This window comes from Mesorhizobium sp. M0676 (assembly GCF_040320535.1).
Classification (GTDB): domain Bacteria; phylum Pseudomonadota; class Alphaproteobacteria; order Rhizobiales; family Rhizobiaceae; genus Mesorhizobium.
Window position 1 is genome coordinate 1 of record NZ_JAMYPU010000002.1, and the last position, 417,086, is coordinate 417,086.

At 63.3% G+C, this 417,086-nt stretch carries 377 protein-coding genes, 2 tRNA genes and 4 pseudogenes; 196 read left to right on the forward strand and 187 right to left on the reverse strand.

The window, feature by feature from the left end; translation table 11 throughout:
* Positions 1-86 precede the first annotated feature (86 nt).
* Positions 87-560, reverse strand: coding sequence for a transcription elongation factor GreA (gene greA / locus NKI35_RS02080; protein WP_352652856.1), 474 nt, complete (start codon positions 558-560; stop codon positions 87-89).
* Between the two features lie 138 nt (positions 561-698).
* On the opposite strand from greA, the gene NKI35_RS02085 reads away from it, so the two are divergent.
* Positions 699-2,054: a TIGR03808 family TAT-translocated repetitive protein gene (locus tag NKI35_RS02085; RefSeq protein WP_352738301.1), complete on the forward strand. Its 1,356-nt coding sequence runs from the start codon at positions 699-701 to the stop codon at positions 2,052-2,054.
* On the opposite strand, the gene NKI35_RS02090 is transcribed toward NKI35_RS02085, so the two are convergent.
* Positions 2,047-3,051, reverse strand: coding sequence for an asparaginase (locus tag NKI35_RS02090; RefSeq protein WP_352738303.1), 1,005 nt, complete (start codon positions 3,049-3,051; stop codon positions 2,047-2,049). The two genes, NKI35_RS02085 and NKI35_RS02090, sit on opposite strands and share 8 nt — an antisense overlap.
* 27 nt (positions 3,052-3,078) lie before the next feature.
* Positions 3,079-4,245: an acetyl-CoA acetyltransferase gene (locus NKI35_RS02095; RefSeq protein ID WP_352738305.1), complete on the reverse strand. Its 1,167-nt coding sequence runs from the start codon at positions 4,243-4,245 to the stop codon at positions 3,079-3,081.
* A 189-nt stretch (positions 4,246-4,434) separates the two neighbouring features.
* On the opposite strand from NKI35_RS02095, the gene betI reads away from it, so the two are divergent.
* From betI to betB, 5 genes are read left to right on the forward strand one after another with little or no spacing between them, the layout of a single operon-like run.
* The gene (gene betI, locus NKI35_RS02100) at positions 4,435-5,025 is read left to right on the forward strand and encodes a choline-binding transcriptional repressor BetI (protein ID WP_023742680.1); all 591 of its coding nucleotides are present in this window, start codon (positions 4,435-4,437) and stop codon (positions 5,023-5,025) included.
* A gap of 11 nt (positions 5,026-5,036) precedes the next feature.
* Positions 5,037-6,563: a choline-sulfatase gene (gene betC, locus NKI35_RS02105; RefSeq protein WP_352738672.1), complete on the forward strand. Its 1,527-nt coding sequence runs from the start codon at positions 5,037-5,039 to the stop codon at positions 6,561-6,563.
* On the forward strand, positions 6,560-7,564 hold the full coding sequence (locus tag NKI35_RS02110; RefSeq protein ID WP_352738307.1) for a threonine/serine dehydratase family protein: 1,005 nt from the start codon (positions 6,560-6,562) through the stop codon (positions 7,562-7,564). Before betC ends, NKI35_RS02110 begins: the two co-directional genes overlap by 4 nt.
* 3 nt (positions 7,565-7,567) lie before the next feature.
* Entirely contained in the window at positions 7,568-9,220 is a 1,653-nt protein-coding gene (gene betA / locus NKI35_RS02115; RefSeq protein WP_352738309.1) for a choline dehydrogenase, read from the forward strand.
* Positions 9,221-9,271: 51 nt separating this feature from the next.
* Entirely contained in the window at positions 9,272-10,735 is a 1,464-nt protein-coding gene (gene betB / locus NKI35_RS02120) for a betaine-aldehyde dehydrogenase (protein WP_352738311.1), read from the forward strand.
* Positions 10,736-10,808: 73 nt separating this feature from the next.
* Here betB and NKI35_RS02125 read toward each other — a convergent pair whose 3' ends face one another.
* Together NKI35_RS02125 and NKI35_RS02130 are read right to left on the reverse strand one after the other, a co-directional pair.
* Positions 10,809-13,046 carry a mannose-1-phosphate guanylyltransferase/mannose-6-phosphate isomerase gene (locus NKI35_RS02125; RefSeq protein WP_352738313.1) on the reverse strand — a complete coding sequence of 746 codons (2,238 nt, stop codon included), beginning with the start codon at positions 13,044-13,046 and terminating at the stop codon, positions 10,809-10,811.
* Between the two features lie 11 nt (positions 13,047-13,057).
* Positions 13,058-14,578 (reverse strand): phosphomannomutase/phosphoglucomutase, encoded by a 1,521-nt coding sequence (locus NKI35_RS02130; RefSeq protein ID WP_352738315.1) that lies wholly within the window; start codon positions 14,576-14,578, stop codon positions 13,058-13,060.
* Between the two features lie 200 nt (positions 14,579-14,778).
* On the opposite strand from NKI35_RS02130, the gene NKI35_RS02135 reads away from it, so the two are divergent.
* Positions 14,779-14,855: transfer RNA gene (locus NKI35_RS02135), tRNA-Pro, on the forward strand.
* 174 nt (positions 14,856-15,029) lie between these two features.
* Positions 15,030-15,374: a hypothetical protein gene (locus NKI35_RS02140; RefSeq protein WP_352738318.1), complete on the forward strand. Its 345-nt coding sequence runs from the start codon at positions 15,030-15,032 to the stop codon at positions 15,372-15,374.
* A gap of 41 nt (positions 15,375-15,415) precedes the next feature.
* On the opposite strand, the gene NKI35_RS02145 is transcribed toward NKI35_RS02140, so the two are convergent.
* From NKI35_RS02145 to NKI35_RS02210, 14 genes are all read right to left on the reverse strand, one after another.
* Complete coding sequence (locus NKI35_RS02145) at positions 15,416-17,035, reverse strand: ABC transporter ATP-binding protein (RefSeq protein ID WP_023702233.1); 1,620 nt, start codon at positions 17,033-17,035, stop codon at positions 15,416-15,418.
* Between the two features lie 47 nt (positions 17,036-17,082).
* Positions 17,083-18,210, reverse strand: a complete 1,128-nt coding sequence (locus NKI35_RS02150; protein WP_023670736.1) for an ABC transporter permease — start codon at positions 18,208-18,210, stop codon at positions 17,083-17,085.
* Between the two features lie 9 nt (positions 18,211-18,219).
* Complete coding sequence (locus NKI35_RS02155; protein WP_023684574.1) at positions 18,220-19,143, reverse strand: ABC transporter permease subunit; 924 nt, start codon at positions 19,141-19,143, stop codon at positions 18,220-18,222.
* A 394-nt stretch (positions 19,144-19,537) separates the two neighbouring features.
* Positions 19,538-21,130, reverse strand: coding sequence for a peptide ABC transporter substrate-binding protein (locus NKI35_RS02160; RefSeq protein WP_023670734.1), 1,593 nt, complete (start codon positions 21,128-21,130; stop codon positions 19,538-19,540).
* Between the two features lie 447 nt (positions 21,131-21,577).
* Positions 21,578-23,227 (reverse strand): beta-galactosidase BglA, encoded by a 1,650-nt coding sequence (bglA, locus tag NKI35_RS02165; RefSeq protein ID WP_352738321.1) that lies wholly within the window; start codon positions 23,225-23,227, stop codon positions 21,578-21,580.
* Positions 23,227-25,227 (reverse strand): glycogen debranching protein GlgX, encoded by a 2,001-nt coding sequence (glgX, locus tag NKI35_RS02170; RefSeq protein ID WP_352738323.1) that lies wholly within the window; start codon positions 25,225-25,227, stop codon positions 23,227-23,229. Before glgX ends, bglA begins: the two co-directional genes overlap by 1 nt.
* Before the next feature lie 157 nt (positions 25,228-25,384).
* On the reverse strand, positions 25,385-27,013 hold the full coding sequence (locus tag NKI35_RS02175) for an alpha-D-glucose phosphate-specific phosphoglucomutase (protein ID WP_352738326.1): 1,629 nt from the start codon (positions 27,011-27,013) through the stop codon (positions 25,385-25,387).
* Between the two features lie 3 nt (positions 27,014-27,016).
* On the reverse strand, positions 27,017-28,462 hold the full coding sequence (gene glgA / locus NKI35_RS02180) for a glycogen synthase GlgA (RefSeq protein WP_352738328.1): 1,446 nt from the start codon (positions 28,460-28,462) through the stop codon (positions 27,017-27,019).
* 19 nt (positions 28,463-28,481) lie between these two features.
* Positions 28,482-29,747 (reverse strand): glucose-1-phosphate adenylyltransferase, encoded by a 1,266-nt coding sequence (gene glgC / locus NKI35_RS02185; RefSeq protein ID WP_023715696.1) that lies wholly within the window; start codon positions 29,745-29,747, stop codon positions 28,482-28,484.
* Positions 29,748-29,854: 107 nt separating this feature from the next.
* A complete protein-coding gene (glgB, locus tag NKI35_RS02190; RefSeq protein ID WP_352738330.1) occupies positions 29,855-32,068 on the reverse strand; it encodes a 1,4-alpha-glucan branching protein GlgB in 2,214 nt (737 codons plus the stop codon).
* 70 nt (positions 32,069-32,138) lie between these two features.
* Complete coding sequence (locus NKI35_RS02195; protein ID WP_352738332.1) at positions 32,139-34,601, reverse strand: glycogen/starch/alpha-glucan phosphorylase; 2,463 nt, start codon at positions 34,599-34,601, stop codon at positions 32,139-32,141.
* Between the two features lie 140 nt (positions 34,602-34,741).
* The gene (locus NKI35_RS02200; RefSeq protein ID WP_023670726.1) at positions 34,742-35,524 is read right to left on the reverse strand and encodes an ATP-binding cassette domain-containing protein; all 783 of its coding nucleotides are present in this window, start codon (positions 35,522-35,524) and stop codon (positions 34,742-34,744) included.
* Positions 35,521-36,582: an ABC transporter permease gene (locus NKI35_RS02205; protein WP_023670725.1), complete on the reverse strand. Its 1,062-nt coding sequence runs from the start codon at positions 36,580-36,582 to the stop codon at positions 35,521-35,523. The genes NKI35_RS02200 and NKI35_RS02205 overlap by 4 nt, the downstream gene beginning before the upstream one ends.
* Positions 36,583-36,732: 150 nt before the next feature.
* Positions 36,733-37,710, reverse strand: coding sequence for a sugar ABC transporter substrate-binding protein (locus NKI35_RS02210; RefSeq protein ID WP_081725578.1), 978 nt, complete (start codon positions 37,708-37,710; stop codon positions 36,733-36,735).
* A gap of 263 nt (positions 37,711-37,973) precedes the next feature.
* On the opposite strand from NKI35_RS02210, the gene NKI35_RS02215 reads away from it, so the two are divergent.
* From NKI35_RS02215 to NKI35_RS02230, 4 genes are all read left to right on the forward strand, one after another.
* Positions 37,974-39,200, forward strand: a complete 1,227-nt coding sequence (locus NKI35_RS02215) for an ROK family transcriptional regulator (RefSeq protein WP_023725236.1) — start codon at positions 37,974-37,976, stop codon at positions 39,198-39,200.
* A complete protein-coding gene (locus NKI35_RS02220) occupies positions 39,201-39,647 on the forward strand; it encodes an RbsD/FucU family protein (RefSeq protein ID WP_023684581.1) in 447 nt (148 codons plus the stop codon).
* Complete coding sequence (locus NKI35_RS02225; RefSeq protein WP_352738335.1) at positions 39,644-40,567, forward strand: carbohydrate kinase family protein; 924 nt, start codon at positions 39,644-39,646, stop codon at positions 40,565-40,567. Before NKI35_RS02220 ends, NKI35_RS02225 begins: the two co-directional genes overlap by 4 nt.
* Before the next feature lie 290 nt (positions 40,568-40,857).
* Entirely contained in the window at positions 40,858-42,000 is a 1,143-nt protein-coding gene (locus NKI35_RS02230; protein ID WP_023698144.1) for a DegT/DnrJ/EryC1/StrS family aminotransferase, read from the forward strand.
* 1 nt (position 42,001) lies between these two features.
* On the opposite strand, the gene cysQ is transcribed toward NKI35_RS02230, so the two are convergent.
* The 4 genes from cysQ to NKI35_RS02250 form a co-directional block, all read right to left on the reverse strand.
* The gene (cysQ, locus tag NKI35_RS02235; RefSeq protein ID WP_352652592.1) at positions 42,002-42,790 is read right to left on the reverse strand and encodes a 3'(2'),5'-bisphosphate nucleotidase CysQ; all 789 of its coding nucleotides are present in this window, start codon (positions 42,788-42,790) and stop codon (positions 42,002-42,004) included.
* Positions 42,791-42,800: 10 nt separating this feature from the next.
* Positions 42,801-44,738, reverse strand: a complete 1,938-nt coding sequence (gene cysN / locus NKI35_RS02240; protein ID WP_352738338.1) for a sulfate adenylyltransferase subunit CysN — start codon at positions 44,736-44,738, stop codon at positions 42,801-42,803.
* Between the two features lie 2 nt (positions 44,739-44,740).
* The gene (gene cysD, locus NKI35_RS02245; protein WP_023705476.1) at positions 44,741-45,646 is read right to left on the reverse strand and encodes a sulfate adenylyltransferase subunit CysD; all 906 of its coding nucleotides are present in this window, start codon (positions 45,644-45,646) and stop codon (positions 44,741-44,743) included.
* A gap of 73 nt (positions 45,647-45,719) precedes the next feature.
* On the reverse strand, positions 45,720-46,268 hold the full coding sequence (locus NKI35_RS02250; protein ID WP_245261131.1) for a hypothetical protein: 549 nt from the start codon (positions 46,266-46,268) through the stop codon (positions 45,720-45,722).
* On the opposite strand from NKI35_RS02250, the gene NKI35_RS02255 reads away from it, so the two are divergent.
* Entirely contained in the window at positions 46,246-47,346 is a 1,101-nt protein-coding gene (locus tag NKI35_RS02255; RefSeq protein WP_245261130.1) for an O-antigen ligase family protein, read from the forward strand. The two genes, NKI35_RS02250 and NKI35_RS02255, sit on opposite strands and share 23 nt — an antisense overlap.
* Positions 47,343-48,293: an NAD-dependent epimerase/dehydratase family protein gene (locus NKI35_RS02260; protein ID WP_023705479.1), complete on the forward strand. Its 951-nt coding sequence runs from the start codon at positions 47,343-47,345 to the stop codon at positions 48,291-48,293. Before NKI35_RS02255 ends, NKI35_RS02260 begins: the two co-directional genes overlap by 4 nt.
* On the opposite strand, the gene NKI35_RS02265 is transcribed toward NKI35_RS02260, so the two are convergent.
* From NKI35_RS02265 to NKI35_RS02285, 5 genes are all read right to left on the reverse strand, one after another.
* Entirely contained in the window at positions 48,284-48,823 is a 540-nt protein-coding gene (locus NKI35_RS02265) for a sugar transferase (protein WP_023705480.1), read from the reverse strand. The two genes, NKI35_RS02260 and NKI35_RS02265, sit on opposite strands and share 10 nt — an antisense overlap.
* A gap of 17 nt (positions 48,824-48,840) precedes the next feature.
* Positions 48,841-49,773 carry a glycosyltransferase family 2 protein gene (locus tag NKI35_RS02270; protein ID WP_023705481.1) on the reverse strand — a complete coding sequence of 311 codons (933 nt, stop codon included), beginning with the start codon at positions 49,771-49,773 and terminating at the stop codon, positions 48,841-48,843.
* A 140-nt stretch (positions 49,774-49,913) separates the two neighbouring features.
* Positions 49,914-51,902 carry a nucleoside-diphosphate sugar epimerase/dehydratase gene (locus tag NKI35_RS02275; RefSeq protein WP_031196486.1) on the reverse strand — a complete coding sequence of 663 codons (1,989 nt, stop codon included), beginning with the start codon at positions 51,900-51,902 and terminating at the stop codon, positions 49,914-49,916.
* Positions 51,903-52,094: 192 nt separating this feature from the next.
* Positions 52,095-52,850, reverse strand: a complete 756-nt coding sequence (locus NKI35_RS02280) for a hypothetical protein (RefSeq protein WP_023709659.1) — start codon at positions 52,848-52,850, stop codon at positions 52,095-52,097.
* A gap of 170 nt (positions 52,851-53,020) precedes the next feature.
* Positions 53,021-53,185, reverse strand: coding sequence for a hypothetical protein (locus NKI35_RS02285; RefSeq protein WP_023705484.1), 165 nt, complete (start codon positions 53,183-53,185; stop codon positions 53,021-53,023).
* A gap of 261 nt (positions 53,186-53,446) precedes the next feature.
* On the opposite strand from NKI35_RS02285, the gene NKI35_RS02290 reads away from it, so the two are divergent.
* Both NKI35_RS02290 and NKI35_RS02295 read left to right on the forward strand, forming a co-directional pair.
* Complete coding sequence (locus tag NKI35_RS02290) at positions 53,447-54,028, forward strand: hypothetical protein (RefSeq protein WP_245261129.1); 582 nt, start codon at positions 53,447-53,449, stop codon at positions 54,026-54,028.
* Positions 53,989-54,318, forward strand: a complete 330-nt coding sequence (locus NKI35_RS02295) for a hypothetical protein (RefSeq protein ID WP_245261128.1) — start codon at positions 53,989-53,991, stop codon at positions 54,316-54,318. The genes NKI35_RS02290 and NKI35_RS02295 overlap by 40 nt, the downstream gene beginning before the upstream one ends.
* 182 nt (positions 54,319-54,500) lie before the next feature.
* Here NKI35_RS02295 and NKI35_RS02300 read toward each other — a convergent pair whose 3' ends face one another.
* Complete coding sequence (locus NKI35_RS02300; protein ID WP_352738342.1) at positions 54,501-57,179, reverse strand: class I SAM-dependent methyltransferase; 2,679 nt, start codon at positions 57,177-57,179, stop codon at positions 54,501-54,503.
* A 14-nt stretch (positions 57,180-57,193) separates the two neighbouring features.
* Entirely contained in the window at positions 57,194-57,952 is a 759-nt protein-coding gene (locus NKI35_RS02305; RefSeq protein ID WP_023708419.1) for a TylF/MycF/NovP-related O-methyltransferase, read from the reverse strand.
* 150 nt (positions 57,953-58,102) lie between these two features.
* Here NKI35_RS02305 and NKI35_RS02310 point away from each other — a divergent pair, with 150 nt between their 5' ends.
* From NKI35_RS02310 to NKI35_RS02355, 10 genes are all read left to right on the forward strand, one after another.
* The gene (locus NKI35_RS02310; RefSeq protein ID WP_023705488.1) at positions 58,103-59,026 is read left to right on the forward strand and encodes a class I SAM-dependent methyltransferase; all 924 of its coding nucleotides are present in this window, start codon (positions 58,103-58,105) and stop codon (positions 59,024-59,026) included.
* 838 nt (positions 59,027-59,864) lie between these two features.
* Positions 59,865-60,656: an ABC transporter permease gene (locus NKI35_RS02315; protein WP_023705490.1), complete on the forward strand. Its 792-nt coding sequence runs from the start codon at positions 59,865-59,867 to the stop codon at positions 60,654-60,656.
* 7 nt (positions 60,657-60,663) lie between these two features.
* Positions 60,664-61,404 (forward strand): ABC transporter ATP-binding protein, encoded by a 741-nt coding sequence (locus NKI35_RS02320; RefSeq protein WP_023705491.1) that lies wholly within the window; start codon positions 60,664-60,666, stop codon positions 61,402-61,404.
* A 296-nt stretch (positions 61,405-61,700) separates the two neighbouring features.
* Positions 61,701-62,807 carry a DegT/DnrJ/EryC1/StrS family aminotransferase gene (locus tag NKI35_RS02325; RefSeq protein WP_352738346.1) on the forward strand — a complete coding sequence of 369 codons (1,107 nt, stop codon included), beginning with the start codon at positions 61,701-61,703 and terminating at the stop codon, positions 62,805-62,807.
* Positions 62,804-63,742 carry a glycosyltransferase family 2 protein gene (locus NKI35_RS02330; protein ID WP_352738348.1) on the forward strand — a complete coding sequence of 313 codons (939 nt, stop codon included), beginning with the start codon at positions 62,804-62,806 and terminating at the stop codon, positions 63,740-63,742. The genes NKI35_RS02325 and NKI35_RS02330 overlap by 4 nt, the downstream gene beginning before the upstream one ends.
* The gene (locus tag NKI35_RS02335; protein ID WP_352738350.1) at positions 63,739-64,689 is read left to right on the forward strand and encodes a WxcM-like domain-containing protein; all 951 of its coding nucleotides are present in this window, start codon (positions 63,739-63,741) and stop codon (positions 64,687-64,689) included. The genes NKI35_RS02330 and NKI35_RS02335 overlap by 4 nt, the downstream gene beginning before the upstream one ends.
* 345 nt (positions 64,690-65,034) lie before the next feature.
* Positions 65,035-66,564 (forward strand): glucosyltransferase domain-containing protein, encoded by a 1,530-nt coding sequence (locus NKI35_RS02340; protein ID WP_352738352.1) that lies wholly within the window; start codon positions 65,035-65,037, stop codon positions 66,562-66,564.
* 249 nt (positions 66,565-66,813) lie between these two features.
* Positions 66,814-67,506, forward strand: a complete 693-nt coding sequence (locus NKI35_RS02345; protein ID WP_352738354.1) for a class I SAM-dependent methyltransferase — start codon at positions 66,814-66,816, stop codon at positions 67,504-67,506.
* 372 nt (positions 67,507-67,878) lie between these two features.
* Entirely contained in the window at positions 67,879-68,526 is a 648-nt protein-coding gene (locus NKI35_RS02350) for a sulfotransferase (RefSeq protein ID WP_198022586.1), read from the forward strand.
* Positions 68,527-68,789: 263 nt separating this feature from the next.
* Positions 68,790-69,524, forward strand: coding sequence for a class I SAM-dependent methyltransferase (locus NKI35_RS02355; protein WP_050587696.1), 735 nt, complete (start codon positions 68,790-68,792; stop codon positions 69,522-69,524).
* Between the two features lie 86 nt (positions 69,525-69,610).
* On the opposite strand, the gene NKI35_RS02360 is transcribed toward NKI35_RS02355, so the two are convergent.
* The 5 genes from NKI35_RS02360 to rfbA are packed head-to-tail and all read right to left on the reverse strand — an operon-like array spanning position 69,611 to position 78,355.
* Entirely contained in the window at positions 69,611-74,848 is a 5,238-nt protein-coding gene (locus NKI35_RS02360; protein ID WP_352738357.1) for a glycoside hydrolase family 99-like domain-containing protein, read from the reverse strand.
* Positions 74,845-75,822, reverse strand: coding sequence for a dTDP-4-dehydrorhamnose reductase (gene rfbD, locus NKI35_RS02365; RefSeq protein ID WP_352738359.1), 978 nt, complete (start codon positions 75,820-75,822; stop codon positions 74,845-74,847). The genes NKI35_RS02360 and rfbD overlap by 4 nt, the downstream gene beginning before the upstream one ends.
* Positions 75,819-76,895 carry a dTDP-glucose 4,6-dehydratase gene (rfbB, locus tag NKI35_RS02370; RefSeq protein WP_352738362.1) on the reverse strand — a complete coding sequence of 359 codons (1,077 nt, stop codon included), beginning with the start codon at positions 76,893-76,895 and terminating at the stop codon, positions 75,819-75,821. The genes rfbD and rfbB overlap by 4 nt, the downstream gene beginning before the upstream one ends.
* 25 nt (positions 76,896-76,920) lie before the next feature.
* Positions 76,921-77,472: a dTDP-4-dehydrorhamnose 3,5-epimerase gene (gene rfbC, locus NKI35_RS02375; RefSeq protein WP_352738364.1), complete on the reverse strand. Its 552-nt coding sequence runs from the start codon at positions 77,470-77,472 to the stop codon at positions 76,921-76,923.
* A 1-nt stretch (position 77,473) separates the two neighbouring features.
* Positions 77,474-78,355, reverse strand: coding sequence for a glucose-1-phosphate thymidylyltransferase RfbA (gene rfbA, locus NKI35_RS02380; protein WP_023684600.1), 882 nt, complete (start codon positions 78,353-78,355; stop codon positions 77,474-77,476).
* A 585-nt stretch (positions 78,356-78,940) separates the two neighbouring features.
* Between rfbA and NKI35_RS02385 the strand changes: the two genes are divergently transcribed.
* Positions 78,941-80,089 (forward strand): acyltransferase family protein, encoded by a 1,149-nt coding sequence (locus NKI35_RS02385; protein WP_023705507.1) that lies wholly within the window; start codon positions 78,941-78,943, stop codon positions 80,087-80,089.
* A 135-nt stretch (positions 80,090-80,224) separates the two neighbouring features.
* On the opposite strand, the gene NKI35_RS02390 is transcribed toward NKI35_RS02385, so the two are convergent.
* On the reverse strand, positions 80,225-80,476 hold the full coding sequence (locus NKI35_RS02390; RefSeq protein WP_352537953.1) for a hypothetical protein: 252 nt from the start codon (positions 80,474-80,476) through the stop codon (positions 80,225-80,227).
* An 89-nt stretch (positions 80,477-80,565) separates the two neighbouring features.
* The gene (locus tag NKI35_RS02395; RefSeq protein WP_023670701.1) at positions 80,566-81,159 is read right to left on the reverse strand and encodes a biotin transporter BioY; all 594 of its coding nucleotides are present in this window, start codon (positions 81,157-81,159) and stop codon (positions 80,566-80,568) included.
* Positions 81,160-81,276: 117 nt separating this feature from the next.
* Between NKI35_RS02395 and NKI35_RS02400 the strand changes: the two genes are divergently transcribed.
* Positions 81,277-82,185, forward strand: a complete 909-nt coding sequence (locus NKI35_RS02400) for an MBL fold metallo-hydrolase (protein WP_023684602.1) — start codon at positions 81,277-81,279, stop codon at positions 82,183-82,185.
* 2 nt (positions 82,186-82,187) lie between these two features.
* Here NKI35_RS02400 and NKI35_RS02405 read toward each other — a convergent pair whose 3' ends face one another.
* Both NKI35_RS02405 and NKI35_RS02410 read right to left on the reverse strand, forming a co-directional pair.
* Positions 82,188-82,970 (reverse strand): DUF1499 domain-containing protein, encoded by a 783-nt coding sequence (locus NKI35_RS02405; protein WP_023684603.1) that lies wholly within the window; start codon positions 82,968-82,970, stop codon positions 82,188-82,190.
* Positions 82,971-83,092: 122 nt separating this feature from the next.
* Positions 83,093-84,721, reverse strand: coding sequence for a fatty-acid--CoA ligase (locus tag NKI35_RS02410; protein WP_023684604.1), 1,629 nt, complete (start codon positions 84,719-84,721; stop codon positions 83,093-83,095).
* 357 nt (positions 84,722-85,078) lie between these two features.
* Between NKI35_RS02410 and NKI35_RS02415 the strand changes: the two genes are divergently transcribed.
* Both NKI35_RS02415 and NKI35_RS02420 read left to right on the forward strand, forming a co-directional pair.
* Positions 85,079-85,438, forward strand: a complete 360-nt coding sequence (locus NKI35_RS02415) for a hypothetical protein (RefSeq protein ID WP_023670697.1) — start codon at positions 85,079-85,081, stop codon at positions 85,436-85,438.
* A 159-nt stretch (positions 85,439-85,597) separates the two neighbouring features.
* On the forward strand, positions 85,598-85,987 hold the full coding sequence (locus tag NKI35_RS02420; protein WP_352738368.1) for a DUF427 domain-containing protein: 390 nt from the start codon (positions 85,598-85,600) through the stop codon (positions 85,985-85,987).
* Positions 85,988-86,152: 165 nt separating this feature from the next.
* Here the strand turns inward: NKI35_RS02420 and NKI35_RS02425 are convergent, their stop codons facing one another.
* The 3 genes from NKI35_RS02425 to ppdK form a co-directional block, all read right to left on the reverse strand.
* Entirely contained in the window at positions 86,153-86,923 is a 771-nt protein-coding gene (locus NKI35_RS02425; protein WP_050485822.1) for a polysaccharide deacetylase family protein, read from the reverse strand.
* Between the two features lie 89 nt (positions 86,924-87,012).
* On the reverse strand, positions 87,013-88,113 hold the full coding sequence (locus tag NKI35_RS02430; protein WP_352738370.1) for a glycosyltransferase family 9 protein: 1,101 nt from the start codon (positions 88,111-88,113) through the stop codon (positions 87,013-87,015).
* A 174-nt stretch (positions 88,114-88,287) separates the two neighbouring features.
* The gene (gene ppdK / locus NKI35_RS02435; protein WP_352738372.1) at positions 88,288-90,993 is read right to left on the reverse strand and encodes a pyruvate, phosphate dikinase; all 2,706 of its coding nucleotides are present in this window, start codon (positions 90,991-90,993) and stop codon (positions 88,288-88,290) included.
* A gap of 215 nt (positions 90,994-91,208) precedes the next feature.
* On the opposite strand from ppdK, the gene NKI35_RS02440 reads away from it, so the two are divergent.
* The 3 genes from NKI35_RS02440 (at position 91,209) to NKI35_RS02450 (ending at position 92,265) form a co-directional block, all read left to right on the forward strand.
* Positions 91,209-91,553: a VOC family protein gene (locus NKI35_RS02440; protein WP_023687172.1), complete on the forward strand. Its 345-nt coding sequence runs from the start codon at positions 91,209-91,211 to the stop codon at positions 91,551-91,553.
* Between the two features lie 110 nt (positions 91,554-91,663).
* Positions 91,664-91,738: transfer RNA gene (locus tag NKI35_RS02445), tRNA-Gln, on the forward strand.
* A 71-nt stretch (positions 91,739-91,809) separates the two neighbouring features.
* Entirely contained in the window at positions 91,810-92,265 is a 456-nt protein-coding gene (locus tag NKI35_RS02450) for a hypothetical protein (RefSeq protein ID WP_352738374.1), read from the forward strand.
* A gap of 185 nt (positions 92,266-92,450) precedes the next feature.
* On the opposite strand, the gene NKI35_RS02455 is transcribed toward NKI35_RS02450, so the two are convergent.
* The 4 genes from NKI35_RS02455 to NKI35_RS02470 all read right to left on the reverse strand — a co-directional run bounded on the left by NKI35_RS02455 (position 92,451) and on the right by NKI35_RS02470 (position 98,913).
* On the reverse strand, positions 92,451-92,759 hold the full coding sequence (locus NKI35_RS02455; RefSeq protein WP_023670691.1) for a hypothetical protein: 309 nt from the start codon (positions 92,757-92,759) through the stop codon (positions 92,451-92,453).
* A 1,220-nt stretch (positions 92,760-93,979) separates the two neighbouring features.
* Positions 93,980-97,438: a chromosome segregation protein SMC gene (smc, locus tag NKI35_RS02460; protein ID WP_352738376.1), complete on the reverse strand. Its 3,459-nt coding sequence runs from the start codon at positions 97,436-97,438 to the stop codon at positions 93,980-93,982.
* A 69-nt stretch (positions 97,439-97,507) separates the two neighbouring features.
* Positions 97,508-98,239 carry a DsbA family protein gene (locus tag NKI35_RS02465; RefSeq protein WP_023687169.1) on the reverse strand — a complete coding sequence of 244 codons (732 nt, stop codon included), beginning with the start codon at positions 98,237-98,239 and terminating at the stop codon, positions 97,508-97,510.
* 167 nt (positions 98,240-98,406) lie between these two features.
* On the reverse strand, positions 98,407-98,913 hold the full coding sequence (locus NKI35_RS02470) for a DUF721 domain-containing protein (RefSeq protein ID WP_023687168.1): 507 nt from the start codon (positions 98,911-98,913) through the stop codon (positions 98,407-98,409).
* Between the two features lie 50 nt (positions 98,914-98,963).
* Between NKI35_RS02470 and mutY the strand changes: the two genes are divergently transcribed.
* Complete coding sequence (mutY, locus tag NKI35_RS02475; protein WP_023740720.1) at positions 98,964-100,085, forward strand: A/G-specific adenine glycosylase; 1,122 nt, start codon at positions 98,964-98,966, stop codon at positions 100,083-100,085.
* A 22-nt stretch (positions 100,086-100,107) separates the two neighbouring features.
* Complete coding sequence (locus NKI35_RS02480; RefSeq protein ID WP_352738380.1) at positions 100,108-100,719, forward strand: HAD family hydrolase; 612 nt, start codon at positions 100,108-100,110, stop codon at positions 100,717-100,719.
* 48 nt (positions 100,720-100,767) lie between these two features.
* On the opposite strand, the gene NKI35_RS02485 is transcribed toward NKI35_RS02480, so the two are convergent.
* Entirely contained in the window at positions 100,768-101,901 is a 1,134-nt protein-coding gene (locus NKI35_RS02485) for a site-specific DNA-methyltransferase (protein ID WP_023668392.1), read from the reverse strand.
* A 188-nt stretch (positions 101,902-102,089) separates the two neighbouring features.
* Between NKI35_RS02485 and NKI35_RS02490 the strand changes: the two are divergent.
* Positions 102,090-102,775: pseudogene (locus NKI35_RS02490) on the forward strand (HAD family hydrolase).
* Positions 102,776-102,780: 5 nt separating this feature from the next.
* Here the strand turns inward: NKI35_RS02490 and NKI35_RS02495 are convergent.
* The 7 genes from NKI35_RS02495 to NKI35_RS02525 form a co-directional block, all read right to left on the reverse strand.
* On the reverse strand, positions 102,781-103,212 hold the full coding sequence (locus tag NKI35_RS02495; protein ID WP_023731299.1) for a DUF1801 domain-containing protein: 432 nt from the start codon (positions 103,210-103,212) through the stop codon (positions 102,781-102,783).
* 13 nt (positions 103,213-103,225) lie between these two features.
* The gene (locus NKI35_RS02500) at positions 103,226-103,684 is read right to left on the reverse strand and encodes a DUF1801 domain-containing protein (RefSeq protein ID WP_352738382.1); all 459 of its coding nucleotides are present in this window, start codon (positions 103,682-103,684) and stop codon (positions 103,226-103,228) included.
* Positions 103,685-103,687: 3 nt separating this feature from the next.
* Entirely contained in the window at positions 103,688-103,909 is a 222-nt protein-coding gene (locus NKI35_RS02505) for a hypothetical protein (protein ID WP_023668396.1), read from the reverse strand.
* A gap of 26 nt (positions 103,910-103,935) precedes the next feature.
* Positions 103,936-104,328 carry a VOC family protein gene (locus NKI35_RS02510; RefSeq protein WP_352738384.1) on the reverse strand — a complete coding sequence of 131 codons (393 nt, stop codon included), beginning with the start codon at positions 104,326-104,328 and terminating at the stop codon, positions 103,936-103,938.
* 57 nt (positions 104,329-104,385) lie between these two features.
* Positions 104,386-104,811: an SRPBCC family protein gene (locus NKI35_RS02515; RefSeq protein ID WP_352738386.1), complete on the reverse strand. Its 426-nt coding sequence runs from the start codon at positions 104,809-104,811 to the stop codon at positions 104,386-104,388.
* Positions 104,808-105,131, reverse strand: a complete 324-nt coding sequence (locus NKI35_RS02520) for an ArsR/SmtB family transcription factor (RefSeq protein WP_023698528.1) — start codon at positions 105,129-105,131, stop codon at positions 104,808-104,810. Before NKI35_RS02520 ends, NKI35_RS02515 begins: the two co-directional genes overlap by 4 nt.
* 199 nt (positions 105,132-105,330) lie before the next feature.
* Entirely contained in the window at positions 105,331-106,062 is a 732-nt protein-coding gene (locus NKI35_RS02525) for a hypothetical protein (protein ID WP_352738390.1), read from the reverse strand.
* A 126-nt stretch (positions 106,063-106,188) separates the two neighbouring features.
* Here NKI35_RS02525 and thrC point away from each other — a divergent pair, with 126 nt between their 5' ends.
* From thrC to NKI35_RS02545, 4 genes are read left to right on the forward strand one after another with little or no spacing between them, the layout of a single operon-like run.
* The gene (gene thrC / locus NKI35_RS02530) at positions 106,189-107,586 is read left to right on the forward strand and encodes a threonine synthase (protein ID WP_031203550.1); all 1,398 of its coding nucleotides are present in this window, start codon (positions 106,189-106,191) and stop codon (positions 107,584-107,586) included.
* A gap of 14 nt (positions 107,587-107,600) precedes the next feature.
* Positions 107,601-108,893, forward strand: coding sequence for a M16 family metallopeptidase (locus tag NKI35_RS02535; protein WP_023668402.1), 1,293 nt, complete (start codon positions 107,601-107,603; stop codon positions 108,891-108,893).
* A gap of 14 nt (positions 108,894-108,907) precedes the next feature.
* Positions 108,908-109,504 (forward strand): GNAT family N-acetyltransferase, encoded by a 597-nt coding sequence (locus tag NKI35_RS02540; RefSeq protein ID WP_023668403.1) that lies wholly within the window; start codon positions 108,908-108,910, stop codon positions 109,502-109,504.
* Between the two features lie 3 nt (positions 109,505-109,507).
* Positions 109,508-112,396 carry an EAL domain-containing protein gene (locus NKI35_RS02545; RefSeq protein ID WP_352738394.1) on the forward strand — a complete coding sequence of 963 codons (2,889 nt, stop codon included), beginning with the start codon at positions 109,508-109,510 and terminating at the stop codon, positions 112,394-112,396.
* Positions 112,397-112,591: 195 nt separating this feature from the next.
* Here NKI35_RS02545 and NKI35_RS02550 read toward each other — a convergent pair whose 3' ends face one another.
* Positions 112,592-113,200 carry a YqgE/AlgH family protein gene (locus NKI35_RS02550; protein WP_023698524.1) on the reverse strand — a complete coding sequence of 203 codons (609 nt, stop codon included), beginning with the start codon at positions 113,198-113,200 and terminating at the stop codon, positions 112,592-112,594.
* 215 nt (positions 113,201-113,415) lie between these two features.
* Here NKI35_RS02550 and NKI35_RS02555 point away from each other — a divergent pair, with 215 nt between their 5' ends.
* The 3 genes from NKI35_RS02555 (at position 113,416) to NKI35_RS02565 (ending at position 115,383) form a co-directional block, all read left to right on the forward strand.
* On the forward strand, positions 113,416-114,222 hold the full coding sequence (locus NKI35_RS02555; protein WP_023732090.1) for a protein-disulfide reductase DsbD domain-containing protein: 807 nt from the start codon (positions 113,416-113,418) through the stop codon (positions 114,220-114,222).
* A gap of 111 nt (positions 114,223-114,333) precedes the next feature.
* Positions 114,334-114,816 carry a peroxiredoxin gene (locus NKI35_RS02560; protein WP_023698522.1) on the forward strand — a complete coding sequence of 161 codons (483 nt, stop codon included), beginning with the start codon at positions 114,334-114,336 and terminating at the stop codon, positions 114,814-114,816.
* An 87-nt stretch (positions 114,817-114,903) separates the two neighbouring features.
* The gene (locus tag NKI35_RS02565; RefSeq protein WP_023732091.1) at positions 114,904-115,383 is read left to right on the forward strand and encodes a DUF2938 domain-containing protein; all 480 of its coding nucleotides are present in this window, start codon (positions 114,904-114,906) and stop codon (positions 115,381-115,383) included.
* A 72-nt stretch (positions 115,384-115,455) separates the two neighbouring features.
* On the opposite strand, the gene NKI35_RS02570 is transcribed toward NKI35_RS02565, so the two are convergent.
* The 13 genes from NKI35_RS02570 to coxB form a co-directional block, all read right to left on the reverse strand.
* Positions 115,456-116,040 (reverse strand): histidine phosphatase family protein, encoded by a 585-nt coding sequence (locus tag NKI35_RS02570; protein WP_352738397.1) that lies wholly within the window; start codon positions 116,038-116,040, stop codon positions 115,456-115,458.
* A gap of 29 nt (positions 116,041-116,069) precedes the next feature.
* Positions 116,070-116,606 carry a ribonuclease HI gene (rnhA, locus tag NKI35_RS02575; protein ID WP_352738399.1) on the reverse strand — a complete coding sequence of 179 codons (537 nt, stop codon included), beginning with the start codon at positions 116,604-116,606 and terminating at the stop codon, positions 116,070-116,072.
* Positions 116,603-117,565 carry a homoserine kinase gene (locus NKI35_RS02580; RefSeq protein WP_023668411.1) on the reverse strand — a complete coding sequence of 321 codons (963 nt, stop codon included), beginning with the start codon at positions 117,563-117,565 and terminating at the stop codon, positions 116,603-116,605. The genes rnhA and NKI35_RS02580 overlap by 4 nt, the downstream gene beginning before the upstream one ends.
* Positions 117,566-117,572: 7 nt before the next feature.
* Entirely contained in the window at positions 117,573-118,583 is a 1,011-nt protein-coding gene (gene ispH, locus NKI35_RS02585; RefSeq protein ID WP_023685425.1) for a 4-hydroxy-3-methylbut-2-enyl diphosphate reductase, read from the reverse strand.
* A gap of 163 nt (positions 118,584-118,746) precedes the next feature.
* Entirely contained in the window at positions 118,747-119,502 is a 756-nt protein-coding gene (locus NKI35_RS02590) for an SURF1 family protein (RefSeq protein WP_023685424.1), read from the reverse strand.
* Entirely contained in the window at positions 119,499-119,885 is a 387-nt protein-coding gene (locus NKI35_RS02595) for a DUF983 domain-containing protein (protein WP_352738401.1), read from the reverse strand. The genes NKI35_RS02590 and NKI35_RS02595 overlap by 4 nt, the downstream gene beginning before the upstream one ends.
* Positions 119,886-119,898: 13 nt before the next feature.
* On the reverse strand, positions 119,899-120,039 hold the full coding sequence (locus tag NKI35_RS02600; protein WP_023668415.1) for a L,D-transpeptidase family protein: 141 nt from the start codon (positions 120,037-120,039) through the stop codon (positions 119,899-119,901).
* Positions 120,040-120,116: 77 nt separating this feature from the next.
* Positions 120,117-120,998 (reverse strand): cytochrome c oxidase subunit 3, encoded by an 882-nt coding sequence (locus tag NKI35_RS02605; RefSeq protein ID WP_023668416.1) that lies wholly within the window; start codon positions 120,996-120,998, stop codon positions 120,117-120,119.
* 1 nt (position 120,999) lies between these two features.
* Positions 121,000-121,626 (reverse strand): cytochrome c oxidase assembly protein, encoded by a 627-nt coding sequence (locus NKI35_RS02610; protein WP_023692073.1) that lies wholly within the window; start codon positions 121,624-121,626, stop codon positions 121,000-121,002.
* Positions 121,627-121,634: 8 nt separating this feature from the next.
* On the reverse strand, positions 121,635-121,790 hold the full coding sequence (locus tag NKI35_RS02615; RefSeq protein WP_023821033.1) for a cytochrome c oxidase system small membrane protein: 156 nt from the start codon (positions 121,788-121,790) through the stop codon (positions 121,635-121,637).
* Positions 121,787-122,731, reverse strand: coding sequence for a heme o synthase (locus tag NKI35_RS02620; RefSeq protein WP_023821032.1), 945 nt, complete (start codon positions 122,729-122,731; stop codon positions 121,787-121,789). The genes NKI35_RS02615 and NKI35_RS02620 overlap by 4 nt, the downstream gene beginning before the upstream one ends.
* Before the next feature lie 70 nt (positions 122,732-122,801).
* Positions 122,802-124,454 (reverse strand): cytochrome c oxidase subunit I, encoded by a 1,653-nt coding sequence (ctaD, locus tag NKI35_RS02625; protein ID WP_023668420.1) that lies wholly within the window; start codon positions 124,452-124,454, stop codon positions 122,802-122,804.
* Positions 124,455-124,492: 38 nt separating this feature from the next.
* Positions 124,493-125,389 carry a cytochrome c oxidase subunit II gene (gene coxB / locus NKI35_RS02630; RefSeq protein ID WP_050485823.1) on the reverse strand — a complete coding sequence of 299 codons (897 nt, stop codon included), beginning with the start codon at positions 125,387-125,389 and terminating at the stop codon, positions 124,493-124,495.
* Between the two features lie 363 nt (positions 125,390-125,752).
* On the opposite strand from coxB, the gene NKI35_RS02635 reads away from it, so the two are divergent.
* The 5 genes from NKI35_RS02635 (at position 125,753) to NKI35_RS02655 (ending at position 129,050) form a co-directional block, all read left to right on the forward strand.
* Positions 125,753-126,355, forward strand: a complete 603-nt coding sequence (locus NKI35_RS02635) for an invasion associated locus B family protein (protein WP_502897120.1) — start codon at positions 125,753-125,755, stop codon at positions 126,353-126,355.
* Between the two features lie 69 nt (positions 126,356-126,424).
* Entirely contained in the window at positions 126,425-126,622 is a 198-nt protein-coding gene (locus tag NKI35_RS02640) for a hypothetical protein (protein ID WP_352738404.1), read from the forward strand.
* Between the two features lie 286 nt (positions 126,623-126,908).
* Positions 126,909-128,321: a metalloprotease TldD gene (tldD, locus tag NKI35_RS02645; protein WP_023738485.1), complete on the forward strand. Its 1,413-nt coding sequence runs from the start codon at positions 126,909-126,911 to the stop codon at positions 128,319-128,321.
* A gap of 77 nt (positions 128,322-128,398) precedes the next feature.
* Positions 128,399-128,674 (forward strand): AbrB/MazE/SpoVT family DNA-binding domain-containing protein, encoded by a 276-nt coding sequence (locus NKI35_RS02650; protein ID WP_081732289.1) that lies wholly within the window; start codon positions 128,399-128,401, stop codon positions 128,672-128,674.
* Positions 128,661-129,050 carry a type II toxin-antitoxin system VapC family toxin gene (locus tag NKI35_RS02655; protein ID WP_023709873.1) on the forward strand — a complete coding sequence of 130 codons (390 nt, stop codon included), beginning with the start codon at positions 128,661-128,663 and terminating at the stop codon, positions 129,048-129,050. The genes NKI35_RS02650 and NKI35_RS02655 overlap by 14 nt, the downstream gene beginning before the upstream one ends.
* Positions 129,051-129,116: 66 nt before the next feature.
* Here the strand turns inward: NKI35_RS02655 and NKI35_RS02660 are convergent, their stop codons facing one another.
* Together NKI35_RS02660 and NKI35_RS02665 are read right to left on the reverse strand one after the other, a co-directional pair.
* Positions 129,117-130,352, reverse strand: coding sequence for a class I SAM-dependent RNA methyltransferase (locus NKI35_RS02660; RefSeq protein WP_023668426.1), 1,236 nt, complete (start codon positions 130,350-130,352; stop codon positions 129,117-129,119).
* Positions 130,352-131,128 carry a TlyA family RNA methyltransferase gene (locus NKI35_RS02665; RefSeq protein ID WP_023685417.1) on the reverse strand — a complete coding sequence of 259 codons (777 nt, stop codon included), beginning with the start codon at positions 131,126-131,128 and terminating at the stop codon, positions 130,352-130,354. Before NKI35_RS02665 ends, NKI35_RS02660 begins: the two co-directional genes overlap by 1 nt.
* Before the next feature lie 146 nt (positions 131,129-131,274).
* On the opposite strand from NKI35_RS02665, the gene NKI35_RS02670 reads away from it, so the two are divergent.
* Positions 131,275-131,676 carry a GFA family protein gene (locus tag NKI35_RS02670; RefSeq protein WP_023716106.1) on the forward strand — a complete coding sequence of 134 codons (402 nt, stop codon included), beginning with the start codon at positions 131,275-131,277 and terminating at the stop codon, positions 131,674-131,676.
* Here the strand turns inward: NKI35_RS02670 and NKI35_RS02675 are convergent.
* The 8 genes and pseudogenes from NKI35_RS02675 to NKI35_RS02710 form a co-directional block, all read right to left on the reverse strand.
* Positions 131,673-131,957 carry a hypothetical protein gene (locus tag NKI35_RS02675; protein WP_352738406.1) on the reverse strand — a complete coding sequence of 95 codons (285 nt, stop codon included), beginning with the start codon at positions 131,955-131,957 and terminating at the stop codon, positions 131,673-131,675. The genes NKI35_RS02670 and NKI35_RS02675 overlap by 4 nt on opposite strands.
* 145 nt (positions 131,958-132,102) lie before the next feature.
* On the reverse strand, positions 132,103-134,016 hold the full coding sequence (gene dxs, locus NKI35_RS02680) for a 1-deoxy-D-xylulose-5-phosphate synthase (protein ID WP_352738408.1): 1,914 nt from the start codon (positions 134,014-134,016) through the stop codon (positions 132,103-132,105).
* 100 nt (positions 134,017-134,116) lie between these two features.
* Positions 134,117-135,037 carry a pirin family protein gene (locus NKI35_RS02685; protein WP_352738410.1) on the reverse strand — a complete coding sequence of 307 codons (921 nt, stop codon included), beginning with the start codon at positions 135,035-135,037 and terminating at the stop codon, positions 134,117-134,119.
* A 10-nt stretch (positions 135,038-135,047) separates the two neighbouring features.
* Entirely contained in the window at positions 135,048-135,314 is a 267-nt protein-coding gene (locus NKI35_RS02690; protein ID WP_352738412.1) for a DUF2277 domain-containing protein, read from the reverse strand.
* Positions 135,315-135,352: 38 nt separating this feature from the next.
* On the reverse strand, positions 135,353-135,604 hold the full coding sequence (locus tag NKI35_RS02695; RefSeq protein ID WP_023668433.1) for an exodeoxyribonuclease VII small subunit: 252 nt from the start codon (positions 135,602-135,604) through the stop codon (positions 135,353-135,355).
* A 3-nt stretch (positions 135,605-135,607) separates the two neighbouring features.
* A complete protein-coding gene (locus NKI35_RS02700) occupies positions 135,608-136,534 on the reverse strand; it encodes a histone deacetylase family protein (protein ID WP_352738414.1) in 927 nt (308 codons plus the stop codon).
* 71 nt (positions 136,535-136,605) lie between these two features.
* A pseudogene (locus NKI35_RS02705) lies at positions 136,606-137,584 on the reverse strand (hypothetical protein).
* Positions 137,585-137,678: 94 nt separating this feature from the next.
* A complete protein-coding gene (locus NKI35_RS02710) occupies positions 137,679-138,287 on the reverse strand; it encodes a TetR/AcrR family transcriptional regulator (protein WP_023708733.1) in 609 nt (202 codons plus the stop codon).
* Between the two features lie 118 nt (positions 138,288-138,405).
* Here NKI35_RS02710 and NKI35_RS02715 point away from each other — a divergent pair, with 118 nt between their 5' ends.
* The gene (locus NKI35_RS02715; protein WP_352738416.1) at positions 138,406-139,629 is read left to right on the forward strand and encodes an MFS transporter; all 1,224 of its coding nucleotides are present in this window, start codon (positions 138,406-138,408) and stop codon (positions 139,627-139,629) included.
* Between the two features lie 319 nt (positions 139,630-139,948).
* Here the strand turns inward: NKI35_RS02715 and ribB are convergent, their stop codons facing one another.
* Together ribB and aroC are read right to left on the reverse strand one after the other, a co-directional pair.
* Complete coding sequence (ribB, locus tag NKI35_RS02720; RefSeq protein WP_352738418.1) at positions 139,949-141,049, reverse strand: 3,4-dihydroxy-2-butanone-4-phosphate synthase; 1,101 nt, start codon at positions 141,047-141,049, stop codon at positions 139,949-139,951.
* Positions 141,050-141,122: 73 nt separating this feature from the next.
* Positions 141,123-142,238 carry a chorismate synthase gene (gene aroC / locus NKI35_RS02725; RefSeq protein ID WP_352738421.1) on the reverse strand — a complete coding sequence of 372 codons (1,116 nt, stop codon included), beginning with the start codon at positions 142,236-142,238 and terminating at the stop codon, positions 141,123-141,125.
* A gap of 183 nt (positions 142,239-142,421) precedes the next feature.
* Here aroC and NKI35_RS02730 point away from each other — a divergent pair, with 183 nt between their 5' ends.
* Positions 142,422-142,676: a DUF1344 domain-containing protein gene (locus NKI35_RS02730; protein ID WP_023685405.1), complete on the forward strand. Its 255-nt coding sequence runs from the start codon at positions 142,422-142,424 to the stop codon at positions 142,674-142,676.
* An 84-nt stretch (positions 142,677-142,760) separates the two neighbouring features.
* On the opposite strand, the gene NKI35_RS02735 is transcribed toward NKI35_RS02730, so the two are convergent.
* The 3 genes from NKI35_RS02735 to mddA form a co-directional block, all read right to left on the reverse strand.
* The gene (locus NKI35_RS02735) at positions 142,761-143,348 is read right to left on the reverse strand and encodes a histidine phosphatase family protein (protein ID WP_023685404.1); all 588 of its coding nucleotides are present in this window, start codon (positions 143,346-143,348) and stop codon (positions 142,761-142,763) included.
* Positions 143,349-143,394: 46 nt separating this feature from the next.
* Positions 143,395-144,216, reverse strand: a complete 822-nt coding sequence (gene fabI / locus NKI35_RS02740) for an enoyl-ACP reductase FabI (protein ID WP_027050057.1) — start codon at positions 144,214-144,216, stop codon at positions 143,395-143,397.
* 224 nt (positions 144,217-144,440) lie between these two features.
* Complete coding sequence (gene mddA, locus NKI35_RS02745) at positions 144,441-145,175, reverse strand: methanethiol S-methyltransferase (protein ID WP_352738424.1); 735 nt, start codon at positions 145,173-145,175, stop codon at positions 144,441-144,443.
* Between the two features lie 187 nt (positions 145,176-145,362).
* Between mddA and NKI35_RS02750 the strand changes: the two genes are divergently transcribed.
* Positions 145,363-145,998, forward strand: coding sequence for a TetR/AcrR family transcriptional regulator (locus NKI35_RS02750; RefSeq protein WP_352562632.1), 636 nt, complete (start codon positions 145,363-145,365; stop codon positions 145,996-145,998).
* A gap of 19 nt (positions 145,999-146,017) precedes the next feature.
* Here the strand turns inward: NKI35_RS02750 and NKI35_RS02755 are convergent, their stop codons facing one another.
* Both NKI35_RS02755 and NKI35_RS02760 read right to left on the reverse strand, forming a co-directional pair.
* A complete protein-coding gene (locus NKI35_RS02755; protein WP_023692090.1) occupies positions 146,018-146,947 on the reverse strand; it encodes a DnaJ C-terminal domain-containing protein in 930 nt (309 codons plus the stop codon).
* A gap of 125 nt (positions 146,948-147,072) precedes the next feature.
* Positions 147,073-147,534: an RT0821/Lpp0805 family surface protein gene (locus tag NKI35_RS02760; RefSeq protein ID WP_023687129.1), complete on the reverse strand. Its 462-nt coding sequence runs from the start codon at positions 147,532-147,534 to the stop codon at positions 147,073-147,075.
* A 28-nt stretch (positions 147,535-147,562) separates the two neighbouring features.
* Here NKI35_RS02760 and pdxH point away from each other — a divergent pair, with 28 nt between their 5' ends.
* Positions 147,563-148,192 carry a pyridoxamine 5'-phosphate oxidase gene (gene pdxH, locus NKI35_RS02765; protein WP_352738426.1) on the forward strand — a complete coding sequence of 210 codons (630 nt, stop codon included), beginning with the start codon at positions 147,563-147,565 and terminating at the stop codon, positions 148,190-148,192.
* Between the two features lie 22 nt (positions 148,193-148,214).
* Here the strand turns inward: pdxH and NKI35_RS02770 are convergent, their stop codons facing one another.
* The 6 genes from NKI35_RS02770 to NKI35_RS02795 form a co-directional block, all read right to left on the reverse strand.
* Positions 148,215-148,778, reverse strand: a complete 564-nt coding sequence (locus NKI35_RS02770; protein WP_352738428.1) for a hypothetical protein — start codon at positions 148,776-148,778, stop codon at positions 148,215-148,217.
* Positions 148,775-149,368 carry a hypothetical protein gene (locus NKI35_RS02775; RefSeq protein ID WP_352512911.1) on the reverse strand — a complete coding sequence of 198 codons (594 nt, stop codon included), beginning with the start codon at positions 149,366-149,368 and terminating at the stop codon, positions 148,775-148,777. The genes NKI35_RS02770 and NKI35_RS02775 overlap by 4 nt, the downstream gene beginning before the upstream one ends.
* Positions 149,365-149,949, reverse strand: coding sequence for a hypothetical protein (locus tag NKI35_RS02780; RefSeq protein WP_023740696.1), 585 nt, complete (start codon positions 149,947-149,949; stop codon positions 149,365-149,367). Before NKI35_RS02780 ends, NKI35_RS02775 begins: the two co-directional genes overlap by 4 nt.
* Positions 149,942-151,279 carry a hypothetical protein gene (locus NKI35_RS02785; protein ID WP_352738431.1) on the reverse strand — a complete coding sequence of 446 codons (1,338 nt, stop codon included), beginning with the start codon at positions 151,277-151,279 and terminating at the stop codon, positions 149,942-149,944. The genes NKI35_RS02780 and NKI35_RS02785 overlap by 8 nt, the downstream gene beginning before the upstream one ends.
* 199 nt (positions 151,280-151,478) lie before the next feature.
* Complete coding sequence (locus tag NKI35_RS02790; RefSeq protein ID WP_352626066.1) at positions 151,479-152,231, reverse strand: crotonase/enoyl-CoA hydratase family protein; 753 nt, start codon at positions 152,229-152,231, stop codon at positions 151,479-151,481.
* 31 nt (positions 152,232-152,262) lie between these two features.
* Positions 152,263-154,032: an acyl-CoA dehydrogenase family protein gene (locus tag NKI35_RS02795; RefSeq protein ID WP_352738434.1), complete on the reverse strand. Its 1,770-nt coding sequence runs from the start codon at positions 154,030-154,032 to the stop codon at positions 152,263-152,265.
* Between the two features lie 447 nt (positions 154,033-154,479).
* On the opposite strand from NKI35_RS02795, the gene NKI35_RS02800 reads away from it, so the two are divergent.
* Positions 154,480-155,592, forward strand: a complete 1,113-nt coding sequence (locus tag NKI35_RS02800; RefSeq protein WP_032894811.1) for a glycoside hydrolase family 25 protein — start codon at positions 154,480-154,482, stop codon at positions 155,590-155,592.
* A 3-nt stretch (positions 155,593-155,595) separates the two neighbouring features.
* Here NKI35_RS02800 and purD read toward each other — a convergent pair whose 3' ends face one another.
* Positions 155,596-156,882, reverse strand: a complete 1,287-nt coding sequence (gene purD / locus NKI35_RS02805) for a phosphoribosylamine--glycine ligase (protein ID WP_023727498.1) — start codon at positions 156,880-156,882, stop codon at positions 155,596-155,598.
* A gap of 133 nt (positions 156,883-157,015) precedes the next feature.
* Positions 157,016-157,810 carry a phytanoyl-CoA dioxygenase family protein gene (locus NKI35_RS02810; protein WP_023752609.1) on the reverse strand — a complete coding sequence of 265 codons (795 nt, stop codon included), beginning with the start codon at positions 157,808-157,810 and terminating at the stop codon, positions 157,016-157,018.
* Between the two features lie 91 nt (positions 157,811-157,901).
* Here NKI35_RS02810 and NKI35_RS02815 point away from each other — a divergent pair, with 91 nt between their 5' ends.
* Both NKI35_RS02815 and ubiA read left to right on the forward strand, forming a co-directional pair.
* Positions 157,902-158,813, forward strand: a complete 912-nt coding sequence (locus NKI35_RS02815; protein WP_023668455.1) for a LysR family transcriptional regulator — start codon at positions 157,902-157,904, stop codon at positions 158,811-158,813.
* A 51-nt stretch (positions 158,814-158,864) separates the two neighbouring features.
* Positions 158,865-159,848, forward strand: a complete 984-nt coding sequence (gene ubiA / locus NKI35_RS02820) for a 4-hydroxybenzoate octaprenyltransferase (RefSeq protein ID WP_352738675.1) — start codon at positions 158,865-158,867, stop codon at positions 159,846-159,848.
* 267 nt (positions 159,849-160,115) lie between these two features.
* Here ubiA and NKI35_RS02825 read toward each other — a convergent pair whose 3' ends face one another.
* The 3 genes from NKI35_RS02825 to NKI35_RS02835 all read right to left on the reverse strand — a co-directional run bounded on the left by NKI35_RS02825 (position 160,116) and on the right by NKI35_RS02835 (position 163,281).
* The gene (locus NKI35_RS02825; RefSeq protein ID WP_023668457.1) at positions 160,116-160,682 is read right to left on the reverse strand and encodes a DUF6101 family protein; all 567 of its coding nucleotides are present in this window, start codon (positions 160,680-160,682) and stop codon (positions 160,116-160,118) included.
* Between the two features lie 184 nt (positions 160,683-160,866).
* Positions 160,867-162,297 carry an FAD-binding oxidoreductase gene (locus tag NKI35_RS02830; RefSeq protein WP_023731336.1) on the reverse strand — a complete coding sequence of 477 codons (1,431 nt, stop codon included), beginning with the start codon at positions 162,295-162,297 and terminating at the stop codon, positions 160,867-160,869.
* 18 nt (positions 162,298-162,315) lie between these two features.
* Positions 162,316-163,281, reverse strand: a complete 966-nt coding sequence (locus tag NKI35_RS02835; RefSeq protein WP_031193423.1) for an L-threonylcarbamoyladenylate synthase — start codon at positions 163,279-163,281, stop codon at positions 162,316-162,318.
* A gap of 372 nt (positions 163,282-163,653) precedes the next feature.
* On the opposite strand from NKI35_RS02835, the gene NKI35_RS02840 reads away from it, so the two are divergent.
* Positions 163,654-164,106, forward strand: coding sequence for a hypothetical protein (locus tag NKI35_RS02840; protein WP_352738437.1), 453 nt, complete (start codon positions 163,654-163,656; stop codon positions 164,104-164,106).
* A 159-nt stretch (positions 164,107-164,265) separates the two neighbouring features.
* A complete protein-coding gene (locus NKI35_RS02845; RefSeq protein ID WP_023668461.1) occupies positions 164,266-164,655 on the forward strand; it encodes a hypothetical protein in 390 nt (129 codons plus the stop codon).
* 76 nt (positions 164,656-164,731) lie between these two features.
* Here NKI35_RS02845 and glyS read toward each other — a convergent pair whose 3' ends face one another.
* The 3 genes from glyS to NKI35_RS02860 form a co-directional block, all read right to left on the reverse strand.
* Entirely contained in the window at positions 164,732-167,182 is a 2,451-nt protein-coding gene (gene glyS / locus NKI35_RS02850) for a glycine--tRNA ligase subunit beta (protein ID WP_352738439.1), read from the reverse strand.
* Positions 167,183-167,488: 306 nt separating this feature from the next.
* On the reverse strand, positions 167,489-167,890 hold the full coding sequence (locus NKI35_RS02855; RefSeq protein WP_023668463.1) for an endonuclease domain-containing protein: 402 nt from the start codon (positions 167,888-167,890) through the stop codon (positions 167,489-167,491).
* A 397-nt stretch (positions 167,891-168,287) separates the two neighbouring features.
* Positions 168,288-169,232, reverse strand: a complete 945-nt coding sequence (locus tag NKI35_RS02860; protein ID WP_023687115.1) for a glycine--tRNA ligase subunit alpha — start codon at positions 169,230-169,232, stop codon at positions 168,288-168,290.
* Between the two features lie 176 nt (positions 169,233-169,408).
* Between NKI35_RS02860 and NKI35_RS02865 the strand changes: the two genes are divergently transcribed.
* Complete coding sequence (locus NKI35_RS02865) at positions 169,409-169,870, forward strand: GNAT family N-acetyltransferase (RefSeq protein ID WP_023687114.1); 462 nt, start codon at positions 169,409-169,411, stop codon at positions 169,868-169,870.
* A 205-nt stretch (positions 169,871-170,075) separates the two neighbouring features.
* On the opposite strand, the gene NKI35_RS02870 is transcribed toward NKI35_RS02865, so the two are convergent.
* The 5 genes from NKI35_RS02870 to NKI35_RS02890 form a co-directional block, all read right to left on the reverse strand.
* Complete coding sequence (locus NKI35_RS02870) at positions 170,076-171,851, reverse strand: tetratricopeptide repeat protein (RefSeq protein WP_352738677.1); 1,776 nt, start codon at positions 171,849-171,851, stop codon at positions 170,076-170,078.
* A 192-nt stretch (positions 171,852-172,043) separates the two neighbouring features.
* The gene (locus tag NKI35_RS02875; RefSeq protein ID WP_352537924.1) at positions 172,044-172,460 is read right to left on the reverse strand and encodes a DUF1284 domain-containing protein; all 417 of its coding nucleotides are present in this window, start codon (positions 172,458-172,460) and stop codon (positions 172,044-172,046) included.
* A 5-nt stretch (positions 172,461-172,465) separates the two neighbouring features.
* Positions 172,466-173,062 (reverse strand): biotin transporter BioY, encoded by a 597-nt coding sequence (locus NKI35_RS02880; RefSeq protein ID WP_352738443.1) that lies wholly within the window; start codon positions 173,060-173,062, stop codon positions 172,466-172,468.
* Between the two features lie 351 nt (positions 173,063-173,413).
* Complete coding sequence (locus NKI35_RS02885; RefSeq protein WP_352738445.1) at positions 173,414-174,082, reverse strand: GntR family transcriptional regulator; 669 nt, start codon at positions 174,080-174,082, stop codon at positions 173,414-173,416.
* An 87-nt stretch (positions 174,083-174,169) separates the two neighbouring features.
* Positions 174,170-175,186 carry a polyprenyl synthetase family protein gene (locus NKI35_RS02890; protein ID WP_023668471.1) on the reverse strand — a complete coding sequence of 339 codons (1,017 nt, stop codon included), beginning with the start codon at positions 175,184-175,186 and terminating at the stop codon, positions 174,170-174,172.
* A gap of 222 nt (positions 175,187-175,408) precedes the next feature.
* Between NKI35_RS02890 and NKI35_RS02895 the strand changes: the two genes are divergently transcribed.
* The 7 genes from NKI35_RS02895 (at position 175,409) to NKI35_RS02925 (ending at position 179,680) form a co-directional block, all read left to right on the forward strand.
* Entirely contained in the window at positions 175,409-175,633 is a 225-nt protein-coding gene (locus tag NKI35_RS02895) for a putative signal transducing protein (protein WP_023692106.1), read from the forward strand.
* Positions 175,633-176,427 (forward strand): tRNA1(Val) (adenine(37)-N6)-methyltransferase, encoded by a 795-nt coding sequence (locus tag NKI35_RS02900; protein WP_352738448.1) that lies wholly within the window; start codon positions 175,633-175,635, stop codon positions 176,425-176,427. The genes NKI35_RS02895 and NKI35_RS02900 overlap by 1 nt, the downstream gene beginning before the upstream one ends.
* A 120-nt stretch (positions 176,428-176,547) precedes the next feature.
* Positions 176,548-177,405, forward strand: coding sequence for a S49 family peptidase (locus NKI35_RS02905; RefSeq protein WP_352738451.1), 858 nt, complete (start codon positions 176,548-176,550; stop codon positions 177,403-177,405).
* 72 nt (positions 177,406-177,477) lie between these two features.
* Entirely contained in the window at positions 177,478-177,663 is a 186-nt protein-coding gene (locus tag NKI35_RS02910; protein WP_023668475.1) for a membrane protein, read from the forward strand.
* A 26-nt stretch (positions 177,664-177,689) separates the two neighbouring features.
* Positions 177,690-178,583: a 4-(cytidine 5'-diphospho)-2-C-methyl-D-erythritol kinase gene (locus tag NKI35_RS02915; protein ID WP_352738453.1), complete on the forward strand. Its 894-nt coding sequence runs from the start codon at positions 177,690-177,692 to the stop codon at positions 178,581-178,583.
* Positions 178,570-179,124 carry a molybdenum cofactor biosynthesis protein B gene (gene moaB, locus NKI35_RS02920; RefSeq protein WP_023729313.1) on the forward strand — a complete coding sequence of 185 codons (555 nt, stop codon included), beginning with the start codon at positions 178,570-178,572 and terminating at the stop codon, positions 179,122-179,124. The genes NKI35_RS02915 and moaB overlap by 14 nt, the downstream gene beginning before the upstream one ends.
* A gap of 124 nt (positions 179,125-179,248) precedes the next feature.
* Positions 179,249-179,680: a GFA family protein gene (locus tag NKI35_RS02925; protein ID WP_023726393.1), complete on the forward strand. Its 432-nt coding sequence runs from the start codon at positions 179,249-179,251 to the stop codon at positions 179,678-179,680.
* Here the strand turns inward: NKI35_RS02925 and NKI35_RS02930 are convergent.
* The gene (locus NKI35_RS02930) at positions 179,670-180,644 is read right to left on the reverse strand and encodes a hypothetical protein (RefSeq protein ID WP_352667571.1); all 975 of its coding nucleotides are present in this window, start codon (positions 180,642-180,644) and stop codon (positions 179,670-179,672) included. The genes NKI35_RS02925 and NKI35_RS02930 overlap by 11 nt on opposite strands.
* Positions 180,645-180,896: 252 nt before the next feature.
* Positions 180,897-181,400, reverse strand: a complete 504-nt coding sequence (locus NKI35_RS02935) for a glycosyltransferase (RefSeq protein ID WP_023687105.1) — start codon at positions 181,398-181,400, stop codon at positions 180,897-180,899.
* A gap of 150 nt (positions 181,401-181,550) precedes the next feature.
* On the opposite strand from NKI35_RS02935, the gene NKI35_RS02940 reads away from it, so the two are divergent.
* A complete protein-coding gene (locus NKI35_RS02940) occupies positions 181,551-182,705 on the forward strand; it encodes a PA0069 family radical SAM protein (protein ID WP_352738457.1) in 1,155 nt (384 codons plus the stop codon).
* A 154-nt stretch (positions 182,706-182,859) separates the two neighbouring features.
* Entirely contained in the window at positions 182,860-183,555 is a 696-nt protein-coding gene (gene rnhB / locus NKI35_RS02945) for a ribonuclease HII (RefSeq protein WP_352738460.1), read from the forward strand.
* Positions 183,556-183,779: 224 nt separating this feature from the next.
* Here rnhB and NKI35_RS02950 read toward each other — a convergent pair whose 3' ends face one another.
* The 7 genes from NKI35_RS02950 to NKI35_RS02980 form a co-directional block, all read right to left on the reverse strand.
* Positions 183,780-184,271 (reverse strand): F0F1 ATP synthase subunit B, encoded by a 492-nt coding sequence (locus NKI35_RS02950; protein WP_023668483.1) that lies wholly within the window; start codon positions 184,269-184,271, stop codon positions 183,780-183,782.
* 10 nt (positions 184,272-184,281) lie between these two features.
* Entirely contained in the window at positions 184,282-184,881 is a 600-nt protein-coding gene (locus NKI35_RS02955) for a F0F1 ATP synthase subunit B (protein WP_023684380.1), read from the reverse strand.
* Positions 184,882-184,973: 92 nt separating this feature from the next.
* Positions 184,974-185,198 (reverse strand): F0F1 ATP synthase subunit C, encoded by a 225-nt coding sequence (locus NKI35_RS02960; RefSeq protein WP_006206606.1) that lies wholly within the window; start codon positions 185,196-185,198, stop codon positions 184,974-184,976.
* Positions 185,199-185,264: 66 nt separating this feature from the next.
* Positions 185,265-186,023, reverse strand: coding sequence for a F0F1 ATP synthase subunit A (locus NKI35_RS02965; protein WP_023668485.1), 759 nt, complete (start codon positions 186,021-186,023; stop codon positions 185,265-185,267).
* A gap of 63 nt (positions 186,024-186,086) precedes the next feature.
* On the reverse strand, positions 186,087-186,479 hold the full coding sequence (locus NKI35_RS02970; RefSeq protein WP_023668486.1) for an AtpZ/AtpI family protein: 393 nt from the start codon (positions 186,477-186,479) through the stop codon (positions 186,087-186,089).
* Positions 186,480-186,744: 265 nt separating this feature from the next.
* Positions 186,745-187,929: a cell wall hydrolase gene (locus tag NKI35_RS02975; RefSeq protein WP_352738463.1), complete on the reverse strand. Its 1,185-nt coding sequence runs from the start codon at positions 187,927-187,929 to the stop codon at positions 186,745-186,747.
* 135 nt (positions 187,930-188,064) lie between these two features.
* Positions 188,065-189,360 (reverse strand): MFS transporter, encoded by a 1,296-nt coding sequence (locus tag NKI35_RS02980; protein ID WP_352738465.1) that lies wholly within the window; start codon positions 189,358-189,360, stop codon positions 188,065-188,067.
* A gap of 117 nt (positions 189,361-189,477) precedes the next feature.
* Here NKI35_RS02980 and NKI35_RS02985 point away from each other — a divergent pair, with 117 nt between their 5' ends.
* Complete coding sequence (locus NKI35_RS02985) at positions 189,478-190,386, forward strand: LysR substrate-binding domain-containing protein (RefSeq protein WP_023668489.1); 909 nt, start codon at positions 189,478-189,480, stop codon at positions 190,384-190,386.
* Between the two features lie 221 nt (positions 190,387-190,607).
* On the opposite strand, the gene der is transcribed toward NKI35_RS02985, so the two are convergent.
* Together der and NKI35_RS02995 are read right to left on the reverse strand one after the other, a co-directional pair.
* Positions 190,608-192,038 carry a ribosome biogenesis GTPase Der gene (gene der / locus NKI35_RS02990; RefSeq protein ID WP_023692116.1) on the reverse strand — a complete coding sequence of 477 codons (1,431 nt, stop codon included), beginning with the start codon at positions 192,036-192,038 and terminating at the stop codon, positions 190,608-190,610.
* Positions 192,039-192,114: 76 nt separating this feature from the next.
* Positions 192,115-192,777: a tetratricopeptide repeat protein gene (locus NKI35_RS02995; protein ID WP_352738467.1), complete on the reverse strand. Its 663-nt coding sequence runs from the start codon at positions 192,775-192,777 to the stop codon at positions 192,115-192,117.
* A 193-nt stretch (positions 192,778-192,970) separates the two neighbouring features.
* On the opposite strand from NKI35_RS02995, the gene NKI35_RS03000 reads away from it, so the two are divergent.
* On the forward strand, positions 192,971-193,975 hold the full coding sequence (locus NKI35_RS03000) for a polysaccharide deacetylase family protein (RefSeq protein WP_352738468.1): 1,005 nt from the start codon (positions 192,971-192,973) through the stop codon (positions 193,973-193,975).
* A 33-nt stretch (positions 193,976-194,008) separates the two neighbouring features.
* On the opposite strand, the gene sbmA is transcribed toward NKI35_RS03000, so the two are convergent.
* The 3 genes from sbmA to NKI35_RS03015 form a co-directional block, all read right to left on the reverse strand.
* On the reverse strand, positions 194,009-195,268 hold the full coding sequence (gene sbmA / locus NKI35_RS03005; RefSeq protein ID WP_023684385.1) for a peptide antibiotic transporter SbmA: 1,260 nt from the start codon (positions 195,266-195,268) through the stop codon (positions 194,009-194,011).
* A 120-nt stretch (positions 195,269-195,388) separates the two neighbouring features.
* Complete coding sequence (locus NKI35_RS03010; protein ID WP_352738470.1) at positions 195,389-196,546, reverse strand: YbfB/YjiJ family MFS transporter; 1,158 nt, start codon at positions 196,544-196,546, stop codon at positions 195,389-195,391.
* 334 nt (positions 196,547-196,880) lie between these two features.
* Entirely contained in the window at positions 196,881-197,084 is a 204-nt protein-coding gene (locus NKI35_RS03015) for a hypothetical protein (RefSeq protein ID WP_352738472.1), read from the reverse strand.
* A gap of 94 nt (positions 197,085-197,178) precedes the next feature.
* Between NKI35_RS03015 and NKI35_RS03020 the strand changes: the two genes are divergently transcribed.
* The 3 genes from NKI35_RS03020 (at position 197,179) to NKI35_RS03030 (ending at position 199,807) form a co-directional block, all read left to right on the forward strand.
* Positions 197,179-198,093, forward strand: a complete 915-nt coding sequence (locus NKI35_RS03020) for a LysR substrate-binding domain-containing protein (protein ID WP_352738474.1) — start codon at positions 197,179-197,181, stop codon at positions 198,091-198,093.
* A gap of 85 nt (positions 198,094-198,178) precedes the next feature.
* A complete protein-coding gene (locus tag NKI35_RS03025) occupies positions 198,179-199,435 on the forward strand; it encodes an aminopeptidase (RefSeq protein WP_352738476.1) in 1,257 nt (418 codons plus the stop codon).
* Between the two features lie 15 nt (positions 199,436-199,450).
* Entirely contained in the window at positions 199,451-199,807 is a 357-nt protein-coding gene (locus NKI35_RS03030; protein WP_023834820.1) for a DUF488 domain-containing protein, read from the forward strand.
* Positions 199,808-200,017: 210 nt separating this feature from the next.
* Here NKI35_RS03030 and NKI35_RS03035 read toward each other — a convergent pair whose 3' ends face one another.
* Complete coding sequence (locus NKI35_RS03035) at positions 200,018-200,365, reverse strand: ArsC family reductase (RefSeq protein ID WP_023709906.1); 348 nt, start codon at positions 200,363-200,365, stop codon at positions 200,018-200,020.
* Between the two features lie 164 nt (positions 200,366-200,529).
* On the opposite strand from NKI35_RS03035, the gene NKI35_RS03040 reads away from it, so the two are divergent.
* Together NKI35_RS03040 and NKI35_RS03045 are read left to right on the forward strand one after the other, a co-directional pair.
* Positions 200,530-200,886: an ArsR/SmtB family transcription factor gene (locus tag NKI35_RS03040; RefSeq protein WP_023687094.1), complete on the forward strand. Its 357-nt coding sequence runs from the start codon at positions 200,530-200,532 to the stop codon at positions 200,884-200,886.
* The gene (locus NKI35_RS03045; protein WP_023668501.1) at positions 200,883-201,362 is read left to right on the forward strand and encodes an SRPBCC family protein; all 480 of its coding nucleotides are present in this window, start codon (positions 200,883-200,885) and stop codon (positions 201,360-201,362) included. The genes NKI35_RS03040 and NKI35_RS03045 overlap by 4 nt, the downstream gene beginning before the upstream one ends.
* Before the next feature lie 89 nt (positions 201,363-201,451).
* Here NKI35_RS03045 and NKI35_RS03050 read toward each other — a convergent pair whose 3' ends face one another.
* Complete coding sequence (locus NKI35_RS03050) at positions 201,452-201,805, reverse strand: nuclear transport factor 2 family protein (protein ID WP_023668502.1); 354 nt, start codon at positions 201,803-201,805, stop codon at positions 201,452-201,454.
* Between the two features lie 186 nt (positions 201,806-201,991).
* Here NKI35_RS03050 and NKI35_RS03055 point away from each other — a divergent pair, with 186 nt between their 5' ends.
* Complete coding sequence (locus NKI35_RS03055) at positions 201,992-202,696, forward strand: SOS response-associated peptidase (protein ID WP_352738478.1); 705 nt, start codon at positions 201,992-201,994, stop codon at positions 202,694-202,696.
* A 17-nt stretch (positions 202,697-202,713) separates the two neighbouring features.
* Here the strand turns inward: NKI35_RS03055 and NKI35_RS03060 are convergent, their stop codons facing one another.
* From NKI35_RS03060 to NKI35_RS03090, 7 genes are all read right to left on the reverse strand, one after another.
* On the reverse strand, positions 202,714-202,953 hold the full coding sequence (locus NKI35_RS03060; RefSeq protein ID WP_352738480.1) for a hypothetical protein: 240 nt from the start codon (positions 202,951-202,953) through the stop codon (positions 202,714-202,716).
* A gap of 184 nt (positions 202,954-203,137) precedes the next feature.
* A complete protein-coding gene (locus tag NKI35_RS03065) occupies positions 203,138-204,223 on the reverse strand; it encodes an ABC transporter ATP-binding protein (RefSeq protein WP_023687090.1) in 1,086 nt (361 codons plus the stop codon).
* Positions 204,213-204,812, reverse strand: coding sequence for a helix-turn-helix domain-containing protein (locus NKI35_RS03070; protein WP_023684396.1), 600 nt, complete (start codon positions 204,810-204,812; stop codon positions 204,213-204,215). Before NKI35_RS03070 ends, NKI35_RS03065 begins: the two co-directional genes overlap by 11 nt.
* 281 nt (positions 204,813-205,093) lie before the next feature.
* Positions 205,094-206,200: an ABC transporter substrate-binding protein gene (locus NKI35_RS03075; RefSeq protein WP_023668506.1), complete on the reverse strand. Its 1,107-nt coding sequence runs from the start codon at positions 206,198-206,200 to the stop codon at positions 205,094-205,096.
* A gap of 25 nt (positions 206,201-206,225) precedes the next feature.
* A complete protein-coding gene (locus NKI35_RS03080) occupies positions 206,226-207,053 on the reverse strand; it encodes an ABC transporter permease (RefSeq protein WP_502897121.1) in 828 nt (275 codons plus the stop codon).
* Positions 207,050-207,931: an ABC transporter permease gene (locus NKI35_RS03085; protein ID WP_352738482.1), complete on the reverse strand. Its 882-nt coding sequence runs from the start codon at positions 207,929-207,931 to the stop codon at positions 207,050-207,052. Before NKI35_RS03085 ends, NKI35_RS03080 begins: the two co-directional genes overlap by 4 nt.
* A 96-nt stretch (positions 207,932-208,027) precedes the next feature.
* Positions 208,028-209,305, reverse strand: coding sequence for an NAD(P)/FAD-dependent oxidoreductase (locus NKI35_RS03090; RefSeq protein ID WP_352738485.1), 1,278 nt, complete (start codon positions 209,303-209,305; stop codon positions 208,028-208,030).
* Positions 209,306-209,481: 176 nt separating this feature from the next.
* On the opposite strand from NKI35_RS03090, the gene NKI35_RS03095 reads away from it, so the two are divergent.
* From NKI35_RS03095 to NKI35_RS03125, 7 genes are all read left to right on the forward strand, one after another.
* Positions 209,482-210,639 (forward strand): fumarylacetoacetate hydrolase family protein, encoded by a 1,158-nt coding sequence (locus NKI35_RS03095; RefSeq protein WP_352738488.1) that lies wholly within the window; start codon positions 209,482-209,484, stop codon positions 210,637-210,639.
* Between the two features lie 137 nt (positions 210,640-210,776).
* Complete coding sequence (locus NKI35_RS03100) at positions 210,777-212,321, forward strand: sugar ABC transporter ATP-binding protein (RefSeq protein ID WP_352738490.1); 1,545 nt, start codon at positions 210,777-210,779, stop codon at positions 212,319-212,321.
* Complete coding sequence (locus tag NKI35_RS03105; RefSeq protein ID WP_352738493.1) at positions 212,318-213,346, forward strand: ABC transporter permease; 1,029 nt, start codon at positions 212,318-212,320, stop codon at positions 213,344-213,346. The genes NKI35_RS03100 and NKI35_RS03105 overlap by 4 nt, the downstream gene beginning before the upstream one ends.
* A gap of 296 nt (positions 213,347-213,642) precedes the next feature.
* Entirely contained in the window at positions 213,643-214,575 is a 933-nt protein-coding gene (locus NKI35_RS03110; RefSeq protein ID WP_023687083.1) for a substrate-binding domain-containing protein, read from the forward strand.
* A 108-nt stretch (positions 214,576-214,683) separates the two neighbouring features.
* Positions 214,684-215,670, forward strand: coding sequence for an ABC transporter permease (locus tag NKI35_RS03115; protein WP_023668514.1), 987 nt, complete (start codon positions 214,684-214,686; stop codon positions 215,668-215,670).
* 4 nt (positions 215,671-215,674) lie between these two features.
* Positions 215,675-216,469: an ATP-binding cassette domain-containing protein gene (locus NKI35_RS03120; RefSeq protein ID WP_023668515.1), complete on the forward strand. Its 795-nt coding sequence runs from the start codon at positions 215,675-215,677 to the stop codon at positions 216,467-216,469.
* Positions 216,470-216,569: 100 nt separating this feature from the next.
* Positions 216,570-217,592 (forward strand): LacI family DNA-binding transcriptional regulator, encoded by a 1,023-nt coding sequence (locus NKI35_RS03125; protein ID WP_023701492.1) that lies wholly within the window; start codon positions 216,570-216,572, stop codon positions 217,590-217,592.
* Between the two features lie 439 nt (positions 217,593-218,031).
* Here NKI35_RS03125 and NKI35_RS03130 read toward each other — a convergent pair whose 3' ends face one another.
* Positions 218,032-218,613, reverse strand: coding sequence for a TetR/AcrR family transcriptional regulator (locus tag NKI35_RS03130; protein WP_023668517.1), 582 nt, complete (start codon positions 218,611-218,613; stop codon positions 218,032-218,034).
* A 242-nt stretch (positions 218,614-218,855) separates the two neighbouring features.
* Here NKI35_RS03130 and NKI35_RS03135 point away from each other — a divergent pair, with 242 nt between their 5' ends.
* The 8 genes from NKI35_RS03135 (at position 218,856) to NKI35_RS03170 (ending at position 229,159) form a co-directional block, all read left to right on the forward strand.
* On the forward strand, positions 218,856-219,116 hold the full coding sequence (locus tag NKI35_RS03135; protein ID WP_023738446.1) for a hypothetical protein: 261 nt from the start codon (positions 218,856-218,858) through the stop codon (positions 219,114-219,116).
* Positions 219,110-222,298: an efflux RND transporter permease subunit gene (locus NKI35_RS03140; protein ID WP_023735605.1), complete on the forward strand. Its 3,189-nt coding sequence runs from the start codon at positions 219,110-219,112 to the stop codon at positions 222,296-222,298. The genes NKI35_RS03135 and NKI35_RS03140 overlap by 7 nt, the downstream gene beginning before the upstream one ends.
* A gap of 14 nt (positions 222,299-222,312) precedes the next feature.
* A complete protein-coding gene (locus NKI35_RS03145; RefSeq protein ID WP_023804343.1) occupies positions 222,313-223,467 on the forward strand; it encodes an efflux RND transporter periplasmic adaptor subunit in 1,155 nt (384 codons plus the stop codon).
* Positions 223,468-223,647: 180 nt separating this feature from the next.
* Positions 223,648-224,355, forward strand: a complete 708-nt coding sequence (locus NKI35_RS03150) for a GntR family transcriptional regulator (protein WP_352738496.1) — start codon at positions 223,648-223,650, stop codon at positions 224,353-224,355.
* 17 nt (positions 224,356-224,372) lie between these two features.
* Complete coding sequence (locus tag NKI35_RS03155) at positions 224,373-225,476, forward strand: mandelate racemase/muconate lactonizing enzyme family protein (RefSeq protein WP_352738498.1); 1,104 nt, start codon at positions 224,373-224,375, stop codon at positions 225,474-225,476.
* A gap of 161 nt (positions 225,477-225,637) precedes the next feature.
* Entirely contained in the window at positions 225,638-226,960 is a 1,323-nt protein-coding gene (locus NKI35_RS03160; protein WP_352738500.1) for an NAD(P)H-dependent oxidoreductase, read from the forward strand.
* Positions 226,961-226,980: 20 nt separating this feature from the next.
* The gene (locus NKI35_RS03165; RefSeq protein WP_352738503.1) at positions 226,981-228,468 is read left to right on the forward strand and encodes a xylulokinase; all 1,488 of its coding nucleotides are present in this window, start codon (positions 226,981-226,983) and stop codon (positions 228,466-228,468) included.
* 97 nt (positions 228,469-228,565) lie between these two features.
* On the forward strand, positions 228,566-229,159 hold the full coding sequence (locus tag NKI35_RS03170; protein ID WP_352738506.1) for a hypothetical protein: 594 nt from the start codon (positions 228,566-228,568) through the stop codon (positions 229,157-229,159).
* Between the two features lie 16 nt (positions 229,160-229,175).
* Here NKI35_RS03170 and NKI35_RS03175 read toward each other — a convergent pair whose 3' ends face one another.
* On the reverse strand, positions 229,176-230,138 hold the full coding sequence (locus NKI35_RS03175) for a sugar-binding transcriptional regulator (RefSeq protein WP_023684411.1): 963 nt from the start codon (positions 230,136-230,138) through the stop codon (positions 229,176-229,178).
* A gap of 284 nt (positions 230,139-230,422) precedes the next feature.
* Here NKI35_RS03175 and NKI35_RS03180 point away from each other — a divergent pair, with 284 nt between their 5' ends.
* The 10 genes from NKI35_RS03180 (at position 230,423) to NKI35_RS03225 (ending at position 242,104) form a co-directional block, all read left to right on the forward strand.
* Positions 230,423-231,406, forward strand: a complete 984-nt coding sequence (locus NKI35_RS03180; protein WP_050588086.1) for an ABC transporter permease — start codon at positions 230,423-230,425, stop codon at positions 231,404-231,406.
* A 129-nt stretch (positions 231,407-231,535) separates the two neighbouring features.
* Complete coding sequence (locus NKI35_RS03185; protein ID WP_023684414.1) at positions 231,536-232,474, forward strand: sugar ABC transporter substrate-binding protein; 939 nt, start codon at positions 231,536-231,538, stop codon at positions 232,472-232,474.
* 30 nt (positions 232,475-232,504) lie between these two features.
* Complete coding sequence (locus NKI35_RS03190; RefSeq protein ID WP_352738508.1) at positions 232,505-234,013, forward strand: sugar ABC transporter ATP-binding protein; 1,509 nt, start codon at positions 232,505-232,507, stop codon at positions 234,011-234,013.
* Positions 234,014-234,119: 106 nt separating this feature from the next.
* Entirely contained in the window at positions 234,120-234,884 is a 765-nt protein-coding gene (locus tag NKI35_RS03195) for an SDR family oxidoreductase (protein ID WP_023684416.1), read from the forward strand.
* A gap of 9 nt (positions 234,885-234,893) precedes the next feature.
* Positions 234,894-235,679 (forward strand): SDR family oxidoreductase, encoded by a 786-nt coding sequence (locus NKI35_RS03200; RefSeq protein ID WP_023735614.1) that lies wholly within the window; start codon positions 234,894-234,896, stop codon positions 235,677-235,679.
* Between the two features lie 425 nt (positions 235,680-236,104).
* Positions 236,105-237,079: an ABC transporter substrate-binding protein gene (locus tag NKI35_RS03205; protein WP_023709181.1), complete on the forward strand. Its 975-nt coding sequence runs from the start codon at positions 236,105-236,107 to the stop codon at positions 237,077-237,079.
* A gap of 70 nt (positions 237,080-237,149) precedes the next feature.
* On the forward strand, positions 237,150-238,229 hold the full coding sequence (locus NKI35_RS03210) for a quaternary amine ABC transporter ATP-binding protein (RefSeq protein ID WP_352738512.1): 1,080 nt from the start codon (positions 237,150-237,152) through the stop codon (positions 238,227-238,229).
* A complete protein-coding gene (locus NKI35_RS03215) occupies positions 238,226-240,205 on the forward strand; it encodes an ABC transporter permease (protein WP_352738515.1) in 1,980 nt (659 codons plus the stop codon). Before NKI35_RS03210 ends, NKI35_RS03215 begins: the two co-directional genes overlap by 4 nt.
* A gap of 7 nt (positions 240,206-240,212) precedes the next feature.
* Complete coding sequence (locus NKI35_RS03220) at positions 240,213-241,013, forward strand: hypothetical protein (protein ID WP_352738517.1); 801 nt, start codon at positions 240,213-240,215, stop codon at positions 241,011-241,013.
* A gap of 296 nt (positions 241,014-241,309) precedes the next feature.
* Positions 241,310-242,104 (forward strand): hypothetical protein, encoded by a 795-nt coding sequence (locus NKI35_RS03225; protein WP_352738519.1) that lies wholly within the window; start codon positions 241,310-241,312, stop codon positions 242,102-242,104.
* Between the two features lie 40 nt (positions 242,105-242,144).
* Here NKI35_RS03225 and NKI35_RS03230 read toward each other — a convergent pair whose 3' ends face one another.
* A complete protein-coding gene (locus NKI35_RS03230; protein ID WP_352738521.1) occupies positions 242,145-243,503 on the reverse strand; it encodes a trimethylamine monooxygenase in 1,359 nt (452 codons plus the stop codon).
* Between the two features lie 265 nt (positions 243,504-243,768).
* Here NKI35_RS03230 and NKI35_RS03235 point away from each other — a divergent pair, with 265 nt between their 5' ends.
* Positions 243,769-244,482 (forward strand): helix-turn-helix domain-containing protein, encoded by a 714-nt coding sequence (locus tag NKI35_RS03235; RefSeq protein ID WP_352738523.1) that lies wholly within the window; start codon positions 243,769-243,771, stop codon positions 244,480-244,482.
* A gap of 169 nt (positions 244,483-244,651) precedes the next feature.
* Here the strand turns inward: NKI35_RS03235 and NKI35_RS03240 are convergent, their stop codons facing one another.
* From NKI35_RS03240 to NKI35_RS03255, 4 genes are read right to left on the reverse strand one after another with little or no spacing between them, the layout of a single operon-like run.
* Positions 244,652-245,692, reverse strand: a complete 1,041-nt coding sequence (locus tag NKI35_RS03240; protein ID WP_023684426.1) for a heme-dependent oxidative N-demethylase family protein — start codon at positions 245,690-245,692, stop codon at positions 244,652-244,654.
* A 9-nt stretch (positions 245,693-245,701) separates the two neighbouring features.
* Positions 245,702-246,667, reverse strand: a complete 966-nt coding sequence (locus NKI35_RS03245) for a PDR/VanB family oxidoreductase (protein WP_352738525.1) — start codon at positions 246,665-246,667, stop codon at positions 245,702-245,704.
* Positions 246,664-247,260, reverse strand: a complete 597-nt coding sequence (locus tag NKI35_RS03250; protein ID WP_023668542.1) for a dimethylamine monooxygenase subunit DmmA family protein — start codon at positions 247,258-247,260, stop codon at positions 246,664-246,666. Before NKI35_RS03250 ends, NKI35_RS03245 begins: the two co-directional genes overlap by 4 nt.
* A 42-nt stretch (positions 247,261-247,302) precedes the next feature.
* Positions 247,303-248,436 (reverse strand): aminomethyl transferase family protein, encoded by a 1,134-nt coding sequence (locus tag NKI35_RS03255; protein WP_352738527.1) that lies wholly within the window; start codon positions 248,434-248,436, stop codon positions 247,303-247,305.
* A gap of 286 nt (positions 248,437-248,722) precedes the next feature.
* Between NKI35_RS03255 and NKI35_RS03260 the strand changes: the two genes are divergently transcribed.
* The 16 genes from NKI35_RS03260 to NKI35_RS03335 all read left to right on the forward strand — a co-directional run bounded on the left by NKI35_RS03260 (position 248,723) and on the right by NKI35_RS03335 (position 266,457).
* On the forward strand, positions 248,723-249,010 hold the full coding sequence (locus NKI35_RS03260; protein WP_352738529.1) for a hypothetical protein: 288 nt from the start codon (positions 248,723-248,725) through the stop codon (positions 249,008-249,010).
* Positions 249,011-249,038: 28 nt separating this feature from the next.
* Positions 249,039-249,416: a hypothetical protein gene (locus NKI35_RS03265; RefSeq protein WP_023668545.1), complete on the forward strand. Its 378-nt coding sequence runs from the start codon at positions 249,039-249,041 to the stop codon at positions 249,414-249,416.
* Between the two features lie 27 nt (positions 249,417-249,443).
* On the forward strand, positions 249,444-249,605 hold the full coding sequence (locus NKI35_RS03270; protein WP_023668546.1) for a hypothetical protein: 162 nt from the start codon (positions 249,444-249,446) through the stop codon (positions 249,603-249,605).
* Positions 249,606-249,619: 14 nt separating this feature from the next.
* Entirely contained in the window at positions 249,620-251,014 is a 1,395-nt protein-coding gene (locus NKI35_RS03275) for an APC family permease (protein WP_023696629.1), read from the forward strand.
* Positions 251,015-251,056: 42 nt separating this feature from the next.
* On the forward strand, positions 251,057-251,746 hold the full coding sequence (locus tag NKI35_RS03280; RefSeq protein WP_352521240.1) for a hypothetical protein: 690 nt from the start codon (positions 251,057-251,059) through the stop codon (positions 251,744-251,746).
* On the forward strand, positions 251,743-252,060 hold the full coding sequence (locus tag NKI35_RS03285) for a hypothetical protein (RefSeq protein WP_023740644.1): 318 nt from the start codon (positions 251,743-251,745) through the stop codon (positions 252,058-252,060). The genes NKI35_RS03280 and NKI35_RS03285 overlap by 4 nt, the downstream gene beginning before the upstream one ends.
* Before the next feature lie 84 nt (positions 252,061-252,144).
* Positions 252,145-253,041, forward strand: a complete 897-nt coding sequence (locus NKI35_RS03290; protein ID WP_352738531.1) for a class II glutamine amidotransferase — start codon at positions 252,145-252,147, stop codon at positions 253,039-253,041.
* A gap of 4 nt (positions 253,042-253,045) precedes the next feature.
* The gene (locus tag NKI35_RS03295) at positions 253,046-253,774 is read left to right on the forward strand and encodes a GltB/FmdC/FwdC-like GXGXG domain-containing protein (protein WP_023684434.1); all 729 of its coding nucleotides are present in this window, start codon (positions 253,046-253,048) and stop codon (positions 253,772-253,774) included.
* Positions 253,775-253,780: 6 nt separating this feature from the next.
* A complete protein-coding gene (locus NKI35_RS03300; RefSeq protein ID WP_352738533.1) occupies positions 253,781-255,109 on the forward strand; it encodes an FMN-binding glutamate synthase family protein in 1,329 nt (442 codons plus the stop codon).
* 30 nt (positions 255,110-255,139) lie between these two features.
* A complete protein-coding gene (glnT, locus tag NKI35_RS03305; RefSeq protein WP_023696631.1) occupies positions 255,140-256,447 on the forward strand; it encodes a type III glutamate--ammonia ligase in 1,308 nt (435 codons plus the stop codon).
* 36 nt (positions 256,448-256,483) lie between these two features.
* On the forward strand, positions 256,484-257,737 hold the full coding sequence (locus NKI35_RS03310) for a sarcosine oxidase subunit beta family protein (protein ID WP_023819021.1): 1,254 nt from the start codon (positions 256,484-256,486) through the stop codon (positions 257,735-257,737).
* A gap of 10 nt (positions 257,738-257,747) precedes the next feature.
* The gene (locus NKI35_RS03315; protein ID WP_023692160.1) at positions 257,748-258,023 is read left to right on the forward strand and encodes a sarcosine oxidase subunit delta; all 276 of its coding nucleotides are present in this window, start codon (positions 257,748-257,750) and stop codon (positions 258,021-258,023) included.
* 181 nt (positions 258,024-258,204) lie between these two features.
* The gene (locus NKI35_RS03320; RefSeq protein WP_352738536.1) at positions 258,205-261,198 is read left to right on the forward strand and encodes a sarcosine oxidase subunit alpha; all 2,994 of its coding nucleotides are present in this window, start codon (positions 258,205-258,207) and stop codon (positions 261,196-261,198) included.
* Positions 261,191-261,817, forward strand: coding sequence for a sarcosine oxidase subunit gamma (locus tag NKI35_RS03325; protein ID WP_023729268.1), 627 nt, complete (start codon positions 261,191-261,193; stop codon positions 261,815-261,817). Before NKI35_RS03320 ends, NKI35_RS03325 begins: the two co-directional genes overlap by 8 nt.
* A gap of 255 nt (positions 261,818-262,072) precedes the next feature.
* Entirely contained in the window at positions 262,073-264,442 is a 2,370-nt protein-coding gene (locus NKI35_RS03330; RefSeq protein WP_352738538.1) for a trimethylamine N-oxide demethylase, read from the forward strand.
* 305 nt (positions 264,443-264,747) lie between these two features.
* Positions 264,748-266,457, forward strand: coding sequence for a trimethylamine N-oxide permease (locus NKI35_RS03335; protein ID WP_352738540.1), 1,710 nt, complete (start codon positions 264,748-264,750; stop codon positions 266,455-266,457).
* Between the two features lie 61 nt (positions 266,458-266,518).
* On the opposite strand, the gene NKI35_RS03340 is transcribed toward NKI35_RS03335, so the two are convergent.
* The 5 genes from NKI35_RS03340 to NKI35_RS03360 form a co-directional block, all read right to left on the reverse strand.
* The gene (locus tag NKI35_RS03340) at positions 266,519-267,874 is read right to left on the reverse strand and encodes an LLM class flavin-dependent oxidoreductase (protein WP_352738542.1); all 1,356 of its coding nucleotides are present in this window, start codon (positions 267,872-267,874) and stop codon (positions 266,519-266,521) included.
* A 275-nt stretch (positions 267,875-268,149) separates the two neighbouring features.
* Complete coding sequence (locus NKI35_RS03345; protein WP_352738544.1) at positions 268,150-271,287, reverse strand: efflux RND transporter permease subunit; 3,138 nt, start codon at positions 271,285-271,287, stop codon at positions 268,150-268,152.
* A 248-nt stretch (positions 271,288-271,535) separates the two neighbouring features.
* The gene (locus tag NKI35_RS03350) at positions 271,536-272,675 is read right to left on the reverse strand and encodes an efflux RND transporter periplasmic adaptor subunit (protein WP_023692166.1); all 1,140 of its coding nucleotides are present in this window, start codon (positions 272,673-272,675) and stop codon (positions 271,536-271,538) included.
* Between the two features lie 58 nt (positions 272,676-272,733).
* Entirely contained in the window at positions 272,734-273,339 is a 606-nt protein-coding gene (locus NKI35_RS03355) for a TetR/AcrR family transcriptional regulator (protein WP_286461551.1), read from the reverse strand.
* Positions 273,340-273,500: 161 nt separating this feature from the next.
* On the reverse strand, positions 273,501-275,141 hold the full coding sequence (locus NKI35_RS03360) for an acyl-CoA synthetase (RefSeq protein WP_352738547.1): 1,641 nt from the start codon (positions 275,139-275,141) through the stop codon (positions 273,501-273,503).
* A gap of 190 nt (positions 275,142-275,331) precedes the next feature.
* Here NKI35_RS03360 and NKI35_RS03365 point away from each other — a divergent pair, with 190 nt between their 5' ends.
* The 5 genes and pseudogenes from NKI35_RS03365 to NKI35_RS03385 all read left to right on the forward strand — a co-directional run bounded on the left by NKI35_RS03365 (position 275,332) and on the right by NKI35_RS03385 (position 279,639).
* Entirely contained in the window at positions 275,332-276,303 is a 972-nt protein-coding gene (locus NKI35_RS03365; RefSeq protein ID WP_023701517.1) for a sugar-binding transcriptional regulator, read from the forward strand.
* 94 nt (positions 276,304-276,397) lie between these two features.
* Positions 276,398-278,452: a bifunctional aldolase/short-chain dehydrogenase gene (locus NKI35_RS03370; RefSeq protein WP_352738549.1), complete on the forward strand. Its 2,055-nt coding sequence runs from the start codon at positions 276,398-276,400 to the stop codon at positions 278,450-278,452.
* A 212-nt stretch (positions 278,453-278,664) separates the two neighbouring features.
* Positions 278,665-279,010, forward strand: a pseudogene (locus tag NKI35_RS03375) (D-alanine--D-alanine ligase A); the annotation flags it as partial.
* A gap of 88 nt (positions 279,011-279,098) precedes the next feature.
* Positions 279,099-279,359 (forward strand): ribbon-helix-helix domain-containing protein, encoded by a 261-nt coding sequence (locus NKI35_RS03380; protein ID WP_023692171.1) that lies wholly within the window; start codon positions 279,099-279,101, stop codon positions 279,357-279,359.
* On the forward strand, positions 279,352-279,639 hold the full coding sequence (locus tag NKI35_RS03385) for a type II toxin-antitoxin system RelE/ParE family toxin (protein ID WP_352738551.1): 288 nt from the start codon (positions 279,352-279,354) through the stop codon (positions 279,637-279,639). Before NKI35_RS03380 ends, NKI35_RS03385 begins: the two co-directional genes overlap by 8 nt.
* Positions 279,640-279,709: 70 nt before the next feature.
* Here NKI35_RS03385 and NKI35_RS03390 read toward each other — a convergent pair whose 3' ends face one another.
* From NKI35_RS03390 to NKI35_RS03400, 3 genes are all read right to left on the reverse strand, one after another.
* On the reverse strand, positions 279,710-280,762 hold the full coding sequence (locus NKI35_RS03390; RefSeq protein WP_023692173.1) for a substrate-binding domain-containing protein: 1,053 nt from the start codon (positions 280,760-280,762) through the stop codon (positions 279,710-279,712).
* Positions 280,763-280,808: 46 nt separating this feature from the next.
* A complete protein-coding gene (locus tag NKI35_RS03395) occupies positions 280,809-281,804 on the reverse strand; it encodes an ABC transporter permease (RefSeq protein ID WP_023668572.1) in 996 nt (331 codons plus the stop codon).
* Between the two features lie 74 nt (positions 281,805-281,878).
* Entirely contained in the window at positions 281,879-283,390 is a 1,512-nt protein-coding gene (locus NKI35_RS03400) for a sugar ABC transporter ATP-binding protein (RefSeq protein ID WP_352738553.1), read from the reverse strand.
* A 137-nt stretch (positions 283,391-283,527) separates the two neighbouring features.
* Between NKI35_RS03400 and mtnK the strand changes: the two genes are divergently transcribed.
* The 3 genes from mtnK (at position 283,528) to fba (ending at position 287,278) form a co-directional block, all read left to right on the forward strand.
* Complete coding sequence (gene mtnK / locus NKI35_RS03405; RefSeq protein ID WP_352498078.1) at positions 283,528-284,796, forward strand: S-methyl-5-thioribose kinase; 1,269 nt, start codon at positions 283,528-283,530, stop codon at positions 284,794-284,796.
* The gene (gene mtnA, locus NKI35_RS03410; RefSeq protein WP_352738556.1) at positions 284,793-285,887 is read left to right on the forward strand and encodes an S-methyl-5-thioribose-1-phosphate isomerase; all 1,095 of its coding nucleotides are present in this window, start codon (positions 284,793-284,795) and stop codon (positions 285,885-285,887) included. The genes mtnK and mtnA overlap by 4 nt, the downstream gene beginning before the upstream one ends.
* A 326-nt stretch (positions 285,888-286,213) precedes the next feature.
* Complete coding sequence (gene fba, locus NKI35_RS03415; protein WP_023729260.1) at positions 286,214-287,278, forward strand: class II fructose-bisphosphate aldolase; 1,065 nt, start codon at positions 286,214-286,216, stop codon at positions 287,276-287,278.
* Between the two features lie 160 nt (positions 287,279-287,438).
* Here fba and NKI35_RS03420 read toward each other — a convergent pair whose 3' ends face one another.
* The 5 genes from NKI35_RS03420 to NKI35_RS03440 all read right to left on the reverse strand — a co-directional run bounded on the left by NKI35_RS03420 (position 287,439) and on the right by NKI35_RS03440 (position 292,202).
* Positions 287,439-288,545, reverse strand: coding sequence for an isopenicillin N synthase family dioxygenase (locus tag NKI35_RS03420; protein ID WP_352738558.1), 1,107 nt, complete (start codon positions 288,543-288,545; stop codon positions 287,439-287,441).
* Between the two features lie 137 nt (positions 288,546-288,682).
* Positions 288,683-289,339 carry a methionine ABC transporter permease gene (locus NKI35_RS03425; RefSeq protein ID WP_023668578.1) on the reverse strand — a complete coding sequence of 219 codons (657 nt, stop codon included), beginning with the start codon at positions 289,337-289,339 and terminating at the stop codon, positions 288,683-288,685.
* Positions 289,320-290,408, reverse strand: a complete 1,089-nt coding sequence (locus NKI35_RS03430) for a methionine ABC transporter ATP-binding protein (RefSeq protein ID WP_023735630.1) — start codon at positions 290,406-290,408, stop codon at positions 289,320-289,322. Before NKI35_RS03430 ends, NKI35_RS03425 begins: the two co-directional genes overlap by 20 nt.
* A gap of 83 nt (positions 290,409-290,491) precedes the next feature.
* Positions 290,492-291,346, reverse strand: a complete 855-nt coding sequence (locus tag NKI35_RS03435) for a MetQ/NlpA family lipoprotein (protein ID WP_023668580.1) — start codon at positions 291,344-291,346, stop codon at positions 290,492-290,494.
* 172 nt (positions 291,347-291,518) lie between these two features.
* A complete protein-coding gene (locus tag NKI35_RS03440; RefSeq protein WP_023668581.1) occupies positions 291,519-292,202 on the reverse strand; it encodes an SDR family NAD(P)-dependent oxidoreductase in 684 nt (227 codons plus the stop codon).
* A 213-nt stretch (positions 292,203-292,415) separates the two neighbouring features.
* Between NKI35_RS03440 and NKI35_RS03445 the strand changes: the two genes are divergently transcribed.
* On the forward strand, positions 292,416-293,531 hold the full coding sequence (locus NKI35_RS03445; RefSeq protein ID WP_023709949.1) for an anhydro-N-acetylmuramic acid kinase: 1,116 nt from the start codon (positions 292,416-292,418) through the stop codon (positions 293,529-293,531).
* Here NKI35_RS03445 and NKI35_RS03450 read toward each other — a convergent pair.
* Both NKI35_RS03450 and NKI35_RS03455 read right to left on the reverse strand, forming a co-directional pair.
* On the reverse strand, positions 293,528-293,947 hold the full coding sequence (locus NKI35_RS03450; RefSeq protein ID WP_023684459.1) for a GNAT family N-acetyltransferase: 420 nt from the start codon (positions 293,945-293,947) through the stop codon (positions 293,528-293,530). The two genes, NKI35_RS03445 and NKI35_RS03450, sit on opposite strands and share 4 nt — an antisense overlap.
* A 60-nt stretch (positions 293,948-294,007) precedes the next feature.
* A complete protein-coding gene (locus tag NKI35_RS03455; protein WP_023709950.1) occupies positions 294,008-295,186 on the reverse strand; it encodes an MFS transporter in 1,179 nt (392 codons plus the stop codon).
* Between the two features lie 48 nt (positions 295,187-295,234).
* Between NKI35_RS03455 and NKI35_RS03460 the strand changes: the two genes are divergently transcribed.
* The 6 genes from NKI35_RS03460 to NKI35_RS03485 all read left to right on the forward strand — a co-directional run bounded on the left by NKI35_RS03460 (position 295,235) and on the right by NKI35_RS03485 (position 303,303).
* Entirely contained in the window at positions 295,235-295,774 is a 540-nt protein-coding gene (locus NKI35_RS03460) for an Lrp/AsnC family transcriptional regulator (RefSeq protein WP_023687041.1), read from the forward strand.
* A 98-nt stretch (positions 295,775-295,872) separates the two neighbouring features.
* Positions 295,873-297,276, forward strand: a complete 1,404-nt coding sequence (locus NKI35_RS03465; protein ID WP_352738562.1) for an SWIM zinc finger family protein — start codon at positions 295,873-295,875, stop codon at positions 297,274-297,276.
* Positions 297,273-298,709 carry a DUF5691 domain-containing protein gene (locus NKI35_RS03470; RefSeq protein WP_352738564.1) on the forward strand — a complete coding sequence of 479 codons (1,437 nt, stop codon included), beginning with the start codon at positions 297,273-297,275 and terminating at the stop codon, positions 298,707-298,709. The genes NKI35_RS03465 and NKI35_RS03470 overlap by 4 nt, the downstream gene beginning before the upstream one ends.
* Positions 298,710-298,728: 19 nt before the next feature.
* Positions 298,729-299,808 carry an ATP-binding protein gene (locus NKI35_RS03475; RefSeq protein WP_023701533.1) on the forward strand — a complete coding sequence of 360 codons (1,080 nt, stop codon included), beginning with the start codon at positions 298,729-298,731 and terminating at the stop codon, positions 299,806-299,808.
* A gap of 4 nt (positions 299,809-299,812) precedes the next feature.
* Positions 299,813-302,065 carry a DUF5682 family protein gene (locus NKI35_RS03480; protein ID WP_352738566.1) on the forward strand — a complete coding sequence of 751 codons (2,253 nt, stop codon included), beginning with the start codon at positions 299,813-299,815 and terminating at the stop codon, positions 302,063-302,065.
* Positions 302,066-302,067: 2 nt separating this feature from the next.
* Complete coding sequence (locus NKI35_RS03485; RefSeq protein ID WP_023687036.1) at positions 302,068-303,303, forward strand: VWA domain-containing protein; 1,236 nt, start codon at positions 302,068-302,070, stop codon at positions 303,301-303,303.
* Here the strand turns inward: NKI35_RS03485 and tssH are convergent, their stop codons facing one another.
* Positions 303,304-306,102 (reverse strand): type VI secretion system ATPase TssH, encoded by a 2,799-nt coding sequence (tssH, locus tag NKI35_RS03490; protein WP_352738569.1) that lies wholly within the window; start codon positions 306,100-306,102, stop codon positions 303,304-303,306.
* A 323-nt stretch (positions 306,103-306,425) separates the two neighbouring features.
* Here tssH and tssA point away from each other — a divergent pair, with 323 nt between their 5' ends.
* From tssA to NKI35_RS03580, 18 genes are all read left to right on the forward strand, one after another.
* Positions 306,426-307,604 (forward strand): type VI secretion system protein TssA, encoded by a 1,179-nt coding sequence (gene tssA, locus NKI35_RS03495; RefSeq protein WP_352738571.1) that lies wholly within the window; start codon positions 306,426-306,428, stop codon positions 307,602-307,604.
* Between the two features lie 6 nt (positions 307,605-307,610).
* On the forward strand, positions 307,611-308,147 hold the full coding sequence (tssB, locus tag NKI35_RS03500; protein WP_023673718.1) for a type VI secretion system contractile sheath small subunit: 537 nt from the start codon (positions 307,611-307,613) through the stop codon (positions 308,145-308,147).
* Between the two features lie 3 nt (positions 308,148-308,150).
* Positions 308,151-309,656, forward strand: a complete 1,506-nt coding sequence (gene tssC, locus NKI35_RS03505) for a type VI secretion system contractile sheath large subunit (RefSeq protein WP_352738574.1) — start codon at positions 308,151-308,153, stop codon at positions 309,654-309,656.
* Between the two features lie 52 nt (positions 309,657-309,708).
* On the forward strand, positions 309,709-310,158 hold the full coding sequence (locus NKI35_RS03510) for an Hcp family type VI secretion system effector (protein ID WP_023673716.1): 450 nt from the start codon (positions 309,709-309,711) through the stop codon (positions 310,156-310,158).
* Entirely contained in the window at positions 310,145-310,900 is a 756-nt protein-coding gene (tssE, locus tag NKI35_RS03515) for a type VI secretion system baseplate subunit TssE (protein ID WP_023673715.1), read from the forward strand. Before NKI35_RS03510 ends, tssE begins: the two co-directional genes overlap by 14 nt.
* 3 nt (positions 310,901-310,903) lie before the next feature.
* The gene (gene tssF, locus NKI35_RS03520) at positions 310,904-312,778 is read left to right on the forward strand and encodes a type VI secretion system baseplate subunit TssF (RefSeq protein ID WP_352738576.1); all 1,875 of its coding nucleotides are present in this window, start codon (positions 310,904-310,906) and stop codon (positions 312,776-312,778) included.
* The gene (tssG, locus tag NKI35_RS03525; protein ID WP_023673712.1) at positions 312,742-313,785 is read left to right on the forward strand and encodes a type VI secretion system baseplate subunit TssG; all 1,044 of its coding nucleotides are present in this window, start codon (positions 312,742-312,744) and stop codon (positions 313,783-313,785) included. The genes tssF and tssG overlap by 37 nt, the downstream gene beginning before the upstream one ends.
* Positions 313,782-315,254: a type VI secretion system-associated FHA domain protein TagH gene (gene tagH, locus NKI35_RS03530; RefSeq protein ID WP_352738578.1), complete on the forward strand. Its 1,473-nt coding sequence runs from the start codon at positions 313,782-313,784 to the stop codon at positions 315,252-315,254. Before tssG ends, tagH (NKI35_RS03530) begins: the two co-directional genes overlap by 4 nt.
* Positions 315,255-315,257: 3 nt before the next feature.
* Positions 315,258-315,710: a type VI secretion system lipoprotein TssJ gene (tssJ, locus tag NKI35_RS03535; protein WP_023815186.1), complete on the forward strand. Its 453-nt coding sequence runs from the start codon at positions 315,258-315,260 to the stop codon at positions 315,708-315,710.
* 157 nt (positions 315,711-315,867) lie between these two features.
* Positions 315,868-317,202, forward strand: coding sequence for a type VI secretion system baseplate subunit TssK (tssK, locus tag NKI35_RS03540; protein ID WP_023709959.1), 1,335 nt, complete (start codon positions 315,868-315,870; stop codon positions 317,200-317,202).
* A 4-nt stretch (positions 317,203-317,206) separates the two neighbouring features.
* On the forward strand, positions 317,207-318,532 hold the full coding sequence (gene icmH / locus NKI35_RS03545) for a type IVB secretion system protein IcmH/DotU (protein WP_023804377.1): 1,326 nt from the start codon (positions 317,207-317,209) through the stop codon (positions 318,530-318,532).
* A gap of 1 nt (position 318,533) precedes the next feature.
* A complete protein-coding gene (gene tssM, locus NKI35_RS03550; RefSeq protein ID WP_023830355.1) occupies positions 318,534-322,070 on the forward strand; it encodes a type VI secretion system membrane subunit TssM in 3,537 nt (1,178 codons plus the stop codon).
* Positions 322,067-322,588, forward strand: a complete 522-nt coding sequence (gene tagF, locus NKI35_RS03555) for a type VI secretion system-associated protein TagF (protein ID WP_023699761.1) — start codon at positions 322,067-322,069, stop codon at positions 322,586-322,588. The genes tssM (NKI35_RS03550) and tagF overlap by 4 nt, the downstream gene beginning before the upstream one ends.
* Before the next feature lie 5 nt (positions 322,589-322,593).
* Positions 322,594-323,460: a DUF4150 domain-containing protein gene (locus NKI35_RS03560; RefSeq protein WP_023682619.1), complete on the forward strand. Its 867-nt coding sequence runs from the start codon at positions 322,594-322,596 to the stop codon at positions 323,458-323,460.
* A gap of 3 nt (positions 323,461-323,463) precedes the next feature.
* Entirely contained in the window at positions 323,464-323,913 is a 450-nt protein-coding gene (locus tag NKI35_RS03565; RefSeq protein WP_023682620.1) for a hypothetical protein, read from the forward strand.
* A gap of 18 nt (positions 323,914-323,931) precedes the next feature.
* Positions 323,932-324,411, forward strand: coding sequence for a hypothetical protein (locus NKI35_RS03570; protein WP_023682621.1), 480 nt, complete (start codon positions 323,932-323,934; stop codon positions 324,409-324,411).
* Between the two features lie 3 nt (positions 324,412-324,414).
* On the forward strand, positions 324,415-325,506 hold the full coding sequence (locus NKI35_RS03575) for a DUF2169 family type VI secretion system accessory protein (protein WP_352738582.1): 1,092 nt from the start codon (positions 324,415-324,417) through the stop codon (positions 325,504-325,506).
* On the forward strand, positions 325,494-326,540 hold the full coding sequence (locus NKI35_RS03580) for a hypothetical protein (RefSeq protein ID WP_352738584.1): 1,047 nt from the start codon (positions 325,494-325,496) through the stop codon (positions 326,538-326,540). The genes NKI35_RS03575 and NKI35_RS03580 overlap by 13 nt, the downstream gene beginning before the upstream one ends.
* A 33-nt stretch (positions 326,541-326,573) precedes the next feature.
* On the opposite strand, the gene NKI35_RS03585 is transcribed toward NKI35_RS03580, so the two are convergent.
* The 3 genes from NKI35_RS03585 to NKI35_RS03595 are packed head-to-tail and all read right to left on the reverse strand — an operon-like array spanning position 326,574 to position 330,514.
* Positions 326,574-327,737: a hypothetical protein gene (locus tag NKI35_RS03585; protein WP_023704807.1), complete on the reverse strand. Its 1,164-nt coding sequence runs from the start codon at positions 327,735-327,737 to the stop codon at positions 326,574-326,576.
* A 10-nt stretch (positions 327,738-327,747) separates the two neighbouring features.
* Positions 327,748-328,173, reverse strand: a complete 426-nt coding sequence (locus NKI35_RS03590; protein WP_023682625.1) for a DUF6484 domain-containing protein — start codon at positions 328,171-328,173, stop codon at positions 327,748-327,750.
* A 7-nt stretch (positions 328,174-328,180) separates the two neighbouring features.
* A complete protein-coding gene (locus NKI35_RS03595) occupies positions 328,181-330,514 on the reverse strand; it encodes a type VI secretion system Vgr family protein (RefSeq protein ID WP_352460800.1) in 2,334 nt (777 codons plus the stop codon).
* A gap of 271 nt (positions 330,515-330,785) precedes the next feature.
* Here NKI35_RS03595 and tagH (NKI35_RS03600) point away from each other — a divergent pair, with 271 nt between their 5' ends.
* From tagH (NKI35_RS03600) to NKI35_RS03635, 8 genes are all read left to right on the forward strand, one after another.
* Positions 330,786-331,808 carry a type VI secretion system-associated FHA domain protein TagH gene (tagH, locus tag NKI35_RS03600; protein ID WP_023692193.1) on the forward strand — a complete coding sequence of 341 codons (1,023 nt, stop codon included), beginning with the start codon at positions 330,786-330,788 and terminating at the stop codon, positions 331,806-331,808.
* 250 nt (positions 331,809-332,058) lie between these two features.
* Complete coding sequence (gene tssL, locus NKI35_RS03605; protein WP_352738587.1) at positions 332,059-333,585, forward strand: type VI secretion system protein TssL, long form; 1,527 nt, start codon at positions 332,059-332,061, stop codon at positions 333,583-333,585.
* A complete protein-coding gene (gene tssM, locus NKI35_RS03610; RefSeq protein WP_352738589.1) occupies positions 333,582-337,103 on the forward strand; it encodes a type VI secretion system membrane subunit TssM in 3,522 nt (1,173 codons plus the stop codon). The genes tssL and tssM (NKI35_RS03610) overlap by 4 nt, the downstream gene beginning before the upstream one ends.
* Before the next feature lie 157 nt (positions 337,104-337,260).
* On the forward strand, positions 337,261-338,019 hold the full coding sequence (locus NKI35_RS03615; RefSeq protein ID WP_023692196.1) for a PP2C family protein-serine/threonine phosphatase: 759 nt from the start codon (positions 337,261-337,263) through the stop codon (positions 338,017-338,019).
* Positions 338,016-340,427, forward strand: a complete 2,412-nt coding sequence (locus tag NKI35_RS03620; RefSeq protein WP_352738591.1) for a serine/threonine-protein kinase — start codon at positions 338,016-338,018, stop codon at positions 340,425-340,427. Before NKI35_RS03615 ends, NKI35_RS03620 begins: the two co-directional genes overlap by 4 nt.
* 11 nt (positions 340,428-340,438) lie before the next feature.
* Positions 340,439-340,900, forward strand: coding sequence for a DUF1036 domain-containing protein (locus NKI35_RS03625; protein ID WP_023667922.1), 462 nt, complete (start codon positions 340,439-340,441; stop codon positions 340,898-340,900).
* The gene (locus NKI35_RS03630) at positions 340,897-343,293 is read left to right on the forward strand and encodes a M23 family metallopeptidase (RefSeq protein WP_352738594.1); all 2,397 of its coding nucleotides are present in this window, start codon (positions 340,897-340,899) and stop codon (positions 343,291-343,293) included. Before NKI35_RS03625 ends, NKI35_RS03630 begins: the two co-directional genes overlap by 4 nt.
* Positions 343,294-343,558: 265 nt before the next feature.
* Complete coding sequence (locus NKI35_RS03635) at positions 343,559-345,172, forward strand: caspase family protein (RefSeq protein ID WP_352738596.1); 1,614 nt, start codon at positions 343,559-343,561, stop codon at positions 345,170-345,172.
* An 88-nt stretch (positions 345,173-345,260) separates the two neighbouring features.
* On the opposite strand, the gene NKI35_RS03640 is transcribed toward NKI35_RS03635, so the two are convergent.
* Positions 345,261-345,797 carry an OmpA family protein gene (locus NKI35_RS03640; protein ID WP_023714865.1) on the reverse strand — a complete coding sequence of 179 codons (537 nt, stop codon included), beginning with the start codon at positions 345,795-345,797 and terminating at the stop codon, positions 345,261-345,263.
* A gap of 229 nt (positions 345,798-346,026) precedes the next feature.
* Here NKI35_RS03640 and NKI35_RS03645 point away from each other — a divergent pair, with 229 nt between their 5' ends.
* Entirely contained in the window at positions 346,027-346,587 is a 561-nt protein-coding gene (locus NKI35_RS03645; RefSeq protein ID WP_352738598.1) for a DUF6931 family protein, read from the forward strand.
* Positions 346,588-346,645: 58 nt separating this feature from the next.
* Here NKI35_RS03645 and NKI35_RS03650 read toward each other — a convergent pair whose 3' ends face one another.
* The 3 genes from NKI35_RS03650 to NKI35_RS03660 form a co-directional block, all read right to left on the reverse strand.
* On the reverse strand, positions 346,646-347,890 hold the full coding sequence (locus NKI35_RS03650; protein WP_023667915.1) for a caspase family protein: 1,245 nt from the start codon (positions 347,888-347,890) through the stop codon (positions 346,646-346,648).
* Positions 347,891-347,946: 56 nt separating this feature from the next.
* A complete protein-coding gene (locus NKI35_RS03655) occupies positions 347,947-349,041 on the reverse strand; it encodes an OmpA family protein (RefSeq protein ID WP_352738600.1) in 1,095 nt (364 codons plus the stop codon).
* 139 nt (positions 349,042-349,180) lie between these two features.
* Complete coding sequence (locus tag NKI35_RS03660; RefSeq protein ID WP_352738602.1) at positions 349,181-349,822, reverse strand: ThuA domain-containing protein; 642 nt, start codon at positions 349,820-349,822, stop codon at positions 349,181-349,183.
* 257 nt (positions 349,823-350,079) lie between these two features.
* Here NKI35_RS03660 and NKI35_RS03665 point away from each other — a divergent pair, with 257 nt between their 5' ends.
* Positions 350,080-350,724 carry a YjbE family putative metal transport protein gene (locus NKI35_RS03665; protein WP_352738604.1) on the forward strand — a complete coding sequence of 215 codons (645 nt, stop codon included), beginning with the start codon at positions 350,080-350,082 and terminating at the stop codon, positions 350,722-350,724.
* Positions 350,725-350,736: 12 nt separating this feature from the next.
* On the opposite strand, the gene NKI35_RS03670 is transcribed toward NKI35_RS03665, so the two are convergent.
* A complete protein-coding gene (locus NKI35_RS03670; RefSeq protein ID WP_352738606.1) occupies positions 350,737-352,122 on the reverse strand; it encodes an FAD-binding oxidoreductase in 1,386 nt (461 codons plus the stop codon).
* Between the two features lie 227 nt (positions 352,123-352,349).
* Here NKI35_RS03670 and NKI35_RS03675 point away from each other — a divergent pair, with 227 nt between their 5' ends.
* Positions 352,350-353,414 (forward strand): LacI family DNA-binding transcriptional regulator, encoded by a 1,065-nt coding sequence (locus NKI35_RS03675; protein ID WP_352738608.1) that lies wholly within the window; start codon positions 352,350-352,352, stop codon positions 353,412-353,414.
* Here NKI35_RS03675 and NKI35_RS03680 read toward each other — a convergent pair.
* The 3 genes from NKI35_RS03680 to NKI35_RS03690 all read right to left on the reverse strand — a co-directional run bounded on the left by NKI35_RS03680 (position 353,402) and on the right by NKI35_RS03690 (position 356,562).
* Positions 353,402-354,382, reverse strand: a complete 981-nt coding sequence (locus NKI35_RS03680) for an alpha/beta hydrolase (RefSeq protein WP_352738610.1) — start codon at positions 354,380-354,382, stop codon at positions 353,402-353,404. The genes NKI35_RS03675 and NKI35_RS03680 overlap by 13 nt on opposite strands.
* Positions 354,383-354,396: 14 nt before the next feature.
* Positions 354,397-355,545 (reverse strand): Gfo/Idh/MocA family protein, encoded by a 1,149-nt coding sequence (locus tag NKI35_RS03685; protein WP_352738612.1) that lies wholly within the window; start codon positions 355,543-355,545, stop codon positions 354,397-354,399.
* A gap of 255 nt (positions 355,546-355,800) precedes the next feature.
* Entirely contained in the window at positions 355,801-356,562 is a 762-nt protein-coding gene (locus NKI35_RS03690) for a DeoR/GlpR family DNA-binding transcription regulator (RefSeq protein ID WP_352738680.1), read from the reverse strand.
* Positions 356,563-356,724: 162 nt separating this feature from the next.
* On the opposite strand from NKI35_RS03690, the gene NKI35_RS03695 reads away from it, so the two are divergent.
* The 9 genes from NKI35_RS03695 to NKI35_RS03735 all read left to right on the forward strand — a co-directional run bounded on the left by NKI35_RS03695 (position 356,725) and on the right by NKI35_RS03735 (position 365,573).
* Positions 356,725-357,525, forward strand: coding sequence for a beta/alpha barrel domain-containing protein (locus NKI35_RS03695; protein ID WP_023667906.1), 801 nt, complete (start codon positions 356,725-356,727; stop codon positions 357,523-357,525).
* Between the two features lie 3 nt (positions 357,526-357,528).
* Positions 357,529-358,479 (forward strand): PfkB family carbohydrate kinase, encoded by a 951-nt coding sequence (locus NKI35_RS03700; RefSeq protein WP_352652773.1) that lies wholly within the window; start codon positions 357,529-357,531, stop codon positions 358,477-358,479.
* Between the two features lie 89 nt (positions 358,480-358,568).
* Positions 358,569-359,714, forward strand: a complete 1,146-nt coding sequence (locus tag NKI35_RS03705) for an ABC transporter ATP-binding protein (RefSeq protein ID WP_023686996.1) — start codon at positions 358,569-358,571, stop codon at positions 359,712-359,714.
* Between the two features lie 115 nt (positions 359,715-359,829).
* On the forward strand, positions 359,830-361,077 hold the full coding sequence (locus tag NKI35_RS03710) for an ABC transporter substrate-binding protein (RefSeq protein WP_023804404.1): 1,248 nt from the start codon (positions 359,830-359,832) through the stop codon (positions 361,075-361,077).
* Between the two features lie 139 nt (positions 361,078-361,216).
* The gene (locus NKI35_RS03715; protein WP_023682645.1) at positions 361,217-362,113 is read left to right on the forward strand and encodes a carbohydrate ABC transporter permease; all 897 of its coding nucleotides are present in this window, start codon (positions 361,217-361,219) and stop codon (positions 362,111-362,113) included.
* Positions 362,114-362,117: 4 nt separating this feature from the next.
* A complete protein-coding gene (locus NKI35_RS03720; protein ID WP_352738615.1) occupies positions 362,118-362,960 on the forward strand; it encodes a carbohydrate ABC transporter permease in 843 nt (280 codons plus the stop codon).
* 39 nt (positions 362,961-362,999) lie between these two features.
* A complete protein-coding gene (locus NKI35_RS03725; protein WP_352738617.1) occupies positions 363,000-363,821 on the forward strand; it encodes a sugar phosphate isomerase/epimerase family protein in 822 nt (273 codons plus the stop codon).
* 4 nt (positions 363,822-363,825) lie between these two features.
* A complete protein-coding gene (locus NKI35_RS03730; RefSeq protein WP_023807540.1) occupies positions 363,826-364,551 on the forward strand; it encodes a ribulose-phosphate 3-epimerase in 726 nt (241 codons plus the stop codon).
* Complete coding sequence (locus NKI35_RS03735) at positions 364,551-365,573, forward strand: ROK family protein (protein ID WP_352738620.1); 1,023 nt, start codon at positions 364,551-364,553, stop codon at positions 365,571-365,573. The genes NKI35_RS03730 and NKI35_RS03735 overlap by 1 nt, the downstream gene beginning before the upstream one ends.
* A gap of 77 nt (positions 365,574-365,650) precedes the next feature.
* Here NKI35_RS03735 and frp read toward each other — a convergent pair whose 3' ends face one another.
* From frp to NKI35_RS03750, 3 genes are all read right to left on the reverse strand, one after another.
* Positions 365,651-365,845, reverse strand: coding sequence for a fluorescence recovery protein (gene frp / locus NKI35_RS03740; protein WP_280940380.1), 195 nt, complete (start codon positions 365,843-365,845; stop codon positions 365,651-365,653).
* Between the two features lie 220 nt (positions 365,846-366,065).
* Complete coding sequence (locus NKI35_RS03745) at positions 366,066-366,347, reverse strand: hypothetical protein (protein WP_352738622.1); 282 nt, start codon at positions 366,345-366,347, stop codon at positions 366,066-366,068.
* An 88-nt stretch (positions 366,348-366,435) separates the two neighbouring features.
* On the reverse strand, positions 366,436-367,353 hold the full coding sequence (locus NKI35_RS03750) for a LysR substrate-binding domain-containing protein (RefSeq protein ID WP_023726302.1): 918 nt from the start codon (positions 367,351-367,353) through the stop codon (positions 366,436-366,438).
* Between the two features lie 102 nt (positions 367,354-367,455).
* Here NKI35_RS03750 and NKI35_RS03755 point away from each other — a divergent pair, with 102 nt between their 5' ends.
* From NKI35_RS03755 to NKI35_RS03765, 3 genes are all read left to right on the forward strand, one after another.
* Positions 367,456-368,094 carry a DsbA family protein gene (locus NKI35_RS03755; protein ID WP_352738625.1) on the forward strand — a complete coding sequence of 213 codons (639 nt, stop codon included), beginning with the start codon at positions 367,456-367,458 and terminating at the stop codon, positions 368,092-368,094.
* Positions 368,095-368,146: 52 nt separating this feature from the next.
* The gene (locus NKI35_RS03760; RefSeq protein WP_023667893.1) at positions 368,147-368,755 is read left to right on the forward strand and encodes an NAD(P)-dependent oxidoreductase; all 609 of its coding nucleotides are present in this window, start codon (positions 368,147-368,149) and stop codon (positions 368,753-368,755) included.
* A gap of 165 nt (positions 368,756-368,920) precedes the next feature.
* A complete protein-coding gene (locus NKI35_RS03765; RefSeq protein WP_352738627.1) occupies positions 368,921-369,658 on the forward strand; it encodes an SDR family oxidoreductase in 738 nt (245 codons plus the stop codon).
* Here the strand turns inward: NKI35_RS03765 and NKI35_RS03770 are convergent.
* A complete protein-coding gene (locus NKI35_RS03770; RefSeq protein ID WP_352738629.1) occupies positions 369,609-370,541 on the reverse strand; it encodes a LysR family transcriptional regulator in 933 nt (310 codons plus the stop codon). The genes NKI35_RS03765 and NKI35_RS03770 overlap by 50 nt on opposite strands.
* A gap of 264 nt (positions 370,542-370,805) precedes the next feature.
* Here NKI35_RS03770 and NKI35_RS03775 point away from each other — a divergent pair, with 264 nt between their 5' ends.
* Positions 370,806-371,714, forward strand: coding sequence for a dihydrodipicolinate synthase family protein (locus NKI35_RS03775; RefSeq protein WP_352738631.1), 909 nt, complete (start codon positions 370,806-370,808; stop codon positions 371,712-371,714).
* A 168-nt stretch (positions 371,715-371,882) separates the two neighbouring features.
* Here NKI35_RS03775 and NKI35_RS03780 read toward each other — a convergent pair whose 3' ends face one another.
* The 3 genes and pseudogenes from NKI35_RS03780 to NKI35_RS03790 all read right to left on the reverse strand — a co-directional run.
* Positions 371,883-373,484 (reverse strand): trypsin-like peptidase domain-containing protein, encoded by a 1,602-nt coding sequence (locus NKI35_RS03780; protein WP_352738633.1) that lies wholly within the window; start codon positions 373,482-373,484, stop codon positions 371,883-371,885.
* Positions 373,485-373,964: 480 nt separating this feature from the next.
* Positions 373,965-374,414 (reverse strand): S1 family serine peptidase, encoded by a 450-nt coding sequence (locus NKI35_RS03785; RefSeq protein ID WP_352738636.1) that lies wholly within the window; start codon positions 374,412-374,414, stop codon positions 373,965-373,967.
* A pseudogene (locus NKI35_RS03790) lies at positions 374,414-374,626 on the reverse strand (toll/interleukin-1 receptor domain-containing protein); the annotation flags it as partial. The pseudogene NKI35_RS03790 and the gene NKI35_RS03785, both read right to left, overlap by 1 nt.
* A gap of 401 nt (positions 374,627-375,027) precedes the next feature.
* On the opposite strand from NKI35_RS03790, the gene NKI35_RS03795 reads away from it, so the two are divergent.
* The 4 genes from NKI35_RS03795 to NKI35_RS03810 all read left to right on the forward strand — a co-directional run bounded on the left by NKI35_RS03795 (position 375,028) and on the right by NKI35_RS03810 (position 379,616).
* Positions 375,028-376,860 carry an ABC transporter ATP-binding protein gene (locus tag NKI35_RS03795; protein WP_352738638.1) on the forward strand — a complete coding sequence of 611 codons (1,833 nt, stop codon included), beginning with the start codon at positions 375,028-375,030 and terminating at the stop codon, positions 376,858-376,860.
* Positions 376,860-378,746: an ABC transporter ATP-binding protein gene (locus tag NKI35_RS03800; protein WP_352738640.1), complete on the forward strand. Its 1,887-nt coding sequence runs from the start codon at positions 376,860-376,862 to the stop codon at positions 378,744-378,746. Before NKI35_RS03795 ends, NKI35_RS03800 begins: the two co-directional genes overlap by 1 nt.
* 363 nt (positions 378,747-379,109) lie before the next feature.
* A complete protein-coding gene (locus tag NKI35_RS03805; protein ID WP_023667887.1) occupies positions 379,110-379,274 on the forward strand; it encodes a DUF3309 family protein in 165 nt (54 codons plus the stop codon).
* A gap of 84 nt (positions 379,275-379,358) precedes the next feature.
* The gene (locus tag NKI35_RS03810; protein WP_352738642.1) at positions 379,359-379,616 is read left to right on the forward strand and encodes a hypothetical protein; all 258 of its coding nucleotides are present in this window, start codon (positions 379,359-379,361) and stop codon (positions 379,614-379,616) included.
* On the opposite strand, the gene NKI35_RS03815 is transcribed toward NKI35_RS03810, so the two are convergent.
* Both NKI35_RS03815 and NKI35_RS03820 read right to left on the reverse strand, forming a co-directional pair.
* On the reverse strand, positions 379,607-380,788 hold the full coding sequence (locus NKI35_RS03815) for an MFS transporter (RefSeq protein WP_023823544.1): 1,182 nt from the start codon (positions 380,786-380,788) through the stop codon (positions 379,607-379,609). The genes NKI35_RS03810 and NKI35_RS03815 overlap by 10 nt on opposite strands.
* Positions 380,789-380,890: 102 nt before the next feature.
* On the reverse strand, positions 380,891-381,118 hold the full coding sequence (locus NKI35_RS03820; RefSeq protein WP_023823545.1) for a DUF1127 domain-containing protein: 228 nt from the start codon (positions 381,116-381,118) through the stop codon (positions 380,891-380,893).
* Positions 381,119-381,370: 252 nt separating this feature from the next.
* Between NKI35_RS03820 and NKI35_RS03825 the strand changes: the two genes are divergently transcribed.
* Both NKI35_RS03825 and NKI35_RS03830 read left to right on the forward strand, forming a co-directional pair.
* Positions 381,371-382,888: a winged helix-turn-helix domain-containing tetratricopeptide repeat protein gene (locus tag NKI35_RS03825; RefSeq protein ID WP_352562475.1), complete on the forward strand. Its 1,518-nt coding sequence runs from the start codon at positions 381,371-381,373 to the stop codon at positions 382,886-382,888.
* A gap of 533 nt (positions 382,889-383,421) precedes the next feature.
* Positions 383,422-384,918, forward strand: coding sequence for an aldehyde dehydrogenase family protein (locus tag NKI35_RS03830; protein ID WP_352738645.1), 1,497 nt, complete (start codon positions 383,422-383,424; stop codon positions 384,916-384,918).
* Positions 384,919-384,943: 25 nt separating this feature from the next.
* Here NKI35_RS03830 and doeB read toward each other — a convergent pair whose 3' ends face one another.
* From doeB to ehuR, 10 genes are all read right to left on the reverse strand, one after another.
* Complete coding sequence (doeB, locus tag NKI35_RS03835; RefSeq protein WP_352738647.1) at positions 384,944-385,948, reverse strand: N(2)-acetyl-L-2,4-diaminobutanoate deacetylase DoeB; 1,005 nt, start codon at positions 385,946-385,948, stop codon at positions 384,944-384,946.
* Between the two features lie 5 nt (positions 385,949-385,953).
* Complete coding sequence (gene doeA, locus NKI35_RS03840) at positions 385,954-387,132, reverse strand: ectoine hydrolase DoeA (RefSeq protein WP_023818569.1); 1,179 nt, start codon at positions 387,130-387,132, stop codon at positions 385,954-385,956.
* 129 nt (positions 387,133-387,261) lie between these two features.
* Positions 387,262-388,254 carry a cyclodeaminase gene (locus tag NKI35_RS03845; RefSeq protein ID WP_023749144.1) on the reverse strand — a complete coding sequence of 331 codons (993 nt, stop codon included), beginning with the start codon at positions 388,252-388,254 and terminating at the stop codon, positions 387,262-387,264.
* A gap of 232 nt (positions 388,255-388,486) precedes the next feature.
* Positions 388,487-389,473, reverse strand: a complete 987-nt coding sequence (gene eutB, locus NKI35_RS03850) for a hydroxyectoine utilization dehydratase EutB (protein ID WP_352738649.1) — start codon at positions 389,471-389,473, stop codon at positions 388,487-388,489.
* 5 nt (positions 389,474-389,478) lie between these two features.
* Positions 389,479-390,258: an ectoine utilization protein EutA gene (gene eutA / locus NKI35_RS03855; protein ID WP_023818571.1), complete on the reverse strand. Its 780-nt coding sequence runs from the start codon at positions 390,256-390,258 to the stop codon at positions 389,479-389,481.
* A gap of 7 nt (positions 390,259-390,265) precedes the next feature.
* Entirely contained in the window at positions 390,266-390,925 is a 660-nt protein-coding gene (ehuD, locus tag NKI35_RS03860; RefSeq protein WP_352738652.1) for an ectoine/hydroxyectoine ABC transporter permease subunit EhuD, read from the reverse strand.
* Between the two features lie 16 nt (positions 390,926-390,941).
* A complete protein-coding gene (gene ehuC / locus NKI35_RS03865) occupies positions 390,942-391,601 on the reverse strand; it encodes an ectoine/hydroxyectoine ABC transporter permease subunit EhuC (protein WP_023682673.1) in 660 nt (219 codons plus the stop codon).
* Positions 391,602-391,806: 205 nt separating this feature from the next.
* The gene (gene ehuB / locus NKI35_RS03870) at positions 391,807-392,658 is read right to left on the reverse strand and encodes an ectoine/hydroxyectoine ABC transporter substrate-binding protein EhuB (RefSeq protein WP_023682674.1); all 852 of its coding nucleotides are present in this window, start codon (positions 392,656-392,658) and stop codon (positions 391,807-391,809) included.
* Between the two features lie 63 nt (positions 392,659-392,721).
* The gene (ehuA, locus tag NKI35_RS03875; protein ID WP_023682675.1) at positions 392,722-393,507 is read right to left on the reverse strand and encodes an ectoine/hydroxyectoine ABC transporter ATP-binding protein EhuA; all 786 of its coding nucleotides are present in this window, start codon (positions 393,505-393,507) and stop codon (positions 392,722-392,724) included.
* A 124-nt stretch (positions 393,508-393,631) separates the two neighbouring features.
* Complete coding sequence (gene ehuR / locus NKI35_RS03880; RefSeq protein ID WP_023682676.1) at positions 393,632-395,017, reverse strand: MocR-like ectoine utilization transcription factor EhuR; 1,386 nt, start codon at positions 395,015-395,017, stop codon at positions 393,632-393,634.
* Between the two features lie 82 nt (positions 395,018-395,099).
* Here ehuR and NKI35_RS03885 point away from each other — a divergent pair, with 82 nt between their 5' ends.
* The 10 genes from NKI35_RS03885 to NKI35_RS03930 all read left to right on the forward strand — a co-directional run bounded on the left by NKI35_RS03885 (position 395,100) and on the right by NKI35_RS03930 (position 404,908).
* The gene (locus tag NKI35_RS03885; protein WP_023686966.1) at positions 395,100-395,588 is read left to right on the forward strand and encodes an Lrp/AsnC family transcriptional regulator; all 489 of its coding nucleotides are present in this window, start codon (positions 395,100-395,102) and stop codon (positions 395,586-395,588) included.
* Between the two features lie 129 nt (positions 395,589-395,717).
* Positions 395,718-397,211 (forward strand): NAD-dependent succinate-semialdehyde dehydrogenase, encoded by a 1,494-nt coding sequence (locus NKI35_RS03890; protein ID WP_352738656.1) that lies wholly within the window; start codon positions 395,718-395,720, stop codon positions 397,209-397,211.
* 31 nt (positions 397,212-397,242) lie between these two features.
* Positions 397,243-398,622 carry an aspartate aminotransferase family protein gene (locus tag NKI35_RS03895; RefSeq protein ID WP_023682678.1) on the forward strand — a complete coding sequence of 460 codons (1,380 nt, stop codon included), beginning with the start codon at positions 397,243-397,245 and terminating at the stop codon, positions 398,620-398,622.
* Positions 398,623-398,631: 9 nt separating this feature from the next.
* Positions 398,632-399,741 carry an alcohol dehydrogenase family protein gene (locus NKI35_RS03900; protein WP_023753982.1) on the forward strand — a complete coding sequence of 370 codons (1,110 nt, stop codon included), beginning with the start codon at positions 398,632-398,634 and terminating at the stop codon, positions 399,739-399,741.
* Positions 399,742-400,081: 340 nt separating this feature from the next.
* Positions 400,082-400,753 carry an amino acid ABC transporter permease gene (locus NKI35_RS03905; RefSeq protein ID WP_023682680.1) on the forward strand — a complete coding sequence of 224 codons (672 nt, stop codon included), beginning with the start codon at positions 400,082-400,084 and terminating at the stop codon, positions 400,751-400,753.
* Entirely contained in the window at positions 400,753-401,424 is a 672-nt protein-coding gene (locus tag NKI35_RS03910; RefSeq protein ID WP_023682681.1) for an amino acid ABC transporter permease, read from the forward strand. The genes NKI35_RS03905 and NKI35_RS03910 overlap by 1 nt, the downstream gene beginning before the upstream one ends.
* 1 nt (position 401,425) lies before the next feature.
* Positions 401,426-402,160, forward strand: coding sequence for an amino acid ABC transporter ATP-binding protein (locus tag NKI35_RS03915; protein ID WP_023682682.1), 735 nt, complete (start codon positions 401,426-401,428; stop codon positions 402,158-402,160).
* Positions 402,161-402,162: 2 nt separating this feature from the next.
* A complete protein-coding gene (locus NKI35_RS03920; protein WP_023667864.1) occupies positions 402,163-403,089 on the forward strand; it encodes an isoaspartyl peptidase/L-asparaginase in 927 nt (308 codons plus the stop codon).
* 11 nt (positions 403,090-403,100) lie between these two features.
* Complete coding sequence (locus NKI35_RS03925; RefSeq protein ID WP_352738661.1) at positions 403,101-403,892, forward strand: transporter substrate-binding domain-containing protein; 792 nt, start codon at positions 403,101-403,103, stop codon at positions 403,890-403,892.
* Positions 403,886-404,908: a LacI family DNA-binding transcriptional regulator gene (locus NKI35_RS03930; protein ID WP_352659128.1), complete on the forward strand. Its 1,023-nt coding sequence runs from the start codon at positions 403,886-403,888 to the stop codon at positions 404,906-404,908. The genes NKI35_RS03925 and NKI35_RS03930 overlap by 7 nt, the downstream gene beginning before the upstream one ends.
* Positions 404,909-404,989: 81 nt before the next feature.
* Here the strand turns inward: NKI35_RS03930 and NKI35_RS03935 are convergent, their stop codons facing one another.
* From NKI35_RS03935 to NKI35_RS03960, 6 genes are read right to left on the reverse strand one after another with little or no spacing between them, the layout of a single operon-like run.
* Positions 404,990-406,249, reverse strand: a complete 1,260-nt coding sequence (locus NKI35_RS03935; RefSeq protein WP_352738664.1) for an ABC transporter substrate-binding protein — start codon at positions 406,247-406,249, stop codon at positions 404,990-404,992.
* Positions 406,250-406,285: 36 nt separating this feature from the next.
* A complete protein-coding gene (locus NKI35_RS03940) occupies positions 406,286-406,714 on the reverse strand; it encodes a hypothetical protein (protein WP_023667860.1) in 429 nt (142 codons plus the stop codon).
* Positions 406,711-407,766, reverse strand: coding sequence for an aldo/keto reductase (locus NKI35_RS03945; RefSeq protein WP_352625487.1), 1,056 nt, complete (start codon positions 407,764-407,766; stop codon positions 406,711-406,713). Before NKI35_RS03945 ends, NKI35_RS03940 begins: the two co-directional genes overlap by 4 nt.
* Entirely contained in the window at positions 407,763-408,116 is a 354-nt protein-coding gene (locus NKI35_RS03950) for a TIGR04076 family protein (protein WP_023682686.1), read from the reverse strand. Before NKI35_RS03950 ends, NKI35_RS03945 begins: the two co-directional genes overlap by 4 nt.
* Complete coding sequence (locus NKI35_RS03955) at positions 408,117-408,605, reverse strand: DUF3830 family protein (RefSeq protein ID WP_023667857.1); 489 nt, start codon at positions 408,603-408,605, stop codon at positions 408,117-408,119.
* A 1-nt stretch (position 408,606) separates the two neighbouring features.
* Positions 408,607-409,329: a GntR family transcriptional regulator gene (locus tag NKI35_RS03960; protein ID WP_023714897.1), complete on the reverse strand. Its 723-nt coding sequence runs from the start codon at positions 409,327-409,329 to the stop codon at positions 408,607-408,609.
* Between the two features lie 124 nt (positions 409,330-409,453).
* Between NKI35_RS03960 and NKI35_RS03965 the strand changes: the two genes are divergently transcribed.
* The 5 genes from NKI35_RS03965 to NKI35_RS03985 are packed head-to-tail and all read left to right on the forward strand — an operon-like array spanning position 409,454 to position 414,174.
* Positions 409,454-410,254 carry an ABC transporter ATP-binding protein gene (locus tag NKI35_RS03965; RefSeq protein ID WP_352738666.1) on the forward strand — a complete coding sequence of 267 codons (801 nt, stop codon included), beginning with the start codon at positions 409,454-409,456 and terminating at the stop codon, positions 410,252-410,254.
* Positions 410,251-410,997, forward strand: a complete 747-nt coding sequence (locus NKI35_RS03970) for a branched-chain amino acid ABC transporter ATP-binding protein (RefSeq protein ID WP_023667854.1) — start codon at positions 410,251-410,253, stop codon at positions 410,995-410,997. The genes NKI35_RS03965 and NKI35_RS03970 overlap by 4 nt, the downstream gene beginning before the upstream one ends.
* A complete protein-coding gene (locus NKI35_RS03975; protein WP_023667853.1) occupies positions 410,994-411,902 on the forward strand; it encodes a branched-chain amino acid ABC transporter permease in 909 nt (302 codons plus the stop codon). Before NKI35_RS03970 ends, NKI35_RS03975 begins: the two co-directional genes overlap by 4 nt.
* Positions 411,899-412,882, forward strand: a complete 984-nt coding sequence (locus NKI35_RS03980; RefSeq protein ID WP_352738683.1) for a branched-chain amino acid ABC transporter permease — start codon at positions 411,899-411,901, stop codon at positions 412,880-412,882. Before NKI35_RS03975 ends, NKI35_RS03980 begins: the two co-directional genes overlap by 4 nt.
* The gene (locus NKI35_RS03985; RefSeq protein ID WP_352738670.1) at positions 412,879-414,174 is read left to right on the forward strand and encodes an NAD(P)/FAD-dependent oxidoreductase; all 1,296 of its coding nucleotides are present in this window, start codon (positions 412,879-412,881) and stop codon (positions 414,172-414,174) included. Before NKI35_RS03980 ends, NKI35_RS03985 begins: the two co-directional genes overlap by 4 nt.
* 78 nt (positions 414,175-414,252) lie before the next feature.
* Here NKI35_RS03985 and NKI35_RS03990 read toward each other — a convergent pair whose 3' ends face one another.
* Complete coding sequence (locus tag NKI35_RS03990; RefSeq protein ID WP_502897122.1) at positions 414,253-417,048, reverse strand: nitrate reductase; 2,796 nt, start codon at positions 417,046-417,048, stop codon at positions 414,253-414,255.
* Positions 417,049-417,086: the final 38 nt, after the last annotated feature.

The following is a 417,086-nucleotide window of genomic DNA, read 5'->3' on the forward strand; positions in this document are numbered from 1 at the left end:
CCCTTTGAATACATCTGCAAAATCTGGACAAAAGAGCCCGAACGATTCAGGCTCGATCCAACCCATCAAACCTTGGGACTAAACATTTAGCTGTCCGACAGCTTGACGATTTCCCATTCCTTGCCGTTGACGCTTGCGACGTCGCCGACTTTCTTGCCGAACAGCGCCACGGCCATTGGCGAGACGTGTGAGATGCTGCCCTTTGAGGGGTCGGCCTCGTCCTCGCCGAGGATCTTCCAGTGCACTTTCTTGCCGTCATCGCTTTCCAGCGTGACACCCATGCCGAAGCGCACCTGATCGCTGCCCGGTTCCGGCACGGAAAGCTCGGCGCTTTCGCGGCGCGCTGTCCAGTAGCGCAGGTCGCGCGAGACAACGGCAATGCGCTCGCGATCGGCTTTTCGCTCGGCTTTCGCCAAGATGTCGCGCAGATCGGCCAGATTGTCCTCGATCATCGCCAGGCCGCGCTCCGTCACCAGATTGCGGTGTTGGCTGATCGGCCGCTCGCCGATGCCGGCAATGGCGTTTTCGCTGTCTTCCTCGCGGGTAAAAGCTCTGCTCATCGGATAAACTTAGGCCCGCTTCCGTGACAGCACAAGCCACTTGCCGGACCAGGTCATTGACCGGGCTGCGGCGGAGCGGAGCCTATGCGGCTGGCCCAATTCCTGCGAAGAACCGTTTCATCGCAGGGATCTGTGCCGATGTTGAACAGACGAACGCTTCTCAAGGGGACTGTCGGCTTTGCGGTGCTCGGCGTTTCGTTGGACAACGCCTTGGCGATGACGGCAGCGCTTGGCTCTATCAATGCCGCCGAGCTTGGCGTGGAGCCGGACGCACCGGACGACCAGAGCAAGGCCTTCGCCAGGATGCTAGCCGAGGCCAGCGACCGCAACGCGCCGGTGTTCCTGCCGCCGGGCTCTTATGTCGTGTCCAACCTGACCCTGCCCGCCCGCGTCAGGCTTTCGGGCGTGCCGGGCGCCTCGCGCATCCTCTATGGCGGCAGTGGCCATTTGCTGACGGCCGAACAGGCCGAGCATATAGAGTTCACCGCATTGGTCTTCGACGGCGCCAACGGCGGGTTGGCCGACGATGCGCAAGGCCTGCTCGACCTGCGCCGCGTCGCCCATCTCGTCATCGACAATTGCACGATCACCGGCAGCGGCAAGCATGGGCTGGCGCTGGAGTATGCGTCGGGCCGCGTCGAGCGCTCCGAGATTTCGGGGGCTGCGGACGCCGGCATCTACTCCGTCGAGGCCGCTGGCCTGGCGATATCCGATAATGCCGTATCCGACTGCGGCAATGGCGGCATTCTTGTCCATCGCTGGCAGCAGGCCGAGGACGGCACGATCGTCAGCGGCAACCGCGTGCAGCGGATCGGCGCCCGCAGCGGCGGCACCGGGCAGAACGGCAATGGCATCAACGCATTCCGTGCCGGCAATGTCTCGGTCAGCGGCAACATCGTCTCGGACTGCGCCTTCTCGGCAATCCGCGCCAACAGTTCCAGCAATCTGCAGATGACCGGCAACACCTGCTCGCGGTCGGGCGAAACGGCGCTCTATTCCGAATTCTCCTTCGAAGGCGCCATCATCGGCAACAACATCGTCGATGGTGCCGCTAACGGCATCTCGATCGTCAATTTCAACGAGGGCGGCCGTATGGGTGTCTGCTCGAACAACATCGTGCGCAACCTCTCGACCGCCGGCCCTTACCCCGCCGACGCGCCGGGCTTCGGCGTCGGTATCAGCGTCGAGGCCGACACCACCGTCTCGGGCAATGTCATCGAGAACGCGCCGCTCTACGGCATGCAGATCGGCTGGGGCGCCTATATGCGCAATGTTGTGGCGACGGGAAACATCATCCGCAAGGCGGGAACCGGCATCGCCGTCACTGTGGTCGAAGGCGCTGGGAACGCCATCATCTCCGACAACGTCATCGACGGCGCCAGGAACGGCGCCATCATCGGCCAGCGCTGGGCCGAACCGGCGACCGGCGACCTCGCGCGGTCAAGCGTAAGCGGCAATGCGCATCTGACGGTCGAGCGAAACAGGGTCAGCTGAGCGTCGTCGTCGGCCGCAGCGAGCCGACCTTGGCGCCGATGCGGCTTTCGATCGGCGGATTGGCCCGCTCCAGAAGGTTCGCCTCCAGTGCGCCGTCGGCGCTGAGAAGTTTTGCCAGCACAGCGGCAATCATCACCTCGGCGGCGCGGCCGGCGCCGTCATCACATTTTAGCGCGATGCCGAGGCCAAGCTCCGGAACGGCGGCGCAATAGACACCCTCGGCGCCCGTCTTGACGAATATGCGGCCGGGCGCGGCCTGCATCAGCGCCACATCCACTTTGCCGGTGCCGGCGACCAGGAAAGGCTCGGCCATACAGGCAGACAGCAGGCGTTTGGCCGCCTTGGCGCGCTCAGGGCCAAGGCTCCTGCCCGTCGCCATGCGGGCAAAGCCCAGCGCAAAGCTTTTCAGCGGCACGGCATAGGTGGGGATCGAGCAGCCATCGGTTGCCCGGTGATCCGCATCGTGGGCAGCGCCGGTCACCGCCTGCATGGCGTCGCGCACCATCTCCTGCAAACCATGGCCTGCCTTGACGTAGCCTTGGTGGGCAATCCCTGAGTGCACGCAGGTGCAGAGAAATCCGGAATGCTTGCCCGAGCAATTGTTGTGAAGTGCGTTCGGCGAGACGCCTGTGCGGGCCAGTGCGATCGTCGCGTCGTGGTTCGACGGCCAATGCGCGCCGCATTCCAGCGCCGACTTGTCGAGGTCGGCCTTGGCCAGCATCGCCTGCGCCAGTTCGACATGCGCGGGTTCGCCTGAATGTGAAGCGCAGGCCAGCGCCAGTTCGCGGTCGCCGAAGCCATAGGCATCGGCGGCACCCGTTTCGACCAGCGGCAGCGCCTGGATCGCCTTGACCGCCGAGCGCGGAAACACCGGCCGCGCCGTATCGCCGATCTCCAGGACAGGCTTGCCGTCACCGTCAAACATTGCGACAGCGCCGCGATGGGCGCTCTCGACGATCGCGCCGCGCAAGACTTCGACCAGAACCGGATTTGTCATCACCACCCCGAAAAATACGGGCCGCTTCTACCTGATCCGGTCGAGGATGGAAACGTAGTTGGCGACGGCAGCGCCACCCATGTTGAAGATGCCGCCAAGCTTTGCGTCCGGCACCTGGATGCCGCCTGCTTCGCCGGTCAACTGCATGGCGGTCAGCACATGCATCGACACACCGGTGGCGCCGATCGGATGGCCCTTGGCCTTCAGCCCGCCCGAAGGATTGACCGGCAGCCTGCCGTCTTTTGCAGTCTTGCCGTCTAGCGCCAGCCTGCCGCCCTCGCCCGGCTTGGCTAGGCCCATCGCCTCATATTCGATCAGCTCGGCAATGGTGAAGCAGTCATGCGTCTCGACGAAGGAGAGGTCGTCGAGCGTCACGCCGGCCTTCTTCAAAGCCTGGTTCCAGGCCTGCTCGCAGCCTTCGAAAGACAGGATGTCGCGCTTCGACATCGGCAGGAAATCCTGGACATGCTCGTTGGCGCGGAAGGCGACGGCGCGGCGCATCTTCAGCGCCGTCGAGGTGTCGGTGAGCACAAGAGCGGCGGCGCCATCGGAAACCAGGGAGCAATCGGTGCGCTTCAGCGGACCGGCGACGAAGGGGTTCTTCTCGCTTTCCTGGCGGCAGAATTCGTAACCGAAATCCTTGCGCATCTGCGCGTACGGATTGTCGACGCCGTTCTTGTGGTTCTTGGCGGCGATCATCGCCAGCGCGTCCGACTGGTCGCCATAACGCTGGAAATAGGCCTGCGCGATCTTGCCGAAGACGCCAGCGAAACCGGCCGGCGTGTCGCCCTCCTCCGGCAGATAGGAAGCCTTGAGCAGGTTCTTGCCGATCTCGGGGCCGGGGGTCGTCGTCATCTGCTCGGCACCGACCACCAGCACGATGCGGGCGGCATTGGCGTCGATGGCGCGGATGCCTTGGCGGACCGCTGCCGAACCCGTGGCGCAGGCGTTCTCGACCCGCGTCGCCGGCTTGAAGCGCAGCCGGTCATCGGCCTGCAGCACCAGGCTGGCGGTAAAATCCTGAGGGGAGAAGCCGGCGTTGAAATGGCCGAGCACGATCTCGTCGACCTCGTCCGGGCCAATGCCGGCATGGTCGAGCGCGTCGACCGCGACCTTTGTGATCAGGCCCTCGAGCGTCTCGGCTTCAAGCTTGCCGAAGCGCGAATGCGCCCAGCCGACGATGCATGCGGTCATGGCAACCTCCGTTCGCCGCAAGCCTAACATGTCATAGCGCGGCATCAGCCTCTAATATTGTTCAACAGTGAACCGTTTTCCAGTCCAACGGATGGGCCAGAGCGACACGATCGGTTGATCCGAGCGCGAGTTTTTTATTGATTGATCCGTCAATAAAAAATAATCTCGGTTTTGATCTGGATCTCCCCAATGCCGAAAGTCGGAATGGAACCGTTGCGCCGCAAGGCGCTCATCGACGCGACGATCTCGGCGATCGGCGAGCGCGGCTCGCTTGATGTGACCATGTCGGAGATCGCCGGACGGGCGGGCGTGTCGTCGGCCCTTGCCCACCACTATTTCGGCGCCAAGGACGAACTGCTGCTGGCGACGATGCGGCACATACTGGCCGAACTGACCATCGACATGCGGCGCGCCCTGCAATCCGCCGGCTCGCCGCGCGAACGCGTCTCGGCGGTGGTCGCCGTCAACTTCTCCGACATCCAGTTCCGGCCGGAAACCATCGCGGCCTGGCTCGCCTTTTATGTCGAGGCACAGAAATCATCGGCCCTGCGCCGGCTGCTCAGGGTCTATGCGCGGCGGCTGCACTCGAACCTGATGAGCGGACTGACCGGCATACTGCCGCGCAACGAGGCCGACCGCGCGGCGGAAGCGGTCGCGGCGATGATCGACGGGCTGTACATCAGGCGCGCGCTGAAGGACGGCGTGCCGGATGCTCAAACCGCGATCGCGCTGGTCGAAGATTATCTCGAAATCAAACTCGGCGGGCGACAGACACAGTGACAGCCTCAGAGATATCAAGGCGACCCAACATCCTGATCGTCATGGTCGATCAGCTCAACGGCACGCTGTTTGCGGACGGGCCGGCGGACTTCCTGCATGTGCCGCATCTCAAGGCGCTGGCCGCACGCTCGGCGCGCTTCGGCAACAACTACACGGCCTCGCCGCTTTGCGCGCCGGGCCGCGCCGCTTTCATGAGCGGGCAATTGCCGTCGCGCACCCAGGTCTATGACAACGCCGCCGAATTCGCTTCCTCGATCCCGACCTATGCGCATCATCTGCGCAGCGCCGGCTACTACACCTGCCTGTCGGGCAAGATGCATTTCGTCGGGCCGGACCAGTTGCACGGTTTCGAGGAGCGGCTGACCACCGACATCTATCCCGCCGATTTCGGCTGGACGCCGGATTACCGCAAGCCCGGCGAGCGCATCGACTGGTGGTATCACAATCTGGGCTCGGTCACCGGCGCCGGCGTTGCCGAGATCACCAACCAGATGGAGTATGACGACGAGGTCGCCTTCCACGCGGTGCAAAAACTCTACGATCTTGCCCGCACCTCCGAGGACGAGGCCAGCCGGCCCTGGTGCCTGACGGTTTCCTTCACCCACCCGCACGACCCCTATGTCGCACGGCGGCAATATTGGGAATTCTATAAAGACTGTCCGGCGCTTGAGCCGGAGGTGGGATTAATCCCCTATGCCCATCAGGACCCGCATTCGCAACGGCTTTACCGGGCCAGCGACTACGACAGTTTCAACATCACGCCGGAGCAGATCCGCCGCTCGCGGCGCGGCTACTACGCCAACATCTCCTATCTCGACGACAAGGTCGGCGAGTTGATGTCAGTGCTGGAGCGAACGCGCATGCTGGACGACACCATCATCCTGTTCTGCTCCGACCATGGCGACATGCTTGGCGAGCGCGGCCTGTGGTTCAAGATGAATTTTTTCGAGGGCTCGGCGCGAGTACCTTTGATGATCGCCGGCAAAGGCATTCCTGCAGGGCTGATCGAGGCGCCGGTCTCCAACCTCGACGTGACGCCGACGCTGTGCGATCTCGCCGGCATCGACATCTCCGCGATCGCACCGTGGACCGATGGCCAGTCGCTGCTGCCGTTGCTTGATGGCGGACAGCGCACCGCGCCGGTGCTGATGGAATATGCCGCCGAGGGCTCCAACGCGCCGTTGGTGGCGATCCGCGACGGCCGCTACAAATTCATCCATTGCGAGATCGACCCGCCGCTTCTGTTCGACCTCGAAGCCGATCCGCAAGAACGCACCAATCGTGCCACCGATCCGGCGCATGCCGATCTGGTGGCGGCCTTCACGGGAGCCGTGCGAGCGCGCTGGGACATGACGGCATTCGATGCCGCGGTGCGCGTCAGCCAGGCGCGGCGCTGGGTGGTCTATCCCGCGCTGCGCAACGGCACGCATTACCCCTGGGAATTCCAGCCACTGCAGAAGGCGTCGGAACGCTACATGCGCAACCACATGAACCTCGACAATCTCGAGGAACAGAAACGCTTTCCGCGAGGCGAATGATGACAATTGTCCCCTCCCTCGAGCACCTCAGACAGGCCTATGCCGTGACGTCGAAGGCGACGCAGATCACGCCTTTGCTCGAATCGACAGCCTTGGCCAAGGAGACGGGTGCGGCCCGCGTCTTTATCAAGCCGGAATCGCTGCAATGGGCGGGATCGTTCAAGGTGCGCGGGGCCTATTGGCGGTTGAAGCGGCTGTCGCCGGATGAGGCCAGAAAAGGCGTCGTCGCCTACTCCTCCGGCAATTTCGCGCAAGGGTTGGCGGCTGCCGGCCAGGCGCTCGGCATTCCCGTCACCATCGTCATGCCGATCGACGCGCCGGCCGCCAAGCGCGATGCGACCGCAGGCTATGGCGCGCGCGTCGTGCTGACCGATCATGGCGAGCGCGCCCGTGAAGAGGTCGCAGCCGCCAAGGCCTGCGAGATTGCCGAGACCGAAGGGCTGGCGTTGCTGCATCCATTCGACGATCCGGAGATCGTTGCCGGCCAGGCCGGCGCCGGGCTCGAAGCGCTCGAACAATTCGAGGCAAAGGACGCCAGTGCCGACCTTCTGTACTGCTCGGTCGGCGGTGGTGGGCTGATCGGCGGCGTCTCGCTCGCCTTCCACTATCTGTCGCCGGCAACCGAGATCATCGGCGTCGAACCGGAAGGCTTCAACGGCATGGGTTCATCGCTAGCGCATGGCGCCGTCGAGACCATGCCGATCGCGCCGAAGTCGATCTGCGACGGGCTGATGTCGCGGCGGCCGGGCGACGCGCCGTTTGCGGCGGTCAAGACCGCCGGCGTGCGCGGCATCACCGTCGATGATGCCTCCGTGCGGCGGGCAATGAAGATCGCCTTCGAACGGATGAAGCTGGTGCTCGAGCCATCGGGCGCCGCCTCTCTGGCGGCGCTCCTCGGCGGCAAGGTGGATGTGACGGGTAAAACGGTCCTGGTCATGGCTACCGGCGGCAATGTCTCGCTCGCCGATTTTATTTCGCATATGAACGATGGGCGCATGTGAACCATGCTTGAAGCAGACTTCGTCATCATCGGCTCCGGCTCGGCCGGCTCGGCCATGGCCTACCGACTGTCGGAAGACGGCAAGCATTCGGTGATCGTCATCGAGTTCGGCGGTACCGATATCGGGCCGCTGATCCAGATGCCGTCGGCGCTGTCGATCCCGCTCAACATGAGCCTTTACGACTGGGGCTTTGCCAGCGAACCGGAGCCGCATCTCGGCGGCCGCGTGCTGGCGACGCCACGCGGCAAGGTGATCGGCGGCTCGTCCTCGATCAACGGCATGGTCTATGTCAGGGGCCACGCACGCGACTTCGACCACTGGGCCGAACAGGGGGCGGCCGGCTGGGGCTTCGCCGACGTGCTGCCCTATTTCAAGCGCATGGAGGACAGTGACGGCGGCGAGGACGGCTGGCGCGGCCACGGCGGCCCGCTGCACGTCCAGCGTGGCCCGCGCAAGAATCCGCTCTACGGCGCCTTTGTCGAGGCCGGCCGCCAAGCCGGGTTCGAACTGACCGACGACTACAATGGCTCGAAGCAGGAAGGCTTCGGACCAATGGAGCAAACCATTCGCGGCGGCCGCCGCTGGTCGGCGGCGTCAGCCTATCTGAGGCCGGCGCTCAAGCGGCAAAATGTCAGCGTGATCAGAGGCTTCGCCCGCCGGGTGATCATCGAGAATCATCGTGCCGTCGGAGTCGAGATCGAAGCTCACAAACAGATTCAGGTCGTTAAGGCACGACGTGAGGTGATCGTCGCCGCATCGTCGATCAATTCGCCCAAGATCCTGATGCTATCCGGTATCGGCCCGGCCGCGCATCTCACGGAGAACGGCATCCAAGTCGTGGCCGACCGGCCCGGTGTCGGCCGTAATCTGCAGGATCATATGGAGCTCTACATCCAGCAGGAATCGACCCAGCCGATCACGCTGAATTCGGTTCTCAACCCATTCTCCAAGACGCTGATCGGGGCGCAGTGGCTGTTCTTCAAGACCGGCCTCGGCGCCACCAATCATTTCGAGGCCGCGGCCTTCGTACGCTCGCAGGCCGGTGTCGACTACCCCGATATCCAGTACCACTTCATCCCGGCGGCGGTGCGCTATGACGGCAAGGCGGCGGCGAAGGCGCATGGCTTCCAGGCGCATGTCGGGCCGATGCGGTCGAAGTCGCGCGGTTCGGTGACGCTGCGCTCGCCCGACCCGAAAGCGACGCCGGTCATCCGCTTCAACTACATGTCGCATCCAGACGACTGGACCGAGTTCCGCCACTGCATCCGGCTGACCCGCGAGATCTTCGGCCAGAAGGCTTTTGACGGCTTTCGCGGCAAGGAAATCTCGCCGGGTTCGCACGTCCAGTCGGACGAGGATCTCGACGCCTTCATCCGCGATCATGCCGAGAGTGCCTACCACCCGTGCGGCACGTGCAAGATGGGCCGCGCCGACGACATCATGAGCGTGGTCGATCCGGAGTGCCGGGTCATCGGCGTCGACGGCCTGCGCGTCGCCGACTCCTCGATCTTCCCGCGGGTGACCAACGGCAACCTCAACGCGCCGTCGATCATGACCGGCGAGAAGGCCTCCGACCACATTCTCGGCCGCACGCCACTGGCGCCGTCCAACCAGGAACCCTGGATCAATCCGCGCTGGCAGGTGGCGGATCGATAGGGCATTGTCCGGCGGACTGCTCCGCAGTAGCGAATACATCTGGAGAACAGCATGCGCGCCCAGCCAACGGCATCGCACTATGTCAACGGCCGCTACATCGAGGACGAAGGCGGCGCGCCGCTGCCGGTGATCTATCCGGCGACCGGTGAGGTCATCGCCACCTTGCATTCGGCGACTCCGAACGTGCTGGAGATCGCCATCGAAGCCGCGCGGGCCGCACAACCGGCCTGGGCGCGGATGAAGCCGGTCGAGCGTGGCCGCATCCTGCGCCGCGCCGCCGACATTTTGCGCGCGCGCAACGCCGATCTGGCGCGGATCGAGACGCTCGACACCGGCAAAGCGATCCAGGAGACGCTGGTGGCGGATGCACTATCGGCCGCCGACTGCCTCGAATATTTCGGCGGCGCGGTTGCCGCCTTCAACGGCGATGCGATCGATCTTGGTGGACCTTTTGCCTATACGCGCCGCGAGGCGCTCGGTGTGTGCGTCGGCATCGGCGCCTGGAACTATCCGATCCAGATCGCCGGCTGGAAATCCGCCCCCGCGCTCGCCATGGGCAACGCCATGGTATTCAAGCCTTCGGAAAACACGCCGCTGTCGGCGCTGGCGCTGGCCGAGATCTACTCAGAGGCGGGCCTGCCCGACGGGCTGTTCAACGTCGTGCAAGGCTATGGCGATGTCGGCGCCGGCCTCGTCGGCCACGATGTCGTTGCCAAGGTTTCGGTGACCGGCTCGGTGCCGACCGGCCGCAAGGTGCTGTCGCTCGCCGGTTCGAAGATGAAGCATGCGACGATGGAACTCGGCGGCAAGTCGCCGCTGATCGTGTTCGACGATGCCGATCTCGAAAACGCCATCGGCGGCGCCATGCTCGGCAATTTCTATTCGACCGGGCAGATCTGCTCCAACGGCACGCGTGTTTTCGTACAAAGCGGCATCCATGACCGCTTCGTCGACCGGCTGGTCGAGCGGACGAAAAAGATCCGCATCGGCGATCCGCTCGATCCTGAGACGCAGATGGGGCCGCTGGTCAACAAGGCGCAGCAGGAGAAGGTCGTTTCCTACATCGCGGCCGGCAGGCAGGATGGAGCAACGCTCGCCTGCGGTGGCAACGTGCCGTCGCTGCAAGGGTTCGATGGCGGCTTCTTTGTCGAGCCGACGGTGTTCACCGGCGTCACCGATACGATGCGCATTGCGCGCGAGGAGATTTTCGGGCCGGTGATGAGCGTGCTGAAGTTCGACGGCGAGGACGAGGTGATCGACCGCGCCAACGACACCGAATTCGGCCTCGCCGCCGGCGTCTTCACCCGCGACCTGCAGCGCGCCCATAGGGTGATCGCCGAACTGCAGGCCGGCACCTGCTGGATAAACGCCTACAATCTGACGCCGGTGGAAATTCCGTTTGGCGGGGTGAAGCAATCCGGCATTGGGCGCGAGAACTCGCTGGCGGCTTTAGCGCTCTATTCGCAGCTGAAGGCGGTGTATGTCGAGACCGGGGATGTAGCGAGCCCGTATTGAGGGGTTGGCGCGAGGCACCCCCCTCTGCCCTGCACGGCAGAGGGGGGTGCCTCGCACCGGCCTCTCAACAACCTCACCCCTTCTGCGCTGTCCCATCAAGATACTGCGTCAGCGCGCAGACCAGATGATAGAAGATGCTGGCCGGCACGTCCGATGCCAAGGAGCGGCCGCGTTCGTCGATGCGGTCGATCCACAGGCCGAGCGGCGCCGGGTCGATGTGCCAGCGGAATAGCCGGCCGACGCGCGCCTCGATTTCGGGCTTGAGGTCGGGACCGCCCGAGCCATCCAGCGCAATCGCCGCCTTGATCGCTTCCGCCTGCGGCCAGCTGCGCGATACGAGGTCGAGCGGCAGGCCCTGCCGGGAGACCGCACCGTAGGCAAGGCCGGTGGCGCGGTTGAGGCCGTTGGCGATGGCCGAGGCGTAGAGCTTGCGGGCAAAATTGCTCAACTCGCCCTGGCCGCTGCGGGCGACGAAATCGGTGAGCAGCGAGGCCCATTCGAAATGATGGCCGGGCTCGGTCCATGTGCCCTTCTCGCCGGCGGCCGGCTTCCACCCGGCGTCGAAATATTCGCCCAGCGTCCAGCTCTCGGCATCGAAGAAATGACTGCGGAAAAGGTCGATGATGCGCGCGGCGCGGCGCAGATAGGTGCGGTCGCCGGTCGCCTCATACCAGGCGAGGAAGGCCTCGAGCAGATGCATATGCGGGTTGGAGCGCCGCTCGCCCTCCCCGTCCGACGTCTCGAGGAAACCGGTCATGCGGCTGTCCTCGAGATGCGCGTCGAGGAACACGAAGGTCTCCTGGCCCAGCCGCAGCGCATCCGGATTGCCGCACATATGCGCATGCGCCAGCGCCAGCAGCACGCAGGAATGGTCGTAGGCATCCTCGGTTGGGTCGGCGACGGAGCCGTCGACATTGAGCGTGCGCACCCAGCCGCCCCGGTCCGTGCGGCCCTTGCCGGCCATGAAGGCGATGCCATGGGAGATCAGGCGATCGGCTGGACCGTCCCAGCCGCGGGCCTTGGCAACGGCGAAGGCGTAGACTTGCCTCGCCGTCGTGCGCATGCGCTTGGGCTTCAACAGCGCCTCGCCGTGGAAGCCGAGCGCCTCGTGGAAGCCGCCATGACGCTCATCGACGCCTGAAGTCGACCACAGCGGCAAGGTCTCCTCGAACAGCCAGTGATGCACGCGCCGACGCCAGGCGCCGCTCTCGATGACGCGGTCGTGTGCCGGCGTAAACCTGGTTTCCAGCCGTCCCGATTTCTCCAGCTGCTCGACGATCTTCTTGACGTGCTGGCTGTGACTGACCGGGGCAACGAAGGTGGCGTCCGCGGTCGAGACGATGGCGACATCCTTCATGCCGATCGCCGACAAAAGCCGGCCGTCGCTGCGGATGTAGGAGTTCTCGCAATCGATGGCGACGACATCGCCGACGACGACATTGCCCTTGGCGTCGGCAGGGCCGACATCAAGCAGCGACTGCCAGGAGCCGAGGTCGTTCCAGCGGAAGCCGGCCGGCACCATCGCGATGTCCTTGGCCCGTTCCATGATGGCGTAGTCGATCGAGTTCGACGGGATGGCGGCGTAGAGGTCGAGCGGCATATAGAGACCGGACATGTCGCTCGTTGCGGCCTTGTAGGCGGTTTCGGTGGCCTGCCAGATGTCGGGTTGGAAGGTGGCGAAGGCGTCGCGCATGGCGCCGGCGCGAAACAGGAAAATGCCGGTGTTCCAGTAGAAGGTGCCCGCACTGAGATAGCTCTGCGCGGTGGCGAGGTCGGGCTTTTCGACGAAGCGCGACACGTCGAAGACGCCGCCGCTTTCGGCTGCGACTTCGATATACCCATAGCCGGTCTCGGGCTGCGCCGGCTTGATGCCGAACACCACCAGACGGCCGGCAAGCGCTGCCTGGCTGCCCGCCTCGACGCTCTGCCAGAACTGATTGGGCGTGGCGATTTCATGGTCTGACGGCACCACCAGCACCAGGCTGTCGCCGAACTCCGACAATGTGCGCAGCGCGGCCAGCGCCACGGCGGCAGCCGTGTTGCGCCCGGTCGGCTCGAACAGCGGGCCACCGCCGGCGAGGTCGAGGCCGGCAAGGTCGGCATGCACGCGCTCGGCATGGCGCTCGGCGGCGATCAGGAAGATCGGCGTTTCGCCCTCCGGCCGCGCCGTCAGCCGGCGCAGTGTCTTGGCCAGCATCGAGCCGTCGCCGGAAAGATCGTGGAACTGTTTCGGGTTGTCCTCGCGCGACAGCGGCCACAGCCGCGAGCCGACACCGCCGCTCATGACAAAACTGACGATGCGCTCGCTCATGAAAGGTCCAATCAGAACGTCTGGTTGTAAGCGCCGACTTCGGGGCTGCGGCGCAGCACGGCGTCGACGGCCTCGAACATCTGCCGGCGGCGGTCGGACGATGTCGGGCTTTCGACAACCACGACAAGCTCCGGCTTGTTCGATGACGCCCGCACCAGCCCCCAGGTGCCGTCCTCAGCCACGACGCGCACGCCGTTGACGGTGATCAGGTCAGCGATCTTCTGGCCGGCAAAAGTCTTGCCGGCGCGCTGCATCGCCTGGAAGTCCGCCACCACCCGATCGACCACGCCGTATTTCACATCGTCGGCGCAATGCGGGGACATGGTCGGCGTGCCGAAGGTCAGCGGCAGCGCGCGATAGAGATCGGCCATCGAATTTCTGGGGTTCCGGTCGAGCATCTCACAAATGGCTATTGCCGTGATGAGACCGTCATCATAGCCGCGGCCGATCGGCGGGTTGAAGAAGAAATGGCCCGACTTCTCGAATCCGGCGACGGCGCCAAGCTCGGCGACCCGGCGCTTGATATAGGAATGGCCGGTCTTCCAGTAATCTGTCTTCGCGCCGTTGCCACGCAAAACGCTGTCGGTGTTGAACAGGCCGGTCGATTTGACATCGACGACGAAGGTCGAGCCGGGATGCTGGCTGGAGATATCGCGCGCGAGCATGACGCCGACCTTGTCGGCGAAGATCTCGTTGCCCTCATTGTCGACCACGCCGCAACGGTCGCCGTCGCCGTCGAAGCCCAGCCCGACATCGGCGCCGGTCTCCAGCACCTTGTCGCGGATGGCATGCAGCATCTGCATGTCTTCCGGGTTCGGGTTATAGCGCGGAAAACTGTGGTCGAGCTCGACATCGAGCGGGATCACCTCGCAGCCGATGCGCTCCAGCGCCTGCGGCGCGAAGGCGCCGGCGGTGCCGTTGCCGCAAGCCGCCACAACCCTGATCTTGCGCGCGATGCGCTTGTCCTGAGTCAGGTCGTCGAGATAGGTCTCGCGAAAACCGGCGACGAAATCGTAGCAGCCGCCGCCGGCGAGATCGAAGTCGCTCGACAGCACGATCTGTTTCAGTGCGCTCATCTCCTCTGGTCCGAAGGTCAGCGGCCTCGCCGCACTCATCTTGACTCCGGTCCAGCCATTCTCGTTGTGCGATGCCGTGACCATGGCGACGGATGCCGCGTCGAGCGCGAACTGGGCGAAATAGGCCATGGGCGACAGCGCCAGGCCAATGTCTTTCACCTTTGCGCCCGCAGCCATCAGGCCGGAAACCAGCGCCAGCTTGATGGCAAGCGAATAGGAACGGAAATCATGCCCGGTGACGATGTCGGGACCCGCGCCAAGACGGCGGATCAAGGTGCCAAGCCCCATGCCGAGCGCCTGGACGCCGATCAGGTTGAGCTCCGGCGGCTGCGCAAAGCCGGCGTGACCGAACCACCAGCGCGCATCGTACTCGCGAAATCCCGACGCCTTGATCAGCGCTTCCGTTTCGAATTCGAAGCTGTTGGGCCGGGCGTCGCCTACGATTTTCAGGGGCAAGGCAGCAGAGCTCCAGATGGCGAAAGCACAATTTATCGAGGCTGCGACTTAGCACATAAGGCTTTAAGCCGGGTTTATCCCGGGAGGGAAAGCCAAGCTTTGCGGCAATGCCCAACGAAAGCCAACGAAATGCGACAGAAGCGCTGCCATTGCCGCTTGCAGGAACGGTATGTGGCAGCTATAAGCCCGCGGTCTGGTCACGGAGTGTAGCGCAGCCTGGTAGCGCACCTCGTTCGGGACGAGGGGGTCGCAGGTTCAAATCCTGCCACTCCGACCAGAAAAAACAGACACTTAGGTGTTTGTTTCTCCCGACTCCACCACAAGATAGCTTGGTGCAAACCGGCCGCGTCGGCGTTCGCTGTCAGCGTGGTGTTTTGACGCGACAACCATCCGCGCTACCTCGATAATAGGAATGCCGCCGAGACAGCGGCCGGAACGAGGTTTGCGGAAGATGAATTTATTGATTTCAAGTGCAGGCCGGCTGTCAGCGCTGCTTGCCCTGTCGCTGGCGGCAGGCTGCTCATCGCTGGGCGGCGCTGTGAACCCGGCGAAATACGACAGCATGACATGCGCCGAGCTCAACACCGCCGTAGGCGATACCGCGCGCGACATCTCGCAAACCGCCATCACCCGCGGCAAGGTCGCCAACACCAGCGTGCCGAACTGGCTGCTCGGCGGCACGCGCGTGAAGAGCGCAGTGGCCAAGCGTGAGACGGCCAGAATCGAACTGCTGAAGCAGCGGCAAGAGGCCATTGTCGCGACAAGGGCCAACAGATGCCCCAGGTCAGCGGGCTAAGCGAACTGGCCCTACCCTGACTATCTGCTGAACGTCACGCCTTAAGCACTCAGCCTGAAGCGCGTGACATCGATCGCCGCAGCCATCAGCGTCTGGGTGTAGGCGGCCTGCGGGTTGCTGAAGATCTCTTCCGTCGGGCCTTCCTCGACGATCTTGCCCTGCCTCATGACGATGATGTAGTCGGCCATGGCGCGCACCACGGAGAGATCGTGGCTGATGAAGAGGTAGGACAGTTCGTGGTCGGCCTGCAGCTTGCGCAGCAATTCGACGATCTGCTTCTGCACCGAGCGGTCGAGCGCCGAAGTCGGCTCGTCCAGCACCACCAGTTTGGGCTTCAGGATCACGGCACGCGCGATGGCGATGCGCTGGCGCTGGCCGCCGGAGAATTCGTGCGGGTAGCGGTTGCGTGCGTTGGGGTCGAGGCCGACCTCGAGCAAGGCCTCGACGGCGCGCTGATCGCGTTGCTTGCCTGACAGGTTCGGCTCATGCACCAGAAGCCCTTCGGTGATGATCTGGCCGACGGTCATGCGCGGCGACAGCGAGCCGAACGGATCCTGGAAGACGAGTTGCATCTCACGTCGCAGCGGTCGCATCGCCTGGCGGTCGGCGGTGGAGATGTCGCGGTCGCCGAAGCGGATGACACCGTCGCTGGGCAACAGGCGCAGAAGTGCGCGGCCGAGCGTCGATTTTCCCGAACCGGACTCGCCGACGATACCGATGGTCTGGTTGCGCTTCAGCCGGATCGAAATGTGATCGACGGCGCGTAGCAGCAGCGGTTCGCCGGCAAGGAAGCCGCCGCCGATCTTGAAGGTCACTTCGACATTGCGGCCCTCCAGCAGCACCGGAGCGCTGGGCGGCGGCGCCGCCTTGGTGCCGGTCGGTTCGGCGGCCAGCAGCATTTTGGTATAGGCATGCTGCGGGTTGGCGAAAAGTGCTTCCGCCTCGCCTTCCTCGACCACCTCGCCATAGCGCATGACATAGACGCGGTCGGCAAAGCGCCGGACGATGCCGAGATCGTGGGTGATGAAGACGATGGCCATGCCGAGCTTGCGCTGCAATTCGGCGAGCAGCACCAGGATCTGCGCCTGGATGGTGACGTCGAGCGCCGTCGTCGGCTCGTCGGCGATCAGGATGTCGGGGTCGTTGGCCAATGCCATGGCGATCATGACGCGCTGGCGCTGGCCACCCGACATTTCGTGCGGATAGGATTTCATCCGCCGCTCGGGATCGGGGATATGCACCAGCCTGAGCAACTTGAGCGCCTCGTTCCGTGCCTCGGCTGCGTTCAGCCCGCGGTGCTTGCGGATCGGTTCGATAAGCTGGTTGCCGATCGAATAGAGCGGATCGAGCGAGGTCATCGGCTCCTGGAAGATCATGCTGATCTTGGCGCCGCGCACCTTGTTGAGGTCGGGCTTGCTCATGGTCAAAAGGTTGCGGCCGCGATAATCGACGTGACCCGTCGCCTCGCCGTTGGACGCCAGCAGGCTCATCGCCGCCATCATGGTCTGGCTCTTGCCGGATCCGGATTCGCCGACCACGGCAACGGTTTCACCTGCCTTGACGTGGATGTTGATGCCCTTGACCGCTTCGACCGCGCCGTCGAGCGTGCGGAAGCGGACGCGAAGGTCCTTGACGCTGAGGATCGTTTCGGGCGTTTCCATCGCAACGGTCCCCATCTTATCGGTCCCCATCTTTATCGGTCCCATCTTCATCGGTCTCTCGGATCGAGCGCGTCGCGCAGGCCGTCGCCGACGAAGTTCAGTGCAAACAGCGTCGACACGAGGAAGAAGGCGGGGAACAAAAGCAGCCAGTTGGCGGTGCCGATGTTCTTGGCGCCGACCGAGATGAGCACGCCCCAGCTGGTCATCGGTTCCTGCACGCCAAGGCCAAGGAAGGACAGGAAACTTTCCAGGATGATGACCTGCGGCACCAGCAGCGTCATGTAGATCACCACTGGTCCGAGCAGATTGGGGATGACGTGGCGCAGCAGGATGCCGCGCTGGCCGACGCCCATGGCTTCGGCCGCCTGGACATACTCCTGCCGCCGGATCGACAGCGCCTGGCCGCGCACGATGCGCGCCATGTCGAGCCACAGCACCGCCCCCACCGCCAGGAACATCAGCACGAAATTGCGGCCGAAGAACACCACCAGCATGATGACAAAGAAAATGAAGGGCAAGGAATAGAGCACGTCGACGATGCGCATCATCACCTCGTCGATCTTGCCGCCGGAAAAGCCGGCCGCCGCCCCGTAGAGGACGCCGATGACCACCGCGACAATGCCGGCAAGCAGGCCGATGGCCAGCGAGATGCGCCCTGCCATCAGCGTTCGCGAGAGAAGATCGCGACCGGTGTTGTCGGTGCCGAACAGGAAGTACTGCTGTTTGACCGACGCAGTCATAGTCAATTCGAGCCCGTCGGCCGATTTGCTCTCTATCTTGGTATCGTCGAAGGCATCGGAGCGGTCGAGATAGCGGATGTTGCGGTCGTCGATCGGTTTGGTCGAGGTGACGGTGACGGTGACGCGACTGCCGTCCAGTTTCCACTCCTTGATGTCGACGCGCATGCGCTTGATGGCATCCTTGAGCGCCGTCTCGATCATGTCCGGCTTCGGATAGGCTGAAAAGCTTGGTGGCGTGCGCACATAGTCGGCATAGATGGTGGTGTACTGATGCGGCACGAACCAGGGGCCGAAGATGCTGATGACGCCAATGAAGGCCAGGTAATAGAGGCTGAACATGGCGGCGCGGTTGGCTTTGAGGCGCGCCCATGCGTCGCCCCAGAGCGAGCGGCCGACGACGGCCGGCGGAGCGGCGGCGGCTGTGATGTCAGTCATAGCGCACCCTCAGTCATAGCGTACCCTCGGGTCGACGACCGCGTACATGACGTCGACGATCAGGTTGAAGACGATGGTGAAGAGCGCGATCACCACCACGGTCCCCATCACCAGCGTGTAGTCGCGGTTGAGCGCGGCATCGACGAAATAGCGGCCGACACCGGGAATGGAGAAGATGGTCTCGACAATGACCGAACCGGTGAGCAGCGCCGCGGCTGCGGGGCCGGTGAAGGAAACGATCGGCAGGATGGCGCCGCGCAGCGCGTGCTTGACCACCACCGACCAGTCGGAGAGGCCGAGCGCACGCGCCGTTCGGATATGATGCGAACGCAAGCTCTCGATCATCGACCCGCGCATCAGGCGGGCAACGATGGCGATCTGCGGCAAGGCCAGCGTCAGCACCGGGCCGATCTTGTTGATCAATGCGCCATCACCCCAGCCGCCGATCGGCAACAGCTTCCAGGTCAATCCGAACACCAGCTGAATCACAGGAGCGATGACGAAGGTGGGGATAGTGCTGCCGGCGGTCGCCAGCGCAATCACCGTATAGTCGCCAAGCTTGTTCTGGTTGAGCGCGGCGATGGTGCCGAGCACCGAACCAAGCAGCAGCGCCAGGATCAGCGCCGAGGTGCCGAGCTGGACCGATATCGGCAGCCCCTTGGCAAACAGTTCGGTGACGGTGAAGTCAGGCAAATTGTAGCTCGGCCCGAAATTGCCGCGCAGAAGATTGCCGAGATAGTGGGCATATTGCAGCCAGAGCGGATCGTCGAGGCCGAACTGTGCTTCCAGATTGGCCCTGATCTCGGGACTGAGGCCCCGCTCCTGATTGAAGGGGCCGCCCGGTGCGACGCGTATCAGGAAGAACGCCATGGTCACGATGACGAATAGCGTCGGAATGGCGGTCAGAAGCCGCCGTAAGATGTATCGCAGCATCGGCGCCCCGCTTCGGCCAGAGCGACATACGTCCATGCGGACGCATTGCCACGCTCCGGCGCCAAATCTTCGCACCGGGCTTGCCGAAAATCGACCACGACTTTCGGACCGGTGCGATGACCGACCAGTCCGGGGGGGCGCCCAGGGGGGGGGGGGGGGGGGGCAGGGGGAGTTTATTTTGTGGGGGGGGGGGGGGGGCGGGGGGGGGGCCGCGGGGGGGGGGGGCCCGGGGGGGGGGGGGCGGCCCGGGGGGGGGGGGCCCCCCCCCCCCCACCCCCCCTACCACCGCCTGGGGGGGGGCCGGGGCTGGTTTTACAACCCTCCGGGCCCGCCCCCCCCCCCCCCCCGCCCCCCCCCCGCCGGGGCGGCGCCGCGGTCCAGTCAAGGATGATTATCAGTCCTTGGAGACGAAGCGGGACGGATGGATGTCCATCACATTGTCATCGAAGCCATGCAGCTTCGAGGAAACGATATCGTGGAAGCTGTAGTAGAGAAGCGGAATGTTGCCGACGTCATCGACAAGGATGCGCTCGGCCTCAGTGAGGTCCTTCATGCGCTCTTCCGGCTTGCCGCCGGCAGCCGCGGCCTTGTCCATGGCCGCCTCATATGCCGGGCTGACGTAGTTCGAATAGTTGTTGCCGCTGGCCTTGCGGGTGATTCCGAGGAAGGTCTCGGGATCCTTGTAGTCGGCGATCCAGGCGGCACGCGCGACGTCGTAGTTGCCCTTCTGCTCGAGGAAGGAATAGTGGGTCTTGGTATCGGTGTTGAGCAGCGTGATCTCGACGCCAAGCGGCTTCAACTGTTCCTGGATGGCAACCGCGGTGTTCTTGTGGTTTTCCGAGGTGTTGTAGCGGATCTCCATCTTCAGCGGATGCTCGGGCGTATAGCCGAGTTTCTCAAGGATCTTCTTGGCGGCGTCCTCGCGGTCGATCTGCGGCATGTCGGCGTATTTGGCCATTGCCGGCGTGTAGCCGGCGATGCCCGGAGGCACCATCGAATAGCCGGGCAGCATGGAATTCTGCCAGACCTTTTCGGCCAGGAAGTCGCGGTCGATCGCCATCGAGATGGCGTTGCGCAGCTCGACATTGTCCCAGGGCGCCTTGTCGGTCTTGATCGCGTAATAATAGGTGCCGAGATACGGTCCGACGCGGACCTGATCGCCGAACTTGGTCTTGAGGTCAGCGAGCTGTTCGGTCGGCAGGTCGCCGTAGCTGTCGAGTTCGCCTGCCTCGAAGCGCTTCATCGCCGAAGAGCGGTCTTCGGTCGGGATGTAGTTGACGACGTCCATCTTGACGGTCGCGGCATCCCAGAATTTCGGATTCTTGACCAGCTTCATGTGGTCGTTGGGAATCCACTCGGCCAATGTATAGGCGCCGTTCGAAACGAGATTGCCCGCCTTGATCCAGTCGGCGCCGAGCTTGTCGATCGAGGCCTTGTTGACCGGATAGGTAGCTTGGTGGGTCAGCATCTCCAGGAAGTATGGCGTCGGCGCCTTCAGCGTCACTTCCAGGGTGTTGGCGTCGATCGCCTTGACGCCCATGTCCTCGGGCTTGCCTTTCTTGGTGTTGACTTCCTCGGCGTTCTTCACGGGATAGAGCATGGAAGCGTATTCAGCGGCGGTCGCCGGATCCTCCAGCCTACGGAAGGAATAGACGAAGTCGTCCGCCGTCACCGGGCTGCCATCCGACCACAAGCCGTCCTTGCGCAGCTTGAAGGTGTAGACGGTGCCGTCATCAGATACCGTCCAGCTTTCGGCGGCGCCCGGGATGAGGTTCGTCTTCTGATCGTGCATGACCAGTCCCTGGAACAGGTCGCGTATGATATCGGCTTCGTAGACGGTCGAGGTCTTGTGCGGATCGACCGTCTCCGCTTCGGCGGCGCTGCCTCTGTTATAGACGGTCTCGGCAAGGGCCGGCGTCAGGAACGTGCCTGCGGCAAAGGTCATGGTCGCGGCGACAAGCGTCGCCTTCAGCATATTTTTCAGCATGAAGTCTCTCCCTGTGGCGCTGCCCATCGGCTGCGCCTTACGAGTGTTGACGCCCCGGAACCGATTTCTGGCCCCTTCGAGCGCGCCGCCGGTTCCCGTCCCGGCAGCTGGTGGCAGGAGACTAGACAGACGGAAATATTATTTCAACCGAGTCTTGCTTGACGCTAAGTGAGCATCCTCATCCTAAACCAGCCATAGCTAATCTATATTACCAGGTTCAATTGGGTGCAGCTTGCGGTTGTCCTGTATTTTGCGTTTTGCCCTCAGCAGTTGTAATTGGCGCAACCATCTGGAAACATTCCAGGAATGCCGTTCGTGGCGAAGCTCGACGAAAGTACCGAAGAAGCCCGAAAATGAAAAACATGGCGCCGGTGGCGTTGCACGGATCACTCGGCACGGTTGCATGCGGACACGATCTTTGTTGACGCCGGACGGCGTCCCTGAAGATCAGCCTACCTTGCCGACAAACCAGCCCAGGGCTGGCAGCAACAGCCCCTCCTCCTGCAGGACGGCACCGCCACCCAGAGCGATCGTCTCGACAGGCTGGAGATCGGGCGGCAGCCGCCAGTCGGCCGGCTTGTCGGCGAAATTGAAGACGCAGAGCAATATCGCGTCCTCGCCCTGCCGGATGAAGGCAAGGACATCGCCGTCGGTATCGAGAAAGCGGATCGGGCCCTTGACCAGCGCCAGATGCGCCTTGCGCAAGGCGAGCATCGTCCGGTAGCCGGCGAGCACGGACTTGTCGTCGGCGTTCTGGATATCGACCGCCCGAGCGCGGTGGCTTTCCGGCACCGGCAGCCAGGGTTTTCCCGAGGAAAAACCGGCATTGTCGGCGCCCGCTTCCCAGACCATCGGTGTGCGGCAGCCGTCCCTGCCCTTTACCCCCGGCCAGAAACGGATGCCGACGGGATCGCGCAGATCCTCGAAGGTCAGCTCCGCCTCCTCCAGCCCAAGCTCTTCGCCTTGGTAGAGACAGATCGAGCCCCGCAGGCAGGAGAGCAAAGCGATAGCGAATGTCGCCACCGCATCTGGATCGCCGCCCGGCCGCGTCCAGCGGCTGACATGGCGCACGACATCGTGGTTGGAGAACGCCCAGCAGACCCAGCCGTCGGCGACAGCTGCCTCGAAGGCCTCGACGCAGCCGCGCACATGGGCGGCTGAGAATTGCTGACCGAGCAGGTCGAAGGTGTAGCACATGTTGAGCTTGTCGCCGCCGGATGTGTAGGCGGCCAGCGTCTGCAGCGAACGGCCTTCGTCGCCGACCTCGCCGACACTGGCGCGGCCGTCATATTCGTCGAGCAAAGCGCGGAAGCGCCTGAGTAAACCGAGGTTTTCCGGTTGCGTCTTGTCGAACAGATGCTCCTGGAAGAGATAGGTGTTGGTTTCGCCATTGGTGCCGGCGACGCTCGACGCCAGCGGCGGATTGCTGCGCAGCCAGCGGTCGTGGACATAGTAGTTGACCGTATCCAGGCGGAAGCCGTCGACCCCGCGCTCGAGCCAGAACCGCACCGTCTGCAACAACGCGTCTTGAACCTCAGGATTGTGGAAGTTGAGGTCCGGCTGCGAGGCGAGGAAATTGTGCATGTAGTATTGCCGGCGGGTCGCGTCCCACTCCCAGGCCGGGCCGCCGAAGACCGACAGCCAGTTGTTGGGCGCGTTGCCGTCCGGCCTGGCGTCGGCCCAGACATACCAGTCAGCCTTGGGATTATCCTTGCTGGCACGGCTCTCTACAAACCATTCGTGCTTGTCGGAGGAGTGCGACAACACCTGATCGATGATCACCTTCAGGCCGAGCCTGTGCGCCTCGGCAACCAGCGCGTCAAAGTCGTCGAGCGTGCCGAACATCGGATCGACCGCCTGATAGTCGGAGACGTCGTAGCCCATATCGGCCATTGGCGATTTGAAGAAGGGCGACAGCCAGACGGCGTCGACGCCGAGCGAGGCGACGTGCGCCAGCCGTGAGGTGATGCCTGAGAGATCGCCGCTGCCGTCGCCGGTGGTGTCCTGGAAGGAGCGAGGATAGATCTGGTAGATGACGCAGCCGCGCCACCAGTTGGCGCTCTGTTCGGGTCCCGGCTGGGCATTGTCGTCGGCCATCACGGACCCTTCCTGGCGCGGGCCTTTGCGGTCCGGCGCTCGATCATGAAACTGACACTGCAGCCGGGCAGCGGCCACGCGAGGTCGACCGCTTGCGCTTCAACAGCCGGCTGCCATTCAAACCCTTGCCGCGCGGGCAGCGTGAAGACGCATTGGCGGCGATCGCCATTGACGATCACAGCCAGGCGGCCTCCCCCGCCATCGCCGAGCAGCATGACGAGGCGATGGCGCGAGCCATCGTTCCAGTCGGCTTCGCCGAGCGGCGCGCCGGTCTCGGTCAGCCAGGCGACGTCGGGCGTTTCAGAACCGGCCGGCGGCTCTCCGGTCAGGAAGCGCGTATCGGAAAGCGCCGGCACCGCGCCGCGCAGAGCTGCGAGCGCGGACACATGGGCTTCCAGCCCGACGTCGCGCCCGGCCCAGTCGAGCCAGGTGATGGCGTTGTCCTGCGCATAGGCGTTGTTGTTGCCCCCTTGCGTGCGGCCGAATTCATCGCCGGCCGTCAGCATGATGGTGCCGCGCGAGGCAAACAGAGTGGCGAGCAGCGCGAAGCGATCATGGGAACGGGCCTCGGCAATTGCCTTGTCCGAGGTTTCGCCCTCGACGCCGTTGTTCCAGGACAGGTTCTCATTGTGGCCGTCGCGGTTCTTCTCGCCATTGGCCTGGTTGTGCTTGGCTTCATAAGCGACGATATCGGCCAGCGTCATGCCATCGTGCGCGGCGATGAAGTTGACCGTGCGGCTGGCGGATTGGCCCTCCCTGCCGAACACATCGGAGGAGCCGGCGAGCCGTGTCGCCAGCGCACCGACCGCGCCGGCATCGCCGCGCCAGAAGCGCCTGACGTCGTCGCGGTAGCGGTCGTTCCATTCGAGGTAAGGCGGCCGGAAATTGCCGAGCTGATAGCCATTCGGGCCGATGTCCCACGGCTCGGCGATCAGCACCCTATCGGCAAGGATGGGATCGGTTGCGATGGTTTCGAGCAACGGGGCCGCCGGATCGAATACGCCATCGACGCGGCCGAGGACCGGCGCCAGGTCGAAGCGGAAACCGTCGACGCCGGCATGGCGGACGAAATGGCGCAGCGTGTCGAGTACCATGCCGCGAACGACCGGATGGTCGCAGGCAATGGTATTGCCGGTGCCGGTATCGTTGGCCAACCTGCCGTACGGCTCGCTGCGGTAGTAGGCTTGATTGTCGAGGCCGCGCAGCGACAGCGTCGGCCCGAGCCGGTCACTTTCGCCGGTATGATTGAAGACGAGATCGAGGATGGTGCCAATGCCGGCCTTGTGCAGCGCCGCCACCGTATCGCGCAATTCGGCGATACCGCCGGGCGCCAGGCGCGGATCGAGCGCCATGAAGGTGACGGGGTTGTAGCCCCAGGCGTTGCTGAGGCCGAGCGGCGGCAGATGACGCTCATCGATCCATGCCGTCACGGGCATTAGCTCAACGGCGGAGACGCCGATCTTTCTGAGGTGTTCGAGGATGGCCGGATGCGCAAGTGCCGCAATGGTGCCGCGCTGCGCTTCGGGCACGTCCGGATGCTGCTTCGTAAAAGACCGGACATTGAGCTCGTAGATCAGGCCGCCTGGCTTGAAGACCGGCGGCAACAGGGCCACCGGTTCCGGCAGCGCAACTACGACCGCCTTCGGCATGAGCGGGGCGGTGTCGGCGCCTTCGTTGCTTTTGGCGGTGAGCCGCCAGTGATACTGGTACGGTCGGTCGATTTCAACGGCGTAGGGATCGGTCAGCAGCTTGTCGGGATCGAACCACAGGCCTCGTTCGGGCGCATAGTCGCCATCGGCGCGCAAGCCGTAGCAGGTGCCGGCAGCGAGGCCGGCGACGAACAGCGCATAGACGCCCTCGCCTTCCGGCTGGAGTTCGAGCCGGTCGATTTCACGGGCGCCGGTGACGTCGAAGATCGACACCCACAGGCGCCGCGCGGATGACGACCAGGCGGCGAAGCGGATGCCTTCGGGAGTGACGGTTGCGCCGAGCTGGGTCATCGGCGCATCCTCCACCCTCCCCCTTGTGGGGAGGGTCGCGAACGAAGTGAGCGGGGTGGGGGTCGGCGCGGGGAAAGCGCTTTACGAGCACCCCCACCCCGATCCGCTGCGCGGATCGACCCTCCCCACAAGGGGGAGGGTAAAGACGTCACCACCCTCAAGTAATCACGCTCGGCTTGTTGCGCCCGGTGTGGCTCTTGATCCCGGCGATATCATCGGCAGCCGCGATCAGCTCGGCGAGCGCCTCTTGCGTGTCGAGGTCATGCCGCGCTCTGTCCGGCTCGTAGCGCTCGATGTAGACGCGCAGCGTAGCACCCGACGTGCCGGTGCCGGACAAACGAAACACGACACGCGAGCCGCCTTCGAACAGGATGCGGATGCCCTGGTTCTTGCTCACCGAACCGTCGACGGGATCGTGATAGGCGAAGTCGTCGGCATTGGCGATCTTCAGGCCGCGCACGCTGGTGCCGGGCAGCGAGGTCAGCTTGGCGCGGAGTTCATCGACCAGGGCGTTGGCGCGCTCGGTTTCGACCTCCTCATAGTCATGACGTGAATAGTAATTGCGGCCGTAGGTCGCCCAATGTTCGGTAACGACGTCCTTGCAGCTTTCGCCGCGCACGGCCAGGATATTCAGCCACAACAGCACCGCCCACAGCCCGTCCTTTTCGCGGACATGGTTCGAGCCGGTGCCGGCGCTTTCCTCGCCGCAGATCGTCGCCATGCCGGCATCGAGCAGATTGCCGAAGAACTTCCAACCGGTCGGCGTTTCGTAGATGCCGATGCCGAGCTGTTCGGCGACGCGGTCGGCAGCGCCGCTGGTCGGCATCGAGCGGGCGATGCCTTTGAGGCCGTCCTTGTAGCCCGGCGCCAATTGCGCATTGGCGGCAAGCATGGCCACCGAATCCGACGGGGTGACGAAAATGCCCTTGCCGATGATGAGATTGCGGTCACCGTCGCCGTCGGAAGCGGCGCCGAAATCGGGCGCATCCGGTCCCATCATCTCGTCATAGAGATGCTTGGCGTGGACCAGGTTCGGATCCGGGTGATGGCCGCCAAAATCCGGCAGCGGCTTGTAGTTGCGGCAGGTGCCATTCTCCGCGCCGAGCCGGCGCTCGAGGATTTCCTTGGCATACGGGCCGGTGACCGCATGCATGGCGTCGAAGCGCATGCGGAAGCCGTATTTGAAATTGGCGCGGATGGCGTCGAAGTCGAACAGGCTCTCCATCAATTCGGCATAGTCGGTGACCGGGTCGATAATCTCGACCGCCATGCCGCCGGCGGTCACCGTGCCGATCTTGTCGATGTCGATCTGGTCGATGTCGGCGGTCTTGAAGCTCGAAATCGTCTTGGTCTTTTCGAAGATCGCGTCGGTCAGCTTTTCCGGCGCCGGGCCGCCATTGCCGGCATTGTACTTGATGCCGAAATCCTCGTGCGGGCCGCCCGGATTGTGACTGGCCGACAGGATGATGCCGCCGAAGGTTTTGTATTTGCGGATGACATGCGACGCCGCCGGCGTCGACAATATGCCGCCCTGCCCGACCATCACCTTGCCGAAGCCGTTGGCCGCCGCCATGGCGATGGCCTTCTGGATGACCTCGCGGTTGTAGAAGCGGCCGTCGCCGCCGATCACCAGCGTCTTGCCCTCAAAGCCCTCCAGCGCGTCGAAGATCGACTGGATGAAGTTCTCGGCATAGTGCTCCTGCTGAAAGACAGGCACCTTCTTGCGCAGGCCGGACGTGCCGGGTTTCTGGTCGAGATAGGGTTTGGTGGCGACGGTCCGGATCATGCTTCAGGCAACCCTTTTCGAAAGCAGCAGGCGGTAGAGCTCAACGTATTTGTCGGCGCTCTTGTCCCAGGAGACATCGGCCTTCATGCCCTGGCGTTGGATCTGTTCCCAGACGGCCGGGCTCGAATGCGCATCGACCAGCCGGCGGATGGCGTGCAGCATGGCGCCGCCATTGTTGGGCGCGAACTGGAAGCCGGTGGCGACACCGGCCGAGATCGCTGCTTCATTGGCGTCGATGATGGTGTCGGCAAGGCCGCCGGTGCGGGCGACGACCGGCACGCAGCCATAGCGCAGGCCGTAAAGCTGGGTCAGCCCGCAAGGCTCGAAGCGCGACGGGATGACGATGGCGTCGCAGCCGCCCTGCATGGTGTGGGAAAGCCCCTCGTCATAGCCGACGACGACGCCGACACGGCCGCGATGGCGGGCGGTGGCAGCCAGCAGCACGCCTTCCAGGCCGGCGTCGCCTGAGCCAAGGATCGCCAGCCGCGCGCCGGTGGCGACGACGCCGTCGACCACAGCCGCCAGTATGTCCATGCCCTTCTGCCAGGTCAGCCGGCTGACGACGCAGACGATCGGACTGTCGTCGCGCTCGAGGCTGAAGCGGTCCTCGACAACCGCCCGGTTGGGAAGGCGAGCCTTCAGCGTCGCGGCGGAGTAGGCCGACACCAGATGCTTGTCGGTCTCCGGGTTCCAGATGTCGGTGTCGATGCCGTTGACGATGCCGTAGAGGTCGGAAGAGCGCATGTTGATGAGGCCGTCGAGGCCCATGCCGAATTCCGGCGAGCGGATTTCTTGGGCATAGGTGGGGCTCACCGTGGTGATCGCCCAGGCCGCCTGCAGGCCGGCCTTGAGGAAGCCGACGCCGCCATAATATTCGACGCCGTCAAGCGCCATCGCCGCGGTCGGCAAGCCGAGCTCGCCAAAAATGCCGGCGCCGAACTGACCCTGGAAGGCAAGGTTGTGAACCGTGATCAGCGACGGCACGCCGACCGCCTTGCCGTAGCGCATATAGGCCAGCGTCATCGCCGACTGCCAGTCATGGGCGTGGACGAGATCCGGCTGGTAGCCGGAAATGGCGCCGCCGGCGATATCGCCACCGACCTGGCTCAGCGCAGCAAAACGCCGCCAATTGTCGGGCCAATCGGCGCCGGCCGCATTGCCGTAAGGGCCGCCGGGACGATCGTAGAGATGCGGCGCGTCGAGCACGAACAGGTCGAGCCCGGCGATCTTGACGGCATGGACCGAAGCCTTGCCGCCCTGCAGCAGCGGGTATTGGTAGACAGCCTTCTTTTTCTTGAAGGCGTCCATCACCTGGGGAAAGCCGGGGATGAGCGTGCGCATGGTCACGCCCTTGGCGGCCAGCGCGATCGGCAATGCACCGGTCACATCGGCAAGTCCGCCGGTCTTGATCAGCGGGAATATCTCGGGCGTGACCGACAGAACCTGCATGCGTTTATGGTATCCCGTCTTACAGCTTCAGCTTGTCGATCATGTCCTGCGTGACCAGGCAGATGCCCTTTTCCGAGACCCGGAAACGCTTGGCGTCGAGAACAGGGTCTTCGCCAACCACCAGCCCTTCCGGTATCCTTACACCGTGGTCGATGACGACGCGCTTCAACTTTGCGTTCCGGCCGACATGAACGTCGGGCAGCATGACGACCTCTTCCAGCGTCGAATAGGAGTTGATGCGCGCCCCGGTGAAGATCAAGCTGCGCTTCAGCGAAGCACCCGAGACGATGCAGTCGCCTGAGACCAGCGAGGAGACGGCCGAACCGCGCCGGCCATCCTCGTCATGCACGAACTTTGCCGGCGGCTTCAATTCGGCATAGGTCCAGATCGGCCAGTCGCGGTCGTAGAGGTCGAGTTCGGGAGTGATGTCGGTCAGGTCGATATTGGCTTCCCAGTAGGCGTCGACCGTGCCGACATCGCGCCAATAGGCTTCGTTCTCGGCCGTCGAGCGCACGCAGGACTTGGCGAAGCGATGCGCGATCGCCTTACCGTGCTGGACGATGTAGGGGATGATGTCCTTGCCGAAGTCGCGGCTCGAACCCGGCTCGGCCGCATCGCGGCGCAGTTGTTCCATCAGGAACTTGGTCTTGAAGACATAGATGCCCATAGAGGCCAGCGCGAATTCCGGCTTGTCGGGAATGCCGGGCGGGTCGGCGGGCTTTTCGACGAAGGCGATGATGTTGTCCTTGCCATCGACATGCATGACACCGAAGCCGGTCGCTTCCAAGCGCGGCACTTCGAGGCAACCAACAGTGACGTCGGCATTGGCGTCGACGTGCTGGCGAAGCATCAGCTCGTAGTCCATCTTGTAGATATGGTCGCCGGCCAGGATCACCATATATTCAGGGCCATAGGCCTCGATGATGTCGATGTTCTGGTAGACGGCGTCGGCGGTGCCTTCATACCACTGGGTTTCCGAGACACGCTGCGAGGCCGGCAGGATGTCGAAGCTTTCGTTTCGCTCCGGGCGCAGGAAGTTCCAGCCGCGCTGCAGGTGGCGGATCAGCGAATGCGCCTTGTACTGGGTGGCGACACCGAGGCGACGAATGCCGGAATTCAGCGCATTGGACAGCGCGAAATCGATGATGCGCGTCTTGCCGCCGAAATAGACAGCCGGCTTGGCCCTGCGGTCGGTCAATTCCTTGAGCCGGCTGCCGCGGCCGCCGGCCAGCACATAGGCCATGGCATCGCGCGCCAGCGGCTGGGTTCTCTTCAAGTCTGCCATTTTTACCCTCCCAAATTACCAGTCTGGAGCATCGCCCGGTCCGCAACGAGTCGACGGACCTAATCCGTAACGAGTTGACGGACCTAGTCCGCAACGAGTTGACGGACCTAGTCCGCAACGAGTTCAAGCATGATCGTCGACAGCGGCGGCAAAAGCATCGTTGCCGAAATGCCTCCTCCTTCCGCCCTGGCTTCGACCACACCGCCATTGCCCTTGCCCGAACCACCGTAGTCCGAAGCGTCGGTGTTGATGATTTCGCGCCATTTGCCGACCTTGGGCAATGGCACGCGATAATTGTCGCGCGGCACTGGCGTGAAGTTGGAAATGACGGCGATCGGGTTGCCGCCGGGCGCGTTGCGCAGCCAGGCGAAGACCGAGTTTTCCTTGTCGTCGACGATCAGCCAGGAGAAGCCGTCCGGCTCGCAGTCGCGCGCATGTAGCGCCGGGCGCGAGCGATACAGATAGTTGAGATCGCGCACCGTCTGCCAGACGCCGCGATGCGGGTGGAAGTCGAGCAGGTTCCAGTCGAGCGCACGCGCCTCGCTCCACTCGCGGCGCTGGGCGAATTCCTGGCCCATGAACAACAGCTTCTTGCCGGGATACCCCCACATGAAGGCGTAAAAGGCGCGCAAAGTCGCGAACTTCTGCCAGTCGTCGCCGGCCATCTTGCCGAGCAGCGTGCCCTTGCCGTGCACGACCTCGTCATGGGACAGCGGCAGCACGAAATTCTCGGAGAAAGCGTAGGTCAATCCGAACGTCAGGTCGTTGTGGTGGTGCTTGCGGAAGATCGGCTCCCTGGCGAAATACTCCAGCGTGTCGTGCATGAAGCCCATGTTCCATTTGAAGCCGAAGCCCAGCCCGCCTTCATGCACCGGCGCCGAGACCTTCGGCCATGAGGTCGATTCCTCGGCGATGGTCATCACGCCGGGATGGTGGCCGTAGACCTCCTTGTTCATCTTCTGCAGGAAGGACACCGCTTCGAGGTTTTCGCGGCCGCCTTTCTCGTTGGGGATCCATTCGCCAGCCTTGCGCGAATAATCGAGGTAGAGCATCGAGGCCACTGCATCCACGCGCAAACCGTCGACATGGTATTTCTCGGCCCAGAACAGCGCATTGTTGACCAGGAACGACACCACCTCGCGGCGGCCGAAATTGTAGATCGCGGTGTTCCAGTCGGGATGAAAACCCTTGCGCGGGTCGGCATGCTCATAAAGTGCTGTGCCGTCGAAATTGGCCAGGCCATGCGCGTCGACCGGGAAATGCGCCGGCACCCAGTCGAGGATGACGCCGACGCCGGCGCGGTGCGCACCGTCGACGAAACGGGCGAAGCCGTCGGGGTCGCCGAAGCGCGCCGAGGGGGCATAAAGTCCGGTTGTCTGATAACCCCATGACGGGTCATAGGGATGTTCGGAGATCGGCAGGAACTCGATGTGGGTGAAGCCGGTCTCGACAGCATAGGGGATCAGCTGGTTGGCGAGTTCGTCCCATGACAGGAAGCTGCCATCATCGTGCTGCTGCCACGAACCGGCATGGACCTCGTAGATCGATATGGCTTCGCGCCGGGGATCGGCCTTTCGCCAGTAATTGCGATGCGCCTCGTCGCCCCATTCATGCGCCGGCGGCACCGCCGTCACTGAGGCTGTGGCCGGGCGCAATTCCGACTTGAAGGCGAACGGATCGGCCTTGAGCGGCAGGCGCACGCCGTCCGGGGCAATGATCTCGTATTTATAGGGGTGGCCGGCGCCGATATCGGGAATGAACAGTTCCCAGATGCCGGTGTCGCGGCGGTCGCGCATCGTATGGCGGCGGCCGTCCCATTCGTTGAAGTCGCCGACCACGGAGACGCGCCTTGCATTGGGCGCCCAGACCGCGAAATGGACGCCCGACGCGCCTTCATGGTCGAGGAGATGGGCGCCGAGCTTGTCGAACAGCCTGAGGTGCGACCCTTGCGCGATATAGTAGTCGTCCATCGGGCCGAGCACCGGGCCGAAGGAATAGGGATCGGTCAGCCACCAGTCGCCGCCGGCATTTTCGGCGTGATAGCGCAGCGGCTGACGCTTCTTGATCGACAGTCTGCCTTCGAAGAAACCGGCGTCGTCGCGCCGCGTGAGTTCGCCGGCGTTCTTGCCGGCCAGCGTGTATGCGGTGACGAACTCGGCATTGGGGACGAAGCAGCGGGCAACCAGGCTCTTGCCGGCATCATGCACGCCCAGGATTGCAAAAGGATCGCCATGCGTGCCTGCAACAATTGCGGCGACATCGCCGGCTGACGCCAGCCCGTCCGACCCGCTCGTCGTCGCGGTCGCGCGCGGTTTCTTCATCAGGCGGTGTCCCTCCCTGGGAACCAGTTCTTGTGCACAAGACCCATTGTCGTGGCCTCATGCAATCATATCAGGCGGGCACGTTCCAGATTTCTTTCGCATATTGGCGGATCGTGCGATCGGAAGAGAACCAGCCGACGCGGGCAACGTTGCGGATAGCGCGCGCGTACCAATCGGGGCTGTTGCGCCAGACGGCGTCGACATCGCGCTGGGCGGCGGCATAGGCGTCGAAATCCGCCGCCACCATGAACCAATCGCTGTTGTAGAGACCGTCGACCAGCTCGCGGTAGCGATCCGGCTGGTCGGGCGAGAACACGCCCGACGATACTGCGGCAACAGCCTGCGCCAATTCAGGGGAGCCCTCGATCACGGCGCGCGGGTTGTAGCCATTGCTGCGCCGCTCGGCGACTTCCGCCGTGCTCAGGCCGAAGATGAAGATGTTGTCGTCGCCGACGCATTCCTTGATCTCGACATTGGCGCCGTCGAGCGTGCCGATGGTCAAGGCGCCGTTCAGCGCGAACTTCATGTTGCCGGTGCCCGACGCCTCCATGCCGGCAGTCGAAATCTGCTCGGACAGGTCGGCGGCCGGCATCATCACCTCGGCCAGGCTGACATTGTAGTTCGGCACGAACACCACTTTCAGCAGCCCGCGCACCGACGGGTCGCTGTTGATGACCTTGGCGACGTCGTTGGCCAGTTTGATGATCAGCTTGGCATTGTGGTAGCTGGGCGCCGCTTTGCCGCCGAAAAATTTGACGCGTGGCATCCAGTCCAGCTCGGGATGCGAGCGGATCTGGTCGTAGAGCGCGATAGCTTCCAGGATGTTGAGCAGTTGGCGCTTGTATTCGTGGATGCGCTTGACCTGAATGTCGAACAGCGCCGACGGGTCGAGCTTAATGCCGAGCCGGTCGGCGACCAGATTGGCGAGCTTGGCCTTGTTGGAGCGCTTGACGGCGGCGAACTTGTCGCGGAAGGCGGCGTCACCGGCAAAGGCTTCGAGCCCCTTGATGGCGTCGATGTCGTCGAGGAAACGGTCCCCGATCGCCGCGCGGGTGAGCGCGGTGAGGCCTGGATTGCACTGGATCAGCCAGCGCCGTGGCGTGATGCCGTTGGTCTTGTTGTTGATGCGATCGGGATAGAGCTTGTGGAGATCGGCAAACACCGTCTCCTTCATCAGTTCGGTGTGCAACGCCGACACGCCATTGATCGAGTGCGAGCCGACAAAGGCCAGGTTACCCATGCGCACGCGGCGGTCGCCATTTTCCTGGATCAACGAGATGCGGCTGATCTGCTCATTGGAAAACTGGTTGGTGGCGCGCGCCTCAAGCAGCACCTGCGCATTGATGGCGTAGACGATCTGCATGTGGCGCGGCAAAAGCCGCTCGAACAGCGGCACCGGCCAGCTTTCCAGCGCCTCTGGCAGCAGCGTGTGGTTGGTGTAGCCGAAGGTGCGCTTGGTAATGTCCCAGGCCTGGTCGAAATCCATGCCGTGGACGTCCATCAGCAGGCGCATCAGCTCCGGCACGGCGATCGCCGGATGGGTGTCGTTGAGATGGATCGCCGCCTTGTCGGGCAGCGAGGCGAGATCGCCATACTGGCTGAGATGGCGCTGGACGATGTCCTGCAGCGACGCGGTGGAGAAGAAATATTCCTGCCGCAGCCGCAGTTCCTGGCCGGCCTTGTGGGAATCAGCGGGGTAAAGCACACGCGACAAGGCATCGGCCTTGTTGCTTTCGGCCAGCGCGCCGATGTGGTCGCCGGCGTTGAACTTGTCGAGCAGGATCGGATCGATCGGCATGCCGGACCAAAGCCGCAGCGTGTTGACGCGGTTGGCGCGCCAGCCGACGACCGGCGTGTCGTAGGCGACGGCCTGGACATGCTCGGTTGGCTTCCAGACGTGACGTTCGAGCCGGCCATCCTTGGAGGTGATCGATTCCACCGAGCCGCCGAAGCCGACTTCGAAGGCGCGTTCGCGGCGCTCGAACTCCCAGGGGTTGCCGTGGTCGAGCCAGGTTTCGGGCAGTTCGACCTGCCAGCCGTCATGGATCTCCTGGCGGAACATACCGTTGGCGTAGCGGATGCCGTAGCCATGCGCGGGAATGTCGACGGTCGCCATGCTTTCCATGAAGCAGGCGGCGAGCCGGCCAAGACCGCCATTGCCGAGCGCTGCATCCGGTTCGAGCCCGGCGATGAGGTCGAGGTCGACGCCCAGCGACTTGAGCGCTTCTCGCATATTGTCCATCAGGCCGAGATTGGAGAAGGCATCGCGCATAAGCCGGCCGATGAGGAATTCGAGCGACAGGTAATAGACGCGCTTTTCCTGCTGGGCGTAGGCCTCCTGCGTCGCCTGCATCCAATGATCGACGATGCGGTCGCGCACGACCTTGATCGAGGCTGTCAGCCAATCATATTGCGTGGCAACGGAGGTGCCTTTGCCGACCCGGTATTTGAGAGCCAGCAAGACTTCGTCGGCCAGCGTCTTGGGATCGGGTATTTCGAGATCGGGGGCTTTGGCTGTCATTGTTCGCGTCATACTGCCTCTCGTGATCGTGCTGCGATCATACCGGCTTTCGCTCTCAGTCCCAGCCTATCCTAGTGCATCGCAACATACGTTCAATCGATTTAGACCAGCATGCCGCCAGTTCCCCTGCGGCAATTTATCCGTCGAGCGGATCAGGCAGCGAGTGCAGCCTCCGGCGGAACCTTCGCTCCCGTCATGAAGGCGACGGCGTCGGACATGGTATATTGCTTGGGATCGATGACGCAGAGGCGGCGACCCAGCCGATGGATATGGATGCGGTCGGCAACCTCGAAGACATGCGGCATGTTGTGCGAGATCAGCACGATCGGCAGGCCTCGTTTCTTGACGTCGAGGATCAGTTCCAGCACGCGGCGGCTCTCCTTGACGCCGAGTGCCGCGGTCGGCTCGTCCATGATCACCACACGGCTGCCGAAAGCGGCGGCGCGCGCCACCGCCACGCCCTGACGCTGGCCACCCGACAGCGTTTCCACCGCCTGGCTGATGTTCTGGATGGTCATCAGCCCAAGCTCGGTCAGCTTGTCGCGGGCGCGCTTTTCCATTGCGGGCCGGTCGAGCATACGAAGCCAGTCGCCGAGGAAGCCGGGTTTGCGGATCTCGCGGCCGAGGAACATGTTGTCGGCGATCGACAGAGCCGGCGACAAAGCCAGGTTTTGGTAGACCGTCTCGATGCCAGCCTCGCGCGCCTCCATGGGCGATTTGAAAGCGACAGCCTTGCCTTCAAGACGGATCTCGCCTTCGTCGGGCACGGCGGCGCCGGAAATCGCCTTGATCAGCGATGATTTGCCGGCGCCATTGTCTCCGATGACGGCCAGGATTTCGCCTGGGTAGAGGTCGAAGTCGGCATTGTCGAGGGCGGTGACGCGGCCATAGCGCTTGATCAGGCCACGCGCGGTGAGGATGGGTTCCACGGTCATGCCGAAACCTTTCTGATCCATTGGTCGATCGCCACGGCGCCGATGATCAGCACACCGGTGAGCAGCACCTTCCATTGCGGATCGGCGCCCAGCATGTTGAGGCCCATCGAGACGACGCCGACGATCATCGCGCCGAAAAGCGTGCCCAGAATTGAGCCGCGCCCGCCGAACAGTGAAATGCCGCCGATCACCGTCGCGGTTATCGCCTGCAGGTTGTAGTCGGTGACGGCGGCTGACGGCGAGATCGAGCCGTTGCGGCCGATGGACACCCAGGCAGCGAAAGCGGCGATCAACCCGGCAAGGGTGTAGACCGTCATCAACACCTTCTTGGTCTGGATGCCAGACAGCTTCGCCGCCTCCTGATCATCGCCAACGGCGTAGACATGGCGGCCCCAGGCGGTGTGATTGAGCACGTACCAGAGGATCAAAACGAGCACGACCGTGGCGATGACGCCCAGTGTCAGCACCGCCGTGCCGATCTTGAAACTCAGGGCAAAGAGATGCAGCAGCGGCGCCTGGGCGTCGACGTCGGTATCGCGGATCGTCTCATTGGCCGAATAGATGAAGTTCGTCGCCATGACGATGTTCCAGGTGCCGAGCGTGACGATGAACGGCGGCAGCTTCATGTAGGCGACCAGCAAGCCGTTGAGCAGGCCGCAGGCTGCGCCGGCGGCAAGCCCGATGGGCACTGCGAGCACGGCCGGCATGCCGTAGCTGACCGCGCAATTGCCCATGATCACGGCCGAAATCACCATGATCACGCCGATCGACAGGTCGATGCCGGCGGTCAGGATGACCAGTGTCTGCGCGGCACCGAGGATGCCGACGATGGCGATCTGCTGCAGGATCAGCGTCAGCGTATAGGATGAGAAGAAACGCCCGCCAATGGCGATGCCGAAAATGACGATCGACAGGACCAGCACAATCAGCGGCACGGCCGCCGGCGTGGAGTGCAGGAAATGCTGGATCCGCTTGACGGCCGATTTGTGCTCGTCAAAGGCGGCAACGCTTGTGTCGCTGCTCGAGAGAACCTTCTCGAATTCCTGTGCTTGAGCCATGTTTCCTCCCCTGGGCTTCAGCTCCATGCCGATACCCGCTCGCGCCTGTCCGGTCTGCTGCCGGGATTATTCGCGTGACGCATCGTCCACCCGAAGCGGCCGGGGATCAAGCCCCCGGCCGTCAGCTTGTCGCTGGCTGTCAGACAGCCATCAGCCCCAGCACTTGGCGAGGCCTTCCTTGGTGTCGATCGACTTCACGCCATTGGCCGGCTTGTCGGTGACGAGGTTGACGCCGGTGTCGAAGAAGTTCTTGCCTTCGGTCGGCTTAGGCTTGGCGCCGTCCTTGGCGAAGGCGGCGATCGCCTCGATGCCTAGTGCCGCCATCTGCAGCGGGTATTGCTGCGAGGTGGCGCCAATGACGCCTTCGGTCACCGACTTCACACCGGGGCAGCCGCCATCGACCGAGACGATCAGCACCTGGCTTTCGAGCCCGACCGCCTTGAGCGCCTGGTAGGCGCCGACAGCGGCGGGCTCGTTGATGGTGTGGATGACGGTGATGGAGTTGTCCTTCTGCAGAAGGTTTTCCATCGCCTTGCGGCCGCCTTCTTCATTGCCGTTGGTGACGTCGTGGCCGACGATGCGGGCATCGTCCTCATCGCCGATCTTGTTGGGATCCTTCACGTCGATGCCGAAGCCCATCATGAAGCCCTGGTCGCGCAGCACATCCACGGTCGGCTGTGAGGGGGTCAGGTCGAGGAAGCCGATCTTGGCGTCCTTGGCCTTGTCGCCGAGGGTCGCGGCTGCCCAGGCGCCGATCAGCTTGCCGGCTTCCAGATTGTCCGTCGCGAAGGTCGCGTCGGCGGCATCGATCGGGTCCAGCGGGGTATCGAGCGCGATCACCAGCAGGCCGGCGTCACGCGCCTTCTTCACCGTCGGCACGATGCCCTTGGTGTCGGACGCGGTGATCAGGATGCCCTTGGCGCCGTCGGCGATGCAGCTTTCGATCGCCGCCACCTGGCTCTCGCTGTCGCCGTCGATCTTGCCGGCATAGGTCTTGAGGTCGACGCCAAGTTCCTTGGCCTTGGCGGTCGCGCCCTCCTTCATCTTGACGAAGAAGGGGTTGGTGTCGGTCTTGGTGATCAGGCAGGCGCCGACGCCGGCGGCCGATGCTGTCGAAGCAAACGCCATCAGGCCGAGGCCCGCCGCGGCGAACACGGTGGACTTCAATAATGCTTTGGTCACGATCTTCCTCCCATGGAACTATGCGGATGCCGCCAACCGGCATCTCGAGCGCATCCACTGAAGTTCTCCCAGTGTGGACGCGCCCTCAAATGACACCAGCGGGAGCCGCCTGTCAATAATTAAATCACTCTTATTTATTATTGACAGCTTTGCGTGGTTCACTCATTCTGCCGCAAAAGCAGTAAGAATAAACCAAGGGAGGAACAAGGGTGGAGACCGGCATTGCGAGGCACGGTTCGCCCGAGGCGGCCGCCAGCCGTCTCCACCGTGGCACCAACCAGAGCGGCATGCGCGACCACAATGAGCGGCTGGTGCTGTCGTTGGTTCGCCAGCATGGCAGCTTGGCCAAATCAGACATTGCGCGCATGACCGGGCTTTCAGCGCAGACCGTCTCGGTCATCATGCGCGAACTGGAGGAGGACAGCCTGCTGCTGCGCCAGGCGCCGTTGCGCGGCAAGATCGGCCAGCCCTCCATCCCGATGGCGCTGAACCCCGAAGGCGCCTTCTTCATCGGCCTCAAGATCGGCCGCCGCAGCGCCGAACTGGTGCTGATCGATTTCCTCGGAACTGTGCGTTCCATGCTGCAGCACTCCTACCGCTATCCGGCGCCGCGCGAGACGGTTGAGTTCGTCACCGAAGGCATGAAGACGATGCGCGCCGAACTGACACCTGCGCAGGACAAGCGCATTGCCGGGCTCGGCATCGCCATGCCGTTCGAACTGTGGAACTGGGCCGACACCGCCGGCGCGCCGCGCGACATCATGGACGAATGGCGCCATCGCGACATCCGTGCCGACATCCAGGCGCAGTGCGAATTCCCGGTCTATCTGCAGAATGACGCCACCTCCGCCTGCGGCGCCGAACTGGTGTTCGGCCAGACCGGCGGGGCGCGCGACTTCGTCTATTTCTATATCGGCGCCTTTGCCGGCGGCGGCATCGTGCTCAACGGCCGGCTGTTCGGCGGGCCAACCGGAAATGCCGGGGCGCTGGGTTCGATGCCGGTGCCGGGACCAGACGGCAAGCCGACGCAGCTCATCGACGTCGCCTCGATCGCAATGCTGGAAAAGGCGCTTAACGCACGCGGCATTGACGGCTCCTATCTCTGGACCTCGCCGCAGGAATGGGGCGAGATCGGCGCCGATCTGGACGACTGGATCGCCAGCGCCTCGCAGGCGCTTGCCTACGCCATTGTCGCGGCGTCCTCGGTGATCGATTTCGAGGCCGCGGTGATCGACGGCTGGATGCCGCTCGCTGTCCGGCGCCGGCTCGTCGATGCGATCAGGCAGGCGATCGGTACGATCGATGGCGAAGGGCTGAAGCTTCCGGTGGTGCGCGAAGGCACCGTCGGCATCCATGCCCGCGCGCTGGGCGGCGCCAGCCTGCCGCTGTCCGAACGCTTCCTCATCGGTTCGACCACGATTTCCAGGAGCATCTGAATGCTGATCGGTATTCCGTCGCTGCTCGGTCCGGAGCTTCTGGCGACATTGCGCGCCATGGGCCATGGCGACGAGATCGCGCTCGTCGACGGCAACTATCCGGCGGAAGAACAGGCAAACCGGCTGATCCGCGCCGACGGTCTTCACCTCATACCGGTGCTTGACGCCATTTTGAGCGTGCTGCCGGTGGACGACTTCGTGCCGGAAGCGCTGTTTCGTGCCTCGGTCAAAGGCGATCCCTCGGTCGCCGATCCGGTCCACCATGAAATCGAAACGATCTGCACCAGGCGCGCGCCGGGCCGCAAGGTGGTTGCGCTGGCGGGCGCCGACTTCTATGCACGCGTCCGGTCGGCATATGCGATCGTCGGGACCAGCGAACCCCGGCTCTACGCCAACATCATCATCCGCAAGGGCGTGATCTATCCGCCGGAGAACAAGAAATCATGATCCTCTGCTGCGGCGAAGCCCTGATCGACATGCTGCCGCGCACCACGACACAGGGCGAGCCGGCCTTTGCGCCCTATGTCGGCGGCGCGGTGTTCAACACGGCGATCGCGCTTGGCCGCCTCGGCGCGCCCGCCGGCTTCTTTTCCGGCCTGTCGTCGGATCTGTTCGGCGGCCAGTTCCGCGAGGCGCTCGGCGCAAGCAAGGTCAGCTCCACCTATGCGCACACCTCCCCTCGCCCGACCACGCTCGCCTTCGTGCGGCTCACCAACGGCCAGGCGACCTACACTTTCTACGACGAAAACACCGCCGGGCGCATGCTGACGACAGAGGATCTGCCGAAACTGGGCGCCGAGATCGAAGCCATGCTGTTTGGCGCCATCAGCCTGATTTCGGATCCGGCGGGTGCTGCCTACGAAGAATTCATGAACCGGGAGCACGAACGCCGCGTCATGATGCTCGACCCCAACATCCGGCCGAACTTCATCCCCGACAAAGCCAAGCACCTCCGGCGCATCCGCTCGATGATGGCGATGGCCGACATCGTGAAGCTATCGGATGAGGATCTGCACTGGTTCGGCGAGGCCGGCTCGCATGAGGACGTCATCCGCAATTGGCTCGATCGAGGCCCCAAGCTGATCGTCGTCACCCATGGCAGCGAAGGCGCCGTCGGCTACAGCAGGGATCACAAGGTCACGGTGATGCCGCATAAGGTGGAGGTGGTCGACACGGTCGGCGCCGGCGACACTTTCAATGCCGGCATTCTGGCCTCGCTGCACGAGCAAGGCCTGCTCACCAAGGCCGGGATCGGCGGCCTTTCGGAGGACGCCATCCGTCAGGCGCTGGCCCTCGGCGCCAAAGCGGCGGCGGTGACCGTGTCGCGGGCCGGCGCCAACCCGCCTTGGCGGCACGAAATCGCCTGATCCACGCTTAGTCCGCCGCCAGCCGCTGCAAGCAGCCGATCACTTTATGTTTCCGCGAGCCGGAAAGACGGACTGATCAGCCGGATTAATAGGTGGCGAAGCCCGGATTTCCGGCATCTTGCGGCAATGCAGGGAAAGCCTGAAGTAACAAGCTGCGACACCTAGACAACCCGTCCCGCGGCCGGTCCGGCTTTCTAGACCGACCCAACTCTGGTACCAGCGGCCCGGTTAAGTTGTTGTTTCTGCGCGTGTCGTTGGGGCGGCCCGCACCACACCGTTTTGAGGCCGACATGCAATTCATCGATCTTGGCGCGCAGCGCGAACGTATCCGCGACCGGCTGAAGGCCGCGATCGACAATGTCGTCGAGGAAGGCCGTTATATCCTAGGGCCGCAAGTCACCGAATTCGAAAACAAGCTCGCAGCCTATATCGGCACCAAGCATGTCGTGGCCTGCGCCAACGGCACCGACGCGCTGCTGTTGCCGCTGTTTGCCGCCGGTATCGGCCCCGGCGACGCGGTGTTCGTGCCGAGCTTCACCTTTGCCGCGACGGCGGAAGTGGTGGCGCTTGCCAAGGCCGAACCGGTGTTCGTCGATGTCGACGCCGAGACCTACAACATCGACATCGCCAGCCTCGAGGCGGCGATCGCCATGATCAAGAAGGAAGGCCGGCTGAAGCCGAAGGCGATTATTCCCGTCGACCTGTTCGGGCTTGCCGCCGACTACGAGGCGATCATGGCGATTGCCAAGCGCGAAGGGCTGCTGGTGATCGAGGATGCGGCGCAGTCGATCGGCGGTTCGGCCGACGGCACAATGTGCGGCGCCTTCGGCCATGTCGGCTCGACCAGCTTTTATCCGGCCAAGCCGCTGGGCTGCTACGGCGATGGCGGCGCGATGTTCACCAATGACGACGCGCTGGCCGACCAGCTGCGCTCGTTTGCGTTCCACGGTAAGGGCGAGACGCAGTATGACAATGTCCGCGTCGGCATCAATTCACGCCTCGACACGATCCAGGCGGCGATCCTGATCGAGAAACTCGCCATCCTCGAAGACGAGATGGTCGCCCGCCAGGTGGTGGCCAAGCGCTACGCCGAAGGTCTCGGCGACATCGTCAAGGCGTCACGCAATCTGGGCGGTGGCCGCTCGGCCTGGGCGCAATACGCCATCGAGACGCCGAAGCGCGACGGGTTGAGGGCGCATCTCGGCGAAAAGGGCATCCCTTCGGTGATCTATTATGTGAAGCCGCTGCACGAGCAGGTCGCCTATCGCGACTATCCGCGCACGCCGACCGGGCTTGCGGTTTCGGAGGAACTGCCGAAGCGCATCCTGTGCCTGCCGATGCATCCCTATCTCAGCGAAGCCGACCAGGACCGCATCATCGAGACGATCCGCAACTACATTGGCTCGAACTCGGCGCATGTAGCGGCGGCGTAAGTTACGCCGCGTCCGCCGCCTTCCCGCTCGCAATAAAATGCGGGTTGGCGAAATCCTCGTCGTCGCTCTGTTTGCGCTTGCCATAGGTGAGCGGCTCGCCGTCCAGCGTGCGCGTCATGCCGCCGGCGGCGCGCAGTACGGCGTCGCCGGCCGCCGTGTCCCATTCCATGGTGCGGCCGAAGCGCGGATAGATGTCGGCTTCGGCTGCGGCGAGCAGGCAGAATTTCAGCGATGAGCCGACCGAGACGATCTCGGCGGCGCCGAGATCCTTGATGAAGGCTTCGGTCTCCGGGGTGTTGTGCGAGCGGCTGGCAACGACCGCCAGCGGCGTGACCGCCCTCCTAACCGAAATCCGCCGGCGGCCGACGATACGGAAGTCGCCTTCGACCTCGATTGCTTCGGCCCAACCCGGCCGTCCAGAGAAGAACCGCCCGCTGCACGGTGCGAAGACGACGCCGATCTCCGGCACGCCGTGCCGGACAAGCGCGATGTTGACGGTGAAATCGGTCCGGCGGTTGACGAATTCCTTCGTTCCATCGAGCGGATCGATCAGGAAGAAGGCGCCATCCAGATCGGGCGGCACAATGCCTTCGGCGACCTCTTCCTCGGCCACGCAGGGAATATCGGGATAGGCCGCACGCAGGCCGGCGAGGATGATCGTCTCGCTCTCGCGGTCGGCTTCCGTGACCGGCGAGGAGTCCGACTTGCTGTCGACCGCGCAGCCGGCCTTGAAGACCCGCATCACCTCGCGTCCGGCTTCGAGCGCCAGGCGCTCGAACACGTCGAGCATCACTTCGTCGTCAGATGCCGCCGCCGCTGTCATATTGGTCTTCGGCAATGTCGCGCTCATTCAGCCAGTGTTCCAGAGCCTCTACCATCTCCTCGGCCGTCTTGCCGAGTGTCTTGAGATGGATTTCGGGATTTTCGGGAGCTTCATACGGGGAATCGACGCCGGTGAAGTTCTTGATCTCGCCATTCAGCGCCCGTGCGTAAAGGCCTTTCCGGTCGCGTCGGGCGCATTCCTCGAACGGCGTATCGACGAACACTTCGACGAACTCGCCGTCGGCCATCAACTCCCTGGCCATGCGCCGCTCGGCGCTGAAGGGGGAAATGAAGGAGACGATGACGATCAGCCCGGCATCGGCCATCAGCTTTGCCACTTCGGCGACACGGCGGATGTTTTCGACCCGATCGGCGTCGGTGAAGCCGAGATCGCGGTTGAGGCCGTGGCGGACATTGTCGCCGTCGAGAATGTAGGTGTGACGCCCCGAAGCGAACAGCTTCTTCTCAAGCAGATTGGCGATGGTCGACTTGCCCGAGCCGGAAAGACCGGTGAACCAGAATACGGCGGGGCGCTGGCTCTTGAGGTCGGAGCGGCCGCGCTTGCCGACATCGAGCGACTGCCAATGGATGTTTTCGGCGCGGCGCAAGGAATGCAGGATCATGCCGGCGCCGACCGTGGCATTGGTGATGCGGTCGATCAGGATGAAGGCGCCGGTATCGCGGTTGTCGGCGAAGGTGTCGAAGGCGATCGGCGCCCGGGTCGAGATATTGCAGATGCCGACTTCGTTCATCTCGAGCGACTTCGCCGCCTCGCGAGCGAAGTCGTTGACGTTGACGCGGTATTTCAGGTCGGTGACGGTGGCGCTGGTCTGGTCGGTCTCGGTGCGCAGTATATAGGAGCGTCCCGGCAGCAGCGCTGCCTCGTCGAACCAGACGATGTTGGCGGCGAACTGGTCGGCGACCTGCGGCCGTGCCGCCGGCGACACCAGCATGTTGCCTCTGGAGACCTCGACCTCGTCATCGAGCACAAGGGTGATGGCCTGGCCGGCCACCGCCTGGGCAAGATCGCCGCCTTGCGCGACGATGCGCTTGACCCGCGAGGCCTTGCCGGATTTGGCGACCACCACCTCGTCGCCCTGCGCGACGGAGCCGGACGCGATGGTGCCGGCAAAGCCGCGGAAGTCGAGATTGGGCCGGTTGACATACTGCACCGGAAACCGGAACGGCAGTTCGACCGCGGCCTCGTCGACCGATATGGTTTCGAGATGCTCGATCAGCGACGGGCCGGAATACCACGCCGTCTTGCCGGAGCGGCTGGTGACATTGTCGCCATAGCGGGCCGACATCGGGATCGGCACGATCGTCTGGAAGCCGAGCTCGTGCGAGAACTGCCGGTAATCCTCGACGATACGGTCGAACACCGCCTGGTCGAAATCGACGAGGTCGATCTTGTTGACGGCAAGCACGATATGGCGGATGCCGAGCAGCGAAGCGATGATCGAGTGGCGCCGGGTCTGGCGCAGCACGCCCTGGCGCGCATCGATGAGCACGATGGCGAGATCGGCGGTAGAGGCGCCGGTCGCCATGTTGCGGGTGTACTGTTCATGGCCGGGCGTGTCGGCGACGATGAACTTGCGCTTGGGCGTGGCGAAGAAGCGGTAGGCGACGTCGATGGTGATGCCTTGCTCGCGCTCGGCCTCGAGGCCGTCGACCAGAAGCGCGAAGTCGATGTCGTCGCCAGTGGTGCCGTGCTTGCGGGAATCGCGCGCGAGTGCGGCGAGCTGGTCCTCGAAGATCTGCTTTGTGTCGGACAGAAGACGGCCGATCAACGTCGACTTGCCGTCGTCGACCGAGCCGCAGGTGAGAAAGCGGAGCAGCGACTTCTTCTCCTGCGCCGCCATGTATTCGCGCACGCCGTCGGTGGGAGCGAGGCTCTTGGCCAGGATATGGCGCATGCTCAGAAATACCCCTCGCGCTTCTTCTTTTCCATCGAGCCGGCTTCATCGCGGTCGATGAGGCGGCCCTGGCGCTCGGAGGTGCGCGCCGTCAGCATCTCGCCGACGATGGCTTCGAGCGTGTCGGCGTCGGATTCGATGGCGCCGGTCAGCGGATAACAGCCAAGCGTGCGGAAACGGACCAGGCGGTTCTCCACCGTCTCATCGGGGCGCAATTGCATGCGATCGTCATCCTTCATGATCAGCATGCCGTCGCGTTCGACCACCGGCCGCTCCTTGGCGAAATAGAGCGGCACGATCGGGATGTTTTCCTGCAGAATGTACTGCCAGATATCGAGCTCGGTCCAATTCGACAGCGGAAACACGCGGATCGATTCGCCCGGCGCGATGCGGGTGTTGAAGATCTTCCACATCTCCGGCCGCTGGTTCTTCGGGTCCCAGACATGCTGGGCGTTGCGGAAGGAAAAGATGCGCTCCTTGGCGCGCGACTTCTCCTCGTCGCGCCGCGCCCCGCCGAAGGCAGCGTCAAAGCCGTATTTGTCGAGCGCCTGGCGCAACGCCACCGTCTTCATCACATGGGTGTGGGTGTTCGAGCCATGGTCAAAGGGGTTGATACCGTCGCGCACGCCGTCTTCATTGACGTGGACCAGCAGGTCGAAGCCGAGCTTCTGCGCCATCTGGTCGCGAAAGGCGATCATCTCGCGGAACTTCCAGGTGGTGTCGACATGCAGGAAGGGGAAAGGCGGCTTGGCCGGATAGAAGGCCTTCATCGCCAGATGCATCAGCACGGAGGAATCCTTGCCGACGGAATAGAGCATCACCGGCTTGGAGAAGGAGGCCGCAACCTCACGGAAGATGTGGATGGACTCGGCCTCGAGCCGCTGCAGATGCGTAAGCGCGATGTTCATGGACTGTGAGCGTTCTCTCGTGCAATCCAGACCTTGCATCAGATGGATCGGGCGTCCTTTTCAGCCGCCCGGTTCAAGCTTCACTGCTGGACACTATCGGTTCGTGCCGGCGTTCTAGCAGATCGCCACCTGATATAACAACGCTGGAAAGGCCGGCGGCCACACCGATCGGCAACGAATTTTCCATGAAAAGCCCAGAATCGGGAAATTCCTGCCCGACGGAGCGATAGCCTTCAAAGGCCGGGAAAAATCTTGCCTGGACCGAAAGAAACGCCGGCCCGACCTCGTCGCACTTTCGAAAACCGCACCCAGCCGCTATACCGGCTCCTGAACCTGCGCCGGGCGGCATGCCGCAAATGCCGCGCCAAACATTGTCCGTCGCCACGCGACCCAGCGCATTGTGAACCAGAGCATTGACCCCGATCTCCGCCATCAAGCAGCACGTTTCGCCGTCACGGATCAACATCACCTTCTCCATTCTGTGCTTCTTTTTCCCGCCGGTGCTGGGATCGGCGGTCAGCTTTTTGTTCAATGGCGGCGGCCTGTGGTCGGTGCTTCTGCTTGCGTTGAAAAGACGGCGTTTCAACATTGACCGGCCGATGACCGTGATGACGGTGGCCATCTATGCCTATTGCGCAGCCAGCGTGCTCGCCTCCATCGTCAACAATTCGATCGCCAGGGATGCGCCGCATCTGGCAGGGCTGATCACCTTCCTGTTTTTCCCTGTCTCATACGCGACCTGGAGCATTACCGAGAAAACCACGCTGACGCGCATCGTCGTGCTGGCGAGCGCCGCCGCCTGTTTTGGCGCCGTGCTGCTGGCGGTCGTGCAATATCACGGGCTGGGCATACGGGCCGAAGGCGGCGCCGGCAATCCGATCGTGTTCGCGACCGTCGCCTGCCTCAGCATGATGATGTGCCTGGCAGGCGCTTTATCGGGTGTAGAAAAGAACAGGACGTTGCTGGCCTGCGCGACACTGGCCGGCGCGGTCGCCATTGTCTATTCGGGATCTCGGATAATCTGGCTGGCGATGCTGGTGGCCGGCATCGCGGTCCTGCTGATCAACCGTCGCAAGCTCAACAACAGAAACGCCATTCGGCTTTTGCTGATTGCGGGGGCGACCGGCATCGTCATCGCTGTCATCGGTCTCCCCATCATTTCCGAGCGCGCGGCCTTCCTGTTCAGCGACTGGGATGCGCTCGCCACGAAGGGCGACCACACGACCGCGCTCGGCTTGCGCGCCGCACTTTGGCAGATTGGCCTGAGCGCCTTCCACGACATGCCGATTTTCGGCCACGGCATTGCCGCAAGCCGCGAGCTGATAAAGGATGGGTTCCACAATCAGTTCAACATGCCGTCGACGGGCTTCAGCCATTTCCACAATGGCTTCCTGACCGCATTGGTGGAGGCCGGCCTGCTTGGAGCCGTAACGCTCGCGGCTGTGTTCGTCGTTGCCGCGAGAAACGCGGCCATCGTGCTGCGCACCAGCGCGGACGCGATCGAGCGGTTCGGCGCCACGATGATTGTCGTCACTGCGATCACCTATCTCATCGGCGGCCTGACCGGCATCCTGGTCGGCCACGACATCCTCGATGCCACACTGATGGTGTTTCTGGTGTCCGGGACCTATCTTGCATCGGGCCGGCAACAAATGCTGCCGGAACAACCGGCCCCGGCGCCCCAGGCAAGCCGGCCGTGAAAGTGCTGGTCACAGGCGCGACGGGTTTCATCGGCAGGCAGGTGGTCAACCAGCTTCGCGAAGCCGGGTTCGGGGTGCGCATGGCATCGCGCCACCCGGAACGGCTCGATCCCGTGAGCGATGCGGTTTTGTTGCCGGACTTCGACGCGCCGGCCCAGGCATTCCAGGCGCTGATGCGAGATGTCACCCATGTCGTCCACTGTGCGGCGCTCAACAATGACCGCAAGGCGAGCGAAGCCGACTTCATGGCCGCCAACGCGACACTGACCGCCCAGCTGGCGCGCGCGGCCGCCTGGCGGACAAGCGGGCGCTTCGTCTATCTGTCATCGATCCGGGCGGTGGCCGGTCCCGGTTTCAGCGGAACCATCAGTGAAGCGACGCCAGCAGCCCCGCAATGCGCCTATGGGCGCTCGAAACGCGAAGGCGAGATCAGGATGCTCGAAGCCTATGCCTCCAGGCCCTCCGACGCCACGACGTTGCGCCTGCCGCCGGTCTATGGCGAAGGCATGAAGGGAAACCTGGCGTACCTGATGCGGCTGAGCGGCATGCCTATAGCCTTGTCGCTGCCGGCGGCGACCTTCAGCGGCCTCCGATCATTGATGTCATGCGAGAGTGCGGCGCGAACCGCTGTTTATCTGTTCAGCCGTCCGCAGTCGGTTCGCCGGGCCTACGTCGCCTGCGACCTCCCGCCCCTCCCGGTCTCATCCATCATCATGGCCTTCCGGGACGGTTATGGCTACTCGTTGAAGCTGTCCAGAGTGCCCGGCGGCCTGGTGCGGACAGCACTGACCTTGATCGGCAAACGCACGGCATGGGAGGCGATGACCGCGACCCAAATTTGCGATCCGTCCGTGCTGGTATCCGAAGGCTGGGCGCCACAGACCGATTCGCTCGAACAGCTGACCGAGCTCGCACGCCGCTACAAATCGGGTGCCGTTCAGCGGTAGAAAATCGTGCCTATGAGAATGCGGACATCGAGGCCCACCGATGCCGACTTTAAATACTCGGCATCGGTTTCGGCGCAGAGCTTTGGGTCGGACATGTCGATGCCTTTCATCTGCGCGAGCCCGGTAATGCCCGGAAGCGCCGCAAGCACACCCAATTGCCTGCGGCGTTCGACCAATTCCGTCTGCGTGGGCAGGCACGGCCGCGGTCCGACCAGGCTCATCTCGCCCTTGAGCACGTTCCAGAGCTGCGGCAGCTCGTCGATCTTGAATTTCCGCAGCACCTTGCCGACGGCAGTGACGGAAATTGCCGGCGCCTGATGCGAGGGCAGAGACGGCGTTCCCACAACCATCGTGCGCAGCTTGTGGCAGGCAAACGGCACCCCGTGCTGGCCGACACGGGTTTGAGAGAAGAGTGCCGGTCCAGGCGACGTCGTCCTGATTGCCAGCATGGCAAGCAGGATGAAAGGCGAGGCCAGTGGCAGCAGCAGCGCCGCCACCGCCAGGTCGAAAGCTCGCTTGGGTTCCCTCATGGCCGTGTCTGCATGCTCTAGATCCGCCGCCAGATGAAGGCCAGATAGAGCCCAAGCGTCCCAGCCAGCGTCTGCCGGTAGACGCCGCTTTTTCTGAGAAGGCGCAGGCGTCGCAAGATACCGCCCTTTCGTGCCCTGATGAACAGGCCGAGACAGGCGGCGGCATCCCTCGAGAGGATGTCGCGATTGACCGCCAGGCCACTCAGATTGTGATCGGTCCAGACGGCGAACTCGCCCCTGAAGAGGCGCCCCAGCCGCGACAGCCTCGCCTTCCACGACACGTTGGCGCCGACCAGGTTTGCCTCATGCTGGCGGTAGCGCACCAGCGGTCGCGGGTCATAGCGAACAATGCCGCCGGCAGCCGTGACGATCAGATAGGTCCACCAGTCATGGCTGACGAACTCGGTCCTTGCCGATGCCTTTGCCAGCAACTTTCGCGCGGCGCGGTTGATCATCATCGTGTTGCCGCCGGCAATGCTTTGCACAAGCGCATTGCGAAATGCGGGTGGATGCTGGAACAGCGGCGAATACCCTTGCGCCGCTCCGGTTTCGGACATGGTCGCGGTCCTGGAGCAAAACAGCAGCGGCGTTGCGGCATCGTGCCCTTGCATCCAGGCAATAGCGCTCTCCAACCTATCCGGCTCCCAGATGTCATCCTGGTCGCAGAAGGCGTAGTAGTCGGCCTCGATGCGCGGATCGATGATCATCGCGCGGAAATTGGCGGCAAAGCCCTGGCGAGGACCATTCGACAGGGTCAACCGGCCCTTGGACCAGCGGCTCTGCCAGGCGCCGATAATGGCCGAAGTGCCGTCTGTCGAACCGTCGTCGGAAACCCAGAGGTCGACAACAGGATGCGATTGCGCAGCCAGCGACGCGAGCTGCTCGTCAAGGAAAGCCGCGCCATCTTTCGTGCCCAGCAGCACGGCCACGCGCTGATCTTGTCTGCTCACTGGTTCAAAATCATCTGCAAACGCCTGGGAACGGCCATCGGATCGGTTTCAATAGCCAATCCCGGTCGATCAGGACAGGCTCTTTGTTTTGACGCAATCCCGGACGGGAAAACCGCTCCACACTTTTTCCTGGAATTGCTCTAACCAGCTTGCCCGACTGTTTTCGCAACGGTTTCCCGGCGTGCGTCACTTGGAGGCTCTTCCGCCTGATAGAGGGCGGCCATGACGGCGAGCGCCGAGGCCTTGTCCTGATCGCGCATGGCCGCCTGCAGCGATGTCAGCGCCGCCTGGACCTTGGGCCATCCCACGACATCGGTTCTGAGGCCGAAGATCTTGGGGATATCCAGCGCGACGATCTCCTCATTGCCGCCATGCAGCACCTCGTGAAGCTTCTCGCCCGGCCTGATCCCGGTGAAACGGATCGGAATGTCGGTGTAGGGGCTTTTGCCGGCCATGCGGATCATGGTTTCAGCGACTTCGAGGATCGGCACCGGCTTGCCCATGTCGAGCATGTAGATGGCGTAGTCGTCCTTGCCCTGGCGCCGCTCGGCGTCGGCCGCCGACATGATGACGAGGTCGACGGCTTCGGCCACCGTCATGAAGTAGCGGGTCATGCGGCGATCGGTGATGGTGACCGGACCGCCGGCCTCGATCTGCGCCTGGAAGATGGTGGCGACCGAGCCATTGGAGCCGAAGACATTGCCGAACCGCACGGCGATGAACTTGGTGCCGGAGCGACGGCCGCTAGGCCCGGTGGCGTGCGTTTCGTGCAGCGAAGAGACGATCTGCTCGGCGGCGCGTTTCGTCATGCCGAGCACCGAGGTCGGATCGACCGCCTTGTCGCTGGAAATCAGCAGGAACTGCGGCACCCCGCATTTGGCGGCAACCTCGGCGCAGACGAGGGTGCCCAAAATGTTGGTCTGGATCGCCGATTCCCAATTTTCCTCGAGCAGCGGCACATGTTTGAGCGCGGCGGCATGGAAGATGATGTCGGGCTTGAAATCGCTGACGACGCGGGTGATCTGGCGCCGGTCTGTGACATCGACGATGCGGCTCTTGAGCCGGACATGGTCCTTTTCGTCAACCTGCTGGTCGAGCTGGAAAATACCGAACTCCGAGATATCGGCGACCAGAACCGCCTCGGCGCCAAGTTCCAGCGACCGCTTGACCAGGATGCGACCGATTGAGCCGGCGCCGCCGGTGACCAGGACGCGCTTGCCGTTGAGGAAGCCGCCAATGCGCTCAATGTCGGATGGAACCGTTGAGCGGCGCAGGATGGTTTCCATCTCGACGGCATCGAGAACCAGCTTTCCGCGCTGCCCGAGCTCCGAGACGCCGGAGAACTGGACGACGGCGATGCCGCTATGACGGGCGATGCGAACCAGTTCCGAAAATTCTTCGATCTCGCGCTCGGCGCCTTTGCCGAAAATCAGCATGTCGAGGCTTTTGGTGCCTCTTGCATATTCTTCGAGGACCTCGACCAGGCGGGGGCGCACGGCCACCACCGGAACGCCGTGGATCTGCGTGCCCAAAGGCGCGCCGTTCTCGATGGCCATGATCCCGGCGATGGAATATTCGGCCGGCTCTGCCGTGCGCGTGAACCGGATTATGACGTCTGCTTCGCCGAGCCTGCCGACGAACAGCGCCTGCTTGATCGCCACATTGTTTGCGTTGCGGCTCAGGATCCGCCAGCTCGCCCCGTCGCGCAGGAACCGGTAATAGAGCCGAGGCGCCGATATGATGGTGAAGGAGACGAGGAAAAAGACGATGAACTGGCGCTCGTTGAGGCCGGTCACCGGCTGAAACGATCGAACCGCCAGCGAGACGACATAGAGCGTGACGGTCAGGATGGCGCAGCTCTTCAGGATGTTGAAGAAGTCCGGCGTGGAGGCGAAACGCCACACGGTGTTGTAGAGGCCGCAATAGCGAAACAGCATATGGCTGAGAAAAACAATACTTGCCCAGCACGCCAGGCCGGCCGTGGAGAGCGCGTCGAATGAAAGTCTCGACTGCGAAAGCCCCAGACTCAGCGCCACCGCGACCAGGACCATGACCAGGTCCTGGATCATTATAATGGCGCGCCGCATCTTCGGCCGAAGTCCGGACACGACCTCTACATAGGATGTCATTGGGTGGTACTGAACTCCAGGCGCAAGGACTATGCATAAAGTGGCGCCAGATTGACTGTCATCCGTCACCGACCACGTGTCTTAATGTGCCAAATCCTCCGCCCGCCGCCCTGTATCGCATAGCGCGGAGTTGAGGGCATCGCCAGCGGTTTTTTGGATGTGCGTGTGGTTAAGGCGCTGCTTCCGGCTAGATCATCCCGCGTGCAAGATGCGAGTACCTTCAAACTTCAGGCGCTTGGCAATAGGCTGTACATTGTCCTTATAAGTAATGCATCTGCGGTAGATGCCAGCGGCGACCCGCTCTTTGCCAATCACTTCCCATTCTGGTGCCCATGAGCCCTCCCAATCAAAATGCTGGGAAATGAGACGTTCCCTGTCGAAACATTGGGGGTCCCGTTCGACTATTCTATGGGCCTCATCGGCGAGCGGGGAATAGCTCTCGACGGCGGCCATTTTTCTCGCTCGGGCAGCGTGGTCGAGTTGAATTTCCAGTCCAATAGGTCCCGCCACGTTTGGAACCGCTGCGGAGCAAAGGTGCTGTGCCACTTTCGCTGTCCTTTTCAGCGCTCCGGCGAGAGCCTGTCCATAGGCATAGGCTAGGTCATGTATCGGGTTGTAGCCATCGACCGCGTCCGACACGAATTGAACGTTTTTCGCGCCTGCCAAATCGGTGGCGATTTTCGTCAGCACATCAACAAAGAAGTCAGTTTCTCCAGCCAGCAGAGCTTCGTACCAGACGGCATCGGGAATATCGCCGAATACTGCGCCCGGCGTCGCGCCCGCAGCTTTCACAAGGTGGCGCGAGTACTGCGTACGCGCCGTTTGGCGACCGCCCGATCCGTCTGTCAGAAGGTAGACTCTGGGTTGTGCGCACTCGAGCCAATGGTAAACCCTGAGTTCATGTCCCGGATGGGCGAGAACCAAGACATTTTCCAGCTTTTCAGACAATCAATGGCTCCCTCCGAGATTTTGCAGAGCTTGTTTGGAAAACGGCTTCAAACTAAGACGCTTCCAATAGCTCTTGTGCCTGTCGCTCGTTTGCAGGCACGTTGCGAAACAAGCAAGGAACGCCGTTGCGGGTTCTTATCACCAATCTGTCCCTATCCCGCAATAGCGGGTCAGAAGCGGTTGTTGAATTGCTTGCTGACGGGCTCCGCAGTGGCGGGCATCATACCATGCTGCTGGCCCCAACTCTTGGCGATATGGCATTTAGAATGCGCCAGCGGGGGCATCATGTTGTAGACCGGATTGCCGAAATCGTCGAAAAGCCCGATGTAGTCCATGCCCAACACCTGACACGCTGTCTGACAGGTTTCCGGACGTGCCTGCCGTATTTTCATGCCACAAGTACCTTCTATGAGGTCGAAGCACCTATTCTTCATCCTCAAATACGCCATTGGATAGCCGTAGACGAAGCGTGTAGGCTTAAGTGCCTTTCGAGGGGGATTCCCGCTGACCAACTAAGCCTCGTCTACAATGCGGTTGATCTCAATCGCTTCAAACAACGCCCGCAACTGCCTGCGCGGCCCGCAAGAGGGCTGTTGTTGACGAAGAACTTCGATCACCAAGCGGCGGTTCGTCAGGCCTGCGCCAAAAATGGCATCGAGCTAGATGGACTGGGGCCTGCCACAGGCCGATTTTCGCATCAGCTCGAACAGGATTTGCTTGGCTATGATATCGTGTTTGCGACCGCCCGCATGGCAATCGAGGCGGCGGCAGTGGGATGTGCCGTTGTCGTCTGCGACGCACGCGGCTTTGCGGGGTTGCTCAACACCGCAAACATGCAGGCGTGGCGCCGAATGAATCTTGGCGTCGGTGTTTTGGCCAAACCCATGACAGTCGAGAATCTAATGGATGCGATCTCCAGATTCGATGCAGGCCATGCCGCAGCGGTTTCTGCGTATTTTCGAAGGGTGGCGGGAGATGCGCATTTCGTAGAGGAACATCTTCGAATCTATAGTCAGGCCATGCAAACCGACGAGGCACCGAACTTTGACGCGCGATTCCTCGCGACCGCCTCTTGGATTGAAGAGATTGGTATCTTAGCATCAGCGCAGGCGATGGTTTCACATTGTAAAGGAGCTGCATGGATGGCCCAGATTCGCCAGAGCCAACTGCGCTTCTGATGATGTTGCAATCAAATACCGAAATTCTGAAGGGTAATGCCGCCTCTTTAACGAAACTGGGCGAGCAGGTCGGGTCGATCGAACTTGAAATTGCCAAAAGTCGCCAGATCATGCTCGGCGAATCCAATTCGCGCGCTGCCATCGCTGAAACCAGCCAAACCATGCTGCGCGCAATTGACAAAGAAGTTTCAGTCCTGGCAAATTTTGTGACCGAGATAAAGCGATTCTACAACCGCATGATCCCTCTGTTCATCCGAAAAATCCTTCTTTGGGCTCGCAGGAGAGATTGAATTTGGTCGCGCGCGAACGCTTCATCTGGGCGATCAGCAGAGGACTGGCGGCTTCGGCGGTGGTATGAGAAGTTCTAACCTTGCGCTCTCGGGAAGTGACCCTCGAAAACGCGAAGCCAGAATCGATAAATTGGCGTGGCGACGTGAGAACCGAGGGAACACCAGCATGGCCGGAACTCGACCTACCCCTGTCCTGTCATGAGAGACTGACGTTTGCCCTGCGGCCGTTTTTCAAAGACGACAATACTGTCATAGACACAGATCGAGTCTGTTGCATGGGTGAAGGCGTTCGCCGGCATTGCGCCGCGCGCGTGATGAGCGTTGATTTCGTCGAGCTTTCCCTTGGCAAATTCCATGAACGACCCGGGCCTGCGGAGCCCGCCACCATAGTCCTCCCAATAGCTCGTATGCGTGTCCTCGACCAAGTAAACGCCGTTCGGCTGCACATGATGGTAGAGATGCTCAAATGTCGCGATGACATGATCCATCATGTGACTGCCGTCATCGATGACGATGTCGATGGAACCATACTTCTCGACGATCCGATCGAGGAGTTGAGCGTCATCCTGGCTTCCAACGAAGACCTCCACGCCTCCGGACTCGTGCGCCTTGCATGCAGGATCGATATCGATTCCAACAATTCGCGCGCCCTCGCCGAAATAGGCTCGCCACATCTCGAGTGATCCTCCCTTATAGACGCCGACTTCAACGACGACCGGCCTTCGATTTCTGAACCTTTCGAAGTGACGTTCGTAAACGTCGAAATAGTGCAGCCATTTGTAGATCTCTTTGCCGCTGTTGTTCAAAAAGTACTGATGCAAGAACCCGCCCATCGTAGCCTCCTTGGCGTCGGACTTTGCCACCGCCAGTTGCTCTGATTGTGGCTGTCTCCTCCTTTTATGGACGAGGTTGGTCCTGAGCCGCGCAAACACCGGCTCCCATTCGTTTGCAACCAGGCAAAGCGCTTCCCCAAGATTTGCCGCGATCTCGGTGTATTCCATGTTTGCAAAGCGTTCTCCCGCTTGGACAATCCACGAAGGATCGTATCTAAGCTTGCCAAAGCCGGATACCACGGTGAGCCCGGTCCAAGGCGTTGCAATGGTAAACACGTCGAGATCAGGGCGAAGCGCCTTGAGCGCCGGAACCATTTTCCAGACATCGCCGGTGTGGAATTGCGTTGTCGGCGGAACCTTTTGCGTCGTGTCGTCCAGGGGAACAGTGTCGTGCACGAGCAAAACCGAGCCAGGGTCGCAGTAGTGTTCGAGGTTCGCAAAATCGCGCAATGCCTGGTCGAACGTGTGAAGACCGTCAATGAACCCTACACCCAACGGGCGGCCGGCTAGCAATGCATCCGCTCCGCCGCGATCAAAAAAGGTGTCACTCGTCTCTGGAAAAATGTGCGTTTCTGCGCTGAGTGCCATCGTGGCGCGTGGATTGGGATCGATCCCGATTGCAAGAGCCGGAGGCTTGATCTTGGAGAGCGATACGCCGTCACAGACGCCTATCTCTACCACGACAGTGGGTTCCAGCTCCGAGTAAAGACGCTCCAGCCAGTCGTAATAGAAAGGCCCGGCCATCCGTGTGCTGGCCAGGCCGACATGGCCCCCCACAGTATCCGGGTTGAGGTCCAATGCTTTGCGGTATTGGACTTCAGCCCTTTCGTTGTCGCCGATGGCAAAGTACGCATCACCGATCCCAGTAAAATAGGCGGCGTTTCGAACTGGATCGTGTCGGGCAAGAATGCCGGCAGAAGAAAGAAGTCGCGACGCAGCAAGCTCGGCGGGTGCATGCGTGCTTGCCATGCGAAGGATGTCTGCCGCCGTCTGATAGTGCCCCGACTGAAACTGACCCTTGGCCAACTCGACCAGCGTCGCCGCTGTCTGGTTCGCCGGCACGCGTTCTTCTGGCGGCCTCAAATGCGCCCTGAAGCCTGCGGCGGTGGCTGGAGCGACCCTGAATGGGTTTGCAATTGTCGCCCGGGCAAGGTGCGGCAGAAGCGATGAAGGCAGCGAACCCACGAATGCCGAGGGGGTGTGAAGGGTAAACTCGCCTGCCCCCCTCAACGCATCCCTTTCAGCCTTCCAGACGATCCAGTTCTTGCGCTGCTGGTCGACGCTTGCGTTGGTGGACACCCCGCCATGCAGTTGGTGAAATGTAGCCTCTCCCAGAGTGAGGATGAGCTGTGCTTGCGACAGCGTCATCGCACGTTCGAGCGTATCGAGGTTGACCAGGCCGCCGCCCGGACAGCTGAAGCGCTCATCCATGCCGCCGATCGCCTGCCAACCCTTCCGGCTCATGAAGAGGACATTCGCTTCGGCTATCGGCGAGAACCACGGATCGACCGACGACTCATCCATCGTCCCGATCTCGAACAATCGATACCCATCTTCTGGCCATCTGATCGATCGCAAAAGCGAATCCTCGATGGCCCGGGTATAGCCATTCCCGGACGCGTTCCCCTGGATGTCGCTTCCAAGATACCAGCCAGGCGCGGCCACGACTGCTGTCGGAGCCATGTCCAACCCGATGCGAGCGAAATGCACCAACCCGGGCGTCGCCATCCGTGCGCCGTCGATCATCACGCCGATCTTGTCTCCCCTCGCCTCCTTTATCCCGAGGTTGACGGCAGCCGCAGGCGAGGGTGACGCGTCATCGATGCGCAGCAGGCGAAAGTTCGGCCCATATTCCGCGACCAGGCTCCCACCAACCGCAGGTGATGATCCGTTGTCGACGACAATGACCTCGTAGTCGTCCGTCGTCACGCGTTGCTGATAGCGCGATGCGAGCGAAAGCAAGGTTCGGGGCAGTTCTCGGGCGATGTCGTAAGCGACAACAACGACGGACACGTAGTTCTGTTTCATAGCGCTTCCGTGGGTCAGTTGCCGGCAATAGGCTTCTGCCACCAACCGCCGGTCCAGTCTATCTCATGGATTTCCGCTTTGATGCGGTTACGAGCGCGGTAATCCTCGACTGCCTGCCGGCATGGCGGAACCGCAAGGTCATCTATGATCGCGAAACCGCCGGGCGACAGCCTCGGATAAAGCGCTTCAAGGCTGTCCGTCGTCGACTCATACATATCGCCGTCCAGCCGGATCAGGGCGAATGGACCGGCCCTCAGGCTGGGCAAGGTCTCACCGAACAGGCCTTTGACGAAGATCACCTGGTCATCCAAAAGGTCGTAGGCGGCAAAGTTGGATTCAACCTGTGCCTGATCAATCGCCAACTGGCGATATTCGTGCAGCCTGCCTCCCCGGTCAGCTGGAAAATTCTCGGCGTCTGGCGGTGGCAAACCGTCGAATGAGTCGGCTACGTAAACCTTCCTGTCCTTGACCTCATTGGCGGCCAGCACTCCCCTCATGAGGATGCAGCAGCCACCACGCCAGACGCCAGTCTCAATGAAATCCCCAGGCACGTTCTCATCAATGGCTCGCTGGACGAGGTCACGCACATTCGCCAAACGTTTCACACCCGCCATAGAATGAGCAATCGCCGGCCAATCGCGACCCAGGAGGCGATCCTCGCGATTGAAGGGCGTCGCCTCTCCGACTTTCGTCGGATCAATCACCTGCGAACCGGAGCCGTAGATGGTATTGGCAATGATCTTGATCAGGAGATCTGTATAGAGGCGGTTCACAATCGACCTTTCAGTACATCACGATTCCATATCGAAATAAGCTGTTGCGGATATCCGGCCAAAGTGCAACGGAACGACCATCAATTCGCGACGGCCTTTCCAAAGTGCCGCGCAAGCAAGTCGCAACCAATTGCCCAAGGAGCCACCCCAATGCCAACCGCCGAACAAGCGATGGGCATGATCGAGACGCTGGATATTGCCGTTTTCCAGGTCAAGACCGAGAGCACCCTCAGTGACCGCAAGAGTTTCCTTCGTGTCCAGAACTTCGCTCGATCGGTATTCGGCCACTATGTGTACCTTGAGGTCGGCTCGCATATCGGCGGAAGCCTCTTCCCGCACCTGATTGATCCGGCCTGCGAGGCAGCGATATCGGTTGATGCGCGGCCCACGGCGCAGCCTGACGAACGTTCACAGGTTTTTCACTACCCTGAAAACTCAGCGGCCCGAATGATCGCCGTGCTGTCGGATTGGATTCCTCCCGCCGCAATGGCCAAACTTACCACGATTGACAGCGACGTCTCCGACGTAAGTCCCGAGGCGGTCGATCCCAGGGCTACGCTCGCTCTGATCGACGGAGAGCACACGGACACGGCCTGTTTTTCGGACTTTGTCGGCGTTTTGCCGCTCATGGAGCAGGACTGTGTCGTTGCCTTCCACGACGCCAACCTGATCGCGGACGCGATTCTCAATGCGGAGCGCTTTCTCGACCATCTCGGCATCACGCACGAGACGGTATTCCTTCCTGACACCGTGGCCGTACTTGGCCTCGGCAGGCTCGCGTCTGCAGTCCGGGATCGGCTCCAGCCTCACGCATTGGACCGCAAGACTTTCCTGGACCTATCGCAACGGCAGCTATGGTCTCACATAGCCAAGGTGCACTCGCCCAAAATCCATGCCGAATTGGAGGGCCTGCGCTCGGACAATTCGCAGCTGGTCAAGGAGATTGAGCGCATGCAAAAGGCGAGCCGCGACGCGGAAGCCCGTGTCGCCGCCATGACGTCCAGCACGACCTGGCGCGCATCCGCCCCAGTACGAGCGGTGGTCGATCGCATCAAACGTCGCTTCGCAAGTTAAAGTCGCGATGAGCGCTGTTGGAGCCGACGATGAAGCAACTTGCCGGGGTGTCTATGGACGAAATTATTGAAACGCCGCACGTACCGCTCCGATCCATCCCACTGTGTACGATGGAGCGCCAAGCCGGAAAAGTCAGCACAGGTTACAAGCAACCTTTCCGCCCGTACCCCCAGCCCCCCGTGCGCCCGACATGTCAGGTATAACCGCCGCTGCTGGTGTGGATGCCGTCGAGCCCTGCACACTTGTGGAGCGGCAACCAGGAAACGCCGGCCGCATGAGGCGAACAGCATCGCGCCTGTCATCCATTATTGCACGCGAACAACCCTTAGCCCTATTCGCGAACGATCTCGGTGTAGGCCCTGGGCCCTTCGTCATCCTCGGAAACCGGCAGGTCTGCCAGTCCTCAGCCTCGACATTGGACAGACCGAGTGGCACTTTTCCCCTGCCGTCCGGCAGGTCAAACGGATTGCGAATGCCTGATAGGGACGCGCAGCGCGCTGACCAGCGCCTGGCTTTCTGCAACGGTGGGCCTCAAGCATGTGTCATCAACCAGTTCCTCGATTTGCCCCCGCAGTCTGCGACTCTCGTCGGATGAGCGACCGCGGACCCGACATCGTGATGTACTTTGGATCGGCGGCGAACTCCGCCTGGTTGGCAATGAACGGGAGATCGTACTGCATATCCCGAATGTTCGCTTTGCGAATCGATGGCAGCTTCACTACGACGCAGCGCGTTGCCATATGTGTGTCGCAATCAGTGTGAAGAGATCCTTGGCGGCTCCATTACAGCCATGGGAAAGCCATGAAGCCCAGAAACAGAAAATGCGATACCATCAGCGATGATTGCAGTATTTAACGGCGCCGTCGACGACATCAGCAAGGCTATGAAGTTGCACAGGGTCTGGATCGCCCTTGCCCATGAGGACATCGGCGATCAGCACAGGCGCACGACGCTCGGCCCGCTTTGGCTTCTGGTCAACTACGTCGCTTTCGTGGGCACGTTCGTTTTCGTGTTCCAGCCTGTCGGCAAGGATGCCGCCGGTTATTCCGCGTATGTCGCGATAGGCCTTCTGGTATGGTTCTATCTGATGGAAGTAATGTCCACGAGCGTGGCGCTCTTTCAACGCGAAGAGAGCTTCATCGAAGGCACGACGCTGCCTTTGTTCGTGTATGTGATGCGATTGGCATTGCAGTCTGTCATCAGAGCAGGCTATGCGATCGCGGGTTGCGTGTTCATTCTCGTCTTGAGCGGCTCCCCGATCGGCACTCCATGGCTGTGGTCACTGGCAGGATTGCTCCTGATCTTGTTCGCCACGCCTGCTCTTATCACCGTCTTCGCGTTTCTTGGAGCTTTCTTTCCCGACAGCCAGTTCATTGTTGGTAATTTGCTACGGGTCGGCATGTTCTTCACGCCTGTTTTCTGGGTGTACAACGGTCAAGACCCCGTCCAAACATACGCCTACGAATGGAATCCGTTCACCTATTTTCTGGAGATCGTCCGTTTGCCGATCATGACTGGAGAGTTTCCCACCCATGCTTTCACGGTAACGATCATCGTGTCATTGGCTACATGGATGATTGCATTGCTACTGCTTGGTCGTTATCGCAAGCAAGTCGTCTTCATCATCTGAGTTTTCGATGGTTTCTATCAAGCTGGACAACGTTAGCCTTGTTTACAAGCTGCACGAGAAGCTGACGCTTTCCGCGCCGGACCGGCGCGTGGACGGGCCTGGCGGCAGAATCGAAGGCTCGGGTAGAAAGCAGTTTGTGCAGGCGCTCGACGGCGTCAGTTTCGAACTCAAGGCGGGCGACCGGTTAGGCTTGGTTGGCCCGAACGGAGCCGGCAAGACCACCCTTCTCAAGGTGCTCTACGGGATCTACGAGCCATCCGGGGGAAGCGTCGCGATAGAAGGCAAAGTCGACGCTCTTTTCAACATCAACATAGGCTTTCGCCGCGAGGCAACCGGGCGCAGAAATATCGTCCTGCGTGGATTGATCAGCGGATGGACGGAAGCCGAGATCGAAGAGAAAATGGAGGACATCATTGCCTTCAGCGAATTGGGGGACTTCATCGATTTGCCGTTCAAGGCCTACAGCCAGGGCATGGCCGCGCGACTGGCCTTTTCGGCAGCGACCGCGCTTGATCCCGAGATTCTGTTGATGGACGAGTGGATCGGCGCCGGCGACGCCGCTTTTCAGGACAAGGCCAAAAGGCGCATGGACGAACTGGCGGAAAAGGCCGGCATCATCGTCCTCGCGAGCCACAGCGAGGCTCTTATCCAAAGTGTGTGTACGAAGAAATTGACGCTCAGGAGCGGGCGGATAGAATCGCTCACGACAGAGCCGGTAAAGAGAGCTGCAACGACAGCCAAGCGTTAGACACTCTCGACGGCCATCACGCTGGCCTGCCTTTCTTGCGCCAAGACGGGGCTGTTCGTGGGCCCTGTTGAACATGGCGCGCATCCTGCGCTACCGATGCGAAGCCGGTTGCAGCGGCGTCAGAATCCCAATAGTTGTGCCTCTTCTTTCGGTGCCCCTTCACGCTCGCAAGCGGACTTCTGGATTTACCATGCCTGCGGCAACTGAGCTTGCCAAACGTTCCGCCGTGCGAACATTCTTAAATGAAGCATGCTTGAGCAGTTGAGTTGACCATGACAACACAAGACTCCGTCCCGATGAACGACCTGAAGCGCCTGTATCAGCGCTATCAAGTCGAAATCGAGCGTGAAGTAGCGAGCACGTTGCGTTCGGGATGGTGGCTCGATGGCGCGGTCGGCAAACGATTTGCGGCAAATTTTTCCAGATTTATTGGTGTTTCGGAATGCGTCCTCGTGGCCAACGGTACTGACGCACTCGAATTTGCATTGGCCGCGGTCCTCAAGCGCGGCGGCGCGCGCGGGCGCGAAGTTGTCCTTCCGGCCAATGCCGGGGGCTATGCCAGCTGTGCCTGCTGGCACAACGACCTCATTCCGCACTACGTCGACATCGAACCGACCAGCCAGCTCGTACACCTTCAGTCGGTGCTGAAAGCAGCCAACGCAGACACTGCTGCAATCGTCGTTACCCACCTTTATGGCGGCGTCGTCGATGTCCGGGCCATCAGGGCGGGACTTGCCGAGGCTGGTCTCTCGCACATTCCAATCGTGGAGGATTGCGCGCAGGCGCACGGGGCAAGGATCGGAAGCGACGTTGCGGGTTCGCTGGGCGATATCTCCACTTTCAGCTTCTATCCAACCAAGAATCTCGGGGCCATGGGTGACGGCGGCGCCGTTCTCACCTCCGACGCGGCAGCCGCCGCACACGTGCGGCAGCTGCAACAATATGGCTGGAGTTCAAAATATCATGTCGGCGTGCCCAACGGCCGCAACTCTCGTATGGATGAGGTTCAAGCGGCGATACTGGACGTTTTGCTGGGCGATGTGGATATCCGCAACAGGCAGCGACGTGCCATTCTCGACCGATACAAATCGGTCGCCGGGCATCGATTGCAATTCCTGGAGGGTGGCGACGGCGCTGTCGCGCACCTCGCCGTCGCGCTCTGCGACGATCGAGATGCATTCAGAGCGTACATGAAAGAACACCGCGTCGATACCGACATTCACTATCCCGTGCTGGATTGCGACCAGGTCGGCTGGGCGAACCTGCCGATGAAAGGAATGGAAAATCTCGCCATTTCAAGGGACAGCGTCGGCCGCCTCTGCTCCGTCCCCTGCTATCCCGACATGACGAGTGACGAAATAGAGCAGGTGTGCCTGGCCCTCCGCGAATGGGAGGCAATGTGACAACGCGCTCGATCGTTTTCCCGATCTATCGAAATCAGGCGAACATCCCTTCCCTTCTGCAGGCGGTCGCCGATTTCCATTGCAGATATCAAGGCGACATCGAGTTCGTCTTCGTTGTCGACGGATCGCCTGACGAATCCGGCCCTCTGCTGATCAAGGAAATGAAGAGCACGGGCTACGATTACAAGATCATCTTCCATAGCCGGAATTTTGGTTCTTTTACCGCCATCCGCACCGGCCTCGAACACGCATCGGGCAATCACGTTGCGGCCATGGCGGCCGACCTGCAGGAGCCGCCGGAACTGATCCTCGAATTCTTTTCGAAACTGGAGAAGGATGAGGCGGACGTGGTGTTTGGCCAGCGAGGTGGACGTAGCGATCCGCCTCTGACTAAATTTCTCTCGAGGGCTTTCTGGGCCGCCTACCGCAGGCTGGTCCTGCCCAGCATGCCGAGCGGCGGGGTGGATATCTTCGCTTGCAATCGCCCGGTGCTGGAAGCGATCCTGTCGATCGAAGAGCCGAACAGCTCGCTTGTGGTGCAGCTGTTCTGGGTGGGCTTCAGGCGGCAATTCGTGCCCTATCGCCGGCGCGAACGAGAGCACGGAACAAGCGCCTGGGGCATGGCACGGCGGTTCCGATACATGATGGACAGCGTCTTTTCGTTCTCTGACTTTCCGATCATGCTCACACTCTGGGTGGGCTTCGCGGGCTGCGTCTTGAGCCTGATATTTGCCACCGTTACCGTGATTGCCCGCTTGCTTGGCAATATCGATCCCGCCGGTTACACGACGCTGGTGTTGCTGATCACGGGCTTCGGTTCGGCCAGTCTCCTGGTTCAGGGCATTCTTGGCTGCTATCTCTGGCGGGCAGTTGAAAACACCAAGTCACGCCCTCTCAGAATCATCAGCCGCGTCGTTGACGGAACAGCCAAATGACCGACAAGCCATTTTTCGTGCATGAGCGCGGCATTTGCGAAAGTTCGCATGTCGGCGATGGAACACGGATCTGGGCGTTCGCCCACGTCCTTCCCGGCGCCGTGATCGGCTCGAATTGCAACATTTGCGATCATGTTTTCATCGAGAACGACGTGATCATCGGCGATGAGGTGACCATAAAGTGCGGTGTTCAATTGTGGGACGGCCTTCGCCTGGGCAATCGCATATTCGTCGGCCCGAATGCGACTTTCACCAATGATCGATTCCCTCGTTCGAAGGAATATCCCGAAACGTTTCTGCTGACGACCGTCGAGGATGGCGCATCAATCGGCGCCAACGCGACAATTCTCCCAGGCATAACCATCGGTCGTCAGGCGATGGTCGGCGCCGGCGCCGTGGTGACCAAGAACGTCCCTGCCAATGCCGTTGTCGTCGGGAATCCCGCCACGATCATCGGCTACCAGACCGGCCCGCGAGTGGAGCCGATCGTGACCCAAACCTTTCCCGGCACAGCTGGCGAGAAAATGCCGCTTGGCATTGGGGGGTGCGAACTCTGGCGGCTACCGCATTTTGGCGACCTGCGCGGCGAGCTCGCTCCTCTAGAGTTCGGTTTGAATCTGCCCTTCAAGCCGGTCCGCTCATTCCTGGTCTACGGCGTGCCGTCAGACAAGGTCAGAGGCGAGCATGCGCATCGCGAGTGCCATCAGTTCCTTATTGCAACCCATGGTCGCCTTTCGGTCGTCGTGGATGACGGACGTGACAGGAAAGAGGTGTCATTGACCGAACCTTCGATCGGCCTCTATTTGCCGCCAGGAATTTGGGGGATTCAGTACAAATTTCAGCCAGACACGGCCCTGCTGGTGATGGCCTCGCACCAATATGATGCAGACGATTACATCCGGGACTATTCAGATTTCCTCAATGCGGTCGGGCAGGATGGCCGCTGATCGTGTGGGCGCAGACGCTATCCGCTTTCTTGTCGCCGGCGGCCTAAACACCGCGCTGACCACGCTCATATATTTCGCCGGCCTAACAGTGTTCCCTTCAAGTTTCTCCTACGGGCTTGCCTGGCTGGCAGGCCTCGTTTTTGCGATGGTATTCTATCCAGATCGTGTCTTTCCCGGAGGCCGTACGGGCTTCGCTCACAGACTGGCAATCGGCGCCTCGATCGCAATCGTGTTCGTAGTCGGATTGGTTAGTCTTCAGGTCCTCGAAAGAATCTTGCAAAACACGGCGGTAGCATTCTTCGTAACCCTCGCCACGACGACCATCCTCAACTTCTTGATTTCTCGATGGATACTCCGCAGATCATGCTGACGCGCCCAAACACAATCCGGCAGGCAATCAATCTCTTCGCGATTTTTGTCGCGATGTATTTCTCTGAGCTGGCTTCCTTTTCGCTCTCCGTCGACGAAGAACTCGCCGCGTTCAGAACTGATGCGTCAATCTGGATCATTCAGGGGCGATGGGGCGCGTATCTGATCGAGAGATTTCTCATCCCCCACCCAGTGATGCCGCTGCTGACACCGGCCGTCTTTGGTGCCGGTTGCGTAGCCGCCTATCTCCTCGTCATGGACGCCATCGACAAGCGCGAGCTTTCCATCGCGGAGTATGCATGTTTTGCAATCTTCTGCGGTTTCCCGACCTGGTTCTTCATCGTCGAGTTTTATTCGAACATCGCCGCTGTCGGGATTGGTCTGTTCGCCACCGCGCTCGCGCTTTGGCTGATCGTCAGGAGTGACGTTTCTGTACTCAGCCCATCCTTCCTGGGTGCAGTAGCCGCAGGCGGCTTCGCGATCTCGATCTATCAGAGTTTCGCGCCGGCAATTCTGGTATTGGGCATCGCGATCTCAATTCTACAGACAAGGGCTGGCACGGGAAAATCGCTGCCTAAAGTCCTGTTTCGGATCGGTGTTCTGCTGGCCGGCGCCATATTGTTCTACGTCACCGGCAACGCCGTTTTTAGATTGTTCGTCTCCGGCAGTAACGCCTATTTCGATTCGCTTTCCCAGCCGGGTTTTCTGTTTGAACATCCGATTGTGGTCATTGGACGCGTATTGGAGGCGATGAGCGGGGCTTACGCTCTGGACCGGGGCACCTATGGCGTTGCGTTGTGGGCAATTCCTCTCTTGCTGATCCTGGGCGGCTGGGTACTTTTCGAGGAATCGCCCCGCACAAGACTGATGTTGACGGCACCCGCCTTCGTTTCGTTGCTTGTTCCCTTCGGTCTTCATTTGCTCGCGGCGGGCAGCATGCCTGTCAGAAGTCTCGTTGGGGTTCCGATCGCGGTGTGGCTGTTTTCTTATGTGGCGGTTACGAGCGGGAATTACAGGATTCGTGTCGCCTCGGCTATTTTGCTGGCGGTGGCGCTCTTCCAGATCCAGGTCATCCAGAACTATCGTCTGGCGTCCAGCTATCTGGTCGACAAGCACGATACTCTTCTGGCGGGAGCCCTCTACGAGAGGTTGTCGGCCACGCCCGGTTTCGACGCAAAACGCAGCTACGCCTTAAGCGTGTTCGGTGCCCAGCCATTTGTGACAACCTATCCCAGGCCGCCAGGCTCGACAGTCGGTTATTCCTTCTTCGAATGGGACGGTGGCAATCCTTGGCGTATCGCTTCCTATATGGAACTTCTGGGCTATTCTAATTTGACAGGCCCGACCCTGGATCAAGTCGACCAAACAATCGTCCGTCTTTCAACCATGCCGGTGTGGCCCGCTCCCGGCAGTGTAGAAATCAAGGACGACATCGCACTGATAAGGCTCGGCCAGACGCCTAGCTACGCACATCAGCAAGCCCTCACAAGGATGGCCAAGCGTTGAAGGGCGCCGCAATTGGTCCTGCTCGCGAAAGTCCTGTAGTGTGGTTTGGCACTTGTCGCTGCGGACTTGACATGCGCCCGACTAGTCCAGGTTTGACCCGTACGTCGCCAGCTCTTGAAACGGTGGATCGGGGACCCTGCGATTCAGTTTTCAGCGGTGATTCCTTTGGTCGTTGATTGGCTGACTGCAATTCGACGCGTGCTACACGGTCACGCAAACGGAGAGACCTCACGAACAGCGCGAGGCCGCATGTTTTCCACTGCCGTCCCACACTTGAATGCGGCGGAAAGCTCGGCGGCCAACGGATGCACGGTTGAAGAGGCACTCGTTTTTCTACGCCGAATGAGCCTGGACGACTTCGGCCTCTTTATGATTTCCTTGCCGAACAAGCACTATCCTGGTTTGTCGCGTCTTCTGCCAGCAATGGCCAGCGACGACGTGCAGAAGACTTGGACCGGAGCATCTGGTCTCGACCTGTATCGGCAGACAGCATCTTTTGCCCGTCAACTTGAAAACAACTACACTCGGCATGTCAAAAAGCCGCTGGCAGGGTCTGACATCCTCGATTTCGGATGTGGCTACGGGCGTATCTTGCGCATGATGTACTACTATAGCGACCCGTCGCACATATGGGGTGTTGACGCGTGGGATAAATCTCTGGACCTATGTCGAGAGGCGAGGATGCATGGCAAGTTCGCTCAATCGGAGCGGATGCCTTCTGGTCTACCCGTCAATGATCAACGATTCGATTTGATTTTCGCCTTCTCGGTCTTCACTCATCTCGCGCCGGCAACCGCCAAAACCTGCCTTGCGGCGCTTCGAAACCATCAAGCCCGGCGGACTGCTCGTCGCCACCATTCGGCCCATCGAATTCTGGCCGTTCATCGATGGGATTCGAAAGACCTCCATCGCTGCGGAGATGGAGTCGAATCACCGCCTTAACGGATTTGCCTATCTTCCTCATGGTGGTGTCGAAGGCGAAACGTATGGTGACATCTCTTGCGAAATCGATTTTTTGAGGGGGAATGGCTGGACACTTGTAGGACATGACCGATCCATACTCGATCCATTCCAAGTGTCGGTGCTGATGCAGCCTTCCGGTTAGCGGCGGGCTAAGGTGACGATAAATCGCGGTTTATCAACCACCTGCACGAGAGAGAGATAGTGGATTAATTGTCTGCCGGACCGAGATTCTCCGGTAATCGCTTCTACTATGATTTGATCGGCTGCCATTCGCCGTGTGGGGACGATTTCGGCAATGGCGAGCGGTACTCGGTTCCGGTGCCGGCGCTAATGGCTCCTTATGAGGTGCTAATGAATTTTGATTTTCTCTTTATCGTGACCTATGGGCGATCAGGCTCAACTCTGCTTCAGGGGATAGTGAACACCATCCCGGGTGTGCTTATCAGAGGTGAAAATGCGGGCGCTCTTCACGGTCTTATCAAGTCCTGGGAGGCGGTGAAGATTGCGCAGGACCTGTTCTCAGCCGATAGCGAAAAGCCCACCAGTCCATGGTTTGGCGCCGCCGGCATGGATCTTGATCGATTCGGGCACGATCTTGCCGCCAGTTTCATTCGGAATATCTTGAAGCCGCCGCCAGATATTCGCGTCACAGGCTTCAAGGAAATTCGCTATCACTTGACTGCTGGTGAACTGGCGTTCGAGCTGGAATTCATGCGGCGCTTCTTTCCTCGCTGTGCCTTTCTTATCAACACGCGGGGTCTGGAGGCCACTATCGCCAGCAACAAAAAGGCAGGTCATGATGTTTCGAAGGAGGATTTGACTAAAGCCGATCAGTTGCTTCGCGACATAGCAGAATCGTCGACGCGAGACATTTTTCACGTCCATTATGATGACTACCGCTATGACCCTGATCGCCTTAGGCCACTATTTGACTTCCTTGGCGTTAACTTTGACCGCGTCACCCTGCAGAACGTTTTTGACACAAAGCACTCGAGCTAGGGGACGCCTTCTCAACGGCCTCGGCGGTCAAGGCCTCGACTGCACCGCACCCGCTGCGTTACCCCATTGATCTAGACTAGTCGATACGTGGGTAAACCGACCGCGTTTGGCCATATCAGTTCCAAACTTGGTCCACTATGGCTCCGGCGCGAAATTCGATGCATGGATTTGCCTTTCCGACCGACGCACGTGAAGGAAATGCGGCTGTAGGTTTGTGACGGCTACAGAGTTCGGCTAAGTTTGAGGCTGAGCGGAGGACATCAATGGCGATAGAGTTTCAGGCGACTTGCCCGATCTGCACCGAGCGGAAGACGTTCACATCCCCAGACGACTATTACAGCTGCCGAGACTCCCTTGTCGCCGTCAATTGCCCGCTGAACGATTGCGTGACGCGCGAGCGGGCCGCAGCTGATGTCGTATTCTCGCTCTTCCCAAGAGAAGCTTTCAAGACGCTCCGCGTGCACGAATCGGCGCCGGGAGGGCGCGGCCTTTCGCTATGGCTTTGGTACAATTCAAAGCAAAAGGTGTTTTCAGGCTATTATCCGAGCAAACCTTTCGGTTCGATGGTTGAGCACATCAGGAATGAGGACCTGGAGGCTCAAACCTTTCCTGACCGAACTTTCGACCTAGTCATCCATCTTGATGTAATGGAGCACCTATTCCACCCATTTGCCGCCCTCAGGGAGATTTTCCGAACTCTGGATTTCGGTGGCGTGTGCATTTTCACAACACCGACATACCCGGAATGGGCGGCCTCAGAACAAGTAGCCTTCCGATCGAAGGATGGCATCCGGATTGTGGGCGAACCCGAATACCATGGCAACCCGCAAGATCCGAGCGGATCATTGGTCACTTGGCGGTATGGCTACGATTTTCCCCTGCTGATCCAGCGACACACCGGATTCGACGTTGAAGTGCGGAGAATGCAGTCCAATAGCATTGCGGTCCTTGGCCCTATGACGGAGGTATACATACTGAGAAAGCCACGCACGTTCTAATCTAGAGGTGCGAACCTCGTCAGCGGCGATAAATTTCAGCTCTTCTGAGTGAGGTTTCAAAAATTCTATTTGGACATTCACGGTGTCTAGTCCGGCCGCTCCACGAGCGTAACGCAATCCAGTTCGTCCACGCCGCCCCAGTGAATGATATTGCTTTCGCGAACGACAAGCCCCGCACTTTTGGCGTAGGTCTCGAACAGTTTCCTGGTCATGTGGTTTCGCGCCAGTGGATTCCGACCGTAGTGCCGGTTCATTGGCGCTGGATAGTTAGAGTGGTGAAAAAGCCCCATTCCGCCGGGCCGCAGTATTCGTGCTGCATCCCTGAGATAGCTCTCAACGATATCCGGGCTGAAATGCACCATGGAGTCATAACAATAGATAGCGGTCACACTTCCTTGTTCCACCGGCTCAAAGGTGGCCCCGTCCCCCTTGAGATATCGGACAAACGGATACGCCCGCAGCCTGTCTCGGCAGAAATCCAGGTTGGCCTCGTGAATGTCCATCAGCGTCAGGCGATCCGTCATCTGAGCAACTCGTTCGGCGTGCCGACCATGTCCGCACGACAATTCGAGAACTGACGTCAGGTCCAGTTTGTTGAAGAGACGACGAAAGTTCTTGTCCTCGTCCCAAAACAGATGGGTCCAGGGCTCGGCATCGTCATAGTATGGGCTTTCGACCCAAGCGGCGCCGACGATCGCCACTGACTCGCCGAGCTTTCTCTTCGATTCAGAATTGATCATATCGGCGCTGTTTGTTTCTTCGGCCTTGGCCCGAGTTTCCCCAGAAACCTGATGCCACTCGAACCGTGGCTTGTCGCCTGTCGCGAGGCCAAATTGCTCGTAGAGTCGTTGGGCATATGCGCTTGCTGATTCTTGCGCTGCCGCTCCCAGATGGAAGCGGGCAATCGTTTCGGATTGCACGCGCGCGATCTCTTGCAGATGGCTGGCGTTGAAACTCCCGATGGTCACGCTTGATTGATGCCGGCGATGCGCGTTGAGCGCGTGCGGATGGAACGCGATATCGCCCTTCTCCAGCAATCGCAGATACGCGACCCAGTCGCCGGCATTCCTGTAGGAAGCGATTTCATCAAGGTGCTGGCTGAGAGCCTCGCGCAGCGCCTCCCTTCGAAACAGAACGCCGCTGACGTTTGGAATGGTGTTCTTGAGGTAAAGTGCCTCGGCGATCTCCTGGCGGCCATCCACGACATAGGGTTTCGTCCAGCGAGACCGGTCAATATCGGCCACATAGTCGAGATAGTGTTCGGACAAGACGCGGCCGGCGCCGTCTATCTGGCGCGACTGGCAGTAGCTCATTACGACTTCGTCGCGCTCGAAGGCTGGCATAAGCTCGGCCAGAAAGCCGGGATCGGCGAGGTCGTCGGCTTCGGCGATCCAAACGTAATCGCCCCGCGCCATTTCGACCCCACGCATCCATTGACGGAAGACCGAGCCCGAATTCTGCGCATTCACGACCAACCTGCACGAAATGTCGCAATCGGCCAGAAATTGCTGGATGACCTCGACGCTTTCGTCCGTCGAAGCATCGTCAAGCACGATCAACTCATAGGGCCGCATCGTCTGATCGGCGATCGAGCTCAGGCGCGCACCCAGATATCGGGCGTAATTGTAGTTCGGCACGATGACCGACACCCGCGGCGATGGCCTTTCTGCGTAAATCAGCAAGTCGTGCAGGTAGTGGCTGAAGCTGAATTCCTGGCGGACAATATCACGGCCCACGCCTGCCAGATTTCGAGCATTGTCCGGATCATCGAGTAGACCGTTGATGGCCTTGGCCATGGCGTCAGTGTCGAATGCAGGCACAAGACTTCCGCAATCACGCTTCAGCAAGTCCTGGAAGCCGCCTGCGCCTTCGAAGGCAACGACCGGGACCGTGGCATCAAGCGCCTCAAGTACCACCGACGGGAACGGATCTTCACGCGAAGTCAGGGCGTAAATATCCGCCGCGAAATAATATTCCTGCGGGTTCTCTACCAAGCCCACAAAGACGAAGCGATCCTCGAGCCCTGCTTCCCTCACGCGTTGCATCTGTTTGGCGTGAAAGGCGCGATCGACGTGGCCGACCCAGACCGCAACCACATCCGGATTGGACCTCATCAGAGTGAGGCAAACGTCAACGAAAAGATCGAGGCCCTTCCGATGATCGGCGTAGCCCGCGCACAAGATGATGCTGGTGTTTGTCGATAGTTGCAATTTGGCGCGGACCGCCTCGCGGACCCGTTGACGGTCCCCTGCGTGGTACGGCATGCGCAAATAGAGGCCTTGCGGTCTGACGACTGACTGGCTGACCGGCCGGCCAACAAATTCTTCAAATCCGGCTTTCACGATCTCTGCTGGGAAAACGACTGTATCGGCGCCCTCGGCAATCGCCTCGGCGGCATCAGCAAGGCCGTAGGACTTTAATATCCCGGGCAGCTCGTGGACGAGGCACACCGTGCGGAACCCCGCCTGTTTCAGCAGCGGGACGAGCATGCCGGATACGGTGGTGTTCACGACCGCCACTTCCGCGCCTGCGTTCCTGATGGCGGTCAGGCGACACAACACATCGGCGGCATCTCCCTCTGGCACATTGATCCTATGCACTGTCGCTGTGTCGGCGAAACGGCCGAGCAGCGGCCCATCACCCAGCACGACGAGATCCGGCGCGAAACCAAGCTGTGTGAACCCCTTGGCCAAATTGAGCGCCAGCAATTGTGCGCCATGCGGATGGGCGTCGTGGGAAACGATTGCGATCCGGGGTTTGCATTTCCCGCTCGCCGCCTCCAGAGCGTCGCGGGTCGCTTGCAGGTAGGCGTAGCCGTTTACGGTATCGGGCTCCAGATGAGCGCCTTCCGCCCATTCGTTCCAGGCGTTGACGAAGACCAGCCGCTCGGATGGCTCCTTGACATGGGCCAGCGTGTCCTCGATGGCGTTGCCCAGCCACCCTCGGTAGAGCGCGGGGGTGTTGTTGATGAACACGGTGCCGCCGCGCTTGCGGCGCGCCGTGTTGTCCCAGCCGGGACAAACCGAGCGGAAGAGCTTGTATTTGCGGGGTGGATAGTTCTCGCTGCGCTGCGGAAAAACAGACCAGTCATAGACAGTGGTGGCAAAATCGTCGTGCAGCGGCGCAACGGTGTGCGTGACATTTGGCGGCGCCGAATTGTTTGGCGGAAATTCCACAGCGGCATCGAACCCGTAACGGTCAGGAGACACGGCTTCGAAGGACTGGGTGTAAGCGAGGAAAATCTCGCCTATGCCGTTCTCCCGGCACCATGTCCGCCAGCGTTGCGCCGTCTCGGCTGCCGCCGGAAGCAGGCTTGGGCGATAGACAAGCAGAAGCGGCTTGCCGTCGATCCGGATGTAACGAGGGTCGCGAAGATAAGGCGCGACCTCGGCGATGAAAGCGAGATCATCCTGGGGAGAGTGATCCTGGGCGATCAGGATCTCTTGGTCCAGCCCGTCCCAGCGGCGCGACCAGTTTTCGTTGGCCCAGCAAAGGCAGAACGGCATGTCGAGGCTCTTGTCCCCGAGCCAGTTTTCGAGCGGCTTTTCCAACAGCCTCTTGCCGCCGAACCAATAAAAATAGAAGCAGAAGCCTTCCACGCCATAGAGCTTTGCCAGGTTGATCTGGCGGTACTGCACGGCGGTGTCGCGCAGATCATAGTAGCCGAGGGCATCCGGTTCATGCGGCTGGTGGTGGCCGAAAAATTGCGGTTGGGCGGGCCTGACATTGGTCCATTCGGTGAAGCCTTGCCCCCACCATTCATCGTTTTCGGGCGTCGGGTGGAACTGCGGCAGGTAGAACGCAATGACGCGCACCGGCTTTTGGTGCAGCGGCGGAGCTTCGAGACGCGGCACGTAGACGGGTTCGGGTGCAACGGCCGGGCCAGAACTGGCCGGCCGGTACAAGGCCGTCCCGACGTAGCCCATCGGTGCGTCGGGCGCCTCCAGGCTTCGCCAGGCGCGATAGGCATTCGTAACGCCAAACAGCGAAGGAAAGGTCGAAAACACCGCGCTTTTCAACTTCCGTTTAACGTCGACAGACAGCGGCAGTTTGTGCCAGCAAATGTACGCGCCGCGAGCCAAGACGCGGCGAGCGGTCATAGGTGCCTTGCCGATCGCGCGGACGCGGCTCGCAATTCCGCGCAATGGCCTGGTCAGTCGCCATGAGGTGCTGGCGTAGACTGCATCGAGAACACCGTGCAACCGGACTTCCTCGAAGCGAGCATTGTCGCGATCGGCAAGGAGCGTGCTGGCGGCCGCATGCGCCGTCGACAGTTCCGCTTGCAAGGCGTTGATCTCTTCTAACCTTTCAGCGAGTTGGGCTCTTGCGCCTGCGATCTCGTCGGAGCGGCTCTCGATCTCTCTGCGCGCCTTGGCGACCTCCTCGAGGAGCGCCTGCATTTGCGCTTCGCGATGGTCGCCCAGTTCCCGTTTGCTCGTGATCTCCTCTTCCATCGTCATCGACCGCAACGACCAGGGATTTCCAGCCTGGCTGGCAGCGTTCAGCGCCGTGCCATCAAGACGAAGGATGCTCTGTTCAACCGCCGCGACCTCTCCTGCTACGTAGCGGCGCCCGAGGACGTTCTCCTGGGACGGCCGTTTGGTTACGATACAAAGAGAGTTCAGGAACTCTACGGAATGAATCGACGCAAGCGAAGGATCATCGAATACGACCCCGTACCGATTCGCGAATGCCGCGAGTGCATCCGTTCGACTATGGTCCAGTCCCCAGTGCTCGTGATTGATCAAATCAAGCAATCGCTTGAAGAACGACATCGAGGAAAGCGGATCATAGAGGCCACCTTCGAAGTCCTGCCAGTAGCTGGTATGCAGATCTTCGACAACGAATATCCCACCATCTGAAAGATGAGGAAAATAGCCTGTGAATGTCCGTATGACGTCGGAAGATCTGTGCGAACCGTCGTCTATGATGATGTCGAAAGCCTCGGATCGATCGACAATACTGCGCTTAACGTCTTCGGCGTTAGCATCACCTATGACAACGTCGATTTTCCCGTCGTCGAAACGCAGGAGACCGCAGTTCTGGTTGATATCACAGCCCAGAATAATTTCCGCTTTTGTAAAATACTTTCCCCATATCTCAAGCGAGCCGCCGTTCTGGATTCCAATTTCGAGGATCCGAACCGGTTTGTTTCGATATCTCGTAAAAAATCGATCATACTCACTCAAGTAAATCGACCACTTGTCAGACACCTTGCCGTCATGTTTGTCGTAGAGTCGGCGAAGTGACCGGCCGCGGATATTCGTCGGCTCCGTATCCGCTTTCGGATCGCTGCCTTTCCGCGAAGTTGCTGGCTCATTCATCGTTGGAGGCTGTCCTTGATTGGCGCCAAATCGCTTCGAGGCGGTCCGGCAACAGGTCCATGGCGATGCCCCTCGATCGCGCTCGTTGTCTCCCCCGCCAAAAGGCGGCCGACCAAGGCATTTGTGGATAATTGCCACTCCGGCGCCGTCCATCCGAACGTGGCTGCGAATTTCGCGCTCGAAAGCCGCGAATTGGCGGGGCGCCCCGCCTTGGTAGGATAGTCGCTGGTCGCGATGTCGCGCACCTGCGCACGCGGGCCACCCAACGCCCGGCTTGTGTCCAGGATGTGGCGGGCAAAGCCACTCCAGTTAGTCTCGCCGGTTCCCGCCAGATGGTAGATGCCGAAGGACGCAAAGCCTGTGTGGCCACGCAGGATCGCTGCTGCACGGAGGATAGCGTCGGCGATATCGAGCGCGGAAGTCGGGTTTCCCCACTGGTCGCCCACCACCGCGATCTCGTCACGGTCGCTAGCCAGCCTGAGCATGGTCTTGACGAAATTCTTGCCGAACGGGCTGTAAACCCAACCGGTGCGCAGTATCACGTGGCGCGGGCTGGCTGCAGCCACCGCCTGTTCGCCGGCAAGCTTGGACGCGCCGTAGACGCCGAGCGGCGCGGTCGCGTCCGCCTCATCATAAGCACCGGTCTTGGTGCCGTCGAAGACATAGTCGGTCGAAAGATGAATGACCGGGACACCAAGCCGCGCTGCCGCTTCGGCCACCTTGCCGGCGCCCGCGGCGTTCACCGCAAAAGCCAGTTCGGGCTCGTCCTCGGCCTGGTCCACCACGGTGTAAGCGGCGGCCGAGACTATGACCTCGGGCCTCGCCGCCGCAAGCGCCTCGAACACCGTGTCGGGCCGCGCCAGATCGAGCTGCGGCCGTCCCACGGCGACCACCTCCACGCCCGCCAGCCCTTGCCCCGCCTCCAGCAAACTGGTGGCGACCTGGCCCTCGCGTCCGGTGACGACAAGCCTCACGCCGCGCCCTTCCTGTCTTGGACCTCGCCCAGCCGCTCGCCGGCATAGCGCTGTTCGCGGATCGGGCCCCACCACCATTTGTTGTCGAGGAACCAGTCGACCGTCCTTGCCAGGCCGCTGTCGAAACTCTCGGCAGGCGTCCAGCCGAGGTCACGGCTGATTTTGGATGCGTCGATCGCGTAGCGGCGGTCGTGGCCGGGGCGGTCGGTGACGAAATTGATCAGATCACGATGGCTTTTGCCGCCTTTTCGAGGCCGCCTGATGTCAAGCAGGTCGCAGATCGTCTCGACGACGCTCAAATTCGTCCGCTCCGAATTGCCGCCGACATTGTAGCTTTCGCCCGGCATTCCCTTGGTCGCGACAAGCTCCAGCGCGCGCGCATGGTCCTCGACGAACAGCCAGTCGCGCACATTGGCGCCAGCGCCGTAGACCGGCAGCGGCTTTTCGTCGAGCGCGTTGAGGATGACCAGCGGGATCAGCTTTTCGGGGAAGTGATAGGGCCCGTAATTGTTCGAGCAATTGGAGAGCACGACCGGCAGGCCGTAGGTCTCGTGCCAGGCCCGCACCAGATGGTCCGACGCCGCCTTGGAGGCAGAATAGGGCGAGGACGGCGCGTAAGGCGTTTCCTCGACGAACATGCCGCCGTCGAAAGGCAGATCGCCGAACACCTCGTCGGTCGACACATGGTGGAAGCGGAAGCGGGCTTTCCTGTCGTCGCCAAGGCCACGCCAATATTCGAGCGCCGAATTCAGCACCCGGTAGGCGCCGACGATGTTGGTCTCGATGAAGGCGCCCGGTCCGTCGATCGAGCGGTCGACATGGCTTTCGGCGGCGAGGTTCATGACGACGTCGATCTCGTCGCGGTGGAGGATGTCGAGAACCGCCCGCTCGTCACAGATGTCGGCCTGCGCAAATTTGTAGTTGTGCGCATTCTCGATGGTGCGCAGCGAGGCGAGATTGCCGGCATAGGTAAGCTTGTCGAGATTGGTCACATGGTAGGCCGGATTGGCGCACAAATGCCGGCACACCGCCGAGCCGATGAAGCCGGCACCGCCTGTCACCAGAAAATTCATGGCGCTCTCCTCACATCGTCGCGCGTCATGCGAACACCTCGGCCGTGGCGAGCGGCGGCGCCTTGAGGTCCTTGGCCGAGAGCTCGAAGGCGCCGGCCGGCGACGGCCAATCGATGCCGATGTCGGGGTCGTCGAAACGGATCGATCGGTCGTGCGCCGGCGAATAGGTGTCGGTGACCTTATACACAACCTCGGTGTCCGGCACGAGCGTGACGAAGCCGTGCGCGAAACCCTTCGGCACCAGGATCTGGTTGCCTTTCTCGGCCGATATTTCGAGCGCGACCCATTTGCCGAAGGTTTTCGAGCTGCGGCGAATGTCGACCGCCACGTCGAGAATCTTGCCTCTGATCACACGCAGCAACTTGTCCTGCGCGCGTGGAGGAAGCTGATAGTGGAGCCCCCGCACGACACCTGCCGCCGCCGAATAGGAGTGATTGTCCTGGACGAAACGCAGGTCGATGCCGGCTTCAAAAAAGCGCTCGGCATTCCAGGTCTCGATGAAATAGCCGCGCGCATCGCCGTGCCGCTTCGGCACGATCTCGAGCACGCCATCAAGACCAAGCTGCCTGAAGTCCACTCTAGTTCTCCGTCAGCTCAGTGACACGCCGGCGCAGATAGGCGGCGTATTCGTTCTTGCCCAGGCGCGTCGCGCGCTCAAGCACCTTGTCGGCAGTCAGCCAGCCCTGCTCGAAAGCGATTTCTTCAGGACAGGCGACCTTGATCCCCTGGCGGTGCTCGATCGTGCGCACGAAGGAAGAGGCTTCATGCAGGCTGTCATGCGTGCCGGTGTCGAGCCAGGCATAGCCGCGGCCGAGCTGATGCACGTGCAATTTCCCGCGCTCGAGATAGACGTTGTTGACCGCCGTGATCTCGAGTTCGCCACGCGCCGAGGGCTTGATCGTCGACGCGATGTCGACGACCTCATTGTCGTAGAAATAGAGGCCGGTGACCGCCCAGTTGGACTTCGGCTCCCGCGGCTTCTCCTCAATCGTCAAAGCCGTGCCGCTGAGCTTGTCGAACGACACCACGCCGTAGCGCTGCGGGTCCTCGACATGGTAGGCGAACACCGACGCGCCGCTTTGGCGCTGCGCAGCAGTGCGGCAGAGCTGCGACAGGCCGTCGCCGAAATAGATGTTGTCGCCGAGAATCATCGACACATTATCCTTGCCGATGAAGTCGCGGCCGATGATGAAGGCCTCGGCAAGCCCGTTGGGCTGCGCCTGCTCGGCATAGGAGAATTCGACCCCGAAATCCGAACCGTCGCCCAGCAACTCCCGAAACACCGGCAAGTCGCGAGGTGTCGAAATGATCAAAATCTGGCGGATACCGGCGAGCATCAAGACGCTCAGCGGATAAAAAATCATCGGCTTGTCGTATATCGGCAGAATCTGCTTAGAGATCGCTAATGTAAGGGGATACAGACGCGTCCCGCTGCCTCCTGCAAGGATTATTCCCTTCAACAAGCTCTCCTTGAATTACCGGCCCCCGCCTCGAAATCAAGTTGCCCGTGCTTAGGTTTCGCGCAATGGCTTGTCAATCTTCCGGCTCGGGCAGCGTCTAGGATCATCCCCGTTCGTCCGAATCGGTCAATCGCGAAACAGATTTGCTACGCCCTCATCAAAAGATAGCGGGCTAGGTGCCTTCCGTTCAATCACATTCCGGTCGCAGTACGTGACCCTCGAAAACCCGGAACCAGAACTCGTAGTCATCTTGTTGGCGACTGTCACAGCGCGCGGTAGAGAAGGTCGCGGCGAGCACAGCACTGTTCTGCTCAAGTGTTGTCGAACTGACGAGGGCGCTTGCCTTGCCATGAATGGGAAGGGATTGGTCTGTCTCGTTTCTGCTGACGATGTTCGTGCGTGAATGTCCGACGTGGGGTTTAAAGATGACCGGACCTCTAAACAGCGCGAGTTGCGAGTGAAGCGCGCCGCGCGTGCTGGCGGACGCGCTTGCACGAAACAGTGCATAGGAGTTGTCTCTCGATTGCTGTTGCCCACAAAGGATGCGAAAAACTTCTGAAAAGACGGAAGCTCTCGGGAGGAGTTGTGCCGAAAGTATTTCTATCTATTCAAGGGCTGCGCGGGATCGCGGCACTGCTCGTCGTCGTGCATCACTACTACGGCGTCTATGGTTCAATCCACAAACTGGTCGGCGGCGATCTCCCCTGGCTTTTCTCCTACGGAAATGTGGGAGTCTTTGGCGCCGTTGGCGTGCCCATATTCTTTGTGGTTTCCGGCTTTGTCATAGGCTTACAGCGGTTCGAGATTGGCGCTGCCGGTGTCTATGATTTCATGGCCAAACGGGTATCCCGAATCCTCCCGCTCTATTGGGTGATGACCCTCGCCTATGTTTGTTGGGCCTCCCAAGTGTGGACATGGCCGCAATTGGGCCGCTCACTACTGTTCCTCGAGAGGCCTATCACAGGCCAGCTACCTGCGCTGGGGGTCGGCTGGACTCTTGAATACGAAATGTTCTTTTACATAGCATTCGCGGTCGTGGTGGTTTCCGGCATAGTTGGCACCAGGGTAAGGGGCGCGGCCATTCTGATCTCTGTCTTCGTGCTGATGGTTTACGTGAACTTATCGACCGATGCGGCGGTCCTTGGCTTTTCCGGATCTCCGGTTATCTTGGAGTTCTGTGGCGGCTTAATCATCGCATCGACCATCCAGAACTGCGCCGTGACGCGGCTATGGCTGGCGTATCTCGTTTTTGCCCTGGCGATACTAATCCTTTCGACGACAGCCTTCGTCGGTGAGTCGCGAAACGTCATTTTTTCCATGTGGGGAGCCGGGGCCTTCTTCCTCGTGTTTGGGCTTGCCGCCGCAGAGGTCGAAGGTCGGGTCTTCATGCGAGGGCGACCATTTCAGATGCTGGGTGCAGCTAGCTACGCGATCTACCTTGCGCATCTTGTCGTGCAGGGGAGCTTTTTCAAATGGCCGATTTGGTACTGGCGTTGGTACGAGGTGATAGAGCCCCACCTTGGGCTTTTGTTGATGCTCTCGTTTGCGACCGCCTGGGGGCTGGCTATCCACTATGGCTTCGAAGTCTGGGCCAACGCCTGGTTTAGGCGCTGGCTGCTGCAATGGTCGCCATCGCGTCTTCAGCTCAATCATCTTCAAATTGCCGATGGCGATGGTCTGCGTATCCCCCTTTCGCTCAGGAACCGAACCGAAACGCTGTTCCCGTGGCGCTGAGTGCGCCTAGTTCCGCACGATCCAATCCAGCAAATCTGGATCGATCGTCTCTGCGCCGGTGAAGTCGCTGACCATCTGCGCCGCAATTCCGGCCATGCGAGACGGGTTCCCTTGCTTGGACGCGACATACCTCTCTCATGCGCTCGATCGCGGCCAAGGCGTATATTCCTTGTTGGCGATCATTTCTGTGGTAAGGCGACCCCGATCGCGCTCCTTTCGGAACCCTTTGACGCCCATCGTTCCATCCGGAAAAGCGAGGTTGGCAGCAGTATCCAGTCGCAAGGGGGCGTCGATGTCGTAGTCGGAAAACTCTGGCGCGATATCTCTCTCGCGGCTGATGATGACCTCGCCATAAAGTCTGATTTCAGTGAAATCTTGATCTTGCATAGGCGACCGGACGCTGTTGCCGCAAAAAGCCGTACCCCCGGTTTTACACTCTTTTATTCACGTAAAATTCGGTGGAAAAAGCCTCCGTTTCAGGGCTGCTTGGGCAGCAGCGACCATATCGCCGGCACCAGGCTGGCGGCGAGCGCAACCTTGATCAAATCCCCGAGGACGAACGGCAAAACGCCGAACTGCCACGCCTTTTCCACGCCGATGAGGGTGGCCAGCCAGGCAAAGCCCATGGCCATCATGACGATTTCGGCGACCAGCATGGCGTTGAACAGCTTGATCGGGTGGCGGTCCCAGCCGCGGTCGGCGGCCCAGCCGACAATGGCTGCCATGACGACGAAGCCGGCGAGATAACCGCCGGTGCCGCCGATCATGTAGGCGATGCCGATGCCCTTTTCAGGCGTGCTCTGGAAGACCGGGAAGCCCATGGCGCCTTCGGCCATGTAGAGAAGCAGGGTAGCGACGCCAAGCCGCAGGCCAAACGCGGTGGCGATCAGCAGGACGGCCAGCGTCTGCATCGAGATGTCGACCGGCCCGAGCACGACTTTCGTCTTGGCCGACAGGGTCAAAAGCAGCGTTCCGGCGATCGCGAGCAAAAGCTGGGTTGCCAGGCGCTGCGCGCCCTCCTGGGGCAAAGCGAGAGAAACAAGCGGACGCATCGTCGTTGCAAGTGCCATGGTCTTCCCCAATCCGGATTGCCGCAGATCGCGGCCTTGCGTTTTTCTATATTGGCTTCCGTGTTATGCGGCAATCAGTTTTGCCGTCCTCCTGAACAGAGGTTCAACGACACCGCCATGGCGCTCAAATTCGACACCAGCTTCGATCCCGCCTATGGCCGGGGCGTCACCGTCGCGCTCGAGGTCTTGCGCGTCACCGCCAAAAACCCCAGCCCATTCACCTTTCACGGCACAAACAGCTACATTATCGGCCGCGACACACTGGCGGTGATCGACCCGGGTCCGGATGATGAAGCGCATTTCCAGACGTTGCTGAAGGTGATCGCAAACCGGCCGGTGAGCCATATTTTAGTCAGTCACACGCATCGCGACCATTCTCCGCTGGCCGCCCGGCTGAAAGCGCGCACCGGTGCCGCCGTGCTGGCCGAAGGCCCGCACCGCCCGGCAAGGCCGCTGCGGATCGGCGAGATCAATCCGCTCGACGCCAGCGCCGACACCGGTTTCGCGCCGGATGTCACTTTGCCCGACGATACGCTGGTCGAGGGCGATGGCTGGACGATCCGGACGGTGCTGACGCCGGGCCACACCGCCAATCACGCGGCATTTGCGCTCGAAGGCACCGGCATCCTGTTTTCGGCCGACCATGTGATGGCGTGGGCGACGTCGATCGTGGCGCCGCCGGACGGCGCGATGGCCGACTACATGGCCTCGCTGGATAAATTGATCGCGCGCGGCGACCGCCTGCTGCTGCCCGGCCATGGCGGCCCGGTGAATGCGCCGCGCAGCTTCATGCGCGGGCTGAAGACTCACCGCAAGATGCGCGAACGGGCGATCCTCGAACGCATCCGGGGCGGCGACCGGACAATCCCGGACATGGTCAAGGCGATCTACAGGGACACCGACCCGCGCCTGCATGGCGCCGCCGGCCTGTCGGTGCTTGCCCATCTCGAGGACCTGGTGGCGCGCGGCCTGGTTGCTACCCAGGGTGACCCGGCCATCGACGGCGTTTTTGTGCCGGTGGGGTAGAACTACTCAGCCGGCGCCGCACCCACCTGGCCCGCAACTTCCTGATCAAGTTCGGCGAGGAACCCGACGATACGGGCGGCATTGTCGCCGAGGTCGTAGCGGCCGTAGCGGGAGGCCGAGCGCATGTCGACGACGATGGTGTCGCCATCATTGCTGACCCGGATGGCGACGTCGGCGGGCAGGCCCACGACGAAGCTCCGGGCCACGGCCGATATCGTCACCTCGTCTTGACCGTCGGTCACTGGGTATGGCGCGGTAAGTTGCCAATCGCGGCGGTCGAGCACGGTTTCAACGGCGTCGACGACGGTTTCGAAAGGCAGATTGTAGCTATGCCCGGTGACCAGCGGATAGGCGTCGGCCTGCAGGCGCGCTTCGCCCGGCGTTGGCAGCGCGAGCACGTTCATGTCCTTGGTGCGGTCGCTGGTGTCGAGCACTGGCGGATTGTCGAGGTCCGTCGTGATGTCCCTCAGGGGCGGCGTGGTCGCCGCCAAATAGGTGGCAAAGCCGTAGGGCGTCAGCACCAGCAGCGCCAGCAGGGCGCCGACCGAGAGGTCGCGGCCGCCACGGTCACCGAAATGCCACAGCCTGGACAGAGCGAGACCGGCAAACAGCAAAGCGAATGCGGCAAGCAGGGCGACGATCGCCAGCACCCACAGGAAGGCCGGCGTTTCCACCAGTTCGAAATGATGGCCGGCCAGCACGGTGAGCAGCAGGACCAGGGCAAAAGCGCCCGTGCGCCGCGACCAGCCGGCCGCCTTCGATGTCTGCCGCTCGTCAATTTCCATTGTCTTCAGCACCGCCCCAACCCGCACAGACGCTTAGAGCAAAGGATGCTCAAATTGAACATCCCCTGCCCTAACGTTTTTGCCGCCGGTAGCTTGAAGGTCAAGGAAACGCACGGTCCCGGTCAATCCGTCGGCAGGCGGTAGTCGCTGAACTGCTTGCGCAAGGTGATCTTCTGGATCTTGCCGGTGGCGGTGTGCGGGATTTCGCTGATGAAAGCGACGTCGTCGGGCATCCACCATTTCGCCACCTTGCCGTCCATGAACGCCAGTATGTCCGCCTTGCTCGGCTCCTTGCCGGGTTTGGCGACCACGACCAGCAAGGGCCGTTCGCCCCATTTCGAATGATGGACGCCGATCGCCGCGGCCTCGGCGACATCGGGATGGCCGACGGCGAGGTTCTCCAGGTCGATGGTCGATATCCACTCGCCGCCCGACTTGATGACGTCCTTGGCGCGATCGGTGATCTGCATGTAGCCGCCGGAATCGATATGGGCGACATCGCCAGTGTCGAACCAGCCGTCCTTGTCGAACTGCTCGGCTCCGACGCCGCCATAATAGGCGCTGGCGACGGCTGGACCGCGCACCTTCAGCCGGCCGAAGGTCTTGCCGTCCCAAGGCAGTTCCTTGTCGTCGTCATCCGTCACCTTCATCTCGACCCCGAAGGGCGGGTAGCCCTGCTTGCCCTGGATATCGAGCCGGTCCTCGCCCTCGAGCGCTTGATACTGCGGCTTCATGGTGCACAGCGTGCCGAGCGGCGACATTTCGGTCATGCCCCAGGCATGGATGACTTCGACACCGTAATTGTCCTGGAATTTCCTGATGATGGCGCGCGGGCAGGACGAGCCGCCGATGACGACTTTGCTGAGATAGGGAAGCTTCTTGCCGGTCTCTTCCAGATGCTGCAGCAGCATCATCCAGACGGTCGGCACGGCGGCGCTGAAGGTCACCTTCTCGGTGTCGAGCAGCTCGTAGATCGAGGCGCCGTCCATCTTGCAACCGGGCATGACCAGCTTGGCGCCGATCATCGGCGCGCTCTGGCCAAGGCCCCAGGCATTGGCATGAAACATCGGCACGACGGGGAGGATCGTGTCCCGCGCGGAGAGGCCCATGGCGTCGGGCATGGCGGCGATCATGGCATGCAGCACATTCGAGCGGTGGCTGTAGAGCACGCCTTTGGGATCGCCCGTCGTGCCGGAGGTGTAGCACATGCCGGCTGCGGTGTTTTCGCCGAAAACCTTCCAGGCGAAGTCGCCATCGGCCTCGTTCAACCAGTCCTCATAGGCAACCACATTCGGCAGCGTCGTTTCAGGCAGATGCGCCTTGTCGGTCAGGACGATCACCTTTTTCAGCGATTTGACCGCGCCGGCGATCTTTTCCAGCAGCGGCATGAAGGTCAGGTCGACGAAGATCCCTCTATCCTGCGCATTGTTCATGATCCAGACGATCTGCTCGGGGAACAAACGCGGGTTAAGCGTATGGTAGATGGCGCCGATGCCCATGATGCCGTACCAGGCCTCTATGTGGCGCGCCGTGTTCCAGGCCAGGGTCGCGATGCGGTCGCCGAGCACAAAGCCATCGCGCTCCAACCGTTGAGCGACCTTGAGCGCGCGGCGATGAACTTCAGCATAGGTGGTGCGAACGACAGGACCTTCGATCGAGCGCGAGACGATCTCGCGCGTCCCGTGCTGCCGCTCGGCATTGTCGATCAGCTTGTGGCAGAGCAGCGGCCATTCCTGCATCAGTCCGAGCATCTGGTTCCTCCCATTGCTTCCTCGTTTTTCCCGTCTTTTGTTCCATTGTGGGACGAACGGACGGATTGTCCAGCCATGACGTCTCCAACCGTTAACGGCTGAAGCAAGCAGTGATCGAAAGGCGGGGAAAACCGCCACAATCCGGCCATCGTCGACGTTAAGGTTCGTTAACGGGGTAGGGGTGCGGATTGGCGACTGAAAGAGGTTCGCATGGACACGCAGCTCGACGACAAGCAGATCGACGACAGGCAGATCGACGACAGGCAGATCGACGGCAGGCAGATCGACGGCAGGCAGATCGACGACAGGCAGATCGACGACAGGCAGCTGGATGACAGCGGGGCCGAAGACGTGCAGTTGGACGATATTCAACTCGACGACAAAGAGCTTGAAGACACGCTTGCCGCAAGTCTGGCCGATCTCGTGCCGGAGGCCAAAAAGGTCTCCGAAGACGAATTTGTCGAGGTGGTCGGCGGCGCCCTTGAAGCGGTCGGCGGCACGCTGCTGTTCAAAATGTGCGTCCAGAACGAAGGCGAAGGCCAGCATGTCGCCGCCGCATCGATCGGCGATGGCGGCAATCGCCAGTTCCTGCTGCTCACCTTGCCGACAGGCGGCGGCCCACTGAAGGTCGAGACGACGTCAAGAAGCACCAACCCGGTAGCCGGTATTGCCGCGGCCTATGCCGGCCTCATGGACGTGTTCAAGACCGCAGCCTGAGCATTCCACGCGGGATCGTTTTTAGTGATCGGAAGGCCAGCTCTGGGCTACTGGCGAAGGCTTGCGCAACGGGTTCTCCAGACACATTTTAGAGACATGGGAAGCATCCCGCACGCTCTCAATCGGACTGTGCTCCCAATAGAACAAGGAGAACCCCGCATGGACCAGATCGCCAACCCCGCCCCCGGCTTTCAGAGCAATCCCGGCAAGGTCATCACCGTCGAACCCTATCGCGGTACCGTGGTCGTGCGTGCCGGCGATACGGTGATCGCCTCATCGACGCGGGCGAAGCTTCTGTCCGAACCGCCCTACCGCCAGGCATTCTACGTCCCCTTCGAAGACATCGACTTCACCCAGCTCGGCAAAACCACCCTGTCGACCCACTGCCCCTACAAGGGCGACGCCAGCTACTGGAGCGTGCTGCCGGCCGGCGAGACCGGCAAGGACGCAATGTGGGGCTATGAGCAGCCGTTCGACGAAATGGCTGAGATTCGCGACCACGGCGCCTTCTATCCCGACAGGGTGACGATCGAAGCAGCACCGGCCTGAGCAAGCGACTCAAGCCGCCGTTGCTCGCTTCGTCATCCCAGGGTCTTCGCGACGGAGCTTCGCTCCTGTTTCATCCTGGGATGACGAAGCTCAGAGGCCTCGGCTAATCTCAAACGTCGGCGACGTCAGTCCAAAGGCGGTGAAACTGCCTGCCGCCGCCTGATCCTAATCAGTCGTCCCGTCGTTGCCGACACCGTCGGCGTCATCCAGCCGCACGAACATCAGCCCCTTGGCCTTCAGCGCGAGCAGACCTTGCACGACGCCCTCGCCGGCGGCGTGGGTCGGCTGGTTGATGTGGGCGATGATGACATCGCCATCCTTGGCGGCGGCGATGCGCCGGGCGGTTTCTTTTGCGCCGAGCAACGAGCCGCCATCGCCGTTGATCGAAAAGCCGGCGACCTTGAAGCCAAGCTTGCGGATCATGGCGATAGCCGACGGGCTGTATTCGGCGGTCGCGCCGCGAAACCATTTCGGCGCCGGCTCGCCGGTGCCAGCGAGAGCGGCAGCGCCCGATTCGACTTCGGCCTGCACCGCTTCCGGGCTGCCGGCGCTGCGGATGCCATAGATCTTGCGCGGCGTGTCGACGGCCGGGATGTGATGGCCGCCATGGTTTTCCAGTTCGAACAGGTCCGGATGCGCGCGCATGATCTCGACGGCGGCGGCGTTGCGCTTCAGCCAGATACCGGTGACGAAGATCGTCGCCGGAATCCGGTTCTCCACCAGCGCCGACAGGATCCTCGTATCGGTCTGGCCGCCGCAGGCGTCGAGCGTAAGCGCGACGCGGCCGACACTGCTACCGTCCTCAGCCTTCAGATGCAGCGCCGGCTCGACAAGCGGCGCGGCCTGGGCCGAGGACACGGCCACGATAGATAGCGCCAAGGCGCAAAACAGCTTTTGCAAGGGATGCCTGTCTTGTCTGAGAATCGGCGCTGTCATAGCCGCATCCCAGGACCCGCAACAAGGCGGAAATCGGGATAGTGGCCGTGAGAAAGCTGATATCCAGACAATGTGACCGCCGCGCACCGTCAGACGGCGTGTTCCAGTTCCACATGCGTGCGTGACAGGACTTCGCGCACGGCCGCGACGACCGGTTCGACCTCGAGGCGCCAGACGCAGCAGGCCTTGCTGGGATCGAGCGGATTGCACAGGCTGCCCGCCACGCAATTGCACGGCATGGATGGCTGCAAGGCGAGGCTGGGCACGCCGACCGGTCCCCAGACGGCCGGGCTGGTCAGGCCGAACAGGCCGACAACCGGCGTTCCGGCCGCTGCTGCCATGTGCATGGGGCCGCTCTCATTGCCGACAAACAGCCGCGCCTGCTGCAACACCGCCAGCAGCGTTTCCAGCGACAGCGCGCCGACGAGGTTGACGATCGACGCGGCACTGGCGAGGATCTGCTCGGCCGGCTTGCGCTCGTCAGGGCCGCCGACGAGTACGAAATCCAGTCCGGTTTCGCGCGAAATCGTGTCGATCACGGCGGCAAAGCGTTCATGCTGCCAGCGCCGGCCGTGAAAACTGGCGCCGGCATGCACCGCGATAAAGCCATTTGGCCGCAGATGGTGTTTGTCCAGCAATGCCTGGGCCCTCGCCGTCTCCATCGGCAATGGCCGAATCGACGGCTCCCGCACGCGCAGACCGACGCCGAGCGGCTCGAGCGGCGAAAGGTAGCGGTAGAGATAGTGACGTTCGCCAAAACCGAACGGCTCGGCAAAGACATTGGCGGGCTGGCGCTCATGCCAGCGCAGCGGCCTTTCCGGAGGATTGTAGCCGATGCGGGTGCTGGCGTTGAGGAACCTGACGATGAGCCGCGATGTCTTTGAATCGGTGAGGTCGATGGTCAGGTCGAAACGGAATTGGCGCAGCTGGCTGATCATCGAATAGAGCTCGCGTCCACGCTCCAGCGGGGTGCCGCGCATGGCGGCGCGGCGGAAGCTGACGACCTCGGCGGCGATGCCGTGCGCGGTGACGAAACTGGCGAGGCGCGCCTCGCAGAGAAAGACGATCCTGACACCGGGATATTCGAGCTGCAGGTTCTTGGCGAGCGTGGAGGACAGAACAACATCGCCGATGAACTTGGTCTGGATAATCAGGATCGAGCGGAAGGGTCTGGGCGAAATCTGTAACATCTTTTTCTCGGCACCGGGCGGGTTGGGGGGCCGTGAAATTGGGAAGAAACGATGTCGGGATTGCGTGTTGGGGCGCGCACATCAGCGTGAATTTGCTTACAAAATCGTAAGCTTAGCGCCAAACGGCCACGCAGGGGTGGCCGTTTCATCGATACCGAAAGGACTATGTCGAAATCAGGATGCCGCGGCGCTCTTTTTGGGGCGCGGCACTGCTGTTTTGGCAATCTGCACCGCGGCTTGGGCTGCGGCCAATCTTGCGATCGGCACGCGGTAGGGAGAGCACGAGACATAGTCGAGGCCGACCTCTTCGCAGAAGCGGATCGAGGCCGGATCGCCGCCATGTTCGCCGCATATGCCGAGCTTGATGTCGGGCCGCGTCGCCCTGCCCTTCTCGGCAGCCATGCGCACCAGTTCGCCGACGCCCTCGATGTCGAGCGAGACGAACGGGTCCTGCTCGATGATACCTTTCTGCCGATAGGTCTCGAGGAAGGATGCTGCGTCGTCGCGCGAGATGCCGAAAGTGGTCTGGGTGAGATCGTTGGTGCCGAAGGAGAAGAACTCGGCCGTAGCGGCGATGACGTGGGCGCGGATCGCCGCGCGCGGAAGCTCGATCATCGTGCCGGTGAGATAGTCGATCTTGACGCCGGTCTCGTCCATGACAGCCTTGGCGACCGCATCGATGCGCGCCTTGACGTAGTCGAGCTCCTTCACCAGGCCGACCAGCGGCACCATGATCTCGGGAACGACCAGCGCGCCGGCTTTCTTGCCGGCCTCGACGGCTGCCTCGAAGATGGCACGCGCCTGCATCTCGGCAATCTCGGGATAGGAGACGGCGAGACGGCAGCCGCGATGGCCGAGCATCGGGTTGAACTCGTGCAGGGCTTCTGTGCGCTGCCTGAGCTTGTCGGGCGAGACGTTCATGGCGGCGGCGACCTCCGCCACCTCCGCTTCCGTCTTGGGCAGGAATTCGTGCAGCGGCGGATCGAGCAGCCGGATCGTCACCGGCAGGCCGGCCATAATCTCGAACAGTTCGAGGAAATCCGAGCGCTGCATCGGCAACAGCTTGGCAAGTGCGGTGCGGCGGTCCTTCTCGGTATCGGCCAGGATCATCTCGCGCATAGCGACGATACGCTCGCCGTCGAAGAACATGTGCTCGGTGCGGCAGAGGCCGATGCCTTCGGCGCCGAAGGAGCGCGCCATGCGCGCATCGAGCGGCGTCTCGGCATTGGTGCGCACCTTCATGCGGCGCACCGCATCGGCCCATTCCATGATGGCGGCGAAATCGCCCGACAGTTCCGGCTGCAGCATCGACACGGCGCCCTTCAGCACCTGGCCGTTGCTGCCATCGATGGTGATGATGTCGCCCTTGCGGAAGGTCTGGCCCATCGACATCAGCGTGCCGGCCTTGTAGTCGACACGCAGCGAGCCGGCGCCCGAAACGCAAGGCTTGCCCATGCCGCGCGCGACCACGGCGGCGTGGCTGGTCATGCCGCCGCGCGTGGTCAGGATGCCTTCCGAAGCATGCATCCCATGAATGTCTTCGGGGCTGGTTTCGATGCGCACCAGGATTGCCTTGCGACCTTGCGTCTTCAGATCCTCGGCATCGCCCGAGGAGAAAACAATCTCGCCGGTCGCCGCGCCCGGAGAAGCCGGCAGGCCGACGCCGATGACATCGCGCGCGGCCTTGGGGTCGATGGTCGGATGCAACAGCTGATCGAGCGAGGCCGGATCGATGCGGGCGACCGCCTCCTCCGTCGTGATCAGCTTGTCGCGCGCCATCTCGACGGCGATCTTCAGCGCCGCCTTGGCGGTGCGTTTGCCGGAACGCGTCTGCAGCATCCACAATTTGCCGCGCTCGATGGTGAATTCGAGGTCCTGCATATCGCGGTAGTGCTGTTCCAGGCGGTCGGAGATGTCGACGAAGGAGCGAAACGCGTCCGGCATCAGTTTCTGCAGCGACGGCTTGTCCGAGCCGGCGGCAATGCGCGCCGCCTCGGTGATGTTCTGCGGCGTGCGGATGCCGGCTACGACATCCTCGCCCTGCGCGTTCACCAGGAACTCGCCATAGAGCATCTTTTCGCCGGTCGAGGGATTGCGGGTGAAGGCGACGCCAGTGGCCGACGTCTCGCCCATATTGCCGAACACCATGGCCTGGACATTGACCGCCGTGCCCCAGCTTTCCGGGATGTCGTGCAGGCGCCGGTAGGTGATGGCGCGGTTGTTCATCCAGCTGGAAAACACCGCGCCGATCGCCCCCCACAGCTGCTCGTGCGGGTCCTGTGGAAACGGCCTGTCGAGCTCCTCCTCGACCTTGGCCTTGTAGAGGGCAATGACGCTCTGCCATTCCTGCGCTGTCAGTTCGGTGTCGAGCTCGTGGCCGAGGCTCGCCTTCTGGTCCTCGAGGATTTCCTCGAACACTTCGTGGTCGAGACCCATGACGACATCGGAATACATCTGGATGAAGCGGCGGTAGCTGTCATAGGCAAAGCGGGCATCGCCGGAATCGGCTGCCAGCGCCTCGACCGTCTCGTCATTGAGGCCGAGATTGAGCACGGTGTCCATCATGCCCGGCATCGAGGCCCTGGCCCCGGAGCGGACCGAGACCAGAAGCAGCTTCGACGGATCGCCGAAACGGCGCCCGGTCAGTTGCCCGATATGGTCCAGCGCCTTGACGACATCGGCCTGCAACGCGGCCGGATAGCTGTTGCCGTTGGCATAATAGGCGTTGCAGACTTCGGTGGTGAGGGTGAAGCCCGGCGGCACCGGCAGGCCAAGACTGCACATCTCGGCCAGATTGGCGCCCTTGCCGCCGAGAAGGTTGCGGTCGCCCGCACGTCCCTCCGCGGCGCCATCGCCGAAGGTGTAGACCCATTTGGTCATGCTCGCCCTCCAAGTCCTCGGAAGATAGAACACCGGGGCCAAGACCCGGTTCCCCCGCGTTCCGACCCGAGCGTTATTATGCTGCAGTGCGAAAGGCAAGGCGTGGCCGGCCAGGCGCGCCAACTACAATCGATTAAGGAAAGCCGCATCAAAAAGACTTGCCGTATCGCTGCCCAAGATATAGAACATACAGGGAACAAGTTGGGAGCAGCGTGATGAAACTCAACGGAAAACTCGACTATCTCGAACTGCCCGCGACCGGCGCGACGCTGGACAGCGTCAAGGCTTTCTACAGCGCCGCCTTCTCGTGGTCGTTCACCGATTACGGGCCGACCTATTCAGCCTTCGGCGAAGGGCTCGATGGCGGCTTCCAGGCCGATGCAGGCGAGGCTCCGGCGAAACCATTGCCGGTGCTCTATTCGCAGGATCTGGAAGCAACCCTCGACGTTGTCGAAAGCGCCGGCGGCACGATCGTCAAGCCGATATTCTCGTTCCCGGGCGGCAGGCGGTTCCATTTCACCGATCCCGCCGGCAACGAGTTGGCGGTCTGGGGCGAATAGCGCTTCCCCGCGCGAAGCGGTGGATCAGTTTTGCACAGTGGCCAACTCGGCATTGAGCTTTCGTGCCGCTCGTCCTATAAGGCCGCGCGCAGCGGGCAAAGCTCGTTTGCTGGGGCGTCGCCAAGTGGTAAGGCATCGGTTTTTGGTACCGACATTCCCAGGTTCGAATCCTGGCGCCCCAGCCATCCCTGTTCGTCGGTGTTCAAGCACTTAGAAATTTCGAATTCTAAGTGTTACACCCAAGCGGATAATCGACATGGCATCCGGCCTGTGGGAATCGTTCTACCCGCGCGTGTATGGGTTGCGGTTGGCCGACATTTGGGGAAACTTTAAAAGCATCAAAGTTAAGAGGAAAAGACGAATGCGCGCTGTTGCGGTTGTGCCGTTTCTGGCCGTAGTGACTTCCTTGGTGGGCTGCACAACAGACCAGGGCAATGCCGGTCAACAGTCAGAAAACAAGCGCCAATGTGCCGGGTTTGGTTTTCAGGAAGGCACCGATGCCTTTGCCAACTGCATGATGCAGCTTTCCCTGAAGCAGAAAGACCAACAGCCGCCCGACCACGATGCGCTGTTGCGCCAATACAAGTCCCTTAGCATGCGCCGCCGGGGTGACGATCGTTATCCGGTATGTAGCGCCGCCGACATCGGAAATGAACTCGACACCTCGATGAACAAATGGGTCGGCCCGAACTGCCAGATTGCGCCAGACTAGCAGACTTAACCTGCAACTTGATGAGCGGGCGCAATTCGGCTGGACGAAATTTCGAAAGCTCCAGGAGCCCCAGCCAATTTACATGAAATAAAATTTACCGACCTTATCGATGGCTGCCGTCAGGAGCTATCTGACTCCCACGCGACCCCGACTCCGTTGACAGAGCCGGGGCCGTGCGGAGAGGATCAGTAATCGTTGTCGTCCTGGATGACGACGGGATGATGCCGATGATGTCGATAATAGCGATGATGGCTGCGCTCGATCGAGCCGGTCACGATGACCGTATCCCGGCGATGATGTCTGCGGCCGTGGTCGTAGAAGGCAACCGTGCCGTGTCTGCGGTGATGAAGGCGTTGACCCTGGTCATTGATGACCTTTACGCTCCTGTGATGATGTCGATGGTGGGTCGTGATGACCACGTCAGCTTCGGCTGCCGGAGCTATCGTCGGCATGGCAATGAACAGCGCCAAGGCGCTCACGATCATTGTTTTCATTGTAATATCTCCACCTGCTAATTATCCCTTCGCGGGGATAACCGCGTCCCACTCCCTTTGGTTCCGAGTAGCGTCGTCGGTCCACGGGCGCGATCAGTGACGGCTGCTCCCGTGCAACACGGCGTATCGAAAGAAGAAGTTGCGACAGCAGCTCCTGTTGGCAACTTCTGGTAAAGGCGCTCTTTCAAGCCGACCACCAGGGTTACGCCACTCGACAAAGGAGCGCTGCGCAGGACCCTTCTATGTCGTCGCGTTCGATCTCCTGATCTTTGACGGGAAACACCCGTCTTGCGAGGAAGACCGTCGGCACAATTTGTGAGATTTACGAGACCAATCAGGCCATTTCAGATCCCATAGGTCGGGCCGTCTCAGAACCCGTAAGAAAGTGCAAGGTAAACCACCGGCGCCAAGATCAGCAGAACCGCGATTCCGATAACCACTGCGATTGCCAGGCGCTCTGTTCGCCTGACAAGCTCAGCGACCTTGTCGTCGTCAGCCGATGGTATGAGGTCAAGAACGGAAGAAACTTCCGCAGGACTGTCGTTGTCGTTTGCGGGTCGGGTTGCGCCGTCACGCACAGATCTCTGGACAAAGGTCACTGTTAGCCTCGCTGTTGAAACGCACGCCGTTGGCGGTGTCACGACAATCGGGTGCCCGCTAACCTCTCAGGAATGGCGGGCACCCGATTGACCGCCGATGAAGGGACTCATGCTCGGCAGCCCGGTTCCAATGTATCGGGAGGGCATAGGTTGCCCGCCTTCAGGCCTATGGCTCCGACGTCAGGACTTCAGTCATACCCTGTTCGGACCTTGGTCTGGCAATCGACGAAGCGATGGCCGCCATTTTGTTTCGACGCAGAAAATGCGGGAACATTAGTAGGCTCTTACGAGTTCACTCCCAGCAACTAGTTCGGGAGAGATACGGTGAACAACATAATCTGGCTCATCGGAGCAGTCGTTATCGTGATTGCGATACTGAGCTTCCTGGGCTTCCGATAAACGTGGCAGCTGAATTGCGGTCGGAGCCTATTGCCATCTGCGCCTTGTAGGCATCGCTTTCGCGTTGGCCTGTGGGCTTTGGCGTTCGCTCTCAGGTGGTGCTTAAATTCCTTCTCTTCGAACCTTACGGAATGCGCGTCGCAAGCAGGTCGCAGGGGCGACGGCCCTGTTGCAACAGTCGGATCGAGGCCATCGCCGACGAAATCAACAAAGCATGCTGCGTCAGCTCGCCTCGCGCATCGCCTCGGCGGCCTGCAGATCGACCGAGACCAATTGGCTGACGCCCTGCTCGGCCATGGTCACGCCGAACAGGCGGTTCATGCGCGCCATCGTGATCGGGTTGTGGGTGATGATGACGAAGCGCGTCTCGGTGGTCGCGGCCATTTCGTCCATAAGGTTGCAGAAGCGTTCGACATTGTGATCGTCGAGCGGCGCGTCGACTTCGTCGAGCACGCAGATCGGCGCCGGATTGGTCAGGAACACGGCAAAGATCAGCGACATCGCCGTCAGTGCCTGCTCGCCGCCGGACAGCAGCGTCATGGTCTGCGGCTTCTTGCCGGGCGGACGGGCAAGGATTTCGAGACCGGCTTCCAGCGGGTCGTCGGATTCGATCAGCTGCAGTTCGGCCGTGCCGCCACCGAACAGATGCGAGAACAGCCGCTGGAAATGGCCGTTGACCACCTCGAAAGCGGCAAGCAGCCGTTCGCGGCCTTCGCGGTTCAGGCTCTGGATCGCTTGCCTGAGCTTGCGGATCGCCTCGATGATGTCCTCGCGCTCGGAAACGATGGCCTCCAGCCGGTCCGACAATTCCTTCTGCTCTTCCTCGGCGCGCAAATTGACGGCGCCGAGCCGCTCGCGCTCAACCTTCAGCCGGTCGAGCTGGCGCTCGATGTCGCCCATTTCGGGCATCGGGCTGTCGGCTTCCAGGCCAGTATGGCGAATGACCAGATGCGGCGGCGTGTTCAGCGTTTCCTGGATGCGCGCCTCGACCTCGAGCCGGCGCTCATCGGCGGCGGTCAAACGCTCTTCGGCGCGGACGCGGGTTTCGCGGGAATCGGCCAGCGACTGGATCGCCGCGGTGGCGGCCTTGTCCAGCTCGGCCTGCTTGTTCTCGGCCTCCTGCAAGCGGTCGGCGGCCGCCTTGCGCAAGGTCTCTGCCTCGGTCAGCTGCGACAGCAGCGCGCGGCGCCTGGCGTCGATCTCGTCGGGGGCGTCGGCCAGCGTTTCGCGCTCGGCCTCGGCCTCGGCCCTGCGCTCGCCGAGCGAGGCGATCTGCGTCGAGGCGTTTTCGGCCCGCTGCAGCCAGTTGCTGCGCTCGGCGCCGATGGCATCGAGGCGGCGCGTGCGCGCCTCGGCTTCGCGGCGCAGGCCTTCATGGACGGCGCGCGCGTCGGCCAAGGTTGCGCGATCGCGGCTGACATTGGCGGCGGTCTGTTCGAGCTGAAGTTGCAGGTCGCCGAGATCGGGGGCGTCCTGCAGCAGCATTTCGGCCTCGGCGAAGGCGGCGGCCGTCTCTTCATGGCTGTCGACGATGCGCGCGCGCGCCTCGTCGAGCGCGGCGCGGCGGCTTGCCAATTCGCCGCCGGCCTTTTCGGCCTCGGCCAGTGCGCTGCGGGCGGCGTCCAGGCCGTGCTGGGCATCGCGCCCGGCCTGGCGGGCATTGCGTTCGGCCTCACTCGCCTGGCGGAGTGCCTGTTCGGCCTGGGCAAGGGCGGCTTCGGCCTCGCGCACGATCTGCGTCGCCTGTACCGCCTCGGCATCGAGCTCGGCCAGCCGGTTCTTCTGCGCCAGCCTTTGCGCGGCCGCGGTCGGTGCATCGGCGCTGGCGGTCAGCCCGTCCCAGCGCCACAGCGCGCCGTCACGGCTGACCAGCCGCTGGCCGGGGGCAAGCAGCGTCTGCAGGCGTTTGCCGTCGGCGGCATCGACGATGCCGATCTGCGCCAACCGGCGGGCAAGCTGCGAAGGCGCGCGCACCACGCTGGCGAGGCTCTTGAGGCCTTCCGGCAAGGCCGCATCGCCTGATTGAACCTGGCTTTCGCCCCAGTGCACCGGCGCGCTGCGGTCGAGCGGCACGTCGAGATCCTCGCCAAGCGCAGCACCAAGGGCCGTCTCATAGCCGCGTTCGACGCTGAGTTGCTCCAGCACCGACGGGAAAAGATCGCCGCTGGCGGCATTGAGGATCTTGGCCAGCGTGCGGGCTTCGGTCTCGATGCCGGCGAGTTCGGCCCTGGCATCCTGCAGCGGCGGACGGGCGGCACTCTCGGTGGCGCGCGCCTCGGCGACCGCCTGTTCGGCAGCAATGGCGCCGGCCTCGGCCTCCTCCAACCGGGCGAGCGCGTCCTCGACCAGAGCGCGCTTCTCGGCGGGATCGGGCAAGCCCGCAACCTTCGACACAATCTCGGACAATTCGCGGTCGACATCGGCCAGCTGGCGGGCAAAGCGATCGCGGCGTTCGGCGGTGTCGCGCAGCGTGCGCTCGATCTGGTTGCGCGAGGCGGCGGCCTCTGCTCGTTCGGCGGTCAGCGCAGCGAGCTTTGCTTCGCTTGTTATAAGCGTTGCCCCGGCCTGCTCGAAAGCGGCCCGCGTCGTGGCTTCGCGCTCGGCGGCGCCGGCATTGTCTGAGTTGAGCGTGGCTTCTTCCTCGCGCAGGCGCTCAAGAATATCCGCATTGTCGCGCACCATGCGCTCTTCGCGCGCGATGTCGCCGTCGAGCTGCTGCAGCCGGCGCTCGAGTTCGGCCTGGCGGGCGCGGATACGGCCTGCCTCCTCCTCGATCTGCGCCTTGGCGATCGACAGGCGCTGGAAGGCGGCGGCAGCCGCGGCCTCGGCGTCACGCAGGTCCGGCAGCCGGTGGGCGCCGATGCCTTGCTCCCGGGCGGCAGCCATCTGGGCGGCGGCGCGGTCGCCGACCAGAGCTGTGGCAACCGCCAGCGCCGACCGCGCATCGCCCTCCTGGATCTTGGCCAGCGTCCAGCGCAGATGCAAGAGCGTGGCTTCCGCCTTGCGGATATCGGCCGACAGGTTCTTGAAGCGCGATGCCTGGCGCGCCTGGCGCTTAAGGCTTTCGATCTGGCTCTCCAGTTCGCCGACGACATCGTCCAGCCGTTCCAGATTTTGTTCGGCCGCCTTAAGCCGAAGCTCGGCCTCGTGACGGCGCGTGTGCAGGCCGGAAATGCCGGCGGCTTCTTCGAGCAGCGCGCGGCGCGCCTGCGGCTTGGCCTGGATCAGTTCGCCGATGCGGCCCTGTCCGACCATGGATGGCGAGCGCGCGCCGGTCGACTGGTCGGCGAACAGAAGCTGCACGTCCTTGGCGCGGGCTTCCTTGCCGTTGATCCGGTAGAGCGAGCCGGCTTCGCGCTCGATGCGGCGCGACACTTGCAATTCATCGGCGTCGTTGAAGGCGGCGGGCGCGGTCCGGTCGCTATTGTCGAGGAACAGCGTGACTTCGGCGGTGTTGCGGGCCGGGCGCGTTCCCGAGCCGGAAAAGATCACGTCGTCCATGCCGGACGCGCGCATGTTCTTGTATGAGCTTTCGCCCATCACCCAGCGCATCGCCTCGACAAGGTTCGACTTGCCGCAGCCATTCGGCCCGACAATGCCGGTCAGGCCGCGTTCGATGACGAACTCGCCGGGTTCGACGAAGGACTTGAAGCCGAGGAGGCGAAGGCGCGAAAACTTCATTCGCGCCTGCCTGGAAGGCACAAAGGTGCGCTGACGCCGAAGCGCAGTCGCTCCGGCGCCGCCTGGACGTCAGAGCAGAGGGTCGATGATGGCCGATATTTCCTCAATCGACATCGCACCTTTGTAGGTTTTCCCGTTGATGAAGAAGGTCGGTGTCGAGTCGACCTTGAATTCATCGGCGCCGCGCTTCTGGACCGATCTCACATCGTCCAGAAGTTTCTGGTCCGTCAAGCAGGCCTCGAAGGACTCCTGTGTAAAACCGGCGAGCTTGGAGATCTGCAGCAGCGCATCCTTGGTATTGTTGACGCCGACCCAGTTGGCCTGCTGCTTGAACAGCACGTCGACCATCGGGAAATAATTGTCCTTCGAACAGCGCGCCAGCATGAAACCGGCCTCGGCGCTCGGATCGAACGGGAATTCGCGCAGGATGTAACGCGCCTTGCCGGTGTCGATGTATTTGGTCTTCAACTCAGGGAAGGTGGTCGCCGCGAAATGCGCACAATGCGGGCAGGTCATCGAAGCATATTCGACGATGGTGACCTTGGCGTCATCCTTGCCGAGCTGCTTGTCGGGCAAAGCGCCGGGCTTCAGCAGTTCGGCCATGTCGACATTGCCGGAAGACTCCGGGACCTTGACGGCGGCCGGAGTGGCAGGCGTCGAAGCAGGCACCGCGGGAGCCGCAGGCTTCACATCCGCTGCTTTGGCATCCTCGCCTGAATCGCTGCATGCGGCGAGCATAGCCACTGCCGGAATGACGGCCAGCGAAGACAGGAGGTTTCTGCGGGACAAGCTACGGTTCATGCGAATCACCTGACTGTGGTTTGATTTTGCAACGCAAAGGCTAGAAAAGGCGAGAGTTGGCGGGAATTAAGGCATCGCCGTCCCCATTCCAATCGCCAAACTCTACATGCAGGATCACGAATGCGCGAGATAGATGACGCGTTCATGACCGACTGATTACCGGTTGATTACCTTGGCCGCTTCCTTTGGCCAAGAATTGTGGCGCCAAGACGCTCCAGCGAGGCGCGCAAGCCTTCATCCTCGATCTTGCCGACGGTATCGGACAATTTGGCCTTTTCGACAGAAGTCAGTGCTCTCGGCGTCGGTTTCGGCCGGGCTTTGTCCCTCAGCACCGGCTTTTGCACGATCCGGATCCTGCCGATCGCGTTGAAGCCGAGAAAGGCATTGACGCGGTTGATGATCTCGCCGGTCTCGTGCTGTAGGTGCAGCGCGGCCATGCCCTCGCAGGCGATGACCAGCACCGCCGGCTCGAACGGATCGTCCTCATGCATGCGGCGCGGCCACTGGATTTTTTCGGGGCGCGAATGGCCGGCGAGCCTGGGGCCGGCGATCTCTTCCCATGACTGCACCAGCCCGATCGAAATGCCGGCCCGCTTGCGCAGCACGGGGTCGAGGATCGCGGTCGCGAGATCGCTCACCGGAACGGGATTGCCGTAAGGCGTTCTCCCTGCCATGTACGTTCTCCAGCCACGCTCCTCACCAGCCTAGAGCCAGCCCGCGATCAATGGCACTGCACGAACAGACCCGCAAGGCCGCATCCGGACCAACTCTATCGGGAGAGATCGCCGCGCGTCTGCTTGCCTGGTACGACGCGCACCATCGCGAACTGCCGTGGCGGATCACGCCGCACGCCGCGGCCGGCGGTGCACGGCCGGACCCCTATCGCATCTGGCTTTCGGAAGTGATGCTGCAGCAGACCACGGTCGAAGCGGTAAAATCCTATTTTCGCGCCTTTGTCGAGAAATGGCCTGATGTGAAGGCGCTGGCGGCTGCGCCGGCCGAGGATGTGATGAAGGCCTGGGCCGGGCTCGGCTATTATTCACGGGCGCGCAACCTCAAGGCCTGCGCCGATCTGGTTGCGAGCCAGGGCGGCCGTTTTCCCGACAACGAAACGGGATTGAGGGAATTGCCGGGGATCGGCGCCTATACGGCGGCGGCGATCGCGGCGATCGCCTTCGACCGTCCGGCGGCGGTCGTCGACGGCAATGTCGAACGTGTCATCTCGCGGCTCTATTCGATCGCAACGCGGCTCAGCGAGGCAAAGCCTGAAATCCGCGCGCTCGTCGCAAGACTGGTTCCGCAGACAAGGCCGGGCGACTTCGCCCAGGCAATGATGGACCTTGGCGCCACGATCTGCACGCCAAGACGGCCGCGCTGCATGCTGTGCCCGGTGCGCGAGGATTGCAGCGCCATCCTGTCCGGCGACCCCGAGCGCTTTCCGGTCCGCCTGCCCAAGGTCGACAAACCACTCAGGCGGGGTGCCGCCTTCGTCGCCGAGCGCGGCGACGGCGCCATCCTGTTGCGCAAGCGGCCTGACAAGGGCCTGCTCGGCGGCATGACCGAGGTGCCGACCACAGATTGGACAGCGCGGATCGACGGTGCAACCACTTCGGAGGCAGCGCCCTTCCCTGCGGACTGGCGGCGCGCTGGAGAGATCGCGCATGTCTTCACCCATTTCGCGCTCGAGCTCGAAGTTTTTCACGCTCAAGTGAAAAGTGATGCGCCGGAAGGGCATTTCTGGTCGCTGGCCCATGACATTTCCGGAGAAGCGCTGCCGACCGTCATGAAAAAGGTCATCGAAGCAGCGATACCGGGCGCAACCAAAAAACACCGCCCGATTGACTAGCATTCGCTTTGAAAGGCCAGAAATGACTGAAATCCGCCATATCGTGTTCGACATCGGCCGCGTCTTGCTCCACTACGATCCGAACATTCCGTTCAGCCGCCTCATTCCCGATGCCGAAGAGCGCAAGTGGTTCTTCGACAATGTCTGCACGCATGACTGGAACATCGAGCAGGATCGTGGCCGGACGTGGGAAGAGGCGGAAGCGCTGCTGATCGCGGATTACCCGGATCATGCTGAAAACATTCGCAATTTCCGGCGCTATTGGAACGACATGGTGCCGCATGCCTATGAGGACAGCGTCGCCATCATGCTCGGCCTGATCGAGAGCGGCCGCGACGTGACCATGCTGACGAACTTCGCCGCCGACACGCTTGCCGAGGCAAGACTGCGCTTCGATTTCCTTAGCCGCCCGCGCGGCGTGACCGTGTCGGCCGATATCCGTGAGATCAAGCCCGACCGCGCCATCTACGACCATCACGTCGCCGCGTTCGGCCTGGAGCCCTCCGCCACGCTGTTCATCGACGACAGCCCCAGGAATGTCGACGGAGCCAGGGCGGCTGGCTGGAATGCTGTGCTGTTCACAGATGCAAAAACGCTCAAGGCGGACCTAGAGCGGTATGGCATCGCGGTGTGAGCCGCGCAGAGGCCGGAAGGTAGCGCTCTACGACTTTACACCCTGAGATCAAGCCCCTGCCCGTTCCATGCCGAGCCTGGCGATGCGGCGCAGTTCGTCGATCGGGGTCAGGCCGCCCGAGCGCTCATAGTGCCAGAAGGTCCAGCCATTGCAGGCGTCCAGGCCCTGCACTTCGGCGCCGATCTTGTGGATCGAGCCGGCGCTGTCACCGATGGCAACCGTGCCGTCGGCGCGTACCTTGGCCGACCAGCGCTTCTTGGCATCGTAAAGCGTGGCGCCGGGCTGCATAAGCCCGGTATCGATGAGGCTGACAAAGGCGACGCGCGGCTCGGCGCGCTTGCCGGTGAGCACGGTGAGATCGGCGGTTTCCAGCGGCCGCACGGCATCGATGCGCTCATTGGCGGCGTCGATATAGGCCTGCTCGCGCTCGATGCCGACGAAATGGCGGCCAAGCCGCTTGGCCACGGCGCCGGTTGTGCCGGATCCGAAGAACGGGTCGAGCACGATGTCGCCCGGCTTGGTCGAGGCCATCATGATGCGGGCGAGCAGCGCTTCCGGCTTCTGCGTCGGATGCAGCTTGTCGCCATTGTCGTTCTTCAGCCGCTCGCCGCCAGTGCAGATCGGGAACAGCCAGTCGGAGCGCATCTGGATGTCGTCGTTCGATGCCTTCATGGCTTCGTAATTGAAGGTATAGCCCTTGCCCTTCTGGTCGCGCGAGGCCCAGATCATGGTCTCATGCGCGTTCTGGAAGCGGCGACCGCGGAAATTCGGCATTGGGTTGGTCTTGCGCCAGACGACATCGTTGAGGATCCAGAAGCCGAGATCCTGCATCTTGGCGCCGACGCGGAAGATGTTGTGGTAGGAGCCGATGACCCAGATGGTGCCATTCGGCTTCAGCACGCGGCGTGCCGCCAGGAGCCAGGCGCGGGTGAAGGCGTCATAGGCCTCGAAACTCTCGAACTGGTCCCAATCATCGTCGACGGCGTCGACCTTGGACTGGTCGGGCCGGTGCAAATCGCCGTCGAGTTGCAGATTGTAAGGCGGATCGGCGAAGATGACGTCGATGGATTTTTCCGGCAGCCGGTCGAGCGCGGCGACACAATCGCCCTTGAGGATCGTGTCCAGCCACTCGGATTGCTGGGGGGCGTGGGAGAGGTCGGCGAGAAGACGCACGGCAGACATTTTTACACCCAAGGCACGCGTTACTGTTTACTCCCCGTTATGGTTACCGATCAGCGTAAACATTCGGTGAAGGACGCAACGGTCCAGGCAGCCCTGACGTCGTCAATTTGCGCAGCCCGGCCCGTTGGTGTATGTCGCGCCGCTTGAGCCTTGCCGGGCCTCCATCACCCTCCCACGTTCGGATTGCCATGCCCCAGCCAGATCTTGTCATCTTCGATTGCGACGGCGTGCTCGTCGATTCCGAAATCATCGCAGCCCGCGTCGAGGCCGAATTGCTGACCTTGGCCGGATATGAAATCTCGGCTGAGGAATACGCCGAAACCTATGCCGGACTGACCTTCAAGGACATCATGATGCGGGTCGAGCAAAAATCCGCCATCCCGTTCCAGGCCTCGATGATCGACCGGGCCGAAGAGCTGGTCGACCGCAAACTGCGCAGCGACGTGCGCGCCATCGACGGCGTGCGCGAGGCGGTCGCCGCGGTCACCGCGCCGCGCTGCGTCTGCTCGAACTCACGCTTGGAGCGGATCGAGTTCATGCTCGAGAAAGTGGGCCTGCTGCCGTTCTTCGCCGGCCGGATTTTTTCAGCGCTGGAAATACCAAGCAAGAAAACCAAGCCCGCGCCGGATGTGTTCCTGATCGCGGCGCAGCAACTCAACGCCAATCCGGCAAACACCTTCGTCATCGAGGATTCGGTGCACGGCGTCACCGGCGCCAGGGCCGCTGGCATGCGCGTGATCGGCTTCACCGGCGCCGCGCACAGCTTCCCGGCCATGCCGATGTGCTGACCGAAGCCGGCGCCGAAACCGTCATCCGCCGATGGGCCGAACTGAAAAGTGTGATTGCCGCTCTGTCGGAGTGGTCGGACGCCTGAACCGATCAGTCCTTGGCTTTGGCCGACTTAGCTGGTTTCTTCTTAGCCCTGTTGTAGGCAATCGCGGCGCGGACGAGCGCTTTCAGCGCATCCGCATCGATCTCGTCGCCCTCCGACACATCGATGGCGCGCCACACCTTGCCGTTGAGCCCGTTGTTGAACAGCCTGTAGGGATCCGGCAGGCTGGCACCGTGAGAAAAGGTCAGCTTCACCTTGTCCTTGTGAGCGTTGCCGACGGCGATCATGCCGTCGCGTGACCATACCGGGCTGCCCATCCACTTCCACTCCTCGATGATTTCCGGGTCGGCGTCGAGGATGGTCTTGCGCAGGCTGGCCAACGTCTTGCCCCGCCAATCGTCCAGCTCCCGGATTCGGGCATCTATCCGCTCGGAGGCAGAGGCGCCTCCCTCGTCCTTGCTCGACATGCTGATCTTCATGGTCTGCCTCCGTTCACATCTTCTCGCCGGGCAATCGGCTGGCCTGCTTCACCCAGGAGGCGAAGCGGGCTTCGTCGATCTCTTCGCCTTCATGGATGTCGAGATAGCGCACTTCCTTTTGCCTGGAACCGCCGGGAGGCACAGGATCGAGCGACGTGCCGCGAAAGAAGGCGACTTTGACGTATCTGGTGAAGCAATGCAGGCTGAGGAACCAACCCTCGCCCTCGATGCCATAGAACGGTGAGTTCCACTTCACCGCCTTGTAGACGCCGGGGACGGCGCTGACGATAAGTGCGTCGATCCGGCGCCCGACATCGCTTTTCCAGCCCGGCATGGCAGCAATATATGCCTGCACCGGAGCGTCCCCATAGGCCTTCGGGATCTGCGGGTTGCCGCCCGAAAGCAGGACCGGCTTTTCCGGCTTGTCTGGGGCCGGTTTTGCGACCTTCGATTTTCCCGGCGCCTTGGCCATGTCCTACCCTTGCGCGCCCTGCTCGCCACGCGATCTCGCGACGTAAGGCAGCACGAACATGTAGAGGCCACTGAACAGCAGCAGGAAGAGCGGCAGCAGCGGCGAATAGACCACCCAGGCCGGAGGTTGCCCGAATGCCATGGTGATGAAATTGGCTGCCACGGTCAGCGTGAAGATGATCGACAGCCAACGATGGGTTTGACGTATCCATTTGCTCAAGTTCATTGCAACCCTCCTCTTGAAACCAGCGCCTACCAACGCGCCAGTTGGGTGATCTGGATGAGATTGCCGCAGCTGTCGTTGAGCTGGGCGATGGTCGAGCCGGTCACTTCTGTCGGCGCCGTGGCGAACGCACCGCCGCGTCCCTTGATGCGCTCGTAATCACCCTTGACGTCGTCGGTGAACAGCATGAGCGCGGGCTGCCCCTGCTTGAAGATGGCCTGCTGGTAAGCCTTGGCGGCCGGATTGTCGTTGAGCGCGAGTTGCAGTTCGGTTCCCTCGGGCTCATCGGGTGAGATGACGGTCAGCCAACGAAAAGGCCCATTGCTGAAGTCGGCCTTCACAGCAAAGCCCAGCACGTCGGTGTAGAAGCGCAGTGCGTTGTCCTGGTTGTCCACATAGACGCTGGTCAGCTTGATCTTCATCGATTTCCTCCTTTTTGCATTCGGTGCCCCGCGATCAGGGCATGGTACCGGCAGGCTTCAATCCGGCTTCGCCAGGACCTGCTCCAGCTTGGTGAGGAATTGCTGCCACCCGGCCCTGGCGCCGCCATAGGCCTGCTTCTGGCTCGGATGGAAGCCCGACTGCTCGACGCGCAGATGGGTTCCCGAGCTCGTGGGTGTGAGCGTGAACGTCACCACGCTCTTCAGATTGTAGCCGGCATCCTCATGCGCAAAATCCCAGCTGTAGGACAGCGTCCTGTTTTGCTCGATGGCCAGCACCTCGCAGTCGAGCACGCCGCCCCAGTCGCCGCGAAGATTGAAGCTGTGGCCGACGACAGGCTTGAAATCGTTCTTCATGAGCCATTCCTCCATCAGATGCGGCTGCGTCAACGCGCGCCAGATCTTCTCCGCCGGCCAGGATATTTCACGTTCGACGACGACGGTGCGCAGCTCGGGATTGCTCACTGGTCCATCCTTTTCAGCAGGTTCTCGAGATCATCGAAGCGGCTCTCCCAGAATCCTGTCATTTGAACTGTCCAGTTGGTCAGCGGACCAAGTGCCTCGGGCTGCGCGCTGTAGTGGGTCTGGCGTCCGGCGTGGCGGTCACGCACCAGGCCGGCCAGCTTCAGGACGCCGAGATGCTTCGACACCGCCGGTTGCGAGACCCCGGACTGCGCCGTCAGCGCCCCCACGGTCTGCTCACCTTGGCGGCACAAGCGCTCGAAGATGGCCCGCCGGGTCGGGTCGGCAAGCGTTCTGAACAAAGTATCGTGGGCGTCCGGCATCGGGATCAATAACCTGCGAGCTATTGATTGACGTATAACCGCCGGGATATGGATGAGTCAAGTGCGCTGGCGGAATGGATCGAGATTAAAGCGCAGACGCGACCTGCCGCAGGCGCACGCCTGCAGGATTACGATCGGATCGTTTGGATCTTTCAAAGAGTTGACCGGCACCGTCGCAGCAGCGACGGCGCCCAGGCGCTTAGTTCGTCGCCGGAGCGCGCTTCTTTTTCTTGCCGGACTTCTTGTCCACCGCCGCCGGCGCGGTGTCGTCATAGCCGGCATAGACAGTGTAATCCCGGGCGGAGGGTTCGGGCACGACGACGCTGGGATCGGTGAACACGAACTGGGTGGCGGTCGAGGGATCGCTGACCTGGATCTGATAGGGGTGAATTTGCGAATAAAGCACGTCGGGGCCGTGCATGACGGCAATGCGGATCGGCATGGTGATGGTGCCGGGGGCGAACAGCGGTCCCGGCACGATCTTGCCGGCAACGCCAACCTTCATCGTCAACTGGCCGTTGGTACGGCTGCAATCGCGGCTCACATCGCTGATCGAGGCCTGGTAGATGATCTTGGCCGGATCCTTGTTCGGATCGACGATGGAGCCGTCAGGCGCCGTCTGCGCGGCGGCAGCGGCCTCGGCATCCTGTGCCGCATCAGCCTTTTTCTTTCTCGGCTGCGGCGCGCCCTTGGCGTAGGTATTGAAGTAGGCGGTGCCATCGCGCACCGTCACTTTCGGGCAGTAGGCCTGCAACTGGCTGGCGAGAACCTTGGGATCCTGCGGCGGTATTGGCGCATTCGGGTCGGTCTTCTTGCCGAAACCGAGATTGAGGATGCCATTGTCGCTCGATTGGCAACCGGCGGCGGCAAGCATAAAGCCGGTGAGCGCCAGACCCGCGACAAAGCGACGGTTGAACTTGTGAAACGCCATGAAACTGCACTTCCCTCTCGCAAAGTTGGTGACGTATAGCAACGCCACGGCAAAAATGCGACTGAGCCGGCTCGGAAAATTAACCAATTGCCGTGGATGAACCGGCGGCAGCAATGGACCTTGACGATGCGCTATGTGAGTACCCGCGGGGATGCACCCGTGCTTGGATTTGCCGACGCGGTGCTGGCGGGGCTGGCCCGCGACGGCGGGCTTTATGTGCCGCAGACATGGCCGCAGTTTTCGGCAGCCGAGATCCGCGCCATGCGCGGCCTGCCCTATGCGGACCTCGCCATCCGCGTGCTGACGCCGTTCCTCGGCGGCGAGATCGCCGCACCCGTCTTCGAGCGCCTGGTGCGAGAAGCCTATGCCACCTTCCGCCACCAGGCCGTCTGCCCGCTGGTGCAGACCGGCGCCAACACGTTCATCCTTGAACTCTTCCACGGTCCGACGCTGGCCTTCAAGGACGTTGCCATGCAGCTGCTTGCCCGGCTGATGGACCATGTACTGACTGAGCGCGGCCAGCGCGCAACCATCGTCGGCGCGACCTCGGGTGACACCGGCGGCGCCGCCATCGATGCCTTCGCCGGCCGCGACCGAACTGACATTTTCGTGATGTTTCCGCATGGCCGCGTCTCGCCGGTGCAGCAGCGGCAGATGACGACATCGACGGCCACCAACGTCCAGGCGCTGGCCATCGAAGGCAATTTCGACGATTGCCAGGGCCTGCTGAAGGATATGTTCAACGATCATGGTTTTCGTGATCGCGTGTCGCTGTCGGGCGTCAATTCGATCAACTGGGCCCGCATCATGGCCCAGATCGTCTATTATTTTTCCTCGGCGCTTTCGCTCGGCGCGCCGGACAGGCCGGCCTCCTTTACCGTGCCGACCGGCAATTTCGGCGATATTTTCGCCGGTTACGCCGCCAAGAAGATGGGCCTGCCGATCGAGCGGCTGATCGTCGCCACCAACGACAACGACATATTGGCGCGCACTTTCGCGACCGGTGAATACCGCACCAAGGGTGTGTTTGCGACGACGTCGCCATCGATGGACATCCAGGTATCGTCGAACTTCGAGCGACTGCTGTTCGAGGCCTGCGACCGTAACGCAGAGACGGTGCGGCGTTACATGGCCGGCCTCAAGCAATCCGGCGCCTTCACCATCGAAACCGCAGAAATCGACCGGATGCGGTCCGAATTCGACGCCGGACGCGCTGATATGGACGAGGTTGCCGCCACCATCCGTTCAACGCTCGAATCCAGCAATTATCTGCTCGATCCGCACACGGCCGCGGCCGTGCATGTCGCCGCCGGCAAGGCTGACGGTGCAGTGCCGATGGTGGTGCTGGGCACGGCGCACCCGGCCAAGTTCCCGGCCGCGGTCGAAGCCGCCTGCGGCGTGTCGCCGGCCCTGCCCGCATGGCTGGGGTCCTTGATGTCAGCCGACGAAAAGTACACGGTACTTCCATCCGACCTGAAAATGGTGGAAGATTACGTGAGCCGCCACTCAAGGGCAGCGCGTTAGGGAGTACTTGCCATATGGGTGTTGAGGTAAGCCGTCTGTCGAACGGCCTGACAGTCGCCACCGAAACCCTTCCAAGCCTCGAATCCGTTGCCCTTGGCGCCTGGGTCAAGTCCGGCGCCCGCAATGAGCGTGACGACGAGCACGGAATGGCCCATCTGCTCGAGCATATGGCCTTCAAGGGTACGAAAAGGCGGACGGCCTTCGAGATCGCCTCGGAAATCGAGGATGTCGGCGGCGAGATCAATGCCGCCACATCAGTCGAGACGACGTCCTATTACGCCAGGGTGCTGTCCGACGATGTGCCGCTGGCGGTGGATATCCTTGCCGATATCCTGCAGGAGTCCGAATTCGACCCAGAGGAACTGGAGCGCGAGCAGCATGTGATCCTGCAGGAGATCGGCGCCGCGCACGACACGCCCGACGACATCGTCTTCGACCGTTTCACCGAGACCGCCTTCCGCCACCAGACGATCGGCCGCTCGATCCTCGGCACGCCGGAAACCGTCAAATCCTTCACCTCCAAACAGCTGCATGATTTCATAGAGCGCCAGTATGGCGCCGAGAAGATGGTGATCGTGGCGGCAGGCGACATTAAGCACGACAATTTCGTGCGCGAGGTCGAAAAGCAGCTCGGCGGTTTCCGCAGCAAGTCCGACAGCACGATGCCGCAATATGCGCAGTATGTCGGCGGCGATTTCCGCGAGGATCGCGACCTGATGGACGCGCAGATCGTGCTCGGCTTCGAAGGCCGAGCCTATCATGTGCGCGATTTCTACGCTTCGCAGGTGCTGTCGATGATCCTCGGCGGCGGCATGTCGTCCCGGCTGTTCCAGGAGGTCCGCGAAAAGCGTGGCCTGTGCTATTCGGTCTATGCCTTCCACTGGGGTTTTTCCGATACCGGCATCTTCGGCGTTCATGCCGCGACCGGGCAGAGCGACATTGCCGAACTGGTGCCGGTCATTATCGACGAGCTGCAGAAGGCCGGCGAGAATATCCTTCAGGAAGAGCTCGACCGCGCCCGCGCGCAATATCGCGCCGGCCTGATCATGTCGGCTGAAAGCCCGGCCAGCCGCGCCTCGCAGATCGCCAGGCAGCTGCTTCTGTTCGGTCGGCCGATCGCCAAGGAGGAATTGATGGAACGGCTGTCGGCGCTGACCGTCGAGCGGCTGACCGACCTTTCGTCCCGGCTGTTTTCGACCAAGCCGACGCTGACCGCGGTTGGACCGGTGGGTACGCTCGCGCCCTATGAGGCGATTCTCGATTCGCTTGCGGGCACGCACACCACGGCCCGCAAGCTCGCCGTCTAAGCCTTCAAGCGCCGGTGTTCGCGCTCCCTTTCTTTCGCCGTGACCTGCCGGCACTGAAAGGCGACCGGGTCATGCTGCGCGTGCCCTACACCAACGACTATCGCGAATGGTCAGCGGTGCGCGGCGAAAGCCGTGCCTTCCTCGAACCGTGGGAGCCGCGCTGGACGCCCGATGAACTCGACCGCACCGCCTGGCGGCTGCGCATCGGCCGCTACCGCGAAGACTATGCGCAGGGGACAGCCATCGCCTTCTTCATCTTCGAGAAGGCGAGCGGCAAGCTTGCCGGCGGCATTACGCTCGGCAATATCCGCCACGGCGTCTCGCAAAGCGGCCATGTCGGGTACTGGATCGGGGAGCGGTTTGGCGGCCGCGGCCTGATGACCGACGCGGTCAAGGTGGTCTGCCGCTTCGCCTTCGATACGCTGAGGTTGCACCGGATCGAAGCTGCCTGTATTCCCGACAATGTCCGGTCGATCCGCGTGCTTGAAAAAGCCGGATTCCGGCGCGAAGGACTTCTGCGATCCTACCTCAGGATCAACGGCATCTGGCAGGACCACTACCTCTACGCCCGGATCGCGGACGATCCGCCGGGCGCTGGAACGAAGGACTGATTTTTGACGAATTTCCTGCGAAACGGGTCGCTGTTGGCCTTTGTTCTGGCGGTTGTCGTCACGCTTTGCGCGGCGCTCCCGGCCTTCGCCGTCGAACCGATCAAGATTGCCCGCGACGATGTCGCGCTCGACCTGTCGCGCGCCGTCCAGATCTACGTCAATCAGGGCGAAAACTTCCAGGTGTCGACCGCGCCCGGTCCCGACGGCATCGTGCGGCGCATCGAGGTCGAGGCCAATGACGCGCGCTCGAGCGGCGACTGGGCGGTATTCGCGCTCGCCAACACCACCGACCAGCAGCTCGACCGGCTGATCGTGGCGCCGCATTTCCGGCTGGTGAATTCCGGCATCTTCTGGCCCGATCTCGGCGCCACCCGCATCGCCGCGATCACCCCCAGCGAGGGCTTCGCGCTCGACCGCCAGTCAAGCTCCGACGCCGACGTGTTCCGGGTGACGCTGAACCCGGGAACGGTGATCACCTTCATCGCCGAACTCGCCTCGCCGAAGCTGCCGCAGGTCTATCTATGGGAGCCGGAAGCCTACAAGGACTCGGTCAATTCCTACACGCTGTTTCGCGGCATCGTCATCGGCATCGCCGGGCTGCTGGCGCTCTTCCTGACCATCCTTTTCGTCGTCAAGGGAACCTCGATGTTTCCGGCGACAGCCGCACTTGCGTGGGCGGTACTTGCCTATATCTGCGTTGATTTCGGCTTTCTAAACAAGATCATAGAGATATCGCCCGGCAACGAGCAGATGTGGCGAGCGGGAACCGAAGTGGCGCTTGCGGCGACCTTCGTGGTGTTCCTGTTCGCCTATCTCAACCTCAACCGATGGCACGGCCATTTCAGCTATGGCGCGCTGGTCTGGATTCTCGGCCTGGTGCTGATCGCGGGTGTGGCCATCATCGATCCGGCCGTCGCCGCCGGTATTGCCCGGCTGTCCTTTGCCGCCACCGCGCTGACCGGGCTCGGCCTCATCATCCTGCTCGGTCTTCGTGGTTACGACCGTGCGATCATGCTGGTGCCCAGTTGGGTGATGGTGCTGCTATGGCTGTGCGGGTCGTGGATGGCGATCACCGGCATGCTCGACAACGACATCGCCCAGCCGGCATTGGGCGGCGGGCTGATCCTGATCATCCTTTTGATCGGCTTCACCGTCATGCAGCATGCCTTTGCCGGCGGCGCGCTGCATCAGGGCCTGTTCTCCGATCTTGAGCGCCAGGCGCTGGCCGTCGCCGGCTCCGGCGACACGGTGTGGGACTGGGACGTGCTGCGCGACCGCGTCGTCACCAAGCCCGACGTCAGCATCCAGCTTGGCCTGGCGCCCAACAGCCTGGGGGGTGCGGCCCGCAACTGGCTGCCGGTGCTGCATGCCGACGACCGCGACACGTTCCGCACCACGCTCGACGTGGTGCTCGAACATCGGCGCGGCCGGGTCTCGCAGAATTTCCGCCTGCGCGGCGCCGACGGGCACTACCACTGGTTCTTGCTTCGGGCGCGGCCGGTGATCGGCTCGGACGGCGAAGTGATTCGCTGCGTCGGCACCATGGTCGACGTCACCGAGCAGAAAAAGTCCGAGGAAAGGCTGCTGCACGATGCCGTTCACGACAATCTGACCGGCCTGCCCAACCGCGAACTTCTGATGAACCGGCTGGAAGCCATCATCTCGATCGCGCGCACCGAAGAGAAGGTGCGCCCGACCGTCTTCGTCATCGACATCGACCGTTTCAAGCAGGTCAATGACGGGCTTGGCATCTCGGCCGGCGACACCATCCTGCTCACCATTGCGCGCCGCTTGCACCGGCTGTTGAAACCGAAGGATTCGCTGTCGCGCTTTGCCGGTGACCAGTTCGCCCTGATGCTGCTCTCCGAACAGGAACCCTCCCGCATCGCGGCGGTGGCAGACGCCATCAAGCACGCCATCAACAACCCGATCACCTTCGCCAAGCGCGAGATCGTGCTGACCGCCTCGATCGGCCTGATCACCTGGACCTCGGCGCAGACTTCGGCAGAAGACATGGTCAAGGACGCCGAGCTTGCCATGCACCAGGCCAAGCGCTTCGGCGGCGACAGGATCGAGCCGTTCCGGCCGGCCTTCCGCACCGTCGGCACCGACCGGCTGCAATTCGAATCCGATCTGCGCCGCGCCATCGAGCGGCGCGAATTCACCCTTGCCTACCAGCCGATCGTGCGGCTGGAGGACGGCAGCATTGCCGGCTTCGAAGCGCTGCTGCGTTGGGACCATCCGCGCCGCGGCATGATCCCGCCCGGCGATTTCATCCCGGTCGCCGAAAGCTGTGGCCTGATCGTGCAGCTTGGGCTGTTTGCCATGCAGCAGGCGGCCGAAGACCTCGCCGGTTGGCAAAAGCAGATCGGCGACACGCCGCTGTCGGTGTCGGTCAATCTGTCCAGTCGCCAGCTGATCCGCCGCGACCTGGTCAGCGATGTCCGCTCGGTCATCGCGCGCGCCAATCTGAAGCCGCGCTGCTTCCGGCTCGAACTTACCGAATCGCTGGTGATGGACAATCCAGAGCAAACCTCGCATGTGCTGACCAAGCTCAAGCAGCTCGGCATCGGCCTGTCGCTGGACGATTTCGGCACCGGCTATTCCTCGCTCGCCTATCTGACCCGCTTCCCCTTCGACACCATCAAGATCGACAAGAGCTTCGTCGACGACGCGACGCCGAAGCGGGCGGTGCTGCTCAAATCCATGGTCAACATGGCGCATGAACTCGGCCTGTCGGTGGTGGCCGAGGGCATTTCCGACGAAAGCGATGCGCTGGAATTGCGCCAGATGGGCTGCGAATATGTGCAAAGCTTCATGTTCGGCGCGCCGATGCCAGGCGACCAGGTGCTGAAGGCGTTGAAAGAGCAGTACCCGATGACGCAGGGGTGATGGGTGAGGCATGCGTCGTGCAGGCGAGTGGTTACATTGAAATGAACCCCGAAAATTAGCTGAAGCGACCGCGCCTTCGTCATCCTAGGGCGAAGCAAGGAGCGCTGCGACGCAGCGCAGACCCTAGGATGACGAAAGTGGCGGGCGGCTTCGGCTAGTCGCGAAGGTTCGGCGGAACGTCGGCGAGGCGAGGCCTCAGGCGTGCCCCGCGGCCAGGCTCAAATGCGCCAGATCAATCCCGATCGATGCCAGGATGCGGTCGTACTTCCGCTCGATGTCGGCGTCGAACAGCAGCTCCGGCGTGGCCGGACAGGTCAGCCAGCCATTCTCAGCGATCTCGGTTTCCAGCTGGCCGGCGCCCCAGCCGGAATAGCCGAGCGCCATCAATGCGCGCCGCGGGCCGCGGCCGGACGAGATGGCGCGCAATATGTCGACCGTCGCGGTCAGGCAGATATCGTCGGAGACGGTGAGCGAGGATTCCACCCGGTAGTCGCCCGAGTGAAGGACGAAGCCGCGGCTGCGGTCGACGGGGCCGCCATTGCGCACCACGAAGTCGCGAGCCTGCGCCGGCAGCCTGATCGCCTCCTGCTCGTTCATGATGCCGAGCTGCACCAGAAGATCGGGAAACAGCATCTGCTGCGTCTGGTTGATGATCAGGCCCATGGCGCCTTCATCGCTGTGCGCACAGATGTAGATGACCGAGCGCGTGAAGCGATCGTCCTTCATGCCGGGCATGGCAATCAGAAACTGGTCGTCAAGAAAGCCGCGTCCACCGGCCGTCTTTTTGTGGCGCAAAAAGTCCATGAACGGGAGCGTAACGCGTTTCCGGGACGCCGAAAAGATGCGCCGCGTGCGATTCGGCCAAACCCCGACGGTTGGAACAACGGATTCCTGGCTGTAAACTTTGCTCGGCCGATTGCTTGAACCCAACTGTTCCTTGCCCGAAGGTCACGCAAATATGATACGCAGAGCGCCATGAAAACATTGCGCGGCCATGAACTGACGATCAAATCAACGCCATGCAAAGCTTGAAAATCCTGCTGCTCGGCGCCGCCATCGGATGCGGAGCAGCCCTTCCCGCCGCCGCCTCGTCTTCCGACTGGTACAACAGCGAAGGCGGCAAGGTGCGGCTGGTGACAACAGGCAAGGCCGACGAGGCCGGCCGCATACAGGGCGTGCTCGACATCGCGCTCAAGCCCGGCTGGAAAACTTATTGGCGCGATCCGGGCGACGCCGGCGTGCCGCCGCAGATCGACGTTTCGGCCAGCACCAACATCACCGATGCGGCGTTTTCCTTTCCGCCGCCGCAGCGCCATGACGACGGCTACGGCAAATGGGCCGGCTACAACCATCCGGTCTCGCTGCCGGTGACATTCACTTTGTCGTCGCCTGGGGATGCGGCCGTCATCGATGCCGACATCTTTCTTGGCATCTGCGAGACGATCTGTATTCCGGTGCAGACGCGGCTGAGCGTCGATCCCGCCGCCGATCCCGACAATGCCGAGGACGCGGCGCTGGTGAAGGCTGCACTCGCCACCTTGCCCGCGCCTGCCAAGCCCGATTTCGGGATCAAGGTGCTGCCGGGCGACCATGAGACGCTGATGGTCGAGGCGACTTTTCCCGGAGATCCGGAGGCGGCGGATTTATTCGTCGCCGGGGGACGCGATTATATGTTCGGGGCGCCTGCACGCAGCGAAAAGGACGGCCGGCTGGTATTTACCATTCCGATCCTCGACCGGCCGTCGACGACACCGACCGATGGCGGGTTGTATTACACCCTGACAAGTGCCGAAGGCGCGGTCGAGGGCGTTCTGCCGTTCCCCTGATACCGAACCCGATCCGGGCTTTCCCTTGATCCAGGCCTTGTCGGCGGTTGCGGGAGATGCCCGATTTCGCTATCGCAAGAAACCTTCCCTGCTTTTCACACGAGGACCATCATGACGATTGCCGTTGGCGACAAACTGCCCGATGCGACCTTCAAGGAAATGACCGCCGACGGCGCCAAGGTGATCACCTCGGCCGAGATTTTCGCGGGCAAGAAGGTCGTGCTGTTCGGCGTTCCAGGCGCCTTCACGCCGACCTGCAGCAACAATCATCTGCCGGGCTATCTCGAGAACCACGATGCCATCCTGGCCCGCGGCGTCGACACCATCGCCGTCGTCTCCGTCAACGATGTCCATGTCATGGGCGCCTGGGCCAATTTCACCGGCGGTCAAGGCAAGATCCTCTATCTCGCCGACGGCAATGGCGACTTCGCCAGGTCGATCGGCCTCGACTCCGACTATTCCAGCGGCGGCATGGGATTGCGCTCGAAGCGCTTCTCGATGATCGTCGACAACGGCAAGGTCACGGCGCTCAATGTCGAGACCAAGCCAGGAGTCGACACATCGGGTGCCGCTCACATTCTGAGCCAGCTCTAAACCGCGGCGGCCGCGTCGGCTCATGAGCGCCATGGCCTGACGACGACGCGCTTCCAGCCGGATTGCCTGCTTTGGGGGACATCGACGATGTTTGACATCATCTGGCGCAGCGTTGCGATCGGCATCGGCGCCACGGTGCTGATGGATCTTTGGGCGCTGTTCCTGCATCTGGCGCTCAGCCAGCCGCGGCCGAACTGGGGGCCGCCCGGCCGCTGGGTCTGGCACCTTAGGGAAGGCAAGGTTTTCCACGACGATATCGCCCATGCAGCACCCTATGCGCATGAGCAGGCGCTGGGCTGGGCCTTCCATTATGTCACCGGCATCGTCTACGGCTTCATCCTGGTGGCGCTGGCGGGCACGGCATGGCTGGACGCGCCGACCTTCCTGCCGGCCTTCATCCTCGGCATGGTCACCATCGGCGCCGGCTGGTTCCTGCTGGCGCCCGGCATGGGCGCCGGCTGGGCTGCGTCAAAGCGCCCCAACGCGATGCAGATCCGCGCCTTCAACGTGATCTCGCACACGGTGTTCGCGCTCGGCCTCTACGGCACGGCCCTGCTGATCCGCTGAGGACAGGTTCTATCCGCTGGTCGCCAGCGGCTTCATCGCGGCTACGGTATCGATGATCTCCTGACATCCGCTTTAGCGCGGCGCCAGACTGTCTATCGGCCGCCATCCGTGGACGACGCGGCGCGTGCCGACATCATAGGCGAAGTAATTGCCGCCGCCGGCCGGCTGATCCGCCGCGCGGCTGATTGCGCGGCCCCTGAGCCAGAGCAGCAAGAGCGTTCCGACGCCGCCATGGCCGACGAAGGCAATGTCGCCGCCGTCGGCAGCACCCAGCACGGTTTCGACCTCGCTGACAATGCGTTGCTGGGCGTCGATGGCCCGTTCCCAGCCGCGAATGCTTTTGTGCGGATTGGCGAAGAACTGGTCGGCGACCGCCTCGAACTCCGGCGGCGGCAGGAAGCCGGTTGCCGACCGATCGTTCTCATGCATGCGCTCCTTCACCTCGACCGCGAGGCCGAGGTGTTTGCCAAGGATCTCGGCGGTTTCGATCGCCTTGCGCTCGGCCGACGAGACGACACGGCGGATCGATCCGACCCATGGCTGATCGAGCATAGCTGATGCTCGCGCTCGTCCGATCTCGGACAGCCCCCAGTGCGGCACGGGAACGTTGGCATCGATCTGAACCTGGGGATGGGTGATGTAGTATACGATCGGCATGAGTGAGATCCCCTGCCGATAGCTTGAGCTCAATAGCTTTGGGGCGAGCGCCGTGCCCGTGGCGCCGGCTGCTTCTCGGATGCCCCCGGCTTCAGCGCCACTTTCGGCGCCGCAGGTTTGGCTGAGCCCCTCTTGAACGGCGCCATGCCTTCCCTTGCGAGTTCGTCGGCGCGTTCGTTCTCGGTGTGGCCGGCATGGCCCTTGACCCAGTTCCAGGTCACCTTGTGGCGCCGATTGGCCTCATCCAGCGCCTGCCACAGTTCACCGTTCTTGACCGGCTTCTTGTCAGCGGTCTTCCAGCCGTTTTTCTTCCAGCCGTGGATCCATTTGGAGATACCGTCCATGACATATTTGCTGTCGGTGTGAAGCTCGACGGCGCACGGCTCCTTCAGCGCATTCAGCGCCGAGATGGCGGCCAGCAGCTCCATGCGGTTATTGGTCGTCTCGGCCTCGCCGCCCGACAATTCCCTGGTCTTGCCGTTGAAGCGCAGGATGGCGCCCCAGCCGCCGGGACCGGGATTGCCCGAGCAGGCGCCGTCGGTGAAGATTTCAACCTGCTTGGTCATGTCAGTCCGTATTCCGAAGGCGACCTGATCGCGCGGTGGAAGCGCATGCGGCGGATATATTCGGTCGGATCGCGCTTCATGACCAGCCCGCCCTCTGGAACCGTCAGCCAGTCATAGAGCCGGGTCAGCATGAAGCGCAGCGCCGAACCGCGCGAAAGCATCGGCAGCGCTGCTTTCTCGCCATCGCTCAAAGGCCGCACGCTCTGATAGCCGGCCAGCAGCGCCGTGCCTTTGGTCAGGTTGAAGGAGAAATCCTTCTCGAAACACCAGGCGTTGAGACAGGTGGCGACATCATAGGCGTAGAGGTCGTGGCAGGCGAAATAGAAGTCGATGAGGCCGGACAGTTTCTCGCCGAGGAAGAAGACATTGTCGGGAAACAGATCGGCATGGATGATGCCGGCAGGAAGGCCCTGCGGCCAATGGCGTTCGAAATCCGCGAAATCGGCGTCGACCTCGGCCGCCAGTCCCGGCTCGACCTCGTCGGCTCGGTCGCGCGAGGCGTTCCACAATTTGCGCCAGCCCTCGATGGCCAGTGCGTTGTCACGCGTCATCGCAAAATCCTGCCCGGCCAAATGCAGGGCGGCGAGCGCCTTGCCGACCTCGGCGCAATGCGCCGCTGTCGGCCGCCGCAGCGACAGGCCTTCGAGGAAGGTGATGATGACCGCGGGACGGCCGGCCAGCGTGCCGATGACGGTGCCGTCATGCGCGGTCACCGGCAGCGGGCAGGAAATGCCTTTGCGGGCGAGATGGCCCATCAGGCCGAGGAAGAACGGCAGGTCGGCCTTGTCGACGCGCTTCTCGTAGAGCGTCAGTATGTAAGAGCCGCTTGAGGTGTGCAGCAGGAAATTCGAATTCTCCGTGCCTTCGGCGATACCCTTGTAGGACAAGAGTTCGCCGACCGGATATGCCCTCAGGAACGCGCCGAGTTCGCCTTCATTGACGTCGGTGTAGACCGCCATGGGCTGTTCACGCGGCTCCGTTGACGAAGGCCATGTCGGCCCGTGTCAGTTCGACATCGCGCAGAACCCGCATGACTGGAAAATCCTCCGTTTCGGTGGCCGTGATCGCCAGGTCGATGGTCACCTCGAAGCGCTGGCGGAAGGCGTCGATGATCTCGTCGACGATGATCTCCGGCGCCGACGCGCCGGCAGACAGGCCGAGCGTCGAGATATTTGTGATGTCATTCCACGGAATTTCGGCGGCGCGCTGTACGAGAAGCGACATGGTGGCGCCGGCGCGCTCCGCCACTTCGACAAGACGGCGCGAATTGGAGGAATTGGGCGCACCGACGATCAGATAGAGATCGGCGCCGGCGGCGGTTTCCTTGACCGCTTCCTGGCGGTTGGTGGTGGCGTAGCAGATCGATTCGGCGGCCGGTGCATGCAGTTGCGGGAAGCGCTCCTGCAGCACCCGCAATATGCCGGCAGTGTCTTCGACCGACAACGTTGTCTGGCTTACGAAGCCGAGCGCTTCCGGGTCGGCGGGGGCAAAGGTCCCAGCGTCGGCTTCGGTCTCGATCAGCGTGACGGCGCCTTCAGCCAGTTGGCCCATGGTGCCGATCACTTCGGGATGGCCGGCATGGCCGATCAGAAGCACATGGCGGCCGAGCCGCTGATGGCGCATCGCCTGCTTGTGCACCTTGGACACCAGCGGGCAGGTGGCGTCGAGATAGAAGAGCTCGCGTGCCTTGGCATCGGCCGGCACCGATTTCGGCACGCCGTGGGCCGAGAAGACAACCGGCGACTTGCGGTGCTCGGCCGGGATTTCCGAGAGTTCCTCGATGAAAACCGCGCCAAGGCTTTGCAGGCCCTCGACGACATAGCGGTTGTGCACGATCTCGTGGCGGACATAGACCGGCGCGCCGTATTTCTTCAACGCCAGCACGACGATCTGGATGGCGCGGTCGACACCGGCGCAAAAGCCGCGCGGCTGGCAGAGCCGGATCGTCAGCGGTGGTTTTGTGGCGGTCTGCAGCATGATTCCAGATCGGTTGATCGTATCGTGACGCGAAATGAGGTGTGCACCCCTGCCCTGTCAAGGGCAGTTGAGATCAGGTTGAATGGTCAACCTGATCTAACTCTTTGTTGGAGCATGATCTTGTCCGAAAACCGGTTCCCACTTTTCGGGGTGATGCTCTGGATCATTCAGTCTTTGCCGGACCGCGCAGCCTGACGATCAGAACCGCGGCAAGAGCCGCCGCCAGGCCATACCAGGTGAAGGCATATTGCAGATGAGAATTCGGCAGGTCGATGATGGTGACGCCGCCGACCGGCAGCCCGCCCGGGTTCGGCGTCTTGTCGGCGTCGATGAAGATCGGCACCAGCACGGCACCGGCCGGCAGGCCGGCACTCGCCGCCATGACATCACGATCCTTCCAATAGAAGATGTTCTTGGCCACGTCATTGTCGGGCAGCATCATCGACGGCTTGGCCGGCAGCGGGTTGCGCGCCAGGCCGGTGACCGTGACCTTGCCGGTCACCTGCCCTTGCGGGCGCTTGGCGGCATCCTTGACATCATAGGGAACGAAGCCGCGGTTGATCAGGACATAGCGGCCATCGTCGAGGGCCAGCGGGGTATAGACGTTGAAGCCAGCGTCGCCGTCCCATGTGGCGTAGAAATGCCGCTCGCCGGAGTGCAGGAACGTCCCGCTGACGGTGACCGGCGTGTAGTCGACATCACCGGTGGCGGCGAATTCCTTCTCGACGTCCGCCAGCGGCTGCGGCGCTGAATGGGTGCGCTGGTCGATGGTCTGCAGAAGGGCTTCCTTCCAGTACAGGCGCTGCACCTGCCATGTGCCAAGCCCGAGCAGGATGACGAACACCACCAGGCCGAGGCCGAGCAGCAATGCCGTCTTCGGCCGCGAGCGGCCGGCGGGCTTGGTCAGCGCCTCGCTCATTGCCCTTGGTCCAGGCGGCCTTCGGCCGCCTTGTTGGCGTATTGAAGCGTCAGCAGCACCCCCTTGATCAACCTCAGCGCCGTCAGGCACAGTCCCACGGCCAGCGGTATCCAGATGATGAAATGCAGCCAGAGCGGCGGGCTCAGCGTGACCTCCACCCACAGCGCCAGCCCCACGACGATGAAGCCGATGATCAGGATGACGAACACCGCCGGGCCGTCGCCGGCATCGGCGTAGGAATAGTCGAGGCCGCAATTGTTGCAGCGCTTGCCGACGGTGAGGAAGCCGGAAAACAGCCGTCCTTCGCCGCAGCGCGGGCAGCCTCCGTGCAGGCCGGCCGAGATCGGCTCGATGGGTGGCCAGATCGCCCTGTCTTCACTCATGGATAGTCATGCTTTACGGCTCGATTTCGATCAGCGTTCCATCCGGCACCATAGTCCAGATTTCGTCCATGTCGCAGTCGGTAACCCCAATGCAGCCATCGGTCCAGTCGACCAATTGAAGCAGCCAGCCCGACCAGCCGAATCCGTTGGCCATTGATGGGGCGCCGAAAAGAAGAAAGGCGACCGCGTTGCCGCGACCGCCCTTCTGATTTGTCGGTTCGGTGAAAGCCGTCAGTGGCCTTCGATCACCGCGCCGACCGATCCCCAGACGTAGATCGATGCGAACAGGAACAGCCAGACCACGTCGACGAAGTGCCAGTACCAGGCAGCCGCCTCGAAGCCGAAATGCTGCTTGGGCGTGAAGTCGCCTTTCCAGGCGCGGATCAGGCAGACCAGCAGGAAGATGGTGCCGATGATGACGTGGAAGCCATGGAAGCCGGTCGCCATGAAGAAGGTGGCGCCGTAGATGGAATCCTTGAAGCCGAACGGAGCGTGCATGTACTCGTAGGCCTGCACCATGGTGAACAGCATGCCGAGGCCGACGGTCAGCACCAGGCCGTTGATGAGGCCCTTGCGGTCGCCATGGATGAGCGAATGGTGCGCCCATGTCACCGTGGTGCCCGACAGAAGCAGGATGATGGTGTTGTAGAGCGGCAGATGGAAGGGATCGAGGACTTCGAGACCCTTCGGCGGCCAGACGCCGCCAGTGAAAGCGGTGCGGGCGTAATTCTGCACTTCGCTCGGAAACAGGCTGGCATCGAAATAGGCCCAGAACCAGGCAACGAAGAACATCACTTCCGAAGCGATGAACATGATCATGCCGTAGCGCAGATGCAGCGACACGACGCGCGTGTGGTGGCCCTCATGCGCTTCCTTGATGGTGTCCGACCACCAGGCAAACATCGTGTAGAGGACGATGACCAGGCCGATGAAGAACAGCCATGGATTGGCGATGTTGTGGCCGAAAATCGGAAAATCGCCGTTCTTGAGATACTGCATTAGGGCGACGCCGCCGACTGCAGTCACCAGCGCGCCGATCGACCCCAGGAAGGGCCACGGGCTCGGGTTGACGAGATGGTAGTCGTGTTGTGGTTTTGCGTGCGCGTCTGCCATATCAACCCCCGAGATTTGCTTCGGTATCTGAAACTTTGCTGCTGCTGTCCGGCGTCGATGACGCCACCGGCTTGTTCTTTTGGACCGGGAACATGGTGTAGGACAGGGTGATCGTCTTCAAGTCCTTCAGTTCCGGCACGTTGACGATATCGGGATCCACATAGAACACGACCGGCATGTCCAGCGTCTCGCCGGGCTTCAGCGTCGTGTCGGTGAAGCAGAAACACTCGACCTTGTTGAAGTAGGGGCCCGCCAGTTCCGGCTGCACGTTGAAGGTGGCGCGGCCGGTAACGGCGCGGTCGAACTTGTTGGTGGCGCTGTAATGCGCCTGCGTGGTCTCGCCGATCTTGATGGTGACCGAACGGGCGACCGGCTGGAACTGCCACGGAATGCCGTTGGTGTTGGCGTCGAAGCGCACGGTGATGTCACGGTCGAGGATGCGGCCGGCATATTGCTTTTCGGCGCGCTGCGTCGTGCCGCCATAGCCGGTGGCCTGGCAGAACATCTTGTAGAGCGGCACCGCGGCGTAGGCCATGCCGATCATGCCGCCGAAGAAGGCGACGCAGACGGCGGCGACGACGCGGTTGGTGTTCTTCTTCCTGGGATCGGTCACGGTCTGGCGGGTCATCATCGGCCTCATCCGGTATGGCCGAATTTCACGATGGTCGCGACGTAGAAGATGACGACCAGAATCGCCAGCGCGACGCCGATCGCCGCCGAACGGTTGCGCCGCGCCTTCCTCTGGCTTTCGGTCAGCGTGACCAGTTCAAGCTTCTTGTCGATCATGGTCATGCTCCACCGATGGCCAAAGCGCGACCGACGACACAGTCGGCAAGATAGATGGCGAAGATGGCGAAGAGGTAGAGCAGCGAATAGGCGAACAGAGCCTTGGCCGGCTTCATGACGCGGTCCCTATCGGTCATGCACAGCACTTTCCAGGCATACCAGACGAAGCCGGCGCCGAGAGCCACTGATGCGACGCCATAGAAGGCGGTGGTGAAACCGAGCACCCAGGGCAGCACACCGATCGGCGCCAGGATCAGGGCGTAGGCAAAGATCTGGCGGCGGGTCGAGGCCTGGCCGGCAACGTTCGGCATCATCGGGATGCCGGCCTTGGCGTAGTCGTCGGACTTGAACAGTGCCAGCGCCCAGAAGTGCGGCGGCGTCCACAGGAAGATGATCAGGAACAGGACGAGGCTTTCCAGGCTCACCGTTCCGGTCACCGCGGCCCAGCCGATGACCGGCGGGATGGCGCCGGCGGCACCGCCGATGACGATGTTCTGCGGCGTCGAGCGCTTCAGCCACATCGTGTAGACGACGGCGTAGAAGAAGATGGTGAAGGCAAGCAGCGCCGCCGACAGCCAGTTGACCAGTACGCCCAGCGTCATCACCGACAGCACCGAAAGCACAAGGCCGAAGCTCAGGGCTTCGCCGGGCAGGATGCGGCCGGACGGTACCGGGCGGCCGGCGGTCCGGCTCATCACCGCATCGATGTCGGCGTCGTACCACATGTTGAGCGCACCCGAGGCGCCGGCGCCGATGGCAATGGCCAGGATGGCGATCACCGCCAGCAGCGGGTTGATGGTCACGGGCGCAGCGACCATGCCGACAAAGGCCGTGAACACCACCAGCGACATGACGCGCGGCTTCAGCAGGGCGAAGAAATCGCCCGACGTGGCTTCCGACATGCGAAAGCCCGCTTCGTCAATCATTGGATCGTCGACAAGGGCCATGCGTACATAAGTCCAATCATTCCGTTGGCCGAAACCGCCGGCGGGCCGGCGGTTTCGTATTCGGGCTGCCTTACTTGATCTTCGGCAGCTGTTCCCACTGGTGGAAGGGCGGCGGCGAAGGCAGCTGCCATTCGAGCGTCGTTGCACCCTCGCCCCACGGATTGGCGCCGGCGACGCGCTTCTTCTGGAAGGCCTCGAACACGCCATAGAGGAAGATCACCACGCCGACGGCCGATATATAGGAGCCGTAGGACGACACCATGTTCCAGCCGGCGAACGCGTCGGGATAATCGATGGTGCGGCGCGGCATGCCGGCGAGGCCGAGGAAATGCTGCGGGAAGAAGATCAAATTGACGCCGACGAAGGTGACCCAGAAGTGGGTGTTGGCGATCACCGGCGAGTACATGTAGCCGGTCATCTTGGGGAACCAGTAGTACCAGCCGGCGAAGATGGCGAAGACCGCGCCAAGCGACAGCACATAGTGGAAGTGGGCAATGACGAAATAGGTGTCATGCAGCGAGCGGTCGAGGCCCGCATTGGCGAGCTGGACGCCGGTGACACCGCCGACCGTGAACAGGAAGATGAAGCCCAGCGCCCACAGCATCGGCGTCTTGAACGAGATCGAGCCGCCCCACATCGTCGCGATCCAGGAGAAGATCTTCACGCCTGTCGGCACGGCGATGACCATGGTGGCAAAGACGAAATAGCGCTGCGTGTCGAGCGACAGGCCGGTCGTGTACATGTGGTGCGCCCAGACGATGAAGCCGACGGCGCCGATCGCGACCATGGCGTAGGCCATGCCGAGATAGCCGAACACCGGCTTCTTCGAGAAGGTCGAGACGATGTGGCTGATGATGCCGAAGCCCGGCAGGATCAGGATGTACACTTCGGGGTGACCAAAGAACCAGAACAGATGCTGGAACAGGATCGGATCGCCGCCGCCATCCGGGGCGAAGAAGGTGGTGCCGAAATTGCGGTCGGTAAGCAGCATGGTGATGCCACCGGCCAGAACGGGAAGCGACAATAGCAGCAGGAAGGCGGTGATCAGAACCGACCAGGCAAATAGCGGCATCTTGTGCAGCGTCATGCCCGGCGCGCGCATGTTGAAAATGGTGGTGATGAAGTTGATGGCGCCGAGGATCGAGGACGCGCCGGCAATGTGGATCGACAGGATCGCCAGATCCATGGCCGGCCCGGGCTGGCCGGAGGTCGACAGCGGCGGATAGAGCGTCCAGCCGCCGCCAACGCCATAGGCGCCGGGCGCGCTCGGCATGAAAGCCGAAGCGATGAGCAGCAGGAAGGCCGGCGGCAGCAGCCAGAACGAGATGTTGTTCATGCGCGGGAAGGCCATGTCAGGCGCGCCGATCATGATCGGCACCATCCAGTTGGCGAAGCCGCCGATCAGCGCCGGCATGACCATGAAGAAGATCATGATCAGCGCGTGCGCGGTGCCGAAGGCGTTGTACATGCTCTTGCCGCCGTCGATGGCGGCATCGCCGTTCATGCCATAGACCATCTGCGCCAGACCGGTGAAGATCTGGATGCCGGGCTCCTGCAGCTCCATGCGGATGACGACCGAAAGCGCGCCGCCGACGATGCCCGCGAAGATCGCGAAGATCAGGTAGAGCGTGCCGATGTCCTTGTGGTTGGTGGAGTACACCCACCGGACCCAGCCATGATAGGGCTTGTGGTCGTGGTCGTCGTGAGCTGCAGCTTCTGCCATGGTCGGCTCCGTTCCCTAATTCTTGCTAACCCGCGGCATCAATTGCCGGCGGCCGCTACCTTGTTGGTACCGTCGACCTCGGCCATCAGCGCCTTGTTGGCGCCGGGGAGGTCGGTCTTGGCTGCTGCCAGCCAGGTCTTGTACTGCGCATCGGATACGACGCGGACGGCGATCGGCATGAAGGCATGGTCCTTGCCGCAGAGCTGCGAGCACTGGCCGTAATAGATGCCTTCCTTTTCCGCCTTGAACCACGTCTCGTTGGTGCGGCCGGGAACCGCGTCCATCTTGATGCCGAAGGCCGGCACGGCAAAGGAATGGATCACGTCGGCTGCGGTAACCAGGACGCGCGTCATGGTGTTGACCGGCACGACCAGCTCGTTGTCGACCGCCAGCAGGCGCGGATAGACCTTGCGGTCTTCCTTGCCGATCGCGGCGCGGTCGGCGTCCTGCAGGATGGCCGAGTTGAAGGAGAGCGTGTTCTCGGTCTGGTACTCATAGTCCCAGTTCCACTGATTGCCCGTTACCTTGACGGTCAGCTTGGCCTCTTCCGGCGGCGTGTACTGCGCCGTCAGCAACTGGAACGAGGGAATGGCGATGAACAGCAGGACGACGACCGGCCCGACTGTCCAGATGATCTCGATCAGCGTGTTGTGGCTGGTCTTGGACGGAACCGGGTTTTTGCTGGCGCGGAACCTGAAGATGCACCAGGCGAGAAGCGCCAGAACCAAAGCGGTGATCGGGACGACGAACCACATCGTGTAGTTCCCGAACCACTCGATCTGCCGCATCATGTCTGTCGCCGGCGGCTGAAAAGTCATCTCCCACGGCTGCGGCTGGGCCGCATGGGCGGAGGCACCGGCGAAAAATGCGGCGGCGGCGCCTGCCGTTGCCATCAATTTGGCGCTTGCTGGGAATTTTCTCATCGCCCTCTTCATCTCCCGGTTCCTCGCGATCGCGACGCAAGAATATCGAACAATGCCGGGATGGGAATCCCGGACAGTCCCAAGGGTGGTTCAAACCATACTCTATTTCCCTCCGCAAGAAAGGAGCGGGCGAAACCGTGCGGCATTTTTGCGCGCAAGTGCTGCCGCGCTGTTTCGACGGCCTCGTGGCCCGCGCGGGTCGTCGACAGACAGGCTATGCGGGCTTGTGTCCGGAATGCGCCCGACGGTCGCAATTCGGGCGAATTTGCTAGGGAAAAGCGCATTATTGCGCCTGCCGGGGCTGACCGGCGGTCGCCCTATCCTTTACTTGGCCTTGGCGCGGCTTAAAGTGCCGTGATTCGCAATGGAGCCGTCATGACCTCTTGGCTTTCGAGAAACGCCTGGCATTCGAAGAGCGCCTGGCATTCGAAGAGCGCCTGGCATTCGAAAAGCGCTTGGCTTTCGAGAAGCGGGGCGAAGGTCGTTTTTCTCGCCGCCCTGATCGGTATCGGCTCGTCCGCAACCGGCGTCGCCAATGCAGCGCAGCCCAGCGGCACGGTCAAGTCAACGCATGGCGCGTGGTCGATCATCTGCGACACGCCGGCCGGCGCCACCTCGGAACAATGCGTGATGATGCAGAACGTCGTTGCCGAGGATCGCCCGGAAATGGGACTGTCCGTCGTCGTCCTGCGCACCGCCGACAACAAGGCCGAGATCCTGCGCGTGCTGGCCCCGCTCGGCGTTCTGCTGCCCAATGGCCTGGGCCTCAATGTCGACGGCAAGGATATTGGCCGCGCCTATTTCGTGCGCTGCTTCCAGGACGGCTGCTATGCCGAGGTCATTCTCGAAAAGCCGCTGCTCGATACGCTGAAGACCGGGACGTCGGCCACCTTCATCGTCTTCCAGACGCCGGAAGAAGGCATCGGCATCCCCGTCGACCTCAAGGGCTTCGCCGACGGTTTTGCCGCCCTGCCCTGAGCTTGATGCTTGCGAAACCGTCTTTCCTCACAATTCCCACGGGTTTGATCTTTGGCTGTGGGGGTCATCATGCGTGCTTGTTCTTTGCTTTTGTCGACCGGTCTAATCCTGACCGGCGCCGTTTCCGTCGCCTTTGCCGAGCATTCCGAAATCATCACGGCGCCCGATCCGGCCGTCATTTTCGAGCTTGCGAAAGGCTATGGCTCGGCCAAGATGGACAAGGACGACGGGGCGATCCGATGGTCTCGGGCCGGCTTCAGGGCATGAAATATGTCATCTACTTCTATGGCTGCGAAAACCATGAGAAGTGCAAGTCGATCCAGTTCTCCTCGGGCTATACCGACCCTTCACGGCCGACCAGGCCAATGAATGGAACAAGAAATATCGCTGGGTGAAGGCCTTTTCGGGTGACGGGTCGAACTTCAAGATTGATGTCATGTTCAGGGGCGGGGTTACCCGCTCCTACCTGCTGCGGATCGTCATTGCGGATTGTGCAGGCGCGTCTTCGCGCCTACATCGTGGCAACACCATTCCTCTTGTGAGCGGACCTGCCATGAACAGCCTGACCGGCCAATTCGACATTTCAGACGATCGCATCAAGCGGATCGTCGCCGACACACTGAACGGCGCCGATGATGGCGAACTGTTCCTCGAATACAGCGAGAGCGAAGCGCTGATGTTCGACAATGGCAGGCTGAAGACCGCCAATTTCAACACCGACCAGGGTTTTGGCCTGCGCGCCGTGGCCGGCGAGGCCAGCGGCTACGCCCATTCCAGCGATCTTTCCGAGGCGTCGCTGCTGCGCGCCGCAGACGCGGTCTCGACCGTCAAGGGCGGCTATTCCGGCACGCTTGCCGCGGCGCCCGCGCGCACCAACCGCCATCTCTATGGCGAGGAGAACCCGATCCCCTCGCCTTCCTTCGAGGTCAAGGCCAAGCTGTTGCAGGAAATCGACGCATGGCTGCGCGCCGAGGACCCGCGCGTGCGCCAGGTGACGGCCTCGCTCGCGGCGTCCTGGCAGCATGTCGAGATCGTGCGCGCCGACGGCCAGATCGTGCGCGACATCCGCCCGCTGGTCCGCATCAACGTTTCCGTCGTCGTAGGCGACGGCGACCGCCAGGAAAGCGGCTCCTATGGCATGGGCGGGCGCAAGGCGTTCGGCGAGTTCCTGGTCGAGGACGCCTGGAAGCATGCGGCCAGGGAGGCGCTCAGGCAGGCGCTGGTCAATCTCGAAGCCATTCCCGCGCCGGCCGGAACGTTCGACATCGTTTTGTCCAGCGGCTGGCCGGGCGTGATGCTGCACGAAGCCGTCGGCCACGGGCTGGAGGGCGACTTCAACCGCAAGAAGACCTCCGCCTTTGCCGGCCTGCTCGGCCAGCAGGTCGCCGCCAAGGGCGTTACCGTGGTCGATGACGGCACCATGCCGGAGCGGCGGGGTTCGCTGACCGTCGACGATGAAGGCACGCCTTCGGCCCGCAATGTGCTGATCGAGGACGGCAAGCTTGTCGGCTACATGCAGGACCGCCAGAACGCCCGGCTGATGGGCATGAAAGCCACGGGAAACGGCCGGCGCGAAGGCTATGCGCACCAGCCGATGCCGCGCATGACCAACACCTATATGACGGCGGGCGACATGGAGCCGGACGAGATCATCGCCTCGGTCAAGAACGGCATCTATGCCGTATCCTTCGGCGGCGGCCAGGTCGACATCACCTCAGGCAAGTTCGTGTTCGGCTGCACCGAGGCCTACATGATCGAAAACGGCAAGGTGACGCAGCCGATCAAGGGCGCCATGCTGATCGGCAACGGACCGGACGCCATGCACCGTGTGTCGATGATCGGCAACGACATGAAACTCGACACCGGCATCGGCATGTGCGGCAAGGCCGGACAAGGCGTGCCTGTCGGCGTCGGCCAGCCGCATCTCAGGATGAACCAGATGACCGTCGGCGGCACCAGGGTTTGAGGATACGAATCCGGTCGGCTTGAATACCTTCCGCGATAGGGATATCTTACGTTCGTCTTACGCAAAGGTCCTTCGCGATGGCCGCGACCGAAAAACTTATAACGACCGTCTCTACCAAGGGACAGGTAATCCTGCCCAGCGCGATCCGCAAACGGAGGGACTGGGGCGCGGGCACGCGCCTGCAGGTCGAAGACACACCGGACGGTGTACTTTTGAGACCGGCGCCTGCCTTTGCCCCGACACGACCAGAAGATGTCTTTGGTGTCCTGCCGCACAGTGGCAGACCGAAGACCTTGGAGGAGATGGACGCGGCCGTCCTTGCTGAAGCACGGCGGCGCCATGCTCGCGATTGATACCAACGTTGTCGTCAGGTATCTGACGAACGACGATCCCGAGCAGTCCCCGCGAGCCCGGCGGCTGATCGACGGTCAGCCCGTTTTCGTCGCCGTCACGGTGATCCTGGAGGCTGAGTGGGTGCTGCGCAGCGGCTATGGTTATGATCAGGCCTCGATCGTCAATGCACTGCGGGTGTTCGGCGGGCTTCCCACTATCGAGATAGAGGATGCTGCGATGGTCTCTTCCGCGGTCGATCTAGCCGAGACGGGAATGGATTTCGCCGATGCGCTCCATCTGGGCAAGTCCTCGCACTGCTCAGCATTTGTGTCCTTCGACCGTAAGTTCATCAAGGCCGCACAAGCGGCCGGGTACGAAAGCGTTCGCGAAGGCTAGTTTGCCAGCCGGCTACGTCTTGCGGGGGGCGGCAAACTCAAGCACGGCCTTGTGAAAATCGGCGGATTAACGTCGCCGTTTCGGCTTCTCCAGCAGCGCCACGGCCTCGACATGCGGCGACCACAGGAACTGGTCGATGGGCGTGACGCTCTTCAAGATGTAGCCGCCGTCAATCAGGATGCGCAGGTCTCGTGCCAGCGTCACCGGATTGCAGGAGACGGCGGCGACGAACGGCACATCCGAGCGGGCGATCTGCTTCGACTGGTCCTCGGCGCCGGCGCGCGGCGGGTCGAAGACGACGCCATCGAAAGCATTCAGCTCCTTGAACGTCAGCGGCCGCCGGAACAGGTCGCGGCGTTCGCCGGTTACCCGCTTCAGGCCGGTGGCGAAGCGCGATCCGCGGTCGAGCGCCGAAAGGGCTGCCGCGTCGCCTTCGACCGCGTGGACTTCGGATTTGGCCGCCAGCCGAAGCGCAAAGCTGCCGCAGCCGGCGAAAAGATCCGCGACTTTCCTGGCACGTTTCAGGTGTCCGCCAACGAGATCGGCCATCGTCTGCTCGGCGGCTTGCGTTGCCTGCAGGAAGGCGCCAGGCGGTATGGCGACAGCGACGGTGCCGAACATGACCACCGGCTTTTTCGGCTCGATGACAATCTCGTCGTCGATCGAAAGCCGGGCAAAGCCATTGGCCATGATGAAGTTGGAGGCGACCCGGCGCTGGTTCTCGCCCAGCTTGCCCGACTCATAGACAGCGACGTCAAGCCCCGAGCCCGTCACAGTGACCGCCATCCGGAACGATTTGGTGGTGGCGCAAACCAGGTCGGCGACCGATCTCAAGCGATCGAGCGCGGCAACGATCTCCGGCAGCGAGATCGGACATTCCTCGATGGGGATGATTTCCGGCGACAGATGGCGATGGAAGCCAAGCAGCATGCCTGTGTCGGCGCGCCTGGCGGCAAGCACGACGCGGCGGCGTGTGTGTGGCGCACACGGCACCAGGGCGCCGATGTCGCCGGCAATGCCTTTCAAGGCGTGCACGACCTTGTCGCGTTTCCATTGCTGGTAAGCGTCGGCTTGCAGATGCTGGACGGCGCAGCCGCCGCATTCGGTGAAATGCCGGCAGGCCGGATCGATACGCAGCGGCGACGTCTCCAATACCGCCATCAGCATGGCGCGATCCCTCTCGCGCGCGGCGGTGACGGTCTCGCCGGGCAGGGTGAAGGGAATGAACAGCTCGCCGGTTTCCGTCTCGGCGACGCCGTCGCCCTGCGAACCCAGTCTCTTGATGGTGAAGCCCGTGCTCATCAGTCCTTGGCCCCGGCATCCTTGATCCCGGCAAGCAGGAATTCGCGGTTGCCGTCCCCGCCTTCGATCGGCGACATGTGCAAGCCCAATGTACGCCAGCCAGGGACGCCTTCGAGCCATTCCTGCAGCAAGCCGGCCACACGGGCGGCGTCATAAGGGTCTTTCAAAAGACCGCCCTTGCCGATCGCCTCGCGGCCGGCCTCGAATTGCGGCTTGACCAGAAACACCGCACGAGCGCCGTCCCGTGCCAATGCCAACGCCGGTGGCATCGCCAGTTTCAACGAGATGAAGCTGACATCGGAGACGATGAAATCGGGGATACGGCCGCCGAGATCGGCAGCCGCGAGCTCGCGAGCGTTGAGGCCCTCGATCACGGTGACGCGCGGGTCGGACGAGACACCGGGATGCATCTGGCCGTGGCCGACATCGACGGCAGTGACATGGGCCGCGCCGCGTTCGAGCAGCACCTGGGTGAAGCCGCCTGTCGAGGCGCCGATATCGAGAGCTTCACTGCCCGCGGGATCGAGACTGAAATGGTCGAGCCCGGCGATCAGCTTCAGCGCCGCGCGTGAGACATAACCCTGCGCCGGGTCGTCGATGACGATGAGACAGTGCGGCAGAACCGTCTGGCCGGGCTTGCGGGCGACCACGCCGTCGACCATCACGGTGCCGCGCTCGACCGCGTCGCGGGCGCGCGAGCGGCTCGCAAACAGGCCGCGCTGGACGAGCAATTCGTCGAGCCGCTGGCGTGTGCTGGCTGGCAGAGGGGAGTTCATCGGCCTTCATGGCGAAAGCCGGCCGCGAAGGCAAGGACATTGGCATGGGAGGACGTCGAGACCCGGGCCGCAAGCCAGTCCGCCCGGTTGAATATCGCAGCCAGTCCGGCAAGATGTAGAGGCTCAGGCAATGCGGAGGAAGACGAATGCTGACGGGAACCTGCCATTGCGGCACCGCCCACTGGACCCTGGAAGGCGATCCCGGCCCGATCACGGCCTGCAATTGCACGCTTTGCCGCCGCTATGGCACGCTCTGGGCCTATGACTTTGTCGACGAGCGTATCCGGCTTGCGGGGCCTGTGCAGTCCTACACCCGCGCCGGCAAGGAGACGCCGTCGCTGGAAATCCTGTTTTGCCCGACATGTGCCTGTGTGCTTGCCTGGCGCGGTTTGCGCCGCAGCGACAGCGGCCGCACGCGTATCGCCGTCAATGTCAGGCTGGCACCGCCTGAGGCGGTCGCCGACCTGCCGATCGACCATTTCGACGGGCTGGACACTTATGACGACCTGCCGCGCGATGGGCGCTGCGTGCGCGATATGTGGTTTTAGAAGATCGTCCGTGAGACCTGCCGTTCAACGGCCGGCATCAGGCCGTCGTTTCCGTCATCTGAAGCCTGCTTGCGCGGGCGCTCGACAGCAACGACTGGTGCGTCCGGCACGACGACAAGCTGCGGCACCTGCTTGTAGGAAAAAGCGCCCCTGATATCGCCCATCTTGCGGGCGACGATGCCTGCCACCGCCTGTTCGAGCTTGCGGTCATAGCGCGTCTCGGCCATGGCCGGCGCGGCGATGACGGCCAAAAGGGCCGCGCCGCACAGAAGCGTTCGCATTGTTTTTAACTCCCTGTCTAGAGGCAGTTCTAGCAGGGCGGCGTTGAAAAACGGCCAAAAGAGACGGTAAGCGAAACGCCAAAGAGAAGCGTTAACAAAGTGTTAAGCTTGCACAGGCAACTGCTTCAGCTGCGTGAGGTTTGATTCAGGCGCGCTGCGCGCGCGCGGAATGGCCGAGCGCGACGAACACGGTGCGCACGATGCCGGCCGCGTCGAGCCCGGCATCGGCATACATTTTTTCCGGCTTGGCGTGGTCGGTGAACTCGTCTGGCAGCACCAGCGGCCGAACTTTCAGACCGCTTTCCAGCAAGCCTTCATGGGCGAGGAACTGCAGCACGTGGCTGGCGAAACCGCCGACAGCGCCCTCTTCCACCGTCACCAGCACTTCGTGCGAGCGGGCAAGACGGCGGATCAAATCCTCGTCGAGCGGCTTGGCGAAACGGGCATCCGCAACCGTTGTCGACAATCCGGCCGCGCCGAGTTCCTCGGCCGCCAGCAGGCAATCCTGCAGCCGGGTGCCAAAGGACAGAAGCGCCACCTTGGTGCCTTCCCTGACGATGCGGCCCTTGCCAATTTCGAGCACCGAGCCGCGCTCCGGCATGTCGACGCCGACGCCATTGCCGCGCGGATAGCGGAAGGCGATCGGGCCTTCGTCATAATAGGCGGCGGTGCGCACCATGTGGCGAAGCTCCGCCTCGTCGGCAGCCGCCATCACCACGAAGCCCGGCAGCGTCCCCAGGAAGGTGGTGTCGAAGGCGCCGCAATGAGTGGCGCCGTCGGCGCCGACGAAACCGGCGCGGTCGATCGGGAAACGCACCGGCAGTTTCTGGATCGCCACGTCATGGACGACCTGATCGTAGGCGCGCTGCAGGAAGGTCGAATAGATGGCGGCGAAGGGCTTGTAGCCCTCGCTGGCGAGGCCGGCGGCGAAGGTCACGGCATGTTGCTCGGCAATGCCGACATCGAAGGTCCGGGTCGGAAACGCCTCGCCGAACAAATCGAGGCCAGTGCCGTTCGGCATGGCGGCGGTGACGGCGACGATGCGGTCGTCCAGGCGGGCCTCCTGGACCAGGCTCTCGGCGAACACCTTGGTGTAGGCCGGCGCATTGGCCGGGGCCTTGGTCTGCGCGCCGGTGATGACGTCGAACTTGTTGACGCCGTGATATTTGTCGGCCGCGGCCTCGGCCGGCGCGTAGCCCTTGCCCTTCTGGGTCACGACATGGATCAGCACCGGGCCGTCGGCATGGTCGCGGACGTTCTTCAGCACCGGGATCAGGTGCTCGAGATTGTGGCCGTCGATCGGGCCGATATGGTAGAAGCCAAGCTCCTCGAACAGCGTGCCGCCGGTGACGTAGCCGCGCGCATGCTCGACCGCCCGCTTGATGGCGCGGTCGGCGCGCTTGCCGAGATAGGAGGTCAGCTTCTTGCCGAAATCGCGCAGGCCAAGATAGGTCTTGCCCGACGCGAGCCGCGCCAGATAGGCGCTCATGGCGCCGGTCGGCGGCGCGATAGACATGTCGTTGTCGTTGAGGATGACGATCAGCCGGGCATCAAGCGCGCCGGCATTGTTCATGGCTTCATAGGCCATGCCGGCGGACATCGCGCCGTCGCCGATGACGGCAATGACATTGTTGTGGCCGCCGGAGAGGTCGCGCGCCATGGCCATGCCGAGGCCGGCGGAAATGGAGGTCGAAGAGTGCGCGGCGCCGAACGGGTCGTATTCGCTCTCGGCGCGACGGGTGAAGCCAGACAGGCCGCCTTCTTGCCTGAGCGTTCGGATGCGGTCGCGGCGGCCGGTCAGGATCTTATGTGGATAGGCCTGGTGGCCGACATCCCAGATCACGCGGTCTTCCGGCGTGTTGAAGACATAGTGCAGCGCCACCGTCAGTTCGACGACACCGAGGCCAGCGCCGAGATGCCCGCCCGTATGCGAGACGGCATCGATCAGCTCGGCGCGCAGCTCCGAGGCCAGCTGCGGCAGCTCGCTTTCGTCAAGCTTCTTCAGGTCGGCTGGAATGCGGACCTTGTCGAGAAGCGGCGTATGCAGCGTTGCGTTCACTGTTAAGGGCCTGCTCAGCTATGATGCGCGTCGATCATGGCGAAATATGCCTGCGTCGCCGGAATGTAAATGCGTGTCAGTGACGCGGGTGATGCTGACGTTAATTGTACGGTAACGGAATGAACTCTTCCTCGTCTCCGGGAACGATATCGAAGCGGCCCGTCTTCCATTCCTGCTTGGCCTGTTCGATGCGTTCCTTCGACGACGAGACGAAGTTCCACCAGATGTGGCGCGGGGAGCCGAGCGAAGCGCCGCCGAAGAGCATGAAATGGGCGCCGCGCTCGGACGACACGACGATCTCGTCGCCAGGCCGGAACACCAGCAGCCGTTCGGCCGGAAAACGGTCGCCCGAGATTGAGACATCGCCGTCCAGCGTGTAGATGGCGCGTTCCTCGGCGTCGGCGGGAATTTTGACGCTGGCGCCGGGCGCCAGCCTCAGATCGGCGTAGAGCGTCTCGGTGTCGGCTCTTACCGGCGAGCGCAGTCCCTGGAAATCGCCGATCACCACGCGGCCGGAAACACCTTCGGCGTCGATCTCGGGCAGAAGGAGCGCGGCCGTGTTCTCGAACACCGGCGCCACTTCCTCCTTGCCGTCGGGCAAAGCCAGCCATGTCTGCAGGCCGGAGACCGACATCGGCGCGCCGCGCAGTTCTTCGGGCGTGCGCTCGGAATGGACAATGCCGCGGCCGGCGGTCATCAAATTCACGTCGCCGGGCTGGATGACCATCTCGGTGCCGAGCGAATCGCGGTGCCTGATATTGCCGTCGAACAGATAGGTGACGGTGGAAAGCCCGATATGCGGGTGCGGGCGCACATCCATCGCCTGGCCGGCGCGCAAGATCGCCGGCCCCATGCGGTCGAAGAAGATGAAGGGACCGACCAGCCGCCGCTTTGCCGTCGGCAGAGCGCGACGAACCTGGAAGCCGCCAATGTCCTTGGCGTTTGGAATGACCATGAGCTCGATCTGGTCGCTGGCGAAGGCATCGCCAGGCTCAGGGTCCTTGCCGGGGAAGAAACTCATCTGGATGTCCTCAGGCGAAGCGGAGCGCCGATTTGGCTTTTGCCTTGGCCGCCACCTCTTCACGATTGCGCGGATGATGCATGGTTTCCAGCGAATGCAGCAATTCATGCGCCGATTCGGCGATCGCCTCGACGGCACGGTCGAAGGCTGCCTGGTTGCGCTGCGAGGGGCGCGTCGTTCCGCTCAGTTTGCGCACGAATTGAAGGGCGGCGTCGCGGATCTCGTCATGGGTCGCCGGCGGCTCGAAATTGAACAGGGTCTTGATGTTTCTGCACATGCTTGAACTCCTATCTGCTTTATGCCCGCCCCATTCCACTACTCCGCGTCGAGCGGCTCCGTTCCCACCGGTTTGCCATCACGCGACAGCCTGATCTTCTCGACCTTGTCTTCGGCCGCCTTCAGCAGCCGGTCGCAATGGGCCTTCAGCGCCTCGCCGCGCTCATAGATCTTGATCGATTGGTCGAGCGGCACGTCGCCGCGTTCCAGATCATCGACGATCTTTTCCAGCGCGTCGAGTGCCTGCTCGAAGCTCATCGCCTTCACGTCTTCATTTGCTTCGCCAGCCATACTTTACCCCTTCATCAGCCGCCCGACATGGGCGGCGACCGAAAATGCCAGTCCCTGCAGATCGTAGCCGCCCTCAAGCAGGCTGACGAGCCGGTTGCCGCTGTGGCGCCCGGCGCGTTCCAGCAACTGGCCTGTCGCCCAGTCGAAATCGTCCTCGCTGAGGTTGATCTCGGCCAGCGGGTCGCGATGGTGAGCGTCGAAGCCTGCGGAAATGATGATCAGATCGGGCGCGAAATTGTCGAGCGCCGGCAGGACGCGCGACAGCAAGGCATCGCGAAACATGTCCGAGCCGGTCTGCGGCGCCAGCGGGGCGTTGACGATGTTGCCGGCGCCGGTTTCGCTCTTGGCGCCGGTGCCGGGATAGAGCGGCATCTGGTGCGTCGAACAATAGAGCACCGAGGGATCGTCCCAGAAGATGTCCTGCGTGCCGTTGCCGTGATGGACATCCCAATCGACGATAGCGACGCGCTCGGCGCCGTGTTTCTTTTGCGCATAACGCGCGGCAATCGCCGCGGTGTTGAACAGGCAAAAGCCCATCGCCGTGGTCTTTTCGGCGTGGTGGCCGGGCGGACGCGCGGCGACGAAGGCGTTGGCGACGCTGCCCTCGAAAACATCGTCGACGGCAGCGTTGGCCGCACCGATGGCAGTGACCACCGCCTGCCAGCTTTTCGGGCTGGCGCTGGTGTCGGCGTCGATCGAGGCAATGCCGCTTTCAGGGATCGCGGCGCGGACGCGGGCGACGAAATCCTCGGGGTGGGCGTAGAGGATTGTGGCCTCGTCGCCTTGCGGCGCCGTTACCCGATCGAGTGCGGTGAAGGCCTCGTCGTCGAGCACGCGCTCGATAGCGCGCAAGCGGTCCGGCCGCTCCGGATGACCGGGGGGCGTCAGATGTTCGAGGAAGATCGGATGGGTGTAGAGCCTGGTGACCATGACCCGATATAGGCGCGCCCGGCCGCTTTGACCATGGTTTGACGCCTCACCGCCCCGACGTTCAACAGGGATTACACCCCGGGCGCGGGCTGCGTCCAGCGCGAGCCGCCGAAGGAAGCCACCGCCTTGTCCCTGAGTTCCCTGAACTTGGACGACGCCTCGGCCAGCCGCTGGTCCCATTCGGCGTTCGGCACCTGGCCTTCGATAGTCCTAAAATAGACCTGCATCAGGCAGGCGATGGCGAAGGGTTCGATGAAGGCCGCCTTGAAGGCCCAGGCAAGGAGGATGGCGAGCACGAAGGCCCAGCCGCCGAGCTGCCCCGGTATGAACCACATGATGGCGGCGGCCGGCGCCAGCATCAAAAGGAAGATGACGAAGGACACGGCCCACATGATGACAGCCAGCCAGACCGCGTTCTTGACCATGGTCTTGCCGTTCTGGGCATAGAGCACGACGCCTTGCCGGGCGGTTTCGAAGGGCGACGACGAGTTGATGCGGATGTTGTAGCCGAGGATGATCTCGTCAACATAGGTCAGCGACAGGCGGATCACCGTATTGATGAAAGCGACCGGACCGCCGAGGCCCGGAATGGGCAGGAAGGCGGCGATGCCGCCGATCAGGCCGGTGATGGCGCGGATGGCGCCCTTGACCAGCTGGTCGACCACGAAAAGGATGTTGGCCTCGGCGAAACGCTCCTTCGTCCTTGGCGTAGGCGATCTGGTCCTGCCCACTGGGAACGTCCCGGCCATCGATCAGATGCACCATGACGGCGATATGGCCGGCCTTGACGACGTAGAGGATGTATTCGCGGATCCAGTAGAGCGCGATCGAAACGATGCCGATGCCGACGATGCCGCCCCACAGTGCAAAGGAAAGCGGCCCGTCGGGATCGGTGGAGATATGGCCGACGCCATAGCCGACCGAGGCGCCGCTGCCGGTCGCCACGATATAGGCGAGCGTGATGCCGAAATAGACGATCATGCGAAAGACGATGAATGGCCATGTCCTGATCATGATGGACACCGACCTGCCGATTTCGAAATCCCACATGCGCCCGAATCTCCCCTCAGAGATGGACGGCGAGGATGAACCCGGGCCGGGAATTGTCAATCTCGGCAAATGCCGGGTCTCGGCCGACCAGATTTCAGGCCGGCTGCGAACCCTGTTTTTTGAGAAGCCCTTCAAGCAGTTGCTGGAAGGCTGCCACCACGGTCTTCGACGTCGCTTCGGGGTCGTTCGAATTGGCGATGCGCTGCGCCGCCTGGCTGCTGGCGCCGTTGATCAGCCGGGCGGCGGTTTCGGGGTCGACGCCGGGGACGACCACCCCCTCCTGCTGCAGAGCCGTCAGATGATCGGTCATCGAGCCGACGCAGGCATTGGCGTTCGGCCATTGCGCCGGATCGCCGAGCACAGCCGGACCGTCGCGAAACATGATGCGCTGGATTTCCGGCTCCAGCGCCATCTCGATATAGGTCGTGCATTCGTCGACGAAACGCTGCCAGCGGCTTGGCGCCCGCGACGCAATCTCATGGATGCGGACGGCCATCTCGCCATCGATTTCGGCGATGACGGCCTGCAGCAGGCCCTTCTTGTCGCCGAAATGATGATAGAGCGCACCGCGCGTCAGCCCGGCCGAGGCGGTGAAGTCGTCCATCGACGCGTCGGCATAGCCGATCGTGCCGAAAGCGTGGCGGGCCGCCGTGATCAGCTTGGCGCGCGTTTCGGCAATCATCTCCTTGCGGGGTCTGTGCATGGTTCTGGCCTTATTCACATACGCTTCGTATGCCAATTGACATACGCGGCGTATCGACTACCTATATTCATACGCACCGTATGTAATTGTCGAATTGGCCTTTGTCGAGGAACCAGCCATGCAAAACCCATACTCGGAAATCTTTCGTGCCCCTGGAGCCAAGGGGTTTGCCGCCGCGGGCTTCCTCGCGCGGCTGCCGATCGCCATGGCGCCGATCGGCATCGTGGCCATGCTGTCGCAGACACGTGGCGAATACTGGCTGGCGGGAGCTGTCTCGGCGACGTTCGCGCTGAGCAACGCTTTCGTGGCGCCGCAGATATCACGGCTGGTCGATCGCCTCGGCCAGACGCGGATCGTGATTCCGACCACCATCCTCACCGTGCTCGCCTTCGCGGTGCTGATTGCCGCAGCCAATCAGGACTGGCCGGTGTGGACGCTGTTTGTGTCGGCACTGGCGGCCGCCGCCATGCCCAGCATGCCGGCGATGGTGCGCGCGCGCTGGACCGAGATTTTTCGCGGCCGGCCGCAGATGAACACCGCATTCGCCTTCGAATCGGCGGCGGACGAACTCGTCTACATTGCAGGCGCATCGCTGTCGGTGGGCTTGAGTGCCGCTCTGTTCCCGGAAGCCGGTGTCCTGGTCAGCACGCTATTCCTCGCTCTTGGCTCGGCAGCCTTCATCCTGCAGCGTTCGACTGAACCACAAGTGCGGCCGGTGAATCATGTCTCGAGCGGCTCGGCAATCCGGCTCAGGCCGGTGCAGATCATCACCTTCGCCCTGATCTTCGTCGGCGCCACCTTCGCGACGACGGAAGTGAGCACGGTGGCGATCACCAAGGAACTCGGCCAGCCGGGCGCCGCCAGCCTCGTCATCGGCGTCTATGCGCTGGGATCGTTCGTGCTCGGCCTCGTCGTCGGTGCGCTCAACCTGAAAGCGCCGCTGCAGCGCCAGTTGGCCCTCGCGGTCGCCCTCGTTGCGCTCGGCACATTGCTGCCGCTCACCGCCGACACGGTGCCGCTGCTGGCGGTGAGCGTTTTCATCAGCGGCGTGGCGATCTCGCCAACCTTCATCACTGCCTTCGGCCTGATCGAACGCCACGTGCCGGAAGCGATGCTGACCGAAGGCATCACCTGGGTGATGACAGGCATCGGCATCGGCATGGCGCTCGGTTCGTTTGCCGCCGGTGCGGTGGTGGATGAATTCGGCGCCCGCAACGGGTTCTGGGTCTCGGTGGCGGCCGGCGTCATCGCATTGGTCACGGTGTTGCTGGGCCAGCGCAGCCTGGCCACCCACACATGCGAGCTGGACGGATGCGACGCGGCCGCCGTTCCCGCGGAGTAAGGACGCGGCCTGACGTTCGCTTTGGAGACCACCGCAAACGTTCGGAATTAGGTGAGGCCTCTGGCGTCGTCATCACGGAGCGACGCGAAGCGAAGCGCAGACCCGAGGACCCATTCCATTACCTTGACCGAAGGGTGCAGCGGAGCAGAATTCTGCACCGTTGCAACGCGTCGAAGTCGCGGCATGGGTCCTATGTCTGCGCCGCGTCGCTTCGCTCCTTGCTTCGCCATAGGATGACGACCGCGGAAAGGCTTCGGCCAATCACAAACGCATGTGACCTGCCCGCGCAATCCTTCCGACGCGCCATCCACCTGAGAAACTAGATAATCTCAGTTTTCGCGATGTGAATCCCAAAGCCTTCAAGCCCGACATAGTGGCGCTCGCGCGAGGCGATCAGGTTGATCGAGGAAATGCCGAGGTCCTTCAGGATCTGGGCGCCGAGGCCGATTTCTCGCCACTCGTTCTCACGGCGGCGGGCCTCTTCGTGGTCCTCACGGTCGGCACTCATCGGCCGGTTGCGCTCCTGATGGGCGACGCCGACCGAACCCTCTCGGAGGTAAACGATGACGCCGCGCTTGCGTTCGCCCATCGCCTTCATGATGGCGTCGAGCCGGTGGCCGGTGCCGAACACGTCGGTCACCACATCCTCGGAATGCAGCCGCACCGGCACGTCCTCGCCGTCACGGATGTCGCCGAAAACGACCGCGACATGGTGCATGGAATCCCAGGGCAGCGTGTAGGTGAAGACCTGTGCCTTGCCGCCGAGTGTGTCGATTTCGGAGCAGGCGACGCGTTCGACCAGCGTTTCCTTGCGCTGCCGGTAGGCGATGAGGTCGGCGACCGAGACCTGCTTGAGGCCGTGTTTCTCGGCAAAGCTCGCAACCTGCGGGCCGCGCTTGACGGTGCCGTCGTCATTGACCAGCTCCGAGATCACGCCAACCGGCGGCAGGCCGGCAAGCTTGCAGAGATCGACCGCGGCTTCGGTATGGCCCGAGCGCATCAGCACGCCGCCTTCCCTAGCGATCAGCGGGAAGATGTGGCCGGGCCGGACGAAATCCGAACCGCCGACATTGCCGTTGGCCAGGTTGCGCACGGTCAGCGTGCGGTCCTCGGCCGAAATGCCGGTGGTGGTGCCATGCTTGAAATCGACGCTGACGGTAAAGGCCGTGGTGTGGGCGGAATCATTGTCGGCGACCATCGGCTGCAGATTGAGCCGCTTGGCCTCCTCGCGCGGCATCGGCGTGCAGACGATGCCGGAGGTGTGACGGATGATGAAGGCCATTTTCTCCGGGCTGCAATGCACGGCGGCAACGATCAGGTCGCCCTCGTTCTCACGCCCGTCATCGTCCATGACGACGACGATCTCGCCGCGTTCGAAGGCGCGGATGGCTTCGACGATTTTCTTCTGATCGTATGGCATTGGCTCGCTTCGCTCGCAGGGAATAGGGTTGGGCAGTAGGAGTTAGGGAAGGAAGGACGGGCTGGCCTATTGCCTAATCCCTACTGCCTAATCCCTGGCCTGTCTGTCCCCGGTGCCGCAGATAATGGTCCGCGATGGCGCAGGCAACCATGGCTTCGCCGATCGGCACGGCACGGATGCCGACGCAGGGATCGTGGCGGCCCTTGGTCATGACGTCGACGTCGTTGCCGTCCTTGTCGATGGATTTTCGCGGCGTCAGGATCGACGAGGTCGGCTTGACGGCGAAGCGGGCGACGATCGCCTGGCCGGTCGAGATGCCGCCCAGAATGCCGCCGGCATTGTTGGACAGGAAGACCGGCTTGCCGTCATTGCCGATGCGCATCTCGTCGGCATTCTGTTCGCCGGTGATGCGGGCGGCTTCGAAACCGTTGCCGATCTCGACGCCCTTGACGGCGTTGATCGACATCAGGCCGGACGCGATATCCTGGTCGAGCTTGGCGTAGATCGGCGCGCCAAGTCCGGCGGGCACGCCGTCGGCGACGATCTCGATCACCGCGCCGACCGAGGAGCCGGATTTGCGGATGCCGTCGAGATATTGCGTGAAGACCGGAACCGAGGCCGGATCGGGGGTGAAGAACGGGTTTTCGGCGTCACCGATGAAATTCCAGTTCCAGTTGGCGCGGTCGATGGATTTCTCGCCCATCGAGACCAGTGCGCCGCGCACCACCATTCCGGGCACCACCTTGCGCGCCAAGGCGCCGGCCGCCACGCGAGCGGCGGTCTCGCGGGCCGAAGAACGGCCGCCGCCGCGATGGTCGCGCACGCCGTATTTGACTTCATAGGTGTAGTCGGCGTGGCCGGGACGGTACTGGCGGGCAATGTCGCCATAGTCCTTGGAGCGCTGGTCGACATTCTCGATCAGCATCGAAACCGGCGTGCCGGTGGTGATCATCGTCTCGCCGTCCTCGTCGAGGATGAAGCCGGACAGCACCTTCACCTCGTCCGGCTCGCGGCGCTGCGTCACAAAACGTGACTGGCCGGGACGGCGCTTGTCGAGTTCGGCCTGTATCTCTTGCCGCGTGAAGCGGATGCCGGGCGGGCAGCCATCGACCACGCAGCCGAGCGACGGGCCATGGCTTTCGCCCCAGGTGGTGACGCGGAAGAGATGGCCGAACGTGTTGTGAGACATGAATTTTAGCCCTGCCCGGCAGCGGACCGGATCAAAGGTGCGTTCTATTGGCGTTTTCCACAGCGGTCAAACTGTGATCCGGCGGTTTTAGTTTTGACACATTCGGTTGGTTTCTGCTCTCTTCCATCCGCCCGTTGAAAGCTCGCCGCCATCCGTGCAGGCGCAATGACAAAGAGGACGACGATGCGTACCCTGATTGGCGCTGCTGCCGCCATGTTGCTGATTTCCACCGCCGCCTATGCCGGCCAGACCGAAGGCCTGATCAAGAAGGTCGACAAGGACGCGCTGACGCTGACGCTGGAGGACGGCAAGTCCTTCAAGCTCAACGCCGAGACCGATCTCGATTCGCTGAAGCCGGGCATGGATATCGTCATTGCCTATGACGTGACGAATGGCGAGAACGTCGTCACCGACATGGAACTGCCCGACACCGAGTAACACCGACGCCGAACAGGGTCTTGCCGCTCGGCGGAGCCCTGCCCGGATAAACAGGACGGTCGTCCTGTTTTTATCTGCTCGAACCTAAAGCCAATCCAGACGCCCGTCCTGCAGCCTGAGCACCCGGTCCTGCCGCACTTCCAGGTTTGCCGCTTCATGTTCGGAAACACCTTCGACCATCCGAAACAGAGTCCGCACGACGCCACCATGCGTGACGCAGACCGTCTGGCGGTCGAGCGCCTCGAACCACGGCTTCACCCGTTCGAGCAGCATCTGGTAGCTTTCGGCGCCCTCGCCCGGCGGCTGGAAATTCCATTTGTTGCGTCGTCGCGCCTTCGCCGAGCCCGGCATTCGCGCATCGAGTTCGGCATAGGTAAAGCCCTGCCAGTCGCCAAAGTGCACCTCGACCAGACGCGGGTCGGTGCGGTAGGCATCGGGATCGAGTTGCATAGCCAAGCGTAGCCGCTGCATCGTCTCGCGCGTCCGCTTCATCGGGCTGGCGACAAAGTCGAAATCCTCAGGGTTCTGGATCAGTTCGGCCAGCCGCCGTCCATTGCGGGTCGCCTGCTCGCGGCCGAGCGCGTTGAGATCGGTGTCGGCCTGGCCCTGCAGCCGCGACTCGGCATTCCACTGCGTCTGGCCATGGCGCACGATGTAGACGAGCGGAACCATCGGGTCTTCCGGAAATCAGGACAGGCAGGCGGAAACCGCGGCAGAACTATTCCTTGACGGTCGAAATATCCGGCGCGTCGACCGCCTTCATGCCGACGACGTGATAGCCGGAATCGACATGGTGCACCTCGCCGGTGACGCCACGCGACAGGTCCGACAGGAAATACACGGCGGAATCGCCGACTTCTTCCTGGGTGACGGTCTGCTTCAGCGGCGAATTGTATTCGTTCCACTTGAGGATGTAGCGGAAGTCGCCGATGCCCGAAGCAGCCAAGGTCTTGATCGGCCCGGCCGAGATGGCGTTGACGCGGATCTTCTTGCCGCCGAGGTCGACGGCGAGATAGCGCACGCTGGCTTCCAGCGCGGCCTTGGCGACACCCATGACGTTGTAATGCGGCATGACCTTTTCAGCGCCATAATAGGTCAGCGTCAGCAGCGAGCCGCCATCGGTCATCAGCGCTTCGGCGCGCTTGGCGATGGTGGTGAAGGAATAGACCGAAATGTCCATGGTGCGCAGGAAATTGTCGCGCGTCGTCTCGACATAGCGTCCGGTCAGCTCGTCCTTGTCGGAAAAAGCGATGGCATGGACGAGGAAGTCGAGCTTGCCGCCCCAATGCTTGGCGACATTGGCAAACACCTCGTCGAGGCTCGCCGGATCGGTGACATCGCAATGACCGGCGACAAAGGCGCCCAATTCCGTAGCCAGCGGCTCGACGCGCTTCTTGAACGCCTCGCCCTGATAGGTCAGCGCGATCTCGGCGCCATGGTCGACGCAGGCCTTGGCGATGCCGTAGGCAATCGATCTGTTGTTGGCGACGCCCAGTATAAGGCCGCGCTTGCCGGCCATAAGGCCCTGTCCACCCGCCATGTCAGCGCTCTCCGAAAGATTTTCTGCTTTGGAGTGCCTATCGCACAGGCAGAAAGGCGCATCAAGCGCAGACGGGGCGCGCGTTCAATTCAGACACTCGGCGTGACAACGAATGGGGGATAATAACGTTGTTGTGAGATTTGAACGCCTCATTGCGGCCAGCGCGCCTTGATGGCCCAGGCCCGGCCGACCAGCCGAATCGGCTGGTCGGCAACGCATCGGCCCTATCCAGCCATTTTGCGCCAGGGAATGAGCATTCCCACCTGCTTGCGGTAGAGGCGGTACTGGTCACCGAACATCGCGACGAGATCGCGTTCCTCGAGGAAGATGCCGAGCAGGATGTAGCCGGTGCTGCCCGCCGCGAACAGAAGATGGCCCCATGTCATGGACGGCGTCGCCCAGAAGGCCAGGAGGAAGCCGACATAGAGCGGGTGCCGGACCCATTTGTAGAACAGTGGCGTCCTGAACACGGGCGGCGCCGGTTCGCTCTTGCGCAAAGCGGCGAGAACCTGGCGCAGGCCGAACAGTTCGAAATGGTTGATCAGAAAGGTGCTGGTCAACAATACCGCCCAGCCGAGCCAGAACACGCCATGCATGACGGCGACCCAGACCGGGTTCTCGACCGTCCAGACGAGACCGGGAATCGGCCGCCATTGCCAGTAGAGCAGCAGCAGGATGAGGCTGGCCAAAAGCACATAGGTGCTGCGTTCGGCCGCGTGCGGGACAATCCGTGTCCACCAGCGCTTGAAAACCGGCCGCGCCATGATGCTGTGCTGGGCGGCGAAAAGGCCGAGCAGCAGCGCATTGCCGATGACGGCTTCGACCGGACTTCCAGCGACTCCGGAATCGATCGATTTCGGCACGACCATGTTGCCGACGAAACCGACCGCATAGAGAAACGAACCGAGAAAAATCAGGTATGCGGCAACGCCGTAGATAAGGGTGATTACGCGCGCCATGACTGCCCCTCCATGCAAGCATCAGGATTCGGTCGGTCGACCGAATTCAGCGTCAAAAACCATAAATTTTCTGACGAGTCAACTTGATCGGTCGCTCGACCGAGATAGAGTGGAGGGACGTCCAGCCCCGGACAGGAGAAGCTATGATCCGCCCAGATTGCACCGCTAACAGCGGCAGCCACGCCGCATGACGGACGCTGCCGAAGCCGTTGCCCCGCCGCAGAACAAGCAAAAGCGCGACACGCGCGCCGAACTGATTTCGGCTGCCGAGTTATGCCTCCATCGAGGCGGTTATGCCGATCTGTCGACGCGCCGCGTTGCCGAGATCGCCGGCGTTCCGCTCAGCCAGATCCATTACCATTTCGGCTCCAAGGAACGGCTGTTCCTGGCCCTGCTGGACCATCTGAACGAGGGCCTGCTGAAACGCCAGGCGGAGACTTTTGCGGCACCTATGCCGCTGTGGCAACGCTGGGAGCGCGCTTGCGATTTCCTCGACGATGATCTGGCGTCCGGCTATGTCCGGATCCTGCACGAGATGATCGCGGCAAGCCTGTCGAGCCCCGAAATCGCCAAGGCGGTGCGCCGCGACCTGCGCGGCTGGTTCGAACTGCTGGACGGACTGGCGCAAGAGGCGGAGCGGCGGTTTGGCGGCCTCGGGCCATTCTCCGCCGCCGAAGTGACCAGCCTGGTCAGCGCCGCCTTCCTCGGCAGCGAGACGATGATCCTGCTTGAGATCGAGAGCCCGCATGTCCCGGTGCGGCAGGCGTTGCGCCGCTTCGGCGAAACCATCCGGCGGATGGAGGAAGCAGCGCCCGGCAGCTAGCCAGCGAAGTCGAGCCGCGTCAGCCTTTGCGGCTGCGCATCAGCGCTTCGAGTTCGCTGTCGCCGCCTTCCGGCAGCATGATGCGGACATGGGCGTAGAGATCGCCATGGCCGCCGGCCTTTTCCGGCAAGCCCCTGCCCTTCAGGCGCAGCACCTTATCGGAACTCGACCAGGCCGGAATGTTGACCGCCAGCCTGCCGGTCGGCGTGTCGACCGGCACCTTGGCGCCCAGCACCGCGTCGGCCAACGCTACCTCCAGATCGGCATGCAGGTCACGGCCCTCGATGCGGTAGCGCGGGTGCCTGCGGATACGGATCTTGACCAGCGCATCGCCCGGCTGTCCCGGCCCCTGCTCGCCCTGGCCCTTCAGCCGGATGGTCTGGCCATCCTCGACATAGACCGGCAGCTTGACCGCGATCTTGCGGCCGTCGGGGAACATCGCCGTCACCTTTTCGGCGGTCGCTATCTCCTCGATGGTGACGTCGAGCGTGACGTTCAGATCGGCGGCGGTCGCCTGCTGGCGGCGGTCGCCTGTTCCGGCGCCGCGCGCGCCGGAAAAGGCGTCGCCGAAGATCTGGCTGAAAATGTCGCTGTTGCCGTCGAACGGATCGCCGCCCGGACGCCCCGATCGGAATTCGAAGCGCGAGCCGCCGGCGCCCTGCTGGCGGCGGAAGCCACCGAACGGATCGCCGCCGCCGGCTGCACCCTCGAAGCCCTGGAATTTCGGCTTGCCGTCGGCGTCGATCTCGCCGCGGTCGAAGGCCGCACGGTTCTTCTCGTCGCCGACGACCTCATAGGCCTGATTGGCGGCGGCAAAACGGTCCTTGGCCTTGGGATCATTCGGATTCTGGTCCGGATGATACTTCTTGGCGAGCTTGCGGTAGGCCGATTTTATGTCCTTGGCCGATGCGTTCTTGGCAACGCCCAGCACCTCATAGGGGTCGCGCATGCGTCCTGCCCTGGAAAATGAGTTAAATCCACGTTGGCCCTTATATGCGCTCCCATAGGAAGAAATTCCAGTGGCGCACAGGCTTATCGAGGGTTGAAATTGCAGCGCCCGCAAACCTCGAAAAATCAGAGCGGTTTGAAGTCCTGCATGTGCCAGCCGCCGGCCGCGGCGATGCACAATTGCCCCTTGAACAAAGCGACGCCGTCGAAGCTTTCGCGCGAGGCGGTAAAGCTGCGGCAGGCCTGGCCGTTGTCCTGCACTTCGGCGAGTTCGGTGATGGAGCCCCGCGAGCCGGTGTCGGCATTCGCCCAGGGCACGGCCTGGCCGCGAAGCTCCTCGATGTCGGCCGAAGACACCGCATTGCCGATCGTGGTCTGGTCGGAAGCGCTGTCGGCGTCCGTCGATGTCACCCTCGCCGGCGCGCTTGAGGTGACGATGGAACGATCGACCTCGGCCTTTTCGAGGCTGAAGCCGCCGGCGCCGCAGGCGGCAAGCGGCAGGGCGATAATCACGATCACGGCTTTCGAACTGGCCGAAGCGATAACGCTCCATTGCCCGCTGTCAAAAGCTTGCGCGATACGCGACAATCGGCAACCTCCTGAAGCTCGAGACGATTTGAGAAAAACTATGAGTGACACTGAGTTAACAAGTAGTGACTTTACCGAAGCCGCCGAGCCGTTCCGGCTCTTTGCCGAGTGGCTGGAGGACGCCAAGAAAAGCGAAATCAACGATGCCAACGGCGTAGCACTTGCAACCGTGGATGCCGACGGCATGCCGGATGTGCGTATGGTGCTGCTCAAGGGGTTCGATGAACGCGGCTTTGTCTTCTACACGAATTTCGAGAGCGCCAAGGGCCGCGAGATTCTTGGCAGCATGAAGGCGGCGATGTGCTTCCACTGGAAATCGCTGCGCCGCCAGGTGCGCATACGCGGACCGGTGGAAATCGTCAGCGACGCTGAAGCCGACGCCTATTACGCGACGCGGCCGCGCGGCAGCCGGATCGGCGCATGGGCCTCGAAACAGTCGCGGCCGCTGGAAAGCCGCTTTGCCCTGGAGAAGGCGGTGGCCGAATATACGGCGCGCTACCCTATCGGCGAAATCCCGCGGCCAAAGCACTGGTCGGGCTTCCGCATCGTGCCGCAGGCGATCGAGTTTTGGCACGACCGGCCATTCCGGCTGCACGATCGGCTGGTCTTTTCGCGCAACGCCGAAGGCGGCTGGGACAAGACACGGCTTTATCCCTGAGGATCGCCGGGGCCGCCGGAGATCAGTCCTTCTCCATCTGGAACAGCAGGAAATGCGGCCGTTCGCTGGCAACGCCGACCGCTGGTCGTATAGTCCTGGTGACGTCCTTCGGCACCAGGAATGTCTCGCGCAGCTTGATCGTGTCCCCGGCCTTGGCGCCCGAAAACATCGCGGAAATGCAGGTCTGAACATTGTCCGGCGCGTTCAGCCTTACCGCCGATGTCGGCGACCAGCGCCTTCCCTCGGCATCGATCAGCATCACCTTGCAGCCAAGCCAGAGGTTCTGCAGGTCGGGATCGCCGATGGTCACTGCGAAATCCGCGAGCACCGGTACGGAATCGGGCGGCAGGTTCTTCATTCCGAAGGCGCCGCGCAGATCAGTCAGCTTCCACTCGCTGCCGCCGAAATGCGCGCTCTGGCCCCAGGCCACGCGGCGCTCGAACAGATCGTTGTCGCCGAGCAGCGCCTTGACGCTGTCATAGGCCTGCACCGCCAGGGTCAGGGGAACGAGCACAAGCAGCACCCAAAGGCTGCGGCGGCGCCATTTTTTCTCCGTCAGCCCTCTATCCTCAATCAGCGCCGTCATTGCGGTTGCCCATCGATCGGCTGCGTCAGATCGAGCGTGCCGACGGTGCCGGCAGGCATGCCGTCGGAACCGGCTGCGACCGGTCCGATCGAAATCTCGGCCTGCGAATCGAGCGCCGCCATCAGCTTGCTCGAGATCAGCACCGTCGCGTTGCCGGCCTCCTCCGGCCTCACCTCGAAGACCAGCCTGGCCTTCCGCGGCAGGCCTGGGTCGACAGTAACCGGGAGAAACCCGTTGATGAAGGACAGCCGCTCGGTGTGGTCGTAGGTCAAGCCCGTTGGTCCGCGCCATGAGGCGACCGCGACGATCGTCGACGCAGCCCTGGCCGCGAACTCGACCGTCACCACCGCCCACACGCCGCCGGTGGTCAGCACCTTGGTCTCGCCGAACCGGTCGGCCTTGAGCTTGCGCGCAAACTCCAGCTTTTTCGCGCGCACCTCGAAGCTGCGGCCAACGATTGTCTCTCCCACATTGCCCCTTACCGGGATAGGGCCGATCAGGTCGGCATAGTGCGGCTTCGAAACCTGCAAGCCGTAGCAGAGCGCTACGGCGGCGAGCAGCAGGACGAGATTGGCCAGTCTGCGCATCATGGCTGGCCTCCAGCATCGGGTGCGACAGGGATGGTCAGCGTGCCGACCGGGCTCGGATTGAACCAGCCGGGCAGGCCAAAGAGATTGTCGCGCTGTTTGTAGATTTTCCGGATGACTGTCAGATCGAGGCTGGCCGGAGCGGCAGCACTTTCCGGCAGTTCCCAGATATACACCATGCGCTCCGGCATATCAGGGTGCAGTTCCGGCGACAGCGTCTCGTCGCGCGTCAGCACGATGTACGGTTTTGTCGCCGGGTCGACAGCCGGCTGGCTTGCCCGGAGGAGTTCGAAATAATCCTTCGTCGACTGGGCCGTGCGGTTGGTCATGTCGACCTCGAAGACCAGCGCTTTGGTCCCGGGCTTGCGCAACGTGCCATAGACATATTTCTCGGCGCTGACATAGGCCTTCACCGGCCGCAGCAGCCATTGCCCGGTTTCGATCGGGCCGGCTGGGGCCAGCGCCGGCACTTGCGCGTGCCTTGCTCCGAAAGCGCCCAGCACACCGGCAACGGCAATCGCGGCCGCCGTGCCGATGCCTGCGGCGATCCATGCTCTCAGCCGCGAGCGGGCGGTTTCAAGCATTCTGCGCCTCGCCTTCCGGACCGGCCGGACCAGCCGGCTGCGCAGCCTCGCTGGCCCGGCGCTTGGGCAGCGCAAATGCCGCTTCGAGGATCGCCGCGAGGAAGCAGATGCGCAACGGCTCGACCAGAATACCGGTCGATGAGTCCTGGAAGGCACTGCCGAACAGCAGCGACACGCCCTCGGACAGCACCTGCCAGATGTCGAGATCGTGCGGGCCGGCGATGCGCGTCGCGCCGAGCCACGCCCAGGCGGCCAGCCAGTCGATGAGACGATAGCCGACGATCAGGGTGAGCACGAGGACAAGGCCCGAACTCAAGGTGATGCACACGCCATTGGCGATCGGCAGATAGCGCGAGCGATAGCCCGAGATGAAGTGTTCGACGAAGTCGCGCATGAATTTCGGGATGCTTCGATAGCGGGCGCCGAGGCGCTCGACCCGGTCGTGCACGCGCAGCAGTTCCTTGTCGTCGCGTACATCATAGCCATAGATCAACGCCGTCATGACCAGCCAGATCACCGGCAGGAGCATGAAGAAGAACAGCGCGATGAGCTTCGTCGTCGTGTCGACGGAAGTGACTTCCACCGGAACCATCGGCTCGGCAAAGGCGGTGGAAACAGGATTGGCCACGCCGTCGGCTGCAGCTTGCAGGACGGAAAAAATGTTGCGGCTCATGATCCAGCCGATGATGTCGTCCTTCCAGCGCGAGATGACGTACAGACCGACGAAGATCCAGTTGGTCTCGCAGATCACGACCACGATTTGCCAGAAGGAATTTGCGCCGCCGCGCTTCTGCATCGCCTGGGCAAAACGCCTGACCAGCCAGGAGATGACAACGGAAAATATGAGCCAGCGCGAATCCAGCACATCGAGCACATTACCCGAGCCTTCGCCGAACGGCGCCATGTCGAGGGTGACGCGCGAATATTGCCGCACCGTGTCGCCGAGAAAACCCCAGGCGGCGTAGTAGGCGAAGAAGGGCAGGAGCGCGACAGTGACCATGTGCGTCAGCCTTGCGGCGCTGCTGCTCGGTTCTTCGCCAGATGTTTTCTCGGAGGCTTTGTCCCGCGCGCCCTGTTGCGCCGCGCGGATGGCCGGCAGGCCGGGAAGCAGGGTCTGGAACATGGCGACGGTGACGATGAGCTGCGTCAAGGCGACGAGCGTCAGCAGCGCCAAGCCCGCCATATGGTTGAGGAAGGCGGCGCGCGCGGCGATCTGCATGAACAGGTCGCCGCCCAAAATGCCCAACAGCACCATGGCGATCAGCTGCGGCCAGAAGCGCCACCAGAGCCTGAACGTCAGGCCGAGCGGCCTTGCAAAATCGGCAAGCATGTCCCGGCGTTCAACCCGTCAACGGGCGCCGGCTTCGATGCTGTGCGCATCGATGACAAATTCTCGGGTCATGTCCTCTCCACCTGGCCGCCAGGATCGAGCGAGAAATAGTGCAGGCCGAAGCGCTTTGACAACCCTTGAGCGGTTTTCCCCTGACGCCTACCGCCACCGCCAAGATCGGATACAGCTTGGCGTGAGCCTATGCCTTCTTACGCGTCATGAAGGCGGTCAACGCGGCGCGCGCTTCGTCGGACTTCAGCCGGTCGGAGAAATGCTCGCTCTCCACCTTGATGCGGGCGACAAGCTCGTCGCGCGGGGCGCGCATCAGGTCACGCGCAATCTTCAGCGCCTGCGGCGGCTTGGCGGCGATCGCGCCGGCCGCGGCGAGTACCGCGGCTTCTAGCCCGCCCTCCTCGACCACCTCATAGATCAGGCCGGCGGCCTTGGCGCGTTCGGCGGACAAACCTTCGCCGAGTCCAAGCAGCGCAAAGGCGCCCTGCCTGCCGAGGATGAGCGGGGCCAGCAGGCTGGAGCCCGCCTCCGGCACCAGGCCGAGATCGACGAAGGGCGTGCGGAACACCGTGCGCGGCGTGGCGAAAGTCAGGTCGCAATGCAAATTGAGCGTGGTGCCGATGCCGACCGCAATGCCGTCGACGCCGGAGACCATCGGCTTCTCCGTTTTGGCCAGCGCCATCAGGAAGTCCCAGACCTCGTTGCCGCCCTCACCGCCGGTGGCGATGACCAGGAAATCGGCGAGATCGTTGCCGGAGGAGAAGGCGCCAGGCACACCGAGGAAGACATGGACGCGAACCGCCGGGTCGGCATCGCCATCGGCCAGCGCCTTGGACATTGTCGCGTACATGGCGCGCGTCAGTGCGTTCTTCTTGTCGGGACGGTTCATGCGGATGATCTGGATGGCGCCCTGGCGCTCGACGAGAATATGGTCTGTCACGGTCATTCTTCCCTGGTGAGCGCTCTGGTATTCAGGCCGTTATCAGCGCCTTGCCGGCGGTAGCGAGGCTCTCGGCGCCATCGATGACGCGTTCCTTCAAGGCGCTGACTTCGCCGAGCAGGTTTTCGGCGAAAAAGCGGCAAAGGGCGATGCGGCTCTGCTGGGCAAGTCCGCCACGCGCCAGATAAGCGCCGCCGGCAGCAAGCGAGATCAGCCTGAGATAGGGGGTCGCACCGGCTTGCGCTTCGTCCAGACGGCCGTCGGCCAGCAGCTTCTGCAGGAAGCGCGTCGCCTCGGTGAGATCGTCGAACGCCTGGTCAAGCGCTTCGGCGGTGCGGCCGAAGCCCTGCAGGTTCGAGGTTCGCACCTCGTCGGCGATGGCCTTCAGTTCGGCGATATAGCCATGCACATGCTCGCCGCCGCCAAGCGGCAATTTGCGGGCTACAAGGTCGATCGCCTGGATGCCGTTGGTGCCTTCATAGATCGGCGCAATGCGGGCGTCGCGATAGAGCGCGGCCGCGCCCGTCTCCTCGATGAAGCCCATGCCGCCGTGGACCTGGACACCCAGCGACGCAACGTCGACGCCGATATCGGTGGAAAAGGCCTTGGCCAGCGGCGTCAGCAGATTGGCGCGATCGCGCCAATGCGCGGCCTCCTCGCCTGTCGACACACGCGCGAAGTCGATGGCATAGGCGCAGGAATACGAGATGGCGCGGGCGATCTGGGTCAAAGCCTTCATGGTCAAGAGATTGCGCTGCACGTCGGGGTGATGGACGATCGGCGCCATCCCGGCGCCTGAAAAGTCCGATGCCTTGCCCTGGCGGCGCTCATTGGCATAGGCGATCGCCTTCTGCGTCGCGGCTTCGGCCACTGCCACGCCCTGCATGCCGACGCAAAGCCTCGCGTTGTTCATCATGGTGAACATGCAGGCGAGCCCCTTGTTCTCCTCGCCGATCAGCCAACCGATGGCGCCGGGCGCAGCACCCTGGAACCCGTCGCCATAGATCATGGTGCAAGTCGGCGAGGCATGGATGCCGAGCTTGTGCTCGAGGCCCGAACAGAAGACGTCGTTGCGGGCGCCGAGCGACCCGTCTTCGTCGACCAGGAATTTCGGCACCAAAAACAACGAAATGCCGCGCGTGCCGGCCGGCGCATCGGGCAGCCGCGCCAGCACCAGATGGACGATGTTGTCGGTGAAATCGTGCTCGCCATAGGTGATGAAGATCTTCTGGCCGAAGATGCGGTAGGTGCCGTCGCCGGCAGGCTCGGCGCGGGTGCGCAGAGCGGCGAGATCGGAACCGGCCTGCGGCTCGGTCAGGTTCATCGTCCCCATCCATTCGCCGGAAACGAGCTTCGCCAGATACCTTGCTTTGAGCGCCTGGGAAGCATGCTTGTCGAGCGCCTCGACCGCGCCCATGGTCAGCGTCGGGCCGATGCCGAAGGCCATGGCGGCGGAGTTCCACATTTCGAGCGCGGCAACGCCGAGCATGGTCGGCAGGCCCTGGCCACCGAATTCTTCCGGTCCCGACAGCGCGTTCCAGCCGCCGTCGATCCAGCTGCGGTAAAGCGCCTTCCAACCGGGCGGCATGGTCACGGCTGCATCCTTCAGCACCGCACCGTGCTGGTCGCCGATCTTGTAGAGCGGCGCCACCTCCTCGCTGGCGAAGCGGCCGGCCTCGGCCAGGATGGCGTCGACAAGGTCTTCGCCGAGGTCCCCGAACGCGCCGCTGTCGAGTGCCGGCTTGAGCCCGGCGACATGCTTGAGCGTGAACGAAATGTCGTCGACCGGGGCCTTGTACATGCCGCTTCTCCTCCGCTGCTCCGATCGCTCGATCCTAGGACCCGGGCCGATGCAAAACCATCCGCCTCTGGGCGGCCTCCGACCTTCTTTTTACGTAAACGTCAAACTTTGTCACGCGGATTTTCATCGAACTTCGTCGTCCACAGGTGGAGCGGGAGCGTAGCGGATGCCGAGTACCATGTCGCGACCTCGCGCCAGGGGCGCAACGGTGCAGAATTCCGCGCCGTGGCAACGCTTCGAAGTCGCGGAATGCATACTATGGTCCGCGCCGCGTCGCTTCGCTCCTTGCTTCGCCATAGAATGACGAAATCGCGAGAGCGACAGGACTCCTGCCCGAAAGCACTTCCTTAACCATACCGGTCCACCATCGGTGTTTGGTCAGCGGGGATCCCCTGTTTGAAAACGCCGGCGCATCTTCTTCGCCGCTCAGCGATCGCTCTCGCGGCGATGATGGCGCTGACGTCAGCGGCTACAGCCTCGGACTTTTCCGAGCCTTGGCGGGATGGCGACCGCGCGCTGGTGGTCGACGCCTATGAATACAATTCCATCGACTGGGCGCAGCTTGCCACCGACAAGCGCATTGTCGGCTTCATCAACAAGGCCTCCGACGGGCTGCCGCCGCCCTATTTCTGCTACGGCGACGAGCCTACGGTCAAACTCTGCAAGACATTGTGGAAACGCTTTGCGGTGACGCGCGAGCTGTTTCAGACGCGCAAGGTGGTGGCCAAGGCGCTCGGCCTGAAATGGGGCGCCTATCATCTTGCCCGCCCCGGCAATCCGCTCGAGCAGGCCAACAGTTTCATCGATTGCGCCGAGCCAGCCCCTGACGATCTGCTCGCCCTCGATCTCGAAGGCAACGACCCCTCGCAATGGATGTCGCTCGAGGATGCCGAGGAATTCGTGCGCCAGGTGCACCGGCGGCTCGGCCGTTTCCCGATCCTCTACACCAACGGCAAGACCGCCCAGTACATCGCCGACAACCGCTACCAATACCGTCTGCTGTCGCGGCTGCCGCTCTGGTATGCGCGCTACAAGCCCGACATCGACGTGCATTTTCCGATGGGCAACTGGCAGGGCTATGCGCTGTGGCAGTTCTCGGCGCAGGCCAATTGCGGGCGCCTGCGCTGCCCCTACCGCGTCGCCGGCACGCCCAACGACATCGACGTCAACGTCGCGCCGATGGACGCGGCGGCACTGCGCCAGCAATGGCCCTTCGGCGGCCTGATCGACGTGCCGCCCGACTACCTCGCCTCGATACCGGTGCCGGTGTCGCGCGCGGCCGGGCTCGCCGGCAAAGTCACCATCACATACGCCGATGTGGCGACGCCACCGACGGTCGAGGAAATGGTGGCGGTGCTCGGCGCGCGCTGGCAGACATTCCGCGCCGCCTTCCGCATGCCGGTGGTCAAGACGGTGCCGCGCCGCGCGCGCTTCGGTATTGCCGAGTATGTCGCCTGGAAGCGGACCACGTATCGTTCGGAGGCTCTGCTCGAGGCCGCCTTCTCGCAGGCCGCCGACCCGGTCAGCACCGCTTCGACGGAACTGGTTCGCGAGCGCTGAGGCTTATGTGGCGGCGCTGGCCTTTTCCCGCGCCACCGCCTGCCAGCCTATGTCGCGGCGGCAGAAGCCTTGCGGCCAGTCGATACGGTCGAGCGCGGCGTAAGCGCGGCTTTGCGCTTCGCCCACCGTCTTGCCTGATGCCGTGACGTTGAGCACGCGGCCGCCATTGGCGACCAGCGCGCCGCCATTGATGGCAGTGCCGGCATGGAAAATCTCAACGCCTTCGCCAGCGGCTTCGTCGAGAGCCCGAATGACCGAGCCTTTTTCCGGCGTCCCGGGATAGCCCTGTGCCGCCATCACCACGGTCAGCGCGGCATCGTCGCGCCAGCGGATCGAACTGTGCGCCAACTGGCCGTCGACGGCGGCGTTGAGCAGCACCAGCAGATCGTCCTTCAGCCGCATCATCAGCACCTGACACTCGGGATCGCCGAAGCGGGTATTGTATTCGATCAGCTTCGGCCCCTTGTCGGTGATCATCAGCCCGGCAAACAGAATACCGGCGAACGGCGCGCCAAGCTCGGCCATGCCGCGCATGGTCGGCTCGACGATCTCGCGCATGGTGCGCTCGACAATTTCGGGGCTCATCACCGGCGCCGGCGAATAGGCGCCCATGCCGCCGGTGTTGGGGCCGGTATCGCCATCGCCGACGCGCTTGTGGTCCTGCGCGGTGCCAAAGGGAAGTGCGGTCGTGCCGTCGCACAGGCAGAAGAAACTCGCCTCCTCGCCGGTCATGAATTCCTCGACCACGACCTCAGCGCCGGCGTCACCGAATGCGCCGTCGAAACAAGCATCGAGGGCGGCGCGCGCCTCGTCCAGCGTCATGGCGATGGTGACGCCCTTGCCGGCAGCGAGCCCATCGGCCTTGATGACGATCGGCGCTCCCATCTTTTCGACGTAGGCCTTTGCCGCGGTCAGATCGGTGAAGCGGCCATAGGCAGCGGTCGGGATATCGTATTTGGCGCAGAGGTCCTTGGTAAAACCTTTCGAGCCTTCGAGCCTTGCGGCGCGCTTCGACGGTCCGAAGACGCGGATGCCTTCGCCGCGCAGGTCATCGGCAATGCCGGCGACCAGCGGGCCTTCCGGCCCGACGACGACGAGGTCGATCGCGTTGTCCTTGCAGAAGCTGGCAACAGCGGCATGGTCGGCGATGTCGAGCTTGACCAGTTCGGCCTCGTGGGCGATGCCCGGATTGCCGGGCGCGGCATAGAGCCTGGTCAAAAGCGGCGAGGCCGCGATCTTCCAGGCCAGGGCATGTTCGCGGCCGCCGGAGCCGATCAACAAAACGCGCATGCCGATGTCCCTTGTCATTTCACGACAGGGACTGCGCTATTGCCCCGGGCGGCGCGGGTCAAGAGTTTTACCTTGCGCCATACCGGTTGCGCACGGGAACGTCGCGCCGAGAGCACGGCGTCCCCGGCCGGTATCAGCTCTGGAAGACGACCGGGAACCAGTCCTCGCGCAGTTTCTGGCCGGGCTTCATGTCATGGCCGGGATAGGGCGGCGAGGTACGGCCGGGGCGCTCGACATAGCGCGCATCGTCGCCGACCCAGCGCAGCGACAGCGCCCGGCGACGCGCCGCGGTCGGATTGCCGCGCGCACCATGCGCGGTGCGGAAGTCGAACAGGATGGCGTCGCCCGGCTCCATCTCCCATTCGAGCACCTTCAGCGACGGGTCCTTGTCTGGATCCGGCACGGGCAGATAATCGCCCTCGCCGGCATAGAAATTGCTGTCATCGAGCCAGCGCACCGGCAGGATCATCTTGTCCCATTTGTGCGAGCCGGCGATCAGCCGCAGCGTCGCTTCCTTGACCGGATCGATCGGAATCCAGAAGCTGACGGTCTGGGTGCCATCGACGAAGTAATACGGGATGTCCTGGTGCCAAGGCGTCGGCTTTTGCGTGCCCGGTTCCTTGACCAGCACATGGTCGTGGAAGAACTGGGCGCTGCGCGACTGCATCGCCGCTGCCGCGAGTTCCGCGGCCGGGGAATTGCGCACCACGTCGACGAATTCGGGAATGCGCTCCCAATTGCAGTAATCGTCGAAGAAGCTGCCCTTGCCGTTGGCGATGTCCGACGCCGTGGCGCTGCGGTTTTGCATGTTGCGCTCGATGCCGGCGCCGATGGTGCCGACCCAGTCCTTGAAAGCGCCGCGTATGCAGACCGCGCCGTCGCGCTGGTAGTCGGCAATCGCTGCGGCATCGATATGTCTGGCGGCCATCTCATGTCTTCCCTGTTTCGATGACCGACTATCGCAGCCGCCGCACATCGCGTAAAATAATAACTTCTCATCTCTCTTATAGTTTTAGACTATGAATCTGACCCTCACCCAGCTGCGTTACCTCGTCGCCGTCGCACGGCATGGCAGCGTCACCGCGGCCGCGCGGATGCTGAACGTCTCGCAGCCCTCGATCTCGGTGGCGATCGACAATGTCGAAGCGACGCTCGGCCAGAAACTGTTCGTGCGCCAGCGCGGCAGCGGCATCGCGCTGACCTCGTTCGGCCGCAGCGCGGTGGCGAAGGCAAAGCAGGTGCTGGCCGAAGCGGACGAACTGGTTGGGCTCGGGACGCGCGACGCCGATGTCGGGGGCGAACTTGTGCTCGGCTGTTTCGAGGATCTGGCGCCTTATTTCGCGCCGGCGCTGATCCGCGCTTTTTCGCAACGCTGCCCGGCGGTCACCGTGGTGGTCCGCGACGAGACCTTCGAGACGCTGGGCCGGCGGCTCGGCGATGCGGCAATCGATCTCGGCCTGACCTACGATCTCGGCCTGCCCTCGCACTTCGCCCGCATCCTGCTGCATGAGTTGCGGCCACACGCGCTTCTGCCGCAAGGCCACGCACTGGCCAGCCAGGCGAGCGTCAGCCTGGCGGAGCTGGCGACCCATCCCTTGATCACCACCGACCAGCCGCACAGCTGGCAGCATATGCTGGACCTGTTCCTCAGCCGCGGCCTGTCGCCGGTCTCGCAATCGACGGCGAGTTCGTTCGAACTGCAGCGCAGCATGGTCGCCAACGGCTTCGGCGTCGCGGTGAGCTACACCAGGCCTTATGGCGACAGGAGTTATGACGGGCTGCCGCTGGTCTGCAAGCCGCTGTCCGATCCGCTGCCGATGCAGCGCATCATCCTCACCCATGACACAAGGCAAAGGCTGTCGAAGGCGGCGCTGGCCTTCACGGAGGTGGCGAAGGAATGGTTTGCCAGCCACGATATTTTCACCGCCTGAGCGACAATGCGGCCGCTTGACGGGGCACGCCGCTGCTGCCACTCCAGCACGATGGAAACCATCCAGTCGAAAGCCGCACAGGGCCGCGTCGCCGACGCGCCGAGCGGCCATTGGGTCTACAAGATATTGCCGCGCTGGCTGTGGCCTTACGCGCAGCTTGCGCGCTGGGACCGGCCGATCGGCTGGCAATTGCTGCTGTGGCCCTGCTGGTGGTCGGCAGCGCTTGCGGCCAGCGCCTATCCGCGCGCAAGCGACCCGTTGCTCACATTGCTGCCGTCGCCGTGGTTCCTGTTCCTGTTCTTTGTCGGCGCCGTCGCCATGCGTGGCGCCGGCTGCACCTATAACGACATTGTCGACCAGGACATCGACAACAAGGTCGAGCGCACGCGCTCGCGGCCATTGCCGGCCGGCAAGGTGACGCGCCGCCAAGCCTGGGCGTTCCTGGTCATCCAGGCCTTGCTGGGCCTCGTCGTGCTGCTGCAGTTCAACGACTTCGCCATTCCGCTCGGCATCGTCTCGCTGGTCATCGTTGCCGTCTATCCCTTCATGAAGCGCTTCACCAACTGGCCGCAATTGGTGCTCGGGCTCGCCTTCTCCTGGGGTGCGCTGATGGGCTGGGCGGTGGAGTTCGGCGATCTCGATGGCCCGGCCGTCATGCTCTATATCGGCTCAATCCTGTGGGTGATCGGCTACGACACTATCTACGCGCATCAGGACAAGGAAGACGACGCCATTGTCGGCGTGCGCTCGACGGCGCGGCTGTTCGGCGACAACACCAAGACCTGGCTGGTCGGGCTTTATGGCGGCACGCTGGTCTGCTTCGCCATCGCCTTCGCCTCGGCGCAGGCGCCTGTGGTGGCGCTGGCCGGGCTGATCGCCGCCGGCGCCCATATGGCGCGGCAGATAGCGGTTCTGGATATCGACGATCCCGATCAGTGCCTGCGGCTGTTCAAATCCAACAACCAGGTCGGCTGGTTGATCTTCATCGGCCTGATCGGCGGTGCGCTGTGGGTAGCGCTAAAGCCGCTGGTTTAATCACCTTCTCCCCGTCACTACACGGGGAGAAGGTGGCGGCAGCCGGATGAGGGCAGCGCCCATCTTTGCAGTTGAGGTGAGATGCACAGCGGCGATATTGCGAGAAATGCCTCGGTCAGCGCCGCCCCTCATCGCCCTGCCGGGCGTTCGTCACTCGAAAAGCCAAGCAATTGGCTTTTCGTCCGCTACGCGGACCGCTCCTCAACCCCCGTATAGTGACGGGGAGAAGAAGGCTGTCGTCGGCGGTTTCGCCAATCGCCGGTCAAGCTACTCTCTCGAAATAATCTCCTGGCCGTCGATCACCAGTCTCAGCCCGAGATTGCCGGCCCTGCGGCGGGCGAGGAAGCGCGGGCGGCGCGTGGTCGAGACCCGGCCCTTGCGGCGATCCTTGGCCGGCAGCGCCTTGATGGCGGCGCCGAGCGATTCCTCAAGCGTGCGGGCAATGCCGTCGGATTCGATCAGCAGCATCTGCAGCCGGTAAGCATCGGCCCAGGCGCGCCAGTCGGCGGCGACGTCGTCGAGATCGTCGGCCACCAGCAGCGGCACCGACAGCATCGGGTCGTTGTGCAGGAGTTCGAGGGTTACCGTGACATTGCCTTGCGCATCCTCCATCGCGCGGGCGGCGACGCCGCGAAACGCGTTGGCGGGCAGCGCGATGATCGCCGGCACGCCGCTCATCTCGAGCGTGCGGCGGATGACGGCGCCGCGCTGGTCGATGGTGAAGGTAACGTCGCCATAGTCGTCGCGCGTGGCATAGCTCACCACTTGCGGCAGGCGGAATGGGTCGAGGCGCATGTTGCGCCCGGCCCAGACGGGCTTCAATACACTGTTCATCTGCTGCCTTCCTGTGTTTCTCCTGAGAGCCGCTTTCACGGATCCCACCGGGCCAGTTTTCCCGGCCTCGTTGTGTGAAACATTAGCGCGAGCTTCTGCCGCGCGGCTTAAGAAAGTCAGTTAAATTTTGCTGATCTCAGGCGATGGTTATCGGAATGAGACCAGCCACAAAATGTTGAAAGGATCAGATAACCTTACCGGGATTCATGATGCCGGCCGGATCGAAGACGGCCTTCACCCGGCGCATCAGTTCGATCGCCATTGGCGGCGCGGTGGCGATCAGTTCGTCGCGCTTCAACTGGCCGATGCCATGCTCGGCCGAGATCGAACCGTGGAAGGAGCGCACGACATCGTGCACGGCATGGTTCATGGCGTGGTAGAGGCCGAGAAACGCTTCGTCGTCACCGCCCTCCGGCCGGGAGATGTTGTAGTGCAGATTGCCGTCGCCCATATGACCGAAGCAGACCACGCGCGCCTGCGGACTGACCGAAGCCACTGCACCGGCCGCCTTTTCGATAAACGCCGGGATGGATGCCACCGGCACCGAAATATCATGCTTGATCGAAGCACCTTCGGGCTTTTGCGAATCCGGCAGCACCTCGCGGAAGTTCCAGAACGCGTCGCCCTGCGCCAGGCTGGCCGCGATCACCGCGTCGCCGACGATGCCTTGCTGGAGGCCTGCCGACAGCACTTCTTCGATCAGCCCCCTGGCGTCCTCGGCCGAACGGCCCGACGACACCTGCATCAACACATACCATGGCCAATCCTGCGCCAGCGGCCGCGTGACGCCCTGCGCATGGCGCAGCGTGAAATCATACGGACGCCGGCCGATCAGCTCGAAGGCGGTGAGTGCCGCCCCTGCCCGGTCCATCGCCAGGCTGAACAGCGAAAGCGCTGCTTCCGGCGACGACAGGCCGGCAAAGGCCACTTCGCGCCCCTTGGGCTTGGGAAACAGTTTCAGCACCGCTGCGGTGATGATGCCGAGCGTGCCTTCGGCGCCGACGAACAGGTTCTTCAGATCGTAGCCGGTGTTGTCCTTCTTCAATTTGCGCAGATCGTCGAAGACCTCGCCGGTCGGCAGCACCACTTCGACGCCGAGGCAGAGTTCGCGCGCATTGCCATAGGCAAGCACGCCGGTGCCGCCGGCATTGGACGAGAGATTGCCGCCGATCTGGCAGGACCCTTGCGCGGCGAGCGACAGCGGAAACAGCCGGTCGGTGGCATCGGCCGCTTCCTGCAGCGTCTGCAGGATAACGCCGGCCTCGACTGTTACCGTGTTGGAGAAGACGTCGATCTCGCGAATGCGGTTCAGCCGCGACAAAGAAAGCACGATCTCGCGGCCGGATGCGTCAGGCACCTGGGCGCCGACCAGCCCGGTGTTGCCGCTTTGCGGCACGACCGGCGTTCCCGTCTCGCTCGCCAACCGCATGATACGGCTCACCTCGTCGACGCTGCCGGGACGCAGCACCAAGGCGGTCCTGCCATGCCACAGACCGCGCCGCTCGGTAAGATACGGCGCAATATCGGCCTGGTCGCGCAGCGCGTATTTGTCGCCGGCGATTGCCGCGAAGCGGTCGATGAGGGTGGGGTCGAGATCGAAGGGGGAGTCGTTCATGGGCGCAAACTATGGCGCTCAGTCGAGCTTGTCACGGGGGGCAGCGGCACGAAACAGCCGATCGTTGATCGCCTCGCCGAGCCCATCGAACGGGATCGGCTCGACGGCGATCGTCGCCGCACCGCTGCGGTCGAGTTCCTGCAAATACGCGAACAGATTGCTTGCGGCTTCGCGCAAATCGCCTGACGCGGACAGGTTGCGCAAGGCGGCCGCCGCTTGCCAGCCTTCGGCGCGGTCGCCACCAAAGGCCAGCAAGGCCTCGCCTTCAGCCACACTCTGTGCATCGAGCCGCACCGATGCGCTCGGCGCATAATGCGACGCCAGCATGCCGGGTGCCTCGATGCCGGCTGTCGCGCCGCGCTGCAGCTTGATGCCGGTGACGGCCTCGATATCGGCGGCAGCGATGCCGCCTGGCCTCAGCAGCCGCACGCTGTTGCCTTCGACCTTGACGATGGTCGATTCCAGCCCGACCGGGGTGGCGCCGCCATCGACCACCAGCCGGATTTTGGCGCCGAGATCGGCCGCCACGGCTTGCGCTGTCGTCGCGCTTATCTTGCCCGAAGAGTTCGCGCTGGGCGCGGCCAGCGGGCGGCCGAGCCTGGCGATCAGCTCGCCGCCGAAGCCCCTCGGCATGCGCAGCGCGATCGTATCGAGCCCGGCGGTGACCAGCGGATGGATGCCGTTGCCGGGTCGGAGCGGCAGCACCAGCGTCAGCGGCCCCGGCCAGAACGCCTCGGCCAGCCGCTTCGAAAGCGGGTCGAAGATCGCAATGCGCTCGGCCATCGCGAGATCGGCGACATGGGCGATCAGCGGGTTGAAGCGCGGCCGGCCCTTGGCTTCGAAGATGCGGGCGACGCCGACGCCATTGGTCGCGTCGCTGGCCAGTCCATAGACGGTCTCCGTCGGGATGGCGACGACGTCGCCGCCCTCGAGCAGCGCCAACGCCTGCTCCATCGCTTCGCCGACGGATAGTATCTCAGCCACTCGCTTCACCTCACAGGCACCGGACCTAAAGCGCGTCGCGCTGAACCGGATTCATGCGACGCGCTTTAGGTCTTTGTTTTGATGCATGTCGTTCTCTCAAAACCGGGGCCACTTTTGAGCGACATGCATTAGAGCGGTTCAGCGGTTCGCTGAAACGCTCTAAGTATTTGTTTTTGCGCAATTCCGGACGGAAAGCCGCTACTCACTTTTCCTGGAATTGCTCTAATACGGCAGTGGTTTTCGGGCAAGCCGGCGTTGGCGAATTATCAATGCCTAAAATGCTACGTTTCCCTGCAAGCCGGCATCAATCCACTGGGGTTAAGGCTATTTGCGGTTAGGGCTGGCGGCTTGTCGGGCAAGGGGACGGTTTCGATGTCGATGCGTGTGCTTGGAGCGCTTGGTTTCACCCTGGCGGCGATGACCGGTGGGGCGCACGCCTCGTCGATCGTCTTTCTCGGCGTCTCGACCTCGACGCCATCAGTCATCAAGGTTGGCGGATCCGAACCGGTCAGGATCGCCTCGTCGCCATCGATCGTCGCGCTCGGCGATGCCCAGCCCGATGTGACTTATGAAAAGGTCGCGGCGATCCCCGAAAAGCCCAGGCAGGACCCGATGATCATTCGCGGCGGCATCGTCGGCCGCGCCTTCGCCGCGCCGGCTCCGGCCAGTGCGAGCACTTCAGCGCCGGCAGCGGAGACGACGGCAGAGACCGCACCAGCAGGAACTGCAACGGCATCGATCGGCAAGCCCGAGTCGCAACCGGCAGCGCCGCAGCCGGCAGCAACACCGCAGCAGCCGATCGAGGGCGTCGGCAAAGCCGAGTAGGCCATTCAGCCAAGACAGTCGGCCAAGACAGTCGGCCGATCCATTCCGCTTGACGCCGATCGACGCCCCGGCGCACGATCGGCTTGGCGGCGGCGGCCCCAATTTCGCCAATCGGGTTTGGCATGAGCGCGCCGGGTTCTAGGAGAGCGAGGGGTTATCATGAACATGACGAAATCTTTGACTATTGCCGGCCTGTTGCTGGCGTCACCTATAGGTGTCGGCGGCGCGCAGGCCGGTGACGAGCTAGGGTCCTACGTCGCGCGCATTTCCGATCGCGACCACCATGCCAGCGACGGCTATGAGCTGAGCAGCGCAGCACAGATGGTGCGGCAGGACCGTGCCAACTGGCACAAGTTCCACCGGCGCGATGCCGACGACCAGGGCGATGACTGGTTCCGCAGCAACGATGATCGCGCGTATCTGGAACGCATGCTGAAGCGCGGTGGCGCGATGAGCTCCTCGACACGGAACGCCATCGTCAATGGCGAGCCGCTGATCCAGGTCGACGTCTATTCAGACAGCGTGCATGTCAGCATTTTGGAGGACTGACGGGGTCAGCCCCGGGAGGACTGAAAACAAGACGGGCGGCGTGTGAACGCCGCCCGTCTTCGGGCTTGTCCGTCCCTTAGCCAGCTATTCTGGAAAAATCCGCGACCTGATCGGTGGCCGTGCGGATGCGAGCCAGCAGCGCCAGGCGGTTGGCGCGCACGGCCTGGTCCTCATCATTCACGAGAACGCGTTCAAAGAATGAATCAACCGGTTCACGCAACACGCTAAGCGCCAGCATGGCGGCGGAAAAGTCTTCGTTTTGAATCGCTTCGCCGGCTTCTCTCTCCGCCTGATTCACCGCCGCAAACAGCGATTTCTCGGCCTCCTCGCGAAACAGCGCCGGCTCAACAGTCGCGGCGACACGCGTTTTCTTCTTCTCCTCGGCAGCCAGAATGTTGGCCGCGCGCTTGGTGCCGGCGAGCAGGTTCTTGCCGTCCTCGGTGTCGAGGAAGTAGCCGAGCGCTTCGACGCGGCGCACGATCTGCAGGAGGTCATCCGAGTGCGGCGTGATGACGGCGTCGATGAGATCGTGGCGGGCGCCCTGATCGCGGAGATAGACTTTCAGGCGGTCGTGGAAGAAGGCGAGGAGGTCGGAGCCAATCTTCTCAAACGCGGGTACTTCCATCGGAAACTCCCGAGCACCCTTTGCCAAAAGCTCCTTGGCAAAAGTCATCTTTGGATCAATGTCGGTGCCTTCAAACCAGCGTTTTTCCGTTTCCCAGTCCATGTTCCTGGTCGAAATTAATGTAGAAGCGAGCGCGCCTGCTTTCGAGGCAAGAGGCGCATAGAGCTTCAATCTGACTCCATTCTCCAAGATTAGTCGGACCACCCCCAGAGCCGCCCTTCTCAGCGCATAGGGATCCTTCGAACCGGTCGGCTTTTCATCGATGGCCCAGAAACCGACCAACGTGTCGAGCTTGTCAGCCAGCGCGACGGCAATCGACACGGGATCGGTCGGCACGCGGTCGGACGGGCCTTGCGGCTTGTAATGCTCTTCGATAGCCGCTGCGACCGACGGATGCTCGCCCTGCAGCAGGGCATATTTGCGCCCCATGGCGCCCTGCAGTTCGGGAAACTCGCCGACCACTTCTGTCGTGAGATCGGCTTTGGCCAGCACAGCAGCACGACCGGCGAGCGCGGTAATCTCCCCCCTTGAGGGGGAGATGTCGCCGAAGGCGACAGAGGGGGTCGTCTCGCGTGGAGCGCCAACTCCCTCTTTCTTCGAGAGACCGGACGGCGTCGCGGCAGCCGGAGCGACCCCCTCTGGCCTGCCGGCCATCTCCCCCTCGAGGGGGGAGATGGACTGCGCCACTGTCGGCGCGATCTCTTGCGCCAGCCGCTTGATCCGCTCTACCCGCTCGCCTTGCGTGCCGAGCTTGGCGTGGAAGGTGACGTTGAGATGGTCGAGGCGAGCCATGCGCTGGTCGAGCGGTTTTTTCAAATCGAGCCCGAACTTTTCCGCCGATGCTTCAAGCTGCTCGAGATCGGGCAGATCGCCCTGGTCGGTGCGCCAGAAGTACAGCGCATCCGACAGGCGCGCGCGCACCACCTTGCCGTTGCCGTGCGCGATCTCCTTGCCGCCATCCTTCGCCTCGATGTTGGCGGTGAGGATGAAGCGGTTGGAGAGGTTTTCGCCGTCGCCTTGCGGACGGGTGACAAAGCATTTCTGGTTGGCGCGGATGGTCAGCCGGACCACCTCGGGCGGAATGGCAAGAAAGGCCTGTTCGAATTCGCCCATCAGCACCACCGGCCATTCGACCAGGCCCGACACTTCTTCCAGCAGCCCTTCGTCCTCGACCAGATCGAGCCCGTTGGCGAAGGTGAGGTTGCGGGCGTCGGCAAGGATGATCTCCTTGCGCCGGTCGCCGTCGAGCACGACCTTGGCCGCTTCCAGCTTGGTCACGTAATCGTCGAAGCGGCGCACGGTGATTTCACCCGGCGCCATGAAACGATGGCCATAGGTGATATTGCCCGAGCGGATGCCATCGATCTCGAAATCGACCACCACCGGCTCCTCGGTCTCCGGGCCGAAGGTGCACAGGATCGTCTGCAGCGGCCGCACCCAGCGCAGCGAACCGGGCTTGGTCGAAGCCGGCCCCCAGCGCATCGATGTCGGCCACGGGAAGCTGCGGATGATGGCCGGCACCAGTTCGGCGACGATTTCTTCCGCCGCCCTGCCCGGCTTCGAAATATGGGCGACGTAGAAATCGCCCTTCTTCGGATCGGAATGGACATGCGCCTCGGCAACCGAGGCAAGGCCTGCCTTGCGCAGAAAACCCTGCACCGCCTGGTCCGGCGCCGCCGTCGACGGCCCCTTGATCTCCTCGTGGATGTCCTTCGAGCGCGCGGTCAGGCCCCTGACATCGAGCGCCAGGCGCCGCGGCGTCCAGTATTCGCGCGCGGCGTCATAGGTCAGACCCGCCTCGACCAGACCGTCGGTCAGCATCTTCCTGAGATCGCCCGCCGCCTTGCGCTGCATGCGGGCGGGAATTTCCTCGGAGCGGAGTTCCAGCAACAAATCCGGCATCAGAGTTTCTCCACCCGCATGCCTTCTCCCTGATTGCGCGTCCTCGCGCCTCCGGCGCTGCGGTTGCGCGGCCGGGCGGGGATTTCCTCGGAGCGAAGTTCTAGCAAAAGATCAGGCATCAGAGTTTCTCCACCCGCATGCCTTCTTCCTGATTGCGCGTCCTCGCGCCTCCGGCGCTGCGGACGCGCGGCTGGGCGGGGATCTCTTCCGAGCGGAGTTCTAGAAGCAGATCAGGCATGGTCAGGCTCCCACCCTCCCCTCGATGGGGAGGGTCGGCGCGCAGCGCCGGGGTGGGGTGGCGACCTCTCAGCCGCCGATACCTTCGGCACCATCGCGCAAACGCAGGTGTGATTTTCGTTCTTCCACCGCCGCATAGATCGTATCGAGCACGGAATCCAGTTCGTTTTTGATTTCATGGTTCCAGAAGCGAATGACGCGGTAGCCTTGGCTCTCGAACCATTTCGTTCGACGCTCGTCATGGTGCTGCTGGTCATCGAAGCTGTGATGGGCACCGTCCACCTCAATGATCAGCTTCAGCCGGTGGGAGATGAAATCAGGGAAGTAAACGCCTACCGACGCCTGCCTGCGAAAATGAGTGCCTTCTACTGGAATGCGCCACAGATGCCGCCACAGGATGCGTTCCTCGTCGGTCATCGCCGCGCGAAGCCTTTGCGCAGACTGCAGCTTGAATCGATCGAGTTTTGGCATGGAACGTCGCGCTGTCACCCCCACCCGCCGCTTCGCGGCGACCTCCCCCATCTAGGGGGAGGTAAGAGGGCATAGCAACTCGGCTGACCGCTGTTTCCAGAAATTTTGACCGCCCCTGTCGGGCCGCAACCAGCCCGCCCGTCCTTGGATCAAAGATTTCCATGAACCAAACGCAGCGCTGAAGCGACCAACGCTCAGGCAGGGACCTATTGGCTGAACGACCATGAAAACGGCATCGAGACTTCTCCAGATCATCGCGCTCAGCGCCTGTTTCGCCGCGCAGGTGCATGGCGCCTTCTCGATGCCGGGCGTACGGCAGGCTATGCGGACCATGGCGGGGTCGACTGGCCCGATGTTGGCCCCAATCAACATTTCCCTCGAAATGATGAAGTGAGCCTCAGGCGGCGAGCCCGCCGGCCTGGGTCTGCAAAAATGCCTCGCCGCAGGCTTTCGCCAGATTGCGCACCCGCAGGATGTAGCTCTGCCGCTCGGTCACCGAAATCACGCCGCGCGCGTCGAGCAGGTTGAAGACGTGGCTGGCCTTGATGCACTGGTCATAGGCCGGGAAGACCATGCGGTGCATCGGCAGATTGTCGTTCGAAGCCGGGGCGCCGGCCGCGAGCAGCGCCTTGCATTCGGCTTCGGCGTCCTCGAAATGCCTGAGCAGCATGGCGGTGTTGGCATATTCGAAATTGTGCCTGGAATATTCCTGCTCGGCCTGCAGGAAGACATCGCCATAGGTGACTTTTTCGGCGCCTTCTCGGCCATTGAAGTTGAGGTCGTAGACATTGTCGACGCCCTGCACATACATGGCCAGCCGCTCCAGGCCGTAGGTCAGTTCTCCCGCCACCGGCGCGCATTCGATGCCGCAGACCTGCTGGAAATAAGTGAACTGCGACACTTCCATGCCGTCGCACCAGCACTCCCAGCCGAGCCCCCAGGCGCCAAGCGTCGGGCTTGCCCAGTCGTCCTCGACGAAGCGAATGTCGTGCAGCAACGGATCGACGCCGATCGCCTTGAGCGAGCCGAGATAGAGTTCCTGCAGGTTCGGCGGGTTGGGCTTCAGGATCACCTGGTACTGGTAATAATGCTGCAGCCGGTTGGGGTTTTCGCCGTAGCGGCCGTCCTTGGGCCGGCGCGAGGGCTGGACGTAGGCGGCGTTCCAGCCCTTGGGCCCGAGCGCGCGCAGCGTGGTGGCCGGATGGAAGGTGCCGGCGCCGACTTCCATGTCGTAAGGCTGCAGGATGACGCAGCCATAGGCGGCCCAGTAATTGTGCAGGGTCAGGATCAGCCCCTGGAACGAGCGGCTGGGATGCATATGGGCTGGACTGTCTGACGTCACGGCGGCCTCGGAAAGCGCTGAAATGATGCCATTCCCTAGTTGCCGGGCCGGTAGGCGTCAAGGCAGCGCCTATCGCCGCCTTGATGAGAGGTTGAACGCTTTGCTTCGGACTGGCCCATTGCCGGACGGTGCCGGTGGCCGTTTGCTCGCCCAGCTTCAACGACAAAGGTTCAGCCATGCAAGGCCAGTTCACCGTACGCCCCGTCACCCGAGAGGATTACGAGCAATGGCTGCCGCTGTGGGACGGCTACAATGCGTTTTACGGCCGCTCGGGCGAGACCGCCCTGCCCGGTGACATCACTGCAATGACATGGTCGCGCTTCTTCGATGCCTATGAGCCGATGCATGCGCTGGTCGCCGAGAGCGAAGGCAAGCTTCTCGGCCTTGTCCACTATCTCTACCACCGCACCACGACGGCGATTTCGCCGAACTGCTATCTGCAGGATCTCTTCACCAATGAGGCGTCGCGCGGCAAGGGCGTCGGCCGGGCACTGATCGAAGACGTCTATACCAGGGCGCAAACCGCAGGCTCCAGCCGCGTCTACTGGCTGACACACGAAACCAACCACACGGCGATGAAGCTCTACGACAAGATCGGCGATCTCTCGGGGTTCGTCGTCTACCGAAAGCTGTTCTAGAATGAGCGCCAACGCTGGGTCTGCGCCGCGTCGCTTCGCTCCTTGCTCCGCCATAGAATGACGATCGCGATAGGGCGTCTCTATCTCTTTGTTTCTGTCGCAATTCCGAACGGAAAACCGCGCACACTTTCCTGGAATTGCTCTAAGACGCCAAGCCGAAAAAACGGGGCTCAGCGAGCCCCGTTTCATCAGAAGTATGGCCCGATCACCCCTTCGGCGCTGGCGGGGTGGCCGGCTTGACCTTCGGGGTTTCCTGCGCCGTGTTGGATTCGATCGGCGGCAGGCCCTTCATCAGCTTCTGCTGCAAAATGGCAAGCACATCGGGATCCGGCTTCAGGTCGCGCGCCTGATTCCACTGGAAAGTGGCTTCGAGCTTGCGGCCGACGCGCCAATAGGCATCGCCGAGATGGTCGTTGAGCACCGGATCTTCCGGCTTGAGCGACACGGCGCGCTCCATTTCGCGCACGGCGTCGTCGAACCGGCCCATGCGGAAATAGGCCCAGCCAAGCGAATCGACGATGTAGCCGTCGCTCGGCCTGAGGTCGACGGCCTTCTGGATCATCGCCAGGCCTTCCTTGAGGTTCATGTTCATGTCGACCCAGGAATAGCCGAGATAGTTCAGCACCTGCGGTTGGTCGGGGAACAGCTCAAGCGCCTTGAGGAAGTTCGGTTCGGCCTTCGGCCATTCCTTCAGCCGCTCATAGGCGATGCCGCGCTGATAGTAGATGTTCCAGTTGGCATTGGTCGGCGTCTTCAGCACCGCGACCGCCTTGTCGTAGAGAGTGGCGGCGGAGCGGAAATCCTCCTTCGAGGCATAGACCCCGCCTAGCGCCAGATAGGCGCGCATGTCATCGGGGTGAGCTTCGACGAATGCTTTGAGATGGGCGATAGCCTCGTCGTGACGGTTGAGATCGGCAAGGTTGAGGCCGAGCTGCAGGTCGGAAAGCTCCTTCAGCGGCGAGGAGGCTGGAATGCGGCTATAGAGCGCAATGGCGCCTTCGCCGTCCTTCAGCTGCTCCGCAACGGCGGCAAGCTGCACCAAAGCGGCGTCGCTGTCGGGCTTGAGCGCGAGCGCATATTGCAGATAGAGGCGCACGAACGGCTCGCCGCCGCCGCGATTGAGCGCGATGGCGAGGTCGAGCAGGATTTCAGCGGCGCCTTCGGAGGGACTGGCGACGAAGGGCTCGATCTTGTCGCCCTTGCTGATCCTGTCGCGAAGCGCCTGGATGTCCAGCTTGCCGGGCGCGAACGCCTCGGCCTTGTCGAGCACGTAGAGCGCCTTGTTCTTGTTGCCCTTGCGCGCCAGGAAAGACGCGTAGGCCTGGGCGTTGCGCATCCATGTCTCGGGCGCGGCACCGCCGGCCGTGACGTCGGTCAGGGTCGCGTCATAAAGCGCGTCGGCCTTGTCCGACAGGCCTGCGGCATCGGCGATCAGCGCGCGGTGGAAGGACTTGAACAGGCCGAACCAGTCAGGCCCCTGCAGTTTGTCGATCGAGGCCATCGCCCCGGTGGGGTCGCCGGCGCCCTCTTGTGCCCAGCCGGACATGACGCCGGAAATCAGCCGGTCGAGATCGGATTCGAGCGACAGCTTGAGCCAGTACTGCGCCTTGGTGAAATCCTTCTTGTGGAAGGAATCGACCGCCAGAGCCAGACGCGAGAAGCGCTCGACGTCGGGAACTGCCTTGAGGTTGTCGGCATAGACCAGCGATTCCTCGAAGCGGCCTTGCGCGATCAGCGACAGCATCAGGCTTTGCTGCAGCGAGGTGTCGCCGGGATTGAAGGCGAGCGCCTGCTTGTAATAAGCGATGGCATTGTCGAGGTCGTTGTCGCCTTCGGCGATGCGGGCGGCGAGATAGGCGCCCGAGAAGGAGGTGATCTTGACCGGGTCGGTCGATTCCTTGGCGTAGGCAGGCAGCGGAGAAATCGCCATCCCTGCCATAATTGCCAGCCCCGCGAGCCAGCGCGCACGTCCTTGCCGCATCGTATCCCTTTCAGCCAAGCGCCATCCCGCGTCGGCGCGGAGAAGCCATAGACTCGATGTTTCCTGACAAAGCATGGCCTTTTTGGGGTCAGGCTTCAATCCGGGCCGAATTCACAATCGGGTCACCCGATTAACAAACCATGGCGACGCACAACACTGTGGATCGGGATAATAGCAGATCGGGGTTGGGAGCTACAGCCTGACATCGCGATATCCGCTTGCTGCCACAGCGGTGCACAGGCCGGCCCATTCGCACCCCTGGCAGGCCTCACGCGTCACACCGGCTGAAAAGGCCGCGCGCAAGCCGGCAAGCGTTGCCGCGTCGAGGCTGAGACGGACGCCGGCCCGGATCGGCCGGGTCAGCAGTTTGCCGACATCGCGTGCTGCCAGTTCGTCCCGGCCGGCGGCGCTTACGCGCAAACAGTGGGGCTCGGCCTCGCCGAGCAGCGGCTGGCAGATGTCGTCGGGGCCGGAGACGATCAGGATCTCCTCGCCCCGGCCAAGACGTTTCGCGATCGCGTCATAATTGGCGACGAATGCTGCGCTGTACCCTTTGCCGACATAGGTCAGCAGGCAAAGAAGATGATGGGAGCGCAGCCTGACCGTCATTGGTTTTAGGACGCGGTTGCGGCCGGGTCCGCCTTGCCCGAAAACAGCTTGAGCGTCGCGGCGCCGAGCGCCGATTTCAGCAGGCCGCCGATGAGGAAGGGGAGGAAACCGAAGGTGATGGCCTGTTCGAGGCCGATCGTGGCGGCGAGCCAAGCCGTGCCGAGAACCAGGCAGGCGAGATTGCCGAGGACCATGGCGGCGAAGGCGAGCAGCACGCGGCTGCCGTTCCAGCCGCGTTCGGCCAGCCAGCCGACAAGCGCGCCGACAAGCGGGAAGGCGAAGAGATAGCCGCCCGTTGGCCCGGCAAAGTGCTGGATGCCGGCGGCGCCGCCCGATAGCACCGGGAAGCCCACGGCACCCTCGACGAGCCAGGCGGCGATGGTGATGGCGCCAAGCCGCCAGCCATAGAGCGCGCCGATCAGCGTCACGGCGAAGGTCTGCATGGTGACCGGCACCGGCACCATCGGCACCTCGATCTGGGACAACAGCGCCAGAAACAGCGTGCCGAGGACGACGGCCGCGGCCTGCCAGCTATGCGAGCGGGTTTGCAGGCGCAACGGGCTGAAGGACGGCTTGGACGGCGAAAAGGCGATGTCGGTCATGGCGGCTTCCCTGGCTGGTTTGAATTATAGATAATTTTGTTGTTCGATCTATTATCGAATCCATATTTGCGCGGGAATGGCAACCCTCGCCCCTAAAAAGGCTTGGGCTTGCGTGCCGAATAAAGGACATTTGGAAAAGCTGGCGGGACAGCACCCCCCTCTGGCCTGCCGGCCATCTCCCCCGCAAGTGGGGAGATCGGATGTCGCCTTTGCTTTCGCCAATGGCCGACGTTGCAGGACTGACGCAACGGCAAAGCTGTTGATCTCCCCCTTGCGGGGAGATGTCCGGCAGGACAGAGGGGGGTGTGAAGGATCGCTACGCGCGGAATCCGACGACTTGTCCCTTCGTCCCTACCCGACGATGGCAAACGCTTCGCGCATCTTGCCCGACGCGGTCTCGACTGGTTTCTGGCCGATCCACTGCACGTGCCGGCCAAGCGTGGCGGCGGCCGATTCGGTGTTGCCCTGCCGCAGCGCGCTCAGGATCGCGCGATGATCCTGGTCGGTGCGGATTTCCCATTCCGAGCGCCATGCGGCGAACAGGAAGCGGGCGCTTGCGGCGTGCAAATCGTCGATGGTGGCGATGAGCCGCGGCATGCCGCAGGGCGCCAGGATCAGCCGGTGGAAGGTGCGGTTGGCCTCCTCCCAAGAGCGGACATCGCGGGATTTGTCGCCGGCCTTTGTGGCTTCTTCGGCAAGATTGAGAATGGAAGCCGTCAAATGCGGCGCGGCATGGCGCAGCGCCAGCACTTCGAGGGCTGCGCGCATTTCGGCGACTTCCCTGACTTCGCCGAGGTCGAAGGCGGCGACGCGTACGCCCCGCCTGGGCTCACTGGCCGCCAGCCCTTGCGCCTCCAGGCGCCGAAAGGCCTCGCGCACCGGGACATGGCTGGTCTGGAATTCCTCGGCGATGTGATCCTGCCGCAGCCGGGCGCCGGGTTCGATCGCACCCGATATGATGCGATCCGCCAGCACCTTGCTGATGCGCACGGCGATGGTGTCGTCTGCGGTCTTTGCCATATTTTATAGATAATTTGCGCCGCAACCGATTGTCGAGCGGTGATTGCCCGATTTTGCGTGCAATCTTGCTTTGGCGCCAGGCGCGGGTCAGTTCACCCGGCTGATGCAGAAGTCGATGACGTCGATCAGCGCCGATTTCTGCGGCGTCGCTTCCAGCGGCGCCAGCGCGTCGCGGGCGATCTCGCCGAAATGGCGGGCGCGGCCGATGGTGTCGGCAATGGCGCCATGGCGGGTCATCAGACCGATCGCCTTTTCCAGGCCGGCATCGTCGGTGACATTGTCCTCGATGGCGCGCTTCCAGAAGGTGCGCTCGGCCTTGGTGCCGCGCCGGTAGGCGAGGATGACCGGCAGCGTCACCTTGCCTTCGCGGAAATCGTCGCCGACATTCTTGCCCAGCTCCTGGCTGGAGCCGCCGTAATCCAGCGCATCGTCGATGAGCTGGAAGGCAAGGCCGAGATTCATGCCGTAGGAGCGCAATGCGGCGCGATCGTTGCGCGTCGCCGATGCGATGACCGGACCGACCTCGGCGGCAGCCGAGAACAGCGCCGCGGTCTTGGCCTTGATGACCGCGAAATGCTCGTCCTCGGTGGTATCCAGGTTCTTGGCGGCGGCCAGCTGCATCACCTCGCCCTCGGCGATGATCGAGGCGGCGCTGGACAGGATGTCGAGCGCTTCCAGCGAACCGACATCGACCATCATGCGAAAAGCCTGGCCGAGCAGGAAATCGCCGACCAGCACGCTCGCCTGGTTGCCCCAGATCATGCGGGCGGTCTTTTTGCCGCGCCGCATGCCGCTCTCGTCGACGACATCGTCATGGAGCAGCGTGGCGGTGTGCATGAACTCGACCGCGGTGGCGAGCTTGACGTGACCCTCGCCGGAATAGCCGAACATCTGGGCCGCCGCGAGCGTCAGCATCGGCCGCAGCCTTTTGCCGCCCGACGAGATCAGATGATTGGCGACCTCCGGGATCATCTCGACGTCGGAGCCGGCCTTGGACAGGATCAGTTTGTTGACGCGCCCCATATCGGCTGCTGTCAGGTCGATGAGATCCTTGATGGAGGCGGGTTCCCGCTTCCCGTTTTCGATGTTGAGAACGACACCCACCAACAAACACTCCCGTCTTTGATCACGCGTGCGACGGCACCCCTGGTCCCGCCTGGGACTCTAGGGCGGCACATACGGGCACGGCAAGAGGCGAATTGGCGCGGCTGCGGTGACGGCGTGTCAACCTTAGCGACCGCATGCCGTTGCCCGAAAACCGCTCCACACTTTTCGGCGCCATGCTCCAGCGTTTACATCAACGCTGCAACCTGCGAACTTCGTCCGATGATAGAACTCGTGCGCACCAACGATGCCGTGATCATCTCCTTTGTCGAATCGCTGATGCGCGATGCCGGGATTGCCTGCTTCGTCGCCGACCAGAACATGAGCATTCTCGAAGGGTCGATTGGTCTTTTGCAGAAGCGCGTGATGGTCGATGCCGACCAGGCCGATCAGGCGCGGCGCATCTTGAAAGACGCCGGCATCGAGAACGAAATCCGCCAGACATAATGGCTGAAGCGAGCGGGCTTACCAGCGATACGCCGCCCCACACGGTGGATGCCTTCCATCGCGGCCGCTTCTGGCTGGTCCAGCCCAGGACAGGGCATCGCGCCGGGATGGATGCCATGATGCTGGCGGCAGCAGTTTCATCCGGCTTTTCTGGACGCCTCGCCGATTTCGGCGCCGGCGCCGGTGCGGCGGGTCTCGCCGTGCTGTCGCGCTGCCCAGAGGCGCAGGTCGTGCTCGTCGAACGGTCGACCGAGATGGCAGGCTTCGCCACAACCACGCTCGCCCATCCCGGCAATGCGCATCTCGGCAATCGCGCCTCGGTGCTGACCGCCGACGTCACGCTGTCGGGCCGGGCGCGGACGCAAGCCGGCCTTGCCGACAATTCCTTCGATTTCGTCATCATGAACCCGCCCTTCAACGCGGCGCAAGACCGCGCCACGCCCGATCCGCTGCGGCGGCAGGCGCATGTGATGGAACAGGGGCTGTTCGAAAGCTGGATCCGGAGTGCGGCTGCCGTCGCCAAGCCGCGCGGGGGCCTGGCCGTCATTGCGCGGCCGGAACAGCTTGGCGACCTCCTCCATGCGCTGTCGGGCCGCTTCGGCGACGCCGAGATGCTGGCCGTGCATCCGCGCCCGGAAGCAGCCGCAATCCGCATTGTCGTCAGGGCAGCGCTCGGCGCGCGCGGCAAGCTGTCGATCCGCCCGCCTTTGATGCTGCATGGGCAAACGGGCGACGGCCCGTCGGAACGAACCGAGATGATCAACAACGGACTGGGGTCGCTGTTTGGCGATTGATTTAGGCCCGTCAGTGTCGTTGCCGCAAAACCGGCACACAGTTGGCTGAGATGGATTGCAGCATTGCCGTTGACCGGCAAATCCCTACATGCGTTGAAGCCATTTGGAGACAGCCACCTCGTGAAACGCCTTTTCAACCGCCTGCTGCCGAAATCCTGGCGATCCAGCGTCATCACCATTCCCGTCATCAGGCTGCATGGCACCATCATGGCCGGCGGCGGCCCGTTCCGGCCGAGCCTGTCCTTGGCGTCCACCGCCGCCCTCATCGAAAAGGCGTTCCTGTTCGATGCGCCCGCCGTCGCCATTTCGATCAATTCGCCTGGCGGCTCGCCGGTGCAGTCGCGGCTGATCTTCAAGCGCATCCGCGACCTCGCGGTCGAGAAGAACAAAAAGGTGCTGGTCTTCGTCGAGGATGTGGCGGCCTCGGGCGGCTACATGATCGCGGTCGCCGGCGACGAGATCTTTGCCGATCCGTCCTCCATCGTCGGTTCGATTGGTGTCGTCTCGGCCTCGTTTGGCTTTCCCGAGTTGATGAAGAAGATCGGTGTCGAGCGCCGTGTCCACACCGCCGGCCAGAACAAGGCGGTGCTCGACCCGTTCAAGCCGGAAAAGAGGGAAGACGTCGAGCGCCTGAAGGCGCTGCAGCTGGAAGTGCACGAGACCTTCATCGACCTGGTCAGGGAACGCCGTGGCACCAAGCTGAAGGACGATCCGGACCTGTTCACCGGCCTGTTCTGGACCGGCAAGAAAGGGCTGGAGCTTGGCCTCGTCGATGCGTTGAGCGACATGCGCACGGTACTGAAAACCCGCTTCGGCGCGAAAACCCAGCTCAGGCTGGTCACCGCGCCGCGTGGCCTGTTTGGCCGCATCGGCCTGTTCGGCTCGAACTTTTCAGCGCCCGATATTGCCGCCGCCGCCGCAAGCGGCGTGATCGATGCGGCGGAAGAGCGCGCATTGTGGGCGCGCTTCGGGCTTTGAAAAAGCGGGGAAAGCGTCTAGCATGAGGGCTTGACAGTCTGCCTTGCCGTCTTGCGAGGGAGGAGCTTTGAAATGCCACAGATCATTTTCTTCGCAGTTGTCGGCGCAGCCGCTTATTTCGGCTACCGCACCTTCGTCCGCGAGGCCGAACGTGTGACCGCCAAGGTGCGGCGCACCGAAAAGCAGGCAGCCAACGGCACCAACGGCACGCTGGTCCAGGATCCCAAGACCGGCGAATACCGCCTGGCCAAGGACTGAGCATCATCCCGTCAGCAGCCGACAGTTTGGATGCCGCAGCCCGGACGTGGCTTGCGCCCGCCAAGATAAATCTGGCGCTGCACGTCACCGGCAAGCGCGCCGACGGCTACCATTTGCTCGAGAGCCTGGTCGTTTTCACCCGCTTCGGCGACAGGGTCGAGATCGAGCCTGCCGACGCCGACCGGTTCTCCGTATCGGGCCGTTACGCGACTTCCGTGCCGATCGACGACAGCAATCTGGTGGTGAAGGCGCGCGAGGCGCTGCGCAGGCAGGCCGGCCAGCAGAGCACGCCGCCGGTTGCCATCCGGCTGGAAAAGAACCTGCCGGTCGCATCCGGCGTCGGCGGCGGCTCGAGCGACGCGGCGGCGGTATTGCAGGGTCTTGTCCGGACCTGGGGTCTCGACATCGGCGAGGCCGAACTGGCGCGGATCGGTCTCACGCTCGGCGCCGACGTGCCGATGTGTCTTGCGGCAAAACCGCTGGTTGCGCGTGGCGTCGGCGACGAGCTGTCGCTGGTGCCGGATTTTCCGGCGCTCGCTTTGGTGCTGGTCAATCCCGGCGTCGCCGTCTCGACGCCTGATGTGTTCAACGCACTTGAGAAACGCGACAATGAGGGATTGCCGCCGCTGCCGCGTGCATTTGACTTCCACAGTGTCCGCAACTGGCTGGAGATCACCCGCAACGATCTCGAACCGGCGGCGCAGGCGATCCAGCCGCCCATCGGCAGAGCGCTTTCCCTGCTGAACAGGGCCGGATCTGGATTCTCGCGCATGTCGGGATCCGGCGCGACATGCTTCGGGCTGTTCGAGACCGGCAATGTCGCCAAGCGCGCCGCCGCCGAGATTCGCAGTCGCGAACCGGAGTGGTTTGTCGCCGCGACACGAAGCATCGCTTCGGAGGGGGCCGATGGCCAAAATTGACGAGAGCCGGCCGTTCATCCCGGTGCGCATCGCGGTGCTGACGGTGTCCGATACGCGCAGCCTTGCCGACGACAAATCCGGCCAGACGCTGGCTGATCGCATCGCCGAGGCCGGCCATGTCCTGGCCGCGCGCGACATCGTCACCGACGACCGGGAGAAAATCCGCGACAAGGTGCTGGGCTGGTCGCGCGACGAAGACATCGATGTCGTCATCACCACCGGCGGCACCGGTTTTACCGGCCGCGACGTGACGCCGGAGGCGCTGGAGCCGATCTTCGAGAAGCGCATGGATGGCTTTTCCGAAGTGTTCCACCGCATTTCCTACGACAAGATCGGCACCTCGACAGTGCAGAGCCGGGCGACGGGCGGCGTCGTCAACGCCACCTTCGTCTTTGTGCTGCCGGGCTCGCCCGGCGCCTGCAAGGACGCCTGGGACGGCATCCTGAAACCGCAGCTCGACTACCGCCACATGCCCTGCAACTTCGTCGAGATCATGCCGCGCCTGGACGAGCATTTGCGGCGCGGCAAGGCCGCCTCGTAAACCAAGGCAAAGCCGGCCAAGTGCTGCCTTTGTCAGGCAGAATGGCGGCTGCGCCTTCGAGAGGTCATTTCCTCCGGGTCGTCGGGCGGATAGTCTGTCGCCAAGTCAAGACGGAAGAGATCCAATGAGCGCGCACCGCGGCGGCTGCCATTGCGGCAACATCCACCTGACCTTCGAAACCGGAATTGAGCCGTCCGAGATGGAGATCCGCGCCTGCCAATGCGCCTTCTGCGTCCGGCATGGCTCACGCGCCGCCGCCGATCCGCAGGGGCGATTGATCGTCGCGGTCGAGGACGAGGCCCGGCTGCACCGATACCGGTTCGGATTGCGCACCGCCGATTATCTCATCTGCCGGGACTGCGGCGTCTATGTCGCTGCTGTGACCACCGACGGCGAACCGAGAGCGATCGTCATCGTCAATGCGCTGGATGACCGGCCGCGGTTCAACCGCGAGCCGGTCCCAATGGACTATGATGCCGAGAACAAAGAGGGTCGCATTGCCCGGCGGCAAGCGCGCTGGATGCCGGTCGAGATCCGCTCCGGCCTCAGCGGATGACCGGTTCGCCGTGGAAGCGGCGGCGCGAGGGCGGCGAGACGCCGAAGCCGACCTCCATCATCAGCCGTGGCGTGGTGGACGGCACGGTGCCCATGTGGAAGCCGAACGGGTCCTCGACGAAGCCGAGGCCGGCCTCGCCGGTCAGCGTGACCGGGCTGTCGTCGCCATAGACCTTGAGCACGTCTTGCGCCGGATGGCCGACCAGCAGCGTCAACTGGTGCTTGAGGCTGCGCCTGTTGTGGCTGCCTTTGACATAGACATGCGGGCCGGTGCCGGCATCGCAGGGCTTGAGATAGAAGAAGAATTTCAGCATCCGCCAGTCGTCGAGATCGAAATGATATTTGCCGAGCGAGGCAAGGTTCTTGTCGGCGTCGGAAGCCTCGCCGGTCGGAAAGCTCCACCAGATACGCGTGGTGATCAGCTTTGCCTGCCCGCCCAGATAGTGCTGGGCGATGTCGAGCAGCAGCGGGTCGTTCTGGATGGCGAGTGCCGCCTTGCAGCCGAGGATGCGCTCGAAATAGTGTCCGCTGAGCAAAGAGCGGCCGAACCGCTTCTCGGCTTCTGCGTGTTCTCCGGGCATGAATTCGAGCCGGCGGTCGAAATTGCCGAAGCACGGCGTGCTCTGAGCAAAGCTGGCGATCTCTTCGTGGATTGCCTGCGGAAGGACCAGTCCGGAGAACAGCCCATCGGTGCGCAGCGCCGCGACGATCGACTTGAGGTCGACGCCCCTGAACATCGTCGCTCCGGCACTCTGCGCGGGGCGCGCGGCTTTGGCGCCAAGCCAGTGCAGCTTGCGCGCCGGCATGGTGCGGGCAAGCACGAACATCGGCAGCCATGCGGGATTTTCGCGCAGGTCGGACAGATAGGTCGGGATACGCACCGCAATGCGGCGGAGCAGGCTGCCGTTGCGGGCAATGGCTTCCAGACTGGGGGCGCCGGATTTGTCAGGGGACGAAAGGTTCATCGGGGTCCTCAGATATGAACGGCAGCAACGATGACGCGGCGCTTGCTTACCGCTCCGGCACTACCCAAACCCCGATATCCCGCATCAACGGAATGCTAATCCCGCGTCAGCTTTTGTGCAATGCACAATAGCTTTTTGCGGCGAAAAAGAGGGATGGTGCTGCGACCGTGCCAATGCGGATGAGACGCCGACGCTGCCCCTCATCCGCCCTTCGGGCACCCTTCTCCCTGGGAACGGGAAAAGGGAGAAACATCACTTCTTCGGCGCCAGCCAGATTTCGGCGTCGAGCCGCCTGGTGGCGAGACCGCGCGCAAGGGCTTCGGCGCTGTGCGCGTTCTTCGACAGGGCAGCGGCCTGGCGCTTGCTGATGACCAGCCCTTCGGCCAGCGCCCGGTTGCCCGAAAACACCCGTGACAGGAACGGCGTGCGGCTGCCGCGCGCACGGCAAAAGCGCGCCGGCATGGTTTGCCGCGCCGTGTGAGCGACAACGTCGTCGATCCAGCCCTCCGCCAGCCTTGCGCCGGGTTCCAGAAACAGCAGCCAGTCACCCTTCGCCTGTCTGATTCCCGCGGCAATGCCGCCGGCCACGAAGTGGCAGCCGGCATGATCGGCAACCCGATGCGTCTGGTCGGTCGAGCCGGTGTCGCAGACGATGACATCGCGCACCACGCCCTCGACCGCGCCGCCGATCAACGAGGCGAGCGTGCGGGCAAGGCCTTCTTCGTCATCCCGGGTTTCGATGAGAACGCTGAGCATTTTTAGCCGAATAGCGGAAAGCCCTGCGCAGCGCCAGTTTTGCATGGCCCAACGAAAAAGTTCTTGCTTTGTTCTCATCAGCGAAATAGGATTATTTTCATGAATAGAGCAATTCGACAGCCAGCCGACAGTCCTTGGGAAAGGGCCAAAATGGAACATATCGTGCGTGCGGACATTGCTGCTTTCGGAGCAGGGCGAGCCGAGATGGCCAATGCGATGATCGAACAGAGCGGCATGCGGGTCCGTCCGGATCGCAACCGCGGCCGTTCCGCGGGCATCAACCCGTCCGGCCGGTTCGAGCCGGTCAGCCGGCATGTGTTCGACGACGGCTGGAATTCGCTGGAGGAATTGCCGCCGTTCAAGACCGAAGTGCAGGTTGAGAAGCCGCGCGCCATCATCACCCGCAACGAATCGCCCGACATTTCCTTCGACCGCTCGATCAACCCCTATCGCGGCTGCGAGCATGGCTGCGTCTATTGTTTCGCCCGGCCGACGCATTCCTTCATGGGCCTGTCGCCGGGGCTGGATTTCGAAGCGAAGCTGTTTGCCAAGCCGGATGCGGCGCGGCTGCTCGACAAGGAACTATCGAAGGATGGCTATCAGCCGCGCACCATCGCCATCGGCACCAACACCGATCCCTACCAGCCGATCGAGAAACAATACCGGATCATGCGCGAGATCCTCGAAGTGCTGGAGGCGCGCGGCCATCCGGTCGGCATCGTCACCAAATCCCATCTGGTGACGCGCGACATCGACATCTTGTCGCGCATGGCCGAACGGGGCTTGGCCAAGGTGGCGCTGTCGGTGACAACGATGGACCGCATGCTGGCGCGCACCATGGAGCCACGCGCGTCGACGCCGACCAAGCGGCTTGAGGCGATCCGGCAGCTTTCCGATGCCGGCATCCCGGCCTCTGTCATGGTGGCGCCGATCATTCCCGGCCTGACCGACCAGGAGATGGAGCGCATCCTCGATTCGGCACGCGCCGCAGGCGCCCGCGAGGCCGGCTATGTGATCCTGCGCCTGCCGCTCGAGGTGGCGCCGATCTTCAAGGACTGGCTGCTGCGCCACTATCCCGACCGCTACCGGCATGTGATGTCGCTGATCCGTTCGATGCGCGACGGCAAGGACTATGATTCGGAATGGGGCAAGCGGATGAAAGGCGCCGGCCCCTATGCCTGGCAGATCGGCCGGCGCTTCGAGATCACGGCCAAGCGGCTCGGCCTCAACGCCGAGCGGCGCACGCTCCGAACCGACCAGTTTGTCGCCGCCGCCAAGGCGACCGAGCAGCTGATGCTGCTCTGAGAGTAGCGCCTGCCCTGCCCTCGTGGTTGGCAGGCGACCCAAGAATCCCGTCCGGCCTGTCCCCCGGCCTGCAGACGGTGCCCTCCCGGTCTTGCCCCACTCGACCCTGGAGGGACTTGCGGAGAATCGGAGCCGATGCGAACCTCGCCGCAACATGGCTCGCGCGCGTTCCGATTCTCCGCTTCTTTTCGAAATCGTCGAAAAGCCCGACTTCTCTTTCGAGACGAAGGCGATGGCCGAAGGCCTGTGGCCGGTGGCAGGCATGGACGAGGCCGGCCGCGGTCCGCTGGCCGGGCCGGTGGTGGCGGCGGCGGTGATCCTCGATCCCGCGAACATTCCTGAAGGGCTAGACGATTCCAAACGGCTCAACCATTTGCAGCGCGAGGCGCTGTTCCTGAAAATCCTGGGGTCAGCGCTCGGCGTGTCGATGGCCTCGGTCAGTGCCGAAGGCATTGACGGCAGCAACATCCTCAAGGCCAGCCTGGAAGCCATGCGCCGCGCCCTTGCCGGCCTGCCGATCCAGGCGAAGCTGGCGCTGGCCGATGGCCGCGATGTGCCGCCGGGCCTCCTCTGCGAAGGCCGCGCGCTGATCAAGGGCGACCAGCGCTCGCAATCGATCGCCGCCGCCTCGATCGTCGCCAAGGTGATGCGCGACCGCATGATGTGCGGCTGCGGCAGCCATCACGAGCGCTACGGGTTCGAGGTCCATATGGGCTACGCCACCGTGCGGCACCGCACCGCGATCGAAGCGCATGGTCCGGTGGCAAGGCTGCACCGGGCGTCATTCGCGCCGTTCAGGCTGGGTGGAGTTGAGGTGGTTGAGGAAGAGAGCTTCGCCGGGTTGGAGTAATGGTAATCTCCCCCCTTGAGGGGGAGATGGCCGGCAGGCCAGAGGGGGTCGCCGCGCGTGAAGCGCTAGCCCTTACTGGCCGCAGAAAGAGCGTCGCGCCCGGTCGCACCGCCCCCCTCTGTCGCCTTTGGCGACATCTCCCCCTCAAGGGGGCAGATTGTCCGCGCTCAACAAAAAAGCCGCCAGGTTGCCCGGGCGGCTTGATGTCAGCGAGTTAACCCCGCTCAGTTCAGCCTGGCCTTCACGTCCTGCAGCGCGGACTTGAACAGGTCGGCGCCGGCCTTGGCGTCGATCTTGCCGGCAAGCAGCGTGCGGGCCGCCTCGACAGCGATGTCGACGGCGCTGGCGCGCACTTCGGCGACGGCTTCGCGCTCGGCCTGGCCGATCTTCTGCTCGGCAAGCGCGGTGCGGCGGGTGACATAGTCTTCGGTCTTCTTGTGCGCCTCGGCGGCAAGCATGTCGGCTTCGCGCTTGGCGGCAGCGACGATGGCTGCGGCCTCCTGCTCGGCTTCCTTGCGCTTCTTCTGGTATTGGCCGAGCAGTTGCTGGGCCTCTTCGCGCAACCGGCGGGCTTCCGCAAGCTCGTCGCTGATCTTGGTCGCGCGGGCGTCGAGCGACTTGGCGATCAGGCCCGGCACCTTGATGTAAACGGCAACGCCGAGGAAAATGACGAGGGCAACCGTTGCCCAGAGCGTTGCGAGAGATGTGGCGTCCATAATGTGCTCCTCACCGGGCCACGGATTTGACCGCAGCCGAGATCTCGGCCTTGCTGGTCTTGCCGCCGACAAGCGCATCGACGATGGCTGAAGCGGTGTCCTCGGCAATCGTGCCGACTTCCTTCATGGCGTTGGCCTTGATGGAAGCAATGCTGGCCTCCGCCTCGCCGAGCTTCTTGTCGAGGGCGGCCTCGACCTTCTTGCGGGCAGCCTCGGCTTCAGCCTTGGCAGCGTCGTTGGCCTGCTGGCCGATCGCGTTGGCCTTGGCCTTGGCTTCCGCCAGTTCCTGCTCGTAAGCGGCAACGGCGGCGTCGGCCTCGCCCTTCAGCTTGGCGGCCTGGTCGAGGTCCTGCGTGATGCGATCGCTGCGGACGTCGATGATGCCGCCAAGGCGCGGCATCACCACCTTCTTCAGGAACAAATAGAACAGCCCGAACGTGATCGCCAGCCACAGAAGCTGGGACGGAAACGTCGCCGGATCGAATGGCGGGAACGTGCCGTGCGCCTCGGCAGGCACGCCGGTGCCGGAATGCGTGTCGCCTTCCGTACCGGTATGGGCGCCTTCAGCGGCGGGTGCGGACTCTTGCGCAAACGCAGATGTCACGAACATGGACTATCCCCTGATATCAGGCATGGCCGCAGGAATGCGGCCAGCCAATTCTTCCCAATGCTCGTCCGACCAATAATTGGCCGAACAGGGGCTCAGCCGAACAGGGCGAGAAGCGCGATGAGAAGCGAGAAAATGCCCAGAGCTTCGGTCACGGCGAAGCCGAAAATCAGGCGGCCGAACTGGCCATCGGCGGCCGACGGATTGCGCAGGGCGCCCGCCAGGTAGCTGCCGAAGATGTTGCCGAGGCCAATGCCCGCGCCGCCCATGCCCAGGCAAGCGATACCGGCGCCGATGTACTTTGCTGCTTCTGCGTCCATTTTAAACTCCTTTGGATCTGTAATTCGTTGCAATTCCATCCGGCGAAAGATGCCGGAAATTCTAGGTCAGTGCCCGGGATGCAGGGCGTCGTTCAGATACATGCAGGTCAGCACCGCAAAGACGTAGGCCTGCAGGAAAGCGACCAGCAATTCCAGCGCGGTCAGCGCGACTGCCATGGCCAGCGGCAACACCGAACCGGCAACGCCGACGGCGCCGAGCGCGCTCAGGCTGACGACGAAGCCCGAAAACACCTTCAGTGTGATATGGCCGGCCAGCATGTTGGCGAACAGACGAACCGAGAGGCTGACCGGGCGCGACACGAAGGAGATCACTTCGATCAGCACCACCAGTGGCAGCAGGAACACCGGAACGCCATGCGGCACGAAGAGCTTGAGGAAACCCAGACCGTGCTTCGTGAAGCCGTAGACAACGACGGTTCCGATCACCAGGGCTGCGAGGCCGAAGGTGACGATGATGTGGCTGGTGACGGTGAAGAAGTACGGGAAAAGGCCAAGCAGGTTGGCGACCAGTACGAACATGAACAACGAGAACACGAAGGGGAAGAACTTCATGCCCTGCGTTCCGGCGGCGTCGCGCAGCATGTTGGAGACGAACTCGTAGCCCATTTCCGAAACCGACTGCAGGCGCCCGGGAACAAGGCTGCGGCTCGAGGTCGAGAGGTACAGAAACGCCGATGCGACGAGGACGGTCGCGACCATGAACAGGGACGAATTGGTGAAGGACAGGTCATAGCCTCCGATGTTGATCGGAATCAGCTTGACGATATGGAACTGGTGGATCGGATCGACCTTGTCAGCAGCCATTTACATCCCCGTCAAAGCCGCGAACGGCCTTAAGTGTCCTTGTGCGCCGTTGGCGGCGCCATTTCATTCTTTCGGATCGTGCGACTTCTCGCTTTTTCCGAATTCCGCCACAACACCTGACGAACGCAGGACATTGAGCACGCCGGCGCCAAAGCCCAGCAACAAGCCGACGACCAGACCCCATGGCGAGGTTCCCGCCACACGATCCAGAAACCAGCCAAGGCCCACACCCACCACTATCCCGGCGATGAACTCGCTGGACAGCTTGAGCGCCTGGCCATATCCGGCCGTCGCTTTCGCGCCGTCATTCCCCTCGAGCTGATCCGGCCGTCTTGTCGCAAGCGATGCTCCAAGCTCACGCCGGCGGCGTTCGAGATCTTCGTCGCGGATGTCGGCCTCGTGCTTGCTGCCGCGGCCGGTTTCTCCGGTTCCGTCTGGCCCGTTCTTGTCGGCCATCGTAACCCCCCTGCCCGGTCAGACCGTCACCGTCCGTCCGCTTCTAAAGTCGCCGGCAACATAGTTAGAGGGTTTGCGCCCGTCAAGCCACGGGCGGGACTTCAAAGCCATGTATTTTTTCTATTGGAATCAACCACTTGGCGAGGTGCGACATCGTGCCCGGCACTATCGGGTCGGCACATGCCCCGAATCCGTCCGGCGACCGCTGTCCGATTTCGGCTTCCAGGGCCTTTGCGGTTCGTTTGCGACAGGCAAGCCGAAGGGCTCAGCTCCAGCCGCCGCCATACGTGCGGTAGAAGATATGCAGGCCGATCTTGGTCATCTTCTGCATCGTGCGCGCCCAGCCTGGATGGACATAGTTGGCGTAGTAATGGGTCGATGAGCCGACTTCGGGAATGAAGATCTTGCCGGCGGTGACCGCCATCGCGACGTCCTGCGCGGTCTTGTAGTGGGCGGGGCTCTCGATGCGCTTCTTGCGGCCGTCGCAGGCGAAGGAGAACTGGCAGCGGTTCAGCCAGTTGTCGTTCTGGTAGACGACGCCGCAAATCGAGTTCGGATAGGCCGGATTGCGGACTCGGTTCAGAATGACCTGCGCGACGGCGGCCTGGCCGCGCACGGATTCGCCGCGCGCCTCGAAATAGATGCCGTTGGCAAGGCAGGCCTGCTCCTTCGTGGAGAAGACGCTGGCCGGCAGCGGGTTCTGGATCCACGAATGATCGCCCTTGGCCATCGGCGGAATGAAGCGCCCGCTGCTCGGCTCCTCGTCCTGCAGCAGCGCTTCGAAGGGCGAGGCCTTGGCGTAATCTGGTTCGGCCTGGGCATAGGCGGTGGCCAGCACGTCCGGTCTGTCATTGTTGACGAGGGCGGCAAGCATGGCCGGCACGCCGGGATCGGGCTTCTTGTCCACATTGGTGTGGAAGGCCTGGGCGATCTGGATTTCCTTGCCCTTGATGCCGGGCTTGGCGAAGGCGAGCTTCAGGCCGCTGTCCATGCTCGGCCGCAGCAGCGAGGACGTGCGCTGAAAGATTGAGCCGGCATTGAAGTTCTTCGGCGGCGCCACCGGCGAGACCTGGATGATGCGGCCCTTCTTGTCGGCGCGCATGATGCGGTCCTCGTCGGGCGTGATGCCGGCGACATTGCCCTTGCCGCGAAACGAGACCTTGCCGACGCCGGGCAGGCGCACGCCCGAGCCCGAGAGCGAACCGGTGGTGACGGAATCGATGAAAGGCATTTCGGCGGCATGAACCGAGCCGGCGACGGAGCGCTCGACATAAGAGTTCCAGCGGGTGCCCGAAGCTTCGAGGCCGGAAATCAAGCTGCCCATGTCCTGGTAGGCGACGACGGTCGGAAAGCCGATCCAGATGCCGAGCCCGATGACCAATGGCGATACGAAGGAACGTCTTTTCTCACCGGCGGCGGCGGCCAGCCGCTTCAGGACACGTCGATGCACGGGGAACTCTCCAGAAACGCCACTGAGCCACTGGAGAGCCAAAGTGAAGCATTAACCTTGATGCGGGGTTAACGCGGTCGATCGTGTTGTTCCGAAGCGGCCCGAAATGGGACGCCGTTTGCCGGCGGCAACCCGTCAGTTCGGCCGCAGGAAAATTGGCAATGCAATCAAGGCGCAGAGCGCGCCCACCAGCCAGACGCCAGGCCACGACCAGACAAGCAGCAAAGCCGGAATGGCGGTCGGCACCACGAAGAAGGCGATGAAGACGAAGCTGTTGGCAAGACCGAGCGCGGTTCCGGCGCGGCTGGCGCCGGCAAGCGTGGCGAGTTCGGTGTAGGCGACGCCATGCCAGGCGGAGACCGAAATGCCGGCAACGACCAGCAGCACGTCGATCGCCGGGTTCAACGCGGCATGGGCGTCTGGCGTGGCTCCTGCCGCCACGACCAGCAGGCCGACGGCCGCGAAGCCAAGCGCGCTTGTCATGCTGCAGAGGCGCAGGAACCAGCGGCGGTTGCCATGGCGGTCGGTGAAGCGGCCGCTCCAGACCCGCATCACCATCGCGCCGGTCTGCACCGCGGCAAGGCTGGCGCTGATCGTGAGCGTGGCCATGCCGGCGAAATCGTGCAGGAAAACGGAGGCGAAGGTGAGCACCGCCACTTGCGGAAAGCAGAGCAGGCCGATGGCGGTGGCGATGCGCCAGACCTCGACATTGCGCAGCGGCGCCGGACCGCCCGACTTCGCCATGGCCATGCTGCCGGCATTGTCCAGTTCCGGCGGCTGGTGCAGCCACCGCCAGGCAAACAGCGCAGAGACGGCGTTCATGGCGGCCAGCAGCCCGAAGACCGCCGCGAAACCGTGCACCGATGCCAGCGACGGCAGGACCAGCGCGCCGAGCCCGCCGCCGAGCGGCACCGCGGTCTGCCTGATGCTCATGGCAAAGCCACGTTCGCCTTCGTGGAACCAGGCCATGATGGCGCGGCCGCTGGAACCGTTGACGCTGCCGCCGAGCAGGCCGGCGACCAGAAGGCACGCGGCCAGCATTGCGACGCCAGGCACATAGGTCACTGAGGGCACGATGAACAACGCCATCAGGGCGAGCCACGCCGCGGTCGCACCAAGGCCGGTCAACAGCACGCCGCGATCTCCCCAGCGGTCGGTGAGCAGGCCCCAGGGCAGTTCGCTCAAGGCGACGCCCAGTCCGAGAAGGCCGAGGACCAGACCGAGATTGCCATTGCTCAAGTGATAGCCCGACCGCAGAAACACCGCCGCCGCCGGTATGCCGGCGAAGGTTGCGGAGAAACTGGCATTGGCGGCAACGCCGATGCCAAGCACCTTCCAACGATGATTGGCGCGAAATCGTTCAGCCTTCGACGTGACGGCGGCGGCTCGGCCAACCCGGCCTGGCTCACAATTTGCGTCGGCAATCGACATGGCGGGACTCCTGTTGATGCCCTTTCGGGACCTTGACGCCTCGTCTTTACCGCCATAACTTCATCCCGAATATCGGGAAGTTTTTGACAATTTCTCCCGAAAAACAGGATCGTTATGATGCGCCGCGTAACCTTCGACCTCGATGTCCTCCGAAGCTTCGTCACCGGCATGGAACTCGGCAGCTTCGCCAAGGCCGCCGACCGGCTTGGACGCTCGACCTCGGCGGTGAGCGCGCAACTGAAGAAGCTGGAGGACCAGGCGGCGACGCCGATCTTCCGCAAGTCGGGCCGCGGACTGGCGTTGACGGAAGCCGGCGAAACCATGCTCGGCTATGCCAGGCGGCTGCTCGAGTTGAACGACGAGGCGGCCTCGGCCATCCACGATGTCGAGTTGGAAGGCTGGGTCAGGCTCGGCCTGCAGGAGGATTTCGGCGAGGCGGTGCTGCCGGAGGTGCTCGGACGCTTCGCCCGCGCGCACCCCAAGGTCAAGATCGAGGCGCGGATCGGGCGCAGCTATGAACTCGCCGAGCGGATCACATCAGGCAATCTCGACATTGCGCTGGCCTGGGACAGCGGCCAGGCGCTGCCTTACAGCCGGCATGTCGGCGACGCGCAGTTGCGCTGGATCGGGCCGGCAAAGCTGATCGAGACCAGGCTGCGCGAGGGCGAGGCACTGCCGCTGGTGGCGCTGGAAGCGCCATGCCTGCTGCGCACGGTGACGACGGAAACGCTCGACCGCGCCGGCCTGCCGTGGCGGATGGCCTTCTCCAGCCCCAGCCTTGGCGGCATCTGGGCGGCGGTCGCCGCCGGCCTCGGCCTGACGATCCGCACGGATATCGGCCTGCCGGCCAATGTCAGGGCGATGGCGCCGCAAACGCTGGGCTTACCCGCGCTGCCGACCATGGCGCTGGTGCTGCACCAGAAAGACGCCGAACTGGACCCGGTGGCGGCGCGGCTGGCGGATATATTGTGGCACGCGGCGGTGGCGGCGCTGCCGCAGGACGAGCGGTTGAGAGAGGTCGCTTAGACGGAAGCGGCTGTCCAGCGTAGCGTTCCGTCACACCCCCCTCTGTCCTGCCGGACATCTCCCCCGCAAGGGGGGAGATTGGATCTCGCGAATGCTTTCGCCAATTTTCAACGTTGCAAGAGAGGCTCCAAAGACGAAACGACTGATCTCCCCCCTTGCGGGGGAGATGCCCGGCAGGGCAGAGGGGGGTGCTGTCCCGCCAGCCTGAAGCTTATTTGCGCTCACTTGCGCTTGTTCGCTCTCCCCGCGAACGGGTTGTCCGAAGTCCGCAGCGCTATCCTGATCGGCACGCCGGGCATGTCGAAGGCTTCGCGCAGGCTGTTGGAGAGGTAGCGGACATAGGATTGCGGCATCGCGTCGGGCCGCGAGCACTGGACGACGAAACCCGGCGGCCGGGTCTTGGCCTGGGTGACATATTTGACCTTGAGCCGGCGGCCGGCGACGGCGGGCGGCGGGTGATGCGCCAGAATGCTTTCCAGCCAACGGTTGAGCTTGCCGGTGGAAACGCGGCTGTTCCACACCTTGTGCGTCTTGATGACGGCATCCATCAGCTTGTCGAGGCTGCGCCCGGTCTCGGCCGAAACCGTCACCGCCTGGATGCCGCGCACCTGCGGCAAAAGCCGTGTGGTCTTTTCGCGCAGTTCGGCCAGCAGTTCCTGCGGATTGTCGATCAGGTCCCATTTGTTGAAGGCGATGACCGGCGCCCTGCCCTCGCGGATGATCAGGTCGGCGATCTGCAGGTCCTGCTTCTCGAACGGGATGGTGGCGTCGAGCACGATGATGACGATCTCGGCAAAGCGGATGGCGCGCAAGCCGTCCTGCACCGACATCACTTCCAGCTTTTCATGGATCCTGGCCTTGCGGCGCATGCCGGCAGTGTCGAACAGTTTCAGCCGGCGGCCATGCCAGTCCCAGTCGACGGAGATGGAATCGCGGGTGATGCCGGCTTCCGGGCCGGTCAACAGCCGCTCTTCGCCGATCAGCGCGTTGATCAGCGTCGACTTGCCGGCGTTGGGCCGGCCGACGACGGCAATGCGCATCGGCTTGGTGTCGTCATAGGCGGGTTCGGCGTCGGGATCGGTGATGTCCTCGCCGATCAGCACCTCGCTGGCGGCGACGTCCTCGGCCTCGTCTTCTTCCTCGCCGAAGGCGCGGTCTTTGCCCAGCGCCTCGATCACCGCGTCGCGCAGATCGGGCATGCCCTGGCCGTGCTCGGCCGAGACCGGGATCGGCTCGCCGAGGCCGAGTTCCCAAGCCTCCAGCATGCCGCCCTGGGCGCCCTTGGCCTCGGCCTTGTTGGCGACCAGCACGACCGGCTTGCCGGACTTGCGCACGATCTCGGCAAAGGTGCGGTCGTCGGGCAAAAGCCCGGACTTGGCGTCGATGGTGAAGAAGATCAGGTCGGCTTCGCGGATCGCGATCTCGGTCTGCGCGCGCATGCGGCCGGGCAACGTCGAGGCGGCGGCGTCTTCGAAACCGGCGGTGTCGATGACATCGAAATGCAGATCGTAGAGTTTGGCCGCGTGGACGCGACGGTCGCGGGTGACGCCCGGCGTGTCGTCGACAAGCGCCAGCTTCCGTCCCACCAATCGGTTGAATAGCGTCGATTTGCCGACATTGGGCCGGCCGATAATGGCGACTTTGAAGCTCATCCGGCTATCCATATCATCGCCCAAACCGCAGCGCGCCCTTGGGTCAGGCCCGAGGGCAGGCTTTGGGCGATGCGTATCATGACGCGCCCGAGCCGCGGATCAATTCCGACATCAGCGTCGCCCGCTGGCGCGCGTTGCGCGGGGCGCCGTCATCGGCGGCGATCTGGTCGAACAGTTTCAGCGCATCCTGGGTCTTGCCTTCCTTCCAGGCGGCAAGGCCGAGCGCTTCGCGCGCCGTGTGGCGCAGCGTGTTGTTGTCGGCGGTCAGCGCCTCGACGCGGCTGGAGACGTCGGAGAAGGAGCCGTGATCGACGAGCAGCAGGGCGGCCCGCAGGCGCGCCATGTCGCGAATACCTTGGGGAATGGCGTTGTCGGCGGCGACGCCATCGAAATCGGCGACGGCGGCGGCAAAGTCGCCCTTGTCGGCCTTGACGGTTGCCGCGCGCATGCGGGCGAGCAGCGGATAGGCGCCGTAGCCGTCCTTTTCCAGCTGTTCGAGGGCGGTCAGCGCCTCGTCGCTCTTGCCGTCATTGGCAAGCTTCAGCGCCTGCGAGAAGGCATCGCCGGAGCGGTTGGCGCGGGTCTCGTCCCAATAGCGGTAGCCGACGAAGGCGGCGGTGCCGAGAACCACCAGGATGGCGAGGCCAAGGATCGCCGGACCAAAGCGGTCCCATAGCGCCTGCGCCTGCTCGCGACGGATCTCGTCGTTGACTTCGCGGATAAAACTGTCGTCGGACATCAATCAAAACCATTGCTGCCCTAACAGGGGCGCTTCTTGAGCCCGCGTTTTAGCGAAATTTCGCGGGCATGGAAGGGGCTCGGCAGGAAAATCGGCTAATCGCCGGGCGCATAGCTGCCGACGTTGATCGCACCCACGCCACATTTTGCCGATAGCCGGCTTGGACTGCCTTCAGATCAAGCCCAGATTGCCGATGCCACGTTTGTCCCGCGTTGTTGCGTTTTCCTCAGCCGTGCTTGCCATGGCTGGTGCGGCTTTCGCCGACCCGCCGGCGCCGCCTGCCCCGGCAAAGCCGAAGCAAATCGTCATCATCTCGTTCGACAGCGCCCGGGAGATCTCGCAATGGCAGCGCAGCCGGGCGCTGGCCAAGCGCACCGGCGCGCATTTCACCTATTTTTTGTCCTGCGTCTTCCTGCTGTCGCCGCAGACGCGGGCCGACTACACAGCTCCGGCCAAGTCCGCGGGCAAATCCAACATCGGCTTTGCCGCTTCGAAGCAGGACGTCGCCGATCGGCTCGATCAGATCGGGCTCGCCGCTTCGGAAGGCCATGACATCGCCAGCCATGGCTGCGGCCATTTCGACGGCAAGGACTGGAGCAAGGCCGACTGGCTGAAGGAATTCGCCTCGTTCGGGCACATTCTGGAGAACGCCTATGCGATCAACGGCATAGCGCCCGAGCCGGCAGGCTGGCGCGCTATCGCCCATGCCGTTGTCGGCTTTCGCGCACCCTACCTCTCGACCGGCAAAGGGCTCTACGAGGCCCTGGCTGAAGCCGACTACCACTATGACGCCAGCGGCGTCTCGAACGGCCCGGTCGAGCCGCCGACCGGCGGCGGCTTGACCCGCTTTTCGCTGCCACAGATCCCGGAAGGCCCGAGTTCAAGGCCGGTGATCGCCATGGACTACAATCTCTATGTCAGGCATTCCGGCGGTTTCGAGCGGCCGAGCCAGGCAGCCGAGTTCAGCGATCGGACCTATCAGGCGTTCCGCGCCGCCTTCGACAGGCAATATCAGGGCAAGCGCATCCCGCTGGTGCTGAGCTTCCATTTCACGCTGATGAATGACGGCGCCTATTGGAATGCGCTTGAGCGCTTTGCCGACGAGACCTGCGTCAAAGCCAATGTCGAGTGCATCAGCTTCCGCGATTATGTGCAGAGGCAGCGTGGCGGCGACAGACAGGCGGCGGTGGGGGGCTGAGCCGCCCACTTCGTTCAATCGTCAAAGCTCGGTTTACGCCGGATCTTCGGCGCTCTGCCGCTCAAGGTAACGTTGATCGATGGGCGGCAGCGGCTCGCCTTGCAGTGTCGCTTCGAAGGCGCGCAAGCGTTTGTGAACCGACTGGAGTTCAACGATGGTCGACCAGGAATTGATCAAAAACTGGAGCGATCCCGTCACTCGCCCGAAGGCGTTGGATATCTGGCTGAGCGATCCAAAGGTTATCTTGTGCGCGATAAAGGACGGGGCGAGAATAATGAAGGAGAATATATTATCTGCCTGAAGAAAGGTGTAACGCACGACGTTGAAGTAGATGTAATGAAAATATAGGCGGAAATAGTTCTTCCGCACATTATCGAACAGTTCCGTCGTTGTTTCCGGCTGAGCACGGTCCTCGTGATCCTCGCCATAGACGAGTTCCTTGCGATAGGCTGCCTCGACGCGCTGGTTGCGAAATTGCAAGCCCGGGAGTTTGACGCCGGCAAGCATTACGGCGAGCGTCCCAAAAAGGCACCAGCCGATCGCCGCTACGACAAGCGGCTGGGGTACAGCGCCGATGATTGGCAATTCGGTAATATGCTGTTGCAGAGCGACCATGACCGGCAGGAAGGCGATGAGCGTCATGATGGACTGGACGAAGGTCGCTCCTAGATCTTCCATGATCTGGGAGAAACGCATCGTATCTTCCTGGATACGCTGTGACGCGCCCTCGATGTGGCGAAGCCGTCCCCAATTGGCCATGAAATGGCCGTTCATCGCCATGCGCCAACGGAAGACCCAGTGGCTGACAATGAAGGCATTGACGACCGATACATTCATGCCGATCAACGCCAGCCAGACAAAGCTGGATTGTCCAGCATAAAATTCGCCGACAGTGGATTCAATCTTTCCTGACATCAGCCCTTGGACGTAGTCGAAGAATGGCCCGTACCAGGCGTTGACCGCGACGCTGATCTGCACATTGAAATAGATGAGGAACAGGATGATCGCGGTGACCAGGATCGACCAATTTTGCCATGGATGCGGCGAATACCAAGCCCAGAACGCGTAGAAGGCGGCCACGAAAAACGCGAAATAGACATAAAACCACAGAAATGGGAGCGACCAGAACACAGAGATGTCGCCGATGGCCGGCGCGTCGGCCGCCGCAGGCGGCAAGCCGATGTTTGCGCCCAGCTGCTGGCCGCCGAAGAACCAAAACAGGATGCCGAAAAGGCTCCAGACGGCGGCCGAGGTGAAAAACAGCTTCGGCTGCGGGAAGAAGGATACGAACACTGTGGCGAATTCCTCGGTCGGTGCGCAAATCAGCGGGGTTGCTGGTTAGGGGCATAAAGTCACACATTAAGTGGAAAGCAAATGCCCGTGCCCGATGCCCGGCATCGAGCAAGACCACAATCATGGCGATTTTGGCGCGGCCGACCAGGTGATGCCTGCCGAGACCAGCAAGACCGCAGCAGCGACGATCGAAGCGAGGAAGAAGTTGCCCGAGGCTTGCGCCAGCAGGCCGGCGACGACAGGGCCGACGATCTGGCCGATGCCGAAGGAAGCGGTCATCAGCGCAAAAATCCGGCGCGGGGCCTGCGGCACGAGCTGCCTGGCGGTCTGCAGGCCAAGTGCTGTTATAGCGATGAAAGTGCCGCCGAGCAGGATGCCCGCGAGCAGCGGCCCGGCGGCGCCGCCGATGGCGACGCTGGCGGTGACGCCGACCACCTCGACCAGGCAGCCCAAGGCATAGGCGGTATAAAGCCCGATCCGTGCCGCTATCTTTTGCCACAGCCAGACCGAGGGGAAGCCGGCAAGGCCGGTGACCATCCAGACGCTTGCCTCGAAGACGCGGCCGCCGCCGCCCTGGCGCACGATGGCGACCAGGAAGGTCGCCGTCACCACATAGCCGAAGCCGAACAGGCCGTAGGCAACGATGACTTTTGCCAACGACCGGTCCCTCGGCAGTGCCGGTTCGCGGTCGGCCACGCCGCGGCCAGGTGCGGTGCTGCCGGCGAGCAAGGCGACCATCGCAAGGCCGCCGGCGGAAATCGCTGCCGACCACAGCCAGCCCGAAGCCCAGCCGGCATGTTCGGTGACCAGAACCGCCATCAGCGCTGAGGATGCCGCGATGCCGAGGCCGACGCCGCCGAAATGCAGCGCCTGCAGGTCGCTTCTGTTGGCGGCTGCCAGGTGACCGAAGACGATCGAGGCCATGAACACCATGACGAAGGCGCTGGCGAGACCGGCAAGGAAGCGGAGGACGACAAAGGCGGTCATCGTCTCGCTCAGCCCCATCAGGGCGGCGAGCGCAGCACTGGCGGCAAGGCCGCCAAACATCAGCAGGCGCTCGCGCCCATGCGCCCAGCCGCCTGCCGCCGCAAGCGCGCCGACGAGGTAGCCGAGATAATTGGCCGACGCGATCCAGCCGGCATCGGCCGGCGACAGATGCAGTTCTTCCATCATTCCGGGCAGGATCGGCGTGTAGACGAAACGGCCAATGCCCATGGCGACGGCCATGGCGATCATGCCAGCGAGAGCAAGGCGCAAGGGTGATGGAGCGGCGTTCATTGCAGCGCACCATAAGGGTGCGGACCGATCAGACCAATCCACTTGCGTTGGGCCAGACTTGGCGGCGGCGACAGTGGCCGTTGGCGTGACTGTGCCGAGGCGCGAGGGCCACTTGGCGTCGCGCCGCCCCGCCTGCCGGCACCTTCTCCCCATATAGTGACGGGGAGAAGGGGGTTAACCGTGTGCCTCGGCGCCCTTGCCTGCAGGGCTGGTGATTGGCGAAACCTTCGGCGCCGGCAACCTTTCTCCCTTACGGGGAGAAATGCCCGGCAGGGCAATGAGCGGCAGCGCTGGCGCCGACAGTATCGCCTTCCCAGTTACCGCGTCCGCGATTTCAGCGGCAGCCTGCTTGCGCCGTCTCGTATGCAGTGCGGCGCGCCGTCAGGCGAAACGGCATGTCGGCGAGTTCGCGCTCCGACATGGTGTCGAGCACCGGATGCGACAGCGGATCGGTCACCCAATTGAGGACATCGCCATCAGGGCGCCGCCGCGTGCAGCCGGCGGCAAAGACTTTGAGCAATGATACGATCGTCACCATCCTCACCTCCTCGGTCTGACCGTCCCGCTAGAATCTGCCCTGTCTCGCCGTCTTTCAATTGAGATTTCGGCCGCGCCGGTTTAGAAAAACTGGAATGGCTATGCTGAACCGCGTCCATCTCAACGGCCTGCGCGCCGTCGAAACCGTCGCCCGCCTCGGCTCGCTGGCGGCGGCTGCCGGCGAGCTCAACGTCTCCGTCAGCGCCGTCAGCCAGCAGATCAACCGCACCGAAAAGCAGCTTGGACAGGCGCTGTTCGAACGAACGGCGAGCGGGCTGGTGCTGACCGAGTTCGGCACGGTTTTTTCCGCCCGGCTGGGCGCCGGTTTTCGCGAGCTGGCGCAGGCGGTGGCGCTGGCCGACGAGGCAAGCCAGTGCACGCTGGTGGTTTCGGTGGCGCCGGCCTTCGCTTCGAAATGGCTGCTGCCGCGATTGTCGCGGCATTTCGATCGCCATCCCAACGTGCTGCTGCGCATCGACGCCTCGGTGCGCCTCGCCGATCTCGAACGTTCCGACATCGATATCGCCATCCGGCTTGGCGACGGCAAATGGCCGGGCGGCCGGGCGGAACTTTTGTTGGCGCAGGAAGTCTTTCCGGTCTGCGCGCCGGTGATCGCCAGGAAACTGAAGTCGATCGAAGACCTGGCGCAGACCTGCGCCATCACCGACGAGCGGGCGATGATCAACTGGGAGAGCTGGTTCGAGGCTGCCGGGGCCGAGCCGGTCACTTTTCGCAAGGGCGCGCGCTTCACCGACCCGATGTTGTGCCTGGAATCGGCAATCGCCGGCCACGGCGTCATGCTCGGCTGGCAATTGCTGGCCGCCGATGCGCTGGCCGACGGCCGCCTCGTCGCGCCTTTCGGCGTGCGGGCGCAGAGCGGCCTCGGCTACTGGCTGGTGACCTCGGCCACCAAGACCGAAAGCCGCAAGGTGCGCGATTTCAAGATCTGGATCCGCGAAGAGATCGCGGCGACCGTGGCGCAGTTCAGCGCGCTGGAAAGCGCTGCCTAGGGCTGTCCGTCGCGACGGTGCTGGAAAGGACAGCCGCGCCGGCCTATGTTGGAACTCTCACTCCCGGACCAAGGCAGGCAGGATCATGACCACACATTCGCGCGGCGTTTCCGCAACCATCGACCCGGTGAAGCTCGACAGGCTGGCGGAAGTCGCCATCAAGGTGGGGCTGCAATTGCAGCCGGGGCAGGATCTGGTGCTGACCTCGTCGATCGCCGCACTGCCGCTGACCAGGCGCATCGTTGAGCACGCTTATAAAGCGGGCGCCGGCCTGGTGACCCCTATCTTCAACGATGACGAGATCACGCTGGCGCGCTTCCGCTACGGCGCGGATGCTGGCTTCGACCGCGCCGCCGGCTGGATGTATGAAGGCATGGCGAAGGCCTTTTCCAACAATGCGGCGCGGCTTGCCGTGCGCGGCGAGGACCCGTCGCTGTTGTCGGCGCAGGACCCGGCGAAAGTGGCGCGCGCCAACAAGGCGAACTCGATGGCCTACCAGCCGGCGCTCGAAAAGATCACCGGCTTCGACATCAACTGGAACATCGTCGCCTACCCGGATCTCGCCTGGGCAAAACAGGTCTTCCCCGGCGATGCCGACGATGTCGCCGTGGTGAAGCTCGCCGATGCGATCTTTTCGGCATCACGGGTCGATGTGGAAGACCCGATCGCAAACTGGACGGCGCACAATGCAGCGCTGCGCGGCCGCACAAAGTGGCTGAACGAGCACAATTTCCATGATCTGCATTTCAGCGGCCCGGGCACCGACCTCACCGTCGGGCTGGCCGATGGCCATGAATGGATGGGCGGCGCCTCGACTGCCAAGAACGGCGTCACCTGCAATCCGAACATCCCGACCGAGGAGGTCTTCACCACGCCGCATGCACGGCGCGTCTCCGGCCGTGTATCCTCGACCAAGCCGCTGTCCTACCAGGGCACGCTGATCGACGATATCTCGGTGCGTTTCGAAGAGGGCAGGATCGTCGAGGCCAAGGCTTCGAAGGGCGAGGACGTGCTGAAGAAAGTGCTCGACACCGACGAGGGTTCGCGCCGGCTCGGCGAGGTGGCGCTGGTGCCGCATTCCTCGCCGATCTCGGCCAGCGGCCTGCTGTTCTTCAACACGCTGTTCGACGAGAACGCCGCCTGCCACATCGCGCTCGGGCAGTGCTATTCAAAATGCTTCGTCGACGGCGCCTCGCTCAGCCAGGACGAAATCGCCCAGCGCGGCGGCAACAAGAGTTTTATCCACATCGACTGGATGATCGGCTCGGACAAGATCGACATAGACGGCGTGCACAAGGATGGCCGCAAGGTGCCGGTGATGCGCAAGGGCGAGTGGGCGTAAGCTCGCGGAGGGCGGATGGGTTTCGACCTGACGGTCAAGCGAATTTACGAAGCACCCGCGCCCGATGACGGGCAGCGGGTGCTGGTCGATCGCATCTGGCCGCGCGGCATCAGCAAGGAGGATGCCGCGCTGACGCTGTGGCTGAAGGAGATCGCGCCGAGCGATGAATTGCGGAGGTGGTTCGGACATGAGCCGGCGCGATGGGCGGAGTTTCAGGTGCGGTATTCGGTCGAGCTGGATGGGAATAGAGAAGCGGTGGCGAAACTGCGTGGCTTGCTCGGCAAGGCCAAGGTGACGCTGCTTTATGGCGCGCATGACGAGGCGCATAACAATGCGGTGGCGTTGGCGGGGTATTTGCGCGGGACGGGTTGAGAGACAGCGAACCGCTGCATACGCCGCAAGCGAAAGCCTTCACAATTAGCGATCGCCCTCCACGCGTTCGTCATCCTCGGGCTGACCCGAGGATCCTGTGTGTTGTTCCCATGCTATGTTTGGGGTGGGAAGGAGACCGACAGGATCCCATGGTCTGCGCTGCGTCGCTTCGAACCTAGCTTCGCCACAGGATGACGAAGCGAGGCGACGCTACTTCACCACCCCTTCATAAGCCTCCGGCTTGAAGCCAACCAAAATCTCATCCCCGACCTCGAGCACCGGGCGCTTGATCATCGTCGGGTTGGCCAGCATCAGCTTCCTGGCCTTCTTCTCGTCGAGCCCTTGCTTGTCCTTGTCCGGCAGTTCGCGAAATGTGGTGCTGCCCTTGTTGAGCAGCTTTTCCCAGCCAACCTTGCCGACCCACCCGTCCAGTCTGCCCGCCTCTATCCCCTCGGCCCGGTAGTCGTGAAAGCGGTAGGGCACAGCATGGCCCTCCAGCCAGGTGCGCGCCTTGCGGATCGTGTCGCAGGTGGTGATGCCGTACATGGTGATCGTCAAAACGCGCTTCCCTCGACTGACAGTCGAATCCTCAGACAGCCTAAAACCGCCCTCCCCGCTTTGCCAGCGTCCCAATCGCTAGCGGCGCTTTTTTAGAGGTTGCCAATACTAAGGAAATTTCCTAAGTATCTGCTGCACCGCGTCGACAGACCTCAGGATCGCCCATGCCAAGCCTCCACGCCCCAACTACAAGTCTCCCGCCGATCGACGGCATCTTCCGCGCGCTGGCTGACCCGACGCGGCGGCGCGTGGTCGAGCGGTTGAACCGCAGTCCGGCCTCGGTCAGCGAGTTGGCGCAGCCTTTCGAGATGGCGCTGCCTTCCTTCATCGAGCATCTGAAAGTGCTGGAAGGCTGCGGTCTGGTGCGATCGGAAAAAATCGGCCGCACCAGGACCTATCAGCTGGCGCCCGAACCGCTGCAGCTCGCCGAAAACTGGCTGGCCGAACAGCGCACGCTGTGGGAGCGCCGACTCGATCAATTCGACGCCTATGTGATGAGCCTCAAGGAGCAAGAAAAGTGAGCTATCCCTTCAAGCCCGACCCCAGACTGGACCTTGTGCTGGAGCGCAAGCTCGACGCGCCGCGCGAACTCTTGTGGAGCGCGATGACGGTGCCGGAGCATGTCAAGCAATGGTTCACGCCCAAGCCCTGGCTGATCACCGATTGCGAGATCGACCTTCGTCCGGGCGGACTGTTCCGGACGCGCATGCAATCACCCGACGGCAAGGAGGTCAACGACCGCCATTGCTGCTATCTCGAGATCGTGCCGAACGAGCGGCTGGTGTGGACCGATGCGCTGCTGCCGGGCTATCGGCCCTCCGGCGAGCCCTTCATCACCGCAGTCATTTCGCTTCAGTCGGATGACAAGGGCACGCGCTACACGGCAACGGCCATCCATCGCGACGAGGCTACCCGCAACAATCATGAAGAGATGGGGTTCTTCGACGGCTGGGGCACGGTGGCCGATCAGTTGGCGCAGTATGTGAAGACCATTTGAGCTTTTCCCACTGCGGCCAGGACTTTGTCCCGGCCGCCTGGTTTTTGGGTCGTGCAGCGAAGTGCGCCGGAACCCTACGGCACCCGGGCTCAGTAGTAGAAGCGCTCTTCGGTGATCTTGCCGTTCTTGACCGTGTACAGGCCAACCTCGTCCATGGTGACCCGTTCGCCGGTGGCCTTGGGCGTTATGTCGAACTTGAAGCGCACCGCGAACTGGTCGCCGTTGACATAGGGGCCTTCGACAGAGCCGCCATGGACTTCGTGGTTCGCTTGCCACCATTCGCCCTTTTGCCTGAGAGCTTCCTTGCCACGGGCAATGGCCATCGGCCCCTCCATCGCTTCGAGGCTGACGATATCATCGGCATTGTACTTTTCACCAGCACCCAGGTGATCCCCCTGCTGGAGCATTTCGGTGAAATCCTTGGCAACATCCGCGATGGTCATGTGTGTTCCTCCTGTTCAGACTGGTTTGAAGTAGGGAAGCGCTTGCCGGCCCGCCACCTTTACCCGCACGACAGCTGACAAGGTGTGTCAGGACGATGATATAGCGCGGCTATGTGACGACGATTGCGGCGGCGTCGGACAGCGACTTCGGTTGCAGACAAAAGCCAATTCCGCAATGCTGGGTGCATGTGCAACCTCTACAACATCACGACGACGCAAGAGGCGGTCCGCCAATGGACCCGCACATTGCGCGATATCAGCGGCAACCTCGAACCTTCGCTTGATGTCTATCCCAATCAACCTGGGCTGGTCGTTCGCAACAGGGCGGATGGGGAGCGTGAACTGGCGAAACTGCTTTGGGGTTTGCCAACGCCGCCCGAGCGCATGAAAGGTAAGGCCGACTACGGCACCACCAACGTTCGCAATCCGCAATATTCGCACTGGCAGCAATATGTGGGCGTCGAGCACAGATGTGTCGTGCCGGTGACCAGCTTTGCCGAGCCCAGCCCTGCGGCGAACGATAAAGACCCGGAAACAGGAATCCAGCGAAATTACTGGTTTGCCCGTGGCGAGAGCCGGCCGCTGTTCTTCTTCGCTGGTTTCTGGACGTCTTGGCAGGGCGTGCGAAAGGTCAAGGACGGTCCCGGCGACTTCGAGCTATACGCCTTCATGACCACCAAGCCTAATGCTCTCATTGCGCCGATACATGAGAAGGCTATGCCCGTGATCCTCACCAGGCCGGAGGAAACCGAGGCTTGGCTGACGGCGCCATGGTCGGAAGCACGGCGTTTGCAGCGGACGGCGCCCAACGACGCGTTGGTGATCGTTGAGAAGCCAGCCACACAGATCAAGTTCCCACCACAGGCCCCGGCCCAAGGGTCTCTGTTTTAGCCCGAAATCGGCTCTCCTCAATCGTCGTCTCGCCAGATTACCCGGCGAACCATGCGGATTTCGACAAGACGTCTGACGCGAATTTTAAGGCGTTCAGCAGCGCTTGGCAGAATGATGCCTGCATCGAGCTCACGACCTTTGCAGCGCTCGCACCGCATGTGCCGCTCCACATCCCAAAAGGGGATATCACCAACCAGCTTTGCGAGATCGCCAGGCAGATAGTGTCGAGTGATGTTGCAGTTCCCGACATCGAACACGAATTAGCTGCCCGACTTCATGCGCCAAGCAGAGGGTTTGCACATTTCGGCGCGGTCGGGTGCTTAGTTCGGGCATCCCGCAAAGTAGGAATATGTTCCTTTGCGAGTCAATTCACACTTAATTCCACCTTGGCGATCTTCACAGCAGGTTAAATCCAACCGTCGATGAAGGGATTGGGTTGGATCAGCTTGGCAGCATAGGGCAGTTGGCACCACGGCGCAGGCTGATATGCGCCACGTCGCCGACGCTGAATTGAAAGCCCTCGGCCTGGCGCGGCGCATCGATCACCACCGGCAATCCCTGCCCCAGCTCAGCATGCAGCCGCAGCGTGCGGCCGTGGAAGACGATGGAGTTGACGCGCGCCGGCGCGGTGCCGGCGGCGGCATCGGTGGTGGCCAGCAAGTCCTCGGGGCGAACGCCGATGGTGCGCTCAGTGCCTTCGCCGGGTGTGTCGCCGGTTTCAGATGTTGCTTCCAGCGAAAGCCCGCCAGCGGCGAAGCGCAGGCGGTCGCCGTCGCGGCCGATGAAGCGCGATTGCAAGAGGTTCATGGTGCCGATGAAGCTTGCGACGAATTTCGTCGCCGGCCGGTCGTAAAGCGTAGCCGGCGGCGCGATCTGCTCGATGCGGCCCTTGTTCATGACGACGATGCGGTCGGAGATCGACAGCGCTTCGGTCTGGTCGTGGGTGACCATGACGAAGGTGGTGCCGAGCCGCGACTGCAGCCGCTTCAGTTCGACCTGCATCTGTTCGCGCAGATGCGCATCGAGCGCCGACAGCGGTTCATCGAGCAACAGAACGCGCGGCTCGCAGACTATGGCTCGGGCGAGCGCGACGCGCTGGCGCTGGCCACCCGACAGTTCGGAAACGCGGGCGCCGAGCTTGTCGGCGAGGCCGACCATGTCGAGGGCTTCGCGGACGCGCTTTGCCTGCTCGGCGCCGGACAGTTTGCGCAGCGACAGGCCGAAGCCCACATTCTCGGCGACGTTCATATGCGGGAACAGCGCATAATCCTGGAACACGGTGTTGACGGGACGGTCGAACGGCCTGAGCGCGGTGATGTCGCGACCATCGAGCAGCACCTTGCCGCTCGACGGGCTCTCGAAACCGGCAATGACGCGCAGGCTGGTGGTCTTGCCGCAGCCCGAGGGCCCGAGCAGGGTGATGAACTCGCCGCTGATAATGTCGAGATCGACGGCGTCGAGCCCGACAATGCCGCCGGGGAAAACCTTCGAGACCGTGTCCAGGCGTACCAGCGCATCAGGCGCCATCGCGAACCTCGGACGGCTTGGTGGTGTTGACCCAGAGGATCTGGCAAGGCTCGGTGCCGGGATTGCGGAAGGCGTGCAGAAGCGTGCTCTTGAAGGCAAAGGAGTCGCCGCTCTTCAGCACGTATTTTGTCGAGTCCACCACCAGTTCGACCTCGCCCGACAGGACATAGCCGAACTCGTGACCGATATGCGCATAGGCTTCCGCCGTGCCGCCATCGGCTTCCACGGTCACCAAGAGGCCGGTCAGCGCCGCGCCCGGCGGCGACAGCAGCGCCTTGGCGATGCCTTCCGACTTGACCGGGAGCTGCCGCCTTTTGTCGGCGCGCACGCAATAGAGATCGTTGGCGGCTTCGTTGCCGTCGGTGATCAGCGCCGAAGGCTCGATGTCGAGCGCGGCCGCAAGCGGCCAGATCACCTTGACGCGCAGCGAAGACAGGCCGCGCTCGATCTGGCTCAGCGCCCCAATCGACACGCCGGCTTTTGCCGCAAGCTCGGCCAGCGACAAATTGCGCTCCAGCCGCAGCGCCCGCACGCGCCGGCCGACGCGAATGTCGGCGTCGGCCTTTGGTTTCGCTTCAAGCATGTCCATCAGTTGGTCCTTGTTGCAGTCTTCGGCGCGGCGGCAAGACCCGCGGGCTTCAGGAGATTAGTCACAATTACCTGCCGTCGGCGCTGCCCCTCATTGTCCTGCCGGACATTTCTCCCCGTATAGTGATGGGGAGAAAGCGGCTGGTCGCAAACTCGGCGCCATTTCTGCAACGTTTGCGGTTTGCGAAATCGCTGGTGACAGCGCCCCTCTCCCCGTCTCTATACGGGGAGAGGATGCCGGCAGGCAGGTGAGGGGCAGCGCAACCGTCGGCGATGGATCCCTCACCCGCCCGCCTTCACTTTCTCGAACATCTTCGCCACATCGTCGTTCTGCTTCATCGGGCCGGTGAAGATGGTGGTCTTCAGCATCACCTCCGGGTCCGCCGGCAATTGCAGCTTGTCCAGTTCGTCCTTCGCCACGCCGGCGAAGGCGGTGCTCAGCGAGCTGCCATAGCCGTAGGCCTGGATCAGGTACTTACCCGAGTCGGCGTCGAGCCGGCTGTTGATGAAGTCATAGGCGAGGTCGACGTTTTTGGCGTCCTTGAGCATGACGAAGCCGCAGGCCCAGGTCAGCATGCCCTCCTTCGGCTTCATGAACTCGACCGGCACGCCCTGCTTCTTCAGCGAGGTTGCCGACGCGTTCCAGGTCATGGCGGCGACCAGCTGGCCGCTGGCCAGCGCCTGTTCGACCGAGGTCATGTCGGTGGTGTAGTTGGAGAGCAGCGGACGCTGCTCGCGCAATTTTTCCGCCACCTTGTCCATCTGCTCCGGCGTCATATCGAAGGGGTTTACGCCGGCCAGAAGTGCTGCAACGATCGGCGTGTCATGCACGGCATCGATGGTCGCCATGCGGCCTGCATATTGCTTGTCCCACAGAAGGTTCCAGCTCGCTTCCGGGTTCTTCACCAGATCGGTGCGGTAGAGGATCGAGGTGTTGCCCCAGTCCCACGGCACCATCCAGACCTTGCCGTCGCCGGCCTGGATGTCGGGCAGGTTCTTGAACACCGGGAAGATCGAATCCCAGTTCTTGATGCGCTTGGTATCGATCGGCTGCAGCAGGCCTTCCTTGTTCCAGCGCGCCACCTTGTCGTAGCAGGGATGGGCGATATCGGGGCGGAAGCCGGCCTTGACCTTGGTGAAGGCATCGTCGTCGTCGCCGAAGATCGAGGCCTCGACGCCATCGGGATGGGCCGTCAGGAAGCTCTTGTTGAAGTCTGGCAGTTCATAGCCGGACCAAGTGAAATATTGCAGCTTGTCGGCGGCGAAGGCGACAGTCGACGACAGGACGATTGCAAGCGCGGCAAGCCCGGTGCGGGCTGTCTTTGCAGTGATCGATTTCGGGCCAGTGATCGATTTCAGCCCGGTAATTGATTTCGGGTCGAATGCCATTTCGGTTCTCCTCTTTTGTTATGGTTCAGGCTGGACTGGTGGGCGCCGTCCGACGGGCTGTGCTCAGCCCGTGATGGCGCAGGATTTCGGCGATGCCGGCGATGATGACGGACACAGCAAGGATAGCTGTCCCCAGCGCCATCACGGTCGGCAGCGAGCGAGGAAAACGCAGTTGGCTCCAGATGTAGAGCGGCAGCGTCGGCTCGGTGCCGGCGAGGAAGAAGACGACGATGAACTCGTCGAAGGAAATCAGAAAGGCCAGCATGAAGGCCGAGACGATGGCCGGCAGCGAGAGCGGCAGCATCACGCGCCGGAAGGTCGTCCAGTCGGAAGCGCCGAGATCGAGTGCGGCCTCGCGAATGGTTTTCGGAATGGCGGCAAACCGGCTGCGCATGATCACCACGGTGGTCGGCAGCGCCACCAGTATGTGGCCGAGAACGATGGCGATGCGCGACGGGCCGAGGCCGATGAGATTGACGAGGATCAGCAACGATATGCCGACGATGACGCCGGGGATCAGGATCGGCAGCCTGGAGATGGCGCTGATGGTGGCGGCGAGCGGCGAACGACCGTAGAGGTCCATATAGGAGACGGTGATGCCGCAGAGCGTGGCGCCGGCGGCGGCCACGACGCCAATGACGAGACTGTTCAAAAGCGCGCCGGACAGCGCCGGATTGCCATAGAGCGTGGCATACCATTCGAGCGTGAAGCCCTGCAGCGGAAACGCGGCCTGGATGGAGTTGTTGAAGGAAAACAGCGGGATCAACAGCACCGGCAGATAGAGGAAGACGAGATAGGCAAGCACATAGACGCCGAGCCAGCCGCGGCCATCATCTCTCCGCGCGGCGCTCATGTGCGGCTGCCGAATCTGCGGTCGGCGCCGCGTGCGACCAGCACCACGCAGAGGATGACCAGCATCACGCAGACTGAAAGTGCCGCCCCGAACGGCCAGTCATTGGCCTTGCCGAACTGCGACTGGATCAATGTGCCGATCATGGTGCTGGCGGGACCGCCGACCATGGCCGGGGTGACATAGTCGCCGACCGTCGGCACAAAGACGACGAGGGCGGCCGCCAGAACGCCCGGCATCGAATTGGGCAAGACGACGCGGCGAAACGCCGTGAACGGTCTGGCGCCGAGATCGGAGGCGGCTTCGAGCAGTGATTTCGGGATGGTGTCCAGCGCCACATAGATCGGCAGGATGGCGAAGGGCGCATAGGCATGCGCCAGCGTTACGACCACCGCCGCCGGCGTGTTGAGGAAGGCCAGCGTCGGCTCCGACCAGATGCCGCTTTCGATCAGCGCCGAGTTCAAGACGCCGTTGTAGGCGAGCACGATCTTCCAGGCGAAGACGCGCAGGAGATAGCTGGTCCAGAACGGCAGGGTCACCAGAAACAAAAGCAGGCTGCGGCGGCGGCCGGCATAGAAAGCGAGATAGTAGGCGACGGGATAGGCGGTGACGACGGTCGCCAGCGTCACCAGGCCGGCGATCACCAGCGAGCGCAGCGTCACCGTCCAGTAGAGCGGATCGGAGACCACGGTGATGAAGTTGCCTGCCGTGAAGCCGGCGCCGAGCAGCGAACCGTCATTGCCGCGAAGTGAGAGGAAGAGCACAAGGCCAAGGGCAAACAGGATCAGGAACAAGGTGACCAGCCCGCCCGGCAGCAACATGGCGAAGCGGAAGCCTCGGGACGACCCTGCCGGCGCTTCTGTTGCAACGATGCTCGACATCGGACTGCTCAACGGAAATATGAAATCGGCTTAGCTTTTTTCATATTTGTGAAACTGTCAAGCTGAATCCACGAGGCCTAGGCGACCGGCGCCCAATCAGCGCTCGAAGGCGTCGAGCATCCGGTACCAGGCGATGGTCGCGGCGACGCCGACCTGGCGGAAGGCGTGGAACGGAATCGGCCGGACCGGCGACAGCGGGAACGGCAATTGATTGACATCGCCGCCCGCGAGGTAGCCCGCCATGCGTTTTCCCAGCGCGGTCATCAGGCCGACGCCCCTGCCCTGGCAACCAACTACGGCGAGCAGGCCCTTTTCCGGCTCATGGATGTGCGGCAGGTGATCCGGCGTCATCGCCACACGACCGAACCAGCGTTTCTCGATCGAGATATGGGTCAAGGCCGGATAGAGCCGCACCAGCGCGCGCTGCAGATGCGCCCAGTCGGCCTCGCTCCTCGGCCGCGCCATGCGGCCGCGGCCGCCAAGCACCAGATGGCCGTCGGCTGTTTTGCGGTAGTAGACGAGAATGCGCCTGGAGTCGGACACCGCCTGCCCTTCCGGCAGGATCGTCGCCGCAAGGTTGGATGACAGCGGCGCGGTCGCGACCTGGAAGGAATGCAGCGGCACGATCGTTTCCGCGAGGCCCGGAAGCAGTCCATCGGTATAGGCGTTCGTCGCCAGGACAACCGCTTTCGCCCGCACCTCGGCGCCGCTTTCGGTTGAGACACGCCAAAGGCCGGCCTCCTTGCGGAGTTTCACCACCTTCTGCCGCTCGGCAATGCTGGCGCCGGCGGCGGCGGCGATGCGCGCCAGTTCCACTGTATAGGCGAGCGGATCGATGATACCGGCGCGGCGGTCGAGCCAGCCGCCGAGATAGCCTTGCGCGCCGGTCATAGCGGCGATCTCGCTTTCATTCAGAAGCCGGACATCGGCGCCACGCGCCCGCCATTGACGATCCCTGTTCGCCGCCGCTTTCAATGCGGTTTCGGTATGCGCGGCCTGGATCCAGCCATTGCGGGTGAACGGCACCGCCAGCTTTTCGTCTTGGATGAGATCGAACACCGTATCCGCCGTCGAGGCGGCGAAATCGACCAGCGCTTGGCCACGCTCGGGGCCGAAATGCTCGAGCAGCCATTCGGGATCATATTTCAGGCCGGGAATGACCTGGCCGCCATTGAGGCCCGAGGCGCCCTGGCCGATCTCGCCAGCCTCCAGCACCTGTACACCGAGACCGAGCCGGGCCGCGTGCAAGGCGGTCGACAGGCCCATGAAGCCGCCGCCGACGATGGCAACGTCGACCGGCGCAGTGACGAGCGACTGGAAGGCGGATGCGGTCTGCGGCTTCTGCCAGATCGGAACGGAAAACGGTGCGGGCAAGGCTTCACCTGGAGTATGCGGAAAATGAAAATTCTAGTGCCAGTTTCATTTTTTTGAAAGAGCGGGCCTCATGTCAGAACCGACAATTGCCTGCGCCACGGGATAGACCTTTGGCGTGAATCCGGTGAAAGTGCAGCGGCCCAGCTGCCATCTCGATCATCAAAGGACCGTAAGCCATGACGAACCCAACGCAGCTTCCCGCCGACGGGCTCTTCATCGGCCGAGCCAGGGCAAGCGATGCCTCGCATCCGCTGGTGGTCACCGTGCGCGACGGCATTGTTTTCAACATCACCTCGACCACCGCACCCACCGTGCGCGACATTTGCGAGATGGTCGATCCGGCCGGACACGTGCGCTCTGCCAAGGGCGAACCGATCGGCTCGCTCGACGCGATCGCCGCCAACAGTTTTCAGGCCACCCGCGATCCGGCAAAACCCTATCTGCTCTCGCCTGTCGACCTGCAGGCGGTGAAGGCGTCGGGCGTGACCTTCGTGGTCAGCCTGCTCGAACGCGTCATCGAGGAGCAGGCGCGCGGCTCGGCGGAAAAGGCCGACGCCATCCGCGCCGACATTGCCGGGCTGATCGGCCACGATCTGTCGAAGCTGAAGCCCGGCTCACCCGAAGCGATGGAGATCAAGGCCAAGCTCATCCAGCGCGGCGCCTGGTCGCAATATCTGGAAGTCGGCATCGGCCCTGACGCCGAGATCTTCACCAAATGCCAGCCGATGGCGTCCGTCGGCTTCGGCGCCGATGTCGGGCTGCATCCTGTCTCCACCTGGAACAACCCCGAGCCGGAGATCGCCATGATCGCCGCCAGCACCGGCAGGATCGTCGGCGCCACCATCGGCAACGACGTCAATCTTCGCGACGTCGAGGGACGCTCGGCGCTGCTGCTCGGCAAGGCCAAGGACAACAATGCCTCGGCCTCGCTTGGGCCCTTCATCCGGCTGTTCGACGCAACATTTTCGATCGACGAAGTGAAGCGCGCCACGGTGCGGCTGAAGGTCGAGGGCGAGGACGGGTTTTCGCTGGAGGGCGCGAGCTCGATGGCCGAGATCAGCCGTTCGCCCGAAGAACTGGTCGCGGCCGCCATGGGGCCGCACCACCAGTATCCCGACGGCTTGGCGCTTTATCTCGGCACCATGTTCGTGCCGTCGAAGGATCGCGGCGAGAAGGGCAAGGGATTCACCCACAAGGTCGGTGACATCGTCACCATCTCGTCGGAGAAATTCGGCGCGCTGGTCAACCGGGTGCTTCTGTCGCCCGATTGCCCGCACTGGACCTACGGCGCCAGCCATCTCATGCGGGACCTCGCCAAGGCCGACCTGATCTGATTTCGGATCAGCGGGACGAACGGCTAGCCGGTAAACGTTCCTGTCCGGGATTCGTAAGCCGTTTGTTAGCGGAATCCGGGTGACTGTATCGGAAATTCGCTCCAGGATCGGGGCGCGGTCTGTGGGGGCCGAATCGCATGCTCGGTTTGCCGATGATATCGGTGCGCAATCTCGCCATGCGTTATGGCGGCGTTTTCGCGCTAAGGGATATGAACCTGTCTGTCGGACAGGCGACGATCCATGCTATCGTCGGTGAAAGCGGCGCCGGCAAGTCGACGCTGGTGAAGGTGCTTGCCGGCGTGCTCCGGCCCAACAGCGGCACCATCCGTGTCGGCGACCAGATAGTCACCGTCGACAGCCCGATCGCTGCACGCAAGCACAGCTTCGGCGTCGTCCACCAGGGGCTCAGCCTGTTTGCCGACCGCTCGGTGCTGGCCAATCTGTTCGTCAATCGCGAGCCGTTGCGCAACGGCTTTGTCTCCAGGCGCGAGATGGAGGCACGCAGCCGCACCTTGCTTCGGCAACTCAAGCTCGACGTCGATGTCCACGCTCCTGTGGGACAACTCGGCATGGGCGAACGGCAATATGTCGAACTCGGCCGCGCAATTCTGGAAGGTCCGAGGCTGCTGATCCTCGATGAACCGAATTCTGCGCTCGACCGGCGCCAGACCGAGCACCTGTTCACCGTACTAAGTGACCTCAAGGCCAAGGGCACGAGCGTGCTCTATGTCTCGCACCGGCTGGAGGATGTGTTTGCGATCGCAGACCACGTCACCGTGATGCGCAACGGCCGTGACGTGCTGACAAGTGAGCGCGCGGCGTTGAGCGAAGCCGATGTGATCGACGCCATGATCGGCCAGCAGCGCGACAGCCTGTTCCCGCCTGCACTGCCGGCCAATGCCAGCACGATAAGGCCGCGGATCACGGTGGAGGGTCTGAGCGGCGGCCGGATTTCCGGCGTCAGCTTCACCGCCCGCTCCGGCGAGATCCTCGGCTTGGCCGGGCTTGAGGGGTCAGGCGTTGAAGACGTGTTCGAGATGCTGTTTGGCCTGCGCAAGGCGCAAAGCGGCAGGGTGCGGCTCCCCGACGGCTACGGCTTGCCTGGAAATCCGACCGAAGCGGCGCGGCGCGGCATCGGCCTGGTGCCGGCCAACCGCCTGTGCAACGGCCTGATGCCCGACCGGTCGCTGGCCTTCAACATAGGCAACGTCGCTACCGGCGCCCGCAACTGGGGGGCGCGCCGCTACTCGCCCAAGGCCGCGATCGCCGCCGCCGCAAGGCAGATCGATGTGCTGCGCATCAAGGGCCTGCCGGACGCGCCGGTGAATTCGCTGCTGGCCGGCGATCAGCAGAAGATCGTAATCGCCAAATGGCTGGAGACGGCGCCGCAAGTGCTGCTCCTAGACAATCCGGCTGGCGGTATCGAGGCGGCTGCCAAGCGCAAGATCTATGCGCTGATCCGGCAGATGGCAGCCAATGGCTGTATCGTTTTGCTGCGTTCGGTCGAGCCGTCCGAACTGACCAACCTCAGCAACCGCGTCCTTGTCTTCCACCGCGGCCGGGTCGCCGGCGAGCTGTCCGGCGCCGAGATGAAGCGAAGGACAGTGCTGCAACTGACCACCACCGGCGAGATGCCGGAGGCGGAGCGGACGAAAAAGAAACTCGTGGGAGCCATGGCATGACACGATTGGATCCCACGCTGCAGCTTGCCGGTTCGGCTGCCCACCCGAAGCGCAGCCTTCGCCTGCCCGTCGAACTCAGGCCGCTCATCGGGCTCGTTGTCCTGGTGGCGATTACAGGCTTTGCCCGGCCGGATTTCCTCGATGAGGCCAATGTGCTGTCGTTGCTGGAAACCGCTGCGTATCCCGGCATGCTGGCGATCGGCATGGTGTTCGTGCTCGCACTCCGAGAGATCGACCTTTCCGTCGGCTGGATATTCCATCTCGCGGCCCTTCTCACCGCATTCCTTCTGGCCGCCGGCATCGACCCGTGGCTTGCCGCCCTTGCCGGCGTGCTGCTCGGCGCCGGGCTCGGCCTCGTCAACGGCCTGCTGGTGGTGGCGCTGCGACTGCCGGCCATCGTCGTTACGCTGGGCACCTTTGCAATGTTCCGGGGCCTGGCGGCGGTGGCCGTCAAGATGCAAGCGACAGCTCCGGCCAGCCCAGGCGGCGACTTCTTTGAGATCGTTCACGGCAAGCTGTTCGGCCTTGTGCCGACGGCTGTCTTTGTCTTCGTCGCAATGGCGGTGGTGATGCACCTCGTGCTTCACCGCAGCCGCTTCGGCTACCGGATCCAGGCCGTCGGCAGCAATCCGCAGGCGGCGCTCTATGCCGGCATCCCGACAGGTGCTGTGCGGCTGCAGACGCTGGTGCTGATGGGCATCGTCTCGGGGCTGGCGGGCGCGCTGTGGCTTGGCTCTCCCGTTACCGACGTCGACCAAGGCGGCGGTTTCGTGCTGATGGCGATTGCCGCGGCGATCATCGGCGGCACCTCGCTTTCCGGCGGGCGCGGCACCGTCTTCGGTGCGGTGATTGGCATGCTGATCGTCCAGGTCATCTTGAGCGGCGTGACCCTGTTCGGCATCGACGCCGCATGGAGCCCCTTCGTGATCGGCGCGGTGATGGTGCTGGCGCTCGCGCTCGACCGGCTGGACAAGGTGCTGCGCATCCGCCAGGCCGAGCGCTTTCAGGAAAATCCGCGCGCCTGAGTTTAAGCCCCGCCTGCTTGCCGGGAAATATCTCTATCTCTTGGTTGACGCAATTCCGGACGGAAAACCGTTTCACACTTTTCCTGGAATTGCCCTCTAACTGATGCGATCTGATGGGATCGATGATGGCGCGTTGCATCGCGCCACCTTCCATTGGGCGGATGGAGGCTTGCCATGGGCCGCAAAAGAAGATGCTCTGCGCATCCGGGTCGGCGCTGGCAGGAGGAGAGGATCAAGGGCATGGCCCGGATCATCGCCGGACGTGGAGGTCGTTTTTCAACATGGGAGGAAAGCAAATGCTGACGAGGCTACGATTACTCGTGCTTGGCTTGATTGTGGCGCTGGCCGTTCCGGCGGCGGCACAGGCCAAGACGTTCTACTGGATTTCGCATGGCGGCCCGGCCGACCCGGTCTGGACCTACTTCCTGGCCGGCGCCAAGCAATGGGCGAAGGACACCGGCAACACCGTCAACACCTCGTTCCACAATGGCGACGTTGCCTCGCAGCAAGAGGCCGTGCGCGCCGCGATCTCGGCAAAGGCCGACGGCATCGTCACCACCAGCCCCGATCCGGGCAGCCTGATCGAAATCGCCAAGGAAGCCAACACGGCCAAGATCCCGATCATCAACTTCAACACGCCCGATCCCAAGGCAAGCTTCGACGCCTATGTCGGCGGCGACAACGTCACCTTCGGCAAGCACTGGGCGCAATATCTGGTCGACAAGGGTCTGGTGAAGAAGGGCGACTTCGTCTGGATGCCGGTCGAAATCCCCGGCGCCACCTACGGCGTCCAGGAAGAGGAAGGCATCAAGAGCGTCTTCGAACCGCTGGGGATCACCTATGAGATCACCGAAGCGACGCTCGACCAGGCCGAAGCCATCAACCGCATGGTCGACTATCTCACCGCGAACAAGGCCAAGGTCAAGGCAATCATCGGCCTCGGCGATCTGGTCACCGGCTCGATCAAGCGGGTGTTCGACCAGGCCGGCATCAAGCCGGGCGAAATCCCGGTCGTCGGCTGGGGCAACTCGCTCGACACCACCCAGGAAGTGCTGACCGGCTACGTCAATGCCGGCCAGTGGCAGGACCCGCAGGCGACCAGCTACGTCGCGCTGTCGCTGGCCAACATGGCGGCGTCAGGCATTCCTCCGGGCTTCAACGTCATCACCGGCGCGCTCTATGAAAAGGACACCGCGCAGGTCTACGACGACATCCTGTCCGGCAAATAACCCAGACCTTCAACAGTCGCGGCCGCAGCCGCGGTCGCGACTGTCTTTCGCCGAGCCCTTCGCGTTGCGCGCGGGGCTCAGCCTTCCCCTTCCTGTCGCAGGTTATCAGTGGAAAACCGTTCGCTCATCCAACGCCTGATCGCGAGGCCGGAATTCGGGCCCTTCGTTCTGCTCATCGTCGAAATCGCGGTGTTCTGGAGCATCAACCACGATTTCCTGTCGCCGCAGAACATCTCCAACACGCTGGCCTTCACCGTCGAGCTCGGGCTGATCGCGCTGGCGATGACGCTGTTGATGACGTCGGGTGAATTCGATCTTTCGGTCGGCTCGCTGTTCGGCTTTTCGCCGGTGCTGATGTGGACGCTGTTCAACAGCGGCCTGACCTCGCTGGAGGTCGGCTTCCTCGCCGCGCTGCTGATCGCGGCCTTCATCGGCCTGGTCAATGGCTGGTTCGTCACGCAGCTGAAAATCCCATCCTTCCTGGTGACGCTCGGCATGCTGCTGGTGGTGCGCGGCACCGCGCTGTTCGTCACTGACGGCTTTCCGCAGCGGACGTGGAGCGCCGAGGGCAGCTGGCTGGCCGAAGCGCTGGTCGGTGATTTCTTCATCGGCCCGTTCCGCATCTACATGTCGCTCTTCTGGTTCATCGCGGCGGCCATCGCGCTGGGCTACGTGCTGACGCAAAGCCGGACCGGCAACTGGATCCAGGCAGCCGGCGGCAATCCAGGCGCCGCAAGGGCGCGCGGCGTCAACGTCAGCGGCGTCAAGATCGGCCTGTTCGTGCTGTCGTCGGTGATGGCTTCGCTTGCCGGCGTCATCTCGTCGCTGCGCACGTCGGCCGCCAACCCCAACAGCGGCACCGGCTACGAGCTCGAAGTCATCGCCATGGTGGTGATCGGCGGCACGGCGCTGACCGGTGGGCGCGGCACCATCATCGGCACCGTGCTCGGCATCCTCATCCTGCGCGTCATGCGCAACGGCATCGTGCTGATCGGCGTGCCCGGGCTGGCCTACAACATCTTCATCGGCGCCATCATCCTCGGCATGATGGCGCTGCACTCATGGCTGGAACGCCGGCATCAGGCAGGGACCTAGAACCATGGCTGAACCGCTCATCCGCATGTCCAACATCAAAAAGTCCTACGGGCGCGTGCAGGCGCTCGAAGACGCCAATTTTCATGTCAACGAAAGGGAGATCGTCGGCCTGCTCGGCGACAATGGCGCCGGCAAATCGACGCTGATCAAGGTGTTGTCGGGGGCGGTGCCGCTGACCAGCGGCGACATTTTCATCCGCGGCAAGAAGGTCAATCTGCGCAGCACCAGCGACGCCATCGCGCACGGCATCGAGACGATCTACCAAGATTCGGCACTGGTGACGCAGCTGTCGATCGCGCGCAACCTGTTCCTCGGCCGCGAGCCGATCAAACCGCCGCGCTTTTTGAACCGCATGGACCAGGAGGCGATGAACAATGTCGCGCGCGACCTGCTGAAACAGGTCGGCATCTCCAAGAACATCCCGCCGACGACGCCGATCGGCTCCCTGTCCGGCGGCGAGCGGCAGGCCGTCGCCATCGCGCGCGCCATGCACTTCGACAGCGACCTGATCATCCTCGACGAGCCGACCAACAATCTCGGCGTCGCCGAGACGCAAGGCGTGCTGAGCTTCGTGCGCAACGCGCGCGATTCCGGGCATTCCTGCATCTTCATCGCCCACAACATCCACCATGTCTTCCAGGTGGTTGACCGCATCGTCGTCATGCGCCGGGGCAAGGTGGTGGCCGACGACATCGACCCGAAGAAGACCAGCGTGGCCGAGGTCGAACGCATCATCACCGGGATGTCGGACAAGGAGATCCGCGACGCCATCATCGAAGGCGGGCCATCGCACGGCTGAACCGTCTTCGCGCCGTCTGGCACGGAAACGCATCCGCTCCTGGATCAGGATGACGTTACCCGGTTCCCACTTTTCGGGATCATGCTCTATGACTACAGCCATGAAAGCCACCGTTGCCGACATAGCCAGGAGCTGCGGCCTGTCGACCGCGACCGTCGACCGGGTGCTGAACAACCGGGCCGGCGCGAGTGCCGCCAACCGCCAGCGGGTGATGGAAGCGGCCAAGCAGCTCGGCTATTTGCCCGTGGTCGACCAGGTGACACTGCCGTCGCGGCCGGCGCATCTTGAATTCTTCCTGCCGATCGGCGCCAACGGCTTCATGATCGACCTCGCCGGGCACATCGAGGACTATGCGGCGCGCCTGCCGCTGGTCGCCTCGTGCCGGATCCACAATCTCGGCGGCATCTCGCCGGCAGCGCTGCAGGCGGCGGTTGAAAATCTGTCGCTGAAGGCCAATGGCGTCGGCGTCATTGCCGTCGATCATCCGCGAACGCGCAACATATTGCGCGATGTGGTCGAGGCAGGCATCCGCCTTGTCACGCTGGTCTCCGACGTTCCAGCCGCCCCGCGTTCGGCCTATGTCGGCATCGACAACCGGGTTGCCGGACGCACGGCGGCGCTGTTGATGGGGCGCTTCCTCAATGGCCGCCAGGGTCATCTGGCGATGGTCGTCGGCTCGCGTTCCTATCGCGGGCACGAGGAGCGCGAGATGGGCTTTCGGTCGGTGCTGACAGAGGAATTCCCCAATCTCACGGTCTCGAGTGCGGTCGAGATCAATGACGAACCGGAGGGCAGCTACACCGCAACGATGCAGGCGCTGCACAACGAGCCGGAACTGCTCGGCATCTACTGCGTCGGCGCCGGGCGCTCAGGTGTGGCGAGAGCGCTGCTTGAGGCCAAGCCAAAGAAGAAGCCGGTCTTCATCTGCCACGACCTGACCAAGGAAACGCGCGGCTATCTCGTTGACGACCTCGCCGATGTCGTCATCGACCAGAATGCGCGGCTGATCGCGGAGCAATCTGTGATCCGCCTGCTCGGCTCGATCGCGTCCGCCGCGCCCTACCTGACGAAGAAGTTCATCGAGCCACGGCTGATCTTCAAGGAAAACGTGCCGGTGCAGTGATTTCGCGCCGTGGCGGTTTTTCCGATTTGTATGACAAGTCGGGCAGATGCCGCAAATCTGCACAGCAGCCATGCAACTTTCATTGTTGCCGAATCATTGGGCAACCCGTACTCATCTGGGTGTCGGCCATCTACTCCTCCCAGATGCGATGCCGACGCTGAGCGCGGTGCACCTCCTCCCGCATCTCGTTCGAAATCGAGCCCGCTGCCACCTCCTCCCGGCAGCGGGCTTTTTTCATTCCCAAATGAAACTTGGCAAATCCAAAGCCCCTCACCCGGATTGCCGAGACCGAGTTGCAAAGAGCAATTCGCTGCAATCCGACCTCTCGCCAAAGCGAAAGGAGATCATCAGCGCCGGCGCCAGCCTCTTCTCCCCTCGGGGAGGAGCTAGCCGCGAAGCGGCCGGATGAGGGGGCCTTGCAAACTCGGTGAGCTGGAATTCAGCGCGCCCTGAAAGAGCTGATCAGGCCTTCAGCCATGCGCACGAACTGCGTGCTGGGGCCCTGGCAGCCCATGGTCTGCACGCTGACGCGCGCCCCTTCGAACAGCAGCGACAGCGTATCGGCCAGAAGCTCGGCCTGACCGATGCCCGCATCCCGGCACAGCGCAACGAGGCGATCGCGCTGAGCGCTCTTGAGCTCCTTGATCACGCTCCTGGCGGGATGGTCCGGCTCGGTCAATTCGGCGGCGGCATTGGCCATGTCGCAGCCGCGACCGTCAGCCGCCAGGCAAGCAGCGGCCATGCGAATCCAGGCATGCAACTGGGCGAGCTTGTCGCCGGGATGCTCAGCCTCGAATTGGTCCCACATCGCGGCGCCTTTAGCCGCCGACGCGCGCAGGCATTGGACGATCAGTTCGTCCTTCGACTCAAAATGACGGTAGAGCGTCATCTTGTTGGTGCCGGCGGCTTCCGTGATGGCGTCGACACCGACGCCCTTGATGCCATGCTTGTGAAACATGTCCTGCGCCGTCTCCAGGATTCGGTCCCGGGGGCGCACGCGATCGGTAATGCCGTCTGCCATCGCAGTCTCCTTGTCTCCCTAAAAATTCGGTTCACCTCTTGACTAGGGTGTTACCGGTCTGTAACTATCCGAATGTTACTTACTGGTAACACCTATGTGGCCTTCCGTCAATTACAAGGCCGTGAACTGGTCCTGCCAGATCACAAAGGGTGAAAATTGCAGGTCAAGCGGCTCCGGCCGGTGAAGAGATGAAAACCGGTTCGCGATCGTCCGATGCGAATCGCTGGAATGGAGACGCTCCAATGTCGCAGCGCAAAGATTTGACCATCGATGAAGCCATCCTGGATCCGATGATCCGGCTGGTGATGAAAGCGGACCGCGTCAACCCGCGCGCCTTCGAAGCGATGCTGAGGACAGTGGCCGATGAGCAGGGCCTCAGCGGCGCGGCGCCGTCTTCGTATTTTTTGCAGGACCCGGGTTCGGTGCGCAGCCGGCGGCTGTCCCGGTCTGCCAATTCTTTTAGAGAGGCCGGTTCTTCTAAAGAGGTTTGCGTGTCGTGGTAAACTTTTTCATCCATCGTCCGATCTTCGCCTCGGCCATCGCCATCATCATGGTGCTCGCCGGGACGATTTGTTATTTCCTTTTGCCGGTTTCGCAGTTTCCCGACATCACGCCGCCGCAGGTCGTGGTCAGCGCGCATTATCCGGGCGCCAGCGCGCAAGTGGTCGCCGATACGGTGACGACGCCGCTGGAGCAGCAGATCAACGGCGTCGAAGGCATGACCTACATGTCGTCGTCGAGTTCCAATGACGGCTCCTCGACCATCACCATCACCTTCGATGTCGGCTATTCCTTGAGCACCGCGGCCGTCGACGTCCAGAACCGCGTCTCGCAAGCGGCCTCGTCGCTGCCGGCGATCGTCAACCAGGGTGGCGTGACGATCAAGAAGCAGAACCCGAATTTCGTCCTCATCGTCAACCTGACCTCGCCCGACAGTTCGGTCGATCCGGTGGCGCTGAGCAACCTCGCCTATCTGCAGGTCGTCGATCCGCTGAAGCGGCTGCCTGGCGTCGGCGACGTCCAGATATTCGGCGAGCGCCGCTATTCGATGCGCGTCTGGCTCGACCCGGACAAGCTCGCCAATCTTGGCATCACCGCTGTCGACGTCCAGAACGCCATCTCGGAGCAGAACGTCCAGGTGGCGGCCGGCAAGATCGGCCAGTCGCCGGCGCCCGCCGGCACCGCCTTCGAGATGCAGGTCAACGCCGTCGGCCGCCTGAGCGACCCCAAGGAGTTCGGCGACATCGTCGTGCGCGCCAACACCGGCACCGGCTCGCTGGTGCGACTGCGCGACGTCGCCCGCATCGAGCTCGGCGCGCTGCAATATTCGTCGTCGGCATTCTTTGGCAAGGACCCGACGGTGGTGCTGGCCGTCTACCAGATGCCCGGTTCCAACGCGCTCGATCTGCAGCAGCACGTCAAGGACAAGATGCAGGAACTGTCGGCCCGTTTCCCCAAGGGCGTCAGCTACGCCATGCACTACGACACCACGCGCTTCGTGTCGGCATCGATGCATGACGTGCTGATCACGCTTGGCGAAGCGCTGGTGCTGGTCGTGGCCGTGGTGTTCATCTTCCTGCAGAGTTGGCGCACGACGATCATCCCGACCATCGCCATTCCGGTGTCGCTGGTGGCGACGATGGTCGTCATGGAAATGATGGGCTTCTCACTCAACATGCTCTCCCTGCTCGGCATGGTGCTGGCCATCGGCCTCGTCGTCGACGACGCCATCGTGGTGGTCGAAAATGTCGAGCGACAATTGGAGGCGGGCCTCAAACCGCTGGCGGCGACCAAGGCCGCGATGGCCGAGGTCACCGGACCGATCATCGCCACCACCGCAGTGCTGATGGCCGTCTTCGTGCCCGTTGCCTTCATTCCCGGCGTCTCCGGCAAGCTCTACAATCAGTTCGCGCTGACGGTGGCGATTTCGGTCGGCATATCCGCCTTCAACTCGCTGACGCTCAGCCCGGCGCTGAGCGCCGCCTTCCTGCGCCATCGCGGCGAGACGCAGTTCGCCCCGTTCCGCTGGTTCAACACGGGCTTCGACAGACTGTCGCATGCCTATGCGCACGGCGTGCGTATCCTCATCCGGCTGCGCTGGATCATGCTCGGCTTGTTCGCGGCCGGCCTGGTGGCCACCTACTTCGTCTGGCAGAAGTTGCCCTCGACCTTCCTTCCGGTCGAGGACCAGGGTTACTTCTTCGTCGTCATCCAGCTGCCTGACGGCGCCTCGCTGGAACGCACCGATGCGGTGGCGCAGAAAGCGCGCGACATATTGCAGGCAACACCCGGCGTCGAGATTGTCGGCTCGATCAGCGGCCTGAACTTCCTGACCAGTGCGGCGCAGTCGAACTCGGCTGTCGAGTTCGCCATCCTGAAGCCGTGGGAAGAGCGCGGCCCCGACCAGAGCGCGTCCAAGCTCGTCTCCGATGTGCGCGGCAAGCTGATGCAGATTCCGGAAGCCTTCGCGCTGTCCTTCGATCCGCCTTCGATCCCGGGTATCGGCACCACGGGCGGCTTCGAATTCGTCGTCGAGGACCTCACCGGGCGAGGCAGTTCAGCCCTCAACGACGCGACGCAAGCCGTGATCGCCGAGGCGCGCAAGCAGCCGGAAATCAACCCGCAGCAGCTGTTCTCGCCGTTCTCGACCTCGACGCCGCAGTTCAACTACGACCTCGACCGCAGCAAGGCCAAACTGCTCGGCCTCAACCTGCCCGACGTCTTCAACACGCTGCAGATCTATCTCGGCTCGCTCTACGTCAACGACTTCAACCTGTTCGGCCGCACCTTCCGGGTGACCATCCAGGCCGACAAGGATGCACGTGCCGACGCAGGCGACCTTTCGCGGCTCTATGTGCGCAACGCCTCCGGCGGCATGGTGCCGCTGAGCACACTGGGCAAACTGGTGCCGTTCGTCGGCCCGGAAACCGTGCCGCACTACAACAACAACGCCTCGGCCACGATCAATGGCGGCGCAGCCCCCGGCTTCTCGTCGGGCCAGGCGGTTGCCGCGATGGAACGGGCCGCCGCCACCGCTTTGCCCAGGGATTTCGGTTTCGAATGGACCGGCATCACCTTCCAGGAGCTCAAGGCAGGATCGATCGCGTCGGTCGTCTTCGGCCTCGCCATCGTCTTCGTCTTCCTGATCCTGGCGATGCAGTATGAGAGCTGGGCGATGCCGTTCATGGTGCTGCTGGCGGTGCCACTGGCCCTGTTCGGCGCCTTCGCAGCCCTGTTCCTGCGCGGCATGCAGATCGACGTCTACTCGCAGATCGGCTTCGTCATGCTGATCGGCCTCGCCGCCAAGAACGCGATCCTGATCGTCGAGTTTGCAAGGCGGCGGCGCGAGGAAGGCTTGAGCATTGTCGACGCGGCGATGGAAGCCGCGCGGCTGAGGCTGCGGCCGATCCTGATGACGGCCTTCGCCTTCATCCTCGGCGTGCTGCCGCTGATGTTTGCGACGGGTGCGGGTGCGGCAAGCCGGCAGTCGATCGGCACCACCGTGTTTGGCGGCATGGTCGCGGCGACCATCCTGTCGCTGGTGTTCGTGCCAGTCTTCTACGCGGTCATCGAACAGCTGCGCGAAGGCCGCGTGCGCAGCGAACCGAACGCTGCTCATGACCAGGACAATAATGAACCGACTGCCGAACCAGCGCCGATGCGCCTGGCCGAAGCAGCCGAATAGAATTGGAGACCAAAATGCGTAAATGGAAAATAGCTTTGGGAACGGCCGTCGCCCTGGGAGCGATCTCGGTGGCAAGCGTCCACTTCCTCGACATGGGCAATCTCAGCCTCAATGCCGGCACGGCGGCAGCGACGGCAGCACCTGCGGCATTCGTCATGCCGGTGCCGGTGACGAGCGTGGTCAAGAAGACGATCCCGATCTATCTCGACTACGCCGCCCGCATCGAGGCGATCCGCAGCGTCACCTTGCAGGCCCGCGTGCCCGGTTATCTGCAGGAGCAGACGGCTGAGGACGGCGCGGACGTGCGCCAGGGTGATCTGCTCTACAAAATCTCGCCCGACGACTTCAAGGCGGCTCTCGACCAGGCCAAGGCCGAAGTGCAGCGCGACCAGGCGAGCCTCGACTATGCACGCTCCAATCTCGGCCGCGGCTCCGAACTCGCCAAGAGCGGTTATCTGGCCAAGGATGGGTTCGACCAGCGCACGAGCACCTTGCGTCAGGCCGAAGCGTCGCTTGCCGTCAACCAGGCGGCGGTGCGGACGGCCGAGCTCAATTTGAGCTACGCCGAAATCCACGCTCCGTTTGCCGGCCGCGTCGGCCGCAACCAGGCTTCGGTCGGCACGCTGGTCAGCGTCGCCGGCACGGTGCTGAACACGCTGGTGCAGCTCGACCCGATCTACGTCACCTTCAATCCGAGCGAGACGGACCTGGCCGAAATCGAACGGGCCCGGGCCGCCGGCCCGATCGAGGTCGAGGTGCTGCTGCCCGGCGAGACCGAAGCCAGCCAGAAGGGCGAACTCACCTTCATCGACAACACGGTCGACCACTCGACCGGCACGATTACGGCGCGCGCCACCATCGGCAATGCGAAGTTCTCGCTGCTGCCGGGCCAGTATGTCCGCGTGCGGCTGCACATCAAGCAGCTGCCCGACGCGCTGATGGTGCCGCAGGTGGCGCTGGGTTCGAGCCAGCTCGGCAAATATGTCTATGTCGTCGGCAAGGGCAACACGGTCGACCAGCGCATCGTCTCGCTTGGCGCGACCAGCGGCGACCTTGTGGCGGTCCTCAGCGGCGTTGCCGAAGGCGACCAGGTGATAACGGGCAATCTGCAGAAAATCGGACCAGGAATGCCGATCTCGCCGTTGCCCCAGGAGAAACCGGCCAGCTGATAACCCCCATCAGCCCCGGTCCTGCGGCGCCTTCGGCTTCCACGCCGAGGGCGCCGTTTTTTTATGGAGCGCCGCACGCCGTTTTTGGAGTAACCGCAAGGCACAAGAATCCGGAACAGACATATTGTAGGATTGTCGACAATCTGCTTGTCTGTTTCCGGCTCTCGCTGGACTGACGGAATGGCCAAGCTGGACTTCAATCCGATCGCGGATACGACACGCCGAGCCGAGATCGTTGCGCTGTTGCGGCGGGCGATCCTGACCGGCCAGCTGGAACCCGGCCAAAAGCTCAACGAGCTGAGGATCGCCGAGCAGATGCGGGTCAGCCGTGCGCCGTTGCGCGAGGCGATGCGCGAGCTGGTGCAGGAAGGCATCCTGACCAGCATTCCCTATGCCGGCACCTTCGTCATCGATGTCACCGCCAAAGACATTGACGACGCCTATTCGCTGAACAAGGTGCTCGATGAATTCGCCATCGAGCGGACATGGAAGCTGCGCGACCAGCGCTTCTTCGACGAACTTGATCGCCGCCACGAGGCGGTGAAGCAGGCAACGCGCGCGCGCGACACCACCCGCCAGATCGAGACCGCGCTCCAGTTGCACGGGCTGATCTATGAATGGGCCGACAACTCGGTGCTGCTGGAAACCTGGCAACGGCTGACCAGCCGGCTGCAGATGTATTTTGCCCTGCACCAGCGGGCCCGCAACGAGCCGGTGCCGGCCGAAGATATCCACGAGACCTATGTGCGGCTTTTGAAAGGCGCCGACATGCGCGCTGCCCAGCGCCATGCGCGCGAGCATATCGACCTCGATTTCGAAGAGCTGCTTGCCTATGCGCGTGGCCTCGAGCAGCGGAACATCGAAGGGCTGACCCTCCTCAACGCCTAGAGACAACGGACAGACAAGTGCAGATCAAAACCATCAAGGCCTATCGCGTCGTGCAGCCCTTCGTGGACGGGCCCTACCGCATGTCCAAGGGGCGGGTTGCAGACTGCTTCGATGCGGTGATCGTCGCAATCACCTCCGACAGCGGCGTAACCGGCTGGGGCGAGATGGCGCCGCTCGGCAATTTCTATTCGGCCGCCTTTCCGGCGGGAACGCGCGCGGGCGTGGTCGAGATCGCGCCGCACCTGATCGGCCAGGACCCGCGTGGCCTCGCCGGCATCGGCCGGCTGATGGATACGGTGTTCAAGGACCATCCCTACATCAAGTCGGCGCTCGACATGGCCTGCTGGGATCTGGCCGCCCGCGCCGCCGACGTGCCGCTTGTGACCATGCTTGGCGGCCGCGAGAGCGACATGGCGGAGACCTACCGCGTCGTCACCCACGGCACGCTCGACCAGATGGCGGCACTGGCCAAAAGGATCATCGCGGAAGGCTGCCGCCGGCTGCAGGTCAAGGTCGGCGGCAATGTGCATGAAGACATCGAGCGGGTGAGCGCAGTCGCTTCGGCCGTGCCGAAAGGCACGGTGATTTTCTGCGACGCCAATGCCGGCTGGACACCCTACCAGGCGCGGCAGTTCGCCGACGCCACGCGCGGCATCGACTACACGTTCGAGCAGCCCTGCACGTCGATTGAGGAGAACATGTCGGTGCGCCGCATGCTCGACAAGCCGATGGTGCTGGACGAGAGCGTCATCTCGCTCGAGGCGATGCTGGAAATCCACCGCCTGGGCGCCGCCGACGGGCTGACGCTGAAGATCTCGCGGCTTGGCGGCGTAACCAGGACAAGGCAAATCCGCGACGTCGCCGTCGATCTCGGTTTCATGATCACCGTCGAGGATACGGGCGGCGCCGAGATCGACACGGCGGCGATGGCACATCTGTCGCTGTCGACGCCGGAAGAACGCCGGCTGCACGCCATCGCCTTCCATGAGTGGGTGACGGTGCGCACGGCCTCCAACGCGCCCCCGGTCACCGGCAGCCACATGGGCATTCCCGACGGGCCCGGCCTCGGCGTCGATGTCGTGCCCGACCTGCTCGGCAAGCCTTTCCTAGAGATCGGCTGAGATCAAGCGCAGCATGAAGCTGTCACCCCACGACTCCTCCGTGGGAGATTTGGTCCTGCAGCCATTCTCCGATTTGCGGGTTGAAATATTTTTCAAATGGAAATAGGAATGTTCAAAATGATGATTTGACGCTGCGGCGCGTCGTGACTGGAGGAAGCGATATGGCCCATCCGCAATTTGCAGCGGAACTTCTGCAGCGCGCTGAAACCCAAGGGCCTATCACCATCGGTCTCGCCGGCGCCGGGCAGATGGGCACCGACATCGTCGTCCAGGTGGCGCTGATGCCGGGCATGCGGATCGGTGCCATTTCCGAGGTGCGCCCGCAAGCGGCGATCGATGCCGCACTGCTCGCCGGCCATGACCGCTCCGACATCGTCCAGGCTGCGAACGCCTCTGCCATCGACCGCGCCATCGAGGCCGGCAAGATCGCTGTCACCGAAGATCTGCATGCGCTGGCCGCGGCCGGCCGCATTGATGTCATCATCGACGCGACAGGCAATCCCAACATCGGCACGCTGTTTGCGCTCGAAGTGATGAAGAACGGCAAGCACATCGTCATGCTCAACGTCGAGGCGGACATTACGATCGGCCGCTTCCTCAAGGAGGAAGCGCGCAAGGCCGGCGTGGTCTACACCGGTGCGGCCGGCGACGAACCCGCCTGCACGCTGGAGATCATCGGCTTCGCCAAGAGCCTCGGCTTCAACATCATCGCCGCCGGCAAGGGCAAAAACAACCCGCTCAAGATCGACGCCATGCCCGCCGACTACGAGAAGGAAGCGGCCGAGCGCAACATGAATGCGCGCATGCTGGTCGAGTTCGTCGACGGCTCCAAGACCGCGATCGAAATGGTGGCGATTGCCAACGCCACCGGCCTGGTGCCCGACGTGCCGGGCATGCACGGCCCGACGGCGACGCTGGAGGAACTGGCCAGCGTGCTTTGCCCGCGCGAGGATGGCGGCGTGCTGCACCGCAAGGGCGTGGTCGACTATTCAATCGGCAAGGGCGTGGCGCCCGGCGTGTTCTGCATCATCGAAACGAGGCATCCGCGCGTGCTGGAGCGCATGGTCGACCTCAAGGTCGGCAAGGGCCCCTATTTCACGATCTACCGTCCCTATCACCTGACAAGCCTTGAAGTGCCACTGTCGGCGGCGCGCGCCGTGGTCTACAAACGCGCCGACATGGAGCCCCTCGACCATCCGGTAGCCGAAGCGGTGGCGGTGGCCAAGAGCGATCTCGGCGCGGGCCAATCGCTCGGCATGATCGGCGAGAACGACTATCGCGGCTTCGCCATGACCTGGGAGGACGCCCGCGCCAAGGGCGCGCTGCCGCTCGGGATTGCCGAACGCGCCAAGGTGGTCAAGCCGGTCAAGACCGGCGACTTCCTCACCTATGAAAATTGTGTACCCGACGATTCGATGGTGATAACGCAGATCCGCCGCCGTCTCGACCAGTCGGACGGACAGTTTGTGACCAACGCCGCCTGAACCTTCGGGATCTCCCTGTGATGGACGATGTCGTTATCGGGATCGATGCCTCGACGACGGCGGTGAAGGCAATCGCCTTCACCCGCGACGGCGCGGAGCTGTTCCAGGCGCGCGAGGCCTATCCGCTGGCCAATCCGAAGCCCGGCCATTTCGAGCAGGATGCCGAACATTGGTGGGCAGCCCTCATCAGTGCGCTGAAGCAGGTTGCCGACAAGGTCGGCGCCGCGCGCGTGGCGGCAATTGCCATAGCCCATCAGCGCGAGACCTTCACCCTGATCGATCAGGCCGGCACGCCGCTCATCCCGGCGATCCTGTGGCTTGACGAGCGCGCCCGGCCACAAGTCGCCCGGCTGTCGGCCGAACTCGGCCGCGAAGCGATCCGCGACTGGAGCGGCAAGCCGCCGGATCCGACGCCGGCGCTCTATGCCATCGCCTGGTTGGCGGAACACCAGCCGCAGGTGCTGGCCAACGCCGCCGCCCTGGTCGATGTTCATGGCTTCTTCGTTCACCGGCTGACCGCACAGCTGGTTACCAGCACGGCAAGTGCCGACCCGCTCGGCTTGCTCGATGTCGCGACAGGCGAATGGCACGCTGAGCTTGTGGCGGCTGCAGGGCTGCAGCCACGGCAGTTGCCGGCGCTGATCGGCCCAGGCGAAATCTGCGGCGGCCTTGCCGAAAGCATTGCCCAGCTGACTGGCCTCAAAGCGGGCACGCCAATTGTCGCCGGCGCCGGCGATGGCCAGGCCATGGGTCTCGGCATGGGCGTCTATGGTGCCGGCAGGAGCTATCTCTCGCTCGGCTCCGGTGTCGTCTGCGGCTGCTATTCCGGCACAGTCACCACATCGGACGCGTTTCGCACGCTGGTCTCGCCCACCGGTTCGGGCTTCATGCTGGAAACCGTGCTGCGCTCGGGCATGCAACTGGTCGACTGGATCGTGCGCACCACCGGCGCGTCTTCCGCGGCAGAACTGGAGAAGGGTGCGGTCGATGTTGCGGCCGGCAGCGACGGTCTTTTGGTCATGCCCTATTGGGCCGGCGTCATGAGCCCCTATTGGGATGGCGCGGCGCGCGGCGCCGTTGTTGGCCTGTCGCTCGACCATGAGCCCAGGCATCTCTTCCGCGCCACGCTGGAAGGCATCGCTTTGGAGCAAGCCATCGCCAGCGAGGCGATGGAGGCCGAAAGCGGCGGCAAGCCGGGAGAGATGATTGCCGCCGGCGGCGGCACCAATTCGGCGCTGCTGATGAAGATCATGGCCAGCGTGCTGGAGCGGCCGCTGTTCGTGTCGCCGGTCAACGAGGCGGCGGCCCTTGGCGCGGCCATGCTGGCGGCTTCGGCGATCGGCTGGTTTGCCTCGCCGGAAGACGCCGCCAAGGCGATGGCGGCGGCGCCGGCCAGGCGTGTCGATCCGGATATGACGCTGGTGCCGGCTTACCGGGCGCGCAAGGCGATCTACCGCGACCTCTATCACGCGACACGCGACATCCACGCGCGGCTCGGTGCGATCTGAGTTCAAGCGCAGCTTGCCTGCGTGAGGCTCCCATGCCCAACCTGCCCAGCTTGCCGATTTTGCGTCCTGCCCGGCCAATGCTAGACTCATCGGGCTCATGAAAGCAGTATTTCACCTTGCCGCCCTGCCCTGGATTGTCGCGCTTGCGGCAGCTCCAATGACGGCGCGTGCGCAGGACGAGCCGCCCTTCGAGGTCACGCTCGACATGGACAATGACGGCAGGATGGATCGGGCCGCGATCGCGGCGGATTCCGAAACCGGGCTGGCGGATCTCTCGATCTATCTGGCTGCCGGCGAAGGAAAGCTCGATCCTTCGCGCAAGCCTGACTTTGTCAAAAGGGCGCTGACGCAGGACCGTATTCTCGGGCTCGAAAGCAAGGGCAAGGGATCGCTTGTCGTCATCTCGTGCTTCGGCTGCGGCGCCAACAAATCATGGGATGCGACGCTGACCATCGTCTGGCGCGGCGGTAAATTCCTTGTCGCCGGCTACAGTCGCGACTGGGACTGGAATGTGCAGAAAGCCGACGGCTCGGTCGGGACGACGCTGGGCGGCTGCGACATCAATTTTCTCACCGGCAAAGGTACCGCTTCAAAGGACCTGGACGACGGCAAACCGGTCGCGGGAAAATTCGTGTCGATCGCACTGGCCGACTGGTCGGACGAAAGTCGTCCGGAGCCCTGCGAATTCTGACCGACGCCGACAGCGCTCAACGGTTGAGCAGGCCTTTGGCCGCATCCTCATCGGTAATGAGCACCGAAATCCTGGTGTTGGCGAGCGCGGCGCGCATGACGGCGACCTTCTCCTGACCGCCTGACACCAGGATGATGCTCGGAATATCGGACAGATCCTGCAGCGGATAGGCGCAGACGCGGCGGTTGACCTCATGGTCGACAGAGTGGCCCTCGGCGTCGATGAAATGGCACAAGAGGTCGCCGACCGCGCCGGCCGCCTGCAATTCCTCTAGTTCGCTCGGTTTGATGAAGCCGTAATTGGCGATCGGGCTGTCCTTGGAAAACGAGCCGACGCTGAGCACGGCGATGTTGGCGCGGCGCGCGCGGAAGACGACATCCTGAACGCTGCGCTGGCTCATGAAGGCATCGCGCTGTTCCGGCTTGTCGGCATAGACCGGCACCGGCAGCAGGAAACATTCAGCGCCGATCTTTTCGGCGAACTCCCAGGCGCTTTCGGTCGGGTTGAGCGGCTGCGCGTGGGTGAGGCCGCCGAGCATCGAGACAACCGTCGTCCTGGCGATCGGCCGCCTCGGCAGTTCGTTGATGGCGAATTTCAGGGTGCGACCCCAGCCCAGCGCAATGACGTCGCCGGCATTCACATTGTCGGCGAGATAGGCGGCAGCCGCGTGGCCGATCATCAGCGGCGCGTTGCTGCGATCGGCGGCCGACGGCACCACGACCGCCTGGCTTAGCCCGAAGCGCTGCTTCAGGCTCTCCTCGAGCTGCACACATTCGACGACACTGTCGCGAATGCGGAACTGGACAATGCCTTCCTCGCGGGCGGCCGACAGGATCCGGTGCACCTTGATGCGGCCGACGCCAAGAATCTCGGAGATGCGCTCTTGCGTCAGACCTTCGACATAGTAATGCCAGGCGGCCCGGGCCTTGAGCTCGGCATCGGGGAAGCGCGAGGCCTTCTCGTTTTCGACGGTCGCCATCTTTTGCCCTCCCGCGGCAGATTTCGGAAATCTTTCCGCAAGCGCCGCCCCCTGGCCTTCCCTAGGACAAACCGCCCTGTGGCGCAAACCACCGCCGAATGGCGCAACGGCTCTTGACAATTTTCTAATGAACAGTTTAGCTGAACAAAATTGCATATCAAAGATAAATTGTTCACAGGGAGGTGCCTGGTGAACAAGAGCGGACGGCAGGCCATCGCCGTTTCGCTGACGGAGGAGACGAAGTGGCCGTGAGTAATGATGCAAGCGAGTCGAAGGCTGGCGAGTTGAAAGCCGCGCCCGGCACTCAAGGTGCGACGGCCGCGAAGCTTTCGGCACTGTTTGCCGGAACCATGGGACCGCTGATCGGACTGCTGCTGCTCTGCCTGGCGCTGACGTTGACCACCGACACGTTCCTCACCGTGCGCAACATCCTCAACGTGCTCGACCAGATCACCGTGCTCGGCATCATGGCAATCGGCATGACGCTGGTGATCCTGATCGGCGGCATCGATCTCTCGGTCGGCTCGGTGCTGGCGCTGGCCGCCATGGTGATGGGCTTTGTCTCCCATCCCGACTATCTCAATCTCGGCCTTGCGGCCGGCGTCGTTGCAGCACTGGTCGTCGCCGGCCTTTGCGGACTGGTGTCCGGCCTGCTGGTGACCGTCACCCGGCTGCCGCCGTTCATCGCGACGCTGGCGATGATGTCGGTGGCGCGCGGCCTTGCCAACATGATCACCGACGGCTCGCAGATCGTCGGCTTTCCCGACTGGTTCACCAGCCTGTCAATCATCCGCCATTTCGGCTTCCTGTCGGTCACAGTCGGGGTGATGATGGTGCTGGCGATCGTCTTCGCCATCTTCCTCAACTACCGCGCCACCGGCCGCAGCCTTTACGCCATCGGCGGCAGCGCCGAGGTGGCGCGGCTCTCCGGCATTCCGGTGAAGTCGCTGACCAACTGGGTCTATGCCATCTGCGGCGTGCTTGCGGGTCTTGCAGGCATTGTGCTTGCCGCGCGGCTGGATTCGGTGCAGCCGAGTTCCGGCCTCGGCTATGAGCTCGACACCATCGCGGCGGTGGTGATCGGCGGCGCCAGCCTGTCGGGCGGCGTCGGCTCGATCGGCGGCACTGCTGTCGGCGTACTCATCATCGGCGTGCTGCGCAACGGCCTCAATCTGCTCGGCGTCTCGCCCTTCATCCAGCAGGTGGTGATCGGCGTGGTGATCGCGCTGGCGGTCGCCAGCGATACCTGGCGGCGCAGGGCGCGATAGAGAACGGGGCACAATTGAGAATTCGCCCGGAGCGTCCGGGCGATAGACGGATCGGTCGATCCGAAACTGGGATGTTCCAAGGGGCGCGATGCGCTGGCGGGACAGTTTGACTATCAACGGAGGAAACACATGCTCACCAAACGTTCACTGCTGCTCGCCGCTGCCGCAATCATTCCCCTGCTCGGGCTGACCGACATGGCCTCGGCCAAGGAGGCCAAGAAACTCGGCCTCGCGGTGGCCAATTTGCAGGCCGACTTCTTCAACCAGATCAAGCAGTCGGTCGAAGCCTACGGCAAGGAGAAGGGCATCGAGATCGTCACCGTCGACGCCAAGGGCGATTCGGCAACGCAGGTCAGCCAGGTACAGGATTTGATCACGCAGAACATCGACGCGCTGATCTACATTCCGGCCGGCGCCACAGCCGCCACCGTGCCGACCAAGACCGCCAAGGCCGCCGGCATTCCGGTGGTCAATGTCGACCGCAACGCCGACGGCGCGCCCGGCGACACCTTCATCGCCACCAACAGCGTCGCCTCGGCGCAGGCGGTGTGCGACTACATCGCCAAGCAGGCCGGCGGCAAAGGCGAACTGATCATCATCCACGGCCAGAAGGGCACCACGCCGGAAGTGGATCGCTCGAAGGGCTGCGGCGAAGCGCTCAAGGCCTATCCCGATATCAAGGTGGTCGGCGAATTGTGGAGCGAAGGCTGGCACCAGGACGAAGGCTTCAAGCTGACGCAGGACCTGCTGCAGTCGCATCCCGATGTCTCCATCGTCATCGGCCAGGCCGATGCGCTGGCGCTGGGTGCGGCACAGGCGGTCAAGGTCGCCAATCCCGGCCACAAGGTCTGGGTTGCCGGCTTTGATGGCGACGTGGCCGCACTCAAGGCGCTGAAGGACGGCGTGTTCGACGTCACCGCGACGCAGCAGACGCAAGGCATGGGCCGGCTCGCCGTCGATGCGGCGATCAAGCTGGTGGCCGGCGAAAGCGTTCCGGCCGAGCAGCTGCAGGATGCGACGCTGACCACCAAGGACAATGTCGAGCAGTTCATCGCCAAGCACCCGTAATAACCCGCACCGCTTAGAGAGAGCGCCACGATGTCTCCTGATCCTCGCCACAGCGAACGCCCGCACAACGGGCTTTTCGTCAACGGCCTCTGCAAGAGCTACGGACCGGTCCAGGTCCTGGCCGATGCGAGCTTCGAGGTGCGGCCGGGCGAGGTCGTGGCGCTGCTCGGCGAAAACGGCGCCGGCAAGTCGACGGTGTCCAACATCATCGCCGGCTCGACCCGGCCCGACGCAGGCACCATCACCTGGCGGGGGAAGCCCTATTCCCCCGCCTCGCCCGCCGCCGCCATCGATGCCGGTGTGGGCATGATCCATCAGGAACTGAAGCTGCTGCCGGATCTGTCGGTGGCGGAGAACGTCTATGTCGGGCGCCTGCCGATGCGCGGCGGCCGCATCGACCGCGCAGCGATGAACGCCAAGGCCTCGGCGCAGTTGAAGCGGCTTGGCCTCGACGTCTCGCCCGAGCGCAAGGTGGGCACGCTGCGCATCGCCGCCCAGCAACAGGTCGAGATCGCCAAGGCGTTGACGCTCAATGCCGAATTGCTGATCTTCGACGAACCGACCGCAGCGCTTGGCGGCGAGGAAACGGAGCTTTTGTTCCAGCAGATCCGCAAGCTCAAGGCGGAGGGCATGTCCTTCATCTACATCAGCCATCGTCTCGACGAGATCGCGCAGATTGCCGACCGCGTGGTTGTGATGCGCGACGGACGCATCGTCGCCCGCCACGAACGCGCCGATATTCCCGTGCGCACAGTGGTGGAGCAGATGGTCGGCCGCTCGGTCGAGCGGATGTTCCCACACTTGACGCCGCCGCGCGAGGAGACGCTGCTCGAGGTCGACAACCTGTCCTCGCCGGAGAAGAGCTTCAACAACGTTTCCTTCTCGGTCAAAGCAGGCGAGATCCTCGGCATTGCCGGGTTGATCGGCGCCGGCCGCACCGAACTGGTGCGGGCGATCGCCGGCGCCGATCCGATCTCGTCGGGCTCGGTGCGCGTTGCCGGCAAATCGGTGCATCTCAGCGGGCCGGCGGCAGCGATCAAGGCCGGCGTCGTGCTGGTGCCGGAAGACCGTAAGGCGCAAGGCGTGGTGCTCGACCAGACCATCGGCGAGAATCTGGCGTTCGGCAATTTCGACCATGTCGCGCCGAAGGGCTGGGTGTTTCCGAAAGCGGTGCAGAAATTCGCCGAAGCCGGCATCGCAAGGCTCGGGGTCAAGGGCAAACCTGGCCAGGCGGTCAGCAAGCTTTCCGGCGGCAACCAGCAGAAGGTGATCATTGCCAAATGGGTGTCGCGGCCGCCGAAGGTGTTCATCCTCGATGAACCGACGCGCGGCATCGATGTCGGCGCGCGTGCGGCGATCTACGACGTCATCGCCGACCTCGCCCGTTCCGGCATGGCGGTGGTGGTGGTGAGCTCCGACCTCGAGGAGGTGCTGGGTCTGTCGCACCGGGTGCTGGTGCTGAGCCGCGGCCGCCAGCGCGGCATTCTCGGCCGCAGCGAGGCCAGCAATGTCGCGGTGATGGAACTCGCCACGAGCTGAGGACAGGAGTCGGAACAAAGCGCAGCAGGTGGTATCCTCCCAAGGACCGGACCGCGCGGGGCGCCAGCAAAGACTGGCGCCCCTTCATTTCAGGAGGGGGAACAACATGAAACTATTCGATCTCAGCGGCGACGTAGCGCTGGTAACAGGCGCCGGCAGCGGCATTGGCCAGGCCATTGCCATCGGGCTCGCCGAAGCCGGCGCCGACATAGCCTGTTTCGGCCATGCCTCGAAAGGCGGGCTGGATGAGACCGCGCACAGGATCGCCGCGCTTGGCCGCAAGGCGGTGGTGCTGACCGGGACGGTGACGTCGGAGGCCGACCTGGCGACCGCAGTCGAGCGCACGGAAAAGGAGCTCGGCGCGCTGACCATCGCCGTCAACAATGCCGGCATTGCAGGAGCCGAGGCCGCCGAGACGCTGTCGCTGGAGAAGTGGCAGAAAATCTACGACGTGAATGTCAGCGGCGTGTTCCTGTCCTGCCAGGCCGAAGCGCGCGCCATGCTGACGCGGCGCAAGGGCTCGATCATCAACATCGCCTCCATGTCGGGTTCGATCGTCAATCGGGGCCTGACCCAGGCGCATTACAATTCGTCGAAGGCGGCGGTCATCCACATGTCGAAAAGCCTCGCCATGGAATGGGCCGATCGCGGCCTGCGCGTCAATGTGGTGAGCCCAGGCTACACGCTGACGCCGATGAACAAGCGGCCGGAGGTCGCCGAACAGATCAAGATCTTCGAACGCGACACGCCCATGGGGCGCATGGCGACGCCGGAAGAGATGGTCGGCCCGACCGTGTTCCTGGCCAGCCGCGCCGCGAGTTACGTCACCGGCATCGACCTGATCGTCGATGGCGGTTTTGTCTGCTGGTAAGGAGAAAAGATGCAGAAGCGTTTTGAAGGCAAGACTGCGGTCATCACCGGCGCGAGCGGCGGCATCGGCGCGGCGATGGCGAAGCGCTTTGCCGAAGAAGGTGCCGCGATCGTGGTCAGCGCCATCGATACCCGCGTCGAGGACGTCGCCGCCGGCCTTAAAGCGGGGGGCGCCAAGGTCGCGTCGATGCGCATGGACGTGACCAAGAAGGATGAGGTTACAGCGCTTTACGATCTCGCCGAGAAGGAATTCGGCCGTGTCGACATTTCGGTGCAGAATGCCGGCGTCATCACCATCGCCCGGATCGAGGCGATGACCGAGGCCGAGTGGGACAAGGTGATGGCCGTCAACACCAAGGGCGTGTTCCTGTGCTGCCAGGAAGCGATCGCGCGCATTCGCAAGCATGGCGACGGCGGCCGGCTGATCAACACGGCGTCGGGCCAGGCGCGGCAGGGTTTCATCTACACGCCGCACTATGCGGCGTCGAAGTTCGGCGTCGTCGGCATCACCCAGAGCCTGGCCAAGGAAGTAGCCAAGGAAAAGATCACCGTCAACGCGATTTGCCCCGGCATTATCGACACTGACATGTGGGCTTACAACGACGCCGCCTGGGGCAAGCTGATGGGTGACTACAAGCCCGGCGAGCTGATGGCCGAATGGGTGAAGAACATCCCGATGGGCCGCGCCGGCAGCGGCGAGGACGTGTCCGGCCTGGTCAGCTTTCTCGCCAGCGACGACGCCACCTACATCACCGGCCAAACCATCAATGTCGATGGCGGCCTGATCATGTCGTGAACGTCAGCTCTGGCGGTTGGCAATCGACCAGTCTGAAATTCCGCAGTGCACAGGGCATCAGCCGTTGCGCCGCATGAACGTTGGTATATATAATTTCATCTCATGAAACGGCCTTGGCGGGGATGGGGCTCGCCGGCCGAGACCATGGGACCTTGATGGCTCGCACGTCTGAGAGCGCCGCTGGAGCGGCGATCGATCTGTTGACGATTGCTCACGCAGCAATCCATCCGATGCCATGACGCGGGCCCGCCCGGCATCACATAAACACCAAGTCGAGCAACCATTTCGCCTGCGCAAGTTGCGGCCGCGGCACTGGCTTGGTGCGAACGAGCTTGCGTAACGACCCGCCTTTCCAACACAATCAAGAAAAGACGCAAGAAGGGAACGATCAAGAAATTTCCACATGGTTTGACAGGAGAACAAGCATGTCATTTCGCAGTGTGATTTCGAACCTATCAATGGGAGCCCTTGCACTTGCCGCCGCAAGTGCGCTTACATCACCGGTCCACGCAGCAGCACCTGAATCCAATGACCCGATCAAGATCGCGCTGTTCGACTGGACCAGCGTCAACCTCAACGCCAAGATCCTTGGCGGTATCCTCGAAAAGCTCGGCTATACCGTCGAATATCCGACCGCCGACTACCTCTCCAGCCTGACCACCGGTCTCACCAATGGCGACCTCGATGTCGGCCTGGAGTTCTGGGACACGACGGCCGGCGAGGCGATGAAGGCTTCAGACGCCACCGGCCAGACCGAGCGGCTGGGCAAGCTCGGGCCGAAGGCCAAGGAGGAATGGTGGTTTCCCGAATATATGAAGGAGAAATGCCCCGGCCTGCCCAATTGGGAAGCGCTGAAGGACCCGAAATGCGCCGAGGCGTTCTCGACGGCGGAGACGGCGCCGAAGGGCCGCTATCTCGGCGGCCCGGTAACCTGGGAAGGCTTTGACGACGAGCGCGTCGAGGCGCTGAAACTGCCCTTCACCGTCATCCATGCCGGCACCGACGCGGCGATGTTCGCCGAGTTGGACTCGGCCTATCAGCGCAAGGCGCCGATCATGCTGTGGATCTATTCGCCGCATTGGGCGCCGGCCAAGTACAAGGGCGAGTGGGTCGAATTCCCGGAGTATACGCCCGAGTGCTACACCGACCCGAAATGGGGCACCAACCCGGATGCCAAATATGATTGCGGCAAACCGCATGGCGAAATCTGGAAATACTCCTGGTCCGGCATGAAGGACAAATGGCCGGTCGCCTACAAGGTGGCCAAGGCCTACACGATCGACACCGATGAGCTCAACAAGATGAGCGGCGAGATCGACCTCGGCGGCAAGACGCCGGAAGACGTCGCGGCCGCCTGGATCGCCGCTCATGAAGCCGACTGGAAAGCCTGGGCGCAGTGATCGCCTGACTGGAAGCCAGACCCGGCCCTGGCGGCCGGGTCTTATCTCCATTTTCCAGAAGGACCATTGGATGACGGAAGCGACTGAACCGCAGGCGGCTGGCACGCCGGAGGATGCGCGGCCGATAAAGCTTGCCTGCCGTAATGTCTGGAAACTGTTCGGATCGAACGCGGCCAGCTTCATCCGCGAGCGTAACGGCAAGGCCAGCATCGACGATGTCGCTGCCGCCGGACTGGTCGGCGCGGTGCGCGCCGTCGATCTCGAAATACGCCAGGGCGAGATCTTCATCATCATGGGGCTGTCCGGCTCCGGCAAGTCGACGCTGGTGCGCTGCATGTCCAGGCTGGTCGAGCCGACCCACGGCAAGGTCGAATTCGAAGGCAACGACCTGCTCAAGATTTCCGACGCCGCGCTGATCGAACTGCGGCGCCATCGCATGGGCATGGTGTTCCAGAATTTCGCGCTGCTGCCGCATCTTAACGTGCTCGACAACATTGCCTTTCCCCTGAGCATCCAGGGCCAGGACCGACCGACGCGCGAAGCGAGAGCGCGGGAGGTGATCGATCTCGTGGGCTTACGCGGCCGCGAGCATTTCTATCCGCGTGAACTGTCCGGCGGCCAGCAGCAGCGCGTCGGCATCGCCCGCAGCCTCGCGACCAAGCCGGAGATCTGGTTCCTCGACGAACCGTTCTCGGCGCTTGACCCATTGATCCGCCGCGAGATGCAGGACGAGCTGATGCGGCTGCAGACCATGCTGCACAAGACCATCGTTTTCATCACCCATGATTTCGACGAGGCGATCAGGCTCGCCGACCGCATCGCCATCATGAAGGACGGCGAGGTCATCCAGATCGGCACACCGGAGCAACTGGTGGTCAATCCGGCGACCGACTATGTCGCCGAATTCACTAGAGACGTCGACCGCGCCAAGGTGATTTCGGCGCGCAGCCTGATGCGTGCCCTGGATGGCTCCGAGCATGGCGGCACGGTTTCGCCGGAGGCCAAGATCGCCAGCTTCTCGGCCAGCATCGTCGCCTCGGGCAAGCCGTTCGCCGTGGTCAACGGCACCGGCAAGCCGATCGGCGAAGTGACGCCGCAAGCCGTTATCGGACTGCTGGCCGGCCTCGACAAACCGAGTGCCGGCGCATGATTGTGACGGCAAGCGCCAGCGAGACAAGAACGCCGGTTCAGCGCTGGCTGCTGGTCTGGGCGCTGGCACTTGCCGCCGTGCTCGCGGTGTTCCTGCTGCAGGACAGGCTGCCCTGGGCGGTCGACTATCCGGCCGAGGCGGTCGTCCCGGTCGCCGACTGGGTCAGCGCGCTGATGCGCTGGATCAAGTCGAACTTTTCGTGGTTGACCCGATCGATCACCGCGGTGCTCGGCGTTCCCCTCGATTTCGCGCTTAATCTGCTCGCCAAGAATTTCAAGATCGGTCATGGCGCCGATGCCTATGTCCTGCCGCGCCTGTCCTGGGTCGGCGTCTGCGCTGCGGCCTTCCTCGCCGGGCATGCGGCGGGCGGTAGAAAACTCGGCATACTGGTTGGCGGCTGTTTCCTCTACACCGCACTGTTTGGCCAGTGGACCAGCGCCATGCTGACGCTGGCGCTGATTTCCATCGCCGTGCCGTTCTGCATTGTCACCGGCCTGTTCGCCGGCATCTGGGCATGGCGCAAGCCATGGGCGGAAAGGCTTGTCATCTCCCCTGCCCTCGATTTGATGCAGACGATCCCGACCTTCGCCTATCTCATCCCGATGCTGCTCCTGTTCGGCAACAGTCCGGTCTCGGCGATGATCGCCACCGCTATCTTCGCCACGCCGCCCATGGTGCGGGCGACGATGCTCGGCCTGTCGCGCGTGCCGTCCGAGATCGACGATTTCTCAGAGATGGCCGGCTGCACGGCGCGGCAGAAATTATGGCGGGTGCTGCTGCCCTCGGCGCGACCGACGCTGATGGTCGGCGTCAACCAGGTCATCATGCTGGCGCTGAACATGGTGATCATCGCCTCGATGATCGGCGCCGGCGGCCTCGGTTACGACGTGCTGCTGGCGCTGCGTGCGCTGAAGGTCGGCGAAGCGATGGAAGCCGGGCTCGCCATTGTGGCACTCGCCATCGGGCTCGACCGGTTGAGCCAAGCCATCGCCCACAAACAGGCGAAGGGCCGCGTTCAACGGCAGGCGAACCAGAGCGTTTGGCGGCGCTATGCCAATCTGTCGCTGGCCATCGCCATCCTGGTCGTGACGACGCTGCTCGGCCTGTTCGTACCGGCCTTCGCGGCGGTGCCGAAGGCGATCACCTTCACCACTGCGCCACTGTGGAAGGCGGCGGTGAGCTGGGTTACGATCAACTTCTTCGACGTGATCGAAGCGTTTCGCGTGGCGCTCATCCTCAATGTACTGAACCCGCTGCGCGCCTTCTGCGAAGGCTTTCCGTGGCTCGGCGCGGTGGCCCTGCTCGGCCTCGCCGGCTACCAGTTCGGTGGCCTGCGTCTCGCCGCCCTCGTCGCCGCGCTGACCGCCTTCTGCGCCGTCACCGGCCTGTGGGAAAAGACCATGGCGACGGTTTATCTCTGCGGCATCTCGGCCTTCATCGCTTGCCTGATCGGCATCCCGATTGGCCTGATGGCCGCGCGCAGCGACCGCTTCGAAAAGATCGTCACGCCCATCATCGACACGCTGCAGGTGCTGCCGTCCTTCTGCTTCATCATTCCTGTTGTGATGCTGTTCCGCGTCGGCGACGTCACCGCCATGATCGCCACCGTCGCCTTCGCCGTGGTGCCGGCGATCCGCTACACCAATCACGGCATCCGGCAAGTGCCGCCGGCGCTGATCGAGGCGGCGAAGGTTTCCGGCTGCACGCCGCGCCAGACCTTCTTTCGGGTACAATTGCCACTGGCGCTTCCCGAAATCATGCTGGGCGTCAACCAGACGATCCTGATGGCGCTGGCGATGATCATCATCTGCGCCATGGTCGGCACACGCGACCTCGGCCAGGAAGTCTTCATCGCGCTGTCCAAGGCCGATTCCGGACGCGGCATTGTCGCGGGTCTCGCCATCGCTTTCATCGGCATCGTCGCAGACCGGCTGTTCAATGCCTGGACGGCGAAGGCGCGGGCAAGACTAGGATAATTGTTGAATGTCCAATCCCGGCGAACCGCCTTTTGCCGTACTTGTCTTCGACATGGCCAAGACCGGCGAGCCGGACGGGGAGCACGTAGTTTCGGGGTTTGAGACGCTGGAGGCGGCGACGTCCTACGCCATTGCGCGGGTTCGCGCCTCGGTGGAGGAGTTGCGCAAGCCCGGCATCGCCACTGCTGAGCTTCGCCAGCTCTGGCACCTCTATGGCGAAGACTGTTCGGTGCTGAACGCCGGAGTGCGCGGCAGCGATCTACTCGACGATTTCATTGCGACGCCGTCGATGCCGGCCGAATGCAACTGGCAAGTTCTCGCGCCAAGGCTGCGCCGCTTCCGCGCCTCGCTGCTGATCTCCAACGGCAACAACGAATCCGTCTGGGCGGGCGGCTTCTTTCGCTCGACCTACAGGCTGACGCGAGACGGCCTCCTCGAGCGCTTTGGCGACGACGCCATTGCCGCCTTCAAGGCCAAGGGGATCGAGCCGGCGGAGCCGACGAAGCTCATGGTCGCCAATTACTTCGAGCTGCCCGACCCGCCCTACCCGCCGCCAGGCGTGACGCTGCGATCCTGGAAGGTCGAGGTCGGTTTCGTCTGCCATGACGTGAAGTTCGGCGGCGACGCCGCCGGCGTCTTCGCCTGGCCGCAAGAGCCCACCGACTGGGCGCTCAGAACCATGCAGCTCCTGCTGATGGCCGACATGATGGCCATGCGCGGCGATGGCCCCGACTGGGCCAACGACTGCGAGATACTAACCGCCAAAGTGACCGAGACGGAGGCGCCTCCCGACTATCCGCTGGATTGAAGTGATGTTCATCACCTGCCCCGTGGCCGGCACACGCGATCTCGGCCAGGAAGTGTTCATCGCACGGTCCAGGGTCCCGGCATTGTCGCGGGCTGGCAACAACCTGCCATCGACATCATCGCGGTCGGTCTTCGACCCCTGAGCCGCGAAAGCTCAAGCACGGCTCGGATAGACGGTTTCGCCTCTTCTGGAGTTCGCCTCTTCTGGAAATGGCAGGCCGCGCTCCAGCTCTTAACTTTGACGCATTTTCGCGCGGAAAGCTGCTTCATCCTCGACCAGCCTGAGCTTGCTGCCGAATGCCCGATCAGCGCGAACCACCTTTTACTGTCGTCGTCTTCGACATGGCCAAGACCGGCGAGCATGTGGTTTCGGGGTTTGAGACGTTGGATGCGGCTACGTCCTACGCCATTGCTCGGGTTCGCGCCTCGGTGGAAGAGCTGCGCAAGCCCGGCATCGCAGCAGCCGAGCTCCGGCGGCACTGGCATATCCATGGTGAGGATTGCACGGTGCTGAACGCCAATGTGCGCGGCAGCGATCTGCTTGACGATTTCATCGCGACGCCGGGGACACCGGCCGAATGCGACTGGCCGGCGCTGGCGCCACGACTGCGCCGTTTCTACGCCGCTGTGAACGTCTTCAACAACGACGGCAAATCTATCCGGGTCAGCGGCTTTTTCCGCGCGACCTACCGGTTATGGCACGCTGGCCTGCTCGCACGATTTGGCGACGACGCCATCGCCTCCTTCAAAGCCAAAGGTATCACGCCGGCAGTGCCGACGAGAGTCTCGGTCGACCATCACTTCGAGCAGCCCGATCCGCCGCGCCCGCCGCCCAGCGATATCAGGCCGTTGCTATCCTGGAAGGTCGAGATCGATTTCGGCTGCACCGATGTGAGGTTCGGCGCCAAAACCGACGGCGTCTTCGCCTGGCCCGAGGAGCCGACCGGCCGGGCACTCAACGATATGACACATCTGCTGATGGCTGACAGGCTGTCTATGTACGGCACCGGCCCGGAGGGCGCCTATTATAGCGAATTGGTGTGGGTCAAGGTGACGGAGACCGATGCGGCTCCCGACTACCCTCTGAATTGAAACTGGGCCGGTGCCGGCGCATTGTTTGCATCACGCCGACCTATTCCGCCGCCACGCCCTTCACCTGGAGATAGCTTTCCATCGAGTCGTCCAGCGCCTGCAGCCAGGGCGTATGGTGCAATGGCGCCATGGTGCCAGTCATCAGCGAGCGGTAGGCGTGGTCGCGGAAGCTCATAATGTCTTCCGCCTTGTGGTGCTCCCACTCCATGAAGGTCTGGTTGACGGCCTCGACGTCGAAGCCGGGATAGTCGGTCTGGTCCATCAATTGCTTGGTGTAGTCGCCTTGGAACCAGATCATCTGCTCGGCGTCTTCCAGCGTCTCTTCGCGTGCCCGCCACTTGGCGCCGTGCTCGGCCATCGCCTGTCCCGACGGCAGCTTGATGCGGCCCATGATGACGTCGCGGGCGAACCAGGCCTGAGCGTCGAACATGTTGAAAGTGTAGAACTGGTCCTGCATGCCGATATAGGACAGTTTCGGGTTCTTCTCCCACACGACGCCCTCATAGAGCCCGTCCGGCCACATGCGATTGGCGGTCTTCAGCTTCAGCTCTTCCGTGAGGAACGGGAAGGAATGCAGATAGCCGGTGCACAGGATGATGGCGTCGACGTCCTTGGTGGTGCCATCCTTGAATTGCGCCGTCTTGCCGACGACCTGCTGCAGCAGCGGCACTTCCTTCCAGTTCTCCGGCCATTTGAATCCCATCGGCTTGGAGCGGTAGCTGGAGGTAATCGATCTGGCGCCGTATTTGTAGCATTGCGAGCCGATGTCCTCGGCAGAATAGGAGCGGCCGATGATCAGTATGTCCTTGCCCTTGAACTCCATGGCGTCGCGAAAATCATGGCTGTGCAGGATACGGCCGTTGAAGGTCGAAAAGCCTTCGAAATAGGGAACGTTGGGAACCGAGAAATGCCCTGAGGCGACGACGACATTGTCGAACTCTTCTGAGTAGGTGACGTCGTTGGTGCGGTCATGCGCGGTGACGGTGAATTTTCTCGTCTCGTCCGAGAAGGTGACCATGCGCACCGGGCTGTTGAAGCGCACCCATTTGCGCAGGCCCGATTTCTCGACGCGGCCCTTGATGTAGTCCCACAAAACGGCGCGCGGCGGGTAGGAGCCGATCGGACGGCCGAAATGCTCCTCGAATGTGTAGTCGGCGAATTCCAGGCATTCCTTCGGTCCGTTCGACCAGAGGTAGCGGTACATCGAGCCGTGGACGGGGTCGCCATGCTCGTCGAGGCCGGTGCGCCAGGTGTAGTTCCACAGGCCGCCCCAGTCGGACTGCTTTTCGAAGCAGACGATTTCGGGAATCTCGGCGCCCTTGTCGGCAGCCGACTTGAAGGCCCTGAGCTGGGCCAGACCGGATGGCCCCGCTCCAATGACGGCAACGCGCGTTTTCATGGCAGGCCTCCCGGTGTCATTCGATTTTGGAATTGCTCTTACGAAACAAATTTCACTCACAGGACAGTAATTGCCTCTTGGATGCTGTCAACAGGCCTTGTGGAGAAACCGCGTTTCGCCCCAGCGGATTTCCGGAAACGGATGACGGCGCAAATCGGTGCGGACACCATTCGACTTAAGGGGCTTGCTGCGCGGTTGCGTTTCTGTATCGGCACCGAATATGTTCACCTGGAGTGAAATAAAGTCACAGGGATTCGGGGGCGAGATGGCGAAGACAAGTTCCGACTCCAAGACTGCTTCGACAAGGGCAAAGCCACCGGCAAAGGCCTCCGTGGACGGAAAAACCCTCCGCGCGCCGCTGACGCAGAACCCGCACGCCATTCGCGATACCCGCGAAAAGGTGCTGGAGGTGGCGATCGGGCGCGAGGTGCGCGCCTTCCGCAAGAAGCTCGGCATCACCGTCGCCGATCTCGCCGTCGCCACCGACATTTCGCTGGGCATGCTCTCGAAGATCGAGAACGGCATCACCTCGCCGTCGCTGACCACTTTGCAGGCTCTCTCCCGAGCGCTCGGCGTTCCCGTCACCGCCTTCTTCCGGCGTTTCGAGGAAGAGCGTAGCGCCGTTTTCGTCAAGGCGGGGGAAGGCCTCGATGTCGAGCGCCGCGGCACCCGCGCCGGCCATCAATACAATCTGCTCGGCCATATCGGCTCCAACACCAGCGGCGTCGTCGTCGAACCCTATCTGATCACACTGACCGAGGATTCGGATGTGTTCCCGACCTTCCAGCATGAGGGCATGGAATTCCTCTACATGCTGGAGGGCGAGGTGGTGTACCGGCACGGCAGCAACCTCTATCCGATGAAGCCGGGCGACAGCCTGTTCTTCGACGCCGATGCGCCGCATGGGCCGGAGCAGCTGACAAAACTGCCGATGCGGTATTTGTCGATCATTTGCTATCCGCAGAATAGCGCTGGGTAATCGGACCGCCGCAGCCCCCTCACCCGGAATGTCAAGGCCGAATTGCAAGAGCAATTCGGCCTTGGCAATCCGACCTCTCCCCGAGGGGAGAGGAGTCTGGCGTCAGCGCTGGCGATCTCTTCTCCGCTCGGGGAGAAGGTGGCCGCGCAGCGGCCGGATGAGGGGGCCTTTAGTCCGGCCCGAACCCCGGTGACGTAGCACTGCCATCATCCAGCTTCGACAGCCATTCGAGCAGCGTCGGCCGATACCGCGTCAGGCCCTTGTAGGTGGCCAACTCTTCGGGCAAATCACGGATCACACGATGCAGTCGCCTTGCCCATTTCGGCTGTGTCACCAGTTCGTCCATCTTGATGAGATAGCAGCGGATCGGGAAGACGATGCCGTTCGAGCGCGGCAGGCGCCAGAAGCTTTGCAGTTCGACGCGCAGATGCACCTTGTCGCCGACATTTTCGGGCGTCACCGTCGCGCGGTCCGGGCCCCATTTGTGGTAATTCTCCGGGCTGGTGTCGAGGCGCGGGTTTATGGTCATCGTCCAGTTCAGACGCCGGGCCGGCTTGCCCTGCTGGATGTTGGAGAGGAACTTCAGCGCCCTGACGAAAATGCCCTTTTCATGCGCCAGCGGCACCGGCGCGTGCCATTCGAAAAAATTCATGCCGATGTCGAAATCGAGCGACCAGTCGGCCTGGGTGGTGACCATGCCGGCATCCATCCACAGATTGCCGTCGCGCTGATCGAGGATGCAGAAATCGCCCTGGCTCTGGCGGGTGATGTACTCCATCGGCCCGTAAGGCAGTGTCGAGGTGTCGCCGAAGGTGAAGGTGTCGTCGATGCCGAGCGGCCGGTTGATCCAGCGCCAGCGGTCGCCGTCGCGGGTCAGGGTGAAATGCTCGGGGTAGCCAAGTGCCTGTTGCTCCATCAAAAGTTCGAGCAGGTCCCAGCCGGCCAGCGTCATATGCGGCAGCGACTGGCAACGCAGCGGATCCTCGGCCAGGACCAAAGCGCGGTCCTGCATCTCGGCGACATAGTGCTCGTCGACGTCGATCAGGTTTTCCAGCACGCTGCCCTTGGGACCGACGACATGCGGCTCGATGTTGACCGCATACATGTAGCTGTCTTCGTGGAACGGAAACGGAAACCGCCTGATGTGCTCCGGGCTGTTCCTGAAGGTGAAATCGTCGCGAAACGTTTCCTTGCGAAAGGTGATGCCCAAGCTCGCCTCCTATCTTTCCAGGACCAGCGACTTGCCTTCGAAGCGCGACACGCACGGCATGATCTTGCAGCCGGAACGATGGTCTTCCTCGCTGAGCCAGTGGTCGTTGTGGATGAACTTGCCGTCATACGAGACGACGTTGGTCTCGCACTGGCCGCAGACACCGCCGCGGCAGAGATAGGGCGGATCGACGCCGGCGGCCTCGATCGCTTCCAGCAGGCTCTGCTGCTCGCCGACGCGGATGGTCTTGCCGCTGACGGCAAGTGTGACGTCGAACGGCAGGCCGGGCTGGGGTGCTGCGAAATGCTCGTAGTGCACGGTCTCCGCCGGCCAGCCGAGAGCCGCGGCGCGCTCGCGCACCCAGTTGATCATGCCGGCCGGGCCGCAGACATAGAGATGGGTGCCGAGCGGCTGCGAGGACAAGAGACGGTCGAGTTCGATGCGCTCGCCGCGGTCGTCGTGATAGAGCCGGACGCGACGGCCATAGCGCTCCTGCAGCACATCGGCATAGGTGCCGAGCGAGGCGGTGCGGCAGGTGTAGTGCAGCTCGAAATTGCCGCCGGACCCAGCGAGTTGCGCGGTCTGCGCCATGAACGGCGTGATCCCGATGCCACCGGCCAGCATCAGATGCTTCTTTGCCCTGAGGTCGAGCGAGAACAGATTGACGGGGTAGCTGACCACCATCTCCAGGCCGGGCTTGACGCTCCGGTGCATGAACAGCGAGCCGCCGCGGCCGACATCGTCGCGGCGCACCGAGATGGTGTATTCGCGGGTGTCGAGCGGCGATCCCATCAGCGAATAGGGATTGAGCCTTGTGCGGTCGCCATCGCGCATCTCGACCACGACATGGGCGCCGCCGGAAAAGGTCGGCAAAAGCTCACCGTCACGGCGGCGGAAATGGAAGCGCGTCACCAGTTCGTTGACCGGGACGACGTCGCTGACGACGACATCGAGCTTGGTGGTGCCGGTGCTCATGGGAAGACCTCCTCGATGGGAGGTATCTCCGAGCGATCCTCGGCATTTATGCAGACGCCCTGGAATGCTGCCAGCCGTCGCGAATAATGATCGCGCACCAGAAGCAGCAGGCCGCAATGCGCGCAGGTGGCCGGCTGCGTCGTCACATTTTCGGTGATGCCTTTGCAATGCACGCACTGCATGCGCCGCGCCAGCGAGCCGCGATGCTCGGTCTGCATGGAGGTATGATCGATGCCGGCTTCGAGCGCCACCTGCATGGCCTGGCCGATCAGCCCTTCGGTGCCGGCGAGATAGAGGCGCAGGCCCATATGCGCGTTGGCAAGCGTCTGCTTCAGCCGGGGCAGCAGGCTGGCGAAGGTTGGCGCGACATGAAATTGCGCGGACTTCAGTGCCTCAAGAGCGGCAACGTGCTTGCCGTCGGCCCCGGGAATGAAGACGATTTCGGCGCCGTCGAAGAAGCCGGGGGGCGCCGTCCTTGCCATATCGACGATCGCCAGCGCGCCTTCCGCATCCGCCACGAAAAGATGATGCTTGCCGGGCTGCGGGGACAGGGTTCCGTAAATGGGCCGGCTGATGATCGTTTTGGCTGCCATTCTCTACTTCGTACCTCGAAACCCCTCGCTGTCGATTGTGCCTCAGCCTTTCGCCGTGCGCTTGGTCTTTTTGGGATCGTCGAAGGGCAGAGGCTGCGCCGTCGCCCTGATCGAACCGCTCTTGTTGCGGATCTCGAGCTTGGTGTCCTTGACCGCGCAGTCGACGTCGAGGCGGGCGATGCCCATCGATTTCTCGACCAGCGGCGAATACATGGCGCAGGTGACCACGCCGACCTTTTTGCCGTCGCGATAGACCGGCGCGCCCTCATCCGCGGGTTGCTTGCCGTCGAGCAGCACGCCGTAGATCTTGAAGCGCTCGTTGCCCTTGAGGCGGTAATGCTCTTCGGCGCCACGAAAGCCGGTCTTGCCGGGGCTGACGGTGAAGTCGAGGCCGAGCTCCCACAGCGTGTCGCCGGGGCCTTCGTTCTCGAACGGATATTTCTGCGAGTTGTCATAGGGATAAAACAGCAAATAACTTTCGACGCGCAGCATATCGAGCGTGGTGAAGCGGCACGGAATGATGCCGGCGCTCTTGCCCTCGTCGAGGATCCTGTCCCAGATCGTGCCGGCGTCCTGACCGCGGCAGAATATCTCGTAGCCGCGCTCGCCGGTATAGCCGGTGCGCGAGATCATGACGGGAAGGCCGAACAGCTGCGTCTGCATATGATGGAAATAGTTGAGGTCGCGAATGCCCGGCACATGCTTTGAGAGATAGTCGACCGCGGTCGGGCCCTGCAGCGACAGATCGTGCAGATTGTCGTCGAAGCGCAGCGATACGTCGCGGCCGACGGAAGCGCGCTGCAATTCCTCATGGCCGGTGCCGGAGCCGTGCACCACCATCCAGGCGTTCGGCCCGGTGCGGTAGAGGATGCAGTCGTCGGTGAATTTGCCGGCCTCGTTCAGCATGCAGGCATAGGCCGACTTGCCGGGATAGATCTTCTCCACGTCGCGCGTCGTTGCCAGGTCTATGAGGTGTGAGGCGTGCGGCCCGGTGATGTGAACCTTCTTCAGGCCCGACACATCCATCAGCCCGGCCCTGGTGCGGATGGCGGTGTATTCCTCGTCGGCGTCCTTGTCGTAGGTCCAGGCGGTGCCCATGCCGCTCCAGTCTTCGAGCTTCGAGCCTAACGCGCGATGGCGATCCGCCAGGGTCGAAAATCTCCAGGACGCCGTCATCCGCAAATCCTCCGTTCGAAAATTCTATTGTGTTCCCGGCTCCCTGCGCGGAGGCGAGAGCATTTGGGCGAATATTGATCGCAAACGTCCTGATGCCGCAATACCCGCAAGCAAATAATTTCATTGTCAGGCAAAATTCGCGGCTGGGGACAAACGGTTAACCCAACGTAAAATCGGCTTGACAATTGCTGGATTCGGCCCGAATTTATGAAAAAAATTTCACTCTGTTGAAAGAGGGCAGCGGGCGGCCAATTCGGGGTCGGGCGCTGGAAAAAGGGGAAAACCGATGTCAGACCTGCAGCAGCGCATCGAAGCGCTGTACCGTTCCGACCTGCGCGGATCCGCGCTCCTGATCATCTGCCTTTGGGCGACGATCCTCTTCGTGCTCGTCATGACATGGCCCTACATCCCGGACACCGGGATCAAGATCGTCGTCGCCCTCGCTGCCGCCGCCGTGCTGATCTTCAATACGGCCGCCATCCTGGCGATGGTCAATCACTACAAGGAAGACAAGGACTTCATCTACGGTCTCGACATCAAGAACGCCGACGCGGCCCGCAACCGCAAGTCCTGAAAACAGAACGTCCTGAGGGGTAGAAGTCATGTCGCGCTACACGCCGCCGGAACAAGGCAAGGCCGGGCAGATTTTCGATATCGTGGTCGTCGTGGTCGCCATTTTCGTGGCGCTGTGGCTGCCATTGAAACTCGGCCTGGCGGGTGCGGCGAAATCCATCGACGCGCTCGATGCCAAAACCTGGGAAGCGTTGGGACAGAACCCGACCATGGCCTCGATCTGGGAAAAGCTCGGCTATACGCCGGAGACCGCGCACGACATCATCCAGAACCGCTTCCACTACATCATCGACTGGCCGACGCTGATCATCATGGCGGCGGTGCTGATCGGCTATTTCGTCTTCCTGTTCCGCGCCTCCGACCGCGAATATCGCGACGTCATCAACGAAAAGTTCGACGACAAGTAACGCCAGAGATTTTGGGGAAGCACGCTCATGTGGGTCGCACTCTCTTACGCATCGTGGGGCATCTCGGTCGTGCTTGCGCTGTGGATGCTCTACGACTGGTTCAAGATCGACACGACCTATTCCGAGGAGGTGCTGACTTCCTCGCGCGAAGGCGAGCTTGAAGCCGCTTCCGAAAAACACCGGATCTGAGTGGGGATTGAACAATGACGATCACGCTTGAACCGGCAATACACGGCGACAGAGTTTCACTGCTACGCGTGCTCGGCCCCGCCCATGTCTGGGCGCTTGGCGTCGGCATCGTGCTGGTCGGCGAATTCACCGGCTGGAATTTCTCGGCCGACAAGGGCGGCGCACTGGCGGCGCTGATCGTCTGCTGGGTGGTCGGGCTCTTGTACACTTCGGTCGCCATGATCGACTCCGAGGTGACATCGACGGTTGCCGCCGCCGGCGGCCAATACGCGCAGGCTAAGCACATTGTCGGGCCCCTGATGGCCTTCAACGTCGCGCTGTTCCTGGTCTTTGCCTACACCATGCTGGAGGTTTCGGACGCCATCCTGCTCGGCGACACCATCGTCGCCAAGGCCGGCGTCGAAGGGCTCACCCACAACTCCTTCATTGCCGCCACCATCGTCGTGCTGGCATGGCTGAACTATCGCGGCGTGCTGATGACGCTCAACGTCAACTTCGTCATCACGGCGATAGCCTATGTCTCGATCGTTATCCTGTTCTTCTCGGTCAGCCCGTGGACGCAGGGTGCTGTGCTGAAGCTCAACGAGCTGGTCACCCCCGGCAATGCGCTGCCCTATGGCTGGATCGGCGTCATCGCGGCCTTCCAGTTCGGCATCTGGTACTATCTCGGCATCGAAGGCACCACGCAGGCCGCCGAGGAAGTGCGCTCGCCGGCGCGTTCGCTGCCTTACGGAACCATGGCCGGCATGATCACGCTTTTGATCGCCGCCGCCATGACCTGGTATGTCTGCGCCTCGCTGATGCCCTGGGAGTACCTCGGTATCACCTATTATCCCCTGTGGGACGCCGGCAAGCTGACCGGCAGCCCGCTGCTGGAAAACCTGTTGTTCATCGCCACGCTGCTCGCGGCACTGGCGTCGGCCAATGGCTGTATCAACGATGCGGCCCGCGCGTGGTTCTCGCTTGGACGCGACCGCTATCTGCCGACTTGGTTCTCGGCTGTGCACCCGAAATACCGCACGCCCTATCGCTCGATCCTGTTCCTGTTGCCGATCGCGCTCGCCTTCGCCTTCATTGCCGACCTCAACCAGGCGATCACCTTCTCGATCCTGTCGGGCGTGCTGCAATACACCTTCATGAGCATCAACATCATGATGTTCCGCAAAAAGTGGCCGCTGGGCACGATCCGCCGCGGCTATACGCACCCGTTCCACCCGATCCCGGCGATCGTGCTGTTTTGCCTCTGCGTGGTGACCTTCTTTGCGATCTTCCTCGGCTACGGCACGCAGCTGATCGCCATGGTCGCCTTCTACTTCCTGATCTCGCTGTGGTTCCACTTCTACCGTTACCGCTATGTGCGCCGCGGCGACCAGTTCACCATGCCGTGGCCGAAGCCGCAGGGCTATTGACAGGAGAGGGCCTGCCGGTCTGGGCGGGCATGGCGTGACGAGGTGTCTGACGTGACGACAGCATTGCTGGCCGGGGCGGTCGCCGTGGCTCTCGTCCTGCACCTCGCCTGGCATGCGCGCGCCAGCCGCAAAAAGGCCAAGGCTGATCTTGCAGCCGAGGCAGCCAGCAGCCGGACCGTCATCACAGATGCCGTTGATGTCTCTGATAACACAGCCGGCGTTGTCACCTGGGCGGGTTCGTGGAACGGACAGCGCGTGCAGCTGCGCACCATCGTCGACACGCTGGCGACGCGAAAGCTGCCGGCGCGATGGTTGAGTGTCACGATCACAGAGCCGGTTGCGGTGCCGGCGACCTTCGACATGATGATGCGGCCGGGCTCGCCGACGACCTTCTCCAATTTCGACCACCTCCAGCACACACTGCCGAAGGCACCCGGCTTCCCGGCCGAAGCGGTGCTGCGAACCAACCTCAGGGCGGCGCGCTTTCCGCAGAACCTCATCGCCAGCCATCTCGACATCTTTGCCGAAGGCCGCGCCAAGGAACTTTTAATCACCCCGAATGGCGTGCGCATCGTCTGGCTGCTGGCCGAGGCCGAGCGGGCGCGCTACGGCGTGTTCCGGCAGGCCGCATTCGGCGGCGCAAGGCTGGATCCAACGCTGGTCGAGAGACTGCTGACCTCGGCCTCAGTGCTGCGCGATGCCATCAACCGACAGGAAAGGCAGGTCGCATGAGCGCACCCGCACCGACAAACCCGTATCTGGTGCTCGGCGCTGCCCTCGTCTTACCGGCCAGCGGCCACGTCATTCTGGGCGTGCCCGTGCGCGGCCTGCAGTTCCTGTTCTTCATGGTGATCCTCGCCTGGGTGACGGCCAAGATCGCGCCGGCCGATGCCAGCTTCGTCGGCCGCCACGCCGGCGGCTTCCTGATCTATGCGCTGTCGATCCTCGATGCCTACAGAATAGCCCGCATCCGCACCGCCACATGGATTCACAGCGCCCGCGACGGCGGCGATAGTTCACAAGGCCGCATCGAGCCGGATACGTAACTACAGGAATATTTTTTTCATATGATTGAATTCGCACGACGCATTCGATACATCATCGTCTAGTGGTAACGCCGGGAGGCTGACATGTGTGGAATCGTCGGACTTTTTCTGAAAGACAAGTCGCTTGAGCCGCAGCTCGGCTCGATGCTGTCGCAGATGCTGATATCGCTCAGCGATCGCGGCCCCGACAGCGCCGGCATCGCCATCTATGGCGCGCCTTCCAGGAATGAAGCCAAGATCACCATCCAGTCGGCGAAGCCCGAGCGCGATTTCCGCGGCCTCGACGCCGAACTCGCGAAGGCCATCGGCGCGCCGGTGAGCATAGCGGTGAAGTCCACCCATGCAGTGTTGAGAACCGCGCCCGACAAGGTCGATGCCGCGCGCGAAGCGCTGCAGTCAATCTGCTCCGACGTGCGCATCATGGGCGCCGGCGAAGCGGTGGAAATCTACAAGGAAGTCGGTCTGCCGGAAGCGGTCGTCGACCGTTTCGACGTCCGCTCGATGACCGGCACGCATGGCATCGGCCATACCCGCATGGCGACGGAATCGGCCGTCACCACTATGGGCGCGCATCCGTTCTCGACCGGCGCCGACCAGTGCCTGGTGCACAATGGCTCGCTTTCCAACCACAACAATGTGCGGCGCGAGCTGGTGCGGGAGGGCATGAAATTCGAGACCGAGAACGACACCGAGGTCGCCGCCGCCTATCTCTCGTCGCAGATGGCGCATGGCAAGAACCTCGGCGAGGCGCTGGAAGGCACGCTGTCCGACCTCGACGGCTTCTTCACCTTCGTCGTCGGCACCAAGAACGGTTTCGGCGTGGTGCGCGATCCGATCGCCTGCAAGCCCGCCGTCATGGCCGAGACCGATCAGTATGTCGCCTTCGGCTCGGAATATCGCGCGCTGACCAAACTGCCCGGCATAGACAATGCGAGGGTCTGGGAACCGGAACCCGCAACCGTCTATTTCTGGGAGCATTGAGCCCATGCCGGCAACCAAACTTTCGAAGGCGGCGCAAGACCAGGCGTCCCGGGTCTTCGATCTCGATGTGTCGTCGCTGCGCGAGCTGAACCAGGCGCTGCACAATCTGACGCCCGGTTCCAACGAGACGGCGTGGGAAGTGCTGCACCCCAAGGGGAGCCATTCGGTTGCGGTCGGCGTCGACCAGCCGGTCAGCATCGATGTGCGCGGCAGCGTCGGCTATTATTGCGCCGGCATGAATGACGGCGCTGCGATCACCGTGCACGGCTCGGCCGGGCCTGGCGTCGGCGAAAACATGATGTCGGGCTCGATCGTCATCAAGGGCGACGCCAGCCAGTATGCCGGCGCCACCGGCAAGGGCGGGCTGCTCGTCATCGAGGGCAACGCATCCTCGCGCTGCGGCATCTCGATGAAGGGCATCGACATCGTCGTGCACGGCAATATCGGCCACATGTCGGCCTTCATGGCGCAGTCCGGCAATCTGGTGGTGCTGGGCGATGCCGGCGACGCACTTGGCGATTCCATCTATGAGGCGCGGCTGTTCGTGCGCGGCAAGGTCGAGAGCCTGGGTGCCGACTGTATCGCCAAGGAGATGCGGCCCGAGCATATCGCACTGCTGCAGGGCCTGCTCGACCGCGCCGGCGTCACCGGCGTCAAGCCGTCGGAATTCAAGCGCTACGGCTCGGCGCGCACGCTCTACAATTTCAATATCGACAACGCCGACGCGTATTGAGGCAGCATGACCTACAACAACCCGCCGACGACGCCGCGCAAATCCGCGACCTTCGACGACTACACGCTTTCCGAAATCCGCCGCGCCGCGGCGACCGGCATCTATGACATCAGGGGCGCCGGGGCCAAGCGCAAGCTGCCGCATTTCGACGATCTGCTGTTCCTCGGCGCCTCGATCTCGCGCTATCCGCTGGAAGGCTATCGCGAGCGGTGCGACACGTCGGTGGTGCTGGGCTCGCGCTATGCCAAGAAGCCGATCGAGCTGAAAATCCCGATCACCGTTGCCGGCATGAGCTTCGGGTCGCTGTCCGGCCCGGCCAAGGAAGCGCTCGGCCGTGGCGCCACACTCTCAGGCACGTCGACCACCACCGGCGACGGCGGCATGACCGAGGAAGAGCGCGGCCATTCCAAGCAACTGGTCTACCAGTACCTGCCGTCGCGCTACGGCATGAACCCCAGGGATTTGCGCCGCGCCGACGCCATCGAAGTGGTCGTTGGCCAGGGCGCCAAGCCGGGCGGTGGCGGCATGCTGCTTGGCCAGAAAATCTCCGACCGCGTTGCCGAAATGCGCACGCTGCCGAAAGGCATCGACCAGCGTTCGGCCTCGCGCCATCCCGACTGGACCGGGCCGGACGATCTCGAGATCAAGATCCTCGAACTACGCGAGATCACCGACTGGGAAAAGCCGATCTACGTCAAGGTCGGTGGCGCCCGCCCCTATTATGACACTGCACTTGCGGTGAAGGCCGGCGCCGATGTCGTCGTCGTCGACGGCATGCAGGGCGGCACGGCGGCGACGCAGGAAGTGTTCATCGAAAATGTCGGCCAGCCGACGCTTGCCTGTATCAGGCCGGCGGTGCAGGCGCTGCAGGATCTCGGCATGCACCGCAAGGTGCAGCTGATCGTGTCCGGCGGCATCCGCAATGGCGCCGACGTCGCCAAGGCGCTGGCGCTCGGCGTGGACGCGGTGTCGATCGGCACGGCAGCGCTGGTCGCACTCGGCGACAATGATCCGCGCTGGGAAGCGGAGTACAATGCGCTCGGCACCACCGCCGGGGCCTATGACGACTGGCACGAGGGCCGCGACCCCGCGGGCATCACCACGCAGGACCCCGAACTGATGAAGCGGGTTGATCCGGTCGCCGCGGGACGGCGTCTCGCGAACTACCTCAAGGTGATGACGCTGGAGGCGCAGACCATTGCGCGTGCCTGCGGCAAGAACAGCCTGCACAATCTCGAGCCCGAGGATCTCGTAGCCCTCACCATCGAAGCCGCCGCCATGGCCGGCGTGCCGCTGGCCGGCACCAACTGGATACCGGGGAAAAACGGCTTCTAAAAAACATATCAAAATAAGCGAGGAACTATAATGGGGAACGATCTCGCCGCATTCGCCAAAGAGAACGGCGTCAAATATTTCATGATTTCCTACACCGACCTGTTCGGCGGCCAGCGCGCCAAGCTGGTGCCGGCGCAGGCGATCGCCGACATGCAGAAGGACGGCGCCGGCTTCGCCGGTTTCGCCACTTGGCTCGACCTGACGCCGGCGCATCCTGATATGCTGGCGGTGCCGGATCCGGATTCGGTGATCCAGCTGCCGTGGAAGCGCGATGTCGCCTGGGTCGCCGCCAACTGCATCATGGACGACAAGGAAGTCGAGCAGGCGCCACGCAACACGCTGCGCCGGCTGATCGCGGAAGCCGCCACTGACGGCATGCATGTCAAGACCGGCGTCGAGGCAGAGTTCTTCCTGATCTCGCCGGACGGCAGCGTCATCTCCGACAAATACGACACGGCTTCAAAACCCTGCTACGACCAGCAAGCGGTGATGCGCCGCTACGATGTCATCGCCGAGATTTGCGACCACATGTTGGCGCTGGGCTGGAGCCCCTACCAGAACGACCATGAGGACGCCAACGGCCAGTTCGAGATGAACTGGGCCTTCGACGATGTGCTCGCCACCGCCGACAAGCACTCCTTCTTCAAGTTCATGGTCAAGTCGGTGGCCGAGAAACACGGCCTGCGCGCGACCTTCATGCCAAAGCCTTTCCAGGGCCTGACCGGCAATGGCTGCCACGCCCATATTTCGGTCTGGGACAAGGCCGGCAAGGTCAACGTCTTTGCCGATAACGCGATGGAACTCGGCCTGTCGGCCAAGGGCAAGAATTTCCTCGGCGGCATCATGAAACATGCCTCGGCGCTGGCCGCCATCACCAACCCGACGGTGAACTCCTACAAACGCATCAACGCGCCGCGCACCATTTCGGGCGCCACCTGGGCGCCGAACACGGTGACCTGGACCGGAAACAACCGCACCCACATGGTGCGCGTGCCCGGCCCCGGCCGCTTCGAGCTGCGGTTGCCGGACGGCGCCGCAAACCCTTATCTGCTGCAGGCCGTCATCATTGCCGCCGGTCTCGACGGCATCCGCTCCAAGGCCGATCCCGGCAAGCGCTACGACATCGACATGTACCAGAACGGCCACACGGTGAAAGGCGCGCCGAAGCTGCCGCTCAATCTGCTCGACGCGCTTCGCGAATACGACAAGGACAAATCGCTCAAGGCGGCGCTGGGTGAGGAATTCTCGTCGGCTTATCTAAAGCTGAAGCACCAGGAATGGAATTCCTATGCTTCGCACTTCACGCAATGGGAGCGCGACCACACGCTGGACATATAATCGTCCTAGCGGTGCGAGCGACCTCGGAATGACCTGATGAAATATTCGATCTTCTCGCTCGCCCGTGCTGCCCTTTCCGGCCACAAGAATTGGCAGCGCACCTGGCGCGATGCGGCGCCCAAGGACCACTACGATGTGGTGATCATCGGCGGCGGCGGCCATGGGCTCGCCACCGCCTGGTTCCTCGCCAGCGAGTTCGGCATCAGAAACGTCGCCGTGCTGGAAAAGGGCTGGATCGGCTCCGGCAATGCCGGCCGCAACACCACCATCATCCGTTCCAATTACGGCCTGCCCGGCAATACCGGCTTCTACGAGCTTTCGATGAAGCTTTGGGAGCGGATGGAGCAGGACCTCAACTATAACGCCATGGTCAGCCAGCGCGGCGTCCTCAACCTCTATCATTCCGATGCGCAGCGCGACGCTTATGCGCGGCGCGGCAACACCATGCGCATCAATGGCATCGATGCCGAACTGCTCGACCAGGCAGCGCTGAAGAAGATGCTGCCGTTCCTGAATTTCGACCATGCGCGCTTTCCCGTGCAGGGCGGCCTCCTGCAGCGCCGCGGCGGCACCGCGCGGCATGACGCGGTGGTCTGGGGCTATGCCCATGCGGCGAGCGAACTCGGCGTCGACATCATCCAGAACTGCGAGGTCACCGGCTTTGTCCGGGACGGCAACGGCAAGGTGACTGGCGTCGAGACGTCGCGCGGCAAGATCGGCGCCGGCAAGGTCGGCATGGCAGTCGCCGGGTCATCGTCGCGTGTCGCAGCGATGGCGGGCATGCGCCTGCCGATCGAAAGCCATGTGCTGCAGGCTTTCGTCTCGGAGGCGATCAAGCCGCTCATTCCTGGCGTCATGACCTTCGGCGCCGGGCATTTCTATGTCAGCCAGTCCGACAAGGGCGGGCTGGTCTTCGGCGGCGACATCGACGGCTACAATTCCTACGCCCAGCGCGGCAATCTGCCTGTCATGGAAGATGTCTGCGAGGGCGGCATGGCGCTGATCCCTATGATCGGCCGCGTGCGGCTTCTGCGCCAGTGGGGCGGCATCATGGACATGTCGATGGATGGCTCGCCGATCATCGACAAGACGCCGGTCGACGGGCTCTACCTCAACGCCGGCTGGTGTTATGGCGGCTTCAAGGCGACGCCCGGTTCCGGCTTCGTCTTTGCCCATCTTCTGGCGCGTGACGAAACGCACAAGGAGGCGGCGCTGTTTCGGCTCGACCGCTTCCGGACTGGCGCCATGATCGACGAAAAGGGCCAGGGCGCCCAACCGAACCTGCACTGAGGCTGGCGAGATGCGTATTGTCTGTCCCTTCTGCGGCGAACGCGAACTCGGCGAGTTCAGCTATCTCGGCGACGCCAAGCCGGCGCGGCCGGCGGCGGGTGCCGGCGAGGATGCTGTCTACGACTACGTCTATCTGCGCGACAATGTCGCCGGCGTGATGGCTGAGAACTGGTATCACGGCGGCGGCTGCCGGGCCTGGCTGAAGGTCACCCGCAACACGCTGACGCACGAGATCTCGGCGGTGGAGCCGGCGGCGGGCGCCGGGGCGAGGCAGGTGGCGAAATGAGCTATCCTGTCGAAATCGTAGCCGTCGCGAAAAGCGCCAGCCCCCTACCTCCCCCTTGTGGGGAGGTCGGACCGCAGGTCCGGGTGGGGGTCGGTGCCGCACCCCCACCCCGCTGCTGCGCAGCGACCCTCCCCACAAGGGGGAGGGTAAGGGGCGGCGCCATCCTTCGCCATGACACCATATGGATCAGAGGCTGGACATCGTGACCTCTCATCGTCTCTCATCCGGCGGTCTCATCGACCGTTCCACCCCCCTCACCTTCCGCTTCGACGGCACGACATTTTCCGGCTTCCAGGGCGACACGCTGGCGTCGGCGCTGGTCGCCAATGGCGTCAAGCTGGTCGGCCGCTCGTTCAAATACCATCGTCCGCGCGGCATTCTGACTGCGGGCTCGGAAGAACCCAACGCGCTGGTCGAACTGCGCACCGGCGCACGGCGCGAGGCCAACACCAAGGCCACGACGGCCGAACTCTATGAAGGCCTCGAAGCGGCCAGCCAGAACCGCTGGCCGTCGCTGCGCCACGATGTGATGTCGGTGAACCAGCTGTTCGCACCGATCTTCGTCGCCGGCTTCTACTACAAAACCTTCATGTGGCCGGCAAAATTCTGGGAAATGGTCTACGAGCCGGCGATCCGACGCGCCGCGGGTCTGGGTCGCGCGGCGGTCACCCCCGATCCGGATCACTACGACAAGGCCTGGGCGCATTGCGATGTGGTGATCGCCGGCTCCGGTCCGGCCGGTCTCGCCGCCGCACTCGCTGCAGGCCGCAGCGGTGCGCGCGTCATCCTGTGCGAAGAAGATTTTGCGCCCGGCGGCCGTCTGTTGTCGGATGGCGGCACGATCGACGGTCTGCCGGCCGCGGAGTGGCTGTCGCGCACACTGGCCGAGCTCAGCTCGATGCCGGATGTCCGCATCATGACCCGCACGACCCTGTTCGGCGTCTATGACGGCGGTACCTATGGCGCGATCGAGCGGGTCAACGATCATCTGCCGGTGCCGCCCGAGCATCAGGTGCGCCAGCGCCTGTGGCGCATCGTGGCCAAGCGCTGCGTCGTCGCCGCCGGCGCGATTGAGCGTCCCATCGTCTTTGCCGGCAATGACACGCCCGGCGTGATGATGGCGTCCGCCATCCGCACCTACGTCACACGTTATGCGGCGACGCCGGCAAAGCGGATCGCGCTGTTCACCAACAATGAGGATGGCTGGCGCACGGTCGAGACGGCACTCGGCGCCGGGCTGCAGATCGCGGCGGTGATCGACGCGCGGCCTGACGTCTCGCCTGCCCATCGTTCTCTCGCTTCCAGGAACGGCTTCACCGTGCTGCATGGTTCGGTCAGCGGCGTCGACGGCGGCAAGGACGGCGTAAGAAAAATAGCGGTGTCGCTGACCGGCGGCGCGCGCGCCGAGGTCGAGGCCGACGGGCTTGCCGTTTCCGGCGGCTGGAATCCGGCGGTCGGGCTCACCTCTTACCATCGCGGTCGGCCGAAATGGCGAGACGACATCGCCGCCTTCGTGCCGGACGGCGCGCCGCCCGGTATGGTCGCCGCAGGTGCGGCTAACGGCGACTTCGGGCTAGGCGCCTGCCTGCGCGCAGGTTTCGAGGCCGGCGCCGCAGCGGCGCGGGACGCGGGACGCAATGGCAATCCGGGCTCTGCAGCTGTTGCCGGCGACGAGTCCTTCTCACTGACCCCGCTCTGGCACGTCGCCGGCAAAGGCAAGGCCTTTGTAGACCAGCAGCATGACGTCACCGCCTCCGACATCGAGCTGGCGCAGCGCGAGGGTTTTGAATCGGTCGAGCATCTGAAGCGCTACACCACGCTCGGCATGGCGACCGACCAGGGCAAGACGTCCAATGTCGCCGGCCTCGCCATCATGGCGGCGGTGTCGGGCAAATCCATTCCCGAGGCCGGCACGACCATCTATCGGCCGCCTTACGTGCCTGTCGCCATCGGCGCCTTTGCCGGCCATCATCGCGACGAGACTTTCCATGCCACACGGCTGACGCCGTCGCATCACTGGGCGGCCGAACAGGGCGCGATCTTTGTCGACACCGGCCTGTGGAAGCGCGCGCAATGGTATCCGCGCGCGGGCGAGAAGGACTGGCTGGAATCCGTGACCCGCGAGGTCAAGGCGGTGCGCTCGGGCGTCGGCTTCTGCGATGTCTCGACGCTGGGGAAGATCGATGTGCACGGCCCCGATGCCGGCGCCTTCCTCGACCGCGTCTACATCAACACCTTCTCAAACCTTGCCGTGGGAAAAGCCCGCTACGGGCTGATGCTGCGCGAGGATGGCCTCGTCTATGATGACGGCACGACCTCGCGGCTGGCCGAAGACCATTATTTCCTCACCACGACCACGGCGAAGGCCGGGCTGGTGATGCAGCATCTCGAATTCTGCCGGCAGGTGCTGTTCCCGGAACTCGATGTGCAGCTGACCTCGGTCTCCGACCAGTGGGCGCAGTTCTCGATTGCCGGGCCGAAGACGCGTGACCTGCTCAGGGAAATCGTCGATCCGGCCGAAGACCTGTCCAACGAAGGTTTTCCGTTCATGGGTGCGCGCGAAGTGGCGCTGCGCGGCGGCATCAATGCGCGGCTGTTCCGCATCTCCTTCTCCGGCGAAATGGCGTTCGAGATTTCGGTGCCGGCCCGCTTTGGCGAGGCGATGGCGCGCAATCTGATGCTGGCGGGAAAGCCGTTCGGCGTGACGCCTTACGGCACCGAGGCGCTTGGTGTCATGCGGGTCGAAAAAGGCCATATCGCCGGACCGGAACTGAGCGGCACGACGACCGCCGCCGATCTCGGCCTCGGCAAGATGATGTCGACCAAGAAGGATTTCATCGGCCGCGTCATGGCCGGCCGCGAGGCGCTGGTGGCGCCGGACCGGCAGGTCGTGGTCGGCATCAAGCCCGTCGACATTGCGCGCCGCCTACGCTCCGGCGCGCACATCATCCCGAAGGGCCAGACGCCCGGGCCTGATAACGACCAAGGCTACGTCACCTCGGTCTGCTTCTCGCCGACGCTCGACCAGTGGATCGGTCTCGGCCTTGTCGAGCGCGGCCGCGAACGCATCGGCGAGATCGTCCATGCGCACGACCCGTTGCGCGGCGAAGACTACGATGTCGAACTCTGCAATCCCGTCTTTTACGATCCGGATGGAGGGCGCCAGCGTGGCTGAGTTTTCCTGGGATGTTCGTAGTCCAATCGAGCGGGCACTTGTTGTCGGGCCTTACGGCGCGAACGGCAATGTCGGCGTGTTGCTGACCGAAATCCGCAATTTCGACCTGATCCAGGTGATGGCGCGGCGCGGCAAGGCGGGAGATTTGGCCAACGCCGCGAAGGCAAGCTTCGGTGTTGCGGCTCCTGAGACACCCAAGGCGGTGCAGACTTCGGATGCGACGCTGATCTGGTCGGGACCGGACCAGTTCTTCGTGCTGTTGAAGGGCGGCAAGCATGGGACTGAAGCACTCGCCCAGACGTTCGCGTCTTCCGCTTCGCTATCGGACCAGTCGCATGCGCGAGTGCTGATCAGTATCTCCGGTACCAAGGCGCGGGCGATGCTGGGCAAGCTGTCGTCGATCGATCTGCATCCCGATGCATTTCTGGTTGGGGCGGCTGCCGCGACCTCGATGGATCACACCAGCGTCACGCTCTGGCGCGGGAATGACCGGCCGGATGGGCAGGCGGTGTTCAACGTGCTGATGTTTGCGACATTTGCTGAAAGTCTGTGGCACACGATGCTGGATTCGGCGGCGGAGTATGGTGTCGAGATCGGGCATTCCGAGGATTTGGCGTAGCGCTTGTGCGCTTCTTCCTTCTCCCCTTGTGGGAGAAGGAAGATCGGCGCGTTAGTGCCGAGACGGATGAGGGGTGTTCCAGGGTACGCCAACGTCTCACCGCTGGAACACCCCTCATCCGTCGCCTGCGGCGACACCTTCTCCCACAGAGGGAGAAGGGGGAGCCAGCCTTGCCAAACGCAACTGCGCTGCTATTCTTGCAGCTAAAGTAATTTTACACACAGGCAAACTTGTTTCTCGAACCGCAAGGCTGAGATGAGCCAGTCGCCCTACCCCACAGTGACAGCCGGGCCGCCCCGGCCAAGCCTCATCCTGCGGCCCGGCCAGATCGCGCTGCCGCCGGGCATGGAGCGGTATGCGGCCCCCGGTAACGGCGCGGTGCTGATCGATATCGAGGCCGGCGATACATTTGCCATCCGCAATGTCGAGGGCGGCCAGGCCTGCGAGCTTTTGGCCTGGGACAAGTCAGGCGCCACCGACCCCGCCATCTTCGGCGAAAAGTCCAATAGCAATGCCGCCGGGATCAAGGCGCTATTGGCCGAGGGCGACGATAGCCTCGCTTCCGTGCGCCGCGGACTCGAGCGCCGCCAGGTGCAGCTTGACCAGGCCAAGGCGGTGCGCGTCTTCGGCGGCGCCACGCCGGCAGGCACCGAGCAGGCCTTCACCGTCGCGCGCGATGGCGGCTTGCTGATTGCAGCGCCTAGCGGGCCGATGCTGGTCGACGGCCACGACACGGCAACGCCGCTCACCGTCATCGTCCGCCGTGCCACGGTGCGCCTGAAATCGAAATCGCAGCTCGCCGATCCGCTCGCCGATCCGGTGCTCGATTTGCGCGTCCATTCGGCAACCGCCGAATCCTATTTCGTCAAGGCCGGCGACTATCTGCAGATCATCGACGTCGATGGTCGCCAGTGCACCGACTTCCAGTGCTTTTCTGCGCGCAAGCTGGACAAGGGGCTGGACCATCCGCTCGACGTAACGACGACGCGCACGCTGATGGGGTCGAGCTACCCGATGCCCGGCCTTCACTCGAAATATTACGACCAGGACATGGAGCCGTTGGTCGAGGTTATCCAGGACACATGCGGCCGGCATGACGCGTTCGCGCTGGCGTGTGCCGCCAAATATTACGACGACATCGGCTATCCCGGCCACACCAACTGCTCGGAGAATTTCAACCGCGCGCTGGCCGACAAGGGTGTCACCCCACGTGCCGGCTGGATGGCGATCAACTTCTTCTTTAACACGGCGATCGACGCCCATGGCGTCATGGTGTCGGATGAGCCGTGGTCGCGCGCCGGCGACTATGTCCTGCTCAGGGCGCTCACCGACATTGTCTGCGTCTCCTCCGCCTGTCCCGACGACACGACACCGGCCAATGGCTGGAACCCGACCGACATCCATGTGCGAACCTATTCCGGCCAACACAAATTCTCGCGAGCGATCGCCAGACGCATGACGCCCGATTCGGAACCGAAAATGACCCGCGAGACCGCCTTCCATTCCAGCTTCGCCAAGCACACCCGCAACTTCGTGGAATACCGGGGTTATTGGCTGGCCAATTCTTTCGCCAAAGAGGGGCCGATCGCCGAGTACTGGGCCTGCCGGCAGGACGCGGTGATCATGGACCTGTCGCCGCTGCGCAAGTTCGAGGTCACCGGTCCCGATTCCGAAGCGCTGCTGCAATACACGCTGACCCGCGACGTCAAGAAGCTCGGCGTCGGCCAGGTCGTCTATTCCGCCATGTGCTACGAGCATGGCGGCATGATCGACGACGGCACGCTGCTGCGGCTCGGCAAGGACAATTTCCGCTGGGTCGGCGGCGATGACCTGTCCGGCGAATGGCTGCGCGAGACGGCAAAGAAGCTTGGCCTCAACGTGCTGGTGCGCTCGTCCACCGACCAGATGCACAATGTCGCTGTCCAAGGGCCGAAGAGCCGTGACATTTTGCGAGAGGTGGTCTGGACCTCGCCGCTGCAACCGTCGATCGACGAACTCGAATGGTTCCGCTTCGCTGTCGCGCGCATCGGCGGCGGCAATGGCATTCCGGTCGTGGTGTCGCGCACCGGTTATACCGGGGAGCTCGGCTACGAAATCTGGTGCCACCCACGCGACGCCGAAAAAGTGTTCGATGCCATCTGGGAGGCCGGCCAGCCGCACGGGCTGAAGCCGATGGGCCTGCAGGCACTCGACATGGTGCGCATCGAAGCCGGGCTGATCTTCGCCGGTTACGAATTCTCCGACCAGACCGACCCGTTCGAGGCGGGCATTGGCTTCACCGTACCGTTGAAGGCCAAGACCGACGATTTCATCGGCCGCGAGGCTCTGATAAGGCGCAAGGAACATCCGCAGCACAAGCTCGTTGGCCTCGACATCGACAGCAATGTCGCCGTCGGCCATGGGGATTGCGTCCATATCGGCCGCGCCCAGATCGGTGTCGTCACCTCGGGCATGCGCTCGCCGGTGCTGAACAAAAACATCGCTCTGGCGAGGCTTGACGTCACCCACGCGGCAATCGGCACAGAGGTGGAGATCGGCAAGCTCGACGGTCATGCCAAGCGGCTGCCGGCGCGGGTGGTGGCCTTCGCTCACTACGATCCGCAAAAGACCAGGCCGCGATCCTGAGGGTTGCACCCCGGCCCTTCGCAGGCTCAGGGCGTTCGAAGCTCGAAAGCAATTGGCTTTCCGTCCGCTACCGCGGACCGCTTCTCACCCCACAAGGGGAGAAGGACAAAGCGAGCGTTTCGCAACCGTGATGTGCACGACGCCACAAATCACTTGACGTGAAAGCGCGCCGGATCAATCTTCACTGTTAAGAAAAAAATACGACTGAGTGGAAACACTGGAGTCGTGCGGTCATGTACCGGGGAACAAGCTTCGCGAAGCCGAGGCATCACCGGCCGGGAACACAAAATGGGGAATTCAGACAGATGAGCACGATTACCACTGCCCTAGAGCAGCCCTCTGAAGGCAAGCTGCTCCGCAACATCGACTGGCGCGGCGCCTTCTGGGTGGCGAGCGGCGTTCCTGCCCTTGTCCTGTTTTCGATCGGCGGCATTGCCGGAACGACGGGAACGCTGGCCTTCGGGATCTGGATCGCTTCCATGATCATGGGCTTCCTGCAATCCTTCACCTATGCCGAGATCGCCGGCCTGTTCCCGAACAAGTCGGGCGGCGCCTCGATCTACGGCGCCACCGCCTGGCTGCGTTATTCCAAGTTCATCGCGCCGCTGTCGGTGTGGTGCAACTGGTTCGCCTGGTCGCCGGTGCTGTCGCTGGGCTGCTCGATCGCCGCCGCCTATATTCTCAACGCGCTGGCGCCGGTGCCGCTGTTCACCGAGGCGTCGCCGGACGTCGTCGCCTATATCGCGGCGCATGCCGGAACGGTGCCTGCCGACGCCATCGCCGCGGTGACCGCGGCGGCCACGCCGGCGATCCGCAACTGGACGCTGTTCAGCCACACGCTAGGTCCTGTCTCCTTCACCCTCAATGCCACTTTCTTCATCGGCGCGGTGCTGATGCTGATCATCTTCTCGATCCAGCATCGCGGCATTCTCGGCACCGCCAATGTGCAGAAGTATATCGGCCTCCTGGTCATCATCCCGATGCTGATCGTCGGTGTCGTGCCGATCGTCACCGGCCAGATCAACTGGGCGAACTTTTCGCCGCTGGTGCCGCTGGCGGCGGCTTACGCGCCGGAGCCCGGCTCGTGGAACATTGCCGGCTGGACGCTGGTGCTGGGCGGCATGTTCATCGCCGCATGGTCGACCTATGGCTTTGAGACCGCCGTCTGCTACACATCGGAGTTCAAGAACCCGGGCACCGACACGTTCAAGGCGATTTTCTATTCCGGCCTGCTCTGCATGCTTCTGTTCATCCTGGTGCCCTTCACCTTCCAGGGCGTGCTGGGCCTCAACGGCATGCTGGCGACGCCGATCGTCGACGGCTCGGGTGTCGCCGATGCACTGGCCGGCATGGTCGGGGGTGGCGCATTGATCCACAGCCTCTTGGTGATGCTGATGATCCTGGCGCTGGTGCTGTGCATCATGACGGCAATGGCCGGCTCGTCGCGCACGCTCTACCAGGGCTCGGTCGATGGCTGGCTGCCGCGCTATCTCAGCCACGTCAACGAGCATGGCGCGCCGACGCGCGCCATGTGGACCGATCTCGTCTTCAACCTGATCGTGCTGGCCATCGCCTCGGCCGACGCGACGAGCTTCTTCTTCATCCTCGCCGTGTCGAACTGCGGCTACATCATCTTCAACTTCCTCAACCTCAATGCCGGCTGGATCCACCGCATCGACAACGGCCACATCAACCGGCCTTGGAAGGCGCCGAGCTGGCTGCTCGGCCTCGGCGCCATCTTCGCCTATGTAAACGCCATCTTCATGGGCGCCGGCGCCAAGGTGTGGAACCCGATGGCGCTCTGGGCCGGCCTGATCACAGCCGCCTTGATCATCCCGGTGTTCTGCTACCGGCACTACGTCCAAGACAAGGGCAAGTTCCCCGACCACATGCTGGCCGACCTCGGCATGGCGGGCGCAGACCTCTCGGTCAAAAAGGCAGGCATGCTGCCCTACCTGACGCTGGTCGCCGGCCTGGTGGTGATGCTGCTCGCCAACTGGTACTTCGTCATCTGAAAGTGATGGCTTGAAAAGAATGGGCGCGCTTCGGCGCGCCCGTTTCTTTTTGTGGCAGACGTCAGCCGGCCTTGCGGATGACCGCTTCGGAGCCTTCGAAGAACCGGTTCGGCGGACGCTTCAGGCCGAGATTCTCGCGCAAGGTGGTGCCCTCATACTCGCGCCGGAAGAGCTTTCGCCGCTGCAGCTCGGGCACCACCTTCTCGGAGAAGTCGTCGAGCCCGGCTGGCAGATAGGGGAACATGACGTTGAAGCCGTCTGACCCTTCGGCAAACAGCCATTCCTCCATCGAATCGGCGATGGTTTTCGGCGTGCCGACGAAAGCAAGGCCGGAATAGCCGCCGAGCCGCTGCGCCAACTGGCGGACGGTCAAATTCTCCCGGCGCGCCAGCTCGATGACGCGCTCGCGGCCGCTCTTCGAGGCATTGGTTTCGGGGATTTCGGGCAAGGGCGCGTCGGGATCAAAGCCGGATGCGTCGTGCCCCAGCGCGATCGATAGCGAGGCAATGCCGCTCTCGTAATAGACCAGGCTGTCGAGCTTGGCGCGTTTGGCCTGTGCTTCCTCGACACTGTCGCCGACGATGACGAAGGCGCCGGGCAGGATCTTGATGTCGTCGCGCGAACGGCCAAGCTTCTCGGCCCTGCCTTTGACATCGGCGAAGAAGCGCTGTCCGGCTGCGAGATCGGAGTGGGCGGCGAAGATCACCTCCGCCGTTTCGGCTGCCAGCTGCCGCCCGGCCTCAGACGCGCCGGCCTGGACGATGACCGGCCAGCCCTGCACGGGGCGCGCAATGTTGAGCGGGCCGCGCACCGAGAGATGCTCACCCTTATGGTCGAGCACATGCAGCCTCGCGGGATCGAAATAGAGCCCGCTCTCGGGGTCGCGGATGAAGGCGTCGTCGGCAAAGCTGTCCCAGAGGCCGGTCACCACATCGTAGAATTCCCGCGCATTGTGATAGCGCTCGTCGTGCTCGACATGCTCGTCGAGGCCGAAGTTCAGCGCGGCGTCGGGATTGGATGTGGTGACGATGTTCCAGCCGGCGCGGCCGCCGCTGATATGGTCGAGCGAGGCGAAGCGGCGGGCAATGTGATAGGGCGCGTCGAAGGTTGTCGATGCGGTGGCGACAAGGCCGATATGATCAGTGACGGCGGCGAGCGCCGACAGCAGCGTGAACGGCTCGAACGAGGTCACCGTGTGGCTGCGCCGTAGCGCCTCGATCGGCATGTTGAGAACGGCCAGATGGTCGGCCATGAAGAAGGCGTCGAACTTCGCCGCCTCAAGCGTCTGCGCGAAGCGCTTCAGATGGGCGAAGTTGAAGTTGGCATCGGGATATGAGCCGGGATAGCGCCAGGCCCCGGTGTGAAGACTGACCGGACGCATGAAGGCGCCGAGCCGCAATTGCTTGTTGTCTGCCATGGGATGATCACCTGATGCGAATGAGCGTTGCCGCTCCGATATGTAAGCAGGATCGGACGGCTTTGTTGTCCTGGAAAGGAATTCTGTTTTGCAAAACCGGCGCCGCGAAGCATTTTCATACAGGTGGCCGTTCAACCTATTTTGATGAACCCGCCTGGTGTTGAGATACTTGCCGAGGTGCTCGGTGCCACCGGCAACGAGAAAGCCAGAACGCCGCACGTCAAGCGTACGGCGTTCCAGCCTTTTCCAAGGTGCATCCTGTGCGCCGGCAGCGCTTACTCGGCGGCCAGGGCAAGTGGCGGCCTGTCATTGTCCTGCACCGCCTCATCAGCTGGCTTCTTGCCTTGCTTCGGCTCGCGGCCGAAGAACAGCGCGTAGCCTGCCGGCAGCACCAGGATGGTGAGTACGGTGGCGACGAGGATGCCGCCCATCATGGCGTAGGCGAGCGGTCCCCAGAACACCGCACGCGAGATCGGGATCAGCGCCAGCACCGCCGTCATCGCCGTCAGCACGATCGGCCGGAAACGGCGCACGGCCGAGCCGATGATGGCCTCCGATCGGTCCATCCCCCTGGCGATGTCCTGATCGATCTGGTCGACCAGGATGATCGAGTTGCGCATGATGATTCCGAGCAGCGCGATGACACCGAGGATGGCGACGAAGCCGAACGGCGCGCCGCTGATCAACAGAGCCGCCGCCGCACCGATGATGCCGAGCGGACCGGTGGCCAGCACGAGCATCGCCTTGCCGAAATGCTGCAGCTGGATCATCAGGAGCACGACGATGACGGCCAGCATGATCGGCGCCTTGGCGGCAATCGAGGCCTGGCTTTCGGCGGAATCTTCCGCACCGCCCTGGATCTCGATCTTGTAGCCGGGCGCCAGGCCGGCGCGCATGCCCTGCATGTCATTGTAGAGCTTGGTGACGACGTCGTTCGACTGCACGCCATCCGGCAGCGTGGCGCGCACCGAGATGGTCGGCAGGCGGTCGCGCCGCCATTCGACGCCCTGCTCGAGCACCGGCACCACCTTGGCCACCTGCGACAGCGGCACGAAGCCGCCGAAATCGGTCGGGATATAGACCGAGTCGACCGAGGACAGCAGGCTGCGGCTGGCGTCCGGTTCGCGGGCGACGATGGAAACCGTCTCCTCGCCATCACGGAAGTCATCGAGCGGCGCGCCGGACATCGCTGCCTGCAGCATCTGGCGGATGCGCTGCGAGGTGACGCCAAGAGCACGGGCGCGGTCCTGGTCGATGATCAGCTTCATCGCCGGTACCGGCTCCAGCCAGTCGTCATGGACGGCGCCGAGCAGCGGATTTTCGGCGAATTTCGCCTTCACCTGGTCGGCGATGCGGCGCACCTCCTGGCGGTCCGGACCCATGATGCGCATCTGCACCGGCCAGCCGGTCGGCGGGCCGAGGAACAGACGGTCGACCTTGGAACGGATCGAGGGGAAATCCTGCGCCAGGATTGAGCGCAGCTTGAGGGTCAGCCGCTCGCGTGCCGGCTCGTCATTGGCCATCACCAGAAGCTGCGCATAGTTCGGATTGCGCAATTGCTGGTCGAGCGGCAGGAAGAAGCGCGGCGCGCCTTCGCCGATATAGGTGGCGATGAAGCGCTTGTCCTTGTCGTCCATCATCCGGGCTTCCAGCGCCTTGGCCTGCGTCTCGACTTCCTTGATCGAGGTTCCCTCAGGCAACCAGAGATCGACGAGGATTTCCGGCCGCGAGGATTGCGGGAAGAAGTTTTGTGGGATGAACTGGAACGCCCACAGGCTGGTGGCGAAGGTGACCAGCGTCATCACCAGAACGATGATGCGGTGGCGCACCGCCCAGAAGACCGTGGCGCGCAGCCGCCGGTAGAAGCCGGTGTCGAAGGCGTCATGATGGTTGCCGGCATGCTTGCGCTGCTTGAGGATCATGTAGCCCAGCCACGGCGTGAAATAGACGGCGACGAACCACGACACGACGAGCGCGATGCCGACAACATAGAACAGCGTGCGCACATATTCGCCTGCGGTCGAGGCGGCGAAGCCGACCGGGATGAAGCCGGCGATGGTGATCAGCGTGCCGCTCAGCATCGGGAAGGCGGTCGAGGAATAGGCGAAGCTCGCCGCCTCGATCTTGACCAGCCCCTCCTCCAGCTTGCGCTCCATCATCTCGACGACGATCATGGCGTCGTCGACCAACAGCCCGAGCGCGATGATCAGGGCGCCGAGCGAAATGCGCTGCAGATCGATGCCGAGCTCGTACATGATGGCGAAGGTGGCGGCCAGCACCAGCGGAATGGCAATGGCGATGACCAGGCCGGAACGCCAGCCGATCGACAGCAGCGAGACAGCAAGCACGATCAGCAGCGCCTCGCCGAGCGCCTCCATGAACTCGTTGACGGCGTCCTTGACAACCTCGGGCTGGTTGGAGATCTGGTCAACCGCAACGCCGTAGGGCAGCGCTTCCTCAAAGCGCTTGTAGGTCGCCTCGACATCCGTGCCGACGTCCCTGACGTTAAAACCCTTGGCCATGACGACGCCGACCTGGACGCTTTCGTGGCCGTTGAAGCGGTACTTGCGCTGATAGGGATCTTCGAGACCGGAACTCACGGTGGCAATATCGCCAAGACGTGTCACCTGACCACCGGCGCGCAGGCGCAATTCCCTGATGTCGGCAGCCCTGGTGACATCGCCCTCGACCGAGATGCGCACCGAGCGCAGGCCGGTGTCGACGGAGCCCGCCGGATCGACATTGTTCTGGCCCTTGATGGCGTTCTGCAGGTCGGTCAGCGTCAGGCCGCGTTCGGCCAGGGCCTTGGACGAGACGTCGATATAAAGCTTCTCCGGCTGGTCGCCGATGATGACGGCCTTCTCGACGCCCGGCGTCGTCAGCAGCATGTCGCGAGCCTGGGTGGCGAATTTCTTCAGCTCCGGATAGCTGTAGCCGTCGCCGCCGATCGAGTGCAGGGTGATGAAGGTGTCGCCGAACTCGTCGTTGAAATAGGGCCCGAGCAGGCCTTGCGGCAGGTCGCCGGAGATGTCGCCAACCTTCTTGCGCACCTGGTAGAAGGCGTCCTTCACCTCCTCTGCATTGGTGTCGCCCTTGATCTGGACGGTGATGATGGCGCTGCCGGCGCGGGTGTAAGAACGGACGAAGTCGAGGTGCGGCGTTTCCTGCAGCTTGCGCTCGATCTTGTTGACGACCTGGTCTTCCATCTCCTGGATCGAGGAGCCCGGCCAGATCGCCTGGACGACCATGACGCGGAAAGTGAAATCGGGGTCTTCCTTCTGGCCCATGCGCATCAGGCCGAGCGCGCCGGCAATGATGATCAGACCGAACAGGAAGCGCGCGATCGAGGGATGGCCGATGGCCCAGCGCGAAAGATTGAAAGGCTGCTTTTCAGTGCTGTCGGTGGTGGTCATCGGCGTCAGTCCAATTCGTTGATCGTGCGCGCATGCGCTTTGCATGCAGCTAGGATATTCCGATGCTGGCTTCCGGGCGGCGAGGCTTTCCGAGCGGAGAGACACTCATCGCGGTGGGACGCGCGGATCGATGCGGGGGAACTCGATCTTGGCGTCTCGACCATCGGGCGCTCGCCGCCCGGAAACCCTGAATTCGCTTGCCCAGCCCTTTCGCCGAAGCGACGATCAAGCCGGCTTCATGCCTGCGGTCAGCGCAGGGCCTTTGCGGCATCGCCTTCCGCAGAGGCGGCCTGGACCGCATCGCCGGTCAGCTTGACTTTGAGATTCTCGGTCATGAACTGGGTGCCGGCGGCAACGACGACATCCCCCGGCTTGAGCCCGTCGGCGACGCTGACGCCGTCGGCGGTGAACTCCGCAACCTTGACCAGGCGCTCGTGCACCGTCTCGCCGGCGCGGTCGACGGTCCAGACAATCTTGCGACCATCCTTTTCCGCAAGCGCGCTAAGCGGGATCGACACCATCTCCTGCTTCTTGGCCACCGAGGCCTCGATGTTGGCGGTCATGCCGAGCAGCACGCGCGGGTCGTCGGGCAGCGAGACGCGGACGGCAAAGGTGCGCGACTGCTGGTCGGCGCTGCCGGCGACTTCACGCACTTTGCCGGAGAGCGCCAGCGCGTCATCGGACCAGAAGCTGGCCTTGACGTCCTTTCCCGGCTTGAAGGCGGCGATGTCCATTTCGGGAACCGCGATCAGCACTTCCTTTTCGCCGTCGACGGCAACGGTCATCACAGGCGTTCCGGCGCCGACCACCTGGCCGACATCGGCCGAGACCGCCGTGACGATGCCGTTCTCGCTCGCCTTGAGATCGGTGTAGACGACCTGGTTCTGCGCCTGGGCAAGGGTAGAGCGGGCGGCATCGCGCGTCGCTACCGCCTGGTTGTAGCTCAGCGTCGCCTGTTCGAGCTGCGACTTGGAGGTGAAGTTCTTGGCAAAAAGCTGTTCGGCGCGCTTGCGGGACAGATCGACCGTCTCGACCTGCCGCTCGGCGGCGTCGAGGCTGGCCTTGGCGCTCTTGACCGACAACTCATAGTCCGTGGGATCGATACGGGCTAGCACATCGCCTGTCGTCACATGCTGGCCGATGTCGACCAGACGCTCAGTGACCTTGCCCGAGATGCGAAAGCCGAGGTTCATTTCGGTACGGGCTCGCACCGAGCCGGAATAGGTGAGTTCGCGACTCTTTTCGGCCTGGCCGATCTCGACCACCTTGACCGGACGGATGATGTCCTGGACCTCGGTCTTCTCCTGGCTGCAGGCGGCGAGCCCGAGCGTGGCGACGATCAGGCCGGCGACCGGCAGCTTGCGGATGATGGAACTGGACAAAGACACTTTCGTACTCCCGACTGGAGATGAACGGTCGACACCGGCGCCCGGCGGGCGGCGGCTGTTACTTCAGAGCCTTGATCGCGTAATCGATGAGATCGTCGGGCATCGCCCGATTGGTCTTGGCAAGGCACTGCGCCACCATTTGCGGGTGGCACAGAATGACGGTGGCGGCGCCGAAGCAGCGCGATGCGATGACCGGATCCTGGTCGGCAAACTCGCCGGCCTCGATGCCCTCGCGGATGACCTCGGCAAACAGGTCGTGAATGCTGTCGATATGCTTGTCGATGACGCCCCAGTCGCGCTCGAGCGCGACGATGACCATTTCGTGGACCTTCTGGTCGTCGAGCATGACTTCCAGTGTCATCTTGTACTGCGCATGCACGTAGCGGCGCAGCCGCTCCTCGGCGCTGATCGGCAACCGGGAAATCTCGTAGGCCATGTTGTAGCTGGCGAGGAGCATGCGGCCGCAGACGGCCTGGTGGATTTCGACCTTGGAGGCGAAGAAACGGTAGATGTTGGCCGGCGACATGCCGAGTTCGCGGGCGATGTCGGCGACATTGGTCTTGCCGTAACCATAGTGCCGGAACAGGCGTTCGGCGCAGTCGAGAATGCGGGTGACATTCTCCTGGCGGGTGGCGTCGGCCATTATGCTGGCGGCTTCGGACATGGCTCTCTGTCGATTAATGAGTGACGAATTTCAACTTTCGTCAGTTGTAAATCGAAAAGAGGGAAGTGTCAATGCGAATTCGACGTACGCGTACAATTTGGTGACAGATGGTGACAGAGGGTGTGCGCGAACTCGACCTTACGTGCCGTTGCGCTCTGGAACTAAGATCCCTTCGCCATTTCCCGCAGCTGAAACTTCTGGATCTTCCCCGTCGATGTCTTCGGGATCTCGGCAAAAATCACCGCCTTCGGCACCTTGAAGCGGGCGAGCAGCGCGCGGCAGTGTTCGATGATCTCGGTCTCGCTTGCCGCCTTGCCGGGCTTCAACTCGACATAGGCGACCGGCACCTCGCCCCATTTGTCGTCTGCCTTGGCGACTACGCCGCAGGACGCCACGGACGGGTGTTTGTAGAGGGCCTCCTCGACCTCGATCGATGAAATGTTCTCGCCGCCGGAGATGATGATGTCCTTGGAGCGGTCCTTGAGCTGGATGTAGCCGTCGGGATGCATGACGCCGAGGTCGCCCGAGTGGAACCAGCCGCCGGCAAAGGCCTCTTCGGTCGCCTTCCTGTTCTTCAGATAGCCCTTCATGACGATGTTGCCGCGAAACATGACCTCACCGATGGTCTCGCCGTCGGCCGGCGTCTTCTGCATCGTCTCCGGGTCCATCACGGTCAGGCCTTCGAGTGCGGCATAGCGCACCCCCTGCCTTGCCTTCTTCTGCGCCTTCGATCCCTTGTCTAGATCGTCCCAGGCGCCGTGCCATTCGTTGACGACCGCCGGGCCATAGGTCTCGGTCAGCCCGTAGAGATGGGTGACGGCAAAGCCGGCATCGGCCATGCCCGACAGCACCGCTTCCGGCGGAGGTGCTGCCGCCGTATTGAAGGTCACCGTCTGGGGGAACGTCCGCTTGTCCTCGTCCCTGGCGTTGATCAGCACCGACATGACGACCGGCGCACCGCACAGATGCGTCACGCCGTGGTCGGCGATGGCATCGTAGATCGGCTTCGGCCGCACCCATCGCAGGCAGACATGGGTGCCGGCCTGGACCGCCATCGTCCACGGAAAGCACCAGCCATTGCAGTGGAACATCGGCAGCGTCCAGAGATAGACGGCGTGCTTGGCCATGCCGGCATGGATGGTGTTGGTGTAGGCCATCAGGGCAGCGCCGCGATGGTGGTAGACGACGCCCTTCGGGTTGCCTGTCGTGCCCGAGGTGTAGTTGAGCGAGATGGCGTCCCATTCGTCGTCGGGCATCGACCAGGCGTAGCCCTCGTCACCGCCGGCGACGAACCCCTCATAGTCGATCGCGCCGATGCGCTCGCCCTTGGGATAGGGTGCATCGATGGCATAGTCGGGATCGTCATAGTCGATGACCAGCGGCTTCACCTTGGTCAGCGCCAGCGCCTGTTTGACGACAGCGGAAAATTCACGATCGACGATCAGCACCTTGGTTTCGGCATGGTCGAGCTGGAAGGCGATGACAGCTGCATCAAGGCGGGTGTTGAGCGAATGCAGCACCGCTTTGGTCATCGGCACGCCGAAATGCGCCTCCAGCATCGGCGGCGTGTTCGACAGCATCACCGTGACGGTATCGCCCTTGCCGATGCCGCGCTTCGACAGCGCCGAGGCGAGCTTCAGCGAGCGCTGCCAGAAGGTGCGATAGGTGATGCGCTGGCTGCCATGGATGATGGCGACATGATCGGGATAGGTGCTTGCCGCCCGCTCCAGATATGTGAGCGGCGTCAGCGGCTGGTGGTTGGCGGCGTTCTTGCCGAGATCGTGCTCGTAGGGACTGCCCATCCCGTGCTCCCCGAATTTTCATTGTTGAGAACTTCTAACCACAGCTTCCCGCCACGTCACCATCGGCGATTCCCGACCGGGCACATTTGGCGCAATGATCGTCCAGATTCGATGGGCAAAGAGGTATCGTATACCCACGCCAGTTTGACTTTTGTCGAGAGCCGTGAATAATGTCAGCCGAGGAGACGGCATGGCGATCCGACCGGCAGAACAGCTTATTCACAAGGCCGCATGGCTCTATTATGCCCATGGCCTGCGCCAGGACCAGGTCGCCAGCCAGCTTAACATTTCCCGCGCCTCGGTCGCCATGTATTTGCGCAAGGCGCGCGAGACCGGCATCGTCAACATCTCGACCTCGACGCAACTGTTCACCGACGACGTGCTGGCGCGCCAGCTCGAGGACGCGCTCAAGCTTGATGCGGTGTGGATCGCGCCGGAGAATGCCTATGTCGTCGACCCTTCGACGGACGTTGCGGTGCTGGCGGCGGGCGTCTTTCTTGAACTGGTCAAGAAGGGCGACCGGATCGGCGTCGCCTGGGGCCGCACAGTCTACACCATCGCCGACGTCATGTCCTATGCCGACCTGCAGGACGTCACCGTTGTGCAGCTCTGCGGCAATCTCGGCGCGCCCTACTCCTACCGTCCCGACCAGTGTACGATGGAGATCGCCCGGCGGCTCAACGCCAAGGGCCTCAATTTCTACGCGCCGCTGGTGCTGACGACGGAATTGCTGGCGCATGGGCTGCGCGCCGAACCGGTGATCCGCGAACAACTGGCCGATATTGCCAACTGCGATCTGGCGCTCTATTCGGTCGGCACTGTCGATGGCGACAGCCATGTCGTCAAATGCGGCGCGCTCAGCCCCGGCGAGATGGGGCTGTTGCGCGAAGCGGGCGCCGCCGGAGTCGTTGCCGGCCAGATCATCGATGCCGCCGGCAAGGCGCTCGACTGCAGCTACAACCGCCGCGTCATCTCGGCCTCGCTGTCGTCACTGCGCCAGATCGAAAAGCGGCTGATGGTGGTGCAGGAAGACAGCAAGTTCGAACCGCTGCTCGCAGCACTCGCCGGCGGACTCTGCACGCATCTGGTCGTCGGCGCCGGCATGGCGCGGCGGCTGCTCGAATATGCCGGAGCCAGCGCGGGGGCAAAAAAGGCTTCCTGACAAACGAAATCCCAGCAGCCGGCGCATTGTCATCAAGGCGTCGCGGCACTCCTGTTCACAGCAACATCAAAGACAGCAAAGCGGACATAGCGACATGAAGAACCTTTGGAATGACGACGACGCGGAAAGACTGGTGGCCGATTATGCGAAAAAGGGCGTGGCCCCCGACCTCGCGTTGCGCGTCTACACCACCCGGCTGCTCGGCGGCGAGCCGCGGCTGGTGCTGCATGGCGGCGGCAACACTTCCTGCAAGACCAAGGTCACAGACCTCGTCGGCGACGAATGGGACGTGCTGTGCGTCAAGGGCAGCGGCTGGGACATGGGCGTCATCGAACCGCAGGGCCTGCCGGCGGTGAAGATGGGCCCGCTCTTGAAGGCGCGCGCGCTGGCCAGCCTCGCCGACGAAGATATGGTGGCGCTGCAGCGCGCAAACCTCATCGATCCCGCCTCGCCCAACCCGTCGGTCGAAACGCTGCTGCACGCCTTCCTGCCGCACAAATTCGTCGACCATACGCATTCGACCGCGATCCTCGCCATCGTCGACCAGGCGGACAGCAAGGCGCTGATCAAGACCGTGTTCGGCGACAAGATGGGATACGTGCCCTATATCAAGCCCGGCTTCGACCTCGCCAAGGTGGCCGCCGATGTCTACGACGCCGACCCCAGCGTCGAAGGCCTGATCCTCGACAAGCATGGCATCTTCACCTTCGGCGACGATGCGAAGCAGGCTTACGACCGCATGATCCACTATGTGAACGTGGCCGAGGACTATGTCGCCAAGCACGGCAAGCCGAAGCCAGCGAAAGCCGCACTGCCGGACAAGCTCGCAACGCCGGCAGCGATCGCGCCGATGCTGCGTGGCGCGGTGGCGGTATCGCGTGGCGAAGGCCGCTTCGATCGCATGATCAGCGACTTTCGCACCTCGGATGCCATTGTCGATTTCATCAATTCGGCCGGCATTGCAGACTATGCCGGACGCGGCGTGTCGACACCCGATCTGTCGATCCGCATCAAGACCGGACCGATGGCGGTTCCGGCGCCAGACGCCGACAAGGCCGGCGACTACAAGGCCGTCATCAAGAGCCATGTCGACGCCTTCGCCAACGACTACCGCGCCTATTTCGAAACCAATGACGCGCTGGACGACGTCCAGCGCACCATGCTCGACCCGATGCCGCGGCTGACGCTGGTGCCGGGCCTCGGCATGTTCGGCCATGGCCGCACGCTGAAGGATGCGAAGATCGCATCTGATGTCGGCGAGATGTGGATAGAGGCGGTGCGCGGCGCCGAGGCCGTCGGCAGTTTCCATCCTCTATCGAAGGCCGATCTCTTCCCGCTGGAGTACTGGTCGCTTGAGCAGGCCAAGCTCGCCTCCAACAAGCCGAAGCCGCTGACCGGCCAGGTGGTGCTGATCACCGGCGGCGCCGGCGCGATCGGTGCTGCGACGGCAAAACTGTTCGCCGCCAATGGCGCGCATGCCGTCGTCGTCGATCTCGATGCGGCCAGGGCGGCCGAGGCGGCAAAGGCAGCCGGCAACAATTCGATCGGCGTCGGCGCCGACATCACCAACCCGGCCGAGCTGCGCGCCGCCTTCGACAAAGCTGTCGCTGTCTATGGCGGCGTCGACATTCTGGTCTCCAACGCCGGTGCCGCCTGGGAAGGCCGCATCGGCGAGCTCGACGATGCCCTGCTGCGCAAGAGTTTCGAGCTCAACTTCTTCGCCCACCAGTCGGCGGCGCAGAACGCGGTGCGCATCATGCTGGAACAGGGCACCGGCGGTGTGTTGTTGTTCAACACCTCCAAGCAGGCGGTCAACCCGGGTCCGAAATTCGGCGCCTATGGTGTGCCGAAGGCGGCGACGCTATTCCTGTCCCGGCAATATGCGCTCGATTACGGCTCGCACGGCATCCGCTCCAATGCGGTCAACGCCGACCGCATCCGCTCCGGCCTGTTGACCGACGCCATGATCGCCAGCCGTTCCGGCGCGCGCGGCGTGTCGGAGAAGGAATACATGTCGGGCAATCTGCTCGGACAGGAGGTGACGGCAGAAGACGTGGCGCAGGCCTTCCTGCACCAAGCATTGGCCGAACGCACCACCGCCGATGTGACGACGGTCGACGGTGGCAACATCGCCGCAGCGCTGCGCTAGACATAGACCTGGAGGTTCATCGTTCACCAAAACGACGAACCGCTCTCCCACCTGAAGGACTCCAGGCGGAGAACTGCTTTTGCAGGTCGTGCTGAAAAACTGCTCGAACTGGTCAAAATCCACTCCAATCCTTGGCCTATTGCTCGACCACTTTAGGGCGCGCCTTGTGTTTCGCATGCGAGCTCCGACCCTGATCCTTGGTGGAGTTGTCGATGGCTGCGAAGAGACTTCGTGTCGGCTTGCTGTTCGGCGGGCGCTCCGCCGAGCATGAGGTGTCGCTGCTTTCGGCAACCAACGTCATAGCCGCGCTGGACCCGGCGAAATACGACGCCGTTCCCATCTTCGTCACCCGCGAAGGCCAATAGCTGCTGAGCAATTCAAGGACGGCGCGCTGGCGACACCGTCTGATGGGACGCAGCTTTGCCTGGCGCCGGGCGGGCATGGGCGGATGCTGGCGATCCCCGCCAAGGGTGCGCCGCACGACCTGCCTGCCATCGAATATGGTGTTCCGGTACTGCACGCCTGCATGGCGAGGACGGCGCGGTGGCTGGTGCGAGTCGGGCGGTCATGATGCAGGGGCAGATTCCTAACAGATATTGTTAGACCTTGTTGGATGCATTATAATGTGGGTATGAAAAACGAACCTATGCGCACCCTCACCATATCCCTCACCGCGCAGCAGATAGCTCGCCTGCAAAGCGCTATCGAAGGTGGCGGTTATGCTTCCAACAGCGAGATTGTCCGCGACGCCCTGCGCTTATGGGAGCAGCGCGAGGAATTGCGCACGCTCGAACTCCAGCACTTGAAGCGGGCCTATGCCGACGGGATGGGCAGCGGCAAGCCAGTGGCTGTCGACCCCACCGAGTTCATCGGCAGCCTGAAGGCAGAACGCCGCGCCCGTGGCTAGCTATAGGCTCACACCGCGCGCTTCGCAGGATTTGCGAGACGTCTGGCACACCATCGCCGCCGACAATGAAAAGGCAGCAGACAGACTGTTGATGCGCATTTTCGAAAGACTGGAGCCGGCGGCGCAGCACCCCAAGATGGGCAGCGCACGGCCCGAGTTAAGCGCAACGGCCCGCGTGCTCGTCGAAGGCCGCTATATCATCATCTACGAGCCGCAGCCCGATGGTGTTATCGCTGTGGCGATTGTCCACGGGATGCGCGATCCAGACCATTGGTTGTAGGCCGGCAGGCTTACGATCAATATGAAAAGAGCGGCCCATGCCGCCCTTCGCATCTATCAGATGTCCGATCCTACTTCGCGTTCGGGTTCGGCATCCAGGCCGGCATGGCGACATCGGCATGGGCGAATTGCGGCAGCTTGGCCGACAGGTCCTCCATGTTCTTGATGTCCTTGTCGATCAGGTCCTTCTGGGTGATCAGCGTCGGCGGCACGATGACGTTGTGGCCGGGGTCCTCGCCGGCGAGCAGCTGCGCCAGCGCGCGCACCGAGACCTGGCCGACGACGGCAGGGTTGGTGGCGGCGGTGGCGGCCCAGGCGCTGTCGGTCTCGCGCATGGCCGCGATGTCCGAGGTAGAGATGTCGGCGGAGTAGATCTTGATCTTCTTGTTCAGCCCCGCCTCGTCGACGGCGATCTTCACACCCTTGGCGAACTCGTCATAGGGCGCGAACATCACATTGATGTCGGGATGCGCCTGCAGCACCGAGCGCGCCTGGTTGGCGACCGAGTTGGCGATCGGGTTGTCGAGCGTGCCGAACATCGCGACTTCCTTGATGCCGGCATGTTTCTTCTTCACGTCGACCCAGGTCTCGTTGCGGCGGTCGAGCGGCGCGATGCCAGCGACATAGACATAGCCGGCGTTCCAGCTCTCGCCATTGTCCTTGACCGCCTGCTCGAGCGCCAGGCGCGCAAGGTCCTTGTCGGACTGTTCGATCTGCGGGATCTTGGGGTTTTCGACATTGACGTCGAAGGCGACGACCTTGATGCCGGCATCGACCGCGCGCTGGGCGGCGTCCTTCATCGATTCCGTCAGCCCGTGCTGGATGATGATGCCCTGCACGCCGAGTGCGATGGCCTGGTCGACCATGTCGGATTGAAGGGCGGCGTCCTGGCGGCTGTCGAGCACACGCAGATCGATGCCGAGCGCCTTGGACTGGGACTCGACGCCCGAGAGATAGGCCTGGAAGAAATCGCCGGTCGAGAGATAGCGCACCAGCGCGATCTTGACGCCGGGCTTGTCGAACGGCGCCGGCTTGTCGGCGGCAAAGGCCGGGACCTGCATCAGCATTGTTGCGCCGGCCAATCCGAGCGCGACCTTCCCCAAAAGTCGTCTTGTGATGTTCACGTTGTTTCCTCCGTTTGTTGAACCCAAAACTGTCCCGGCAGCCATTCTATCTCCTGCCCCGGCCGGAAAGGGCGAAGGTAAAGACAAGGGCGACGACGAGAACCACGCCCTTGACGAAATCCTGCGTGTAGTAAGGCGCGTTCATCATCGTCAGGCCTTGCAGCAGGATGCCGACGAACAGCGCGCCGATGGCGGTGCCGAAGGCGTTCGGCTTGGCGGCGCCGAGCACCGCGTAGCCGATCAGCGCCGCGGCAACCGCATCGAGCAGCAGATTATTACCCGACGCGATGTCACCGCGTCCAAGCCGTGCGGCCAGCAAAATCCCGCCGATCGAGGCAAAAACTCCTGAAATGACGTAGGCCCAGATTTTGTATGCCTTGACAGGCGCGCCGGCGAGTTCGGCGGCCCGTTCATTGCTGCCCACGGCATACATCATGCGGCCGAAGCGTGTGTATTCGAGGAAGAACCAGATCAGCACGGCGAGCACGATCAGCACGACCACCGAGACCGGAATGAGGTTCGGGATGAAGAAGTCGAAGCGGTGGCGGCCGAGCGCCAGGAAGGCGTCGGAGAACTTGCCGTTGGCGACCGAGCCGTCCGGCATTGTCATACCGGTGGCGATGGAGCGTCCTTCAGTCGGGATGCGCTGCAGGCCGACGAGCAGGAACATCATGCCGAGCGTCGCCAGCAGATCGGGCACGCGCATATAGACGATCAGCCAGCCATTGATGAGGCCGACAAGGGCGCCGATGAGCAGGCAGATGAGGACAGCGACGACAACGTTCTGCTCCAGCACCACCATGACATAGGCAGCCGCCATCATGGCCGATGTGGCAACCGAGCCGATCGAGAGATCGAAGCCGCCGACGACCAGTGTGGCGGTGACGCCCAGCGCCAGCACGCCGGTGATGGCGACCGACTGGAAAATGAAGACGGCACTTTGCGGCGAGACGAACCCGTCGGCGGCGATGGCGAAATACGCGATCAGCCCGAACAGAAGCACGATGAACCCGTAGCGGATAGCGTAATCGCGCAGCGTCATTCAGCGCCCGCCGTCAATACCCAACTCAAACCCGTGCACTCCATTCCAACCCTCAGTTCTTCAATCATCGTGGCTCAGGCCGCACTGTGCAACGGCCCGCCCGCGACTTCGGCCAGCAGACGGTCGAGATCGACATCGGCGTTGCGGTGTTCGCCGACGATGGTCTGCTCGGACATCACCAATATGCGATCGGCCGTCTCCAGTGCCTCGTCGAGTTCGGTGACGAACAGCAGCGTGGCGCGGCCATTGGCGCTGGCCCTCAGCTTGGCGGCGATGTCGCGCCTGGCGGAGATATCGACGCCCTGGAACGGTTCGTCGAGAATGAACAATCGGGCGTCCTGCGCCATCCAGCGGGCCACCATCACCTTCTGCTGGTTGCCGCCCGACAGAGTGGTCATCTCGTCCTTCTCCGAGCGGCAGACGATGCCGAGATCCTCGATCTCCCGGCGGGCAATAGTGCGTTCAAGGCCGCGTTTGAGAACTGAAAAGCGCGACATGCGCTTGTGGAAGGGCAGGCTGATGTTTTCCTGGATGTTGAAGCCGCCGACGATGCCGTTTTCGCCACGGTCCTTGGCGACCAGAAACACGCCGGCGGCGATGGCTTCGCCGGTCGACGCGGGCGCATAGGGCTTGCCACATAAAGTCATCGTGCCGGACAGCGGCTTGCGCAGGCCGAACAGCGTCTCGGCGAGCGCCGTCTTGCCGACGCCGACGAGGCCGGTGATGGCAACGACCTCGCCGTCGCCGAGCGTCAGCGAGAATGGCCGGGCACCAGGGGCGATGCGCAAGGCATCGACGGTCAGGATCGGCTTGGCAGAACTCCTGGCTTCGATGCGGTCAAGATGGATCTTGCGGCCGAGCATGGCGTTAACGGCACCCTCATAGTCGAGAGGCTTGCTGTCGAAGACGCCTGAGATGACGCCATCGCGCATCGAGACGATGCGGTCGGCCAGCCGCCTGATATCCGACATGCGATGCGAGATGTAGAGGATGGCGACGCCCTGCTCGCGCAAGCGGTCGAGCAGCGCAAACAGCCGGTCGGCCTCGGCGCTGGACAGCGACGAGGTCGGCTCGTCGAGGATCAGCACTTTCGGCTGGTGCGCCATGGCGCGCGCGATGGCCACCATCTGGCGATCGGCCAGCGACAGGTCGCTGATGCGGGCCTTGAGGTCGATGGCGAGCCCCATGCGGTCGGCCACCGCTTTGGCTTCGCGGCGCACCCGGCCGGGGTTGAACAGCAGCGGCGCGCCCTTGCCGCTCAGCCGGTCGAGCGTCAGATTGGTGGCGACATCGAGATCGGCGACGACGCCGTCATTGATGTTTTGGTGCACGGTAACGACACCGGCGCGGATCGCCTCTGCCGGCGTGTTCGCCGCAAAGTTGCCGCCAGCGAGGTGCATGATGCCGCCCTCATGGTCGTAGACGCCGCTGATGATTTTGACGAGGGTGGACTTGCCGGCGCCGTTGGCGCCCATCAGCACAGTGATCTCACCGGCATGCAATTCGAGCGAGACGCCGCCAAGCACCTCGATATGGCCGAAGGATTTCCTCAGCCCGTCCACGCGGAACACGGCATCATTGCCCATTCGTTCCTCCCTAACGATGACGCTATGGGCTACGTCATCAATTGTCAACTCGATTGACAATTGCCAGTCAGCTTCCTAGCTTGGCCTCACCGCCATCGCTCCACTATGATTGGAGCGAGCAAGCGGGAGGGTTAGGAATGACTGCGAAATTGCCGTTTGAAGCACTGTCGGTGGAGACGCTTGCAACGCGCCTCGGTACGAACGAAGCGCTGTGCGCCAAAATCGGCAAGGGCCCTTGGAAGGTGCGCGAGGTCGGCGACGGCAATCTGAACCTCGTCTTCATCGTCGAGGGCGTGTCGGGTGCGGCCGTGGTTAAGCAGGCCCTGCCCTATGTTCGCCTCGTCGGCGACAGCTGGCCGTTGCCGCTCAAACGCTCCTTCTTCGAGTATCACGCGCTGACGCGGCAAGAGGCGCGCGCGCCGGGCTCGGTGCCGGCGATCCTCCATTTCGACGAAGCCCAGGCGCTGATCATCATGGAATATCTGGCGCCGCCGCACATCATCCTGCGCCGTGCCCTGATCGACGGCCGCGAGTTGCCAAATATCCCCCGCGACATCGGCCTGTTCATGGCCCGCACTTTGTTCCGCGGCTCTGATCTCTCCATGCCCACCAAGGACCGCAAGGCCGACCTGGCGCTGTTTGCCGACAATGTCGAGCTCTGCGGCATCACCGAAGACCTGGTGTTTTCCGACCCATATTTCGATGCCAAGCTGAACCGGCACACCTCGCCGCAGCTCGACGGCCTGGTTGCCGAACTGCGCGCCGACCGCGACCTCAAGGTCGAAGCGCAGCGGCTGAAGCATATCTTCGCCGCCAACGCCGAGACGCTGCTGCATGGCGACCTGCATTCGGGCTCGATCATGGTCACCGACACCGAGACGCGGATGATCGATCCGGAGTTCGCCTTCTACGGTCCGATGGCCTTCGATGTAGGCATGCTGCTCGCCAATTTCTGGATGTCCTACTTCTCGCAGCGCGGCCATGAACAGAAGGGCAAGCGTGACGCCATGCGTGCCTATCTGCTCGGGGTGACCAACGACACCTGGACGGTGTTCCGCGCCGAGTTCTCGCATCTATGGCGCACCGAGCGCACCGGCATGCTTTACCAGAAGAGCCTGTTCGAGGATCAGGGCGACATTCTCGCCTCGGAGCAGGCGCTCGACCATGTGCTGCACCAGATCTGGACTGACCTCTTGGGCTTTGCCGGCATCGAGGTGCACCGGCGCATCCTCGGCCTCGCCCACAATGCCGATTTCGAGACCATCGAGGACGAGGATCTGCGAGCCTCCTGCGAGGCCAAGGCGCTGAAATTCGGCCGTCACATCGCCGTCAACCGGCGCCAGATTCACGGCATGGACGAGGTCAATAATCTGGCCGCTTTGATCGAACGGGAGAGCAGGATTTGAACGTCGGCGAGCGCCACTACCGCACCATCTGGCTGAGCGACGACCAGCGTTCGGTCGAGATCATCGACCAGCGCTGGCTGCCGCACGAGTTCCGGGTCGAGACGATCGGGAGCGTTGCCGGCATCGCCACCGCGATCCGTGACATGTGGGTTCGTGGCGCACCGCTGATCGGCGTCACCGCGGCCTACGGCGTCGCCATCCAGATGGCGGACGATCCGTCTGACGAAGCGCTCGACGCGGTCTGGGAGACGCTGCACAAGACGCGGCCGACTGCGATCAATCTACGCTGGGCACTGGACGAGATGCGGCGGTTCCTCAGGCCGATCGTATTGGGACAGCGCGCGGAGGCGGCCTATAAGCGCGCTGCCGAAATCGCAGACGAGGATGTCGATCTCAATCGCGCCATCGGCGAGAACGGGCTTGCCATCATCAAGGAGATCGCGGCACGCAAGCAGCCGGGCGAGCCGGTCAACATCCTCACCCATTGCAACGCCGGTTGGCTGGCGACGGTCGATTACGGCACCGCCACGTCGCCGATCTATCTCGCCGTCGAGGCCGGCATTCCGGTCCATGTGTATGTCGACGAGACGCGCCCGCGCAACCAGGGCGCCCAGTTGACCGCCTGGGAGATGGCCGGCCAGGGCGTGCCGCACACGCTGATCGTCGACAATGCCGGCGGCCATCTGATGCAGCGTGGCGCGGTCGACATGGTGATCGTGGGCACCGACCGCACCACGGCCAATGGCGACGTCTGCAACAAGATCGGCACCTATCTCAAGGCGCTCGCCGCCTCCGATAATGAGGTGCCCTTCTACGTCGCTCTGCCCTCGCCGACCATCGACTGGACGGTGGGTGATGGCCTGACCGAAATCCCGATCGAGGAACGCTCCGGTGACGAGGTGTCGCTGGTCTGGGGCAAGACGCCGGACGGCAAGATCGCGCAGGTGCGGGTTTCGCCCGAAGCGACGCCGGCGGCAAATCCGGCATTTGACGTGACGCCGGCACGGCTGGTGACGGGGCTGATCACCGAGCGCGGTGTGGCCAAGGCTTCGCGCGAAGGATTGAAGGCGATGTTCCCCGAACGCGGATAATCTCCCCCTTGAGGGTCCCTTGAGGGGGAGATGTCGCCAAAGGCGACAGAGGGGGTCGGCGCGTCCTGACGCGAACTCCCAGCACCGACAGATGACGCTAGCGCTCCAGTCGAACCGACCCCCTCTGGCCTGCCGGCCATCTCCCCCTCAATGGGGGAGATTAGCGCCTCACCGGCTGGCTACCGGATTTCAGCCCTGCAACAAGAATTGCGGCCCCGATGGCCGCTGACGGTTGCGGTTCTGGCGAAATCCGGCCAGAAGCATCTAGGCCGGCAACCGGCCGGCCCGCGACGTTGCGCGTGAAACCAGATACGGGAGACTATTGGGTGGCTCGCATAACACTGAGACAATTGCTCGATCACGCCGCCGAGTACGGCTACGGCGTACCCGCTTTCAACATGAACAATATGGAACAGGGCCTCGCCATTATGGAGGCGGCCGAGGAGACCAAGTCGCCGGTCATCCTGCAGGCAAGCCGCGGCGCCCGCGCCTACGCCAATGACGTGGTGCTGGCCAAGCTGATCGACGCGCTGGTCGAAATCCACCCCGACATCCCGGTCTGCATGCATCTCGACCATGGCAACAACGAAGCCACCTGCGTCACCGCCATCCAGTACGGCTTCACCTCGGTGATGATGGACGGCTCGCTGAAAGAGGACGGCAAGACGCCGGCCGACTATGCCTACAATTCCGGCATCACCCGGCGCGTCGTCGACATGGCGCATTGGGGCGGCGTGTCGGTGGAAGGCGAGATCGGTGTGCTCGGTTCGCTTGAGAGCGGCGGCGGCGAGCAGGAAGACGGCCACGGCGTCGAAGGCGCCATCAGCCACGACCAGCTCTTGACCGACCCAGTGCAGGCGGTCGAATTCGTCAAGGACACCCATGTCGATGCGCTGGCTGTCGCCATGGGCACCAGCCACGGCGCCTACAAATTCTCGCGCAAGCCGGACGGCGCGGTGCTGGCGATGAATGTCATCGAGGAAATCCACCGCCGCCTGCCCAACATGCATCTGGTCATGCACGGCTCGTCCTCGGTGCCCGAGGACCTGCAGGAGATCATCAACAAATATGGCGGCCAGATGAAGCCGACCTGGGGCGTGCCGGTGGAAGAGATCCAGCGCGGCATCAAGCACGGCGTGCGCAAGATCAACATCGACACCGACAACCGCATGGCGCTGACCGGCGCCATCCGCAAGGTGCTGACCGAAAACCCGAGCGAGTTCGATCCGCGCAAATATCTGACGCCGGCGATGGCGGCGATGCGCAAGCTGTGCAAGGAGCGCTTCGAGCAGTTCGGCACCGCCGGCAATGCCCAGAAGATCAAGCCGCTGCCGGTAGCCGAGATGGCCAAGCGGTACAAGTCGGGCAGCCTTGATCCGAAGTTTGGGTGAAGTACCTGGCGCCTCTTCCTTCTCCCCTTGTGGGGAAGAAAGAAGAGCTCTTGACATAAAAAAGGCCGGGCGCGAAAGCGGCCCGGCCAAAAGAAGGTCAAGAACCTTCAGAGGGGAACACCGCTCGGTGGAATGGGAGGAAACCGCCGAACGATAATTCCTATATGCGCGTATTCGCGGCAGATGGCGACGAACGGCTTTCTAAAACAACGCGAGATTCGGAAATTTCGTTCTCGTTTTGAAAGATTTCAGCCGGTGAGGCGTCGGTTTCCAGAAGATCGGCATAGTGCCGGCGCGCCACGTCGGGATGCGAGCGCAGGCGGCTCTTCAGCACATTGGTGCCGACATTGCGAAACAGCGGGTTGTCGGGGTCGCTGGCCGGCCCGCGCGCCTCGGCCGCCAGATTCTCGGGCAGGTGGAGCAGCGGAATCGTGGCGTCGAGCCGGGCGCTGAAGAAGAACGGGACCGAGACGCGCTCGACGCCGGCTGGCGGTGTCACCACACGGTGGACTGTCGCCCGGAGATAGCCGTTCGACGCCAGTTCGAGCAGTTCGCCGATGTTGACCACCAGCGTGTCGGGCAGCGGATCGACGTCGACCCAGGCACCGTCATATTCGACCTGCAGGCCCTTGCTCTCGTCCTGCAGCAGAAGCGTCAGGAAACCGCCATCCTTGTGCGCGCCGACGCCCTGGTTGTCGCCGGTGGCGTCGCGGCCGGGGTAGCGCACGATCTTCATGCGGTGGTTGGGCTCGGCCCGGTAGATCGGATCGAAGGCATCCTCGGTCTGGTCGAGCGACAAAGCGAAGGCCCTGAGCAGCCGGATCGCTACCGCTGTCGCCTTGGTCTGCCATGCCAGCAGAGCCGGCTTCAGCTCGGGCAGTGCCCCCGGCCACTGGTTCGGCCCTTGCAGCCGCGTCCAGGCGGGCACGCCGGGGCCTTGTTCGATGGCCGGGCGTTCGACGCCGATGTCGAGCTGTTCGCGCCAGTCGGCCTTGCCTTTGGTCAGCTCGCCGCCGGCGCGCGTGTAGCCGCGGAACTGCGAGGACTTCACCATTTCGATCGCCAGTTTGTCGGCTTCCGGCAAGGCAAAGAACCGGCGCGAGGCGTCGAGCACTTCTGCGGTATCCGTAGCCGATATGCCGTGGCCGGTCAAATAGAAGAAGCCGACATCGCGCGCGGCCGTGCGCAGGTCGAAGAGAAACGTTCGCCGTTCCGAAGCGCCCTGTTCGAGGCGGCCGAGATCAAGCACGGGTACGATCCTGGGCATGGTCAAGCTCCTTGTTCCGCTGTCACGGTGGCACGCAGGCCGGTCCGATCAAAGCAACGCGCAATCCAATCTCGGCGCCGATGGAGAAAGCCGGCGCTGCGTTTGGCAGCCTGCCGGCAAATAACGTTCGTGGCCGCTTATCCGCGCCGGTCCAGCCTGGCGACCAGCCGGTCGCCGACCCACTGGATGCCGCAAACGAGGATGATCAGCACAATGACCACGGCGACCATGACGCTGGTCTCAAAACGCTGGTAGCCGTAGCGGATGGCGAGGTCGCCAAGCCCGCCGGCACCGATGGCGCCGGCCATGGCCGAGGCGCCGATCAGCGTTACCAGCGTCACCGTGAAACCAGCAACGATGCCGGGCAAAGCTTCGGGCACCAGCACCTCGCGGATGATCGTCCAGCGGTTGCCGCCCATGGCGCGCGCCGCCTCGATCAGGCCGCGATCGACCTCGCGCAGCGACACTTCGGCGATGCGGGCATAGTAGGGCGTCGCCGCAATCGACAACGGCACGATCGCCGCCCAGGTGCCGATCGAGGTGCCGACGATCAGCCGCGTCACCGGGATCAGCGCCACCAGAAGGATGATGAAAGGCACCGAGCGGAAGCCGTTGATGACGGCGCCGAGCGCGCGGTTCACCCACAGGCTTTCGGCAATGCCGCCGCGCTCGGTGGCAATCAATGCCAGGCCGAGCGGCAGCCCGAAGACGAGCGAGATGAGGCCCGATGCCGCCGTCATCAGGACCGTCTCCCAGATCGAGCGCAGCAGAAGTTCAAACAGAACCGGCGACATGGCCAAGCACCTCCACCCGTGCGTCGCGGGCCTTCAGGAATGCGATTACTTTCGACAGATGTTTCGGATCGTTGCCCGCGACCGCAAGGAACAGCGTGCCGACCGGCTGCTGCTGGACATGGTCGATGCCACCATGGACGAGGCGGAACGGCCCCGGCACCGCCACCGCAAGATCGGACAGCAGCGGACCGCGCGCGGCCTCACCTGCGACGTCGACCCTGAGGATGAGCTCGGCGCCGCCTCCGGGAGCAAGCCGGCCGGCAATCTCGGCCGGCAGTTGCGGGCGGATGCCGCCGAGCAGGCTCCTGGTGATTTCGGAACGCGGCTCGGCAAAGACCGACCACACCGGGCCTTGCTCGACGATGCGCCCGGCATCGATCACCGCGACGCGGTCGGCGATCGAGCGGATCACCTCCATCTCGTGGGTGATGAGCAGGATGGTCAGGCCGAGCTGCCGGTTGATGTCTTTCAGCAAGGCCAGGATGGAGCGCGTCGTCTCCGGATCGAGCGCTGAGGTCGCCTCGTCGGACAGCAGCAGCGCTGGCCGCGCGGCCAGCGCCCTGGCGATGCCGACGCGCTGCTTCTGGCCGCCCGACAGCGAGGACGGATAGGCCTTCGCCTTCTCCGACAGGCCGACGAGGTGGAGCAATTCGGCGGCGCGCGCCAGCCGTTCGGCCTTTGGGCGGCCCTCGATCTTCAGCGGCAGCGCGACATTGTCCTCCGCGGTCTTGGCCGACAGCAGATTGAAGTGCTGGAAGATCATGCCGATGCGACGCCGCAGCGGCTGCAATTCACGCTCGCCGAGCCGGCCGATCTCGCGGCCCTCGATGAAGACGTCGCCGGAGTCCGGCCGCTCCAGCCCGTTGAGGCAGCGGATCAGCGTCGACTTGCCGGCTCCGCTGCGGCCGATGATGCCGAGGATCTCGCCCTTCTTCACCGTCAGCGAGACGCCGTCGAGCGCAGGCGTCGCGCCAAAGCGGCGCTTGAGGTCGACGAGGCGTACGACATCTTCTTGCCCGGCCGATATATTGACCGGACCGGATGCCTCGGCCGTGACGTGCTGGTTCATCTCACTGTCCGTTTCAACGCTCGACAAATGCGACAGCGGCCCGCTCAACAGCGGGCCGCCTGCTCCTGACAACCAGGCGCCAATCAATAGGCGCTGATCCCGGTGCCCTTGTAGACCTTGTCGAACTCGGCCTTGACCGCCTCGTTCTGGTAGGACGCGACCAGCGTCTTCACCCACGCCTCGTTCTCGTTGCCGGATTTCACGGCGATGAAGTTGCGGTAGGGGTTGTCGGCCACTGGCTCCTGGGCGATGCGGTTGTCCGGGCCGAGACCGCTCTTCAGCGCCCAGTCGGTGTTGACGACAGCCGCGTCGAGATCCTCGACCGAGCGGCCGACAATGCCGGCGTCCAGTTCCTTGATGACGACCTTCTTAGGGTTCTCGGCAATGTCGGCGGTGGTCGCCAGGATGCCGGTGCCGTCCTTCAGCTTGATCACGCCTTCGTTCTGCAGAACGCGCAACGCGCGGCCCTCATTCGAGGGGTCGTTGGGCAAGCCGATGACGGCGCCTTCGGGCAGGTCGGCAACCTTGGTGTATTTCTTGGAGTAGAGGCCGATCGGCCAGACGCCGGTGTAGCCGACGCGCACGATGTGGTACCCTTGGGTCTTGATCTGGTTGTCGAGATAGGGCTGGTGCTGGAAGGCGTTGGCGTCGATCTCGCCGCGCTCGAGCGCCTCGTTGGGCTGGGTGTAGTCGTTGAACACCACGGTCTCGACGGTCAGGCCTTTTTCGGCGGCCTGGGCGACGACGACGCGCCAGACATCCTCATCCTCGCCGCTGATGATGCCGACCTTGATAGACTTCTTGTCCTCGGCGAAGGACGGCGTCGGCTGAGCCAGACCGGCAAGCGTGACGGCCGAGGCAAAAAGTGCCGCAAGGGCAGCTCGCCGGCTGATGGCTGAAAAAAGAAGAGAGCTGGAAGCGTTTCCGCGTTCGGACATTGTCGATCCCTCGTAATCCTGAAGTCATTGCGGCGAGGTGGAATACCAAGCCTTGACGACATCATCGGCAATGCTGCTTGCCGGATCAAAGAACCGCATTTCTTCTCAAACACGAAGCCGGGAATATTCTCTCAAAGATTTCGCAATTGCGAGAACGGTCACGCCGGACCGGTCAGAATGTCTCGACAAAGGGCCGCAGCTCGACCTCGAAGCTCCAGGCGCTGCGATGCTGGCGATGGGTCGCGAGATAGGTCTGCGCGATCGCATCGGGCGACAGCTGGCTGTCCGGTCGCTCGGGCTTCGTCCCGACCGGCTCGATCTGGCCATCGATAATGAAATGGGCGACATGGATGTTCTTCGGGAAGAGTTCGCGCGCCATCGACTGAGCCAGACCGCGCAGGCCGAATTTCGGCATGGCAAAGCCGGCGGAGTTGGGAAAGCCCTTGATGCTGGCGGAGGCGCCGGTGAAAAGAATCGAACCGGAGCCGCGCGCAAGCAGCCGCCGCGCCGCTTGCTGGCCGACCAGGAAGCCGCCATAGGCGCCGACAAGCAAGGCTTGTTTGACCGCATCGGGATCGACCTCGGCGATCGGGCCGCGCGTGCGGCCGCTGGCATTGAAGACGGCAAGGGCCAGCGGGCCTTGCTTGTCGGCGGCGTCAAACAGGCCGGCGACGGAGGCCGGATCGGCGACGTCGGTTTCGACGGCCAGCGCGCCGGTTTCCCCGACCAGCGCCGCGAGTTTGGCCGTGTTGCGGGCGGCCAGCACCACGCGATAGCCTTCCGTGGTGAGAAGGCGTGCCAAAGAGGCGCTCAGGCCCGCACCCGCGCCGGCGATCACTGCGACTTCGGATGCCATGTCGTTTCTCCTTGGCGATGACGTGTTCGTCTCATAGCTGGCGTCTTGAGCGGCGAGACGCAAGAACGGCGTTGCTCGATTTTCGCTGTTCGGTGAAAAACCCTGCCGGCAGGTTCGGAGCAATCGACCGCGGCCAGGGTCTTGCCTGGCGAGACAATCCGTCCGACAGGTGATTGCGTTGGAATCGCAAACGGTGTCGCAAGGGAGTCGACCGTGGAACCAATCTGGGCCGTCGGCCTGATGACCGGCACCGTGCTTGACGGCAATATCGACGTGGCGCTGATCAAGACCGATGGCGAGCGGATCGCCGATTTCGGCACCTATACGCTGGCCCCCTACCCCGCAGCGATCCGTGCCTTGCTGGAGGAGACGCTGCGTCAGGCCCGGGTGTGGAATTTCGACGGGCCGGAGCCGGCGATCTTTGCCGAAGCCGAGGAGGCGCTGACGCGGGCGCAGTCGGCGGCGGTGAAGGACCTTGTCGAAAGCTACGGCCTGACCATGGGCGATATCGGCGTGGTCGGTTTTCACGGCCAAACCGTGCTGCATCGTGCCCCGCAACCCGGGCGGCGCGGCGATACGCGCCAGTTGGGCGATGGCGCGCTGATGCATTCCATTTTGGGCGCCAAGGTCGCCTATGATTTCCGCTCGGACGATGTGCGCGCCGGCGGCCAGGGCGCACCACTGGCGGCTGCCTACCACGCGGCGCTTTTGAGGGAAGCCGACGCCAGCGGGGACACCGCTGTGCTCAATCTCGGCGGTGTCGGCAACGTCACTTGGTGGGACGGCAAGGACAACATCGTCGCCTTCGACACTGGCCCGGCCAACGCGCCGCTCAACGATTTCATCAAGGCAAACGGCCTCGGCGAGATGGACCGCGACGGCGCACTGGGCGCGGCCGGCACCGTCGATGAAGTGCGGCTGGCCAAATTGCTCCAGCATCCGTATCTGACCAAGCCCTATCCGAAATCGCTCGACCGTTTCGACTTCGGCGCCGCCATGGCCGACGGCCTCGGCGCAGAGGATGGGGCGGCGACGCTGACGGCCTTCACCGTCTCGGCCGTCGGCAAGGCGCTCGATTTGTTGCCGCGCCGGCCGAAGCGGCTGGCGGTCAGTGGCGGCGGCCGCCGCAACCCGACGATGATGGCGATGCTGGCGAGGCGCGCCAACGTCGAGGTTGTGCAGGCCGAGACACTGGGCTGGAAAGGCGATGCGGTGGAGGCCGAATGCTTTGCCTTCCTTGCCGTGCGCGTGCTGCGCGGCCTGCCGATCAGCTTTCCCAGCACCACCGGCGTGCCGCGGCCGATGCAAGGCGGGCGGCTGGCAGGTTAGAGCTTCTTCTGCAGGAAGATGCGGCTGCGGCCGACGGGAAAGTCAGGCAGTTCGCCGAAGCGCCGGTAGCCTTGCCGCTCATAGACTTTGGCCGCTGTCGGATTGAACGTATCAATCCAGGCGTTTTGGCAGCCGCGCTTGACCGCTTCCTCCTCGGCAGCGCCCAGCATGTCGCCGGCCATATGCCGGCCGCGCAGGCGTTCGTCGACCCACAGCCACTGCACATAGAGCCAGCCCCAGGCGGTGTATCCCGAAATGCCGGCGACGACAGCGCCGTGCTCATCACGAACGAAGACGGCGATCGGCTTGCGGCCGGAGGGGCCGACATCGCCGTCATTGAACGCCGTCAGCCGCTCGGCCAGGAAGGCGAGGTCGTCTGACGAGGGGTCGGCAGTGGTTTCAAGCGTCGTCTTCATCCGGGCGGGGCTCGCATGGCAAGCCAAGCTCTAGCGAAGGACGGGATGAGAACGCAAGCTTTACGGCTTGATGGGCAGCGGCGATCGCCATGACCCCGCTGCTGCCGCAACCAGCATCAGCACGGCGGCGACGATGGCGCAGATGGCAAAGCCGAACGATGAATAAAGCGGCCCGAAGCTGGTGGTGCCGATGAAGACGGCGAGGTAGGTGACCGAGCTGTTCAGGCCCATGATGGTGCCACGGCGCGACGGATCGAGCGCGGTAAGGCGCATCACCAGCACGTTCAGGCCGAAATGATTGGCAAGGCCCCAGATGGCGATCATAGCCAGGATCAGCACGAAATTGCTGCTTGCGAGCGCGATCGCGACATAGACGACGGCGACCAGCAGATAGGCGAAAGGCATGACGCGCCGTGCGCCGATGCGGTCGATGACGCCGTCGAGGAAGGCCGCGGCGCCGAAGCCGGCGCCGTAGGCGAGTGCGGCCAGCGCATTGGCGCTGACGGGCTCGCCCAGATCCTGGTGCAGATGATCGCCGAGATAGCCGTAGACGCCGTAAAAAGCGGTCATGAAGGCGGTGCAGGCGATGAGCAGCGGCACGATGCCCGGAATGGCCAGCGCAACGAACGGCGACGGCGCCGGGCCGCTCTTCCTGACGTCGCTGAGCGAGGTCATCGACAAGGCAGCAAGCGCAATGGCGGAAAGCACCGCGACGGCGGCGAAGACGGCGCGCCAGTGCACGAGATCGGCAAGCACGGCCGACAGCGACACGCCGGCCACCATGGAGACCGTCCAGCCGGTCAGCACGACGCCGATCGTGCCGCTTTCGCGGCCGGGCGGCGCAATTGCCGCTGCACTGGCATAGATGGCCGGCATGGCGACGCCGGCGGCGATGCCGGCGACGGCCTGGGCCGCGACCAGCATGATCACCGTCGGCGCCAGCGCGCTGGCGAGAAGCCCGACCGCCAGCAACAGCAGAGCGCCCTGCAGCATGCGGCGGGCGCCGACGCCGTCGATATAGCGGGCGAGGAACAAAGCGCTGGCGGAAGTGCCGAGACCGAAGGCAGCCGACGCGGCCATCACCGCCGGCACGCTGGTGCCGAAGGATGCGGCGACTGCCGGAGCAATTGGACCCAGGACCAGCGAGTTCGAGCCGATGACGGCGATGCAGCCGGTCAGGAGGTAGGCCAGCGCCGGGATCGGCTGATGGAGCGTTGCAGCTTGATGCGCGTTCGTCATCGGGTCATAATGGCCGAACTGGATTCCGCGACAACAAGGAATTTCGATATGGACGAAGAAACAGATGGGGTTCTGCAGAACAAGGTAGCTCCCCGCGAGCTCGACGCAATCGACCGAAAAATATTAGGCGTGCTGGTCGAGGATGCGACGATCAGCTACGCCGAACTTGGCGAACGCGTCTGCCTTTCGCCGCCTGCGGCGCATGAGCGGGTCAAGCGCCTGCGGCGCAGCGGCGCCATCCGCGGCACCGCTGTGATCATCGACCCGAAGGCGGTGAAGAAGCCGCTGCTCACCTTCGTGCATATCGATACCAAGGGCTGGGGCAAGACACCGGAGCTGATGGCCGTCTCCCAATATCCTGAGGTCGAGGAAATCCATTCGGTGGCCGGCGACACCTGCATGCTTCTGAAGGTCCGCACCGAGGACACCAGGGCGCTCGAAGGCCTGCTGGCGCGTCTCTACGAAACGCCCGGCGTCACCTCGACGCGAAGCTATGTCGTGCTGTCGACCTATCTCGAGCGCCCGGTGCAGCCCGAGATCACGGCGCAATGGCCGACGCCCCGGCATATGGCCACGCCGTTGTACTGATCTGCGCTATCTTCGTCTTGCCGGGGCCACAACAATCCTTCACAAACGGCACCCTATATTGATGCCAGGCATTGATTTGGGGTGACGAGAGGCGCGGCTTGCAATTCGAACTGAAAACCATCGAGGCGCTGGCCCCCGATCAGGCGTCGCTAAGCGCCGCCTCGAAGCTCACCAAGCGCTCGAACTGGCCGCGGCTGGAGAAGAACGAGCAGCAGGCGCTGATCTGGGGCGAATGCCAGGGCTCGGGATCCAACCCCTATCGCACCGTCGTCGACACCGGCGACCACGGCTACAAATGCACCTGCCCGTCGCGAAAATTTCCCTGCAAGCACACGCTGGCGCTGATGTGGATCGCCGCCACGGCGCCGGCCAGCTTCACATCAGCCGAAACAACGCCGGAATGGGTCAATGACTGGCTTGGCCGGCGCAGGAAGACTGCGCCCCCGCCGGTCGACGCAAAGCCTGGCAGGGGCGCGTCTGGCAAGAGCATTGGCGAGGCCTCGCAGGCGGAGGAAAGCACCGTCGATGACGCCGCCGCGACGGAGCGCCGCGAGACGGCGCAGCGCAAGCGGGCGGAAGATACGCGCACCGCGGTGGCAGGCGCGCTGGACGAACTCGACCAGTGGATTGCCGACCAGCTGCGGCTCGGCCTTTCCGCCTTTGCCGACGCCAGCAGCGAGCGCTGCCGCCGCATTGCCGCGCGGCTTGTCGACATGAAGGCGACGGCGCTTGCCGGACGCATCGACGAAATCCCGGCCCGGCTAATGGCGCTGCGCAGCGAGGAACGGCCGGACGCGGCGATCCGCGAACTCGGCAAGCTGGTGCTGCTGGCCAAAGCCTGGCGCTCGGCGCCCGACGATCCCGAGCTGAAGCGACTGGTGTCGGCGTCCGAAACCCGCGACCAGGTTCTGTCCAGTCCCGACGCGAAGCAGGTCGACAGCCATTGGGAGGTCGTCGGCGAGAAGATCGAGACCCGCCGCGACGGTCTCGTCAGCCATTCGACCTGGCTGCTCGATCTGAAAAGCCCGACGCCGCAGTTTGGGCTGCTGCTCGATTTCTTTCCGGCTTCGGCCGGCCGCCGCTCGGCGGCGTTCACGCCCGGTGACCGGTTCCACGCCCGCCTGGTATTCTACCCGTCGCGCCAGCCACTGCGGGCCTTGGTGGCGGAGCGCAAGGGCGACGTCGTGTCGGGCGCCTGGCCGGATTTCGGCCTCGACGCTGTCAAGGACCCGCTCGCGGCGCATGCGGCGCACCAGGACGCAGCGCCCTGGTCGACCGATAGCCCGCTGATGCTGCCTGCCGGCGCGATCCTGCTCGATGAGCGCGGCACCGCCTGGTGGCAAGCGGCGCACGACCCGCAAGGGATCGCCCTGCCTGTTAGCGGGACCGTCGATCAGACCGTGCTTGGCCTCGACCTCGGGGCCACGGCGGCACTCTGGAACGGCGCGCGGCTCGATCTGCTGGCCGCGCAAAGCGGCTTCGGGAGGCTCGATCTGTCATGAACGAGCTCGAACTAACCGGCCTGGCGACGATGCGCGACTGCTGGATCACCGGCGGAACCGCGTTCGATCTGGCGCCAACCGCATGGAAGGAGATCGCGCGTGGCGCAAGCCCGGACGAACGGGAGCGACGTCTGCTGGCGATCGCGGCGCAGGCGCTCGATGTCGGCCTGCGGCCGTCGGCGCCGAAGACGCTGAAGCGGCGCCCGCCGCTGCCGAGGCTTGGCCTGCCACTGCTGCCGGAGCGGTTGCGGCCGCTGTTGCGGGCGGCCCTGAAGAACGCCGCCGATGCGCGGCGCAAGTCGCGCGTCGCGACGCTCGTCGCCAGCCGCGGCTACGTGCTGCATCCGATGGACTGGATGCCGTCGGCATCAGACCAGAACAGCCCTGACATCTATGCGCCGTGGATCGACTGGCAGGCCAGCGTCGAGGGGCTGAAGATTGCCCCGCAGGAGCAGCTGACGGCGCAGAACTGGGATGACTTTTACCCCGCCGCGCGCCGTATCGCGTTGGCCGAGATGCGCCGTCGCGATCCGGCCACGGCCCGCAGCCTGATGGAAGCCAAGGCGACGGGCGAGCCGGCTGAAGTCCGGCTGGCGCTCATCGAACTCATGCATTTCAACCTGACGCCCACGGACGCGCCATTCCTGAAAAGCCTGGCCACCGACCGCTCCGGCAAGGTGCGGGAGCTGGCGGGCCGGCTGCTGGCAAGGCTGGGCGAGCATGGCCGGCCGGGCAACGACGGAGCCGACGACCCCGTTGCCGAACTCGCCGCCTTCATCACAGAAGGCAAATCCGGCTTCATCCGCCGCCGCACCACCTACACGCCGGCAAAGCTCAAATCGCCGGCGCAGGAAAAGCGCCGCGCCGAATTGTTCGAGACCTGCAACCTGGTCGACCTCGCTTCCCGATTTGGGGTCAGCGAACCCGATTTCATTGCAGCCTGGCAATTCGGTGCCGACAAAAATGCGGACATCCAGATCTCACGAATGGTCGCAGCGTCGGGCAGCGACGCTGCCGTAACGCAGATGGCCGACACACTAGTCGCCGGGGGAGGCAAGCCGGCACTATTCGTGCTGCACCTGACACCGCGCCTGGATAGCCGCAGGAAGCGTGTCCTGGTCAGACTGATCCTGAAAGATACGCCGCAGTATATTGGCGCGCTCACCCTTGCCGAGGGCTTCGAAGCCAACTGGCTGGAATGGCCCGACCTGACGAACGGCCAGGGCTTGGCGGCATTGCGTTCGGCTGTCGCCCGCGATGATGACGCTATGAAGCGAACCGCCGACGACCTGCTGGAAACGATGGGCTTTCTGGCCACTGCGGCGACAGCGGAAAAATTGATCGAGCATGTCGTTGCGGCTGGCATGCCGCCGGCGGCAGCCTCGCTCGCTTTCCTGCGCCTCAACGCGGCCCTGACGGGAACCAACACATGACAATCCGGAGAACAGCACCATGAACGCAGCCATCCGCCTCCCTGTCGAGCAGGCCTATGCCGCTGAACTGCAGGCGCTGGCGCGCAATGACGAACGCCAGAAGCCGGCCGGATGGAGCCTGTCGCCGAAGGCCGTGCTGACCTATCTGCTCGGCGGCAAGGCAAGCGACGGCACCGTGATATCGCCGAAATATGTTGGCCGCCGCCGGCTGATGGAAACCGCGGTGGCGACACTCGCTACCGACCGCGCGCTGCTGTTGCTCGGCGTTCCCGGCACCGCCAAGTCCTGGGTGTCGGAACATCTCGCCGCCGCCATCATGGGCAACTCGACGCTGATCGTGCAGTGCACGGCCGGCACCGACGAGAACCAGATCCGCTACGGCTGGAACTATGCGCAGCTTTTGGCCAAAGGGCCGAGCCAGGAGGCGCTGGTGCCGACGCCGCTCTACCGCGCCATGGAGAGCGGCAAGCTATGCCGCCTGGAAGAGTTGACGCGCATGGGCTCCGATGTACAGGATACGCTGATCACCGTGCTGTCGGAAAAGATGATGCCGATCCCGGAACTCAACACGTCGCTCTATGCCCAGCGCGGCTTCAACATCATCGCCACCGCAAACAACCGCGACAAGGGCGTCAACGAGCTGTCCTCGGCGCTGAAACGCCGCTTCAATGTGGTGGTGCTGCCGCTGCCCGAGGACATGGCGGAAGAGGTGGCGATCGTCTCCAAGCGGGTCGACGAGATGGCCGGCGGGCTCGACCTGCCGGTGCCGAAAAATGTCGGCGAGGAGATCGCTCGCGTGTTGACCATTTTCCGCGAGCTGCGCTCGGGCGCAACCGCCGACGGCAAGGTGACGCTGAAGACGCCTTCGGGTTCGCTCTCGACCGCCGAGGCGATCGCCACCATGGTCGGCGGCCTCAGCCAGGCGGCGTGGTTCGACAGCGGCAAGCTCGGCGCCGAAGGCCTCGCCGCCAGCCTTGTCGGCGCCATCGTCAAGGACCCGGTGCAGGACAAGGTGGTGCTGGAGGAATATCTCGAAACGGTGCTCAAGAAGCGGCCGGACTATGCCGGCTATTACGCGGCGCTGAACGCAGCGATCTGAGGTCATGAGCGACGTCGCCTATTTCGGCATCCGCCATCACGGGCCGGGCTCCGCCGACAGCCTGGTGCAGGCGCTGCGGGACTTGCAGCCGGTCGCGGTGCTGATCGAAGGGCCGAGCGACGCGTCCGCCCTGCTGCCATTGCTGGCGCGCCCGCAGATGCAGCCGCCGGTGGCGCTGCTCTGCTACCCCGAGGACGATCCGGCCGCGACAAGTTTCTGGCCGTTCGCCGAGTTCTCGCCGGAATACCAGGCGGCGGTGTGGGCGGTGGAGAACAAGGCGGCATTGCGGTTCATCGACCTGCCGTCATCGGCACGGTTCGCGGCACCGGCAACCGACGACACCGACAAAACGGCTGACGCCGACAAGCCCGAACCCAAGGACGAAACCGGTGAGGATGGCGGGCCCGCATCGCATCGCGACCCGATCGGCACGCTGGCTGCGGCCGCCGGCTATGAAGATGGCGAAAGCTGGTGGGCCGACATTATCGAGCAGAATCCGCAGCCGGGTCCAATCTTCGCTGCCATCACCGATGCGATGACGACGCTGCGCGACGGCGAAGGTGCGATCGCGCCGTTCGAGGCCAAGCGTGAAGCGCATATGCGATTGGAAATCGCCGCCGCGCGCAAGGAATTCGCCGGACCGATCGCCGTCGTCTGCGGCGCATGGCATGTGCCGGCCCTGCAGGCCGCGCACACGCAGAAGAACGACCAGGCGCTGATCAAGGGAATTGCCCGGCGCAAAGGCATCATGACATGGGCGCCATGGACCGGGCCGCGTCTTGCGCTGGGCTATGGTTATGGCGCTGGCGTCGTCGCGCCCGGCTGGTGCAAGCATCTGTGGCGCACACGAGGGCGGCGCGACGCCGCGACGCTGTGGCTGGCGACGATCGCGGCGGTGCTGCGGGCGAAGGGCCATCTGGTGTCGACCGCGTCGCTGATCGAGGCCGAGCGGCTTGCGCGCACACTGGCTGCCATTCGCGAGCGGCCGAAGCCCGGCTTCGAGGAATTGCGCGATGCCGCGATCGCGGCGCTGTTCAACGGCGAAGCGGTGCTGTGGGCGCTGGTCGAGGCCGAGCTGCTTTTGGGCGCGGATGTCGGCGAGATTCCGCCCGACACGCCGCTGGCGCCGCTGATCGAGGACCTGCAGCGCAACCAGAAGGCGGCGCGGCTGAAGCCGGAGGCGCTGGAACGCGAGCTGTCGGTCGATCTGCGCAGCGAAAGCGGACTGTTTCGTTCGACATTGCTGCACCGGCTGAACGTGCTTGGCGTGCAATGGGGCAGGCTGGCCGACGCCGGCCGCAGCCGCGGCACCTTTCGCGAAAAATGGACGCTGGCCTGGGAGCCGGAATATGCCGTGCGCCTGGTCGAGAACCTGATCTACGGCCCGACTATCGAAAAGGCCGCCAATGGCCGCCTGATCCAGATGCTCGGTGCGGCCGCGAGCCTCGACACGCTTGCCGCCCTTGTCCAGAGCGCCATTACGGCGGATCTGTCGGAGGCCGCGAGCGCCGGCCTTGTAGCGTTGGAGGCGCGCGCAGCGCACAGCAGCGAATGCCTGGAGATGCTGGCCTCGGTGCCGCCGCTTGCCGACATCATCCGTTACGGCGAGGCGCGCAAGACCGAAACCAACCGGCTGTCCGGTTTGTTGGAACGGTTGATCGTCGAAGGCGCGATCGCGCTGCCCTATGCGGTGCGCGACCTGGACGAGCAGGCCGCCACCACGCTGGTCGGTGCTGTGCGCAAGGCCGACGCGGCGATCCGGCTGGTCGAGCCCGGCGAAGACGTGCTCGATGCATGGCGCAACGGCCTAACCGGCGTGCTGCAAGGTCCGCGCTCGACGGCGCTGCTCGCCGGCTGCGCCGCGCATCTGCTCTATGAAGCCGGCCAACTCTCGGCCGAGGACGCCGCCGGGCTGCTCGGACGCAGGCTGTCGCCGGGGACGCCGGTCGCCCAGGCAGCAGGGTTCTTCGAAGGTTTTTTCAGCACTGCCGGCCAGAGGCTGATCTATGACGAGGGTCTGCGCGGCGCCGTCGATGCGTGGCTGAAATCCCTCGACGAAGACGCCTTCATCGCGCATCTGCCGTTGCTGCGCCGTGTCTTCTCCAATCTGGACTCGATGGAGCGGCGGCGGTTGATCGAGGCCGTGCTCGGCCGCACCGCAAGGTTGCCGGCCGGCCTGACGCCGGCGCCTGATGGCGGCGAGGGCTGGCGCAGGCACCTGGAGCGAGTTGGGCCATTGCTGGCGGGCGGAGTGTGACAATGGATGACGAAGCCGAAGTGCCCGAACCCGGCCCAGCATCCTCCGATAGCGGGCGCGAGCGCCGCTGGCGGCTGGCGATCGGCGCCGATGACGAGGCTTCCTCCGCCCTTTCCAGTGATGACAAAAAACTGTCTTCGGCGCTCGATGCGCTTTACGGCGACGGCGCCAATGCCGATGCCGACCCGCGCAAGCGGCGCGGCGGGCTCGGCCGCTCGGCGCCACGCGTGGCGCAATGGATGGGCGATATCCGCTCCTTCTTTCCCGCCCAGGTGGTCCAGATCGTCCAGAAGGATGCCTTTGAGCGGCTGAACCTGAAGCAGATGCTGATGGAGCCGGAATTCCTCAAGGCGATCGAGGCCGACGTCAACCTCGTCGCCGACCTGATCTCGCTGCGTTCGGTGATGCCGGCCAAGACCAAGGACATTGCCCGCACCATCATCGCCGACATCGTCGCCAAGCTGATGCAGCGGCTGGAGCAGAAGACCGCCGAGGCGATCCGTGGCGCGCTCGACAAGTCGCGACGCACCAACCGGCCGCGCCAACGCGACATCGACTGGCCGCGCACCATCTCGGCCAATCTTCGCCACTACCAGCCTGAGCACAAAACCGTCGTGCCGGAAAAACTGGTCGGCTTCATGCGCAAGCAACGCCGGCTAGTCGATCTCGACGAAGTGGTGCTGTGCGTCGACCAGTCCGGCTCGATGGCGAGTTCGGTGATCTACGCCTCGATTTTCGCCGCGGTGATGGCGTCGCTGCCGGTCGTGCGCACCAAGCTGGTCTGTTTCGACACGGCCATCGTCGACCTGACCGAAGAGCTCAGCGACCCGGTCGAGGTGCTGTTTGGCGTGCAGCTCGGCGGCGGCACCGACATCAACCAGGCGGTCGCCTATTGCGCCGACCGCATCGAGCGGCCGACCAAATCCCACTTCGTGCTGATCACCGACCTCTATGAGGGCGGCAACGGCCAGGACTTGCTGCGGCGGCTTGCGGCGCTGGTCCGGTCCGGCGTCAATGTCATCGTGCTGCTGGCGCTGACCGATCAGGGCCGGCCGGGCTATGATCCGGCGATGTCGGCTTCGGTCGCGGCACTTGGCATACCGGTCTTCGCCTGCACGCCGGACCTGTTTCCCGACATGATGGCGGCGGCGTTGCGGCGCGAGGATATCGGCGCCTGGGCAGCCGGCGCCGACATCAAGCTGATCCGCGCCGAGACGGAGCCGAGCAGTCAGGCCTGACTATTCGAACGAATAGGCAAACCCGTCAGTGGAAGCGCTGACGGTCACCTTGGTCATCTTCTCGCCGTCGAGCGACCGGTTCAGCACGCCGCGGCTGAGTTCCGGCAACAGCGTGTTGGTTAGGATGGCGTCGATCATGCGGCCACCGGACTCGATTTCGGTGCAGCGCGCCTTGACCAGCGCCATGACGCCGTCGCCGATCACCAGTTCGGCGTCGTGGCTGGCGCGCAGCCGCCGCGCGATCTTGCCGAACTGATGGCGCGTGATGGCCTCGATCATCGAATCCGAGAGCGGATAGTAAGGGATGGTCACGACGCGGCCGAGGAACGCTGCCGGAAAGACTTTCAGCAGTGGAGCGCGCAAGGCTGCATCGAGGCCGTCGAGCCCCGCCCTCACCGTGCCGTTTTGCGTCCGCTCCATGATGACTTCGGAGCCGACATTCGATGTCAGCAGGATCAGCGTGTTCTTGAAGTCGATGCGTCTTCCCTCGCTGTCATCCATCATGCCCTTGTCGAAGACCTGGAAAAAGATTTCGTGGACGTCGGGATGCGCCTTCTCGACCTCGTCGAGCAGGATCACCGAATAGGGTTTTCTGCGCACGGCCTCGGTGAGAATGCCGCCTTTGCCGTAGCCGACATAGCCGGGAGGCGCGCCCTTGAGCGTCGAGACGGTGTGGGCTTCCTGGAACTCGGACATGTTGATCGAGATCAGGTTCTGTTCGCCGCCATAGAGCGTCTCGGCCAAGGCCAGGGCCGTCTCGGTCTTGCCGACGCCGGAGGGGCCGCAGAGCAGGAACACGCCGACGGGCTTTTCCGGCGCTCCGAGCCCGGCGCGGCTGGTCTGCACGCGCTTGGCGATCATCTCCATGGCGTGATCCTGGCCGACGACTCGTTCGGACAAAGTGTCGGCGAGCTTGAGCGCCTTTTCGGTCTGGCTGGACAGCATCCGTCCCGTCGGGATGCCGGTCCAGTCCTGGACCACGGCAGCTACCGCATTGCGGTCGACCGACGGCAGGATCAGCGGCGTCTCGCCTTGCGCCGTGGCAAGCTCGGCCATGAGTTCACGCAGCCGCGCCAGATCGGCGACAGGATCTGACGGCGCAGCTTCGGCAGCCGGCGCTTCGGTCTCGGACGCTTTGGCCTTCGGCTTTTCAGGCTCGGACGTTTCGGCCTTGGGCGGTTCAGCCTTGGGGACCTTGGTCTTTTCCGGCGCTGCTGGTTCGGCATCGGCCTCAGCTGCCGCCACCGCATCTAGCGGGACGCCGTCGCCGCGCAGCCGCGCGCGCAGTTCGAGGATCTCGGCAACCAGCGCCTTTTCGCGCTCCCAGCGCTCCTCGGCGGCGGCGAGCATGGTCCCGGTCTCAGTGAGCCCGGCCTCGACCCGCGCCTGCCGGTCAGTTACTTCGATGCCGATCGCTGCCTCGCGGCCGATGATGCCGCTTTCGACCTCGAGCGCCTGGCGGCGCCGCAAAATGTCCTCGACCTCGGCCGGCGTCGCATGCTGCGAGATCGCGACCCTGGCGCAAGCCGTGTCGAGCAGGCTGACCGCCTTGTCGGGCAATTGCCGCGCCGGGATGTAGCGATGCGACAGGCCGACCGCCGCCTCGATCGCCTCGTCCAGGATCTGCACCTCGTGATGCTGTTCGAGCACGCCGGCTACACCGCGCAGCATGAGCACGGCCACCGCTTCCGACGGCTCGTCGATCTTGACCACCTGGAAACGGCGGGTCAGCGCCGGGTCCTTTTCGATGTGCTGCTTGTATTCGGCCCAGGTGGTTGCGGCGATGGTGCGCAGTTCGCCACGTGCCAGCGCCGGCTTCAGCAGATTGGCGGCATCGCCGGTTCCCGCTGCACCGCCGGCGCCGATCAGCGTGTGCGCCTCGTCGATGAACAGGATGACCGGCGTTTCGGATGACTGAACTTCGTCGATCACCGCCTTCAGGCGCTTCTCGAACTCGCCCTTGACGCTGGCGCCGGCCTGCATCAGGCCGACGTCGAGCATGCGCACGCTGATGCCTTGCAGGGGCGGCGGCACGTCGCCCTGGGCGATGCGCAGGGCAAACCCCTCGACCACCGCGGTCTTGCCGACACCGGCCTCGCCGGTCAGGATCGGGTTGTTCTGCCGGCGCCGCATCAGGATATCGATGATCTGCCGGATCTCCGGGTCTCGGCCGACGACCGGGTCGATCTTGCCGTCATGGGCGCGCTGGGTGAGGTCTGTGGCGTATTTGGCCAGCGCGGAATCCCCGCCCGGAGCTCGCCGCGGCGCCTCCGCGGTGGGAGCCACTGCTGCCGTGGCGCCGGCTTCGAGCGAACCGTCCACCACCTCGGCAAAGCGGGCGATGACCCCGTCGGCGTCGATCTTGTCGAATTCGCCGCTGATCTTCGCCACCAGGCCTTCCAGCACCGGCGTCTTCAGGCAGGCGAGCACGATATGGGCGCTGCGGACCTCCTCCATGCCGAATTCCAGCGTCGCCAGATTCCAGGCTTCCTGGATGGCGTGGAAGATGTGGTCGGAAAATTCCTCGATCGAGGTGGCGCCGTAGGGCAGCTTGTCGACGGCGCGGGTCATTTCGCTGGTAAGCCGGCTGGCATCGACGCCGGCATCGGCAATGATCATCTGCACATCCGAACGCTCGGACAGCACCAGTTGTTCTATGAAATGGACGAGTTCGACGTAAGGATTGCCGCGCAGCTTGGCGCTGTCGGCGGCGGCCTTGAAGGCGCGCAGGCAGACCGGATTGAGCTTGCCAACCAGTTCCTTGCGTTTGAACCCCTGCGACGACCGGCGCTGTTCCATCGAACGTGCTCCTGCAATCTGCCCGTCGACAGCCTGCCACATAAGCAGCCGCTTGACAAAGCGCTTGATGCAGCCGGCCTTTCTCTTTGTGGAGAGTCCCGCGCCGCCAAATGCAGACAACCACGATTTTTTATAATCCTATGCGATGCGCTTCACATACGAGGTCGGGCAGGCGCGCCATGAATTGCGCCATCCGAGACGCAGTTGCACCGACATTCATTAGCGCTCGTTAACTTTTGAGCGGATGGCGAATTGTGGGAATATGCAACCGTGTGCTAACGTTGGGTCACGTACGGTTTTAGAGCCGGTCGCCGGGGGTATCTGTGATCGATCTCGCACTCTGGCTTGCTCCGCTGGACGGTGAAAATCCGTCAGGCGAAGACTTGCGCAACGATCCGGCTTTTCATGAGCTGGAGCGGCTCACGGAGCCGCAGGTCAAGGTCGTCCATGACGGGCGCAACAAGCCAGCCGCGCAATCGACCATTCCGGTCGACTGGCCTGCCGTGCTCGGCAAGGCCGAGGAGTTGCGTTCGCATGGCCGCGACCTGCGCTTGCTTGTCATTGTCGCCCGGGCGTTGGCCAATGAAGAGGGATTGGCCGGACTGGCACAGGGCCTGACCCTGATTGCAAGGACCTTCCAGACGCATTGGGAGACGATGCACCCGGCGCTGCGTCCCGGCGGCCAGCCGCGCGACGCCGCCTTGCGCCGCCTCAACGCGCTGGCCGACCTGCAGAACGGCCAGGAAGGCCTGCTGGCGAACCTTAGGCAGATGGTCTTCTTCGCGCCGCGTCCCATCGGGCCGATCAGCGGACGCGATCTCGAACAGGGTGCGCTCGACGATCGCGTCATGCTTCAGGAAGCGGCGTCGGGATTGAATGCCACGGAGAAGGCAGCACTGGTCAGCGCGCACGGACAGCTCCTGAACCGGGTGGGCAGCGGTTGTGCCGCCCATCAGGACCAGGCCGGTGAACAGATGACGGCGCTCATCGCCGGGGCGCACGCAGCGATCGAGGCGCTCGACGCGGTCGATGCGGCGCTGAATGCCCGCCTTGACAGCAACGGGGCCGCCGTCCCGGACCTGAAACGATTTTTGCAGCGCGTGCTGACGACGCTGGAACGCAATACGGCGGTCGAGACCACGGAAGAGGCAGCGACGAAGGGGGCGGCCAGCCCGGCTGCTGCCCCGGCAAGCCCGGCCGCGCCGGTCAGAAACGGTCATGGAGCCGAGACGATGGCAAGCTACGCGGAGACCGGTGCGGGGCTCCCGGACAGGATTTCCTCGCGCGACGATGTGGTGAAGTGCCTCGACCTTGTGGTCGCGTTCTACGACCGCACCGAGCCGTCGAGCCCGATCCCGCATCTCGCCCGCCGGGTGCGCAGGATGGTGCACATGGATTTCGTTGAACTGATGGAAGACCTCGCCCCGTCGGGGCTCAAGGAATTCCGGCTGCTCGCCGGCGTTCCCGACGCCAAGAAGACTGCCCAGAAGGATGAAAGGTAGCAACACATGCCAGCCGAAAGCAAAGCGAAGGTCATCGAGCGAAATCGCGCCCCGCGCGTGCAGATCGCCTACGATGTCGAAACCTACGGCAGCCCGACGACGATCGAACTGCCGTTCGTCATGGGCGTGATGGCCGACCTGTCGGGCGCATCGCAGACCAGGGAAGCGTCCAAGACGGTGCTCGACCGTTCCTTTGTCGAGACCGATGCCAACCGTTTCCCCAAATTCATGGAAGCGCTGGGACCCAGGGTCAAGGCGCGGGTGAAGAACACGCTGCCGCAGGCCGAGGGACAGGAGCGCGACGAAGAACTGGCGCTCGACCTGACCTTCACCAAGATGGGCGATTTCGCCCCCGACAAGATCGCCGAACAGGTCCCGCAACTGGCCGAAATCCTCAAGATGCGGCGCCAGCTCGAGGAGCTGCTCGGCTTCATGGACGGCCGCGTCGATGCCGAAAAGCGCATCGCCCAATTGCTGAACAACCAGCCGCTGCTTGGCCAGATCGCCGCCCAGGCGCTGTCCGACGACAAGGGTGAGGAATAGATCATGGCCGAACAGCAAAAGACCGCAGTATCCGTCGCCGAGGCCGAGGCCGTCGATCTCGGCGAATTCAGCCAGCTCTTGGAGAAGGACTTCAAGGTCAAGAAGGACGACAGCGAGAAGCTGCAGCAGCTGGTGCGCAACCTGGCTCTGGCGGCTCAGTCGCGCTCCGAGACGACGACGATTTCGTCCAACTCGATCAAGTCGATCAAGTCGTTGATCGCCGGTATCGACAAGATGCTGACGACCCAGGTCAACGAAATCCTGCACGCGCCGGAAGTGCGGCAGATGGAAGGCACCTGGCGCGGCCTCTGGTACCTCATCAACAACACCGAGACGGATCAGAAGCTGAAGATCCGGGTGATGAACATTTCCAAGGAGCAGCTGGCCGATACGCTCGAAGACTATGAAGGCCAGATGTGGGACCAGAGCCCGATCTTCAAGAAGGTCTACACCGACGAGTATTCGATGCTCGGCGGCGAACCGATCGGCTGCGTCATCGGTGCCTACGAGTTCTCCAACCACCCACGCGACGTCGGCCTGTTGCGCAACATCTCCGGCATCTGCGCTTCGGCGCACACGCCGTTCATCGCCGCCGCCTCGCCACGGCTGTTCCGCATGGACAGCTGGCAAGAACTGCCCAACCCGCAGGACCTGCAGCAGATCGTCTCCAATCCTGCCTACGCCTCGTGGCAATCGCTGCGCGAGAGCGAGGATGCGCGCTATATCGGGCTGACCATGCCGCGCGTGCTGGCGCGGCTGCCGTACGGCTCCGAGACCGTGCCGGTCAAGGGCTTCTCCTTCGAGGAGGAAGTGCAGGGCGACCACAACAAATATGTCTGGATGAACGCTGCCTTCCCGATGGGCGTCAACATCAACCGCAGCCACAAGCTCTATGGCTGGGGCACCCAGATCCGCGGCGTCGAGAATGGCGGCACGGTGCTTAACCTGCCGGTGCACTCGTTCCCGACCGATGACGGCTCGATCGCGATGAAATGCCCGACGGAAGTCGCCATCGACGACCGGCGCGAGGCGGAACTGGCCAAGCTCGGGCTGATGCCGATCCTGCACCGCAAGAACACCGATCTCGCGGCCTTCATCGGCGCCCACTCGCTGCAGGATGACGAGACGCGGGCGGGACGCCTGGTCGACCCCGACGCCCAGTCCAACGAGCGGCTCTCCGCCAACCTGCCCTATCTGTTCCCGGTCTCGCGCTTTGCGCACTACCTCAAGGCGATTGCGCGCGACAAGGTCGGATCGTTCAAGGAACGCACCGACATGCAGATCTGGTTGACCGAATGGATCAACCGGTACGTGCTGGCCAACCCGGCCTTCGCCGACGACAAGGCGCGCGCCAAGCGTCCGCTTGCCGCCGCCGAGGTGCAGGTCGACAGCGTGGAGGGCCGGCCGGGCTACTACAACGCCCGCTTCTATCTGCGCCCGCACTACCAGCTGGAGGGCATCAATGCCTCGCTCAGGCTGGTGTCGGAATTGCCGTCCGTGAAGACCTGATTGCAGCAACCAAACCTTTGTTTGAAAGCGGTGGAGAACGAAAATGCCCACAATGAAGATCGACGGTTTTCTGAAAGTTCCGGATATCAAGGGGCCCAGCACGCGCGACGGCCATGACGACGAGATCGAAATCCATGGCGTCGATTACAAGATGGTCGCGCCCTACGACCCCAATTCCCTCTCGCGCCGAGGCCGCGTGTCGATGGGCATGATCAAGTTCACCAAGCACTACGACAAGGCCTCACCCTATCTGGCCAAGGCCCTGTTCGAAAACAAGGCGCTGGACGAGGTCAAATTCTCCGCTCGGCGGACCATCGACGGCGAGAGCAAGGACTATCTGGTCGTTACCCTGACCGACGCCTCGATCATGGAATACGACATGTCGCAGGCCGATGATGAAGCCGACCTGATCCAGGAGGAAGTCTCCTTCGCCTACAAGAAGATCAAGTTCGTCTATGACGACAATGACGAAGCCGAAATGGATGTCTATGTCGGCAAGTGAGGGGCGAGCAAAGCGCCCTGCCGCCGACAAGGTACAGGCGGGCGGTTCACGGGCCAAGCGCGAGGCGGTACAGCCTTCGCTGTGGGACCGCCTCGTCAACGACCTGCCGGGCCTGAGCTCGGAGATAGACGGGCTCAGGCAGGCTCTGCAGGAGGAGCTTGGCGCAGAGCGCCTGGACGAGCTGCTGGCAGACGGACCGAGGCGCATCGACGCCGATGACGCATTGAACCCCGATCAGAAGCGCCGGCTGCACCGGCTGGCGTTTCAGAACCGGCACCGTGGCGAGCTTGAAAGCCGAGGCATCGTGGTGTCGCCCGATGTGCTGCGCGAGGCCGTGCGGCGCGACATCGAGGCGCTGTTCAACACCGAGCGTTTCGAATCCGCGCCGCTGCTATCCGATCTCGAGGCCGAGCAGATGACCGACAGTCCGACATCGCTGGCCGACTTTCCGGAGGTGCGCCGCAGCGTTGTCAATTATGGCGTGCCGTCCTTCTCCGGCCGGTCGTCGCGCGACTTCGATCGCGATGTTCTGGCACGCGAGATCCGCGCCGTGCTCGCCGCATTCGAGCCGCGGCTGAAGGAGAGCGCGACGAAAGTCACGGTCAACCTCGGCGACAAGACCGGCCTGAAGATCGAGATCGACGCCGTGCTGATCATGACGCCGACGCCCGAGCGCATGCGCCTGCGCACGACGATCAATCTCGACAACGGACTGGCGCGCACCGAGTTCAGGGAAGCCTGAGAGATGGACCGGGTCTTCGTAGAATATTACGAGGAGGAACTGTCCCACATACGCGGGCTGGCGGCGGAGTTCGCCGACATGCATCCGGCGGTTGCCCGCAATTTGTCGCTGGATACGGTGCCGTGTCCCGACCCCTATGTCGAGCGGCTGCTCGACGGCGTCGCCTTCCTCGCCGCGCGCACGCGCCTGAAGGTGGATGCCGAGCGCTCGCGGTTTTCGCGCAGCATCCTCGACGTGCTTTATCCCGATCTCGTCACGCCGGTGCCGGCAACCGCCATGGTGGTGCTGAAGCCCGGCCAGCAGGTGCAGACAATGCTTGCCGGCCACGTCGTCAAGCGCGGCACGCGGCTGGTCTCCAGCCTGCAGGCCGGCCTGTCGACACGCTGCACCTTCACCACCGCGCAGGACATGACGCTGTTTCCGATCGCGATCAGTTCGGTCGGCTATTTCCAGGACCGCAGCGCGCTTGCCGCCGCCGGCATCGGCCCGATCAGCGGCAAGGGTGGCGAAGCGGCACTTCGCATCACGCTTGCCCGGACCGGAAAGGGCAAGCTCGACGAACTGGCGCTCGACCGGCTCGACTTCTATTTCGCCAACCGCACCAAGGCGCCGCTGATCTTCGACGCCATCTTCGGAGTCTGCTCCGGTGTCGGCGCTCGACCGGAAGGCAAGACCAATCCATTGTCGCCGCTACCGCCGCCGGAGATGGTCGGCATTGCCGATGCCGAGGCGCTGATGCCGCGCACGCGGCCGACCTTCGAAGGCTACCGCCTGCTGCGCGAATATTTCATGATGCCCGAGCGCTTCCATTATGGGCGCGTCGCCGGCTTGCTGCCGGTCGTGCGTAAATGCCAGGCCGGGCTCGAAATCGTCTTTTTGTTCAGGCGTCCCGTGCCCGAGCTCGCCGAGCTGACGCCGGCGGATTTCGATCTCTTCGCCACCCCGATCATCAATCTCTTCGAGCGCGAGTGCAACATCGTCGAGCTCGACCAGCGCAAGACGCGCCAGGTGCTGCATGCCGACCGTACGCGGGCGCGCGATTTTGAAATCTACCGGGTCATCCGCGTCGAGGACGCCGATGCCGAGGGGCCCGATGCCGAGATACCGGAGCTGTTCAGCCTCGGGCAAAACCGCGGCAGCGGCTGGGTCTATTCGACCGAGCGGCGGCCGCGCCGGCCAACCGAGGACGAGCGGCGCCAGGGGGTGACCCGCACCTCCTATGCCGGCGACGACGTCTTCCTGGCGATCTCGCGCCCGGTCCACAGCCAGGCCAACAGGCCGCTCAAGCGCGTCGATATCATGGCGCTTTGCACCAATCGCGACCTGGCCATCCTCGACGACACGCCGACCCTGACGCTGGAAGCCGGCGACCCTGTGGAGACGGTCCGGCTGCTCGGCGCATTGCGTTCGCCGCAGCCGGCGATCCCGGCAGCGCTGCCGACCGGCGCCGACGGCGAGTCGCGCGCCGACGACCTGGCCTGGCGGCTGGTGTCACAGCTGGCGCTCAACTTCCTCAGCCTGGCCAAGGAAGGCCGCGGCGTCGATCCGCTGCACGCGCTGCTCGATCTCTATGCCGAGCGCGGCGACCCCGGGCTCGCCCGCAATGTGCGCTCGATCGTGCGCATCGACTCGCGCGCGGTGATCGAAAGGCTGGCGATCGAAGGGCCGATGTGCTTCGGCCGCGGCACGGAAGTGACGCTGCATGTCGACCAGTCGGTGCTGGCGGGACAGAGCACTCTGCTGCTGTCGGGCCTGCTGTCGCGGCTGTTTGCCCGCCATGCCGGCATTAACGGGTTCGTGCGCACTCGCACGCGGTTGCTCCAGAAACAGGAGGATGTGCCATGGCCGATGACGCCCGGCAATCGCTACCTGATCTAGAGCGAGCCGCAACCCTGTCCGAGAGTTTCGACTTTTTCGAACTGCTGCGCCGGCTCGAACGGCAAGGCGGCCTGTTCGGCCATTCCGGCCGGCCGGACCGCGAGCCGGCAAGGCTCGGCCAGAATGTGCGGCTGTCCTTCGCAGTGCAGGACGTGGTGGATTTCCGCGAGCCGACGGACAAGTCGCCGGCACGCGTCACGGTCAACAATCTCGGCCTGCTCGGACCCGAAGGGCCGATGCCACTGCATCTGACGCGCTGGGTGCTCGATCGCCTGTCGCAACGCTGGTATGCCGGCGCCGAGGCGCGGCAGACGAGCGACACGACCTTCGTCGATTTTGTCAATATCCTGCAGCACAGGATGATCGCGCTCTACTATCGGGCCTGGGCGGATGCGCATCCGGCCGTGCAGGTCGAACGCGGTGTCGGCGGCCGCGTCCGTTCCATGCTGGAAGCGATGGCCGGCATCGGGCTGCCGGGCACGCAGGATGCCGAACTCGATACAGTAAAACTTCGCCAGGCCGCCTCGCTCGCTGCCCAAGTCGACGGCCCCGAGCGACTGACGCTGTTCCTGGCCGAAGCCTTCAAAGTGCCGGTGGTGCTGAAGGAGTTCGTCGCGGCCTGGATGACCATCCCCAAGGCGCTGCAGACGCGGCTTGCCGGCAGCTATGCCACGCTCGGCCGCAGCGCCACCATCGGCCCGCGCAGCTTCAGCCGGCAGAGCCGCATCGAGCTGCGCATCGGCGCGCTCAGCTATATCGATTACAAGGCCTTCCTGCCGGGCGGTGAGCGGCTGAAGCTGTTGAAGCAGGCGGTGCGCGACCTGATCGGCGAGACCATCGATGTCGATCTCAGGATCGTGCTTGCGGCAAAGGCAGTGCCGCCGGCGAAGCTCGGCACCGTCCAGCTTGCCCGCACCACCTGGCTGGCGCGACCGGTCGAAAAGGGGGACGCCGACGACATGCGGTTGCGGACCATCGTCGGCTGGCGGGAAGAGGTGGCGGCATGAGCCTGCTTCTGACTCTCGAACAGGGACCACGCGCGCAAGTCACGCGGCAGGCGCGGCTGGACGAGGGCGAGCTGGTAATCGGCCGCAGCGCCGACGCCGACTGGCAGATCAACGATCCCGACATGTTCGTCTCGCGCGCCCACTGCAAGATCACCAGCAAGCAGGGCGGCTATTTCGTCACCGATACCTCCAGCAGCGGGTTGTTCATCGACGATGCCGCCAGCCCGCTCGGCGCGGGAAATACCGCGCGCCTGCAAAGCGGCATGCGACTGCGACTGGGCGACTATGTGGTGTGGGTCGATTTGCAGACGGCGAAGACCGAGGCGCCGGCCTCCAGGCCTTCAGCGCCTGCCAGTAAGCCGGCGGCGTCGCGGGCGCCGGTCAGCCTCGGCGGCGACGATTTCTTTTCGTCCACCACGGAAGAAGAGCCGGGACGGCCACGCCCTGCCAACCTGCCCGATCCATTCGAAAAGCCGGTGCCCGGCGCATTCGCGCGTGCGCGGTCCGATGAACGCAGCTCGCAGGCGTTCGACGATCCGTTCAGCCTCGACCCTGTGGCAACGCCGGTGGCCGAGCCCACTGACAGAAACGGCGCCAAGCCATCGTTCGACGATCCCTTCGGCCTCGACTCCGCGCCGCTGTCGAGAGAGCCGAGCAGATCCAATCCTGAGAAGCTGCCGGCCTACGATGACGGGTTTGGTTTCGGCCCTGCCGGGTCCACTAGCCTCGACGCCGGCGTGACGGATGGCGGTGCGATCGATGCGGCCTCGCCTGCTCCCTCCGCCGCACCTTGGGAGCTGCCGGCTCGCGCGGCCGAGCCATCGCCAAAGCCAACCCCGCAACCACCGCCCCGCCCTCCTGTACGGCAAGCTGCAGCGCGGCCGTCGGCCGGACAATCGGACGCGGACCTTCGCGCTGCTTTCCTGCGCGGCATGGGTGTGGACGAGCCCGGCTTTCCCGGCCGCGATCCGGTTGCCGACATGGAGAAATTCGGCCGCGAGTACCGGCTGATGATGGAAGGGCTGATGCAGCTTTTGCGCAAGCGCGCCGAAGAGAAGGGCAACGCCCGCGTTGCCCAGACCGTGGTTGGCGCGTCCGAGGTCAACCCGCTCAAATTCCTGCCTTCGGTCGACGATGCTCTGGTGACCATGCTGGCCGAGCGCAGCCCCGGTTTCCTCGACGCCGAAGCGGCGATCAAGGACGCGGTGCGCGATCTGGCGCAGCATCACGTTCGCGCCTGGCGCGGCGTGCAAGGCGCGCTCAAGCGCATGATCGACCGCTTCGATCCGGCGGCGATCGAGCAGGAACTGAAGTCAAGTTCGGCGATCGGCAATCTGCTGACCGGCGGGCGCGGCGCCAAGCTCTGGGAATTGTACCAGAAACGCCACCGTGAAATCGCTCACAGCGCCGAGACGCGTTTTCTGGGCGAGATCGGCGCTGATTTTCGTGATGCATATGAGGAGGACTGAGACATGATCGACAGACGCGAATTTATTTTTGCCATCGGAGCGACGGGACTGCTGACGGCTTGCCAGAGCGGCCCGCCGAAACCATCCGTCATCACCGTAAACCTCGCCGGCGGCGCCGGCATGAACCCCGGACCGGGCGGCGGCGACAGACCGGTGACTGTAATGATCCTGCGCCTGAAGAGCACCGGCGCTTTCAATTCGGCCGACTACTTCGCCCTGCAGGGCGGCGCCGGCGCGGCACTTGGCGGCGATCTCATCGGCTCCGACACGATTTCGGTCGGACCCGGCAAGACCGCATCGAAGACCATCACGGTCGAACCGGAAGTGGCCGCGCTCGGCTTCGTCGCGCTGATCAGGGAACCCACCGGACGCAACTGGCGTACCACCAAATCGGTTTCGTCGGGATCGAAGTTCACCGTCAATGTGAAGCTCGGCAGCAGCGGGATTTCCGCCTAGAGCGCGTCGCGTTTGAACGGATCCAGGCGACGCGCTTTAGGTCTTTGTTTTTATGCATCGTTCTCTCAAAACCGTGACCACATTTGAGCGCACATGCATTGGCGGCAAAAGTCCGCAAGCCGCGCAACATGATGAGCAGGAAGCAGAGAGTGCCGGCATGAGCGATGCAAACAGGGTGCTGTGGTCGGAGGGGCTTTTCCTTCGCACCCAGCATTTCCAGCAACAGGACCGCTTCTTCGAAGCGACGGTGCGCGGCGCCTTGCAGGCCGGGCATCTGCATACGTTCGGCTTTCGAACGCTGACGCTCGATCAGGCACAGCTCGATGCCGGCCAGATTTCGGTGCTCTCGGCACGCGGCATCTTTCCAGACGGGACGCCGTTCGCGATCCCCGAGACGATGGATGCGCCGCGGCCGCTGGCGGTGACGCCGGAGATGGGCGCTGGACCGGTGCTGATAGCGCTGCCGCTCGAGCCGCCAGGCGGCGTCGGCTTCGACCCTGCTCACGCCGAGCCGTCCGGCGCGCGCTATCGCGGCCGGATCGTGTCGGTGCGCGACGCCGTGCATGGCGGCTCCGATCCCGAGGAAATCGAGATCGCACGGCCGCAGGCGCTGTTGCTGGCGCCGGGCACGGCCGTCGGCGGCTACACCGCGCTGCCGGTGGCCGAACTCAAGGGCGTGCGCGCCGATGGCGGCGTGGCCCTGGACGACACCTTCCTGCCGCCGACCTTGGTCATCGGCGCGGCGTCCTGGTACAGCCGCCTGCTGCAGGAAGTGGTCACCGGCCTCGACCAGATCGCCGAGGCGCATGGCAAGATGGTGCTGGGCGGCCCCGGCCGCAGCGTCGAGGATCTTCTGATCCTCAATTTGGTCAACGCCGCGCGGCCGCGGCTGGCGCACATGCTGGCGCAGGACGTGTTCCATCCGGCCGAGGTCTATATGGAGCTGGCCGGTCTCGCCGGCTCGATGGCGACCTATGGCTCGAGTGCAAGGCGGCTCGGCGAACTGCCTGTCTACGACCACATGGCGCCAGGCCCGGCCTATTCGGCGCTGGCCGACGCGCTGCGTTCGCTGATCCTCAGCCTGCGCTACATCGAGCCGAAATCCCGCGCCCTGCCGGTCATGCGCCATGCGACCAATGTGTGGAAGATCCGCATCGACAACCCGAAACTTCTGGTGGCGAGCCGCATCGTGGTGCGGATCGGCTCCGAACTCTCGGAGGATGCCTTGCGCAAGATTTTCGTCAACCAGGCGACCGTCGGCTCGGCCAGCGAATTCGAAGGGCTGTGGAAATCACGCCTGCCCGGCATTCCGCTGAAGCCCCTGCATTCGCAGCCGCGCGAAATTCCCTATGACGGCGACCGGCTGTGCCTCGAACTGGACCAGAAAAGCGAGCACTGGGCCTCGCTGCTCGAAGCGCCCGGGTTTGTGATCGGCGTTTCGGGCGTGCTGCCCAGCGAACCGCAGGTCGACTGCTACTCGGTCAACAGGTGAGATGATGAGCAGGGACGATCCATTCGGACTGTCCGAGGATCGGGAGCGGACGCGCATTCGGCTGAGCGGAGCGCCAACGCCGCGCGCCATGCCGCTGCCGGCGTCAGGGGTGACCGCGAAACGCTCCGCGCGCGCGCATCCGAACGTGCTCGTCAACGCGTTCTCGCCGCTGCTGGAATTTGCACCCGAACTCGAAAACGCGCAGCCGCCTGAGAACCCGGAAGCCCTGCGCACCAGGCTGCTCGACGAACTCGTGCGCTGCCGCGACGCCACCATGGCACAGGGATCGTCACTTGAGCGCGCCGACCAGGCCGCGTGGCTGGTGGCCGCGTTGCTCGATGATCTGGCGCTGAACACGCCGTGGGGCGGCGCCAGCGCATGGCCACGCCAGCCGCTGGTGGTGATGCTGCGCGGCGACGTCGATGCCGGCGCGCAGTTCTTCGCCCGTCTTGAAGAGCTGGAGCGCCATCCCAATCGCGACCGCGAAATGCTGGAGTTGCAATATCATTGCATGGCGCTCGGCTTCCGCGGCAAATATCGCGTGCCGGGCCGCTCCGGCGACCGTTCGCTCAATGCCGTGCGTGTGGCCGCGGCGCGCTTCCTGCGCGACAGCGACGCCGAAGGCGCACAGCTTTCGCCCAACTGGAAGGGCGTGATCGCCTCCGACGAGCCGCAGCGCTTCATCGTGCCGATCTGGGTGATGGTTGCGGCAGCGGCGGTGATCGCCACCGCCATCCATATCGGCCTGTCGATGAGCCTGAGCAGCCAGGCGGTCGAGCTTTCGGCGCTGGTTCGCGCCTTGCCGCCGCCGACGCGTACGGATGTCACCCGCGCTTCGCCGAAGGTCGACGCGCCGCCGCCGGTGGCGGTGGATTTCGCGCTGCTGCCGGAATTCCAGGCGGCAGCACCCGACGAGCTCAAGAGAGCGCTGAGCGGCACGGAGAGCGTGTCGCTGGCGCGGCTGGTCATCCAGGCCTCCAATCCCGAACTCTTCCAGTCGTCGCGCGCGCAGCTGACAGACGGCTTCGATCCGCTCATCGCCTCGGTCGCCAAGGTGATCCTCGAGAACCAGGAGCTGATCGGCGATATCACCGTGGTCGGCCACACCGACGGCGTTCCGTTGCAGAAGACCAACCCACTGTCCACCAACCAGCGGCTGTCGGAAGCCCGCGCCGCGGAAATTGCCGATATCCTGATTCAGAACGGCGTGCCGAAGGAGCGCGTGCGCTCCGAAGGCCGGGCCGCCACCGATCCGGTGGCCGACGACGGCACACGCGAAGGCCGGGCCTTGAACCGCCGCGTCGAAGTGCTGGTCGAAAAGAGGCTGTGACATGTTCATCCTGCGCTTCCTCTGGGCGGTCCTGACTTCGCGTTTCCTGTGGACGCTGATCGGCCTGGCGCTGCTGTCGCTGATCATCTGGGTATTCGGCCCGATCGTACGGGTCGGCGACTATGTGCCGATGGCGTCGGAGACGGTGCGCATCGTCATCATCGCTCTTCTGGTGATCTTCTGGCTGATCTGGCTGATCGTCGCGCAGCGCCGCGCGATCCGCGCCAACCGCATGTTCGTCGCCGAGATTTCCGCCCCGGTCGAGGAAAAGCGGCTCAGCCCGGGCGAGGAAAACGTCGCCGCGGTCGGCGCCAAGTTCCAGGACGTCATGGTCGAGTTGAAGCGCCGCAAGCTCGGCGGCCGCAAGTTCCTGCGCGAGATGCCGTGGTATGTGATCGTCGGCCCCCCGGCGACCGGCAAGACGACGGCATTGCGCCAATCCGGCCTCAACTTTCCGATCGACCTCACCGACGATCTGCAGGGCATCGGCGGTACCCGCAACTGCGACTGGTTCTTCTCCGAAAACGCAGTGATGATCGACACCGCCGGGCGCTATGTCCAGCAGGAAAGCCAGCCCGATGTCGACGCCGTGGAATGGCTGGGTTTCCTCGATCTGTTGAAGAAGCATCGTGGCCGTCGTGCGCTGAACGGCGTCATCGTTGCGCTTGGGATCGACGCGCTGTCCGAGGGCGACGAAGCCGTCAAGGCGCATGGCCGCAAGATCCGCAGGCGCCTGGCCGAGCTCGAAGAGCGGCTGGAAATCCGCCTGCCAGTCTATCTGATGCTGACCAAGGCCGATCTGATCAGAGGCTTCGAGGCCTTCTTCGGCGGCCTGTCGACGGCGGCGCGCGAACAGGTATGGGGGACGACCTTCCCGCTCGATGCACGCGTCGACGCCAAGACGATCGCGGGCGAAATCACGACGCTGTCGAGGGAGCTGGAAAAGCGACTGGTGCCGCGGCTGGAAGACGAGGATAAGCTGGCCGAACGGGCCGAGATCTTCCGCTTTCCCGCACAGCTGCAAAGCCTGTCCGAGCCCATCCAGGTGCTGGTCGAGGCGATGTTCGGCGAGAGCCGCTACGAGGAGGCAGCCTGGCTGCGCGGCCTCTATCTGACCTCGGCGACCCAGGAAGGCGCGCCGATCGACCGGCTGACCGCGGCGCTCGCCTCCTCCTTCGGCCTGCCGGCACGACGCACGATGCCGGCGCAGCGCTTCGAGAAGCGCAGCTTCTTCCTCAAGAACCTTTTGACCGAGGTGATCTTCAAGGAGGCCGGGCTCGGCACCTTCGATCCGCTGGCGCAGCGCCGCCGCAGCTGGGTCTGGCGCGGTGCCGCCGCTGCCAGCGCGGCTGCGGCCATACTCGCCGGCGGCCTGTTCACCTGGTCCTACTACGACAATCGCAACGCCATCGCCGCGCAAGCCGGCCAGTTCGAAGCGCTGCAGGCGCCGCTGACGTCGACCGCCGCGACGCCCGCCTCGGTGCTGCAGCCGGCTATGGACGTTGCCCTGACCGCCATGGACGAAGTCGCCAATGCCAGGACTGCGCCTCCGAACAAGGCACAGGACCTGCTCGGACCATCGGCTTCGGCCGAGATGATGCGGGCGCAGACCGACACCTATGACCACGCTCTGCGCAACGTGCTGGAGCCGCGGATGGTGGCGTTGCTCGAAGCGACCATGTGGCGGCAGATCCGCGATCCGGACTTCATGCTGGGGGCGCTCAAGACCTACCGCATGATGACCGGCCTGTCTCAGATGGACTCCGACTTCGTCGAGAATTGGTGGGTGAACGACCTGCCCGAATTCGCGCCGGCCGCGCCCTTCCCGACAGCCGATGCGGAAGAACACCAGCTGGCAGCGATCCGCCGCATGGCGGTCGACGACAGCTACATCGCGCCCGACCAGGCGCTGGTCGCCGAAGCGCTGAAAACGGTCTGCACGATCTCGCTGCCGGCGCGGGCCTACAAGCAATTGCTGGCCGATCCGGCGGTGGCCGGATTGAAGGAATGGATCCCCGCCAATTTCGCCGGGCCGAACGGCGCCAAGGTGTTTTCGCGACGCTCCGACAAGACGCTGCGCGTCGGCATATCAGGCGCCTTCACATATGACGGCTTCCACGATGCGATCCTCGACCGGGTCGAGGATGTCGCCGCCCAGGCGGCACTCGACCGCGCCGTGTTTGCCGGCGGCTGCTCGGAAAATTCCGAGACGTCGGTGTCGGCGCTGTCGGAAGATATCCTGAAGCTCTACTATGACGATTACATCGCGCAGTGGGACAGTTTTTTGCGCGACATGCGGCTGGCGCCGCTCAGCGACCTCAACATTGCCAGCGAGAATCTGAAGGACCTTTCCAGCGCCGATTCCGCGCTGAAGCGGCTGTTGACGGCGGTGGTCCAGGAGGTCGACCTCACCCGCTCGGACGAGGCGCCGACCGACGACAAGGCGGCGGCGAAGGGCGGCTCGAAACTGCTGGGCAAACTCGGCAAGCTGGGCAAGATCGTCAAGACCGGCGCCAAGCTGTTGCCGCGCGCAGGCTCGGCGAGCGAAGTCGACCTGACCGGCACGCTGGTGGCCGAGCACTTCAAGCCGCTCAAGAGCACGATTGCCGAGGTCGACGGCCAGCCGCCGGCGCTCGATGCCGCGGTCGTCGCGCTGACGGCGCTGTCCAACGTGCTGCAGACGGTGACCGCCAATCCCGACCCGCAGGACGCGATCAAGAAACAGGGCGGGCTTGCCGAACTGACCGGCGCCGTCGCCCGCCAGGCGCAAATCCTGCCCGACCCGGTCAACACCTGGCTTAGCGGCATTGCCGGCGACACCAGCGGGTTGACGCAGAAGGCCGTGGCCTCCGAGCTCAACGCCATCTGGCGCGCCGACATCCTGCCCTTCTGCCAGGCCGCGCTCAACGACCGCTATCCGTTCAGCCCCGACAGCGCGGTCGACGTCAACGTGCGCGACTTCGCCCGCTTGTTTGGGCCGGCAGGGATGATCGACGGCTTCATCAACGACCATCTCATCAGCTATGTCGACACCTCTGCGCAGCCATGGAAATGGCGTGCCGATTTCGGCCTCGACCCGTCCGCACTTGCCGCCTTCGAGCAGGCCCGGCGCATTCGCGACGATCTCTTTCCCGGCGGCCAGGGCCCGGTGATGGCCTTCACACTCGAGCCGACCGACCTGTCGCCCAACATCACCCGCGTCACCCTCAACCTCGACGGCCAGAACCTGGTCTACTTCAACAATGCGACGCGGCCGCAGCCGATGACCTGGCCCGGCAAGGACGGCACCGGCGTTATCTCGCTCGCCTTCCAGCCGATCGACGGCTCGCCCGAAATCATGCTCAACGAGACGGGAAGCTGGGCGTGGCTGAGGATGCTGCGCGGCGGCCGCTTCACCGGGACGTCGCTGTCCGATGTCTACAGCCTGCGGCTGGGGACGAAAGGCATGTACGCCGATTTCAAGCTCAAGGCGGCGAGTGTCGAAAATCCCTACAACCTCCAGATGTTCAAGAAATTCTCATGTCCGCCGCAGATATGAACACCGGCTTCTTCGGCAAGATTCCGGCGACCGGAGATTTCGTCGCCGTAAACCTGCCGCGGACCTTCATCGACCGCTGGGACCGCTGGATGTCGATGGAGTTGCGTGAGAGGCCCGACGAGGGGGAATTGGATTCGCGTGTTTGGCGCTTCATCGTCAAGAGCGGCATTTTCGGCGACCGGCCCTGTGCCGGCGCATGGCGCATGAGCGAGGACCGCGTGGGACGCCGCTATCCGTTCGCGATCATCGGGATTGGGGCTACACCGGCACCTGACGATGCATGGTTCGACGGCGTTGCGTCAATCGTTGATGAAGCGGTCGAATTGCAGAGGACGCAGTCCTGGATAGCCGAAGGCTTGGCCAACCTTGCCGCGCCCAGCAACAGCCATGGCGATCCGAACCGGATTGGCTTCTGGCTCGACGACTGGTCGGTGCATGAGTTCGCGTTCTCGGATATTCACGACCTGGCGGCCAACGCCCTGCCGAAAATGCGCGCCCCGCGCCCTGAGACGGAATAGCTCTGATGGGCAGCACAGTCTTTGCTGAAGGCATGGGCTTCTTCCACAAAGGAAGCGGCGGCAAGGGCGTGGCGCCGGGAGATGTGTGCTTGAGCCCGCCTTCCCCGCCGGCAGGCCCGGTTCCGGTTCCATACGTCAACATGCTGTCTTCCAGCGATCTCACCAAAGGCAGTAAGAGCGTCAAGATCGAAGGCAATCCGACCGCGCTCGAAAGCTCGTCGGAGGTTGCGACCAGCACCGGCAACGAGCCGGCCACCCAAGGCCTCGGCGCGGGGGTCATAACGCACAAGATCAAGGGCAAGGGAGTGTTCAAGCTCTGGTCGTTCGTCGTCAAGGTGGAGGGTAAGGGTGTCTGCCGCCATGGCGACACCATGGAGCAGAACACGGCAAGTCCACTCCCGAACACCATCGATACCGCCGCCTTGGTCAACTTCCGCAATGCTCTTCTGGTGAAAGAGAAGAAGAAATGCACGACCGATTATTGCTACGACGATCATTACACCCAGCCAACAGGCCCGCAGAAAGCCAAGGTTCAGAACCGGCCATGCTGGGAATGCAAACGTAACCTTGACAGGTTGAAGAAACGCACGACCGGCAAGAACAAGACCGCGATCAAGCGACTGGAGGCCAAGGTCAACCGGCAAATTTCGGGGAAGGAAGCCCCGCTGATCGCCGATCACCAGCCGACGCAGAAGGCAGCGTGGTACGCGGGTGGATGCAATATAGAGATCGTCCCACAAGGCTTCAAGGATGCGATGAAAGCGCTTTACGTCAGGCCGCATTGCTCCAGCCACAGCAACAGCCAGCCGGGCCGGCAGTCGAAGGTGGACAACAAGGCGATTAGGAAGTTCATGAACGCTCGGGGGATCTAGGCGATGAGTGCAACGGGTTTTGCCGATCTCGACGCTGACTATACGGCGATAATCGATGCGTGGACCGCAGAGCTCCACGCCGTCATGCCGGCGATCGAGGAATGGTGGGGCGCACTGCAGCAGCGCCTGAACGCCTCCGGTGAGAACATAGCCAATCTGCATTGGCCCGCCGGGCTGGTGGCCCATCCACGGATTCTGGCGATCTACCGCAAGCACTACTTCAAGGTTCACGGCCTGAACCTTGAACGGTACGCCCGACAGACCGATGATGACGACGAGGACGATGAATCGAACTGGGGTGAGGATGGCGACGAAGCGGACGCCAGCGGTCCCGTGCCGCCCAATCTGCTGCTGGTCGAAATGATGTCCGAATACGACACGGAACTATTCAAGTACTTCAAGTACTTCGTCTATGTCCCGATCGGCGAGGATCCATCTCTCGAAATGTGCTGAGGCTAGAAGAAGATGGCAATGCGGATTGATCATAGTGTCGAACTCGGCCTGAACCGGCTTCTCAACGCACCCCAGGACGTTGTCGGTCCCGATCATGGAATCCGCCTTTCGCGCCGCGAGGCCTCTGCTGCCTATAGGTCCCTGTTCAAGGCCTACCTCGCTGACTTGCAGGAGACGTTCGAGGTGGCTTCCGAGATCTGGGAAGCTGGCCTCGACGAACTGGTCGATGGCGGCCTGACCGTCAATCAAGCGATCACGGCCCAGCTGGATGATGCAGCGGCCGGCCCGGCGAATCATCCGGCGGTGGTGTGGCTCGTGCGGGAATACTGGCTGCGATGCGTTGCGGTGGGGGAAACGCTGCCCGCGGCCGACCGCCTCGCGCCTGAGGTGTTCCTGCTGCAATGGGTCGTCGATGAAGGCAACAAGGAATATGTAGAACTGCTGACGGCCATGCCCTATTGGCCGATCGGGCTTGATGAAAACGGCCGGTGGTGCTGAACGATGGCCTTCGATGTCTGGCTGGAAAACAGGACACCCTTCGCCGCCGCGACGCACGTCCAATTGAATGCTGACGGCCAAGAAACTCTGATTGTCATGCTGTCGGCAAGTTTCACGGCGACGGATGAAGGAAAGGAATTCCAGCCAGCGGCCGAACAGGTGCCGGTGATCTTTGGCGATGAGCCTTTTGGCGATCCGGCCCTTTCATCGACCCGCTACGAAGCGGACATCGCGCCCGTCAAGCCTGGCGCCGAGGTGATCGTGAATGGCGTCGCGCACGCGCCGGATGGAAGGCCGGTACGCGAGATGCAGGTTGGCCTGCGTGTCGGTAACTCGATCCGCAAGGTATTGCAGGTCGTCGGGGACCGGATCTACGACTCCGGCGGCTACAGCGCACCGGCGCCTTTCCGGACCATGCCGATCGTCTATGAACGCACCTATGGCGGCACTTTGGAAGACTTGCGCACGGACCAGCGCAATCCAGTCGGCGTGGGGTACCATAACGCCCGGTCTGCAGATCCTGCGGTCAGAACCGAGGCGCCCAACGTCATGTATCCGGGCGAAGCGCAAGCCCGACCTGGGGAATCCCTGAGGCCGGCGGGATTCGGGACGATTGGCCGGGGCTGGCAACCGCGCCTGGCTTTCGCCGGAACCTACGACAAGGCTTGGCTCGAATCCCAATGGCCGCTCGCTCCCAAAGACTTCGACACGCGGCATTATATGTGCGCCCCAGCCGATCAGCAGATGGCCGGCATCGGCAACGGCGAGGATATCACGGTGATCGGCCTGACGGCTTCGGGCAGATGGGATTTCCGCCTGCCGCGCATCACGGCCCCGCTTCGGCTCATTTATGACGATCGTGTAGAAGAAAACGCGTTCAAGCCTGACACCGTGCTCATCGAGCCTGACTTGAAGCGCGTGACCCTTAAGGCTCGTTTGGCAGTGGTAATCCGGCGCAACGTGCCGGCGCTGCGGGAAATCGCCTTCGGCCACATTTCTCCTGTTTGGATCAATGCGCGCCGCAAGCGAAAACTCTATCTCAATCTTCTCGGCGGCGACGGGGCCCTGCGCGATCGCTCGGCGTGGCAGCCGTGAAGCGGCCGCTCTACATCTCGGTTGGTGGCGCCGTCACGCCTGCTGGATTGAACGCGCGCCAGACCATCTCAGCCATTCGCGCCAACCTGTCAGCATTTCAGGAGGTGCCTCTTTCAGAGCCGTTTCCCACCACACAGATCGTGGCACGCATTCCAGCCAAGGCGGGCCTGCGACGCAATGACGGGGTATGGCTCGCCAGCATGGGCGCCCGCGCTCTCAAGGAGGCGATGCTCGACAACAAGGCAACGCCGGACCACACCGCTGTTCTGCTCGCGCTGCCGGAGAGTTTCCGCGACCATCCGGCGTATGAAGAGGTCGAGCGGGGGCGCCTTTTGAATGCCATTCTCGAGCGATGCGGCCTGCGCTTCAATGCCGGCTCGCGCGTATTTGACGGCGGTGCCGCAGCCAGCGCCGGACTGCTCGACTATGCCGGCGACATGCTAGAATCCGGGACCGTCGCGCAGGTGCTGCTGGGTGGTGTGGACAGCCTCGTCAACGGGACCGACATTGCGCGCTTGATGCGAGCCAATCGTCTGAAATCCGAAAACAATGCTCAAGGGGCAGTCCCTGGCGAGGGCGCTGTCTTCGTGCGCCTGACGCGAGCGCCGGGGAGCGGGCCGGCTGCAATGATTTGCGGGGCGGGCCTGGCTCAAGAGATCGACAGCGTTCTTTCCGAACGCCAGAGTCAAGGCCGTGCGATGGTGGCTTCGCTGCTTGCTGCCTTCAGCGGGTCCGGACCCAAGGAACCCGATATCGAGTTCGTTGTCAGCAATGGAAACGGGGAACGGTACAGCGGGCTCGAACAACTGGTCGGTCGCTCGCGCTTCTACCGCACGCACCGCGAGATATTCCCGACAGCCTACCCTGCGATGACGGTCGGCGACATTGGAGCCGCTAGTGCGGCACTTGTTCTGATGCTGGCGGCCGACAGTTTTATAAGCGGTTACGCGCCGGGCCGCGTCGCAGCCTGCGAGCTTGCATCCGAGGGTGGCAACCGGTCGGCGATCGCGCTTACCGACCTCCGCCAACGCTGAACGAAGGGACAAGCCTTCCCTCGGCGAAAGCGATCACATCCACGCCGGGAACTTGCGTGTCCTGCGCCAGTCTGCCAGCGGCGCCTCGGGCGTGGCGATTGCCGCGCGCAACGCATCCACCCTGAGCCTGCGCATCGAACGGAACAGACGATGGTTGCGCCCGCCGCGCCCTTCGTCCCACCATGCTTCGACGCGATCGGCGGCCGGCAGCGAGCTGTCGTCGAGTTGGGCAAAGCCCTCGCCAAGAACAGCTGGATCGGCAACGAAAAGGTCGGTGTCGCCGAAGTCCACCTCGAACAGATCGCGAAGTGCTGCACCCGCTGCGGATGCCAGTTCCGGCTCGCGCATCTTCTCGATCAGCCACGGCACCACCGCTTGGTCGCCGAGCAGCCCGATCGATGCCGTGGCCGCGATGCGCAAGACAGGCTGTCCGAGACGTGATTGCAGCCAGGCCTTGCCGGCCTTCGGCGGCGTCGTCAGCAGGCGCAACTCGATCGCCGCCTGCGCATGGTCCGTCTCCGTCAGCACGATCTTGTCGATCACCGAGTGCGCGGACCGAGCCTCGCCAAGCAGGCAAGCAGCGAAGGCGGCCGCAAGACGTTCTTTCGTTGTCTCGCCGTCAAGCCCAGCCAGGACTTCCGGAAGCAGGTCGCGCCGCCTGAGCACGCCGGCGAGCCGGACGGCGCGCCAACGCACGTTCGCATTGGAATGGCTGGCCAGATCATGCAGGCGCTGTCCCGGATCGACGCGATGATGCCAGAGCGCAGATAGCCCAAGACAGCGCAGCCGCGCGTCGCGCGTGTCCAGCCACTGCGCCACGAACGGGCGCAGGTTTTCGCCCGGCGTGCGCGCGATCGCGGCAGACAGGCTCGATATGCCGGCGTCACCTAGGCTTGCGCCCGCGTCGATTGCAGAGGTCACCAATTTGGCATCGCTCCAACGCATTGCCAGAGTGCCAAGCACGAAAATCTCGCCCGGTTCGGCGTAGTCGGCGAAGCGCGCTTGAGCAGCTTCCCAACCGGCCTTGCCGGCTGCCATGAGCCCTTCGAGATTGGCTTCGAGACGCTGGTCGATGCGGCCGATATCGGTCTCGTCGAGGATTGGACCGTCGATCTCCAGACGACGTCGAAGCCACAGGAACGCCGCGTCCTCGGCGTGTTGGTCCACGATCGCCGCAATGGTCGCGATGCTGTGCATCGGCAATGCCTCAGTTAAGATGCACGGCCCCGCCGCGGATGCGGTTGGTGCCACTGGCCTGGCTGGTCAACTGGGTGCCACGAATGGTCACGCGTCCATTCTTCTCCAGAATGATCGATGCCAGGCCGCAGCGCAGTTCAATGCGCTCATCGCCGTTGATGACGACACGTTCGCCGTCGCGGACGACTTCGAGGCTCCTGCCGCGGGGCGCAGGATCGACGATGCGCCCGACCACCAGCGGCCGCGCCGGGTCGCCGCCCTCGAAGAGCAAAGCCAGTTCGGATCCGACGGCCGAAACGTCCAGCTCCGTCAGGCTGCGCGCCGCTATCGCGGTCTCGCGCGGATTGCCGACGAAGACAACCAGCGGCGCCCCGCCTTGGAAGCCGATCAGCAGGCCGATCACGACGCCGTCGATACGCTCCAGCACTTCCATGATGATGCCCTCAATTGTTGTTGATCGTGCTGCCCTTGACGATCACCTCGCCGTCGGCCTTGACGGTGATCTTGCCGCTGCCCTTGAGGGTAATATCCTTCCCATCAGCGACAATGGTGCCATCCTTTTTCATCGTGATCGAGGCCGAACCGCATTTGAGCGTGATCGAGTCGGCCGCCTCGATCATCAGATTCTTGCCGACCTTGATCACACTGTCTTCGGCTATCTGGATTCCGCTGCCTTTGCCGACCTTGAGCGCGTGCCCGCCGCCGACATCGGTTGCGTCGTCCGCAGCGATTTTTGCCGACCTGCCCTTGCCGATCTGCGACGACTGTGCCCCGCCGATGGTGAAACTCTGATCGGCGCCAACATTGACGCTTTGCGCCGCCGCGATGTTCCAGCTATCAGCCGCGCCGATATCGTGGCTCTGCGCAGCACCTACGGTGACCGACCGCGTCGCACCGATCGTGTTCGTCTGCGGACCGCCCACAGTTCGGGTCTCGGATGCTCCGACCGAATCGACCCGGGCCGCGCCAACGGTCACTGTCTGGACGATTGCAACCGTCTGGGTGTGGTTGGCACCTATGGTCTCCGTGGAGTTCGAGCCGATGTTGATCGTCTCATCGACCCCCACCGTCAGTGAGCGGTTCTTGCCCACCGTCTCGGTGTCGTTCGACCCGATATTGGTGGTCTGGTCGACACCGACCTTGACCGTCTTGTTGTTGCCGACGTCCTCGTCGAGGTTGTGGCCGACGGAGTGCTTGGCGTCGTGGTCGATGCGGTCGGACTGGTCGTGCTGGACCAGCTTCTGGCGATCATTCTTGATCAGAAGGTGGTGGTCCTTCTGCGCCTGGAAGTTGACCAGCTCCGAGCCGGCCTTGTCCTCGAACATCAGTTCGTTGTAGCCGCCACCGCCCTTCGACGAGTTGGACTTCCAGCCGGACTGCGTGGCGTTGCCAGGCAGTCCGTAGGGCGGCATCTGCGAGGCGTTGTAGACCCGGCCGGTGATGATCGGCAGGTCCGGATTGCCTTCGATGAAATCGACGATGACTTCCTGCCCGATGCGCGGGATCTGGATGAAGCCCCAGCCGCTGCCGGCCCAGGTCTGCGACACCCGCACGAAGCAGGAGCTCTTCTGGTCCTTCTTGCCGAGGCGGTCCCAGTGGAACTGCACCTTCACCCTGGCATATTTGTCGGTGAAGATCTCCTCGCCGGACGGACCGACCACGGTCGCCGTCTGCGGGCCGCGCATGATCGGCCTTGGCGTGATGCGCGGCGGCCGATAAGCAACTGAGGTCGGCGCCACACCGAGCACCACCTTGAAATTCTCGCCATCGGTGTCGACGCCGGCGCGATAGCCCGGATCGAACAGCCGGTACTCGGCGCTGATCACCAGATACTCCTTGTTCTGGTCGTCGCGCGGAAAGCCGTCGAGCTTGAAGGTGCAGCCGGAGAACAGGCCGCGCACGGTGCCGACAGCGGCAATGCGCATATGCGGCGCCTGGATTTCTTCGCGCCTGATCGCCGCCAGGCTGTCGCCGCGCCCGACTTCCAGATGCGCGCCGGGGTGGCGATAGTTCTCGCCCGCGGCCTGCTTGTGGCCGAAGGGCTGCGCCGACTTCGCCATCAAATCGGCGGCGGGTTTTTCGAAGTCATAATCGGTGTGGGCATAGGCGCCGGGGCGCACCGCGCTGCCTGGAATCCAGTCGGTGATGTACTCGACGTCGCGGCGCGAGCCCTGCCCTTCGAACTGATAGAGCACCGTCTCATAGCCCGGCGCTGGCTTCAGCTTGCTCATGGCGTCGGCCAGGATCAGTGTGTGCTCACCCTCGGCATGCTCGAAGAAGTACATTATGCCTTCGTGCTCGAGCAGCCGCTGCACGAAATCGAGGTCGCTCTCGTCGTATTGCACGCAATATTCGCGCGGCGGATAGGAGCCTTGTAAGCGCTTCTCGAACTTGGCGATGCCGCCATATTTGGAGAAAATCTCCTCCACGATCTCGACGGCGGTCTTGTCCTGGAAAATGCGGCAGTCGGTGGTATTGCCGAGGAACCACAGCCACGGCCTGACGACCGCCTCATAGTGAGCCAGCCGATCTTCGATGCGGGTAAGGCGAAACTCGGCGATGAGGCCGCTGAACCAGCGTTTGGGGTCGGCCTCCCCTTCGATCGAAACGGCGCCGCCCAGCATCTTCAGCGGGTCGATATCGGCGTTGGTCGAGACAAATCCAACGGTGTAGGCAAGGCAGCGGCTGATCTCGTCGCGGCCGACGAGATGCGTGAAAGTCAACAGTTCGGCGCCGACCGGCGTCTGCACAAGCGCGGCGCGTTGTTCACTCGGCATGGGTCGTGCCCCTCCTGAGCGCTAGTGTGGCAGGTTCGAAGCCCTTCTTGTGTTAACGACCTCACGTTCAGGGATATTTCGCAACTTGCCACCCAAGCCATGTTGAGCCTACCACATGTTCTATGGCAGACCAAAGAGGACAAGCGGCAGGCCGTTGCTGTTTGCGCCGCTTTCGCCAGTGTGAAACGCCGCTCTCCCGCTGTGCCCGCAAGCTGCTAGACTGTGGCACATCGGATCAATGGAAACGGCAGCGGTCGACGGTCCATAGCGCATGTTCATCAGTCTGCAGATCAGCAATGTCGATGTCCTGCCTGCCGGGCTGCCGCCCGGCTACGCATCGCGCGACCGCGGCTTCGAGATCGGGCGGGAGAACTGCGCCTGGACCTTGCCCGATCCGGACAAGTTCATCTCCGGCCGACATTGCGAAATCCGCTACGAAGGCGGCGCCTTTTTTCTCCACGACGTCTCGCGCAACGGCACATTCGTCAACGGGTCGAGCCAGCGCCTGACCGGCCCGCATCGGTTGGCGCAAGGTGACCGGCTCCGGATCGGCCGCTATATCGTCTCGGTGTCGATCGATGACGGGAACCCAGCCTTCGGTGGCCATGGTTCGACGCAACGGCAGATGCCCGTTGCCGGATCCTTTCCAGACCATGTCGCATCGCCACGGTCACCGACCGCGCCACCCGCTTCGGTCTCCAGCCGGCCGCAGCAAGCCGACGAGATCCTGCGCGCGATTGCCGCCGGCGCCGGCATTCCGCCAGAGGTGCTTTTGCTGCGCCAACCGCAGGAGGTAGCCGGCGAGATCGGCGCGGTGCTGCGCATCGTCGTCGACGAGCTGGTGTTGCTGTTGAAGGCGCGCGCCGCTGCAAAAGTCCTGGCCAAGACCAGCGACCGGACCATGATCAATTCCGCCGACAACAATCCGCTGAAGTTCGTGCCCGGGACAGACGAAATCCTCGACATCATGTTCGCGCGGCGCAGGGCCGGCTATCTCGATGCTAGGCACAGCATCGAAGACGCTTTCCACGACCTCAAAACACATGAATTCGCCACCTTCGCCGCCATGCAGGCGGCGCTGTCGCGGTTGCTTGACGATCTGTCGCCCGAGGCGATTGCGAAAAAACTGCCGCCATCCTCCTTTGCCTCGAAGAAGACGCGCGCCTGGGACGCGCTGGTCGCGACCTGGCGGGCCAAGGAGGAAGCGCACGAGAACGGCATGCTGGACATATTCCTCACCTATTTCAGTGAAGCCTATGCCAAGGCCGCCAAGCAGAAGACCGGCAAGGGCTAAGCCCGCGCACCGCTGAAGACACCGTGAAGGCGACCCGAGCACGGGCCGGCCACCAAAATTGCGCCGGGTTTCCATCGCAACCTTCTGAGACTACGATCACATACGACGATTGAGCACGCGGGTACGGTTGGTCGACCTCGGGGGTCTGCGGCACATGTCATGTCACGGCGAGATAGCGTCCTGCGGTCCGCGTTTGCGCGGACATGGCGCTGTGCGTCGCGGCGCGCGGGCGTAGAGGCAGGGATCGGCGATGAGCTCGAAGGATGATCCTTTCGATCCGACCGGCAAAACCGTCATCCGCCCCAGCCGCCCCAATCCCGGCCGCAAGCAAAAGACGGTTCTCGCCCGCGATGCGCCGGCCCCCGGCAGTACGGTGATCGCCCCTGCCAGCGTCCCGGAACCCACGGTTTTCGATCCCAACGCCGGCCGCCAGCCGCCGTCCGACGTCACGGGGACGGTGATCTATCAGGGAACGCCCTTCGCCAACGCGCCGGCCGATCCGCCCGTTCACGGCTCAGCCGGGACGGCGGGGAAAACGCCATGGGATGCGCTGCTCGGCGCCAGCGATGCCGTCGATTATGGCGCGGCCAACCCGATCGTCGCTGCCGCGGCGCCCTTGCTGATACTGCTTGGGCATCTGCGGCTGATGGCTGTCGAAAGACCGGCCGAGCCGCTGGCGCAGCATGTCGCCGGCCTGATCGAGGATTTCGACCGCAAGATCGCCAGGACCGATACCTCGGAAGAGGATGCGCGCATCGCCAGCTATGTGCTTTGCGAAACCGCCGACGATATCGTCGCCAATCTGCCCGGTTCCAGCCGGGGTGCGTGGGCGCAGCACGCCATGCTGCAGCGCTTCTTCCAGGTCAAACCCACCGGCGCCGGTTTTTTCCAGGCGCTGAACACGGTGCTGGCGACGCCGGAACCTCATCGCAATCTCATCGAGCTGATGCATGTCTGCCTGTCGCTTGGCTTCGAAGGCCAGTATCGCGGCCAGCCGCGCGAGAGCCTCGAACGGGTCCGCCGCGACGTCTACGAGACATCAGCCTATTTCCGCGTCCTCGGTGACGACGACATCTCGCCGCGCTGGCAAGGCTTGTCGGTCACATCGGCGCAAGGCTCCAGGCGGGTTCCGCTCTGGGCCATAGCCGCTGCAACCGCGGCAGTTTTGACCGCAGCCTTTTTCACGCTGCGCGTGCTCATCACCAATGATGGCGAGGCTGTTGCCGGCGAGTTGCTGGCGCTCAATCCAGCGACGCCGGTCACCATCGAGCGCACCGGTTTCGTGCCGCTGACCGAGGAGGTGAAAGTCGTCGCACCGCCAACGACGATTGCGCAGGTCGATCGCATCCGCACTGCCTTGGCCAAGGAGATCGAAGGCGGCGGCGTCAGCGTCGGCACCAAGGGTGATTTCATCATCGTGGAAATCAGCAACGCCCTGCTGTTCCAGTCGGGACGAGCCGAGGTCAAGCCGGAGTTCGAGCCGGTGGCCGCCAGCATCGCGGCGGCTCTCGACGCGGAGCGCGGGCCGATCCGGATCGTCGGCCACACCGACAACGTCAAACCGAAGAAGACCAGCGCCTTCAAATCGAATTTCGACCTCTCCGTCGCACGTGCCCAGTCAGTGGAAAAGATGATCGCAGCGCATTTCAGCGATCCGTCGCGGACAAAGGTCGAGGGCAAGGGCGAGGACGAGCCCATCGCCGACAATGCAACGCGGGACGGCCGCGCCAAAAACCGCCGTGTCGATGTAATGATCCCGCGGGAGGAGATGCTGTGACCGGCTGGCTGCTGCGCATCTTCAGCGCGCTCGCGCTCGCCGGCTTTGCCGCCGCGGTCTGGTACGCCGGCCCGTTAATCCGCTTTGCCGGCGCCCGGCCGTTGGATCCCATCTGGCTGCGGGCAGCGATCATCGGCATCGTCGTCGGAACGGTGGCGATCATCTATGCAATCCGGTTCTGGCGCAGGCGCAAGGCGCAGAAGGCGCTGGAGGCCGCCATGGCCAGCGCCGAGGATGACGGCAGCGATGCAAAGGTGCTGGAAGCTCGCATGAACGAAGCAGTCGCGACGCTCAGGCAGTCGAGCGGCAAGCGCAACTTCCTCTACGACGTCCCCTGGTACATCGTCATCGGCCCGCCGGGCGCCGGCAAGACCACCGCGCTGGTCAATTCCGGCCTGAACTTTCCGCTTGCCGGGTCGGGCCAGGCGCAGCCGGTGGCGGGTGTCGGCGGTACGCGCAATTGCGACTGGTGGTTCACCGACGAGGCGGTGCTGATCGACACGGCCGGGCGCTACACGACGCAGGATTCCCATGCACGGACCGACAGCAAAAGCTGGCTGGCGTTCCTGTCGCTGCTCAAGCGGCACCGGACGCGTCAGCCGATCAATGGCGTCATCCTGGCGATCAGCCTCGCCGATCTGATGGCGGACGGAGAGCAGGCGGCCCGTGTCGCCGAGATCCGCAGCCGCCTGCAGGAAATCCACGAGGTCCTGAAGGTCCGCTTTCCCGTCTATGTGCTGTTCACCAAGGCCGACCTGGTCTCCGGATTCATGGAATATTTCGGCGGTTTCGACGAAGCACGCCGGCGCAAGGTGTGGGGCGCGACCTTCCAGACCGCCGAGCGCGGCCTGAACATGGTCGCGGAAGCGCCAGCCGAATTCGACGCGCTGGTGAACCGCCTGACCGAAGAGATGAGCGAGCGGCTGCAGGCGGAGACCGATCCGGTCGCGCGCATCGCCATTTTCGGCTTCGCCGCGCAGCTCGGTGCGCTGAAAGGCCGGATCGTGAATTTCCTCGAGGGCGTTTTCGAGCCGACGCGCAAGCAGCTGAACGCCCCCCTGCGCGGCCTGTATTTTTCTTCCGGCACGCAGGAAGGCACGCCGATCGACCAGTTGCTGGGCAGCATAGGCCGCAGTTTCGGCAGGAATGCCCAGGCGCATCTTTCCGGCACCGGCAAAAGCTTCTTCCTGCACGATCTGTTGAGCCGCGTCATTTTCGCCGAGTCCGGCTGGGTGTCCTATGACAGGGCGGCCGACAGGCGCGTTGCGATCGCCCGTTACGCCGGCCTGACAGCGATCGCGGCCATAGCGATCGCCGCGCTTGGCGTTCTCGGCCTGAGCTTTACGACCAACAAATCGCTGGTCGCCGCGACCGGCCAGGCGGCAGGCCAATACCGCGCGACAGCCGCGCCGCTGCTGGCCAGCACGACGGTGTTGGATGCCGACCTCGAAACCGTCATCGGCGCGCTCGATGCGCTGCGCGGCCTGCCGGCCGGCTACGATACGAGAGACCAGCCCACCCCGGCCACGGCGACGTTCGGCCTCAGCCAGCGTGAGCGTATCCTTTCGGCCTCCGAGACCGCCTACCGGCAGGGGCTGGAGCGGATGTTCCGCTCGCGCCTGCTGTTCCAGCTCGAACGCACGATCGAGGCCAGGATGGCCGATCCGATGGCGCTGTACGAGCCGTTGAAGATTTACCTGATGCTGGGCGGCAAGGCGCCGAAAGTGGATGACGAGCTGGTCGTCACCTGGCTGAAGCGGGACTGGGAACAGAACCGCTATCCCGGCGCCCACAATCGCGACGGCCGGGCGCAACTGGAGAAGCATTTGCGCGCCATGCTGGCGCTCGACGATGACCAGGATCCCTCGTTCGAACTCAACCGCGCGCTGGTCGAATCCGCCCAGCGCTCGCTCGGCCGCATGAGCCTTGCCGATCGCGCCACCGCGCTCATCCAGTCGGCCACCTATGCGGCGGCGCTGGACGATTTTTCGGTGTCATCGCAAGCCGGCGCGGAGGCGCCGATGCTGTTCGAGCGCAATGACGGAAACGATCTCGCCGGCCTTCGCGTCCCCGGTCTCTACACCCATGCCGGCTTCGACTTCTATCTGGCGCAACTTGCCAGGAGCGCGCAGGCGCTGGTCGACGATCAATGGGTGATCGGCTCGAGCGGCGAGCAAGGCGGTTTCGACCAGGAATTGCTCAAGCTCGGCCCGGAGCTGCTCGATCGCTATGGCAAGAGTTTTGCGGCGGCGTGGAACGAGGTGCTCGACAGGTTGAAGTTCAAGGCAATGGCCGCCGACAAACCGCAATATCTGGCGCTGTCCGCAGCGGGATCACCGAGTTCGCCGCTGATGCAGCTGTTCGAGGCGATCGCGCGCGAAACAGCTTTGACGCAAGAGCGCAATCCGGCTGCGCCGTCTCAAGACAGCGACCAGGAAATCGCCGCGCGCGCCAAGGGCCTCGCCCGCATCGGGATCGAGATTGCGGCGCGCAAATCGCAGAGCAGGGCCGGGACCGCCTTTGTCAGCACCCAAAACCAGGATCCCGGCGCCAACATCGAAGCCCAGTTCCGGTCTTTCCAGGCTTTGGTGGCCGGGGCGCCGGGGCAGCGGCCGCTCGACGCCCTGACCCAGAATTTCCGCGAAATCTATCAGAGCGTGCGGCTGGCCGCCGATGTCCCCGCCCAGACGGACCAGGCCAACGCCAATCTGCTGCTGCAGATATCGACTCTACGCGCCAACGCCTCGCGGCTGCCGAAGGCGCTGGCCAGGATGGTGAGCGCGGCGGCGGACGATTTCGAGGGCACCGTCGCCGAAACATCGACCACGCATCTCAACGAGATGCTGGAGGAGACCGTCGGCCGTCCGTGCGAAGAGATGATTGCCGGGCGCTTTCCATTCGCCCCCGCCGGTACCGACGATGTCGCCATGGCGGATTTTGCCAGATTGTTTTCTCCAGGCGGGGTTCTCGACCGGTTCTTCGCGCAGAACCTGGCGTCGCTGGTCGACATGAGCGGCCAGGACTGGGACTGGAAGCAGGACACCAGGTTCGGCCGCAATCTGGCGAAATCGACGCTGAAGAACTTTCAGCTCGCGGCACAAATCCGCGCGGCTTTCTTTCCGCTCGGCGGGCCGGTGCCGTCGATCAACATCACCTTCACGCCGCTGTCGCTGCATGGCGATGCCGACATGGCGCTGCTCAATATCGACGGCCAGGTGCTGCAGGCCACCCAGGCCGGCAACACGCCGGGACTGATTCCGTGGCCGGGCAAGACCGGTTCGGCCAGTCTCAGCCTGACGCCGGAGCTGCCCGGCCGCGAGTCCGCAATCAAGTTCGACGGTCCCTGGGCTTTGAAACGATTGCTGGACAAGGGGCAGGTCACCGCCAATGGCGATAGTCTCGAAGCGCATTTCGTCATCGGCGGACGGGATGTCGCCTACACGATCAAGACCGGGGAGGACGGCAACCCATTCACGCTGCCGGCGCTTTCCGCGTTCAGCTGTCCGAAGGCTTTCTGATGGGGAATTGCATGGCAGGACCAGCGATTGCAGGACGCAGAGACAGCGGCGGCACCACACGGTCCGTCATCAGCGGCTTAGATTTCGATACTCTAATGAATGGGGCTGTGGCAGACTGGCCAGGCACGTCAGCCAAGGCGTTGCGGAGCGTAGGCAAGTGAACGATGCCGCCTTTGAGAGCTACGGCGTGAGCCACAAGGGCTGCGTGCGCGACCACAATGAGGACAGCTTCCTGGTCGAGCCGCGGATCGGCCTCTGGGTGGTGGCCGACGGCATGGGCGGGCACGAGGCCGGAGAAGTCGCTTCGGCAAGCATTGTCGAGCATCTGGCGACGATCGGCATCGCCAGTTCGGCGCCGGATCTGCGCGCCCGCTTTGAGGATCGGCTGAACCGGGCGCATGCCGAGATCCGCCGGATTTCGCGCTCACGCGGCGTGACCATCGGCTCCACCGTTGCCGCACTGCTGGCCATGGACGGCAGGTTCGCCTGCCTGTGGTCGGGCGACAGCCGCGTCTATCTCGTGCGCAACGCCGCGATCTCGCAGATTTCGCGCGACCACACCGAGGTCCAGGAACTGCTCGACAGCGGCGCGATCAGCGCGGCCGAAGCGGAGAACTGGCCGCGCCGCAACGTCATCACCCGCGCCATCGGCGTCAACGACGAAATCGCCATCGACTTCCAGCAGGGAGAGACCCTTGCCGGCGACATTTTCATCCTCAGCACGGACGGCCTGACGGCGCATGTCAGTGACGCGGAGATTGCGGCTGCAGTGCTCTCGGCAGCGCCGCAGGCTGCCTGCGAAAAGCTGCTTTCCATGGTGCTTGAGCGCGGCGGCACGGACAACGTCACCATCGTTCTGGTCAAGATCAGAGACAAAGGCAATGGCCTGTCCCGAGCAGAAGGCCGCGACCGATGAGCTCCGACGACAAGACCCGGCTATTGCCCAACATGGCGGATACCAGCGTCGGCACGCAGCTCAGCGGCATCTACGAGCTCGACGAACGCATCGCGTCGGGCGGCATGGGCGAAGTCTATCGCGGCCACAACATCCAGACCGGCGATCATGTCGCGATCAAGATCGTGCTGCCGGAATTCGCCCGCGATCAGACGATCCTGTCGCTGTTTCGCAAGGAAGCCTCGATCCTCAACCATCTGTCGCATGACGCGGTCGTGCGCTACCACGTCTTCACCATAGATCCCGGCATCGGGCGGCCCTATCTGGCGATGGAATTCGTCGACGGCCAGTCGCTGTACGACGTCATGCGCGGCGGGGCGATGGCGACTCCGGATGTGCGCAAACTGTGCCACCGGCTAGCCTCGGGCCTGAGCGCCGTGCACCAGGCCGGCGCCATCCACCGCGATCTGTCGCCCGACAACATCATCCTGCCGGGCGGCCGGGTCGAGCGGGCAAAGATCATCGATTTCGGCATTGCGCGATCGGCCGCGGTCGGTGGCGAGACGCTGATCGGCGGCAAGTTTGCCGGAAAATACAATTACGTCTCCCCCGAGCAACTCGGGCTCTATGGCGGCGAGGTCAGCGAAAAGTCCGACATCTACAGCCTGGGGCTGGTGCTGGCGGCGGCGCTGCGCGGCAAGCCGATCGATATGGGCGGCTCGCAATACGAGATCGTCGAAAAACGGCGGACCGTCCCTGATCTCTCCGGCATCGATGCCGATTTCAGGGACATTGTCGAAGCGATGCTGCAGCCTGACCCGGATGATCGACCGGCCAGCATGGCCGAAATCGCCCGGTTGACGCGCGACGACAGCGACGCGACCTTGCCGCCGGCATCGCTCGCGCCCCGGCCCGGCCTGCCGCGAACCGGGCAGACCGCAGGGCCTGTCTCGAAGGTCGGGGACTCGCCGGCCCAAGGCTTCGGTTCGGCCCCGCCAAGCGGCACGGCGGAGCCGTCTTTCGTGCCGCACGTGCGCCCGGCGCACCTGTCGCAGCCGAAACCGGCTGCTGAAACTCCCAAGCGAGCAAGCACACCACCGAAGCGTGCTACTACAGGCAGAAATCTGACGATCGCGGTGCTGTCGGCGGTGGCCGTGGTATCGCTTGGAGGGCTCTATGCATCGAGTATCGTGGGATTCGGAGACCGGCCTCGCGTCGCCGACACCGGCAAGCCGCTCCAACCCGAACTGACAAAGCCGATCGTCGCTGACAAGCCCGTTCCGGACACTGCGCCGGTCGAGAAGACGGTGCCAAAGCCGCAACCAGCGGAGACTCCGGCTGAAGATCAGGCCAAAGCGCCGGTCGAGCCGCAGCCGACGCCGCCAGTCGCGTCGAGCGCTACGGCCCCGCTGCCGGCCGCACCAACCGACAAGACCGTCGCGCTGCAACCGCCATCCGGCCCGTCACAGTCCGATGCCGCGAAGAACCCCGAGCCTGTCAGTCCGCCGGTAGAGCCCAAGGCGACAGCGCCAGCCACGCAAACACCTGAACCGACGGCCGAGGCCCCCAAACCCACAGCACCGACGCCGGAACCCACCGCTCAAGCGCCCGAGCCCAAGGCGCAGGCCCCTGAACCGGCCGCGCAGGCGCCCAAGCCGGACACGCAGGCGCCTGAACCGACCGCGGAGCCCAAGCCAAGCCAGCCCGATATCGCCAGCGGTGAGCAGGCCGACAAGCCGGCAGAGCCCGAAATTGCCATGAACGTGCCCAAGCCGGAGGTGCCGCCACCGGCCGATGCGGCCGCGGAGCGGGCCACCTGGGTACGCGCCTTCAATGGTGGTGACTGTTTTTATGCGACGGTGACGTCGGCCACCGACAAGGGTGTCGCGATCGAGGGCTTCGGCACGTCGGTGCCACCCTTCGAACAGTTGCTTGGGGAATTCCAGGCGAAGTTCCATGTCGAGCCGGATATCAGCGTCCGCCTTATCCAGCCCCCGCAATGCGGGATCACCGGCTTCCTACGTTTCATGGGCGCGAGCACGGCCGACAGGCCGCAGCTTGTCCTCGACCAGACATCGGTGCCGGACGGCTCGCCGATCGACGGCACGCTGGTGACGCATGGCGGGCTGGTGTCGAGCGTGTTCCTGATCGACCACAGGGGCATCGCCTTCAACCTCGACGACCATGTTGTCGTACAAGCCGACAAGGCGACCTTCTCGATCCCGATCGGGCTCGGCGCCGCCGACAAGGCGGCTGGCAAGGCGTTGCCGCAGATCATCATGGTGATCACTGGGCCGCAGGACATTAAGGCGGCGGACTTCACAACGCCGACGCCGGCCTCGGTGCTGTTGCCCAGGATACTCGACGAGATCGGCGCCAGGAGTTCGGCATTTTCGGCGACCGCCAAATACTTCCGCCTCGGCGGCTAGCACCGACGCCGATGCAACGTCGTCGCCGAGATCCCGTCCTGCTTGCCCGGAACGTGCGGGTGAAGCTCGCCGCGAGCGCGGTCGCGACGCTGTTGCTGGCGCTTCTTTCCACCGGGCAAGCGCGCGCCGAATTCACCGTCTGCAACCAGACGCTCGACGTCGTCAATCTTGCCGTCGGCCAGAAGGTCGACGATGCCGACCAGACCGATGGCTGGTGGACCATCGGCGCCAATCAATGCGTCAACGTCATCCGCGAGGAGCTGACCAACCGCTACATCTACATCTACGCGACGGATGTGTTCGGCCACGCCATTCTGGCAGGCTCCACCGACATGTGCATCGAGCGGCGGCGGTTCTCGATCCGCGGCATCGATGAATGCTGGCAGCGCGGCCATATCGCGGCGAAGTTTCTCGAAGTCGACACCCAGGAACAGGTGCGCTGGACCTTCTTCCTGACCGGAAGCGCGCCGTGACGCACAGCATCGACACCAGCTTCAAAGCAAAGAAGCAGGCGCGCGCCGCGCTGCGCAGGCGCAGGATCTGGCTCGGGCTGGCGGCTGGCCTGGCGACAATCGTCCTCGCCGCGATTGCCACCGGCTTTTATCTTACCGCCGACTACTGGTCGTTCGGCGACGAAGACGAGGAACTGCACGCCGTCGAAGGCTCGGACGACGTGCCGGCCGACGCATCGGTCTACGTGCCGGCCATCATCGACCTTGCCGGCGACCCGATGTGGATCACACTGGCGCCGGAGGCGGGCGCTGCCAAGAGCCGCGGGATGCCGCGCCCGGCGGAGTTCGACCAGGCCGGCATCTCCCCTCAGATCATGGTTCTCTCCGACGTGATGCTGAGCGCCAGCGAAAAATTCATGACGACGATCCCCTCGACGCAAGAGGATTTCGCTTTCTTTCAGGCGCAGCGGAAGACCGCGGTCGCGCCACCCGCCGAACCCAGCGATCCGCAGAATGACCTGCAGAACGATCTTCAACCATCGCCCGGCGCGGACGGGGCTCCGGCGGCCTCCGGCCCAGCTCCTGACCCGCAGGTCGCTCCGGGTGCATCGGCGGCGGCCGATGACCCCGAGGCCGGCTGGGGCGAGACCATCGATGAGGGCGAAGCAGCACTCCCCGCCTTTCAGAAGACAGCGGTCGAAAACAACACCAGCGTTGCCAACGTCAGCTCGGAATATCAGCGCTTCGAGGCGACCGAGGACATTTTCGTGAAAATCCTCAACGACCGCAGCCTGGACAGCGTGGCGCTCGATGCGCATTTTTCCGCCGACGACGCAAAGCTTGCCGGCGAGGCGCTGAAGGCGCTGTTCGACAAGGACGGCCTGCAGCCTGGTTATGTCGTGGCGATGCGCGGCTTTAGGCCGACGCGCGAGACCACGACGATGTCGCTGATGCAGGTCTCGATCTACGCCAGGAACGTCTTTGTCGGCACGCTGACACGCAACGCGGCCGGTGCCTTCGTGTCGGGCGTCGACCCGTGGGTGCGCGAGGACCTGTTCAATTATTCGGGCGCCGAGACCGAAGGCACGCAGAAACGGCAATACCGCCTGCTCGACGCGATCTATTCGACGGCGGCCCGCAACAATGTGCCGAGCGGCATCATTGGCGAAGCCATCATGTATCTGTCGCGGGGACAGGATCTGGATGCTTTCGCCAGCGAGGACCAGCGCCTTGTGCTGATCTATTCGCAGACGCCGCGCGGCAAGAACGAGACCGACGGACGGGTGCTCTATGTCGGTATCCAAGGCACGCAAAAGAGCTTGGATTGTTTCGTTTTCCAGCAGAGCGACGGCCAGTTTTCCTGCGTCTCGGGCGATGACCAGGTGCGCTCGCTGACGGTGGCCAACGGCATGGTGACGCCGGTCAACGGTGTCATGACGTCGACCTTCGGGCCGCGCAAGCATCCGATCCTGGGCGTTGTTCGCATCCATAAGGGCGTCGACTGGGCAGCACCCGTGGGGACGCCGATCGCCGCAGCCTTCGACGGCGAGATCATCTTCCAGGGCGACGGCGGCGGCTACGGCAATGTGGTCAAAATCGCCCATGGCGGCGGCCGCGAGACGCGCTACGCGCATATGTCGAAATTCGCCATTGCCAGCGGTGTCGGCACCAAGGTGAAGGCCGGCGACATCATCGGCTATATCGGCACCACCGGCCTGTCGACCGGGCCACATTTGCATTTCGAACTCTATCAGAGCGGTCAGGCGATCGATCCGCTCGGAACAGTGACCGCTGCAATCGCCGTCACTTCCAGCGACCCCGCCGTCGAAACGCTGACCGACCGTATCGTCCACGTCGAATCGGGCGGTAGCGCGCGGGCCAAGAACCCGCTGTCTTCGGCAACAGGCGCCGGCCAGTTCATATCCAAGACCTGGATCCGGATGATGAACACCTATCGTCCCGAACTGGCGCGCTCGCTGTCGACCGCAGACCTGCTCGCTTTGCGCTACGACGCCACCATCTCGCGTGAGATGGTGCGCAATCTGGCGCGCGAGGGCGAAGCCTATCTCAAGGCGCGCGGCCATCAGATTACCGCCGGCCGGCTCTATCTCTGCCATTTCCTCGGCATGGAAGGCGCACATCAGGTGCTGGCGTCGCCGGGATCGGCGCAGTTGAGCGCCGTGCTCGGCTCGTCCGTTATCCAGGCCAACCCGTTTCTTGCCGGCAAGACCGCCAGCTACGTCGTCGACTGGGCGGAACGGAAGATGGGCCGCAAATTGCCGACGCCCGCCACCACCGATGCGGGCCAGCAGACGACGACGGAAGTCCGCCAGACATCGCCGGAGTTCGAAAAATACAAGCAGGCGATAACGGCACTGGTCGGCTCGATCCAAAATACTCTTGAGCCGGGCTAGAGCTGGCAGTTCGCCCCGGCTTTCGCCAAGCCGATTGGTTCTGAGGCCGGCGAATGGTATGTTTGCGGATATTTGGGAAGGTTTTTGGGTCCTTGTGAACCAAAACTGTGGCTGGGATCACATACGCCCAACAGCCATTTTGGCAGAAGCGATACAGTCGCTGGTGAAATTTAGCATGCGCAGCCATCAATAACGCGCCCCATTGGGGCGGAGGGCCGATCCCATGAAAGCGTTTGCCGTCCTTTTGAGCGGATTTTTTCTGTTAATGCTGACCGCGCTTGGCACCGTCCAGGCGGCGGCGCCGGATGCCGGTGGCGTCAAACGCGTCGCGCTGGTCATCGGCAACAGCAAATACGTCCATGCCGTCGAATTGCCCAATCCGGCCAATGACGCGCATCTCATCGCATCGACGCTGCGCAATGCCGGCTTCGAGGTGATCGAGGGCGTCGACCAGGACAATGCCGGCATGCACAGCCTGATCAGCAAATTCACCGAGCAGTCCTACGATGCCGACCTCGCCGTCATTTTCTATGCCGGCCACGGCATGCAGGTCGACGGCAAGAACTTTTTGATCCCGGTCGACGCCGAACTGACGTCACCTGCCTATCTCAAGACCCGCACCGTCCAGATCGACGACTTCATGGCCGCATTGCCACCCGACCCCGCCGTCGGCGTCATCATCCTCGATGCCTGCCGCGACAATCCGCTGGCACGCACACTGGCGGCCGCGATGCCGAAGACCCGCTCCACCGCGCTGGGCACCGGCCTGGCGCCGATCGACCCTAAATCAGAGGGCGTCGGCACCGGCGGCATCCTGATTGCCTATGCCACCGACCCGGGCGCCATCGCCTTTGACGGCAACGGCGTCGACAGCCCCTACTCGACCGCGCTCGCCAGGCACCTGACCGAACCCGGCGTCGAGATCCAGAGTGCGCTGACGCGGGTGCGCGGCGAAGTGGCCGAGACCACGCAAGGCCGCCAGCGGCCATGGCACAACGCATCGCTGGGCCGCGAGGTCTTCCTTGGCAAACCGGCCGCCCAAGCCGCGCCGGTGGTAAAACCGGCCGCCGATGACGCGAACGCCGCGGCAGCGCCCGCCCCTGCACTCGTCACCAGCGAACCGCCTTCGTGGGAAGTCGAGCAGCGGCTTTGGGACGAGGCCTCGAAGCGCAACACCGCGCCATTCTACGAAGCCTATCTCGAACAGTTCCCGAATGGCCGCTTCGCCACGGTGGCGCGGCTCAACATCGATGCGCTGAACGATCCGAAAGCCCAGGAACGGCAGGTGGCAGCGCTCGATGCCGACGAAGCGAACTCGGGTTCTGCCGTGCGCACCTCGGTCGGCATTTCGGACGACATGAAGAAGGTGCTGGGCACCGAGGCGACGGAGAACGCGATCGGTCTCGATCGCCAGGGCCGCATCGACCTGCAATTGCGCGTCGAGGCGCTGGGCAACGAGCTTGGCCGCGTTGACGGCAATATTGGCGCCAAGACCCGGCAAGCGATCGGCGACTGGCAAGAGGGGAACGGGCTGCCTCCGACCACCTTCCTGACGCGCGAGCAACTGGCGTTCCTGGTTATCCAGACGGACCCGATGATGGAGGCCGTTCGTGCCAAGCACGAGGCCGACCAGGCCGGAGTGGACAAGCAGAAGAAACAGGTGGTGCAGAAGGCCCGCACGCTGAAGCCGGTGGCGGAAAAGCCACGCAAGAAGCAGTACGCCCAGAAGCCGCGCCGGCAACAGCAGTTCGTGCAGAAAAGGCGCAACCGCGAGGTCGTGCGCGAGGATGAACCGCCGCCGCGGGACAACAATGATTTCCTGACCAAGGCGCTGATCTTCGGCACCGGCGTAGCGGTCGGCGGCGTACTCAAGAACTGATCGATCATGTCAAACAATAAAAGCGCCGCGTGTCCGTTGGACGCGCGGCGCTGTGTTTGACGACGGCCGGAAGACGCAGCCGGCGAAGCTACTGCGCCTTGATCCGCATCTCGACCCGCCGGTTGACGGGATCGTAGGGATCGGGATTGCGTGGATTGGCCTCGCCGAGACCGACCGCCTTGATGCGGGTGGATTCGATGCCGTTGGATTCGAGGAAGGCGGTGACCGATTGCGCCCTGCGCTGCGACAGGCCTTCATTGTAGGTCGCCGAGCCGGATGCGTCGGTATAGCCTTCGACGACGAAGGACAGCTTGCTCAGCCGATCGTCCTTCAGCGCCTTGGCGAATTCGTCGAGTTCGCTGCGCGCCTTGGCGTCGAGCTCGGACGAATCCAGGCTGAAATTGATCAGCATATCGAGGCCGGTCTTCTCCGGAGGCTTTTCTTTCTGGCTGGTCTTGCTCTTGCACTCGTCCTCGGTGCCGACACAAATCCCGCGTGCCGCGCCGTGATCGATAGCGCCGGCAAAGAACTTCACAATGTCTTCCGATTTCTGAAGTGGGTCGGCATAGACGTGCGTCGAGAAAAGCACGGTCGCCAATGCCAAGACTGAAATGTGCCGCTGCATAACGGTTACTCCCGTTTCGAGCATCCGATTTTCACTCAGGCCCGATCCATGGATCCGGGCCAACTCTTCCTGTTCGACAATGATCTGTCGAGATCACGGTCGGCTGTGGAATATACCAAACCGTGAGGCGTTTGTCTGTGAACAACGTCATGGACTTGTGGTGGTCGACAGACTTGACCCGCGCCTCGCAGGCGGGTTGAGTGAGGGCTGGGGGAGGATAACAGCAGCGATGGTCAACGGGCTTCGATTCCAGACCGCACGCGATCTCTTCGCCGCGAACACGGCTGTCGCCCGGGACATGACGGCTGTTCCGACCGACCAACCCTCGCTCGAGTTCTGCCGCCGGCTGATGGCCGGGCGCATCCCGGAGGAAGCGATTACCTTTTGCGCCTATCTCCTGCCTGACCGGGCCGCAATCTGGTGGGGCCATGAGTGCCTGGGGCATCTGACCGAGCTGCTCGAAGAGCAGGACCTCGCAACGCTGGCACTGATCCAGGAGTGGGTCGGCGACCCCAACAATGCAACCCGCCGGGAGGCTGTCGCCGGGGCGGCGATGACGCAGCAGCACACGCCTGCCGGCTGGATCGCGCTCGCGGCGCAACGGCATATCAGCGGCCTGGCTGCGCAGAACGGGTCGGGGCTGCGGCCGCTGCCGGCTGCGCATGCCGTCAATACCGGCATACTGGCCGGACTGGCGCGGGTTGCGGTGGCGGACCGTTTCTCCGTGCTCACCGCCTTTGTCGAAATGGGCATCCATCTGGCCGAAACCGAGGCGCTGCGCCGAGCCTGATTGCTCTGGATCGTGATGAGATTTCATTGAAATCTGATCCAACCCATTGTTGGCGGTCTCATTTGCAGCCGTTTTGCGCCCATTTGCCGAGTGCCACCTTGAAGCGCGTGCCCAGCGGGTGTTGCAGGCGCAACACCGAGACATCATTGGTGACGTAGGTCTTGGCCTGGTCGCACAGCCGCTCCTCGGTCCATTGATGACAGTTGCTGCACTGGTTGTCCCAGACGGACTTTTCCAGGCCCTCGACCGGACTGAAGTGCGGCTTGCCCTGGATGAGTTGGGCGATGCTCTTGCCGTCGATCGCCGGGTCGCCGAAATTGACCGGAACGTCGAAAAGGACTGGCGCGTCTGAGCCCAGCTTCGGAATTTCCTCACGCAGCTGTTCCAGCGCCTGCTCGCCGGCGTCCGCACCCGGCGGATTGGCGGCCGCGCCGGTGCGCGCCTGCGTATCGCCTTCGGGCGCAGCCGCGCCGGAATCGCCGACGATCAGCGGCGCCTTGAGATCGACCTTGTGAAGCACGACATCGGTGGTCAGCGAAACGTTGATCCAGGGCCGCTGGCGTCCGGCTGTGGCCTTGAACACATCCGACGTAACCCGGTTCATCGCCTCGGTGATCGAGACGTTGACCTCGCCGATATGGGCAAGCAGCGCCGCCGAAAATGGCGAGTGCTCGCCCGGTCCGTCATAGGCGAGCTGGTTGGGACTGGCAGCGAAGGCGACCAGCGTGCCGGCGCCGCCATTCTCGATCGGTATTTCGGCAAGGCCGCTGCTTGCCGTGCTGTCGCCGCCAGTCTCCTTGGCAAGCACATCGGCGAGCGGGTTGTCGCGGCAGGCGTCGAGGAACACCAGCCTGATGCTGGTCTCGCGCGACATCTGCCGCAGGATGAAATCCACCTGCACGGCTTCGAAGTCGAGCGAGGTCTCGTCCTCCAGCGCCGCATCGACAGGCAGCAGGTAATTCCTGCCCGAGACCTGCAGGCCATGACCGGCATAGAAGAACAGCGCGATATCGGCGCCACGCACCTGCCGCGCGAATTGCGCTATCTTTTCCTGCGTCTGCGCCTTGGTGAGATCGAGGCCGGAGACGATTTCGAAGCCCAGCCCCTTCAGGCGATCGGACATTGCCTGCGCATCGTTCACCGGATTGGGCAGCACCGGCGCGTTCCGGTAATGGGAATTGCCGAGCACCAGGGCGATGCGGCGTTCGGCACTGGCCGCGGTCATGGTAATGGTCATGGTCAACGCAAGCGCCAGCACGGCGAGGCCGATGCCGCGCATGAAGTTGCCGCAACTTGCAATCATGTTCAAACGCACCGGATTCCTTTTCGGTTGACGGGCCTTCTCAGTTAAGGACCGGCTCAGTTGGAGAGCGGCGTGGCGGAGAACTCGATCCGCCGGTTCAGCGCCTTGTTCTTCGGCGTATCGTTCGGCGCCACCGGCTTTTCCTCGCCATAGCCGGAAGCCGTGATCTGCGCCGATGGAATGCCCGCAGCGATGATCGCGTCGGCGACCGCCTTGGCGCGCCGTTCCGACAGGTTCTTGTTGGCCGTCGGCGAGCCGTCGGAATCGGTATGGCCCGAAACCTCGACCTTCAGTTTCGGACATTTGCCGACGACGCCGACCACCTCGGCCAGCAGCGGGCGGCTCTTTTCATCGAGCCGAGCGCTGGCTGGGCGAAAATAGACGGCGCCGGTGCGCGACAGCACCTCGAACCTGTTCAGGCATTCATCGTCGCTGAAGGACGTCTTGCCTGCATCTGTGGCGACCGGCCCGGCATCGGCTGGGGCTGCGGCCGCGACGGCAGGCTTGGCGCCATCAGCGGTGAAGACGAAGTCGAACGACACCGAAGCCGTCGGGACGATGCTGCTGACATTGGCCGCCTGCTGGAGTTTTTCGATGTTGGGCAACAGGCCGAAATCCTCGACATGCACGGCGACCGGCGCCTCCGAGGCGATCGACACCATGCTGTCGGTGATCATGGTGACCACGACATTGGCCTCGAGGTCCTTGTCGACGCCGTGCAGGCTCAGGCGAAACGGGATATGCGCGCTCATGCGCCGTTTGGTGGCGAGATCGGCAAAAGCGGCGGGATCGACTTTCGCGGTCACTTCCGCCGTCGGGAATTTGAAGGTTTCGAAGAACAGGAAGCGCATGCGGACATTGCGAAGGTCGATACCGGTGTCGACCGAGTTGAGGTCGAACGTGACCTTGGCGGCGCCATCCGATGTCAGCGTGCCCGAGAGGTTCCTGATCTTGTTGGTTTCGACAATGGTGTTCTTCTTCACCGATTGATAGGTGAGTGTCGAATTCGCCGGATCGAGCGTCCAGTGCGGCTGCGCATTCGCAACTTCCGGCGCAAGCAGCAACAGGCCGAACACCACGACCACCAGAGCCGGCGGACGCCAGCGCTGCGACGGCTTTCCATGCCTTACTAATCCGACGACCCCGAACATGCATGCCCCCCGTGACAACACATTTCAGTTGCGATGACGGCGGTCGAACGTCGTCACCTCAGCCACCATAGTGCGTTAGCCGCGGCTTAGCGAGTAGCGGAGGCGTGATATCGCCGTTGCTTGCTTGGACAGGCCCCGGTTACCGGCTGGCCCACAGCACCCCACGCTCGAAGATGGTGCGCATTTGCGGCACGGAAAAATCATCCGCGGTGTGGCCGAGCGCGCTGAAGAAGACGCGGCCCTTGCCATAGCGGCGCTTCCAGACCACGGGCATGACGACGCCGTCGATGAAGTCGAGATGCTCACCGCTGAACGTCGTCGTCGCCAGCACCTCGTTGCTCGGGTCGACATGCATGTAATACTGCTCGGAATGGTAGGCGAAACCCTCGATACCCCTGACGATCGGATCGTCGCTGATGATGTCGACACGGTAGTCGATGATGTCGCCGGGGTGCGCGACCCATTGGCCGCCGGTCATGAACTGATAGTTCGGCTCGTTGCGAAAACTGTCGCCCATGGTGCCGTGGAAGCCGGCAAGGCCGGTCCCGCCGCTGACGGCGGCGGTGAGGTTTTGCAGCTCCGGTTTATCGATCGTCGACATGGTGATCACCGGCACGATCAGATCGATGGCCGGGAGCTGCGGATCGGCAAGCGCCGATGTGCCCTCTTCTGTCCGCACCTCGAAGCCATGCCCGGTCAATATCTCGCTGACGACAGCGGCGCTGCGAGCCGGCGTGTGGCCTTCCCATCCGCCCCAGAAAATCAGTGCCGTCTTGCTCATGCTCGTCTCTCCTTTGGTCGGCAATATTGATAGGCAAGCGGAACGCTTTTGTCTTCCTTCCATGACGGGCATTCTGGGACGGGCATTTCTGGTCGGAAATCACGACCCGGCGATGAATTCCGTGGATGAGGACCGATTGGCCGCGCTGGCGTCTTGTTTCAATACCGGGCTGCACTCAAATCAGCTGTCTTCGCGTTTGCGCAGACATCGGTCCGATGCGCCCGCAACCAGCCGGAGCCTTCCGGGGAGACCGCTTTATGAGTTTCGACCAGACGACTGTCGCCGCCTATCTGGAAGTCATCACCATCAACCTTGTGCTCTCTGGCGACAATGTCGTGGTGATCGGCATGGCGGCCGCAGGCCTCGCCGAGGCGTTGCGGCAGAAGGCGATCATCGCCGGCATTGCCGCGGCGGCGGTGATCCGCATCGTCTTTGCGGTGATCGCGGTGCAGCTGCTGGAAATTCCTGGGATCATGCTGGTCGGCGGCATGCTTTTGTTCTGGGTGTGCTGGAACGTGTTCCAGGAGTTGCGCTCGGCCGGCGGCGGCGAGGACGTCGACAATGAAGCCGCAGCACTTGCGACGGCGCGGCCGGCCAAGGCGCTGCGCACGGCGATCCTGCAGATCGTCGTCGCCGATGTCTCGATGTCGCTGGACAATGTGCTGGCCGTGGCGGGCGCCGCCGCCCACGACATGAATGCGCTGGTGTTCGGTCTCATCCTGTCGGTGGTTCTGATGGCGGTCGCCTCGACGCTGGTGGCGGCGCTGCTTGCCAGGTATCGCTGGATCGGCTGGCTCGGTCTGGCAATCATCGTCTATGTCGCGGGAAATATGACTCTGGACGGCGTCGAGCAGATGAGAACGGTCGACTTCCACGCGCTGCTCTCGCCAGTTGCAAGCTAGACCTCCTGGCCATCAAATAATATCGAAAATCCGCCCTGGGTTGAGAATGTTGTGCGGATCGAACGCCACCTTCAGCCGGCGCATGGCTGATAGTTCGGCGTCGCTGCGCACGAGGTTCAGCCATTTCTTCTTGTCGAGGCCGATGCCGTGCTCGGCCGAGACGGCGCCACCGCATGCCGCCACGCCGCGATAGATGATCTCATAGGCGGCGGCCGGTTCCGTGGTGTCGACCTGATAGTGCAGATTGCCGTCGCCGAGATGGCCGAAGACGTAGATCTCGGCGCGGCTGTCGACGGCGTGGATCGCGGCTTCGGCGTTGCGCAGGAAATCCGCCATGGTCGCCAACGGGATGCTGATGTCGACGCCGATCATGCCCTCGATCGCAAACAGGAAGCGGTTGGCCTCTTCGCGCACATCCCATAGCGCACGAAATTCGCGCGGCGACTGCGAGACGACCACGTCGGCGACGATGCCGTCTTCGACCGCCTGCATCAGCACCGAAGCGAAACGCTCGCCGTCCAGCTCGGCCTGGTTGCCCTGGATCTCGGCCAGCACGTAAACCGGCGCGCCGGCCGGCAGCGGCGCCGGCGCCGCCATGCCGGCAATCATGGAGCCGTAGAGCGGCGAGAAATTCACCTCATAGGCTGACAACAAGGGACCGAGCCGCTGCTTGAGCAGGTCGAGCAGCGCAATGGCCGCCCCCAGCGAGCCAAGCGCGCAGGATGCGGCAACCTCGGTGGCGGGCTTGGGATGCAGCCGCAGGCAGGCGCGAGTAACCACGCCCAGCGTGCCTTCGCTGCCAATGAAAAGCTGGTTGAGATCGTATCCCGAATTGTCCTTGGCCAGGCCACGCAACGAAGTCAGGATCGAGCCGTCGGCAAGCACGGCCTCCAGCCCCAGAACCTGGGCGCGGTACATGCCGTAGCGCAGCACGCGAATGCCGCCGGCATTCGTGGCGATGTTGCCGCCGACCGTCGCCGTGCCGCGCGCGCCGATATCGACGCCGAACATCAGGCCGGCTGCATCGGCCGCTTCCTGCACCATTTGCAGCGGCGCGCCGGCCTCTGCCATGATGGTTGCCGCGGCGCGGTCGGGCGCTTCGACCGCGGTCATGCGCTCCAGCGACAGCACCGCTTCGCCCGGCTGCACGCGCGCGCCGCCTGCCAGCCCGGTGCGGCCACCATGGACGACCAGCTTCTGGCCGATACCACTGCATAGGCGCAGGATTTCGGCGACGTCGGCGGCGTTGCGCGGACGCAAGACCAGTTCGGGCTGGCCGCCGCCCTTGCCGGAGAGGTCGTCGCTGTAGCGCGGATCGATAGCATCGCCGATCACAACCGCGGCGGCATCGAGCCGACGATAAAGCTGGGAAAGAAGCCGATCGATCTGTTGTGTCATGGTGCCTGGACTGTTTCAGCGCTCTTTGTGACCGAGACTTTGATGCGCGACAATTTTCGCGTCAATTGAACAAATTTACGCACGGTATAATCTGTCATTGCGCGTTGAACCCACTGACGTTTCCTGTAAATTTCGTCTGCCGTTGCGTGGCGGACGCGCCGGCTGCAGGACCCTGGGCAGCGTCAAGGGATGACCGAGGTTCTGGCGCGTGCCAGACGAGGAATTGAATGCCGATGACGCACAAGACGATGGAGGATTTCGCCCGCTCCTGCGGCGTCTCCAGGCCGACGCTGTCGAAATATTTCGACGATCCGACCAGCGTCAAGCCGGCAACGCGCAAGCGCATCGAAGAGGCGTTGCGCTCATCCGACTACCAGCCCAATCTGTTTGCCCGCAACCTCAACCGCAAGCGCACCCGCGCCATCGGCATTGTCGTACCGACGGTCACCGACCCCTTCTATTCCGAAATGGTCAGCCGCATCGAACTTCGGCTGCGCGACGAGGGCTACTGGCCGATCGTCATCTCCTCGCATGGCTCGACCGAGCTCGAAATGGAGGCGACACGTACCATCCTGTCGCTGAAAGTTTCGGGCGCGCTGATCGCGCCGCTCGGCTTGCGTTCGGACCGGCGCACGCTGGAGAAGCTGACCCAGACAATGCCGGTCGTCTATTTCGACACCTATCTTGAAGGCGGCACGCCCTTTGTCGGCAACAACAATGCCCAGAGCGTCTCGACCATCGTCGACTATCTCTGCCGCTCCGGCGACGCCCCGATCTATTTCGACATCCCGCATGTCAATCACAATTCGCCGGAGCGGCTGAGCAGCTATGTCGACGCCATGCATCAGCTTGGCCAGGACCCGGTGGTTATCGGCAACACCCGAGACTACACATGGGATTTCGAGCGCATCGGCTACGAGCAGATGGAACAGATGCTCGGGGCCAGCGGCCTGTCGGGCAAGACCAGAGGTCTGCCCGGCAAGACCGGGGGCCTGCCCGGCAAGACCATACTGTGTGCGAATGACCGCCTCGCCTTCGGCGTGATGGCGGCGGCCTTCGCGAAAGGGCTGAAGATCGGCCGCAAGGCCGATTGCGACCTGCGTATCGCCGCCCATGACGACCATCCGCTGAGCCGCTACACCTGCCCCGCACTGACCACCATCGCGCAGGATTTTGCCGCCATGGCGGGGCGCAGCGTCGAGACACTGCTCGCTTTGCTCAACGAGGATACGGCCAACGTCGCGCCGAAGGTCAGCCTCGACGCCGCCCTGGTGATGCGTCAGTCCGCTTGAGCCTTTCCAAAGGCAGGATCGAAGCTTCGCCACGCGGCAATGGCGGCGGCAACCGCCTGTCTCGCTGCCGGGCCGTAACGGCCCATCGAGACGAAGCCGTGGATCTGACCGGGCCAGTGTTCCAGCACGACCGGCACGCCGGCCTGCTGCAGACGCCTGGCATAGGCCTCGCCTTCGTCGGCGAGGATGTCGTGACCGGCGATGGCGATGAAGGTGGGCGGCGCACCGGCGAGGCTTTCCGCCTTCAGCGGTGAGGTACGCCAGTCGCCGATGTCGGCGGCATTGCGGACATAATGGTCGCGGAACCAGGCCATGGTCGAGGCGGTCAGGCCAAAGCCTATGGCGAAGCGGCGATAGCTGTCCGTCGTCTGCCCGGCATCGGTGTTGGGATAAAACAGCAGCTGCGCTGCCGGCGGATTTTTGTCCCCCCGCGTGAGCAGGCCGAGCACCGTGGCGAGATTGCCGCCCGCGCTGTCGCCGGCAACCGCGATGCGGGCAGCGTCGATGCCGAGTTCGTCCGCGGCGCTTTGCATGAAGGCAAGTGCCGCTCGGCAATCCTCTATTGCCGCCGGGAATTTGTGTTCCGGCGCCAGCCGGTAGTCGACGGAAACGACGACAGCGCCTGCCTCGTTGGCGAACCAGCGGCAGATCTCGTCATGCGAGTCGAGATTGCCGATCACCCAGCCGCCGCCATGGAGATAGAGCAGCGCCGGAGCGCCTGCCGAAGGCGCGCCCTGCCCGCGATAGATCCTGAGCCTCGGCGGATCGCCGGGTCCGGCGATGATGCGCTCGCTGAGTGCTGCGACCGGTTCACGCTCGCCTTGCAGGTTTGGGAAGCCCTCATTGTAGGCAAGGCGCGCCTGTTCTGGCGTTCCCGTTTCGAACGGCGGCGCGCCGGCCTGGCTGCCGAGCTCGAGCACATGCCGGGCCTCCGGATCGAGTGTCGGCAGGGACGGCGGCGATGTCACGGACGAACCTCCCGTCAGGCAAGCAGGGTTGCCGCTTCCTCTTCGCCAAGCAGCGGCGGCTGGTCGACCGTGCCGCTGACGGCAACCGAGCCACGGCTTTCGCCCGAAGCCAGGATCGCCTCCATGATCTCAAGCACATGCAGCGCCAGCTCACCGGAGGCGCGCGGCTTTCTGCCCGTGGCCAGCGCGCCCGCCAGATCGGCGACGCCGAGCATGCGGTAATTGGCACGGTCGGGCGCGGAATAGGGCCAGTTGCGGGCGCCGTAGAGTTCGCTCTCGCTGGCGAAATCGGCCCAGTCGGCGCCACGTTCCGACAGCGAGACCGTGCCGCCGAACGTGTCGGGATCAGGCAGCCTGAGCGAGCCTTCGGTGCCGTGCAGTTCGATCGGATGGTTGGAGTGTTTGAAAACATCCCATGAGGCGCCGAAGGTGACGGTGGCGCCGGAGCGGAATTCGAGCAGCGATATTATGTTGGTCGGCGTGCCGACCTTGAATGTCGTGTTCTTGAACGGCCCGTCGGCCGTGATCAGCCTCTCCTCCTGGCCGCGCGTCGCCATCGCCATGACGCGCTCGACCGGCCCGAGCAGATTGACCAGCACGGTCAGGTAATAGGGACCCATGTCGAACACCGGACCGCCGCCGGGCTGATAATAGAATTGCGGATTGGGATGCCAGTGCTCCATGCCCCGTCCCATCATGAAAGCGGTGCCGGTCACCGGCTTGCCGATCGCGCCGTCATCCATCAGCCGGCGCGCGCGGCGGCCGGCTGCACCCAGGAATGTGTCCGGCGCCGAGCCGATCAGCAGGCCGCGCTTCGCGGCCTCGGCGACAAGGCGGCGGCCGTCGGCGGCAGAGGTTGCCAGCGGCTTTTCGGTGAAGACATGCTTGCCCGCCGAAAGCGCCGATAACGAAATGTCGAAATGCGCCGCGGGGATTGTCAGGTTCAGCACGAGGTCGATATCGGGGTCGGCGAGCAGCGTGTCGACGCCAATCGCTCGGATGCCGTATTCCCTGGCGCGCAGCTCAGCCATGTCAGCGGAAATGTCGGCGCAGGCGCGTAGCTCGACACCACCGAAGAGCGCTGCATTGCGCAGATAGGTCATCGAGATGTTGCCGCAGCCGATGACACCGATGCCGAGCTTTGTCTCTGATTTTCCGTGCATTTCCAGCTTTCCTCCCAAGCCAAGGGCATGCTGCGCAACCGTTGCAGTTCCCACGACCCCCCGCAATCCGCTATACAGGACTTTAAATGTTGACGCGCGTAAAATTTTTATAGAGCATGTGAGAGTTCTGGCGCAGGATTGGGAGGCCGCCAGCGTGAGGAGCAGAACATGACCGGCATGAAAAACGGCCGACGGCCGCTGCGAAGCCCGTGGGTCATGCGCGCTTTCCGTCGCGCATCAGAGACCGGGATGGGTTCAGGCATAGATCACCTTGGCCCCGATCCTATCAAGCTCGCTGCGTATTGGACCGGGCAGGCCATCGTCGGTGATCACCACATCGACGGCCGACAGCGAAAATGCCTTGGACGTCCCGCTGACGCCCCATTTGCTCGAATCGGCGAGCAGGACAACGCGCCGGGCCATGCGAACGAGGTTTCGCTTCGTTCGCGCCATGTCTTCGTTCACGTCGACCACATCCAGTGACGAGTCTATCGCATGCGCTCCAACAAAGACCTGATGCGCTACCAGGCCGCCGAGAGCCGTATCGGCATCGGTGATCAGCGTGCTCACCGTGTCGGGATAGACCCGGCCGCCGATCATATGAACGTCGAGCCCGGGACGATGCATAAGATGCTGCACGATGTTCATGGCCGTGGCCGCGACCACGACATTGCTGAGCGGCGGTAACTGCATGGCAAGCTGCATCAAGGTCGAGCCACCGTCGAAGATGACCGACTGGTTGTGCTCGAAAAGGTCGAGCGCCGCCCGGGCGATGCGCTTCTTTGCGTCGAGGTTCGTTTCCATCCGCCGCGCGAACGCGGCCGTCGTCGAATCGGTGGTCCGGGTCACCGCCCCTCCACGGGTCTTGGTCAGCAGTCCCTTGCGGTCCAGTATTTCGAGGTCGGAGCGCACCGTGACCTCCGACACGCCAAACCCGTCCGACAGGTCCTTGATGCGAACCTGTCCGCTGCGTTGCACCTCGCCCAGGATCGATTGGCGTCTCTGCTCCGACAACATTGCCCGGCCCTTGCCTGCCTGCGCCGAGCAATCGCGCCGGCCTCGGCTCACCTTACCGGAAATATGCAGATTCGAAAGCTTTCGAAAGATTGTTTTTCCTTTTTCTTTCGGAAACACTGGATCGAGCTTTTTTAAATCAACCGATCAGGGAATTTTGGACTCATGAGCCTAGGAACCAAGGTGCGCCTCGCGCGCCTCTTCTCGCATCCATCGGGGAACCTTTTTGGCGGCGCGGTCGACCACTTCGTCGGCTATGGCGACGTGCGCAAAGGCGGCCTTGCCGACCTGCCGGGTGCGCTCGCACGCGTCATGGCGGGCAAACCCGACTACGTCAGCATCCAGCCTGGCACCGCGCGCCATCTGTGGCCGCAATATGCGGGCAAAGCTTCCCTGGTGATTCAGGCGGGCTGCTTCACCGCGGACGATCGCATCAGCGAGTTGATCGCAACGCCCGAGGACGCGGTGCGCGCGGGGGCCGATGCGTTGGCCGTGGCCATTCCGGTGCGCGGCGCGACGGAGGGCAAATACATACGCTGGCTGACCGATTCGGTGAATGCAGCAGCCCGCTACGGCATGCCCGTGGTGGCGCATATCTACCCTCGCGACTTCACCGATGGGGCAAAAATCGTCTTCACCCCCGACGAGATCGCCTACGCGGCGCGCATCGGCTACGAGTCCGGCGTCGACGTGATCAAGATCGGCTACACCGGGGATTTCGAGTCATTCAAAGAGACCGTCCGGACCTGCCCGGTGCCGGTTGTCATCGCGGGGGGGCCAAAGACCGATACGCTGCTCGGCGCGCTTCAGCAGACGGCGGACGCCATCCGTGCCGGCGCGCGCGGCGCCGTGGTAGGCCGCAATCTCTGGGGGCACGGCGATCCGGAGAAGGCAGCGCTTGCCTTTCGCGGCGTCATCCATGACGGCCTTTCGGCGCAAGACGCCTTGGCGAAGGCGGGCGCCTGAACGATGCCCACCGTCCCCGCCACCCTCGGCTTCGGCGCTATTGCGATAGACGACATCGTCTACGTCGATCAGCCATTGTCGGCGGGCAAGGGTAAGGTTCTGCAAAGTACCCGCGCTTTCGGGGGAAATGTCGCGACGGCGCTTGCCGCCGTCGCGCGGCTCGGCGGAACCGCCGGGTTCGTCGGATGGCTGGCCAGTGCCGCGGACGACGCCGTTCTGCTCGATCTCGTGGCGAGCGGTATTGAAACCGCATTCGCGCCGCGCCATCCCGACGCGCGCCCGGTGCACTCGCGGATCACCGTCGGCTCGGACGGGGAAAGGTTCATCGCGTATGACGACGATGCGATGCTGGGCACCGCTCCGGACTTTCCGGACGATATCCTCAGCCGCGCAACCGTCCTGATCGTCGATAGCTATGCGACCGGGTCGCTGGATGTCGTGGCTCGGGCTCGCGATCTCGGCCTTGCGATCCTCGGCGATATCGAATGGAGCAGCGGCCCCGCCACGGAGCGGCTGATCGCGCTCTGCGACCATCTCATTCTTCCACTTAGCTTTGCACGGACTGCCACGGGGCGCCGATCGCCTGCCGAGATGCTCGATGCCTTGTGGTTGCCATCGCGATCCGCCGTGGTTCTGACCGATGGAGGCAGGGGTGTGTACTATCGCGGCCGTGAAGAGACAGGTCTCTGGCACCTGCCCCCGCACCGGGTTGCGGTCGTCGACTCCACAGGCGCGGGTGACTGCTTTCATGGCGCCTATGCCCATGCGTTGACGCGCGGAGCCGACACCGCGGGCCGGATCGCATTCGCGGCCGCGGCGGCGGCCGTTTCGATAACGGGGCGTGGCGGGCGCGAGGCGCTTCCGACCGAGGACCAGGTCACGCAACTCCTGGCATCGGCGAACGCGCCGTCAGCAGTCGACCTGAAAAATGCGCATGTGGATGCTGGAGCATGACCTGAAACGATCCGACGAAACATTTCGCAGGCGAACACAAGCCCAGGAGAATCATAAAAATCAGGGCTTATACTTGTGGAGGGAGGAATATGGCAGAAGTCATTCTTGAGAAGATCTGCAAAACCTACGGGAACAGTTTTCGCGCAATCGACCAGTTGAACCTGTCGGTCAAGGACGGCGAGTTCTTGATCCTCGTCGGGCCTTCCGGCTGCGGCAAATCCACGGCGTTGCGAATGATCGCGGGGTTGGAAGACATCACCAGCGGCAGCCTTCGGATCGGCGGGGTCGACGTCGTCGACATGCCGCCCAAGGACCGCGACATCGCGATGGTGTTCCAGAGCTACGCGCTCTACCCGCATATGACGGTATCCGAAAACATCGCCTTTTCGATGCGGCTGGCAGGCAAGCCGAAGGCCGAGCGCAAGAAGCGCGTGGACGAGATCGCCAAAACTCTTCAGCTGACGTCTTTGCTGGACAGCAAACCCGCGAACCTGTCAGGCGGGCAGCGTCAACGGGTTGCCATGGGCCGCGCCATGGTGCGCGAGCCGGCCGCCTTTCTCATGGACGAGCCGCTTTCCAATCTGGATGCGAAACTGCGTGTGCAAATGCGCGCCGAAATCACCAGCCTGCAAAAGCAGCTCGGCGTCACGACCATTTACGTGACCCACGATCAGATCGAAGCGATGACGATGGGCGACAGAGTCGCGGTGTTGAAAGGCGGTGTGCTGCAGCAGGTCGACACACCCAAGAGGCTCTATGAATCGCCGGTTAACGCCTTCGTTGCCGGCTTCATCGGCTCTCCTTCGATGAACCTTTTCGAGGCGACCCTGAAGGGCGGCGAGCTCGCTTTTCGCGACTTCGCCGTCCGGCTGCAGGATGCAGCCTTCGTGCGCAGGCCGGCCTTGAGGTCGTATGCGGGGCGCAAGGTCGTGTTCGGGATCAGACCGGAGGATCTTTATGACAGCAGCCTTGAATCCGGTCGCAAGTATCAGACGATACCGGCCAGGGTGACCTCGATCGAGGAACTCGGCTCCGAACAGATCGTCCACATGAACATCGACGCTGTCCGGGTGGACTCCGGCGATCCGGATGCGGTGGACGATTTCGGCCTGGCGTCGAACGCGGTGGCGAGGTTCGAGCCGATCAGCGCCGTCCGCTCCGGCTCGGAAATCCGGTTGGCCGTGGATGATGCCAAGTTCCATTTCTTCGATCCCGAAACGCATCTGGCGATCTGAAGATCTGCGGAAGACCGCGGGCGGGAGCGAGGTGCCTGCGGAAGATACAAGAAGGCTTCTGAATGAACAGACGACCGTCCGCATTGTGCGGCCGATCTTGAAGAAGGAGGAGAAAATGATGTTTCGGATACGACCCGCGATGCTGAAAATAGCCGCGGCCGCATGGTTGCTTGGTGCAACCGGCGCCATGGCGGACACGACGCTGGAATTCACCCAATGGTGGGAGCCCGAATTGCCGGGCGGCTCGCTCAGGGCAATCATGAACGACTTCGAGGCTGCAAACCCCGGCATCAAGGTGACGCTGGTCAGCGGTCCCTATGCGACCACGCGAGACCAGATCTCGGTCGGCGCCGCAACCGGAACGCTCAGCGACGTCGTCGGTCTCGACGGCGCCTGGGTGAACAATCTGAACGCGCAGGGTGCGCTGGCCGACATGAACCCGATGATGGATGCGAGCGGGTTCGACAAGACCCAGGTCGCGGATATCATCAAGGTGGACGGCAAGGCGGTGATGTTTCCCGTGGCTTCGTTCGTCTATCCGGTCTTCGTCAATCTGGACCTCGCCGCCCAGGCAGGCGTGACCAAGCTGCCGTCGACCCGCGCGGAGTTTCTCGAAGCCGCCAAGAAGATGACCCACGCCGACAAGAACCAGTATGGCTGGGTGCTGCCCTTGTCGCTGCAAACGCCGTCCGGTGTCCAGAACGACCTGATGTCGTGGGTCTGGGCCTCGGGCCAATCGATGATGGTTGAAGGCAAGCCGGCTCTCGAGGGCAAGCCGGTGGTCGATATGCTCACCTTCGTCAAATCGCTGAACGACGCCGGCGTCATCTCGCCCGGCATTGCCACCAAGACCGAGCAGGAGAAGGTCGAGGAATTCGTCAACGATCGGGTCGGAATGATGATCGACTCGCTTGCGCATGTGAACCTCATCCGCAAACGCAATCCCAAGCTGAACTTCGACCTGATCCCGGTCCCGGTCGTGGCGGACTACAGCGGCAAGCGCGGCCTTCCCTACGCCTCCTGGGGCATCGGCATCTCCGCCGCCTCGAAACATCAGGATGAAGCCTGGAAGCTCGTCCAATATCTGATGAGCGAGAAGGTGAATGCCAAGCTCGTGTCGCTTGCAAATGCCTTCCCGGGCAACGTCAACGCCAAGCCCGATTTCGTGACCTCGGACAAGGCTTTCGCCAAGGCTTTCGAAATCTTCAAGACCGGCTATCTCGCCAACGAGTTCACGGGCCTGCCGGTGGCTGAAGACCTGATGACCCAGTTCGACGTGGAGGCTCAGAAGATGCTTGCCGGCGAGCAGTCTCCGGAACAAGCCGCAACCAACGCTCAAAAGGGCTGGACGGCGAAATTCTGAGCGGCCATTGCCCGTTTGCTATCTTCCACCGGGTGGCCCGGCCTCGGCCAGGCCACCCGTCAACAACGGATCGGCAATTTGAGATGGACCTGTTTTTGAAGCGCACCTTCCTCTTGAAGGCACATCCCAGGGGTCGCACATGACCGGGCAGAAGCGCTCCCACCATCGACTGAAACGAGCGGTCGCACCCTATCTCTATCTGTCACCATCGCTCCTCATAATCGGCCTTCTGATGCTGCTGCCGATGGTGACGGTGATTGGCTATTCGTTCCAGAACAGCGCGGTGCTGCGTCGCGACCCGTCCTTTGCCGGACTGAAACACTACCAGGCGATCTTTGCCGATCCGGTGTTCTGGGCCTCGCTGTGGCACACGCTCTACTTCACCTGCATGAGTGTCGTCTTCCATATGACCATCGGCATGCTCTTCGCACTCATGCTGAACAGCGACCGCATCAATCCGACGCTGCGCAACATCCTGCGCGTGCTGTACATACTGCCCTGGCTGTTCACCGCGGTGATTATCGCGGTGATCTGGCGCCTTCTGCTTGAGCCGAATGGTGTCGTGAACAGTGTTCTCATGCAGATGGGCATCATCGGTTCCAAGGTCGAGTGGTTTTCCTCGCCCGCGACCGCGCTGCACGCCGTCACCTTCGCCAATATCTGGGCGGGCTACCCGCTTTTCATGGTCAGCCTGCTCGCAGGCTTGCAGGGCATTCCCAAGGATTTCTACGAGGCCGCCGATATCGACGGCGCGAAGGCCTACCAGAAGCTGATCTTCATCACCATTCCGCAGCTGATGCCGATCATCATCAGCATCTCGCTGCTCGACTTCATCTGGACCATGCAGGTCTTTCCATTGATCTGGATAACGACGGGTGGCGGTCCGATCTACTCGACCGAGGTCCTCAGCACCTACACGTACAAGCTGGCGTTTTCGAGCTACAACCTGTCGCAGGCCTCGGCGAGCGCCGTGGTCATCCTGCTGATCTCTCTCGGCCTGACGCTGTTCTACATCCGCTATCAAAAGGCTCGGTAGTTACATGAGGAAAATGCACACGCCCAAAGACAGGCTGATCACCGCCGCGCTCCATGTCGCGCTTGCCGCAGGGCTCTTTTTCGCGGCCTTCCCGATCTACTGGATGCTGAGCAGCTCGTTCAAGTCGAACACCGAAATCTTTGCCCTGCCACCAACCGTCCTGCCGAAGGCCTTCACGCTGGAAGCGTATGCGGCCATCCTGGGCGACCCGGTAAAGCTGCGCTTCTTCTTCAACAGCTACTTCGTGGCCGGAGCGGTGACCGTGCTGACGGTGCTGATCGCCTTGCTGGCGGCCTATGGGTTCAGCCGTTTCAATTTCCGCGGCAACGGCAGCCTCAACACGCTCATCATCAGCACGCAGACGATCCCGCCGATCACGCTTTTGATCCCCTTCTTCGGGCTTGTCGTCTCGTATGGCATCTTCGACACCTATGTGGCGCTGATCCTGACCTATCTGGTGTTTACGCTGCCCTATGCGATCCTGCTGATGACGGGATATCTGAACACCTTGCCCCGCGACCTCGATGAAGCGGTGGCTGTCGACGGCGGCACCAGTTGGACCGCACTGTGGCGGGTGATCGTGCCGATTTCACTGCCTGGTATCGTGGCGACGTCGGTCTACACCTTCCTGTTGTGCTGGAACGAATTTCTCTTTGCGCTGACACTGACGAAGTCGACGTCCATGCGCACCGTCCCGATCGGCATCCAGCTGTTGATGGGGCAACACGCATTCGAATGGAACCAGATGATGGCGATGAGCGTGCTCGGCTCGCTGCCGCTCCTGGTCATCTACCTGGTTGCCCAGAGGTTCTTCCTCGCCGGCATGACCGCAGGGTCGGTCAAGTAGGATGTCCCTCCAACGGAGGTGGAATCAAGGAATGAAAGGATGACCGTGAAAGACCTGGAAGTCGGTTGCCAGACCTTTACCTGGGAAATGCTCGGCGACCGTTTTGCCGGCGGCCCGGACGATCTGCTCAAGGCGATCGCCGATGGCGGCTATGCCGGCATCGAGATCACCGACACGATGATCGGCCGCTATGCCGCCAAGCCAGCGGAGTTCGCCGCCGCGCTGAAGTCATCCGGGCTGACGCTCGTCTCCTTCGCCTTCGGCTCCAAGAGCGGTTTTACGCTCAGGGATGAGATCGGCGCCGACCTGGAGACCGCCAAACGCTGGATCGACTTCGCCGCCGCCTTTCCCGGCGCGCTGGTGTCGATGGGCTCGGCCACGATCGTTTCCGACGGGCCGCGCGACGACAAGTTTGCCATCGCCGCCGAGGTCTACAACAAAGCCGGCGAGCTCGGGCGCGAGGCCGGCGTCCAGGTCGCGGTGCATCCAAGCTCGCATCACAACACGCTGCTGTTCGACCGCGCCGACTACGACCGCATCTTCGGGCTGCTCGACGCCTCGCTGGTGGGCTGGGTGCCCGACACCGGCCACATCTTGCGCGGTGGCCAGGACATGGCGGATACGCTCACCACTTATCGCGATCGCATCCGCTATGTGCATCTGAAGGATGTCGACGCGAATGGAACCTGGGCGATGCTCGGCAAGGGCGTCTGTGACACGGCGAAGGTGATCGAGATCGCTGGTGCTGCACCCAATTTCAACGGCTGGCTGGTGCTGGAGGAAGAGTCCGAAACGGCCGCCGCCGACCCTACCGGCGCCGTCAAAACCAACCGCCAGACAATGCGCGGCTACGGAGCCTGAGACGATGACGACGAACAAGCCCCTGTCCGGCCCCGCAGCAATTGCCGCCCTGCCGCGCAACCGGCTTATCGGCGAGTTTTCGCTGTGGTCGGCCGACCTCGCCAATATGGAGCGCGATTTGAAGCGCATCGAGACCCATGCCGATGTCCATCATATCGACGTCGCCGATGCCCGCTTCACCCCTGGCTTCCTGTTCTTCCCGGACCTGGTGGCGCACATCGCCAAGCTCACCGCAAAGCCTATCCATGTCCATTTGATGGTCGAAGCCGAGATCGTCGAGGAACAGACGCGCCAGTTCATCGAGGCCGGCGCCGACCTGATCAGTGTGCACGCCGAAAACGGCGAGACCGGTCTGCGCGCCGTGAGACTGGCGCGTGAACTCGGGGCCGAGGCCGGCGTGGTGCTGCGGCTGGAAACACCGGTCGCGGCCGTCACGCCCTTCCTGCCGGAAGTGGCGTTCGTGACGCTGCTCGGCACTTCCATCGGCGTCAAGGGCCAAAGCCTGTCGGAGCAGGCGTGTCCGCGCCTGATCGAGGCGCGCGTGCTGATGCGCAAAGCCGGCCGCGAGGCCGACATCGTGCTCGCCGCCGATGGCGGCATCCGCCACGAGACCGTGCCCTTACTGCGCGCCGCAGGTGCGGAGACCGTGGTGCTGGGCTCGCTGGCCTTCGGCGATCCCGACCTTGCCCGGCGCATGGCCTGGCTGCACGGGCTGGAGGTCGCCGCCTGATGACCAAGCTTGCGCTGGCCTTCGATCTCGGCGGCACGGCGCTGCGCGGTGCGCTGGTCGAAAGCGATGGCCGTATCGTCGCTCATGCTTCAGCGTCGACGCTTGCCGGTGCGGGATCGGAGGCGGTGATCAGCCAGATCGTCGCTTTGGCAGGCACGCTGCTTAGGGAACACCCGCAGGCAAAGGTCGCCGGCATCGGCGTCGGTGCGCCGGGGCCACTCGACCCCAAGGCGGGGATCGTCATTGCGCCGCCAACGCTGGCCGGCTGGCATGATGTGCCGCTGATCGACATTCTGGGGCGGCATTTCGGCCTGCCGGTGCGGCTGGAAAACGACGCCAATGCGGCGGCGCTCGGCGAATGGCGTTTTGGCGCCGGACGCGGCAGCGGATCGCTGGTGTTCGTGACCGTATCGACCGGCATTGGCGGCGGCGTCGTCGCCGATGGCCACATCTATCACGGCAGGCGCGGACTGGCGGCCGAGATCGGCCACATGACCGTCACCGGTGAAGGCGACCGCTGCTTTTGCGGCGCCATCGGCTGCTTCGAGGCCGTTGCCTCCGGAACCGCGCTCGGCCGCCGCGCCACGCGACTGACCGCGCCGGGCGACGGCTCGCTCTTACGACGGCTGTCAAATGATGGCGACGTCTCGGCCAGGCATGTCGTAGAGGCTGCCAAGGCCGGCGACGCCAACGCTCTCGACCTGATCGAGGCGGAAGCACAATGGCTGGGCATCGGCTTCACCAACCTGCTTCATCTCTATTCGCCCGATCTGATTGTCATGGGAGGCGGCCTTTCCAACGGGTTCGACCTTCTGGCACCGTCGATCAGAGCGGTCATCCAGCAGCGGGCGATGCCGGCCTATCGCGACGTGCCGATCGTGCAGGCTGAACTCGGCGACCGCGCCGGGCTGATCGGCGCCGCCAGCCTGATCCTGTGGGAAGGCGGTGCGCCGCTGGCGATGGCGCAGGACGACAAGGACAGAGGCGCGACCCCCGATGCCACGGAGGCACGCCATGGCTGAACTCGAGCTGCGCGGCGCGCGCGAAGATGGTGAATGGTCCAGTTTGAATGCAGCGCCAAGGTCCCCGAAGAGGACCCCTACCCTTCGCGATTCCAGCTGGCGTATTTTCGGATCGTTTGCCGCTTGTCTTCCGACAAGCCAACAAGGAGATTCTCCTCGAGATAGCCTTGCCGGATGAGATTGGCGAAGACCTGTATTAGCTGTGAATAGCGATAGTCGAACATCTGGTCCATCTTCCGTCGCTGCTGCAGCAGAAGTCTTCGACATCCCACATTTCGGAAGGCGTTGCCGCAACGTGGGCCCTGCTCTTGAGTTCAGCCAGCGTCTTGTCGAGCGCCACCTTCAGCGCTGCGTCATAGGCAGTGCGGGGCGACTTTCTTTTCGGACGGAGACCATTTCTCATCAGCGGTCATCGACTGTCTCTCTCAAGTTCGCGGCGGCCGTCATCCGGTAAAACCTGCGACGCAGGACAACCCCGCCGTTGGGACCAATCTACTTTCCGCAATGGTGATCGTTGACCTTGTTCAGCGCATTCGCGTCCGGCCCGACCCGGTCGTAAGAGCACGGGCCGGCCGCCGTGGTGATCAGCATCTTGTCATAGTAGCGCGGGCCGCCGAACAGGACATAGACGAGGTCGCGATGGGCGGGAACGTAGCGTTGCTCCGGTTCCGGCTGGCGATGGCGGTGCTTCTTCTCCTTGGCGAGCGCTGCGGTAGACAGGCTGCAGCCAAGCGCGAGAACAAGGGCGGAGATCGCGAGGATCTTGATGGTCATGGGCAATACCCTTCTGACGGTTCGGAATCGCAGCATATCCAAAAGCGTGGGCCGAACAAAGGTTCCCTGATTACCATAGCCAGCGAAATCAGCCTGTAACGGCACTGCGCGCGCGCCGCCGTTCGGCTGCAACCAAGAGGTCGACGAAAGCGCGCACCTTGGCCGGCCTGAAGCGCGCCGGCGGGAAGACGGCATGGATGCCACCGGACGGCAAGGTCCAGTCCGCGAACACCCGCACCAGCCGGCCGCGCGCAATGTCGTCGGCGACACTGTAATCCGGAAAGATGCCGAGGCCGATGCCGGCCAGCACGCAGGACAGCACGCCTGGTGTCTTGTCGCAGCTGACGACGGGGTTGAGTTCGGCCAGCACCGTTTCCGTGCCCCTCGAGAACAGCCATTGGCCGACCCCGCGCAACTGGGCGTTGCCGACCCAGGGCAGCGACTTCGCCTGCCTGGGGCTGGCTTCCCCAGGCAGCCTGGCGGCCAGTTCCGGGCTGGCGACGACGAATTGCTGCAGGCTGCCCAGCCGCCGCGCCAGATTGCTGGAATCGGCAAGCCAGCCGACGCGGATGCCAAGATCGATCTGCTCGTCGACCAGGTTGCTGACCGCATCGTCGAAGATCGTCTCGACCCGCATTTTCGGGTATTTTCTGATGTAGGCGGCGATGGTCGGCGCCACCACCTTCTCGCCATAATCGAGCGGCGCCGTCAGCCGCAGCGTCCCCGTCGGCTGCGCCGCTCGCTGCGAAATGTCGCCATAGGCTGCCTCCGCCTCGCGCAGGATGATCGCGGTCCGGTCATAGAACAGACGACCCTCTTCGGTCGCCGTCACGCGCCTCGTCGTGCGCCGCAGCAGCGTTGCACCGAGCTCTTCTTCGAGCTTGCCGACCTGATGGCTGACCACAGCCTTGGCAACATCGAGACGGTCGGCAGCGGCCGTGAACGAGCCGGTCTCCACCACGGTGGCGAAGTAGACGAGCCGGTTGAGATTGAGGAGTTCGGTCACAGGCAGCTCATTGTATGATTTGATCAGACAGATTGTATGATTGATCGCTATTTTTCGCAAGCGGTCCAGCTGTCATCTATCAGGCAACAGAATGAGGCCGCCGTGACCAACGCAACCCTAACCTATCTTTTCGACCCGCTCTGCGGCTGGTGCTATGGCGCCACGCCGATGCTGGATCGATTGGCCGCCGGCGGGACCGCACTCGAACTGCTGCCGGTTGGGCTTTTCTCCGGTGCCGGCGCGCGGCCGCTGGATGCAGGCTTCGCCGCCCATGCCTGGGACAATGACCAGCGCATCGCGCGGCTGAGCGGACAGCGCTTCAGCCAGGCCTATCTCGACAATGTGCTCAATGTCAGCGGCACCTTGCTCGATTCTTCCGCTGCCACCATGGGCATCAGCGCCGCCGGACTGGACGACTGGCGCCAGCGACTTGCGGCACTGAAGGCGATCCAGCATGCCCGCTATGTCGACGGCCGCGATATTGTGACGGTTGACGGCGTCGCCGCGGTACTGACCGACGCCGGCATGAGCGACGCGGCAAAGCTCTTGAAGGCGCCGACGCAGCCGTTTCTGGCGAAGCATGACGACCTGGTCAGCCGCGGGCGGATGTTGTTCCAACGGCTGCATGCCAATGGCGTTCCCGCGCTGGCGGTGATCGGCCAAACGGCGCCGCGCCTGATCGGCGCCAACGCGCTGTTCGGCAGCTACGACAATCTCGTCGCTCACATCGAGGCGGCGTAGTCCCAGAAATTCTCCCCAGACGAAATTCTCCCCAGACGAAAGGAAAATCCCCATGAAAATCGCACTTATCGGCGCGTCCGGCCAGGTCGGCTCCCGCCTGCTTAAGGAACTCTCCGATCGCGGGCACAGCATCACCGCCATTGCCCGGCATCCAGACAAGATCGCGGCACTTCCGGGCGTGACTGCCAAGAAGGGCGACGTCTTCGACAAGGATGGCCTTGCCGCCCTGATCAAGGGTCATGACGCGGTGATCTCCTCGGTGCATTTCCTCGACAGCGATCCCGATACGCTTATCGCAGCCGTGCGTGCTTCCGGCGTCAAACGCTACCTCGTCGTCGGCGGCGCCGGCAGCCTTGAGGTTGCGCCCGGCAAGCGCCTGGTCGACACGCCGACCTTCCCTGATATCTACAAGGCCGAGGCACAGAAGGGCGCCGACTTCCTCGACACGCTGCGGACGGTCGACGATCTCGACTGGACCTTGCTGTCGCCTTCGGCGCTGTTCGTCGCCGGCGAGCGGACCGGCAAATACCGCATCGGCAAGGACACGCTGCTGACGTCCGACAAGGGCAGCAGCATTTCCTTCGAGGACTATGCCATCGTCATGGCCGACGAGATCGAAAAGCCGGCGCATATCAAGCAGCGCTTCACGGTCGGCTACTGAGCGCACTTCATTGACAGGCGGGCACTCGACGGAGCGGCCCGCGTCCGTTGCTATCGACGATAGTGCCATCGGAGCCTCCGATGGCACTATCGCTTTCTTCCGTTTCCACGCCTGCCGCCGGCCTGCGAACTCTCGCCCGGAGCGGTTCAGGACAGGAACGGAAACATGGCAGACACAGACATCTCAAAATCGAAAATCGCTATCGTCGGCGGCAGCTCCGGAATGGGGCTCGCGTTGGCAAGGCGGTGCCTGGACTCAGGCGCCGAAGTCATCATCGTCGGCCGCAGTGAAGCCAGGCTCAAGCGTGCCGGCGAGGCGCTGCGGAACCATGCCGGTCTGAGCGCCATCGCGGCCGATATCGCCAGGGAGGATCAGGTCGCTGACCTGTTCAAGCGAATTGGCCGGCTCGACCATATCGTCAGCACCGCCGCCGATATCGAAGGCGCCTATGAGTTATTGCCTGCGATCGACCTGAAGGCGGCGCAGAGAGTCGTCGAAAGCAAATTCTACGGGCCGCTGCTGCTCGCCAAGCATGGCGCGCCGCAGCTTTCGGCCAACGGCTCCATCACCTTCACCTCAGGCATTGCCGCCTACCGGCCGGCGGCGCGCGGCTCGGTCGTTGCCGCCGTCAACGCTGCGCTGGAAGGGTTGGTGCGGGCGCTGGCGGTCGAGCTGGCGCCGGTCCGTGTCAACGCCGTCTCGCCGAGCTGGGTCGACACGCCGATCTGGAGTTTTGTGGCCGGCGACAAGAAGGACGAGACGCTCGATGCAATGGCCAGGCGCCTGCCGGTCGGCCGCGTCGGACAGCCGGACGACATTGCCGATGCCGTCGCCTTTCTGATGGGCAACGGTTTTACGACAGGGACGGTTCTGCATGTCGAGGGCGGTCATCGGCTGATCTGAGCGCAGCGAAATTCCTGGCCGCGGCCGCCAGCAGCAGTTTCAGCGCCGGCGGCTGAACCCGCCGGCGGCGCCAGATCAGGACCAGCGACGCCGTGCGGGCCGACCCCGGCCACGGCAATTCGACGATCTCGCCGCGATCGAGCGCGTCGGCAACGGCCAGCCGCGGCACCAGGCCCATGCCGACACCAGTCGCCACCAGGCCCGCAATGGCGCCGATGCTGCCGACTTCGGCGGCAAGTTCTGGCGCTGCCATCTCGGCAAAGGCAGTGTCGAACAGATGCCGGTAGACGCATCCGGTTTCCGTCACCACGAAACGCATCGCGGCGAGCGCGGCCAGGTCGCTCTGCCCCGATGCGGGCGCATGTTCGGGTGAGGCGACAAGGACCAGCGGCTCGGCCGATATCGTGCGCCGGGCCAGACGTTCGTCCAGACCGCCCTTGTCGAAACAGAAGGCGACGTCGATCTCGCCTTCTTCGAGCTGCCGCAGCAGGGCATCGCTGCCGGCGATTTTGAGCCGCAGACCGATCTCCGGGTGGTCGCCTCGAAAGGCCGCCAGCCATTGCGGAAGTTTGACAGTGGCAATCGTCTCCAGCGCGCCGACCGTAACCGTTCCGGCGGTCATTCCCGTCGTTGCCTCGACGGCAATACGCGCCTCCTCCGCCAGTTGCAGAATCTCTTCCGCATAGGGTTTCAGCGCGTCGCCGGCCGTCGTCAGGTCGAGGCCGTGGCGCGAGCGGATGAAGAGGACGACGCCAAGTTCGCTTTCCAGCGACTGGATCTGGTCGCTGACGCTCGACTGCGCCAGATGAACCTCCCGCGCTGCGCGGGTGATATTACGGTGCCGCGCCACGGCGAGGAAGGTCTTGAGCAATCGTGGGTGCATGCCGTTTCCGGATCTGTCTCTGTTCGACATTTCGGGCTTGGCTGGTCCATTTGCAACCCTGGTCCATTTGCAACCCCGGTCCATTTGCAACCCATTGACGCCGGCGTCATCTGGTTGCGGCTGACCGAAGGGCCAGAATTTCGCGGCAATGACCCGCAAGTTTTCCCACGGCCGGCGCGGTGGCCCAAGAGATCGCCTCTGGCAGATCGCATCGTACGTATGCTCTATGCCAAGCTGATTTCCAGCACCGATGGAAGGACCGACATGACCCGCCCGCAAGGAACCATCGCCCCGATCCTGACACCGTTCGAAAATGACGGCCGGATTGCTCGTGACTTGTGGATCTCACACGCCAAATGGGTGCTGGGCCAGGGCGCCCATTTGCTGTCGCCGTTCGGCACCACGGGCGAGGCACTGTCGCTCTCGCTCGACGAGCGCATGCAGGCGCTGGAATGGCTGGTTGCATCAGGCATTTCGCCGGCGCGCATGATGCCCGGCACCGGCGTCACCGCACTCCCCGAAACCGTCGAACTTTCGAAGCACGCGGTCGGCCTCGGCTGCGCCGGCGTGATGGTGCTGCCATCATTCTTCTACACGGCCGCCGGGGATGAAGGCCAGGCGCGCTACTACAGCGAGCTGATCGAACGGGTGGCCAACCCGGCGCTGAAGATGATCCTCTACCACATCCCGCAGAACTCCGGCGTGCCGGTAAGCCCTGCCCTGACCGCCCGGTTGAGCGCGGCGTTTCCAGAGACGGTCGTCGCCTACAAGGATAGCGCTGGCGACTGGAACAACACGGCGGCGGTGATTGCCGCCGCACCCGACGTCGCGGTGTTCCCCAGCTCGGAGGCGCAACTGACCGAGGGGCTCGCCACTGGTGCTGCGGGCTGTATCTCCGCGACCGTAAATCTCAACGCTGCGGCCATCCGCGCCCTCTACGACGCGACGATCGCCGGCCAAGACGTCACGGAAGCGGACGCCGCGATCAGGGCGTTCCGCAAGGTGATCCAGGATGCCGGCCTGATCCCGGCGATGAAGGCAGTGCTGGCGGTGCGCTCCGGCGACAAACGCTGGCTGAACCTGCGCGCCCCGCACCAGAATGCAACGCTGGAAAGCGGCAAGGCGCTGCTCACGGCGCTCGGTCCCGCAGCCGATCATATTGGCCGCAACTGAGGCTCAGCACAGCGTCGAACCGCCACCGAGCGCCACGACAGCCAACGTCCGTCCCGATTTCGTGAAGTAACGTGCCGAGTGAAGCCCGGATTGTCTCCTCACAATGGAGCCGCTTTGTTCTACACAAACCGAGGCAGGATTCGCGCAACGGCATGACAACCGGATCGCTTATCCCAGGCCAGCTTTGAAAGCCCGGCAGATCGATCCCATGGAGATGCCTTCATTGGCAGAATAAACCCCCGCCTTGCCGTCCAGCGGCGATGCGTTCTCGACATATTTGTGATGGATGCCCACGACTTTCCAATTGCGATTGAACACCGGGCTGCCTGAGCTGCCATTGTCGGTCGGCGATCGATAGTGCATGCGCTGCGGCTTTGCTTCCGCCAGAGGCTCGAACGCCACAAGCCGGCCGTCGAGGAACGAAAAAGAAATTTCCTGCCCCAACGGATGGCCAATAACGACCGCGGTTGGATCGGGCGGCATCACCAACGGCAAATCCACCACTTCCAAAGGATCGATGTCGGATACGTCTTTGTTGAGCTTCAACACGCTGCAATCGTGAGTTCCTACGGAAAGACACTTCACAATCTTCGCCACCGTGTAAACCTTGTTGCCGGGCTGAAGCTGGAACGTGACCTGAACATCTCCCGGCAATGCGGCCCCGCTCTGCGATGGATCGCTGACCACGTGAGCGTTGGTTATCACGACCTGCCCGATTGCGGGGTCGAGCCCAATGTCGGCCGCGGAGACGAGGAAGCCCGTGCCAAGGGGGGCAAAGCCGGAACGAATCATCGCGATCGATTCAGCCGACTTCATCGCAAATCGTAGCGCCACGAGTGAGACCGGGGGCGTTGTGCCGATCAGGGCCTGAAGCTGGTCGGCATTGCCTTTCGTCAAATGGAAGCCTCCCCCCATCTCCACGAGAGCGTCCAGAACGAGGCCTCCGATTATGGCGCCTTCCTCGATCTCGCCAATGCGCCATATTTGCGAAAGCTGCCGATGCGCGCTGGCAAGGGTAAAATTGTCGGTGCGCTCGGACCCGATCGCCTTTTGATACCAATCACGCGCCCCTGCATAGTCCTGAAGCGCTACGCACATCTCGCCTGCCGCTGTGGGGATCCACGGGTCATCCTTGCCGTCGCCGCGATAGTCAGCTGCCGTGCGTTTCAGAATATCTTTGGCAAGCTCGGTCTTCGAGCCGAAATCATGGGGCAGCTCGTGGCTTTCAGCGAGATGTGCCACGGCAACGATCTGCGTCCCGTGCCATGCCAGCATTCCGACATCGTCGGGATTGGTTTCCAATCCTTTCGAGTAGCACTCGTAGGAGCTCTTTAATGCTCTCTTTGCTACATCGAGGCGCTTTTGTCCTATCGCCTCATAGGCAATGTCCTTCCATGCCCTCCCGCGTATGCCGTGAATCTCCGACGCTTCCTTGGCGAACTCCTCGGCCGAGGCCTCCAAAGCAAGATTTCCCAGAATGCCGATTGCGGCCACCTGATTGCCGCGGTCGACCAGGGCTTGCGCATAGATGGTCCAGATACGCGGCGTGCAGTAACCGGCCTTGATGAACGTCTCACCCAGCATCTGTATCTGGTCGTACCTGCGGTTGCGCCGAAGTTCTTTCATCAGCGCCGCGCCAAGCGCCCCCGCGCTGTCCGAAGGCTCCGGCAGGGCCATCCCCAGCCGCTCGCAGAGTTCTCGCAGTTCCCTCAGATCATACCTGCGATTGGCCGAAATTGCCTGTTCGATGAGTTCCTTGTAGTCGTCCATTGTCTTGTTCCCCGTCCCTACGGCTCTCTTGCCTGTGTCATTCGGTCCGCCGCCGGCCCGTCAGCCGCAATGAAATCATAGGGGCTGCGAGATATCCCTCGATCTGAAGCAGCGCAGTACGTCTCCTGCCGGCACTGCGCTTGCTCGCAGCTGGTTCGCGGCAACACGGCTTCCGGAGAAATCGTCCCGGGTTAAGTTGAGGGGTATGTCATGGACCATATCCTTGCCTCCATTCTGGTGGGTAGTCGCTACATACGGGAGATCCACTTGCGCCAGGGCCCGAAGCATAGGTGTACCAAAGTCGGCTACCTATAGTGATGAAAGTCGACTTCCAATTTTCTTTCTATCGCAGTACTTTTAAGCGGCTGCATAATGGAAAGCTGGAATCCGATGGAAGGCTCAACACCCACAATTTCCGACCATGGCCAGAGACGTTTTTGACGAATTTCCATCAGTGTCCATTGCCGGCGCGAATGAAACTTAAGCTTCTCTGTCTGGCGTTACATCATCTATGGCTACGGCTCCAAACAGCAAGCCATGCTCTATAGGTAAAATTGATATATCTAGATCACTTGCCGGAGACCGAAAAACTATACTTCCGATTTTTACTTCATTACTTTCATCTACGATTGGAAAGTATGCATCAACTAATTCAACTCCCTTAACAACGTGAGCGCACGTTACAATAACAATCCCCGAACCATAGCCCTCAATGACATCAGAGCCTTTCATTATAAAACCCGTTCCAACCTCCCGAACACCTCCGTTGGCACGCCGGATTACTACCGACCGAGATCGGTCGGAGGCAATTTTATACCAATTCTCATTGGCCTGCCAAAAATCCTTCAGCTTGGGCGGCAGCGAGGCGATCGACACCTTGTCATCGATAATGACGCCGAACATCGGCTTGTCGAGCTTGTGGGCGAGCATCAACTCCTTCTCGCACCATTCAGATCCAACCATGCCGCGCTGACCAGGAACAGCACCGCCTGGCAGCGATTGGCCGCCTCATGCAGTGCGCGCTCCCAGCGCTGGCCGGCGACAATGCCGCGCTCCGGGTCCAGATCGAGAAAATAGCCGTCCCAGCCATTGGAAATCAGCCAGTCGCGTATGGCACGCGCCTCGGCATTGTTGCGGCTCGAATGGCTGAAAAAATGCGTGACACGTTATCGCCCCTCAGCGACAATAAATTCTGACACACATCGTCATGCGGGGAAAGTTTATAGAGAAGAAATAGGAAAGAAACAGAAACAAATAGACGGATAGCCAGCAACCGACAGAGATTGGCCTCGTAAAGCATGCAGGAGCCAACGCGCGATCAGATGGTGACCGCATGGCCGTCCCACAGGCAATCCGGCTGGGCCCGAGCAGAATGTTCACTTGCTTCCAGGCACAGTGCGATGCCGCCATTGGCCCTTGAATGGTCAAAATGGAGGGGTACCATCACCGCATCTGAAACTGAGTCTGTTTTCACTCGTCTGGGCTAATGTCCGGATCGGATTGGGTATTTTCCTTGGCAATGGATGCAACCCGCGGCGCAGCGATGCGCGGCAAATCGTTTGCCCATGTGGCGGAGGCGTCTTGGGGCAAGGGCCTCAGCACGCTGCTGCGCATCCTGCGCATGACGTTGCGCCATCCCTGGCAGGTTGCGATCACCATCGCCTCGACCTTCATCGCCGCGACGCTGCAGCTGTTCATCCCGCGCCTGCTGGGCCACGCCATCGACCAGGCGCAAGGCGTGATGCAAGCAAGCGGCGGTGCGGCGGCGGAGCAGGCGCTGTGGACGACGGCGGTCACCTTGCTCGTCGTCAGCATCCTGCGCGGCCTCTTCACGATGGCGCAGAATTATTATGGCGAGGCCGTTGGCCACCGCACCGGCTATGAGTTGCGCCTGGCTTTCTACGAGAAGATCCAGCGGCTGAGCTTTTCCTTCCATGACCGGGTGCATACCGGCGACCTGATCACGCTTGGCCTGCTCGACCTCGACGGCGTGCGCATGTTCTTTTCCACCGGCATATTGCGCGTGGTGCTGCTCGGCGTGCTGATCGGCGTCGGCTCCTATCTCCTGATCAGCACCGATCTCGAGCTCGGGCTGCTCAGTCTGAGTTTCGTGCCGTTCGTCGCCTGGCGCTCCTCGGTCACACAGCTCAGGCTGCGCAGCACCTGGCTGACGCTGCAGGAGCGGCTGTCAGTGCTGAGCCGGGTGATGGACGAGAACCTCGGCGGCATCCGCGTCGTGCGCGCCTTTGCGGCGCAGCGGCATGAGCTGGAAAAATTCGACCGCGCCAAGAAGTCGGCGCTGGAGCTCGCGGATCAGCGCGTCGACATCCGCGTCTCCAACACCAGCGCCATGAATTTTTCCTTCCTGGCCGCCATGGGCCTGGTGCTGTGGTTCGGTGGCCAGAAGGTGATCGCAGGCCAGATCAGCGTCGGCACGCTGGCGCAGTTCCTCACCTTCATGACCATCCTGCAAATGCCGGTGCGCCAGCTCGGGCTGATGGTCAACTCGTTCGCCCGCGCCTCGACCTGCGGCACAAGGCTGTTCGAGCTGCTCGACGCCGAACTCGACATTCAGGATGCGCCTGATGCCAAGGATCTCGTGGTCAGCGAAGGCGTGCTGCGCTTCGACAATGTCGGCTTCCGCTACGCGGGCGCCGGCGGCCGGCCGGCGCTGTCGGGCATTTCCTTCGAGGCCAGGTCCGGCGAGACCGTCGGCATTGTCGGCCCGCCGGGCAGCGGCAAGTCGACCATCGCGCATCTGATCCCGCGCTTCTACGACGTGACGTCGGGCGCGATCACGATTGACGGGCAGGATATCCGCGAGGTCACGCTGCAATCGCTGCGCAAGGCGGTCGGCGTCGTGCAGCAGGACGCCTTCCTGTTTACCACCTCGATCGAAAACAACATCGCCTATGGCAATCCGTGGGCGCGCGAGACCCGCATCGGGCAGGCGGCTGAATACGCCCAGCTGCACAATTACATCATCGGGCTTCCGGCCGGCTACACCACGGTCGTGGGCGAGCGCGGGTCATCGCTTTCCGGCGGCCAGCGGCAGCGCCTGACCATCGCCCGCACCCTGATGCTGCGGCCTTCGGTGCTGGTCTTCGACGATTCCACCGCGGCTGTCGACGCCGGCACCGAGCAGCGAATCCGTACCGCGATGAAGCGCTTCGCCAAGGACCGCGTGACGCTGATCATCTCGCACCGGCTGAGCTCGCTGATGCATGCCGACCAGATCCTGTTCGTCGAGAATGGCCGCATCGCCGAGCGCGGCACGCACCAGGAATTGCTGGCGCTGGGTGGACGCTACCGCGCGCTTTACGACCTGCAGCTGCGGCCGGACGACGATTTGCCGGTGGCGGTAGGAGCCGCATGATGTCGACACAGAACGACGACCAGAAGGAAGACACCAGCCGGCGGCCCACCAGGGCCGTCGTCGGTTCGCACCGCGACGAGGAAGAGGTCTTCGGCAAGGTCTACGATCCGCGTATCGTGCGCCGCATCTGGAGCTTCGTGAGACCGTATCAGGGCCGGATCTTCATCTCGGTTGCCGCTGTGCTGGTGTTCACGCTGACGCAATTGGCGATCCCGCTGGTCATCCGTTACGCCATCGACCACGGCATGGCCGCTGGCAAGGCCGACCGCTCGGTGATGAACTGGGCGATCGGCGCCTTCGCTCTGATCATCCTGATCAACTATGGCGCCAGCTATGTCCAGGAAAGTGTCGTCGGCAAGGTGGCCGAGAATGTGCTGTCGGATTTGCGCCGCGCCATGTTCAGCCATCTGCAGCGCGTCTCGCTGAGCTTCATGGACAAGACCGAGGTGGGCCGGCTGATGTCGCGCCTGCAGGGCGACGTCAATTCGATGCAGGAATTCCTTGAGACGTCGGTTATGTCGGTGGGCGACATCGTGCTTCTGTTCGGCATCGTCAGCGTGCTTTTGTGGCTCGATTTTCGTCTCGGCCTGTTGACGCTGTCGACCATGCCGGTGCTGTTCGTCGTGCGCCTGTTCTGGTTGCCGCGCGCCAAGGTCGCCTTCATGGCCGCGCACGAGACCAACTCGATTGCCAATGGGGCGCTGGCGGAAGGCATCCATGGCGTGCGCACGGTGCAGAGTCTCGAACGCCAGCACGTCAATTTCGACCTTTATGACGAGAAGGTGCTGGCCAATCTCAGGGCTCACCTGACCTCGGCCAAATATGCGCAGGTGATGGTGCCGATCGTCGACACGCTGACCGGCATTGCGATGGCGACGGTCATCGTCGTCGGCGGTTCGATGGTGCTGTCGCACAGCCTCGACATCGGCGTCATGGTGGCCTTCCTGTTCTACATCCAGCGCTTCTTCGACCCGATCCGCTCGCTCACCATGCAGTACTCGGTCATGCAGCGTGCCATGGCGTCGGGCCAGCGAATTTCCGAAGTGCTCGATGTGCCGGTCGATGTCAGCGACAGACAAGGCGCGGTGGCGCTGACGCGCGACATGGACGGTTCGGTCGAGTTCAGGAACGTCACCTTCGGCTACCGGCAGAACCAGCCGGTGCTGAAAAACATCTCCTTCCGCGTCAATCCCGGCGAGACGGTTGCGCTTGTCGGTCCGACCGGTTCGGGCAAGTCGAGCTGCATGGCGCTGGTGCACCGCTTCTATGATGTCTGGTCGGGCGAGGTGCGGGTCGGCGGCCACGATGTGCGCGATGTGACGCAGGATTCGCTCGGCGACCAGGTGGCGATGGTGCTGCAGGAGCCATTCCTTTTTTCCGGCACGGTGCTGGAGAACATCCGCTACCACAAGACATCGGCTACCCGCGAAGAGGTTGTGCGCGCCGCGCAGGCCGTCGGCGCGCACGACTTCATCAAGCATTTGCCCGATGGCTACGACACCGAGCTCGAACAGCGCGGCGGCAATCTGTCCCTCGGCCAGCGCCAGCTGATCAGTTTCGCCCGGGCGCTGGTCGCCGACGCAAAAATCCTGGTGCTCGACGAGGCCACGGCGAGCATCGATTCCTACACCGAGATGCTGATCCAGAAGGCACTGGTCACGCTGCTGGAAGGCCGCACCGGGCTGGTCATCGCGCACCGGCTGGCGACCATACGCGGCGCCGACCGCATCATCGTCTTACAGAACGGCGAGATCGTCGAGAGCGGAAATCACGAGCAGCTGATGGCGGCCAAGGGCCTCTATGCCAGGCTCTACAACATGAACTACGCATCGTTCGACGATATTGCCGAGGAAGACATAGGCGCGCCGGCCGGCAAGGCGACGTGAGCTGCTGCCGGTTCAGCTCGACTGGAAATGGTGCGGGGCCCAAACTCGTCGTCGACCAATTCGGCTTCAGATGACGACACGTTTCAGCTCGCCTTCCAGCGTAAGCCCGGCGTCACGCCTGCCGCGCGTTCAGGTGGAGGAGCGGCCGGCCGGCTAAAGGGCAATCCCGCGTAAATTCTGAATTCTACGCGCCGCCTGGCGCGCGATGCACGCGCAGCTTGCGCCTGAACCTCAGCAAACGCCGTCATGATGGCTTTCGTTCCTTAGCCGTCGGATGAAAATCGCCGGGGAACAGGAAGGCTTGCTGGGAGTTTAGTTCTCCGAGCCGCGCCGTGAACGGCGCGGCAGCGAAGGAGACGGCATATGGGCCTGGGTACCATTCTTATTATCATCCTGATCATCGCGTTGCTCGGCGGCTTCAGCGGCCTCGGCGGCGGCCCGTTCTACGGCACTGGTTACTATGGCGGCGGTGGCCTCGGGCTGGTGCTGATCATCGTGATCATTCTGGTTGTTCTCGGGCGAATATAGCGTCGCCATTGGCGGCCGCCGAGTTTCTACGGCGGCCGCGTTTTCGCCTGACATTGAGGTTTGAAGACATGGCAGCTGAAGACATTGCTGGTCCAGAAACACTGGGCCGGCGTCGGCGCGAGCGAACGCGACGAGCTGGGATATCCTAATGTGGCACTATCCGAAGGCGCCGGGCGTAATGCTGCAGACCCCACCCGCCTGGCGGCCGTGGCGTTCATCGAGGCGGATCGGACGCTTCGAGAAACCCAGGACGGCGACCAGGCGAGTTCGGCCTTTCTCGCTCTTGTCGACAAGGGCAGCATCGGCCCGAAGGCAGCAATGGCAGGCACGCCTTACGCCTGAACGCGGTCAACCCGCCGTAGTTCCGTCAGCAGAAACACCACCAGCACGCAGCACAGGATGCCAAGCGACGATGGCAGTCCCTGATGTCCGGTCAGTTGCATCGCCAGCCCGGCCACCGGGGAGCCGACGATGCCGCCTGTGCCCCATACGAACGCAAAGGCGGCATTGCCGGCGATCAAGGCTTGACCGGTGAAACGCTCGCCGAGCTGGATCAGTGACAGCGTGTAGATCCCGAACGAGACACCGCCCCAAACGAAGAAGAGCAGCCAGATAAGCCATGTAGCGAAGAGCAATGGCAACAGCAGGCAACCGGCCAGGCAAGCCAGGACACAGAACAGCATCATCGGCTTCGAGCCAAACCGTTCGGCGGCGCGCCCAAGCACGACCTGCAGCACGGCATTGCCGGCGATGAAACAGGTGATGAGCGAAGCGATGCGCTGCTCAGTGCTGCCGAGCGCGGCACCATAGACCGCGAACAGCGAAAGCAGGACTTGCTCGAAGGCGGCAGCCGTGAAGACTGCGAACAAGAGCAGCGGCGCCAGCGCGAAGAAGCCGCCGACCGACACCGCTTCGCCCTCACGCGGCATGTCGGGCAGGCGCGGCGCGACGGCAAGCACGATCAGGCCGCAGACCAGGAAAGCCGCGCTGCCGATGATGAAGGGCGGCCATCCTTGCGTGCCGACCAAGCCTAGCGACAGCGGGCCGAGGCCGAAGCCGGCCGAAACGATCGACGAATAAAGGCCCATGATGCGGCCTCGGCGTGCGGCGGGTGTGATCGAGACCAGCCAGGTTTCGCTGATCACGTAAAGCGGATTGGCAAAGAAGCCGAGCAGGAGGCGCAACGGCATCCAGGCCCATACATCCTGCGTCCAGGCAATCGCGATCAGGACGGTTGCTGCCAGGATCGAACACACAACCGCAAGGCGGGCCGCACCCACCCGCCGGACCAGCGCCGGCGTGAAGAGCGATGATACAATGAAACCCAGAGGCGTCATCGCGGCCGAGAGGCCGATAAGGCCCGGTGTCGTCCCTTGCCGTTCCAGGATGAAGCTGAGCAGCGGATACGTCAGCCCCTGTGCTATGGCGAACACCGTAACTGTCGCGATGATGCCGGCCATCGCGGCCCATGCGATGCGGTTCTCCGGCGGTGACGTCGCGTCTTCGGCGCTCATGCCGACTTCGAAGCAGGATCGGCACGTTCCGGCAAGTGCAAATGCCGGCAAAACGCCGCGGTACGCCCAAACAGGCGGGCGGGTCTTATCCGCGACATCAGCTCACACTTGCCAGAAGCGTTTGACGATTTCGGCCTCGACCTGGCGTCTGGTAAGACCGATATCGTGGATCAGGTGCGGATTGGCCTCCGCCATCTGCTTGAGGTCCCAGCGAAAGCGTATCCGCTCGCGCCAGGCCGCGATCATGCCCCGCGGGCCCGTCGGACGCCGGCCCGATGACACCGCCTTTTCCGGCAAGGCTGCACGAGCAGAAGCAAGGGTATCGTTCATGGCAACCTCCATTCGGTTTGAGGAGCGACAGCCCTCGGCTTGAAAGAGGTTGAATTCTGCCGCATGCGGACGGCGCCGTAATTAAGCGCAGCCAAATAGTTCTCAAAAGTTCCAAAGCAGTTAGAGCACCTCGCCGATTCATAGAAACGACGAGGTGCTCAACTCTTTGTTTTGACGCCATACGTCCGTGAAGCGCTCCGCGCTTTCCCGTGGGAAAACCGCCTTCACACCTTTCCTGGAATTGCTCTATAGATGCGCGTTATGCAGGGATCGCGCTTTGCCTTTGGTCCGTTCGTGCTTGATCCGGGTGCGGGAACGCTCCTTCGGGACCAAGTTCCCGTCGCCGCCGGCCACCGCGGACTGCAGCTGCTGGCGGCGCTCGTCGCCCGGCCCGGCGAGATCGTGGCCAAGGCCGAGTTGATGGATGCGGCATGGCCAGGCACCGCCGTTGAGGAAGGCAACCTCACCGTCCAGATTGCGCAATTGCGCAAGCTGCTGGGTCCGGCCACGAACGGCGGAGAATGGATATCGACCGTTCCGCGCGTCGGCTATCGCTTCGCCGGCGCCATCGAACAGCTCGGCGACGAGAAGCGACAGGCTTTGCCGCTGCCCGCCAAACCGTCGATAGCCGTGCTGCCCTTTGCCAATTTCAGCAACGACCCCGAGCAGGAAGCCTTCGCCGACGGGTTGACCGAAGACCTGATCACCGACCTGTCGAGGATCGGCGGCCTGTTCGTCATCGCGCGCAACTCGACCTTTGCCTACAAGGGCAAGGCGGTGGATGTGCGCGAGGTCGCCAGGGAACTTGGCGTGCGCTATCTCTTGGAGGGCAGCGCCAGACGCGCCGCCGGGCGCGTGCGCATCAACGCCCAGCTGGTCGACGCGCTGAGCGGCGAGCATTTGTGGGCAGACCGCTTCGATCGCGGCCTGGAAGATATTTTTGCCGTTCAGGACGAGGTGACGGCCAAGATCGTCGAGGCGCTGCTTGGCCGGCTGCGCGCGCCGCTGCCGCGCAACCGGCCCCGAAATCTCGAGGCCTACGATCTGTGCGTGCGGGCCCGCAACCTGATCGACGTCTCGCCGGAGACGGCGCGCGAAGCGCATCTGTTGCTGACGCGCGCGCTTGCGCTCGATCCGGACTATGCCGAAGCCTATCGCTGGCTTGCCATGAACCACTGGATGGGATGGGTGCATTGGGGAGAGCCCATTGAGCCTGCCCGCGGCCTTGCCCTGGAACTGGCGCGCAAGGCTGTGGCGATCGATCCCAACGATGCCGGCTGCCACTGGGTGCTTGCCAACCTGCTTGCCTATGAGCGCAGATTCGACGAAGCGGATGTGGGATTTGCCAAGGCGTTCGAGCTCGACCCGAACGAGGCCGATGCCTGGGCGACATTGTCCGACATCGCGGTCCTGGCCGGGCGCGTCGAGGACGGCCTCGACTATATCGGCAAGGCGTTCCGGCTGAACCCGTTTCCGGCAAGCTGGTACTACCTGACGCTCGGCCAGGCGCAATATGCGGCGCGCGACTATGAAGCCGCCGTCGAGACGACGCGCCGGGACGAGACGTATCGGACAAGCTCGCGCCGTTTCCTTGCGGCAAGCCTTGCGCAACTCGGCCGGATCGATGAGGCGCGCGCCGAGGTCGACCTGTTCCTTGTCGCGAACCCACATTTCACCACCCGCCACTGGGTCGAGACGGAGCCGTTCCGCGACACTGCCACGCTCGACCATTTCGTCGATGGCTTCCGAAAGGCCGGCCTTCCGGAGTGACGGACCGGCGTGCTCGATCGATGCCAGGCACCGTCGATTGCGGATCACTCCTGCCAATCTTTGCACGTCGCGAGGCCGCTCGACCGATCTTGCTTCCGCGAGCAGTCATCCAACAGCGATTGCAGCGAAGCGGCGCGCGAAACCTCTGTCACGGTGAAGCCGGCTGGAACGGCCACGATCGATCCAGCCACGGGTGAGCGCTGGGTGGCGGCTGGCGACTGCCTGTTGCGCTCTCGTCTGCAATGCCGGCATCACGGTAGCCGTGGGCAATGATCGGCTTGCCTCGTTGAGCTTTCAGCGACGCGCTCCGACAACTCGCGATGATTTTTCTAGATGCCGGATGATTTTTCTAGATGCCGTTTGTCGAAGCATGATCTTTTCCGAAAACCGTTTCCCACTTTCTGGATCACGCTCTAGCGGCTTGCGTGATCGGAAGTCACGCGCACAACCTGATTATCTGAGCGCCCTTTAGCTTTCCTTGTTTGAGGTCGGCGGCGGGAGTAATAGTCGCCACGGAATGCGAGGAGGAAAAGATGACCCTGAACTTCGACCCGAAGGCGAAGGCCACGGCGCTTTACCATGGCGAATTCCGACCGATGTTCATTGGCGGCAAGTGGATCGCGGCGCAGTCCGGCCAGGGCATGCAGGCACTCAATCCGGCAACAGGCGAGGTGCTGGCGACAGTGCCGCGCGGCGGGGCTGCCGATATCGACTCGGCGGTGGCCGCCGCGCGCGCGGCCTTCGAAGGCCCATGGTCCAAATTCTCGCCCTACGAGCGGCAGTGCGTGCTGCTCAGGATCGCCGATCTGTTCGAGACGCATTGGGAAGAGCTCAGCGTTTCCGACACGCTCGATATGGGACTGCCGATCACGCGCACGCTCGCCAACCGGCGCCGCGTCATCGGCATGCTGCGCTTCTATGCCGGCATGGCGACGGCGCTGCATGGCGAGACGATCGACAATTCGATTCCCGGCGAGATCGTCACCTTCACCCGGCGCGAGCCGGTGGGCGTCGTTGGTGCGATCATTCCCTGGAACGCGCCGACCGCCGCCTCGATCTGGAAGATCGCGCCGGCGCTGGCGACAGGCTGCACCATCGTGCTGAAACCGTCCGAGGATGCGTCGCTGACGCCGCTGCTGATCGCGCAACTGATGCAGGAAGCCGGCGTGCCCGACGGCGTCGTCAACGTCGTCACCGGCACCGGGGCGGAAGCCGGTGCGCGGCTCGCCGAACATCCAGACGTCAACAAGATCGTTTTCACCGGTTCGACGCTGACCGGCCAGGCCATCGCGCGGGCAGCCGTGGCCAACCTCAAACGCGTTTCACTGGAGCTCGGCGGCAAGTCGCCGATCATCGTCTGCCGCGACGCCGACATCGACAAGGCTGTTCCGATCGCGGCGATGGCGGTGTTCGTGCATTCGGGCCAGATCTGCATTGCCGGCTCGCGGCTGTTCGTGGCGCGCGAAATCCATGACGAGTTCGTCCGCCGGCTCGCCGATTTCGCCGGCAGACTGCGAATCGGCCATGGCATCGAGGCAGAGACGGAAATCGGACCGCTCATCAATGCCAGGCAGGCAGCCAAGGTGGAGGGCTATATCAGGGCCGGCAGCGACGAAGGCGCCGAACTGGTCGCCGGTGGCTCGCGGCTGACCGGCGAGCTCTACGATGGCGGCAACTTCATTGCGCCGACGGTCTTCGGCGCCGTGTCGGACCAGATGACCATCGCGCGCGAGGAGATTTTCGGCCCGGTCATTTCGGCGATGCCCTTCGACACGCTCGACGAAGCGGTGGCGCGTGCCAATGCGACGCCCTATGGCCTGGCCGCCGGCATCTTCACGACACATCTGGGCACCGCGCACAAGCTTGCGCGCCGCGTCAAGGCCGGCTCGGTCTGGGTCAACATGTACCATGCCATCGACCCGGCGGTGCCGTTCGGCGGCATGAAGATGTCGGGTTATGGCCGCGAGGGCGGCATCGAGCATCTGCACGAGTATCTGGAGACCAAGTCGGTCTGGATCCAGACCGACTGATATTCGCGCGGCGTACTCTGCGAAATCACGATGAAACCACAACGGCCAGGACGGCGGCGCAGTCACCGGCTTTGACCAGGCCGGGGAAATGCCGCGCCGCCAGAATGCCGGACATTTTTGCCTTGATCTCCTGCGGAGCGATGCCGGTGCGGCCGGTGGAATGGATGCGCGCCAGCACCGAGCCTTCTTTCACAGGCTCGCCGAGATCGACCATGGTCTCGATCATGCCGTCGTCCTCGGCGAAGGAGAAACAATCGCCTGACGGCATGTCGAGCCACTGAGTTCTGCCCTTCTCGACCGCACCATCAACAATGCCGGCATAGCGCAGCACATTGCTGATGCCGCGCCGCGCGATCCGCACGGTCTGGGCACGCGAGGTGCCGCCCCCGCCAAGCTCGGTGCTGACGAAGACCTTGCCCATTTCCTCGGCCGCCGTGTCATACATGCCGACGGAGTCGATCTCGATCATGCGCATCGAGAACGGGGCCGAGAACGCGGCGACCGCGTCGAAGGCTTTCTGCTCCAGCGCCTTGTCGGGCACCGTGTGGGCGGCACAGAAGGGCACGAAATCCAGTGTCTTGCCACCGGAGTGGAAGTCGAAGACGAGGTCGGCGCGGGGCAGCAATTCGCGCTGGAAATAGTCGGCGATCTTTTCCGTCACCGTGCCGTCGGGACGGCCGGGAAAGCTGCGGTTCATATTGCCCTTGTCGATCGGCGATGTCCGGGTGCCGGCGCGAAAGGCCGGATAGTTCATCGCCGGCACGATGATCACCGTGCCGCTGACCTGTTTGGGATCGAGCGTGCGGGCGAGATCGTAGAGCGCCAGCGGCCCCTCATACTCGTCGCCATGATTGCCGCCGGTGAGCAGGGCAGTCGGCCCCTTGCCGTTGCGGATGACGCAGATCGGGATCATCACCGAGCCCCACGCCGAGTCGTCGCGGCTGTAGGGCAGGCGCAGGAAACCATGTTGCACGCCGTCCTTGTCGAAATCGACGGTCGGGGCGATCGGGGATGGGCGAAGGCTAGGCATCGGGCTCAATTCTTCACCACCAGTTTGCGCGGTACATTGGCGAGGCACTCTACACCGGTTTCGGTGATCAGGATGGATTCGGTGATTTCCAGTCCCATCGTCTCCAGCCACAGGCCGGTCATGAAATGGAAGGTCATGCCGGGCTTGAGTTCGGTGCGGTCGCCGGGGCGCAGGCTCATGGTGCGCTCGCCCCAATCCGGCGGATAGGACAGGCCGATCGAGTAGCCTGTGCGGTTGTCCTTGACGATGCCGTATTTCTTCAACACGGCGAAAAAAGCGTTGGCGATGTCCTCACAGGCATTGCCGGGCTTTGCCGCCGCAAGCCCCGCCTCCATGCCTTCCAGCGTCGCCTTCTCGGCATCTAGGAATTCCTGCGTCGGCTTGCCGAGAAAGACGGTGCGCGACAGCGGGCAATGGTAGCGGTTGTAGCAGCCGGCGATCTCGAAGAAGGTGCCCTCGCCCGACTTCATCGGCTGGTCGTCCCAGGTGAGATGCGGCGCCGAGGCGTCGGCGCCCGACGGTAGCAGCGGCACGATCGCCGGATAGTCGCCGCCGATGCCGTCGACGCCGCGCGTGCCGGCATCGTAGATCTCGGCGACCAGATCGCATTTGCGCATGCCGACCTGGATCTTGTCGACGATGCGCTGGTGCATGGCTTCAACGATGCGGGCCGCCTTGCGCATATAGTCGATTTCAGTCGGGCTCTTCACCGCGCGCTGCCAATTGACCAGCGCTGTCGCGTCGACGAAGCGGGCGTTGGGCAGGTGCTTCTGCAACGCGGCGAAGGCGGCAGCCGAGAACCAGTAATTGTCCATCTCGACGCCGATGGTCAGCTTGCCCCAGCCGCGATCACTGAGCACTCTGGCCAAAAAATCCATCGGGTGGCGCTCGGTCGACTGCACGTAGTGGTCGGCATAGCCGACGATGTTGTCATGCGCGAGATAGGCGGTGCGCTTGGCGCCATTGGCATCCTGGCCGCGACCGTACCAGACCGGCTCGCCCGATGGTGGCACGATCACCGCCTGATGCACATAGAACGACCAGCCATCATAGCCGGTCAGCCAGGCCATGTTGGATGGGTCGCTGATAACAAGCAGATCGACGCCTTTCCCCTCCATGGCTTTTCGCGTCTTGGCGAGGCGATCCGCAAATTCGCCACGCGAGAATTTTAGGTTCGGCTGCATTGTTCTTGGTCCTCGTTTGTTGGGCCTGGAGCCTGTTTCAACTTTGTTGGAAACAGGCTCGTCGTTCTTGTTTGAACGTGATCTCTGGGAAAAACCGGGTTCCACTTCCGGATCACGCTTTGGCCAGCATCAGCTTTCAAAAATGGTTCCGGCATTGGCCGCCCGCGCCCGGTTGCGAGCGAGCGTGGCGATCGCCGTATCCTGCACGCCGGTGCCGGTGAGGTCGGCGATGGTGATGTCGCTGGGTGAGCGCCTTCCGTGCCGTTCGCCGGCGATGATCTGGCCGAGTTCGGTGACCGCGGCATCGGCTCCCATCACGCCCGATGCGATGGCGTGATGCAGTTCTCCCAGACGCCGTGTCTGCTTGGCGCTGTCGGCGACATAGAGATCGGCCATGCGCAGGATCGCCGGCGCGATCTCGTTCTTGTGTTCGGCATCCGAGCCCATGGCGGTGATGTGCTGCCCGGCAACGACAAAGCCGGCCTTGATCAGCGGCTCGGTCGACGGCGTGGTGGTGACGATGATGTCGGCGCCGATGGTTGCTTTGGCTGCATCCGGCTCGGCGCGCACGAGAATGCCGAGCTTTTCGCGCAGCGCGCCTGCGGCCGTCTCCGCCTTGACCGCATCGCGCGCCCAGATACGTGCCTCGGCGATCGGCCGCACCAACATGAGCGCTTCGAGTTGCAGCCCGGCTTGCACGCCGGCGCCGAAGATTGCGGCGACGGACGAATCCGGCCGCGACAGATGCTTCGCCGCGACGGCGCCGGCAGCAGCGGTGCGGACATCTGTGAGATAGCCATTGTCGAGCAGCAGCGCCTCGACCACACCGGTTCTTGCCGAGAGCAACACCATCATGCCGCCCCCGCTGGGCAGACCGAGCTTCGGATTGTCGAAGAAGCCGGAGCTTATCTTAACGGCGAAACCGTCTATTCCTGGCACATAGGCGGACTTCACATCCACCTCGCCGCGCTGCTCGTGAATGTCCAACCGCAGAATCGGCGGCATCGCCACCGGCAATGTGGCGAGCGCGCGGAAAGCGTTTTCGACGCAGGCGACCGCGTCGAGATCGAGCGGCACGATTGTGCGCAGTTCCTTCTCGGTGAGGATGGTCATCGGACTCATGTGTCGCGCTCCGTACTAGCGCGCACCACGAAGGATAGTGTTCCGTCACACCCCCCTCTGGCCTGCCGGCCATCTCCCCCGCAAGGGGGGAGATTGGACTGCACTCCTGCCTTCGCCAATCTCCAGCGCAGCAAGAATAGCGACCGCATCGAAGCTGCCGATCTCCCCCCTTGCGGGGGAGATGTCCGGCAGGACAGAGGGGGGTGGGCGGGAATTCGGCGTGGGAGAGTTTTCATGCCGCGCGCTCCGCGATTGCGTCACCGCAGACGATCTTGCGATGCGTGTTCATGTCGATATTGCGGCCCGAGAGAAGAACGACCACCGGCCCGGTCGCCCTGACCTTGCGGGCGAGTAGCGCAGCGATGCCGACCGCACCGGCGCCTTCGACGATCTCGCGCTCTTGTTCATAGGCATGTCGGATGCCGGCGGCGATCTCGTCCTCGGTGAGCAGGATGACGTCGTCGAGCAGATCGCGGCACATGACGAAGGTCAGCCGGTTGTCGAGACCGATGCCGCCGCCGAGCGAATCCGCCAGTGTCGGCAGTTCTTCAACCTCGACCGGCCGGCCGGCGTCGAGGCTGGCCTTCATCGCAGCGCCACGTTCCATCGAAACGCCGATCACTTTTGTCCTGGGGCTAGTGCCTTTGATAGCTGCGGCGATGCCCGAGGCCAAGCCGCCACCGGAAAGCTGGACGAGGACGAGAGCGGCATCCGGGACCTGCTTGATCATCTCCAGTCCAAGCGTGCCCTGCCCAGCGATGATGGCCGGGTGGTCGAAGGGCGGCAGCATCACCAGTCCCTCCTGCGCCACCAGCCGTTCGACCTCCTGCTGCGCCTCGTCCTGACTGTTGCCGATGATGCGGACATCCGCGCCAAGCCGACGGATTTCGTCGAGCTTGTTGCCCGGCACCAGTCGCGACATGCAGATCACCGCACGCATGCCTTCGAGCTTCGCGGCATGGGCCAGCGCACGGCCATGATTGCCGGTCGACGCCGCGACCACGCCGCGCGCCTTCTCCTCGGCGCTCAGCGAAGCAACGGCATTCGAGGCGCCGCGCAGCTTGAAGCTGCCGGTGGTCTGGCGGTGTTCAAGCTTGAGGTGGACGGGGATGCCCAGTCGTTCGGAAAGGCTGTGAGATAACCCTGTCGGCGTGCGTTCGATTTTGCCGGCAATTCGCTCCCGGGCGGCACGAATATCGTTAAGGGTGACTGTCGTCATGATCGTCAATCGCGCGGCAAAGGCAGCGTCATCAGACGGCCAAATTCGGGATGCGACGTCCCGTCGCCACACAACCGCAAACAGTTCCAGGCGCTCGCCTGGTTGCTGGTGACGACCGGGCGAGCGATCGCCTGTTCCATGCCGGGAACCGCGAGCGCTCCGCGCAATGCGGTGCAGGACACGAACAGTGCGTCGGCCTCAGCGTGTGTCGCCTCTCGTGCGAGATCGACAATCGCTGCCGGCGCAATGCGCGCCATCTCGCGATCGTCCTCGAAGCCGAGACAGGTGAAGCTGACGATCTCGAAGCCGCGCTCGGCGAAATACGTCGCCATCGGCCTGGAGGTTTCGACGGTGTAAGGGGTGAGGATGCTGATCTTTTTCGCGCCCAGCGCCTGCAGCCCGCGCACGCCGGCCATCGGCGGCGTGACCACGGGAAAACCCGGCTTGGCAGACTGGATCGCGGCCTCGATCTCGGCGTCGCCAATCACCACCGAGGCCGAGGTGCAGGAGTAGCAGATCGCGTCGAGGTTTTCGTCGGGCAGGATCAGCGCGGCGCCCGCCGCCAGCTCCGGCTGCATCTTGCGAAGGTTTTCCGGCGTCGTCGGATTCTTGTAGGGAATGCGCGCGACATAGACGCCGATGCGCTCGCTCGCCACCATGCGGCGGAAATCCGGTTCGCTGGTGTGGTCGGTGGCAAGGATGATCAGGCCGACGCGCTTTTCCAGCGGACGCGCGTCGAGCGCCGGCCTTGTCGGCATCAGCCTGATCTCGGGCAGCGGTTTCATCACAGGACTACCTTTCGATCGTGCCGTAGCGATGTTCCAGCCAGCGCAGCAGCACGACCGAGAAGAGGCTGATGACGAGGAAGAAAGCGCCGACCAGCGTGATCGGTTCGATGTAGCGGTAGTAGGTGTTGGCGACGCTCTTGGCCTGGTTCATCAGCTCCAGCACGGTGATCGCCGATAGGAGCGGCGTCTCCTTGAACATGGCGATGAAATAGTTGGCCAGAGCCGGGATCATCGGTGGGATCGCTTGCGGAATGATGATGTTGGTCCAGGTCTGCGTGGCGCTCAGATTGCAGGCCTTGGCCGCCTCCCACTGGCCGCGCGGCACGTTGTCGATGCCGGCGCGATAGACTTCCGCCGTGTAGGTGCCGTAGTGCAGGCCGAGCCCGATGACGCCGGCGACCAAGGGCGGCAAAAGGATGCCGAAATCCGGCAGGACATAGAAGATGAAATAAAGTTGCACCAGAAGTGGCGTGCCGCGGATGAATTCGGCCGCCCAGCCGATGCTGCGTGACAGGACCTTGTTGGGCGAGCGTCGCGCCAGCGCGATGCCTAGACCCACAATCGCGGCCAGCACGGAGCCGAGCAGCGTTGCCAGGATGGTGATCTTCACGCCCTGGATCAGCGTCGGCAGGATCTCCCAGACGAAGTTCCAGTCCCAATCCATCAGGAAGCTCCGGCCATCAGACGCGCACCCCGTCGAGGCCGCGCGCCATGCGGCGTTCCAGAGAACGCACGCCCCAGGAGATGATCAGCGCCAGGGCGAAATAGATGATCAGGATGGTGGTGAACGGCGCCAGCGTGTTACCGGTCTGCGAGCGCACGACCTGCGCCTGAAAGGTGAGATCGGCGAGCGAGATCAGCGACACGACGGAGGTCGCCTTGAGCAGCTCGATGGCGTTGTTGCCGAAGGTCGGCAGCATGATCAGCAGCGCCTGCGGCAGGATGACATGGCGCATGCCTTGCCAGCGGCCGAGGTTGAGCGCGATGCAGGCCTCATATTGTTCGCGGCCGACCGACTGGATGGCGCCGCGTACCACCTCGGCCGCATAGGCGCCGACATTGAGGCCCAGCGCCAGCACACCCGCCTGCAGCGGGGTCAGTTCGAGGCCGATCAACGGCAACACGAAATAGGCAAAGAACAGCTGCACGAAGATCGAGGTGCCGCGGAAGAATTCTATATAGACGGTTGCCAGCCAGCGCAGAGCAAAGAAGCGCGACACGCGGCCCATGCCGGCGAGGAAGGCCATGATCAGGGCGAGCACCGACCCCATCAGCGTCAGCTCGATGGTGACAAGCGCTCCCTGCAATATCAGGCCGAGGTAGCCGGACCACTGGGTCATTCGGGTTCCAACGTTGGCGGTTAGCTTCCTTCTCCCCGTTCACGGAGAGAAGATGCCAGTCCACCCTCCGAAGCTGCAGCGCAGCTGCTGCGGAGGACGGGCAGGCAGATGAGGGGCAGCGCTAAATTCTCAGAACCTGGCGCCGCCCCTCATCCGGCCCTTCGGGCCACCTTCTCCCCGTGAACAGGGAGAAGGCAAAACGGCGCTATTTCGCCGCGCAGAGCTTGTCCCGCGTGGTCGACATCGCGGCTGCGGCCGAGAAGCCGTAGGGCTCGATGATCTTGGCGAACTCGCCGGATTTCTTCAGCTTGGCGAGCTCGACATCGAAGGCGTCGCGCAGGGCCTCATCGCCTTTCTTGAAGGCGGCGCCGTCGCAATAGACCGGCGCGCCGACCACCGGGGCGATGACTTCGAGGTTCGGATCGTTGGCTTTCTTGACGAGGTCGTTGATCGACAGGACGGGCAGCGAATAGGCGTCGATGCGGCCGTCCTGCAGCATCTTCAGGCCGCTCTGGCCGTCCGGCACGACGATGACGCGCTCGCGCGGCACGCCGGCGTTGAGCGCCAGCTTCTCCTCGGTGCCGCCACCGGGCGCGCCGATGGTGGCTGACGTGTCCTTGGCGACGTCCTCGTAGCTCTTGAAGCCCTTCGGATTGCCCTTCTTCACCAGCATCGCCTCGGCGTCGCACAGCACCGGCTCGGAATAGACGACCGCCGCGCAACGCTCCGGCTTCATGAACAGGCCGGCGGTGACGACGTCGAAGCGGCCGGCCTGCAGGCCGGGGATCATCGCGCCATATTCGGAGATCGAAGCGACGATGTCGGCAACACCGAGACGCTTGAAGACCTCGCGCGCCACGTCGGGCGCCGCACCCGAAACTTTGCCGTCGGCGGCGACCGCCGTATAGGGCGGCTCGTTGGCGATCGCGACGCGGGCAAAGCCCTGCGCCTTCAATTGCTCGAGCTTGCTGTCATCGGCCGAACCGGTGCTCGACGCGGCGAGCACCGCCGTCAGTGCGAGACCGGCGACGCCGGCCAGAATGCCAAGTTTCTTCATTGTTCCCAACTCCTTGTTGTCTTCTTGGTTTTGTCTGGGGCGGTCTTCCGCCCCGCAAAGCGGTCAGACACGATGTCCGGCTGCGATGATCTTCTTCAGGAAGCCTTGCGTGCGCTCCTGCTTTGGATGGCGGAAAATCTCGTCTGGTTTGCCCTCTTCGACGATCTTGCCGCGGTCGAAGAACAGCACGCGGTCGGCGAAGTCGTGGGCAAAGCCCATCTCGTGGGTGACCAGCAGCATGGTCATGTCGGTCTCTGCGGCGAGCTTGCGCATGACATTCATCACCTCCTCGACCAGCTCCGGATCGAGGGCCGACGTCACCTCGTCGAACAGCATGATCTTCGGCGACAATGCCAGCGCACGGGCAATCGCCACGCGCTGCTTCTGGCCGCCGGACAGCTGCGCCGGCATCGACTTCGCCTTGTCGGCCATGCCGACCATGTCGAGCAGTTCCATGGCCCGCTTTTCAGCGGCGGCGCGAGGCGTGCCCTTGGTCAGCATCGGCGCCAGCGTGACGTTATCCATGACGCATTTGTGCGGAAACAGATTGAACAGCTGGAAGACCATGCCGATCTTCTGCCGCATCTTGGTCAGGTGCCGCTCGTCGGCGGGCAGCAGCTGGCCGTTGCGCTCCATGTGATAGAGCTGCTCGCCATCGATCTGGATATGGCCGCCGTCGATCTTCTCCAGCGTCATCAGGATTCGCAGGATCGTCGTCTTGCCCGAGCCGGACGGGCCGATCAGCGCCAGCTTCTCGCCGGGCATGACCTGCATCGACAGGCCGTCCAGTACCTTGAACGAGCCGAAGCTCTTCGAAATGGCGTCGACCTTGATGATGGGTGAGGACAAATGAATTTCCCCTGCTGGAGAAGCCTGTGCCCTTAACGATGCGGAACGCGCCAAATCATGTCAATTGGGAAAATAAAATCATGACAATATTTCCGGCACTGCATGATTCCAGAGCAATTCCCGCTTAGATTGCGAGCAGCAGATGCTCCGGATCGCCAAGCAGCAACTTGGTGACAACGCCGAGGCCGGCGCGCAGTTCCCCCTCGGTGGTCGAGCCGAGCGAGATGCGCACCGCCGGATGCCAGGGCGCATCCGAGATGCGGAAGGAGGTGCCGGGCGCGATCGCCACGCCTTGCAGGCGGGCCTGGGCGACGAAGCTTTCCTCGGCACGGTCCGCGGGCAGTTGCAACCAGACATGCAGCCCGTCGCGCCTGGCGCGATAACCAACCCCGCCCAGCACCTCGGCTGCGATGTCCTGGCGGCGGCGCAATGCCGCGCGCTGCCAGCGAACGAGTTCCATCGCCGTGCCGTCGGTCACCCATTTGGTGGCGATCTCGGCCACCAGCGGCGTCGCCATCCAGTTCGACACCAGATGCCGGTTGGCAACGGCGGCGACATAGCGGTCGGGCGCCGCGAGATAGCCGATGCGCAGGCCAGGTACGGTGATCTTGGTGAAGGAAGTGACGTAGAGCGTGCGCTCCGGCGCAAAGGCGGCGACCGGCGGCGGCCGGTCCTCGATCAGCGGACCCAGCACATCGTTCTCGATGATGGCGATGTCGTGCTTGCGCGCGACCGCGGCGATCTCTTCGCGCCGCCGAGCGTCCATCAGCGTCGCCGTCGGGTTGATCACCGACGGTTGCACGAATACCGCGCGAATGTCGGTGAGCCGGCAGACCTCGTCCAACGCCTCCGGGATCAGGCCATTGCCGTCGATCGGCAGGCCTTCCAGGTTGAAGCCGAGATAGCGCGCCAGCGGCACCAGCGTGTGGTGGCCGATGGCCTCGGTGGCGACAGTCGATCCCGGCGGCGCAACGCTCATCAGCGCCACGGTCATCCCGGCGGTCGCGCCATTGGTCAGGCTGATATTCTGTGCGGAGGTGTCGAGCCCACACAGTTTCAGCCATTCGACAGCCACCGCGCGGTGACGCGGGAACACCATGTTGGGCCGGAACGACAACGCCGAACTGGATGGCAGGTTTTCGGCCAGCCAGCCCAGCGCCTGCTTCAGCCGCTCCAAATGCATCGGCTCGCAGACCGGCTTCAGGATTGACAGATCGATGACCTCGCCGAGGCGCTCCGGCAGATAGGGCGGCTCCGGGTCGCGGCGCTGCGTCTGGACAAAGCTGCCACGGCCGATCTCGCCCGAAATCAGGCCGCGCCGGATCAGTTCTTCGTAGGCGCGGCTGACCGTCTGCACCGACAGTTTTAAATCGTCTGCCAGCCTTCGATGCGTTGGAAGCCGCGCGCCGTTGGCCAGCCGCCCGTCATGAATGGCGCGGGCGAACTGGTCGGCCAGCGTTTGATAGGCTGGCCGGCGGATGAGCGCAGGGTCGGGTTGCCATGATGTCATGACTTAATAGAGATCGAAATCAGTGCAATTGACAATCGAAATAATGCGCCGTCATGGTGATGCCGACAAAAAGCGGACGCCGATGACATCGAAACTCGACGCGGTCGACCTCAGGATACTCGACGCCATCCAGCGCGACGGGCGCATCACCAAGCTGGCGCTGGCCGAACAGGTCGGGCTGTCGCCGACGCCGTGCTGGATGCGGCTGCGCAAGCTGGAGAAGGCAGGCATCGTCTCGGGCTACCACGCCAGGATCGCCATGCGCGTGGTGGCGCCGGTCGCCACCGTGTTGATGGAGGTGACGCTGGCCAGCCATCGCCAGGCCGATTTCGACCGCTTCGAACGCGTCATCCGCGACATCCCCGAAATCGTCGCCTGCTGGTCGGTGGGCGGCGGCGTCGACTATGTGGTCAAGGTGATGACGCGCGACATCGACGCCTATCAGCGGCTGGTCGACGACCTGCTGGAGCGCGAGATCGGCATCGACCGCTACTTCACCTACATCGTCACCAAGACGGTGAAGGACGAAATCGTGCTGCCGATAGCCGACCTGCTGCCGGCGTCGGCATAAGCCCGGAGAGAATGTCTGTCGGGACGGCACAATAGAGAGAGTCTCTCTCCTTCAGGGCGTCGAAACAGTCTCTCTGTCTGCATGTGACGGATAGTCTTCCCGCATCGTCCGAACCGGGAGGCCTCGACCATGTCCGCGCATTTTGCCCGCTCGCATCGCCATGAGGCGCTCGACCGCCTCTCCGACCGCCGGCTGCTGCGCGAGCTTGCCTATGTCGATGGGCATTGGACCGCGAGCGAAGCGGCCGAAAGCTTTGAAGTCACCGATCCGGCCACAGGCGCGACGGTCGCGTTTGTCGCCGCGCTCGATGCGCAGCAAACGACAAGGGCAATCGGTGCCGCCGCGCGTGCCTTCCCGGCTTGGCGGTCACTGCTGCCGCAGGAGCGGTCGAGAATTCTGCGAAAATGGTTCGAGCTGATCATCGCGGCGAAAGACGACCTTGCCCTGCTGATGACTTTGGAACAAGGCAAGCCGCTGCAGGAATCGCTCGGCGAAATCGACTATGCCGCCTCTTTCGTCGAATGGTATGCCGAAGAGGCAAAGCGCCTCAACGCCGAGAGCGTCACCAGCCATCTGCCGAATGCCGAGATGATGGTGAGGCGCGAGCCGCTCGGCGTTGTCGGCGTCGTCACGCCCTGGAATTTTCCGGCGGCGATGCTGACCCGCAAGGCGGCCGCCGCACTCGCCGCCGGCTGCACCATCGTCGCACACCCGTCCTCGGAGACGCCGCTGTCGGCGCTGGCGCTGGCTGAACTCGGCGAGCGCGCCGGCCTGCCCGCCGGTGTCTTCAACGTCATCACCGGCAAGGCAGCGACGATCGTCGGGCGCATGTGCGAAGACCCGCGCGTCCGCGCCATGAGTTTTACCGGCTCGACGGAGATCGGCCGGTTGATCGCCGCACAGTGTGCTCCGACGATGAAGCGGCTGGTGATGGAGCTTGGCGGCCATGCGCCGCTGATCGTCTTTGCCGACGCCGATGTCGACAACGCAGTGAGCATTGCCATCGATGCCAAGTTTGCAACGTCAGGCCAGGACTGCCTTGCCGCCAACCGCATCTATGTCCAGCGCCCGATCTACGATCGCTTCTGCGCCGCCTTTGCCGAGCGCATCGAGGCGCTGCGGACCGGCAATGGGCTTGTCGACAAGATCGATATCGGACCGCTGATGCATGAGCGCGCCGTGACCAAGGTCGAGGAACAGGTCGCCGATGCCGTCGCCCATGGCGCGCGCTGCCTCACCGGCGGCAAGCGGCATCAGGCCGGGCCGCTGTTCTACCAGCCGACGTTGCTGGCCGATGTCAGCGACGAAGCGCTGATCATGCGCGAGGAGACCTTTGGGCCGGTCGCCGCCGTCACGCCGTTCGACAGTGAGGACGAGGTGATCGCCCGTGCCAACGCCACAGAATACGGCCTCGTCGCCTATGTCGTCACCGAGAACGGCGCCTGCCAGCAGCGTATGGGCCGCGCGCTCGACTACGGCATGGTCGCCATCAACCGCGTCAAGATAACCGGAGCGCCGATCCCCTTCGGCGGCGTCAAGCAATCCGGCATCGGCCGCGAAGGCTCGCGCCATGGGCTCGAAGCTTTCACCGATCTGAAGTACCTCTGTCTGGACGTCGCATAGTCCGTCCGGCCATCTCTCAAGGAGTCAAAAAATGCTCGACCAGTCCAACGAACTCAACGCCTGGGATCGCGACCATTTCTTCCATCCTTCGACCCATATGGGCACGCATGCGCGGGGTGAATCGCCGACCCGCATCATGGCCGGCGGCGAGGGCGTCACCGTCTGGGACAACAATGGCAGGAAGAGCATCGACGCCTTCGCCGGACTCTATTGCGTCAATGTCGGCTATGGCCGCCAAAAGATCGCGGATGCCATCGCCACCCAGGCGAAGAACCTCGCCTACTATCATGCCTATGTCGGCCACGGCACCGAGGCCTCGATCACGCTGGCCAAGATGATCATCGACCGCGCGCCGAAGGGCATGAGCAGGGTCTATTTCGGGCTCTCGGGTTCGGATGCCAACGAGACCAACATCAAGCTGATCTGGTACTACAACAACGTGCTTGGGCGGCCGGAGAAGAAGAAGATCATCTCGCGCTGGCGCGGCTATCACGGTTCGGGCGTGATGACGGGATCACTGACCGGGCTCGACCTGTTCCACAACGCCTTCGACCTGCCGCGCGCGCCGGTCCTGCACACCGAAGCGCCCTACTATTTCCGCCGCGCCGACCGCTCGATGAGCGAGGAGCAGTTCTCGCAGCATTGCGCCGACAGACTGGAAGAGATGATCCTGGCCGAAGGTCCCGAAACCGTCGCCGCCTTCATCGGCGAGCCGATCCTCGGTACTGGCGGCATCGTGCCGCCGCCGGCCGGCTACTGGGAGAAGATCCAGGCGGTGCTGAAGAAGTATGACGTGCTGCTGGTCGCCGACGAGGTGGTGACGGGCTTCGGCCGTCTGGGCACCATGTTCGGCTCCGACCATTACGGCATCAAGCCAGACCTCATCACCATCGCCAAGGGGCTGACCTCGGCCTACGCGCCGCTGTCGGGCGTCATCGTTGCCGACAAGATGTGGCAGGTGCTGGTGCAGGGCTCCGACAAGCTCGGTTCGCTCGGCCATGGCTGGACCTATGCCGCGCATCCGATCTGCGTCGCCGCAGGTGTCGCCAATCTCGAACTGATCGACGAACTGGACCTGGTGACGAACGCCGGTGAGACCGGCGCTTATTTCCGCGCCGAACTGACCAAGGCTGTCGGCGGGCACAGACACGTCGGCGACGTGCGCGGCGATGGCATGCTGGCGGCGGTCGAATTTGTCGCCGACAAGGACGACCGGGTGTTCTTCGACGCCTCGCTCAAGATCGGGCCGCAAGTGGCGACAGCACTTGCCGCCAGCGGCGTCATCGGCCGCGCCATGCCGCAGGGCGACATACTAGGCTTCGCGCCGCCGCTCTGCCTGACGCGTGAGGAAGCCGACATCGTCGTTTCGAAAACCGCCGATGCCGTCAACAGCGTGTTTTCCAATCTCTGAGATCGACCCATGAATGCCATGACCAAGACCCTCCCCGCCACCATGGCCGCCGTGCTGCTCACCGGGCATGGCGGACCGGAAAAGCTCGTCTATCGCAGCGATGTGAAAGTGCCTGTGCCTGCCGCCGGCGAGGTGCTGGTTAAGGTCAGCGCTTGCGGTATGAACAACACCGATGTCTGGGTACGCCAGGGCGCCTATGGCACGGAGGAGGACGCTGCCGCCGTGTCGACGTGGCGGCGGCAAGGCAACACGCTTACCTTCCCGCGCATCCAGGGCACCGACACGGTCGGCACCATCGCTGCCGTCGGCGAAGGCGTTTCCCCGGGCCGTATCGGCGAACGGGTAATGGTCGATTTTTCGATCTACAACCGCGACGACGATTCCCTCGCCGACATTGACTATATGGGCCACGGTCGCGACGGCGGGTACGCCGAGTACCAGACGGTGCCGGGCGAGAATGCGCATTTCGTCGATACTGACATGAGCGACGTCGAACTCGCCACCTTCTGCTGCGCCTACCTCACCGGCGAACAGATGCTGGAGCGCGCCGGGCTGAAAGCCGGCGAACGCGTGCTGGTCACCGGCGCCTCGGGCGGCGTCGGTTCCGGCATCGTGCAGCTGGCGCGGGCGCGCGGCGCCATTCCCTATGCGGTCGTCGGCAAGGGCAAGGAGCAGGCGGTGCGCGACATCGGCGCCGAAGCGGTCATTACCCGTGGGGTTGCCGATCTTCCCGCCGCCGTGAATGAAGCCACTGGCGACCAGCCGATCGATGTGGTCGCCGATCTCGTCGGCGGCGCGATCTTCAACGACCTGCTGCGCATCCTGCGACCTGAAGGCCGGTACACCACCGCCGGCGCCATCGCCGGCCCGGTCGTGCAGCTCGATCTCAGGACCATGTATCTCAAGCAGCTGCAACTGCACGGATCGAGCCAGGGCACGCGCGCCGACTTCCGCCGCATCATTGGATACATCGAAGCGAAGAAAATCCGGCCGCTGGTCGGCGGCGTCTACAGGCTCTCCGATTTTCACAAGGCGCAGGCAGACTTTATTGCCAAGGACTTCGTCGGCAAGCTGGTGATCGTGCCGGACGCCATGTGGAACCCGAATATCCGCACATAACGCCCCTACGTCAGAGCTCGTCGTAAACGGCATCATCAACACCTTGCGGCGTGGAGTCGTCGAAACCCGGTTGGTGACGTAGCCGAATCCGACACCGGCGCCGGGATCGGCAAAACCGAGGGCGCCGCCCCAGCCGCCATCGCCGCGACGCGCGGCTGGCATAGGCGGCGTCGTCGAGTTGAAAGCCGGCGGCGAATTGTCGGCGCTTGAGACATAGCGCGCATGAGGCGAACCGGAATCATCGCAACGAATGCAATCCACAGGCCGGCAACCAGACCCTGCATCTTGACAGACGAGGCGAAAGCCAAAAGAGTGAAACCGGTTTCACTGGGGACCGCCGGTGCATTTCGATCTGTCCACTCTGCTCCCGCATCTGGGTTTTCTGGCGCGCGGCGCCGAACTCACGGCCGCGGCTTGCGCGCTGTCGCTGGTAGGAAGCGTCTTCATGGGCGCGTTGGTGGCGATCGCACGCACCTCCGCCTCGGCACTGCTTCGACGGATCGCCTTCGTCTATGTCGATCTCTTCCGCAATGTGCCGTTCATCGTCCAGCTGTTCTTCTTCTATTACGGCCTGCCCGAGCTCGGCATTTACATCGATGCCTTCACCACCGGCGTCGTGGCGCTTTCGATTGCCGGCGGCGCCTATGCCTCCGACATCATTCGCGCCGGCATCCTCGCCATCGACCAGGGCATCATCGACGCCGCTGAAGTGAGCGGCCTGTCCAGGCGCAAGATCTTCACCCGCATCGTGCTGCCGATTGCGCTGCGCACCTCCGTGCGACCGCTCGGATCCGTGCTCATCAACATGATCCTTACGTCCTCGATCCTCTCGACCATCACGCTCAACGAGCTCACCGGCTCAGCCCAGATCGTGGTCTCGCAGACCTATCGGCCCTTCGAGGTCTATATGGTGCTGCTCTGTGCCTATGCGGCCCTGACCTATCTGGTCTCGCTGGGCGTCACCCTGCTCCACCGCCATCTCAATCGGGACATGATGGAGGCGGTCGACTGATGCGGTTCAGCGACTTCACCTCCTACGACCTGATCCTGCTGGCGCAAGGTCTCGGCACCAACGTCGCGCTGTTTCTCATCACGTCGCTGATCGGACTGCTGATTGGCCTGAGCTGGGCGCTGGTGCGGTTCTACCGTGTGCCGGTTCTGGCCCAGATCGTCACCTTCCTGTCGGAGCTGTTGAAGAACTCGCCGGTGCTGGTGCAGCTGTTCCTGGTGTTCTTCGGCCTGCCGGCGCTGCTGCATATAAGGGTGACGCCGGTCACCGCAGCGACCATCACTCTGTCGGCGAACACCGCGGCATTCGTCTATGTCATCGCGGTCTCGGCGGTCGAGTCGATCGAACGCGAGCAGGTCGAGGCCGCGCGTGTCTTCGGCCTGACCCGGTGGCAGGTCCTGCGCCATATCGTTTCGCCCCAGGCTGCCGCCTTCGCGGTCGGCCCGCTCGTCGCGCTGCTGGTCAACCAGCTTCAGGTGACGTCGCTGATTTCTGTCATCGGCGTCGTCGACCTGACCAAGATCGGCCACATCCTCAACATGCGGACCTTGAAGCCGTTCGTGGTCTGGACCGTCGTCGGACTGCTCTACTATGGCGCGGCAAAGCTGGTCGCCCTGCTTGGCGAGCGTCTTGAAAACCGCCTGCGGGCGCACAGCGCCTGGCGGGGGCTTTAACATGCTCAAGATCGAAAACGTGCACAAAGCGTTCGGCGAGGTCACTGTGCTGGACGGCGTCGACCTGACGATCGCGCCCGGCGAAGTGGTCTCGATCCTCGGGTCGTCAGGGTCCGGCAAGTCGACATTGATCCGTTGCATCAACGGCCTCGAAAAGCTGAAGTCGGGCCGCATCACGGTCGACGATTTCGATGTCAGCAAGCCGAAGGAGCTGGCCGAGGCGCGCAAGCGCTCAGGCACCGTTTTCCAGCTGTTCAACCTCTATCCGCATATGAGCGCGCTTCAGAACATTACGCTCGCCCCGATCGAGGTGCTGAAGATGCCGCGCCCTGAGGCCGAGGCGCTGGCGCGCAAGCTGCTCGAGTCCGTCGGCCTTGCCGATCGGGCCAACGCCTACCCGGCGCAGTTGTCGGGCGGGCAGCGCCAGCGTGTCGGCATCTGCCGGGCGCTCGCCATGCAGCCGCGCTATCTGCTGCTCGATGAAGTGACCAGTGCGCTCGACCCGGAAATGACGGCCGAGGTGCTGGCCATCCTGGCTAATCTCGCCGCGCAAGGCACGACCATGCTGTTCGTCACCCACGAGATCGAATTCGCGCGCGAGATTTCCAACCGCATCGTCTTCCTCGACAAGGGCAGGCTGGTGGTCGATCTGCCGACGGATCGTTTCTTCGCCGCGGACGGCGGCCGGGCGCAGCCGCGGGTTGCGCAGTTTCTCTCCAGGATGCGCAAGGACTAGGAATGCTGCTGTTAGCCAACAACGAAGCATGGCCGGGATTCGAGACCTCGGTGCAAATGCTGCGCGATGGCGCCGTCAGCCTGGACGCGATGGTTGCCGGCATCGGCATGGTGGAGAAAGAGGTCAAGGTTCGCAGCGTCGGCTATGGCGGCTGGCCGAACATGCTGGGCGAGATGGAGTTCGACGCCGGCGTCATGGATGGCAATACAAGAGAGGTCGGTTCAGTCGGCGCTGTGCCAAGGACCTTGGCGGTCGCTGCCCTGGCCCAGCAGGTGATGAAGCGCCTGCCGCATGTGATGCTGACCGGCGAAGGGGCGCGGCGCTTTGCCAGCGAAATCGGTTTTGCCGAAGACGAAGTCTTGTTCGAGGACAGCAAGCGCGTCTGGTGGGAGCGGCTGCAACAGGAACTCACACCGCAACAGCTGGCGAAATTCCCCGATATCGATCTGGCGCCGCTCAGCCGTACTATCACCGATCCCGAGCGGGTCCGCGACACCACCGTCTTCCTGTCGGCGGATGCGCGGCGCGGCGTCCATGCCGCGAGTTCGACCTCGGGCTGGGCGTGGAAATATCCGGGCCGGCTCGGCGATTCTCCCATTCCCGGCGCAGGCTTTTACGCCGACAGCCGCTATGGCGCGGCGGCGTGCACCCATACCGGCGAGATGACGATGCGCTGCGCCACCGCACGGACCGTCGTGCTGGCCATGAAGCTTGGCCGATCCCTGTCGGATGCGGTCGCGCTGGCGGTCGAGGAACTGGCTGAACTCGACACCGGCTTCCTGGCCGGAGTGGTCATCCACGCCGTCGACGCCGAGCAGAACCACGAGGTGGTGAATTTCAGATGCGAGGGCGAGGTCCGCTACTGGCTCTGGAAGGATTCCATGCCCGCACCCGAATTGCGGGCAGCAAAACGCGTCACTAGAAAATAAGGAGAGGAACCATGAAAACCGTAGTGCGTGCCTTCGCCGCGCTGGCCATCGTGGCCGGTTCGGCATTTCCAGCCCTTGCCGGCATGATTGACGACATCCGCTCACGCGGCACCATTCGCATCGGCGTATCGCTCGGCGGCGAGCCGATCGGCTTTCGGGATGCACAAAACAACCCTGTCGGCTACGATGTCGATGTCGCGACGCTGCTGGCGCAAAAGCTCGGCGTGCCGGTCGAGTTCGTCGGCGTCTCGGGCGATGCGCGTATTTCCATGCTGGTGTCGGGACAGATCGATGTCGCGGTCGCAAACACCTCGGCAACGCTCGAGCGGGCCAAGACCGTCAACTTCACCATCCCCTACAACCGGGCCGGGCTGCGCGTCATCGTCCAGAAGGATGCCGGGATAACCGACCTCAAGGGGCTCGCCGGCAAGAAGGTTGTCGTCGGCCGCGGCACCACGGGCGAAACCTTCCTCAAGGCAGCCGTGCCGGACGCAGAGCTCGTTTATGTCGACCAGTTCGCGCCCGACGGGGTTCTGCAGCTGCAACAGAAGCGCGTCGATGCGGCGATCGAGGATTCCTCACTGCTCGACTACCTCGCAACCAAGACACCGAGCCTGGTGACGCTGCCTGGCCTCTATTCCAACGATCCGATCGGCATCGCGGTCGCCAAGGGCGATCCCGAATTCGTCCGCTGGCTCGACATGTTCGTGTCCGACTTCATCCAGTCGGGCACCTACGAGGCGACCTACAAGAAGTGGTGGGGGCCGGGCTCCAACCCGCCGGCGCTCAACCCGCTGTGGTGACACCCACTACCGGCAACCGATCGGCGCACACTCGAGGCGCCGTCGCAACGATCGCCGATGTCGCGCGGCTGGCAGGCGTGTCGCGTGCCGCGGCGAGCCGTGCGCTGTCGAGCGGACCGCGACCGGTCTCGGCGGACAAACGCGAACGTGTCGTGCAGGCCGCCGCGCAGCTCGGCTACAAACCCAATCTCCTGGCGCAAAGCCTGACCACCAAGACCGTCAATCTGGTTGCCGTCGTGGTCAACCACATTCACGACCTTTCAGATCTCGACCTGTTCGACCGGCTGCTCGACGCAATCCAGTCGATTGGCAAGCAGGTCATCCTCATCCGCATCGGCTCGGCGGAAGGGGTCGAGGATTTTCTGCGCAACGGCGTTGCCTATCATGTCGATGCCGCCGTGGTGTTCTCCGACTTTGCCGATGCAGCGACGGTGCGGCGCATGTTTCGCTCGGACCTGGTCATCATGCTGAACGGACTGCATGACGATCTGTCACCCACAATCATTCCCGATGAAGGCGTCGGCATCGCCGAGGCCGTGGCGGATGCGGCGGCCAAGCGCGCGCGCACGGCCAGCCTGCTGACCGGCCGTTCGTCCTCGCGGGTCGAACAGCTGCGCATCGGCCACTACCTCGAAGCGTTCCGGCATCATGGAATTGAACTGCTGCAGACGGTCCAGGGAGACTATTCCTACGAGTCGGGCTATGCGGCAGCCGCCGGCCTGACGGGACGCGGCTGTCCCGATGCGGTCTTTTGTACGTCCGACGCGATGGCCATGGGTGTTCTGGATGTCTGCCGGGCGGATTTCCCCGACAACCGGCCCAGCCGCTTCCGCCTCTATGGCTTCGACAATGTGTCCCTGACCAATTTCGACGCCTACCCGATATCGTCAATCGGCTACGACAAATCAGACTATGTGGGTCATATCGTCGGCGCCCTCTCCAATCCGCAGGTCTTCATGCCCGGCCAGCCGCCTGTCGTTATATTGACCCGGCTGATTTCGCGCTTGACCGCGTAACTAGCGCCGATGTTGGACTGCTTGTCCGGCGTCGATCTCCCAGAGATCGAACGGAGATCGCGCCGGACAATGTACCGGCGCCTACTGCAATTTCGCCTGCAGCGCGTTGACGTCGTCGGTTGTCATTTCACCGTCGGTCGTCACCTTGCCGTCGACGATCTTCCACAGCCGGAACGGACCGGTGATGTCGCCATATTTGTCGAAGCTGACCGGACCGATGACGCCTTCATAGCGGATCGGCTTGCCGTCCTTGATCAGGCCGAGCGCCTTGGCGAACTCGTCCTTGCCGGCATAGATCGGTGTGCCGGCAGGATCGACCGCCTTGTACATGGCATCCTTGATCTTGGCTGGATCCTCGGAGCCGGCAATGGCAATGGCGAGACCGACAATGGCGCCGGCATCATAGGAACGGTCGGCTGCCGGGTTCGACGGTTCGATGCCCGAAAACTCCTCGTAGTTTTTCAGGAAATAGTCGGTGGATGCCGTCGGGCTGGTGCCGGAAGAGGTACCATAGGCATCCTTCAGATAATCGGCGCCGACGGATTCGATGAAGTCCGGGCTGTTCATGCCGTCATTGAGCAGGAATTTCTGCACGCCGCCCTGCGATATCCAGGTGCGGGCGACCGTTGCGCCGTCGACCGGCGTGCTGACGAGGTAGAGTCCGTCCGGCTCGCCTCCCATCGCCGCCGTCACTTCCGAAGCATAGCTCGACTGCTTTTCATTATAGGGCGTGTCGGAGACGATGGTGCCGCCGAGCGCTTTGTAGGCACGCGAGAATTCGGCCACCATGTTGACGCCGAAGTCGTTGTTGACATGGATGATCGACAGTTTCTTGAAGCCCTTGTCGATGGCGTATTTGGCGGCGGCCACGCCTTGCAGCGCATCCGACGTGATGGTGCGGAAGAAGATGCCGTTGGTCTTGCCGTCGCGGCCAAGGGCGGTCAGCGTCGGCGAGGACGAAGCCGGCGACACCTGCACGATCTTGGCCGGCCCGGTGACCGAGGTCAAAATCGGGATCGACACCGAGGAGATGATGCCGCCGATGATCACCGGCACCTTCTTGACCTGTACCAGCTGGGTCGCGGCATCGACCGCGATATTGCCCTGGCTCTGGCTGTCGCGCGTGTCGGTTGCGAGATCGCAGCCGCGTACGCCACCGGCTTCATTGATGTCGCGGAAGGCCATTTCGACGGACTTCGCGCCGGCCTGGCCGTATTCGCCGGCCGGACCGGTGAGCTCCATGACCAGGCCGACGGTGATCTTGCAGTCCGCTGCGTGTGCGGCGCCGGCCATCGTCACGAGAGCCAGTGCTGTGGTGATTTGAAGTATCGTCTTCTTCATTGCCGTTCCCCTTTTCTTGTTTGAACTTTTGCCTGTTCAGCCTTCCGGCGCCTGCAGCCAGGTCTCATGCAGATGCCGCCATTCGACGCCGTTTGGTGCCGATGAACTGGTGGTGAAGACCGCACTGGACTGCCGGCGACTGTGTTTGCCGGCGCGCAGTTGCGCCTCGATGTAGAAGATGACGATCGTGTCCGCGTCCTGCCAACCCGGCCTGATGTCCTCGATCGATATGGCAAAACCGTCGTCGCAAGTGGCGCGGCTTGTCCGGACATGATCTACGACCGCGTCGCGATCGAGGATCTGGCCATTCGGCGCCACCATGGTGAGGCCTTCGCCCATGACAGCCTCGAAGCGGCCGAACTCCACAGCGTCGGCTCGCGCGGCGACAAACCAGTCGACGAAGAAGCGATGCAGGTCGATGATTTCAGCGCTGGCACGCGAAAAAAGGGAAGGCTCTCCGCTCATTTCTTCCCCGCATTGAGGTTGTAATGCATGATCGAGCCGTGGCGGCCATGACGGTCGCGCTCCAGCGCGTAGACATCGCCCGCGAGGCCGGTGCCTTGTGCGATGGCGGCAGCAATCCGCGCGCGATCGTCGGCGTCGAGCGCGACGTCCATGATTTTCGTATTGGCCAGCGCATGTGCCTGGTTGCGCGCACCCACAATGACGGCCGCGACCTGCGGCTGCTCGAGCACCCATGCCGAGGCGATGGTGGCGATGTCGACGCCGTGGCGATCGCCGACCGCTTTCAGCGCCTTGAGCAGGGACTGGAACAGCTCCCAGCCGCCGAAGTCGTCGATGATCAGCTTGTATTTGACCAGCGAGCGGTTTTCGAGCGGCGTGGAGGGCTCGGCCACGCCAAGCCATTTGTCGCTGAGGAAGCCGCCCGCCACCGAGCCGTAGCAGAGGAAGCGGACACCGTTCTTAGCGGCAAGGCCCGCAAGGCTGTTTGCCGGCCGCTGGTCGAGCACTGAATATTGCAGTTGCTGGCTGACCAGCGGGATGCCCGCGGAGAGGATTTCGGCTAGCCTCGGCGTATCGAAATTGGTGGTGCCGAGATTGCGCACCTTGCCTTCCAGCCGAAGCTCGTCGAGCCAACCCATCGCCTCGACGTAACGAGGCTGGTCATAATCCCACCAGTGAAACTGCACAAGATCGATCCGCTCCGTCTTCAGCCTGCGAAGCGACTGATTGACGATGCCCCTGATGTAGTCGCGGCTGATGCTTGCCAGTCGTTCGAGGTCCGGCACCAGCTTGGTGTGCACCTTCATCCTGGCCGCAACATCGAGACCGCGCTCGCCGGCCAGCCGCAGGCGCGCGGCGCCGATCAGTTCCTCGACGCCGGTGTAGATGTCGGCGCAATCATAGGTCCAGATGCCGGCATCGAAGGTGGCGATGAGGTCGGTCACGGCCTGCCTGCGGTCGATAGCGCCATGGCCGCCGGCCAGCTGCCAGCCGCCGCGGATGACGCGCGAGATCGTATAGCCGGGGCTGAGTTCGACGGTCCTGGCGCTCATCTTTTGTCGGTCTCCTTCGGCAGCGGCACAGCCGTGGTTTGGGCATGGCTGAACCGCCGCTTGGCCAGCCTGACGATCCGCAGCCGGCTGGCGCAATTGGGATCGGGACAGGCGATCTCGGCATCCGAGGTCATCCAGTCATTTGCATGCGTCGGGCGCTGCTTTGCCGCCAGGAGCGGCAACACGGCGGAGATCGAGTAAATCGAAAAACCCTGCCCCGCCGGCAGCGACAGCATTTCGCCCTTGAGTTCGAAATAGTCGCCGGCCCTGGCGCCGCAATAGACCGGCTTGCCCTCGGGGATGACCGCTTCGACGCGCAGATCGAAGAGTTCGAAACTGTCGTCGGCCATTCAGGCCTCCACCAGGCTGAAGGTGATGTCACAGGCGCCGTTGCGGCGGATGACGCCGCAGGCGGCGGCAAACTGATCGCGCTCTCCGGCAAGCACTTGCGCGACCACGCTGCCGGCCAGCCAGCCGATCGGGAACAGCAGCCGCGCCCCCTGCCCGTAGTACAGGCCGATATCGAAGATGGCATTGGGATTGCCGCCCCACACGCGTGGCGGCACATAGGACAGCACGATATCGCCGGGCTGCGGCGTCAGCGTTGCATTCTCCGGTGGCAAAGACTGGGCATAGGCCTGGCCGTGGAGATCGGCTGACGGAACCGGGCACGAGATTTCCGGTCCTGTCCACATCGCATGGATGCCTGGGATGATGCGTGGCTGCGCCAGATACGCCAGCAGGAAGGCGGCATTCTCCGGCGCCTTTTCGGGCAATAGCAGCGCCGTCACGGAAAGCTTCGAGCGTGGTTCTGTGATGCCGATGGCGGGCTTGGGCATGTCAGTCCTTCGCCGATTGAAGTTTGTCGCGCAGGAAGGCGAAGGGGCGGCTGATGTCGGCTACCAGCGCCTCGCGCGCCGCTTGCGCATCCTGTTTGGCAAGTGCCGCGACAATTCGACGATGATAGTGGGCGGTATCAACCTCGCCTGCCTCGGAGAAGGCATAGATGGCGACGCGGATGCAGGGACCCGATTGAAGCCAGAGGCTTTCGATCATCGGGATCAGCACAGCCGAGCCGCAGCAGCGGTAGATCTCAAAATGGAAGCTCTGGTTGAGCGTCGCTTCGCGATCGATATCCTTCTTGTGCTTCAGGGCCCGGATCTCGTCCCACTCGCCCAGCATGGCTTCGATCGACGCGATCTGGCGCGGGCTCATGCGCCTGGCCGCAAGCGCGATCGCTTCGCCTTCGATGAGGGAGCGGGCACGCAGGAGGTCGTCGATGCGCTCCAGCGTGATCGGCGGCACGCGCACCGAGCGGTTGGGCAGCGCCTCCAGCGCCTTTTCCGTGATCAGCCGCCCAAGCGCTTCGCGTACCGGCATGGTCGAGGTGACCAGCGCATCGGCAAGACCGCGGATGGTCAGCACCTGGTTCGGCTCGAAAAGGCCACCGATCAGGGCACGGCGCAGCTCGGAATAGACGCGATCCTGCACGGTCTCGCGGCCGACCGGCGTAAGCTGGGCTGCGATCGTCTCGTTGTTCTTTTCGATGGCAGCCTTCTGCATTACCGGCATTTGCCCCGTTTTCGGCTTGCGAATGAAATTAAAGCCGAATAGCGTGATCAAAGCAAGTGTGATCACAAATCAAAAATCAGGAGGCGACAACGATCGTCTTCGGCCAGAGGGTTTGATGAGCGATGCAGCGCAGCGCCAAGGGCAGGAGACCCGTCCGCCGGTTCTGACGGCACGAAACGTCATCAGGCGTTTTGGCGGCCTTGTCGCCGTCGACAATGTCTCGTTTGATGTCAAAGCGGGCGAAATCCTCGGCCTGATCGGACCCAATGGCGCCGGCAAGACGACCATGTTCGACCTGCTCGCCGGCAGCATATTGCCGACCAGCGGCGATATCCTGCTCAGTGGCACGCGCGTCTCCGGCGAAGCCGCTCATCTGCGTATCGGCCGTGGTCTTGGCCGCACCTTCCAGATCCCGCGCCCCCTGCCCAATCTGACGCTGATCGAAAACATCATGCTGGCGGCGCAGGGCCAAGCCGGCGAAAAATTGCTCGCCAACTTCGTCACGCCGTGGCGAGTGGCGGCACAGGAAAGAGCAGCCAGGGCAAAGGCACTCGAGCTGCTCGAGCTCGTCTCGCTCGCTCGGCTGGCGCACGAACCGGCGCGCGTGCTTTCCGGCGGTCAACGCAAGCTGCTCGAACTCGCCCGCGTCATGATGGCCGATCCGGCGATCATCCTGCTCGACGAACCGGCCGCCGGCGTCAACGCGACGCTGCTCGAGATCATCATCGACCGCATCCGCGACATCAACGCGCACGGCATCACCTTTCTGCTGATCGAGCACAATATCGACATGGTGACGCGGCTCTGCCACCGCGTGCTGGTCATGGCGAGCGGCCAGTTGCTCAGCGAAGGCACGGCAGAGGAAGTCGCCCGCGACCCGCGCGTCATCGAGGCTTATCTCGGGGGCGCCACATGAACGAGACCGTCCTCGACGTGCGCAACCTCGAAGCCGGCTATGAGCTTGGCGTGCCGATCGTGCGCGGCGCCTCGATCACCGTCGGCAAGGGCGAGATCGTCGTCGTGCTCGGTCCCAACGGCGCCGGCAAGTCGAGCTTCATCAAGGCGATCGCCGGCCTTGTCCCGATCACCGGCGGCACCGTATTTCTGGACGGCAAGGACATCACCGCCGCTCCCGCGCACACCATGGTTCGGCTCGGCCTGGCCTTCGTACCGCAGACGGAGAACATCTTCCCGCTGATGTCGGTCGAGGACAATCTGAAGGTCGCCTGCGGCATCCTCGAGCGACGCGAAATCCCTGCCCGCATCGAGGAAATGTATGCGGCCTTCCCCGACCTCGTCCGCCAGCGCCGCACCGCCGCCGGCAATCTGTCGGGCGGACAGCGGCAGATGCTCGCCGTCGCACGTGCGCTGATCGTCCATCCCAAGGTGCTGCTGCTCGACGAGCCATCGGCCGGCCTCTCGCCGAAATTCGTATCGATGGTGTTCGAGATGCTGGCCGGCATCCGCAGGTCCGGCGTCACCATCCTGCTGGTCGAACAGAACGCCAAGGCAGCGCTGGCCATCGGCGACCGCGCCTATGTGCTGGTCGAAGGCAAGGACCGGCACGAGGGTGTGGCGTCCGAATTGTGGAACGATCCTGTCGTCGCCGAACTCTATCTCGGCCAACGCCCTCACGCCGGCAAGGGAGGCGCGGCATGAGCCTGCAATTTGTCGTCGATGGGTTGCTGACCGGTTCGATGATCGGCCTCGGCGCCATTGGCGTGACGCTCACCTATTCGATCCTGCGCTTCTCGAACTTCGCCCATGGCGACTTCATGGCCTGGGGCACCTATGCGACGCTCGCCGTCGTCAGCACCATCGGCGCGATGTTCGGCAAGGTGGAGCCCATTGGACCGCTGTCCTTCGGCTGGTCGCTGCTGGTTGCGCTGGTTGTCGGCATGATTTTCACTGCCCTGCTGGCGCTGTTGCTCGACAAGGTGCTGTTTTCGCGGCTTCGCTCGCAGGGGCAAGCCATCATCGTGGTGATGGCGAGCTTCGGCGCCTCGATGGCGCTGCGCAGCCTGCTCGAATTCACCTTCAGCTCACGGCCGACCTATTTCAGCCGCGCGATCCAGATCGCCATGCCGGTCGGCTTCGGCATCCGCATCACGCCCGATCAGATCGCGCTTCTGCTGCTGACCGCCGTGCTGGTGCTCGGCGTGCATCTGTTGATGACACGCACGCAGACCGGCCGCTCCATGCAGGCGCTGAGCCAGAATGCAGCGCTGGCCCGCATCGTCGGTATCGACGTTGCCTCCGTTGTGCGTGTCACCTGGATCATCGGCGGGGCGCTGGCCTGCGTGGCCGGCGTGATGATCGGCATTCTGGTGCAGATCCGCCCGTTCATGGGCTTCGACATGCTGCTGCCGATGTTTGCAGCAGCCATCCTCGGCGGCATCGGCAGCATTCCGGGCGCTGTGCTCGGCGGCTTGATCATCGGTCTTGCCGAAGCCGGTGCGGTGCAGCTGATCGGCGCCGAATGGCGCGCCGCAATCTCCTTCATCATCCTGATGGCGGTGCTGTTCGTTCGGCCGATCGGCCTGTTTGGTGTGAGGGAACGCTGATGGACCTGCTCGGCTACGGCGCCTTCTTCCTGACCACCGCACTGATCTTTTCGCTGGTCACACTGGGGCTCAATCTGCAGTGGGGGCTGACTGGCCTTTTCAATGTCGGCCTTGCCGGATTCGTCGCCATCGGCGCCTATACATCGGCGCTGCTGACGACCCCGGACGATGCCGCGCGCTTCGGCGGCTTCGGTCTGCCGATCCTGGTCGGCTGGGCGGGCGCCATGGTCGTCGGCGGTATCGCCGCAGCACTTACCGGCATGGCCACGCTGCGTCTGCGATCCGACTACCTGGCGATCACCACCTTCGGCGTCGCCGTCGTCGTGCAGCTGGTCGCGCTCAACGCGCAGAAACTCACCGGCGGCCCGTTCGGCATCGGTTTCATCCCGCGCCCGTTCGGCGGCCTTGCCGAAACGCCGCTGCTGTTCAACCTGTCGAACCTCGCCGTCGTTTCGGCTGTGACGCTGATCGCCTATCTCGCTCTGGAGCACCTGTCGCGCAGCCCCTGGGGCCGCGTGCTCAAGGCGCTGCGCGAGGACGAGCGAGCGGCGATTTCGCTGGGCAAGAGCGCGCGCTTCTACCGCGTCCAGGCCTTCGCCGTCGGCGGCGCTATCATGGCGCTGGCCGGCGCTTTGCAGGCGCATTTCACCGGCTTCATCGCGCCCGATAACTATCTGCCGATCCTGACCTTCCAGGTCTGGGTGATGCTGATCGTCGGCGGCTCGGGCAGCAATGCCGGCGCCGTTGCCGGCAGCATCCTGGTCTGGGCGATATGGGCGGGGTCGGGCACGCTGACCAGCGTGCTGTTTGCGCCCGAGCAGCAGGCACGCGCGGCCTCGCTGCAGATCGTCGCCATCGGCGTCATGCTGTGCGTCATCCTGCTGATCCGGCCGAACGGATTGTTCGGCGATCGGCCGCGGCGGCCGAAGCCCGGCAAACAGACAAAGGCGGCGGCCAGCGAGAACGAGGCCGGACCATGAATGCCATGATCCGGCAAGACGTGCATGGCGTTTCACTCTGGCATGCCGTCAGCCGCAACCGCCGCGACCGGGGCACGCTGCAAGGCGGGCTCGACGTCGATCTCGCAATCGTTGGCGGCGGCTTTTCCGGCCTATCGACGGCATTGCATGCCGCGGAGAAAGGGCTTTCGGTCGCGGTCCTCGAAGCCGAATTCATCGCCTGGGGTGCGACCGGCCGGAATGCCGGCTTCGTCGTTCCGAACTTCGCCAAGCGGGATCCAGACGACATCATCGCCGAACTCGGACCCGAGCGCGGCGGAAGGCTGATCGATTTCGCCGCGGGAAGCGCTGACCTCGTCTTCGGCCTGATCAAGCGGCATGGCATCGAATGCGACGCTGTGCAGAACGGTTGGATCCAGCCGGCGCATTCGTCCGCCGCGCTGGAAAAGACGCGATCGCGCGCCGAGCAATGGGCGGCGCGGGGCAGGCCGACCGTAACGCTCGATGCCAAGGCGGTCACGACGCTCACCGGTATCGGCGGCTACTCCGGCGGTTGGATGGACAACTCGGGCGGCGTCCTCAATCCGGTCGAGTATGCGCGCGGCCTGGCCGACGCCGCGGAAAAGGCTGGCGCACGCATCTTCGAGCAGACGCGTGTCACTTCCATCGACCGCACTCCGGATGGCTGGGCCTTGAAGACTGCGTCCGGCACTGTGCGAGCGGGCAAGGTCTTGGTCGCCACCAACGCCTATGGTGGAGAGCTGAACCCGACACTGGCGCGGACCTATATCCCGCTGAAAGTCTTCCAGATCGCCACTGCGCCGCTGTCGCGCGCCATACGCGCGCGCCTGCTGCCCGGCGGCCAGGGCGTTGGCGACACCAGGCGCAACCTGTTCACGTGCCGCTGCGATGGCCAGAACCGGCTGATCAGCGGCGGCATGCATGTCGTCGGCGCCGGCGCCGAGACGCGCGTGCCGCGAACCATTTGGCGACGGCTCGCCAGGCATCTCGATTTGCCTGACCTGCCGCCGCTTGCCTACAGCTGGACAGGCGTGGCGGCGGTGGTGCCGGATTTCCTGCCGCGTCTCATCGACCTCGGCCCGGGCCTGATCGCCGGCTTCGCCTGCAACGGCCGCGGCATCGCCATGACCACGGCAATGGGCAAGGTGCTGGCCAACTGGGCGAGCGGAACGGACGCCCGCGATCTGCCGCTCCCCTTCGCGCCGCCAGCGCCGATCCCGCTGCACAGCCTCGTGCGCTATGCACCGAATATGCTGCTCCCCTGGAGCATCCTGCGCGACCGGCTGGATTAGACAGCCACCACCTTCCGCAATCGATGACCATGGTGGCCCAAGAGGATATCGTCAGATCCCCTCCCCAGCCAGCCGCATCTACTCCGCAGCCTGAACCCGATTGGCCTGAATGACCGCCCGGATCTCGGACCGGCAGGAGCCGCAATTTGTGCCGGCCTTCAGGGCGCCGCCTACGGCTTCGACTGTCGTGCACCCGGCCGCCACTGCCGCCACGATCTGGTTGACCCCGACGCTGAAACAGGAGCAGACGGTCGCGCCCGCATCGGGCCGATCGGCGCCGGCGCGACCGGCGACGATCCTGAAGCGTTCGCGCTGGCTGGTGTGAACCTCCTGGAGTTGCTGTGCCGCCCAACCCCGCGAAACCGCCACCGGTCCCGACGCGATAAACAAAGCCCCGGCGAGGTGCTGGTCGTCAAAGGCAGCAATGCGATGCTGGCCGGTATCGCGGTCGTGATAGGCGAGCATGTCGGCTACGGGAACATCGAAAAGCGAACCAGCAAAACCAGCCCAGTCGATGTCATCGTCGGCAAAGGCAAGCTCCACCCGCCAGCCGCCCTTGCATTTGGCCACGGCCCAGTAATCTGCTGCGACCGCCACCGGCTTGCGGCGCACCACAGCGAAGCCGAAGGCTCTCGCGGCGAATTTCTCGATACGGGCGCCGACATGTTTCAGCGCAGGTTGGCCGGAAACCGGATCGTTTAGAGGCGCGGTCAGCGTGTCGAGGCGGCCCTTTGCCGAAAACTGATCGGTCCAGTGCATCGGCGCAAAAACGCTCCCATGGCGCTGGCGTGCCGTCACCAGCGCGCGCACCAGCACATCGCCGCGCGGGCTGGAGACGCGCACGATGTCGGCGTCGCCAATGCCGTGGTGCGTGGCATCCGCCGGGTGGATCTCGACGAAGGGCTCGGCCATGTGCTGGGAGAGACGTGGGCTTTTGCCGGTGCGGGTCATTGTGTGCCAATGGTCGCGAACGCGGCCGGTGTTGAGGATCAGCGGATAGTCCGGGCTGGTGCGTGTCTCGACGATGGGACGAATGGCGATGAAGCGGGCCTTGCGGTCGGGATTGTAGAAATTGCCGTTGGCGAAGAAGCGGGTGTTGGAAGGGTCAGGTCCCGCTTGAACACCCCCCTCTGTCCTGCCGGACATCTCCCCCGCAAGGGGGGAGATTGGCAGCTTTGACGCCGGCATATCTTCTACATCGTTGGTCATTGGCGAAGGCCGAGGCGACGGCTGATCTCCCCCCTTGCGGGGGAGATGGCCGGCAGGCCAGAGGGGGGTGGCTGTGCTCGGCGCCGGCCATTGGAAAGGCTCAAGCGCTGCATAGGCCTCCTTATCAACACCAGCATAAGCGCCAATATCAAAATCCCGTGCGCCGTCATTCTCGAACCCGGACAGCGCGGCGTGTCCGGCGAAGATTTCCGCTGGCGACGAATAGGAAAACGCCTCGTCAAACCCCATCCGCTTGCCCACCTCGGCGACGATCAACCAATCCGGCCGCGCCTCACCGGGCACAGCAAGAAAGCTGCGCTGGCGCGAGATGCGGCGCTCTGAATTGGTCACGGTGCCGTCCTTCTCGCCCCATGCGGCGGCGGGCAGCCGCACATGGGCGTGGCGCATGGTGTCCGTGCTCGCCAGCACATCCGAAACCACGACGAACGGGCAAGCCTTGATCGCCGCCTCGACGGCATCGGCATCCGGCATCGAGTCGACCGGGTTGGTGGCCATGATCCACAATGCCTTGATGCGGCCGGCGGCGATCGCCTGAAACATCTCGACCGCCTTCAGACCGGGCTTTGGGGCGACGGCCGGCGCATTCCAGAAACGCTGCACGCGGTCGCGGTGCTCGGGGTTTTCGATCTCCATATGGGCGGCCAGCATATTGGCCATGCCGCCGACCTCGCGGCCGCCCATGGCGTTGGGCTGGCCGGTCACTGAAAACGGTCCTGCCCCAGGTTTGCCGATGCGGCCGGTGGCGAGATGGCAGTTGATGATGGCGTTGACCTTGTCAGTGCCCGAAGACGACTGGTTCACGCCTTGGCTGTAGACCGTCACTGTCTTTGCGGTGGTGGCAAACAGGCTATAGAAGCGGGCAAGCTCCTCTTCGCTCAAGCCGGTGGCGGCGGCAACGCCGGCAAGATCGAGTTTCGAGGCAGCGAAGAGCGCTTGCCCGAAGCCGGTCGTGTGGGCGGTGATGTAAGCGCGGTCGAGTGCGTTGTGCTGGCCGAGCCAGGCGAGCAGACCAGTGAACAAAGCAACGTCGCCATCCGGCGCGATCGCCAGGTGAATGTTGGCGATATCAGCGGTCATGGTGCGGCGCGGGTCGACCAGCACGACCTTCATCTCCGGTCGTTTTTCCCGGGCCGCCGCGATGCGCTGGAAGAGCACGGGATGGCACCAGGCGAGATTGGAGCCGACCAGCACGATCAGGTCGGCGAGCTCGAGATCCTCGTAGGTGCCGGGCACGGTGTCGGAGCCGAAGGCGCGGCGGTGGCCGGCAACCGAGGAGGCCATGCATAGCCGCGAATTGGTGTCGATGTTGGCCGAGCCGATGAAGCCCTTCATCAGCTTGTTGGCGACATAGTAGTCTTCGGTCAGCAACTGGCCGGAGACATAGAAGGCGACGGAGTCAGGACCGTGCTCGGCGATGGTTTGCGAAAAGGTCGAAGCGACGCGGTCGAGCGCCTCGTCCCAGCCCGCACGGCGACCGTGGATTTCGGGGTAGAGCAGCCTGCCGTCGAGGTCGATGGTTTCGGCCAGGGCCGAGCCCTTGGAGCAGAGCCGGCCGAAGTTCGCTGGATGGTCGGGGTGGGCCCGGCGCCCGCCGGGAACACCCCCCCCGCCCGGGGGGCCCCCCCCCCCCCCCCCCCCCCCCAAAGGGGGCGGGGGGGGGGCCGCCAGGGGTTTTTAAAAAC

What these genes read in the sequence shown, in the direction of transcription:
- NKI35_RS02525 (WP_352738390.1), bottom strand. Translation starts at nt 106,062, where the DNA reads ATGGCGTTTCACAAGTTCAACCGTCGCTTTGTCGCGGGTCTGGCGCTC.
- NKI35_RS03745 (WP_352738622.1), bottom strand. Translation starts at nt 366,347, where the DNA reads ATGACCATCAAGATCCTCGCGATCTCCGCCCTTGTTCTCGCGCTTGGC.
- purD (WP_023727498.1), bottom strand. Translation starts at nt 156,882, where the DNA reads ATGCGCGTTTTGTTGATCGGCTCCGGCGGCCGCGAACATGCCCTGGCC.
- NKI35_RS03020 (WP_352738474.1), top strand. Translation starts at nt 197,179, where the DNA reads ATGGCTATGCTGAACCGCGTCCATCTCAACGGCCTGCGCGCCGTCGAA.
- NKI35_RS03705 (WP_023686996.1), top strand. Translation starts at nt 358,569, where the DNA reads ATGGCAGAAGTCATTCTTGAGAAGATCTGCAAAACCTACGGGAACAGT.
- NKI35_RS02160 (WP_023670734.1), bottom strand. Translation starts at nt 21,130, where the DNA reads ATGCTGAAAAATATGCTGAAGGCGACGCTTGTCGCCGCGACCATGACC.
- NKI35_RS03025 (WP_352738476.1), top strand. Translation starts at nt 198,179, where the DNA reads ATGACCACACATTCGCGCGGCGTTTCCGCAACCATCGACCCGGTGAAG.
- NKI35_RS03135 (WP_023738446.1), top strand. Translation starts at nt 218,856, where the DNA reads ATGTCGCAGCGCAAAGATTTGACCATCGATGAAGCCATCCTGGATCCG.
- NKI35_RS02715 (WP_352738416.1), top strand. Translation starts at nt 138,406, where the DNA reads ATGCAAAACCCATACTCGGAAATCTTTCGTGCCCCTGGAGCCAAGGGG.
- NKI35_RS03460 (WP_023687041.1), top strand. Translation starts at nt 295,235, where the DNA reads ATGGACGAAGAAACAGATGGGGTTCTGCAGAACAAGGTAGCTCCCCGC.
- NKI35_RS03130 (WP_023668517.1), bottom strand. Translation starts at nt 218,613, where the DNA reads ATGGCAGACGGCATTACCGATCGCGTGCGCCCCCGGGACCGAATCCTG.
- NKI35_RS03690 (WP_352738680.1), bottom strand. Translation starts at nt 356,562, where the DNA reads ATGTTGTCGGAGCAGAGACGCCAATCGATCCTGGGCGAGGTGCAACGC.
- NKI35_RS03160 (WP_352738500.1), top strand. Translation starts at nt 225,638, where the DNA reads ATGGCCCATCCGCAATTTGCAGCGGAACTTCTGCAGCGCGCTGAAACC.
- NKI35_RS03895 (WP_023682678.1), top strand. Translation starts at nt 397,243, where the DNA reads ATGCTCGACCAGTCCAACGAACTCAACGCCTGGGATCGCGACCATTTC.
- NKI35_RS03640 (WP_023714865.1), bottom strand. Translation starts at nt 345,797, where the DNA reads ATGCAGCGGCACATTTCAGTCTTGGCATTGGCGACCGTGCTTTTCTCG.
- NKI35_RS03370 (WP_352738549.1), top strand. Translation starts at nt 276,398, where the DNA reads ATGAAGAACCTTTGGAATGACGACGACGCGGAAAGACTGGTGGCCGAT.
- NKI35_RS02635 (WP_502897120.1), top strand. Translation starts at nt 125,753, where the DNA reads ATGACCTCTTGGCTTTCGAGAAACGCCTGGCATTCGAAGAGCGCCTGG.
- NKI35_RS03970 (WP_023667854.1), top strand. Translation starts at nt 410,251, where the DNA reads ATGAACGAGACCGTCCTCGACGTGCGCAACCTCGAAGCCGGCTATGAG.
- NKI35_RS02885 (WP_352738445.1), bottom strand. Translation starts at nt 174,082, where the DNA reads ATGGCAAAGACCGCAGACGACACCATCGCCGTGCGCATCAGCAAGGTG.
- betB (WP_352738311.1), top strand. Translation starts at nt 9,272, where the DNA reads ATGCGCGCCCAGCCAACGGCATCGCACTATGTCAACGGCCGCTACATC.
- eutB (WP_352738649.1), bottom strand. Translation starts at nt 389,473, where the DNA reads ATGACGACAGTCACCCTTAACGATATTCGTGCCGCCCGGGAGCGAATT.
- NKI35_RS03170 (WP_352738506.1), top strand. Translation starts at nt 228,566, where the DNA reads ATGAAAGCAGTATTTCACCTTGCCGCCCTGCCCTGGATTGTCGCGCTT.
- NKI35_RS02535 (WP_023668402.1), top strand. Translation starts at nt 107,601, where the DNA reads ATGGGTGTTGAGGTAAGCCGTCTGTCGAACGGCCTGACAGTCGCCACC.
- NKI35_RS02685 (WP_352738410.1), bottom strand. Translation starts at nt 135,037, where the DNA reads ATGAGTTTCTTCCCCGGCAAGGACCCTGAGCCTGGCGATGCCTTCGCC.
- NKI35_RS02175 (WP_352738326.1), bottom strand. Translation starts at nt 27,013, where the DNA reads ATGATCCGGACCGTCGCCACCAAACCCTATCTCGACCAGAAACCCGGC.
- NKI35_RS03595 (WP_352460800.1), bottom strand. Translation starts at nt 330,514, where the DNA reads ATGCCGAGTGAACAACGCGCCGCGCTTGTGCAGACGCCGGTCGGCGCC.
- fabI (WP_027050057.1), bottom strand. Translation starts at nt 144,216, where the DNA reads ATGGCGGGTGGACAGGGCCTTATGGCCGGCAAGCGCGGCCTTATACTG.
- NKI35_RS02940 (WP_352738457.1), top strand. Translation starts at nt 181,551, where the DNA reads ATGGAACATATCGTGCGTGCGGACATTGCTGCTTTCGGAGCAGGGCGA.
- NKI35_RS03205 (WP_023709181.1), top strand. Translation starts at nt 236,105, where the DNA reads ATGTCATTTCGCAGTGTGATTTCGAACCTATCAATGGGAGCCCTTGCA.
- NKI35_RS03935 (WP_352738664.1), bottom strand. Translation starts at nt 406,249, where the DNA reads ATGAAGAAGACGATACTTCAAATCACCACAGCACTGGCTCTCGTGACG.
- NKI35_RS02550 (WP_023698524.1), bottom strand. Translation starts at nt 113,200, where the DNA reads ATGGACTTTTTGCGCCACAAAAAGACGGCCGGTGGACGCGGCTTTCTT.
- rfbB (WP_352738362.1), bottom strand. Translation starts at nt 76,895, where the DNA reads ATGAATTTTCTGGTGACAGGCGGTGCCGGCTTCATCGGCTCGGCGGTG.
- NKI35_RS02810 (WP_023752609.1), bottom strand. Translation starts at nt 157,810, where the DNA reads ATGGCCGCCAGACATATCGATGCCGCAGCGATTGCCGACTACCAGCGC.
- NKI35_RS02785 (WP_352738431.1), bottom strand. Translation starts at nt 151,279, where the DNA reads ATGCTTGCCGATTTTGCAAGGCCGCTCGGCCTGACGTTCAGGCTCTGG.
- NKI35_RS03310 (WP_023819021.1), top strand. Translation starts at nt 256,484, where the DNA reads ATGAAATATTCGATCTTCTCGCTCGCCCGTGCTGCCCTTTCCGGCCAC.
- ribB (WP_352738418.1), bottom strand. Translation starts at nt 141,049, where the DNA reads ATGCCATACGATCAGAAGAAAATCGTCGAAGCCATCCGCGCCTTCGAA.
- NKI35_RS03055 (WP_352738478.1), top strand. Translation starts at nt 201,992, where the DNA reads ATGTGCAACCTCTACAACATCACGACGACGCAAGAGGCGGTCCGCCAA.
- cysD (WP_023705476.1), bottom strand. Translation starts at nt 45,646, where the DNA reads ATGAACATCGCGCTTACGCATCTGCAGCGGCTCGAGGCCGAGTCCATC.
- NKI35_RS03150 (WP_352738496.1), top strand. Translation starts at nt 223,648, where the DNA reads ATGGCCAAGCTGGACTTCAATCCGATCGCGGATACGACACGCCGAGCC.
- NKI35_RS03730 (WP_023807540.1), top strand. Translation starts at nt 363,826, where the DNA reads ATGACGACGAACAAGCCCCTGTCCGGCCCCGCAGCAATTGCCGCCCTG.
- NKI35_RS03245 (WP_352738525.1), bottom strand. Translation starts at nt 246,667, where the DNA reads ATGAGCACCGGCACCACCAAGCTCGATGTCGTCGTCAGCGACGTCGTC.
- NKI35_RS03420 (WP_352738558.1), bottom strand. Translation starts at nt 288,545, where the DNA reads ATGCCCAGGATCGTACCCGTGCTTGATCTCGGCCGCCTCGAACAGGGC.
- NKI35_RS02730 (WP_023685405.1), top strand. Translation starts at nt 142,422, where the DNA reads ATGCGTACCCTGATTGGCGCTGCTGCCGCCATGTTGCTGATTTCCACC.
- NKI35_RS03105 (WP_352738493.1), top strand. Translation starts at nt 212,318, where the DNA reads ATGACACGATTGGATCCCACGCTGCAGCTTGCCGGTTCGGCTGCCCAC.
- NKI35_RS03665 (WP_352738604.1), top strand. Translation starts at nt 350,080, where the DNA reads ATGAGTTTCGACCAGACGACTGTCGCCGCCTATCTGGAAGTCATCACC.
- NKI35_RS03805 (WP_023667887.1), top strand. Translation starts at nt 379,110, where the DNA reads ATGGGCCTGGGTACCATTCTTATTATCATCCTGATCATCGCGTTGCTC.
- NKI35_RS02610 (WP_023692073.1), bottom strand. Translation starts at nt 121,626, where the DNA reads ATGACCCGCCAGACCGTGACCGATCCCAGGAAGAAGAACACCAACCGC.
- NKI35_RS02830 (WP_023731336.1), bottom strand. Translation starts at nt 162,297, where the DNA reads ATGAACGACTCCCCCTTCGATCTCGACCCCACCCTCATCGACCGCTTC.
- mtnK (WP_352498078.1), top strand. Translation starts at nt 283,528, where the DNA reads ATGACTGCGAAATTGCCGTTTGAAGCACTGTCGGTGGAGACGCTTGCA.
- NKI35_RS03120 (WP_023668515.1), top strand. Translation starts at nt 215,675, where the DNA reads ATGGCTGAACCGCTCATCCGCATGTCCAACATCAAAAAGTCCTACGGG.
- NKI35_RS03110 (WP_023687083.1), top strand. Translation starts at nt 213,643, where the DNA reads ATGCTGACGAGGCTACGATTACTCGTGCTTGGCTTGATTGTGGCGCTG.
- NKI35_RS03885 (WP_023686966.1), top strand. Translation starts at nt 395,100, where the DNA reads ATGACATCGAAACTCGACGCGGTCGACCTCAGGATACTCGACGCCATC.
- glnT (WP_023696631.1), top strand. Translation starts at nt 255,140, where the DNA reads ATGGGGAACGATCTCGCCGCATTCGCCAAAGAGAACGGCGTCAAATAT.
- NKI35_RS02455 (WP_023670691.1), bottom strand. Translation starts at nt 92,759, where the DNA reads ATGAAAACAATGATCGTGAGCGCCTTGGCGCTGTTCATTGCCATGCCG.
- NKI35_RS02580 (WP_023668411.1), bottom strand. Translation starts at nt 117,565, where the DNA reads ATGGCGGTCTACACCGACGTCAATGAAGGCGAACTCGGCGCGTTCCTG.
- NKI35_RS02770 (WP_352738428.1), bottom strand. Translation starts at nt 148,778, where the DNA reads ATGACGGCGCTGATTGAGGATAGAGGGCTGACGGAGAAAAAATGGCGC.
- NKI35_RS02960 (WP_006206606.1), bottom strand. Translation starts at nt 185,198, where the DNA reads ATGGACGCAGAAGCAGCAAAGTACATCGGCGCCGGTATCGCTTGCCTG.
- NKI35_RS02400 (WP_023684602.1), top strand. Translation starts at nt 81,277, where the DNA reads ATGGCGCTCAAATTCGACACCAGCTTCGATCCCGCCTATGGCCGGGGC.
- NKI35_RS02780 (WP_023740696.1), bottom strand. Translation starts at nt 149,949, where the DNA reads ATGCTTGAAACCGCCCGCTCGCGGCTGAGAGCATGGATCGCCGCAGGC.
- NKI35_RS03915 (WP_023682682.1), top strand. Translation starts at nt 401,426, where the DNA reads ATGCTCAAGATCGAAAACGTGCACAAAGCGTTCGGCGAGGTCACTGTG.
- NKI35_RS02965 (WP_023668485.1), bottom strand. Translation starts at nt 186,023, where the DNA reads ATGGCTGCTGACAAGGTCGATCCGATCCACCAGTTCCATATCGTCAAG.
- NKI35_RS02690 (WP_352738412.1), bottom strand. Translation starts at nt 135,314, where the DNA reads ATGTGCAGAAACATCAAGACCCTGTTCAATTTCGAGCCGCCGGCGACC.
- NKI35_RS03695 (WP_023667906.1), top strand. Translation starts at nt 356,725, where the DNA reads ATGAGCCTAGGAACCAAGGTGCGCCTCGCGCGCCTCTTCTCGCATCCA.
- NKI35_RS03760 (WP_023667893.1), top strand. Translation starts at nt 368,147, where the DNA reads ATGAAAATCGCACTTATCGGCGCGTCCGGCCAGGTCGGCTCCCGCCTG.
- NKI35_RS02335 (WP_352738350.1), top strand. Translation starts at nt 63,739, where the DNA reads ATGACCGACAAGCCATTTTTCGTGCATGAGCGCGGCATTTGCGAAAGT.
- NKI35_RS03920 (WP_023667864.1), top strand. Translation starts at nt 402,163, where the DNA reads ATGCTGCTGTTAGCCAACAACGAAGCATGGCCGGGATTCGAGACCTCG.
- NKI35_RS03440 (WP_023668581.1), bottom strand. Translation starts at nt 292,202, where the DNA reads ATGGCATCCGAAGTCGCAGTGATCGCCGGCGCGGGTGCGGGCCTGAGC.
- NKI35_RS02450 (WP_352738374.1), top strand. Translation starts at nt 91,810, where the DNA reads ATGGCATCCGGCCTGTGGGAATCGTTCTACCCGCGCGTGTATGGGTTG.
- ehuD (WP_352738652.1), bottom strand. Translation starts at nt 390,925, where the DNA reads ATGGATTGGGACTGGAACTTCGTCTGGGAGATCCTGCCGACGCTGATC.
- tssH (WP_352738569.1), bottom strand. Translation starts at nt 306,102, where the DNA reads ATGGAACAGCGCCGGTCGTCGCAGGGGTTCAAACGCAAGGAACTGGTT.
- rnhB (WP_352738460.1), top strand. Translation starts at nt 182,860, where the DNA reads ATGGCTCGCGCGCGTTCCGATTCTCCGCTTCTTTTCGAAATCGTCGAA.
- NKI35_RS03435 (WP_023668580.1), bottom strand. Translation starts at nt 291,346, where the DNA reads ATGTCCGAACGCGGAAACGCTTCCAGCTCTCTTCTTTTTTCAGCCATC.
- NKI35_RS03425 (WP_023668578.1), bottom strand. Translation starts at nt 289,339, where the DNA reads ATGTCGCCGGTTCTGTTTGAACTTCTGCTGCGCTCGATCTGGGAGACG.
- NKI35_RS03200 (WP_023735614.1), top strand. Translation starts at nt 234,894, where the DNA reads ATGCAGAAGCGTTTTGAAGGCAAGACTGCGGTCATCACCGGCGCGAGC.
- NKI35_RS03100 (WP_352738490.1), top strand. Translation starts at nt 210,777, where the DNA reads ATGCTCGGTTTGCCGATGATATCGGTGCGCAATCTCGCCATGCGTTAT.
- NKI35_RS02655 (WP_023709873.1), top strand. Translation starts at nt 128,661, where the DNA reads ATGCTCGCGATTGATACCAACGTTGTCGTCAGGTATCTGACGAACGAC.
- NKI35_RS03030 (WP_023834820.1), top strand. Translation starts at nt 199,451, where the DNA reads ATGGGTTTCGACCTGACGGTCAAGCGAATTTACGAAGCACCCGCGCCC.
- NKI35_RS02675 (WP_352738406.1), bottom strand. Translation starts at nt 131,957, where the DNA reads ATGCGAACGCTTCTGTGCGGCGCGGCCCTTTTGGCCGTCATCGCCGCG.
- NKI35_RS02615 (WP_023821033.1), bottom strand. Translation starts at nt 121,790, where the DNA reads ATGACCATGATCGACAAGAAGCTTGAACTGGTCACGCTGACCGAAAGC.
- NKI35_RS02665 (WP_023685417.1), bottom strand. Translation starts at nt 131,128, where the DNA reads ATGAACTCCCCTCTGCCAGCCAGCACACGCCAGCGGCTCGACGAATTG.
- NKI35_RS03910 (WP_023682681.1), top strand. Translation starts at nt 400,753, where the DNA reads ATGCGGTTCAGCGACTTCACCTCCTACGACCTGATCCTGCTGGCGCAA.
- NKI35_RS03125 (WP_023701492.1), top strand. Translation starts at nt 216,570, where the DNA reads ATGAAAGCCACCGTTGCCGACATAGCCAGGAGCTGCGGCCTGTCGACC.
- NKI35_RS03965 (WP_352738666.1), top strand. Translation starts at nt 409,454, where the DNA reads ATGAGCGATGCAGCGCAGCGCCAAGGGCAGGAGACCCGTCCGCCGGTT.
- NKI35_RS02495 (WP_023731299.1), bottom strand. Translation starts at nt 103,212, where the DNA reads ATGAAGATCAGCATGTCGAGCAAGGACGAGGGAGGCGCCTCTGCCTCC.
- NKI35_RS02425 (WP_050485822.1), bottom strand. Translation starts at nt 86,923, where the DNA reads ATGACAGCGCCGATTCTCAGACAAGACAGGCATCCCTTGCAAAAGCTG.
- NKI35_RS02570 (WP_352738397.1), bottom strand. Translation starts at nt 116,040, where the DNA reads ATGCCGATCGTATACTACATCACCCATCCCCAGGTTCAGATCGATGCC.
- NKI35_RS03845 (WP_023749144.1), bottom strand. Translation starts at nt 388,254, where the DNA reads ATGAGTCCGATGACCATCCTCACCGAGAAGGAACTGCGCACAATCGTG.
- NKI35_RS03485 (WP_023687036.1), top strand. Translation starts at nt 302,068, where the DNA reads ATGGATGACGAAGCCGAAGTGCCCGAACCCGGCCCAGCATCCTCCGAT.
- glgX (WP_352738323.1), bottom strand. Translation starts at nt 25,227, where the DNA reads ATGACCCAGCTCGGCGCAACCGTCACTCCCGAAGGCATCCGCTTCGCC.
- ehuR (WP_023682676.1), bottom strand. Translation starts at nt 395,017, where the DNA reads ATGACATCATGGCAACCCGACCCTGCGCTCATCCGCCGGCCAGCCTAT.
- NKI35_RS03400 (WP_352738553.1), bottom strand. Translation starts at nt 283,390, where the DNA reads ATGGGCAATGATGCCGTGTTCCGCGTGGACGGGCTGAGGAAATCCTTC.
- NKI35_RS03710 (WP_023804404.1), top strand. Translation starts at nt 359,830, where the DNA reads ATGATGTTTCGGATACGACCCGCGATGCTGAAAATAGCCGCGGCCGCA.
- NKI35_RS03625 (WP_023667922.1), top strand. Translation starts at nt 340,439, where the DNA reads ATGCAACGTCGTCGCCGAGATCCCGTCCTGCTTGCCCGGAACGTGCGG.
- tagH (WP_023692193.1), top strand. Translation starts at nt 330,786, where the DNA reads ATGTTCATCAGTCTGCAGATCAGCAATGTCGATGTCCTGCCTGCCGGG.
- NKI35_RS03825 (WP_352562475.1), top strand. Translation starts at nt 381,371, where the DNA reads ATGCGCGTTATGCAGGGATCGCGCTTTGCCTTTGGTCCGTTCGTGCTT.
- NKI35_RS02350 (WP_198022586.1), top strand. Translation starts at nt 67,879, where the DNA reads ATGAATTTTGATTTTCTCTTTATCGTGACCTATGGGCGATCAGGCTCA.
- tssE (WP_023673715.1), top strand. Translation starts at nt 310,145, where the DNA reads ATGTCGGCAAGTGAGGGGCGAGCAAAGCGCCCTGCCGCCGACAAGGTA.
- NKI35_RS02590 (WP_023685424.1), bottom strand. Translation starts at nt 119,502, where the DNA reads ATGAGCGAGGCGCTGACCAAGCCCGCCGGCCGCTCGCGGCCGAAGACG.
- NKI35_RS03900 (WP_023753982.1), top strand. Translation starts at nt 398,632, where the DNA reads ATGAATGCCATGACCAAGACCCTCCCCGCCACCATGGCCGCCGTGCTG.
- NKI35_RS03365 (WP_023701517.1), top strand. Translation starts at nt 275,332, where the DNA reads ATGGCGATCCGACCGGCAGAACAGCTTATTCACAAGGCCGCATGGCTC.
- NKI35_RS03770 (WP_352738629.1), bottom strand. Translation starts at nt 370,541, where the DNA reads ATGCACCCACGATTGCTCAAGACCTTCCTCGCCGTGGCGCGGCACCGT.
- NKI35_RS02735 (WP_023685404.1), bottom strand. Translation starts at nt 143,348, where the DNA reads ATGGTTCCGCTCGTCTACATCGTGCGCCATGGCCAGACGCAGTGGAAT.
- tssB (WP_023673718.1), top strand. Translation starts at nt 307,611, where the DNA reads ATGCCAGCCGAAAGCAAAGCGAAGGTCATCGAGCGAAATCGCGCCCCG.
- NKI35_RS03800 (WP_352738640.1), top strand. Translation starts at nt 376,860, where the DNA reads ATGTCGACACAGAACGACGACCAGAAGGAAGACACCAGCCGGCGGCCC.
- NKI35_RS02500 (WP_352738382.1), bottom strand. Translation starts at nt 103,684, where the DNA reads ATGGCCAAGGCGCCGGGAAAATCGAAGGTCGCAAAACCGGCCCCAGAC.
- NKI35_RS02605 (WP_023668416.1), bottom strand. Translation starts at nt 120,998, where the DNA reads ATGGCAGACGCGCACGCAAAACCACAACACGACTACCATCTCGTCAAC.
- NKI35_RS02360 (WP_352738357.1), bottom strand. Translation starts at nt 74,848, where the DNA reads ATGAATGAGCCAGCAACTTCGCGGAAAGGCAGCGATCCGAAAGCGGAT.
- NKI35_RS03475 (WP_023701533.1), top strand. Translation starts at nt 298,729, where the DNA reads ATGAACGCAGCCATCCGCCTCCCTGTCGAGCAGGCCTATGCCGCTGAA.
- NKI35_RS02265 (WP_023705480.1), bottom strand. Translation starts at nt 48,823, where the DNA reads ATGAGGGAACCCAAGCGAGCTTTCGACCTGGCGGTGGCGGCGCTGCTG.
- NKI35_RS02200 (WP_023670726.1), bottom strand. Translation starts at nt 35,524, where the DNA reads ATGACCGTGGAACCCATCCTCACCGCGCGTGGCCTGATCAAGCGCTAT.
- NKI35_RS02090 (WP_352738303.1), bottom strand. Translation starts at nt 3,051, where the DNA reads ATGACAAATCCGGTTCTGGTCGAAGTCTTGCGCGGCGCGATCGTCGAG.
- NKI35_RS02440 (WP_023687172.1), top strand. Translation starts at nt 91,209, where the DNA reads ATGAAACTCAACGGAAAACTCGACTATCTCGAACTGCCCGCGACCGGC.
- NKI35_RS03655 (WP_352738600.1), bottom strand. Translation starts at nt 349,041, where the DNA reads ATGTTCGGGGTCGTCGGATTAGTAAGGCATGGAAAGCCGTCGCAGCGC.
- NKI35_RS03450 (WP_023684459.1), bottom strand. Translation starts at nt 293,947, where the DNA reads ATGAAGACGACGCTTGAAACCACTGCCGACCCCTCGTCAGACGACCTC.
- NKI35_RS02230 (WP_023698144.1), top strand. Translation starts at nt 40,858, where the DNA reads ATGCAATTCATCGATCTTGGCGCGCAGCGCGAACGTATCCGCGACCGG.
- NKI35_RS03815 (WP_023823544.1), bottom strand. Translation starts at nt 380,788, where the DNA reads ATGAGCGCCGAAGACGCGACGTCACCGCCGGAGAACCGCATCGCATGG.
- NKI35_RS02855 (WP_023668463.1), bottom strand. Translation starts at nt 167,890, where the DNA reads ATGCCAAAACTCGATCGATTCAAGCTGCAGTCTGCGCAAAGGCTTCGC.
- NKI35_RS02205 (WP_023670725.1), bottom strand. Translation starts at nt 36,582, where the DNA reads ATGGCTCAAGCACAGGAATTCGAGAAGGTTCTCTCGAGCAGCGACACA.
- glgA (WP_352738328.1), bottom strand. Translation starts at nt 28,462, where the DNA reads ATGCAGGTTCTGTCGGTCACGCCCGAGATATTCCCGCTGATCAAGACC.
- NKI35_RS03070 (WP_023684396.1), bottom strand. Translation starts at nt 204,812, where the DNA reads ATGGACATGCTTGAAGCGAAACCAAAGGCCGACGCCGACATTCGCGTC.
- NKI35_RS03260 (WP_352738529.1), top strand. Translation starts at nt 248,723, where the DNA reads ATGTCAGACCTGCAGCAGCGCATCGAAGCGCTGTACCGTTCCGACCTG.
- NKI35_RS03235 (WP_352738523.1), top strand. Translation starts at nt 243,769, where the DNA reads ATGGCGAAGACAAGTTCCGACTCCAAGACTGCTTCGACAAGGGCAAAG.
- NKI35_RS02700 (WP_352738414.1), bottom strand. Translation starts at nt 136,534, where the DNA reads ATGGTCACCAGGCTCTACACCCATCCGATCTTCCTCGAACATCTGACG.
- NKI35_RS02250 (WP_245261131.1), bottom strand. Translation starts at nt 46,268, where the DNA reads ATGGCCACCGTCATCACGGTCATCGGCCGGTCAATGTTGAAACGCCGT.
- NKI35_RS03175 (WP_023684411.1), bottom strand. Translation starts at nt 230,138, where the DNA reads ATGGCGACCGTCGAAAACGAGAAGGCCTCGCGCTTCCCCGATGCCGAG.
- NKI35_RS03230 (WP_352738521.1), bottom strand. Translation starts at nt 243,503, where the DNA reads ATGAAAACGCGCGTTGCCGTCATTGGAGCGGGGCCATCCGGTCTGGCC.
- NKI35_RS03315 (WP_023692160.1), top strand. Translation starts at nt 257,748, where the DNA reads ATGCGTATTGTCTGTCCCTTCTGCGGCGAACGCGAACTCGGCGAGTTC.
- NKI35_RS03075 (WP_023668506.1), bottom strand. Translation starts at nt 206,200, where the DNA reads ATGGCATTCGACCCGAAATCAATTACCGGGCTGAAATCGATCACTGGC.
- NKI35_RS02910 (WP_023668475.1), top strand. Translation starts at nt 177,478, where the DNA reads ATGCCACAGATCATTTTCTTCGCAGTTGTCGGCGCAGCCGCTTATTTC.
- NKI35_RS02145 (WP_023702233.1), bottom strand. Translation starts at nt 17,035, where the DNA reads ATGGAAACGCCCGAAACGATCCTCAGCGTCAAGGACCTTCGCGTCCGC.
- NKI35_RS03165 (WP_352738503.1), top strand. Translation starts at nt 226,981, where the DNA reads ATGGACGATGTCGTTATCGGGATCGATGCCTCGACGACGGCGGTGAAG.
- NKI35_RS03955 (WP_023667857.1), bottom strand. Translation starts at nt 408,605, where the DNA reads ATGCCCAAGCCCGCCATCGGCATCACAGAACCACGCTCGAAGCTTTCC.
- NKI35_RS03285 (WP_023740644.1), top strand. Translation starts at nt 251,743, where the DNA reads ATGAGCGCACCCGCACCGACAAACCCGTATCTGGTGCTCGGCGCTGCC.
- NKI35_RS02555 (WP_023732090.1), top strand. Translation starts at nt 113,416, where the DNA reads ATGCAAAGCTTGAAAATCCTGCTGCTCGGCGCCGCCATCGGATGCGGA.
- mutY (WP_023740720.1), top strand. Translation starts at nt 98,964, where the DNA reads ATGGCACTGCACGAACAGACCCGCAAGGCCGCATCCGGACCAACTCTA.
- coxB (WP_050485823.1), bottom strand. Translation starts at nt 125,389, where the DNA reads ATGAAGAGGGCGATGAGAAAATTCCCAGCAAGCGCCAAATTGATGGCA.
- tssC (WP_352738574.1), top strand. Translation starts at nt 308,151, where the DNA reads ATGGCCGAACAGCAAAAGACCGCAGTATCCGTCGCCGAGGCCGAGGCC.
- glgC (WP_023715696.1), bottom strand. Translation starts at nt 29,747, where the DNA reads ATGGCAGACTTGAAGAGAACCCAGCCGCTGGCGCGCGATGCCATGGCC.
- NKI35_RS03945 (WP_352625487.1), bottom strand. Translation starts at nt 407,766, where the DNA reads ATGAGCGCCAGGACCGTCGAACTCAGCCCCGGCTATACGATCTCGCGC.
- NKI35_RS02255 (WP_245261130.1), top strand. Translation starts at nt 46,246, where the DNA reads ATGACCGTGATGACGGTGGCCATCTATGCCTATTGCGCAGCCAGCGTG.
- tssL (WP_352738587.1), top strand. Translation starts at nt 332,059, where the DNA reads ATGAGCTCGAAGGATGATCCTTTCGATCCGACCGGCAAAACCGTCATC.
- NKI35_RS02315 (WP_023705490.1), top strand. Translation starts at nt 59,865, where the DNA reads ATGATTGCAGTATTTAACGGCGCCGTCGACGACATCAGCAAGGCTATG.
- NKI35_RS03000 (WP_352738468.1), top strand. Translation starts at nt 192,971, where the DNA reads ATGCCACGTTTGTCCCGCGTTGTTGCGTTTTCCTCAGCCGTGCTTGCC.
- betA (WP_352738309.1), top strand. Translation starts at nt 7,568, where the DNA reads ATGCTTGAAGCAGACTTCGTCATCATCGGCTCCGGCTCGGCCGGCTCG.
- NKI35_RS03890 (WP_352738656.1), top strand. Translation starts at nt 395,718, where the DNA reads ATGTCCGCGCATTTTGCCCGCTCGCATCGCCATGAGGCGCTCGACCGC.
- NKI35_RS03080 (WP_502897121.1), bottom strand. Translation starts at nt 207,053, where the DNA reads ATGAGCGCCGCGCGGAGAGATGATGGCCGCGGCTGGCTCGGCGTCTAT.
- bglA (WP_352738321.1), bottom strand. Translation starts at nt 23,227, where the DNA reads ATGGCCGACGACAATGCCCAGCCGGGACCCGAACAGAGCGCCAACTGG.
- NKI35_RS03270 (WP_023668546.1), top strand. Translation starts at nt 249,444, where the DNA reads ATGTGGGTCGCACTCTCTTACGCATCGTGGGGCATCTCGGTCGTGCTT.
- mddA (WP_352738424.1), bottom strand. Translation starts at nt 145,175, where the DNA reads ATGGCGCGCGTAATCACCCTTATCTACGGCGTTGCCGCATACCTGATT.
- NKI35_RS02345 (WP_352738354.1), top strand. Translation starts at nt 66,814, where the DNA reads ATGTTTTCCACTGCCGTCCCACACTTGAATGCGGCGGAAAGCTCGGCG.
- NKI35_RS03300 (WP_352738533.1), top strand. Translation starts at nt 253,781, where the DNA reads ATGACCTACAACAACCCGCCGACGACGCCGCGCAAATCCGCGACCTTC.
- NKI35_RS03685 (WP_352738612.1), bottom strand. Translation starts at nt 355,545, where the DNA reads ATGCACGGAAAATCAGAGACAAAGCTCGGCATCGGTGTCATCGGCTGC.
- NKI35_RS03335 (WP_352738540.1), top strand. Translation starts at nt 264,748, where the DNA reads ATGAGCACGATTACCACTGCCCTAGAGCAGCCCTCTGAAGGCAAGCTG.
- NKI35_RS02950 (WP_023668483.1), bottom strand. Translation starts at nt 184,271, where the DNA reads ATGGACGCCACATCTCTCGCAACGCTCTGGGCAACGGTTGCCCTCGTC.
- NKI35_RS03195 (WP_023684416.1), top strand. Translation starts at nt 234,120, where the DNA reads ATGAAACTATTCGATCTCAGCGGCGACGTAGCGCTGGTAACAGGCGCC.
- NKI35_RS02845 (WP_023668461.1), top strand. Translation starts at nt 164,266, where the DNA reads ATGAACATGACGAAATCTTTGACTATTGCCGGCCTGTTGCTGGCGTCA.
- NKI35_RS03975 (WP_023667853.1), top strand. Translation starts at nt 410,994, where the DNA reads ATGAGCCTGCAATTTGTCGTCGATGGGTTGCTGACCGGTTCGATGATC.
- cysN (WP_352738338.1), bottom strand. Translation starts at nt 44,738, where the DNA reads ATGCGCCATATCCTGGCCAAGAGCCTCGCTCCCACCGACGGCGTGCGC.
- NKI35_RS03645 (WP_352738598.1), top strand. Translation starts at nt 346,027, where the DNA reads ATGGTCAACGGGCTTCGATTCCAGACCGCACGCGATCTCTTCGCCGCG.
- NKI35_RS03355 (WP_286461551.1), bottom strand. Translation starts at nt 273,339, where the DNA reads ATGTCCGAAGCCGCCAGCATAATGGCCGACGCCACCCGCCAGGAGAAT.
- ispH (WP_023685425.1), bottom strand. Translation starts at nt 118,583, where the DNA reads ATGCTGCAGACCGCCACAAAACCACCGCTGACGATCCGGCTCTGCCAG.
- NKI35_RS02395 (WP_023670701.1), bottom strand. Translation starts at nt 81,159, where the DNA reads ATGGCACTTGCAACGACGATGCGTCCGCTTGTTTCTCTCGCTTTGCCC.
- NKI35_RS03265 (WP_023668545.1), top strand. Translation starts at nt 249,039, where the DNA reads ATGTCGCGCTACACGCCGCCGGAACAAGGCAAGGCCGGGCAGATTTTC.
- doeB (WP_352738647.1), bottom strand. Translation starts at nt 385,948, where the DNA reads ATGCCTAGCCTTCGCCCATCCCCGATCGCCCCGACCGTCGATTTCGAC.
- NKI35_RS02795 (WP_352738434.1), bottom strand. Translation starts at nt 154,032, where the DNA reads ATGTACAAGGCCCCGGTCGACGACATTTCGTTCACGCTCAAGCATGTC.
- NKI35_RS03340 (WP_352738542.1), bottom strand. Translation starts at nt 267,874, where the DNA reads ATGGCAGACAACAAGCAATTGCGGCTCGGCGCCTTCATGCGTCCGGTC.
- NKI35_RS02485 (WP_023668392.1), bottom strand. Translation starts at nt 101,901, where the DNA reads ATGTCTGCCGTGCGTCTTCTCGCCGACCTCTCCCACGCCCCCCAGCAA.
- NKI35_RS02870 (WP_352738677.1), bottom strand. Translation starts at nt 171,851, where the DNA reads ATGCGGCAAGGACGTGCGCGCTGGCTCGCGGGGCTGGCAATTATGGCA.
- NKI35_RS03220 (WP_352738517.1), top strand. Translation starts at nt 240,213, where the DNA reads ATGTCCAATCCCGGCGAACCGCCTTTTGCCGTACTTGTCTTCGACATG.
- NKI35_RS02085 (WP_352738301.1), top strand. Translation starts at nt 699, where the DNA reads ATGTTGAACAGACGAACGCTTCTCAAGGGGACTGTCGGCTTTGCGGTG.
- NKI35_RS03830 (WP_352738645.1), top strand. Translation starts at nt 383,422, where the DNA reads ATGACCCTGAACTTCGACCCGAAGGCGAAGGCCACGGCGCTTTACCAT.
- doeA (WP_023818569.1), bottom strand. Translation starts at nt 387,132, where the DNA reads ATGCAGCCGAACCTAAAATTCTCGCGTGGCGAATTTGCGGATCGCCTC.
- NKI35_RS03950 (WP_023682686.1), bottom strand. Translation starts at nt 408,116, where the DNA reads ATGGCCGACGACAGTTTCGAACTCTTCGATCTGCGCGTCGAAGCGGTC.
- NKI35_RS02600 (WP_023668415.1), bottom strand. Translation starts at nt 120,039, where the DNA reads ATGGCCAACGGATTCGGCTGGTCGGGCTGGCTGCTTCAATTGGTCGAC.
- NKI35_RS02935 (WP_023687105.1), bottom strand. Translation starts at nt 181,400, where the DNA reads ATGCTCAGCGTTCTCATCGAAACCCGGGATGACGAAGAAGGCCTTGCC.
- NKI35_RS02510 (WP_352738384.1), bottom strand. Translation starts at nt 104,328, where the DNA reads ATGAAGATCAAGCTGACCAGCGTCTATGTGGACAACCAGGACAACGCA.
- NKI35_RS03250 (WP_023668542.1), bottom strand. Translation starts at nt 247,260, where the DNA reads ATGGCAGCCAAAACGATCATCAGCCGGCCCATTTACGGAACCCTGTCC.
- NKI35_RS03820 (WP_023823545.1), bottom strand. Translation starts at nt 381,118, where the DNA reads ATGAACGATACCCTTGCTTCTGCTCGTGCAGCCTTGCCGGAAAAGGCG.
- ehuB (WP_023682674.1), bottom strand. Translation starts at nt 392,658, where the DNA reads ATGAAGAAACTTGGCATTCTGGCCGGCGTCGCCGGTCTCGCACTGACG.
- NKI35_RS02470 (WP_023687168.1), bottom strand. Translation starts at nt 98,913, where the DNA reads ATGGCAGGGAGAACGCCTTACGGCAATCCCGTTCCGGTGAGCGATCTC.
- NKI35_RS03785 (WP_352738636.1), bottom strand. Translation starts at nt 374,414, where the DNA reads ATGCTCGCCCACAAGCTCGACAAGCCGATGTTCGGCGTCATTATCGAT.
- NKI35_RS02670 (WP_023716106.1), top strand. Translation starts at nt 131,275, where the DNA reads ATGCTGACGGGAACCTGCCATTGCGGCACCGCCCACTGGACCCTGGAA.
- NKI35_RS03470 (WP_352738564.1), top strand. Translation starts at nt 297,273, where the DNA reads ATGAACGAGCTCGAACTAACCGGCCTGGCGACGATGCGCGACTGCTGG.
- NKI35_RS02465 (WP_023687169.1), bottom strand. Translation starts at nt 98,239, where the DNA reads ATGAACCGTAGCTTGTCCCGCAGAAACCTCCTGTCTTCGCTGGCCGTC.
- NKI35_RS03210 (WP_352738512.1), top strand. Translation starts at nt 237,150, where the DNA reads ATGACGGAAGCGACTGAACCGCAGGCGGCTGGCACGCCGGAGGATGCG.
- NKI35_RS03765 (WP_352738627.1), top strand. Translation starts at nt 368,921, where the DNA reads ATGGCAGACACAGACATCTCAAAATCGAAAATCGCTATCGTCGGCGGC.
- NKI35_RS02955 (WP_023684380.1), bottom strand. Translation starts at nt 184,881, where the DNA reads ATGTTCGTGACATCTGCGTTTGCGCAAGAGTCCGCACCCGCCGCTGAA.
- ehuC (WP_023682673.1), bottom strand. Translation starts at nt 391,601, where the DNA reads ATGACCCAGTGGTCCGGCTACCTCGGCCTGATATTGCAGGGAGCGCTT.
- tagF (WP_023699761.1), top strand. Translation starts at nt 322,067, where the DNA reads ATGAACACCGGCTTCTTCGGCAAGATTCCGGCGACCGGAGATTTCGTC.
- NKI35_RS02140 (WP_352738318.1), top strand. Translation starts at nt 15,030, where the DNA reads ATGAATTTATTGATTTCAAGTGCAGGCCGGCTGTCAGCGCTGCTTGCC.
- NKI35_RS03320 (WP_352738536.1), top strand. Translation starts at nt 258,205, where the DNA reads ATGGATCAGAGGCTGGACATCGTGACCTCTCATCGTCTCTCATCCGGC.
- NKI35_RS02750 (WP_352562632.1), top strand. Translation starts at nt 145,363, where the DNA reads ATGACGGACGCTGCCGAAGCCGTTGCCCCGCCGCAGAACAAGCAAAAG.
- NKI35_RS02340 (WP_352738352.1), top strand. Translation starts at nt 65,035, where the DNA reads ATGGATACTCCGCAGATCATGCTGACGCGCCCAAACACAATCCGGCAG.
- NKI35_RS02275 (WP_031196486.1), bottom strand. Translation starts at nt 51,902, where the DNA reads ATGACATCCTATGTAGAGGTCGTGTCCGGACTTCGGCCGAAGATGCGG.
- NKI35_RS02420 (WP_352738368.1), top strand. Translation starts at nt 85,598, where the DNA reads ATGGACCAGATCGCCAACCCCGCCCCCGGCTTTCAGAGCAATCCCGGC.
- tldD (WP_023738485.1), top strand. Translation starts at nt 126,909, where the DNA reads ATGAACAGCCTGACCGGCCAATTCGACATTTCAGACGATCGCATCAAG.
- ubiA (WP_352738675.1), top strand. Translation starts at nt 158,865, where the DNA reads ATGGAAACCATCCAGTCGAAAGCCGCACAGGGCCGCGTCGCCGACGCG.
- NKI35_RS02125 (WP_352738313.1), bottom strand. Translation starts at nt 13,046, where the DNA reads ATGAGCGAGCGCATCGTCAGTTTTGTCATGAGCGGCGGTGTCGGCTCG.
- NKI35_RS02620 (WP_023821032.1), bottom strand. Translation starts at nt 122,731, where the DNA reads ATGGCCCTTGTCGACGATCCAATGATTGACGAAGCGGGCTTTCGCATG.
- NKI35_RS02825 (WP_023668457.1), bottom strand. Translation starts at nt 160,682, where the DNA reads ATGAACAGTGTATTGAAGCCCGTCTGGGCCGGGCGCAACATGCGCCTC.
- NKI35_RS02595 (WP_352738401.1), bottom strand. Translation starts at nt 119,885, where the DNA reads ATGAGTGAAGACAGGGCGATCTGGCCACCCATCGAGCCGATCTCGGCC.
- NKI35_RS02865 (WP_023687114.1), top strand. Translation starts at nt 169,409, where the DNA reads ATGCAAGGCCAGTTCACCGTACGCCCCGTCACCCGAGAGGATTACGAG.
- NKI35_RS03085 (WP_352738482.1), bottom strand. Translation starts at nt 207,931, where the DNA reads ATGTCGAGCATCGTTGCAACAGAAGCGCCGGCAGGGTCGTCCCGAGGC.
- NKI35_RS03295 (WP_023684434.1), top strand. Translation starts at nt 253,046, where the DNA reads ATGCCGGCAACCAAACTTTCGAAGGCGGCGCAAGACCAGGCGTCCCGG.
- thrC (WP_031203550.1), top strand. Translation starts at nt 106,189, where the DNA reads ATGCGCTATGTGAGTACCCGCGGGGATGCACCCGTGCTTGGATTTGCC.
- NKI35_RS02505 (WP_023668396.1), bottom strand. Translation starts at nt 103,909, where the DNA reads ATGAACTTGAGCAAATGGATACGTCAAACCCATCGTTGGCTGTCGATC.
- NKI35_RS02980 (WP_352738465.1), bottom strand. Translation starts at nt 189,360, where the DNA reads ATGTCGATTGCCGACGCAAATTGTGAGCCAGGCCGGGTTGGCCGAGCC.
- NKI35_RS03675 (WP_352738608.1), top strand. Translation starts at nt 352,350, where the DNA reads ATGCCGATGACGCACAAGACGATGGAGGATTTCGCCCGCTCCTGCGGC.
- NKI35_RS03700 (WP_352652773.1), top strand. Translation starts at nt 357,529, where the DNA reads ATGCCCACCGTCCCCGCCACCCTCGGCTTCGGCGCTATTGCGATAGAC.
- NKI35_RS03215 (WP_352738515.1), top strand. Translation starts at nt 238,226, where the DNA reads ATGATTGTGACGGCAAGCGCCAGCGAGACAAGAACGCCGGTTCAGCGC.
- NKI35_RS02320 (WP_023705491.1), top strand. Translation starts at nt 60,664, where the DNA reads ATGGTTTCTATCAAGCTGGACAACGTTAGCCTTGTTTACAAGCTGCAC.
- NKI35_RS03015 (WP_352738472.1), bottom strand. Translation starts at nt 197,084, where the DNA reads ATGGTGACGATCGTATCATTGCTCAAAGTCTTTGCCGCCGGCTGCACG.
- tssK (WP_023709959.1), top strand. Translation starts at nt 315,868, where the DNA reads ATGAGCGATGCAAACAGGGTGCTGTGGTCGGAGGGGCTTTTCCTTCGC.
- rnhA (WP_352738399.1), bottom strand. Translation starts at nt 116,606, where the DNA reads ATGACCAAGCAGGTTGAAATCTTCACCGACGGCGCCTGCTCGGGCAAT.
- NKI35_RS02210 (WP_081725578.1), bottom strand. Translation starts at nt 37,710, where the DNA reads ATGGCGTTTGCTTCGACAGCATCGGCCGCCGGCGTCGGCGCCTGCCTG.
- tagH (WP_352738578.1), top strand. Translation starts at nt 313,782, where the DNA reads ATGAGCCTGCTTCTGACTCTCGAACAGGGACCACGCGCGCAAGTCACG.
- cysQ (WP_352652592.1), bottom strand. Translation starts at nt 42,790, where the DNA reads ATGCTCGACGTGTTCGAGCGCCTGGCGCTCGAAGCCGGACGCGAGGTG.
- NKI35_RS02560 (WP_023698522.1), top strand. Translation starts at nt 114,334, where the DNA reads ATGACGATTGCCGTTGGCGACAAACTGCCCGATGCGACCTTCAAGGAA.
- NKI35_RS02220 (WP_023684581.1), top strand. Translation starts at nt 39,201, where the DNA reads ATGCTGATCGGTATTCCGTCGCTGCTCGGTCCGGAGCTTCTGGCGACA.
- NKI35_RS03725 (WP_352738617.1), top strand. Translation starts at nt 363,000, where the DNA reads ATGACCGTGAAAGACCTGGAAGTCGGTTGCCAGACCTTTACCTGGGAA.
- NKI35_RS03380 (WP_023692171.1), top strand. Translation starts at nt 279,099, where the DNA reads ATGCGCACCCTCACCATATCCCTCACCGCGCAGCAGATAGCTCGCCTG.
- NKI35_RS03620 (WP_352738591.1), top strand. Translation starts at nt 338,016, where the DNA reads ATGAGCTCCGACGACAAGACCCGGCTATTGCCCAACATGGCGGATACC.
- NKI35_RS02660 (WP_023668426.1), bottom strand. Translation starts at nt 130,352, where the DNA reads ATGAGCACGGGCTTCACCATCAAGAGACTGGGTTCGCAGGGCGACGGC.
- NKI35_RS02150 (WP_023670736.1), bottom strand. Translation starts at nt 18,210, where the DNA reads ATGACTGACATCACAGCCGCCGCCGCTCCGCCGGCCGTCGTCGGCCGC.
- NKI35_RS02755 (WP_023692090.1), bottom strand. Translation starts at nt 146,947, where the DNA reads ATGCGCGACCCCTATGAGGTGCTGGGCGTTGCCAAGAACGCATCGGCC.
- NKI35_RS02430 (WP_352738370.1), bottom strand. Translation starts at nt 88,113, where the DNA reads ATGTTACAGATTTCGCCCAGACCCTTCCGCTCGATCCTGATTATCCAG.
- NKI35_RS02970 (WP_023668486.1), bottom strand. Translation starts at nt 186,479, where the DNA reads ATGGCCGACAAGAACGGGCCAGACGGAACCGGAGAAACCGGCCGCGGC.
- NKI35_RS02995 (WP_352738467.1), bottom strand. Translation starts at nt 192,777, where the DNA reads ATGTCCGACGACAGTTTTATCCGCGAAGTCAACGACGAGATCCGTCGC.
- glgB (WP_352738330.1), bottom strand. Translation starts at nt 32,068, where the DNA reads ATGAAGAAACCGCGCGCGACCGCGACGACGAGCGGGTCGGACGGGCTG.
- NKI35_RS02930 (WP_352667571.1), bottom strand. Translation starts at nt 180,644, where the DNA reads ATGAACCTTTCGTCCCCTGACAAATCCGGCGCCCCCAGTCTGGAAGCC.
- NKI35_RS03960 (WP_023714897.1), bottom strand. Translation starts at nt 409,329, where the DNA reads ATGCAGAAGGCTGCCATCGAAAAGAACAACGAGACGATCGCAGCCCAG.
- NKI35_RS02155 (WP_023684574.1), bottom strand. Translation starts at nt 19,143, where the DNA reads ATGCTGCGATACATCTTACGGCGGCTTCTGACCGCCATTCCGACGCTA.
- NKI35_RS03275 (WP_023696629.1), top strand. Translation starts at nt 249,620, where the DNA reads ATGACGATCACGCTTGAACCGGCAATACACGGCGACAGAGTTTCACTG.
- NKI35_RS03795 (WP_352738638.1), top strand. Translation starts at nt 375,028, where the DNA reads ATGCGCGGCAAATCGTTTGCCCATGTGGCGGAGGCGTCTTGGGGCAAG.
- NKI35_RS03985 (WP_352738670.1), top strand. Translation starts at nt 412,879, where the DNA reads ATGAATGCCATGATCCGGCAAGACGTGCATGGCGTTTCACTCTGGCAT.
- NKI35_RS03065 (WP_023687090.1), bottom strand. Translation starts at nt 204,223, where the DNA reads ATGGCGCCTGATGCGCTGGTACGCCTGGACACGGTCTCGAAGGTTTTC.
- NKI35_RS02095 (WP_352738305.1), bottom strand. Translation starts at nt 4,245, where the DNA reads ATGACCGCATGCATCGTCGGCTGGGCGCATTCGCGCTTCGGCAAGCTT.
- NKI35_RS02900 (WP_352738448.1), top strand. Translation starts at nt 175,633, where the DNA reads ATGGCTGAAGCGAGCGGGCTTACCAGCGATACGCCGCCCCACACGGTG.
- NKI35_RS02880 (WP_352738443.1), bottom strand. Translation starts at nt 173,062, where the DNA reads ATGACCGACATCGCCTTTTCGCCGTCCAAGCCGTCCTTCAGCCCGTTG.
- NKI35_RS03780 (WP_352738633.1), bottom strand. Translation starts at nt 373,484, where the DNA reads ATGGACGACTACAAGGAACTCATCGAACAGGCAATTTCGGCCAATCGC.
- tssJ (WP_023815186.1), top strand. Translation starts at nt 315,258, where the DNA reads ATGATCGACAGACGCGAATTTATTTTTGCCATCGGAGCGACGGGACTG.
- NKI35_RS03570 (WP_023682621.1), top strand. Translation starts at nt 323,932, where the DNA reads ATGCGGATTGATCATAGTGTCGAACTCGGCCTGAACCGGCTTCTCAAC.
- NKI35_RS03095 (WP_352738488.1), top strand. Translation starts at nt 209,482, where the DNA reads ATGACGAACCCAACGCAGCTTCCCGCCGACGGGCTCTTCATCGGCCGA.
- NKI35_RS03345 (WP_352738544.1), bottom strand. Translation starts at nt 271,287, where the DNA reads ATGACCACCACCGACAGCACTGAAAAGCAGCCTTTCAATCTTTCGCGC.
- NKI35_RS03715 (WP_023682645.1), top strand. Translation starts at nt 361,217, where the DNA reads ATGACCGGGCAGAAGCGCTCCCACCATCGACTGAAACGAGCGGTCGCA.
- NKI35_RS03290 (WP_352738531.1), top strand. Translation starts at nt 252,145, where the DNA reads ATGTGTGGAATCGTCGGACTTTTTCTGAAAGACAAGTCGCTTGAGCCG.
- NKI35_RS02650 (WP_081732289.1), top strand. Translation starts at nt 128,399, where the DNA reads ATGGCCGCGACCGAAAAACTTATAACGACCGTCTCTACCAAGGGACAG.
- NKI35_RS02310 (WP_023705488.1), top strand. Translation starts at nt 58,103, where the DNA reads ATGCCAACCGCCGAACAAGCGATGGGCATGATCGAGACGCTGGATATT.
- aroC (WP_352738421.1), bottom strand. Translation starts at nt 142,238, where the DNA reads ATGTCTCACAACACGTTCGGCCATCTCTTCCGCGTCACCACCTGGGGC.
- NKI35_RS03585 (WP_023704807.1), bottom strand. Translation starts at nt 327,737, where the DNA reads ATGCACAGCATCGCGACCATTGCGGCGATCGTGGACCAACACGCCGAG.
- tssG (WP_023673712.1), top strand. Translation starts at nt 312,742, where the DNA reads ATGGCCGATGACGCCCGGCAATCGCTACCTGATCTAGAGCGAGCCGCA.
- greA (WP_352652856.1), bottom strand. Translation starts at nt 560, where the DNA reads ATGAGCAGAGCTTTTACCCGCGAGGAAGACAGCGAAAACGCCATTGCC.
- NKI35_RS03330 (WP_352738538.1), top strand. Translation starts at nt 262,073, where the DNA reads ATGAGCCAGTCGCCCTACCCCACAGTGACAGCCGGGCCGCCCCGGCCA.
- NKI35_RS02410 (WP_023684604.1), bottom strand. Translation starts at nt 84,721, where the DNA reads ATGCTCGGACTGATGCAGGAATGGCCGCTGCTCTGCCACAAGCTGATC.
- NKI35_RS02775 (WP_352512911.1), bottom strand. Translation starts at nt 149,368, where the DNA reads ATGATGCGCAGACTGGCCAATCTCGTCCTGCTGCTCGCCGCCGTAGCG.
- NKI35_RS03575 (WP_352738582.1), top strand. Translation starts at nt 324,415, where the DNA reads ATGGCCTTCGATGTCTGGCTGGAAAACAGGACACCCTTCGCCGCCGCG.
- NKI35_RS02520 (WP_023698528.1), bottom strand. Translation starts at nt 105,131, where the DNA reads ATGCCGGACGCCCACGATACTTTGTTCAGAACGCTTGCCGACCCGACC.
- NKI35_RS03720 (WP_352738615.1), top strand. Translation starts at nt 362,118, where the DNA reads ATGAGGAAAATGCACACGCCCAAAGACAGGCTGATCACCGCCGCGCTC.
- ppdK (WP_352738372.1), bottom strand. Translation starts at nt 90,993, where the DNA reads ATGACCAAATGGGTCTACACCTTCGGCGATGGCGCCGCGGAGGGACGT.
- NKI35_RS02300 (WP_352738342.1), bottom strand. Translation starts at nt 57,179, where the DNA reads ATGAAACAGAACTACGTGTCCGTCGTTGTTGTCGCTTACGACATCGCC.
- NKI35_RS03395 (WP_023668572.1), bottom strand. Translation starts at nt 281,804, where the DNA reads ATGACGCTGCGCGATTACGCTATCCGCTACGGGTTCATCGTGCTTCTG.
- NKI35_RS02800 (WP_032894811.1), top strand. Translation starts at nt 154,480, where the DNA reads ATGATGGCGCTGACGTCAGCGGCTACAGCCTCGGACTTTTCCGAGCCT.
- NKI35_RS02295 (WP_245261128.1), top strand. Translation starts at nt 53,989, where the DNA reads ATGGATGGCCCAGATTCGCCAGAGCCAACTGCGCTTCTGATGATGTTG.
- NKI35_RS03635 (WP_352738596.1), top strand. Translation starts at nt 343,559, where the DNA reads ATGCTGACCGCGCTTGGCACCGTCCAGGCGGCGGCGCCGGATGCCGGT.
- NKI35_RS03190 (WP_352738508.1), top strand. Translation starts at nt 232,505, where the DNA reads ATGTCTCCTGATCCTCGCCACAGCGAACGCCCGCACAACGGGCTTTTC.
- ctaD (WP_023668420.1), bottom strand. Translation starts at nt 124,454, where the DNA reads ATGGCAGAAGCTGCAGCTCACGACGACCACGACCACAAGCCCTATCAT.
- NKI35_RS03510 (WP_023673716.1), top strand. Translation starts at nt 309,709, where the DNA reads ATGAAGATCGACGGTTTTCTGAAAGTTCCGGATATCAAGGGGCCCAGC.
- NKI35_RS02405 (WP_023684603.1), bottom strand. Translation starts at nt 82,970, where the DNA reads ATGGAAATTGACGAGCGGCAGACATCGAAGGCGGCCGGCTGGTCGCGG.
- NKI35_RS02640 (WP_352738404.1), top strand. Translation starts at nt 126,425, where the DNA reads ATGCGTGCTTGTTCTTTGCTTTTGTCGACCGGTCTAATCCTGACCGGC.
- NKI35_RS02895 (WP_023692106.1), top strand. Translation starts at nt 175,409, where the DNA reads ATGATAGAACTCGTGCGCACCAACGATGCCGTGATCATCTCCTTTGTC.
- moaB (WP_023729313.1), top strand. Translation starts at nt 178,570, where the DNA reads ATGGCCAAAATTGACGAGAGCCGGCCGTTCATCCCGGTGCGCATCGCG.
- NKI35_RS02285 (WP_023705484.1), bottom strand. Translation starts at nt 53,185, where the DNA reads ATGGACTACATCGGGCTTTTCGACGATTTCGGCAATCCGGTCTACAAC.
- tssM (WP_023830355.1), top strand. Translation starts at nt 318,534, where the DNA reads ATGTTCATCCTGCGCTTCCTCTGGGCGGTCCTGACTTCGCGTTTCCTG.
- glyS (WP_352738439.1), bottom strand. Translation starts at nt 167,182, where the DNA reads ATGCCGGATTTGTTGCTGGAACTCCGCTCCGAGGAAATTCCCGCCCGC.
- betI (WP_023742680.1), top strand. Translation starts at nt 4,435, where the DNA reads ATGCCGAAAGTCGGAATGGAACCGTTGCGCCGCAAGGCGCTCATCGAC.
- NKI35_RS03010 (WP_352738470.1), bottom strand. Translation starts at nt 196,546, where the DNA reads ATGAACGCCGCTCCATCACCCTTGCGCCTTGCTCTCGCTGGCATGATC.
- NKI35_RS03565 (WP_023682620.1), top strand. Translation starts at nt 323,464, where the DNA reads ATGAGTGCAACGGGTTTTGCCGATCTCGACGCTGACTATACGGCGATA.
- NKI35_RS02225 (WP_352738335.1), top strand. Translation starts at nt 39,644, where the DNA reads ATGATCCTCTGCTGCGGCGAAGCCCTGATCGACATGCTGCCGCGCACC.
- NKI35_RS03560 (WP_023682619.1), top strand. Translation starts at nt 322,594, where the DNA reads ATGGGCAGCACAGTCTTTGCTGAAGGCATGGGCTTCTTCCACAAAGGA.
- NKI35_RS03670 (WP_352738606.1), bottom strand. Translation starts at nt 352,122, where the DNA reads ATGACACAACAGATCGATCGGCTTCTTTCCCAGCTTTATCGTCGGCTC.
- NKI35_RS02695 (WP_023668433.1), bottom strand. Translation starts at nt 135,604, where the DNA reads ATGGCTGGCGAAGCAAATGAAGACGTGAAGGCGATGAGCTTCGAGCAG.
- NKI35_RS03040 (WP_023687094.1), top strand. Translation starts at nt 200,530, where the DNA reads ATGCCAAGCCTCCACGCCCCAACTACAAGTCTCCCGCCGATCGACGGC.
- NKI35_RS02110 (WP_352738307.1), top strand. Translation starts at nt 6,560, where the DNA reads ATGATGACAATTGTCCCCTCCCTCGAGCACCTCAGACAGGCCTATGCC.
- NKI35_RS03940 (WP_023667860.1), bottom strand. Translation starts at nt 406,714, where the DNA reads ATGAGCGGAGAGCCTTCCCTTTTTTCGCGTGCCAGCGCTGAAATCATC.
- NKI35_RS02925 (WP_023726393.1), top strand. Translation starts at nt 179,249, where the DNA reads ATGAGCGCGCACCGCGGCGGCTGCCATTGCGGCAACATCCACCTGACC.
- NKI35_RS02565 (WP_023732091.1), top strand. Translation starts at nt 114,904, where the DNA reads ATGTTTGACATCATCTGGCGCAGCGTTGCGATCGGCATCGGCGCCACG.
- NKI35_RS03455 (WP_023709950.1), bottom strand. Translation starts at nt 295,186, where the DNA reads ATGACGAACGCGCATCAAGCTGCAACGCTCCATCAGCCGATCCCGGCG.
- NKI35_RS03360 (WP_352738547.1), bottom strand. Translation starts at nt 275,141, where the DNA reads ATGGGCAGTCCCTACGAGCACGATCTCGGCAAGAACGCCGCCAACCAC.
- NKI35_RS03145 (WP_023804343.1), top strand. Translation starts at nt 222,313, where the DNA reads ATGCGTAAATGGAAAATAGCTTTGGGAACGGCCGTCGCCCTGGGAGCG.
- smc (WP_352738376.1), bottom strand. Translation starts at nt 97,438, where the DNA reads ATGAAGTTTTCGCGCCTTCGCCTCCTCGGCTTCAAGTCCTTCGTCGAA.
- icmH (WP_023804377.1), top strand. Translation starts at nt 317,207, where the DNA reads ATGAGCAGGGACGATCCATTCGGACTGTCCGAGGATCGGGAGCGGACG.
- NKI35_RS03925 (WP_352738661.1), top strand. Translation starts at nt 403,101, where the DNA reads ATGAAAACCGTAGTGCGTGCCTTCGCCGCGCTGGCCATCGTGGCCGGT.
- NKI35_RS03735 (WP_352738620.1), top strand. Translation starts at nt 364,551, where the DNA reads ATGACCAAGCTTGCGCTGGCCTTCGATCTCGGCGGCACGGCGCTGCGC.
- NKI35_RS02875 (WP_352537924.1), bottom strand. Translation starts at nt 172,460, where the DNA reads ATGACGGTCAGGCTGCGCTCCCATCATCTTCTTTGCCTGCTGACCTAT.
- NKI35_RS03430 (WP_023735630.1), bottom strand. Translation starts at nt 290,408, where the DNA reads ATGAACCAGCACGTCACGGCCGAGGCATCCGGTCCGGTCAATATATCG.
- NKI35_RS02480 (WP_352738380.1), top strand. Translation starts at nt 100,108, where the DNA reads ATGACTGAAATCCGCCATATCGTGTTCGACATCGGCCGCGTCTTGCTC.
- NKI35_RS02710 (WP_023708733.1), bottom strand. Translation starts at nt 138,287, where the DNA reads ATGCACAGACCCCGCAAGGAGATGATTGCCGAAACGCGCGCCAAGCTG.
- NKI35_RS02840 (WP_352738437.1), top strand. Translation starts at nt 163,654, where the DNA reads ATGTCGATGCGTGTGCTTGGAGCGCTTGGTTTCACCCTGGCGGCGATG.
- NKI35_RS03480 (WP_352738566.1), top strand. Translation starts at nt 299,813, where the DNA reads ATGAGCGACGTCGCCTATTTCGGCATCCGCCATCACGGGCCGGGCTCC.
- NKI35_RS03050 (WP_023668502.1), bottom strand. Translation starts at nt 201,805, where the DNA reads ATGACCATCGCGGATGTTGCCAAGGATTTCACCGAAATGCTCCAGCAG.
- NKI35_RS02325 (WP_352738346.1), top strand. Translation starts at nt 61,701, where the DNA reads ATGAACGACCTGAAGCGCCTGTATCAGCGCTATCAAGTCGAAATCGAG.
- NKI35_RS02355 (WP_050587696.1), top strand. Translation starts at nt 68,790, where the DNA reads ATGGCGATAGAGTTTCAGGCGACTTGCCCGATCTGCACCGAGCGGAAG.
- der (WP_023692116.1), bottom strand. Translation starts at nt 192,038, where the DNA reads ATGAGCTTCAAAGTCGCCATTATCGGCCGGCCCAATGTCGGCAAATCG.
- NKI35_RS02390 (WP_352537953.1), bottom strand. Translation starts at nt 80,476, where the DNA reads ATGCAAGATCAAGATTTCACTGAAATCAGACTTTATGGCGAGGTCATC.
- NKI35_RS03185 (WP_023684414.1), top strand. Translation starts at nt 231,536, where the DNA reads ATGCTCACCAAACGTTCACTGCTGCTCGCCGCTGCCGCAATCATTCCC.
- NKI35_RS03660 (WP_352738602.1), bottom strand. Translation starts at nt 349,822, where the DNA reads ATGAGCAAGACGGCACTGATTTTCTGGGGCGGATGGGAAGGCCACACG.
- NKI35_RS03255 (WP_352738527.1), bottom strand. Translation starts at nt 248,436, where the DNA reads ATGACGGCGTCCTGGAGATTTTCGACCCTGGCGGATCGCCATCGCGCG.
- NKI35_RS03650 (WP_023667915.1), bottom strand. Translation starts at nt 347,890, where the DNA reads ATGATTGCAAGTTGCGGCAACTTCATGCGCGGCATCGGCCTCGCCGTG.
- NKI35_RS02195 (WP_352738332.1), bottom strand. Translation starts at nt 34,601, where the DNA reads ATGACGCGAACAATGACAGCCAAAGCCCCCGATCTCGAAATACCCGAT.
- NKI35_RS03225 (WP_352738519.1), top strand. Translation starts at nt 241,310, where the DNA reads ATGCCCGATCAGCGCGAACCACCTTTTACTGTCGTCGTCTTCGACATG.
- eutA (WP_023818571.1), bottom strand. Translation starts at nt 390,258, where the DNA reads ATGAAACCGCTGCCCGAGATCAGGCTGATGCCGACAAGGCCGGCGCTC.
- NKI35_RS03775 (WP_352738631.1), top strand. Translation starts at nt 370,806, where the DNA reads ATGACCCGCCCGCAAGGAACCATCGCCCCGATCCTGACACCGTTCGAA.
- NKI35_RS02985 (WP_023668489.1), top strand. Translation starts at nt 189,478, where the DNA reads ATGCGCCGCGTAACCTTCGACCTCGATGTCCTCCGAAGCTTCGTCACC.
- NKI35_RS02815 (WP_023668455.1), top strand. Translation starts at nt 157,902, where the DNA reads ATGAATCTGACCCTCACCCAGCTGCGTTACCTCGTCGCCGTCGCACGG.
- tssF (WP_352738576.1), top strand. Translation starts at nt 310,904, where the DNA reads ATGGACCGGGTCTTCGTAGAATATTACGAGGAGGAACTGTCCCACATA.